Below are 456779 nucleotides of genomic sequence, written 5' to 3'. Positions count from 1 at the left end.
CGGCATTACGATCGCGCAGCTGCTCACGATGACGAGCGGCCTCGACTGGCCGGATTTCGACAAGCCCTATCGGGAGCTGAAGCGCTCGGACGCTCCCGCCGCCTTCGTGCTCGGCCGGCCGCTCGCGCATGAGCCGGGAGCCGTCTTCGCCTACAATACGGGCGGCTCGCAGCTGCTCGCGATCGCGCTGGAGCGGGCGAGCGGCATGAGCGCGGCCAAGTTCGCGAGGAAGCATCTGTTCGGACCGCTCGGCATCGGTCCGGTCCGCTGGAGCCGCCTCGCCGGCGGGCAGGAAGGCGGCGCCGGGCTGTCGATCTCGATGCGGGACCTTGCGAAGCTCGGCAGGCTGTACGTGCAGGGCGGCCGCTGGGAGAGGACGCAGGTCGTGCCGGCGGAATGGGTGGAGGCATCGGCGAAGCCGCGCCACAAAGCCTTGCTTCATTACGAGCCGCAGGTGTACGGCTGCTACGGGTATCACTGGTGGGTGTCGCCGCAGGACAAGCAGCCGGGACCGGATTATTTCTTCGCGTTCGGCTATGGCGGGCAATACCTGTTTGTCGTGCCGCAGCTCGAGGCCGTCGCGGTCGTCCGCAAGAGCCTGGAAGGCCGCAACGAGGCGATCCGCTCGCGCCGTCTGTTCGAGACGCAGCTGCTGCCCGCGCTGCGGCAGGGATAGAGGGCGGCGGAATGGGGAATGGCTAACGGCAAGCCTGTCCGGCAGGGCAGGAAAGACCAAGGGCAGGAGGCTGGAACCCCATGAACCCGAACGAACAGCAGCCGCAAGGCGATACGAGCTTGAGCTTGACGTACGAGCAGTTCCAGGAGCAGCAGCGGCAGCGCCGCGAGCAGGAAATGATCGAGGGCCGGATGGCGCTGCAGCGGGCCGGAGCGGACAGCAGCTCCGAAAAGGTGCGCGGCCTCGTCAATACGATGCAGGAGCTCGTGCAGGAGCTGAGCATGACCGAAAATCAAATCCAGGTGCAGGCGGACGCCCAGCTCCGTCAGCTGCGCAAGCTCAAGGAGCGCGCAAGCTCGATCGAGGCGGAGGTCCGCGCCTCGCTTGGCGGCTCGGCGCCTCACTGACTCGTTTATCCGAAGCCCCGTTGTCTCGAAGCCGCCGTGCCGGCTCCGGACAGCGGGGCTTTTGCATTTCGCAGGGCGGGATGGAGCGGCCGAACGCTTCTGTGCTATGCTGGATGGAACCGAAAGGAGGCCTGGCTTTCATGAATGCCGATTTCTTGCCGGTGCGCGACCTCGAGGGCCATCTGCTCTTGTCCGTCAAAAAGCCGGATTTCGGGCTTACCGTGTCGACCCGCGAGCTTGTCTACCACAAGCCGCATGTCAATTATTATCTCAAGCTGGACGATATGGTCAGCCTCATGCCGTTCGAGCTTCGCCAGACCAAGGAGATGAAAGCGGGACACAGCCGCGGCGGCACCGCCGAATACGCGGTCAGCGGAGCGGGCGCGTCGGCGTACCGCATCCATGTCAGCGCGGCCGTCATGCATAACCGCAGCGGCCGCTTCCAGATGGGAGCGATGCAGTTCATCCTGCCGATACCGCCGCGCATGCTGCAGCTGATCGGCGTCCACAGCGGGATGAGCCGGCTGTAGCGGCGGGATTCCTCCGGACGGTCGCGGTTGGACTTGCCCGCATTCGGGTAAGAGAGACAGACGACAGCAACCCGAAAGCGAGGAGATCCAAATGGAAGCATTGTACACGACGGAAGTACGCGCAAAAGGCGGCCGCGGAGGCAAGGTGAGCTCGACCGACGGCGTGCTGGAGCTGCCGCTCGCGATTCCGAAAGGTCTCGGCGGTCCCGGCGGAGAGGCGACGAATCCGGAGCAGCTGTTCGCCGCCGGTTATGCGGCTTGCTTCGAGGGCGCGCTGCAGCTCGCTGCCCGCCAGGGAGGCATCGACGCCAAGGAAGCGATCGTGACGGCTCAGGTGTCGATCTTCAAGGACGAGCCGAGCTTCAAGCTCGGCGCCAAGCTGCAGATCTACGTGCCGAATGCCGATCCCGCCCGAGTCCGCGAGCTGGCGGAGCAGGCGCATCGGTTCTGCCCTTACTCCAAGGCGACGCGCGGCAACATCGACGTGGAGCTGGAAGTGCTGCAAGCCGCGCCGTCCCTTTGACCCGCAGCCTGCCCATCGAACGGTCAAGAGCCTTCCGCCTTCGGGCGGAGGGTTCTTTTTGGCCTTGTATTGAATAAAAATAAATTAAATAGTATATTCATGCTTATTGAAGCCAAGGCGACCGGGAGGAAAACGAAGTGAGAGCATATTACGAAATCGAGGAAGCGGCGCTGAACAGCTGGCCGGCGCTGCAGACGAGCAGCTGCGGAGGCTGGCTCGTCAAATCGAACCGAGGCTATACGAAGCGTTCGAACTCCGTCCAGCCGCTTGCCCATCTCGCAGGCGGCCAGGAGCTGCTGGACGCGAAGATCCGCCGCTGCGAGGCCATCTACCGGCAGACCGGCCAGCCGGCGATATTCAAGATCACGCCGTTCGCCGAGCCAGCGGAGCTCGACGCGGAGCTGGCGCGGCGCGGCTACCGCATCGCCGATCCGTCGATCGTCATGACGGCGGACATCGGCGAGCTGGAGCCGGAGTCGGCCGGCGCGGACGCGCTCGTCTCCGGCCATCCGACGGCCGCCTGGCTGCGGCTCATGCAGGAGTGGGGAGGCTGCGGGGAGGAGGCGCTGCGGCTGACGGAAATGATGTTCGAGGCGTCGACGCTGCCTTGCCAGTTCGCGCTACTGCATGCCGAGGGACGTCCCGTATCGCTCGGACTGGCCGTCCTCGACGGCCGGCTGCTCGGCTTCTACGACATTATGACGGCGCCGGAGTGCCGGGGCAGAGGCTACGGCCGGAGGCTGCTCCGCCATCTGCTGCATTGGGGCCGGGAGCAAGGCGCCGAGCAGGCGTACCTGCAGGTCGTCAGCGGCAACAAAGCCGCCGAAAGGCTGTACGCCGGACTCGGCTTCCGCGAGGCGTACCCCTATTGGTACCGAGTGCAGCAAGGCGAGCCTGTCAAGTCTTTACTTGGCTGAATCGAGGGTGATATAGTAGTCAGGCTGTCTTTTTCGCGGACAGGACTGAACCGACATCAGAAAGGACTGCTTCCCCTTGAGTACAACCGAAGAAACGAAGCCCGAGCTTATCCCGACGAAGATCTGGAAATGCCGCAACGCCGACTGCAAGGCGTGGGTGCGCGACGAGTTCGCCGCCGAATCCCAGCTCTGCCCGATGTGCAAAGGACCGATGCTGCGCAGCATCCGGCATCTGCCCGCCGTCGTGAACAAGATCAAGCGCCAGCCGAAGCCGAAAAACGAATACGGCCTCTGACCGATCGCGGGTCCCGTCCGGGACTCGCCTAGGCCGCTACCGCCGCTCCGCCGCCGCAGGCCGGAGCGGTTTTTGCTGCTTGCGGCGGCATGCCTTCGGCCTGGCGGTATGCTACAATAGAAGGCAGACCATAATCCGTTTCGACAAGGAGGGCGCTGGAGTGGACACCCGACCGAAGAGCACGCAGGAGCAGGCGCCCGAGCAGGCGCCAGAGCGGCATCCGGAGCATCCGGACCAGCCGGAGCATGGAGCCGGCTGCGGCTGCCCGGACCATCGCAAGAGCCATCATTCCGAAAAGACGAAAACCAGCCTCGTCAGCCGGCTGAACCGCATCGAGGGACAAGTGCGCGGCATCAAGGGCATGATCGAGAAGGATACGTACTGCGACGACGTGCTCAATCAGCTCAGCTCGATCCAATCGGCGCTGAACGGCGTCGGCAAGCTGCTGCTGGAGCATCACATGAAGTCCTGCGTCGCGGAGCGGCTGCAGGAGGGCGACAGCGCGGTCATCGACGAGCTGATGGTGACGATGAACAAGCTGATCCGCTGAACGTCCGGCTGGCTGGAGCGAACTTTTTCCGGCCTTCGCTCGTCTACAGCAGCAGGAAGGCATATCCAATAAAAGGAGCACGGAAATGGAACACAAGTTTGAGCTGGAGGCGGCATGGGCGGGCGGCCGAGACGGGTCGGGCACGATCGCGAGCGGCGCGCTGCAGACGGCGGTCTCCATCCCGGCCGGCATGGACGGGCCCGGCGTCGGCACGAATCCCGACGAGCTGCTGCTCGGCGCGGCGGCGTCCTGCTACGTCATCTCGCTGGCGGCGATGCTCGAGCGGTCCGGCATCGCAGCGGCGCGGCTGTCGCTGCGCTCGACGGCCTTCGTCGATACCGATGACGCCGGCCAGCCGACGTACCGCTCGATCGAGCATCGGCCGCTCATCGAGCTGGAGGCGGGAGCGGACGAGGCGGCGGCGGATCGCGCCCGCCGCATCGCCCTCAAGGCGGAGCTGTCGTGCATGATCACGCGCGCACTCGCCGGCAACGTGCGTGTGGAGGCGCGGCCTGAGGTGCGGCTGCTTGCGGACGGAGGTGGCGGCGCGTGAAAAAGCCGGGCACGCATCCGAAGGGCAACGGCAAGCCGCCGGAAATCATCGGCCGCGACGAGGAGAAGGATTATGTGGTGCGGCGGCAGTTCATGTTCCGCCTCAACCTGTTCTTTTTCGCGGCGTTCGTCATGTTCGGCATCCTCATCGTGCGGCTGGCGGTGCTGCAGTTCATCGACGGGCCGGAGCTGAAGCTGCTGCGCGAGGATCAAGGCACGCGCGACGTCTCGATTCCGCCGTTCCGCGGCAACATCCTCGACTCCGACAAGAAGCCGATCGCCTACTCGACGTCGACGCAGACGCTCACCTACACGCTGCAGGCGGAGAGGAACAAGCAGATCGCGATCGACATGAGCGTCAAGCTGTCCGAGGTGTTCAAGAAGTACAACGACGACCCCGACGCGCAGATGACGCCGGAGGAGATCCAGAAGAACATGGACCTGGACTTCCGTACGAACACGATCTCCGTGCCGCGGCGCATCCGCTCCGACCTGTCCAACCGCGAGATCGCCTACATCACGGAGAACAAGGAGCAGTTCGTCGGCGTCGACATCGTCGAGGAGAGCGTCCGCAACTACAGCGAGGACCGCGTCGCCGCCCAGCTGGTCGGCTACCTCAAGAAATACAAGTCGGCCGGCGACCTGACGAAGTACAAGGAGATCAAGGAGAAGAACGATCCCGCCAACAAGTACCTGCAGGAGGAGACGGTCGGCTTCGACGGCCTCGAGTACATGTACCAGGAGCAGCTGCGCGGCATCAACGGGCTCAAGACGTATCCCGTCGACCGCACGAACAAGGTGACGGGAGCTCCCGTCGTGCAGCCGCCGCAGCGCGGCAACGACCTCGTCCTCAGCATCAACCGCAAGGTGCAGCTGACGGCGCAGCAGGCGATCACCGACCAGCTCGACGTGCTGAAGCATGCGACGAGCAAGCCGCTCAACGCCGGCAACAACGCGCGCATGGGCTTCGCCGTGGCGATGGAGGTCGACACCGGCAAGGTCGTGGCGATGGCGAGCATGCCCGACTACGATACGAACATCTGGAAAGGCGGATCGGCTCCGCCGGACAAGTATGAGCCGATCAAGAACTTCATTACGAACGGCACGATCCGCACCGTTTTCCCGAACTACCAGGATCCCAAGGAGCAGGCGAAACATACGCCGTCGCTCGTGTATCTCGGCTCCACGCAAAAGCCGCTGTCGATCCTGATCGGGCTCAACGAGAAGCTGTTCACGGCACGCGAGAGCTACCATGATGTCGGTCGTTATGTTTTCGGCAGCAAAGGGAATGAAGTGACGATCAACAACGCCAGCAGCAAGCCGAATGGATACATCAACGCTAGTGAAGCCATCGCTAAATCTTCCAACGCCTTCATGTCCGCCATGGTCGGCGAGCGGCTGCTCAACAAGTACGGAGGCCGCAAGGCGGTCGAGGTATGGGACGACTATATGAAGCAGTTCGGTCTCGGCGTGCTGACCGGCAGCGGCCTGCCGTACGAGCAGCCCGGCGTCGAGGACTACTTCCACGAGGCGGAGACGGCGAGCAACCAGTCCGCGCTCGTCCGCGCCTCGTTCGGCCAGATGGGCAAGTACACGACGCTGCAGCTCGCGCAGTACGCCTCGATGCTGGCCAACAAGGGCAAGCGGATGAAGCCGCTGTTCGTCAGCGAAATCCTCGATCCGAAGGGCGAGGTCATCGAGAAGGTGCAGCCGGAGGTGTTGAACAAGGTCAGCTTCCCGGACGCCTACTGGAACACGATCTACTCCGGCATGAGCAAGGTTTCCGTCCAGGGCTTCGAGGGCGTCTCCTACTCGTTCCTGCGGAAGACGGGCACGTCGCAGCAGCAGGTCGCGCGTGGCAAGCAAGTCGAGAACTCCGTGTTCATCGCCTTCGCGCCGGCCGACAAGCCGAAGCTGGCGATCGCCATCGTCATCCCCGAGGGCGGCTACGGCGGCTACGGAGCCGCTCCGGTCGCGCGCAAGATCTTCGACGCGTATGACGAGGCGGTCGGACTGTACGGCACGCCCAAGGGCAGCAAGGACTGATGGAGCAGCGCCGCTCCGAGCTGCGCTGCGAGCTGTGCGGCCGCGTCGTGCCGGCATTGACCGAGCATCATCTGACGCCGCGCGAGCAGGGCGGAGCGCTGCTGGACAAGGCGCGGCTCTGCCCGGCCTGCCATCGCCAGATCCACGCCCTGTATACGAATCGCGACCTCGTGCAGCTCGGCCTCACGAGCGTCGCGGCGCTGCGGGCCGATCCGGCGATCTCCGCTTATGTCCGCTACATCCGCAAGCAGCCGCCCGGCGCGCTGCCGGCGCTGCGCAAGTCCGCGCGGGTCCGGCGCCGCTGAGACGGACGCGCCGGGACCTCCCTGGCGCTCACGGCTCTGCCCGTCCGACGGGCAGAGCCTTTTTTGCTTGCGGCAATTTTTTTCTTTAAAAGTAAACCTTTTTGCTTTAACCTGCGTATATACGTGGTGGCTTGGCTGGAATGCATATGAAATGGAAAAGGTGATGGGAAATTGGAAGGGTCGATGAAGGTCGTGCTGTACCAGAAGCTGCCCGGCGGCAGTCTTCGCAAGATCGACGAGCGCAGCTGGTCGGCCGAAATGCTCGCCGCGCTGCATCATATCAACTATTTGACCGTCGGCGGAGAAGAGTTCGAGACGGTCGAAGGCAGGCTCAACGTCGATGAAGGCGTGATGGAGCTGCTGCTGATCTCGATCCCGAGCGGCTCCCGCTAGAGCCGGAGAAAGGAGACATCCATGAGCGAATCTACAAAACGCAACGACCCCTCGTCCGCGCCGAGGCAGCCGAAGGTGATGGCGACGACGCTCGGCCTCGTCCTGCTCGCCGGAAGCGCGGGCACGGCCGTCTCGGCCGCGGCTCCGACGGCCAGTCCGGCTGCGGGCGGCGGCTCGCCGAAGCTCGTCGAGTGGTCGAGCGACGAAGTGAAGGCCTATTACGATCCCGCGCAGGATTGGAACCTGCCGGAGCTGCAGCCGGAGGAAGAAGACGCTTCGGGCGAGGCAGGCAGCGGCGCAGGCGGCTCGTCCGGCGGCGGAGGCGGCACGACGGTCATCCATACCGGAGGCGGCTTCGGCTGGGACGACATGCTGCTGTACCATCTGATCTTCAACCGCGGAGGCGGCTACTCCTCGAGCGGCTGGGGCGCTTCGCGTCCGGCGTATCATCCTTCGACCGGCCAGCTGTACAAGCGGCCGACGTATGACAGCACGCGATTCCAGAACAAGCCGACGGTCGGCTCGTCCGTCCGCCCGAAGACTTCGTCGGGCAGCGGCACGATTACGCGCCGCTCGACCTCCTCGTCGAAAGGGAGCATCGGCGGCAACTCAAGCGGGTATTCCTCCAGCTCAAGCAAGTCAAGCGGATTTTCCGGATGACGGCGCCTGCGCTGGAAGCGGTCCGCCGCGAGCGGCTCGACCGAGCCGAAGCCACGGCGCGCTTGGCGGAGCTCGGCTTCGGCTGGGCCGATCTCGAAGAGGAGGAATATTGGCTCGATGAAGTCGTCGCCATGGATGCGGACGTCTACGAGCGGCTGGAACGGGCGGCCTCGTCGCTGTGGGCGATTTTCGACCGCACGGTCCGCTATATGCACGGACGCCGCGAGCTGTACGCGCTGACCGGCATTCCGCCGATCCTCTGGAACATGCTGGACGGCCTGGAGCTGCCTCCGCCAGGACAGATCAGCCGGTACGCGCGCTTCGACTTCGCCGTGAGCCTGGACGGCGGCATCAAGCTGCTGGAGCTCAACGCGGATACGCCGACCGGATACGCCGAAGCGGCAGCCGCTACTCCATGGCTCTGCCGGCAGGCCGGCCTGCGCTCGCCCAACGAGGCGATGGCGGAGCGGCTGGCGGCGGCCTGGGGCGCGGAGCGCCCGGACGCCGTCGCCTGCGCCGCCTACGGCTCCCATGCGGAGGATACCGGCACGGTCGATCTGCTCGCCCGGCATAGCGGGCTCGAGCTGCGCAAGCTCGATCTGCTCGACCTGTCGGTCGACGACGGCGTCGTGCTGGACGGGGACGGAGCGCCGATCCGGCGCCTGTTCGCCCTTTACCCGAAGGAGTGGATGGCGCTCGACGACGGAGGAGAAGCGCTCGCTTATGCGATCGAGACCGGCCGGCTGACGCTGTTCAATGCCCCTCATGCGATCCTGCTGCAATCCAAAGGACTGCAGGCGCTCGTCTGGGGACTGTATGAGCTCGGCATGCTGTACACCGATCCGGAACGCGAGGCGATCGAGAGCTATTTGCTGCCGACGTACACGAAGCCGCTGTTCGACGGCAGCTACGTCTCGAAGTCGATGTTCGGCCGCGAGGGCGGCTCGGTCAAGCTGTACGGCGAAGGCGGCGGGCTGGAGCTCGAGGACAAGGACGGCTTCGATACGAGCGTCTTTTTCCCGACTGTGTACCAGCGCCGCGCCGATCTGCCGGAGCTTGAGCTTGGCGGCTCCAGCTACCGCGTGCTGACGGGGCTGTTCATGCTCGGAGGCGAGCCGTGCGGCCTGCTTGGACGCGCCGGCGGCCTGATCACCGGCAATACGAGCCATTTTGTACCGATAGGAGTGAAAGCGAAATGAACGTTCCCCATAACCGGGCGGGAGCCGTCCGGCGCGCGCGCGGCCGCATCGCCGGCGCGCTCGGCGCGGCGCTGCTCGCGCTGGCGCTGGCGGGCTGCTCGACCGGCTCGAGCAGCGTCTTCGACACGAGCGGAGGCAGCTCCTCCGGGGCGTCTGCAGCCGGCCAAAGCGCCGCCGCCGACACATCGGTCGTCCCTTGGGACTACCGGGTGGCGGAAGCCGAGGTCGGCGATCTGATCGGCGGAGACATGACGATCCTGCCGGATAATCAGCTGATGGCCAACGACAGCCAGTACGCGACCGGAGACAAGATCTTCACGCTGCAGTACATGACGGCCAACCTCAAGGAGAACAGCGAAGGCAAGGCGTCCGTCAGCCTGTCGGCATGGACGCCGATCAAGTCCTACCGCGCGAAGGCCGAAGCGGACGCCGATCTGGAGCGGCTCAAGCTGCGGCTCAAGACGAAGGTCGATCTGGTCGGCGTGTACAAGACCGAGCTGGACGGCAAGAGCCGGCAGTTCGCGGTGCTCGAGCTGCCTTCCGGCCAGGTCGTCAAGCAGCCGATCGACGAGGACCGCTACGCGTCGCTGAAGTCCGCCAAGCAGGCGGACGTCATTCTGGAAGAAATCCACGACTTCAGCGAGTATGATCTCGCATACAGCAAATTCAGGGGGTGGGCCGCATCATAGTCGTCAATCTGCTCGTCAGCATCGTCGTCATCATCGTTCTTCAGCTCGTCGGAATGCTCATCTTCAGCTGGATCACGCCCTACAAGGACCTCGAGGAGCTGAAGCGGGGGAACGTCGCCGCCGGACTCGCGATGGGCGGCAAGTTCCTCGGCACGGCGATCCTGCTCGGCGTCGCTTCCTACACGAACCATTCGATCTGGTACTTGATGCTCTGGTTCGCGGTCGGCTACGTCTGCCTCGTGCTCGCCTATCTCGTCTTCGAGCTGGCGACGCCGAGCTTCAAGGTGTCGGAGGAGCTCCAGAAAGGCAACGTGGCGGTCGGCATCCTGCTCGCCGCCGTTTATATCGGAACCGGCTTCGCGGTCAGCAGCCTCATCATCTGACGCGCTCCTTCCGTCAAGGGCCCGGCCCGCATTCCTCGCGAATGCGGGCTTCTTGCGCGTTGTGCTATACTGATTAAGATTTTGCAAAGCCGCTAGAGAAAGAAGGAATTCACGATGAAACGTCCCTTGTCCTTCGGGCAAAGGCAGGAAGGCAGGAGCCTGTTCGGCGGGCTGTACCTGCTGCTGCTGCTGAAGCTGCAATGGATGCGCATGGAGCTGTTCGGCGGCATCGAGCCGCTCGCGCTCGCGGCGGACGCGCTGTCGCTGCTGGCGCTGCTCGGCCTGCTCGAGCTGGCGACGCCGAGAAGGGGCAAAGGTCCGGCCTATTGGGCATTCAATCTGGTCTTCTCCGGGCTGCTGTTCGCGGTGACGCTTTATTTCAAAAACTTCGGCACGGTCGCGACGTACACGGCGCTCGGCAATCTGGGCCAGGTGCTGGGCGTGCGGGAGAGCGTAGAGGGCACGATCCGGCCGCTGGACTATGTCTACTTCGCCGATCTGGCCGTCATCGCGGCCGTATGGGCGCTGCGCCGCAGGAGAGGCAGCGCACCGCGAGGCAGGCGCAGCCTGTTCAAGCCGCTGGCGGCGGCGCTGTGCCTTGCCGGAGCGGCAGGCTCGCTGTGGTTCGTCCGCGAGGCGGAGGCGACCAAGAGCGAGCTGGCCCAGGCGGAGAGCGTCGGGCTGTTCAACTATCAGATCGTGAGCGCGCTCAAGTCCTACGAGGAGGAGAAGGAGATCGCCTCCGGCAACATCGCCGAGACGATCGAAGCGGCCAAGGCGCTGCAGGCCTCCTACCCGTATGGAGGCGCCGGCGGCAACGCCGGGGCAACGCCGCAAGCCTTCGGCGCGATGCGGGACATGAACCTGATCGTCGTCCAGCTGGAGGCGCTGCAGAACTTTCCGATCCGGCTGAAGCTCGGGGAGCAGGAAGTGACGCCGGTGCTGAACCGGCTGGCGGACGAGGGGTGGTACGCTCCGCATTTCTTCCAGCAGATCGGCCAGGGCAATACGTCCGACGCCGAATTCATCGCCAATACGTCGATCTATCCGACCGGCACGATCGCGATGAGCACGGGCTACGGCAACCGGAAGCTGCCGAGCCTGCCGAGGCTGCTGCAGGAGCGGGGCTACCGCGCGTATACGTTCCACATCAACAACGTCGGCTTTTGGGACCGCAATAAGCTGTATCCGGCGCTCGGCTTCGACAAGTATTACGACAAGCCCTATTTCCATAACGATCATTTCAACAGCTTCGGCGCTTCCGACGAGGAGCTGTACCGGACGGCGGTCGACGAGCTGGCGAAGACGGCGGCGCAAGGCGGCAAGTTCTACGCGCATCTGATCACGACGTCCAACCATTCTCCGTTCCGCATTCCGGAGGACAAGCAGACGCTGACGCTGCCGGACGGGCTGCGGGGGACGGTCGTCGGCGACTACCTGCAGTCGGTGCATTATACGGACTGGGCGGTCGGCCGCCTGATCGACGGGCTGAAGGAGAAGGGGCTGTGGGACCGGACGGCGCTCGTGCTGTACGGGGATCATTTCGGCCTGCAGCCGCAGGACGCGGACCCGGAGCTGATTCGCAAGCAGCTTGGCATCGACTACGACAAGCGGGTCAGCCGCCTCAACATTCCGCTCGTCATCCGCTATCCGGGCCAGCAGCCGCGGACGATCGAACGCACCGGCGGCCAGATGGACCTGCTGCCGACGATCGCCAATCTGCTCGGCATCCGTCCGGAGGATGGAGGCGTGCTGCCGTTCGGCCGCGATCTGCTCAATACGGAGCGGAACGTGATCGGCATGAGGTACTATTTGCCGACGGGCTCGTTCCTGAATGACGACATCCTGTTCGTGCCGGGCAAAGGCTTCGAGGACGGAGAAGCGATCCGGCTCGATACGCTGCAGCCGGTGGCGGACTTCTCCGCGTACCGGGACGACTACGAGTACATGCTCAAGCTGATGGCGCTGTCCGACCAATACGTGAAGCTGCTGCCGAAACGATGACCGATAAGGAGAGATGAAGCTCATGAACGAAAAAAAGACGTATCTGTTCGTCGGCTCGTACGCCAAGCCGGAAGGGCCTGGCGTCTATCTGTATCGCTGGAACGAGGAGGAGCTGGCGCTGGAGCCGCCGCTCGCGGAGGCGGACGGCCTCCGCAATCCGACGTTCCTGAACGTCGACCCGGAAGGCGGCAAGCTGTACGCCATATCCGAGGGCGTGAACGAGGCGGGAGGCAAGAGCGGCACCGCCGTCTCCTATCGGTTCGACGCGGGAGAGGGGACGCTTGAGCGCATCGGCGAAGCGCCGACGACCGACGGACCGACCTGCCATATCGAGCGCAGCCCCGACGGCCGGCGGCTGATCGTCGTCAGCTATCACGGCGGCATGGCGGGCCTGATGGAGCTGGAGGAGGACGGAACGATCGGACGCCGCCTCGATCAGCCGCAGCATGAGGGCAGCAGCGTCGACCCGGAGCGCCAGGACCGCCCGCATCCGCACTCGACCCGCTTCAGCCCGGACGGCCGCTGGGCGTTCGTGCAGGATCTCGGCCTTGATCTCATCCGCACGTACCGGCTCGAGGACGATCGGATGGTTCCGGTCCGGGACAACCGGATTCATCCCGGAGCCGGTCCGCGCCATCTGGCCTTCCATCCGGAGGGCCGCTTCGCTTATGTCATCAACGAAGTCGATTCGACCGTCAGCGTGCTCGGCTACGAGCCGGAGACCGGCGAGCTCGCGGAGCTCGGCCATGTGCCGACGCTTCCGGACGGCTGGCAAGGGGACAATACCTGCGCCGAAGTCGCCGTCTCCGCGGACGGGCGGTTCGTCTACGGCTCCAACCGCGGCCATGACAGCCTTGTCGTGTTTGCCGCCCGCAACGGCGGCCGCATGCTGGAGCCGATCCAGCATATTTCCGTCGAGGGCCGGCATCCGCGCCATTTCGCGCTGCTCCCGGGCGGACGGTGGCTGCTGGCGGCCAACAAGGATACGGACGGCATCTCGATCTTCTCCGTCGATGCCGAGAGCGGCAAGCTGGCCTATACCGGCAAGAAGCATGCCGTTTCGCAGCCGGTCTGCATTCAGCCGTTTCAAGCTTGACGCCGCGCGATTAAGTATCCTTTATAAGCATCGGGGCCATGCTGGTTCCGGTGGGGATACTTTTTCGAAAGGGTGATTGCCATGCATGCAGACAAGCTTCTCGAAGGAAAGGTCGCCATCGTCACCGGCGGCGGCTCCGGCATCGGCCGGGCGTCCGCGCTGGATCTGGCGCGCCGCGGCGCGAAGGTCGGCTTCCTCGACCGGACGCCGGAGGAGGCGGAGAAGGTCAAGGCGGAAATCGAGCGCGAGGGCGGGGAAGCCTGGGTCGCGGCGACGGATGTCAGCGACGCCAAGGCGGTCGAGCAGGGCATCAACGAGATCGTCGAGCGCTTCGGCCGGCTCGATATCGTCTTCGCCAATGCCGGCATCAACGGCGTCTGGACGACGCTGGAGGACATGGAGGTCGAGGACTGGGACCAGACGCTCGGCATCAACCTGCGCGGCACCTTTCTCACGCTCAAATATGCCGTTCCGCATCTCAAGAAGCAGGCCGGCGGCAGCATCATCATCACGAGCTCGATCAACGGCAACCGGATCTTCAACAACACGGGCGCGACCGCGTACAGCGCGTCCAAGGCCGGCCAAGTCGCGCTCATGAAGATGGCCGCGCTGGAGCTGGCTCCGCATCGGATCCGCGTCAACGCCGTCTGTCCGGGCGCGATCGAGACGAACATCGACGACAACACGGAACGGACGGAGGAAGCCGAGCAGGCCAAGATTCCGGTCGAATATCCGGAGGGCTCTCATCCGCTGGCGGGCAAGCCCGGCAAGGCGGCCCAAGTCGCCGATCTCGTCACCTACCTAGCCTCCGATCTGGCCTCGCATGTGACGGGCACCGACATCTACATCGACGGAGCGGAATCGCTGCTGTAGCCGCCGCGCGCATCGACAACAAGCCGCCCCGCCATTCCACGGAATGGAGGGGCGGCTTGTTTGGTTAGGCGGTCCTCGCGGGGGGATTCGTCGTCAGCCGCTGCAGCGTTCAGCCGGCGTCCGGCTCGCGGCGGAAACGGGCGATCCAGAGGCCGGGGGCCGGCTCGAAGCGTCCGTCGGGCCGGAAGCCGGAGGACAGATAAAGAGCGACGGCCGGGACGTTGGCTTCGCCCGTCGAGACGTGGATCGTCGCTCCGGCGTGCCGCGCGAGCGCCTCCTGCAGCAGGAAGCGGCCGATGCCGCGCCGGAAAAAGTCCGGATGCACGACGAGGCGCGATATCGTCCGGCTGCCGTCCTGCTCGGCCTCGACGGCGATGGCGCCGGCCAATCGGCCGTCGAGCGCGCAGCCGTAAAATTCGGCCGGACATTCGAGCAGCTCCTCATGGCTCTCGTCGATGCCGGGGATGGCGTCGAAGCCGATCCGTTTGGCTTCCTCGCGGTACGCCTTGGTCTGCAGCTCTCGCAGCTCCTGCGAGGCGGCCGGATCGGTCACGTCGATCACATGCAGGGACAAATTCATGTTTATTCAATCTCCCATATTGTCAATTTTTCGGCTGCTGGCGCGCCCGCTCGCGAAAGCGGCGCACCTTGAGCAGATTGCCGCAGGCTTTGTCGTCGCAGTAGCGCTTCGAGCGGTTTTTCGTCTCGTCGTAATAGATCCACTTGCAGTCCGGATTGTCGCATACGCGCAGCCTCTCCGCTCCGCCGGCCGCGAGCATGTCGGCGTATGCCGCCGCCACGCGGCAGCGGACCGCCTGCCAGTCCGAAGCGAGCGGGCGGCGCTCCAGGCGGAAGCCGACCTCCCCGAGCGGCCGCTCGCTCGCTTCGAGCTCCAGCTCCAAGTGGAAAGGAGCTGCGCGCAGCGCCGCCTGGAGCGGCTCCAGCGCGGACGCTGCCAGCGGCAGCGACTCCCGACGGGCGTCTACGATCGCGAGGGTCAGGCGGCGCAGCTCGTCCCGCAGCCGCCGCAGCTCGGACAGCTCGGCCGGGGAAGGCTCGGGCGCCTGCGCATCGTCCGAACCGTGCTTGGCCCAGAATCGTTTCCTCCAAGCAGCGTGCTCGAGACGGTCCTCGCTCGCTCCGCTGCCTCTCCAGTCATGCCATAGGCTGTTCAAAAAATCTTCCCAGATCATGCGACTTCCTTTCCTGCTGCCAGTAGTAACGATCTAAAATGAAAAAGAAGGTTACAAATAGGTCGATTCCGGGTATAGTAAGAGCAGCAAAAGGTAACGAGTCAACCTCCATTTCATCGTTACCGTCTTCTTCGCCATTATAGCGTCGCCAAGGAAGGGAGACAAGAACCATGAGCTCGAACCGGGAAAAGACGAAGCTGTTGGAAAAAGCCTGGGAGTTTGCTTACAGCAAGGAGGACTGGTCGCCGCCGCTGCAGACGGCGCTCGAAGGCGTGACGGAGGAGCAGGCGGATTGGCGTCCGCAAGGAGCCGCGGCCAACACGATCCGCGAGACGGTCCATCACCTGATTTTCTATAAGGAGGCTTTCCTGCGGGCTTGGCGCGGAGAGAGCGACACGGCCGCGGACGGCGTGACCAACACGGACACGTTCCATGCGGCGGGGATCGGCGCGGAGGAGGCGTCATGGGAGGAAACGCGGCGCAGGCTGGGGCAGGCGCATGCGGCCATCGGGGCGATCGTCCGCGAGTGGGAGGAGGACAGCCTGTACGAGAAGCGGATCGGCAAGGGCTCGGAGGCAGGGACCTGGGTGAACAGCCTGGCGGTCCACGATGCCTACCATGCGGGACAGATCATCCTCGTGCGCAAGCTGCAGGGCTCATGGGCGCCGACGCGTTCGTTCAGTTAGGGAGATACGCAAAAAAGAGCACGAAAAGAGGCGAGGCCGGAGTTTCCGGCTTCGCCTCTTTTGGCATGGAACGAGGAAGCGCGCGACAAGAGGGGGGATCAGCTTAAGCCCGGGCGCGGCGCGGCCGCGAGTTGGCGAGCCGCTCCAGGCGCGGCTCGGCGGAGGCGGCCTGCTCGGAAACGGCGAGCCGATCGCAGCCCAGGTAGGCGCGGAAGTCCGAGAAGGCGAGCGCCAGGCTGCGCTGGCTGTCGCGCGTCGGCCGCCTGCCGGGCTCCGGCCACCAGCCGAGCACAGCCCGTTCGCCGCCCGGCATGCGGCCCGGCTCCATGCGGGCGACGAACGCCTCGCCCTGGAGCACCGGGAGCGTGTAATAGCCGAACTGCCGGATCGCGGCCGGCTTGTACACCTCCCAAATATAGGCGAAGTCGAACAGCTCGCGGATGAGGCGGCGGTCCCAAAGCACGTTGTCCAGAGGCGCGAGGAAGGAGGTGCGCGCCGGCTGCGAGGACCAGCGCTCGGCGGAGCCTGAATCGAGCCAGCGCTCCAGATCGTCCGTCCGCGCATAGTGGGGAGCGCTCAGTCCTTCCGTCTCCACCTCCACGAGCCGCCCTTGCTCCGCCAGCTCGCGGAAGATGCGCGTACGCTCGGCGGCCTTGAGGAAAGAGGTGCCGACCCAGGCGTCCGACATGCGCGGCGAGAGCAGGCCGACGCCTCCGACCCGCCTCAGCACCCGCCAGCGCGCGTAATCCTCGTCGGCGGGATGCGGGTCCGGGGCGTCCAGCAGCTCCTCGGGAAGAAGCTTCTCGGCCAGCTGGTAGACGCGCTGGTTGCGCTGCTTGCGGTCGATGACGAGCTCTCCCCATAAATACATGCTCTCCATCGTCGCCTTGGCCTGGCGGGCCGGAGACCAGGCCCAGTCGAGCTTGACGCCGCTCTCCAGCTCGCGCGAGAGCAGCGGTCCGCGAGCCTCCAGCGCCTCGCGCACGACGGGCACGAAAGCCGCGACCTCGGGAATGGAGCCGTAGCGGCTGCGGGCCCGCTCGCGCGTTCTCCGGAACGCCGGCCAGTCGGCTGTCGGATAGATGCTCATCACCTTGTCCATGCCGTCGACCAGCAGCCGGTCCGCGTACAGCAGCTCGTCGAGCTGCGACGGCTCGAAGCGCTCCAGGCGGGCTTGCAGCACGAGCTCGGCATTGCGGCCGGCCGGATCGAGCGGATCGAACTGGATGCAGCCTGCCTGCCGGATGTAGTCCATGATGCCGGCCTTGCCGGCGTAGCGCCGCTCCGGTCCGAGGCCATGATAATCGAGCAGGAAGCGGCGGGCCTCCGTACGGGACAGCTTGAGCTTGCGATGGGCCATGCGGTCGACTCCTCCTCGAACGAATGTTCTATTCGTCCAGTATAGCGGATCCAGCGGGGCAAGGGAAGGGAGACGGCTCGGCGGCGAGCCGGAACGCGCCGAATCCGGCAAGGCGAGCGAGCGCTCGACACGGAGCCTTCGCACGGCGCTTCCGTCGCGGCCAGGCTGCCGGCCCCGCGGAACGTTTCCTTCCATCCGTTGTCGACCGTTCAGACACTGTGTCAAAAGCGAATCGGCCGTTCTGTCTAATGAAAACCGGACCGCTCCCGCTTACGATGGAACCATTCCGGCGAAAGCTTCACGGAAACGGAAGGGGGATGGGAGCTTTGGCGCAAAATGCTGCCCAGCAAGAAATCGTCGTCGACCGGGTCGGCATGGATTACGGCGGAGGCTCCGAGCCGGCGATCCGCGAGATCAGCCTCGGCATCCGCAAAGGCGAGTTCGTGAGCCTGCTCGGACCGTCCGGCTGCGGCAAGACGACGCTGCTGCGGATGATGGCGGATCTGCTGGAGCCGACGAGCGGCGGCGTCGGCATCGCCGGCGGGACGCCGCGGCAGGCGCGGCTGACCCGCAAGTTCGGCATCGTCTTCCAGACGCCGGCGCTGTATGAGTGGAGGACGGTGAGAGGGAATGTCGAGCTGCCGCTGGAGCTGGCCGGCATGCCGCGGGCGCGCCGCCGCGAGCGTGCCGAGGAGCTGCTGGAGCTGGTCGGGCTGGGAGCGTTCGCGGGCAAGCGTCCGCGCCAGCTGAGCGGCGGCATGCAGCAGCGCGTCTCGATCGCCCGGGCGCTGGCCGCGGATCCGCAAATTCTGCTCATGGACGAACCGTTCTCGGCGCTTGACGAGTTCACGCGCGAGCGGCTCGGCGAGGAGCTGCTCGGCCTGTGGAGCCGCACCGGCTGCACGGTCGTGTTCGTCACGCACAGCATCGCCGAGGCGGCGTTCCTGAGCGACCGGGTGTTCGTGCTGTCGGCGCGGCCGGGCCGCCTGTCCGCCGAGGTGGAGGTCGGCTTGCCGCGCCCGCGCGTCGGCTCGCTGCGCGCCGAGCCGGAGTTCCACCGGCTCACGTCGTCGATCCGTCAGCTGTTCGAGGAGGCGGAGCCGTGAGGGCGGGAGCGGCCGGAGGATGGAAGGACCTCGCGTTATGGGGAGCGGCGGCGCTGCTGCTGTGGGAGCTCGGCTCGTGGCTGCTGCTGGAGCGGCTGCAGGTGCCGCTCGCCCAGTCCAAGCTGCCCTATCCGCATCGGATCGCGGAGGCGCTGGCGAGAGACGGCGGCAAGCTGCTCGCCGAAGCGGCGGCGACGCTGGGCAGCGCCGCGAAAGGCTTTCTGGCGGGGGCGCTGGCCGGAGCGGCGCTCGCCCTGCTCATGGGAGCGTCGCGCACGGCCGAGCGGATCGCCGCTCCTTATGCGGTAGCGTCGCAGATGATCCCGATCCTCGGGCTGGCGCCGATCGTGTACGGCATCTTTCGGGATGAGGGCACGGCCCGGCTGCTGATCGCCGCCTACATCGCCTTTTTCCCGGTCGCGCTGCAAATGCTGCGCGGGCTGAAGTCGATCCGTCCCGAGGACCGCGAGCTGCAGCGCGTGCTGGCGGCCGGGCGCTGGTTCGCCTTTCGGACGCTGCTGCTGCCCGCCTCGCTGCCGGGGCTGTTCACGGGGCTGAAGACGGCGGCGCCGCTCGCCGTGACCGGCGCGATCCTCGTCGAGCTGATGGGCGCGCGGCATGGAATCGGCGTGCTCATGCTGCGGTATCTGTATTACGGTCCGTCGCATGCGTATCTGTTCTGGTGCACGGTGCTGCTCTCGGCCGCGCTCGGCCTGCTCGCCTACGGAGCGGTCGCGCTGCTGGAGCGGCTGCTGCTTCCGTGGCAGCGCAGCGGCCCGGCCGCCGCCGGAAAGGGGGCGGGCGCATGACGCCTGGAGCGGATATCGAGCCGAAGAGCGCGACCCGCAGCGGAGCGAGCGTGTCCGCGGCTGCGGCGGCGCTGGAGGCCGCGATCCCGGAGGCGCCGACGCCGTCCCGCCAGGCCCGGCCGCGAGCGAAAAGGCGGCTCGGCAGCCGGAGCGCCGCTTCCCGCCTGCCGGAGCTGCTGCTGCCGCTGGCGGCCGGGCTGGCCGTCCTCGCGCTGTGGCAGGCCGAGCTGTTCCACGCGCTGCTCGGCCTGCGCACGTACCAGCTGCCGCTGCCGTCGGCGATCGCGGCGGCGGCAGCCGCGAACGCGGAGCTGCTGCTCCGCTCCGCCGGCGTCACGCTGGCGGAAGCCTGGCTCGGGCTCGCCGCAGGCTCGCTGCTCGGCTGGCTGGCCGCAGCGGCGGCCGTCCTGCGGCCCGCGCTCGGCCGCGGCGCGCTGCTGCTCGCCGCCGCGCTCAGCGCGGTGCCGATCGTCGCGCTCGCGCCGCTGTTCAGCCTGTGGCTCGGCGACGGCATCGCCTCGCGGGCCGGCGTCGCCGCGGTCGCGAGCCTGGCGCCGATGGCGCTCGGCAGCTGGCGCGGGCTGACGTCGCCGAGCCCGGCGGAGCTTGACCTGATGCGCTCGCTCGGCGCTTCCAAGGCGGCGGAATTCCGCAAGCTGCGGCTGCCGTCGAGCCTGCCCTACACGCTGACCGCGCTCAAGATCAACGCGGCGGCGAGCTTGATCGCCGCGATCGTGAGCGAGTTCTTTTTCGCCTCACGGGGACTCGGCTACCTGCTGTCCAACTCGGTCAAGATCGCCCGCATGCCGCTCGGCTGGGCGTGCATCGCCGTCGCGGCGGCGGCCGGCATCGCCTCGTACGGGCTGCTGCAGCTGGCGGAGCGGCGGCTGCTGCACGGGCGGCCGGACGGCGCCGATTCCAAGCAAGCGCGCTAGCGACAGAGAGAACGGCCGTCCGCAGCCGGCAGCGGGCGGCACGCGCAGACCAATTCGGGGGGAGCGGATGAAGATGGGCATGACGAGGAGAGGCCGGCGCGGCGCGCTGGCCAAGGCGGGAGCGGCGCTGGCGCTGGCTGCCGCGCTGGCGGCATGCGGCAACGGCCAGGAGACGCCGGCGGCGGGCGGAGCGGCGGACGGGGCGGCGGCCGTGAAGATCGGCCTGCAGCTGAAGTGGGTGCCGCAGGCGCAGTTTGCCGGTTACTACATGGCGCTCGAGAAGGGCTATTACAAGGAGGAAGGGCTGGACGTGGACATCCTGCCGGGCGGGCCGGACATCGTGCCGGAGCAGCAGGTGGCGAGCGGAGCGGCCGACATCGGCGTCGACTGGGTGGCGAGCCTGCTCGCCCATCAGGAGCAGGGACTGCCGCTCGTCGAGATCGCGCAGATCTATCAAAAAAGCGGGCTCGTGCTCGTGTCCAAAAAGAGCGCCGGCATCGCCGCCGCAGCCGACCTGAAGGGCAAGAAGGTCGGCAACTGGATGGGCGGCAACGAGTTCGAGCTGCTGGCGCTGTTCGACAAGCTCGGGCTCGATCCGGCCAAGGACGTGCAGTTCGCCAAGCAGGGCTTCACGATGGACCAGTTCCTCGCCGGCGAGCTCGATGCCGCCTCGGCGATGACGTACAACGAATATCAGGTCGTGCTGGAGCAGGGCATCCCCGAGTCGGAGCTGAACGTCATCGACATGAACGAGGAAGGCGTCGCCATGCTGGAGGACAATCTGTTCGCCAACGCCGATTGGCTGGCGGACAACAAGGAGGCGGCCGCCAAGTTCGTGCGCGCCTCGATCAAGGGCTGGCAGGAGGCGATCGAGCAGCCGGAGGCGGCCGTCGACGCCGTCATGAAGGCGGCCGAGGCGGACAGCACCTCGCGCGATCATCAGCTCAAGATGATGCAGGAGGTCGCCAAGCTGGTCGCTCCGGACGGCTTCGATCCGGCCGGCATCGGCAAGATCGACGAGGCGGCGTTCAAGCAGACGGCGGACATCGCGCTGCAGTTCGGCGTCATTTCCAAAGCGGCCGATCTCGGGGCGGCGTATACGACGGAGATTTACGACATGGCCGTGAAATGACGCCGGAGCGGGCCGGCCGCGAGCGGAGGACAGGCGGTAGATCAGAAAGGGGGAATGTGCAGTGGATACGGTAAGCATCGGACTTATCCAGGCGAGCCATGACCTGGACGGCGGCGAGGAGATCGCGGCGCACAAGCGGCGCGGCCTCGAGAAGCACGAGCGGCTCATCCGCGAGGCGGCATCGCGCGGAGCGAAGGTCATCGGGCTGCAGGAGCTGTTCGCCGGTCCTTATTTCTGCGCGGAGCAGTCGTCCCGGTGGTACGGGTTCGCCGAAGAAGTGCCGGATGGCCCGACCGTCTCGGCGATGCGGGAGCTGGCGCGGGAGCTGGAGGTCGTGCTGATCGTCCCGGTCTACGAGCGCGAAGGCGTCGCCTCGTACTACAACACGGCGGCGGTCATCGACGCGGACGGCGCCTATCTCGGCAAGTACCGCAAGCATCATATTCCGCATGTCGGCGCCGGCGGGGGAGCGCATGGCTTCTGGGAAAAGTTCTACTTTAAGCCGGGCAATCTCGGCTATCCGACATTCGATACCGCCTACGCCAAGGTCGGCGTGTACATCTGCTACGACCGCCACTTCCCGGAAGGGGCGCGCGCGCTCGGACTCGCCGGAGCGGAGATCGTGTTCAATCCGTCGGCGACGGTCGCGGGCACGTCGGAATATTTGTGGAAGCTGGAGCAGCCGGCGCATGCGGTCGCCAACGGCTATTACGTCGCCGCGATCAACCGCGTCGGCGTCGAGTCGCCGTGGCGCATGGGCGAGTTTTACGGCCAGTCCTACCTGGTCGATCCGCGCGGAGCGATCGTCGCCGAGGGCAGCCGCGACCGGGACGAGGCGATCGTCGGCGTGCTCGACCGGCGCGTCATCCGCGAGGCGCGCGAGGCGTGGCAGTTCTACCGCGACCGGAGGCCGGAGACGTACGGCGAGCTGTCGCGGCTCTAGCCCGGCGCCTGGCGGCGGGAGAGCTAGAGCGAGATGGGAGAAGGGAGTAGACGCATGGAGGATACGCTGGAAATGAAAGAAGCGCCCGCGCCGCGCCGGCTGGCGAACTGGATCGGCGGCCGCTGGGAGGAAGCGCCCGAGGGAGCTGCGCTCGCGCCGGTCGCCGATCCGGCGACGGGCGAGGTGCTGGCGCTCGTCCCGCTCGGCGGCGCGGCCGAGGTCGGGCGGGCCGTCGCGGCGGCGCAGGAGGCGTTCCGCGGCTGGAGCCGCACGCCCGTTCCGGCGCGGGCGAGGCTGCTGTTCCGCTATCAGGCGCTGCTGTCGGAGCGGAGGGAGGAGCTGGCGGAGCTGCTGGCCGCCGAAAACGGCAAAAGCCGCGAGGAGGCGCTCGGCGAAGTGCAGCGCGGCATCGAATGCGTCGAGTTCGCGGCCGGAGCGCCGACGCTGCTCATGGGCAGCCAGCTGCCGGACATCGCCTCGGGGCTGGAGTCGGGGATGTACCGCTATCCGCTCGGCGTCGTCTGCGGCATTACGCCGTTCAACTTTCCGATGATGGTGCCGTGCTGGATGTTCCCGCTCGCGGTCGCCTGCGGCAACGCGTTCGTGCTCAAGCCGTCGGAGCGGACGCCGCTGCTCGCCTGCCGGCTCGCCGAGCTGTTCGCGGAGGCGGGCTTCCCGCCCGGCGTGCTCAGCATCGTGCACGGCGCGCGCGAGGCGGTCGACGCGCTGCTGGCGCACCCCGGCATCGCCGCCGTCAGCTTCGTCGGCTCGCAGCCGGCGGCCGCGGCCGTCTATCGGCGCGGCGCGGCGGAGGGCAAGCGGGTGCAGGCGCTGGCCGGCGCCAAAAACTTCAGCCTCGTGCTGGCGGACGCCGATCTGCCCGCTGCCGCCCGCCAGGTCGCCGCGGCCGCGTTCGGCTCCGCCGGCCAGCGCTGCATGGCCTGCGCCGTCGTCTGCGTCGAGCGCGGCGCGGCGCCGGAGTTTCTGCGGCTGCTGCTGGAGCAGGCGGATGCGATGCGTCCCGCAGAGGGAGGCGGCCCGGCCGGCATCGCCACGCCGATGATCCGCTGCGAGAGCCGCGACCGCGCGCTGGCGCTGCTGGAGCAGGCGCTGCGAGGCGGCGCGGAGCTGCTGCGCGACGGCCGGCTCGATCCGGCGCCGCCGGGCAGCGGCTCGTTCCTCGGCCCGACGATCGTCGTCAAGGTGCAGGAGGAGATGGCCGTCTGGCAGGAGGAGCTGTTCGCCCCCGTGCTGTGCGTGGCGGAGATCGGCGGGCTGGAGGAGGGCATCGAGCTCGCCAACCGCTCGCCGTTCGCCAACGGCGCTTGCCTCTATACGGACAGCGCCCGCGCCGTGCGCCGCTTTCGCGAGGAGATCGACGCGGGCATGCTCGGCATCAACATCGGCGTTCCGGCGCCGATGGCGTTTTTCCCGTTCAGCGGCTGGAAAGGCTCGTTCTACGGCGACCTGCATGCGAACGGGCGGGACGGAGTCGAGTTCTACACGCGAAAAAAGATGGTCACCGCCCGCTACTGACGGCGTGTGGCCGACAAGGAGCTGAAACGGCATGGTCCAGCAAGGCATCGGCTCATCGGATGCGGAGGGCGTTCCCGTCTCGGCCGGAACGGCCGGATTGGCAGGGGCGGCAGAAGGGCTGGCAGGAGATGCAGACGGGCTGGCAGGAGATGCAGACGGGCTGGCAGGAGCGGCAGACGGGGCGGCAGGAGCTGCAGACGGGCTGGCAGGAGCGGCAGCTGCTGCGGAGGCATTGGCAGAAACGGCAGAGGCTCCTGCAGAAGCAGCCCCAGCCCAAGCGGGGGCGCCGGCCGTGCAGCGGCGCGGACAGTTGTGGCATGGCATGCGCCCGTACCGGGCGGCCGACCGGCCGCTCGTCATCGTGGAAGGGCAGGGCTCCTGGGTGACCGCCGAGGACGGCCGACGCTACCTCGACGGCATGTCCGGCCTCTGGTGCGTCAACGCCGGTTATGGACGCAAGGAGCTCGCGGACGCGGCGGCGCGGCAGCTGGAGCGGCTTCCCTATTATCCGCTGACCCAGTCCCATCTGCCCGCGATCGAGCTGGCCGAGCAGCTCGGCGAGTGGCTGGAGGGCGATTACGTCGTCTTTTTCTCCAACAGCGGCTCCGAGGCGAACGAGGTCGCGTTCAAGATCGCCCGCCAATACCATCTGCAAAGCGGCAACCCGTTGCGGACGAAATTCGTCGCGCGCTACCGGGGCTATCACGGCAACTCGCTCGGCGCGCTTGCCGCGACCGGCCAGGCGATGCGCAAGCTCGGCTACGAGCCGCTCGCTCCGGGCTTCCTGCATGTGCGGCCGCCGGACAGCTACCGCAGGCCGGAGGGGATGACGGCCGAGGCGTTCCAGCTGCTGTGCGCGCGGGAGATCGAGGAGCGCATCGTCTGGGAAGGCGAGGAGACGGTCGCGGGCGTCATTCTCGAGCCCGTAATTACGGGCGGGGGGGTCATCGTGCCCGACCCGCTTTATATGCAGGAGGTGCGGCGCATCTGCACGGAGCGCGGCGTCCTGCTCATCGTCGACGAGGTGATCTGCGGCTTCGGCCGCTCCGGCCGCAAGTTCGGCCATCACAACTACGGCGTCTCGCCCGACATCGTGACGATGGCCAAAGGACTGACGAGCGGCTACCTGCCGCTCGCCGCGACGGCGGTGAAGCGCGAGCTGCACGAGGCGTTCCGGCGCACCGGCGCGCTGGCGCATCTGCGCCACATCAATACGTTCGGCGGCAATCCCGCCGCGTGCGCGCTGGCGCTCGCCAATCTGAAGCTGCTGGAGCGCGAGCGGCTGCCGCAGCGGGCGGCGGAGCTCGGCGCGAAGCTGCTCGGCGACTTGCGCGCGGAGCTCGCCTCGCATCCGCAGGTCGGCGACATCCGCGGCTTCGGGCTGATGGCCGGCATCGAGCTGGTGGCGGACCGGTCCAGCCGCGAGCCGCTCGGCGCGGCAGTGGTGCAGGCCGTGCTCGACCGCTGCCGGGAAGCGGGGCTCATCATCGGCAAAAACGGCGACACCGTCGCCGGCATGGCCAATGTGCTCACGATTGCGCCGCCGCTGTCGTCCACAGACGAGGACATGGCGTTTCTGCAGACGGCGCTGCTGGAGTCGCTGCTGCCGCTCGCTCGATAGGAGGAGGATTCGAGCCGGTGCGCCGGGTTTCCGCGAACCAAGGAACTCTCGATTCTCTGGTCGAGCTGATGCGCCGGGTTTCCGCGTGCGAAGGAACTCTCGACTCCCTGGTGGAGCCGATGCGCCGGGTTTCCGCGTGCGAAGGAACTCTCGACTCCCTGGTTGAGCTGATGCGCCGGGTTTCCGTGAACCAAGGAACTCTCGACTCCCTGGTGGAGCCGATGCGACGGGTTTCCGTAAACTAGGGAACTTTCGACTCCCTGGTGGGGCCGTCGGGCCGGGTTTCTGCGAACCAAGGAACTCTCGACTCCCTGGTCGAGCCGATGCGACGGGTTTCCGTAAACTAGGGAACTTTCGACTCCCTGGTGGGGCCGTCGGGCCGGGTTTCTGCGAACCAAGGAACTCTCGACTCCCTGGTGAAGCTGATTCGCCGTGTTTCCGCGAACCAAGGAACTCTCGACTCCCTGGTGGAGCCGATGCGCCGGGTTTCCGCGAACCAAGGAACTCTCGACTCCCTGGTAGAGCTGATGCGTCGGGTTTCCGTAAACCAGGGAACTTTCGACTCCCTGGTGGGGCCGTCGGGCCGGGTTTCTGCGAACCAAGGAACTCTCGACTCCCTGGTCGAGCTGATGCGCCGGGTTTCCGTGAACCAAGGAACTCTCGACTCCCTGGTGGAGCCAATGCAGCGTGTTTACGCGTGCGAAGGAACTATTGAATCCCTGGTGGAGCCGATGCGCCGGATTTACGCGGGCGAAGGAACTCTCGACTCCCTGGTGGGGCCGTCGGGCCGGGTTTCTGCGAACCAAGGAACTCTCGACTCCCTGGTGGAGCCGGTACGCCGGGTTTCCGCGAACCAAGGAACTATCGACTCCCTGGTGGAGCCGATGCGCCGGGTTTACGCGGGCGAAGGAACTCTCGACTCCCTGGTGGTGCCAGTCCGGACGAACCGATGACGCATCAAGCCATTTTCGACGGCTGCCCGCATCCGATCTGGCAGCGCCATCATAGCAAATCCGCATCCGCATCCGATGCGGCAGTCGCTCGCGCTAGCGGGCCGCGTCTCCGGCAAGCCCGCCGGGATGCAGCAGCCGGTAGGCGCGCAGGGCAAGCTCGGCGGCGAGCCGGCGCTCGGGATCGAGCCAGACGGGACCGATCAGCTCCTCGATCCGCTCGAGCCGATAGTACAGCGACTGGCGGGCGACATAGAGCCGCCTGGCCGCCTCCTGCTTGGAGCCGTCGGCGTCGAGGAACACCTGGAGCGTTCGCAGCAGCTCGCCACCGCGCAGCCGGTCCGCCTCGAGAAGAGGACCGAGATGCCGGGCGACGTACGCCTGCAGCCGCCTCCCGTCGTCGAGCGCGGGCAGCAGCTGCAGCACGCCGAGCTGCTCGTAGCAGAGCAGCTCTCCTGCGTCTTCGCACGCATACGGGCCAGCAGCTCCGCCCGCCGCTTCGCCCGCCGTCGCCCGACCGCCAGCAGCTCCGCCCGTCGCCGGACCGCCGCCTCCGGCGGAACGCGCCGCGGCTGGCTGCGGCTGCCGGAGCAGGCACAGCCGCAGCGCCTCCTCGGCCTCGCGGCGCGCTTCCTCCGCGCCGACCGCCCCGGCGAAGCGCGAGCTGGCGCCGGCGCAGCCGCCGGGCACGGCCGACAGCGCGGCGCGCAGCGTCCGCTCCAGCCGTTCGCCCGCGGCGGAGCGCGCCGACTGGCCGGCGACGGCGAGCAGCCGCGGGCCGCGCGCTTCCGCGAGGCAAACGAAGCCCGCGGCGCGCAGCCTGCGGCGCAGCTCATCGGCGGCTGCGGCGGCGGCCGGAGCGGAGTCCCATTCGGCCGCCGCCGCCCGCCACACCAGCCCTTCGAGCGGATGGGCGAGTCCGTCCGCGGAGCCGGCTTCCGGGCCGCGCAGGGCGCGTCGCAGCAGCGCCGCCTCGGGGTCGGCGCGGGCGGCGGGAGAGAGGGCCTGCCGGCGCTGGAGGATGAGCGAATGGAGCTCCTGGGTGATGTCGACATACCTTACGGTCCGCGGAAAGACGATGAGAGGCGTCGCCGCCTCCTCGGCGAGCTGCCGCCAGCCGCGCGGAAGCTCGCGCAGGCGGGAGCCGAGCTCGAGGCAGACGCAGCTGACGCCGCGCTCGAGCAGGCGGGTGAGGAACTGCGTCTGCCGCAGCTCGTCGGAGCCGAAGCCGAGACCGGTCGTCAGCACCATCTCGCCTCCATGCAGCAGCTCCGCCGCCTCCGCGGCCTCCAGCACATGCACCCAGCGGATGCGCCGTCCGAGTCCCGCGCGTCCGGCTTCAAGCCGCGCTCCGTCGAACGGCCGCGTCGACAGCGTCTCCCGGACGGTCACGCCCCGCTCGGGCTCGGCGCCGGCTTGCTCCTCGATCGACAGGCGAGTTGCTTCGCCATCCCTCATGGACTTATCCTCCCGTTCTTCGATGCCGGCCGCAGCCGCGATCAGGCGCGGCGATCCGCATCGTTCGTGTCTGTTAAGCTTACATCAAAAGAGCCGTTTCGAAAATAATGATTCAAAAAATTCAGAAAATTAAGTATGATACGTCATGTATCCTAACACGAGACCTCTCGCAAATCCCAGTTCAGTGAGTTCAAAAAAGGAGGAGAGCGATGATACGATCCTGCACGACATCGAACGAACGGGTCATGCGGCGGCTCGGCCAGCTGGCCGAGCTCGGACGCATCAGCGAGACCGGCGTCAGCCGGCTGGCGATGACGCCGCTCGACCGTCAGGCGGCCGACATGGCGAGAGGCTGGATGGAGGAAGCCGGCTTGAGCGTGCGAATGGACGCGGCGGGCAACCTGATCGGCCGGCTGGAGGCCGCGGACGGAGCGGCCGGGCCTGTGCTCATGCTCGGCTCCCATCTCGACACGCAGCCGTATGCGGGGACGTACGACGGCATCGTCGGCGTGCTTGGCGCGATCGAGGCGGCGCATGCGCTCGCCGCCCAAGGCTTCGCTCCCGCGCTCCCGATCGAGGTGGTCGCTTTTTCTGACGAGGAAGGCTGCCGGTTCGACAAAGGCATCTTCGGCTCGCGGGCCATGTCCGGCCGGCTGGAGCCGGGCGAGCTGGAGCGCGCCGACCTGGACGGCGTGACGCGCCGCGAGGCGCTGGCCGCCTTTGGCGGCGATCCGTCCCGGCTCGACGAGGCCCGTTATCCGGACGGCGCGATCGCCGCCTATCTGGAGCTGCATATCGAGCAGGGACCCGTGCTCGAGGCGGCGGGAGCGGCCGTCGGCCTCGTGACCGCGATCAGCGGTCCGCTCTGGCTGACGGTCGAGCTCGAAGGCTTCGCCGGCCATGCCGGCTCGGTGCCGATGGCGATGCGCCGCGACGCGCTCGCCGGCGCCGCGTCGATCATCAGCGGCTTCCAGCGGCTCGTGCGCGCCGAGGCGGGCACGCCCGCGGTCGGCACGGTCGGCACGCTGCAGCTGTTTCCCGCCTCGCGCAACATCATCCCCGAACGCGTCCGCTTCACCGTCGACCTGCGGGACATCGACATGGAGCGGCGCGGCCGGCTGGAGGCGGAGCTGCGCCGGCTGATCGCCGAGACGGCGGCCGACAACGGCCTCGCCTATGCGGTCAAGGTCGATACCGACAGTCCGCCGCGGGCATGCAGCCCCGAGCTGATGGCGGCGGTCCGCGCGGAGGCGTCCGACATGGGGCTGGAGCTGCCCGAGCTGATGAGCGGGCCGTTCCACGACGCGCTGGCGCTGTCCTACGTCTGCCCGTACGCCATGATCTTCGTCCGCTCGCGGGACGGCATCAGCCATAATCCGCGGGAATTCTCCTCCGCCGAGGATATCGGCCTGGGCGTGGAGCTGCTGTACCGTACGCTGAAAAGGCTGGCCTCGCCGAGCGGGTCGGAAAGGAGCGATGGATCATGGTCGATGACATCCGCCTGAGCGCGGCGTTCGGCGATCCGGCCGTGCCGGAGCCGTTCCGCGAGCTGGTGCCGCCGCTGACGCGAGCGGCCGCCGCCGAGGAGTCGAACCGCTGCCTCTACTGTTATGACGCGCCCTGCATCAAGGCCTGCCCGACGTCGATCGACATCCCGTCGTTCATCAAGCGGATCGCCACCGGCAATCCCGAAGGCGCGGCGCATGCGATCATGGACGCGAATCCGGTCGGCGCGAGCTGCGCGCGCGTCTGTCCGACGGAGCTGCTCTGCGAGGGCGCATGCGTGCTGAACGGCTCGTCCGCGCCGATCGCGATCGGCAGGCTGCAGCGCCATGCGACCGACTATGCGGCGAGCGCCGGGCTGCGGCTGTTCGCGCCCGGCGAGCCGGCCGGCGTGAGCGCGGGCGTCATCGGCAGCGGACCGGCCGGCCTTTCGGCGGCGCGGGAGCTGGCCCGCTTCGGCTTCGACGTCGACGTCTACGAGGCCCGCCAGGTGGCGGGCGGACTCGACAGCAGCGGCATCGTCAGCTTCCGCCTGCCGACGCATGTGCCCGACTGGGAGGTGCGGCAGGTCGAGGAGCTCGGCGTCCGCTTCCATACCGGCGTGCGAGTCGGCAGCTCGCTGAGCGTCGAGGAGCTGCGCGGCCGCCATGACGTGCTCGTGCTGGCGGCGGGCATGGGCTACGTGCCGCCGCTCGGGCTCGAGGGCGAGCGGCTGGAGGGCGTCTACGACGCGATCCGGCTCGTCGAGGCGACGAAGGCCGGACGCATGCCGTCCGCGCTCGCCGGCGCGCGGGTCGCGGTCATCGGCGCCGGAAATACGGCGATCGACGCGGCGACCTGCGCCGTGCGGCTCGGCGCGGCGGAGGTGAAGATCGTCTACCGCCGCACGGCGGCGGAAATGACCGCCTACCCGTTCGAATACGAGTTTGCCAAGCAGGAGGGCGTCGGCTTCGTCTGGCTGACCCAGCCGCTGCGCATCGTCGCCGGGCCGGACGGCAAGGCCGCCGGGCTCGAATGCATGCGGCTGCAGCCTGACGGACGCGTCGGGTCCGACGGCCGCCGGCTGACATCGCCCGTGCCGGATTCCGCCTTTTTGCTGGAGGCGGACGCCGTCGTGCTGGCGACGGGGCAGGAGCGCCTCGCGACGCTGGCCGAACAGCTCGGCATCGCGCATCGAGCAGGCGTGCCGGAGGCCGATCCGCGCACCGGCCTGACGTCCGATCCGCGCATTTATGCGGCCGGCGACATCCTGCACGGCACCGGAGCGGGCGAGGCGACGGTCGTCTCGGCGGCGGAGCAGGGCAAGCGGGCCGCCGCCGCGATCGCGGCCGCCTGGCTCGGGCCGGACTTCGCCTCGCGCCGCCGCGCTCCGGCTGTCGCCGTCCCTTCGCGCCATGCCGGGTCCGCCGGCCGAATCTAACCGAAAAGGAGGTCGACTACGATGGCCGATCTGTCCATCTCGCTGGCGGGCATACGCTCGCCCAATCCGTTCTGGCTCGCCTCCGCGCCGCCGACGAACACCGGCTACCAGGTGCAGCGGGCGTTCGAGGCCGGCTGGGGCGGAGCCGTCTGGAAGACGCTCGGCGAGCCGATCATCAATACGTCGTCGCGCTTCGCGGCCGTCCATTTCGGCGGCAAGCGCGTCGCCGGCTTCAACAACATCGAGCTCATCTCCGACCGGCCGCTGGAGGTGAACCTGCGGGAGATCCGCGAGACGAAGCGGCTGTTTCCCGACCGGGCGCTCGTCGCCTCGCTCATGGTCGAGCCGAAGCGGGAGAAGTGGCATGAGATCGTGAAGCGCGTCGAGGACGCCGGCGTCGACGGGCTGGAGCTGAACTTCGGCTGCCCGCACGGCATGGCCGAGCGCGGCATGGGCGCGGCTTCCGGCCAGCAGCCGGATCTCGTCGAGAAGCAGACGATGTGGGCCAAGGAGGCGGCGCGCACGCCGGTCATCGTCAAGCTGACGCCGAACATCACCGACATCACCGTCACCGCCCGCCACGCCGTGCTCGGAGGCGCGGACGCGGTCAGCCTCATCAATACGATCAACAGCCTCGCCGGCGTCGATCTGGAGACGTGGAACACGGTCCCCCATGTCGGCGGCAAAGGCGCGCACGGCGGCTACTGCGGTCCGGCGGTCAAGCCGATCGCCCTCAGCATGGTCGCCGAATGCGCGCGCGATCCGCTCGTAGGCGTGCCGATCTCGGGCATCGGCGGCATCTCGTCGTGGCAGGACGCGGCGGAGTTCCTGCTCATGGGCGCGGCGGGCGTGCAGGTGTGCACGGCGGCGATGCATCACGGCTTCCGCATCGTCGGCGAGATGGTCGACGGGCTGAGCCGCTATCTCGACCGCAAAGGACTGGCCTCCGTCGCCGAGCTGACCGGGCAGAGCGTGGCCCGCTACACGAACTGGGGCGACCTCGACCTGAACTACCGCGTCGTCGCGCGCATCCGCCAGGATACCTGCATCAACTGCAACAAATGCCATATCGCCTGCGAGGACACGTCGCATCAATGCATCGACATGCTGAACGGCGCCGGCGGCAAGCCGTACCTGCAGGTGCGCGAGGACGACTGCGTCGGCTGCAATCTGTGCTCGATCGTCTGCCCGGTGGACGGCGCGATCGAGATGGTCGAGCTGCCGCCGGCAGCGCCGTCATTGACGTGGAACGAGCGTCAGCGGGCGCTGGCGCGGCTGGACCGCGAATCCATACGAGCGGAGGCGGTGGAAGGATGAAAAAAGCACGGATCATACAAGGCGGCACGGTCGTGACGGCCGGCTCCGTCAGCGTCGCGGACATCCGCATCGAGGACGGCGTCATCGCGGCGATCGGCCGCTCGCTCGACGCGACGGGCGCCGAGACGGTCGACGCCGCCGGGCTGTACGTCTTTCCCGGCGGCATCGACCCGCATACGCATCTCGACATGCCGTTCGGCGGCACGGTGACGGCGGATGATTTCGAGAGCGGCACGATCGCCGCGGCGTTCGGCGGCACGACGACGATCCTCGACTTCTGCCTGACCGAGCGCGGACGGCCGCTCGGCGATGCGGTCGCCGCCTGGCATGCCAAGGCCGAGGGCAAGGCGGTCATCGACTACGGCTTCCATCTGATGGTCGCGGATGCCGGCGAGCAGGCTCTGGCAGAGCTGCCGGAGCTGATCGAGCGCGAGGGCATTACGTCGCTCAAGGTGTTCATGGCGTACAAAAACGTGTTCCAGGCGGACGACGGCACGCTGTACCGGACGCTGCAGCTCGCCCGCGAAGAAGGCGCGCTCGTCATGGTGCATGCCGAGAACGGCGACGTCATCGAGCGGCTCGTCAGCGAGGCGCTGGAGCGGGGCGACACCGAGCCGATCTGGCATGCGCTCACGCGTCCGCCGCAGCTCGAGGGCGAGGCGACCGGGCGGGCCGCCGAGCTCGCCGGCCTGGCCGGAGCGCCGCTTTATGTCGTGCATGTCACCTGCGCCGAAGCGGTCGAGCGCATCGCCGCCGCGCGGGCGCGCGGACTGCGCGTCTATGGCGAGACCTGCCCGCAGTACTTGACGCTCGACATCTCCGCGCTCGAGCGTCCGGATTTCGAGGGCGCCAAATACGTCTGGTCGCCGCCGCTGCGCGAGGCCTGGCATCAGACGGCGCTTTGGAACGCGTTGTCGTCCGGCACGCTGCAGGCGCTCGGCTCGGATCAGTGCTCCTTTCATTTCAAGGGGCAAAAGGAGCTCGGCCGCGGCGACTTCTCCAAAATTCCGAACGGCGGCCCGACGATCGAGGACCGCTTCAGCCTGCTGTTCTCCGAAGGCGTGGCCAAAGGCCGGATCGACCTGCAGCGGTTCGTCGAGCTGTCGGCGACGAACGCCGCCAAGCTGTTCGGGCTGTTCCCGCGCAAAGGCACGATCGCGGTCGGCAGCGACGCCGACCTCGTGCTGTTCGACCCGTCGGCGACGCGGACGCTGTCGGCGCGCGACCATCATCTGCGCGTCGACTACAGCGCGTTCGAGGGCATGGAGGTGCAGGGCGAGCCGGTGTCCGTGCTCGTGCGCGGCGAGTTCGTCGTGCGCGACAAGCAGTTCGTCGGGCAGGCGGGCAGCGGCCGTTACTTGAAGAGAAGCCGCTTCGGGCTCGGCGGGAGCCTGGCGCTGCCGGCGGTTCCGATCGGAGGAAGCCCGTCATGAGCGCGTATGAAGCCTATGCGGAGGAGAAGCAGCGGCTTGACGCGCTGGTCGAGGAGGGCCGGCTCATCGAGGAGATCCGGGAGGATCTGGACGGGGCGGTCATCCGCTTTTCGGCTGCGCCGGGAGCGGCGAGGGGGACGGGGGAGGACGCTGCGCTCGGGCTGCGCATCGGCACGGCCGACGCGCGCAAGCATGCGGCCGTGCTGCTGATCCGCCAGCTGGCGGTGGGAGAAGCGGGCGGCGAGGCGGATTGAGGATGGCGGGCGGTCGACCGGGCAACCGGACGGCCGCCCGTTTTTTTACGCAGCGGCAGCAGCGGGTCTGATTTCCCGGCGATTTGGGCAGGGATAGACGGAGAGCCCGTCGTGTCCCGACGGACTGAACATATGATTGAAGCGGCTTGTACATTTGTTCAGACCGATGCTATGATGGAGGCAGTTCAAGAATGGGGTGGATATGGACATGCAACAGGGACAACTCGCTGCAATGATCGACCATACGCTGCTGCGCGCGGATGCGACCGCGCCGGAGATCGGCAAGCTGATCGAGGAAGCTCGCCAATACGGCTTCGCCTCCGTCTGCGTCAATCCGACCTGGGTGCGGACGGCCGCCGAGGCGCTCGCGGGCACCGAAGTGAAGGTATGCACCGTCATCGGCTTCCCGCTCGGCGCGACGACGAGCGCCGTCAAGGCGTTCGAGGCGGCGGACGCGATCGCTTCCGGCGCCGGCGAGATCGATATGGTCATCAACATCGGCGCGCTCAAGGACGGCCGCGATGCCGACGTCGAGGCGGACATCCGCGCCGTCGTGGAGGCGGCCGCGGGCAAGGCGATCGTCAAGGTGATCATCGAGACCTGCCTGCTCAGCGACGAGGAGAAGGTGCGCGCTTGCGAATGCTCCGTGCGGGCGGGAGCCGACTTCGTCAAGACGTCGACCGGCTTCTCGACCGGCGGCGCGACGGCCGAGGACATCGCGCTCATGCGCCGTACGGTCGGCCCCGACATCGGGGTCAAGGCCTCGGGCGGCGTGCGCAGCCTGGAGGACATGGAGCGCATGGTGGCGGCCGGCGCGACGCGGATCGGCGCCAGCTCCGGCGTCAAGATCATGGAAGGCGGCCGTTCGGAAAGCCCCTACTGACCGCTGGCCTTTGCAGCAGCCGGAAAACCTCGGTTTTTCGGCTGTTTGTCTTGGCATGGGCAAGGTTGCCCGCGCGGCGGCGGTTCCGCTATGATAGAGCAGCAGGAAGGACCAGGAAAGGACTTGATGTCATGTTCAAACGCATCCATATCATCGTGATGGATTCCGTCGGCATCGGCGAGGCGCATGATGCGGCCTCGTTCGGCGATGTCGGCGCCGATACGCTCGGCCATATCGCCGAGGCGCAGGGAGGACTGCGGATGCCCGTCATGGGCAGCCTCGGCCTCGCCAATATCCGCCCGTTCGCGGGCATCGAGCCGGCGGACGAGCCGCTCGCCTTTTATGGAAGGATGCAGGAGGCGTCGAGCGGCAAAGATACGATGACGGGCCACTGGGAAATGATGGGCCTGCGCATCGACACGCCGTTCCGCGTCTTCGAGCACGGGTTCCCGCAGGAGCTGATCGACCGCATCGAGGCCCATACGGGGCGCAAGGTGATCGGCAACAAGGCGGCCAGCGGCACCGAGATCATCGACGAGCTCGGCGAGGAGCATATGCGCACCGGAGCGCTGATCGTCTATACCTCCGCCGACTCCGTGCTGCAGATCGCCGCGCATGAGGAGATCGTGCCGCTGCCGGAGCTGTACGCGATCTGCGAGTTCTGCCGCGAGATCACGCTCGACGATCCGTACATGCTCGGACGGATCATCGCCCGCCCGTTCGTCGGCGGGCCGGGCACGTTCAAGCGGACGGCCGGACGCCATGACTACGCGCTCAAGCCGTTCCAGCCGACCGTCATGAACACGCTCCAGGAGGCCGGACGGGAAGTCGTGGCGATCGGCAAGATCTCCGACATTTTCGACGGCGAGGGCGTCACGCGCAGCATCCGCACCGCTTCCAACGACGAAGGCATGGAGCGGCTGACGGAAGTGTGCGCGGAGGATTTCTCCGGCATCAGCTTCCTCAATCTGGTCGACTTCGACGCGCTGTACGGCCATCGCCGCGACCCGGCGGGCTACGCGCAGGCGCTGGAGGCGTTCGACGCCCAGCTGCCGGCGGTGCTGGAGCGGCTGACCGCCGACGATCTGCTCATCGTGACAGCGGACCACGGCAACGATCCGACCTACACCGGCACCGACCATACGCGCGAGTACGTGCCGCTGCTCGTCTATTCGCCTCGCTTCGAGGCCGGACGCGAGCTTCCGCTGCGCCTCACGTTCGCCGATGTCGGCGCGACCGTTGCGGACAATTTCGGCGTCGCCGCGCCCGAGCACGGCACGAGCTTCCTCGGAGAGCTGCGCTGATCTCGATCCGAATCGGACCCGTTCCTATTCACCTACATTCCCTCTACGAACAGGAGATGACTTCATGAGCGTCCATATCGGAGCCAAAGAAGGACAAGTCGCCGAGACGGTGCTGCTGCCGGGCGATCCGCTGCGCGCCAAATATATCGCCGAGACCTACCTCAGCGAGATCGAGCTGTACAATGAAGTGCGGGGCATGCTCGGCTACACGGGAACCTACAAAGGCAAGCGGATTTCCGTGCAGGGCTCGGGCATGGGCTTGCCGTCGATCAGCATCTACGCGAACGAGCTCATCCGCAGCTACGGCGTGCGCAACCTGATCCGCGTCGGCACCTGCGGCGCGATGCAGCGGGACGTGCGGGTGCGCGACGTCATCCTTGCCCAGGCGAGCTGCACCGATTCCAGCATGAACCGCAACCAGTTCCTCGGCTACGACTTCGCGCCGATCGCCAGCTTCGGCCTGCTGAAGTCCGCCTACGAGCATGCGACCGCGGCCGGCATGAACGTGCATGTCGGCAACGTCTACAGCACCGACGTGTTCTACAAGGAAGATACGACGGCCGTGCAGCGGCTCATGGACCACGGCGTGCTCGGCGTGGAGATGGAGACGACGGCGCTGTATACGATCGCGGCCCGCCACGGCGCGCAGGCGCTTACGGTGCTGACGGTGAGCGATCATCTGCTGACCGGCGAGGAGACGACCGCCGAGGAGCGCCAGTCGACGTTCAACGACATGATGGTGGCGGCGCTGGAGACGGCGGCGGGGCTCTAGAGCGCTTCTCGGCCCGGCAGGCGATTCGTTCTTTAATGACATGAATCGACAGCGGGGCTTGGCCGTTTTGTTTTATGGCATTAATGAAGACGGGCCTCCGCTTCAATCGTTGTGCAGACAAGGATTTCTGACTGAATCTCAGCTTATGATACGATATTTTACGGCATGAAATAGACATGAGGTTAAAGAAGGGGGAACGCCCGTGAGAATGGTCGAGCTGATCGAGAAGAAAAGAGACGGCGGGGAGCTGACGACGGAGGAGATCCGCTTCATCGTCGAAGGCTATACGGACGGCCGCATTCCGGACTACCAGGTGAGCGCGTGGGCGATGGCGGTCTTTTTCCGCGACATGACCGACCGCGAGCGGGCCGATCTGACGATGGCGATGGTGGAATCGGGCGAGACGATCGACCTGTCGGACATCGAAGGCGTCAAGGTGGACAAGCATTCGACCGGCGGAGTCGGCGATACGACGACGCTCGTGCTCGCTCCGCTCGTCGCCGCGGCGGGCGTGCCCGTAGCTAAAATGTCCGGACGCGGCCTCGGCCATACCGGCGGCACGATCGACAAGCTGGAGGCCATCCCCGGCTTCCATGTGGAGCTGACGCGCGAGGAGTTCGCCCGCCGCGTCAACGAGTCGTCGATCGCCGTCATCGGCCAGAGCGGCAACCTGACCCCCGCCGACAAAAAGCTGTACGCGCTGCGGGACGTCACCGCCACCATCGAGTCGATCCCGCTCATCGCCAGCTCGATCATGAGCAAGAAGATCGCCGCCGGCGCAGACGCGATCGTGCTGGACGTGAAGACCGGCGCCGGCGCGTTCATGAAGGACGAGCAGGACGCACGCCGCCTGGCCGCGGCGATGGTCGCCATCGGCAACCAGGTCGGCCGCAAGACGATGGCCGTCATCTCGGACATGAGCCAGCCGCTCGGGCTTGCGATCGGCAACGCGCTCGAGGTGAGGGAGGCGATCGACACGCTGCGCGGCGAAGGGCCGGACGACCTGCGGGAGCTCTGCCTCGCGCTCGGCAGCCAGATGGTCTATCTCGGCGGAGCCGCCGGCTCCATCGAGGAGGCGGAGGCGCTGCTCAAGGAGCTGCTCGCGAGCGGCAAGGCGCTGGACAAGTTCAAGGAATTCATCGCCAACCAGGGCGGCGACCCCGCCGTCGTCGACGATCCGGACCTGCTGCCGGCAGCGCCGTACCGGATCGAGCTGCCGGCTCGCGAGAGCGGCTTCGTCTCGGGCATGACGGCGGATGCGATCGGCACGGCGGCGATGATCCTCGGGGCCGGACGGGCGACCAAGGAGTCGGAGATCGACCTGTCGGTCGGCATCGTGCTGCGCAAGAAAATCGGCGACGCCGTGCAGGCCGGCGAGTCGCTTGCGACGATCCATGCGGCGACGGAGCAGGTCGGCGACGTGCTGGAGCGCCTGAACGCGGCGATCGAGATCGCGCCGTCGGCGCAGGCGCCGGAGCTCGTCCGCGGCATCGTGACGGAATGATCGAATCGAGCACAGGGAGGAGCGGGCCGCGATGACAAGAACAATATGGAAGGACCGGCTGGACCGGGACTATATGCTGGGCCAGCTGAGGCTGCTGCTGGAGACGCCGAGCCCGAGCGGGTTCTGCGCCGCCATCATGGACAAGATCGAGGCCGAGGCGGTTCGTCTCGGATTCCCGTTCGAGCGCACGCCCAAGGGCAACGGCCTGATCGACCTCGGCGGCGAGGGCGGCGAGCCGCTGCTGCTGACGGCGCATGTCGACACGCTCGGGGCGATGGTGCGCTCGGTCAAGGGCGACGGCAAGCTGCGCATGACGCCGATCGGCGGCTACGACATGTCGACGGTGGAGGGCGAATACTGCCTCGTCCATACGCGCGACGGGCGCATCTATGAGGGCACCGTGCTGTCGACGATGCCTTCGGTCCACGTCTATCCGGACGCGCGCTCGCAAAAGCGGGACGAGGCGAGCATGGAGGTGCGGCTCGACGCCGACAGCGCGAGCCGCGCCGAGACGCTGGCGCTCGGCATCGCGCCGGGAGATTTCGTCTCCTGGGATCCGCGCGTGCGGATGCTCGACAGCGGCTGGATCAAGTCGCGCCATCTCGACGACAAGGCGAGCGTCGCCGCGCTGCTGGCGCTCATGGAGGCGGTCCGCCGCGGCGGGCTGCAGCTGAAGCGGCCGGTCAAGCTGCTCGTCTCGACCTATGAAGAGGTCGGCCACGGCAGCTCCTGGGTGCCGGCCGACACGGTCGAGATGATCGCGGTCGACATGGGGGCGATGGGCGACGATCTGAGCGCGACCGAGAAGGATGTGTCGATCTGCGCCAAGGACTCGTCCGGCCCGTACGACTACGGGATGACGTCGCGGCTGATCGCCCTCGCCGGCGACCAGTCGATCCCGCATGCCGTCGACATCTATCCGTTCTACGGCTCGGATGCGAGCGCTGCTCTGCGCGGAGGCGCGAACATCCGAGCCGCGCTCATCGGACCGGGCGTGCATGCCTCCCACGGCATGGAGCGCACCCATGCCGAAGCGGTGCTCGGAACGGCTGCGCTGCTGCTGGCATACATCATGGACTAGAGGAAGCGCCGTCCGCGCCGAGCGGACGGCGGCTTTCGAAGCGGGAGCAGGAGGGAGCCGGATTGGCGCAGCTTTATTTCAAGTACGGCACGATGAACAGCGGGAAGTCGTTTGAGATCATCAAGGTCGCCCACAACTACGAGGAGCAGGGCAAGGCGGTGCTCATCTTCTCGCCGGCGATCGACACCCGCAGCGGCAAGGACGAGGTCGGCTCGCGGGTCGGCTTCAAGCGCAAGGCGATTCCGGTCGGCGCGGCTACGGATCTGTACGAGCAGGTCGCGGCGCATCAGCCGCCGGGAGCCGAGAAGCGGATCTACTGCGTGCTCGTGGACGAGGCGCAGTTTTTGAGCCGGACGCATATCGACCAGCTGACGCGCGTCGTCGACGAGCTGAACGTGCCCGTCATGGCGTTCGGCCTCAAAAACGATTTTCGCAACGAGCTGTTCGAGGGCAGCTATTATCTGCTCGCCCAGGCGGACAAGATCGAGGAGATCAAGACGATCTGCTGGTTCTGCGACCGCAAGGCGACGATGGTCATCCGCTATGTGGACGGCCGTCCGGCGAACGAAGGCGCGCAGATCCACATCGGCGGCAACGAGGACTACAAGCCGGTCTGCCGCAAATGCTACAAGGCCGCCTTCGCGCAGGAGGAAAAAGGCGGAGCCTGATCGTCCGCTCCCGCCGTATCGACGGCGACGCCGCTCCGGCCGGGATGCCGGCCGCCGTCGATGCGGCATGTCTTCGATCGGCATGAAAAAGCCTCCGCAAGCTGCCCTTAAGGGCGGTTTGCGGAGGCTTTTTCGCGCGTTCCGGATATCAGCGGCCCCGGTTTTTGCCGCGCTTGGCCTTGCGGCTCAGCCACAGCACCCAGATGCCGACGCCGGCGACGACGGCCGCAGCCAGCACATAGAACAGAATGGCGTACAGCCTGTCCTCGAATGGGGTCATCATCATGTCGCATCGCCTCCGTTCTTCTCTCTCATCTTTACCCGATGCGCGCCGCTTTAAGCCTCCATTCCGATCCGCATGGAGGAACCTTTGGCGGCAAGCCGAATATCAATACGAAGAAGAGGGAAGCAAGCCCATTATCGTCAAGGGAAGGTCAGAGAACATGAGAGTGCATGAATTCACCATCCAGGCCGATTTTGGCCGCGAGGACCTGACGCGCCTGTCGGCGGAGGCGGCGAGGTTCCAGTCCGACATCAAGCTGGAATTCGCGAACGGCGACAACATCAATATCGTCGATGTCAAAAGCCTGCTCGGCATGCTGCTGCTGCCGATCCGCAGCGGGACCGAGGTGCTGCTGCGCGTGCGCGGGAAGGACGAGGAAGAAGCGTTCGCCTTCATGCTGGACGCGCTCGAGAAGGAGTAGCCCGGCGCTGCCCGGGAGCCGTCAGGGCGCGGCCGAAGCGGCCGCCGAAGCAGCCGGAGCGGCTGGGGCCGCCGGAGACGCCGGGGCTGCCGCAGAGTCGTCTGCGTGCGGCTCCGTGCCGGCGGCTTCCTTGGGAGCGGCGGCCGGCAGCGGGCCGGAGCTCTCTCCGCGCAGGTAGATGACGAAGCCGGCCATCATGACGGCGCCTCCGATCAGCTGGCCGGCGGAGAGCGTCTCGCCGAACAGCAGCAGGGCGAGCAGGCTGGCGCCGATCGGCTCGGCGAGCACCGTCATCGAGACGGTCGTCGCCCGCAGATGCTGCAGCAGCCAGTTGAACAGGAGATGGCCGAATACGGTCGGGATGACCGCGAGCAGCAGGAACAGGACCCATTCGCGAGGCGGATAGGCGGTCATCGAGTAGCCCATGGCGCCGTTGTAGCCGGCGAACAGGACAGTCGTCACGCCAAACACGATCAGGCTGTAGACGAACGACGGCATCCGCTCGAGCAGCCGCTTGGCGAGGATCATATTGAAGGCGATCGCGACGGTCGACAGCAGCGACAGCGCGTCGCCGAAAAAGGCTTCGCGCGACAGGCCGAAGTCGCCGGAGCTGACGAGGACGGCGCCGCCGATCGAGACGGCCATGCCGGCGACAGCGAGCTTGCCGAGCCGGTCGCGAAGGAAGAAGAACGCGAGCGCAGCGACAAAAGCGGGCTCCAGCGTCAGCATGATCGTCGAGCTGGCGATCGACGTATAGGACAGGGACGCCATCCAGAGCAGGAAGTGCAGCGCCAGGAAAAAGCCGGCTCCGGCGAGCAGCGCCCAGTCCCGGACCGTCAGCCTGCGGATCGCGGGGAGCTGCTTCCAGGCGAAGGGAAGCATGAGCAGAAACGTAAGCAGCATGCGGTATTGGCCTTGCACGGATACCGGCGCTTCGGAAAAGCGCACGAGAATCGGCGCGAAGGAAATCGCGGCCATGCCGACGAGCAACGGGACGACAAGCGGGATTCGGATTCTAGTTGTAGGTGACATAAGCTTCATTGTACGGCGCGCCCTTTCCATGATCAAGATGCTGGACGCTCGTTTGACAGTGATAATGATTATCAATTAGACTGGAATCGAGCCGGAATTCATGGAATGGGAAAGAAGGAATGCAGATGCTGGTCATCCAACGCAGGATCAAGGTGAAGGAAGGACATGCCGCTCAGGTGGTCGAGCGGTTCAGCAAGCCGGGGCCGGTGCAGGAGTTCGACGGCTTCGTCGACATCCAGATTTTGCAGAAGGTCGTGCGCCGCGGCGAGGAGGAGGTCATCGTCCAGATCCGCTGGGAATCGGAGCAGGCGTGGAAAAACTGGGAGAAGAGCGACGTCCATATCCAGGGCCATCGCAACAGTCGCGGGCAGGAGAAGCCCGACTACGTGCTGGAGACCGAGGTTTCCCGCTACGAGCTCGCAGCGGTCAAGGAGCCGATCCGCAAGGGTACGTGATTTGTCACATTTATAGCCCAAAAGAGCCATCGCCGACCCTCCCCGATCCGTTACACTAGGAGCAGGAAGGAGTGGCTTTGAACGATGCACGCAGAATCCTCGACTCCGGTAGACTGGTTTTATTTGAGCTTATTCGCCGTCCTTATGATCGGCATGCTTGTTTTGTTCTGGTTCGGCTTCAAGAAGCTGGACGATTCCGACGACGAAGAGGAAGATTTCGGCGATGTCCGGCATGCCGCGCCGTCGCCGCCGCCAGGCGAGAGCGGCGCTTCGCTGTTCGATGACAAAGACCGCTCCTAGGAGCGGTCTTTGTCATCGGGGCGGCAACGACTCGTCCGGGGCGGGCCGCCAGGAGGCGAGCCAGCCCTCGAGCTCGCCGATGACGTCGATGACGCCGTCGGGAAGGCTGATCCGGGACGGGCTGTACTGCCGCAGCGCCAGTCCTTGGCGGACCCAGACGGCCCTCATGCCGAGATGCTTGGCCGGCACGATATCGTTGTCGATGCGGTCTCCGACCATGAGCGAGCGCTCGGGCGGACAGCCGGTCGCCTGCAGCGCGTACTCGTAGAGCTTCGGGTCGGGCTTGGCCAGGCCCAGCTCGGCGGAGGCGAACACCTCGTCGATATGCTCCAGCAGGCCGTAGCTGCGCAGCCTGTCCGCCGTGCCGGCGCTCTGGTTGGCGATGATGCCGATCCGATAGTCGCGGCGCAGCCGCTTCAGGATGCCGAGCGCGTCCGGAAACGGTCGGTCGAGCTCCTTGCGGTACTTCATCTCGGACCAGATCGCGCGGCGCAGCTCGCCATCCGGGAGCAGCTCCTGCAGGATGTCGGCCATCGGGAACGGCGAGAAGCGCCGATGCGCTTCCATCCACAGCTCGCGCACCTGCTCGCGCCGGACGGCGATGCCGCGGCGTCCGGCGGCGGCGATGAGCTGGCGGGTGATGTCCTCGATCGGCTCGGATTCGTCGACGAGCGTTTCGCCGACGTCGAAAAAGATCCATTTCAACGGATGGGTAGTGTTGTTCATAATTCGTATCCTATCATGCTCTGCCGATTGCGAACAAGCAGAAGCAAACAGATGACGGAAACATTTCGCGTATGCTATAATACGATTCGTTCCCGAATGATTCGGAACTTATTTTTGTGGTTAATAGGAGAGTCGGGGAAGAAGGATGAGTTCAGTCTTGGAGAACCGCATGGCTATGACTCAGCTTACGAGCCAGATGGGGAAGCTGCTCCGGGACCGCTTCGGCAAAGGGCCGGAGTCGATTTACGTTTCCGCCAACGAGGTATGTGTAAGCATGCATTTCCGCCAGTTCGTCAGCGTCGTGGAGAAAATAATGCTCCAGCAGAACAAGGACGAGGCCGTCAGGGATACGCGGCAGCTGGTGATGGACCTGATCGTGCCGGAGTTCAAGGCTTTGATCCTCCGTACGTTAGGTCTCGAGCTTCAGCACATTTATTACGACTGGAACCTGGACAACCACTCCGGCATCATGATCGGCCTCGTCGACAGCTCGCTGTTCGACCGCTATCAGGAATCGTACCGCGGCAAGGAGTACATCCACCGCCAAGTCGAGCGCATCTCGGCCGAAGCCGAGAAGATGCCCGATGCCATGCATTCGTTCTGGACCAACGCGCGCACGCTCGTCATCGTCCGCTCCGGCATCCTGATCAAGCTTGAGAAGGAGCTGCTGAGAGCCGGCTACGAGCCCGCCCTGAGGGTCGCCAAGCGAGCGCTTGAAAAATCGCTGCTGGTGACCGAGGTCGATATGATCGAGGCGCTCGGACGCACGTCCGACGGGATTTATCTGGATTGGAAGTTCGATCAGGACCAGAGCATCATCGTATTCACCTTTCCGTCCGAAACATCGACTTAATGAACAGATGGCCGTTGCCACGCTGAACATGAGCCGAGGAAACAGCCGTCCACCGTGACGGCTTGCTCCGAGGCTCTATTTGTTTTTTGGGAAAAGGAAAGGAGAGAAAGTAGGAGAGAATGATGGAGAGAAAAGGCCATATCGACGAAGCGAGCCTGCCTCGGGCAGAGGTCCGGCAGGCGCAGGACGAGCTGAATCTCGTGCTGCAGGAGCTGAGCGCAGCCGTGCAGGCGGACGCTTATTACATAGCCGACGAGACGGGAGAGGGCGACTGCGTCGTCGCGCTTCATCATGCCGGAGAGCCGGTGCTGCATCTGGGCATGGTGCTCCCCCTCGCGGAGGCGCCGGAGGAGGAGGATGTCGTGCTCCGCTTCCATCGCATTCAGGTCCGGATCGCCGAGGAGGCGGCAGACGTCAAGAAGCTCGGCATGCTGCGGAAGGAGCGTTCGTTCAGCGGAGAGGAGAAAGACCGCCTGCTCCGCGCCGCCGATTCGCGGGCGGTCCTCGCACCGGCCGCGGGCCGGCCGGTCGAGAGCGGTTCGTCTGGATTGCCGGACGGCGGCGCAGCCGCAGCAGGTCCGGCTTTGATCACGAAGGGGGAGCGGCTGCGCCAGCTCGCCTTTGACATGATGAACGGGCTGACCAACATCGACGGCATGGCGCAGCTGCTGGCGGATACGACGCTCGACCAGAGCCAGCTCGACATGCTCGACGAGCTGCGGATGAACGCGGAGCATCTCGCCTCGCTCGCCCAGACGCTGTTGAAGCATGCCGATCAGGAGGACAGCTGGGTGGGCTTCGACGAGCATCCGTTCTCGATCCTCGATCTATCCAAGGAGCTGACGGACAAGCACGGCGAGTCGGAATCTCCGAGCCGCCTGACCTGCTGGGTGTCGGCGGAGGTGCCCCATCAGGTGCATGGGCGCAAGGAGCAGCTGGCCGAGCTGCTCGATCTGCTGCTGCAGATCGCCCGGGAGGAGCCCGAGGTCGGAAGCACCCGGCTCAACATCCATGTCAACTCGGTCAATTCGCAGGACGGCCAGCTCGATCTGTTGATTCAGCTGCTGCTCGACCGGCAGGGAGGGAGCGGACCGGGCTCCGCCGCCTGGCGGAGCGAGGCGAAGCGGATCGTCGAGCTTAACGGCGGAGAGCTGTGGGAGCAAGAAGGCGACGCGGGCTGGGGCTTGCATATGACCTTCCAGGTGCGGCGCGCCGGCTAGCGCCGCGCCGAGACGAGCTTCGATAGTCAAAACAAGCTCCAGTCGAATTCCTTGGACAGCGTCTCGAGCAGATGCACGCCGGCGATGCTGTTGCCGTGCCGGTTCAGCGAAGGGCCGACGACGCCGATGCCCGCGCGGCCCGGCAGCAGGGCGAGGATGCCGCCGGATACGCCGGATTTGGCCGGCAGGCCGACGTCGATCGCGAACTCGCCCGAGCCGTTGTACATGCCGCAGGTGACCATGAACGTCTTGGCAATCTGCACGAAGCGGCGCGGAATGAGCCGCTCGCCGCTGACCGGATCGAGCCCGTCCAGCGACAGCACGAGCGCCATGCGGGCGAGCTGGCCGCAGTCGACGAGCAGCGAGCAATGCTTGAAGTACACCTCGAGCACATCCTCGACGGCGCTCTCGAGCACGCCGTTGTCCGTCAGGAAATACGCCATCGAGCGGTTGAGATGGCCGGAGCTGGATTCGGAGCGGTACGTCGCCTCGTCCAGCTCGAGCGGCCCGCCGCCGGCGAGCCGGCCGAGGAAAGCGGCGATCCGCTCCGACTTCTCCTCGTTTGACGAGCCGGCTATGAGCGAGCTGATGACGATCGCGCCGGCATTGATGAGCGGATTGAACGGGATGCCCGGCTGCACGAGCTCGAGCTTCAGCATGCTGTTGAAGCTGTCCCCGGTCGGCTCCATGCCGACCTTGCTGAAGACGCGCTCCTCGCCGTTGTCCATCAGCGCGAGCATGAGCGTGAACACCTTGGAGATGCTCTGCATCGTGAACCGCTGGCCGCAGTCACCTGCGGACAGCGACTTGCCGTCCGCGGCCAGGATGTGGAATCCGAGCGCCTCCGGATCGGCTTTGGACAGCTCGGGAATATAGGAGGCGACTTTGCCGAGCGGCGCGATGCCGCGGGCCTCTTCCATCCAGCGGGGAAGTCCGGCGTTGATGGCGTTCCAATTCAGTTCGTTCATGGCGGGCTCAACCTTTCTGTCGCAGCGCTTTGCTTCATTGTACCATGCGTCCCCCCGCAGTTTGAAATCGGCTCGGCGTCTCCTGTATGCTTAGGAAAGGAAAGAACAGGGAATGACGCGGAAACGGGGCGTGGTGGGCTTGAACAATCGTTGGTATGTCGCATCGTTCGCGGCGGCGCTGGCCGTCGCGGCATGCGGTCCGCTCGTCTGGCTGGCCGACCCGGTGCGCGCAGGCGGGCTGTACTGGATCGATCTGCTGGAGGCGCTGGCCCGCGCCTGCGCGCTGATCCCGCTCTGCTGGACGGTCGGAGCTTACCGGGCGTGGAGCCGGACCGGCCGCAGGCGGCTCGGCTGGCTGCGGCTGCCGATCGCGGCCGGCGGGCTGCTCGCCGCGTGCCTGCTGCTGGCGGCGCCGGAGCGGCTCGGCTTTCTCGCCTGGACCTGCGGCTTGACGGCCGCGCTCGTGCTGCTCGATGCGGCGCTCGAGGAGCGGAGCCGGCGCAGCGTTCCGTACGGCACGCTCGGCTTTGCCGCCGCCGTCCTGCTGCTCGGAGCGGCGCTGCTTTATCCGATGCCGTATTCGGCGATTACGCCGGGCTTCACCCTCAGCATGAGCCGTTACGCCCAGGTGGAGGGCGGGCATGCGGCAGGCTCGCTCGAAGGCGTGCTCGTCATCGAGCGGCCCGCGTTTCCGATCGACTGGCTCGCGGCCGCGCTGCTGCCGCAGATGAGGCTGGAGAAGCGCGATACGAGCATCCCGATCTCGGAAATCCAGCGCCAGGTCCATATCCAGCGGGCCGGCGCCAATGAGGTCGGCACCGCCGTCGCGCTCCAGAAGCTGGGCCTCGGCCAAGGCGTCCTGCCGCAGGGCGTGCAGGTGCTCGCCGTGCAGGAGGGCGGTCCGGCGGAGGGCTTGCTGCAGCCAGGAGACCTGCTGCTGTCGGTAGACGGCCGGCAGGCGCGCACGACCGGCGAGCTGGCGGAGCGGATGGCGGACGTCGCGCCGGGCGAGCCGGTCAAGATCGGCTATGAGCGCGGGAGCGCCAAAGCCGTCGCCGTCATCCGCTCCAAGGCGTTGGACGAAGACCCGCAGCGCGCCGTGCTCGGCATTCAGGTGCAGGACCGGACCAAGGCCGATCTGACGCGGCGGATGGATTACCGGAGCTATCTGCTCTATCAGGGCGGTCCATCGCACGGGGCGATGCTCGCGCTGTCCGTCATCGACCAGCTGACGCCGGGAGGCGTCGCCGGAGGCAACCGCGTCGCCGGCACCGGCACGATCGACGCGGCGGGCCGGATCGGCCGCATCGGAGGCATCGAGCAGAAAGCCTATGCGGTGCAGCGCGCCGGCGCGGACGTGTTTTTCGTGCCGGCCGGTCAGGAGGAGGACGCCCGCAAAGGGGCGGATCGCCTCAACATCGTGCCGGTCGCCACGCTCGACGACATGCTGGCTTGGCTGAAGGCGCATCCGAAGCGTTGATTTCATGAGCGTTCAAAACAGAAAAAACGGGAAGAAGCGGAGCGATGATCGCTCCGCTTCTTCCCGTTTTCGATTCGGTTGACGGCGAGGCCGCGCTTTATTTGCCGCCCTTGCGGCTCAGCTCCGCAAGCTGGTCCCACTGCGGCTCGGTGACGGCCAGCAGGCCGTTGAACTGTCCGGCTCCCTGCAGCCACTCGCCGCCGTCGATCGTCACGCACTCGCCGTTCAGATAGCCGGCATAGTCGGAGACGAGATAGGAGGCCAGATCGGCCAGCTCCTCCTTGCTGCCGACGCGCTTCAGCGGGATGCGGTCGAGCATGCCCTGGGCCAGCTCCGGCGTCGGCAGCAACCGCGACCAGGCGCCCTCGGTCGGAAAAGGGCCGGGCGCGATCGCCACATGGCGGATGCCGTAGCGCGCCCACTCGACGGCGAGCGAGCGCGTCATCGCCAGCACGCCGGCCTTGGCGGCGGCAGAGGGCACGACGTAGGCGGAGCCGGTCTCGGCATACGTCGTCACGATGTTCAGCACCGTCCCCGGCCGACCGGCGGCGATCCAGCGCTTGCCGAACTCCAGCGTCGCGTAGAATGTCCCGTGCAGCACGATGTTCAGCACGGCGTCGACGGCGCGATGCGAGAGCCGCTCGGTCGGGCTGATGAAGTTGCCGGCGGCGTTGTTGACGAGGACATCGATGCCGCCGAAGCGGGCGTCCAGCGCGTCCGCGAGCCGGGCGACCGCCTCGGGATCGCGGACGTCGCAGGCGTGGACGAAGACGTCGCAGCCGGCCTGCGCGAGCGCCGCCTCGGCCTCGCGCAGCTTTTCCTCGCGCCGCCCGGCCAGCGCGACGCGCGCGCCGAGCCGGCCGAAGCCTTCGGCCATCGCCCGTCCGAGGCCGGTCGCGCCGCCGGTGACGAGAATCGTCTTGCCCGCCAGCAGGTCGGCCCGGAACGGGCCGGGCGCCGCCGCAGCCGGGCTCGGCCTGGACGGAGCGGCGGCGTCCGCTCCGAGGCGCGGATCCGCCTCCATCAGGCGAGCACCTTGCGGAATTCCTCCGTCAGCAGCGGCACGACGTCGAACAGGTCGCCGACGATGCCGTAATCGGCGACCTTGAAGATCGGCGCCTCGGGGTCCTTGTTGATCGCGATGATGACGCGCGACTGGCTCATGCCGGCCAGATGCTGGATCGCGCCGCTGATGCCGCAGGCGATGTACACCTCGGGCGTGACGACCTTGCCGGTCTGGCCGATCTGCAGCGCGTAGTCGCAGTAGCCGGCGTCGCAGGCGCCGCGGGAGGCGCCGACGGCGGCGCCGAGCACGTCGGCGAGCTCCTCGAGCGGCTTGAAGCCGTCCGCGCTCTTCACGCCGCGTCCGCCGGAGATGACGATCTTCGCTTCGGCGAGATCGACCTTGCCGCCGGCCTTGCGCAAGACGTCGCGGACGATCGAGCGCAGGTCGGCCGGAGGCGCGTAGTCGCGGTCGACGACTTCGCCCGGCGCGGCGGCCGGCTCGGCCGGCGGAATGTTGTTCGGACGCACGGTGACGACGCCCGAGCCGGACAGAAAGCGCTTCTCCTCGAACGCCTTGCCGGCGTAGACGGGACGCTTGTAGAGCTCGCCCTCGCCGATCGAGATGACGTCGGAGATCTGCCCGGCGCCGAGCAGCGCGGCGAGCTGCGGCGCGAGATCGCGGCCTTCGGCGGTATGGCCGAGATAGATTCGCGCCGGCCGCAGCTCCTCGAGCAGCCCCTTGACCGCCTGCACATAGGCCGGAGCGTTGTAGCTGGCCAGCTCGGGATGGTCGACCGCATGCACCTTGCCGCCGACATAGCCGGCCAGCTCGGCGGCGAGCGCGGTGATGCCGCTGCCGACGATGACGGCCTGGACGTCGGCTCCTTCCCCGCGAGCGATGCGCGCGGCTTGAAGCGCTTCCAGCGAGACTTGGCGGAGCTTGCCTCCGCGGACTTCGGCGATGACGAGTACAGGTTGGCTCATCGTAATTCCTCCTCGGGTCAAATGGCTTTCGCTTCGGTGCGGAGCAGCTCGACCAGGCGCGCGGCCTGCTCGGCCGGCGATCCCGGAATCAGCTGGCCGGCGCCGCGCTCCGGCGGCAGGGAAAGGGAGACGCGCTCGGTAAGCGCTTCCGCGGCGCTCAGGCCGAGATCGTCGAGCGACAACGTCTGGAACGGCTTCTTTTTCGCCTTCATGATGTTCGGCAGGGAAGGGTAGCGCGGCTCGTTGAGTCCTTGCTGCGCGGTGAAGAGGGCGGGCAGCGTCACTTCAAGCGTCTCCGTGTCGCCCTCGGCGTCGCGCCTCGCGGTCGCCGTGGAGCCGTCGATCCGGAGCGAGGTGATGGAGGAGACATGGGGCAGGCCGAGCCGGCTCGCCAGCCGCACCGCGACCTGGCCGCCGCCGCTGTCGACCGAGAAGTTGCCGCCGAGCACGAGATCGACGGACTGGCCGGACAGATACTTCTCCAGCGCGGCCGCGGCCGCGCCTTCGTCAGCGCCGATGCGCCCGTCGGTCAGCAGCACGGCTTCGTCGGCGCCCATGGCGAGCGCCTGCCGCAGCGCCTCGGCCGCCCGGTCCGGACCGACGGAGACGACGGTCACCTTGCCGCCGTGCTGGTCGCGCTGCTGCAGCGCTTCCTCGACGGCGTACTCGTCGTACGGATTGATGACGAACTTGACGCCGTCGTCGGACACGCGGCCGTCCTCGATGACGATCTTCTCCTCGGTATCGAACGTTTGCTTCAGCAGGACATAAATATTCATGCGCTCAGCTCCTCCTTGGTAGGTCGCGAATGATTTCAAAGCGGCGGCTATTTGAGGCCGCGCAGGAAAAACTCGACGGTTTTGCCGACCTGGGCGGTCAGCGAGTATTTCATGCCGGAAATGAGCCAGGACGTGACGACCTCGTCCATCGCCCCGAACAGCAGCAGGCGGGTCAGCTTCAGGTCCAGGTCCGGACGGAATTCTCCCTCTCTCACCCCTTTATCCAGAATATGCTCGATCAGCTCGATATACGGCTTGACGGCCAGCCCGATCGCCTTGCGCAGCTCCAGCGAGCTTTGGCGCAGCTCGATCTGCGTGACGTAGGCGAGGTTCACGTTGCTCTCGAGCTCGGTATAGTGGATCTCGCATACGGCGCGCAGCGCCTCCTCGGCCGACGACGTTTCCCGCACGCGGGCGTTGAACCGCTCGACAAGGCTGCCGAGCTTCTCCTGGAACAAAGAAATGAGGATATCCTCTTTCTTTTTGAAATAAAGATAAATCGTACCGTCGGCGACGCCGGCTTCCTTGGCGATCTTCGACACCTGGGAGCCGTGGTAGCCGTTCTCCGCGATCACTTTGAGCGCGGCTTCCAGAATCAATTCATATTTTTCCTGCTTCCTACTTGTCATGGGCTGCACCTCGGTGGTAGTATTTACGTATGGTGAATGAATACTCATTCATTTTCTTCATCTTAGGGGATATGACACGGATTGTCAACGAAACGCTCCGGGTTCCGCTAAGATTTTTTCGTCTCCTATATGTAAGCGCTTCATATGGGGATGCCTGGAAGCCGCCAAGAAGAAAGGATGACCACCATGATCGGAGCATGGATTCAATTCGCGCTGTTCCTCGCCGTCACCGGCTACGGCGTCTACCTGTTCTACCGGGCCGTATACCATCGCTATCTTTATTTGAAGCTCGGACGTCCGGCCAAGCTGCCGGAGCAGGCGCCGGGGAGGATGAAGGAGTTCCTCGCGCAGGTATTCGGCCAGACGAAGCTGCTCAAGGACGTGAAGAGCGGCATCATGCATATCGTCATCTTCTACGGGTTCGTCATCCTGCAGCTCGGAGCGCTGGACCTCATCGTCAAAGGACTGACCGGAGGCGGCCATCTGCCGATCCCCGGCTACGACCTGTTCAGCCTCGTGCAGGAAATCACCGTCGCGCTCATCCTGCTCGCGATGGGCTACGCGGCCTACCGCCGCTACGGGGAGAAGCTGGCCCGCCTGAAGCGGGGGCTCAAGCCGAGCATCGTCGTCTTCTTCATCTTCGGCCTCATGCTGTCGGTCGTGCTCTCGCTTGCCTTCGAGCGGATCTGGCTCGGCATGGAGCCGTCGGGCTACGCCCCGATCTCCTCGCTGCTCGCGACGGCGATGGGAGGACTGTCCGAGACCGCGGCCCACGTCCTGTTCCTCGTCTCCTGGTGGGCGCATCTGGTCATCCTGCTGTCTTTCCTCGTCTATGTGCCGCAGTCGAAGCACTTCCACATCATGACGGCGCCGATCAACATCTACCTGCGCCGCCAGGAGCCGGCGGGGCGGCTCGCCAAGCTCGACCTCGAGGACGAGGAGGCGGAGTCGTTCGGCGTCGGCCGGATCGAGGAGTTCACGCAGAAGCAGATGCTCGACTTCTATGCTTGCGTCGAATGCGGCCGCTGCACGAACGTCTGCCCGGCGGCGAGCACCGGCAAGGCGCTCTCGCCGATGCATCTGATCGTCAAGCTGCGCGACCATCTGATCGACAAAGGCGCGGCCGTCACCGGACGCTCGCCGTGGGTGCCGGCATTCGCCTTCGGCGCGCCGGATCCGGGCAAAGCCCATCTGTTCGAGCCGCGCAGCCTCGACCACGGTCCGTCGCTGCTCGATCTGGCCGGCTCGGGCAAGCAGGAGGTGGCGGCGGCCGCGGAGGCGGCTGCATCCGCAGGCGTGCCATGGGCCGATCCCGGCCGCTCGATCACCGACATCCGCCCGACGCTCGCTTGGCAGAAGGCCGCCTGGACGGTGCAGGAGCGGAAGCCCGAGGAGGTGTCGCTGATCGGCGACGTCATGACCGAGGACGAGATCTGGGCCTGCACGACCTGCCGCAACTGCGAGGACCAGTGCCCGGTCGGCAACGAGCATGTCGACAAGATCATCGACCTGCGCCGCCATCTCGTGCTCATGGAGGGCAGCATGCCGCATGAAGGCCAGCGCGCGATGCAGAACATCGAGCGCCAGGGCAATCCGTGGGGCATCAGCCGCAGCGACCGCGTCAAATGGACCGGCGACGTCGAGGGCGTATCCGTCCCGACGGTCAAGGAGAACCCGGACTTCGAGCTGCTGTTCTTCGTCGGCTCGATGGGCTCGTACGACCTGCGCAGCCGCAAAATCTCGCGCGCCGTCGCAAGGCTGCTCCGCGAGTCGGGCGTCAGCTTCGCCATCCTCGGCAACGAGGAGCGCAATTCCGGCGACACGCCGCGCCGCCTCGGCAACGAGATGCTGTTCCAGCAGCTGTGCCAGGAGAACATCGAGACGTTCCAGCGCTACGGCGTCAAGCGGATCGTCACCGCCTGCCCGCATACGTTCAATACGCTCAAGAACGAATATCCGGACTTCGGCCTTGAAGGCGTCGAGGTGCTGCATCACACGCAGCTGCTCGCCGAGCTGCTGAAGGACGGCCGTCTGAACCCCGTCCACGAGGTGCGGGAGCGCATCACCTACCATGATTCCTGCTATCTCGGCCGCTACAACAACGTGTACGACGAGCCGCGCGAGGTGCTGCGCGCGATTCCCGGCGTCGAGCTCGTCGAGATGGCGCGCAGCCGCGAGAACGGCATGTGCTGCGGCGCGGGCGGCGGCCTGATGTGGATGGAGGAGACGAGCGGCAAGCGCGTCAACCTCGCCCGCACCGAGCAGGCGCTCGAGGTCAATCCGACGCTCATCAGCAGCGCCTGCCCGTACTGCCTGACGATGCTGGAGGACGGCACCAAGCTCAAGGAGGTCGACGAGCAGGTCAAGGCGCGCGACATCGCGGAGATTCTCGAGTTGGCCGTCTTCGGACCGGCCGCCTCCGCCGGCCGCCCGGAAGGAGCGGCCAGCTGACATGAGCGTCCCTTCCCGAGCGGTTCGGATGGCCCGGGCGCCTTAGGGCGCGGCTGCGTCCGCGCCCTGAGCCCCGGTCCGAGGCAGCGGCATTTCCGACCGATCCGCCGAACCGCCGTCACTGATGCAGATCCAACCGTGTCCAACCATGTCCAAGGAGGCAACATTACGATGAGCATAACGATCCGCAAGGCAGCCGTCATCGGCTCCGGCATCATGGGCTCCGGCATCGCCGCCCATCTGGCCAACGTCGGCATCCCGACGCTGCTGCTCGACATCGTGCCGAAGCAGCTGACCGCAGAGGAAGAGAAGAAGGGCTGGACGCTGGACCATCCCGCCGTGCGCAATCGCCTGGCCGCAGGCGCCGTCGCCAAGCTCGCCAAGACGAATCCGGCTCCGCTCTACGACCCCGCATTCGCGGAGCGCATCACGCCCGGCAACCTGGAGGACCATCTGGACGGCCTCGCGGACGTCGACTGGATCATCGAGGTCATCGTTGAGAACCTCGACGCCAAGCGCAGCCTGCTGGAGCGCGTCGAGTCGGTCTGGAAGCCCGGCACGATCGTCAGCTCCAACACGTCGGGCATCTCCATCAACGCGATGGCCGAAGGCCGCAGCGAGGCGTTCCGCCGCAGCTTCATGGGCACGCATTTCTTCAATCCGCCGCGCTACATGAAGCTTCTCGAGATCATCCCGGCGGCCGGCACCGATCCGCAGCTCGTGCAGCAGATGAAGCAGTTCAGCGAGACGGTGCTCGGCAAAGGCGTCGTCATCGCCAAGGATACGCCGAACTTCATCGCAAATAGGATCGGCACGTACGGGCTGCTCGTCACGCTTCAGGAGATGGAGCGGGGCGGCTATACGGTCGAAGAGGTGGACGCCGCGACCGGCCCGGCGCTCGGACGGCCGAAGAGCGCGACGTTCCGCACGCTCGACCTCGTCGGCCTCGACACGTTCCTCCACGTCGCGGACAACGTCCGGCTGAACGTGGACAGCGAGAGCGAGCGCCAGGCGTTCACGCCGCCGGCGTCGCTCACGGGACTCGTCGAGCGCGGCTGGCTCGGCGAGAAGAGCGGCCAAGGCTTCTATAAGAAGGTCAAGGGCGCGGGCGGCAAGAGCGAGATCCTCTCGCTCGACCTAAAGACGATGGAGCATGGCCCGCAGAAAAAACCGGCGTCCGGCTCGCTCGAGGCGGCGAAGCTCGCCAAAGGCGCGCGCGAGAAGACAAAAGCGCTGCTCGGCGCTGGCGACCGCTACTCCGAGCTTGCCTGGAACGTGCTCAAGCAGGTGCTCGTCTATGCCGCCGAAAAGGTCGGCGAGATCGCGGACTCGATCCAGGAGATCGACGAGGCGATGAAATGGGGCTTCAACTGGGAGCTCGGCCCGTTCGAGACGTGGGACGCGATCGGCTTGGCGCGCTCGGTCGAGCGCATGGAGAAGGAAGGCACGGCGGTGCCGGACTGGGTCAAGGAATGGATCGCCGCCGGCAACACGAGCTTTTACCGCAAGCAGGACGGCAAGCGCTTCTATGCGAGCCGCGGCGAGTTCCGCCAAGCGGAGCAGGCTCCGGAGCTCATCGACCTGCGCGCCCTCAAGGAGCAGGGCAAGGTGGTCCAGGGCAACAGCGGCGCCAGCCTGATCGACCTCGGCGACGGCGTCGCCTGCCTTGAGTTCCACTCTCCGAACAATGCGATCGGCGGGGACATCCTGACGATGATCCAGCAGAGCGTGCAGGAGGTGCGGCAGAACTGGACCGGGCTCGTCGTCGCCAACCAGGGCCGCAACTTCTGCGTCGGCGCGAACCTGATGCTGCTGCTGATGGAGGCGCAGGACGAGGAGTGGGATGAGGTCGACGACATCATCCATCTGTTCCAGCAGAGCATGCTGAAGCTCAAGCGTCTCGACAAGCCGGTCGTGGCGGCGCCGCATCGGATGACGCTCGGCGGCGGTGTCGAAGCGTGCATGCCGGCCGACCAGGTCGTCGCGGCGGCGGAGACGTACTACGGCCTCGTGGAGGTCGGCGTCGGCCTCATCCCGGCAGGCGGCGGCTGCAAGGAATTCGCGCTGCGCGTCAGCCAGCAGGCCGGCCATCCGGAGGCGGATCTGCTGCCGCAGCTCGGACGCGTGTTCGAGACGGTCGGGCAGGCCAAGGTGTCGTCGAGCGGCCATGACGCCAAGCGTCTGGGCTACCTGCGCGGCGTCGACCGGATCGTGCCGAACCAGGACCATCTGATCTACGAGGCCAAGCAGGCCGTGCTCCAGCTGGCGGCGGACGGCTACCGGCTGCCGGCCGAGGAGCGGATCCGCATCGCCGGCTCCGAGGGCAAGGCGGCGCTGCAGCTGGCGGCGATCGGCATGCACGAGGGCGGCTACATCAGCGACCACGACCTGCTCATCGCCAAGAAGCTCGCCCATGTGCTGGCGGGCGGCGATCTGCCGGCCGGCACGCTCGTGACCGAGCAGTACATGCTCGACCTGGAGCGCGAGGCGTTCCTGAGCCTGACCGGCGAGCCGAAGACGCAGGCGCGCATGCAGCACATGCTGTCCAAGGGCCGTCCGCTGCGCAATTAGAGCAATCGAGGTTCCAAGCGAAGAGGAGCGTGAGCATTCAATGAGAGAAGCGGTAATCGTATCGATGGCTAGAACGGCGGTCGGCCGGGGCAAGAAGGGCAGCCTGCGGCAGACGCGCGCCGACGACCTCGGACGCATCGTGCTGGACGAGGTCGTCCGCCGCGCGCCGGGCTTGAAGAAGGAGGATGTCGAGGACATCATCATCGGCTGCGCGATGCCGGAGGGCGAGCAGGGGCTGAACTTCGCCCGCATCATGTCGCTGTACGCGGGCTTCCCGGTGACGGTGCCGGCGCTGACGGTCAACCGGTTCTGCTCGTCGGGGCTGCAGTCGATCGCCTTCGCCGCGGAGCGCATCATGACCGGTGGCGCGGATGTGCTCATCGCCGGCGGCGTCGAGAGCATGAGCCATGTGCCGATGACGGGCTTCAAAATCTCGCCGAACCCGCGCATCGTCGACGAGATGCCGGAGGTGTACATCGGCATGGGCCATACGGCCGAGCGCGTCGCCGAGCGGTTCGGCGTCTCCCGCGAGGACCAGGACCGGTTCGCCACCCGCTCGCATGCCAAGGCGGCGGCCGCGATCGCGGCCGGCAAGTTCGACGGCGAGATCGTGCCGGTCGAGGCCGAGCTCAAGGAGCTCGGCGACAACGGCAAGGTGAAGACGGAGCGCTTCACGTTCCGCACTGACGAGGGCGTGCGCGCCGAGACGACGGCCGAGACGCTGGCGAAGCTGCGCCCGGCGTTCAAGCTCGGCGGCTCGGTGACGGCGGGCAACTCGTCGCAGGTGAGCGACGGCGCGGCGGCGGTCGTCATTATGAGCCGCGAGAAGGCCGACGAGCTCGGACTGAAGCCGCTGGCGACGTTCCGCTCGTTCGCCCTGGCGGGCGTCGAGCCGGAGATCATGGGCGTCGGACCGGTCGAGGCGATCCCCAAGGCGCTGCGGCGCGCCGGCATCCGGCAGGAGCAGGTCGAGCTGTACGAGATCAACGAGGCGTTTGCCTCCCAATGCCTGCACATCATCCGCGAGCTCGGCCTCGACGAGGAAAAGGTCAACGTCAACGGCGGCGCGATCGCGCTCGGCCATCCGCTCGGCTGCACCGGCACGAAGCTCAGCGTCTCGCTGATCAGCGAGCTCCAGCGCCGAGGCGGCGGCTACGGCGTCGTCAGCATGTGCATCGGCGGCGGCATGGGAGCCGCCGGCGTGTTCGAGGTCCATCCAGCCTGAGCGCAGGAGGACGTCCGGTCCATTTGAACCTACCATCCAAAGGAGAGACGAACCATGACGACCAAAAGCAAAGTGCTCGGAGGCAGCTTCATCATCGACGATCTCGATTTCAACGCCATTGTCATCCCCGAGGAGCTGACCGAGGAGCAGCGCATGATCGCCGAGACGACCGAGGACTTCGTCGCCGGCGAGATCGAGCCGGTCGACGAGCAGATCGAGAAGCTGAGCTATGAGCTGACGGTCGAGAAGCTGCGCAAGGCCGGCGAGCTCGGCCTGCTCGGCGCCGACGTGCCGGAGGCTTACGGCGGCCTCGGACTCGACAAGGTGAGCAGCACGCTCATCAGCGAGAAGATGACGAAGGCGAGCGCGTTCGCCTTGTCGGCCGGCGCGCATGTCGGCATCGGCACGCTGCCGATCGTCTATTTCGGCAACGAGGCGCAGAAGCAGAAGTACCTGCCGAAGCTGGCGAGCGCCGAGCTGATCGCGGCGTACTGCCTGACCGAGCCGTCCTCCGGCTCCGACGCGCTCGGCGCGAAGGCGACGGCGGTGCTGAGCGAGGACGGCAGCCACTACGTGCTGAACGGCACGAAGCAGTTCATCACGAACGCCGGCTTCGCCGACGTGTTCATCGTCTACGCCAAGGTGAACGGCACCGACTTCAGCACGTTCATCGTCGAGCGTACGATGGAGGGCGTGAGCATCGGGCCGGAGGAGAAAAAGATGGGCATCAAGGGCTCGTCCACCTGCCCGCTTATCCTCGAGGACGTCAAGGTGCCGGTCGAAAACCTGCTGTGGGAAGTCGGCAAAGGCCATCTGATCGCCTTCAACATCCTCAACATCGGCCGCTACAAGCTCGCCGTCGGCTGCGTCGGCTCGGCCAAGGACGCGATCGAGTATTCGGCCAAGTACGCCAACGAGCGCACGCAGTTCGGCCGTCCGATCAGCAGCTTCCCGCTTGTCGGCAAGAAGCTGGCCGAGATGAACATCCGCACCTACGTCATGGAAAGCATGGTGTACCGCACCGCCGGCCTGTTCGACGTCGGCCTCGCTGACGTGGACTACGCGGCGGCGGATGTCGGCTACCAGTCCGCCAAGGCGATCGCCGAGTACCAGCTCGAGTGCTCGATCAACAAGGTGTTCGCCTCCGAGGGGCTCGACTTCGTCGCCGACGAAGGCGTGCAGATCCACGGCGGCTACGGCTTCACGCAGGAGTACCGCATCGAGCGCATCTACCGCGACTCGCGCATCAACCGCATTTTCGAAGGCACGAACGAGATCAACCGCCTGCTCATCCCCGGTACGCTCATCAAGCGCGCGATGAAGGGCGAGCTGCCTCTGCTGCAAAAGGCGATGAAGCTGCAGAACGAGCTGATGGAGCTGCGCGCCTCAAGCCTGCAGTTCGAGCAGCCGCTGGAGCTGGAGGCGCATCTGCTCGCCAGCGCCAAGAAGATCTTCCTCATGGCCGGCGCGTCGGCCGTGCAGAAGTACCAGACGAAGCTCGAGCAGGAGCAGGAGGTGCTGAGCAACCTCGCGGACATCATGATCGGCGTGTTCGCGATGGAAAGCGCGCTGCTGCGGACGCAGAAGCGGATCTCGCTGCAGGGCGGGGCGAAGGCGCAGCTCGGCGTCGACATGACGAGCGTGTTCGTGCAGGAGGAGTTCAGCCGCATCGCCGAGCTGGCCAAGGAGACGCTGGCGGCGATGGAGACGGGCGACATGCTCAAGACGCAGCTGTCCGTGCTGAAGAAGCTGACGAAAAACGGCGCCCTCGATACGGTGAAGCTGAAGCGCCGCATCGCTTCCCGCGTCATCGAGGCCGAACGGTACGTGCCATAAGCACAGATGGGGGTGGACGGCATGGCGAATAGACCCTGGCTCAGTCACTACCCGCATGAAGTCCCGCCGACGTACGATTATCCCGACCAGAACCTGGCCGAGTTCCTCGTGCGCACGGCGGAGAGAAGTCCGAACCAGACGGCGCTCGAATTCATGGGCGCCCGCATGTCCTACGGCACGCTGCTCGACTCGTCTTACCGCTACGCCAACGCCATGATCAGTCTCGGCCTCAGAAAAGGAGACCGGGTCGCGGTCATGCTGCCCAACTGCCCGCAGGCGGTCATCGCCTATTACGGCACGCTGCTGGCCGGCGGCATCGTCGTCATGACGAACCCGCTCTACATGCCGCGCGAGCTGGAGCATCAGCTGCTCGACGCGGGAGCCCGCTTCATCGTCGCGCTCGACCTGCTCGTCGGGCGGGTGCGGCAGGCGACTCGCGAGCAGCCGCTGGAGCGGATCATCGTCGCTTCCGTCGCCGATTACTTGCCCTTTCCGAAAAACCTGCTCTACCCGCTCAAGGCGAAAAAGGACGGCACGCCGCTGCCGAAGCTCGACTACGGCGACCGCCAGCTGCTGAATTTCGTCAAGCTGCTGCGCGAGTCGCTCTCCGATCCATGCCGCGTCCCGGTGGAGTCGCGGCATGATCTGGCGCTCATCCAGTACACCGGCGGCACGACGGGCTTCGCCAAAGGCGTCATGCTGACGCATCGCAACCTGATCGCCAACACGATCCAGAGCGAGCTGTGGAATTATCGCAACGAAGGGAGCAAGGAGCGGTATTTCGCCGCTCTGCCCTTTTTCCACGTCTTCGGCATGACGGTGCTGCTCAACCAGGGCATCCGGCTCGGCGCGACGCTGTATCTGATGCCGCGCTTCGAGATCAATGCCGTGCTCAAGGCGATCCACAAGCACAAGCCGACGGTATTCCCCGGCGCGCCGACGATGTATATCGCGATCATCAACCATCCCGACGTCGCCAAGTACGACCTCAGCTCGATCAACGTCTGCATCAGCGGCGCCGCCGCGCTGCCGCTCGAGGTGCAGGAGCGCTTCGAGCGGCTGACGGGCGGCAAGCTGATCGAGGGCTACGGCCTCACGGAGGCGTCGCCGGTGACGCATGCGAACAACATCTGGGAGCTGCGCAAGAGCGGCTCGATCGGCATCCCGCTCCCCGACACGGAGGCGCGCATCGTGCATCCGGAGACGGGCGAGGACGTGCGGCCGGGCGAGATCGGCGAGCTGATCGTGCGCGGGCCGCAGGTGATGTCCGGCTACTGGAAGCGGCCGGAGGAGACGGCGCAGACGCTCAAGGACGGCTGGCTGTACACCGGCGACCTCGGGCGCATGGACGACGACGGCTTTTTCTACATCCTCGATCGGCGCAAGGACCTCATCATCGCGGGCGGATACAACATCTATCCGCGCGAGGTGGAGGAGGTGCTGTTCGAGCATCCGGACGTCGAGGAGGCGATCGTCGCCGGCGTCAACGATCCGTACCGGGGCGAGACGGTGAAGGCGTTCGTCGTGCTGCGCAGCGGCGCCGAGCCGGATGCGGCGGAGCTCAAGGCTTGGTGCAAGGAGCGGCTCGCCGCCTACAAGGTGCCCAAGGCGTACGAGTTCCGCGACAGCCTGCCCAAGACGCTCGTCGGCAAGGTGCTGCGCCGCAAGCTGCTGGACGAGGAGCTGCAGAAGCAGGAGGAGACGAAATGAACCTGAACTTGGAAGCGGATTCATCCGAAGAAGGCAAAAAGCTGCTGGAGCAGTGGTCCGCCGCCGCCGAACAGTCGTTCTGGGGCTTCCTCGGAGCGGAGATGAAGGTCATCCGCGAAGGCTACGCGGAGGTGTACCTCGACATCAAGCCGCATCATATGAACCTGATCGGCATCCTGCACGGCGGCGTGTACGCGACGCTGATCGACTCCGCGATGGGGCTCGTGGCGATGGCCGCCCATCCGGACCGGGCCGTCGTGACGACGAACCTGAACCTGAACTACGTCTCTCCGATCAAGGAGGGACGGCTCATCGTCAGCGCCGAGATCGTGCATCAGTCGCGCAAGATGGTGAGCACGCAATCCTACGCCCGCACCGAGTCGGGCGAGCTGTGCGCCTTCGGCACGGGCACTTTCCGCGTGCTCGGCTCGTAGGGGAGCAAGGGCGCAGCATCTGCATGCGGACGTCGCGGGTTCCCGCTATGTTCCGGATGCGCAGCTCTTGCGCGCTTCAAGCCGTTTCCCGGCAGGCTTTCGGGCTGCTTGGGAGACGGCTTTATTTTGTCTCCGGAACGATCCGGAAAAGCGAGCTGTGTCCGACAAGGAATTCGCTGCGCGAGCCGAGTCTTTCTCGGCGGTAAGCCGGATAAGCAGGCCATGTGCGACAAGGAACACGCTGCGCGAGCCGATCCTTTCTCGGCAGGAAGCTGGCAAGTCCGATGGGACAAGAAGGCCGCTGCGCAAGCCGAGCCTTTCTCCGATTCCACTGGAAGCCGGATGGCTTGATCCCCTGACCTCCTATTCGGAGGCCATCCGTCTTCCAAGAGGACCGCTGCCGCTTCTCCGAAAGGCATCGGCTCGCTCCGCGAGCAGCTCGGGTAGACAGGAGGCGAAACGGAGGGAGTTGCGCGGAAAAACCGAGTAACTCGGATAGGCAGGAGGCGAAACGGAGGGAGTTACGCGGAAAAACCGAGTAACTCCGGTATGTAGGAGTCGGAACGGAGGGAGTTACGCGGAAAAACCGAGTAACTCGGATAGGCAGGAGTCGGAACGGAGGGAGTTGCGCGGAAAAACCGAGTAACTCCGGTATGTAGGTGGCGGAACGGAGGGAGTTACGCGGAAAAACCGAGCAGCTCGGGTAGACAGGAGTCGGAACGGAGGGAGTTGCGCGTAAAAACCGAGCAGCTCGGATCTAAAAGGAAAGTAGGAGCTTGGTGTGGAGCTGCGTACCGTATGCGGGGCATGAGTAGAGCTTGGGGACCGGAGCGAAGCGGGGCGGGGAACTCGTGGAGAAGCGGCAGCGGTTCCCTTGGAGGCCGGATTCCACCCCTGCTGGGGAATGGGATCAAAGGAATCTGGGCTCCAGGGAGATCGGAACGAGTCCCCGCTCCGCGAAGCGGATACCGGTCACGATGCCCGCTCCGCGAAGCGGATACCGGTCACGATGCCCGCTCCGCGAAGCGGATACCGGTCACATTGCCCGCTCCGCGAAGCGGATACCGGTCACATTGCCCGCTCCGCGAAGCGGATGCCGGTCACGACGCTCGCTCCGCGAAGCGCGTGCCGGTCACGACGCCGGCTCCGCGAAGCGGATACCGGTCACGATGCTCCGCGAAGCGGATGCCGGTCACGACGCTCGCTCCGCGAAGCGATTTCCGGTTTCCGCTCCGCCGTCCGATCGGCCGTTTTGCCATGTTCTCTCCGGCATGGAATAATGAGGACAGATCGAAGAAGGAGGGGGATGCGGATGGCACGAACGGCCGTCATTGCCGGCGCGACCGGACTCGTAGGAGGAGAGCTGCTGCGGCTGCTGCTGGAGAGCGAAGCCTACACCGAAGTGATCGCGGCCGGCCGCCGAAGCACGGGGACAACGCATGCGAAGCTGCAGGGGGTCGTTTGGGAGCAGGATCGGCCGGAGGCGGCGCTGGAGGGCCGCCTGAAGGGAGCGGATCTGTTCATCGCAACCGGCACGACGATCCGCAAGGCCGGCAGCCAGGCGGCATTCCGGGAGGTCGACTACGAGCTGCCGCTGCGGCTCGCCCGCTCGGCTGCCGCCGAAGGCGCCGCCTCGCTCGTCATCGTCTCGTCGATCGGCGCCTCCGCGTCGTCCCGCGCCTTTTACTTGCGGGTCAAAGGCGAGCTCGAGCAGGAGCTCGGCAAGCTCGGCCTGCGCAAGCTCGTGCTGCTGCGGCCGTCCCAAATCTTGGGCGCCCGCGCCGAGAAGCGCACGCTCGAAGCGGCGGCTGGAGCGGTCGGCAAGGCGTTCGGTCCGCTGATGAAAGGGCCGCTCGCCCGCTATCGGCCGGTCGAGGCCCGCGTCATCGCGGCCGCGATGCTGGCCGCCGCCCAGCATGCGCCGGAGGGCAAGACGGTGCTGGAGTCGGAGGCGCTCCCGGCCGAAGCGCGCAAGCTGCAGCAGCGGAGCTAGGTAGCGCACTCGAGAAAATGTGCTGCCGACGGGCAGCGGATCGGCGGCGGGTGGAGGCAAGCCCCTTTACACAGACTACCCGGCGGATTATGATGAAGGTTCGACATGGGCAGCGGAGCGCTGCGAGGCAGGGCAACCGAAACCGCCCGCAGCCGTCCGCTCTCCTGATCTTCAACCTGCAAGGGGAGGCTATGCCCGCTTGACCCAGACCCGCTATCCGTTCGTCTACGATCCTTCGCTGCCGTTCATCGGCCAGGCGAGCGACTGGATCGCCGACGTTTTCTACGACATTCTTCCCGAGGCCGGCTTCGAGGTGCGGGACGAGCAGATCTTCATGGCGTTCCAGCTCGAGCGCGCCTACCAGGAGCGCAAGACGCTGTTCGCGGAGGCCGGCGTCGGCACCGGCAAGACGCTCGTCTACCTGCTGTACGCCGCCGCCTACGCCCGCTATACGCAAAAGCCCGCCGTCATCGCCTGCGCCGACGAGTCGCTGATCGAGCAGCTGACGAAGCCGGAGGGCGACCTGGCCAAGATCGCCCGCCATCTCGGACTTGCCGTCGACGCCCGCGTGGCGAAGTCGCAAGGCCAATACCTGTGCCTGAACAAGCTTGACGCGGCCCGCGGCGGCGAAGGGGGCGAGCGGTTCGACGAGCTCCACCGCTCGCTGCCGGAGTTCGTGCATCGTCCCGCGACGATGCAGGCGTTCCACCCGTACGGCAGCCGCAAGGACTACCCCGAGCTCGACGACGCCGACTGGTCGCGCATCGGCTGGGACGTGTTCCAGGACTGCCTCATCTGCCCGCAGCGCCATCGCTGCGGCATGACGCTCTCGCGCGACCACTACCGCAAGGCGCCGGACGTGCTCATCTGCTCGCATGACTTCTATATGGAGCATGTGTGGACGGCAGAGGCGCGCAAGCGCGAAGGGCAGCTGCCGCTGCTTCCGGAGCATAGCTCGGTCGTCTTCGACGAGGGCCATCTGCTCGAGGCGGCCGCGCAGAACGCGCTCACCTACAAGCTGCAGCATGCGATGTTCGAGTCGATCGTCAGCCGGCTGCTGCAGAACGACATCCGCGAGTCGCTCGCCTACGGCATCGAGGACGCGATCGCGCGCAGCGAGTCGCTGTTCCGCCTGCTGCGGCGCGAGGCCAGGCCGGTGGCCGGCTCGGACCGGCTCGAGTTCCGCTGGACGCCGGAGCTGACGCGCGAGGTCCGCGCCTTCCGCTCGCAGCTGGAGGAGATCGAGGAGCAACTCGTGTTCGAAAGCGGACTGTTCACCCTTGACGCTTATCATCTGACGATCGTCGAGGAGCATCTGGACATGATCGGCACCGCGCTCGCGCTGTTCGACCGTCCGGACGGGCTGATCGCCTGGCTCGCCGACGAGGCGGACGGACTGTCGCTCGTGCTCATGCCGCGGCTCGTCAAGGAGGTGCTGGCGGAGCGCGTGTTCGCGCGTCCGATGCCGATCATCTTCTCGTCGGCGACGCTCTCGGCGGGCGGCTCGTTCCATTATGTGGCCGATTCGCTCGGCATCCGGGACTACCTGCAGTTCAGCACGCCGAGTCCGTATGACTACGCCGAGCAGATGCAGGTGCGGACGGTCCGCACGGACGGACCGGAGGCCAAGCGCGCTGCTGCTCTGAAGGCGCTTCGGCGCAGCGGCGGCCGCGCGCTGCTGCTGTTCCCGGACCGTCGGCAGCTGGCGGAGTTCCGCGACTGGGCGGCGTCGAGCGGGGAGCTGGACGGCTACCGGATGCTGTACGAGGGCGACGCGGAGATCAGCCATCTGATCGGCCGGTTCCAAAACGACGAGGAAAGCGTGCTTGCCGCCGCGACGCTTTGGGAAGGATTGGACATACCGGGTCCTTCGCTGTCGCTCGTCGTCGTCTGGGAGCTGCCGTGGCCGCCCGCCGATCCGGTCTACAACGCCCGGCGGTCGGAAGCGCAGGATGCTTTCGCCGAGGTGGAGAAGCCGTTCATGCAGCTGCGGCTGCGTCAAGGATTCGGGCGGCTCATCCGGACGCGCGAGGATCGCGGCGAGATCGTCGTGCTGTCGGACCGGCTGGACGAGCCGGCGGTGCGGCAGGCGGTGCTGGAGCTCGTGCCGGAGGGCACGCTTCAAGATGAGGAGGGAAGCTGATGGAGCTGGAGCTATTGGAAATTAGCGAATATACGGTCGAGAAGCTGAAGGATCCGTTCGGCATTCTGAGCGGCGACCGCTACGAGTTCACGCTGCTGATCGAGGTCGACGAGGAGGACGAGCTGTACCGCCCGGCGGGCCTGTACGTGCGCGTCGTCTACGCGCTCGCGTCTGGCGGGGAAGGCCGCGTCGTCTCGCATGAGATCCGCGAGCGCGGCACCGACCAGCTGCTGGACTTCGGGCTGGAGGAGGACGAGCTGGCGGAAGCGGCGGCGTTCTGCGCCGCCCATGCGGGCGAAGCCGACAACGTCTGAGCAAAGGGGAGGCGGATGACATGCAGCCATTCACGGCAAGCGTCGTCCAAGTCGTGAAAGCCATTCCCGAAGGACGGCTCATGACGTACGGCGCGGTGGCGGCGGCAGCCGGCCAGCCGCGCGCGGCGCGCCAAGTCGTGCGCGTGCTGCACAGCATGGGCGAGTCCCAAGGCTTGCCTTGGCATCGGGTCATGAACGCGGCGCGGCGCATCAGCCTGCCCGGCGACGGAGGCGAGCTGCAGCTGGCGCTGCTGGCGGCGGAGGGCACGGAGCCCGGACTGGACGGCTGCTTCGACGAAGCGCGGTTCATGCGTGCGGACGAAGCCTGAGCATCGACAGGATAGGACGTAAAAAGGGCGGCAGCCCGGATCCGCCTCAGAGGGGAGGATTCGGGCTGCCGCCCTTTTTGATCTGGCAGCGTTGCCGGGGGCTGAAGGCTGAAGTCAGCCCGCAGGAGCGGCGGGCTGAGCGGAGCGCGAGGCGCTGCGGCTCAGCAGCACGAGCACGGTCCAGATGACCACGAAGCCGGCGACTTGGCCGGCGGTGAGCGCCTGGTCGAAGACGAGCCAGTTGATGAGCACGCCGACGGCAGGGAACGCCAGCTCCGCGAGCGTGGCGAGCGAGGCTTTGGTGCCGGACAGCCCTTTGTAATAGAGCAGCATGCTCAGCAAGCCCGGGATGAACGCCTGGAACAGCAGGTTCACGAGCAGCAGCGCCGCCGCACCCCCTGCGCCGAGCGTCTGCCAGCCGTCGCCGGCGACGAGGACGAGCAGGCCGAGCAGCGGGATGGCGAGCAGGAAGCGCAGCGCCGTCACGAAGTGGAAGCCCATGCCCTTGGTGAGCAGGTACTTGCCCATGACGGTGGATCCGCCCCACAGCGCCGCCGCCCCGATGGAGAGCAGGCAGCCGAGGGTAGCGAGGTCATGCAGGCCGAGCGCCGGGGAGCCGAAGCCGAACGTCAGCAGGTAGGTGCCGGCCAGCGCCAGCAGCAGGAACCAGCCGAAGCGGCGCGGCAGCGCTTCGCGCAGCACGATCCGCGCGAGCAGGATCGCGAACAGCGGCTGCAGCTTCTGCAGCAGCAGGACGGCGTTGAAGTTGCCGTAGCTGAACGCCGCGGTGAACATGACGGTGGCGATCGCCGAGCCTCCCCAGGAGATGAACAGCATCGCGCCGACGATGCCGAGCGTGAGCTTGCCGGCGAGCTGATGACGGTAATGGATCAGGACCGGAACGGAATAGACGGCCAGCAGCAGATGCTCGAGAAAGACGATCTGCGCGGACGTGAAATGCTGGAGCAGCAGGATGCGGAACAGCGGATCGACTCCCCAGAGCGTCGCTCCGAGCGCGACATACCAGATGCCGCGCCCGCAGGAGAGCAGTCCGCCGCGGTCCGCCTGCAGCGGACTCGATGCGGCAGCGGTCGTACCCAATTCAAAAACCCCCATGAAACGGAATTTGAATTGAACCTCGTTAGAAGCAGCATGCCCCCGCCTGAAGGATCAGGACGGGGGCATGAAGAACCCGCCTGCCGCCAAAAATGGCGCCAAGCAGGGTTTCACCTTCTCTCATCCGGACTATACCGTCGGCCTTGGACTCGCACCAAGTCAGTCCCGCCGCCGCATGAAGCGGCAGCGGGAGTCGCGGGCTTCGGCGCCAAGCTGGCGCCGTCACCGCCGGTAGGGAATTTCACCCTGCCCCGAAGGTTCAGATTCAGTTAGACCGAATTGTAGCACAATCCGGCAGCGCTCGACAAGAAAAGTTCATGGTTCGCCGAAGCCAAAGAGCGGACGAGCGGGTATAATGGGAAAGGATAGGGAACATGCCAAGGAGGCTAATGACGTTGAAGAAATTCGGACTGATCCTATTGGCTGCGCTGCTGCTCGTCGCGGCGGGCTGCTCCTCGCGCAGCGGCGGCGTGGATGAATCCGCCGTGGAGACGCATATCGCGAGCGAGCCGGCGGCTGTCGCCGGCTCGCCGCTCCAGCTGACGGCGGAGATCGAGGGCATCGAGTCCCTCCTGCAGGAGGACGATCTCAAGATCGACTTCGACATCCGCGAGGAGACGGAGCAGGAGCTCCCGGTGCTGCTCACCTCGACGAAGAAGTCGGACAAGGAATATGAGGTGGAGCATACGTTTCCGGAGCCGGGCAAGTATGTGATCTACATCCACATCTATGCCGGAGACGACATCCACATCATCAAGCGCAACGAGTTCCAGGTCGGCTGACCGGCCGCTCGGAGCGCCGCCTGCGCGCTGCAGGCATGAAAAGCGATACGGGACGAAGCGGAGCAGTTCTCCGTTCGTCCCGTATTTGCTTTGCAGCGGATGCAGGGATGGATATAATAGGAAACCGAGAGATCAAGCAGGAGCGGACGGGGGATGGACATGAAGGTCGTATGGATCGAGGATGAGCGGGAGCTGCTGGAGGAAGGAGCCCGCTTCCTGCGGCAGGAAGGCTGGGAGGTCGAGGGAGCGGCTTCGGCGGAGGAGGCGGAAGCGCTCATCGAGCGCGGCAGGCCGGACCTGCTGCTCGTCGATTGGATGCTCGAAGGCGGGCGGACGGGACTGGATCTGTGCCGGCTCAACGACCGCAGCTGGCAGCTGCCGCTGCTCATGGTGACGGCCAGAGGCGATGAGTTCGACCGCGTGCTTGCGCTGGAGCTCGGAGCGGACGATTTCATTCAGAAGCCGTTCAGCCTGCGCGAGCTGCATGCTCGCATGAAGGCGGTGCTGAGGCGCGCAGGCCGAACGGCGACGGCGTCCGGCGCGGACGTCCAGGAGCCAGGCGGCGAAGGAGAGGTGCTGGAGCGCGGCGAGCTGACGATTCGGCCGCTGTCGCATGAGGCGGAGCTCGAAGGCCGGGCGCTTGAGCTGACCCGGACCGAGTTCGCGCTGCTGCTGCGGCTCGCCTCGCGGCCGGGCCGGGTATTCACGAGGACGCATCTGCTGGAGGAGGCGCTCGGCGACGCGTTCGCCGGTTATGAGCGCACGATCGACAGCCATATCCGCAACCTGCGGCGCAAGCTCGGCGACGATCCGGCCGATCCGCGCTTCGTGCTGACCGTGTACGGGGTCGGCTACAAGTTCAATCCCGATGCGGGAGCCGGCCGATGATGGACGCGCAGCGGATTCAGCGGATCGCCGCCGCCGCGGCCTTGCCGATCGGCGGCGGGGCGGCCGCCGCGCTGCTCGCGGCGCTGCTGCCGGCCGGTCCCGTGGCGGGAGACTCGTCCTGGGCGGCGCTGGGGCGCTGCCTGCCGCCGGCTGCGCTTACGGCGCTGCTGATCGCCGCAGCCATGCGGCTGGAGCGTCGCCGCTGGCGGCGGCGCCTGGCGGCATGGAGCCGGGTCGCCGAGCGCTTGGCGGATGAGCCGGATCGGGATGGAGGCGACGCGGCGGCAGACAGAGGGCGAGCGCCAGCCGCGCGGACGGATGCTGAGACTGAGGCTGGGCAGGCGGCTGCGGCGCGCCTCCATGTCCCCCGCGAGGGCGCGGCGACCGAGGCTGCGCTGCCATCGGACGAGACAGGCGGGTCCGGCGAGCGGGCGGGGTCCGCGCGCGCGGACGCGGCCGAGGAGCGGCAGCTGGAGCAGGCGCTGGGGCGGGCCGACGCGCTCATCCGGCAGCTGCGCACGACGCGCCGGCTCATGGTCGCGGAGGTCGCGCATGAGCTGCGCACGCCGCTCTCCGTCATCCGCGCCTCGCTCGACAACGCCTTGTACGAGCAGCGCCCGCTGCCGCCCGAGCGGCTGGCTGCTCTGTCGGAGCAAGCCGCCGCGATGAGCCGGCTCGTGCAGGATCTGCAGGATCTGAGCCTGGCCGAGAGCGGCCGCCTGCAGCTGGAGAAGAATTGGTTCGAGCCGGCCGCCGTCGCGGCGGCGGCGATGGAGCTGCTGCAGCCGGATGCCGACGATCGGGGCATCGGGCTCGTCGCCGAGCTGGACGGCAAGCTGCTGCTGTACGGGGACGGGAAGCGGTTCTCGCAGCTGCTGCTCAACCTGCTCGGCAACGCGATCCGCCATGCCCGCAGCCGCGTGACGGTGAGCGCTTCGGCGAGCGGAGCGGAGCTTGTGCTGCGCGTGCGCGACGACGGCTGGGGCTTCGAGCCCGAAGAGGCGGGGCAGCTGTTCCACCGGTATTACCGCAAGCCGACCTATGCGGACGGAAGTCCGGCGCCGCGCGGCATCGGCCTCGGGCTGGCTGTCGTCAAGGGCATCGCCGAGGCGCATGACGGCTCGGTGCAGGTGGAGAGCCGCGTCGGCGGCGGCGCCGAATTCACGGTGCGCTTGCCGCTGTTCCGCGAATGAGCGTCGGATCGTTCGCGCCCGTCGTTCGCGCCCGCATTTCCGCGAATAGGCCGACAGTCCGTCCGCTCTGCACAGGTTCTGCACATCGTTTCGGCGAGGACTGCATCCCGGCCTGGTACGGTAGAGGCATCCCCGAAGCGCGGGGAGGAAAAGGAGATTGCAGCCGATGCTGAGAGCGACAGAACTGAATAAGACGTATGGAACGGGAGTCGAGGCGACAAAAGCGCTCCGCGAGGTCGGCCTGACGCTGGACAAGGGGGAGATGGCGGCGGTGACCGGGCCGTCCGGCTGCGGCAAGTCGACGCTGCTGCATGTGCTTGCCGGCCTGGAGCCGGTCGACGGCGGGGAGATCTGGATCGGAGACGAGGCGGTCCACCGGCGGCGCGAAAGCGAGCTGGCGGCGCTGCGGCTGAAGCGCATGGGCTTCGTGTTCCAAGCGTATCATCTCGTGCCGGTGCTGAGCGCGGAGGAGAACGTGCAGCTGCCGCTGCTCGCCGGCGGCATGTCGCGCCGCGAGGCGGAGCGGCAGGCGCTTGAGGCGCTCGACCTGGTCGGCCTCGCCGCCAAGCGCCGCGCTCGGCCGTCGGCTCTGTCCGGCGGCCAGAGCCAGCGCGTGGCGATCGCCCGCGCCGTCGCCGGGCGGCCGGACATCCTGTTCGCCGACGAGCCGACCGGCGCGCTCGATTCCGATGCCGCCGATCAGGTGATCGGTCTGCTGGAGCTGATGAACCGCCAGTACGGCATGACGCTGCTGCTCGTCACGCATGACGACCGGCTGGCGCAGCGGCTGCCGCGGCAGATCCGCATGTTCAACGGGCGGATCGTCGAGGACCGCGGAGGCTCGTCATGCTGACCCGCGGCATTTCGTGGGCGATGGGCTCGCGCTATTTGCGCCGGCAGGGGCGGCAGACGGCGCTCGCCGTGCTGGCCGGAGCGATCGGCGCGATGCTGCTGGCGATGTCGTTGTTTCATTACGGCTCTGTCCGCGAAAGCGGCGACCGCTGGCTGAGCCGCCACTTCGGGCCGATCGACTGGGAGCTCGTCCCTGCCGGCCAGGAGGCCGGCTTCACGGCGGAGAGGGCTCGGGAGGTCGCGGCGGAGGGCAACGGCGAAGGGCCGTTTCCGTACCGCTATCTTCCCGCCGCGTCGGCGACGGTGATGCTGTACGCTTCGCCGGAGCCCGACGCGGAGGCGGCCATGCTGCAGCAGGCGCTCGCGATCGGCTTCGAGGCGCCGGCGGCCGCTGCGTTCGAGCCGGGCTCGCGGCTGTGGGACGAGCCGCTGCGGCCGGGCGAGGCGCTGCTCGACGCGGATGCGGCGGAGACGCTCGGACTGCAGGCCGGCGACATCGTTTATGCCGGCGCTCCGGACGGCGCCCGCGTCGGCTTCAAGCTGCGCGATGCGCCGCCTCCGTCCGGCTTGTCCGGCTACCGGGGCGACGGGGCGCGGCATAACGCGACGCTCGCGCTCCATCCGGACGACGCGCGGCGGCTGGCCGCGCTGCCGGAGGGCAGCTGGTCGGCGATTCTCGCTTCGCGGATGAATCCGGCCGATTCGGTGCTCGGCATGAGCTTTTCGTCGAAGCAGGAGGGCTGGTACGAGACTCGCTTCGTCAAGCGGAAAGCGGAGGACATGACGCGCAGCAATCTCGTCATCCTGATCGGCGTCATCAGCCTGACGGCGATCTTCTCCAGCGCGTTCCTGCTGCGGCAGATCGTGCTCATGCTCGCCGACTCGCGGGCGGAGCTGTACGGCGTGCTGCGGGCGATCGGCCTCAGCCGCAAGCAGGCGCGCAGCCTGTTCCGGGCGGAGGCGCTGCTGCTCGGGCTGCTGTCCGGCCTGGCCGGCATCGCGGCGGGACTGGCCGGCGGCTGGGGGCTTGTGAAGGCGATCTACGGCTCGGAGCTCGGCCGCTCGGCCGAAGCGTCGGGCATCCCGATCGAGCCGCATCTGCCGCTGCCGGTGCTGCTGGCGGGAGGGGCGGCCGTGCTGCTGTATCAGCTGCTGCTCGTGCTGGCGGCGAGCCGGCTGGCCGGCACGGGCTCGATCGTCGGCGCGATGCGGGGCGAATCAAGGGAGGGCGCGTCTGCGAGCGGCAAGCGTCGCCGCTCCATCCGCTTGGCCGTCGCCGCCGCAGCGGCCTGCGCCGTCGCCGGGCTGCAGGCTTACCACACCTGGGGCTGGTCGCCGCAGGTTGCGGACGGCTCGGTCATGCTGCGGCTGGCGCTCGTCTGGCTCGCCTCCGCCGCCGCGCTGACGCTGCTGCTGCAACTGCTGCTGCAGGCGGCAGGCTCGCGGCTCGGAGCGCGCGCCGGAGCGGACGTGCTGCTCGCTCTGCGCTATGCGGCGCAGCGTCCGGGACGCACGTTCACCGTCATGCTGCTGTTCGCCGTCGCGATGATGACGATCACCTTCACCTCGGGCATATCCAGCCTCATCCTCCCGAACTCGGATCCGGCGCGCGGTCCGCAGGCGCTGCTCGGCTACGGCGGCTTCGTCGCGTACGAGAGCGACAGCGAGAAGCAGGACATGCTGGAGCTGCTGAAGAGCGACGAGACGCTGCGTCAAGCGGTAGAGAGCTACGCGCATGTCCAGCCGACGATGGCTTCCATCTCGCTGTCTGACAGCTCCAGCAGGGGCGGGCAATCGTTCGTGCCGGTCACCCCCGAGCTCGTCCGGGGAGGCGGCTGGAAGCTGCTGGAGCGGTCCTTGGCCTTTGCGACCGATCAGGAAGCCTGGGACAAGGTGATGGCGGACAAGAGGTACATCGTCCTGCCGCGAAGCTACAAGGACTTCGGCGTCGAGCCGTCCGCGACCTTCTGGTCTCCGGAAAAGCTCTACCGCGTCGGCGACACGATCGAGCTCGGCTTTTTCAAGGCAGAAGTCAGGGCCGCCGGACAGCCGCCCGACCTGAAGCAGACGTTCACGATCGCCGGCTTCGCCGAGCCGAATTCCGCTTCCGGCGTCCATACGGAGTACGTCTACGATACGACCTACGTCCATCCCGATGTCTGGAAGCAGCTGCACGAGGGCTACCATCGCCCATGGGACAATCAGAAGTTCAAAGGGCTGATCCTGCTGCAGCTCGACGCGACCGATCTCAAGCAGGACGAGGAGGTCGTCTCCCGGCTCCTGTCCGCTGGCGCCTCGACGGCCGCCATTCCCTATCTGGACACGTGGAAGGAGCATGCTTCCTCGAAGCGGCTCGTGACCGGCTTCCTGGCCTTCACCGCGCTCTCGGCGGCGATCGGGCTGCTCGGCCTGGCCGTCCTGCAGCGGCGCTCGATGCTCGACCGCGAGCGCGAGCTCGCGATGCTCCGCTGCGCCGGCGTGCCGGCGCCGACGCTCCGGCGGGCGTTCATGCTGGAGGGGAGCCTGCTCGGCCTGCTTGGCCTCGCGGCGGGCTGGGCGGCCGGATGGAGCGGCGCGAGCGCGTTCGCCCGCGTCATCCAGACGGATCTGCGCCCGTGGGAGGAGCCGCTGCGGGTCGACTTCGACGGCTGGCTGCTCGGCGGCATCCTGCTGACGCTGTCCGCGCTTGCCGTGCTGCTGCAGGCCGGTTCCGTCCGCACGGCGCTGCGGAGCACGCCGGTCGAATCGCTGCGCAAGGCCGACGCGTAAGCGCGGCCTCGGTTTAAGAAAAACTTCAGAAAATGCTATGTTTTTGTTGCTTTCTGTCAGGTCAAAGCCCGTTATACTTAAAGTCGGACCTATTCCGGATACATTTTGCAGGTATAATCCGTCTTAGATAGAGAACGAGGCAAGGGAGAGAGCGGCATGAGGAAGCGATCCGAGGAGAGAATTCTGAGGCTGCGGCAGTCGGAGCAGGAATGCTATTCCGTCTGCTATTACCTGCTCGGCGACGAGCGGCTCGCCGTGCAGGCGGCCCAGCAGGCGCTGTGCGAGCTGTTCCGCAGCGAGGACGCCGCCTACGGACCGGAGCGGGTGCGCGCCGCCGCGATGCGTCAAGCGGTCAAGCTGGCGGCGCGGCGCTCGCCTGTGCTGCTATAGACAAAGAAGAAGACGAAAAAGAGCGGAACGGCAATCGTTCCGCTCTTTCCTATGCATCCGATGCGCTCGAGCCTTGCGCCTAGGGCAGCATGCCCGGCTCCGGCTGCGCCTGCGGGCGGCTGCGGCGGCGCAGCGCTTGCAGCCAGCGGGCTCCGTACTCCGAGACGAGCACGCCGGTGAGGACGAGCGCCGCGCCTGCATAGCCTTGCGCAGAGAGCATTTCTCCCACGACGAGGAAGCCGAACATCGCCGCGAACACCGGCTCCATCGAGAAGATGAGTCCCGCTCGCGAGGCGGTCGTGAATTTCTGCGCGGCCGGCTGGGCGATGTAGCAGAAGGCGCTGCAGACGACAGCGAGCGCGAGGATCGCTCCCCAGCCTCCGCCGGTCGACGGAAGCGACAGCTGGCCCATGAAGCCGGCGAAGATCAGTCCGAACAGGCCGGCGAAGCCGAGCTGCAGGACGCCGAGATTGATCGTGTCGACTTCTTTAGCCGCTCGGGACGTCAGCAGCACGTACGTCGCGTTGATGAGGGCGGCGAGCATGCAGAGCAGGTCGCCGGGCTGCATCGACAGCGGCATTTTCAGCGTCATCAGGCCGATGCCGGCGATGGCGAAGCCGATGCCCGCCGTCAGCTGCGGCGTCAGCTTCTGGCGCAGGAACGTCGCGGACAGGAGCGGCACGAAGATGACCGTCAGGCTGAGCAGGAAGCTGGCGTTCGCGGTCGACGTCGACTTGAGCGCGAACGTGACCGTCACGGAGATGAGGAACAGCAGCGCGCCTTGCATCGCGGCGAGCGCGACGGTTCGGCGCGTCGCCTTCCTCAGCCGGGGATACAGGATCGCGCCGGCGATCAGGAAGCCGATCATGAAGCGCAGCCCGATCAGCATGAGCGGCTCGACCGCCTCCATCGCCGCCTTCAACAGCAAGTAAGCGGACCCCCAGCATAACGTGACGACAAGCAGCAGCCATTCCGATTTCTTCATCTTCGTTCCATTCTCCATTCTTTCTTGAAGCTTTCATCCGAGGTCAAGTATACTCAGGAAGGAAGCATAAGGGAATTGAATGTTTGTCATGGAGAATATGAGAAAAAGGAATGAATCCGGCGGGAGAGATCGAGCATGAGTTTGTTCAAATACGAGGTGCTGAGCGCGGTCGTCGAGCTCGGCAGCCTGACGCGCGCCGGCGAGACGCTCGGCCTCACGCAGTCGGGCGTCAGCCATGCGATCAGCAGCCTCGAAAAGGAATTCGGATTGGCGCTGCTGACGCGCAGCCGCTCCGGCATCCGGCTGACCGAGAGCGGCGAGCGGCTGCTCCGCCCGATGCGCGAGCTGCTGGCCGCCCAGGAGCAGCTGAAGCAGGAGATTGCCCTGATCAAAGGGCTGCAGGCCGGAACCGTCCGTCTCGGCACGTTCACGAGCGTGTCCGTGCACTGGCTGCCGGCGATGATCAAGGCGTTCGACCGCGACTATCCCGGCATCGAGCTCAAGCTGATCGAGGGCGACTATCGCGACATCGAGGAAGGCATCGCGGGCGGCAACATGGATCTGGGCTTCCTGTCCCTGCCGTCGAGGGAGGGGCTCGACACGCTTCCGCTCAAGAAGGACCGGATGCTCTGCGTGCTTCCGCCCGACCACCCGCTCTGCGGAGAGCGGCGATTGTCCCTCAGCCAGCTGGAGGACGAGGTGTTCATCATTCCGAAGGAAGGCTCGGACTATGATGTCCGGCGCATCCTCGAGGAGTCGATCCGCCGTCCGCGCATCAAATACGAGACGCATGACGACTACGCCATCATCGCGATGGTCGAGCATGGGCTCGGCATCAGCATCTTGCCCGAGCTTGTCCTGCGCGGTCGCGACCACCGGGCGAGCATGGTCGAGCTTGAGGACGGGCGCTACCGCACGCTCGGCATCGCCGCCGCCTCGTTCAAGCTGCTGTCCCCTGCGGCCAAGCGGTTCATGGACTACATCCGCGAGTACGTCGGCAGTCTCGACGAGTAGAATGCGGAGCAACGAAAAAGGCAGCCCGCGAGCCGGCGCGATGGCCGGGAGGGCTGCCTTTTGCGGCTTGGAACGGTTCCTCCTCCGAAAGGAGGGTCATCCTTGAAGCTGCGCGTACATCCGCTGCAGGATGAGCGCTTCCGCCCACAGGGGCAGAGGGGTATCGGGCTGCTGCTTCCATACCGAATCGGTCAAGTATCCTTGCGTGTACAGCCATTCGATCGCCTGGATCTTGTAGTCCGGCGTGCTGGCCGGATAGTTCGGGGTCAATGCCATCGCTTTCGCCACTCCTTCCGCGATTGCCGCCGCCAGATTCTGGCGCACGGCCGAGTCCTTCAGCAAGCCTGCGTCGAGCGCGTTGTCGACGAACAGGTTCTCCAGCAGCACCGCCGGCATCGTCGTCTGCCGCAGCACGGCGAAGTTCGCCTCCTTCTTGCCGCGGTCCGCGACGCCGAGCGGAGCGAGCGCCTTCATGATCGCCGCATGGACCGCATCCTGGCGCACGCCCGACGGGCCGGAGCGCGTGCCGGGGTAGACATACGACTCGAAGCCTTCGCCGCCGGCCGCATTATGATGCAGGGAGACGAAATAATCCGCCTTCCAGCCGTTGGCTATCGTCGCCCGCTCTCCAAGCGGCACGAAAACGTCCGTGCTGCGCGTGAGCCGCACGTCGACGGCATAGCCGGCGCGCAGCAGCGCGGCGACCCGCAGCGTCAGGTCGAGCGCGCTGTCCTTCTCGACGATGCCGAAGCCTTGGGCGCCGGGATCGGTGCCGCCGTGGCCGGCGTCAAGCGCCACAATCGGCAGCGGCGCTTGCGGCGCTGCCGCGGCTGCGGCCGCCGTCATCGTGCCGTACAGCCGCATGATTTTCTGGCCGTACGTGTCGCCGGCCTCGAGCGCGGCCTGCAGCGAGGCGTACTTCGTCCGATTGTAGCCGGGCACGGCCCATTTTCCGGCGAGATCCTCCCAGTTGGGCGCGCTGCCGCGAGCGACGAGCGAGAAGCGCGGATCGACGACCCTCTCGCCGGCAGGCAGCGGCGCGGTCGAGGCGTAGGCGTACAGATGCTGGATCTGCGCCGTCACGCCCTCCGCGATCGTCGCGAAGCTGGCGCCGGCATTGCCGCCGCCGGTCGCGCCGATGCCGGCGAAGTTGTTCTGCTCGGGCCTTACGTCCCCGCCGAAGCGGAACCAGTTCGTCTCGTGGATCGACTGGCAGAGCGCGATGTCGCCGCGGATGCCGAGCCGGCTGCCGACGAGCCGGAACTGGCGGGCGATCTCCGCATTGAACGACGGATTGACCGTCCGCACGTAGGCGGCCATCGCGTCCGCGGATACGGCCGGCTGGCCGAGGATCGGGGTTTTTGCAATCGCCATCTATCTATCACTCCTTTGCGGAACAAGATAGAATAGACTATTCATCCGGTGGACAAGAGGGGTGGGCCGTCGAAGCGGAAGGGCGGATGCGGCGCGGGCGGGCGGAGGCGTTAAAAAACGCCCCTCGGAGCGAGGGGCGCAAGGCGTCGGAGCGGAGCCTATTCAATGCGGTCGTAGAACTTTTTCCATTCCTTGTCGCCGCGATGGACCAGATCGGCTACCGTGCGATCGATGACCGTATGGACGGCATTGCGGAAAAATTCCGTCTCGGCCCGGATCGCCGACTCGACCTCTCCTTTGGACTTCTCGCCGTTCGTACTGCGGGCGCCGATTTCCAGGCGGTGCTTTTCCTCATGCTCATCCAGCAGGTCGAGCAGATGGTCGAAGGCGATCAGGACCGCCTCGCGCCCCTGAAGCTTGCCTTGCTCGCTCAGCTGCTGCTTGAACCGCTCCATCTCCTTGCGCATGGGAGGTCACTCCTCTTTTTGGAAAATGTTCTTGCTGGCCTTATCATCGCATATCCTTCCCGCGGTTCGCAAGGCTGGGCTCCGGCACGGCTGGCCGGAGAACGGAGCGGGCAAGAAGCTATTGAAGCCGTCGGTCCGGAAGGAGCCTTGCATGCCATGACAACCTCTGAAAAATCCGGCTCCGCCGGCGCTCGTCCCGTCATCGCGCTGACCGGCGCGAGCGGATCCATCGGCCGCCATCTGCGGGCACTTGCGCAAAACGGGGAAAAAGAGGCAGAATAAGGATGACAAGCTATGCTGCAAGGAAGGAGAGAGGCTCATGCTCGTGCCGGTGCTGATCATCGCAGCTGCCGCGGCCGTCTGCGCGCTCGTCGTTTGGCTGAACCGCCGCCAAGCCAGCTCGCGCCGCCACTCCAACGTCATCGCGCTGGATGCAGCGCGCAGGCGCAAGAGCAAACCCAATCCCGCCGCCGCCCGCGGCAAGGGACAGCCCTGCTCGCTCTGCCGGCAGCCGTCCGCGCGGCTCGCCTTTTACTCCGATGAGAACGGACAGGTCATCGGCGTCTGCAAAGCCTGCGAGCCGAAGCTGAAGTCTCGCCAGCTCGACCGCCTGTAGCGCCAGCTTCCGCCGGATCCGAGACGCATCCTGCGGATGAAAAGAAAAAGGGCTGTCCCTGCCGGCCGACGAATGTCGGCCGGGGACAGCCCTTTTTCTTGCGATCGGACTCGCTCCGCTATCCGATGTAGGCGATCGCTACGAGCGCCCAGCCGGCGAGAAAGGCCAGGCCGCCGAGCGGCGTGATCGCGCCGAGCTTCTTCACTCCGCTCAGGCTGAGCGCGTACAGGCTGCCGGAAAACAGCACGATGCCGGCGGCGAACAGCCACACCGCGGCATGCACCAGCGACGAGGAGGCCGCCTCAGGCGATGCGCCGACAGCGACGATGCCGACGCCGTGCAGCAGATGGTAGAGCACGCCGGTCTGATAGTTCTTGCCGGCATCGCCGGCCAGGCGGGCCTTCAGCGCATGCGCGCCGAACGCTCCGATCGCGACGCCGAGAAACAAAAATGCCGCTCCGAGCACAAAAGCGGTTGGCATGGGGACACGCTCCTTCCACTTTCGTATGCTAGCGGGCGAAGCCGCTTCCGTCAATCCCTCGGCCGATTTGCAGCGGCAGCCGCGATTCGGTAGGATGGGGAAAACGACAAGCGGAGGGATGGACGATGGCAAGAGCGCTCATCAACATCGACTACACGAACGATTTCATCGCGGAGGACGGAGCTTTGACCTGCGGCGAGCCGGGCCGGGCGATCGAGGACGAGGTCGTGCGGCTGACGCGGGAGTTCGCCGAGGCCGGGGAGTGGGTCGTTTTCGCCGTCGACGTGCATGAACCGGGGGATGCCTGGCATCCGGAAACGAAGCTGTTCCCGCCGCATAATCTGCGGGGGACGAAGGGAAGGGAGCTGTACGGCAAGCTGGGCGAGCTGTACGAGGAGATCCGCGGGCTGCCGAACGTGCTGTACCGGGACAAGACCCGCTACTCGGCGTTCGCCGGCACGGACCTGGACCTGCGACTGCGGGAGAGAGGCGTGCGGGAGCTGCATCTCGTCGGCGACTGCACGGACATCTGCATCCTGCACACGGCCGTCGACGCCTACAATCTCGGCTACCGGCTCGTCATCCACGAGCGGGCGGTCGCCAGCTTCAACGCGGTCGGCCACGAATGGGCGCTTCAGCATTTTCGCGGATGCCTGGGCGCGGACATCCGCTGAGCGGCCGATTCCTCCCGCTGTTCCCGTTGTAGGAAACCGCCTTTTGCGGTACGATGGAGGACATGTCTACCTTCATCCAAGAGTGGCGCGAGCAGCTGGGCGGCTACAGCCGCAACATCCGGCTGTTTTTCGTCTTCAACCTATTGTGGAACATCGGTCTCGGCATGTACAGCCTCATCTACAATCTCTATGTCAAAGCTCTCGGACATGCGCCGACGATGGTGGGAGACATCGTCGGGGCGACGGCTCTGGCCGCCGCGCTCATCCTCATCCCCGCCGGCCTCGCCAACGACCGGTTCGGCGCGAAGCGGATGATCGGCATCGGAGCGGCGGCCGTCATCGCGGTGCTCGCGGCCCGCGCCTTCGCGGCCGGCAGCGGCCAGCTGACCGCGCTTGCCTTCGCGGCCGGCATGGCGCAAGCGATCGTATCGGCCACGATCCTGCCGTTCATGGCCGACAACTCCTCGCCGCGGGAGCGCGTCCACTTGTTCAGCTTCAACATGGCGCTCGTCATGGCGGCGAATGTCGCCGGCAATCTCGGAGGCGGGCTGATCAGCGACGCGCTGCGAGCGATCGGAGGCTGGAGCGAGCTCGCCAGCCTGCGGGCGACGCTGCTGGTCGGCGTCGCGATCGCGGCGGCCGGGCTCGTCCCGATCCTGAAGTTCGGCGCCCCGGCCGGCGCGGCCGGGGCGGCTGCCGCCGCCGCGAGCTCGCCGAAGCCAAGCTTCCGCGAGCGCTTCCGGCTGCATCGCTCGTCGTATGCGGCGATCGCGGCCTTTACGCTGCTCAGCCTGCTGTCCGCGATGGCGGGCGGCATGGTCGTGCCCTATTTGAATGTCTATTTCGAGGATAGGTTCCACGCTTCGCACTCGAGCATCGGCCTCGTCGTGGCGCTCGGCCAGGGAGCGACGGCGATCGCGTTCCTGCTCGGTCCGGCGATCGCCCGGAGGATGGGGGAGGTGAAGGCGGTCGTATGGCTGCAGCTCAGCTCGATTCCGTTCCTCGTGCTGACCGCCTACACGCATCAATTCTGGCTTGCGAGCTTCGGCTATCTGTTCCGGCAGGCGCTCATGAACGCGGCGAATCCGTTCTACAGCACGATCAAGATGAGGTACGTGCATCGGTCGCTGCGAGGATTGGCGGCGAGCTCGGGGGAGGCGATGTTCAATCTCGGCTGGTTCATCGCCGCGCCGATCAGCACCGGCCTCGTCGCGAGATACGGAGCGTACCATGGTTATGCGCGAGCGTTCACGGTGACCGCGATCATCTACACGCTGATCGCGCTGCTGTTCGGCTACTTTTTCGCCAAGCAGCGGTTCAAGCCGGTCGAGGAGGAAGAGCAGGCCCATCGCGGCTAGCAAGTGCCTGGCGCAGCAAGGCTGCGTCGGGTCGTTTTTCGCCCCATTAAATTTGTACGAATAATTATGTAAACCTGATTCGTCGATTATAAACCAAAAACGGCAAAAAAGGGGCCCCTCAGGACCCGTCTTCATCGCCGTCTTGCTTGTCCGAATATACGCTGCCCTTGAACTTGCCGGTCGTCCGGATGTACACGTCCGCCTCGACCGAGGCGAGGGAGTCGCTTTCCAGGAAAAACGGACCTTGACGCATCAGCTGCCGGAATAGCTCCGGATGCTTGCGGTACAGCTCGAGCTGCAGCCGAAAGCAGTCCGTCTTTTCCGCCGTGGCGATCGCGAACGTATTCTGCACTTCCTTGCGGATCGCTAGTGCCGCTTCGTTCTGCAGCTCTTGGATCGTAGCCTTTTGGACCTGCTCCGAAATATAGCCGGTCGTCTTGATCTTGACGTCGTAGCGCGGCTTGCCTTGCTCGACTCGGATCTTGATCGAGAACCGTGGATGGCCGAGCATGAGCACGGCGGATGGCCGGCCATTTTTAAGCAGCTTGAGCGGAGTGAGGTCCAGCTTCTCGTCCCGCCAGCGTATGCCCTTGAGCGGCTCCATCGCCATATGGTTCTTGTACTTGTAGCCTTCGAAGAAAAACGCCCCTTTGATGATGAACATCGGCTTCTTCTTGAAGTCCTCGTGCCAGGTGTGGCGATAGATGCCGATCTCAGGCAGCATGCCGGCGCCGCCGGGCTCGTTCAGATACGCGAACGCTTTGTTCGCGTTCACGGGCAGGATGTACGCCTTCTGCGTATTCATCTGCACGGCGGTGAACATCATCGTATCCAGCGGCGAAAGGTTGAAGATCGACTTCTGCGTCAGAATGTCCTCCATCTTTTCCTTCGTTCCGTAGAACAGCACGGTATATCGGGCTTGCCTGTCCCGCAGCAGCGAGGAGGTGAGCCCGGATAGACCGCGCTTCATGAAATTCTCCGTCACGATGACCGCCTTCACATGGCCCCAGAACAGCCGCGACTGGGAGGTGGCGTTCGTCTCGGCGATCGCTCCCGAGATCGTCTCTCCGTCGCCGCGCCCGATCCAGATCGGAACCTCTTCGCCGAGCGTGACGGCCTCGCTGCGCGCGATGTTGCTGAAGTTCAGCACCTGGACGTACGCGACGTACTTGCCGTTTTTGTAGTCCAGTCCGAGAGCCGACACGTAAGCCAGCGACTGGATGTCCTTCGAGTTGCCGCAGCCCTGCACGGAAAGCAGCAGCGCCGCCAGAATTCCGAGAAGGAGCTTCCTCACGTCATGTCGCCTCCTTGATGGTCATCGTCCTGTCCGGACTTGGCGATGCTGTCCGGCCGCTTGGTGATATAGGCGAACGGGAGCCGCAGGTACGACATCAGCGCATCCTTCGGCAGCAGCGGCGACAGCGGTGCGAGATAGCTCACGCCGAACGACTGCAGCCTCGCCATGTAGGCGACCATGAGCACGATGCCGAGGATGACCCCGTACATGCCGAAAAAGGAAGCAAGGAAAAAGAAGAACATCCGGAAGATGCTCACCACCGTGCTGAGCACCTGGTTGACCAGCGTCACGCCCGCTACGGCGGTAATCGCACCGACGACGACGACCGACGGCGACACGAGGCCGGCCCGGATGGCGGCGTCGCCGATGATGAGCCCGCCGATCGAGGTGAGCGTCTGCCCGATCGCGCTCGGGAGCCGGACGCCCGCTTCCTTGAAGATTTCGAGCAGCAGCAGGAGCAGCAGCATCTCCATCTGCGCGGACAGCGGCAGCCCCAGCCGAGCGACCGAGATCGTGGCCATCAGGCGGAAGGGAATCTGGTCCTGGTGGAACGCCATGAGCGCGATCCATATTCCGGGCAGGAAGATCGAAAGGAACATGCTCAGAATCCGGATGATTCTGGAGAACGATACATACGAGAAGTTGAAGTGCACGTCTTCCGGCGACTTCAGGATGAACGACAGCGTCGCCGGGGCGATCAGCACCATCGGATTGCCGTCGACGATAATCGTGAAGCGCCCGTTGAGCAGGCTCGTGACGACAAAGTCGGGCCGGCCGGTGAAATCGATCAGCGGCAGGATCTTGAACCGATTGTGCAGCAGCAGGTCCTCCAGCTGATTGATCGAGTACAGGCCGTCGATGTCGATTTCCCGGAGGCGCTTGCGCACATCCTCGAGCGGCTTTGGATCCGCGATATCGTGAATGTACAGCAGCGATATCCGCGTGCGGGTCCGTCTGCCGACCGTAAAGCCCTCCACATGCAGGGAGCTGGAGCGGATCCGCTTGCGGATCAGCGCGACGTTCGTGTCCAGATCCTCGATGAAGCAATCGCGCGGACCTTTGATCGAGATCTCGGTGCTGGATTCATCCGGCGTCCTTCTCGGCGCGTTGCACAGATCGACGGACGCCAGCAAGCCTTCCCGGACGAATAGAAGCAGCAGCGCTCCGGAATAGACGGCCTCCTCGAGCTCGGTCCGCATCGGCGTCTTGACGAAGCCTTCGATCGTGAGTGCGTCCGACAGCCGGAGCAGCGGACGGGTCAGCGATTCGTCCCGGTCAAAATGGGCGCTCAGCGATGGCAGGACATGTCGGTTGATCATCATCGTGTCGCAGAGGCCGACCGAAAAGACGAGCACGACTTCCTTGGCGTTGTCCCGTCCAAAAAAAGAGCTCTTGACGATCACGTCAGCCGAATGCTCGAAGACGCGCTTCAGCTCCTCCTTCGTCCAGCCTTTAGCCGGCGCCTCCTGCGCTTCCGCTTCCTGGCGCCGCGCTTGCCCCTGAGACTTGCGGCTGTCCGGACGCTCGTCCGGATTTGGCTGCTTCGTGCCCGGAGGTCCGCTCTTCCGATCCCGCTCCGGCTTCTCCTTCTGCTTGCTCTCGTCCTTGCTCGCTTCCTTCTTCTTCCGGTTGTCCGTCTGATCCGTCTTGCGGTTGTCCTCCATCGGAATCCCTCCTTCTGTCCGGCTTGATGCACAGGGCGACGATGAACCAGACTAGCGATGTCGGCAGCAGCACGAGCGTGACTCCCGGCATGAAATAGGTGTACATGAACAGGTACATATCGTACTCGTCCAATGGAACGAACGTGGCGGCGCCGTAAAATAGAAACACGGCCAGGATGAAGATGCGGCGGGCCTTCTCGTTTCTGCTGGCGAACGTCTCCGCGAGCACGAGCACTGGCAGCACGATACGGATGGACGCGCCGGACAGCCACTGGAAAATCGAAAAGAAGTCCAGATGCTCGATATACTGACCGATTCGCAGCAGCCTCCACTGCTCGTAAGGGGAGGTGAGCTGGTTGGCCGCTTCCTCGGGACCGAATTCGGTGATTGCGCCGATGACCGGACCGACCATGATGAAAACGATGACGCAGGAGTAGATCAGCATATGCCACGCCTTCATTCGTCCGCGGATCCGGTGCTGGAGCATCAGGATGAACATGAGCTCCGAATAAGCGGCGCCGGCGTAGGTCATGCCCCGAAAGACGGGATTCCAGCCATGCTCCAGAATGGGGAGCATCAGCGACATGTCCTTGATCTCGCTGTTGCCGGAGGCGACGAGGAGGCCGAGTCCGACGACAATCGGCAGCAGGATGCCCGAGGCGACGGCTACGACGCGAAAGCCCCACCAGCAGAGCATGACGCAGATGAAAATGAGCAGCATCCCGAGCTGCAGCGGATTGCTGGCGGGCAAATAGTTCGTGATATGCCAGCTGACGGTCTGCATGACGCACTCCATCGCCTGCAGAAACATCACCAGCAGCACCGGAACGACGAGAATCCAGGAGAAGACCGGATGCATATGCTCGCCCAGCCATTCCCGCCAATGCTGCTGTCCGCTTTTTTTCATGATGTAGACGATCATCAGGCTCCAGGGCACGAAGAACACGCCCGCGGCGATCGCGGTAATCCAGGCATCGCGACCGGATGCATCCAGCAGCATCGGATTGATGATGACGTGGCAAGCCAGGCCGTCGGACAGCATGAGGACGAGAAAAACCTGGAAGACATTCATCACTCTACCCTTCACGATCACACCCGCTTTCTTCCTGAATTTCGGGTATAGTATGGACGCCTCCAATTGCAGGCCGATCTCGTCGAGATCGAGAAGAAGTCCCCCGACAGGCAGGTTCCGCCATGCGCGGTCTACGACAGCTGCGGCGGCTGCCAGCTGCAGCATATGACCTATGAAGCGCAGCTGCGGGCCAAGGAGGAGCTCGTGCGGGAGTCGTTCCAGCGTTATGCCGGCATCGACCGCTTGCCGCTCCGTCCGATCCTCGGCATGGACGATCCCTGGGCGTACCGCAACAAGGCGCAGCTGCAGGCCGGACGCGGCGAGAGCGGGCTCGTCGCCGGGCTGTACTCGCTCGGCACGAGGCAGCTCGTCGACATCAGCGGCTGCGCCGTCCACGATCCGCGCCTGAACGAAGCGGTCGAGAAGACGAAGCGGATTCTCGAAGAGCTGGACATCCCCGTTTACGAGGAGAAGAAGCGCCAAGGCATCGTCAAGACGATCGCCGTGCGCGTCAGCCGCCGCACAGGCAAGCTGCAGCTGACGCTCGTCACCGCCGGCGACCGCTTCCCGGACAGCCGACGCTTCGTGCAGGCGGCGAGGCGCGAGCTGCCGCAGGTCGGCTCGATCTCGCACAACATCCACAAAGGCGGCAGTCCGCTCGTATTCGGAGAGAAGACGATCCATCTGTGGGGAGAGGACAAGCTGGAGGAAACGCTTGGCGAGCTGCGGTTCTCGCTTTCTCCGCGCGCATTTTTCCAGCTCAATCCGCAGCAGACGGTCAAGCTGTACGGAGCCGTCCAGGAAGCCGCCGCGCTCAGCGGCAGCGAGCTCGTCGTCGACGCATACTGCGGCACCGGCACGATCGGCCTCTGGCTCGCGGCCGGAGCGAGAGAGGTTCGCGGCATCGAGCTGCTGCCGGAGGCGGTGCTGGACGCGCGCGACAACGCGCGGACGAGCGGCATCGACAACGCCCGCTTTTATGAAGGCCGGGCGGAGGAGCTGCTGCCGGAGTGGGTGCGCCAAGGCGTGCGCCCGGACGTCGTCGTCGTCGATCCTCCGCGCACCGGCTGCGGCCGCGAGCTGCTGGACGCCGTGCTGGCCGCGCGGCCGACGCGGCTCGTCTATGTGAGCTGCAATCCGGCCACGCTCGCCAAGGACGCCAAGGTGCTGCTCGCCGGAGGCTACCGGCTGGAGTGGGCGCAGCCGGTGGACATGTTCCCGCAGACGAGCCATGTGGAATGCCTCATATTGATGGTACGAAATGAGATGTGAAAGTAACCGCTCAGAAGCATGGATCACAATGGGCTGCTGCGATCGCGGCAGCCTCGTTGTGCGCTTGGCGGCGCAACGACTAACGGGTGAAAGTCACGACCATACCGCAGGTGGTGGAAGTGCATAAAGTTTACTAGAGACAATATGAATCAGAAGGATGAATTGTTTTTTTTCTCTATTCAGCCATATTCTATTTACAAACCGACGGTCTGTTTATATAATTCAAACAGGTGTTAGTTTACTGTTCGTGGAGGAATGAACTTGAAAAATGAGGACCGCAGGAAACAAACGACTCAGAAATTACTTCATTCAACGAAAGAATTGTTGCAGGAAAAAAGCTGCCACGCTATCACCATGCAGGATATCATGAAAAGATCGGAATTATCTAAGGGGGCGATCTTCCATTACGTGAAGAGCAAAGACGAAATCTTTGCTTGGGTGCTGCAGGAACGGCTCGAAGAGACCAACAAGCATTTCATGAACGAAGTGGAATTAAGCGGCAAGACTTTCGACAGGCCGATGCAAATCATTTCGAACAGCCTTCTGGCATTCGAAGATAAACATGATGTGACAAACACGGTGTTGATGTATTTGCTCGGCAGGGAAGAAGAGCCTGCTGTCGCGGATGTGCTCCAAAATTTTTATACGCGGGCAGTAGACTTATCCAAACAATGGATTTCGATTGGCCAGCAGCACGGTGTTATTCAAGAATCGGTTGATTCGGATAAAATGGCTGAAATGTTCGTTCTGATCTCGCTCGGCCTGCGTGTCCGTTCCTCATTACCGGCGATTACGGCGTCTTTTACAGCCCAAGATTTATCGGCATTCATGATAAGTAGTTTAAAATATAAGAAGTAAAAGAAGAGTGGATCAAGAAATGATGGCTGGTCTTCCATATCGTCGGCTTCGTGTTTTGCTTGCTATTCTCAAACATGATCATGAAAATTTTTAATTTCAAAGGAGGGATCAAGGTGGCGCCTTTTATTGTACTTATCGCATCTTTTTTATTGTTTCGAGTTGCTGGATTTTTCGGTTGGGCTTATTTTGACGGCTGGCATCCATCACTGCAAGGAGCAGTTGCTGTCATGTTGCTGCTTACCGCTACCGCTCACTGGGGGAAAAGGCGTTCTGATCTGATCCGGATGGTTCCTCCATCATTCCCAAGAAGAGATTTGATCGTGACGGCAACCGGGTGGCTCGAAATCGCAGCAGCGATCGGTATCATGATTCCAGCCACCTCCGAAGCCGCTTCCGTTTGTTTAACGGTTCTGCTGATTGCTATGTTTCCTGCAAATGTGCGTGCTGCACGAGAAAAACTGACGATTGGCGGCAAGCCGGTGCCAGGATTGTTTGTCCGTACTTTGCTACAGCTCATATTTATCACAGCAGTGATATTGGCTTCACCGATTTTTGGGCAGTGAATCCGACTACGGCGCTTGAGAGCATCACTGGCAATAATGAGGTCAGGAATGCGATTTCCCTAGGCTCGCTTCGCTTAACAAAAAAATCGTTTAAATCGGCAATATCGCGCACACAAGCCATGTGGAGGCGGTAGCAGGAATGCAACGAAAATGATACGTAGAAATCCTTTTTCCACCCAGAATAAAAAAACAGTTAAACGGAAGGTTAGATAAATCCATATTCAAAACTCGACGACAGCTGCAGGCTGTCTTTCTTTTTGCTCAAATTCCGAAAATAATGTTGAAAACAGAGAGAGGGGGCCGTTTCATCAAATCATGCCCTCTATTTGTTGGACATTAAGGACAATCAAAACCAAAAAATATTTCAAACCGAGAATAATCAAGATTTGCGCGATCTAAAGCTAATTAATGGGAAATCCATTTCGTTTGATTTGGTGACTTATAATCAAGAAGGTACAGACCATGGTTCAGAAATCAAGACGTTGGATATAACGAATTTCATTTCAAAGAAATAAACCAGGCGTAGGCTGGCACCCGAAGTTGACCGCGCTGAATGGGCTGTACCTGCTGGTACTCCTTTTTCGTCTTATACACGGGAAGGAGTGCCTCTGGATCGCGGCCAGTCTTCCAGGTTCATAAGACGAGATCTAAGATTCAGTCTCTATAGCGATTAGCTATAGCCAGCTATGGTTTATTGGGCTTTCCGATAGCGACAAGCGGCTTGGTATACTGGTTGTACGCATAAGCAGCAGTTGCAGAATGAGGAGGCCATCCCAAATGACAGACAAGTTTCAGATCGTAGGCAGCTTGCTTCGCCCGAAAGAGCTGCTCGGCTACAAGACGCAGATCGAACATCGCGACGACATTCAATATCCTTTTTACGACCATTTCGAAGGGTATGAGCAGTGCGAGGCCGATGCGATCCGGCAAGTGGTGAAAAAAGAGATCGAGCATGGGCTGTCGATCGTGACTGACGGGGAATTTTCCAAATCGATGTGGCATCTGGATTTTGTCTGGGGATTCAGTGGAGTGAAGCGCTACATTGCCGACCACGGCTATTTCTTCCGCGACATAGATGGCACTTCCAAATATGAGACGCGCAAGGACATCGGCCTCCGCATCACCGGCGAGCTGAGCGGGAAAAACCACCCTTTCCTCAAGACGTTCCGGCAGCTGCAGGAAACGGCCGGCGAGCAGCCGACGAAGCTCTGCGTGCCGTCTCCGTCGCATATTTTCGGGGAGCTGTCCTGGTCCGGCAATATCGGAGGCGCGGCCGCCGTCTATCAGACGACCCAGGAGCTCAAAGAAGGCCTGGTGAAGGCCTACAAGGAGTTTGTCGAGGACTTCGCCGCTGTCGGCGGCAAGATCCTGCAGTTCGACGACTGCCTGTGGGAGCTGTTCGCGGATGACAATCCGAACTCGCCGTATACCGGCGAGCAGATCAATCAATCGGAAGTCCAGGCGCTCGCCGCGGAATTCATCGACATCAACAATACGCTGATCGACTACGGCCATAGCCTCGGATTGAGCATGTGGACCCACAACTGCCGCGGCAACTACGATTCCCGCAACATGGGCGGAGGATCGTACGTCAAGATCGCCAACTTGTTCCTGAAGCAGCTGAACTACGATCGGTTCTTCCTGGAATGGGACGACGACCGCGCCGGCTCCCTGGAGGCGCTTGAAGTATTCAAGGACAAGCCGGAGACGGAAATCGTGCTTGGCCTGCTGTCCTCGAAGACGAATACGCTGGACGATGAAGCCCGCGTCGTGCGCCTGCTTGACGAAGCGTCCAAGATCATCGACAAGGATCGCCTGCTGCTGTCCCATCAATGCGGCTTCGCTTCCTGCGATGGCGGCAACGAGCTGAGCGAAGACGAGCAATGGGCCAAGATCGATCAAGGCCAGAAGATCGCGAAGCAATACTGGGGCTAGGGATGAGAGCGAGCGGATTCATAAGCTGATAAAAAAAAGGCTGCGTGAAAGGTCGGTGGTCCAGACCTGTTCATGCGGCCTCTTTATGCTGTTCGACTTCGCGACCGGCGTGACAATCTCATCCCGACTCCGACTTGTCCAGCGCGGCCCGCGGTAAGTATAATAGGGAGAGAGCTCAAGGCGCCCTCCTTCACCGGAAAAGGATGCAAGGCGAGGGTAATTCAAGCGGAAAGTTGGTTCAGCATGGGTCGCAAATGGAACAATATCAAGGAAAAGAAGGCGTCCAAGGACGCCAATACAAGCCGTATCTACGCCAAGTTCGGCCTGGAGATCTACGTCGCCGCCCGCAAGGGCGAGCCGGATCCGGAATCGAACCGAGCTCTGAGGGTCGTGCTCGAGCGCGCCAAGACGTACAACGTGCCGAAGGCGATCATCGACCGCGCGATCGAAAAAGCGAAGGGCAGCTCCGACGAGATCTATGAGGAGCTCCGCTACGAAGGCTTCGGGCCGAACGGCTCGATGGTCATCGTCGACGCCCTGACGAACAACGTCAACCGCACCGCCTCCGCCGTGCGCGCCGCCTTCAGCAAAAACGGCGGCAACATGGGCGTGAACGGCTCGGTCGCCTATATGTTCGACGCCACGGCCGTCATCGGCGTATCCGGCAAGTCGCTGGACGAGATCATGGAGCTGATGCTCGAAGCGGACGTCGACGTGCGCGACATCGTGGAAGAGGACGAGGACGTGCTCGTCTACGCGGAGCCGGATCAGTTCCATGCCGTGCAGGAGGCGCTTCGCGCATCGGGCATCGAGGAGTTCAGCGTCGCCGAGCTGACGATGCTCGCGCAGAACTTCGTCGAGCTGCCGGAAGACGCCCAGAAGCAGTTTGACAAGATCATCGACACGCTGGAGGATCTCGAGGATGTCCAGCAGGTGTATCACAACGTCGACTACGCCGAATGACCGCCTCCGCCGGACTCGCGCTTACGCGCGGGTCTGTTTTTTTATCCCATCCCTGAGCGAGGAGGAAGGCCGATGGACCTGATCTGCCTGCGAAGCTTCCGCGAGGTCGCCGCCTGCGGCAGCATCACGAAGGCCGCCGAACGGCTCGGCTACGCCCAGTCGAGCGTGACGGCGCAGCTGCAGAAGCTGGAGGAGCTGTACGGAACCGAGCTGCTGGAGCGCAGAGGCAGAAGGATGGAGCTGACGGCGGCGGGCGAAAAGCTGCTCGGCTATGCGAAGGAGATGCTGCGCCTGCATGCCGAGTCGCTGGAAGCGGTCGGAGCGGCGGTAGAGGTCAGCCTGACGATCGGCTCAATTGAGACGCTCGCCTCGTATTTCCTGCCGCCGCATCTGCAGGCTTTTCGGCAGAGGCAGCCGAACGTCTCGCTGACGCTGCTGCCCGGCAATGAGCCGGAGCTGATCCGCGGCGTCAAGTCGGGCACGCTCGATGCGGCTCTCATTCTGGATCCGCCGCTGCGGGAGCCGGAGCTGGATGTGCATCTGCTGCGGCCGGAGCCGCTGCTGCTCGTCTGCGCGCCGGGCCATCGGCTGGCCGGGCGTACGGAGGCTGCTGCAGCGGAGCTGGACGGGGAGCCGCTCGTGCTGACCGAGGACGGCTGCACGTACCGGGCGGCGCTGCTGCGGCGGCTCCAGGAGATCGGCGCGGAGGCGCGGATCTCCTGCGAGCTCGGCAGCATCGAGGCGATCAAGCGCTGCGTCGCCCAAGGACTGGGCGTCGCGCTGCTGCCGTCGATCGCCGTGCGGCAGGAGGTCGAGGAGGGCAAGCTCTGCGCCGCCGCGTTCACGGAGCCGCTGGCCGCCGAGTTCCACATCCAGCTCGTCCATTTGCCGAAGCGGCGGTCGTCGCCGGCGTTTGTCCAGTTTCTGGCCAGCGTCGGCGCCGACGTACCGCTCGGACGGACAGAGGGAGCCGAGCCGCCTCGAAGAGCGTGATCCATCGGCGCGGGCGATGGCTGCCATCGAAACCGTTGGATAACGGATGCGGGCCGGCTCGTGGTAGGATCATTTCCAAGGTTGAACAAACCTAAGCCAAGGAGATGATGACCGATGAAAAGCCCGATTTCGCTCGTCCATGAAACGCCTGCCGCATCGCCGGAAGAAGCGCGCCGCCACTTCCTCGGGAAGCTGTCCGTCGAGACGGATCCGTCCGATGTGCGCCACGATCAGCTGACCGGCCTCGACTCGTTCCTGCTGGTCGACGTTCGCGCCGCCTCCGCCTATGCGGAACGCCATGCGGCCGGGGCGGTCAGCCTGCCGTACGGCGATATCAGCCCCGATTCGACGGCCGGCTGGCCCAAGGACCGGCTGCTCGTCCTGTACTGCTGGAGCCCGGCCTGCAACGGCGCGGCCAAAGCAGGCTTGCGTTTCTCCGAGCTCGGCTTCCGGGTCAAGGAGATGCTCGGCGGCATCGAGTACTGGCAGCGGGATGGATTCCCGGTCGAAGGGAGCCGAGCCGGCAGCGCGCCGGTCGTCGGCTGAGGCAAGTTGAGACAGAGGCAAGTTGAGGCTGACTGACGCTTATGCAAGTTGATGCAGGCTGATGCAAGAGCGCCACGGGCATGATGCCCGTGGCGTTTTCAGCATTGACTATTGCTCGTATCCGGGGTGAGCCGGAGCAGCCGGCCTATGGAACACGAATTTCGCAGCGCTTCGCCTTGTCGCATGCCGGGGAGGCAGTAGACAGAATCCCCTCTCCGATGCGTAAGTATCGGAGGAGCTGACGCTCCTGGGTAAGCTCGTTCGAGTAAGGAATAGTAGATGGAGGCTCGAAGTTGAGGCGTTAAGTCGAAATAATCGAGTTACTTAACTGTGCTAATGAGCGGAATGGGGGAGAATTGCGCGGAAAAACCGAGCAGCTCGGGAAGGCAGGAGTCGAAACGGAGGGAGTTGCGCGGAAAAATCGAGTAACTCGGGTAGGCGGACGGCGGAACGGAGGGAGTTACGCGGAAAAACCGAGTAACTCGGGTTGGCTGGTGGCGGAATGGAGGGAGTTGCGCGGAAAAACCGAGTAACTCCGGTAGGCAGGTGGCGAAACGGGGGGGAATTGCGCGGAAAAACCGAGCAGCTCGGATCTAAAAGGAAAGTGGGGGCTTGGTGTTGTGGAGCTGCGCTCCGTATGCGGGACATGAGTAGAGCTTGCGGACCGGAGCGAAGCGTGGCGGGGAACTCGTGGAGAAGCGGCAGCGGTTACCTTGGAGGCCGGATTCCACCCCTGCTGGGGAATGGGATCAAAGGAATCTGGGCTCCAGGGAGATCGGAACGAGTCTCCGCTCCGCGAAGCGGTTGCCGGTCAGGGGTCTGCTCCGCGAAGCGGATGCCGGTTTTCAATGCCCGCAACGGGAAGGAGGCGCCGTTTCGGCTCTGGCAACCATGGCATAGCCACCAAAGCCGAAGCGAGACGCTGCGATGGATCGGACGGGGCAGCATCGCCGTCCGAAACGATGATTCCCATCTCGCCGTGCGCCGGCCATGCGCGGCGTTTTCAGCATTGACGATGAAGACGGTCCGCCTTAAAATGGAACTTAAATCAATACGATATATCGTAAAGTGCAAAACGGAAAGTTGGGATGTCTGATGAACAAAACGACCGGCTCGCCGCCGCAAGCGGCTCGAATTCGGCTGCGCAGCTATATGCGGCCTCATCTCGCGGTCGCCGTCGCGGCTCCGCTGCTCATGCTGCTGGAGGTCGCGATGGACCTGCTGCAGCCGAGGCTGATGGCCCGCATTCTCGACGAGGGCATCATCGGCGGGGACACCTCCTCAATCTGGACGGTCGGCGGGTGGATGCTGCTGGCCGCGCTGGTCGGCCTGGCGGGAGGCATCGGCTGCACGGTCTTTTCCACGCTCGCTTCCCAGCGGTTCGGCGCCGATCTGAGGGAAGGCCTCTACCGGCGGACGATGCGGCTGTCGCCGGAGCTGCTGGGCCGCTTCGGCACCGGCAGCCTCGTCACGCGCCTCACCGGCGACGTCTCGCAGCTCCAGCAGACGACGCTCGTCGCGCTGCGGATGCTGGCTCGCAGTCTGTTCATCGCGCTCGGCAGCCTCGTCATGTGCATCGCGCTCAGCCCGCGGCTGTCGCTCGTGCTCATCGTCACCGTGCCTGCGCTTGCCGTGCTGCTCGTCTGGCTGAAGCGGACGACGGTGCCGCTGTTCGCCTCGGTGCAGCAGGCGCTCGACGAGGTCAATACGCGGCTGCAGGAAAGCCTCGCGAACATGCGCGTCGTCAAGGCGTTCGTGCGCGCGCCGCATGAGGAAGCGCGATTCGGCGCCGCGAACGACGGCTACCGCGCGAGCAGCCTTGCCGCCGCTCGCATCGGCGCGCTCAGCCAGCCGCTGCTGTCGCTGCTGCTCGGCTTCACGACGGCGGCGGCGCTCTGGTACGGCGGAGCGCTGGCCGGCTCCGACTCGATCCAGCCGGGGCAGCTGGCCGCCTACCTCACTTATCTGAGCCAGCTGCTGCTGTCGCTGAACGGCCTCGGCAACCATCTGCTGACGCTGTCCCGGGCGACGGCGTCCGCGACCCGCATCCGCGAGGTGCTGGGGGCGAAGGACGAAGCGGGTTCCGGCAGCCATGCAGATGCGGAGCGAAAGCGCAAAGAAGCGCCAGAAGTCGATCCAAATGCGGCGCGTGACGCAGCGGCAGACGCCGCCCTGCAGCAAGGCGATGCGCCGCTGGACGATCCATCAGGTATGCCGGAGAGCGCTCGAGCCGCTGCGCGGGAAGCGCCGTATCTGGAATGGAGCGCGGTCGCCTACCGCTACCCCGGCTCGGACGAATACGCGCTGCGCGGCTTCAGCCTGAGCATCCGGCGAGGCGAGAGCATCGGCATCGTCGGCATGAACGGATCCGGCAAGTCGACGCTCGCGCTGCTGACGGCCGGCCTGCTCCAGCCGACCGAAGGATCGATCCGCCTTCAAGGCAAGCCGCTCGGCGAATGGGACCCGGAGGAGCTTCGCTCCAAGGTCGGACTCGTGCTTCAGCAGGCGCATCTGTTCAGCGGCTCGATCGCGGACAACATCCGCTACGGCCGCCCGGACGCCCCGGAGTCCGACATGCTCGAAGCGGCCGGCAGCGCCTTTGCGGCCGGCTTCGTCGGCGCGCTGCCGGAGGGCTACGGCACCCGGCTCGGGCAAAAAGGCGTCAACCTGTCCGGCGGCCAGCGGCAGCGGCTGTCGATCGCGCGCACGCTCCTGCTGAAGCCGGAGCTGCTTCTGCTCGACGACAGCACGAGCGCCGTCGACGCCGCCACGGAGACGGCGATCACCGAGTCGATCGAGCGGATGGGCGAGAGCTGCACGCTGCTGCTCGTCTCGCAGAAGCTGGCCTCGCTGCGCCGCTGCGACCGGATCGTCGTGCTGGACGAAGGGCGGCTGGCCGCTGTCGGCACGCAGGAGCAGCTGCTGGCGTCGAGCCCCCTTTACCGAGAGCTGGATGAATCCCAGAAAGGGGCGGAGCCCGCATGAAAACCTCCACGGCGCTGCGCCGCCTCGGCGCCTATCTGCTGCAAAGCCGCCGCCTGCTGCTCGCCATCGGCGTCTCGACGCTAGGCGCTTCGGGCTGCGCGCTTGCAGCTCCGTATTTGACCGGGCAAGCGCTCGACGCGCTGATCGGCGGCAGCGGAGGGTTCGCCGCGATCTGCCTGACGCTGGCCGCCGTCTATCTGCTCGGCAGCCTGGCGGGCTGGCTGCAGGCGCGGCTGCTCGCCGCCGTCACCCAGCGCACGGTCTGGCAGCTGCGCGGCGAGCTGTTCGCCCGCATGCAGCGGCTGCCCGTCGGCTTTTACGAGCAGCGCTCGCACGGCGAGCTGATGAGCCGCACGACCAACGACCTCGACAACGTCTCGAACAGCTTGAACCAGAGCCTCGTGCAGCTCATCTCCAGCGTCATCTCGATCGTCGGCAGCCTGGCGCTCATGCTGTGGCTGCAGCCGCTGCTGACGCTCGTCGCCGTCTCGACGGTGCCGCTGCTATACGGCGTGGCGCGGCTCGTCGCCCGCACGACGCGCAGCCAGTTCAAGCTGCAGCAGGTCGAGCTCGCCGAGGCGAACAGCCGCATCGAGGAGACGGTGACCGGCCGCCACGTCGTCACGCTGTTTCACCAAGAGGAGCGCGCAGCAGCCGAATTCTCCGCTGTCAACAAGCGGCTGCGGGCGGCCGGCACGCGGGCGCAGATCTACTCCGGCCTGATGGGGCCGTCCATGAATCTGCTCGGCCACTTGAACTACCTGCTGATCGCGGCGGCCGGCGGCTGGCTCGCCTCGCGCGAGCTCGCCTCGGTCGGCCTCGTCGTCAGCTTCCTCGGGTATTCCCGCCAGTTCAGCGGACCGGTCAACGAGCTGGCCAACCAGTACAACCTGATCCAAGCCGGCGTCGCCGGCGCCGAGCGCATCTTCGAGACGCTGGACACGGAGCCGGAGCGCTCCGCCGCGGAGCGTTGCGAGCGGCCGCCTGTCCTGCAGGGAGAGGTCGAGTTCCGCGAGGTCGGCTTCGGGTATGGCGCAGGCGCAGCGGTGCTGCGGGATGTCTCCTTCGCCGTCCCGGCCGGCACGATGACCGCGCTCGTCGGCCCGACGGGCGCCGGCAAATCGACGATCGTCTCGCTGCTCGCGCGCTTCCACGATCCGACCTCCGGCACGATCTCCATCGGCGGCGTCGACCTCGCCTCGCTGCATCGCGACGACGTGCGCAGCCGGATCGGCATCGTGCTGCAAGAGACGCAATTGTTCAGCGGCACCGTCCGCGAGAACATCCGGTACGGTCGGCTCGATGCGAGCGACGCGGAGGTGGAGGCGGCGGCGCGCGCGGCGCAGGCGCATCGCTTCATCCAGAAGCTGCCGGACCGCTACGACACCCGCCTTGCTCCGGAGGGCGGCAACCTGAGCCTGGGCCAGCGCCAGCTCATCTCGATCGCGCGCACGCTGCTGGCCGACCCGGATGTGCTGCTGCTCGACGAGGCGACAAGCAGCGTCGACACGCTCGCGGAGCTGGAGATCCAAAAGGCGATGGCCAGCCTCATGAAAGGCCGGACATCGATCGTCGTCGCCCACCGGCTTGGCACGATCCGCCGCGCGGATCAGATTCTCGTGCTGCACGAAGGGCGCATCGAGCAGAGGGGCACCCATGATGAGCTGATGCGCGCCGGCGGACGCTATCGCGAGCTGCACCGCCATCAGTTCGAGGAGCGGCAGGTTTCCCAGCATTGACTTTAACGAGGCGAGGAGAGGATCCGATGAACGACCATCCGATCGAATGTCCATGGTGCGGCCGAACGGTCGTGCTGCAAGGAAGCATCTGTCCCGAGTGCCGGCACGAGGTGCTGCCGGAGCATCTCGATACCGGCCTCGAGCCGAGCGGCGACGAGGCGGATGAAGCCGCCGTCCGGCAGGCCGATGCCAGCGAGGACAGCGGCGATTGGGACCGCGAAGGCGGCGAGTCCCTCGAGGACTTCGTCTGCCGTCGGTTCCGGTGCAGGGACTGCGGAGGCAACGAGGCGGAGGCGACCGAGGTCGCGATGACCGGGACGGGCCTCAGCAAGCTGATCGACCTGCAGCATCATCATTATCTGTTCGTCAGCTGCCAGGGCTGCGGCCTGGTGAAGGTGTACGATCCCGACGTGCTTCGCGGAAAGAAAAGCGGCGAAGGAAGCACGATCGCCGATCTCTTCTTCGGCTGAGGACATATGTCCTTTTCCTTTCCGATCCGAACGGTTAAAGTACGATTCGTAGGGAAAACCATCGGATGAGGAATGGAGTGGGCATCATCATGAAAGGCATCCTCGCCGCGATCGCGGCCGGCGGGTTCATCACGCTGCAGGGCGCCGCCAACAGCGTCATCGGCGAAGCGATCGGCACCTGGCAGGCGGCGGCGCTGACGCAGCTGACCGGCTTCGTCGGGGCGCTCGCGCTCGCGCTGCTGCTGCGCGGCCTGCAGCCGCGGACGCTGCTGGCGGTCAAGCCGGTCTACGCGACCGGAGGCGCGCTCGGCGCGCTCATCATTTTCGGCAATGTGACGGCCATCCATCAGATCGGCATCACGCTGACGACGTCGCTCGTCCTGCTCGGCCAGCTCGCCCTCACGTTCCTGATCGAGTGGAGAGGCTGGCTCGGCTCGAAGCGAATCAGCGTCGGCCCGGCGCAGGCGGCCGGCTTCGCGCTCATGGCCGGCGGCGTGCTGCTGCTGGCGATCGGATGACCGGGCAGCGCCAGAGAGGAGGCATGAGGATGGAAAGCGAAGCGGAGACGATCCGGCGGCATCTGCTTGAGCTGGGCCTCGGCGAGGCGATTCCGCCGGAGCTGGCGCGGCGGGCGTCGCTCGTCACGGCCGAGCCGGGCGAGGCGATCGTCCGCCAGGGCGGACGATCGGACAGCCTGCTGCTGCTCGCCGCGGGCAAGATCAAGGTGTACACGACGACGCCGGACGGCAAGTCGCTCATCCTCTCGTTCCTCGGACCGCCAGAGATGCTCGGCGACATCGAGTACGTGCAGCGCGGGCTGGAGCTGATGAATACGGTCGAGGCGGTCACGCCGGCGACGCTCATCCGCATCCCGTACCGCGAGGCGGACCGGCTGGCCGCCGATCATGCGCCGTTCCTGCGCTTCCTGCTCGGGGTCATCACGCGCAAGTTCCAGATGAAGAACAACTCGCTCAGCTTCAACCTGCTCTATCCGGTCGAGGTGCGGCTCGCCAGCTATCTGCTCAGCGTCTGCGGAGCGGAGGACGGCCGCGAGTCTGCCCGGCTGGAAGCCGGCGCGCTGCGAGACGCGGCGAACCTGATCGGCACGAGCTACCGGCATCTGAACCGGGTGCTGCTGCAGTTCGCGCGCGACGGGCTCATCGAGCGGGCGCGCTCGAGCATCGCGGTCCGCGACCGGGACGCGCTTGCGGCGCTCGCGCAGGAAAACATCTACGAACCGAAATCGGGAGGACGATCGGAATGACGGGCATCATCTGGGCTGTGGCATCGGGACTGCTGCTGAGCCTGCAAAATCTGTTCAACGCGAACGTCGACCGCAAAGCCGGCATGTGGACGACGACGACGCTCGTGCTCGGCATGGGCTTCGCGGCGGCGCTGCTGCTCGGGCTGGCGGCGGAAGGAGCGGCGCTGTTCCAGCTGGCCGGCATGGAGCCGTGGTTCGCCTTCAGCGGCCTGATCGGCATCGGCGTCGTCACCTGCATGGTGCAGGGCGTGAAGCGGCTCGGTCCGACGTTCGCCGTCAGCCTCGCGCTCTGCTCGCAGCTGGCGTTCGCCATGCTGTGGGACTCGATGGGCTGGCTCGGCCTGGAGCGGGTGCCGCTGGAGCCGACGCGGCTCGCCGGCGTGTTGCTGCTGGCTGCGGGCATCGTCGTGTTCAAGCTCGGCGGCCGCGGCCGTAGCAAGGAGCGGGTCCTGCCCGCCGCTGCGGAAGCGGGGCAGGACATCGCGTGAGGGGAGCCTGCGGGCGGAGCCGCCCTTGACTAGGATCTGATCTGCAAAAAAAGCGGGACGAAACCGGCAGCATGCCGGGCTCGTCCCGCTTTTTTGTCCTATGGAATCAAGCGGTCCGCATGACGGCCGAACGTCCGTCCGGCTGCCGTCTGCGCCGTGCGCCTATCCGCTCGTCAGCCCGCGCGCGACGCTCCCGGCAGCCCGCGCTTCTCCAGCAGGCGGATCGCGAGCGCGAATAGCGCGAGCGCCGCGAGCAGCAGCAGGCCGGCGTAGCGGAACACGTCCTGCAGGCTCGACGCCTCGACCGCGTAGCCGCCAGCATAGGTGCCGATGATGCGCGCCGCGCCCGCGTTCAGCAGCGCGTTCAGCGTCTGCCCGCTCGCCCGCAGCTCCGGCGCGACCTCTTTGTTGATGTACACCGACATCGTGACGGCGACGACGATGAACGTCAGCCCGTGCAGCGCCTGCACCGCGAGCGCGCCGTAGATCGAGCCGATCTCCGCGTACAGGAGCCAGCGCAGCGCCGACACGCCGCCTGCCGCCAGCAGGATCGCCGAGACGGAGAACCGTTTCAGGATGAGGGCGCTGAGCAGCAGGAACGGCAGCTCTCCGAGCGCGGAGACGACCATCGACCAGCCGAGCAGGTCTTTGCCGGCTCCGATCTCCGTGAAGTAGAGCGGGAAGAACGCGTAGTAGTAGCCGAGCGTCATATGGATGGCGAAGCAAAGGCCCATATAGAGCATGAGCCGGCGGTTGCGGAGCAGATGCAGGAAATTCAGCTTGCGGCCGCCGAACTGATGGCCCCGCACGCGCGGGTAGAGCAGGAGCAGCAGCAGCGTCGCGCCCATGACGGCCGCGTAGGCCGTGAACATGCCTTCGAGCCGGACCTTTTCCGCATAGATGCCGAAGCCGACGCTCATCGCCGCGAAGCCGAGCGTGCCGCCGATCCGGATGCGGCCGAAGCGGGACGCTTCGCGGCCTAGCGCCTCCAGCGTGATCGCGTCGGTGATCGCGCCGGTGGAGCTTTGGAACAGGGTGAACAGCCCGACTGCGACGATCAGCCACGGCAGCGCGGACGACAGCGGGAACAGCAGCATCGACAGGCCGCTGCCCGCCAGCAGCGCCGCGAGCACGGCGTTTTTGGAGCGGGCCTTGTCCGCGAGCGAGCCCCATGCCGGCTGGGCCAGCACGGCGATGAACGGGCCGATGCTGAGCAGCAGGCCGATGTCGGAGCTGCCGTATCCGAGCTGGCGGAAATAGACCGGCGCAAACGTCCCGTAAATGGCATTGGCCGAATAAAGCACGAAATAGAACCAAAAGTACAGCTTCAGCGAGTTCATCTTGATCTTCCTTTCCAACCCCATCCATCTTACCTCTGACGGGCCGATCCGCCAAGCGAAGCCGAAAAAACAAGCCGCCGACGGTTGACAGGCCGAGGAGCGGACGTTAGAATTTACTAAATTACTGATTTAGTGAATCAGAAAGCGAGGCATCCGATGGACAAGAACCGGCGCAAGGAGCTGCAGGAGCAATACAAGGAAATGAAGACCTATCTCGGCGTCATCCGCCTCACGAACCGGACGAACGGCAAGATCTTTCTCGCCGCCTACCCGAACTTGAAAAACAAGTGGACGACGCTGCAAGCGCAGCTGCGCATGGGCAGGTTCGCCAATCTCGACGTGCAGCGCGACTGGAACGAGCACGGGGAGGAGGCGTTCGAGTACGCGGAGCTGGAGCGCAAGGAATTCGATCCGGTCAAGATGACCGACATCAAGTGGGAGCTCAAGCTGCTGCTGAAGCCTTGGCTGGAGAAGCTGCAGCCGTATGGAGACGCCGGCTACAACCGCCTTTCGCGCGATTAGATTTGCCCCCGGCTCTCCGATCGGGTACGATGGGGAGACGAATGGAGCTGAGACGAACATGAGCAAGTCCAAAGGCGGCGGCACAGGCCGCGGCACGGGCAAAAAGGGCTGGAACCGCTGGCAGGCCGCCGAGCGGCGGGCCAAGAGCAAGCCCAAGCCCTATGTGAGCAAGGGGCTGCAGAAAAAGGCCGAGGAAGCGAAGGCGGCGCGCCAGAGCGAGCCTTCCAGCTGAGCGCTTCCCTGAGCGGAACTCTTCGCTGAAGCCCGTTCAGGCGGGGCGAGCGCGCCTCGCCTGAGCGGGTCCGATATCACCTGAACCTCCGGCAGCTTCAGCCGAAGGGCATAGCGGTTCCCCCGGCAGACGCTGCCGGGTTTTTTTGCCGTGCCCTTCCGATGCGGTCCCGTCTAGCGCTTGCATGGAATCGCACCTGATTGTCGTAGGATCGCCCCTCAGCGCGCGGCCGAGCCTGACTTATAATGGGGGTATCTTTCCGGGGAAAGGAGGCTTCCGCAAGCGAAAGGAAGGTTTGCAAACGCTGTCATTAAAGGGAGGAAGAAAACGTACATGAACTTCAAGTCCATCTCGCTCGCCGGACTGCTGCTGCTCACGACGGTGCTGGCGGCCGTAGGGCCGTCGCGCCCGGCGGAAGCGGCAGGCGGTCCCAATCTCGCGCTCGGCAAGGCGGTCTCCTCGAGCGGCTACACGCAGACGTACGCTCCGGAAAACGTTCGCGACGGCAATGCGGGCACATACTGGGAAAGCACGGACAACGCCTTTCCGCAGTGGGTCCAGGTCGATCTGGGCGCCAGCGTCTCCATCGATCAGGTCGTCATGAAGCTGCCCGCTGCCTGGGAGAAGCGGACCCAGACGCTGACGATCCAGGGCAGCGCGAACGGAAGCAGCTTCTCGACGCTGGCCGCCTCGGCTAGCTATGTGTTCGACCCAGCCGCGGGCGGCAACTCGGCGACGGCGAGCTTCCCGGCCGCCAGCGCTCGCTACGTCCGCCTGAGCTTCTCGGCGAACACCGCATGGCCGGCCGCGCAGCTGTCCGAGCTGGAAATCTACGGCGCCTCGGCTCCGACTCCGACCCCGACCGCGACTCCGACGGCAACGCCGACCCCGACCCCGACCCCGACATCTACGCCGACGGCAACCCCGACTCCGACACCTACGCCTACGGCAACCCCGACGGCGACGCCGACCCCGGCTCCGGGCTCCAATGTCGCCATCGGCAAGCCGATCAGCGCGTCGAGCAGCACGCAGACGTATGTCGCGGCCAACGCCAACGACAATTCGACCTCGACCTACTGGGAGGGCGGCGGCAACCCGAGCAGCCTGACGCTGGATCTCGGGGCGAACCATCAGATCACGTCGATCGTGCTCAAGCTGAATCCGGCGACGGAATGGGCAACGCGCAACCAGACGATCCAGGTGCTCGGCCATGACCAGACGACGACCAGCTTCACGAGCCTGAAGGCCGCGCAGTCCTACACGTTCAATCCGGCGACGGGCAACACCGTGACGATCCCGCTCAGCGCGACCGTCAAGCGGCTGCAGCTGGCCATCTCCGTCAACAGCGGCGCTCCGGCCGGACAGATCGCCGAGTTCCAGGTGTTCGGCACGCCGGCGGCCAATCCGGATCTGACGATCCAGACGATGAGCTGGACGCCGTCCGCTCCGGCCGAGGACAGCGCGATCACGCTGACGGCGACCGTCCGCAACAGCGGCAGCGCAGCCGCCGCGGCATCCTCGGTCGGCTTTTATGTGAACGGCGAGCTGGCCGGAACCGCAGCCGCTCCCGCGCTGGCAGCCGGCGCGTCGGCGAACGTATCGCTGGCGATCGGCGCCAAGGCGGCCGGCTCCTACGCGATCGGCGCCAAGGCCGATGAGGGCAATGCCGTCTTCGAGCAGAACGAGAGCAACAACAGCTATGCGCATCCGTCCAATCTGACCGTCTCGCCGCTGTCCAGCTCCGACCTCGTCGGCACCGTCTCCTGGACGCCGTCCGCTCCGTCGGCCGGCAGCAGCGTGAGCTTCACCGTACAGCTGAAAAACCAGGGCACGATCGCCACCGCAGGCGGCGCGCATCCGGTCAGCGTGACGCTCAAGACGTCCGCGGGCGCGACCGTGCAGACGTTCAGCGGCTCGTACACGGGCAGCCTCGCGCCAGGCGCGACGGCGAACGTCGCGCTCTCCGGCAGCTGGACGGCCGTCAGCGGCTCGTACACGGCCGCGCTCTCCGTGACCGCCGACGGCAACGAGCTGCCCGCCAAGCAAGGCAACAACGCCAGCCAGACGCCGCTTACGGTCTACTCCGCCCGCGGCGCGAGCGTGCCGTACACGCGCTACGACACGGAAGACGCGACGCGCGGCGGCGGAGCGGCGCTCATGACCGCGCCGACGTTCAACCAGGCGCTGACCGCCTCGGAAGCGTCCGGCCAAGCCTACATCTCGCTGCCGTCGAGCGGCTCCTACGCGCAGTGGACCGTCCGTCCGAACGAAGGCGGAGCGGGCGTCACGATGCGCTACACGATGCCCGACTCGGCCGACGGCATGGGTCTGAGCGGCTCGCTCGACCTGTACGTCAACGGGACCAAGGTGAAAAACGTGCCGGTCTCGTCCTACTACAACTGGCAGTACTTCTCCGGCGACATGCCGGCTGACGCTCCGGGCGGCGGCAGGCCGCTGTTCCGCTTCGACGAGGTGCACTGGAAGCTCGACACGCCGCTGCAGCCGGGCGACGTCGTGCGCGTCCAGAAGCCGGCCGGAGACAGCATCGAGTACGGCGTCGACTTCCTCGAGATCGAGAACGTTCCGGCCGCGATCGCGCAGCCGGCGAACTCCGTCTCCGTGACGCAGTACGGCGCCGTCGCGAACGACGGCCAGGACGATCTGGCCGCCTTCAAGGCCGCCGTGACCGCAGCCGTGTCGGGCGGCAAGACGCTGTACATCCCGGCCGGCACGTTCCATCTGAACGGCATGTGGGAGATCGGCTCGGCCAGCAGCATGATCCAGAACCTGACGATCACCGGCGCGGGCATGTGGCATACGAACATCCAGTTCACCAACCCGAACGCGGCATCCGGCGGCATCTCGCTGCGCATCTCGGGCAAGCTGGACTTCAGCAACGTCTATCTGAACTCCAAGCTGCGCTCGCGCTACGGCCAGAACGCCATCTACAAAGGCTTCATGGACAACTTCGGCACGAACTCGTCCATCCGCAACGTCTGGGTCGAGCACTTCGAATGCGGCTTCTGGGTCGGCGACTACGCCCATACGCCGGCGATCACGGCGACCGGCCTCGTCATCGAGAACAGCCGCATCCGCAACAATCTGGCCGACGGAGTCAACTTCGCCCAAGGCACGAGCGGCTCGACCGTCCGCAACAGCAGCGTCCGGGGCAACGGCGACGACGGCCTCGCCGTCTGGACGAGCGACGTGAACGGCGCTCCGGCCGGCGTCAACAACACGTTCTCGTCCAATACGATCGAGAACAACTGGCGCGCGGCGGGCATCGCCTTCTTCGGCGGCAGCGGCCACAAGGCCGAGCGCAACGGGATCGTCGACTGCGTCGGCGGCTCCGGCCTGCGCATGAACACGGTGTTCCCGGGCTACCATTTCGCGAACAATACCGGCATCACGTTCTCCGATACGACGATCCTGCGCTGCGGCACGAGCCAGGATCTGTACAACGGCGAGCGCGGCGCGATCGACCTGGAAGCGTCCAATGACGCGATCCGAAACGTGACGTTCACGAACATCGACATCGTCGACGCCCAACGCGACGGCATCCAGTTCGGCTACGGCGGCGGCTTCTCCAACATCGTGTTCAACTCCGTCACGATCAACGGCACCGGCCGCGACGGCATCACGACCTCGCGCTTCTCCGGACCGCATCTAGGGGCGGCGATCTTCACCTATACCGGCAACGGCGCCGCCACGTTCAACAATCTGCAGACGAGCAACATCGCCTATGCCGGCACGAACTACGTGCAGAGCGGCTTCAATCTGACCTTCAACTAGGCAGGACCTCGGGCGGTCTTTGTCGAACTGTTTCCTGTGGGTGCGAACATGTGACATCGCTCACGCCGGACATGGCCTCATGTCAGGTACGATGAAGCAGGAAGCAGAAGGAGGAAGGCAGATGAGCGAAAGAGCATTCGTCATGATCAAGCCCGACGGGGTACGGAGGGGACTGATCGGAGAGATCGTCTCCCGCTTCGAGAAGAAGGGCCTGTCCGTCGTCAAGGCGGAGCTGATCCAGGTCAGCGAGGCGACCGCCAAGGAGCATTACGGCCATCTGGAAGCAAAGCCGTTCTTCCGCGAGCTGGTCGACTACATCACGTCCGGCCCTTCGTTCGCGATGATCGTGGAAGGCACGGCGGCGGTGAAGAACTCCCGCTATCTGATCGGCGCGACCAACCCGGCGGATGCCGCGCCCGGCACGATCCGCGGCGACTACGGCCTCGACGTGTCGGAAAACGTCATCCACGGCTCCGACTCCATCGACAACGCCCGCATCGAAATCGAGCGCTTCTTCATCCGCTGAGCGGTGTCAGCTCGGCCGAATGAGAGCCGCAACAAGAAAGAAGCCTCGCGCCAAGTGCGCGAGGCTTCTTCATGTCGACGCGAGCACCTGACCTGACCCGGCGCTCCAGCCCGTCCGGCCCGCGCACGCTGCGCTAGAAGGCGGACAGCGGCTGGCCGGCAGCTTCGTCGCGGATGTCGCCGACGATCTCCTCCAGGATGTCCTCCAGCGTCACGAGGCCGGCCGGGGCTCCGGCTTCGGTCATGACGAGCGCCATATGGGCGCGGCTCTGCTGCATCTTGATCATGACGTCGCGGATCGAGGCGCTCTCCTTGAAGCGGGGGAGCGGATGCGTGAGCGTGTCGAGTCCGGCTTTGCGGCCGGCGGCCATGCCCGTCAGCATCTCCTTGGCGTTGATGTAGCCGAGGTAGCCGCCGCCGCTCGGCGCGGCGACCGGATAGCGGGTGTAGCCATGCCGGTCCATCTGCTCGAGCAGCGCCTCCGGAGGCAGGCCGCCGGGCACCGAGACGATCGAAACCTGCGGAATCATGATCTCGCCGACCTTGCGGCCGTCGAAGTCGAACAGATTGTTCAGGTAGACGAGCTCGGTGCGGTTGATCTCGCCGCTCTCGTAGCTCTGGGCGACGATCAGCCGCAGCTCCTCCTCGGAGTGCACCGAATCATGTCCGGCCGGCTTGACGCCGAACAGGCGGAGCAAGGCGCGGGCGGAGTTGTTGAGCGCGACGATGATCGGGTACATGATTTTGCCGAACGTATAGAGAGGTCCGGCGAGCAGCAGCGTCATCTTCTCGGCATACTGGATGGCGAGCGTCTTGGGAGCGAGCTCGCCGATGACGACGTGCAGAAACGTGATGATCGACAGAGCGATCGCATACGACAGCACGGTCGAGACGGCCGCCGGCACGTCGAAGCGCTCGAACAGCGGGTGAAGCATGCGCTCGACCGTCGGCTCGCCGAGCGCGCCGAGCACGAGCGCGGTAATCGTGATGCCGAGCTGGCAGGCGGACAGGTAGTAGTCGAGATCCGCCGCCACCTTGCGCGCTTTGACCGCTTTTTTGCTGCCTTCGGCGACGAGCTGGTCGAGCCGGGACATCCGGACCTTGAGGATCGCGAACTCGGCTCCGACAAAAAAGGCGGTGAGGCCGATGAATACCGCCACCAAAAAGAGATTCAAGCCAATGATTCCATCCAAGCGGATTCCCTCCATGAGGAGGGATTCACCTCCATCTTATCGATTGAAGGGGTACCGCCAACATTTTAACGATAATATACGCTAAGCCTTCGGATGTACCTGGCTTAGCGTTTTTTCTTACTCTAAGCCCAATAGTCCGGGCTACACCGCCCGGACTACCGATCACTCACCTTCCTGTTGTTTCAGCGGTCGTAATGAGTTGAGAGACGTATTCTGCTTGAAGTTGAATTTGTATTCACCTAGAAAATTGATGTGCTCCCATCCAAGGGGGGAAATGTGATTTAGCAGTTCTTCCTGAAGCTTACCTTGCTTTTTGCGGTGTTCAGTTGCCTGCTGGAGATAGACGGTATTCCAAACGCTAATTGCATTGATGATAATGTTCAACGCACTTGCCCGTTGGAGCTGATCTTGTAGCGCACGTTCCCGCAGTTCGCCATGTTTGCCGAAGAAGATCGCTCTGGCCAATGCGTTCATGGCTTCTCCTTTGTTCAACCCCCGATGGATTTTTCTCCGCAGCGCCTCGCTCGAAAGGTAATCCAGAATGAAGATCGTTTTCTCGATACGCCCCATTTCTCTCAGCGCGGTAGCCAAGCTGTTTTGTCTTGCATAGGAACCGATTTTCCCCATAATGAGTGATGCTGAAACGGTTCCTTCCCGGATGGAGTGAGCCAGCCGGAGTACATCGTCGTAGTTCTCTTGAATGATCTTTGTATTAATCTGTCCGCGAAGCAGCTTCTCCAATTTAGGGAAAATGGACGGTTTTCCGATAGCGTAGAGCTTGGAATCAGCCAAGTCGCGTAAGCGCGGCGCAAAGCGAAATCCAAGCAAATGCGTTAAACCAAAGACTTGATCGGTGTAACCGGCTGTATCCGTATAATGCTCCTCAATGGACAAGTCCGTTTCGTGGTGGAGCAAACCGTCGATGACGTGTACGGCATCCCGAGCGTTCGTATTGATGACTTTCGTATAGAACGTGGAAAACTGGTCGCTCACGAAGCGATATATCGTTGCTCCTTTTCCGGTCCCGTAGTGAGGATTCGCATCTGCGTGAAGAGACGATACACCGATCTGGACGCGCATTCCATCAGATGAGGAGGTAGTGCCATTCCCCCAATATGAAGGCAGCGCCAGCTTATGATGAAAATTGACAAGAACAGCTTGCGCTTTATTCATCGCGTCTTCGTACAGCCGCCATTGAGCTGTATTGGCCATTTGCCGATATGAAATGCTCGGCGTGGCTTCAGCCATCTTCGTAAGCCCGATGTTCGTTCCCATTGCCATAAGGGTAGCCATAAGGATTGTTGTTTCTTCCTCGTTCGGAGCGCGGTTACTGGAAGCGTGAATAAACTGCTCATGAAAATTCGTCCAGTTGGCTACTTCCATGAGCAGATCCGTAAGCTTAATTCGTGGTAGCAGCTCATAGAGGGAAAGACTGAAATTTCGGGATTCATCGGGAACATCTTTCTCCAATCGCTCAATGTGCAATTTCCCGTTCTCCAAATTTACTCCGTCCAGCTCATCGATGTGATCCGAAACCCAATTTAATCTTTGAAGAAGTGCTTCAATCCGTTCTTCAAGATATTCCTTTGCGGACAAACTGACGGCAAGCTTTGTAGCGTTAGGATCAATGCCATTCCAATCGGCTTTCGGAACAAGGTATTCCTCGAAATCCTTATGCTGACGGCTTCCGACTATGGACACGTCCCCGGAACGAACGTAATTCCGCAACTCTGTCAGGACAGCCATTTCGTAGTAATGCCGGTTGATCGTTCCGTCATCGTCGTAAACGTGCTTTTGCCAGCGGTTCGAAACGAAGTTCAGCGGCGCGCCTTCCGGAACCTTCCGCTTCCCGGTTTCATTCATATCCCGGATGATATCGACCGCCTTCATTAGCGGCTCTGCGGACTTAGTTGACCGAAATTCCAACGATTTTAGCAGCGTTGGCGTGTATTTTCGGAGCGCATAGAATTTCTTTTCTAACAAGTCCAAGTAGTCGTAATCAACTGGTCGCGCCAGCCGTTTAGCTTCCTCCACGGATGCGACGACCTGATCCCACGGCATGACGGCATCAAGAGCAACAAACGGATCAATGCCTTCGCTTCGGGCCTTAATAAGAGCGGCTCCAAGATCGGCAAAGTGAACAACCTTTTCGTTGATCGATTTACCGTTTTGCTTTTGAAGTTCCTCTTGGGCCTTTCTCCCTTTGGAAAGCAGTATCATAATCTGCCGGTCATGAATCTCGAAAGCCAGGTCTGTCAAATCCTGAATTAGTTCCAATAGGTACGCTACTAAAATCGCGTACTTTTTCGGATCATTAAAACGTCTGAAAGAATGAGGTTCGTAACGCGAACCGATTTTAGAAAGTTGACGTAGACGGTTCGGATGGATGCCTTTCGTATCGACTTGCAGCTGCAAGTCGCGTAAGTATTCGAGTTTTTCAATCACCTTCAAAAAAGAATCCGGAGAGCTAGTACCTGGAATTTCCCTTAACCATGCTAAGTAGGTTTTGCTACTTTCCGGCATGGTGGTTAAGACGCGATCCAGCTTAGCAATTTGTAATTCTGTCAGTGAACTGCTGAGCAGCTTGAATATTTTTTCTTCTGTTCGTTTGCGCGTTTCCCAAACGGCTCTTTCAATTGTAGCCATTGAAGGGAGAATGATTTTACGCTTACGTAAATCTTCGAGTGCGAGTTGAATCAGGTGTAAGGGATTGCCGTTTGCCATTGCATGGCTAAATAGATGCTTGCACAAAGAACGATATTCGCTCAAGGTGAATGTCTGGTAGCCATATTCTTTCCGGATCTCATCCAGATGCTCGTACTTCGTTGCTTCTCGGTCGCCGTAAGATGCAAAAGACTCCACATCGGCATTGATTTGCTTTGCAATATGACGAAGAATTTGAACCGGCACTTCTTTTGTATCAGAAAGTGTCCAGCCGAGATAACGAAGTACGCACAGCTGCACGGCAAAGCCGAGTCGATTATAATCTCTTCGCCGCTGCTGTATGATTTCAAGGTCATGCTGTGTAAATGTGAAATAAGTGCCCAATTCCCATTCGCCAAGATCAGGCGGTATCTGCAAATAATGCAGCCGTTCCTCCGGAGTTAGCAGTTCCCTTACTCTCGCGTACATCGTACTTCATCCCCCTATTGCCAAGCTATTTTTTCGACTTCCGCTTGCAGATCCGCACGGGTTGCCTTGACGTAAATCATCGTTGTGTCCAGACTATCGTGTCCCATAATTTGCGCCAAGCGGTGCAACGGCGTGTTTTCTGCCATCACATAGCCGAACCGGTGCCGTAGATCGTGGGCGCTCAATCCTTCGAGCCGGGCTGCTTTCATATATTTTTGAATTAAATGACGTAAAGCACGTTCGGTTAATCGATCGCCGGTCTTTTCAGATGGAAACAGAAAAGGACTGTGCGGAGGGAGTTCTGCCAGATATTTTTCTAAAGCAACTCTACACGTGGCGTTCAAAGGAACTTCCCTCTGTTTATTTCGTTTTCCGGATCGGACCGTAAGCTGACCACTACGTTTACCGATTTGAATATCTCCGGGAGCCAAGTCACACACTTCCATGCTTCGTAAGCCCGTGTGAAACATCACGATTAGAATCGTCTGATCCCGAAGAGAACCGCCATGCTCGGCCGCAGCAACCAAAGCAGCTTCTTCTTTGTCTGTCATCTGTCTGGGGCTTACCTTTTCTTCCGGAACCAATTTAACCGGCTTCGAAGGGTCGCGGCGAATCCTGGATTCTGACACGGCCCATTCAAAAAAACGTTTCAGGGTAATAAGCCGCCGGTTAATGGTCGCCGGTTTCAATTCCATTATTTTTTGTGCTGCTTCCCTATATCGCGTTAATGTTGGAGTAGCCACATCTTCAATTCGAAATATAATCTCTTCCTCTTGGTGGTAGGCGGTCTCAAACCAGCCGATGAAATGTTTTAGGTCGCTTGCATACTCTTTTAGTGTTTTGGGATTCAAATCTTCGTGGGTGGTGAGAGCGTGAATGAAGTCCTGAATCGTCTGATCGCCCTGTTCCGAAATCCCCGGTGTTTCTCTCATTAGCAAAGCCTCCAAATCTTGTCTTACATTAGCGGACATGATATTCTTATTTTAACCGAAACATTAGCGGACATCAAGTGTATGCTTTGAAAACACCAAATGACCGCTAATCTTAATTAGCGGTCATTTAATATTAGGAGATCATTCCTTCATGATGGTTCGTAGAGACGATTTGCGCAACCGAGGAAACACTCGTGCAGCAAATGAATCGGCAACGAATCGCGCTATAGGAATCGTTTCTGCGCGATACTTCACGAAGCATATTTTTTATTTTAATATCAATTCGATGATGTTGCTTGTTTTGCCACCGGATGACGAACTTTTTTGACGCATTGTCATCCTCCCTGCACCTGCCATTTCCACGAGAATTTGCCCGATGGCGTTTGTGGTATCAATCACCATGTTTTTGATTGCTTTAGGTTCCAGCGTCACCCCGTTGTCGATGGCTGTGCCATCGATCACACTTGGCAATACATTGCCGTTTGCACTGTCTTTGACGACCATGTTAATATTTTTTTCTTCGTCGCTGCCATTGTTGATCGCCACCGAAAGTGTGGTTTCTCCGTTTTTGCGAGACATCGTGAACGTGGTTTTTGAACTGTTTTCAAGCATGGGTAAACGCCTCCTTAAGCGATTGAATTATTTTGGTTTAACATATCAAAAATGCGCTGTTGTTTATTTTTTTCATCATCGAGCAGTTTGGAAATAATCCCTTCCAAATTCGTCGTCCCCGACGTGCCGCAGGTACAGCCGCTTGTTGATCCGCTAGAAGGCTGACAGTTACAGCAGGTACGGCATTTGCAAAACAAAAGCAATAAGGCTAAAAGCACGGAATTGTCGCTAATTTGAATTTGATTGCCAACGGTGAAGTTGTTGCCATTGGAGACGGTGTTTGCCGAGTTGTTTGCCGAGCTCGCTAACCCGTTTGCCGTGCTCACTAAGGCGCTGTTGTAGTCAAAGGTGTTGTTGGATTCACTGGTATTCGTGGATTCGTTGGTGGCGCAGCTGGTGGAGTTTAACGTGCTGTTGGCGGTGCTTGCGTTGTCGTTCGTTGAAGAGTTGTCAGCATTGGAGGTATTGGTGGTAGTATTATCGCCTGTCGACGCTGTTGCTGTAGGCGTAGAGGTGTTATCACCTGTGGTGGCAGTGGCACTGGTTGTGGATGAATTATCGCCAGTGGTTGAGGAACTGTCACCTGCACTCGATGTAGCATCTGTATCCGATGAGTTTGTTGCAGGACCACTTGTTGTGGTTGACGTATTATCACCATTCGTTGATGTGCTATCACCTGAGCTGCTGGTGGCGTCCGTATCCGATGAGTTGGCCGCAGGACCACTACTTGTGGTGGAGGTATTATCTCCATTGGTGGAGGTACTATCACCCGATGACGAAGTGCTGGTGGCGTCTGATGCGTTGTTCGAGCCGCTAGTTGAGGTTAATGTATCGGTCACGGTAGCCGAACTATCATTATCACTGTTGTTGGTTGCACCACTGGTGGAATTAACCGTTTCGTTAATGGTAGAGTCACTATCGGTATTAGAGGTATTGTTCGAGCCGCTTGTGCTTGTTAATGTGTCATTGACAGTAGCCGAACTATCATTATCACTGTTGTTGGTTGCACCACTGGTGGAATTAACCGTTTCGTTAATGGTAGAGTCACTATCGGTATTAGAGGTATTGTTCGAGCCGCTTGTGCTTGTTAATGTGTCATTGACAGTAGCCGAACTATCATTATCACTGGTGTTGGTTGCACCACTGGTGGAATTAACCGTTTCGTTAATGGTAGAGTCACTATCGGTATTAGAGGTATTGTTCGAGCCGCTTGTGCTTGTTAATGTGTCATTGACAGTAGCCGAACTATCGTTATCACTGGTGTTGGTTGCACCACTGGTGGAATTAACCGTTTCGTTAATGGTAGAGTCACTATCGGTATTAGTGGCGTTCGTTGCCGTACTTTGGTTATCGACTTTTTCGAAAATTTTCGAGTCGCTGTCGCTTTCCGAATGATTTTTAGCGCCACTTTCGCTTGTAAGTTGATCGTTAATGGTGGATCCGCTGTCGTTATCATTTGTGCTTGTGGCATTACTAATGGCATGAGCTTGGTTTTTAGCAAGGTTTTTAGCAAGGTTTTTAGCAAGGCTTTTGGCAATCGCCTTGTCGATCGCCTTGGCTAAGGAAATCGTCACTTTGACAGGCGGCTTGCGGTGTTTGTGTTTTTTACGATGACAGCTACACGCTGTTTGCTGGGAAGATTTTTTTTTGCAGGTTGTTTTTCTTTTTCTAAATTCCTTTGTCATTACTTCTATCCTCTCCTTTGATGGGGGTAGTTGACTACCCTTTAGTATATTTGCCTGCTATTAACTCGGAAACGGCGAATCTACCTATAAATTTTTGTCCATCTATCAAATACACAGAAAATGGGCAAAAAAAGACCTTGTCTCGCTCTCGGCAAGACAAGGTAAGGTCCATGACAAAGGAGGTGTAGCTACCCTATGTTTGATATATGCAGGAGGACGGGTTTTCGCTCCCCTTGCCCTGGACAGTCAACCGGGGTATTGCCAACAAAACGCGGAAAGCGTACGCTAAGAAACCTTGAAATTTATTAGCCTCAATCTATCCAAATGATTCCATCCAAAAGAAGCAAACCCTCCCTACTTTGCAAGGGCTAGGGGGATTACCAAGAATATAAAAGAGAAAAGAATCGGAAATAAGATCAACCTCAAATAGTCGGTGATTCCTTAAGTATAAGAAACGTTGGCTTTTTTATATAGAAAAATCCTTAGAGTATATTTTCGTCAAAATGTTGGATGGACCCCTTGAAAGACTTATTCGGCTTCGGTGCGGGCAGGCAGCTGCAGCTTGACGCGCGTGATGCGGAACGGATCGGTCTCGGCGACCGTCCAGACGGCGCCGGCCTTTTCGATCCGGTCGCCGACGGCCGGAGCTTCTCCGGCATGCAGCCGGATCCAGCCGCCGATCGTATCGACGTCTTCCTGCTCCTCGAAACGCAGGCCGAACTCCTGCTCGAGCTCGTCGAGCAGCACGAGTCCGCTCACTTCGTATTCCGCGTCCCCAAGGGAGCGGATGTCGGCGATCTCGTCGGCGTCGAACTCGTCGCGGATCTCGCCGACGAGCTCCTCGAGGATGTCCTCCATCGTCAGGATGCCGGAGGTGCCGCCGTACTCGTCGATGACGACGGCCATATGGATGCGCTCCTGCTGCATTCGTTTCATCGCCTCCTGCAGAGGCGTCACTTCAAGCACGGACGGGACGTCCCGCAGGAAAGCCTGCAGCTCGAGCGGGCGTCCGGCGACGATATGCGGCAGCATGCGCTTCACGTTCACGACGCCGAGGATGCGGTCGCGGTTGCCTCCCTCGACGACGGGATAGCGGGTGTAGTTCGATTCGTCGAGCAGGCGGATGATCGCTTCGGCCTCCATGCCGCTGTCGATCGCGACGATCGACGTGCGGGGCACCATGACGTCCTTGGCGGTGCGCTCGTCGAACGAGAACACATTGTCCAGGTAATCGAGCTGCTCGGCGCGGATCTCGCCGCCTTCCGAGCTTTGGGCGAGGACGAGTCGGAGCTCCTCCTCCGTATAAGCCTGCTCATGTCCCGCGGGCCGGATGCCCACGCTGCGCAGCAGCAGGCGGGAGGTGCCGTTCAAGGCCCAGATGAGCGGGTACATCAGCTTGCCGAACCAATAAAGCGGGCCGGCGAGCAGCAGCGTCATTTTTTCGGAAAATTGGATCGCGAGCGTCTTCGGCGCCATTTCGCCGACGACGACGTGCAGGAACGTCACGAGCATGAACGCGATCGCATACGAAGCGGCGGACGCGGCGGATGCCGACAGGTCCAGCCAGTTGAACACCGGCATAAGCAGACTCTCGACGGCGGGCTTGCCGATCGCGCCGAGTCCGAGCGCGGTGACGGTGATGCCGAGCTGGCAGGCGGACAGATAGTAGTCCAGATCGGCTGCCACTTTTTTGGCGATCGGCGCCTTCGGATGGCCTTCCGCGATCAGCTGGTCGAGGCGGGACATCCGGATTTTGACGACGGCGAATTCCGAGCCGACAAAAAAGGCGGTAGCAACGATCAATAGGGCCAGAATCAATAGGTTGACGGCGGTCACAGCATCCACGTTCTTTCCCTCATGGGCGAGGGATTCACCTCCCATTCAAATGAAAAGCAGCGGCATGCGGCTTGGACAGGCCCGCGCCTGTCGGCTGCAGCCAAGACGTTCTACGAACGAGGGCCGCCTTCTGTTCCCATCTTTTCGAAGCGTTCACATTCTGTTCAAACCTTCGCCGGGATGCGGCTACTATGTCCATGTTCGGGATGGTTTAACCGCTGGTGAAGCCAGGATGTTCCAAACCGGCCGATCCGGGTTAAAATCTTCTGTGACAATTTTATGAACCCGATCGGGCCAAGCCGGCGTATAATCGCTCAGTCTGAAAATTTTGGGAGGTAAAGGAAACGATGAGCAGCTCTGCGGAACAGCCTGGCTTCTGGCAGCTAGTCAAAAAAGGGAATACCTCGTCGGGCACGGCGGCGGTCGGCAATACCGGCCTGGCGATCGTAAAAGGAATCGCGGCCGCGACGACGGGAAGCGGAGCGATGTTCGCCTCGATGATGCACTCGATCGCCGATGCGATCAACCAGGCGTTCGTCTTCGGAGGCAGCGTGCTCGCGGAGAAAAGCCCGACCAAGCGGTTCCCGACCGGCTTCGGACGGGTGATCAATATTTTCTGCATGATCGCCGTGCTCGTCGTGACGATCATGGCGTACGAGACGATCCACGAGGGCTTTCATTTATTGAAGCATCCGTCGGAGTCGAGCGGCTTCTGGCTCAATGTCGGCGTGCTGCTGCTCTCGCTCGCGGTCGATCTGTTCGTGCTGATCAAGGCGATGAAGGAAATTACGCATGAAGCGAGGGTGGAGGCGAAAGGAATGGGCGTCGTGTCCGCGGCGTTCCGCAACGTCGGCCGCGCCGCGCCGCCGACGCGCCTCGTGTTCTACGAGGACCTCGTCGCCACGACGGGCGCCCTGCTCGCGCTCATCGCGGTCGTCGTCACCTCGCTGACGAGCTTCGCCCTGCTCGACGGCATCTCCTCGATCCTGATCGGCTTCCTCATGGTCGGCGTCGCCTTCCGCGTCGGCTACGACAACATGGTCGGCCTGATCGGCGTCGCCGCGCCGAAAGACGTGGAGGAGCGGGTCGCCGCGATCATCGTCGCCGATCCGCAGGTGACGGACATCTTCCAGCTGCGGATCATTCAGGAAGGCCGCTATTATCATGTCGACGGCACGATCGAGCTCGTCTCCGGCCTGTCGCTCGCGGACGCGGACGACATCAAGTACCGGGTGCGCGACAGCTTGCTGGCCGATGCCAACATCGTCGACGTCAATCTCGGCATCGTCGAGGACGACGGCGTGAAGCGCTGGCAGCCGGCGACGGAAAACTGATGCAGTGATGCGGCACGAACCGGCTTCCCCTATCGGGAGGCCGGTTTTTTCGTTCTCGAAAACCGGACTTGATATTTCTAATTGACAATCAACTATTCACAACTATAAGATTTAACTGTCAAATGATAATGGTTATCAATGAAAGAGGGGGACGCAATGGACCGAAGCGATGAAGCAAGCCGTCCGCGTCGCTTCTCCATGCTTCTGGCGCTGACTCTTGTGCTAGGCCTGTGCGCCATCTTGACTGCGGCAAGCGCTGCGGCAAGCGCTGCGGCTGCGGCGACAAGCACGCAAGCAGGAGCCGCGGCCATCGCGGATCGGCTGTACGACAAGCTGCAGCTGCAAGATGAAGCGGGGGCGCAGAGTGCGGCGAAGGAGCTCAAAAAATGGTGGTCCGGCCATAAGGCAGGCGTGAAGTCGGAGTCCCTCGATCTGGCGCTCGAGATCGACCGGCAGATCGCGGCCTTGTCGCTGGCGCTGCTCGGCAACGAAGCGGAGAAGGCGGCCGACGCCGCGTCCTCGCTGCGCTTCTCCCTGCATGCCTACGAAGATGGCGCTTATGCGCAAGGCAGCTCCGGCATGACGCTCTCGCGCTATTCCACGCAGCTGCTGGAGGCGAAGGCGCTGGCGGATCGTCAGCAATGGGCCGAGGCTTCGCGGCTCGTCAAGCGTCTGCAGCAGGAGTGGCTGTCGGTGGAAGGCGATGTCGTCGGCAAGTCCGCAGCCGTCTATCATGACGCCGAGCGGGATCTCGTGCTGGCGGACGCCTATCTGACGAACGAGAAGCAACGACCGCTCGCCTCGGAGGTGCTCGGCCGGATGGCGCAGTCGCTCGCTCCGCTCGCCGATGCCGGCTTCACATGGCTCGACGCGGCGCTCATTCCGTTTCGGGAGGGGATGGAGGCGGTGCTCGTCATCGGAGCGCTCGGCATCGCGGCCGACCGCTCCTCCGCTAGACGCCCCAAGCGATGGATCGCTGCCGGCACTGCGGTTGGACTGCTCGTCAGCATCGGAGCCGCCGCAGCCATCGCCATCTGGCTGACGAGCGCCGTCGCCGGCACGAGCAGCATGCTGCTGAACGGCTGGACCGGCCTGCTGTCAAGCGTCATGCTCCTGTATGTCAGCTACTGGCTCCATCGGCAAGCCGACATCCGGCGGCGCGGCGCGCGGCTGCGGACGCGAGCCGACCGGACAAGCTCGGCGGGCAGCGGGATCGGCTTCGCGGCGCTCGCCTTCCTGGCGGTCGCCAGAGAGGGCGTCGAGACGGCGATCTTCCTCATCGGGCTCGCCGGGAAGCTTTCGCTGCCGATGCTGCTGGCAGGCCTCGCGGCAGGCTTGGCGATGCTCGCGGCGGTCGCCGGAGCGATCAAGCTGGCAGGGACGAGACTGCCGCTGCGGCCTCTGTTTTTGGCCTCGAGCGCGGTCGTGTTCTACCTATGCTTCAAATTCCTCGGCTCCGGCATCCACAGCCTCCAGATGGCAGGCATGTTGCCGCTTGCCTCAGACAGCCGGCTTCCGGAGCTGGCGTCAATCAGCCTGTATCCGTCCTGGACCAGCACCTGGCCGCAGCTTGCGCTTGTCATTGCGGCGCTCGTCGCGCTTGCGCTTCGGCCTCTTCGGCGCGCGCGATCGACGGCCAAGCAGATGTTGTCCTAATCGCAAACGAACAATACGACTCAAAGGAGAATTGCTGCATGTCTACTCATTCCCGTACTTGGGCCGCTCTCTGCTTGGGCGGCCTGCTGCTGATGTCCGCCTGCTCCGGCAATGGGGGCAAGAACGAAGCCGGCGGAGCGGACGAACCGCTCGACTCGATTAAGAGCAGCACCGCCAAGCTGAAGATCGAGACCGGAAAGCTGCAAAAGGCGATCGACGACCGAAATGCGGACGAAACGAAGCGGCTCGGCAAGGAAATCAACGATCAGTGGCTTTCCTACGAAAATGCGGTTCGCCAGACGTTCCCGCTGGAGTACACGGAGGTGGAGAAATATGAAATGCCGGTCTTCTCGGCCTCCGCCTACGACAAGATCGACTTCGGCGAGCTCGGCCAGTCGGCGCGCAGCCTGATGCAGGCGCTGGACCGCCTGGAACGGGCGGAGCCGTCGAAAGCGACCTCCTCGGAGCTGCTCGTTCAGGCGGTTGCCGGCTACGAGACGTTCGTCAAGGAGCAGGCGGATGCTCTAGCCGCAGCGACCGCCATTTTCACGGAGGCAGTCAAGTCCGGCGACATGGAGCGGGCAAAGGCAGAGTACGTCAAGGCACGCGTCTATTTCGAGACGATCGAGCCGGTGGCCGAAAGCTTCGGCGATCTCGATCCGCGCATCGACGCCAGGCTGGCCGATGTCGAGGACGAGAGCGAATGGACCGGCTACCACCGGATCGAGAAAGCGCTCTGGGCCGACGGCTCGCTAGACGGCATGAGCGTCTACGCCGATCAGCTCGTCGCCGATACGAAGGAGCTCGCAGAAAAAGTGAAGGCGATCAAGCTGGACGCCAAGACGATGGTCGCCGGCTCCATCGAGCTGATCAACGAAGCCGCCACCTCGAAAATAACCGGCGAGGAGGAGATCTACTCGAAGACCGATCTCGTCGATCTGGCCGCAAACGTCAACGGATCGAAGACGGTCTATCTGGCGATCATCCCTGCGCTCAACGAGCATGATCCGGAGCTGGCCTCGAGGCTCGACGCTCAGTTCCAGGACATGGAAGCTCTGCTCCTCTCGCATCGGGAAGGCGACGGCTACATCGCCTACGACAAGCTGTCGACCGAGCAGATCCGCGCGATCAGCGACAAGCTGAGCGGCTTGTCCGACTCCATGACGCAGACGGCGGGCCTGCTCGGATGACCGGCGACCGACAGCCGCTGTCGCGCCGCGACTTCCTCAAGCTGTCGGCCGTCGCGGGTGCGGCGCTGGCGATCGGCGGCGGGGGAGCGGGCGCGGTTTTGGGAGCGATCGGCAGGGGCGCGGCTTCCGGCACCGCCGGAGCGGACGAGCCGCTTCCTTTCTATGGCGAGCATCAGTCCGGCATCGTCACGCCCCAGCAAAGCTTTCTCGTGCTGGCTGCGTTTCGCGTCGTCGCCAGCCGAAGGGAGGAGCTGTCGCGGATGCTGCGGGAGTGGACGAAGTTCGCCTCGCAGCGGACGGCAGGACGATGGCGTCAGGACAGCGGCAACGATCAGCTGCCTCCCGTAGATACCGGGGAAGCTTTCGATCTGGATCTGGCCCGGCTGACGCTGACGTTCGGCTTCGGACCGACTTTGTTCCTTCAAGGCGGAAAGGACCGCTTCGGCCTCGACTCCCGCAGGCCCGCCGAGCTAGAACCGATCCCGTCCATGCCCGGCGATCACCTCGATCCGGCATTCGAGGCCGGCGACATTGTCGTCCAGGCTTGCGCCGACGACCCGCAGGTCGCTTTCCATGCTGTACGCAATCTCATCCGCCTCGCTTCCGGCACGGCCACGCTCGTCTGGATCGAGGAGGGCTTCCTGCGCTCTCCGTCCGGAGGCGGCACGCCGCGCAACCTGTTCGGCTTCAAGGACGGCACGGCGAACCGGCTGCATGACAGCGAGGAAGGGCGGCGCCAGGTCGTGTGGGCCGGAGCGGGGGAGCCGGCATGGATGCAGGGAGGGACGTACTTGGCTTACCGCAAAATCCGCATGCTGCTGGAGGTATGGGATCGCAGCTCGCTGCAGGCGCAGCAGGATACGTTCGGCCGCTTCAAGGCGTCCGGCGCCGCCTATGGAAGCACGGACGAATTCGATCCACCGCAGTCCGACCGGCTGCCTCCCGACTCCCATGTCGCGCTTGCGAAGCAGTCCGGGCAGCTCATCCATCGACGCGCATTCTCCTACGCCGGAGCAGTCGATCCTCGAACCGGGCAGCTTGACGCCGGGCTGCTCTTTCTCAGCTACCAGCAAAGCCCGCGCCGGCAGTTCGTGCCGATGCTGCGCCTCATGCAGTCGCGGGACCGCTTGAACGAGTACACGCAGCATACCGCATCGGCGCTGTTCGCAATTCCAGGCGGCATCCGGGAGGGGCGGTATATCGGACAGGCGCTGCTGGAGGGCTGATGTACGCGTCCGGTGCAGCCGTTTCCGCACGAGCGGAAACGGCTTTTTTGCGCGCATCGGCAAAAAACGCTTGATCAAACCGGGCGGGAAGGTCCAAACTGAAAAAAGCTTCACGATCCTATGCCGACAGGAGAACAACGCATCATGGCTACCTTTTTTCTACTCATCATCTATCTCGCGTTCATCAGCCTCGGCCTGCCGGACTCGCTGCTCGGCGCCGCCTGGCCGGCGATGCACGGTCCGCTCGGGGCGCCGCTCGGAGCGGCGGGCCTGCTGTCCATGACGATTACGGTCGGCACGATCCTCTCGAGCCTGGCGACGGGCCGGCTCATCGGCCGCTTCGGCACAGGCGCTGTCACGCTGGTCAGCGTCGCGATGACGGCGCTCGCGCTGCTCGGCTTCGCCTTTTCGCCCGGCTGGGGCTGGCTGGCGCTGTTCGCAATACCGCTCGGACTCGGGGCAGGCGCGGTCGACGCCGGCCTGAACCACTATGTCGCCGCCAACTACGCCGCGCGCCATATGAGCTGGCTGCACAGCTTCTGGGGCGTCGGCGCCACGCTTGGCCCGGTCATCATGGCGCAGGCGATCCAGGGCGGCGATTGGCGCGACGGATACGCCCATGTCGCGTACCTGCAGCTTGGTCTCGTCGCCGTGCTGCTCGCCTCGCTGCCGCTTTGGAAAAAAGTCGCCCGTTCCCGACAGGGGGAAGGCGCCGACGAAGCCAGCGACTTGACCGTATCGTCCGGAGCGGCCGTGAAGCCGATCCGCCTGCCCGGCGTCAAGCTCGCGCTCGGCTCGTTCCTGTTCTACTGCGGGGTGGAGGCGACGCTCGGCCTATGGGGCAGCAGCTATCTCGTCGGCACGAAAGGCTTCGCCTCGGACGAGGCGGCCAAATGGATTTCCTTCTATTATGGGGGCATTACCGTCGGCCGCTTCCTGACCGGCTTCCTGACGGTGCGGATCAGCAACCGCTCGCTCATCCGCGGCGGCCAGGCGCTCGCCCTCGTCGGCACGCTGCTGCTGCTCGCGCCGCTGCCGCCGGTCTTTTCGCTCGCCGGCTTCATCGTCATCGGCCTCGGCCTCGCGCCGATCTTCCCGTGCATGCTGCACGAGACGCCGGCTCGCTTCGGCTCGGGACCGGCGCAGACGATCATCGGCTACCAGATGGCCGTCGCCTACACGGGCAGCACGCTGCTGCCGCCGCTGTTCGGCCTGATCGCCGGCACGTTCGCAGTCAGCCTGCTGCCGGCCTACCTGCTGCTCTCCGCGGCGGCGATGTGGCTCTGCTCGGAGCGGCTGAACGCTCGGCTCGCGATGAAGGCTGCCGGACGGACCTGATTAAAATCAAACTCTACCTTGCCTCATGGAAAAGTTTCAGGCCACAATGGTCATCCCGGATGTATTCGGTCCCAGAGCCGAAGGGAATACGGTATTGAGGAAAATTCTTCATCGGTAAAAGCCCAGGTCACTCAAAAGCAATAGAATCTCATTGGATATGCGAAAAAGCTCGGCCGCCTCGGCAAGGTCATCAAGTTAAGCTTGACTCGATGACCTTGCCGCCCTGGCCGGGCTTTTTCGTATCGGCGGGACAGAAGGCTGACCGCGATCGCTTGACACAATGCGATATATCGTATTAAACTGAGGTTGTTACGATATATCGTATTGGAGGCGATTTGGATGCGACATGAGCATGGCAGGCATGGCTGGCATCGTGGCCGCTTCGGCGGCAAGGATCACGGCGGGCGGGCCTGGCATCACCGCGGCCATCCGTTCCATCCGCATGGAGGCGGCTTCGGCGGCGGACGGGGCGAGGGCAAGCGGCGCTTCTTCGAGCGGGGCGAGTTCAAGTTTGCGTTGCTGGAGCTGCTGAAGACCGGGCCGAAGCACGGCTACCAGCTGATCAAGGAGATGGAGGAGCGCACCGGCGGGCTGTACAGCCCAAGCGCCGGCTCGATCTATCCGAACCTGCAGCTGCTCGAGGACATGCAGCTGGCAGGCTATACCGATGCGGACGGCAAGAAGCTGTACCACATCACGGAGCAGGGCGAGGCCGCGCTTCGCGAGAGAAGCGGCGGCGAGGAATCGCGCGAGGGCGAAGGCTGGAGCTACCGTGGACGCGGCGGCCGGGAATTCGAGCATCGGGAGCGGCATGAACCGAGGCGCGGCAAGCTGGCGCTGAGGGAGCTCATGGGCGAGCATCCGGCGGTCATCCAGAAGCTGGCGGCGTTGAACCAAAGCGCCCGCCTGCAGCCGGAATCGGCCTCGACCGCCGAATTCCGGGCGCTCATGGAGCGGCTCGAGCGGGAGCTGGACGGCTTGCTGGAGCCGGCATCGAAGCCGGCGCCGAAGGCCGGCGACGGCTCGGACGCCGATCCTGCCTGAAGGCCGGCTGCCTGCGGGCCAGCCAAGCTCAAGAAGACCAGATCCGGCGAAGCCCTCGGCTCCGCCGGATTTTTTATGCGGATGCAAGCCGGCGCTTGCGCTCGGTTCGATTCGGACGGCTTCCCTCGATGCCGCTGCGATGGTAGGATAAGGGGTGATGCCTCAGCTACCATTCCCGATTGAAAGGCGGTCATGCATGAACAGTCCGAGCCAGGAGCATATCCTCATCTCAGGCGCGCGCGAAAACAACCTCAAGAACGTCACGCTCAGCATTCCCAAACGAAAGATCACCATTTTCACCGGGGTATCCGGCTCCGGCAAGTCCTCGATCGTTTTCGATACGATCGCCTCCGAGTCCCAGCGCTTGCTGAACGAGAACTTCAGCATGTTCGTGCGCAACTTCCTTCCGAAGTACCCTCAACCCGACGCCGATGATATTCAAAATCTAAGCATGGCGGTCATCGTCGACCAGAAGCGGCTCGGCGGCGGCTCCCACTCCACGCTGGGCACGATCACCGACATCTCGCCGATCGTCCGGCTGCTGTTCTCGCGGATCGGACAGCCTCATGTCGGACCGGTCAACCGGTTCTCGTTCAACGATCCGCAAGGCATGTGTCCCGAATGCAGCGGTCTCGGCCGCAAGCTCGGCGTCGATATGGACAAGGCGGTCGACATGTCGAAATCGCTGAAGGAAGGCGCCATCCAACTGCCCGACTACGCCGTCGACAGCTGGGAGTGGTCGATGCTGCTGCAATACGGCTCGTTCGACCCCGACAAAAAGCTGGACGACTACGAGCCGGAGGAGCTGGACCAGCTGCTGTACGGCAAGGCCAAGAAGGTCGAGGTGCAGTTCGGCGGCAAGACGATGAATTTGACCGTGGAAGGCTTCATCGAGAAATTCACCAACAAGTACATCAAGCGCGACATCAAGACAATGTCCGAGCGCACGCAGCGCGCGGTGACTCCGTATATCGCGGAAGGTCCCTGCTCCGGCTGCCGCGGCGCCAGGCTGAATGCGGCTGCGCTCGCCTGCCGGATCAACGGGCTGAACATCGCCGAGATGTCCGCGATGGAAGCGAGCCGGCTCATCCGCGTCGTGCGGGAGATCGACGACCCTGCCGCCGCGCCCGTCGTGCGAGCGCTGGCGGAGCGCCTGCAGCATCTGACGGACATCGGACTCGGCTACTTGACGCTCGACCGCGAGACGGACACGCTGTCCGGCGGCGAGTCGCAGCGCGTCAAGATGGTGAAGCATCTGAGCGGCAGCCTGGTGGATGTGACGTATATATTCGACGAGCCGAGCGTCGGCCTGCATCCGCGCGACGTGCATCGGCTGAACGAGCTGCTGCGCAAGCTGCGCGACAAAGGCAATACCGTCCTCGTCGTCGAGCATGATCCCGACGTGATCCGGATCGCCGACCATATCGTCGATGTCGGCCCTCACGCGGGCAGCCGAGGCGGCAGCATCGTCTACGAGGGCAGCTATGACGGCCTCCTGGAATCGGGCACGCTCACCGGCCGGTTCATGAAGCGGCCGCTCCGGCTGAAGCAGGACGTCCGCAAGCCGTCGGGCGCGCTGCCTGTGCGCCAGGCGTCGCTTCATAATTTGAAAAACGTGAGCGTCGACATTCCCGCCGGCGTGCTGACGGTCGTCACAGGCGTCGCCGGCTCCGGCAAGAGCACGCTCATCCATGACGTCTTTCTCCGGCAGCATGAGGATGCGATCGTCATCGACCAGTCGGCGGTCGGCGTGTCCACCCGCTCGAATCCGGCGACGTATACGGGCATCATGGACGATGTCCGCAAGGCGTTCGCTTCCGCGAACAAGGTCAGCCCGGGCTTGTTCAGCTTCAACTCCAAAGGCGCCTGCGAGAACTGTCAGGGCCTCGGCGTCGTGTATGCGGATCTCGCCTACCTCGACAGCGTGAAGCTGCCTTGCGAGGCATGCGGCGGCAAGCGGTTCAAGGAAGAAGTGCTCGGCTACAAGCTTGACGGCAAGTCGATCGCCGACGTGCTGGAGATGACCGTGGAGCAGGCGCTGGCGTTTTTCCAGCTGAAGGAGGTCGTGCGGAAGCTGCGGGCCATGAGCGACGTCGGGCTTGGCTACATCACGCTCGGTCAGCCGCTCAGCACGCTCTCCGGCGGCGAATGCCAGCGGATCAAGCTGGCGAGCGAGCTGCATAAGAAAGGCAGCATCTATGTGATGGACGAGCCGACGACGGGACTGCACATGTCCGATATCGGGCATCTGCTGGACATCATGAATCGGCTTGTCGATGCCGGCAATACGGTCATCGTCATCGAGCACAACCTCGACGTGATCAGCCAGGCGGACTGGATCGTCGACATGGGGCCGGACGGAGGCAGCATGGGCGGGGAGGTCGTATTCGAAGGACCGCCTGCCGCGATGGTTCGGGAGGAACGGTCGATCACCGGGAAGTATTTGCAAGGATGAAGGAGCGGAGGGAGGAGAACGGATTGGAAGCATTCGAGGCCTATATCGCGGGGATCGACCGGCCGGACCATCGGGAGCAGATGGAGGAGGCGCTGGCCTGGGTGGCGGCAACGTTCCCGCAGCTGCAGCCGAAGATCGCCTGGAACCAGCCGATGTTCACCGATCATGAGACGTTCATCATCGGGTTCAGCGCATCCAAGCAGCATCTGGCTGTCGCTCCCGAGGAGGCGGCCATGAATCGCTTCCTGGAGGAGATCGTCGAGTCCAAGCATGATCATACGAAGGGCTTGATCCGCTTCAAGTGGGGCCGCCCGGTCGATTATCCGCTGCTGGAACGGATCATCGCCTTCAACATCGAGGACAAGGCCGACTGCACGACGTTCTGGCGCAAATAAAGCGCAGGCGGCCCTTCTGCCGCTCCATGAAAATCCCTTGAAAAAGGGATTTTTTTAATTGACTGGACTCCAAACGGTGCCCCACACTCAAACCGGCACCTAAAGGTGTCTAATTGAGGGGGCGGATTGGGAATGAGCCTGTCGTTATCCATGCATTTCTCCTTTAAGACCACGATGGAAAAGCTGTGGTCCGCTGTCACCGATTCGAGCAAGCTCGCCCGCTGGATTTCGGAAAACGACTTTCATCCAAGCCCTGCGGCAGAGGAAGTCGGCCCATGAGCTATTTCAAGGATTTCCTTTCCGTCTTCCGCAAGAGCGATTCGTCGAACGGATTTTTCTGGAAAAAGACTAAACTTTTTGGGGTAAAAGCTAAACTTAATCGGGTGCCGGGCGAAAGAAGGCTCTGCTAAAATCATTTATGCAACCGCTTACAATAAATCGAACGGAAAGGGCGTGATCGAATTTTCGCTGTGGACGGACAGCGAACCGGACGGAGGCACCCCAATTTCAAAGGAGGAAGATCGAATGAAACGCGGAAAGACCAAGGTATTCCTGACGCTGCTGCTCTCCCTGGCGCTCGCGCTGCCCGCAAGCATCGCCCATGCGGCGACGACCATCACGTCCAACCAGACCGGAACGCAGGACGGCTACGACTACGAGCTGTGGAAGGACTCCGGCACGACGAGCATGACGCTGAACAGCGGCGGCACGTTCAGCGCCCAGTGGAGCGGCATCAACAACGCCTTGTTCCGCAAAGGCAAAAAGTTCGACTCGACCAAGACGCACGGCCAGCTCGGCAACATCTCCATCAACTACAACGCGACGTTCAATCCCGGCGGCAACTCCTATCTGTGCGTCTACGGCTGGACGAAGGATCCGCTCGTCGAGTACTACATTGTCGACAACTGGGGGACTTACCGCCCGACGGGCACGTTCAAGGGAACGATCTCGGTCGACGGCGGGACCTACGACATCTATGAGACGACGCGCGTGAACCAGCCGTCGATCATCGGCACGGCGACGTTCAAGCAGTACTGGAGCGTACGCCAGTCGAAGCGCTCAGGAGGCACGATCTCGGTCAGCGAGCATTTCAAGAAATGGGAAAGCCTCGGCATGACGATGGGCAAGATGTACGAAGTCGCGCTGACCGTCGAAGGCTACCAGAGCAGCGGCAGCGCCAACGTGACAAGCCATACGCTGACGATCGGCGGCAGCGGCGGAGGCGGGGGCGGAGGCACGCCGGGAACCGCCACGAAGGTGGAGGCCGAGGCGATGACCAAGGGCGGCCAGTACGCGTCGAACATCAGCTCGCCGTTCAACGGCGTCGCGCTGTATGCCAACAACGATCTGGTGAAGTATACGCAGAACTTTACGACCGGCACGCACAGCTTCTCGCTGAGAGGCGCTTCGAGCAACTCGACGATGGCGCGGGTCGACCTGAAGATCGGCGGCGTCACGAAGGGCACGTTCTACTTCGGCGACAGCAATCCCGCGGTCTACACGATCTCGAACGTCAGCCACGGCACGGGCAATCAGGAGATCCAGCTCGTGTGCACGTCGGATAACGGAACCTGGGACGTCTACCTCGATTATCTGGAGATCCAGTAGGAAGGGAGCTCGCGACCAGCGACGGTTGAAGCGGAGCTGAATGCACAGCCCGCTGCCGAGCCTGGTCGTCATGCCGAACGGATGCGAAACATAAAGGAGCCCAAGCCGGTTGCGGCTTGGGCTCTTTTATGCGGCGGATGCTTTTTTGAAGAGTCAGCTCGCGCTAGGATTCCAAAGGTGTTCATGATCGTCGACATCGCCGATTAGTGATAACGCAATCCCCCCGTTATTTCATCTAATTTATCCCAGTCGTTTACAAGAAATCCGTTCCGCTTTTTGATCAGGACCCCGGAGTCGGACAGCTTTTGAATGGTACGGTTTAAATGCCGAGTCGTAGTGCCTATAACAGAAGAGATTTCCGCAATATTCTCCGTTTGAATTTCTTTGCCAAATTCGTTTGGATCTCGCGTGGTCAATAGATAAATGGCCAAACGTTCTTCAACGGAAGAGAGCAGGTTTATTCTGGAGGCGGATGTGCAAGTCTGGAGTTTATAAGTCAGGTGCTTCAACAATTCGTTTAAAAATCGATAATCCTGCAACAGCTTATTCTCCACGGTAGCCTTATCAATAAATAGGAAACGAGAGTCCTCTACCGCTAAGACCTGAGACTGGATATCTACTTTTTGGATAAGCTCAATGTCGCCGAAGACGGAAACAGGATGACAAAAGCGAAGCAAGAGCGATTTTCCGTTCTCGACGCTTGTCGTCACCTTAGCCTGACCCTCCAGCAGCAGGTAAAGGCCCTCCAGTTCATCTCCTTCATGCAGGACAACTTCATTTTGCCTATAGGAGCGAAGCTGAAGAGGGATTGAATTCAGTTCTGAAAACATGGTGTCTAACTCGAAGCGAGCGATAAACTCAAGTATTTCGTTAAGCTCATAGGAGACTTTCATTCGTATCCTCCAATTCAGACATCGGTCCTTTTCATTTTAAACCATTTTGTTACGATTAGAAAAACCGAGGGAGGATATTTTAGATGAAATTCGTATTTGACTTGGATGGAACAATTTGCTTTAAAGGAAATCCGTTAAGCGACCCGATCATCAAGGCCTTGGATCGGATAGCGATGGAAGGCCATGAGGTCATTTTTGCTTCCGCCAGACCTATCCGCGATCTGCTGCCTATACTGCCCGTTCACTTGCATCATGCTCCGATGATAGGAGGGAATGGCGGCTTCGTATATAAAGGCGGCAAGCCTGTCTCTTCAATTCAATTAGAGGCGTCCATAGGCAAACGAATCATCGATTTACTTATGGAGTATGAAGCAGCCTATTTAATGGACAGCTTATGGGATTATTCCTATACCGGAGATCCCGAACATCCCATACGCAAAAATTTGGATCCGGAAATTCGTGCAAAAAACGTCCGATTCGATGAATTAAAAGAGATCGTCAAAGTTGTTGTCTTAAGCAGTAAAGATTCAGTCAAACTGATAAATGAACTAGAGAAGCTGCCGATCAGAATGTATACCCACGGAACGGAAGATATCATCGACATAAGTCCTGACGGCATTGACAAGTGGGTTGGACTTCAAGCGCTAGGGCTTAAACCAGGCGAATACATCGCATTTGGGAACGACATCAATGATATTCCCATGTTCCAATACGCTCATCATTCGATTTGTGTAGGAGATCACGCGGCGCTAAGGGAAATGGCAAGCGAGAGCATAAGGGGAGAAGAAACGGCGGTCGTTAGAAAAATAGATGAGATCGCTGTTGATTTACGGAGTGGAAATAATCGTTTCAAGCGTTGAACAGCAAAGAGGCACCTATGGAGTGCCTCTTTGCTTAATGTGATCGGAATTTCAGCTTGCTTGTTCCAGCATTTCTCGATTATGGCTTCACGTCCGCAATAGAGATGGGACTCTTTATGGTGCATTGGATTTTTGCGGTGGTAATGACTCCTTTAGGAGGTATAGCTGCGTCCTAATCCAAGATCTGTAAGCAGTTGTCGGTAGGCAATCGACGTCCGATCGGCGGGGATATGAGCTTCTGCCAATAGATCTAGAGGAAGATCCTCCGGAGTCTGCAGCTCGACCATATCGGCATCCTCTTGGAATACCTGCAAGTTAAACTTGATGGTATCCTCCGCCGGCACGCTCTTATCGAAGTTTCTCGAGATCGGGCTGAAGAGTCTCGTGTATCTTGCCGAGACGGGGGAGGCGCAGTTCAAAATCATCAGCTTGCCGTCGAAGGGGAAGTGAACCGTCAGCGAAGCGGCAAACGGAGCGAACACTCGGAACGCGCGCAGCCACATGAATCCCTCGGGAGCTGGATTCTCTTGACCCTTGCCATAATTGCTGACGGTGCTCCAATAATCCGCAAGGAGAGTATGGCCGTCTCTCGTCACTTTGTATTGCGGCACCTCCGTATTATTTCGATCCCCGAACGTCTCCGTATGAACAAAGGCGAAGTGGGAGACGTCCAGGAAGCCTTCCATTTGACGTCCCGCGGAGCCGGCAATATCGAAGCTAGGAGGCAGTACATTAATGTAGTCAGGATCCTCCCAGCCGGGGAAGTCGGGAATATTCACTTCCGTCCCGGCAATAGACGTCCAGATCAGGCCGTATTTTTCGATGGAAGGATACGTAATAAGCTTGAGCTTGGGCGATATTTTCCCATCGGGATGGGCGGGGACGGAGGTGCACACGCCTTCGCAGTTGTAACGGAAGCCATGGTAAGGGCATACGATCTCCTCATTTTCAACCCATCCTTTGCTAAGCGGGGCACCGCGATGAAAGCACATGTCGCGTGCGACGACCACTTGACCATGGCTGCGATAGCACACCAGTTTGACGTCAAGCAGCTTGACCGCGACGGGCTTATCTTTGATTTCTTCCGCGATCGCGACGGGATACCAATACTTGGCCAGCACCTGCCAATCGGTGGGGGAGAACGTGCAATCGCGAGGAAGTTGGACTTGCGTGTCGTCTACGCCGTTGGAAAGGGTCATTTAGAACACTCCTTACTGGAATTGGAATTAACGCAATAAAGCCCCAAGCTTAAGAGGCGCGAGATAAGGATTCCGTCGCGTCCCGATAATGAACGGAGACAGAATCTATCTGGCGGCCTCTTGTAGCCTGGGGCAATTACGGTTGCCTGGTCGAGACGCTCACTCCGATTAATGAGCTTATACAAGAATTTGTGTGATGTATTATGACATGGTTTATTTGATTCCGATTATAAACCGTCGACTTTAAATCGTCAATGTCATTTATGATAACGTTGGGAGTCATAATTCAACTTACATACATATGTACAAAATACTATACAATTAACGGAGACTGCCGGCGAACGATTGGCAGTTTTTTGTGTTAATGATCAGAATAGCTATACTTAATTTTTCTGCCAAAATTAGGGACTGTATTTGATATAATCATATAGAACAACAAGGAGGTTTTCTAATGGTTGATGTTTTTTCCGTAGCTGACATTATTGTAAAACATATTAAGACCCATTTACCTCAAGATATTGCTATTGTCGGATACTAAGGATCATATTTACAGGGTCGAGCGACTGAACGATCGGATTTGGATTTCTTTTTCATTCCGGCCACGGCCAAAGGAAGAGAAGTGGAGTGTCAGTTTATTATCGACGGTATAAGTTTTGATTTCTGGCCAATCGCATGGGATCGTGCTGAAAGAATGGCAAGATCTGAGGAGTGGAGCACGACGATTATTGCAGACTGTGAGCTGTTATATGTTCGATCAGAAGATGATCTTGCGAGGTTCATGGGGCTCCGTGAGATAATATCCAACATGGGCAGTGAGTCCAAAGCAGCTGACTTAATCAGCAAAGCCGAATCCGTATTAAAGGATTGCCTCATCAACTTGGCTAAAATGCGGCTTACCCAAGCCTCCAAGGACTTGGTCTATTGTCGAACTCAGGCTCAAGAGATCGCGGCAAACATTTTTAAGTCGCTTGGCTTCTTGAACCAAAGTTAGAGAATCACCTCAAAGCAGAAGGTGTATCATTAAACCAGTTTGACTCTGTTGCTGAATTCGAGACTTATTACGAAAGTAAAGTCTAGACAAGAAGTCTTGATGCACAGAGCCTTGAGTCTTCATACTGACATCTGTACAAAATACGAGTTTTGTGAAGATGTATAGAAAGAAAAACGGCTCTCATCGATTGAGCCGCCGTTTTTGAACCGTATCATCCATCCCGTATCAGGACGTCTTTTCATCTAACGTTATGAGCATCGTCACGATTCAACGCTCTCGAGCTTAGAACTTTCGTTTATGATACGGAAGCCCTTCGCCTTCTTCGCAGTACTGCTTGAGGCTGTACAAAAAGATGGCCCAGTTATAGTTGCAGGAGCGATAAAATGCGGTGACTTCCTTCCAGTCCATCTGACGAAGGACAATGGAAGTCCGCCCGTTTTTTTCCGACAGCTCAAAAGATATCGTCGTCCCGATCCATTCTGGATCCGAATCCACGCAATGCCACAAAATCTTCTTATCGGCGACAAGCTCGTCGATCCTCATCTTCGTCAGGCCTTCGCCGCCGAATCGGAACTCATGGATGAGGCCGACCTGATCGTGGACGACGAGTTCATTCGTCCATATTTCGGAAAGTCCTTTTGCAGTCGTCAAAGCTTCATAAACCGTCGATGCTGGAACATTCACCGTCTGCAAGTGCTCGATATTGGCCATAGCGCTCCATCCCCTTCGTAATCAAGATTTCAGGTGCCTACGAATAGTCTACTATGTTGCGGCTGGATGGATTTCTTCTCGATTGCTCTTTTAAGCGACAATCCGATTATAAGCGCGCACCGCAAAGAAATAAGCGACGAGCATGATCCCCAGGCACCATGCCAAAGCGACCCAAATCTCCGTGCCGACCGGCTGATTCGACAGCAGCGATCGGATCGTTTCCACGATCGAGGTCACCGGCTGGTTTTCGGCAAAGACCCGCACGATAAGCGGCATCGAATCCGTCGGCACAAAGGCGGAGCTGATGAACGGGAGGAAAATCAAGGGGTACGAAAACGCGCTTGCTCCTTCCATCGTTTTGCCCGTCAGTCCGGCGATCGCCGCGATCCACGTCAAGGCCAAGGTGAACAAGACGAGGATGCCGGCTACGGCGAGCCAAGACAGGACTCCTGCTGACGAGCGGAAGCCCATCAGAAGCGCGACGAGAATGATGACGACGATCGAGATGACGTTGGAGACGACCGACGTCAGGACATGACCCCATAGGACGGTGGAACGGGCGATCGGCATCGAGTGAAACCGCTCCATGATGCCCCTCTGCTTGTCGATGAACAAGCGGTAAGCGACGTAAGCGACTCCGCTGGCGATGGCCATGAGCAGAATGCCCGGCAGCAGGTAGTTCACATAATTGCCCGTGCCCGTTTCGATCGCGCCGCCGAATACATAGACAAACAACAGCATCATCGCGATCGGCGTAATGCAAACCGTCAACATGGTATCCATGCTGCGGAAAATATGGCGCATGGACCGCCCCAGCATGACGCTCATGTCGCGGAAGAAATACGTTTTGGCCTCTCCCATGTTACACGACCTCCTTCTTGCCGATGATGGCAAGGAATATTTCCTCTAAAGTCGGCTGCTTCTCTACATACTCCACCTTGGCTTGCGGGAAAAGGCTTTTCAGCTCCGCCAGCGTGCCGTTGGCGATGATGCGGCCCTCATGCAAAATGGCGATCCGGTCGGCAAGCTGCTCGGCTTCCTCCAAATACTGCGTCGTCAGGAATACCGTCGCGCCGCTGCCGGCGAGCTCCTTGACGATCTTCCATACCTCGATGCGCGCTTCCGGATCAAGCCCGGTCGTCGGCTCGTCGAGAAAAATGACCTGCGGCTGCCCGACCAGGCTCAAGGCGATGTCGAGCCTGCGGCGCATGCCGCCCGAATACGTCGATGGCTTGCGGTCGGCCGCGTCCGTCAAGCCGAAGCGCTTCAGCAAGCCGTCCGCGACTTGACGCGGTTGATCCAGATGCCGCAGCTTCGCCATCAGGATCAGATTTTCCCGCCCGGTCAAAATCTCATCCACAGCGGCAAACTGGCCGGTCAGGCTGATCGCATGCCGGACCTTCCCGGGCTGCGTCGCGACATCAAATCCGCCGACCTCAGCGGCTCCTCCGTCCGGCTTGAGCAGCGTGGCGAGAATTCGGACAATCGTCGTCTTGCCCGCGCCGTTGGAGCCGAGCAAAGCGAAAATCTCGCCTGGCCGCACTTCGAAATGGACGCCCTTGAGCACTTCCGTGTTCTTGAACGACTTTTGCAGTCCGGTTACCTTTATGGCGTTCTTCATTTCCACCGTCTCCCTTTACTTTTTTTTGCTTTGGCGTACCGATTCCTGAACGAGATCCGCGTAGGTTTTGGAATCGCGGATCAGATCGTCGCAAAAAGCCGCGACGTCGCTGCCTGTCACCTCGAGCACGCCTCTTCCCGATGCCGCGCCTTCTTCAAAAAGATCGACGATTCCCGAGAGCACGCCGTTCCCCTCGGTCAGCTCGACCGGCCCGACCTTGAACAAATACCTCTGCATCTCGTTGTACACGATCTGATAATCCTGCGGAAGCGCTTTGACGCGGGCTACATGCGCGCGCCATTCTTTTTTGCCTTCGATGATGTCGCGGATGTTCATTTATTTCCCCTCCTGCTTCTTCAGTTTTCTGGCGACCGCATCATTCAGCTGCTCGCGCCACTTGTCGCGGAAGGACTTGGCGCCCTCTTCGCCCGCCAGCGCGGAGCAGAAGCCTTTGATGTCATCGCCCAAGACATCCTGGACGCTCTGGCCTTCTGCGGCCGCTTCTTCCAGCAGGCCGACGACGCCGTCCAGGATCGGGATGAGATTGCGGCCGCTGAAGTCGGAATACGGCCAAAGATTCGCCTGGATGGCGGCCCATGCCGCTTGATGATCCGCCGGCAGCTTCTTCACTCTCGATTCAAATGTCCGGATTTCCTTGTTCATGTCGCTGCCCGTGACCTTTTCCCAAAAGTTCATGACATTTCCTCCTTCAGTTCCTGCAGCTTAGATGAGACGAACTGCCATTTTTCCCAGAACCGCCGCAGCTCCGCGCGACCCGCATCGTTGATCGCATAGAATTTCCGCGGCGGTCCAACGTCGGACGGCTTCTTGAACGTTTCCACCAGCTTGTTTTTTTCCAGCCGGATCAGGATCGTGTACACCGTCCCCTCTACGACATCCTTGAAGCCGAGCGCGTTCAGCCGCCGCGTAATTTCATACCCATAGGTTTCTTCGCGGCTGATGATTTCGAGGATGCAGCCCTCCAATACGCCTTTGAGCATTTCCGTCAAGTTTTCCAGCACGACCACTCCTTGCTATTCAGTAAGACAGGTATCCTGTGACACTTACTACCACTACAAAGTAACACGAAGTACCTGGCAAGTCAACCGCATTTGCCTATTTCATCCATCGACTCCGCGTCGCCCGCCGGCATGGAGCTTTCCGGGAAAGCAAAAAAGCCGCGTGGCATGCGGCTTTTTCATCCATTAATGAAGTTAACCCTAAATGGCATTAACGTCGATTCCGATGCCATTCTCTATCGACGGAGGCTAGATGCTCAGTCCGCCATTGACCTCCAGCACGGTGCCGTTCACATAATCGGCGGCATCCGACGCGAGGTACAGATACGCCTGAGCGACATCCTCCGGCTGTCCGAGCCTGCGCAGCGGAACCCGCTCGCTCATCGCGGCGATGGCCTGCTCCGGCATGGACGCGACCATGTCCGTCGCGATGAAGCCGGGAGCGACCGCATTGACGCAGACGCCCTTGTAGCCGAGCTCCTTCGCCCAGGTGCGGGTCATGCCGATGACGCCTGCCTTGGCGGCCGCATAGTTGGTCTGGCCGAGATTGCCCTGCACGCCTACGATCGAGCTGGTGTTGATGATCTTGCCCTTGCCTCTGGCAGCCATATGCGGGGAAACATGCTTCGTGCAGTAGTACACGCCGCTCAGATTCACGTCCAGCACCTGCTTCCACTGCTCGGTCGTCATCCGCGACAGCATCGCGTCCCTCGTGATGCCGGCATTGTTGACGAGGATGTCGATCGCTCCCAGCCAGGCGAGCGCGGCGTGGGCCATCGCCTCCACCTGCTCCTCGCTCGAGACGTCGACGGCGATGAAGCGGGCTTGCCCCTGCAGCTTCGGATCGAGCGACGCGATCCGCTGCATCCCAGCGGCTTCGTTGTAGTCAGCGACGACGACCCGCGCTCCCTGCTCGAGGAAGAGCGTGGCCGCGGCCCAGCCGATGCCGCCCGCTCCGCCGGTGATGATCGCGGTCTTTCCATCCAATCTCATGCTCATGCTCCCTCCTGCAAAAACGATTGTACGACATCCAGCAGCCGCTCGGGATCGTCTATGAGCGGCGAATGGCCGCAGCCCGGCAGCAGCGCTTCGGCCGCTCTGCCTCGGAAATCCTCCATCAGCTCGCGATGCATCGCCTCGCTGATCACCTTGTCCTCCGTCCCACGGACCGCCAGGACCGGAGCCTCGACGAGGTCGACGGCTCCGGTGCCGGCTCCGGCGGGATGATCGAAGCGGCTGATGTTGAACGCATTGAGCGCCTCATAGATGTCCATCAGATTGCGCTGGGTCAGGATATCCTCCAGATAAGCCTCGTACCGCTGCGGCTCCGGCTGCCGGCGCTCGTAGATGACGGCGTCGAACAAGGCTTTCATGAACGGCTTGTCGCGCTCCTCGTTCGCCTGCAGGATCCGCCGGTTGCGGCGGTCCGCTCGGATTCCGTCTGCGCTCGTCAGCCTGCTCGAGAGATCCGGCCTGCCGTCCGGTCCGTCTTCATGCTGCGGGTATCCGCGAGTCGAGACCGAGGCGAGCAGCACCAGCCTGTCGACCCGCTCCGGATGTCGAGCCGCCAGCTCCATCGCGACTCCGCCGCCGGTCGACCAGCCCCAGACGATGGCGCGAGGCAGCCCGATCTTCTCCATGAATGCCGCCACATCGTCCGCATAGTCCGAAAGCCGGACTGCCGGAGCAAGGTAAGTCGACGTGCCGAAGCCCCGCAGGTCGACGGCATAGACGGCATACCGGGCTTCCATCCGCTCCAGGACGACGTCCCAGTGGACCGAGGAGTTCATGTTGCCATGAAGGAGCAGCACGGCCTCCTCGCCGCCGGAGCGCTGCCGATAACCGATCGTCTCTCCGCTGTCGAGGCGGACCGATTTCAGCTCCACGGACATGGCTCATCCCCCCAGCTCAGCGTCGTCGCTCCCCAAGCGTAGCCGATGCCCGCTGCGGCGAGAGTCGCCGCGTCTCCCGGCTTCATGCGGCCATCCCGGGCGATCAGTTCGAGATGAAGGATCGGATCGAACTGTCCCATATGGCCGTAGTCCTCCAGGTAGATCGCCCGCTCTTCCGCAACGCCGAGCGCGCGGAGCACATGATGATGCGCGGAGCGCTTCATATGCAGCAGGCCGAGATAGGCCAGGCCGGCCGGGTCATCGCAGCCGCTGTCCGCGGCCGAGCGGCGGATGACCTCCTCGAACCGCTTCATCGACAGCCGGTCGAGCCGTTCCTTCATCGCCTCGGCATCCTGCACGCGGAAGCGCGGCTCGCCGGCCGCCAGCAGCTCTGGAGTGAGCGGCTGGCGGGTGCCGCCGGCGCCGACGACGACATCCTCGCTGAACGAGCCGTCCGTCAGCAGCGCGGTATCCAGCAGACGGGGGTACTCAGCTCCCGCGTCCCTGCGTAGGATCAGCGCTCCGCCGCCGGCAGACAGGTTCAGCATGAACCGCGTGGCGGGATCGGCCATATCGATCAGGTCGCCGTTGCGGTAGCCGCCTGCGAGCAGCACGGTGCGGAGCGACGGATCGCCGCTCATCATCGTCTTGGCGATCTTGAGCCCGGCGATCGCGGTGCAGCAGCGCAAGGCGATGTCCCAGCCGATCGCCCGCCGCGCGCCGATCTCCTCCTGCAGCTTGAGCGCGGCCGTCCATACCGGGTGCTCCTTATGCTCTTCGCCGATGTAGATGACGGCGTCGATATCCATCGGATCGACGCCGCTGCGCGCCAGCGCCTGCCTGGCGGCGCGGATGCCCATCTCGCAGGTGCCGTCCTCCGGGCCGGGCACCGGCTTGCTGCGCAAGCCGAGCTTGGACTCGACGACGGGCTGCGGCACGCCGGACGCCTCGGCGATCTCGGCGCTGGTCATCCGGGCATCGGGGATGTAGAGGCCGACGGCGATCAGCGAGACGGCTTGTTCGGCATGAGCTTGAAGAGTCATGATGGGAGCTGCCTCCTTTCCAGCCTGCTTTTCATATAGTCGGCGGCTTCGTCCAGGGTGGCCATCGTCAGCTCGACCTGCTCCTGCACATGCGTCACCTTGATCCTCCACCCGCTCGGACTGTCGCAAGGGGTGCAGCGAACGACAAACGAACACAGCGCGGACTCGCTCATGGCCTCTCCTCCTCTGGATCTTCCGGCTGCCGCCTGCGCCGCATGGAGCTCAGCCAGGAGGCGCAGGTGCCGGCGATGCCGGACGGAAATACAAGCACGACGACGATGTAGAGCAGGCCGAAGAAAATGATCCAGCGCTCGAAAATGGGATGCACGCCGGCGAGATCGGTGAGCAGCTGATGCGCCCACTCGATGACCGCGGCGCCGATGACGGCTCCGTACAGCGTGCCGACGCCGCCGATGATCGTCATGAGCAGGGCGTTCAGCGTCATGTCCATCGAGAACACCGTCGTATTGACGAAACGCAGCGTCAGCACGTAGAGCGACCCGCTGATGCTGGCGGCCGCGCCGGCGACGACGGACGCCGCGATCTTGTACGGGACGATCCGGTAGCCGAGCGACTCGGTCCGCTGCTCGTTCTCCCGGATCGCCTGCAGCACCGAGCCGAGCGGAGACCGGGTAAAGCGGCGAAGCGCCACGTACACCGCGGCCAGCGTGCACAGGCAGACCAGATACAGCGTCGCGCGGTCCTTGAGCGGCTCGGGGATGGCGAAGGTGAAGCCGTCGCTTCCTTTGGTGAGCGAGCGCCATTTTTCGGCGGCGACGAGCAGCAGGCCGGCGAAGGCAAGCGTGAGCATCGCGTAGAAATGGCTCTTGAGCCGCAGCGAGAGCACGCCGACGAGGTAGCTCAGCGCGGCGGCCAGCGCCATGCCCGCGATTACGGACAGCAAGAGCATCGGCAGCGTAGCCTCGAACCTGCTCAGAAACAGGCCGGTCGAGTAGGCGCCGAGGCCGAAGAACATCGCGTGGCCGAACGAGACGATGCCGGTGAAGCCGAGCAGCAGGTCGTAGCTCATGGCGAACACGGCGAGAATGAACACCTGCGTCAGCAGGATGAACAGGCTGCGCGAATCGCTGACCGCCGGCAGCGCGGCCAGCAGGACGAACAGCAGCAGGACGACGACGTTATGCGCGCGGCTGGACCTTCCCTGCAGCGCGGACAGCCTGCCCATGACGCTGCGGGCTCTTTTTGGCGGCGCGGCCGACTCGGATCGGGGCTGAAGAGGCGTGCGGCTCATGCTCCGCCTCCCTTCGCTCCGAACAGACCGGACGGGCGGACGAGCAGCACGAGCACCATCAGCAGCATGTTGGCCGCCAGCGACAGATCCGGCACATAGTAGGCCATGAGCGCGCCGGACAGGCCGACCAGCAGCGAGGCGAGCGCCGAGCCCTGGATGCTGCCCATGCCGCCGATGACGACGACGATGAAGGCGAGGATCGCGAACTGCATGCCCATTTCCGAGAAGACGACGCCGGAGTAGGGAGCGAGCAGCGCCCCGCCGAAGGCGGCCAGCCCGGCGCCGAACATGAAGACGAGCGTGAAGACGAGCCGGATGTTGATGCCGAGCGCCTGCACCATGTCGGGATTGGCGACGCCGGCGCGCACGATGAGGCCGATCCGGGTGCGTCGCAGCAGCAGCGTCAGTCCGATATAGACGAGCGCGCCGACCAGAATGATGAACAGCCGGTATTTGATGAGGATGACGCCGCCGGCATCCCAGCTTCCGCTCAGCCATGCAGGCGTCTCCGCCTTGAGCGGATTCGGGGTGAAGACGACCTTGAGCAGCTCGCTCAGCACGAGCATCGCTCCCAGCGTCACGAGGATCTGCTGGACATGGTTGCCGTATACCGGGCGGATGACGACGCGCTCCATCACCCAGCCGAGCAGCATCCCGATGACGACCGCGCCGGCCAGCGCCGCCGCGAACGACCCGGTCAGCCCGTACAGCCAGACGCCTCCATAGGCGCCCCAGGCGAACAGACCGCCGTGAGCGAAGTTAAGCACGCTCATGAGGCCGAAGATCAGCGTCAGGCCCGCCGCCAGCAGAAACACCAGCATGCCGGTCGCTAGGCCGTTGACGATGAGGTTCAATAAGGAATTCACGAATGCCCGCCTCCTCTCCCGTCTTCATGCGATTCCCAGATATTTGCGGCGCAGCTCGTGATCCTCGTTCAAGGCCGCCATCGAGCCGCCGCTGACGATCCGGCCCTCGTCCATCAAATAGAAGGCGTCGCCGATCGCTTGCGCCATCATGAAGTTCTGCTCGACCAGCAGCACCGTCGTGCGCTCGCGCATGAGGCGCAGCGCTTCGACCAGCTTTCGCACCATGATCGGCGCGAGTCCTTTGCTCGGCTCGTCGATCAGCAGCAGCTCGCTGTTGCCGACATAGGCGCGGGCGATGGCGAGCATCTGCTTCTGGCCGCCGCTCAGCAGGCCGCTCTTGCGCTCCCGGAACGCCGCGAGATCGGGGAACAGCTCCAGCATCCACGAAAGCCGCTCCCGGGCGGCGGGATCTCCGCGCTTCATGGCGATGCGCAGCGTCTCGTCGACGGTCAGGTCGGCAAAAATGCCTTGATCCTCCGGCACGTAGCCGATGCCGCGCCGCGCGATCTGATAGGCGGGCAGCTTCTCCACCGGCTCGCCCTTGAACAGGATCTGTCCGCCGCTGGCGGCATTCAGCCCCATGATCGTGCGCAGGGTCGTCGTCTTGCCGGCGCCGTTGCGCCCGAGCAGCACCGTCACCTCCCCCGCCTGGATGTCCATCGTGACGCCCTGGAGAATATGGTATTGGCTGATGTGGGTCTCGACGGATTCAAGCTTCAGCAGCGTCATCGTACCATCCTCCCAAATAAGCGGATTGGACCGTCTCGTTGCCCATGATCGCGGCCGGCGTGCCGTGAGCGAGCAGCTCGCCCTGGTACAGCACGGCGATCTCGTCGGACAGGTCGAGCACCATCTCCATCTTGTGCTCGATCAGCACGATCGTGCGGCTGCCCTGGCGCTTCACGTCGCGGATCACCTCGAGAATCGCCGGCACCTCCTCCAGCGAAATCCCGGCGGTCGGCTCGTCCAGCAGCAGCAGGTCAGAGTCGAGCGCGAGCAGCATCGCGATCTCCAGCTTCCGCTTTTCGCCGTGGGCGAGCTGGATCGCCGGGGAATTCCGCTTGCCGGTGAGCCGCATGAGCTCCAGCAGGCTTTCCGCCTCGGCCTCGAACTTGCGGTGGCGACGCAGGGAGGAGAAGAAGTCGTAGCGCACGCCGGCGCGGGATTGGACCGCGAGGCGGATATTTTCCAGCACGCTCAGCCGCGGAAAGACATGGGTGAGCTGGAAGGAGCGGCCGATGCCCCGTCGAGTCCGTTCATAGGAAGGCAGGCCGGTGATGTCCATGCCTTTGTAGGTAATCCGCCCCGATGTCGGCTTCAGCTGGCCGCTCAGCAGGTTGAACAGCGTCGTCTTGCCGGCTCCGTTCGGCCCGATGATGGACAGGAACGAACGGTCGGTGACGGCGAGGCTGACCTCACGGACGGCCGCATGGCCTCCGAACGCGACCGTCAGCCGGTCGGTTTCCAGGATCGGCGGCGCAGCGGATCTTGCCGCCTTGGCGCTATTCATAGCGATTCAGCTCCTTTCGTCTCTCGCGAAGCTTGCTCTGGATGGAAATCGGCAGGGCACCGGGGCGCCCTGCCGATGGCAGCATTACCGCTGGTTGCGGATCGCCGGCGCCGTCTCGTCCGGAGCCAGCTCGCGCATGAGGACCGGCACGGGATAATCGACGCCGTCCTGCTTCTCCAGCTTGATCGCATAGAGCGTCTGAAGCGCCTGATGGTCTTCCTTGCGGAACGTCATCTTGCCCTTCGGCGTCTCGAAGGACATGCCCTCCATCGCGGCCGACACCTGGTCGCCGTCGCCGACGTCGCCGCCGAGCTTCTTTATCGCCTCGACGATCGAGATGGCCGCCGACATGCCGCCCGGCGTGAACAGATCCGGCACCTCGCCGCCGAACCGCTTCTTATGCTCGTCGACCAGCCACTTGTTGACGTCGTTGTCCGGCAGCGTGTGGTAGTACACCGAGAAGCCTTCCATGCCGATGAGATCGTTCATCGTCTTGAGCGCGGCGATGTCGGGCGCTCCGGTCGAGATCTTGATGCCCTGGTCCTGCACCTTCATGTCCTGCAGCTGCTTCCACGGCGAGTTGGCGCCGGCCCAGACGATGAACAGATAGTCGGGCTTCGCCTGCACGATCTTCTGGATGCTCGCGGTAAAATCGGTCGCCGCGGCATCCGCGTACTGCTCCTCGACGATCTCGGACCCCAGCTTCACGGCCGCTTCCTTGAACGCGGCGATGCCGTCCCTGCCGAATGCGCTGTCCGGAGCGAACGTAGCGATCTTGACGCCCTTGCCCGCGATCGCGGCGGCCCCTGCGATCGCGTCCTGCGAGGAGTTGCGCGCCGTGCGGAACACGTATTTGTTCCACTGATCGCCGGTGATGCTGTCCGCGACGGCCGGTTCCACGACCATCACCTTCTTGGCCTCCTCGACGAGCGGCAGCACGGCGAGCGTGTCGCCGGAGCTCGAGGAGCCGACCAGGAAATCGACCTTGTCGGTTTCCAGCAGCTTGGTCGCCTTCTTTACGGCCACGTCGGGCTTCGTCTCCGTATCCTCGAAAATGAACTCGATCTTGCGGCCGCCCGCTTCCCTCGTACCGTCCGTCGCGTAGTCGATGCCGAGCTCGAAGCCACGGGTCGTCTGCTTGCCGTAGCTTTCCAGCGCGCCGGTCAGCGACGCCAGCACGCCGATCTTGATGACGCCGCCCGAAGCGCCGACGGCACCGTCTTGTCCTTCGGCCTGCGAGCCGCCGTCGGAGCAGGCCGCCGACAGCAGCAGCATCGCCGCCATGACGGCCGCGCCGCTGATTTTGGCCAATCGCGAGCCTTTCTTCTTCCTCATCGTCATCGTGCATTCCCCCTTGAACGGCTTCCTTCCCGTTCAGCATACGGGCGACGGGTTGCAATCCGGTTGCAGCGCTGGAGCCGCTCTCACGCGCTCTCTTCGCTGCAGCGCTCCATCAGCTCGCGCAGGGCGGCCGTAGGCGCGACGCCGAGCTCCTCCTCCAGCGCCTCCTCGGCGCGGCGGTACCATTTGGCCGCCTGCTGGCGGCTGCCGAGCAGCAGATGGCATTCCATCAGCATCCGATAGGCCTCTTCCCAGCAGCGGTCCTTGGCCAGCATCGCCTCCGCCCACCCGATCGCCTTGTCGTAGGCTCCGCGCGCCGCGCAGATTCGGCTGAGCCGCTGAGCGCCGCGCAGGAAGAGCACCTGCAGCCGCTCGCGCTCCTCGATGCACCAGTCGTCATAGCGCCGCTCGGGAAGATAGTCGCCTTGGTACAGCTGAAGCGCCTGCTCCAGCCATCGCTCCGCCTCGTCCCGGCGCTCCGCCTCGAGCCCTTTGCGCACGCCCTCCTCGAATTGAGCCGCGTCGAGCGTCCAGCTCGCTTGGGGATGAAGCCGGTACAGCGGACCTTCGCGAATGACGAAATACGGCTCGCCCCGCAGCCGGCGCTGCGGCTCCAGCGCCGCATGCAAGGCGTTCAGCGCGACCTTGAAGTCGCGGTTGGCCGCTTTTTCGTCCGCATGGGGAAAAAGCTGCAGCAGCAGCTCCTCCTTGCTCGTCGCCGAGCGGCGCTTCGTCACGAGCAGCTGGAACAGCTCCTTGGCCTTGCCGCGCTGCCAGTCCTTGTCCTGCAGGTACGTGCTGCCCAGCCGCAGCCTGAACGTGCCGAGCGTCTCGATATGCAGCGTGTAGCCGGGGTGATAGGTCAGCTTGTCCATGCCGAGCTCCGCCAGCAGCGCCGCCGCATGGGCGCCGCCGATGCCCAGCCGCTCCGCCTCAAGCAGCAGCGGCACGAGCTGCTGCGGATCGGCTGGCCCGAGCAGCGTGCGCGCGGTGAACAGGAAGCTGTAGCCGCCTTGCGCGACGCGGTGCAGGAAGCGCTCCATCGCGGCGGCGAAGCGGCCGTCCTGCTGCTGCCGATAGGCGGCAAAGGCGAGCCACATCTCGCCGAGAGCGAGGCCGAACTCGTCCCCGCAGGCTTCGAAGCGGGCCTTCGCCTCCTCGAACCGCTCCTCCGCTTCCGGCCAGCTGCCGTTTTCATAGAGCACGATCGCCATGCTGAGCCGGATGAGCGAGGCTAGCCAGCCGTCGTCGGCCCGCTCCGTATCCTGCAGCGCGGCTTCTCCGTAGCGCATGGCGGCGCCGACGGCGCGGCCGCGGCCGTGCAGCAGGCATAGGCCCATGTTCGGCTCCGCCGTCCCGCGCGGCATGTCGAGGCGGGTCATGATGTCGAGCGCCGCATGGTAGCACTCCGCCGGCACCTTGGCCTCGTAAGCGCCGGAGAGCTGCGCCGCATGCCCCATGCGGATCCATCCGCATGCCTCGACAAAAGGCGCCTTCAGCCGGATGCCGCGCATCATGCCGGACTCCGCCGCCGACTTGGCCGCCGCCGCTTCGCCGCAGAGGCTGTGGATCAGCGACTGGAGCAGCTCGATCTCCCGATGCGAGCGGGACAGCGTGCGGCCGACCTGCCGCATGCCGCGGTACGGCGCGCCCGTCTGGGATTCTTGGAGCTGCGCGCTTTCCAGCAGCAGCGCCGCCTCCTTGAGCCTGCCCGTGCGCAGCGCCAGCCTCGCCTCCAGCAGCAGGTCGCGCCGCTCGGGATCGAGCTGCAGCGAGCGCGCGGCCCAATCGCGCGCCTCCTTGCCGTGGCCGCGGTTGAGCTTGTTCTCCGCCATGAGCCCGTACAGCCGGGCCAGATGCTTGCGGCCGAAGCCCGGCTCGCGGGCGCCTGCCGGCTCCTCGCCGGCTGAGGCGACCGGCTCCGCGGACGCCGATCCCGCCTCGGCAAGCGCGATCGCCCCCAGCAGCGGCGGCTCGGCGAGTCCCGGCTGGATCGTATCCAGATAGAACATCGCCTGCCCTTCGAGCGCAAGGCTATGGACGAGCGCATCGCCCCGCTCCCGCGCATGCCGCTCCGCCAGGCTGTAGCTGGCCATCGCCTCCTCGTAGGCGCAGCGGTAGCGGAGGACGTCGCCCTGCAGCACATAGAGATGAGGCGTCGAAGCTTTCCATAGCTCCGGCAGCGGCTGCAGGCAGCCCAGCACGGCCTCCAGATGCCCGCCGGCGACGAGCTGCGCTCCGCCTGCTGCGAGCAGCGCGGCCATCGTCTCGGGATCGTCCAGCTCCGACGCATGCTGCAGCGCCAGCTCCATCCGCCCCTTGGCCGCCGTCTCCTGCACGGCCCGTCGCAGCAGCAGCTCCCTGCGTCCGCCCTGGAGCCGCAGCCGCTCCTGCAGGAACTGGCGGAACAGCGCATGATAGCGGAACTGATGCTCGTCGATCGGCGTGAGGAAGCCGCTTTGCGACAACGCCGCGAGCTGCGCGCGCGAGCCCTCGCGTCCGCATACGGCGTCGCACCACTCGCCGGTCAGCTCGTCGAACAGGCTCGTCTCGAGCATGAACGCCTGCATCGCCGGCGGCTGCTTCTCGAACAGCTCCGCCGCCAGGAAGGCGAAAAGCTCCTCCAGCGACTGGCGCGGCTGCAGCAGCAGGCTCTCCATCGACTCGCCGGTAGCGGCGAGCCGCTGCCAGACGAGCTGGATCGCGATGATCCAGCCCTCCGTGAAGGCGAGCAGCCGCTCGGCCTGCTCGCGACCAAGCGGCTGCCGGTAATAATCCGAGAACAGCACCTCGATGTCCTCCGCCGAAAAGGCCAGGTCGTCCCGGGACAGCTCGAGCACTTCGCCGCGCACCCTCATGGACGTGAGCCCTTCCCACTCGGGCTTGACGCGGGAAGAGACGACGAGGCGCAGGCTCGGACAATCGGGCAGGTACGAGACGACATATTGCATCCATGCGTCGATCCACTCGTTTTGCCCGACGGACTGGTAGTCGTCCAGGCAGAGGAGCAGCGGCTCGGACAGCAGCAGGCATTCGTTCAGGAAAAGGTCGGCCAGCAGCTGCACGTCGTCCGGCGAAGCCGGCTGCAGCCGCTCCAGCTCCGCCAGCAGCGATTCGCCGAAGCCGGGCGCGGCCATGCGGATCGAGGCGATGATATGATGCAGAAAAGGAAGAAGGTCATGATCCTGCGCGGAAATGCCGTACCAGGCATGGCGGCAGCCGCATTGCCGGACATAGGCGGCGAGGGCGGTCGTCTTGCCGAAGCCGGGGCCGGAGGCGAGGAGCGTGAGCGGAGTGCGGGGAATGGAGCGGAGCCGCTTCATCAGCTTCGGGCGCTGCAGCCAGTGGCTTTTGGCAGGAGGCGCCATGAGCTTCATTTTCAGGATGCGGAACGTTTTCATGCGCAACCTCTCTTTTCCTTGATTTCCAGTTCATTGTATCATAGCGCCCGACCGCCTGACAGCGTTTACATAAAGCGGCGCCTCCGCCACCCCACGGCAGCTCCGACGTCGCCCCTCGTGAGCCGGTCAGCCCGCCTCAGGCGGCCCGAACAGAGGGACGAGCGTCTTTTTGTCCAGCTTGCCGACCGCCGTCTTCGGCAGCTCCTCCAGCAGCACGATCCGCTTCGGGACCTTGTAGCCGGCGATGGAATCGGCGCAGAACAGCTGCAGGCTCCGCTCGCTCGGGCGGCAGCCCGGCTTCGGCACGACCGCCGCCGCCACGGCCTCGCCCCATTTCGGATGGGGAATGCCGACCACGGCCGCGGAGCCGACCTCGGGATGGCGCTCCAGCAGCTGCTCCACCTCCAGCGGGTAGACGTTCTCGCCGCCGGTGATGATCATGTCCCTTTTGCGTCCGACGATGTAACAATAGCCGTCGCGGTCGGCCCTTGCCAGATCGCCGGTATGGAACCAGCCGTCCTGCAGCGCCTCCGCCGTCGCGCTCTCGTTGCCCCAATAGGAGTGGAAAAGATGCCGGCCCCGCAGCAGCAGCTCTCCGACCTCGCCGGCAGCCGCGTCACGGCCGTCCGCAGCGGCGAGGCGCATGTCGGTGAACAGCATCGGCAGCCCGACCGAGCCCGGCTTGCGCCTCGCTTCGGCTGCCGAGATGAAGAAATTGTTGGGTCCGGACTCCGTCGCGCCGTAGCCCTCCTTGAACGGCAAGCCTCTGGAGGCGAACGCCTCGTAGATGCGGAGCGGGCATGGCGCTCCGCCGGACAGGAAGGCGCTCATGCGGCTGAAGTCCGCCGAAGCGAATCGCGGACACTCGACGAGCAGATGGTACATCGTCGGCACCATGAGCACGATCGTGCAGCCTTCCCGCTCCAGCAGGTCGATCATGCGCTCCGGGTGAAACGCCTCGACGCAGATGACCTTGCCGCCGGCCATCAGCACCGGCAGCGTCAGCGCATTGAGGCCGCCCGTATGGAACATCGGCAGCACCGTCGGCGTAATGTCGCGTTCGGTCAGCTGCCAGCTGGCGACCGTATTGAGCGCGTTCCAGTAAAGGGAGCGGGCGGTGAGCACGACGCCCTTCGGCTGGCCGGTCGTGCCTCCGGTGTAGATGATCAGCCACGGACGGTCGCTGTCGTCCTGGCGCTCTTCCCGGCTCGCGGCGGCGGCCGCCTCTGCGGCATCGTCGCCGCTGCCGGCAGGAGAAGCGGCCGCCGGAGAGGGGGCTGGCGAGCCGAATGATTGCGGCGATATCTCCGCTGCAGCCTCCTCCTCCGCCTCGTCGAGCCTCGACAGCGGCAGCCAGCAAGGACCGGCGCCGTCGCAGCCGTCGGCCCTTGCGGCGCTGCCGATGCGTCCGACGTTTCCAGCGCTGCCGCTCCACGGGCCTCCTCCTCCCTCCTGATGCCAGATCAGCTTTGGCGCGCAGTCCCCGACGATCTGCCTCAGCTCCCGCTCATGCAGCCGCCGATTGAGCGGCACGAGCACCGCTCCCGTCAGCCGGCAAGCGAACAGCAGGATCAGCATCCGGACGTCGTTCGGGCACAGGACGGCGATCCGGTCGCCGCTGGCGATGCCGAGCCGGACGAGCAGCGCGGCCGCAGCCTTCGACCTCGCTTCCAGCTCGCCGTACGTCAGCCGGCAGCCTCCGCTTTCATCCATGACGGCGATCCTTTCCGCCGAGATTCGGCATCTGCGCTCGAACCATCCCTCTGAAATCATCGTTCTCTCCCCCTCAATCTCGATGAACCGCTCCTTTCAGTTAACCTGAGCGAGGTTGCAGAGGGGTTGCAGGCTGCGGGCGGCATGGGAAAAAGCCGGTTCGCTGGAACCGGCTCAGGAGTTTCAAGGCTAGGAGTGTCAGGGCCAGGAGTTTCAAGGCGATAGGGATGGACGGCCCTCCTTCGTCACGGCCTCGGCATTCCCCGTTTCCGCGCGGCAAAAACGACATTGCGGGCCTTGAACTCCGTCGGCCCGTCGTACTTGTCCTCCTCGATCTTGACGTCATGCCCGGAGCGCAGCAGCACGTCCCAGCCCTCGTAGGCTTGCTCCAGCAAGGAGCGGGCACGGTTCTCCGACAGCCTGAGCTCGATCTGCGGCGGCAGCTCCTCTCCCGTCTCCAGCGCCGTCTCGCGCAGATTCGTATTCATCGACAGCCCGTGGATGCCGCCCGGCCGGGTCGCGTCCTGAAGCTTGCGGATGACGCGCAGCAGCGCCTCCTCGGACGATACATGCTCGAGGCAGCCGCAGGCGAGAACATAGTCATACGCCTCTGCCTCGAAGGCCTCCTGCTCGACATCGGCCCGGATCGCCCGCACCTGATCCGCTACGCCGAACTTGGCGGCGTTTTCCTGCAGCTTGTCGACGGCTGCCTCCAGCAGATCGGTGCCGACGATGCGGCCGTCTCCCGCTTCCTGCAGCCTGCGGGCGATCGGGATGGCGTTGCGGCCCGGCCCGCTGCCGAGATCGAGCACGACCGGGCTCGGATTGTCGGCCAGCAGCTCCTCGAGCAGCTCCATCGCAAACGGAAGCGGCTCGGCCATCCAGCTGCCCGGCTTCAAAATGTCCTGCTCTTCATAGAGCTTCGCGTGATAGTCCTTCTCCGCCTCTCTCGCCTGCTCGAATTCCGATGCTCCCATGAACAGCTCCTCCTTCGCGGTCTTGCCGCCTCTCTTCCTCGATCTAACTCTATCTCTTCATACCCGCCTTTGAAGCTCCGCCAATCGACCGATTTCGTCTTCCAGCCGATCTGTCGGATCTAGTCCGAAGGACCTGATTTTCGCCAATCTTCTCTACGAAGCTTCCAATCTGGGGTAAACTGGTTCTATCTGATCGCAATCGCCTGCAAGGAGGTCCCTATGCCATCCGACATGCCTGAAACCGGCTTCCGCTCCCGCTCGGAGCGCAAAAAAAAGAAAAACACGACCGTCATCAACGGCGTGCTGGCGGCCGCCGGGCTAGCCATCGTGCTGACCGCCCTCTTTTTCGTCATGTATCCGTTCGACAAAGACAACAAGGAGCTCGCCTCGGGCGTTCCCTCCGCCTCCCCGTCGCCGTCGCCGGCCAGCTCGGCAGAGCCGGCCTCGCCTTCGCCGGAAGCATCGGCCTCGCCGCTGCCGTCCCCTGCTCCAAGCGAGGAGCCCAGCGCTTCAGCCGGGCCGGCCGAGCCGTCTCCTTCCTCGTCGCCGGATGCGGAGCCGACGGACAAGCCCGAGGCGTCCGCCGCTCCGGCGAAGCCGTCGCCGAAGCCGAAGCCTTCCTCCTCCGGCACCTACACCGTCAAGGAAGGCGATACGCTGACGTCGATCTCGGTCGCGCATTACGGCTCCAAGGACTACGTCTCGCTGATCGCGGAGAAGAACGGCATCGTCTTCGTCAACGACATGAAGCCGGGGGACAAGCTGACGCTGCCTCCGGCGTCGTCCAAGCCTGCTGCCGGCGGCAAGAAAGGCTCCGCGCCGAGCGGAACGAAGGAGATCGACTACTCCAAGGTCAAGCTCCCCGCGACGTACCTCGTCCTTCCCGGCGATACGTTCTACCGCATCTCGGTCCGCTTCTACGGCACCGGCAAGCATGCCGAGCTCATCGCCAAGAAAAACGGCCTGGACGCCGAAGCCGGCCTGAAGGCGGGAGACTCGATCGTCGTCCCGGCCAAGCCTGCCGACTAGGCGCTTGCCGCATCGACACGATAGACAAAAAAAGGAACCCTGCCGCCAGCGGCAGGGTTCCTTTTTGTCGTTCATGTCGACCTAAGCTTGCGCCGGCCTACAATCCCAGCTGATGGCCGCGCTCGAGGCGGCTGATCTGCTGCTCGCCCGTATCGGCCAGCTCGCGGAACTCCTCGATCGTGTCGCGCAGCTTCGGCAGCGCGTCCTGCTTGTAGGCGCTGATGGAGTCGAGCGCCGACAGCACGTCCGCGAACGCCTGCTTAAGCGTCTCCACCGAGACGCTCGATTCCAGCGCCTGCTTGTGGATCTCCGCTCCCTGCGTGTTCAGCAGACGGGACGTGCCGGCGATCAGATTGTTCGTCGTCTGGTTGAGCACCTCAATCTTTTTGAGCACGATCTTCTGATGGTACAGCGCGCCGGCGACCATGACCGCGATCTTCAGCGCGGAGACGGTGACGTTCTGCGCCCGATCGACGCCGCGCATCAGCTCCTTGTTGTTGCGCCGGACGACCTCGATCGCCATGATGCCCTGCTGGTTGACGACGAGCATCTGCTGCAAGTCCATCACCCGCTGCCGCATCGGGAAGAGCACCTCCTCCGAGATGAAGCGGATTTTGTCCGGGTCCTCGTTGCGGGCTTTCGCCGCCTCGATCTGCTTCTCGATCGATTCGTCCATGAGCAGGCCGAGCTGGATCTCCTTCTGCAGCCGCTTCGTCAGGTCGCGCAGCGCCGCCTGCTCGATCTCGAGCGTCGTATTGTCGTTCTTGAGCGTCGTCTTGCCCTTGCTCAGCGACTCCACGATATCGGCGATGACCGCATCGGCTTTCTCGAAGCGGAGGAAGTACGCGCGCAGCGGATTGAACAGCTTGCCGAGCAGGCCGGTCTTGGCGAAGTCGACCGCGCTCGGATCGAGATCCTTGAGCTGCGTGTGCAGCTCCGCCAGCCCTTTCGCCACCGGCCCGCCCTCGTCGCCGGCTTTGGAGAGGCTGCCGACCGTCACCTGCAGCAGCGCGTTTTTGCCCGACGACGTCTTCATCGTCGCCATGCCGAACTGCTCGATCGTCTGCAGGATCTCCTTGCGCTTCTCGAACGAGTCCAGATCCAGCTCCATGATCGCCGAGACGTTCGCCTCGGCCTGCGCCTGCAGCTGCTTCACTTCCTCCGGCACCGGCTTCACTTCCTGCTCGATGGCCGTCTTGATCGCTTCGGGACTCGGGACTTCCAGGGAAAATGCCATTCGTTCATCCTCCTCCAGGGGTATCGGCGCCGCGCGCCGCGATTACATCTGCACGTTGAACAGGTTTCCGATCTTGTACACGACATCGTCGGTATCGGCGTTGATGCTCGCCGCCTCGTTGATGCCGGAAATGCTCTCAAGCGCCTTGATGTTGGCGTTGTAGCCGATCGTATAGATCGGAATCTGGTACGCTTCGATCAGATCGCGGATGTCCTTGAGCGAGCTGCCCTTGTTCGTCTCGCCGTCGCTCAGCACGAAGATGAGCGGCCGCGCGTTCGGATCGGTCTGCTTGTAGTCCTCCAGCAGCTTGATCGCCGCCAGGATGCCGTCAAACGTCGCCGTTCCGCCGCTTGCCTGCAGGCTGTCGACCGCGCCGACGAACATCGACTGCTGGTTCGTATCGTACTTGGCGATCGGCAGCCGGATGCTGACGCGGTCGGAATACGAGACGAGCCCGATGCTGTTGTCCTTGCCGAGATACTTCTGGCCTTTGACCAGCGACTCCTTCAGCCGGTTGAGCGGCTCGCCCGCCATGCTGCCGGAGACGTCGGTGACGAACACGGCCGCGATCGGCTTCGCTTCGTTCTTCTTCTCCTTCCACAGCTTCTGCGCGGAGGCCAGCAGCGCGCCGTCGACGGCGGGCAGCTCCGGCTGGTAGCTGTCCAGACCATTAAAGCCTTTGTCGGACGCCGCCTTCTGCTGCTGGGCGCCGAGGGCGAACTCGGCGAACTTGCGGGCGATCTCCAGCTTCTCCGGGCCGATGTCGCCGAGCGCGTAGAGCGGGCTGTCGTGGCGGACGCCGAACGGCGTGAACACGTAGCCGCTTTTGAAGTCGTCCGCATTGACGAACGTCTGGTACTCCAGCACGAACGCGTCCAGCCGGCCCGACTTGGCCGCCTCCCGCATCTGGATCGTCGTCGAGGCGGTGAACGGCACGTTCGCCTGGAACTTCTGGAACCCTTGGACGGCCGTCTCGCTGAGCAGGTCGGAGCTGTCGAACGTATAGAGCGCGGTCAGCAGGAAGTTCAAGCCCGTCGAGCTGGCGAAAGGATCGGTATAGCCCATCGACAGCTTGTTCTCGGCGATCGCGTCGGTGACGGTCTTGACGTTGACCGCGCCGTAGTCGCCGACGATCTCGTCGTACTTGGCCTTGGCCATGACGATGCCGGGCACGTTGCCCGCCAGCCGCTTGGCGACCAGCTCCGTCTTGACGCCGCTTGCCTTGACCATCTCGCCCCACAGCTCGTTGGACGGCGTGAAGGCGTCCGGCACATGCTTGCCGCTGCGGATATAGTCGGCCGCCGTGCCGGAGGCGATGTTGCGGATCTGCACCGACGCCGGCTTGCCGCCGGCCTGGATGCCGGCCTTGTTGAACGCCTCGCCGACCTCCGTCAGCCAGCCGTCGACGCCGCTGCCCGATTTCTCGGTGGAGGAAAAGATCTCCAGGAACGTATCGGTCGTCGGCTCCACGGCGATCGGGAACTTCGAGATGTCCGGCAGCGAGGCCGCGACATCGACCGGATCGAGGTCGATCTGGCCCTTGACCGGCGCCTCGGTCGTCACGCCGAGCTTGCCGTACAGCTTGGCAAGCTTCGAGGCGGCGTCTTCGGCGCTCACCTGCTGATCGGTCTTGCCGAGATTGGAGGTGAACTGGATGCCATAGTAGACAAGCGCGAAGACGGCGAGGATGAGGACGATGGATACGAATGCAAAACGGCCTTTTCTCATGGCGGACGCCCCCTATGCGTAGTATTTGGTCGAGCGGATCAAGGCGTCCAGCTCCTGCATGCCCGGCAGCTCGTCGATCGTGCCGGGGTGCTGCTGGTCGAGGCGGGTCAGCTCGAGAAGCAGCTGGTTCAGCTTGAGCAGAATTTCTTCGTTGTGGCCAAGCGTCGCTTTCAGAAACTCATGCTGCTCGCGGATCAGCTCGAGCCGGCGCTGCTGCAGGTCGCGGGAGAGCGAGCGGCTGCCGGACTTCAGCTCCGCCTCCGTCTGCTCGTAGAGGGCGAGCCGGTTGAGCACCGCGCGCAGGTTGCGGCGGAACAGCTCCTCCACTTCCAGGATGACGCCGCTGAACTTGCGGTAGCTCAGCTCTTCGGGCTCGAACCGCTGCGCGAGCAGCCGATGAAGCGACTGCTTCCGCTTCTCCATCCGGTCCAGCTGCTCCAGCGCCAGCTCCAGCTCGGCCGCGACCGTGCGGACGCGGCGGAACGCGCCAAGCGCGGCGGCGTAATGCTCGGCCGTCTCGAGCTTGGCGGGAGCGGCAGGCGCAGGCGGACGTTGAAGCAAGGCATAGGCGCCGTATAGAAGCGCGAGTCCGCTGGCGGCGAGAACGGCCGCTCCGAGGGCGGAGGAGAAGGCGGAGCCTCCGAAGCGGACGTTCATCAAGCCGGGAGAAAAGACCGCGACGTTGGCGGCGGCCACGCCGAGGGTGAGGGCGAATGCCCGGGCGAGCTTGGTTGCGGCCAATGGTTCGACCTCCTGCCTGCAAGGAATTAGGATCGTTTACTACTAAGCGATAAGGTTTCTTTTCCTACGGCGCATCCAGCGGAATGGTTGCAAAGGAATCGAATTCCTGTACAAGCTCCGTCTCCCAAAACGGATGCTTGGCGCCAATTCATGAAAATTATACCATAGCTCCGTCTGCCTGGATGCAGAAAAGTCCCGTCCGCATAGGGCGGACGGGACTTGCGGACGAACTCAATCGGCGATCACGATGATCAGGGCGGCCACGCTGGCGACGGCGGTGACGATATAAAGCAAGGAGAGCCGCGCCCAGCGGCCGCCGTGCTTGCGGTCGTAGTCCGGATCGGCCTGCCGGTTCTCGCGGGAGAAGCCGACGGCAAGCGTAGCGCCGATTGCGGTCAGGATGACCAGAGCGACCAGAATGTAAGGCAGCATGGAATTCCCCCTCGTGGAAGCGTTTCTATGCCCTCAGTATAGCAGATCGAGACGCCGGAAAGACCGCCTGGCTGTGAAGGCTTCGCGAACAAAGCCGGCTTGCCGGCAGGCCGGTCCGACCGGCTGCAAAGACCGGCTTCGGTTGGCCGGCTCGACCGGCCGCAAAAGCCGGTTTTCTTCAGGCCGGCGCGGGCGGCCGCCAAGACCGGCTTCGGGTGGACGGCGCGACCGGCCGCAAGCCGAAAAAAAGCCGCCCGTAGGGGCGGCTGCGGCTTCAGCGGCTGTAGTAATACTGCTTGATGTAATAGTGGGAGTCGCTCAGCCCCGTCTGCTTGCGGCAGTCGGGACAGATGAGCTCGCCGCGGGCGGGAGCGTTGCTCTCGCAGGAGAAGCACAGCTCCGGCGCCTCCGCAGAGGAAGCGTCTGGGTCGGCTTGGCGGATCGGGTCGGTTGTCATCGTGGATCGTCTCCTTGGTCAGTCGGATTGGTCCTGCAGATGCGGGTAGGCTCTCGTCGTCAAAAATTCAGGCAGCGTCTGCTCCAGCGTCATCTCGCGGAACAGGTCGGCCGCCAGCCGCAGCGACTCGAGCCGTCGCGGCGGCTCAAGCCCGGCCTCGAGCGGCTCCAGCTCCTCGGCCAGCCACCGCTCCAGCAGCTCCGGGGCGAGCCGCCTGCCGTCCGCCAGCTTCGCCTCCGGCAGATGAAGCCATTGCCACAGCTGAGCGCGGGAAATCTCGGCCGTCGCGGCATCCTCCATCAGGCCGCGGATCGGCACCGCTCCGATCCCGTCCAGCCAGGCGGCGACATACTGGATGCCGACCGACAGGTTGGCGCGCACGCCCTCCTCCGTGATCGCGCCTGCCGGAGCCTGCAGCAGCTCGGCCGCCGTCACGTCGCCGCCACCCGGCATCGCGCCGAGCTGGTTCGGCCCCGGCATAAACGCGTCGAATACGTCCCGCGCCACCGTCACGAGCGCCGGATGCGCCACCCAGGTGCCGTCGTGTCCGAGCCGCGCCTCGCGCTGCTTGTCGCGGCGGACCCGCTCCAGCGCCAGCTCGTTGGCCTTTGCGTCGTGCTTGACGGGGATGAACGCCGACATCCCCCCGATGCAGTGCGCGCCGCGCTTATGGCAGGTGCGGATGGCCAGCCGCGCGTAGGCGTCCATGAACGGCGACTCCATCGTCACCAGGCTGCGGTCCGGCAGGATCGCGTCCGGGTGGCGGCGCAGCTTTTTGATATACGAGAAGATATAGTCCCAGCGGCCGCAGTTGAGGCCGTCGACATGCTCTCTCAGCGCATGCAGGATCTCCTCCATCTCGAACGCCGCCGGCAGCGTCTCGATCAGCACCGTCGCCCGGAAGAAGCCGCGCGGCAGGCCGAGCCGCTCCTCCGCATGGACGAAGGCATGCGCCCAAAGCGCCGCTTCCTCCATGCTCTCCAGCTTGGGCAGGTACAGGTAGGCGCCTTCGCCTCTCTGCCGCAGCGCAGGCGCGTTATGCCAGGCGAACAGGCCGAAGTCGAACAGGCTCGCCGAGATCGGCCGGCCGCCGAGACGCGCATGCTTCTCCTCCATATGCCAGCCGCGCGGCCGCATTTTCAGCACGGCCGGCCGCTCCGCCAGCTCCAGCCGCCTGCCGTCCGGCGTCTCGTGGCACAGCGTGCGCGCCAGCGCGTCCCGGATGTTGCGCTGGCCGCCGACGACGTTGCGCCAGGTCGGGGCGTTCGCGTCCTCCAGGTCGCACATGAACACGCTCGCGCCGGAGTTGAGCGCATAGAGGACCATCTTGCGGTCGCCCGCCGGGCCGGCGATCTCTACGCGCCGGTCCTGCAGCGCCGGAGGCGGCGGAGAGATCCTCCACGAGCCGGAGCGGATCGGCGCCGTATCGGCGCGAAAATCCGGCTTCGCCCCGCGGTCGAACGCCTCCTGCTTGCGCGCCCGCTCCTCGAGCAGCGCGCGGCGCCGGTCTCCGAACCGCTGCTCCAGCTCGCCGACAAAAGCAAGCGCTTCGGCCGTCAGCATCGCCTGCAGCTCCGGCTTCAGCGGCGGGGCGGCCAGCTGCAGCCGGTTGTCGATCTCCCTCATGCTCCCGCCTCCTCGCTGGCTGCCGCCGCGAACTGCGCCGCCTCGGTCGATCCGGCGAGGGCGGCGGTGCTCGCCGTCCCGCCGCTCACGACGCCCATCACCTCGTCGAAATAGCCGGTGCCGACCTCTCGCTGATGGCGCGTCGCCTCGTAGCCCGCCGGCTCGGCGGCGAATTCGGCCTGCTGCAGCTCGGAGTAGGCGGCCATGCCGCGCTCCCGGTAGTCTCTCGCCAGCGTGAACATGCTGTAATTGAGCGCATGGAAGCCCGCGAGCGTGACGAACTGGAACTTGTAGCCGAGCCGTCCGAGCTCCTGCTGGAAGCGCGCGATTTCCTCGTCGCTCAGCTTCTTCTTCCAGTTGAAGGACGGCGAGCAGTTGTAGGCGAGCGGCTTGTCGGGATGCATCTCGTGGATCGCTTCCGCAAAGCGGCGCGCCTCCTCCAGATCCGGCTCCGACGTCTCGCACCAGACGAGGTCGGCATACGGCGCGTAGGCGAGGCCGCGCGCGATCGCCTGCTCGATGCCCGGCCGCACTTCATGGAATCCTTCCGGCGTGCGGACGCCGGTGCGGAACGGATCGTCGGCCGGATCCGCGTCGCTCGTCAAGAGCCGGGCGGCGTGGGCGTCGGTGCGGGCGATCAGCACCGTGTCGACGCCGAGCACGTCGGCCGCCAGCCGGGCGGAGACGAGATGGCGCACCGCCTGCTGCGTCGGCAGCAGCACCTTGCCGCCGAGATGGCCGCATTTCTTTTCCGAGGAGAGCTGATCCTCCAGATGCACGCCCGACGCGCCGGCCTCGATCATCGCCTTCATCAGCTCGAACACGTTCAGCGCGCCGCCGAAGCCGGCCTCGGCGTCGGCGACGATCGGCAGCAGGAAGTCGATGTCGTCGCGGCCTTCGGCATGCTGGATCTGATCCGCTCGCTGCAGCGCCTGATTGATCCGCTTCACGACGCTCGGCACGCTGTTGGACGGGTACAGGCTCTGATCGGGGTACATCTGTCCGGACAGATTGGCGTCGGCGGCGACTTGCCAGCCGCTCAGGTAGATCGCCTTGAGCCCCGCCTTCGCCTGCTGCACCGCCTGGTTGCCGGTCAAGGCGCCGAGCGCCGGCACATACGGCTCGCTCTGCAGCAGCTCCCACAGCCGGGCGGCGCCGCGCGCGGCCAGCGTATGCTCGACGAGCACAGAGCCGCGCAGCCTCAGCACGTCGTCGGGGCCGTACGGCCGCTGCACCCCCCGATAGCGGGGCGAGCTCCAGCGCTCCAGCAGCCGCTCCCTCTCCTGCTCGATCGTTCGGCTCGGTCCGCTCATGTCCACGCGCCTCCTTCCTCCAGCTCCAGCACGCCGGAGCCCTCGCAGCGCGGGCAGCGCTCGTACGCGCCTTCGGCTGCCGCCTCCGGGCGTCGCCACGCAGATCCTCGCGCCTCAGATCCTCGCGCCTCAGGACCTCGCAGCCGAGGACCTCGCGCCCCTGAGGCGTCCCAGCCTCCTTCGAGCAGCTGGAATTCCAGCTCTCCATGACCTTCGCAATGCGGACAATCCATCCGAGCCATCTCCAATCTGTATGAGTTTGTTTCATGTTCTTGTGGCTATTATATAACAGCAATCAAGAAATGTTCAATACTGTTTTAGACTATTTTTATGTTGTTATAGTACAGTTTGGAGAATGCGTCTTCGCGACTGTTCTTGCTGCCCAGACTTAGCCTCTGCGCGGCACGAGAGAGGGTCGCTGCGAAACGCCCCTGCTCGTTGAATAGGGCCGTCTGAGGCTCATGGAAGGGGAGGACGCCAGCTGCCGCAGGGACGTTTAAAAAGAAAAAACGAGACGAAGCCGCTGCATCGCAGCTTCGTCTCGTTCTCTTAATTGGCGATTCAAGTTGGAATCGTACAAGCTATGGTCCGCAGCGGCGCGGCTCTCTGACGGCATGACGGGATGCTGCCATGCCTCTGCCGCGTCAAGCCGCCTCACGGCTCCATCAGCCTCGCCGTCAGCATCGACTGGGCGACCTTGCGCCCGTCGGCATATACCTGGATCTCGATCTTGCAGAACTTGCGGCTCAGCTCGATCAGCTCCGGGTACAGGCGGAGCGTCTGGTCGATCTCCACCGGCGCGAGGTAGTAGACCGACTGGCTGTCGGCGATCAGGTTGCCGCGCCGATGATCGCGCAGCGCCCGCGCCGCGGCATGATGGACGAGCCCGGCGAGCACGCCTTCCGACAAGTGCCCCATCGGGCTGCTGAACAGCGCTTCGGCCGGCCCTTCGTAATAAAGGCGTCCGTCCGCTTCCTGCCCGGAGACGAAGCGGCGGCGGATCTGGTCCTCCAGCGTCTCGCCGTTCTGCGGCTGATGCTGGATCTGCTGCATCGCCTGCAGCACGTCCTTGCGGCTGATGACGCCGCTCAGCCTCCCTTCCGCATCGACGACCGGCAGCAGCTCGATCGACTCTGCGACCATGCGGTGCCCCGCCGTCGCGACCGACGTCTGCGGCGTGCATGTCTTCGGCTGAGGCGTCATCCGCTCGGCGATCGGCTCGGCGGGCGAAGCGCCGATGAGATCCTTCGTCGTCACCATGCCAACCGGGCGCCGCTCGCGGTCGACGACCGGGAAGCGGTTGTGGTTCGTCTGCTCGATGACGGCCATCGCGTCGGCGACGGTCGCTTCTTCCGGCAGCGACGCGACGGGCTCGTCCGCATTCATGATGTCCGCGACGAGCACGATCTGCTTTTTGATCAGCCGGTCGTAGATCGCGCGGTTGATGAGCGCGGCGACCGTGAACGTATCGTACGCGCTGCTCAGGATCGGCAGCTCCAGCCGGTCGGCGAGCGCGACGGCTTCCGGCGTCGCGCCGAAGCCGCCCGTCACGAGCACCCCGGCTCCGAGCGAGAGTGCGCTCAAATGCGCCTTTTCGCGATTGCCGACGATGAGCAGGTTGTCCGGCTCGATATAGCCCATCATCGCCTCGAGCTGCATCGCGCCGATGACGAACTTGCTGAGCGGCTTGCCGAGGCCCGCCTCGCCGCCGAGCACCTGGCCGTCGACGATCGCGACGATCTCTCCGAACGTCAGCCGGTCGATCTTCTCGCGCTTGCTGCTGTCGACGCGCACCGTGCCGGTCCGCAGCTTCGTGCTGACGATGCCGCGCGCCTCGGCGTCCTTGATCGCCCGATAGGCGGTGCCCTCGCTGACGTCCATCGCCTGGGCGATCTTCCGCACCGAGACGCGCGCGCCGACCTCCAGCTTTTCCATATAGGCGATCAGCTGCTCATGCTTGGTGGAAAAATCCGCTTCTGCCATGCCCGCTTCCCTCCGCATCGTTGGTGCTGCTCACGGCTGCCCGCCGCCGGGTCCGAGCTTTTTCGCTTCCGACGGCGTCATGCCGTTGTACCGCTTGAACAGCTTGGTGAAATAGTTCGCGTTGCCGCAGCCGACGCGCTCCGCCGCCTCGGCGACGCTGCAGTCCTCCTGGCGAAGCAGCCGCATCGCCTCCTGCATGCGCACCTGGTTCACATAGTCGATGTACGTGCTGCCCGTCAGCTTCTTGAACACTTTGCAAAAATGGAACGGATCCATCCGCACGCGCGCCGCCGCGTCCTCGATCGTATGCTTGTCCGCGCAGCTCGCCTCCACATGGCGGAGCAGCTGCTTGAAGCGCTCCTGCCGCAGCTGCGCCTCTCGCGGCCTCGCCGGCGCGGGAGCGGGCTGCGCGGCCGCCGCGCGCGCCAGCAGCAGCAGCAGGCCGGTCCGCGCTAGCAGCCGCCCGCCCGCCGTGCCGGCGGCGATGTCGGCGATGACGCGCTCCGCGAGCTCCGTCTCCCCGCTCGCGCCGAGCGGGTGAAGCCGCCCTTGGCCGTCCAGATAAGGCTGGAGCAGCTCCGCATAGCCGGGATCGCCGCTCCAGTCGCGCAGCAGCGCGCCGCTGAACACGACCGATACGTATTCGGCCGCTCCGCCGAAGCGGCTGTAGCCGGCATGCAGGTCGCCCGCCTGCACGAGCAGCACGGTTCCCGGCTCCGCCTCGAACGGCTCGCTGTTCAGATGGAAGACCGCCTTGCCCCGCCGCATGGCGATCAGCTCGAAATGCTCATGCCAATGCAGGAACAAAATATTCTGTCCCGGAGCCGTATCCTCGGCACGGTTGACGTAGACCTTGGCCGGAAACAGCGGATCGAGCGGATTGCGCTCCCGCAGCCGGATTCCATCCTTCATGCGATGCACCGCCAAGATAAGAGTGGTATTCCCCAAGATCGGCTAGAGCCGCGCCGATTGACAGCGCTTATACTAAGCCTGATTGAGTTCATCATAAACCAACATCGGCACGGTCAGCAAGGCAGATCGTTCTCGGTCCGCTGCTGCCCTGGCCGACAACCGGATTCCCTAGAGGAGGCTCTCATCCCCATGAACCGAACCTTATCTTCCCCGCGCCGCCGGATCGTCGTCGCCGGCTGCGGCGGCATGGCCCATACCTGGGTCGAGTATGCTTTGACCCGCGACGACGCCGACATCGTCGGCCTTGTCGACGTCCGCCTCGAGGCGGCAGAGGGCATGCGGGACAAGCACGGCCTGAGCTGCGGCGTCTACACGGACCTGGAGCAGGCGATTGCGGAAAGCGGCGCCGATCTCGTCTTCGACGTGACCATTCCGGCGAGCCATCATGTCATCAGCCAGACGGCGATGCGGCTCGGCTGCGACGTCTTCACCGAAAAGCCGCTGGCCGAAAGCTGGGAAGCCTGCCTCGACGTCGTCCGGACCGCCTCCGAGACGGGCCGCATGCATGCCGTCATGCAGAACCGGCGCTTCGACCCGCGCATCCGCGCCTTCCGCAAGCTGATCGCCGGCGGCGCGATCGGCACGCCGGGCTTCGCCGGAGCGGACTTTTTCATCGGCGCCCACTTCGGCGGCTTCCGCGACCTGATGGACAGCCCGCTCATCCTCGACATGGCGATCCATACGTTCGACCAGGCGCGGCTGCTGCTCGGCGCCGATCCCGTGTCCGTCTACTGCCAGGAGTTCAACCCGCCCGGCTCCTGGTACAAGGGCGCGGCTTCGGCGCTGTGCATCTTCGAGATGTCGGACGGCAGCGTATTCAGCTACCGGGGCTCCTGGTGCTCGGAAGGAGCTCCGACCTCCTGGGAAGCCCAGTGGCGCGTCATCGGCTCGACCGGAACGGCGCTCTGGGACGGCGAAGGCTCGCCTTACGCGGAAGTCGTCGATCCCGCCGGCCAGGAGCAGGCGTTCATCCGCAGCTCGCAGCGCATCGACACGTCTCCTGACGAGGCGGGCGAGCCGTGGCATCACCGCTGCATCGCCGAGATGTTCGACGCGCTGCATGGCGGCCGTCCCTCGGAGACGGACTGCCGCGACAACCTGCTCAGCATGGCGATGGTGTTCGGCGCGATCCGCAGCTCCGCCGAAGGCCGCAAGGTGGCCATCTCCGAGCTGCTGCCGAGCGGATCGCTCGGTTGACAAGCGCTTCAACGACAGACAGGTCCGGCCTCAGCCGAACCTGTCTTTTTAATTCGCCTCATCTACTTTCCCGTTCCTGTCTCTTCGCACTCTTCCTTTGAACACGAAAACGTCCTCCTCGACAGAGCGGAAACCGCTATAACCGAAGTCTCCCCCCGGCACGCCCATTACGCCTTTCCGGTTTTTCGCTGTCATGCCCCGTCCATCCGGCAAGCCTTGGCCCGCTCAGCGAGGACGGCCCTCCCGCAGCTCCGGCAGCTTGGCGGACATGCGCTCCATCGCCGTCTTCATCTGCGCGTTGTCGATATGCGTGTAGATCTGCGTCGTCTCGATGCTCGCATGGCCGAGCAGCTCCTGCAGCGTGCGGATGTCCGTGCCGCTGCGGATCTGCATCGTCGCGAAGCTGTGGCGCAGCTTGTGGCTCGACAGCTTCTTCATCGCCAGCTCCGGCCGCTCGCCCTGCAGCCGCTCCAGCGTGCGGTCCGCGATCGTCTGGATCATGCGGACCGACAGGCGGCGTCCGAGCTGGCTGACGAACATCGGCTGCTCCTTGCCTTGCCGCATCCGGCCGCGGCTGTCGTCCTCCAGGCGCCGCAGCAGCCGGGCGAGACTGTCCGGCAGCGGCAGATAGCGCCATTTCCGTCCTTTGCCGAGCACCGACAGCGTCCCGTCCGGCTTGAGATCGAACGAGTTGAGCCGATGGATCTCCCCGACCCGCAGTCCGGCGTACGCCATGAGCAGCAGGATCGACAGATTCCGTTCCTGGTGCTTGCCTCCGACATGCCCGAACAGCTCCTGCAGCTGCTCCTCGTCCAAATAGACCGGCATGCGGTTTTTCTGCTGGCGCGACTTGGGCGTGAGCGCGGCCGGATTGGCCTGCAGCCGGTCCATCTCGTTGAGCGCCCGATAGAACGCCCGCAGGGAGCTCAGCTTGCGGTTGCGCGCCTCGTCTCCCGCTCCCCGCTCGCGGCTCGCGGACAGATAGCGCATGATGTCCAGCTTGCCGCTGCGCTCGAGCGCTTCGGGATACAAGGACGCGAGATAGAGACGCACGTCGGCGACATACGCCCGTTCCGTCGACAGCGTCATGCCCTGGTTCTTCATCCAGATGCGGAACAGCTCCAGCTCCTCGCCATAGGCCTCTTGCAGCTCATGCACCGTCACGGACAACCTTCCCCACTCCTTCTCGTTCCTGCTAAAAGTCTCTTAAAATCGAAGTTGCGTAAAATATGTATTTCACGCAACTTTTGAGCCGGGAAAAACGGCATTCCTGAGCTCAGGAATGCCGGACATGCTCGAGCGTCTGTCGGAACACTTGTTCGACGTGATCGTCGTCGAGCGAATAGTACACCGTCTTGCCTTCCTTGCGGCGCTTCACGATCCGCATGTTGCGCAAATAGCGCAGCTGATGGGAGACGGCGGATTGGTTCATTCCGAGCAGCACGGTCAGATCATGCACGCACAGCTCGCTGTGCATGAGCGCGTCGACGAGCTTGACCCTTGTCGGATCGCTCAGCGCCTTGAGCCAGTCGGCCAGCTGCAGCGCGGAGCGGTCGTCGAGCATCGCCGCCTTGACCGCGCTTAGATCGCGGGGCTGCTCGGGCGCCGCGTGCTCGCCCTCCAGCTCGGACGGCTCGTCCTCGCGCCAAGCGGCCTCCTCCACCTCGGCCCCTGCCTGGCTTTTCGCATCCGTATTCATCCGCCTCTGCCTCCGATCCGTATCCATTGACCTTCATTATACCAATCGCCGGCATTAAACGGAAGTTTTACGGACATCATTAATTTTTAGGGATAATTGTCCCAATCGGTTGACCATTCCAGCAAACAATCATATCATATGAGCAAGTATTCATGCGTATGGTCAAGGAAGGAAGATGCCCCTTGCTGGAATATCGGGTAAAAGGACTCAGCTGCGGCAACTGCGCCGCCGATCTGGAGCGGCAGATCCGCAAGCTTCCTCATGGCGATACGGCCGCGCTTCATTTTTCATCCGCGCGCCTCGTCATGGATGAACGCGTGCCTATGGACAAGGTGCGCAAAATACTGAAGACCGACGGCGCTTCGATCCTCGCGGAACGATCGGCTTCGGCCGTTCCAGAAGAAGCCCCCGCCTCCTGCTGCGGGGCGGGACACTCTCATGAGCATGGCCACGATGCAGATGCCCACGATGGGGTCCATGATGATGACAGCAATGATGCACATGGCCACGCTCACGGGCACGGTCACGCTGGAGTCCATCATGATGTTGACAGCAGGCACGAACATAGCCACGGCCAAGCGGACCTTCGCAAGCATGTCGCCCAAGCGCAGGAGCAAGACCAGGCAAGCGCTCCTGGACACGCGCACGGTCATGATCATGACCACGATCACGACCATGCCTCCGGTCGCGGCATCTACGCGCAGCTCGGCATCAGCCTCGCGCTGCTGCTGGCCGCCGTCCTGCTCGGCGACCGCGTGCCGTCCGCCGTCTCCATCCCGCTCTATCTCGGCGCGATCGCGCTCAGCGGCTGGCGGACGTTCTGGAAAGGGCTGCGCAATCTGGCGAGCCTCCGCTTCACGATCGACACGCTCATGACCGTCGCGCTCATCGGCGCCGTCGCCATCGAGGAGTGGAAGGAAGCAGCGCTCGTCGCGATCCTGTTCGGCGTCAACGAGCTGCTCGAAGGGCTCGGCATGAACCGCGCCCGCGAGTCGATGGACCGCCTGCTCGAAGCGGCGCCGAAGGAAGCGATGCTGCTGGAGGACGGCGCGACGCGGCGTATTCCCGTGTCCCGCCTGTCCGCCGGCCAGACGGTGCTGGTCGCCGCAGGCTCGCAAATCCCTTCCGACGGCGTCATCGTCACCGGCAGCAGCTCCGTCAACGAAGCCGCCATCACCGGCGAGCCGATCCCGGTCGACAAGAAGCCCGGCGACGCCGTATTCGGCGGCAGCCTCAACCAGGAGGGCAGCCTGACGGTCCGGATCGAAAAATCGTACTCGGAGTCCTCCCTGGCGAAAATTCTCCAGCTCGTCCAGGAGGCGCAGGAGTCCAAGACGCCGACCGAGCTGTTCATCAACCGCTTTTCCCGCTACTATACGCCGGCGATCATGATCATCGCCGTGCTGGTCATGCTCGTCCCGCCGCTGCTGCTCGGCGGCGAGTGGCGCCACTGGCTGTACGAAGGACTCGCCGTGCTCATCGTCGGCTGCCCGTGTGCGCTCATCCTCTCCTCGCCGGTCGCGATCCTCGCCGGCATTACGCGCCTCGCGCGGGAAGGCATCCTGGTCAAAGGCGGCGCCCATCTCGAGCAGCTCGGCCGCATCCGCATCATCGCCTTTGACAAGACCGGCACGCTGACGAAGGGGCATCCGCATGTGGCCGAGGCGGCGAGCTGGGACGACCGCTTCCTCCCGGTCGCGGCCGCGATGGAAAGCGGCTCCGCCCATCCGCTCGCCAAGGCGGTGCTCGCCTACATCGAGGAGCGCGGCATCGCCTACGAGACGGCGGAAACGACGGCCGTACCCGGCAAAGGGCTCGCTGCCGCGTTCGGCGGCACGAAGTACTCGCTCGGCAGCCCCGCTGCGCTGGAGGAGCTCGGCATCCTCCCGCATGCGGAGGCGGCCGAGGCGCTCCGAGCGTATCGCGAGCAGGGCTTGACGCTCGTCGCGCTGGCGGACGAGAGCCGGATGCTCGGCCTGTTCGGCATCTCCGACGAGCTGCGGCCGGAGACGCCCGGCGTCGTCCGCGAGCTGCGCCGCGCCGGCATCGCCCGCACCGTCATGCTGACCGGCGACCATGAAGCCGCCGCCCGCCGCATGGCCGCGGCAGCCGGCGTCGACGAGACGGCAGCCGGACTGCTGCCCGCGGACAAGGTCGAGCGCGTCAACCGGCTCAAAGCCGCAGGCAAGGTCGCGATGATCGGCGACGGCATCAACGATGCGCCGGCGCTCGCGGCCTCCGATCTCGGCATCGCCATGGGCAAAGGCACGGACAGCGCGATCGAGACGGCCGATCTCGTGCTCATGCAGGATCATCTCGGCAAGCTGCCCGAGGCGATCCGCACCGCCAAGCGCACGAACCGGATCATCCGCTTCAATCTTGCGGTCGCGCTCGGCCTCAAGCTCGTCGCCCTGCTGCTGACGATCCCGGGCTGGCTCACGCTCTGGATCGCCATCCTGTCGGATATGGGCGCGACGATCTTCGTCTCGCTCGTCAGCCTGCTGCTGCTCGTCCCTTCCCGCCGCTCGGCGGAAGAGCCGGCGTCTGCACCAGCCGTCGCGGAATGAGGATGGAATGAGCGCAGAAAATAAAAATCCTTCGGCCGCTTGAGGGCCGAAGGATTTTTTGATTTAACTGGTCGAGCGATGCATCAACCGATGCTCCATGGGGTGCATCAAGGAATGAACTGCTGCACGATCTTCGTCACGACGCCGTCCTTGACCGTCAGATGATACGGGAAGTCGGCGAGGTCGAGCACGTCGTTTTTGGCATACAGCTTGGCGAACTCGTCGAGGGCGATCGGCTCGTTCCACTGCGTCTCCAGCTCGGCCGGGTCTCCCGTGCGGTCGTACAGCTGCATGAGCACGGCCGCATCCGGCGAGATCTCGTACGTAGTCGCCGTCGTATCGTCGTTGACGATATAATAGCCGTCCGGCGCGCCGTCCAGGCCGCTGTCCGGCTCATGCTTCAGGAACTGCTCGTCGGCTTCCTTGCCTTCGTACCATTCGATCGGATCGACCGTTATGTACCATTTGCCTTCTTTATGGGTGATGGATTCGATATAGTCGGTTTGGGTGTCGGCCGTCTTCTGCACCGGCTGATAGTCTCCGCCTACGGCATTGGCCGTGGAGATGAAATAGAACAGGATCGAGGCGGTGGCGAGAATGCTGATGAGACTTTTTTTCATGTGGCTCGTCTCCCTTTCGCAAAGCTAGGACTTGTGACAAGAGCTTGACGTTCATTACCCTTGCTCGCAAGGGGTGAATCAGCTGTTGGTACCATTATAAACGGGCCGGCTGCGAGATAAGTTGCAACAAAGTTACAAAACCAGTTACGCTAGTCTACGAAGCCCGATTGACAGCCAAAAAGGAGAATGCCCGCATGAGCCGCAGATGGCTTGCCCTCGTATCCGTCATCGTGATCTACGCCGCCCTGATCTATTATATCGGGTGGAATCTCTCGCTATTCCTCGCCAGCCAAGGCTTGTCGCCGGGAATCGGCATGTGGACGGCCGTCGTGCTCGCGTCCGTCTCGTACTTCCTCGCGATGGCGCTCGTCCGCTTCTGGGGAGCGCTGCCGGCGCGCTTGTTCAAAGCCGCCGCCTCCTACTCCATCGCCGCGCTGGAATACCTCATCCTGCTGCTGCCGCTCGCCGATCTCGGCTGGCTCGCCGCCCGCGCTGCAGGCGTCTCGTTCGACGCTTATGCCGGCGCCGCCGGCTGGACCGTGCTGCTGCTCCTGCTCGTCCTGCTCGCCTGGGGCACGCGCAACGCGTTCAGCCCGATCGTGCGGCGCCACAGCGTGCAGGTGGACAAGCCGATGGCGGATCGGGACAGCGTGACGCTGCTCGTCGCGTCCGACATCCATCTCGGCGACATCGTCGGCAAGCGCCATCTGAGGAAGCTTGTCCGCATCAGCCAGGAGCTGCGGCCGGACTTGATCCTGCTGCCGGGCGACGTGCTCGACGACAGCGTCAAGCCTTTCCTCCATCTGCGCATGGCGGAGGTCATCTCGCAGCTGAAGGCGCCGCTCGGCACGTACGCGGTGCTCGGCAACCACGAATATTATGGCGGAGACATCCCCGCCTACGTCGGGGCGATGAAGCAGGCGGGCATTCCGGTGCTGCAGGACGAATGGATCGATGCGGGAGGCATCGTCATCGCCGGCCGCAAGGACCGCACCGCCGAGTCGCTCCCCGGCGCAGGCCGGCTGCCGACAGCCGAGCTGCTGCGCGATATCGACTCCTCGGCGCCGATCGTGCTGCTGGACCATCAGCCGTACGGCTTCGCCGAAGCGGCCGCGGCCGGCGCGGACGTCCTGCTGTGCGGCCATACGCATCGCGGCCAGTTCGCCCCCAACCATCTCGTCACGCGCCGCCTGTTCGAGCTCGATTGGGGCTACATGCGCAAGTCGCTCACGCATGTGTTCGTCTCCTCCGGCTTCGGCAGCTGGGGACCGCCGGTCCGGCTGTTCAGCCGCAGCGAGGCGCTGCTCATTACGTTGACGTTCCGTTCATCCTGATCGATCATCTTGGTTTGGTCTGACCGCCCGGTTTTACCGAGCGGTTTTTTAAATGCCGTTAAAGGTTTACATAACTATCCTTAGAAAGTAAGCATGCCGCACGGAAGCTTGTCGGGGGAAACGGCAGTTGCTACAATACGGAGGAAAAGATTGGAGGAGCCGCTCATGAACATCTTGAAGGTGAAGGACCGCATGGAGCTGGATCGGCGCGTTCCCTCCATGCCGTGGTATATCGAGAAATTCATCAACTACAAGCTGCCCGACCTCTCCCCCTCCTCGCTGCTCGAATACGTGCGGGACTATGAGGCCTTCCTCGGCTGGCTGATCGCCGAAGGCTTGGCGGAAGGCCCCGCCCTGTCCGATGTAAAGCTCGAGGAGCTCGAGAAGCTGCGCATGGACAGCATCGACGGCTACCGCATGTTCCTGGCGTCCAAGCCGCTGCACGCCAACAGCCGCACGACCGTCTCGCGCAAGCTCAGCTCCCTCCGCTCGCTCTTTCATTATTTGAGCCAGATCGCCGAGGACGAGGACTTCTATCCGCTGCTCAAGCGCAACGTGATGGCCAAGGTCGCGATCAAGCGCACGCATAAGCCCAAGGATACGGCCGCCAAGCTCGAGGGCAAGCTGCTGCAGGAGGAGGAGCTCGACGAATTCCTCCGCTTCGTCAAGTCCGAGTACGGCCAGGATCCCGCGCTCAGCAAGCAGGCGCTGCACGCCTTCGAGAAAAATTCGACGCGCGACTGCTGCATCGTCAGCCTCATCCTCCACTCCGGCCTGCGCGTCTCCGAGGTCGTCAACCTGAACGTCGACGATCTTGATCTCAAAAAAAAGCTCGTCTATGCGTACCGCAAGGGCAGCAACGACGATACGTTCAAGACGCCGGTCTATTTCCGCCAGCAGGCGGTGGAGGACCTGCAGGCCTACCTGCAGCTGCGGGACAGCCGCTACGCCGCTCCCCGCAAGGAGAAGGCGCTGTTCCTCGCCGTCGCCAACGGCAAGACGGAAGGCTCGCGCATGACAAAAAGGGCCATCCAGGAGATGGTCCTCAAGTACGCCAAGCGGTTCGGCAAGCCGTATCTGTCCGTGCACAAGCTGCGGCATTCGTTCGCGACGGATTATTATTTGCGCAACGACCTGTACAAGACGCAGGAGCAGCTCGGTCACGCTTCGCCGGACACGACCCAGATCTATGCCCATCTGACGGACAAGACGATGCAGGAAGCGATCGACCGCGAACGGAACCGGGAAGGCTAGCCTCCCGGTCCCGCCGGATTCGCGGCGAAGCCGCAGCCTGGCGGTCGAACAGCTGCGCCAAAGCCGCAGTTCCTAGCGGTCTAGCAGCTGCGCTGAAGCCGCAGTTCCTAGTGGTCGAACAGCTGAGGCTGCGCGCCTTCTTCGACCGCGTAGTCGAAGTCCTCGATGTCGAATACCTGCACCGGCACCTCCGCCTCGATCAGCCGATCCTGGAACTCGTATTGATCCGACAGGATCGGAATATCGAACTTGGAGGCCGTCAGCAGCAGCTCTGTCTCCACCGGATCGAAATATTCTCCATAATGCGCATTGTCCACCGCGTTCACGACCGTAAACTGGATGCGGTCGTTCAGGATGAGCGGAGAGCTCTCCCTCCACGGCACCGTCAAAGCGCGCTCGATCTTCTTGCGGTTGAGCGAATCCTCGAAAAATAGGATCAGCTCGCCGATCTTGCCCCGCACGAAAGCGTCCTCGGTCGGATCGTCCATGACGGGCTCCGGGCTGTCCTTCATCTCGTATAGCTCCAGAACCGTGGAGTAAGGCAGCACGAAGTCAACCGGCAGGCTCGGAACGAGCAGCTGTCCATAAGTCGCCACCATGACCGCTTCAATCACAAATCTCCGCTGCATTCCAGATCCCCCTCTATAAGCCACATAACCGTGTTAGTGAATCCATTATACATGAAATCCCCTCTGCGCCATAGAGAAAGCCTGCGGTTGCCTCCAAAATCAGGCGAAGGTACAATAGCTAGTACAGCAGGCGCCGGCAAGGCGTCCGAACGGAGGTTGAAGGTACGTTGCAGCAGGAACAAGTCATCATCATCGGCGCCGGACCATGCGGCCTGGCCGCGGCTCTCGAGCTGCGAGCCCGCGGCATCGACGCGCTCATCATCGAAAAAGAGAATCTCGTCCACTCCATTTCCCAGTACCCGACCTACCTGAGCTTCTTCAGCTCCCCGGAGCTGCTGGAGATCGGCGGCGTGCCGTTCACGACCGCGCAGGAGAAGCCGACGCGGCTGGAGGCGCTCAACTACTACCGCACCGTCGCGCTGCGCGGCGGCGTCCGCGTCCACGCCTACGAGAAGGTCGAGTCCGTCGTGCCGCAGCCGGACGGCTTCGCGCTGAGCACGCGGACGAGGCATGGCGAGGAGCGGGCCTACCGCTGCGCGGCGGTCGTCGTCGCCACCGGCTACTTCGATCATCCGAACCGGATCGGCATTCCCGGCGAGGACTTGCCCAAGGTCAGCCACTTTTTCCGCGAAGCCCATCCGTATACCGGCATGGACGTCGCGATCATCGGCGGCAGCAACTCGGCCATCGACGCCGCGCTGGAGCTTGAGCGGGCCGGGGCCAAGGTGACGGTCGTCTACCGCAAGCCGGCTTATTCCCCATCGATCAAGCCGTGGGTGCTGCCCGTGTTCGAGAGCCTCGTCCGCAAAGAGCGAATCCGCATGCTGTTCCACTCCCGCGTCGTCGAGATCGCGCCCGCGAGCATCGTCGTGCAGAGCGAGGACGGCGAGCAGGCCAAGCTGCCGAACGATTTCGTGCTCGCGCTGACCGGCTTCCATCCGGATCGCGACTTCCTCCGCTCCATCGGCGTGGCAATCGAGCCGGAGGGCTATCCATACTTCGACTCCGACACGATGCAGACGAACGTGCCGGGCGTCTACCTCGCCGGCGTCGTCGCCTCTCGGCATGAAGCGAACGAGATCTTCATCGAGACGGGACGCTTCCACGGCGTCAAGATCGCCGATCATCTGCTCGCAAGAGCATGATCGAAGCCAATTCTGGACCGGTCCGCGCTCGCGGCCGGTCTTTTTCGGTTTCGGCCGTCTTTTAGTTAAGAGGATTAATGGTTTACATAATTCGACTTACAAAGGTAACGCCTCCGTAAAATGGCCCTTATCCAAAAGGGCCCTCTGAACCCGGCTTCGTCAAAGCGATTCGAGCCGGGAGGACAAGACCGTCCGCCAGCTGTCGGCCAGCTCCGGCACGACCAGCAGCTCGCGGATCGCCTGCGCGTCCTTCTTGGCCGTGTAGTAGATGCGGTTCGCCTCGGCGACGGTCATGCCGTGCGCGGGGCGATGCTCCAGCGACAGCTCCATGCCGGCTGCGGCCTCTCCTTCTTCGACGACGCGGAAATAATAGCCGGTCCGCCCGCTCTGCTGGACCCATAGCGTCAGCTGCGGCTCCTCATGCCTCAGCCCGAGCTTGAAGCAAGGCTGACGAGGCTGGCTGACCTCCAGCAGCGCCTGTCCGCAGCGATAGCGGTCGCCGATGACGACCGCTTCCTCATCCATCCCGCTCAGCGTCAGGTTCTCGCCGAAAGCTCCCCAGCCGAGCTGCCGCTCCAGCCGCTGCTCCCACTCCGGGTAATGATGTCCGGAATAGGCGCAGACTGCCTTGTCCGGCCCGCCGTGATGCTTGAGGTCGGCTTGTCCGTCCCCATCCGGCCCGGTCCTTCCGAGCCGCACCGCGCCTTCGCTCGGATATTTGAAGATGCCGGTCATGACCGTCTGGCTGCCGTGGCGGACAGCCGCCGGCAAGCCGACATTGACCGAAACGATCTTGCGCTCCTTATGCTCCACCTGCTTCCGCCTCCCTTTCCGGCCCATTATAAAAGAAGCGGGCGCCCTCCGGCAACCCGCCCCCTCTTCTCGACACCGAAAGCCGTCTTTGCGACAGGGCGTGTCGAAACTTTTTTAATCGTGTTGCATTCTGCGCTTCCCCGGGAAATAGTCAGGCCCAACATTTCCCGAGCCTATTGGGGATGGGAGCGCTCCAGCTGCAGCAGCTCCTGGCGGCTCGGCAGGCTGCGGCTGTCCGCCGCTCCTGCGGCGGCAAGCGGCCGTGAAGCGAGCAGCGCCGCCGCGAGCCAGACCAGCGCCGCGGCCAGGGCGGCCGGGCTGATGGCGGCCGCGGCCGCCGCGACAACGGCCAGGACGGCGGCCGCTGTCCAGCGCAGCAGCCCGCGCGCGGGCCCGGGCGACCAGAGCGGAGCCAGCGCCGGATGCTCCTGCCCCCGACGCAGCCGCAGCAGGCCGGAGAGCGGAAGCAGCAGCGCTCCATGATGCAGCATGACGCCGAGCGCGAGCAGGAAGGCCGTCTGCGCGCCGCCGGAAGCCGGCAGCAGCGCCGAGCCTGCGGCAAGCGCCGCTGCCGCCAGGACGGCCAGCATGGCGGCTCCGTCGTAGGTGCGCCGCTTGACGGCAACCCGCGCGAGCCGGGCCAGGGCGGGATGGCTGCTGTCGCGGGCGAGCGCGCCGGCAAGCCTCGTCGAGGCGAACAGCAGCGAGAGCGAGCCGCCCAGCAGGCTGACCGCGACCAGCGCGTCAAGCGCCAGCACCGCGCCCGGCGAGCTCGCAATGGCCGAGCTGACGGGGTGGAGCCACGCGCCGGCTGCGCCGCCGAGCGGCCGGGACGCGGCGTACATGGCGGCCAGCGCCAGCAGCACGTAGCCGCCCGTGTATAGATAAGCCGCCGACTGGAACTGTCCCCAGGGCAGGCGCATCCGCGGCTCCACCGTCTCCTCGGCCGCGGCTTCCGCCGCTCCGCCGGACAGGAACAGCCTCCACAGCAGCAGCGCGCCGAGCGCCCAGTCGGCGTTCAGCGGAACGGCGCCCGTCCCCGCGCCTTGACCGAGCGGCGGCAAGATCGACGGCAGCGAGTAGTTCGGCCACAGCGCCCCGGCGAGCAGCGCCAGCAGCAGCAGGCAGCAGCCGATCTGGACGGCGGCGACCGCCCGCTGCACGAAGCCGAAGCAGCCGTTGCCGGCCAGGCAAACGAGTCCTTGCAGCGCCAGCGCGAACGCCAGCGCGACTGCCGCGACCGCGGCGGCTGATCCGCCGAGCCAGCCCTGCCAGGACTGGCCGAGCCAGCGGGCCGCCTCCAGGCTCATCCAGGCCGCGAGCGCCCACTGGCCGCCGAGCCGCAGCAAGCCGCTCGCTCTGCCGGCCGCCTTCCCGGCCAGCCATTCGGCCGCGTGGGACGTTCCTTTGGCCGTCGGCACGGCGGACATCAGCTCCGCCGACACCGCATGCACGGCCAGCGCACCCAGGCCGAGCAGCGGCCAGGCCCACAGGATAAGCCCGCCGGCCGCCCCCGGTCCGGCGACATGCAGGAACAGCGCTCCGCCGCCGAGCAGCGCCATCGCGTTGAACGGCAGCGCGAACGCGGCGAACGGCCCGAACGCCCTTTTCAGCCGCTGCGCATATCCGTATCGGTTCAGCTCGCTCTTGTCCTGCATGAACTGGATGTAGGCCGCGTACTTCGTCAGCGACTGGTATCCGCCGAGCTGGCGCCGCCGCTCCGCCGCCGCGAACACGGCAAGCCATGCCAGCGCCGCCGCTCCGTACATGCCGAATCCGATCCAGATCCACATGCCCTCGTCCCCCTTCGCTCCCTTAATCGTTGACGTCCATGACGCCGAGCGGACCGTCCTCGCGGATCAGGTCGGTCAGGTCGTAGACGGAAATCGGAAAATAAGGAAAACCGAACACGTAAGGGGTGATCTCGTACACGCTGAACCAGATGACGAGCGCGCGGTCGGCGATGTAGTAATCCTGGTCGGGCCGGATGCCCTCGAACGGCTGCAGCGTCTGGATGTCCCGCTGCTTGATCTGGCGCGCCACCAGCTCCGACAGCCGCTTGCGGTAGTCGGAGCCCGGCTTGAACAGCCCGGACAGCGGAATCGGCTTGCCTTCGTCGTTCAGGAAGGTGAGCGAGCGCTGCAGCGTCAGGCCGTGCGCTCCGCCGGTATAGGCGTAGTTGAAGAGCGAGAGGCTGAGCACGCCCTTCTGGTTGTTCTTGAGCTCGTAAAAGCCGAGCATCTCGGAGCGGGGATCGTCCAGCGAGCCCTGCTCCTCCATCAGCATCCGCGCCGCCGAGCGGATCGAGCCGTTGATCGCGGCTGTCGCCTCCTCCTCGCCTGCGATCGAGACGACCGGCAGCAGCAGCTCGGTCTTGGGCCTGACGACGCGGCTCGTGTGTACGGAAGCCGGTTGCACGAACGGCATGATTCTCCACCTGCCATATCCATAGAATCGATCATTCCGATTGTATGAAGGGAGGGCGGAAAATCATGCCGCTTGGTCAAAGCAAGTTCTTTTCGCGCTCGGTCAGCCTGCGGCCGTTCACCTGCAGCGCGACTTTGCCGCTGTTCAGCCCGATGATGCGGTCGGCGTAGCGCTCGGCCCAGTCGCCCTGATGGAGCACGGCGATCACGATCAGCCCCTGCTCCTTGCACAGCCGCTTGAGATCGCCGAGCACCTTCTCCGCCGCGTGAGGGTCGAGTCCGGACACCGGCTCGTCCGCGAGCAGCACCTTGGCGCCGTGGACGAGCGCTCGGGCGATGGCGACGCGCTGCCGCTCGCCGCCGCTCAGCTTGTCCGCCTTGCTGTGGGCTTTGTCGAGCAGGCCGAGCTTCTCGATCGTGTCCATCGCGCCCATGTAGTCGTCGCTGCGGACCATGCCGGTCAGCCGCCGGAAGACGGATGCCTGCGCCGCCGAGCCGACGAGCACGTTCTTGAGCGCGGTGCGGCCGGGATGAAGCGACGGCTTCTCCTCGATCAGCGCGACCTGGCGGCGGATCCGATAGCGGCCCGACCAGGTCGTCGGCACTTCCTTGCCGTCCAGCTTGTACGTTCCGGAGGTCCAGCTTTCGTGAAGCGCGAGGCATTTGAGCAGCATCGACTTCCCGCTGCCGCTCGCTCCCTTGATGGCGATGAATTCCCCGTCGTCCGCCCGGAAGCTGATGTCGTCGAGCACGGTCGGGCCGGCGGGCAACTGTTTCTTGAGATGGGCGATATGGATCATGGCGCTGCTGCACTCCTTCTGGCGGTCCGGCATGAATTCGCTGCCGGCCTGCAATCGTTGTCATCCTTATTCCACCAGTGTACGGGATTGAAAAAACACTTTCCACGCGAACAAATGTTTGCTATAATCAAAACAGGAACAAACGTTCCTCCATTCCTTGATCTGGAGCGTGATCGAGATGAATTGCAACCACCTTCGATTTGTCGAACGCCACCGCCCCTTCCGCGATCTGACCTTCAAATTCTACGATGACGGCCGGCTGACGATTATCGACAACGGCTCCCGTTCCTCCGTGACTCCTTCGGAGCTCAAGGGCGAGAGCCGCGATTTCTATGTCCGGCAGCGCATCGCCTTCATCAAGAAGAATCTCGCCGCCAAGACGCAGCGATACGCATAGATCGGCTGCGGCGCCGACGCGACCGTTTGACGGATGTTCCCCGGTGCAGTAGATTGGAGTCAAAAGCTTGACTGCTCCAGTCAGACCAGAAGGGACAACGACCGCTTATGGCCAAGCCTACGCCGCAGACCATCCTGTTCGATCTGGATGACACGCTCATCCACTGCAACAAATATTTCAATCTGGTCATCGACCAGTTCGTCGACGCCATGCTGACCTGGTTTCACGCCTATCCCGAGCTGACGGAGGCTGTCATCCGCCGCAAGCAGCAGGAGATCGACATCGCCGGCGTCCATGCGATCGGCTTCAAGAGCGACCATTTCCCGCAATCCTTCCTGGACACCTACATCGACTTGTCCCGACTTACCGGACGCGAGGAAGGCTCCGATGAGATCGACCTGCTGTGGAGCATGGGACAGAGCGTCTACGAGCAAGAGGCGGAGCCCTACCCCGATATGGAGAGCACGCTCGAGGAGCTGGCCGAGGCCGGCCATCGGCTGCATCTGTATACGGGCGGCGAGCCGCTGATCCAGCAGCGCAAGGTCGATCGGCTCGGCCTGCAGCGGTATTTCGGAGATCGGATCTATATCCGCCAGCACAAAAATACCGCCGCGCTGGAGGACATCCTCCGCTCGGGCGGATTCGACCGCTCCCAGACGTGGATGGTCGGCAATTCCATCCGCACCGACGTCGTGCCGGCGCTTTCGACCGGCATCCATGCGATCCACGTGGAGCCGTTCACCGAGTGGGAGTACAATATCGTGACGATCGATGTCGAGCCCCAAGGGGCGTTCCTGCAGCTGAAGCATCTGCGGGATGTTCCGCAGGGCATCGCCTCGTACCGCGGCCGAATTTCCTAACGGCCTGAACCAAAAAGCGAAGGGCATGAGAGGTTCCGGATTTCCGGTCCTTCTCATGCCCTTCGCTTTTGTCCTTTTTTGACTGCGGCGCCGCGGCTCATTTGCGCAAGCCCGTGAAGACGATCATCGCGTGCAGCGGCTTCCAGATCTGACGGCTCATACGGCCTCTATAATCGGAATTGTTCGCTTTCGGCGTCAGCTCGTTCACGGCGTTAAACAGCCTTCTGTGGGTGGCGGAGCTTCGATGATGGCGCTGGATCTCCATCTCATGTCGGTAAATCGTTTCGTACATCGGTTCATTTCTCCTCGCGGGCTGGATTGGATTCGTTCTTTGTTCTTCTTTTTGCCCTGAACCAAGTATCTCATGACATAACAGGAACAAAAAGTGTACAATTAAATCCGAATGCTTCCTCTTTTTCAGGAAAGAAAACGCTGCCCTTGGCCCGCATCGCTTGTCCCGGATGCGATGAGCCAAAAAAAGGAGAAAGGAACTGTCATGCTTAGCGCCGAGAGGTATTTGCTGCTGCTCGACCATTACCGCGTCATGGACCCCGATACGATCGTCGAGGTGTCGCTCGAGGAGCTGGCCGAGCTGTTCCACTGCACCGAGCGCAACGTCAAGCTGATCATCCGCAAGCTGGAGGAGGAGAACTGGCTGCGCTGGCATGCCGGCCGCGGCCGCGGCGTCCGCTCGCGCATCGAGTTCCTCATGAGCCGCGAGCAGTTCCTGCTCGATACGGCCAAGCAGATGGCCGGCAACGGCGATTATCAGAAGGCGTTCAGACTGATGAAGCATCATGGCGACCGGACCGCGGCCCGAGACCGCTTCGTCGACTTCCTGAACGGCCACTTCGGCTCCGACCGGATCGCCGAGGGCCTCTTGGACCAGCGGGACATCTTCCGGCTGCCGGTCTATCGGCCCCCCGTGTCGCTCGATCCCGCCCGGATGTTCTTTTCGTTCGACTCCCATCTGATCCATCAGATTTTCGACCGCCTGCTCAACTTCGACGCGCGCGAGGGCAAGCTGCTCCCCTCCCTCGCCCATCACTGGGAATGCAGCGACGATGCGCGCGTCTGGGTGTTCCATCTGCGCAAAGGGATCCGTTTCCACCACGGCACGGAGATGACCTCCGAGGATGTATGCTTCACGCTCAACCGGCTGGCGGACGGCCAGCCGAACCGGTTCCTGCTGGAGACGATGATCGCCGCCGTGCCGCTCGACAACCGGACGGTTCGGCTGTCGCTGCGCCAGCCGAACCGGCTGCTGCCGCGGCTGCTCTGCTCCGCGGTCGCCTCCATTCTGCCGGCCGATCTCGTGCGGGAGGATCCGGAGCGCTTCTGGCAGCTGCCTTCCGGCACCGGGCCGTTCCGGCTTGCCCGCTGGACGCCGGAGCGGATCGACCTGTCGGTGCATGAGCATTATTTCCAAGGACGCGCTTATCTCGACGAAGTGCAGATCGCCGTCATGCCGGAGGACATCCCGACCGAGACGCGGCAAAAATGGGGCCAGATCATGGCGAGCGACAGCCGCCTGACCGTCCGGCCCGAGCAGAAATGGGGCCAGATCCGCACGCTCAACAAAGGGTGCAGCCTGATCTCGTGGAACCGGAGGAAGTCCGGTCCGCAGCGCTCCGTCGTCTTCCGGCAGGCGGTCGAGCTGGCCGTCGACCGCTGGGGACTCAGCCGCGCGGTCGGGGACGCCTGCCGGCCAGCCCACAGCTACATGCCGGCGATGCCCGATTTTCCGATCCTGGAACGGTACGAGCCGGAGACGGCGAGACGCCTCCTGGAGGAGCATGGCTACGACGGGAGCCCGATCGTCCTGCTCACCAGCCCCGCCTACCGGAGCGAAGCGTACTGGCTGCAGGAGCGCCTGGCCGAAATCGGCATTCCGCTTGAGCTGCGCTTCGAGTCCCATTCGTCGATCTACCCTCCCGAGCTCGTCATGGAGGCCGATTGCATCCTGCAAAATCTCGTCATCGCCGAGGACGAGGTGTGCGAGCTGGAAAACTACCTGCAGGACTCCAGCTACATGCGCCAGCATATGGATGAATCGCTGCTGCACTGGGTCAGGCGCAACCTCGATCATCTGTTCTCCGCCGAGCTGCCGGAACAGCGAAAAGCGCTGCTTCGGCAAATCGAGCAGCGCTTGCTGAACGAGCATCAGATCCTGCCCCTCATCCACCGGGCGATGAACACGTACGTGCATCCTTCCGTCCGCGGCATCGACATCAACAAGCTTGGATGGATGGATTTCAAGGATGTGTGGCTCGTGTCGGAAGCTCAGGAGCGCTCCAGGGAAAGCCTCGTCTCTCCGGTGTAGGGAGGCGCCAGCTCGAGACGGCCCTTGCGGCTTTGTCCGTCCTCGCCCTTGAACGCCAGCACGCCCGTTTTGCCTTTGGCGAGCAGCGCGCCTAGCATCGTCACGCTCAGCTTCTTGCCGTGCTGCTCCTTCCAGACGACGAAGCGGCAGCCTTCGCGGAAGCGCGAGCAGCCGTAGCCGCGGCTGCCTTCGATGACGGCTCCGCCGCAAAGAGGGCAGGCGCCAAACGCCTGTCGCTCCCGCACGCCCGACAAGACATCGGAGGCGGAAGGCTGTCCGGCGCTCGCCGGCGAGGCGCGCAGGGCGCTCGTCCCCGGCCGCTGCTGCCCGCCCGGCCGCTGCTTGCCCGCCGCTGCGGCAGCGGGACCGGCGCCGGCGCTCGCCCCCGATCGCTTGGCCGGAGCGGCGCCGGCTCTCGTCCCCTCCCGCTTGGCTGGGGCGGCCGGCGAGCTTGAGCCGGCTCCGGACCTGCGGCCGGACGGACCTGCCGCCGCCGAAGCCGGCTGCGAGCGGCCGCCGGCCGCTCGGGCAGCGCCTTTGCGTCCGCCTTTGCGCTCGGGCTCTTGGAAGGTGCCCGCCGGGGCGGGCGGCTGCTGCCGCACCTTGTCGACGATGGAGCGGGCGAACAGCTTGACTTTGTCCATGAACGCCTCGTCCGAGGCTTCTCCGCGCGCGATCTGCACGAGCCTCCGCTCCCACTGTCCGGTCATGACCGGCGAGGCGAGCAGCTCGACTCCCGCTCCGCGGATGAGCTCGATCGCGGAGGCGCCCTTCGGCTCGATCTCCAGCTTCTTGCCTGCCGTCCGGATGTAGCCGACTTGCTTGAGCCGCTCGATCGTAGCGGCGCGCGTCGCCGGCGTGCCGAGGCCGCTGTCCTTCATCGTCTCCCGCAGCTCCTCGTCCTCCATCGCCTTGCCGGCGCTCTCCATCGCCTTGAGCAGCGTGCCTTCCGTGTAGGGCTTGGGCGGCTGCGTCGCCTTCTCCTCTGCCTTGGCGGACTTGCAGCGCGATGGCGCCTCGGGATCGACGGCGAACTCGCCGTCCGTGAGCGTCTCCTCGTCCGCTTCGTCCTCGGCCGCTCCTTTGGAGCGGCTTTTTTTCTTGTCGCCCGGCTCCGCCTCGGCTTGGGTCACCTTCCAGCCCGGGTCGAGCAGCTGCTTGACCCGCGTCCGGAACGTCTCCTCCTCCACGACGGTCATGACCGTATGGTTGCGGTAGACGGCAGGTCCGTAATAATGGGACAAGAACCGGCGCACGATAAGATCGTAAATCTTCTTCTCGTCCGCGCTCAGCGAGCCGGGACGCTTGGGCGTCGGCAGGATGGCATGATGATCCTCGACCTTGGCCGGGTTGCAGACGGCCTTGTTCCCTTTATGTACCTTCCCGCGGTCCGCTCCGGCGGCAAGCTCGCCGTATTCGGTTCCTCGCAGCATGTCGAGCGCCTTGGCCATGACGGGGATCGTCTCTTCCGTCACATAGTTGGAGCTCGTCCGCGGATAGGTGATGACTTTATGCTTCTCGTACAGCGCCTGCGCCACGTCGAGCGTCTTTTTGGCGGGGAAGCCGTAGCGGCCGTTCGCCTCCCGCTGCAGCAGCGTCAGGTCATGCAGGCGGAACGGATACTCCTTGGACTCCGCCTTCTCGTAGCTGGCGATCGTTCCGGTCTTGCCCTTGACCTTGTCCGCGATCGCGGCGGCCTTGGCTCCGTCCGTCAGGCGATCCCCCTGCCAGATTCCTTTGTACTTGGCCCCCGGCTGCTCGAACGACGCCTCGATCCGGTAGTACGTCTCCGGACGGAACGCCTCGATCTCCCGGTGGCGGTCATACAGCAGCGCGAGCACGGGCGTCTGCACCCGGCCTACGGTCAGCAGCGCGCGATGGCGGATCGTGAACGCGCGCGAGGCGTTCATCCCGATCAGCCAGTCCGCCTCGCTGCGCGCCTGGGCGGCCCGCGTCAGCGGCGCATATTTGTCGTCGCTCGCGAGCTGCTCGAAGCCGCGGCGGATCGTCTCCGGCGTCAGATCGGAGATCCAGAGCCGGTCGACCGGCTGCGTCAGCTTGAGATGGCGGCGGATGAAATGGAAGATCAGCTGGCCTTCCCGCCCGGCATCGCAAGCATTGACGATCCGGCCGCATTTGCGCGCGAGCTCGCCGATCACCTTGAGCTGGTCCTTCGTCCGCGGGTTCGGGGACAGCTTGAACACGTCCGGAATGATCGGCAGGTCGCTATCCTTCCATTTTTTGTAGCGCGGGTCGTAGTCGTCGGGCTCGGCGAGACCGACGAGATGACCGATAGCCCAAGTGACGACGAACCGCTCGCCCTCGAGATGAGTGCGGCGGTTCTGCGCCTTGGGCTCCATGACGGCCGCGATGTTGCGGCCCATATCGGGTTTTTCGGCGATGATCAGCGTCTTCAGCTGCACCGGCTCCTCTCCGTCGGCGAAAGAGGCTCCATGCGCCAGCCCGGCCGCGGGCTATCCGTCAGGCCGCGATCTCCTCCAGCATGTCCAGGATGCTCTGGACGCCCTTGGACCAGTTTTTGTCCTCCGCATACTTGCGGTTGATCCAGACGATCGCGTCGCGGTCCTCGGGACGGTTTTTGCTGAGGTTGACGACCGTTTTGGCTGCGATCATGGACGATTCCTCGATCGTCGTATTGAAGTTCTGCCAGCTGTAATGCACATTGAACGGATTGTTGGCCATCTGCTTGGCCCGCTTATGGTCGTCGGGCACGAAGCTCTGTTCCTGTCCCGTTATGGCGAACAGCAGCAAGGGATGAATATTGTAATGGCGCGCCGCGTCGAGAATCGCGTCCATGTAGCGCGATCCGGCCAGCATCGAGGAGCGGCTCTCCAAAAAGCGCTGCAGCGCGGCCTCGTCGATATCGGCATATTGCAGCGATTGCGGAAGATCGTTGTCCATCCTCGGGCTCGGCTCGGCTGCCGGCGCCGCGGCGGGCTCGGCCGCCGCATGCTTCGGCTGCGCCGCCTGGGAAGCCGCCTCCGGCTGCTCCAGTGCAGCCGCCGAAACGACCGCCATGCCCGCCGTTTCGGAACGGTCATGGAGCAGCGACACGACGTACACGAGCATGCCTCCCATGATCATGACGCATCCAATGGCAGCCGTCAAGATGCGCATGCTCGGCATTCCGGCGAGCCAGGACGACCCGGCCCGCTGCTCCTCCATCGGTTCGGACGCACCCGGCGAGGAGGCGTCCAGCTCCTTGGCGATGCGGCCCAGCAGCGCCTCGCTTTCGCGCTCCGAGCGCACAGGCTTGACCAGACGCAGCACGCGCTGCAGCTCCCGGTCCTCGACCGTGACGTCCAGCTTGCGCTCGATCCATTCGCGCAGCGGCCGGACGATCCGCTGGTCGCGGATGTCGAGCTCCAGACAGGCTTCGACGACATCGTCGCGGCGGACGAAGCCTTTCTGGACGAGCTTGCGGCGCACGAGCCGAGAAGCCAGCTCTTTTTTGATGCCCTCTGCGAAGTCGGGCAGCTGATGGAAGATGACGCGGCGGATCGCTTCCGCGACCAGCTCGCTTTTTTCGTTCTGGGGCTTCCCCGGATATTTATCGTCGATAAAGGTTCTGATATGGCGGATATCCGAAGGAGTAACAATCGCGGCGCCTTCTGGCATGTTCACGTGACATCTCTCCTTAATATGAATGAGGTTCAAAAGACAATAGGCCGATTGTACCATAATTCATAGAAAGAGAGCCGAAAAAGGTTTTGGACATATCGCCGCTTCTCTCCTGCATGCCCAGCATTCTCCACCGACCGTTCGGATATGCCGCGACACCGGATCGCCGCTGCGTACGCGAGCGGACGGCAAAAAAAGCAGCGTCGCTCTCCGTAGAAAGCGACGCTGCTCGGAAGCTTCAAGCTCCGGTCGAGCCGGATGTTCCAAAAGCGGCGAGCAGAAACCGGTACGCCGCGTACGTCCAAACGCCGAAGTCATGCTTGCCGCCCGGCACGATCTCGCGCAGCAGCGAGCCTAGCCGCTCGCCCGCCGCTTCCTCCAGCCCGTCGAGCGCCTCCTCGAAGCTCGACTGGACGAGCAGGTCCTCGTCGCCGCATACGAGCATAAGCTGGCGGACCGCGAACCCTGCGGCGCGGATGCTCGCCCCGAGCCTCTGCCCGCCGCTTGACGTAGGCGCATTGGAAAAAGCGCCGACAGCCGAGAACAGGTCGGTCATGCCCGGAGCCGGCACGGTCGGCACGAGTCCGTTGCCGTAGCGGCTCGCGCCGCCTGCGAATACGGCCGAATCGTGGCGGAAGCCGCCGAGCCCGAGATTGAGCGCCTGCATCCCGCCCATGGACAGGCCGGCCAGCGCGCGATGGCTCCGTCCGCCCTGCCCGTCACCGCCCGGCACGCCGCTTGCCGCCGCGGCTTTGGTCCGGTAGCGGGCGTCGATGAAGGGGATCAGGTCATGCCGAAGCTCATAGTCGAAATAATAAAAGCCGAGCATGTTGGTCCCCTCCGTGTTGAAGGAGCGGTCTGTCCAATCGACCGCGCTGCGTCCGTTGGGAAAGACGACGATCGTCGGCGGGATATCTCCTGCCGCGATCAGACGGTCGAGAATCGCGGCGAGCAGCGGACGCCCGCCTGTTTGGCCGCTGCCGTCCAGCCACTCGCGATGGTCGCCGCCTACGCCATGCAGCAAATAGAGGACGTCGCAGCGGGCGTCCGCAGGCGCTGCTTCATAACCCGCGGGCAAATAGAGGCTGCAGCGCTTGCGGATCGGCTTTCCGCGCACGACCTCCCTGCCGGCTTCCGCCGGATCGACGAGGCTGGAGGAGACGAGCTGGCGGTCCGCATTAATGTAATGGTGCGCATCATAATCGATCTCCTGGATCGAGCCCTGCCGATCCGCCGGCAGCGGCTGCGTCAGCCCGTCCGGCACACCCGGCCGCTGCCCGTCCGGCCGCTCCCGGCCGCTCGCTTCCATCCGCCTACGACCAGTCGATTCCATGGGCCTCCAGCTCCTTTTTGAGCGCGCGGCTGGCGATGACGAACCGCTCCGCTCCGCTCTTTCCTTCCCACTCTCCACGGGCCGGCAGATGAGGCTCGAGCGACAGGAAGCCGGCATAGCCTTGCCCGCACAGCCGGGCGAGCAGCTCGCTCCACTGGCCGTCGCCTTCGCCGACAGGCGTCACCTGCCCGCTGCCCATCACGGCGTCTTTGACATGCACATAAGCGATATAGCCGCTCAGCAGCGGGTAGGCGTCGTCCATCGGCCTGACGCCGCATTGCACGAAGTTCGCCGGATCGAACGCGGCCCGCAGGCGGTCCGAAGCGGCGCTCTCCAGCAGCTCGAGGCAGCGCTCCGCGGTGTCGCCGTAAATATGGCTTTCATTTTCATGCACCATCACGACGCCGGCCGACTCGGCCAGCTCGGCCAGCCGCTTCATCCGGCGCAGCGCCTCCTCGCGATGCTGCTCATGCTCTCCCTTCGGAATATAGAAGGAAAAGATGCGGACAAACGGAGCCTCGAAAAACCGCGCCAGCTCGACCGCGCGCCGAGCCCGCTGAACATGCGGCTCGAACGCCTCCCCGATGCCGATCTTGCCGAGCGGGGAGCCGATCGAGGACACGCCGAACCGTCGCTGCTGCAGCCGCTTCTTCACTCGCTCCGCTTCCTCGTCCGTCAGATCCAGCACGTTTTTGCCCAGAACCCCGCGCAGCTCGAGATAGCGGATCGATTCCGACTCCAGCACGTCCAGCTGCTCCTCCAAATCCGATGAGATCTCATCGGCGAATCCGGTCAACGTCATCCTTGCGATGTTCATCGCCCCCAGTCTACTTTTTCCAAACCTCGTTGATGGCGGCCTGGAACGGCTCCTTGTACTTCTCGATCGCCGTCGATACGGATACGCCCTGCATCAGCTCGTCGACGAACTCATAGTACGGCATGCTCGGATAACCGTCCTTGCCGTCGACGACATTGATGCTTTCGCCGGCGATCTTCGCGTTGTTGATGTCGTCCTCGCTGCTGAACCAGGTTTCGAGCGAGGATTGCTTCGGATAGTCGTAGACGGAGTCGATGTCGTTCATCTTTTCATAGAGGTAGACCAGCTGCTCGGGATGCTCGACTCCGCTCGGGATCGTCAAGTAGTTCGGAATCGTCAGATGCGAATGGTACGCGGTCGCGCTCGGCCCTTTCGGGAACGGCAGGAAGCCGATGTCGTCCGTCATGTCCTTCTTGAAGCCGTCCATCTCATAGTCGGCGCCGGCGACCATCAGCGTATTGCCCTGGCGGAAAAACTGACCCGGCTCGGTCCAGTCCCCGCCCTCGGTCGGACGCGGGACCTTCTCCGTCACAAGCTTCGAGATGAAGTCGAAGGTTTCCTTCGATTTCGGATCCTCGAGGTTCTGCTTGTCGTCGATGACCAGGTTCGCCTCGTTCGCCGCCAGCGCCTGAATGACCATCGAGGCGCTGGCCAGCCCCCATGTATCCAGCTTTCCGTCATTGTTCGTGTCCTTGTTGCCTTGCTTGGCGACGTCGATGAACGTGTCCCAGTTCCAGTTGTCCTCGTCAACGTATTCTTGCAGCGGCTTGAGGCCGAGCTTGTTCATGAGCGTGCGGTTGTAGAAAATGCCTCCGGCGGCGCCCGCGCCTCCCGCCCGGAAGCCGTAGCCTCTGCCCTCGAAGCTCGAATACACATTCGTGTATTGCGGGAGGAACACGCTTTCATTTTTCGTGTACTCGTCGACCGGCGTGAACAGCTCCTGCTGCACCAGCGTCGGAATCATCCATGGCCTGGCCACGCGGACGATGTCGCCGATCGGCTCGCCGGCGAGCAGCGACGCCGTCACTTTATTCGAATATTCGCCGTAATCGACCGTCACATATTCGATCTTGAAATTGTGCTTGGCCATCAGCTCGTCGAGCTTCTTCTTGCGCTCGATATTGTCCGGATTGTCTTCCTTGATCGACTCGTCGTACCACGACGCCCACTTGATCGTGCGGCCGCCCATGTCGAAGTCCATCTCGGCCGTGCCGGACGGCTCCTCGGCCGCGGCATTTTCCGCCGGCCCGCTTGGCGCCGGACTCGCAGCCGGCGCATTCGTGGCTCCGCCTGCCTGGCCGCCGTTTCCATTGCCCGAGCCGCTGCTGCAGGCGGACATGAGCGCGAGCAGCAGGCAGCTCGCAGACAGCATCATCTTGCGATTGTAATTGTTGACCATGAACAATCCCCCTTTTGAATCGGCTGCATCTCCGATGCAGCGCTTTCAATACCCCTTGCGAAGACAGCTTTTCTTCATTTTTCGGGTCAGATTTCATTCTTTTAGGTTGGCTTCCAGCCTATTCAAGCCTTGGGGCGCCGTCTATGTTCCGGAAGGCAGCGTCCGGGAAGCCTGCACGTTCAAGGTAACGCCGATGCATGCCTATCCGTTACACTTTTTTGGGCCGCGCCGCATCATGCCATTCACCTCCCCTTCAAGCCGGTGACCCGCAATGCCGTCACGCCGGAAATTCTCGGCTACGTCCGCGACTTCAACCAGGAACGGCCTGGCGCCGGCATCAGCCATCAGCCGCCGTCCGCCCGCTGACCTTGCGATAGCGGAAATAATCCAGGTCGGCGAAGCCTCCCGCATGCTCGGTCGCATAGCAGAACAGCCCGAAGCGGTAGCCCATGAAATGATGGAGCGTATACGCCATCTCCAGCGGCGGGCCAAGCCGCTCCCATGCCGCTCCATCCTCCGAATAGAAAAATTCCGCGATATCCTCTCCCTCCTCGAAGCGGCAGTCAAGCCGCAGGAAGATGCAGTCCTTGGCGTAAGGACGGCTCTCCCGCACAAGCTCCCCTCCGTCCTCGCCCTTCACTGCCATGACGACGCTTCGTTTCCCGTCCGCCTCCGCCCGCAGGCCGATCAGGCCGAACTGCGACGACAGTGCGGCCAGTCCCGCCCGATCGCCGGGCAGCAGGCCGGCGGCGTCGAGCAGCACGCTCGCGCTGCAGGCCGGTCCTTCGGTCCGCTGCGTCAGCGTATTGCGGGCGTATTCGACGCTGCTGGCGAGCATGCCGGTCCGCAGCCGCAAATAGCCCGGCCGCTCGGTCACCGACCAGAGCCGCGGATCGGGATTATGGTTCCATTGCCAGAAAAGTCCGAGCCGGTCCGAGCCGTAGTCGAACTCGTCGCTTGCGGCAAGCGGCTGCGGCGCCGATGCGGGCAGCCCCGTCGCATAGGACAGCGGCGCCTTGGCATCGACGCCGAAGACCGGCCAGTCGTCCTCCCAGGTCACCGGCACGACGCACGGAACGCGGCCGACCGCGCCATGATCCTGGAACAGCACGGCATGCCAGCCGCCAAGGCCGTCGTCCACGATGCCGCCTTGGGCGACGCCGTTGTTGCGATAGCCGAGATCGTCGTCCAGCAGCTCGCGCCGCTCGTACGGTCCGAGCAGCCGCTGCGAGCGGTAGACGAGCTGGCGGCGCCGGCGATTTCCCGTGCGCGGCCATTCGATGAAGAACAGGTAATAGAAGCCGTTCCTCTGGAAAGCATGGCAGCCCTCGCAGCACAGCCCGATGCCCTCGGTCTCCGTCGCGAGCAGCAGCCGGTCGACGCCTCCCGGCAGCCGCGCCGTCGCATCGGCCGTCAGCTCCGTGATGCGGATGTCGCCGTTGCCGTGGATGACATAGACGCGCCCGTCGTCGAACAGCAGGCTCGGATCATGCAGCAGGCCGGGCATGACATGGCGCTCCCACGGACCGCGCTCGATGTCGCGCGTCCGGTACATGTAGAAGCGGTCCATGTCGTTGCTGGAAAAGCAGACATGGAACCAGCCGCCATGCTGCCTGAGGCAAGCCGCCCAGGAGCCTTTTCCGTAGATGCCCCGGCCGTCCTGCAGGCGATGGGCCTCGTTGTCCTCAAGCGTATCGTAGACGTAGCCGATCAGCTCCCAGTCCCGCAGGTTGACGGACTTCAGGATCGGACAGCCGGGCATCGAGTGCATGCTCGTGCTGACCATGTAAAAGGCGGAGCCGACGCGGATGACGCACGGATCCGGCACATCGGCCCACACAATCGGATTCGAGATGACTGCGCTCATAAGGATGCCTCCACGAAAATCGAATTCAACAAGCCGTCGATGCGCCGCGCTAGCCGACGATGCCGGTCCGCTCGATGCTCTCGACGAAGTAGCGCTGCACGAACAGATAAAGGACGATGAGCGGCAGGATCGCCAGCAGGATGCCCGTATCCTGGACCATGCTCAGATAGAACGGATCCGCCTGCGAAGCATCCCCGTCCTGCAGGAAGATGGCCAGGTTGTAGGGCAGCGACGAGAGCTGCGTCGACATGACCTTGCTCGAGGTCAGGTAGGTCGTCGTGAAGAAGCTGTCGTTCCACTGCCAGACGAACGAGAACAGCGTGACGGTGACGATGGACGGGACGGCGTTCGGCAGCATGATGCGCAGGAACGTCTGCACGACGCCCGCGCCGTCGATGTAGGCCGCTTCCTCGACCTCCTTGGGCACGCCTCGGAAAAATTGCCGGAAAATGAAGATGTACAGGCCGGCCTTCAACGAATTCGCCGTGATGCTCGTCAGGATGAACGGCCAATACGTGTTGAGCAGATTGACCGACTTCCCGGTCAGCAGCGGGATGATGCCCATCAGCGTGAAGTCCTTCAGATTGAGGTAGATCGGAATCAGGATCGTCGTTGGCGGCACCATGATCGTCAGGATGACGCCGGCGAACAGCAGGCCGCTGCCCTTGAACTTGAGCCGGGCGAAGCCGTAGCCGGCCAGCGCGCACGAGGCTGCGGTCAGCACCGTCGTCAGCAGCGACAGCGAGAAGGTGTTGAGCAGCGTATGCCAGTAATCCATGATCGAGATGGCCTGCTTGAAGTTGTTCCAGGAATAGGTTTCGGGTATCCACACGACGATCGGCGAATACAAGTCTTTTTTGTCCTTGATCGCGGTCGAGATCTTTTGAAGGATCGGATACAGGATGACGAACGACAGGCCGACGATGAGCGTCAGCCGGACGATGGACCATGACCAGCGCTTCCAGCTTTCCAGCGAAAACAAGCGGGCGGTTGTCACTTGGCTCTCACTCCCCTACTCTTGATAGAAGACCCGCTTGGAGACGATGTAGACGCTGAGCAGCAGAATGAGCAGGATCGAGGCGAAGTAGATCCATGCCATCGCCGAGCTCAGGCCGAAGTTGAAGGTCGTGAAGCCGGTCTCGCGGATCAGGTCGGTCATATTGTTCCTGGCGAAGGAGTCGATGATCGTATAGACCAGGTTCACCAGGATGAGCGGGCTGACCATCGGAAACGTAATCTTCCAGAACGCTTCGTAGCCCGTCGCGCCCTCCATCTTGGACGCCTCGTACAGCTGCGGCGAGATCGACTGGATGCCGGCGAGAAAGATCAGGATCTGCACGCCCGACTGGCTGACGATCTCATAGATGCGCCCGACCGCTTCCGTCAAATAAAGGACGATCGTCTCGTTGACGCCCGAGCGCATCATCAGCCGCGCGAGCTCGTAGGCTCCGAACGAGTTCATCAGTCCTCCGGACCCGGCCGCCTGATCGTTGACCGCCTGCACGAGGCTGCTCGACTCCAGCGTCATGATGACGCCGGACGACAGGATGACCGGCAGGAAGAAGATCGAGCGCGCGATCGACCGGCCGAGGAACTTCTGGTTCAGCAGGACGGCCAGGAACAGGCTGAAGATGATGATGAGCGGCACGTTGACGACCATGTTCACGATCGACTCCGTCAGGATGCGGTTGAAGCTCGTATGGACGGTAAGCGCGTTGACATAGTTGGCGAAGCCGGCATAGGTGACGATGATGCCCTTGGAGTTGGCCTCGATCGTGCTGAGGCTGTAGCGGAACGACGTCAGGAACGGCAGCAGGAAGAAAAAGATGAATCCGAGCAGCCAGGGCAGCACGAACAGAAACCCCCACATCGCCTTTTGCTGCGCATAGGAACGCGTCCTCCATCCGATCCTCATGCCTGTCCGCCCCCTGTCGCATAGCTTCGTGCCTCGATCGTCCTGCCTTCGGCCTGCACCGGATGCGCGTTGTAGTTCACGATGACGGCCAGGCCGCTGCCGTACTCCGTCCGATATACGCCTTCCGCCAGCTTTTCATGGCCGACGATCGGGCTTTGGCCGGCCGGCCCGAGCGCCTCGTTCACTTCCTTGTACATCGCGGCGGCCTTGTCGAGCCACATGCCGTAGTTGACCGCGTACAGCCGGTGATAGTCGCTGTCCTTGACGCTGCTGTTCGGCGCATAGATCCACTCGAACGAGACGCTCGCGCCGTACTCGATGCAGCGCAGCACATACAGGCGGTCATCCGTGTACGAGGACAGGTTGAACGGCCGGCCGGCGTAGCGGACCGAGCCGCGCACGACCATCTGGTAGAACGGAATCTCCTCGTCCTCCAGCTTGAAGCTGCTGTTGCCCATCGGCGCATGCGTCACGTCGGTCAAATACGGCAGCGCGTAAACGTTGCCTCCCTCGCCCATCATGCTCAGTCCGCGCTCCCGGAATTGCTGCAGCGCATCCAGCGAATAGCGCTCCGACTCGGTGCGGTCGATCTGATCCCGCTTGCGGTAATCGCTGTTCAGCTGGCTGGCCAGATCGGTCAGCGCGACGCCTCCGGCTCCGCTGTCCTTCAGGCTGTCGGCAAGCGTGCCCGCATAGCCCGGCGCGAACCGAGGCGAGACGACGTAGGACGGCTCCTGAGCGCGGTCGCGCCGATTCAGCGCGAGGTCGAGCGGATAGACGCGGGCCGGCACCGCGCGCAGCGTCCGGGCGGCGTCATCCGACTCGTCGAAGCCTTTGGCCGTGCGGGCGACAAGCAGCGCGGCGGCCGGATACAGCTCGATCCCCTTGGCCTTGGCGAAGGCCGCGAAGCTCTCCAGTCCCTTGGCTCCGCCGACGGCCCGGTCGACCGAAACGCTCGACGGCACCTCATGGTCGAGCCCGCCGTTGAACCAGCCGTCGTACTTCAGCCTGATCGAGCTGATGCGGCGCTCCTGCAGCCGCTCCACGATGTCCTCCGCCTGCTTGAACGTCGTCAGCGGCACCTGCGCCTCATAAGGAATGCCGAGGAGATGCTTCTTCTTGGAGATGCTGCCGACCAGCTGCAGGTAGAACGGCATGTCCTCGGCCTTCGCTTCGGCCGGCTTCGCCAGCGCGCCGCCGTCCAGCAGATAGTTGCGGTAATACCGCGCCATGCCTTCATAGGAGGCGTCCTCGCCGCTCAAAAACGCGTACCGCACCTTGAAGTCGCTTTTCATCGGCGCTTCCTGGAATTTCGGCAGCGAGCGCTGCTGTCCGTTGGCGTCGAGCGTCACTTCTCCCTTGTTGATCACGTAAAAGCTCGGATAGACGTTGTTGTAGCTGTTCAGCCGTCCGCTTACGTCCGCCTTGACGGCCGCGGCCGCAGCGCCTTCCTCGATGATGCCGAGAAACGCCCCCTTCTCCTTGATCAGGCCGAATACCGGCAGGCGGACCGGCTGCTCGCGGGCGTCGTCCTCGATCCGGTCCATCGTCTGGTCCGAGCCGTACACCATCTGCTGGTATGCCGGGTATTTGGCCTTTCCGTTGTTGAAATGGATCAGCGAGCCGGAGCCGTCCGGCACGAAGATCGAGCCCTGCTCCCGGGCGCTCCCCGCTCCGAAAAAGCTCAGCACGGAAATCGTATTCACCGGATAGGCCGCCGGAAACCGGATCTCGCCGACCGGCACATGCACGAGCAGCGAGCCCTCCTCCAGCGTGTAGTTCACCGTCGCCTGGAAGACGCGCGGCGCGGCCTTCTCCTGCGTGAAGCCCAGCTCGGCCATGTCCTGCTCGAGCAGCTCCGGCGTATAGCCGGCCGTCTCCAGCGCCTGCAGCGCGCGCGTGAGCTGCAGGCCGTTCAAGGCGTCGTCGTTGCGCTCGAACACTGCCGTCTCCTTGTTTTCCGTATAGGCGATCTTCAGGGCGCGCTTGCCGGTATTGTCCAGCTTGGCGCTCAGCTCCTCCATCCGCTTGGCGCTCAGCCGCAGCGGCACGTCCTCCGCTGTTTTCTGAGCGGTGCCGAACTGGTAGGTGACGCTGACGCCGCCGTCGATCTTCTCCATCCGGAGCTGCTTGTGCTTGACGCTGTCCGTGAACGAGTTGATCGAGCTGATCTGGCCGAAGCTGTTGTAGAAATCAAGCTGCAGCTGCGACGACAGCAGCTCCTTGTTGATGCCGGAGGCGAGCGGATCGGCGTCCGCCTCGGCCGGATTGCTGCGCCAGATTTCTCCCGACGCCTGATCGAGGACGGCGATCTCGCCCGTCTCGTCGTTCGCCAGCAGGCGCAGCCTGCCGTTCTCGGCGACGCCCTTCATCCCGCTCAGCCGGCTGTCGGCGAAGGACGCCTGCAGCGGCCTGCCCTTCGCGAACGCCTCCACAGCCGGCGCTTCCTGCCCCGCTCCGGCATCCGCGCCTTCGCCGGAGCAGCCTGCCGCCAGCAGGGCGGCCGCGATCGCGCCGGCAAGCAGCGCTTTTTGGATCTTGCTCATGTCCACCCCTCCCCTCTCTCAGCCGCGAAGCGCGATCTCTTGGTAGATGATGCTGACGAACGACACGATCTGCTGGATCAGGCTGAAGAACAGCAGGCAGAGGAACGCCATGAAGCCCATCGCGACGAGCGTCAGGATGATCATGCCGATCGTTTTCATCGGCGAATATTGATGCACGGTCATATTTCCGACGAACAGCAGGAACGCCGACCAGAGCAGCGCCACGCTCGTGGAGAACCGATAGAACGGGACCTCCTGCAAGGAGATGACGTTGCTCAGCCAGATCCACGGGAAATGAATGACGACGAGCGGAACCAGCGCGAAGCAGGTCGAGGCGAAGATGTCGCGGAATTTCCCTTCGCCGTCCATGAGAGTCGTCAGCGACCAGTTGGCGACGCACCAGAACAGCACGGGGACGAAGACGTAGACGATCTCCATCAGGCTGTTGATGCTGTCCGGATAGACGAGGTTCACGACAAAGCCGCTGTACTGCGTCTGCAGGATGTTCGTGAGCGCCAGCAGGCACAGGATGGCGAGCGACAGGATCAGGTTCAGCCTCCGGCTTCGCTCGTACTTGAGATCCCAATAGCCGTTGAACGGATGCAGGATGACATAAAACGGATAGCGCAGCGCTTCACGATTCCATTGCCGCAACCTTTCCCCCTCCTTTCGCCTTGCGATATTTGCGGAATATGGCATACCCGGCCGCCAGCGCGAGCACGACGCTCATGATCGTCGCGAAGTGGCTGCGCAGCACCTGCTTGCGGTACAGCAGGAAGCTTTTGGAGTAGCCCTCCTGGTCCTTGCTCTGCTTGAAGTAGGCCATCGACTCCCGATAGTTCCCTTGCCGCAGCAGCGCCTTGCCGATGCCGGAGTAGGCGAACTCGAGATTGGCGTTCATCTGGATCGTCTGGCGGTACTTCTCGTACGCCTGCTCCTCGTCGCCGCGATAATAGCTGCGCACCGCTTCGTTCAGCGTGCGCCCGTATTCCGTCGTGCGGAATACGGTCAGCTCGCCGAGCGCTTTGTCGAGCACGAGAAAGTCCTCGCCGAGCCGATCGACGGCGGTCGGGTTTTTGAACTCCCCGAGCTGGTTGCCGATCCCGCCGAACACGTACATGAAATGGCCGTCGCCGTTGTAGGTGAAGATCCGTCCGCGGCTCGCATCGAGGATGGAGTACATCTCGCTGTCGCCGACGTCGATGTCGACGAGACGGGTCGGCCCGTCCTCGATCGTGAAGTAGATGTCGCCCTCCGGGGCGAAGTAGCCTTCCCGGCGCAGGATGTCCGTCCCTTGCGCGTTCAGCTTGCGCACGCTGTCGGTCGCCTGGCCGTTCGTCGCGTACAGGAAGCCCTCCTCGTCAATGTCGAGGTTCGTATATTCGGTCGGCGTGAACATGACCATCTGGCTGCGCTGCGCCTTGGTGGACAGCATTTTCCAGAGATGGTCCATCGGGTTGAAATAGACGCGGTTGGCGCCAATGAACGACGTGAAGTCTCCGCTCGAGCTGAACTCCATGAAGCCGTCGAACACGCCGGCCGCCATCACGTACATCCGCTGCGCCTTGTCGACGACGACCCGCACCGGGGAGAAGGAGAACCCTTCGGCGAGGAACTCGGAGGTCGGATTTTCGACGACCTGCCGTAGCCCGCCCTCGCGGTCGAGCCGCACGACCCGCTTGTGGCCCGTATCGGCGACGACAAGCTCCTTGTCGTCCGTGACGAACAGCCCCTGCGGATTCGAGAACGTCTCGCGCTTGCCGTCCCGCTCGAACGAGTCGATCACCCGATCGAGCTTGAAGCCGGGACCGAGCACGAGCACCCGGTTGTTGCCGGAGTCCAGCAGGTAGATCTCTCCGTCATCGGTCACATGCAGATCGCTCGGCTCCTTCAGAGGACCGGCGCCGAGATCGTCTCCGCCGAGCAGCTCCGTCGCCTGATAGGCGGCCGGCGCCGACACCGTGTCTCCCCAGAAGGAATAATTGTAGGAGCCCGCCGTATCTTCCGCTCCTGCGATCCCGCCGCCGAGACTGGTCCCCAGCAGGCAGGCCGCGGCGATCAGAAGATGGCTCTTGGTCCTTCGTAGCAATGCCAGCATCGCGCAACGGCTCCTTTCTAGTCTTTCATCCCGGAGGTCGCCATCGTCTGGATGACGCTGCTCTGGGAGAGGATGAACAGCGTGATCGGCACGATCATGAGGATCAAGGCGACCGCCGCTCCGACGCCCGCCCGCGCGATTCCGCCCTGCGTGATCTGGCCGAGCGCGTAGTGAAGCGTCTTCAGGTTCTCGCTGTAGATGAAGCTGCCGCCGTCGGTACCCCACAGCATCGGGAACTGCAGAATCATGAGCGTCAGCCAGGCCGGCTTGACGTTCGGCATGACGATCGTCCAGTAGATCCGGTACTCGTTCGCTCCGTCGATCTTGGCCGCCTCGATGAGCGCGTCGGGAATCTGCTCCATGAACTGCTTCATCAGGAACAGTCCGAGCGGAAAGGCGAGCGCCGGCACGATGATCGACGCATGCGTGTTGATCCAGCCGAGCCACGACATGACCATGTAGTTCGGAATCGCCGTGACGTGGCCCGAGAACATCAGCGACAGGACGACGATGGAGAACAGCGTCTTGCCGCCGGGCATCTTGTACTTGGCGAGCGGATAGGCGGCGGCGGACGCGAGCAGGATATGTCCGGCCGTGCCGACAAGCGTGATGAGCAGCGTATTGCCGATATAGCGGGACAACGGCACCCACGAGCTGCCCATCAGGGCGACCAGGTCGTAGAAATTGTCGAAGGTCGGATTGCTGACGAGGACGCGCGGCGGGAAGATGAACAGCTCGTCGAGCGGTTTGAAGGCGTTGTTGATCGCGTAGACGAGCGGCAGCGCCATGAAGGCGCCGAACACGGCCAGCAGCGCGAACAGGAGGAAGCTGACCGTCAAGGAGCGGTTCAGCCTTTTCGGCGCCCGCAGCGCCGGGATCATTTTCATGCTCATCTCACTCCCCTACCTTGCGCAGCAGTTTTTGCGTCAGCATGTTCGTGCCGATCATGATCCCGAACAGCACGGTCGCGATCGCGGAAGCGTAGCCCATCTCGAAGCGGATCGTGCCGTAGTCCATCAGATGCGTCACGACGGTATGCGCCGCGTAGTTGACGCTCGGGAAGCCGGCCAGCGCGATCGAGATGTCGGCAACCGCGAACGAGGACGTGATCTGCAGCACCGCCCCGAACAGCAGCTGCGGCCGCATCGACGGCAGCGTGATGAACCACAGCTCCTGCCAGCGGTTGCGGATGCCGTCCACCGCCCCCGCCTCGATCAGCGACTTGTCGATCGTCTGCAGGCCGGCGATGAAGGCGAGGAAGCTCGTGCCGAGGCTCAGCCACAGCTGCACGAGGATGACGATCGGCAGGATGTAGTTCTCGTTGGTCAGCCACTGGATCGGCTCCAGGATGAAGCCGTATTTGATGAGGAAGCCGTTCAGATAGCCGTAGCTGTCGCCCGAGAACACGATCAGCCAGATGAAGAACACGTTGCCCGAGATCGAAGGCGCGTAGAAGATGAGCGTCATGACCGCCCGCACCTTCGGCGACAGCTCGTTGATGATCCAGGCGAACAGGAAGCAGGCGACATAGCTGACCGGCCCGGTGATGACGGCGAACAGGAAGGTGTTCTTGAGCGCGATCATGAAGACGTCGTCGTTCAGCAGCAGGCGCGAGTAGTTCTGCCAGCCGACGAACCGCGGAAACTCCAGCATGTTGAAGTAGAAGAAGCTGAGGAGCAGCGAGAAGACGACGGGAATGACGGTGAAGAGGAAAAAGAGGATCATGTACGGACCCATGAGGATATAGGCATGCTTGTGCTTGCCTATTTCCTTGAGCGCGGGGCCGAGCCTGGACTTCTTCTCCGCCTTCCGGGCCAGGCCAGGCACGGCCCCGCTCGGTGTAGTCTCGGCTTGCATCGGACGTCGCCTCCTGACTAATACGGAAGGTTGAATTCCTTCCGCTTGATCTCGATTTCATCGTTGATGTAAAGCAGGTAGTCCGACAGCGCCTCGCGCGGGTTCTCCGCCTGGTTCACGACTTTGCGGAAGGCGTTGTCCAGATGGCGGCCCGTGAAGTAGCCGCCGGGCACCTGCGGGATGCCGCGCACCCACTCCCACTGGCTTTCCAGGTTGCGGTAGTCCTTGACCGGCCACGGAAGCTCCTCGAGCGCAGCGATGTTCGCGGTCGGATAACGGGCGGCCTCGCCCATCAGCCCTTCCATCTCGCGGCCGTAGGCGACCTGCGTCTCCTTGCCGGTCCACCATTTCATGAACGACCAGGAGGCGTCCTTGTCCTTGGCGTTCTGCAGCATCATGACGCCGGTCGTATGGCTCGCGACCTCATGGCTGACGCTGCCGTCCTCTTGCACCGAGCCCGGCACCATCGTGAAGTCCCACAGCCCCTTGATCTCCGGCGCCATGACCGTCAGCGAGTTGTAGGTCGTGTAGTCGGCGATGCCGATCGGCATCTCGCCCGTGCGGAACCGGTTCGGGAAGTCCGCGAGCAGCGGGAACTTGTAGTTCGTATAAAACTTCGTCCACGTCTTGAACGCGTCCATCGAGATGTCGGAGTCGAGGCCGCTCCGCTTGTCGTCGTCGCGGTAAAACTCGCCGCCATGCTGGAACAGCATCATCGAAAACGTCGCGTTCGGGACGAGCGTCGAGTTGTTGTTCACCGAGTCGATCGGCAGCCAGAACTCCATGTTGCTCTTCTGCAGCACCGAGATCAGGTTGTACACGTCCTGCCAGGTTTTGGGCGGCTCCAGCCCGAGGCTGCCGAGGATGTCCTTGCGGTAGAACAGCATCGGGAACGTCTGCTGCTCCGGCAGCGCGTAGAAGCCGTTCTGGAACGCATATGGGGTCAGAGCGCTGTCCCGAAAGCGGGAGGCGACCTGCTCGAAGTCGGCGAACTGCGTCAGATCGGCCGCTGCCGCGCGCATCGCATAGTTGACCGGCAGGTCCTCTCCGATCTGCATCGCGACATCCGGCCCTTCATCGGCCAGCGTGGCCGGCAGCAGGATGTTCGGCGGCACGAGCCGCAGCTTCACCGAGATGCCCGTGTCGGGCGTGAAGCTGTCGTCGATCAGGCTTTTCAGCACTTGCGCCTGGTCGCGTCCGGTCGTGATCCATACCGTGATCGACCGGCCGGAGTCGCCGGTATTGCCGATGCTGTCGTAATCCTCGGTGTACGAGGCGACGAATCCGCCCAGCTCATGCCTCGCCTTGTCCAGCAAGGTCGCCGCCGCATCCGGCAGCTTGCGGTCTGGCGAGCTGACGACGAGATAGTCGAGCGACAGCGGCTGCTCGCGCACGGTGAGGATCCAGGTGCCGAGGCCGCCGACATTGATCTTGTAGGAGCTCAGCCTGCGCGCGACCGTCTCCGGCTCGCTCTCCATCTCGCGAAGCTGGCGCACCATCGTATGGAGCACCGCGACCTTGTCGCTGACCTCGCCGGTCATCTCCTCGAGGTAGTCGGCGACGCTCTCGATCGTGTCCGCCTGCTTGCGGAACACCTCCGTCATTTCCGGAATGCGCTTCTCGAGCTGATAGTCCCGGTACGGATCGGGCGTATTGGAGGTGATGACGAGAATTTTGCGGTAGATCTCGTTCAGCTGCAGCACGCTCGACTCGATCGTCTCGAGCAGCGGCGCCATCTGTCCGAGCGATACGGTCAGGCGGATGCGGTGCTTGCCTGCCGTCAGATGGAACAGGTACGGCTCCTCGGCGCCAAGCACCTGCATGCGCCAGTCCATGTCGAAGGGAAAGGCGATCTCCTTCATTTCCTTGAACGGAACCTCGCCGTCGATCGTCAGGCTGCGCGTGCTGTAGACGCCGCGCAGCTGGTCCTGCTTGCGCTTGAGGGCGATCTGGTACAACCCGTCCGCCGGCACGTCGACCTCCCACTCGATCCATTGTCCCGGCAGCTTCCAGTTCAGGCCGCCGATCGCATTGACGCGGATCTTGGACACATCGTACGGCTCGACCGAAGGGCTCGAGCGGTCGGACAGCGGATACAGCGTCGGCGACGACTTGAGCACGGCATGCTCGGCCTGGATCTTCAGCTGCCGATCCTTCGCTTCGGCCAGCCCTTTCTCGGCGTAGTCCTGCTTGAGCTCCGCATAGGTTTTGAGCGGCTGCTCCTGATAGAGCTCGATATAGTCGATGGCCATCGGCTCGCGCGCGGCGGTCAGCGTGAGCGTCTGCTCTCCCTGCTTGAAATAGAACCGGTACGGCTCATCCTCATAGCCCTCGCCGTCCTGGAGCGGCTCGAGCTGCCAGGCGGCCTTCTCGACCTGGCGCGGCCTCAGGTCGTTGCCCCGGTCGTCCCGGCGGACCGCTTCCTCGCGATTGCCCCAGATCCGGTACAGCGACAGCTTCTCCGCGCCGCGGAACGGCAGCTCGCCGCCCAGCGTCAGCTGCCGCTCGATCGCCGAGCTTTTGCCCTCGACCGGGAAATAATGGATCCGAATCTGGTAAAGGCCCGCTTTGTTCACGTTCACATTCCAGCTGATCGAACCCGTCTCGGGCGTGACGACCGCCGTCCCGTCCAAGCCTTCATATCCTTGCTCGACCGTAAACCTGCCGCCCGCGGCATGCGAGAAGCTCTCGCCTTCGATCCGGATCGTCGCGTCCGGCCTCTCGTCCGAGGCGTGGCGCTCCAGATAGCGGCCGTAGCTCGCCTCATCCTGCTTGCCGACGATCGCCTCGAAGTCGCTCATCGCCTTCACGCTCGCCAGGCCGCTGCGGTCCGACGGGGCGAGCAGCCCGATCGAGACGGCCGCGACGATCAGCGCCAGCACGGCGATTCCGTATCTCTTTCGTTTCCGGGACATGATCTCTCCTCCTGTTGCGGCATCAGCCGAAGCGCGGACCGTCCCCTCCGCTTGGAAAGGAGACGGCCCGCGATCGGGCGGCTCGATCAGTTTTGGTACACTTCGTCGATCGCGGCCTGGAAAGCCGCCTTGTACTTCTCGACGACGGTCGAGACCGACGTGCCGGCGTTCAGCTCGCCGACAAAATCGTAATACTTGAGGTTCGGGAACGTGTTGTGATCGAGCACGATCATGTTCGGGGCGACCATCTTGGCGTTTTCGATGTCTTCCTCGGTCGTGAAGTTCGTCTCATACGAGCCCTGGTCGGGATAGTCGTAGACGGACTCGATGTCGTGGATCTTTTCCCAGATGTACAGCAGCTGCTCCGGATGCTCGACCGCCTTCGGAATCGTCAGCGACTGGAACAGCGCCTCGGCCGAGTGGTAGCTCGTCGCGCTCGGGCCTTTCGGGAACGGCACGAAGCCCAGCTCGTAATCGGCCATGTCGGTCTTGAAGCCGCCGATTTCCCACAGCGCGCCAGCGTACATCAGCGTGTTGCCCTGGCGGAAAAACTGCCCCGGCTCCGTCCAGTCGCCGCCTTCCGTCGGGCGGGCCAGCTTTTCGGTGGCGAGCCGGGAGATGAAGTTCAGCGACTCCAGCGTCTTCGGATCGTCGAGGTTCTGCTTCTCGCCCAGCGTGAGCGCCGCTTCGTTCGAATACAGCGCGTGGTCCATCAGGTTCGAGTTGGCGAGCCCCCATGTATCGAGCTTGCCGTCGTTGTTCGTATCCTTGTTGGAGTCCTTGATCACCTGGATGAACGCATCCCAGTTCCACGCGTCCTCGTTCACATAGTCTTGGAGAGGCTTCAGGCCGAGCTGGTTCATCAACGTCTTGTTGTAGAAGACTCCCTGCACGAGATTCGCCTGGTTGTCCGTGAAGCCGTACCCTCTGCCCTCGTACTGCATGTACTCGTCCGTCACCTTTTGATTGAACGCCCGGGAGTTTTTCGTGTACTCGTCGACCGGCCAGAGCAGATCCTGCTTGACCAGCGTCGGGATCGTATACGTCTTGCCGAGCCGGACGATATCGCCGATCGGTTCGCCGGCCAGCAGCGAGGCGACGACCTTTTGCTGGTACTCTCCGTAGTCGATCGCGACGTATTCGACCTTGAAGTTATGCTTCTTCATCAGCTCGTCGAGATTTTTCTTTTTCTGGATGTTGTCCGGATTGTCTTCCGGAATCGTCATGTCCCACCAGGAGACAATCTTGATCGTGCGGCCGCCCATGTCGAAGTCCATCTCCGGCGTCGCAAGCTCCTCCGCCTCGGCTGCGCCTTCGTTTGCCGCCGGCGAGTTGGCGCCGGCCTCGTTGACGCCTGCATTCGCGCTTTCGGAGGCCGAATTCGCCGCGCCTCCGTTCGAGCTCGAGCTGCAGGCGGCCATGGATCCTGCGATGATGAGGCTGAGAAGCAGCGGCGTCCACTTGCTTGCTTTCATGTCCATCCCCCTCGGATTTAGGATTACACAGCAAAGTGTAGCGCTTACATTTGGAGCCATCAACCTGCCTCCCTGCAGGCCCGTCACCTGCCGAACTATAGGTTTCCCGTCCCCGCGCGGCCGCTCGGAATCCGCCTCGGGAAAAAAGTAAAGGATTGGTGAGCGTCCAAAGAAATGCACGTTGTCTGCGTTCGCGGATCGCGGCCATAATAGAACCATCCTTCATGGACGCTTGAAGAATATCGCCAGAAAGCGAGGTTCTTATCGTGGTTCAGGTACTGCTTTTGGATTCCAATGCCCGCTCGAGCCAGGCCTGCAGCAGCCTGCTGGACTGGAGTCAGTACGGCCTTGAATTGAAAGCGCTTCAGCTGCCGACGGTCGAAGCGATGATGGACGCCGTCGATCCGCTGTCCTGCTCGCTGATCCTGATCGGCATGGGCAACCCCGATTTCGGGATGGAACTGTGCGAGCGGATCCGCCGCATCAGCCGCGTCCCGATCATCCTGCTCGGCGGAAGAGGAGATTTTCCGCTCATGCGCCGCGCGCTGGCGCTGCAGGTGAGCGACTGCATCCTGCATCCCGTGCAGGCCCGCGACCTGCACGACAGTTTGAAAGCGCTGACAAATCGGCTCGGCCTCACGGCCGGCCCAGCCGCCGATGACGGCGCGAGCGGCGAGCATGGCGTGCCGGCCGCAGAGCCGATCATCGAGACGGTGAAGCAGTATGTGGAGCAGGAGCTGCATCACAACATCACCCTCAAGAAAATCTCCGCCCTGCTGCATTTCAACTGCGCCTATCTCGGCCAGAAGTTCAAATGCCATGTCCATATGTCCTTCAACGAATATCTGTTGCAGCAGCGGATGGAAAAGGCCAAGGCGCTGCTGGAGAACACCGACATGCGCATCTATGAAATCGCCAGGCGGGTCGGCTACACCGAAATCGACTGGTTCTACAAGAATTTCAAGGCGTATACCGGCGCGAGCGCCAACGAATACCGCAAGCAGCTGATCGATTCGGCCTGACGGCGCTGCGGAATTGCCCGGAGCAGGCCGCAGCGCGCAGCGCCGGAACGCGGAAGAAGCTGCGGACGTCCGTCGCGTCTATCGCGAGCAGCGCCGGAATGCGGAAGAACGAGCAAGGGGCAGCGCGGCCAGGTCCGATCGACCTGGCCGCGCTGCCCCCTTCTCCTCCTGAACCCTCAAGTCCGATCCGTGCCGAGCACGGCGCGCAGCGCCGCCTTCGGCCGCTGCCGCTCGTCGAACAGCAGCGGCCAGTTTTTGCGCCCCCGCACCGGAAAATCGTCCAGCCACGTATAGTCGTCGGCCGCCCCCCAGAACGTGACGCCGGTGATCGTGCCGCTGTACTCGCGGAACAGGTCGAAAAACTGGCGGTACCGCTGCTCCTGCAGCCGCAGCATCTCCGCGGTCGGCTCCGCGAGATCCGCGCGCCGGTCCTGGAACGTAAATACCGATACGTCCATCTCCGTAATCTGCAGCTGCAGGCCGAGCGCGGCATAGGCCTCGATCGCGGCGCGAATGTCGCCGAGCGGCGGATCCTGCACATTCCAGTGCGCCTGCAGGCCGATGCCGTGGATCGGCGCCCCCTCGTCCAGCAGGCTGCGCACGAGCCGGCAGATCTTGTCGCGCTTGCCCGGATTGCATTCGTTGTAGTCGTTGTAAAACAGCAGCGCGTTCGGGTCCGCCGCATGCGCGAAGCGGAACGCCTGCGCGATGTAGTCCTCTCCGATGCCCTTCAGCCAGCGCGACGGGCGCAGCAGCGCCTCGCCTTCGTCCGTCACCGCTTCATTGACGACATCCCAGCCATAGACCGTTTCCGAATAGCGGCCCACGACCTTCTCGATATGGGCCTGTATGCGCTCCAGCAGCAGCTCCCGTCCGGCCTCGCCGCCCTGCCCGTCCTCGAACACCCAGTCCGGCGTCTGGTTGTGCCAGACGAGCGTATGTCCGCGCAGCTTCATTCCATGCTCGCGGGCGAAGTCCGCGATCCGGTCGGCCTCCTCGAACGTGTACGTCCGCTCCTGCGGGTGCACGCTTGCGAACTTCATTTCATTTTCAGCCGTCAAGCTGTTGTACTGCCCGATCAGCAGCTCCTTCTGGCTGACGATCGTGCGCGAGCTGACGGCCGCGCCGATATAAAAGTCCTTTTCGAACGCGCGGGCGAGCGAGCCCTCCGCGATGTTCCTCTCCGTGCCGGCCATGGCTGGATTCCACCTTTCTTCGATTGGGCGCGCCGGTTTCAGGCGCCATCCGTCATCCCGCCTCATCCGGCGGGTAAAGCACGATCCGTCCCTCTTCCAGCTCGACGCGCACCTTGCCGCAGTCCTTGAAGCCGTCCGCCTCCAGCAAGCCTGTCGGTATCTGCAGGCGGCCGGCCTTGTCGAGCACGGCATACTCCGTATGGCTGTCCTCCTCCGCCTCGTCCGCGCTCGGCAGCGCCGGCTCCTCGGCATAGGATGCCTTCCGGATCATCTCCGCCGACGTCTTGCCGTCCCGGATCTGCACAACCCGGTCTACCTTGCGGGCAAGCGCCGGGTCATGGGTGACGATGACGATCGTGATGCCGAGCGAGCGGTTGAGCGAGCGGAACAAGTCGAGCACCTGCTCGGACGTCCTGCTGTCGAGCGAGCCCGTCGGCTCGTCAGCGAGCAGCAGCTTCGGCTCGTTGGCCAGCGCGATCGCGATCGCGACGCGCTGCTGCTCTCCTCCGGACAGCTCGCTGAGCCTGTTTTTCACCCGATGGCCGAGGCCGACCGCCTCCAGCAGCCCGAGCGCGCGCTCGCGCCGCCGCTTGCCGCGAAGCAGGATCGGTAGCTCGACATTTTCCAGCGTCGTCAAATAAGGAATGAGATTGCGGGCATTGTTCTGCCAGACGAATCCGACCGTCTCCCGCTTGTACTTCACCAGCTCCTTCTCGCCGCAGGACAGCAGCGGCCGTCCGGCGACGAGCAGCTTGCCGGCGGACGGCTTGTCGAGCCCTCCCAGCATGTTGAGCAGCGTCGATTTGCCGCTTCCGGAGTTGCCGATGATCGCCATCAGCTCCCCTTGCTCGACGATCAGGTCGAGGCCTTGCAGCGCCACGACCTCGAGGTCGGCGGTCTTGAAGATCTTGACCAGTCCTTCGCAATGGATCATCGCTTACTCCTCTCCCAGCTTGAGCGCCTGCGCGATCCGGATCCGCGACAGCCGCCAGCCCAGCACGAGCAGGCCGACGGCCAGCGTGATGCCGACGAGGCTGTAGAGCTGCAAGTAATCGGCGAGCCGGTAGACGACCGTGAACGGAGGCACCTGCGCCGTCGTCGCGAACGACATCTCGAACATCGGGACGAACAGCTCGCTGGACCAGCCTCCGATGAGCACTCCGATCACCGCCGCCGCCCCCGAGGTGAGCAGCTGCTCGCTGACGAGCATGAGGATGATCTGCCGGAACGGGATGCCCATCGCTCCGAGCACGCCGTACTGGAGCGTGCGGCCCGAAAGCGTGAGCAGCCAGAACAGGAGGAAGCCGAAGAAGCAGATCAGCATCGAGATGACGAAGCCGAGCGTCATGACGCCGTTGATCGCGAGCCGGAACGGATCGTTGTTCGAGACGGCTAGCTGCCGGTTCGCGTCGGTCAGTCCGGAGATGCTCAGCTTCTGCGCGGCAAGCTCGTCGTAGATGTCCTGGCTGGCCGCTCCGTCGGCCAGCTTGAGCCACACCTCGTACGGCTCGACGGCCAGCCGGTTCTGGATCGCGCTCAGATGGCCCACGACCAGATAGGGAAGCTCCTCCTTGCCGGGCTCTCCGCTTTGAAGCGGACTCCAGCTCGGCCAGTAGTCGACGATGCCGTACACCGTGAACGCCGCCTGGTCGAGCCCGTCCCAGGAGAGGCGGATCGCATCGCCCGGCTTCGCCTTCGCCTTGTCGGCGAGCGAGCGGGAAATGAGCACCGCCTTCGGATTCGGCGCGATCAGGTTCAGGTAGCTGTTGATCGGATGCTCCAGCAATCCGTCTTTCATCCACGCCGTCTCGCCGAACGACTTCGTCTCGATGCCCATCAGCGTCGTTTTCCCGCTCGTCTTTCCGGCGGCGAAGCGCGCCTTGTCGCTCCGGAACACCTTGGCGGCCGATGCGGCTCCCTCCAGATCGGCGAACGGCTCGAACGGCGGCTCCGTATACTGGACTCTGCGGTCCGTCCCGGAGCTGGCCGCCGCTTCCGGTCCCGGCTCCGCTCCGGCCATCGCCGGCGGCGGGGCATCGTTTGCCCAGCGGGTCGTCAGCGCGATATCGGCGCCTGCCGCATAGCGGATCTTGCTTTCCATATTGTCGTTGATCGTACGGGCCGCATTGGCGCTGAACAGTCCGGTCGACACCGTCATGATGAGGAACACCTGGATCGTCAAGTATTGGCCGGAGGAGCGGCTGATCTGCACGAGCGTATGGTACAGCGACGGCGGCCACCAGCGGCGGCCGGCCCGATAGAGCAGATGGAGGAGCCAAGGATAGACGCGCAGCAGCAGCAGCCCCCCGCCAAGCGCGAACATCGCCGGCATCAGGAACAGCAGCGGATCGATCTGGAGCGCGTCCTGGTCAAGCGCGAGCCGCTTCAGATCCTCCTGACGCTTGCCGAAGTTGTAGAGCAGGTACCCCGCCAGAGCGATCAGCACGAGATCGATGCCGGTCTTGTGCCAGAACGACATCCGCGGTTGGCGGGCGCTGCGCTGCTTGTGCGCCACGATATCGACGCGGGTCGCCAGAAAGGCGGGAAAAAGCACGAGCAGGATCGCCCCGCCGACGGCAAGCGCCGCGATCCGGTAGCTGCCGCTCGTCAGGCTGACCTCCAGCGCCGAGCGCTGCACGAACTCGAGGAATCCGCCCGACGCCCCGAGCAGCTTGGTGAATCCGACGCCGACGAACGGTCCGACCGCCAGCGCGGCCGCGCCGAGCAGCATGTTCTCCGCCGCATAGGCGGCCATGATCTGCGCGCGGCTGGCGCCGCGGCTGCGCAGGACGGCGATCTCGGTCTTCTGCCGGCCGATGACGAGGTTCGCCGCCATGTAGAGGTAAAAGGCGAGCATGAGCATGACCGGCGAATAAAGCGACAGCATCGTCACGTCCAGCCGGGCCTGCTTGCCGGCATACGAAGCGACGGTCGCGGTCGCCGGCACGTTCACCTCCTCGGCGCCGAGACGACCGCGGAAGTAGCGCTTGATGTCGGTCGCCGCTTCGAGGAAGCGGTCGATCCCGCCGATCGACAGCTGCGCATAGTCGAGGGCGTAGCGCCACTCCAGCTCCGCGACCCGCACCTTGCCGCCTGCGGTGAACTCGCGCTCGAACGTCTCGAACGGAAGGAGCAGGCTGTTCTCGGCCTGTTCCGTCAAGTAGGGAAGATAGGGATCCGCGTCGGCCGACGTCGCCACGAGCCCGACCGGCACGACCCGCAGCGGCGTCTTGTCCGGCGCCTCCGCGATCAGCTCCTCCCCCAGGCTCCGCTTGACCGAGTTCAGGAACCTCTCCGTCACCAGCGCCTCGAACGCGCCATCCTGCCGGTCCGCCGGAAGGCGTCCTTCGACGATCCGCACCCGCTGCTCCAGGCCGGACAGCGAGGCGAACGCCCCCGCCGTCTTTTGCGTCTTTTTCTCCTGCTCGGACGCATCCGCGCCGTATACCTTCAGCTTGGGCGTGAACCGCTGCTCGTAAAACGCCTGCGCGGGCAGCCCCGTCCGCTCCGGGATCGTCCGCACGAAGCGGTCGGCGCGGCCGATCGCCTGGATCGTCTTGTCGTCCATCTTCGTGGACGAGACGGTAGTCCGGATGCGGACATAGCCCGGATACGCCGAGCTCTCGCCCTGCACGAGCTGCAGCTCCCGCTGCAGCGTCCGCTGCAGAATCGCGTCCGAGTACAGCGGCATGGAGCTGAACAGCGCGACGCACAGCGTCAGCCCGAACCACAGGTTCAGCTGCAGCCATTTGTTGCTTGCCATCTTGCGAAGGATCATCGTCCCTAGTGCCATCCGCGCCACCTCGTCTTCGAAGCCCTCCGCCGAGCCGCAGCCAGCCGCGCAGGAGCCATCAATTGTTCAGGATGACCTGCTGGCCATCCTGCAGCCCTTTGACGATCTCGACTTCCGTCGGCGTCATGAGGCCCACCTCGACGTCCACTTCCTTGCGGCGCTCCCCTTCCGCGACCTGCACGTAGAAGCGGTTCATATAGGTGCGGAGCGCCGCGCGCGGCAGCACGATCGCGTTGTCGCGCTTCTGCAGCTGGATCTCGAGCTGCGCGCTGTGCCCGACCTGAATGCCCGCCGGCGGATCGTCGATGCCGATGTAGAGCGTGACGGCGTTTTTCTCCGCCTTGGCCGGATCGGTTCCGGCCGGCACGTTGCCCGGCGCCTGCAGCACCTTGCCGGTGTAGCTCTTGCCCTTGTAGGTCAGCGAGACCGGCATGCCGGTCTCGACGGCCGCGACATCCTTGCTGCTGGACGCGGAGTACGTCAGCTGCATGTCGGCCTGGTCCGCGACGGTCAGGATCGGCTGATAGCCGTTCACCCGGTCGCCGGTCTGGAGCGTCTCCGCGAAAATGATCGTGCCGGCGATCGGCGCGAGCAGCTTCGACTTGCCGAGCCTTTCTTCCATCGCCTCCAGCGACAGCCGCTCGCGCTCCAGATCGATCTCGCGCAGGCGCAGGTCGGTCGAGCTGGCCTGCGAGGCGCGAGCCTGGCTGTAGAGCAGCTCGGCCCGCTCGACGTTCAGGCGCTGCAGCCGCGTCTGCAGCTCCAGGTCGCCGGTCTCGAGCTCGGCGAGCAGCTCGCCGGCCTTCACCTGCTGGCCGAGCTTGACCGCGATCGACCTCAGCGTGCCGGCGTCCTTGAACGACAGCGCTTTCGTGTCCGCGGACACGAACGTCGCGTTGCCCTTGAGCGAGGTCTGGATGCTGCCGCGGGCCGCTTCGACGAGATCGAGCGCTTCCTCGGCCGGCTGCACGAGCGGCGGCTGAAGCGTCGTCTCCTCGACCGGAAGCAGCGAGCAGCCGGACAGGGCGAGCGCCGACAGCAGCCCGAGCGCGGCAATCCGCTGCCGCGGCGAGCGCTCAGGCTTGGCGGGCTTGACGGGCCGTTTTCGAATCAATTCGACCATCCTCCAATGCAATGACATCATCGACGAGCTCCATCATGCCGGGATCATGCGTCGTCATGAGGATCGTCATCCCGGAGCGGCGGACGAGATCCCGGAAAACCTGCATCACCTGCAGGCCCATCACGCTGTCAAGCTCCGCCGTCGGCTCGTCGGCGATCAGCAGGCTCGGCTTGTGGGCGATCGCCCTGGCGATCGCGACACGCTGCTGCTCTCCGCCGGACAGCTCGGTCGGGCGATGCTTCATCCGCTCCTTCAATCCGACCCGCTCCAGCGCCTGCTCCGCCGCCTCTTTGTTCCCGGCCTTGGGCGCGCCGGCGATGCGGAGTCCGAACTCGACGTTCTCATACGCGGACATGAGCGGGATCAGGCCGAACGACTGGAAGACGAGCCCGATCTCCTTGCGGCGGACCGCGCTTCGCTCGGCTCCCGAGAGCCCGGTCAGCTCCCGATCCCGCAGGAATACCTTGCCCTCGGTCGGCTCGTCGAGCGAGCCTAAAATATTGAGCAGCGTCGTCTTGCCGGAGCCCGAGCGCCCCCGCAGCGCCACCATCGAACCTTCCGGCAGCTCCAGATCGATGTCCGCCAGCGCCGTGAACGCCTGAGCCCCTTTGCCGAACACCCGCTTGATGCCCTCCGCGCGCAGGATCGGCGCTCCTGCTGCCGGCAGCGATTCGTTCTGCATCGGCATACCCCCTCAAGTTGGATTCAACCGAATCGGCTGGGATGTTCCTCTTCGAGTGTAGACCGGCTCCTCCAGCCCGACAATCGGTCAATGGACAGCGAAAGACCTTACGGATTATAGAAGTTGGGCCGCGTCACGCCGCAAAAAAACCAAGGAAGCGCTGCGCGCGTCCTTGGTCCAGGTCGAATCATTCGCTGAATTGCCAATCCAGCAGCCGCAGCAGCGGCGCATCCGGCTCGCCGCGGAATACGAGATACAAGTCATGCACGCCGTCCGCTCCCGCAACGGCCGTCGACCGCACGCGCCACTCTCCCTCTCCCTCTTCCTCTGCCGGCACTTCCAGCCGGCCGATCAGCGCGCCGTCCGGCTGGTCCAGCCGCAGCTCGATCGTCCCGGCCGCGCCATCGCTGCGTACGGTCGCGGCGAAGGCGGACGCTCCGGCGCCGAAGTCGGCTCCGGCAAGCCCGATCCAGCCGCCGTCCTCGCTGGCGGCGGCCGCTCGTGCTCCGGCCAGGCGAGGAGCGGGGCCGATCGAGACGCCTGCCGTCCAGGCCGACGTGCTTCCGCTCGTGCGGACATACGGATTCAGCGCCTTGACTGCCGGCACGCCGGCAAGATCGGCCTGAATCTCGCGGATGGCTCCATTCTCGTCGAACTCCACCCGATTCAGATGCGTCGAGCGATAGCCCAGCGGCACGCCCATCGCCTTGGACAGCGTCTGCGCATGGTATGCCATATACCAGCTGCCTGCGAACTCGAACATCGCGTGATGGTTGTTGCCGCCGACGCCGAAAAACGCCGACGGGTTTCGGAGGATCGAGCGCTCGTACGTCCAAGGCCCGGTCGGGCTGCCGCTCGTCATGTAGGCGATCTCTCCGGCAGGAGGGCTGCCCTCCTCGCGCTCTCCCGGATGGAAGTTCGAGCAGTAGGAGAAATAATAGACGCCGCCGCGCTTGTTGATGCCCGCATCCTCGAACAGATACGGCGCCCGGATCGGCTGCGCCGTGCCGACGACGCTCGTCATGTCGTCGCCGAGCTTCATGACCCGCGCCGTATCGGGCCACTGTGCCCGCCCTTCGGGGATGCCTCCGCCAAAATAGATATAGGCGCTTCCGTCCTCCTCCACCAGCACGGCCGGATCGAACAGCCAGGTCACGTCCTCCACGCCCGGCGTCGAACGGGCGATCAGCGCCTCGCCGAGCGGATCGGTCCACGGACCGGTCGGCGAATCGCCCTCCAGCACGCCGATGCCGCTCGCATTGTTCGCAAAATAAAGGAAGAAGCGTTCCTTGCCGCCGATCATCTTGCACGCTGCGGCCGGCGCCCACGACTGGGTGGCCCAGACGGCGGCTCCGTCCTTGCCGGCGACATGGACCTCTCCATGATCGGTCCAGTTGACCAGATCGTCGGAAGAAAGGATGCCGATCCGGTCGATCCGTCCATACGTATTGTCCTTCGCGTTTCCCTGCTCGTCGCGTTCCAGAATATCGTTGGTCATGTACAAATAGACCCGTCCGCCATGGACAAGCGCATACGGATCCGCTCCGAAGCGATGGGCGACGAGCGGATTGCCGTTCGGCGGCGTCTTGCCGACCGCCTGCGCAAGCGGCCTCCGAGCGGAAGGCTCCGCTCGTTTCGTTTCCGGTTGACTCATGCTGGACCTCCTTTGAATGTGGACCTGCTGCTGCTGCTCCTGCTCCTGCTTGAAAAATTGCGCCTCGCCTGCAAGCGGCTCCGCTCAGCGGGCCTGCAGGCTGTCGCGGTATTCCTGCGGCGTCAGTCCGGTCGATTTTTTGAAGAAGCGCGTGAACGAGTGAGCGGCTTCATAGCCGACCGAGCCGGCGACCTCGCGGATTTTGAGCTCTCCGTTCCGCAGCAGCTCCTTCGCTTTTTTCAGCCGGCAGCCATCGATGTACTCGGACAGGTTCATCCCGCTCTCCTGCTTGAAGAAGCGGGACAGATACGATGGGTTGAAATAGTTGATCTCGGCCAGCCGGACGAGCGACAGATCCTCCTCCAGATGCGTCTCGATGTAGCGGCAGATGCGGTCGATGACGCTGGAGGCGCGGGCGATCTCGCTGCGATGCTTCAGCTCGAACAGGCGGCCGGCCAGCTCGCGCAAGTACGCGGCCGCCTCCTTCATCGACGCATGCTCATCGAGCCGCAGCAGCTTGCGGCAGTCGCCGATGTCGCGCCCGAGTCCCCAGCGCTGGATTGCCGCATGCAGCAGGAGGGCGACCGAATAGTAGCCCTCGACGGCGCGCTCGACCTGGATCTGCGCATCCAGCAGGCCGTCCGCAAGCTCGTGAAACGCTTCAAAAAAGAGCTCCCTGCGGCCGGCTTCCAAATGGGCCGCGAGCAGCTCCGTTCGCTGCGGCAGCTTGAGGTCGTCCTTGCCGCCGTCGGCTTCATCCGGCTCGAAGCGGTCGATCAGCACGGCCGCCATGCGTCCGGACAGCTTGACCTGGAGCAGCTGGCGCAGCCGGGCCGCCTGCGGCGTGACCGACCGCCACTCCGATGGACTGCCGCCCAGCGCAAAAGCGGCCGTCAAGCCGAGCTGCTTCTGGCAGGCTTCCTGGATCAGCTCCAGCATCCCTTCCAGATAACGCGCGAAGTAGCCGTCGAACTGGCGCTCGAGCGGAACGGCTGGCTGCAGCAGCCAGACCAGCTCGCCCTGCTTCTCGACGATGCCCGCGCGGCGGCTCTGCTCCGCCAGGAACGAGTCCCAGATCCGCTCCGCCGTGCGCAGCAGGCCGCTGCGGACGCTGTATCCGCTATCGTCCGGATACGCCAGCTGCCCGGCCACCACATAGACCTGCTGCTGCGGATCGAGCTTGAGCCCCGCCTTGCGGAGCTCCGCGGCGAACGCCTCGCGGTCGCTCGCATGCGTGCCGCTGTCTTGGAGCAGATGGCGGATGAACTCGGCCTGCTCCATCACCTCGAGCGCATAGAGCTGCTCGCGCGACAGCTCGACGAGCGAGCCGATCTGGCTGCTCTCGTCGACTTCGGCGACCACCTCCTCGATGACCTCGATCACCTTGCCGAATCCCTCGGTCTTGAGCAAGTAGCGGGCGCGCGGCATCTGGATCGCCTTGTAGGCGTAGTCGAATTCGCTGTAGCCGGTCAGAAAGACGATCCGGCAGCGCGGCCAGTACAGCTGGATCTCCTCCGACAGCTCCAGGCCGCTCATGCCGGGCATGCTGATGTCCGTCATCACGATGTCGAAACGCGTCCTTTTCAGCCACTCCAGCGCCTCCTTGCCGGAATAAGCCTTGCATACGTCCAGGCGGTCCGGCATCCGCATGCGGAACACCTCGTACAAGCCGTCAGTGATGATCTCTTCGTCGTCTACGATCAGCAGCCTAAGCATTTCATACCGTCTCCTTCAGCCTGATGCGGATCGCAACCTTCAGTCCGCCCAGCTCGCTTCGCGACAGGCTGAGGCCGCTGCCTTCCCCGTAGGTGAGCAGGATCCGCCGGTGGATGTTGATCATTCCGGTCATTTCATACGAGTCCGAAGAGCTGTCGAGCCGCCGGCGCAGCTCCTCGAGCAGGCTCTCCCCGATCGGCTCGCCGTTGTTCTCGACGACGATGCGCGCCTCGTCCTCTTCCCGCTCGAACGATACGCGCAGCAGCCCCTCCTCGGTCACCTTCTCCAGGCTGTGCTCGTACGCATTTTCAATGATCGGCTGGATGATCAGCCGCGGCACGCTGATCGTCCGCATCGTCTCCGGCAGCTCGCCGAACTCGACCGCGATCCGCCTGGAGAAGCGCAGCTCCTGGATCTCGGTATACATGCGGGAATGCCGCGTCTCCTCGGCCAGCGGCACAAGATCCGCTCCGCTGCGCGTGATGAAGCGGAAGTATTCGCCCAGCATGTTCGTGAACTGCTCGATCCGGTCCGTATCTCCCGTGCGCGCGAGCGAGTTGAGGATGAAAAAGCTGTTGTAGAGGAAATGCGGATTGATCTGCGACTGCAGCTGCTTGAGCTCCGCCTTCTGCATCATCAGCTTCTGCTTGAAATCCTGATCGATCAGCATCTGCAGCTTTTTCAGCATGTGGTTGAACCGATGGTACAGATAGCCGAACTCATCTTTCTGCTCATGCTCGATCGGACTGTCCAAGGCACCGCCCTCCATCCTTCTGAAGCTCTGTACGAGAAGCAGCAACGGCTTGTGCACGAATCGATAGGTGGAATAGGCGTAAATGAGGATCGTCATCAGCGTTGCCGCCGCGAACAGCCAGGCCCAGACCTCGAATTTGCTCAGCGGCTTGGCGACCGTCTCGGCGGGCATATAGATGAAGCCCGTCAGCCCCAGCTTGGCGGAGCTGACTTTGTTGAACTGGTACTCCTTCCCGTCCAGCTCGAGCCGGAACGCGCTTGCGGACGAGCTTCGGGCGAGCGCGGCGGATTGCCTCATCATCTCGCTCGAGCCGGGATCGCTCGCGATCGCGAACGAAGATCTGTCGTCCATGACGAACGAGCCGCTCTCTTCGTAGGAATTGAGCTGTTTCATCGACTCCTTCAGACGCTCGGCATCAAGCACGATCTGGACGATGAACAGCGGCTTGCCCCCCGCTTCTCCGCTGGCCTTCGACGCCCGCAGATGGAAGGTCTGCTGCCAGGTGATGAGCCTCGTCTTCTCCTTGCCGAGCGAGGCTAGCAGATCGTCGAAGCTGCCCTGCTGGAACTCGTACACATCATGCGCTGCGGACACCGTCTTGCGGATCGAATGCAGATGGACGTACACGTCCTTGATGTACGGACTGCTGTTCTTGATCGAGGTCAGGCGCTGGATCAAATAGTTCATGCCCGCCGTCCGCTCCACGCCGTTCATCTTTTCCCAGGCGACGGCCAGCTGGTTCAGCTCGTTGTCCTGGACGAGATCGTACTGCTGGATTTCAAGCCACTCGATCTCGCGGTTCAAGTCTTCCATATAATAGGACAGCTGCGTCGTTGTCGCCCGCGAGATTTCCTCGCGGGCATTTTTCGCGCTCCAGTGGTACAGGTAGACGCCGAGCGCCAGAATGGGCAGGATGACGGACAGATAAGTCAGGACGAGCCGGATGAAGATGGAGTTGCGGATGGAGTTGACCGGGAATCGAAACAAGCTGAACCCTCCGTTGCGGCCGCTCCGCCAGCAGGGCGGCCAGTCTGATTGACGGCGACATGTCCTTGGGCGGCCGGTTCAAGGCGCGTTCGATTGCCGGAGCCACTCGTTTACTTCCCTCGTCATCCTCTCTCCCCCCAGGCTGTTCCAATCCTGGACGAACCGATCGAACTCCTCGATCGGGCGGCCCAGGATGATGTTCGCATACGTCTCGATCTGCAAGTTGTACAGCACGGACTGCTTTTCGATCATCGTCGATGTCTGCGGTCGAGAAAACGCTCGTACAGCAGCTGGTCGTTCCGGATATACTGCTCCAGGATCGAAAAGGCGCCGTCCGGCCCGTACGTCTTTTTCCAACCCCAGCCCGCATCGCGGTTTTCCTTGCCCGCTTCGTAGATCTCGATATACTTCTGGATCGCTTTCGCTTCCGCCTTTAGGACGGAGCGGTCTCCCGTGCTGCGGAACTGCTCCAGCTGCCGGAAAGCCTCGAGATTTTTGAGCGCCGGGTACGGCGTGACGGGCGACAGCTTCCATACCGGCTGCGGCGTGCTGTAATACTTCTCATATTCGGCCGTCTCGCCCCAGTTTTTCTCCAGATGAAGGTTGAGCAGCTTGATCAGCGCTTCCGGATGGGGGTAGTCCTTGCGTACGGCCAAGTATTGATAGGTGCCTAGCGGAAGCGGCACCCGGACCGGCTCGCTCGTCGCCGATACGATCGGGTAGGCTTGCCAGTCCGAGTCCCGCTCCTTGGAGCGGCTCGCCTGCGCGAGGAACGAGCCCCACTGCTCGCCATAAAACAGGCCGATCTTGCCGTCTGCGATCAGCTTCTCTTCCTGCACGCTGTTTTTGAAGCCGAACTCCGGATCGATCTGCCCGTCCTTGTACAGCCGCTGCAGCACCAGGAGCGCTTCCCGCATTTGCGGCTGGATGCCGCCGTAGACGAGCTGGCCGTCCTTGTCCTCGAGCCACATCGTCGGATAGGCCTCATAGCCGGCCAGCAGTCCGCTGATTCCCATCAGAGGCGCCAGCAGGCTGCGGGTCAGGGCGATGCCGTACGTATCGTCGCGGCCGTTTCCGTCCGGATCTCTTTCTGTAAACGCTTTCGATATTTCCAGCAGATCGTTCATCGTTCGCGGCGGATCCAGCTCCAGCCGATCCAGCCAGTCCTTGCGGATCCAGATGTATTTCGCGCCCTCGATCGACGAGCCCGTAGCCGGGATCGCCATCAGCTTGCCGTCGATCGTCGCCCGTTGGAACGGGGCGCTGCCTTCCTGGTTCAGAATCGTTTTGGTGAATGGCGAGGCATATTGGTCATAGACCTCCGTCAGCTCCTGGATCAAGCCTTCGTTGTGGAGCGTCCGCAGCTGCTCCGCATTGACCTTGACGACATCCGGAATCGCTCCGGAAGCGAGCGCACCTCCCAGCTTCTGGTCATAGAGATCTCCTTTGGATACCCATTCGTAGCGGATGCGTATGCCTAGCTCGTCTTCATACAAACGGGTCCAGCGGTTGTCCTCGAGCGTTTCTCCCGGCAGCTTCAGGATCAGGTCGTCCTCGGTCATGCGGACGAAGCTCAGCTCGATCGGAAGCGGCTCGCTCCCTTCCGTCGGCTCTTCCGAAGCGACAGGCTTTACGGTTCCATTCGAATTGGCGTCGCATGACAGCAACACCTGAAGCAGCGCAAGCGCAGCCAGTCCCAGCTTTCCTTTGCTCCGACTCGCGACCTTCACCTGCTGCAGCCCCTTTCAAGGAAGAATGGACAGAGATCTGCCTTTATTATCCGAGCCCTTTCGGCCCGCAACAACATCCATCTCTTGTTTTCGTTACCCGTTCTTTACCTGAAAGCGATTCCTCGCCGGAACGGGAAAAAGCGCCCGATCGCTCAGGCGCTTGCAGAATAGGCTCCGAATCAAGGAAGCATGCTGCTTCCCATCAAATACTTGTCGACCTCGCGAGCCGCCTCGCGCCCCTCGTTGATCGCCCAGACGACAAGGCTCTGGCCGCGGCGCATATCCCCGGCGGCGAACACCTTGTCGACGCTCGTCCGGTATTCACCGTAGCGGGCTTTGACGTTCGTGCGGCGGTCCTGCTCGACCTCGAACGCCTGCACAAGCGTGTTCTCCGGCCCTTCGAAGCCGACCGCGATGAACACGAGATCCGCCGGCCAGACCTTTTCCGTGCCGGGAATCTCTTTGTAGATCTTGCGGCCGGTCTCGTCGACGATCCGTTCGATCTGGACGGTGTGGAGCTCCTTGAGCTGGCCGTTCTCGTCGCCGACGAACTTCTTGGTCAGGACGGAGAACGCGCGCGGGTCTTCGCCGTACAGCGCCTTCGCTTCTTCGTGGGCATAGTCCAGCGTGTACACGTTCGGGAACTGCGGCCACGGATTCGTGATCGAATCGCGCTGCAGCGGGGCCTTGGCATGCGTGCCGAACTGCGTGACCGACTTGCAGCCGTGGCGCAGAGCCGTCGCGACGCAGTCCGTGCCGGTATCGCCGCCGCCGATGACGATGACGTCCTTGTCCTTGGCGGAGATGTAGTTGCCGTCCTCCAGGCCGGAGTCGAGGTAGCTCTTGATCGTGCCGTTCAGGTAGTCCATCGCCATATGCACGCCGTTCAGATCGGAGCCTTCGATGTCGACGCCGCGGGCTTTCGTCGCGCCGCCGCACAGGACGATCGCGTCGAAGCCTGCCAGCAGCTCCTCGGCCGCGATATCCTTGCCGATCTCCGTATTCGTCACGAAGTCGACGCCCTCGGCTTCGAGCAGGTCGACTCGCCGCTGCACGATCCCCTTGTCGAGCTTCATCGTCGGGATGCCGTACGTCAGCAAGCCGCCGATGCGGTCCGCGCGCTCGTACACCGTCACCGTGTGGCCGGCCTTGTTGAGCTGCGCGGCGCAAGCCATGCCGGCAGGTCCGGAGCCGACGACGGCGACCTTTTTGCCCGTGCGGAGCTGAGGCGGCTGCGGTACGACCCAGCCCTCGTCGAAGCCGCGGTCGATGATTGCCTGCTCGATCGTCTTGATCGTGACGGCATCGCCGATGAGGCCGACCGTGCACGAGCCCTCGCATGGCGCCGGACAGACGCGTCCGGTGAATTCCGGGAAATTGTTCGTCTTGTGCAGGCGCTCCAGCGCCTCGCGCCACAAGCCGCGATAGATGAGGTTGTTCCACTCGGGAATCAGGTTGTTGACCGGGCAGCCCGACGCCCCTCCGGCCAGCTCCATGCCCGTATGGCAATACGGGGTGCCGCAGTCCATGCAGCGGGAGCCTTGCGTCCGAAGCTGATCGTCCGGCAAATGCTTGTGGAACTCGTCCCAATCCTTGATTCTTTCCAGCGGACTGCGGTCTGCCGGCAGCTCGCGTTTATATTCCATGAACCCAGTTGGTGTCGACATCTTTCCCCATTCCTCCATCCTTTAGGTCCCGCTCCGTCTCTCTGTCACCGTTCTTCGGATGCAAGACCCGATGCGTCGCTACATAATATTGCATTCCAGCGCATACTTTGTACAACATCGTAGCATTGTTTCACAACTTAGCATAATGGAGTATGCGTACAATCATTTGCACTTTGTCGCATAACAGCGGCATAGAGATTACGAATTGCGCGCAGGCGCTGTTCGAATATACGTTTGGAAGGCGTAGGTCTCGCCTGCCGGTCCTTTTTCGAGACCGGCCGCGGAATCCGCGAGCTCCCACTCGCCGTCCGGCAGCTCAGGGAAGTAAGCGTCGCCGCCTCCGTAGGAGCGGTCGATCTCCGTCAGCAGCAGACGGTCCGCGCGGCCGAGCAGCAGACGGTAGATCTGCTCGCCGCCGATGACCATCAGCTCCTGCTCGCCGGCGACGGCTTGCAGCGCCTCCTCCGGCGTCCGGAACAGCTCCACGCCATCCGGTGCCTCGCCGCCGCCGCGGGTCAGCAGCAGATTGCGCCTGCCCTTCAGCGGACGGCTGCCGAACGACTCGAACGTCTTGCGTCCCATCAGCACCGGCTTGCCCATCGTCTGCTCCTTGAAAAAGCGCATGTCCTCCGGCAGCTTCCACGGCAGGTCGTTGCCGCGCCCGATCAGCCGATCGCGGTCCATGCACGCGATCATCGTGATCCTCATACCGACACCTCGGCCTTGATCGTCGGATGATGCTCGTAGCCGACGATCTCGAAGTCCTCGTAGCGGTAGTCGAAGATGCTCGCCGGCTTGCGCTTCAGCACGAGCTGCGGCAGCGGATGCGGCTCGCGCGTCAGCTGCAGCTTGACCTGCTCGAGATGATTCGCATAAATATGCACGTCGCCTCCGGAATAAATGAGCTCTCCGGGCTCCAGATCGCATTGCTGCGCGATCATATGCGTCAGCATCGCATACTGGGCGATGTTGAACGGCAAGCCGAGGAACGTGTCCGAGGAGCGCATCGTGAACATGCAGTTCAGCTTGCCTCCGCTGACCTGGAACTGGAACACGAAATGGCAAGGCGGCAGCTTCATGCCGTCGACTTCGCCGACGTTCCAGGCGCTCACCATATGGCGGCGCGAGTCCGGATTCGTGCGAATCGACTCGACGACCGCAGCGATCTGGTCATGGACGCGGCCGTCCTTGCCTTCCCATGCGCGCCACTGCGAGCCGTATACCGGACCGAGGTCACCGTTCTCGTCCGCCCACTCGTTCCAGATGCGGACGCCGTTTTCCTGCAGGTACTTCACGTTCGTCTCGCCGCTCAGAAACCAGAGCAGCTCGTGGATGATCGATTTGACATGCACCCGCTTCGTGGTGACGAGCGGAAAGCCCTTGGACAAGTCGAACCGCAGCTGCCGACCGAATACGGCGATCGTGCCGGTTCCCGTTCGATCGGAACGCTCCGTCCCGTTGTCCAGGATATCCTGCAGCAGCTCCAAATAATTTTTCATCGGTTACCCCCTAGCTCAGGACCGGCCGAACGGCCTGATGCCCCTCTATCTCGCGAACCTTTCTGTTAGTTTACCATCTTAAAGGCTCGTTTGTCTCTTATTTGTCTCTTCGTGCGGAACAAAATCAGCGATCCTCGGGATGACGGAACCGGAATCCGAATCCGCTTCGCGTAGCGCAGAACGGAAACTGCTATCGCTTTGCCGAATGGAAACTGAAACCGGCATCCGCTTCGCGGAGCGGGGGCTCGCTCCGATCTCCCTGAAGCCCAGATTCCTCTGAACGTATTCTTCCGAAGCGGTAGGAATCCGGCCTTCAAGGGAACCGCTGACGCTTCTCCACGAGCCCCCGTCCGTCTTCGCTCTTTGGTTTCACTTCGCCTACGGCTCGCTTGAATGATTTACGCAAGCAAATCCGTTGCTCGCACATTGAGGACCGAAAGCTGCATCCGCTTCGCGTAGCGCAGAACGGAAACTGCAATCGCTTTGCCGAATGGAAACTGAAACCGGCATCCGCTTCGCGGAGCGGGGGCTCGTTCCGATCTCCCTGAAGCCCAGATTCCTTTGAATGTACTCTTCCGAAGCGGAAGGAATCCGACCTTCAAGGGAACCGCTGACGCTTCTCCACGAGCCCCCGTCCGTCTTCGCTCTTTGGTTTCGCTCTTTAAGTTCGCTCGGTGCCTTCGCTCATCACCACTAGGCCCGTCACCAATAAAATCAGTTAGATGCTAATGCCGAACCTACCCTCGCTCCGCTTCGTAGTGACTCGTTCCGATCTCGATGCCCCCAGGATTTCTTTTATCGCATTTTCCAGAACCTTCGAAAGCTTCAATAACGAGCTGGAAAAACTGCAACCCGAATAAATCGGGTTAGAGTTTCTCGCAAGCCCGTATTTCAGACTCTAACCCGATTAAATCGGGTTACAACTGCTCGAACACCCGTCTTTCAAGCTCCAACCCGAATAAATCGGCTTACAGTTACTCACATGCCCGTCTTTTAGGCTGTAACCCGAACAAATCGGGTTACAGCCGCTTGCAAGCCCGTCTTTTAGACTCTAACCGATACGCCTGCCTGCCGGAGTTACTTGAATTGACCTCACAGCTCCGACCGCTTCGGCCTACGCTTGACCGAGTTACTCGGTTTTTCCGTGCAACTCCTTCTGGTTCCGCCCCTGCTTGCTCCAGTTACACGGTTTTTCCGCGCAACTCCGCCGGTTCGGCTCCCGCTTGGGTCAAGTCCATAATTGTGTGTAAAAACACTTCTCGGTAGAAAATGGAATCGGGTTTAAAGGCTGTCCGTCGCTTCCGTCATGGTGGTGCTGGTTTCCTGCTCCTCCGAGCCGGCGCCCTGAGTGGCTTTCTGCTTCTTCCACGCCTTGAAGTCCGTCATGTCCATGTACGGCTTCTTCGTCATCCAGTACTCGTTCTCTTCCATGAGCATGGCTCCGATGAGGCGAAGGACGGAAGCGCGATTGGGAAAGATGCGGATGACCGTCTCGCGCCTGCGGATCTCCCCGTTCAGGCGCTCCATGCCGTTGGAGGTGCGCAGCCGCACGCGGTAGGCCTCCGGGAAGGCCAGCACCGCGACGGCGTCCTCGAACCCGTCCTCCAGTATTTTCATCGCTTTGGGTGCTGTCTCGGCATACGCCTCAAGCGTCTGTTCGAGATAGGAACGAGCCGTCTTCATGTCGGGCGCATCGAAGATCGATCGGACGCGACTCTTGATTTCGCTTTGGAGCGCTTTGGGCGCTGCGTTCAGCACGTTCTTGATGAAGTGCGTCTGGCACCGCTGCCACGAGACCCCTTGAAACTCCTTCTCGATGGCCTTGACCAGCCCGCCATGGTAGTCGCTCGTGACGAGCTCTACGCCGTGCAGGCCGCGCTCTTTCAGCCAGCGGAAGTAGGCGCCCCAGCTCTCCTCCGACTCGGTGTCGTCGACGCGCAGGCCCAGAATCTCACGCCGGCCTTGCTCGTTCACGCCGTAGCCCACCAGAACGCCTCGAGAACAGATGCGGCCTTCTTCACGGACCTTCACGTAGATCGCATCGATGGTGATGAAGGGGAAGGCGTGGTCGGCCAGAGAGCGGTTGTTCCAGTCGTGGACAGCCGGGTCCAGCTGCTTGCACAGGTGGCTGACTGTTGACTTGGAGAACTGGGTTCCGCACAGCTCCTCGGTGATTTTGGTCACCTTGCGCGTCGACACGCCGTTGATGACCATTTCCATGAGCGAGAGCACCAGCGCTTGCTCGCTGCGCTGATACCGGGCGAAAAGCTCGGTGGAAAAGGAGCCGTCCCGAAACCGGGGGACGCGCAAGGTGACGCTGCCCGCGCGGGTAATGACGTCGCGCTCGTAGCTGCCGTTGCGATAGCCCTTGCGCTCGCTGGTGCGCTCGTATGTCTGCGCCGCCAGCTGATCCGTCGCCTGGGCTGTCAGCACCTGATTCAGCACCGTCTCCAGCAAGCGGGCCACTCCCGCGTCCCGATCGGTTCCGATAAACAGCTGGTGCAAAATGTCCTGATCTACGGTAATCTGGTATGGAGTCATGTGTAGGCACTCTCCTTGGAATGTTGGTCTCGACAACTTCCATTCTAACCGAGAGTCCTACCATGGCTTTCCTTTTTATGGTCAGGAGCATTTTACACAATTATATGGACTTAACTTCCCGCTTGCCCGAGTTACTCGGTTTTTCCGCGCAACTCCGACCGCTTCGGCCCCTGCTTGACCGAGTTACTCGGTTTTTCCGCGCAACTCCGGCCGGTTCGGCACCTGCTTGCTCGAGTTACTCGGTTTTTCCGTGCAACTCCTTCTGGTTCCGCCCCTGCTTGCTCGAGTTACTCGGTTTTTCCGCGCAACTCCGACCGGTTGATCCTCCATTCGTCGAGACGAGGGAGTCAAACGTTCTTTGGAACGAGCGAACGATTTCGATATGCGCCTAAGTCGTTTCAGCCTGGGTCTTTTCCAGCAAGTTGAGAGCTGCTTTCTGACTCTTTCCGCAGCGCCCGTTCATGCTGCCGAGTGCCGAGCGAGCTGCCGTCTCCCGAGTATGCGGGAGAGGCGAAGCTGATGGACAAGGCGAAGCGGAGCGAGACGATGCCTTTCGAAGAAGCGGCAGCGGTCCTCTTGGAAGACGGATGGCCTCCGAATAGGAGGTCGGGCAATCCGGGCATCCGGCTTCCAGTGGAATCGGAGAAAGGCTCGGCTCGCGCAGCGGTTCGCCTGTCCCTGGCCCGCTTTCCAGCTCCCGGTTGAGAAAGGCTCGGCTCGCGCAGCGGTTCGCCTGTCCCTAGCCCGCTTTCCGGCTCCCGGTTGAGAAAGGCTCGGCTCGCACAGCGATGCGCCTGTCCCTAGCCCGCTTTCCGGCTCCCGGTCGAGAAAGGCTCGGCTCGCGCAGCGGTTCGCCTGTCCCTAGCCCGCTTTCCGGCTCCCGGTTGAAAAAGGCTCGGCTCGCGCAGCGGTTCGCCTGTCCACAAGCCCCCTTCTCCGGACGGAGAACGAATGGCACGGCTCGCTGAGCCGCTAGACGGCCCATAAAAAAAGCCGGCCCCAGAAAGGGCCGGCCTGAAAAGCGCGATCTTACTTGACAAACGTATGGATCGGATGGCCGAGCGCGACTTCCGCCGCGTCCAGCGTGATCTCGCCAAGCGTCGGATGCGCGTGGATTGTCAGCGCGATGTCCTCGAGCGTAGCGCCCATCTCGATCGCGAGGCCGAGCTCGGAAATCATGTTGGACGCTTCGATGCCCGCGATGTGGGCGCCGAGCACGAGGCCGCTGTCTTTGTCGGCGACGAGCTTCACGAAGCCTTCCGTCGCGTTGAGGGACAGGGCGCGGCCGTTGGCGACAAACGGGAACTTGCCGACCTTGACGTTGTAGCCTTTGTCCTTCGCTTCCTTCTCCGTCAGACCGACGCTGGCGCACTCCGGATCGGAGAAGCAGACGGCCGGCATGCACTTGTAGTCGACTTTGCTCGGCTGTCCGCCGATGACTTCAGCCGCGACACGGCCTTCGTACATCGCCTTGTGCGCGAGCGCAGGGCCGGCAACGATGTCGCCGATCGCGAAGATATGCGGGATGCTCGTGCGTCCTTCGTCGTTGACTTCGACGAGGCCGCGGTCCGTCATCTTGATGTTGATCAGGTCGAGGCCGAGCTCTCCGTCCGTATTCGGACGGCGTCCGACCGTGACGAGCAGGTAATCAGCCGTCACCGTCTGTTCCTTGCCGTCGACCGTGTACGTCACGGTGACGTCCTTGTCGGTCTGCTCGGCGCTCTTCGCTTGCGCGTTCGTGATGATTTCCGCGCCTTTGGCTTTGAGCTTCTTGGCCACGAGCTGGGACATGTCCTTGTCGAAGCCGGCCAGGATCGAGTCGAGGCCTTCGATGATCGTCACCTTCGTGCCGAACTTGCTGTACATCTGGCTCAGCTCGACGCCGATGTAGCCGCCGCCGATGACGGCCAGGCTCTTCGGAATCTCAGGCAGCGACAGCGCGCCCGTGGAGGAGACGATGCGTCCGCCGAACGGGAATGCCTTCAGCTCGATCGGGCGGGAGCCCGTCGCGATGATGCAGTTCTTGAAGCGGTAGCGCGGAGCTTCCTGATCGTTGAAGACACGCGCTTCGTTTTCGTTGATGAACATCACTTCGCCGGCGAAGTATTGCACCTTGTTGGCTTTGAGCAGGCTGGCTACGCCGCCTGTCAGCTTTTTCACGACTCCGCCCTTGAAGTCCTGGATCTTGCTCCAGTCGACCTTGACGTCGCCTGCCGTGATGCCGATCGCTTCGGCATGGCTGACGGTGTCATATTGATGGGAAGCGGAGATGAGGGCTTTGGAAGGAATGCAGCCGACGTTCAGGCACACGCCGCCGACATGCTCCTTCTCCACGCAAAGCACGCTTTGGCCAAGCTGGGCTGCGCGAATCGCAGCCACATATCCGCCGGGACCGGCGCCGATGACCAGTGTATCGATATCGAGAGATGCGTCTCCTACTACCATGAGCTTATACCTCCATGATTAGCAGCTGCGGGTCGGCCAGAAGCTGCTTGATGTAGTTCAGGAAATTCTGAGCCGTCGCACCGTCGATGAGACGGTGGTCGAAGCTGAGGGACAGGGCCATGACGGAAGCGGCGACGATCTCGCCGTTCTTGACGACCGGCTTGTCGGCGATGCGGCCGACGCCGAGGATGGCCACTTCAGGGAAGTTGATGATCGGCGTGAAGAACATGCCGCCGGCGGAGCCGATGTTCGTGATGGAAATCGTGCTGCCTTTGAGCTCGGCGCCGGACAGCTTGCCGTCGCGGCCGCGAGCGGCGAGGTCGCTGATGGAGCTGGCGATCGTCCAGACGTTCTTGCGGTCCGCATGCTCGATGACCGGCACGATCAGGCCGTTGTCGGTATCGGTCGCGATGCCGATGTTGTAGTACTTGCGCAGAACGATCTCCTGCGCTTCCTCGTCGAGCATCGAGTTCATGATCGGGAACTCGCGCACGGCGGCGACGAGCGCCTTGACGATGAACGGCAGGTAGGTCAGCTTGACGCCTTTCTTCTCGGCGACCGGCTTCGCTTTTTTGCGCAGCTCGACGAGCGCGGTCACGTCCACTTCGTCCATCAGCGTCACGTGAGGAGCGGTGTACGCCGACTTCGTCATCGCGTTGGAAATGATCTTGCGGATGCCCTTGAACGGCAGGCGCTCTTCCGGACGGTCTCCGCCTTGGCTGGCGACCGGAGCGGACTTGGCTTCGCCGGCGCCTTTTGCCGCGACAGCGGCATTGTCGGAAGCGGCTGCCGCCGGAGCGGATGCGCCGCCTGCGGCTGCCTTCTCGATGTCCTCGCGAGTGATGCGGCCGTTTTTGCCAGTGCCTTGCACGGACGCAATGTCCACGCCTTTTTCGCGGGAGAACTTGCGCACGCTAGGCGTAGCGAGCACTTGGCCTTTGGCGGCCGGAGCCGCTGCAGGAGCGGATGCCGGAGCCGCGTCCTTCGCCGTCACTTCGGCGTCGGCCTTGACTGCGCCCGGAGCGACGTTCTGCGCTTCGTCCTTGGCGACTTCCTTCGCGCTGTCCTCGCTCGGAGCGGCGCCTTCCGGCAGATCGCCCTCGGCGTCGATGACGGCTACGACGTCGCCGACATGGCATACCTGGCCGTCCTTGGCAAGAACCTCGAGCACCGTGCCGTTGACCGGGCAAGGAACCTCTACGACGGCCTTGTCGTTCTGCACTTCCATAATGATGTCGTCGTCGGTGACCTTGTCTCCGACCTTGATGTGGATCTTGATGATTTCGCCTTCATGAAGGCCTTCGCCCAGCTCTGGGAACCGGTATTCAAACTTGGCCACGAGGTGAACCTCCTTTTGCATCTGGAGCTGAACCGACCGGGAGCGGACAAGCTGCGGTCCAAGAGGACGCGCAGCCCGCCGCGGCGGCTGCAGGGGTGAAAAGCGTGCAAGCAAATTCCGTTCGGAACGGAATTAGAATTCGAGGACTTTCTTGACGTTCGCGACGACGCGCGCCGGGGACGGGAGCCATTGGTCTTCGATCTGGGCGAACGGATACACCGTGTCCGGACCTGCGACGCGAAGCACCGGCGCCTCCAGGTGAAGGATCGCCTTTTCGTTGATCTGGGCGATGATCTCGGCCGCCGCGCCGGAAGTCTTCTGAGCTTCCTGCACGACGATCGCGCGGTTCGTCTTTTTGATCGACTCGACGATCGTGTCGATGTCGAGCGGCATGAGCGTGCGGATGTCGATCACTTCGACGCTTACGCCTTCCTTTTCCAGCTCTTCAGCAGCCTTGACGGACGTATGGACCATCATGCCGTACGTCACGATCGTGACGTCGGAGCCTTCGCGGACGACGTTCGCCTTGCCGAGCTCGACGGTGTACTCTTCCTCCGGCACTTCGGCGCGGAAGGCGCGGTACAGGTTGAGATGCTCCATGAAGAACACGGGATCGTTGTCGCGGATCGCCGCGATCATGAGGCCTTTGGCGTCATAAGGATTGGAAGGAATGACGACCTTGATGCCCGGCGTCTGCAGCGCCAGACCTTCGAGCGAGTCGGTGTGCAGCTCGGCCGCCTTGACGCCGCCGCCGAAAGGCGTGCGGAATACGATCGGCGAGTTGTAGCGTCCGCCGGAGCGGTAGCGCATGCGGGCTGCCTGGATGAACATCTGGTCCATCGCCTCGTAGATGAAGCCGACGAACTGGATCTCGGCGACCGGACGGAAGCCTTGCACGCCGAGGCCGACCGCCATGCCGGCGATCGCGGATTCCGCCAGCGGCGTATCGAAGACGCGCTCCTCGCCGAATTCCTTCTGAAGACCTTCGGTGACGCGGAATACGCCGCCGGTGTGGCCGACGTCCTCTCCGAAGAGCATTACGTTCTCATCCCGCTTCAGCTCGGTGCGAAGAGCGTCGCGGATTGCTTCCAACATGTTCATTTGAGCCATGATTAACAGGTTCCTCCTTAGGGGGAGCGGCGCGCGCCGCCCCGGACTCATCGATCGCTTGGGTTCGGATCAGAAATCGGCTTTTTGCTCTTCCAGGTGGGCGGGCGTATGCTCGAACATCGTGTCGATCAAGCCGGCGACCGTCATCTTCTCGGTCGCTTCCGCCTTCTTGATGGCTTCGTTGACGGCGGCTTTCGCCTCGTCCTTCACGCGAGCCGTATCCTCTTCCGTCCAAAGGCCCTTCTTCTCCAGGAACTTGCCGAAGCGGATGATCGGATCCTTGAGCGACCATTCGCCCTCTTCGTCCTTCGTGCGGTACTTGGTCGTGTCGTCCGCCATGGAGTGGGGACGGAACCGGTACGTGAGCAGCTCGAGCAGCGTCGCGCCTTCGCCGCTGCGGCCGCGCTCAGCGGCTTCGGAGACGGCTTTGTAGACCGCGAGGACGTCCATGCCGTCGACCTGCACGCCTTTGATGCCGGCGGCGAGCGCCTTGTGGGCGATCGACTGGGCGGCCGTCTGCTTCTCGTACGGCGTCGTGATCGCGTAGCGGTTGTTCTGGACCGTGTAGATCACCGGCAGCTTGTAGGCGCCGGCGAAGTTCAGCCCTTCGTAGAAATCGCCCTCGGAGGAGCCGCCGTCGCCCGTATACGTGATGGCGACGCGCTTCTCGCCGCGCTTCTTGAACGCCATCGCGACGCCGGTCGCATGCAGGATCTGCGCGCCGATGATGATCTGCGGCATCAGCACATGCACGTCCTCCGGAATCTGGCCGCCGTGCTGGTGGCCGCGGGAGTACAGGAACGCCTGGTACATCGGCAGTCCGTGCCAGACGAGCTGCGGCATGTCGCGGTAGCCCGGGCAGATGAAGTCGTCCTTGTTCAGCGCGAACTCGCTGCCGATCATCGACGCTTCCTGGCCGGATACCGGCGCGTAGAAGCCGAGGCGGCCCTGGCGGCCGAGGTTGACGGCGCGCTCGTCCCAGGTGCGGGTGAACACCATGCGGTACATCAGTTCCTTCAGCTGGTCGTCGCTGAGGTCAGGCATGAGGTCGGGATTGACGACTTCGCCTTCGGGGGAAAGAATCGTAAGCGGCGTTACGTCCTCGCTATGCACTTCGTAAGAATGCTTGTTCAGCAGCTTGCTCATCAGAGAGGTTCACCTCGATTTGTTATTTGAAACTTGCCTGCTTCTGTTATAGAATTATTATAAACCTGTTGCGCTGAAACGGTCAAAGCAAAAAAGGAAAAAACGTTGTTTTTTCATTACTTTCACGGGTTTTTAACGTTTTGTGTATGTGTAACAGCTAACCGTGACATATATAACAGGATAGTACAAGAGCGGTTACATTCAACGGAGTCTCCGCCGCTCCGCCCGGCTCGGAGCGGACATCTCCTTATTGTTTACCCCGACCTACGCCGTCCCATGCAGCCAAGGAGGAAGAGAACGATGCCAGACGACATTTATTTGAAAAGAACGATCCTCAAGGAGACGGTGCCGAGCCGCCATCTCGAGGAGGGCTCGCGCGAGCTGCGCGTCTACCTGCCGCCCGGCTACAACGAAGTGCTCAGCTATCCGGTCGTCTACGGCCAGGACGGCGAGGACCTGTTCAACTTCGGCCGCGCGGCGACGCTGGCCAACCGCCTCATCATCGACGGCGAGCTCGAGCCGTTCATCCTCGTCGGCGTCGACGTCGACAAGAAGAAGCGGACGAGCGAATACTCCCCGGACGGCGCCCGCCATGAGGCGTACACGCGTTTTTTCGCCGAGGAGATGCTGCCGTTCATCGAGGAGAAGTATCCCGTCCGGCGGGAGCGCCGCGAGCGGCTGCTGATCGGGGATTCGCTCGGCGGCACCGTATCGCTCCATCTCGCGCTCCGCTATCCGGAGCTGTGGAACCGCGTCTTCTCGCTGTCGGGCGCCTTTTACGGCGCCTCCCAGGCGATCGCGGCCAAGCAGGGCGACCTGTCCTGGCTGCAGCTTTATCTGTATGTCGGCCTCCAGGAGACCGACTTCGAGACGGATACGGGCGTCTACGACTTCGTCAAGCTGAACCGCGAGATGGACGCCCTGCTCGCCGACCGCGGCGCCGACATCCATTATGTCGAGAAGGACGGCAAGCATCAATGGGGATCGTGGCAGCGCGAGATCCCGGACGGCCTGAAGCATTTCCTGGACTAAAGCGCCAGCCTCGGAGCTGAAACGAAAAGCGGGACGAAAGCCGAATGGTTCGGCTATCGTCCCGCTTTTTTTGCCGCAGCTTGATCTAGGCGGAAAGCTCGCGCTCGATCCGGTCGAGCAGCGCCTCGCAGCCCGCGGCGACGAGCCTCCGGGTCTGCTCGAAGTCTCCCGTATAATACGGATCGGGCACGCCGTCGAGCTCCTCGTCCGGCAGCAGCTCCATGAAGCGGAGCAGCCTGCCCTGCGGCACGATGCCCCCGGCTCGGATCAGCTCCCGCACGTCGCGCTCGTTGGCGCGGTCCATGACGACGATATAGTCGGCCCGCTCGAGATCGTCGCGGTCGACGAGCCGCGCCCGCATCCCTTCATAAGAGATGCCCGCGCGGTCGAGCTCGCGGCGCGTCCCTTCATGCGGAACGGCTCCGAGATGCCAGTCGCCCGTTCCGGCGCTGTCCACCACGACCGCCTGCTTCAGTCCGCGCCGCGCGGCCAGATGGCGCAGCACCGCCTCCGCCATCGGCGAGCGGCAGATGTTGCCCAGGCAGACGAACACGACGTTCACCTTGCGCGCCATCAGAACATTCCTCCTTCCCTGCGGTCGGCCGACGCCGTCCGCAGCGACCGGCGGGGCAGCCGCCATTTGAAGATGACGGACAGCATCCGCATGACGATGATGAGCCCGAACAGCACGAGCAGCATCGCCGTCCCTTTGAACCATCCCAGCCCGATCGCCGCCCCGCCGAGAATCGCCCAGACGGCATAGATCTCGTCCCGCAGCACGAGCGGCTTGCGCCCGGCCAGCAGGTCGCGGATGATGCCGCCGCCGATGCCGGTCAGCGTCGCGGCCACTAGCACGGCGCTGAGCGGATGCTTCATCTCCGTGGCGTAGAGCGCCCCCTGGATGGCGAAGGCCGACAGCCCGATCGCGTCGAACAGCGCCTCCGCCTTGCGCCAGTGCTGGATCCAGCTGACCGGCAGCAGGAAGATGATCGTCATCGAGGCGAGCGCGATCTTGATGAGCAGCCCCTGCGTCCAGAGCGTCGTCACCGGGATGCCGATGAGCAGATTGCGGATGACGCCGCCTCCGAACGCCGTGACCAGCCCCAGCACGAACACGCCGAGGATGTCGTACTCCTCCTCCATGGCGACGATCGCGCCGCTGACCGCGAAGGCGATCGTGCCGATGATGCTGAATACCGCGAAAATCTCTGTGTACAAGTCGATTACGCCCCCGTATCTATGATGCCGCAACTATCCTACCTATAATAGCCGGGGGAGGGCTATCCCGCAACCGGATTGCGGCTGCACGTTCCCCGCGCTATAATGGGCCGCAGTACATACAGGAAGGAATGAGCCCTATGCCGCAGCAGCTGCAGCGGGTCGCCATCGTAACGGGCGGCAGCCTCGGACCGTGGACGGCCGGCCTGCTTCGACCCGGCGACTATATCATCGGCGCCGACGCGGGAGCGCTGTTCCTCATCCGCTCGGGCATCCGGCCGGATTTGTCGCTCGGGGATTTCGACTCCGTGCAGGAGGACGAGCTGGCCGAAATCGAGGCGGGAAGCGCCGAGCTGGCCTCGTTCGATCCGATCGACAAAAACTATACCGACACCGAGCTCGCCCTGAGGCGCGCGCTCGACCTCGATCCGGCGTCCATCCTGATCGTCGGCGCGCTCGGCAGCCGCTTCGACCATTCGCTCGCCAACGTGCATCTGCTTCGGCTCGCGGCGGAGCGCGGCGTCGAGACGACGATCGAGGACGAGACAAACCGCATCCGCCTGATGCGCGGAGGACAGTCGCTGCATCTGCAACGCAGCCGCTTCCCCCATGTCTCGCTGCTGCCGCTCGGCGAGACGGCCTCCGGCATCACTTTGGAAGGATTCCGCTATCCGCTGCGCGAAGCCGAGCTGCGAATCGGGCAGTCGCTCGGCATCAGCAACGCGCTGGACGGTCAGACGGGCAGCGTGTCGCTGCGCCAAGGCTGGCTGCTCGTCATGGAGACATCCGGCTGAACCGATCGCCAGCGCATCCGATCACTCGTCGCCGCCCGGCGTCTCGATCTGCAGCCCGGGCACATGCTTGCGCGACATCCGATGCCTCGCCTTGCGGTTCTCCTTGCTGTCGAACACGATGTCCATATCGTAATCCTCGCCCGGATAGAGGCTGTCCCTGCCAATATAGAGGGACAGCCTTTTGCGGTTGAACGTCCTTTTTTCCTGCTTCACCTGCACGACCACCTCCCCTCTCGCATCCGCTTCCCGGTACACGATCCCCGTCCGCTTGAGCGGATGGATCCACACGCAATCCCCGACCGTGAATTCCTTGGGCTTCGGAGCAGGCTTGGAGCCGCGCAGCGGCTCCGGCTCGCGCGCATTGCCGCCCGCCTTCGGCGCATGGAGGTCCGATCCGGCAGCAGGCGTCCCCTGCACGGCGTCCGGCTGCCCGCCTCGCTCTGGCCGGCGCTCCTCGCGAGACGCCGCTGGCTTGCGGCCGTTGTCCGCCTGGGATTGTGGACGCTCCCCTCCGGACGCCGCCGCATCCGGCCGAGCTCCGCCGCGCTTCAGCTCCTCCGCCCTCGCGAGCAGGCTTTCCGGCAAGCCGTACCGCCTCGCAATCGACAGCGCATAGCTGTCTCCCGCCTCGCCCGGCTCGAGCCGGTACAGCGGCCGCAGCGTCTCGGCGTCGAACGCCATCCGCGCGTTCATGCAGCGCGGCGTCCGCGAAGCGTAGGCCTTGATTTCGTTGAAATGAGTCGTTACGGCGACCTTCGTCCCTCTCGCTCCCAGCTCCTCAAGCACCGCGACCGACAGCGCGATGCCTTCCTCCGGATCGGTGCCGGCGGCGAGCTCGTCGAGCAGGACGAGCGTGGAGCTTCCTGCCGCCGCGAGGATCTCGGCCAGGATGGCCAGATGCGACGAGAACGTGCTGAGCGACTGCTCGATGCTTTGCCCGTCTCCGACGTCGGCGAGAATGTCGTCGAACCGCCCGAACTCGCTGCCTTCCTCCGCCGGCAGGAGCAGCCCCGCCTGCGCCATGAGCGCGAACAGGCCGATCGTCTTCAGCGCGAGCGTCTTGCCGCCGGTATTCGGTCCGGTGATGCAAAGCTGGTCCCAGCCGCCGCCGAGCTCCGCGTCGATCGGCACCGCTTGCGCTCCGAGCTTCGGATGGCGTCCGCCGCGCAGCCGGACGATCGGCTCGGACCGCAGCCGCGGCCGAGTGCCGTCATAGGAGCGGGACAGCTTGCCGCGCGCAAGAATGAAGTCGAACAGCGCCATCGCCTCCAGATTGACCGTCAGCGGCTCGGCATGGCTTTCGGCCATCGACGACAGCACGGAGAGGATGCGCGTGCGCTCCCGCTCCTCCTCCTGCTTCCACATCGCCAGCTCCGCCTGCAGGTCGGCGACGTCTGACGGCTCGATGAACAGCGTCTGTCCGCTCGCCGATTCGTCCCACACCGTTCCCGGCACGAGCCGGCGCTGATCCCTGCGGACCGAAAGCACGAAACGGTCGCCCCTGCGGCTGACGATCGCGTCCTGCAGGCTGCTCTTGTACTTGACGAGAGCCGCGTCGAGCTTGCGGCGGATGCGGTCCTCGGCTACTTGGGAGCTGCGGCGGATCCGCGACAGCTCGGGCGAAGCATGGTCGAGCAGCCAGCCGCCGCGGATGCAGCGGTCGATCTCCTCCTTGAGGACAGGACAGTCGCGCATTGAGTCGGCATAACCCGACAGCCGCGGAGCGAGCTCGCGCTTGGCGGCCATGTACCGCTTCATCTGCGCGATGGAGCCGAGCCAGGACGACAGGCCGGACAGCTCCTTTTCGTCATAGATCCGTCCCTTGCCGAGCAGCGCCAGGAACGAGCCGATGCCCTCCATCGCAGACAGCGGCACGCTGGAGCCGGCGCGCAGCAGCGCGTCGGCCTCCGCCGTCTCCTCCTGCCACGCTTCCGCCTGACGGAGCGAAGCCGTCGGGACATGCCGCTCCGCCAACCGGCGGCCAGGCTCGGATACGGCGAGGTCAAGCAATTGTTGCTGAATGAAGCTATAGTCAAGGCGCATCATCGATGCGTGGTTCATAGGAATTGGCCTCCTCGAAGCAAAAATAGGGACATTCGATGGGTAAAACGGACTTCCGAAGGTTGGACAAGCCGATTCCGTCCGCCTCATCCTCTCGCCGGAACGCAAAAAAGACAGGAACGGAACGCAGAAGCGCTCCATTCCTGTCTCGCAGCGGATGGCCGTCCGCGCGCCGCCCGCTGAAAGAAGCAGGCGGCGGAATCGGACGGAATATCCGTCTATGGTCAGGGAGGATCCTTCGGTTCAGAGCTCGATCATGGACCGCTTCGAAAAAGCCTGCGGAAAGACGGCGCTTGCGCCGGCAGGCAAATCGAAGGCAGTCCTATGAAATTACGAGATCTGAACACCCTGGGTCATCAATAGCTCCCCTTTTCGGAAAAGTGGATAAAAGGCGAACGGAATCGGCCTTCCCTTATCCTACCTAGGTTCTCGGGCAAAAGTCAACCTTTGCTTCCCAGGCACTATTTTGGTACTAAAATGTTCTGCGCGGCTCGGTTGGAGGTATAATGAAGGCGAGGAAACCTTATCCCGAGGAGGAATGCCTAGGATGAAGGAACGCCTGCTGCGCCCGTATCTGGCCGCCAAGGCGCCGCTGTACGGCGCGGCGCTGCTGGCCATCGCGCTCGGCAACATCGTCCAGTCGCTGTACCCTCGCGTGCTCGGCGAATTCACCGACCGGCTGCAGCAGGAGGCGCTGACGCCGGTGCTGATCAGCCGCTCCGCGCTGATGCTCGCCGGCATCGCCCTGCTCTACAGCTCGCTCGCCGGCTCCGGCCAATACCTCATCATGAGGCTTGGACGAAACTTCGAGCGGCTGACGCGCAAGAGGCTGTTCAAGCAGTTCACGCGCCTCAGCGAGGCGTATTATGCCAAGCACGGCGTCGGCAGCATGCTCAGCTACGTGCTGAACGACGTCAAGTCGGTGCGGGAGGCGATCTCCGCCGGCTTCAACCAGACGGCCAACGCCGTCATCCTGCTCGGCAGCGCCGTCGTCATGATGGCGCTGTCGGGCTTGCCGCTCGGGCTCGTCGCGGTCTGCGTCTCTCCGCTGCTGCTCATCCCCCCGATCGTCGTCTACTTCGGCCCGCGCATCCGCGAGCGCTCGCGGCACGCCCAAGAGGAGCTCGCCGCCATGACCGAATCCGCGGAGGAGCAGATCGGCGGCATGCGCGTCACGCAAAAGTTCGCCGTGGAGCCGATGATGGAAGCCCGCTTCGGCGCCCGCGTCGACGGCGTCTACGGCAGCCAGCTGAAGCTCGTGCGGCTGAGCTCGCTGTTCCAGGCGCTGCTGCCGTTTCTCGGCTCCGCGTCGCTCGTCGTGACGCTAGCCGCCGGCGGCTACCATGCGCTCTCCGGCGGCATCACCGTCGGCATGTACGTCTCGCTGACGCTGTACGTGCGGCTCATGATCAATCCGCTCCAGCAGATCGGCAACGTCATCAACACGATGCAGCGCTCGCGCGCCAGCCTCGAGCGCATCCAGGAGCTGCTCGCGAGCCGGCCGGACATCGAGGATTCGCCGCAGGCCGTCGAGCTGCCGCAGCGGGCGGACATCGCCGTCCGCGGCCTGACGTACCGCTATCCCGGCTCCTCGCGGCCGGCGCTCGACCGCGTCGACCTCGACATCCGGCACGGCCGCACGACGGCTCTCATCGGGCGCACCGGCAGCGGCAAGACGACGCTCGCCAAGCTGCTGCTGCGCATGATGGAGCCTCCCGCAGGCGCGATCCGGATCGGCGAGGCCGACATCCGGGACGTGACGCTGCGCTCGCTGCGCGGCTCGATCGCCTACGTGCCGCAGGACGGGTTCCTGTTCAGCACGACGCTCGGGGACAATATCGCCTTTTCCAAGCGGGACGCCACCGAGTCCGAAATCGAGAGCGCTTCCCGCCAGGCGATGATCTACGAGCAGGCGCGGCAGTTCAAGGAAGGCTTCGGCACGCGGCTCGGCGAGCGCGGCGTGACGCTGTCGGGCGGGCAGCGCCAGCGCGCCAGCCTGGCGAGAGGACTCGTCAAGGAAGCGCCGCTGCTCATCCTCGACGACAGCGTGAGCGCCGTCGACGCGGAGACGGAATCGGCCATCGTGTCGAGCATCCGCCGCGTGCGCGCAGGCCGGACGACGCTCGTCATCGCCCATCGCATCAGCGCGATCCAGCATGCCGACGAGATCGTCGTGCTGGACGAAGGTCGCGTCGTCCAGCGCGGCACGCATGAGCAGCTGCTGCGCGAAGACGGCTGGTATGCCGAGCTGGCGTCGCTGCAGAAAGGAGGAATGGACCATGGCGGACAAGGCGCCTGAGCCGGACGCGGAGGAGCGCAGGCAGGAGCGCAGGCAGGACCGGCAGGATTCCCCGCCTGCCTCCGGCTCCGCGCCGGATGGAGCCGAGCGGACCGCCTGGCGCGGCCTGCTCTCCTATGCGAAGCCGTACCGCAAGACGTTCGCCGGCGTCGTCGCCTGCACCGTCATCGCGATCTCCGCGGATCTGCTGCAGCCGTTCCTCGTGAAAATCGCGATCGACGACCATCTGATGGGCGGCAGCGGCGAGCTCGGCCCCGTCCTGCTGCTGGCCGGGCTGTACCTGGCGCTGTCGCTGCTCGCCCTCGCCTTCAGCTACTGGCAGAGCCTGCTCGTCCAGCGGGCCGGGCAAGGCATCGTCTCCAAGCTGCGCAAGGATCTGTTCCGCCATCTGTCGCGCCTTTCGCCGTCCTTTTACGACCGCATGTCCAGCGGCAGCCTCGTCACGCATATGTCGGGCGATACGGAGACGGTAAGCCAGTTTTTCACGCAGGTATGCCTCAGCCTGTTCCGCGACGGGCTGACGCTCGTCTTCATCCTGTTCCTCATGTTCCAGCTCGATCCAGTGCTGGCCGGCTACAGCCTGCTGCTGCTGCCGCTGATCGCGCTGATCGCGGCCGGATTCCGCGGCTACATGCGCCGGACGTACCAGCAGTCGCGCACCCGGCTGTCGCGGCTCATCGCCTTCACGGCGGAGAATCTGAGCGGCATGAACCTCGTGCAGGCGTTCCGCCAGGAGCGCGAGCAGCAGCGGCAGTTCGAGGAGCGCAACGGCTCGTATTACGAGGCCAACCTGCGGGAGATCCGCACGAACGTGCTGTTCAACCGCTCGTTCGACCTGCTCGGCAACCTGTCGGTCGCTTTCGTCACCTGGCTCGGCGGTCGGGCCGTCTACGGGGAAGGGCTTGAGTTCGGCGTCCTGTACGCGTTCATCACGTACATCCGCCAGTTTTTCCAGCCGATCAACTCGATCACCCAGCAGTGGAACACGCTGCAGGCCGCCTCCGTCTCGATGGACCGCATCTGGAAGCTGTTCCAGACCCGCTCGGCGCTGCCGGAAGACGCATCCGCGGACGCCGCCGAGCTCGAGCGGATCGGTCCCGGAGCGGTGCGCTTCCAGGACGTCGAGTTCGGCTACGATCCGCAGCAGCCCGTGCTGCGGGGCGTCAGCCTCGACGTCGCCCCCGGCGAGACGATCGGCATCGTCGGCACGACCGGAGCCGGCAAGAGCTCGCTCATCAGCCTGCTCTGCCGCTTCTATGACGTGCAGCGAGGCTCCGTTTCGATCGACGGCGTCGACGTGCGCCATATCCCGCTCGCGCGCCTGCAGCGCATCGTCGGGCTCGTGCAGCAGGAGCCGTATCTGTTCTCCGGATCGATTCTCGACAACGTGCGCTTGTTCGATCCGTCGATTTCCGAGGAGGAGGCGCGCGAGGCATGCCGCTTCGTCGGCGCCGACCGCCTCATCCGACGGCTGCCGGACGGCTACGGGACGATGCTGAGCGAAAAAGGCAGCGGCCTGTCGGCCGGAGAGCGCCAGCTGATCAGCTTCGCCCGCATCGTCGTCTTCCGCCCGTCGATCCTCATTCTCGACGAAGCGACGGCGAACCTCGACTCCAGCACCGAGCAGATGGTGCAGCGGGCGCTCGCCGCCGTCTCCGCAGGACGGACGACGCTCGTCATCGCGCATCGGCTGTCGACGATCATGAACGCCGACCGCATCCTCGTCATGCGCAGCGGCAGCATCGTCGAGTCCGGCTCGCATGGCGAGCTGCTCGGCAAAGGCGGCTACTACGCGCGCCTGTACCGCCATTCGCAAGGCCAGCCGGACTCCGGCCGGCAGCCGGCCGGCTGATTCTCCTCGGGACCGCCGCGCCTACAGGCGGCAAGCGAGGGTCCGAACCGGCTGCCGGGCCTAAGCCCGCCCTATCGGCGGAAGGCCGCATTATCCGGACCGGCCGCCTGCAAGCTGCGTCCATGCAAAGAGCCCATCCGCCGGCTGCGGATGGGCTCTTTGCCTATTCAACTCCAGCGCGGAACGGCCGCGGGCGCATGGGGCGCCGCCTACTCCGGCTTCGCCGATCCTCCGAGCCGTCTCGTCAAGCCGGTCTCGGCGAACGCCATTCCTGCCGGCAAGCCGTAGTCGCGCATCAGGTCGATGTCATGCGAGAGATGGGTCAGCAGCAGCTCGCCGGGACGCAGCTCCCGCTGCAGCTCGATCGCCTCCTTCACGTCGTAGACGGAGCGCGTCTCGTACGGATGAGGCTCCTCGTAGAAATTCGTGCCGAGGATGACGAGCCGGCAGCCGCGAAGCGGAGCCTTCATGCCGTCGTCGAGGCCGATCGCATCGGAGCAGTACGCCCAGCTTGTTGCCGTCTCCTCCTGGTCGAAGCGGTAGGCGTAGGAATAGCCGTTGTAGCCGTGATGGACGCGCCAGCAGCGGATCGTCCAGCTGCCGAGGCGCAGCGGCTCGTCGCAAGGCATGAAGTCGATCCAGCGCTCCAGCCACGGAAAGCGGTCGAGGATCGTCAGGATGACCTCTGCCGGTGCGTAGGCCGTGCCTTTTCGGCCCTCGTAGCGGCAGGCGTCCGCCCACTCGACGAGCCCGCCGATGTGATCGAAATGCGCGTGCGTGATCAGAATGCGGCGCACCGAGCGAAGTCCGGCGGCCTCCATCTGCCGTCCCCAATCGGGACCGCAGTCGATCAGCGTCGCTCCTCCGTCCGCATCGAGTCCGTCCAGCAGCAGCGACGAGCGCAGCCGGCGGTTGAAGCCCGTCTCGCGGGCCTCCTTGCAGACCGTGCAGCTGCAATAAACGCGCGGCACGCCCATCGAGTCGCTCGTGCCGAGAAAACGGAGCTCGAGCGGGCCCGGAGCCCCGGCTTCGGTCGCGCCCATCGCTACAGCGGGAGCAGGGCGACGCGCTCTTGCCGCTTCAGCCCCGCCACCATGTCGTACCACTCCGCCGGCTTGGCCTCGATCGCCGAATAGTAGGTCTCGAGGAACTGCGCCGCCAGCGCGCCGGAGATGCCGTCCAGCTCCTCGTCCTTCGGAAGGAAGCCGAGGTCGAGGCCGCTCACCGCCCCGCCCTGCAGATCCCAGGAAGGATGCACGTAGTCGAGCTCCAGCCGCTTGTAGCCGATATGGGACAGCACCTCGCGGCGCACGATCGGATTCATCGGATCGGCTCCGCCAAAGCCATGCTCCGTGCGGTACGGATCGTAGATCTCCGCGAACATGCCGATCGGCTCCGTGCCGGATTCGGCCGCCAGGCGGGCGAGCTCCTTTTCCCGGCTGCGCAGCAGGAACCGTCCGACGCCGAGGCCGGGACGGCCGATGATCGTGAAATCGGTCATCGCGACGCGCAGCTGAGGATAATAGCGGTATTCGGTCGCGCCTACGGCCTCCCCGTCATGCAGGGCGACGCAGACGTGGATGCCCGGATCCTGAAGCGGCTCCGCCCACAGCTCGTAGGCGAGCACCTCCTCCGGCGGGAACACGTCCTGCAGCAGGCGGTGCAGCTTGGGGAAGTTCTCGTCCTCGATCGACGTGATGCGGTAGTAGTCCATGTCATCGCTCTCCTTGTTCGTCAAGTTCGTCTTCATCTGCGGGAATAGAACGGATTGCGCCATTCCATCATCGCGGCATAGCCGCATGATTCCTCGTCGTCCAAATAATTCGCGGCGACGCCGGCCGGCGTCCGCCCGCAGCGCAGCAGGAAGCTCATCACCGGATCCTGCAGCTCTCCGCGCAGGACGGCGTCGACATAGGCTTCGGCGCTCATCTCCGCCGCATGGCGGTGATAGCCCGGCAGGCGGCCGCCGCCGAGCAGCCGCTCCAGGCCGAGATGGACGACCGTCTCGCACATCGTCTGCATGAGCCATCGGCCGATGCCGCTCTTGCGGTACTCCGGCACGACGCAGATGTCGACGACATACAGCGTCTCGCCATCCGGCTCATGGGTCGAGAGGCTGCCGTCCCCGGTCGCCTCCGCCCAGCTGCGATGCTCGCCGCTCGCGGCATGAAGCCTCATCCCGGTCATCGAGCCGACGATGACGCCGCCGACCTCGGCGCACAGCGCCCCTTCCGGGAAACGGCGGACATGCTCGGCGAGCTGCGGGCGCGTCCAGAGCAGCTCCTGCGGATAAGGCGGCGGAAAGCTCAGCCGCTGCGCCTCGATCAGCCCTTCGGCATCCTCGAGCCGATAGCGGCGGATGGCCGTCTCGACCGGCTTGCCCTCGTGAAGGACGTAAAGCGTCTTGTTCATGTCGCGTCAGCCGCTCCTTTCAGGTCAGAACCAGTCCGGATAAAGATCGGTGCGACGGTCGCGCCACGTCGTCACCGAGCCGGCCCGGCGCACGTCCTCCAGCAGCTGCAGGTCGAGATCGGCGACGATCAGCATGTCCTGATTGTCGTCGCCCTCGCACAGGATGCCCCGCGGCGGGAACGGAATGTCGTTGGGCGTAAGGACGGCGGCCTGTCCGTAGTTGGCGCGCATGAAGTCGACGCGGCGCAGCGAGCCGGTCGTGCCGGTCGTGACGATGTACACCTGGTTCTCCACCGCCCGCGCATGCGCGCAGTAGCGGACGCGGTAGAAGCCGTGGCGGTCGTCGGTGCAGGACGGGCAGTAGATGACGTCGGCGCCCTTGGCCCGCGCCATGCGCACGATTTCCGGAAACTCGATGTCGTAGCAGGTCAGCATCGCGATCGTGCCGAAAGGCGTCTCGAACACCTCCAGCCCGTCGCCCGGAGCCATGTTCCATTCCTCGACCTCGGTCGGCGTCAGATGGAGCTTGGCCTGCGTGCGGATGCCGCCGTCCGGGTAGAACAGATAAGCGGTGTTGCGCAGCTTGCCGTCGTCCGAGCGGACGACATGCGTGCCGCCGACGATGTGCATGCCGTACTCGGCCGCCAGTCCCTGGAACAGCTGCTCGTAGCGCTCGGTGAACTCCGGCAGGCGGCCGATGCCGAGCGGCCTTCCCTGCTCGTCTCCGATCGACAGCAGCTGGGTCGTCAGAAACTCCGGAAACAGCAGCATCTGCACGCCATATTCCGAAGCATTGCGCACGTAATGCGTCGCCTGGGCGGCGAATTCCTCGAAGCTGCCGATATCCTCCAAGCGGTATTGAACCGCCGAAACTCTCACTTTCACCGCAAATCGCCTCCTTGAAACGCCTTCATGAGAAGATTCTCACGAAGTTCTCATATTGACGGGGGAATCGCGCCAGAACAGGAATCCTGCTCTTACTGGCAGAAATTAGGCTGCTCCCCGTATGGTATAGTAGCCTCAGTCGAAAAACACCCTAGTACACCGTACACCATGATGGAGGGACACCACAAGATATGCGCAAGAGCAACTGGAAAAAAACGATCGCCCGCCTCAGCCTCTGTGCTGCTATCGGCGTGGCTGGCATCCATATCGGATCGCTTCAAACGGCTTCGGCCGCTACGCCTGAGTCGGAGAAGCTTCTCGATTACGGCAAGCAGTACCTTGGCGTTCCTTACCGGCTCGGAGCCCCGAGCGGCGTCACCTACGCGTTCGACTGCTCCTCGTTCACTCAATACGTCTTCGAGAAAAACGGGATCACGCTCCCCCGCACGTCGTCGCAGCAAGCACAAAAGGGCGATAAGGTCGCCCGCGGCTACCTGAGCAAAGGCGATCTCGTATTCTTCACGAACAGCAACGGCAAAGGCATCGGCCATGTGGCCATCTACGCCGGCTCGAACAAGATCCTGCATACATACGGCAAGACGGGCGTCACCGTCTCCAGTCTCGGCACCTCGTACTGGAACAAGCATTATGTGACCGCCAAACGCGTGCTGTAATTCGCATCGAAGACTTCGCATCGAAGCCTCCGGGCGCCCAGCTTTTGCAAGCTGGCGCCCGGAGGCTTTTTGCGTGCGCCGAGACGTCTTGGACATCAGGCGCTCAGGCGCCAGGCGTTTGGGCGTTTTGGGCATCAGGCGTTTCTGGGCACCAGGCGTTCAGGCGCCGGCGCAAAAAAACACGTCTGGCCGCTCAGCGGCCGGACGTGTTTTTGAGCGTCTGCGGAAATTGCAGCGTAATCGTCGTGCCCTTGCCGGGCTTGCTGAACACGTCGATCTGGCCTTCATGCAGGTCGACGATGCGCTTGGCGATCGACAGGCCGAGTCCGACGCCGCCGGTCGTGCGGCGGCGCGCGCCGTCGACGCGGTAGAAGCGCTCGAACAGATGCGGAATCTCGTTCTCCTCGATGCCGATGCCCTTGTCGGTCACATGAATGCGCACCGACTGCTTGACCGAGCTGACCGTGACGTCGATCGGCTCCTTGCTGTACTTGATCGCGTTGTCGAGCAGGATGACGAGCAGCTGGCGGATCTTGTCCTTGTCCCCGGACATCCGCAGCCCTCCGGCGGACGTATGGACGCGGATCTGGCGCTGGAACGTCAGCTGCAGCATCGAAGCCAGCTCGTCCACCATCTGCACGACGTCGAACGTCTGCAGGCTGAGCCAGTCCTCCTGCTCCGCCTCGGCGAGCATGAGCATCGACTTCGTCAGGTTCTGCAGCCGCTCCGACTCCTTGGCGATCGCCTCGATCGCCTCGTCGCGGATCTTCACGTCGTCGCGGCCCCAGCGCTTGAGCATGCCGGCGTAGCTGCTGATGACGGTCAGCGGCGTCTTGAGCTCATGCGAGGCGTCGGCGACGAATTGCTTTTGACGGGCGAACGTGCGGTCGAGCCGCTCGATCATCTGGTTGAAGGCGCGGATGAGCTGCAGCAGTTCCGCCGACTCCTCCTTGTCGCCGATCTCGATCTTGCGCAGCTTGCCGCTGCGGTCGATCTCGCGCATCGTCTGCACCATGTGCTGGATCGGCGCCGTCAGGCGCGAGGTGAACCAGAATGTGCCGAAGATCGCGAACAGGATCGCCCCGATGCTCGTCACCGACAGCGCGGCGACGAGCACCTTCATGTAGCTGTCCTGCAGGTTCAGCTTGCGCTCGATCTCGAGCATGCCGATGATCTCCGAATCCTCGTACAGCGGCACCTTCATGTACAGGACGCGCGTGCTGCCGACGAACATCTCCCCCTGCACATGGTACGGCTCGAACTTGACCGGCAGCGCGAGCAGGTCGGTGTCGGAGCCCTGCAGGTTGACCGTCTTGCCGTCGGGCGTGATGATGCGGATCAGCTCGTTGACGTTGTAGAATTCCCGCAGCAGGCCTTCGTCGGACAGATGGTCCTTGTCCATGATCTTGTTGTTCTCGAGGATCAGGTTGACCTTGTTCGTCATGACCTGCTGCTCGCTGCGGGTCGTGATCTTGGTCATGAACAGATAGACGAAGATGTTGAACAGGATCAGGATGAAGATGAGCCAAAAGATGGTGAAAAGCGTGAATCGCTTGCGGAGGGTCATGCCTCCGGCTCCTTCATCATATAGCCGACGCCGCGCACCGTATGGATCAGCTTGTGGCGGAAGCCCTTGTCGAGCTTCTGGCGCAAGTAGCGGATGTAGACGTCGACGAGATTCGTCTCGCCCATGAAGTCGTAGCCCCACACCTCGGAGAGGATCTCCTCGCGGGATTTCTCCTCGTTTTTATGCTGGGCGAGATAGACGAGCAGCTCGAACTCCCGCGGCGTCAGGTCGATCGCGAGCTCCTTGCGGAACACCTTGCGGGTGCGGAGCTCGACCGTCAGATCGCCGATCTTGAGCAGGTCGGAGCCTTCGGATTCCTTGGGATTCTGCTGGAAAATGCGGAGCAGGTTGCGCACGCGCGCGAGCAGCTCCTCCATGGCGAAGGGCTTGGTCACGTAGTCGTTCGCTCCGTGCTCAAAGCCGCTTACCTTGTCGGGAACCGTATCGCGGGCCGTGATGAGAATGACGGGAATGGGATTGCCGGCCTGCCGCAGCCTGCGCAGCACCTCGATGCCGTTGAGCTCTGGCAGCATGACGTCGAGCAGGACGAGGTCCCACTCGCCGGAGGTCGCCTGCATGAAGCCGCTGCGGCCGTCCGCGGCATGTCCGACCTCATAGCCTTCATGCTCCAGCTCGAGCTGGAGGATGCGGGCGATGCTCTCTTCGTCTTCGATTACCAGGACGCGTTCATTCATTCTTGGATGTCACCTGCTTTCCGGTTGGATAGCTAGCTTTGAGCCTGCTTGAGCGACCACGATTCGACGTCCCACGTCTTGGTCACCCAGCTCTCGTAGAAATCCGGTTCATGCGAGACGAGCACGACCGTGCCGCGATACCCTTCGAGGGCGCGCTTCAGCTCGGCCTTGGCGACGACGTCAAGATGGTTCGTCGGCTCGTCGAACAGAATCCAGTTGCTCTCGCGCAGCATCAGCTTGCACAGCCGGACCTTGGCCTGCTCGCCGCCGCTCAGCTGGTTGAGGGCGCGGGTAATATGCTCGTTCTTGAGGCCGCAGCGGGCGAGCGCCGCGCGCACCTCATGCTGGTTCATGCCCGAGAACTCGTTCCAGACGTCGTCGAGCGGCGTCATCGTCGGAGCTTTGGCCTCCTGCTCGAAGTAGGCCGGCAGCAGGTAGTCGCCCCGATACACCTCGCCGCCGAGCGGCTCGATGCGGCCGAGAATCGTCTTGAGCAGCGTCGACTTGCCGACGCCGTTGCAGCCGACGATAGCGATCTTGTCGCCGCGCTCGATCAGCATGTCCATCTCCGGCAGCAGCTGCTTCGTGTAGCCGATGCGCAGCCCCTTGGCCTCGAAGATCGTCTTGCCGCTCGTGCGCCCTTCGTTGAACTTGAACGTCGGCTTGGCGGCCTCCTCCGGCTTGTCGATGCGCTCGATCCGGTCGAGCTGCTTCTCCCGGCTCTTGGCCCGGCCCGAGGTGGACGCGCGGGCTTTGTTGCGCTGGATGAAGTCCTCCTGCTTCTTGATGAAGTCCTGCTGCTTTTCGTATGCGCCCAGATGCTGGGCTTTATTCAGCTCGGCCATCTCGAGGAACTTCTCGTAGTTGCCCGTATAGCGGGTCAGCCGCGCGAACTCCAGATGATAGATGACGCTGACGACCGAGTTCATGAAGCCCGTATCGTGAGAAATCAGGAGGAAGGCGTTGGGATAGTTGCGCAGATAGCCCGCCAGCCAGGTGATATGCTCCTCGTCCAAATAGTTCGTCGGCTCGTCGAGCAGTAGGACCGTCGGCTTCTCGAGCAGCAGCTTGGCGAGCAGCACCTTGGTGCGCTGGCCGCCGCTCAGCGCCGTGACGTCGCGGTCGAGGCCGATCGCGTTCAGTCCGAGGCCGTTGGCCATTTCCTCGACCTTGACGTCGAGCATGTAGTAGTCGCCGATCTCCAGCTCCTCCTGGATCTCGCCCATGCGCTCCAGCAGCGCGTCCAGGTCGGCGTCCGGCTCGCCCATGGCGGCCGTCACCTCGGACAGCTCCTGCTCCAGCACGAGCAGCGGCGCGAAGGCGTCGCGCAGCACGTCGCGGATCGTCTTGCCGGCTTCGAGCTTCGTATGCTGATCGAGGTAGCCGTAGCGGATTTTCGGCGTCCACTCCACGCGGCCCTCGTCTTTGAGCTGCTTGCCGGTCAGGATGTTCATCAGCGTCGACTTGCCCGCGCCGTTGGCGCCGACCAGGCCGACCCGCTCGCCTGCGAGCAGGCGGAAGGAGACCTCCTTGAACAGGATGCGGTCTCCGAATGTATGCGATAAATTTTCTACGGTGAGTAAGCTCATGAGTGGTTGATTTCTCCATTCCTTTGAAATGCGAAGGAAACCGGATCAGCGGCCCCTAATAGGTGATTGTACCATAAACCGCCCCTTCTTGGCTCCCCCTCCCGAGCTAAAAGTGCAGCTTCGCGGCGAGACGCTCCAGAAGCGGCGACAAAGCTCCGCGCACCGCCGCTGCCGCCGCTCCGCGCCGCGGCAGCGGGAAGCCCTGCCAGAGCAGCTCGTACCACGATTCCGGCTCCAGGAACGGCAGCTGGGCGTCCGGCCGAGCCGGCAGCAGGTCGAGCCACTCGCGCCTTCCCGCGAAGCGGACGTCCTTGTTGGCGACCCAGCGCATGCGGTCCGGTCCGAGCCGGGCGGCCAGCTCCTCCAGCCGCTGCAGGCGCTCGCGGCTCCAGCGGGACGGATCGGGATCGGCGACGACGATGACGGCCGCCGAGGCGGCGACGGTTCGCAGCGCTTCGTCCCCGGTCCACCCGGAAGACCAGTCGAGCAGCTGCAGCGCCCCGGCGCGGCTTCTCAGCATGAGGTCGAGCCTCGCCGCCGCCTCGTCCCGCTCCAGCCCTGGTGCGGCAGCCAGCCGCGGCAGCCATTCGACGCCGTCCTGCAGCCAGCGGCCGAAACGCGGATCGAGCGCGGCGGGCAGCGGCTCCGGCGCTCCGAGCAGCGTCCGCCAATGAGGACGGACGCCGTCGAGCTCGGCCGCCTGCACCGGCCAGCCGCGCTCGGCGGCGAGCCGCGCCAGCATGAGGCAGACGAACGTCGCTCCGCTGCCCGGAGACAGCGACAGCACGGAGAGCCTGCCCGGCGCCGCGACGCGCGGCAGCCCCGCCGGGAAGGCGGCTGTCGGCGCGGCGAACGACGGCAGGCCGCCGGCCGCCGGCGCCTCTCCCTCCGCCTCCAGCCAGCTGCGGATCGCCGCCTCCGCCTCGCGCATGCTGGCGTAGCGGCGGCCGCGCTCCTCCTCCAGCAGCCGCGTCAGCCAGTACGGCAGCTCCCTCGCCCGCCCCTCGTGTCCGCGCCGTCCAGGGAGCGCACCGCGCATGAGGCGCACGAGCAGGCAGCCGAGCCCGTACATGTCGGTGCGGGCATCGCTCTGCTCGCCGGCGAGCTGCTCCGGCGCCGCATAGCCGGGCGTGCCGAGCTGCGTCGTGTCGGACGCCGCTTCGGGCGAGAAGCGGCGGGAGATGCCGAAGTCGATTAGCATGAGCTTCCCGGAGCGCGCGGCCATCACGTTGGCCGGCTTGAGGTCGCGATGGATGATCGGCGGACGCTGCTCGTGCAGGTAGGCGAGCGCGGAGCACAGCTGCAGCGCCGCGGCGGCCGCCTCTAGCGCCGTATAGCCGTCCGGCCTGGCCCGCGCCTCCTCCTCCAGCGTGCAGCCTTCGATATAATCCATGACGAGCATTTCCGGCTGTCCTCCCTCCGCAGGGAAATAATCGTACAGCCGCGGCAGATGCGGATGCTCCAGCTTCATCTGCAGCCTCGCCTCGTCGGCGCTCGGACGCTCGCTCCAGCTTCCGGCCGGCTTCAGCTTGAGCGCCCGCAGCGCGCCCCCGAGGCGCAGATCCTCGGCCGCATACACTTCCCCCATGCCTCCTTTGCCGAGCAGGCTGAGGATGCGGTAGCGGCCTCCCTGCACGTCGCCGGGCTGCAGCCAGCCGTCTTCCTCCCGCTGGCCGAGCGCCTCCGTCTCCGCCGCCAGCCCCGTCCGTCTTCCGTCTTTCTTCCGCAGCATGCCGTTTCCCCTTTCCCGAATGAAAAAAAGCATCCCGCCGCAGGCAGACTTCTCCCCATAGAGAGTCTGCCGGCATGCGGGATGCTTTCCCGTTTGAATGATGCCGTTCTTATTATTTATCGTTTCGTCATGCAGAGGGTCATTTCCTCCCGGTTGTGGAAAAGCTGGCGCGCGCCGACGATCTCGAACGCCTCGCCGAAGCGCTGCATCACCTCGCGGATCGTCTGCAGCGGCTTGCGGTGCATAAGCTTGATCGTGACGATCGCCGTGCCTCCGCTTTGCAGCGCCGGCGCGAGATCGAGCACGAGTCGGCACATCTGCATCGGGCTCCAGCTCATGTCGCAGACGAGCAGATCGAAGCTGCCCGGGGCGAACTTGACCTCGGAGGCGTTTTTGCGCAGCACGGTCAGCGTCCGGTACGCCTGCAGCGAGGGATGGAGCTCGGCGGGGTCGACCGCCGTCACCTTGAGCCCGCGCTCGAGCAGCAGCGACGTCCAGCCGCCCGGCGCCGCGCCGATGTCGAGCGCCCGCGAGTATCGCGAGTAGTCGAGCCCGAATTCGCGCTCGGCCTCGAGCAGCTTGAACTTGGCCCGCGAAATCTGGCCGTCCTCGCGCTGGAAGCGGACGGCTCCGCCCGGCCAGTCGCTCAGCATCTCCTGCGGCGTGCCGATGCCCGCATACAGCGTATCGCGCGCCGCGTAGACGGCGACGAGCGCATCCGGCTGCTTGTGCGCCGGCTCCGCTCCCGCTTCGGCCAGCACGGCGTCGAGCACGGCTCGCGCGTCGGCGGCGGAATAAGGGAACGGGCTGCCCTCCGCCTTGCGGATATGGACGCCGACCCGCTGGCCGGCGAGCTGGCCGCGCGCGAGCCGCAGCCAGTCGCTCAGCCAGTCGAGGTCGTCGGCGTCGAGCGACATCGCGCGCGACGCGTCGACCGGCTGCAGATGGCGCAGGAAGATCGGCTTGCGGGCCTGGATCGACTCCAGCACCTCATCGCGCCCTTGCGGCAGCTGCATCAGAAACGTCTCGCCCGGCGACAGCTGCGAGAGCGACATGCCCTCGAACTGCCGGCGGAGCTCCTCCATCGCATAGGAGGCGTATTGCTTGTTGGCGGTACCTATCCAAACGGTCAATTCTCTACACCATCCGCTCTTACTTTTATCCATGGCCTGCCGTAATCCCAATCCACCTCGATCGGCGCCTCGTACGCCTGCGAGAGCACGTCGCTCCGCAGCACCTGCTCCTTGGGGCCTGCATGAAGCAGGCTGCCCTCGTGCAGCAGCGCCACATGGGTAAACAGCGGCAGGATCTCTTCCATATGGTGAGTCACATACAGCACGGTCATCCGCTCGTCCGTCAGCCGGGCGATCGACGCCAGCAGCTTCTCCCGCTCATGCAGATCGAGACCGGAGCACGGCTCGTCGAGAATGAGCAGCTCCGGCGAGCTCATGAGGGCGCGGGCGAGCAGCACCTTCTTGCGCTCGCCCTGGGACAGCGTGCCGAGCGGCTGCTCGGCGGCATGGGCGAGCCCCGCCCGCTCGAGCTGGGCGAGCGCCTTGCTTTTGACAGCGGGGTCGATCTCCTGATAAAAGCGCAGGAAAGCGTATTCGCCCGTCGCCACGACTTCCCAGACGGGATCGGCGAGCGCCAGCTTCTCGAGCAGCGACTGGCTGATATAACCAATCCGCTTGCGGACCTCGCGCACGTCGCATTCCCCATAGCGGAAGCCGAGCACGTCGAGCGTGCCGCTCGTCGGGAACAGATAGCCGGTCATCATCTCGAGCAGCGTCGTCTTGCCCGAGCCGTTGCGGCCGAGCAGCACCCACTGCTCGCCGCGGCCGATCCGCAGGCTGACCTCGTTCAAAATCGTCCGCTGGTCCCGCTGCAGATGCAGCCGGTCCAGCTCTATGACAGCCGTCATGGGCATCCCTCCTCACGGTCGATCGTCTTGCCGCAGCGGTTCATCGCCGGCCCTCCGCTTCCGCGCCGAGCAGCCTCTCCAGCTGGCCCTCGTAGCCGCCGCCGTCGTCCTGGCTCGTCTCCAGCACGGCAGGCACGCCGGGAAAATGGCGCAGCAGCCAGCCGAGCCCGGCCAGTCCGAGCTCGCCCTCGCCGATCCGGGCGTGCCGGTCCTTGCGCGAGCCGGACGGGTAAACCGAGCCGTTGAGATGAAGCGCCCGCACCTGCCCCCGCGCCGCGGCTCCGGCCGCGGAGACCGACCATGTCGGCTGCTCGCCGCCGTCCCAGACGCCGCTCGCGAACAGATGGCAGCTGTCGATGCAGATGCCGAGCTTGTCCGGCTCGCGGCATAGCGCCAGCACCTGCGCCAGCTCCTCCATCGTCATGCCCATGAAGCCGTGGTTGCCCGCCTGGTTCTCGATCAGCAGCCGGCAGCGGCCGTCCCAGCGCTCGGTGATGAAGTCGAGCGTGCGGATCATCAGCTTGTACCCTTCCAGCGGGTCGCCGTCCTTGTAGACGCCGAAATGCACGACGACGCCCGAGGATCCGCAGCTTTCGGCGATGTCGAGATCGTTCAGCAGCGAGAGCGCCGTCCGCTCGCGGGTGCTGGCATCCGCCGAAGCCAAATTGCACGGATACGGCGAATGGGCGATCGAATCGATGCCCCGCTCGACGCAAAACTCGCGGCAGCGGCCCGCATCGCCGCGGTCGAACGCCTTGGCGCCGAGCGAGCGCGGATTTTTGGGGAAATACTGGAACGAGCCGCAGCCGATCGCCGCGGCCCGCTCCGCCGCCGCACGGTAGCCGCCGCGCGTGCTCACATGGCAGCCGAGCCTGCCGAAGCGGCTCATCGTCAATGCTCCTTTTGGCAGCTCGGACAGAAGAACACCTTGCGCGACGACTGCTCCTCCTGCACGATCTTGGTGCCGCAGCGCAGGCAAGGCTCGCCCGGCCGGTCGTACACCTTGCACTGGCTGTTGTAGCCGCCCGTCGTCTCGTCGCCGGCGCGGAACGGATGCTCCATGTAGCCGCCGAGCGTCTTGGCCTCGGTCAGCACGGCCTGCGTCGACGCGTAGAGCCTCGACAGCGTCGCCGGCTCCAGCGAGCCGATGCGCGCGCCCGGCCGCACTTCCGCCTGCCAGGCGATCTCGTCGGCGTAGCAGTTGCCGATGCCGGCCAGCACGCTCTGGTCGACGAGCGCCGACTTGAGCGCGCTTCGCTTTTTGGCGAGCAGCCGCTGCGCGAACCGCTCCTCCGTCAGCTTCGGATCGAGCGGCTCCGGACCGAGCTCGGCGAGCCTCGCCTCCGCCTCGCGCGCGCTCAGCAGATGCAGATAGCCGAGCCGCAGCCCGATGAAGTACAGATTGCCGCGCTCGAAGCCGAGCCGCACCTGCACCGTCCGGTCCGGCTTTTCCTCCTCCGAGCCGTAGAACATCCAGCCGCCCAGCATCAGATGCGCGAGCAGGCGCTCGCCGCTGTCCAGATGCAGCAGCAGATGCTTGCCCCGGCGCTCGACGAACCAGACCGCGCGTCCTTGCACGCGGCGGATGAACTCATCGGCGGGAACATTCAGCGATTTTTCGCGGCCGACCTCGGCGGAGACGATCTTCTGCCCCGCCAAGGCGTCCGACAGCAGCACGCGGTATCGATCCATCTCGGGATATTCCGGCATGGTTGGCTTCGCATCCTTCCTCATGGTGTAGGGACTTCGCGTCCCGTTCTTATGTCCCGTTCCCGCACGTTATATACGCGGACAGCTCGGCGAGCCCCTCGCAGGAGGCGAACGGCTGGACGCCCGCCGCCTCGGCGTAGCGCGCATAGCTCTCGGCATCCGTAAGCCCCGTCAGGACGAGGATCGTCCGGCAGCCCGAGCTTTCGCCCGAAGCGATGTCGGTCGCAACATTGTCGCCGACGACCCACACTTCGTCCGCGGGCCGTCCGAGCCGCTCCAGCGCGTAGTCCATCAGCACCGGAGACGGCTTGCCGATCAGCACCGGCTCCACGCCGGACGCGGCGCGCAGCATCGCGCCGATCGAGCCCGCCCCGGGAAACAGGCCGCCCTTGGAGGGCAGCAGCAGGTCGGGATTGGTCATGATATAGCCTGCCCCGCCGAGCAGCTCGCGCACGGCGGCAGCCGCCTTGCCGTATGTAAAGTCGCGGTCGATGCCCTGCACGACCACGTCCGCGCCCTCGTCCGCGAGCGTCAGTCCGGCCGCCAGCAGCGCCTCGGACAAGCCGCTCTCGCCGATTAGGAACACGCGGCCGCCCGGATACAGCTCCGCCGCATGCGCGGCCGCCGCCTGGGCGGAGGTGCACACCTCGTCCGCCTCGGCGGGAATGCCCATCCGGCGCAGCCGCTCGGCTACGTCCTCGGGGCTGGCCGAGGAATTGTTCGTCACGTACAAATAAGGAATGCTCGCGGCGCGGAGCGATCCGATCAGCTCCGGCGCCCCTTCGATCGCCTCGTCTCCGCGGTAGATCGTGCCGTCCAGATCCAGCAACAAGCCGGATATCGGCCGGTCCGGCCGGCGCAGTCCGGGAAGCTCCAGCTTCGCCGTCTCGTTCGTCATGCTTCCGCCCCCCTGTCTGATGCCGCCCCCGCCTTGCGGAGCAGGCGGTCCCGGCGCTTGCGCAGCTCCTCGAGCTCCGCTCGGCGCCGGGAATCGCGCCTCTGGAGCGGATGCGCGGAGGCGAGGCCGAGCGCCTCCTCCGCCAGCAGCAGCGCAGCCAGGCTGTCCTTGGCCTTGTGCTCGTAGTACATGGCCAGCTCGACATGCGGGCGCCAGTCGGGGACGGCTCTCGCCGCGCCCCCGGCCGCGGCTCGTTGCCACAATACCACAGCGCGTTCCCAATTGCCAGCCTTCTTGTCCCTCATCGCGAGCCCGTGCAGGACGTCCGGGGAGGCGCCGAGGCGGGCGAGCCGCCCGTACAGCCGCTCCGCCTCCTCGGCCTCGCCCATCCGCTCCAGCCAAAGGCCGGTCCGCAGCAGCTCCTCGCCGGCGTCCGGCATCGGAAAAGCCGCTCCGGCCTCGCCGGCGAGCAGCCGGCCGAAGCGGATGCCGAGGCAGGCCAGCGTCACCATGTCCTGCTCGTTGTGGCGGAACACGCCTTCGAGCACGGAGGGGTCTTCTTCCGCCAAATAGCGGAAGTACAGCGTCGGAGCCATCGAGCCCGGCACGTCGTCCTCGCGGAAGATGCCGAGCCGCTCCTCCTCCACATGGCTCAGCCGGCAGGAGGCGAGGGTGTTTTTCCAGATGCTGCGCGACGGATGGAGGAAGTCGAGATGCAGCAGCTCCGGCAGCGAGCGGCCGAGGCCGTTCAAAATGAGGCGCGTCTGCACGAGCGGCCAGTCGAACGAGCGGCCGTTGTACGTGGCGAGCCAGCGGAAGCGCGGCAGCAGCGCCTCCAGCTCGGCGAGCATCGCCCGCTCCTCCGCCGGATGGCGGATCAGGAATTGCCGCACGACATAACGGTCCGCCTCGAAGTAGCCGAGCCCCGTCATGAACGGCACGTTGCCGGTCCCGCCGCCGAGCCCGGTCGTCTCGAGGTCGAGGAACAGCACGTCGCCCGGCAGCGGCGCCGCCCCCGCCTCCGGATGAAAAGCGGCCAGCCGGGCGCAGGCATCGGTCCACTCCTGCAGCCGGTGATGGCCGCTGCGATGCGTCAGCGGCAGCCGCAGCCGGCGCTCGAGGCATTCGCCGAATTCATTGACATGCAGCCGCACGCCGAGCTCCGCCCAGCCCGGGCCCGCATCGCCTTCTTCGCAGCGGTGGGCAGCGGCCAGGCACTCCGCCGCCGCTTCCTGCTCCGACCGGTCGGGCGATGCTTCCTGCTCCTCCGCCGGCTTGACGCCGCGCAGCCGGTTCATCCGATCCCGCAGCGAGCTCATGGGCGCACCGCCTGTCCGATGAGCTGCAGCGCCTGCCGCTTGCCAAGCAGCCCGACCTCCTCGATCGGCCCGACGCAGGCCGGACAGCCGCTCAGGCAGCCGCATGAGGCGATCAATCCGCTGGCGCGGGCCAGCAGCTCGTCATGCACCGCGTACAGCCGCTCCGCGAGGCCGATGCCGCCCGGATAGCGGTCGTAGAAATAAATCGTCGGCAGCTGCGTATGCACCGCCTTGACCTGCGGCACGACGCGGATGTCGAGCGGATCGCACATCAGATAGAGCGGGGCGATATGCACGAGCACGTTCGCCAGGCCGAGCAGCGCGAACTGCATGTCGTTCGCGTTCATCCCTTCGGCCGCCTCCGGGCTGAAGCTGAACCAGTAGGCGCTCGTGTGCAGCTCCTCCTCGGGCAGATGGATCGGACCGGAGCCGATGTTCTCGTGCGTCCGCAGCCGGATCTTCTTGAAGATCGTCGGCTTGGCGTTGACCGTCACCTCTCCGTACTGCAGCCGCAGCCGGCCGCTCGTCCGCTCCTTGTCCGCATGGAGCACCTTGAGCTCCACCGCGAGGCTCGCATCCGTATAGTAGTCGACGTCGACGCGGCGCACATAGGCTTTCTTTTCCGGAAAGTCGAGCTTCTCCACCTGGTACTGCACGCCCTCGTGGATGTAGATCGCCTCCTCGTGCACGAGCGTCGGCGCGCTGAAGCGGTCGACCTCGCCGAGCACGCGGCTGCCCTCGCTGAGGTCGATGATGACGACGTTCTCCTGCGCGGCGGAGCGCAGCGAGATGCCGTGCGCGGGAAAGCTCTGCTCCATCCAATACCAGCGGTCCTTGACGTGATGCAGCACCTTTTCCTCCGTGAGGAACTCGAGCATGTCCTCGAGCCGCTCGCCGCCGAACGTGTCGCCCGCGCGGAACGGGAGCTCGTAGGCGGCGCATTTGACATGGTCGATGAGGATGAGCAGGTTGTCGGGATGGATGAGCGCGCGCTCCGGCGGAGCGCTGAAGAAGAAGTCCGGATGCTGGACCATGTACTGGTCGAGCGGATTGCTGCTGGCGACGAGGAACGTCACCGAGCTCGTCTGCCTGCGCCCGGCGCGCCCCGACTGCTGCCAGGTGCTCGCCACCGTGCCGGGATAGCCGTTCATGACGCAAGCCTGCAGCTGGCCGATGTCGATGCCGAGCTCCAGCGCGTTCGTGCTGACGACGCCGCGGATCTCACCCGTGCGCAGCCCCTTTTCGATCTCGCGCCGCAGCTTGGGCAGATAGCCGCCGCGGTAGCCGCGGATCGTCCGGTCGTCCAGCTTGCCGCGCACCGCGTCCTGCAAATACGTCAGCAGCAGCTCGACCCGCACGCGGCTGCGCGCGAACACGATCGTCTGCACGCCCTGCTGGAGCAGGCGCGCCGCCAGCTTGCGCGTCTCGAGCACGCTGCTGCGACGGATGCCGAGCTGCTGGTTGACGACCGGCGGGTTGTAGAAGATGAAATGCTTCTCTCCCATCGGCGCGCCGTTGTCGTCGACGAGCGCGACCGGACAGCCGAGCAGCCGCTCGGCATGCTCCTGCGGATTGTCGATCGTCGCCGAGGCGCAGATGAACTGCGGCTCCGAGCCGTAGAAGCGGCAGATGCGGAGCAGCCGGCGGATGACGTTGGCGACATGGCTGCCGAACACGCCGCGGTAGGCGTGCAGCTCGTCGATGACGATGTAGCGGATGTTCTCGAACAGCTTGACCCACTTCGTATGATGCGGCAGGATCGCCGAATGCAGCATGTCGGGATTCGTCACGACGATATGGCCGGCATTGCGGATCGCCTGGCGCACCTGCGGCGGCGTGTCCCCGTCATACGTATGCGTCTTGAGCTCGACCTCCATCCGGTCGGCGAGCTGCTGCAGCTCCGCCACCTGATCCTGCGCCAGCGCTTTTGTCGGGAACAAGTAGAGCGCCCGTCCCGCATCGTCCTCGAGCAGCGACTGCAGCACCGGCAGGTTGTAGCACATCGTCTTGCCGGAGGCCGTCGGCGTCACGGCGACGACATGCCTGCCCGCGCGCACATGCCGGTAAGCGTCATGCTGATGGGTGAACAGCGCTTCGATGCCCTTGCACCGCAGCGCCTCGGCGAGCTTCGGATGCAGCTCGTCCGGGAACGGACGCGTCCGCGCCTCGCGCGCCGGAATCGTCTGCCAATGGGTCACATGCTCCATGATTTCGGGGTCATCCCGAAGCTCCAGCAGCCAGTCGTCCAGGCTGTCCGCTCTTCCCGTCCATCGGTTCATGGTCTTCCCTCCGCTCTTTGCTTCAAGTCTTTCTATTGTACAGAATGCATGTTCGGCCCGCAATCCTTTCCTCGGCATCGAATTAATCCCATCCAATTTTAACGAGGTTAATGATTAACGGGGTTCGAACGGAGGAAAGGCAAAAAAATCGGCTCCCCGAAGGAAGCCGACATCAATCGCTTCAAGCTGCGCCGCAAGGCCGGAAGGCTCGCTCAGCAGGTCCCGTCCGTCTCCGGCTCCCCGGGCCTCGGCACTTCGATCGCAAGCAGATCCGCTCCCGCATAGCTTTCCGGGAACAGCGTCCGCGCCTCGGCGACGAGGCCGTCCATGTCCTCGTCGCGGTAGCGGCTGCTGAAATGCGTCATGTACAGCCGCTTCGCCCCGGCCTGCCGCGCCGCCTCCGCCGCCTGCAGCGTCGTCGAATGCCCGTAGGCGGCGGCTTTCTCGGCCATGTCGCCCTGGAACGTCGCCTCGTGCACGAGCAGGTCGGCGTTCGCCGCGAGCCGCGCGATGTTATCGCAGGGCACCGTGTCGCCGAGGATCGTGATGACCCGGCCTTTGCGGTCGGGAGCCGTGACGTCCGAGCTGCGCACGGTCCGCCCGTCCGGCAGGCGGACGTCGCGGCCGTTTTTGAGCTGGCCGAGCAGCGGGCCGAACGGGACGCCGAGCGCGCGCGCCTTCTCGGCGTCCAGCGCTCCCGGGCGGTCTTTTTCCGTAAGGCGGTAGCCCCAGCAAGGAACCCGATGCTGCAGCGGATACGCCTCTACCGTGTAATCGTCCTCTTCATAAACGACGCCTTCGACCAGCTCGGTTACGATCAGCTCGTACTCCAGATGCGAGTAGGTCGCGCTGAAGACGGCCTCGAGATAGGCCTTGAGCCCCGTCGGCCCGAACAGGCGCAGCGGGCCGGCCCCGGGATGGTAGGAGCGGCTGCTCAGCAGGCCGGGCAAGCCGTTTACATGATCGCCGTGCAGATGCGTGATGAACACGGCTTCGATCCGGCTGATCTTGATCGGCGTGTTCATGAGCTGATGCTGTGTCGCCTCCCCGCAATCGAACAGCCATGCCGAGCAGCGAGGCGGAGGCAGCGTCAGCGCCATGGCGGTGACGTTGCGCTGCCGCGACGGCCTTCCCGCCCCCGTGCCTAGAAACGTCAGCTCCATCGCTCCCTCCTCCTTTCCTTCCCTCCGGATGCGTCCGCAAGCGGCTCGCCTTGGTTTCGGCTCAAGCTTTGTCTACGTTGAAGTACTGCGCTTCCGGATGCGCGAACACCATGGCGGAAACCGAAGCCTCCGGCTCCATCATGAAGCCTTCGGTCAGCTCGACGCCGATATCCTCCGGATGCATCAGCTCGAACAGCGGCCCTTGATCCTCGAGATTCGGACAAGCCGGATAGCCGAACGACACGCGGATGCCCTGGTAGCGCGCTCCATGCCGCTGCTTCATCGTCATCTCCGGCGAATCGGGGTAGCCCCAGACGTCGCGCATCATGTGATGGACGCGTTCGGCGAGTCCCTCGGCCACCTCGAGCGCCACCGCCTGCAGCGCATGGGAGCGCAGGTAGTCGCCCTTGTCCTTCCACTCGCCCGCCAAATCCCGCACGCCCGCTCCCGCCGTCACGACGAGGAAGCCGACGTAGTCCATCTCGCCGCTCTCGACGCTGCGCAAATAGTCGGCGAGGCAAAGATGAGGCTCCACCTGCTGGCGCGGGAAGCTGAAGCGCTTCAGCACCTTCGCTTGGTCCTGAGGATCGTAGACGACGATATCGTTTCCGTCCGATTGCGCCGGGAAGAACCGGTACATGCCATGCGCCTGGATGATGCCGTCCCGCGCCGCTTCGGCGAGAATGCCGTCGACGGTCTCCTTGAGCGCGACGACCTTTTCGTCCCGCTGCGCGAGCAGCTCCTCGACCTTGCCGCGCACGCCGAGATGGTGGCCGAGCAGCATCTGCATGTTCACATACGGCACGATCTGCGGAATCGGCACGCTGCGGAGGATATGGCGCTCCAGATCCGGCGGCACGAATACCGGCGCGTCCTGCGAAATCTTGCTGCGGACCGCGCGCGTCAGCTGCGGCAGCTGCGGCTTTTCCTCGACGGCGACCGCTCCGGACGCCTTCTGCTCCGCATGCTCGGCTTCGAGCGCCGCGCGGTGATCCTTGTTCATCAGCTTGTTGGCGATGTCGAGGCCGTCCATCGCATCCTTGGCATACAGGACGAGGCCGTCGTACTCCGGTCCGATCCGGGTTTTCGTGAACTTGCGGGTCAGCGCCGCGCCGCCGACAAGGATCGGCACGTCGATCTCCGCATTCCGGAGATCCTGCGCGGTGACGACCATCTGCTGAGCCGACTTGACGAGCAGGCCGGAGAGGCCGATCGCATCGGCCTTTTCCCGGCGCTGCGCTTCGATCAGCTGCTCCGGCGGCACCTTGATGCCCAGGTTTACGATATGATACCCGTTATTGGCAAGAATAATCTCGACGAGGTTCTTGCCGATGTCGTGCACGTCGCCCTTGACGGTCGCCAGGATGATCTTGCCCTTGACCGACGACTCGTTCTTCTCCATGAACGGCTCCAGATGGGCGACCGACGCCTTCATCACCTCCGCGCTCTGCAGCACCTCGGCTACGATCAGCTCGTTGTTGTTGAACAGCCGGCCGACCTCGTCCATGCCCTTCATGAGCGGACCGTTGATGATCTCGAGCGGAGCCTGCGCGAGCAGCGCTTCGTCGAGGTCGGCGAACAGCCCTTCCTTCGTCCCCTCCACCACATAGGACGCGAGGCGCTCGTCGAGCGGCAGGCTCGATTTCTTCTCCTTCCGCTCGACCTTCTTCTCGCGGAAGGCGGCGACGAAGGCGGCGAGCGTCTCGTCGTTCGTCCGGTAGATGAGATCCTCCGCCAGCTTGCGCTCATGCTCGGGGATCGAAGCGTAGCGCTCGAGCTTCTCCGTGTTGACGATCGCGTAGTCGAGGCCCGCCTTGGTGCATTCGTACAGGTAGACGGAGTTCAGCACCTCGCGGCCGGCCTCCGGCAAGCCGAAGCTGATGTTGCTGATGCCGAGGATCGTATGGCAGCGCGGCATCGCCTGCTTGATGAGCCGGATGCCCTCGACCGTCTCCTCGGCGGAGCCGATGTACTGCTCGTCGCCGGTGCCGACCGGGAACATGAGCGGATCGAAAATGATGTCCTCCGGCTGCAGCCCGTACTTGCCGACGAGCAGGTCGTAGGAGCGCTGCGCGACCGCCAGCTTGTCCTCCCGCTTGATCGCCTGGCCGCGCTCGTCGATCGTGCCGACGACGACGGCGCCGCCGTACTTGTGCAGGATCGGCACGACCGCCTCGAACTTCTCTTCCCCGTCCTCCAGGTTGATCGAGTTGATGATCGCCTTGCCCTGCGAGTACTTGAGCGACAGCTCGATGACGGCAGGATCGGTCGTGTCGATGACGAGCGGCGCCTTGACGAGCTTGACGACGATTTCCAGGAAGCGCCGCATGTCCTCGCTTTCGTCGCGATCCGGGTCCTGCAGGCAGACGTCGATGACATGCGCGCCTTTCTTGACCTGGGCGCGGGCGATTTCCGCCGCCTCCTCGTACTTGCCCTCGACGATCAGCCGCTTGAACTTGCGGGAGCCGAGCACGTTCGTGCGTTCGCCGACCATGTAGGGCCGGTTGTCCGGCTCGATGTAGACCGTCTCGATGCCGGACACGGCCGGGGCGTGCGAGCCTTTCCGCTGCCGGGGGGCGTAGCCGGCCATCGTCTCCGCCAGCGCGCGGATATGGGCCGGCGTCGTGCCGCAGCAGCCGCCGGCGATGTTGAGCCAGCCGCGCTCGGCGAAGGCGCCCATCTTGAGCGCGAGCGACTGCGGCGATTCATGGTACTGGCCGTTCTCGTCCGGCAGGCCGGCGTTCGGATAGCAGCTGATCGCCGCATGGGCGATGTCGCTCAGCGTACGGATATGGTCGCGCATGAACTCCGGTCCGGTCGCGCAGTTGAGGCCGATCGAGATCGGCTCCAGATGCTCCAGCGAGATGTAGAACGACTCGATGTTCTGACCGGCCAGCGTCGTGCCCATCGGCTCGATCGTGCCCGAGATCATGAGCGGCAGCTTCACGCCCGCCAGCTCGTACGCTTCGCGGATGGCGATGCTGCCGGCCTTGACGTTGAGCGTATCCTGGCTCGTCTCCAGCAGCATCGCGTCGACGCCGCCTTCGATCAGCGCGAGCGCCTGCTCGCGGTAGCTCTCGACGAGGCCGTCGAAGGTGACGCCGCCGGTCACCGACAGCGTTTTCGTCGTCGGCCCGATCGCGCCGACGACGAAGCGAGGATGCTCCGGCGTGCTGAAGCGATCCGCCGCCTGGCGGGCGATCCGGGCGGCGGCCAGATTGATCTCGCGCGCCTTTTCGGGAATGTCGTACTCGGCCAGCACGATGCTGGCTCCGCCGAACGTGTTCGTCTCGATCAGATCCGCGCCCGCCTCGAGGTACTGCTCATGGATGGATCGGATGACGTCCGGACGCGTCAGCACGAGCATCTCGTTGCAGCCGTCGAGCTCCTCGCCGCCAAAATCCTCGGGACGGAGATCCGCCTGCTGGATCATCGTGCCCATCGCTCCGTCCATGATCAGGATGCGCTTTTCCAGCATTTCATGCAAAGTCGGCTTCGACAATTCTCTACACCCTTCCCCCCAAAAATCATTACCGTTTAGTGTAGCAGAAGAAGAGCCGAGTGAAAAGAACTCTCATCGACAAGCTGTGCAAGTTGATTTATAATAGAGGGTATAAGCTTATCCAATACATGCCCATAGGAAAAGAGGGAATTAGCCATGGCTGAAATTCGCATCCGCAATACGGACGAGCGCATCTCCGGCGAGGAGCAGGTCAAAGCATTTTTGGATTCGCAGGAAGTGCTGTACGAGCATTGGAATCCGGACAAGCTGGACGAATCGCTGCGCGAGAAGTTCGTCCTGACCGATGAGGAGAAAGCCCGCATCCTCGAGACGTACGATGCCGAGATCCGCGATCTGGCAAGCCGCCGCGGCTATCAGATCTGGGACATCATCACGCTGTCCGAGGCGACGCCGAACATCGAGGAGCTGCTCGCCAAGTTCGAGAACGTCCATACGCATACCGAGGACGAGATCCGCGCCATTACAGCCGGACGCGGCATCTTCATCATCAAGGGCACGGACGATGTCGGCTACTTCGACGTCGAGCTCGAGGCGGGCGATGTCATCTCCGTACCGGAGAACAAGCCCCATTTCTTCACGCTGATGGACAACCGCAAGATCGTCGCCGTGCGCCTGTTCATCGAGAAGGACGGCTGGATCGCGCATGACTACTCCGATCCGGAGTTTCAAAAGGCCTGATTCCATTCCTGCGGCACAACGATGAAAAAGCGCCTGCTCCCTTGCGGAGCAGGCGCTTTTGCTGTGCGATGGAATCGGCCGGCGCGGAGGGCACACCGCCGCGGCCGCATGAGTCCCGCCGACCGCCGCGGCCGCATGAGTCCCGCCGGCCCATGCGGCCCATTGGACTCATGCGGTCGAACGGCATTGCGGACCCGCGGGTCCGCATGGCACTTCCCTCAGCCGAGCAGCTGAAGCAGCTGGTCGAGCCGCGAGATCTCATGCTGCGGCACGATTTCGTCCGAGCGCGTCTTGCCGTCGCGATTGACCCAGATGCTCGTCATGCCGATCGTATTGGCGCCGAGGATATCCGTCGTCAGCTTGTCGCCGACCATGACCGCATCCTCGGGCTGCACGCCGATGAGCTCCAGCGCATGGCGGAACAGGCTGGCGTCCGGCTTGCCGATGCCATAGTTGCCGCTGATGACGATCTCGTCGAAATAAGGAGTCAGCTCCGGCACGCCGAGCAGCTTCTCCTCCTGCAGATCCGGCGTGCCGTTCGTCAGCAGCAGCAGCTTGTACTTGCCTTTGAGCGCGTCCAGCACCTCGAACGTCTCCTCATACACGATCGGGCGCTTGCGCCGCTCCTCGGGGAACTTCTCCGCCAGCTCGGCTCCGAGCTCCGGATCGTCCACGCCGAGCGCGGCCAGACCGCGCGTCCACGATTCCCGACGGTAGCCCGGCGCGAGCTGCTCCAGCTTGCGGAACGACTCATGCTCGCCGCCGCTGAAGCGCGCCCAGAGCCCCTCGAACGGGTTGATGCCGATGCTTTTGGTAAACTCAAACGTCTCAAAGGAGCTGTACAGCTCCCGCGCCGCCTCGCGAACCGCCCGCTCCAGGCTGGCGGGATCGACTCCCCGCTTCGCCTCGGCGAGCTCGCATGTGGCGCGGAAGGCCTCCTCCACGCTGCGCTCGTCCCAGAGCAGCGTATCGTCCAAATCGAATAGAACCGCTTGTTTCGCCATGTTCCCGTCTCCCCCCGGCACTCGTCCGAATTGTCTAGGCTAGCTTTTTTGGAAAGGAATGCCGTGCGCCGCAGCCAGCTTCTCCAGCCGTTCGCCCATCTGCTCGACCGGATAGCGGTTCATCAAGCGCGAGAACACCCAGTTGCCGCCTTTTGCCGGCTGGATGACGACATATCCCTTTTGCACCATGATGCTTTTGATCTCATCCTTGCCAAGACGTTTGTCCCCCATCATGCGGCGAGTCTGCACATGATCCGCTCCGACCTGCAGGTACGGGCGCCGCACGAAGAACATCAGCGCGAGGAACGCGTATGCGGCGACGACGAACCAACTCAACGTCTGGCTCGTGCCGTCTTCCTGAACCTGCATCGGCATCAGCAGCGTATAGGCGCCGACGAACAGCAGCAGCAGGATCGGCGAGATGAAGTTGCGGCCCTTGAAGCGCGTCGTCGCGCTCGAGCTGGCGGCAGAGCTTTTCGCCGCGATCGGATCGATGCCTCTTTTTTTCAAATTCTTGTTGAGCTGCGCCGAATTCCGGCGCACCTTGCGTTCCCAGGAGCGTGACAAATCGGATGACCTCCATCTAGAATTCTTTTCTACTCGTTGAAGCGGGCCGCGCGCGGCCCGCACGTCATTCGGCCGGGATCAGGCCGCGGTCGAACTTGCGGATGAAGCGCGTCGGATAATCGTCCGGCAGGCGGCTCGCCTCGTCCAGCTCCGCCCAGGCGTCCTGCTGCAGCGTCCAGCCCGCGGCGCCCATGTTGTCGCGGAACTGCTCCAGCGTGCTGGCGCCGAAGATCGGCGAGACGACGCCGGGCGCCTGGATAAGCCAGCGCAGCGCCGTCTGGGCCGGGGTCCGCCCCGCCGCCTCGGCGATCTCCTGAAGCTTGTCCAGGATGGCGAAGTTGCGGTCGGTCGCCCGCAGCTCCCATGCGCTCTCTCCCGACGGACGGGACAGCCGGCCTTCCGTCGGCTTGTCCTTGCCGTAGCGGCCGGTCAGGAAGCCCCCTGCAAGCGGCGCCCACGGAATGATGCCGACATTCTCCTCCAGGCTGAGCGACACCAGCTCGCGCTCGATGTCCCGGCAGGCGAGGCTGTATTGAGGCTGCACGCTTACGAAGCGCGACCAGCCCCTCGCATCGCTGATGGAGAGCGCCTTCATCATCTGCCAGGCGAGATAGTTGGAGCAGCCGATGTAGCGCACCTTGCCGGCGGCCACGAGATCGTCGAGCGCGCGCAGCGTCTCGTCGAGCGGAGTGAGGCGGTCCCACACATGCACCTGATAAAGATCGATATAGTCCGTGCCGAGCCGCTTCAAGCTTGCCTCTACGTTCTGCACGATATGCTTGCGGGACAAGCCGACGCCGTTGACATGGGGCTCGGTGCGCATCCGCACCTTCGTCGCGAGCACGATCTCGTCCCGATACGGCTTGATCGCGCGTCCGACGATCTCCTCCGAGCGGCCCTGCACATATACGTTCGCGGTATCGAGGAAGTTCCCGCCCTGCTCGCGGAATTCCTCGATCATGCGCGCGCTGTCGGATTCCGACGCGGTATGGCCGAACGTCATCGTCCCGAGGCACAGCTCCGAGACGACGAGGCCGCTGCGGCCAAGAAGACGGTATTCCATGCTATTCCTCCTTCTCCTTCTCCGGTCCGTCCGTCCATTCGATGCTGTCCAGCTGCTGCCTGAAATTGCGCTTGAAATTGTCCAGGTATTCCTTGCGCAGGCGGGTGCGCTCTATGACTTCATCGGGCGTGAGTCCGATCGTCTTATCCTTGCGGGACAGCTCGTTGATCCGGTTGATCAGCGCATTGATATCCACTTCCGATTCCTCCCCCCTCGACCGAAAAATGCTTTTCCTTCTCACTTTGAACGATGAGGGAAGACATGTCAAGAAAGCAGCCCGGCCCTCAGGCGGAGGCCGGAGGGCTGAATGGGGAGTCTCTCATTATGGGGGGAGGCCGCAGCATAGGCCGAAGGTCAGCGGGTGGCCGGAATGATGAGCGTGTCGCCTGGCTCGATCGACGGGGAAGCGAGGCCGTTGCGCTTCTGAAGGCGATAGACGCCCTCCCGGGTATCGGCGGCGATGGCGTGAGCGGAGGCGATCGACCAGAGCGTATCGCCGGCGGTCACGACTACGGTTCCTTCGTCCGGTCCAGCCGGAGCGATCTCGGCTCCCTCGGCTCCGCCGACGCCCCAGAGGCTGACGAGAAGCAGGACAAGCAGCAGCGCCGAGACCGTCCACGGCAGCAGGCGGCGGACCGTCCATGAGGAAGCCGGCCGGAACGAAGCCCGCTCGCGGCTCGCGGCGGCACGCCGCGGCCCGGCGCCGGCACGGGCAGAGGATGCGCGGCGGAGCTGGCTCGCGGCGCGGTCCATATCGGAGGTCATGGGCGAGAGCCCGCCGTCGTACGGCGAAGATGCGGCTTGTCTTGGACTGCTGTATCCCGATAATGTCAACATGAAATCCACTCCCCAAACATTTGTTCTGGCTTCAGATTAGCACGAACGCTTGTTTCCGTCAACGGCATTTTGGAACATTTGTTCCCTTCCCTGCGATCGATCGGGCGAACAGCTGTTTCTCGAACTTATGTTTGTACGAACTCGGGTTCTGTGGTATACTTTTGAAAACGCGTATGGTCTACTATACCTATTCTTGGAGTGAGTGCGATGTCTAAAGTGTCCAACCGCCAGCAGGCGATTCTCGACTTCATCAAAAACGAAGTCCGCGACAAGGGATACCCGCCTTCGGTCCGCGAGATCGGCGAAGCGGTAGGGCTGGCATCCAGCTCGACCGTCCACGGCCATCTCGACCGCCTGGAGAAGAAAGGCCTGATCCGCCGCGACCCGACCAAGCCGCGCGCGATCGAGATCCTTGACGGCGATTCCCCGACGGAGCTGCCCTTCCCGACCGCGGTCAGCAAGATTCCGGTCGTCGGCAAGGTCACGGCCGGCATGCCGATCACCGCTACGGAGAACATCGAGGAGTACTTCCCCCTCCCGGCCCATTTCGTCGGCGACCATGACGTGTTCATGCTCAGCGTCATCGGCGACAGCATGATCGAGGCCGGCATACATAGCGGCGATTACGTCATCGTCCGCCAGCAGTCCTCCGCGACCAACGGCGACATCGTCGTCGCGATGACGGAGGATGACGAGGCCACCGTCAAGACCTTCTACAAAGAGAAGGACCACATCCGCCTGCAGCCCGAAAATGCCTCGATGGAGCCGATCCGGCTCAAAAATGTCAGCATCCTCGGCAAGGTGATCGGATTGTTCCGCGACATCCACTGAGCTTGTCCGCCCTTTTCCGGCCGCTCGTCCCGAGAGGCCTGACGGCGCCGAGTTTCCTTCATTACCCAGCCGCTTCCGCCCTTATTCAACGAAGCGCGCACTCCGACAGAGTGCGCGCTTTTTTGTCAAAGGTTCTCGTTTTTCGCGATGCCGAGGCGGCGTTCAACGAAGCTTCTCCTGGAAAAATTCATTCACATAGACGAGGCGGCTTCCCGGCAGCTTGAAGCTCATATAAAAGCCCGCGCTCTCGATATGGATGCCGGCAAGATAGCGGCTTCGGGCATAAGGCAGCACGAGGCGCTTCAGCCTCCCCTCGTCGCTGCGGCTGACCGCCAGCGCGACCAGCCGCGCATAGGCCGGATTCGACGACAGCCTCCGATAAAGCGGCAGGATCGCACGGCTGATGAGCCGCAGCGCTTCCGGCTGAAAGGTGAACTGCGCCATGCCGGGCACGATCGTCGTCGCGTTGGTATAATGCCCGAACGGCTCCGCGACCCGCACATCCGCGAAAAAGCCGATGCCGTTCGTGCTGAACGATTGGATGTCCCGGCGCGGCACGAACCGGCCGAGCAGCTTCAGCAGCGTGTCGAGATCCGCCTCGCGCACCGCTTCGCACCAGCGTTCGGCGAACTTCCTGCTGCGCAGGAACTCCCGGTACAGCGGCAGCATGACGCCGGCCGTTCGGGATAGCGCCGATGGCGGCAGCGGTCCGGGCGGGACCCGCCTGCGGGACGAGCTCATGCATGTCACTCCCTTCCGTTGCCGATTCTCTCGGACTCAGCATATGCGGACGTCGAGAGCGATAGACCGGAAGGACGGCAGCAAAAAAAACGGCTCCGCAGCCGAACCGGCGATCCTGCCCGATCGCCCGGTCCAAGCTGCCGGAGCCGTTCCTCCCGTCTAACTGCCCGTCGCCGCTATGGCTCGCTCGCCCAGCGCCGCTGCCCCGGCAAAGGACATTCGCGCGCTCGCAGCCAGGCGACAACGGGCATGATGCAGCCGCAGGCCCGGCAAGTGACTCCATCCTCCAGCTTCGCGCACGATCGGCAGGCCTCGAGGCGGCGCTCATAGGTCGCCGCCTCGACCCGCTTGTCCGGGGCGAATGCCGACGTCGCAAGCAGCCTCTGCATCTGCGCCTCGGTCACCCGGTAGCCTTCCCGGCAGCCCTTGCAGTCGGTATCGGCCATGCTGCGTCAGGCTTGGGCCGGCGCGCTCAGCTTCAGCGTCACGACCGACATCGGCGGCAGCGTCACGACCAGCTCCTCGCCCTGCCGCTTGAAGCCGTCGAACGCCTCCGGACGCAAGCGCTCCGGATGCTCGAACGTGTTGTGCGCGTCGATGCTGTCTCCGGCGAGCACGAGGCCCGACCAGCTGCCGCCATCCTGCAGGCCGCGCAGAGACAGCGTCGTCTCTGCCGAAGCATGAGGATCGAGATGGCAGAGGCTGATGTGGACGTTCCCTTCCTGGTCGCGGGTCGCCGTTCCGCTGACCGCCGGAATCTCTTCCTCGCCGAAGCGATAGCTGCCGCTCGTCAGCTGCAGATCCAGCCGCTCGGCATCCTGATGAACCTTGTACATGTCGAACACATGATAAGTCGGCGTCAGCAGCGCCTTGTCTCCCTCCGTCAGTACGACCGCCTGCAGCACGTTGACCGTCTGCGCGATGTTCGCCATCCGCACGCGGCGATTATGCTCGTGGAAAATATGGAACGTCAGCGATGCGACCAGCGCGTCGCGGATCGTGTTCTGCTGATACAGGAAGCCCGGGTTCGTGCCCGGCTCGACGTTGTACCAGGTTCCCCATTCGTCGACGATGAGCGCCACTCGGGCATCCGGATCATATTGATCCATGATCGCGCTGTGGCGCGTGATCAGCTCGTCCATGCGGAGCGACTTCCGGAGCGTGGAGAACCACTCCGCCTCGTCGAAGCCGGTCGCGTCGCCCTTGTCCTGCCAGCTGTCGCGCGGCAGCGTGTAGTAATGAAGCGTCAGCGCGTCCATGAATCGTCCCGCCTCGCGCATGAGCACCTCGGTCCAGCGATAGTCGTCGGAATTCGCGCCGCAAGCGATGCGCTCGATCCGGTTGCCGCCGTAGTTGCGGACATAGGTCTGGTAGCGGCGGTACAGATCGGCATAATACTCCGGCCGCATGTTGCCTCCGCAGCCCCAGTTCTCGTTGCCGACGCCGAAGTACGCCACCTTCCACGGCTCCTCGCGGCCGTTTTCCGCGCGCAGCTCCGCCATCGGGGAGACGCCCTCGAAGGTCAGGTACTCCACCCATTCGGCCATCTCCTGCACCGTGCCGCTGCCGACGTTGCCGTTGATGTAAGGCTCGCAGCCGATCTGCCGGCACAGCTCCATGAATTCATGCGTCCCGAAATGGTTGTTCTCGACAACGCCGCCCCAATGCGTGTTGATCATGCGCTTGCGCTTCTCGCGCGAGCCGATGCCGTCCTTCCAATGGTACTCGTCCGCGAAGCAGCCTCCCGGCCAGCGCAGCACCGGAACCCGGATCTGTTTAAGCGCTTCCACGACATCGTTGCGGATGCCGTTCGTATTCGGAATGGGCGAGTCCTCGCCGACCCAGAGGCCCTCGTAGATGCAGCGGCCCAGATGCTCCGAAAAATGCCCGTATACATTTCGGTCGATCTTGCCTTTTTGGATGTCCAGATTCAAAATGCCTTTTGCGGTCATGGTTGACGCTCCTTTAATTAATGTTATTATTAATCTAGTAATAGCTACGCGAATAGTATACGGAACGTCTTTCCATCCGTCAACGTGTTTTGCACAGCGGCAAGGCCTTGCTTGTATTTCATCCGCCGCTTCCTTACGATGAAGACAAAATGACTTGAAAAGGATTCGATTCCATGGAACAAGATCTCTCGCTTGACCTGACCGAGGCTTCCTTGCCTGTCTACGAGGCGCTGGCCAGTCCGGTCCGGCTGCGCATCCTGCGGCTGCTTCAGGACAAGCCGATGAACGTCAAGGAGCTGGCGGCCGCCTGCAGCCTGTCCAGCGCCATCATGACGATGCATGTGCGCAAGCTTGCCGAAGCGGGACTGCTCCGTTACGAGCTCGTTCCAGGCAAAAGCGGCGTGCAGAAAATATGCCAGCCTGCCGCCCGCTCCTTGCAGGTCCGGTTTGCCGACGACCTGCCTCCCGTCCGCCGCAAGAGCCACCGGATCGAGCTGCCGGTCGGACATTACTCGGACTTCCGCATCGAGCCGACATGCGGCCTCGCCACGACGGAAAGCGTCATCGGCAGCTTCGACGATCCGCGCTACTTCTGGGAGCCGGGCCGCATCTCCGCCGCGATCCTCTGGTTCGGCGGCAAGGGCTTTGTCGAATACAAAGCGCCGAACTATCTGCTGTCCAGCCAAAGGCCGCTTGAGCTCACGCTGACGCTCGAGGTCGCTTCGGAGGCGCCCTCGACGAACAACCACTTCCCTTCGGACATCACCTTCACGCTGAACGGCGTCAAGCTGTGCACCTGGACAAGCCCCGGCGATTACGGCGATCGGCCCGGCAAGTTCACGCCCGAATGGTGGTCGCCGTTCACGAATCAATACGGCTTGCTCAAGCAGCTGCGCGTCACCGGCGACGGGACGTTCATGGACGGACTCAAGCTGTCCGAGGTGCGGCTGCAGGATATCGAGCTGCGCCGCCGCGAATGGACGCTGCGTCTGTCCGTCGAAGAGGATGCCGTCCATCGCGGAGGCATGACGCTGTTCGGCAAAGGCTTCGGCAATTATGACGAAAACATGGCGCTGGAGGTCGTCTATGAGGACGGCGAGCCTTCCGCTCCTTGAGCAAAGCCAAAAAAGAGCGTTGTCCGCAAAAGGGACAACGCTCTTTTTTATCATGCTGAACCGCTTGCTTCAAGCATCGCGGCTGGCTGACGCAAGCGCGCAGCCGAGTCCGCCTACGCCAGCTCCTTGGTCATGAACAGGCTGTTCGGGTCCAGTACATAGCTCGCGAACGGACCGCATTCGACGAATCCGAACGAAGCATAAAGCCTCTGGGCCGGGAAGAAAGACTCCATCGAGCCGGTCTCCAGGCTGAGCCGCTCGTAGCCGCGGCGGCGCGCTTCGCCGATGATATGCTCCACGAGCGCCCGCGCCACGCCCTTGCGCAGATGACGGGATGCCGTCCGCATCGACTTCAGCTCTCCGTGACGGGCATCGAGCTGCTTGAGCGCTCCGCAGCCGAGCAGCTCGCCGTCCTCCCACACGCTCCAAAAGGTGACCTCCGGCTTTTTCAAGCCGCTCAGATCGAGCGCATGGACGCTCTCCGGCGGAGAGCTGTCCGCCATGTCGCGCAGATGCTCGGCGATCAGCGCCTGGATCTCGGGGCCGTTCAAATCGTCGATGATGATCTTCATCTTGCTAAGCCCTCATCAATACAGCGTCAGGTACTGATCGCGCTCCCACTCATGCACTTGCGTCTTGTACATGTCCCATTCGATCTCTTTGAGCTCGTAGAAGTGGGCCAGCGCATGGTCGCCGAGCGCCTCGGTGACGATCTCGCTGCGGAGCAGCTCCGTGAGCGCCTCGCGCAGGTCTTCCGGCAGGCTCGGGATGCCTTCATCCAGGCGCTCCTCGTCGGTCATGACGTAGATGTTGCGATCGGTCGGAGCCGGCAGCGGATACTTGTTCTTGATGCCGTCCAGGCCGGCCTTCAGCATGACCGCCAGCGCCAGGTACGGGTTGGCCGCCGGATCCGGATTGCGCACCTCGACGCGCGTGCTGAGGCCGCGGGACGCCGGGATGCGGATCATCGGGCTGCGGTTGCTCGCCGACCAAGCGACGTAGCACGGAGCTTCGTAGCCCGGCACGAGCCGCTTGTAGCTGTTGACCGTCGGGTTGGTGATGGCGGCCATCGCGCGCGCATGGCGCAGCACTCCGGCCATGTACTGGCGCGCCGTCGCGCTCAGGCCGAGCGCGTCGCTCTCGTCATAAAACGCGTTCTCGCTGCCGCGGAACAGCGACTGGTGGCAGTGCATGCCGGAGCCGTTCACGCCGAACAGCGGCTTGGGCATGAACGTCGCATGCAGGCCGTGCTGGCGGGCGACCGTCTTGACGACAAGCTTGAACGTCTGGATCTGGTCCGCCGCCTTGATCGCGTCGGCGTACTTGAAGTCGATCTCATGCTGTCCCGGAGCCACCTCGTGGTGGGAAGCCTCGATCTCGAAGCCCATCTCCTCGAGCGTCAGCACGATCTCGCGGCGGCAGTTCTCGCCGAGATCCATCGGCGCCAGGTCGAAGTAGCCGCCCTGGTCGTTGAGCTCGGTTGTCGGCTCGCCTTTTTCGTTCGTCTTGAACAGGAAGAATTCCGGCTCCGGACCGACGTTCATCGCCGTGAAGCCCATCTCCTCGGCTTCCTTGAGCGCGCGCTTGAGGATGCCGCGCGGGTCGCCCGCGAACGGCGTGCCGTCCGGCATGTAGATGTCGCAGATGAGGCGCGCGACGCGATCCTGCGTCACCCAGGGGAAAACGACCCAGGTGCTCAGATCCGGATACAGGTACATGTCGGATTCCTCGATGCGGACATAACCTTCGATGGAAGATCCGTCAAACATCATTTTGTTGTCGAGCGCTTTTTCAAGCTGGCTGACCGGAATCTCCACGTTTTTGATCGTGCCGAGCAGATCGGTGAATTGCAGGCGGATGAAGCGGACGTTCTGCTCCTGGGCGATGCGGGTGATGTCATCTTTCGTATAGCTCACGAATATCGGCTCCTCGCAGTAGAGTAGGTGGTCGGGAATAGGACTCGGTTATCGTTTGTTGTTGAAAAAGCGGCTGAGCTGGCCCTGGATGAGGGAAGCCTTGCCGGGGCGCTTCTCCTGCAGCTGCTGCTTGAGCAGCAGGCGGAGCTGCGAGTCGCTGAGCTCGCGGCGGCGAACCTCGGAAATTTCGGTCATGACGGTCGCTTCCTCGGATTCCTTGGATACCGGATTCATGACCTGCTTGATGCCGGCGATATTCACGCCCTTCTCGATCAGCGACTTGATCTCGAGCAGGCGCTCGACGTCGTTGAAGGAGAACAGACGCTGGTTGCCGGAAGTCCGCGCCGGCACGATCAGCTCATGCTGCTCGTAGTAGCGGATCTGACGCGCGGTCAAGTCGGTCAGCTTCATTACGATCCCGATCGGGAACAGCGCCATATTGCGGCGTATATCGTCAGCCATGTTCACATCAACCTTCCAGTTTCGATAAGGGATGAGCTTATTGTACCTGCAGGACATGAAGGTGTCAACCGATGTGAGGTTCTTGTGTGAGTTTACATTACAATTATATCCTGCTTGGCCAGACGCTCCAGCGATTGCAGCAGGCCAAGCTTGACATGGGCATAGGTCAGGCCGCCCTGCATGTAGGCGATGTAAGGCTCGCGGATCGGCGCGTCGGCCGACAGCTCGAGGCTGCCGCCCTGGATGAACGAGCCCGCCGCCATGATGACGGGATGCTCGTAGCCCGGCATGTCCCATGCCTCGGGCACGACATGCGAGTCGACGGCCGCAGCCGCCTGGATGCCCTGCACGAACGCCGTCAGCGCTTCCGGACGGCCGAAGCGGATCGCCTGGATGAGGTCGGTGCGGGGCTCGTCCCAGCGCGGCGACGTCTCGAAGCCGAGCCGCTCGAACAGGCCGGCCGCCAGCACGCTCCCTCGGAGCGCCTGGCCGACCAGATGCGGCGCGAGGAACAGCCCTTGGTACATGGCGCGCAGCGTGCCGAGCATCGCGCCGACCTCCCCGCCGATGCCCGGCGCGGTGAGGCGGTATGACGCCGCCTGCACGGCCGCGGCCGTGCCCGCGACGTAGCCGCCGGTCGCCGCGAGTCCGCCGCCCGGGTTTTTGATGAGCGAGCCGGCGATCAGGTCGGCTCCGACCTGCGTCGGCTCCAGCCGCTCGGTGAACTCGCCGTAGCAGTTGTCGACGAAGACGAGCACATCCGGCTTGATCGCCTTTACCCGCCGGATCATCTCGCCGATCCGCTCGACGGTGAACGACGCCCGCCAGTCGTAGCCGCGCGAGCGCTGGATGCCGACCACCTTCGTGCTCGGTCCGATCAGGCGCTCCGCCAGCTCCCAGTCGACGTCGCCCTCCGGCGTCAGCGCCGCTTCCCGATAGCCGATGCCGAAGTCCTGCAGCGATCCGGTGCCGTCGCCCGGCTTGCCGATCACTTTATGCAGCGTGTCGTACGGCCGTCCGGTCAGGTACAGCAGCTCGTCGCCGGGCCGCAGCAGGCCGAACAGCGCGCAGCTGATCGTATGGGTGCCCGAGGCGAAATGCGGCCGCACGAGCGCCGCCTCCGCGCCGAACACCTCCGCATAGACGAGATCGAGCACCTCGCGTCCGCGGTCGTTGTAGCCGTAGCCTGTCGAGCCGTTGAAGTGGAAGTCGCTCACGCGGAATTTTTGAAAGGCCCGGATCACCTTCCACTGGTTCTCCTCCGCCATGCGGTCCAGCTCCTTGAACCGCGCCTCCATCCTATCCTCGGCCTCGCGGGCGAGCTTCATCAGGTTGTCCATCATCGTTGTAAGTTCCGCTCCTTCATTTCGGTTGTACTCCGCAGGAAAAGAGCCCCGCCGGCCGCAGCCGGCGAAGCCCGATTCCTCCTTGCGGCCGGCCCCTCCGGGCGCGCCTCTCGCGCCGCCCGGCTCAGCCGTCCGGCTTTCCTTTGCCGTCCCATCGCATATCCTCCGGACGGAGGCTCATCAGCTCCTGCCTGCCCGGACTCGAGGAGGCGTATTGGTTCAGCAGCCTCACCGCCTGATGGCGGATCGCCTTCTCGATGAGATTGCGCACGTAGCGCGCATTGCTGAACGAATACAGCGTCGCCGTCTTTTCCTGCATCAGATGCGTCCTGAGCTTGAACACCGTCTGCGGCATGAGGGCGTAATCGCGGTCCTTGGCCATCAGCTCGGCGATCTGGATGAGCTGGTCGACGGTATAGTCCGGGAAGTCGATCTGGATCGGGAAGCGCGAGGGCAGCCCCGGGTTCGTCATCAGGAAATGCTCGATCTCCAGCGGATAGCCGGCAAGGATGAGCACGAACTGGCTGCGATGGTCCTCCATCGCCTTGACGAGCGTATCGATCGCTTCCTTGCCGAAGTCCTTTTCTCCGCCTCTCGCCAGGCTGTACGCCTCGTCGACGAACAGCACGCCGCCGAGCGCCTTTTTGACGAGATCTCGCGTCTTTTGCGCCGTATGGCCGATATACTCGCCCACGAGATCGGCTCGCTCCACCTCGATCAGATGTCCCTTGGACAGCAGCCCCATCTTCTGAAACAGCTTCGCCACGATGCGGGCGATCGTCGTCTTGCCGGTGCCGGGGTTGCCCTTGAAGATCATATGGTACACCTGAGCGCCTCCGGAGAGGCCGGCTTCGGTCCGCATCTGACTGATCAGCAGCAGAGCATAGATCTCGTAGATGAGGGACTTCACGCCCTCCATGCCGACCATAGGCTCCAATTCCTTCTGGATCTCGAGATAAGGGTCCGCCGAGGGCGGCACCGCGGCCGGACGCGGCAGAGCCGCAGCCGGTTCGTGAGGCGCATCGACGCCGGCCAGCGCCGGAGCCGATGCCCCGAGACCGTACGTCTCATGATGGCGCAGCACGACATTGATCTGGCGGGAGGGCCGGGAGCCCTTGGCTCCCGAAGCGGCGTGTCCGTTCATCTGCGGCATCACTGTCCCTTCTGGTACGTTTCGCTCTCCTAAGCGTATTCGGGACAAAGAAGCGGTATGAACGGATTTAAGGCGCTTTGAGGCCGATCAGCAGCAGCAGCTTGTCCAGCTTCCACTTGCCGTACGCCAGCACCTCCCGCGTCTGGTTGCGCGAGGCGCTGAGCACCTTGGACTTGACCGAGCTGACGACGGGATCGTCGAAGCCGAGGAAGCGGGCCATGTCCAGCGCCCGCGGCGCGTGGTACTCATGCGTGACGATCAGGTAGGAGGAAAGGCCGTTCTTCTCCCCTGCCTCGCGGCTGAACACGAGATTCTCGTACGTGCTCGTCGCGCGGTTCTCCAGGAGGATATCCTCCTTCGGCACGCCTTTGTCGACGAGATAGAGCCGCATCCCCTGCGCCTCCGTCAGCTTCGAGCCGTTGCGGTCGAGGCCGCCCGAGACGATCAGCTTGTCCACCCGCCCCGCCTCGTACAGCCGGAGCGCCTGATCCAGCCTCTCCTGCAGGCCGGGGCTGGGGCGGTCGTTCCAGAGCGCCGCGCCGAGCACGATCGCGGCCTGCCGCTGCGGCACGGGATTCGGAGGATCGTAATGGGTGATCTGCCAGAGCAGCCAGCCGCTTGCCAGGACGCCGACAGACAGCGCGATCAGCATAACGCGCAAAAGACGGCCTGCGAGGCCGCCTCCTCTTGCTTTGCGGGTCGGCCGCCGCTTCGCGCGGACCGCCGCCTTTTGCTTGCTTCCGGCCTTCGGCTTGCCGGCGGCCGCGCCCTTTCGCGCCGGTCCGCTAGAGCTGTCCTTGAGCCCGCTTCCCTTGCGGGGAGCGGGCGGACCCGGGGGACGGCTCATGATTCGCTGACCTCTCCGAGCCGCTCCGCGAGCGTCTTGCGGTGGCGGAGGCTGAGCGTGAAGTAGCGGAAGCGGCCGTTCTTGATCGAGGCGAGCAGGCGTCCGGCCGTCTTGCGGGCCATCGCCGCCTCCTTGCGCGTGATGTCCCCGCCGAGAACCGCGTCCTCCAGCTCATCCTCGTCCATCAGGTACACTTCGCCCGACGGCAGCACGACGATGTCCAGGTACAGGTCGTCGAACCACGGAACCTGCTGGTCGGTCAAGCCTTGCGTTTTGCAGATGTCAATGTACCATTGCACGACCTTGCCCTTGTCGTCGAACATCGTCGTGACGACGAAATGCTCGCCCCGCGGGAAATGCTGCATCCAGAGATAGCCCCGGTCGGCCAGGCAGAGCCGGCGCCCGTTGTATTCCTTCCACAGCGGCTCCCGCAGCTCGTGGATCCGGTAGAACGTGACGAGACCTCGGAAGTCGTCGCCGTCAAGCGTCAGGCAAGTGTAGCTTCTGCGCAGGATACGCCGCCAGTTGGCCCGATCGGAAAATTTTCGTTTCATATGGAACGTACCCTTTCCCCTAAGATGCGGTGCGGCTGCCTTCTCCTGTCTGGAGGGTGGCTGGTGGATCCTTCCGCCCCATCCTTCCTTTAGTTGACAGCTTACCACATCTTCCCGCGCTTCTCCACCCATGCTCCAAATAAGACCGGGCTCCGCCCGTCCCTGCCGCGCCGCCGCGAGGACGTCCTCTATGGAAAAAGCCCGTCTCCGGCTGGCGGAGACGGGCGGCTCGCACGCGCGCTTGCTACTGCACGACCGAGTTGAAGGACATGATCCAAACGGAGCCGGCGACGATCGTAATGACGATGATCCCGCCGAGCACGAGCGCCATGAGGTTGTACCTCGGCTTATCCGCTTCGCGAATGTGCATGAAGAAGATCAGCTGCACGAGCAGCTGCGCGACCGCGGTAATGAGGATCACGAGCAGCGTGGCGGTGCGCTCCAGCAGCCCGTTGAACACGACGACCATCGGAATGATCGTCAGCACGATCGACAGGAGAAAGCCGATCGAGTACGACTTCATCGAGCCGTGGCTGTGCTCCTCGTGGTGGCCGTGGCCATGGTTGGACGAATGCTGGCTCATCTTACATCACCCCCATCAGATAGACGACCGAGAGGAGGAAGATCCAGATGACGTCGAGGAAGTGCCAGTACAGGCTGAAGTTCGTGATCTTGCGCTTCGTGACGGTCGTGATGCCGCGCTTGCGCAGCTGCAGGATCAGGCCGATGCACCAGAAGATGCCCATCGTCACGTGGATGCCGTGCGTGCCGACCAGCGTGAAGAACGCCGACAGGAACGCGCTCGTGCCGATGTTCGCGCCTTCGTGGACCATCGTCATGAACTCCTCGATCTCGAGGAAGAGGAACGCCCCGCCGAGCAGCAGCGTCATGACGAGCCAGAAGATCGTGCCTTTGAGCTTGTTCGCCTGCATCTGCAGCACCGCGATCCCGCTCGTGAAGCTGGAGGTGAGCAGGATGAACGTCGAGGCGACGAAGATCGGAATCTCGAAAAGCTCCTTGCCGGTCGGACCGCCGTTCGTGTGGCCTACGAGGACGACGTAGACCGCGAACAGCGTTCCGAACAGCAGGACGTCGGAGACGAGGAACAGCCAGAATCCGGCTGTCTTGAGCGACTCCTGTTCTTGCGTATGGTGCTCGTGCACTTCAGGCGATACGATGTGCTGCGCCATTATCTCGTCGCCCCCCTTAGCTTCTGTTCCGTTCTCTTGACTTCGTCCACCGGGATGTAATAGTCCACGTCATAGGTGAACGAGCGGGCATACAGGCTGCCGAACACGCCCAGGAAGCCGATGATGACCATCCAGATCCAGTCGAACGTGAAGCCGAATCCGACGAGGAACCAGAAGCCGGACATGATGAACGGGATGCCCGAGTTTTTCGGCATGTGGATCGGCTCGAGTTCCTGCTTCGGCCGCTCGATGCCTTTAGCCCGGTCTTCCTTCTCATGCCACCAGTCGTCGACCTTGCGCACCTGCGGCACGACCGCGAAGTTGTAGGCCGGAGGCGGCGAAGGAATCGACCACTCCAGCGTGCGGCCGTTCCAGATGTCGCCGGTCTTGTCGCGCTGGCCGTTGCGCACGCTCCAGGCGATCTGCCACACCTGGAAGATGAAGCCGAGGCCCATCAGGAACGCGCCGATCGTGCTCGTGAAGTTGAGCGCAGCCCAGCCGCGGTCCCACTCGTACGTGTAGACGCGGCGCGTCATGCCGTCGAGGCCGAGGAAGTACTGCGGGAAGAAGCACAGGTAGAAACCGATGTTCCACGTCCAGAAGCCCCACCGTCCGCGCTTCTCGTCGAGCTTGAAGCCGAACAGCTTCGGCCACCAGTAGTAGATGCCGGCGAGATAGCCGAACACGACGCCGCCGATGAGCACCTGGTGGAAGTGGGCGATCAGGAAGTAGCTGTTGTGGTACTGGAAGTCGGCCGGAGCGACGGCCAGCATGACGCCGGTCGCGCCGCCGACGAGGAAGCAGGGAATGAAGCCCATCGTCCACAGCATCGGCAGCTCGAAGCTGATCCGCCCTCGATACATCGTGAAAAGCCAGTTGAACACCTTGACCCCGGTCGGAATCGCGATCGCCATCGTCGAGATGGCGAAGAAGGAGTTGACGTCCGCGCTCGAGCCCATCGTGTAGAAGTGATGGACCCAGGTGAAGAAGCTGAGCACGCTGATGACCATCATCGCGAACACCATCGACTTGTAGCCGAAGATCGTCTTGCGCGAGAACGTCGCGACGATCTCGGAGAAGATGCCGAACGCCGGCAGGACGACGATGTACACCTCGGGATGTCCCCACATCCAGATGAGGTTGACGTACATCATGGACATGCCGCCGCCGTCCAGCGTGAAGAAGTGCGCCCCGAAGTAGCGGTCGAGGAACAGCAGCGCCAGCGTCACCGTCAGGATCGGGAAGGCGAACAGGATCGTGATGCAGGAAGACAGCACGGACCAGGAGAAGAGCGGCATCTTCATGAGCTTCATGCCCGGCGCGCGCATCTTCAGGATCGTGACGATGAAGTTGATGCCGGTCATCAAGGAGCCGATGCCGGAGATCTGGATGCCCCAGATGTAGAAGTCCTGGCCTCTGCCCGGACTGCCTGAGAGCTCGGAGAGCGGCGGATAGCTGAGCCAGCCGGCGTCCGGCGAGCCCCCGATGACGAAGCTGATGTTGAACAGCATCGCGCCGAACAGGAACAGCCAGAAGCTGAGCGCGTTCAGGAACGGGAACGCGACGTCGCGCGCGCCGAGCTGCAGCGGCACGACCATGTTGAACAGCGCGAACATCATCGGCATCGCCATGAACAGGATCATGATCGTGCCGTGCGTCGTGAAGATCGCGTTGTAGTGGTCCGCCTGGAGGAACTCGACCTCCGGCAAAGCCAGCTGCGTGCGCATGAGCAGGGCGTCCACCCCGCCGCGGAACAGCATGAGCAGCGACGCGATCAGATACATGATGCCGATCTTCTTATGGTCGACCGTCGTCAGCCATTCCGTCCAGAGCCACTTCCATTTCTTGAAGTAGGTCAGGACAAAGACGATCGCGACGCTGACGAGCGCGATCGATACGTCCGCGCCGTAAATGAGCGGATCGCCCGTGACGAAGAAATCGCCGGCGAACTCTTTGATGGAATCCCACATATGGATCTATTTCCTCCCCTTGCCGCCTATTGGCTCGAGTCCGGCTGATCGCCGGACGCCGCGGAATCAGCCGCCTGGCTGCCGCCGGCGGAGCTGTCCTGCTTGTCTTTCTTCACCGGGAACGCGCCCCGGATGTCGAGGCCGTTCGCCGGATGGTGATGGCCGCCGTTCTGGATGACGATCGAGTTGAACAGCGTCGGCTCGAGGTCCCCGAACGTCTGGATCGGCGCGGTGCCCTTCACGGCCAGCTGCTGATAAGCCTTATGGTCCAGCTTCGCCGGCTCCTGCTTGGACTTCTCGATCCAGGCGTCGAAATCGTCCTGCGTCATCGACGTGACCTTGAAGTTCATCTTGGCGAACTCGCTGCCGGAGAAGTTGGCGCCGGAACCGTAATACTCGCCCGTGCCGTCGGACTGCAGCCACATCCGCATCGCCATTCCCGGCATCGTATACATCATGCCGCCCAGCTGCGGAACCCAGAACGAGTTCATCGCTGAGTTGGAGGTGAGGACGAACTGGATCGGCGTCTTTTCCGGGATGTTCAGGTAGTTGACCGTCGCGATCCCCTGGTCGGGATACTGGAACAGCCATTTCCAGTCCATCGACGTGACCTGGATCGTGACCGGCTCGACATGCGCCGTCTCGGCCGGCGGCTTGATCAGCTTGTACGTGTCGCGCACCGTGAAGTAGCCGAGCAGCGCGACGATGATGATCGGAATCGTCCACCAGATCGCCTCGAGCTTCGTGCTGTGCGACCAGTTCGGCTCGTAAGGCGCCTTGTTGTCCGGCTTGTCCCGGTACCTCCAGACGATATAGGCGAAAATCGCCAGCACCGGCACGACGACGACGGCGCACAGAAGGACGGAGATCCAGATGAGGTCCTTCTGGATTTCCGCGACCGGTCCTTTCGGATCGAGGACGATCGCATTTTCGCACCCGGCCAGGAATACGGCCATTCCGGCTCCGGCCAGGACCGTCCCCAGCCTGCGGAGCCGCTTGCGTGCAGCTTTCATTGTTTCATCTCCTTTAGGCCATCTCCAAGCATATTACCCACAATTCGGGAATGTCCCCTGCCGTCCGCAAAGATACGGTTCCCTCTCTCGCAACCAGCATATCAAAAAGGACGCGTATCCGCGTCCCCGTTAACGAATCCGTCTTATTTTTGTGCGAATTCCGTAATACGTTGTTCAACGAATTGTCTTATCTTGCCCATCCTCCGCGATTTCTTCCGAGAGTGGAAACATGCTTGCCGCGATCATGACGACGGGCGAGGCGACCAGGCAGCCCATCCCGAGCATGAGCGGCAGGTTGCGGTCGTTGAACGGAGTGAGGAAAAAGAGGCAAAGCACGGCTCCTGTCGCGGCCAGCGCCCACGCATAGCCTTGAAGCATGGCCGCCATCGTCATTCGCTTGTCCATGAGGAACTCCCCCTTCTGCTATGGTTCAGCATATGAGGAAATTCACAAAAGGTTCACCCGTTCGGGGGAGATTCGTCACAGACGCGAGGAACGGATCAGCTTTCCTGGATGTCGATGGACTCCATTTTGACGACCGTCGTCGGCTTGCTGGTCTCGCCGCTGTTCGGGTCGACCTCGACCGGCGTCGCCGCGATCTTGTCCACGACGTCCTGGCCGCTCTCGACCTCGCCGAAAATCGCGTAGTTCGGCTGGGCGTCGAGGCCGCGCACGCTGTCGCCGGTGCCGATGAAGAACTGGCTGCCGCCCGTGTTCGGACCGGCGTTGGCCATGGCGACGACGTACTTGTCGTACGAGTGGCCGTTGTTCAGCTCATCGGGAATCGCGTAGCCGGGACCGCCGGCGCCTGTGCCTGTCGGATCTCCGGTCTGGACCATGAATTCCTGGATGATGCGGTGGAACACGACGCCCTCGTAGAAGCCCTCTTTGGCGAGGAAGACGAAGTTGTTGACGGTCTGCGGAGCGTCCTTGGCGAACAAGCGGATCGTGAACTCGCCCTCCGTCGTCTTGACGACGGCTTTGTACGTCTTGTCCGGATCGATGGCCATGGCGGGAGCCTTGTCCCATTGCTTGGCCGGCTCGGCCGACGGCTCCGGCGAGCTGGCCGGGCTGGCGGTGGCTGGCGGCTCCGTGTTCGAGGAGCCTCCGGCTCCTCCGGTCGCGTTGCCGTCGGACTTGGCGCCGCAGCCGCCCAGCACGAGGGCGGCGGCGAGCAGAAGAGCGGATGTGGAAGCGAGCATGCGGTTCATGGATTGGATCATCCTTTGCTGGTGGGATGGGCTGCTGGCTGGCGAATCAAGGCGAGACGAAGCCGGCGCCTTGGGCGGCCTCGTCTCCGCTGGCAGGACCTTCGGTCGGCGGCGTTCCGCCGTCCGTGGCTGCCTGCTCGGTCGGAGTCGGCATTGGGGTCGGCGTCGAGCCCGGTGTCGGCGTCGGAGTCGGAACGGCCGGCTCGCTCGGCTCCGTGCCCGGTTCTTCGCTCGGGGAGGGCTCGGCAATCGGCGGCTCGCTCGGCGTCGGGCTCGGAGACAGCTCGACGCCCGGGATCTCGACGAAGATTTTGGCCGACGGCACGCCTTCTTGTCCGCTGGCATCGTCGTACGCGGTCACGTAATATTCATAGCTCATGCCAGGCGCGACGGACAAGTCCGCCACTCCAGGCGAGGCCGCGTCGAGGATGCGGGCATAGTCGGCTTCGCCTTCTGCCTTGCGGTAGATGCGGTAGCTGATCGACTCGCCCTCGACCGGCGACCAGCGCAGCGCGACGAGCATGGCGTTCTCGTCGTAGCTGCCTTGCAGGTCGAGCACCTGATCGGGCTGCTCGCCCGGAGGCGGCGTCTGCGGCGTTGGCGCAGGAGCCTTGTCGAAGGAGCCGCGCGGAACGTCCTTCATCGCCTTCCGCATCACTTTGGAGAACAGCGCCGCAGCCGCGGAGCTGCTTTTCTTGAGCAGATGGTCCTTGTCGGTCTTGTCGTAGCCCATCCATACCGCGGCCGTCCATTCCGGCGTATAGCCGACGAACCAGGCGTCGCGGTTGTAGCTGGACTTCAGTCCCGGGATGCCGTGCTGGGTCGTGCCCGTCTTGCCGGCGAGCGGGCGGTCGATCGCCGCTCCGGCGCCCGTGCCTCCAGACTGGACGACTCCCTGCATGATCTGCGTCATGTAGGCGGCCGTCTGTTCCTTCATGAGCTGCTTCGGCTTCGGACCGGCATACTCATAGACCGTCGCTCCGTCCGAGCTCTCGATACGTACGATCGTATGCGCGTCGACCGAGCGCCCGTCGTTGGCAAAGGCGCTGTAGGCGGTCGCCATCTGCAGCGGCGAGACGCCCGTCGTCAGGCCGCCGAGCGCGATGCTGAGGTTGCGGTCCTTGGACTTGTCGAGCGGCATGCCGAGCTTCTCGGAGAACGCGACGCCCTTGCTGACGCCGATCTCGTTGAGCAGCCAGACGGCCGAGGCGTTGCGCGACTCCTTGAGCGACTGCGCCATCGTGATCGGACCGATGTACTTGACGCGGTTGGAATCGGTCGGACAGTAGTCGCCGTAGCATTTCTTGTCGTCGCGCAGGATCGAGTCCGGCGTGTAGTCGCCCGTGTCGAGGGCGGGTCCGTACACGGTGATCGGCTTGAACGCGGAGCCCGGCTGGCGCGGCACGGTGACGCGGTTCCAGCCTTTGCGGACGTAGTCGCGGCCGCCAATCATCGCCTTGATCGAGCCGTCGCTATGGTCCATGATGACCATCGCGGCCTGCTGCTTCTGGTCGTCGGGCGACTTTTCGAAGTTGCTGTCGTCGTCGAACGCGTCCTCCACCGTCTGCTGCGCCGTGGCATTGAGCGCCGTGTAGATCTTGAAGCCGCCGAGGCGGATCTCGTCCTCGGTGCGGCCCGTCACCTGTACCGCTTCCTTGACGGCGTAGTCGACGTAGGTCATGAATTTGTTGCGCGAGCTGCCGGTGCTGTAATTGTCCAGCGGCTTGTAGACGACAGCCTTGGCCTGCTCCATCTCGGCCTCAGTGATGTAGCCTTGATTGTTCATGAGCGTCAGCACGACCGCGCGGCGGCCGGCGGAGCGCTCGGCGTCGTCCTTCGGATTATAATAGCTCGGCGCCTTGGGGATCGCGGCAAGCGTAGCCATCTGCCACAGCTTGAGGTCCTCGAGGCTGCTGTTGAAGTAATACTTGGCGGCGAGCTTGACTCCGTACACCCCGTTGCCGAAGTAGATCCGGTTGAGGTACATCGTCAAAATCTCGTCCTTGCTCAGCTGGTTCTCCAGCGCGACGGCGATCGAAGCCTCGGTCGCCTTGCGGAAAAACGTCTTGTCCTGGTTGAGGAACAGGTTGCGCGCCAGCTGCTGCGTGATCGTGCTGGCGCCTTCGACCGCGCTGCGCGCGATGATGTCCTTGACGATGGCGCGGCCGATGCCGATGACGTCGATGCCGGAATGCTCCTCGAACCGCTTGTCCTCGGTGGCGATGAACGCGTTCCGCAGCAGCTCCGGCAGCTCGCTGAACTGCGCGTCCTGCGAGTTGACGGAGGCGAGGCTCGCGATTTTGCCGTTGCTTGAATCATAGATTGCCGACGCGTCTCCGCGCAGCAGCACGTCGCGGTTGGCCGCGAGGATGCGCTCGCCGTTCAGGATGACGAGCAGATAGCCGACGATGGCGCAGACGACGCCGAGCGCGCCGGCGAAAAACAATCCGTAAAACCATTTGCGCTTGCGGCTGGCGCGCGAGCGCCCCCGTCCCTTCGCCGATTTGGCCCCGGACGGGCGGCCTTCCCCTTTTTTTCTCTGTTCTGGCATATGGCTCATGACTCCTTCCGGTCGGTCCTAGCTTCTCCCGTTATAGGTATACCCCGCAAACAGAAGAACAACCCTGCCGGAAGAGCGGGTTGTTCTTCGGACCGATATTCAACTAACGAGGAAAAGACGGGAAAGGTTTCATCGGGGGTGCTCAGGCTCCTGCGCCCGGCGTCTCCTGCTGCATCAGCGATACGTTGCGCTGCGGCGTGAACGTCGAGATGGCATGCTTGTACACCATCTGCTGGCGTCCGTCCGAGTCGATGACGATCGTGAAGTTGTCGAAGGCGCGGATGACGCCCCGGATCTGGAAGCCGTTCGTCAAGTAAACCGTCACCGGAATGCTGTCCTTGCGCAGCTGGTTCAGGAACGTATCTTGAATATTGATGGATTTGTTCATTGAGAGTTACCCCCGTCACAAGAAGATTGGTTAGTGGTATATTCAAGACCGCAGCCTAGCTTTCCTGCTAGTATAGCATGGATGCGCTCCAAATTGTTGTGAAAATTTTCCCCCGCGTCGATCCATTCGATGTCCTTCATATGGCGGAACCAGCTCAGCTGCCGCTTGGCGAAGCGCCTCGTATCGCGCTTCAGCAGCTCCGCCGCCTCCTCCCTCGAGCGCTCTCCGCGCAGCCACGGGACGAGCTCCTTGTAGCCGAGCCCCTGCATCGCCACCGCATCGTCCGGCACGCCGGAGGCGAGCAGCCGGGCGACCTCCTCCGCGAGCCCCTCCTCCATCATCAGATCGATCCGCCGCTCGATGCGGCGGTACAGCTCGGCCCGATCCATCGTCAGTCCCAGCAGACATAGTTCGTAAGGCGATTCCTTTTTCTGTCCGGCGAGCTGGCCGCTCATCGTCTCGCCCGTCAGATGCAGAATTTCCAGCGCGCGGATGACGCGGCGCGTATCGTTCGGATGCAGCCGGGCCGCGCTCTCGGGATCGGCGGCCGCGAGCCGCGCATGCAGCGCCTCCGCGCCCTGCGCCTCCCCGAATGCCTGCAGCTCGGCGCGATAGCTCTCGTCGGACGCCGCCTGCGAGAACCGGTAGCCGTAGCAGACCGACTCGATGTACAGACCGGTGCCGCCGACGATGAACGGCAGCCGGCCGCGCCCGGCGATCTCGGGAATGAGCCGCGAGCAGGCTTCCTGAAAGTCCGCGGCCGAATACGACTCGCGCGGATCGCGGATGTCGATCAGATGATGCGGGACGCCTTCCATCTCCTCCGGCCTGATCTTCGCGGTGCCGATGTCCATGCCCCGGTACACCTGCATGGAATCGCCGGAGATGATTTCCGCTCCGTACGCCTTGGCGAGCTCGAGGCTCAGCTTCGTCTTGCCGACCGCCGTCGGTCCGAGCAGGACGAGCAGCGGCGGCTTATGCGGGGTCATGCTTGCCAATCGTTATCACTCCATATCCGACAGCCGACGTCTTATTGCCCGGACAGCGGACGAAGCCGAGCCGGCCGAATTCGGGACTGTGGTTCGTTTCCTTGAGCACGACGGCGCGCCTCGCCACCCGCATCGCCTCGCGGACGGCGTCGGGATGAAGCGGCTCCGGGTTGGCGAGGCCGCGCAGCGGGCCGATCGAGCTCGACTCATGCACCGGATCGCGGAACATCGGGTCGAAATAGACGATGTCGAAGCTGTCGTCCGGGAGCGAGCGGAGATGCTCCGCATAATCGGCGCGGACCGCGCGGATGCGGCGCAGCGCGGCCGTCACGTCGGGCAGCTCCGTCTCGTACGTCCGCAGTCCGTCGCGGACGACCGCATGCAGCACGGGCTCGCTCTCGAGCGCCGTCACCTCGCCCTCCGGACCGGCCGCGTAGGCGAACACGATCGCATCGCCGGCCAGACCGGCCGTGCAATCGAGCACGCGGTCGCCCGGGCGGACGCCTGCCAGCTCGACGAGCGGATCCGGCTCGCCCTTGCGCAGCCTTTTGACCCGCACATAGGCCATGCTCGGATGAAAATAGAAGGGCGGCTCCTCGGGGCCGCCGTAATAGCGCAGCTGCGTGCTCGTCACGACGAGCAGCTCGCGGTCGCCCGCCTGGGCGGCAAGCTGGCCGAGCGTGCGGCGGCGGCGCGGCTCCAGCCGCGCGCCCAGCTCCTCCGCCAGTCGCGCCGCCGTCGCCAGCATGTCCGCCGACGGCTGATCCGTCGTCGTTACGATCATGACATCACCCGCTTGAACATTTTTTCCAGCTGATAGACCGAGATATGGACGAGGATCGGCCGGCCGTGCGGGCACGTATACGGCTGCGCGCATGCCGCGAGCCTCGCCAGCAGCGTCTCGCCTTCCTCGCGGCTGAGCCGGTCGTTCGCTTTAATGGAAGCTTTGCACGAGCACAGGATCGCCGCTTCCTCGCGCAGCTTGGCGATGTCGACGGCGCGCTTCTCGCGCAGCGCCCAATCGGCCATCTCCTCGACCAGCTCCTGCTCCCGTCCCTTCGGGAACCAGTGGGGATGAGAGCGGACGAGGAAGCTTTGCGGCCCGAACGGCTCGAGCTCGACGCCCGCCTCCGCCAGCAGCGGCAGCCGCTCGACCAGCTGCAGCGCGTCCGCGCTCGTATATTCCAGCGTGAACGGCAGCAGCAGCGGCTGGCTTTCGCCGCTCACCTCGCCGAACTTGCGGTAGTAATATTCGTAGTTGATGCGCTCATGGGCGGCATGCTGGTCGATCAGATACATGCCTTCCTCGTTTTGCGCGATCAGGTACGTGCCGTGCAGCTGGCCGACCCAGCTCAGCTCCGGGAATCCGGCAGCGTCGGCCGCTGGAGCGCCGCCGGCCGCAGGAACGGCCGGATCGGGCGCGAGCTCCGGCGGCGGACTCGCGCTCGCGCCAGCGGCGGCGGCGACGGGGAGCGACGGAGCGCTGTCCGCTGCGGCGGCCGCGGAATTGGACGCGGCCGCATCCGGCGGCGAAGGCGTACCGGCCGGATCGGCCGGCGAAGCCGCGTAGCCGGCGGCGGCGGACTCGCGCCAGCCGGCCGCGCCGAAGGCGCCGGCAGCGGGCGCGTACAGCCGCTGCGCCGCATCCGGCGGCACGGCCGGCGGCTGCGCGGCGGGCGCCCGCCACGGTCCGGCGGCGACGCTGCCCGGCGGCGGGCCTTTGCGCGCCGAAGCGGACGCGGAGCCGAGCGCGCCGTCCGTGCGCGGCGGGGCGCTGCCCGCGGCAGGCGCGCTCGCGGCCGCCGTCTCGGCGCCGGCGCCGGCGGCCGGATCGGCCGCCGGCATCCCGGCGAAGCCGGGCTCCGGCTGGTGGAAGCGCAGCTGCTCCTGCCGGTACACCGGACCGGAGCGCTCGCCCCGGCCGGACTCGGGACCTGGAATATGGCGCCTTCCGCCGAGCGCGGCGCGCGCCGTTTCCTCCACGAACGCCTTGAGCTCGGCTTCCTTGCTGAACCGCACCTCCATCTTGGACGGATGCACGTTGACGTCGACGAGCCCCGGATGCATGCCGATCTCCAGCACCGCGACCGGGAAGCGGTTGATCGGCAGCAGCGTGTGGTAGGCGGCGAGCAGCGACGACTGCACGGCGAAGCTGCGGATGTACCGGCCGTTGACGACGGTCGTCAGCGCGCTGCGGCTCGCCCGGGTCAGCTCCGGCTTGGAGATGTACCCGTTCAGCTCGTAGTCGGCATGCTCGCCGCGCAGCGGCAGCATCGCCTTGGCCGTGCCGGTGCCGTAGACGGCGGCGATCACCTGCAGCCGGTCGCCCGTGCCGGACGTGCGGAGCAGGCTGCCGCCGTTATGCGTCAGCGAGAAGGCGATGCCCGGATGGGCGAGCGCGATGCGGTAAATATAGTCCGAGATATGGCCGAGCTCGGTCTGGATGCTTTTCATATATTTGAGGCGGGCGGGCGTGTTGAAGAAAAGGTCGCGGACGGTCATGTCCGTCCCCTGCGAGCAGCCGGCATGCTCGTCGGCGGTCAGCTGGCCGCCTTCCATGCGGATGCGGCGGCCGAGTCCGCTGTCGCCGCTCGCGGAGACGCATTCGACGCGCGCGACGGCGGCGATGCTCGGCAGCGCCTCGCCACGGAAGCCGAGGCTCGCGATCCGGAACAGGTCGCGGTCGCTCAGCAGCTTGCTCGTCGCATGCCGCTGGAACGCCGTCTCCATGTCCTCCGGCTCGATGCCGCCGCCGTTGTCCTGCACGCGGATGAGGCTCAGCCCGCCCTCCTCGATCGTGATGTCGATCGAGGTCGCGCCGGCGTCGACCGCGTTCTCCACCAGCTCCTTGACGACGGAGGCCGGCCGTTCGACGACCTCGCCCGCGGCGATCTGGTTCGCCAGATGCTCGTCCAGCACATGGATCTTGCCCATCGTTCCCCACCTCCCTGGGTTGAAAAATCAGCTGCCGACCGAGTCGGTCCGGCTCAGCCGAGCCGGCCCTTCTCCTCGTTCAGCCACTGCATCGCCTGCATCGGCGTCAGGTTGAACAGATCGAGCTTGCGCAGCCGCTCCGCCAGCTCGTCCGCCGCGTCGGCGCCGCGGCCTGCGCGGCGCTTGCCTCCGCCGGCAGCCGGCGTCTCCGGCTCGCCGAAGATCGACAGCTGGACCGCCGTCTGCGGCGCGGCCGGCCGGCCCGATGCGATCGGCTCTGCCGCGGCCGTCGGCCGCTCGTCCGGGCGCGCCTGCGTCTCGATCGCCTCCTCGTATGCGGCGGCGGCTTCGCGAGCGGCCAGCCCCTCGCCGCGGCCATGCTCGCCGGCGCGTGCGGACGCCGCGGCAGGCGCTTCGTGTCCGGCGAGCAGCTCGTAGGCGCGGCCGATGATGCTCTCCGGCAGGCCGGCAAGCCGCGCGCAGTAGATGCCGTAGCTCGTGCTGGCCGCGCCGGGCACGAGCCTGCGCAGGAACGTCACGTCGCCGCCGCTTTCCTTGACCGCCATGCTGGCGTTGCGCAGGCAGCGGAGCGACTGCTCCAGATGCGACAGCTCGTGGAAATGCGTCGAGACGAGCGCCTTGCAGCCGGTCCGGTCATGCAGGAACTCGATGACCGCCTGCGCGATGCTCATCCCCTCCGCCGTCGACGTGCCGCGGCCGAGCTCGTCGATGATGACGAGGCTGCGGCGGGTCGCCTTGTCGGTCATCTGCTGGATGTCGCGCATCTCGACCATGAACGTGCTCTGTCCGCCGGCCAGATCGTCCGCCGCCCCGATGCGGGTGAAGATGCGGTCGACCAGCGGCAGCCGCGCCGAGCGCGCCGGCACGAAGCAGCCGATCTGCGCCATGATGCAGATGAGCGCCGTCTGGCGCATGTAGGTGCTCTTGCCGGCCATGTTCGGGCCGGTGATGAGCAGCACGCGCGCGCCGTCCTCGCTCAGCTCGGCGCCGTTGGCCATGAACGGCGCGCCGTCCAGCACCGCCTCGACGACGGGATGGCGGCCGCCTTCGATCGACAGGTCGTACTCCTCTCCCATCTGCGGCCGCACGTAGCGGCGCTCGGCGCTGACCGCGGCGAGCGACTGCAGCACGTCGGCGCGGGCGATGACGTCCGCCAGCCGCTGCAGCCGGTGCAGCTGGTCGGCAATATGGTCGCGCAGCTGCAGGAACAGGCTGTATTCGAGGTCGGTCATCTTCTCCTCGGCCTCGAGGATGAGCCGCTCCTTCTCCTTCAGCTCCGGCGTGACGAAGCGCTCGGCGTTGGCGAGCGTCTGCTTGCGCTCGTAGCGGCCTTCGGGCAAAGAGCCGAGATTGGCCTTGGACACCTCGAGGTAGTAGCCGAACACCTTGTTGTAGCCGATCTTGAGCGAGCGGATGCCCGTCGCCTCGCGCTCGCGCCGCTCCAGGTCGGCGAGCCAGCGCTTGCCTCCGCTGCTCGCCTCGCGCAGCTGGTCGAGGTAGTCGTCGTAGCCGGCGCGGATGAGCCCGCCCTCGCGCGTCGACACCGGCGGCTCGTCCACGAGCACCGTGTCGATCATCTCGCGCAGGTCGCCGCAGTCGTCGACGCCGTCCGCGAGCCGGCGCAGCGTCTCCGAGCCGGAGCCGGCCAGCAGCGCCAGCAGGCTGGGCACGCGCTCCAGCGACGCCTTCAGCGCGGCCAGATCGCGTCCGCCCGCCGTGCCGTAGGCGACGCGGCCGACGAGGCGCTCCAGATCATAGATGCCGTCCAGCTCGGCGCGGATGTCCTCGCGCTGGATGAGGTCGGCATGCAGCGCCGCGACCGCGTCCAGCCGCTCCTCGACCGCCGCGGCGGACAGCAGCGGCTTGTCGATCCAGCGGCGCAGCAGGCGTCCGCCCATCGACGTCTTGGTGCGGTCGAGCAGCCAGAGCAGCGAGCCCTTGCGGCTGCGGCCCTGCACCGTCTCGGTCAGCTCAAGGTTGCGCCGGGTGAACGGATCGAGGATGAGATACTGGCTCGGCTCGTAGCCCTGCACCCGGCGCAGATGCCCGAGCGAGCGCTTCTGCGTCTCGGCCAGATAGCCGGCGAGCAGCGAGACGGCCCGCAGCCGCGCCGGCGGCAGGCCGTCCAGCGCGCCGTCCGGCAGCAGCTGCCGCAGCTTGTCCTCGTCCATCGGCAGCCGCTCGGTGTAGAGCGCCGGCCGTCCGGCCGCGGGCGGCTGCGCCCGCAGCCGCTCCAGCACGGAGGCGTCGCCGACGATCTCCGCCGGTCCGTAGACGTTGATTTCGTCCTGCAGCAGCTCGGACGCCTCGTCGAACGACGTCGCGTACAGCTCGCCGGTCGACAGGTCGCAGGCCGCAAGCGCGAGCTGCCCCGCCTCCGCCGCGACGGAGACGATGTAGTTGTTGGCCTTGTCGGAGAGCGACTTGCTCTCCATCACCGTGCCGGGAGTGACGACCCGCACGATCTCGCGCCGGACGACGCCCTTGGCGACGGACGGGTCCTCGACCTGCTCGCAGATCGCCACCTTGTAGCCTTTCTCGATCAGCCTCGCTATGTATCCTTCCGCCGAGTGGTACGGCACGCCGCACATCGGGATGCGGTCCTCGCCGCCTCCCGCGCGGCCGGTGAGCGTAATTTCCAGCTCCTTGGCGGCCAGTACGGCGTCGTCGAAGAACAGTTCGTAGAAGTCGCCGAGGCGGAAAAACAGAAACGCATCCTTGGCTTCTTCCTTTATGGATAAATATTGCTGCATCATCGGGGTCAAAGCGGCCACGTGCGTACCTCCTGGGCAGGCTTCGACGCGTCTCGCCTGCATTCTATGAAAACCGACCTTCATTATACCAGCAGAACGGAATCCTTACAAAAGAAGAAACACGCCAGAGCCGGACCGCATCGAGGCTCGGCCGTGCTTCTGCAGCCGGCGGCGCAAGCATCGCGGGCTCTTGCGACGGACGGAGGATTTACCCGGTTTATGTTTAACCTGACGATCCATTCACCTCGTTAACTAATCGAAAGAACGGATCAGCCCCGCCAGCTCGCGGATGCCTTCGCGCAGGAGGGCCGGCGGCGCATAGGCGAACGAAAGGCGCAGATGCTGGCGGTCGCCGCGGGCGTAGATCTCGCCGGGATGGACCAGCAGGCCGGCGCGCAGCGCCGCATCGAACAGCTTCGGCATCGGAAGCGGGCGGCGCAGCGCCAGCCAGATGTAGAAGCCTCCCTGAGGCACGCTCCAGTCCGCCAGATCGGCTGCATGCTCGCGGAGCGCCGCCAGCGCCAGATCGCGCCGCGCCTTGAGCTCGGCTCTCAGGAACGCCAGATGCCGCTCCTGCTCCCCGCTGAGCAGCCACTCGGCCACAGCATGCTGCGAGAGCGAGCTCGAGCCGTAGTCGGACTGCATCTTGACGTCGGCCAGCCGTTCGATGACCGGCTCCGGTCCGGCGATCCAGCCGATGCGCAGGCCCGGACCGAGCGACTTCGAGACGCTGTCCAGATAGAGGACGAGTCCTTGCCGATCCCTCGCCTTGAGCGCGGCCGGCGGAGGCTCGTCAAGCCACAGGTCGCCGTACACATCGTCCTCGATGATCGGCAGGCCGGCCCTGACGCATGCCTGCAGCAGCCCCTCCCTGCGCCGCTCCGGCATGACGATGCCGGTCGGATTGTGAAAGGAGGGCTGGACGTACAGCATCGACGCCCGATGGCGGGCGGCCAGGCGGCGCGCCTCGTCGTCCCGCATGCCCTGTCCGTCCATCGGCACTCCGACCAGCCGGACGCCGGACGTGCGGAACACTTGGACCGAGCCGAGATAGCTCGTCTGCTCCGCCAGCAGCGTCGCGCCCTGGCGCAGCAGCCCGAGCGCGATCAGCTGCAGCCCCTGCAGCGCGCCGGAGACGATCAGCACCGACGACGGCGAGGCACGGATGCCTCTTGCCTCGAGCCTAGCGCTGACCGCCTCGCGCAGGCGCAGGCTGCCGCGCGGCTCCGGATAGGCGAGCGGCAGCCCCTCCGGCCGCTCGGCCAGCAGCCGCTGCATGGCGGCCGAGGGCAGCAGCTCGGGCGCGAGCTCGCCCGTGCCGAGCCGCAGCAGCGCAGGATCCGGCTCCGCGTCGTTGATCTGCCGGATCAGCTCCAGATTGGGCGCATGCAGGCCGTCCCGCACGTAGCGCCCCCAGTCGGGCGGCGGCGAATCGGCGGCTGCCTTCCAGACATCCGCGGCTACCGTCGTGCCGCGTCCGACCTCCGCCCGCAGCCAGCCGTCCGCGGCCAGCTCGCCGAGCGCGTAGACGATCGTGCTGCGGTTGACGCCGTAAAGCTCCGCCAGCTGCCGCTGAGGCGGCACTCGCGTGCCGGGCGGCCATTCGCCCGTCACGATCTTCGTCCGCAGCTCCTCCTGGATCTGCCGGTAAAGCGGCTCTGCCTCCTTGCGATTCCTTTCTCCGCGCTTCGGCACCGCTGCCACCCCCATCGCTTGATAGCCCTCAGTATAGCAGATTGGTCGGGTTCAATAGCAACCAATTGGTTGGAGACGCCGCCGCGCCGCGCGTCTACACTTGAACGAGACCGATCTTATCGCACACGAGGAGGCTTGTCCGAATGTCGAATGCCGCTTGGCATGCGTTCATCCTTGCTTTTGGGCTCATCCTTCCGCTCGGGCCGCAGAACCTGTTCCTGTTCAGTCAAGGCGCGGCCCAGCCGCGGCTGCTGCGGGCTTGGCCGGCCGTCGCGACGGCCGCCGCCTGCGACACGCTGCTGATCGCCGCGGCCGTTTTCGGCGTCTCCCTCGCGGCGCTGAGCCATCCGCTGCTCGCGGCCGCGCTCTATGCGGCGGGAGTCGTCTTTCTGATCGTCATGGGCTTCTCCATCTGGAACAGCCGTCCGGCTCCCGCCGAGCCGCAAGCAGGCGTCGCGGCGCTTCCGGCGCGCAGGCAGGCCGCTTATGCCGCTTCGGTGTCGCTGCTCAATCCGCATGCGCTGCTGGACACGGCCGGCGTCATCGGGACCGGCTCGCTCGCCTACGAAGGCGCCGACAAGACGATCTTCGCCGTCGTCTGCATCGCCGTCTCCTGGTTCTGGTTCGCCGCGCTGGCCGCAGCCGGACGGTGGGTCGGACGAAGAAAAGGAAGCGTTCGGATCATGGCGGCTCTCGCACGCCTGTCCGCGCTGACGCTATGGGCGATGGCCGCCGTCATGGCCGCCGGACTGCTGGGCCAGCTGAGCCGCCTCGGCTGGTGACGGCAATCGCGCAGAAAGCGATAAAAAATAGGTATAGGCGAACGTTCCTTTGAGTTCTCGCCCAGGAGCGGGTACGTTTGAGGCAGTCATGAACGATCTGCATCCGCAGACGCAAAGGAGATGAGGAATGGACCGCGAAGAAAAAAGAGGAATGGAGCCCGAGCGGCTCGCGCAGGTGTTGAGCCGGATGCTGGGCAAGGAGGTCATCCGCGCCGATTGCCGGCTCGAAAAGCTGCATGGCGGGACTTTAGGCGATGTTCAGCTTGCCGCAGGCATCGCGGAAACAGCCGATGGGAACAAGGAGCCGTATCGGCTCGTTTGGAAGACGCAGAAGAGGTTCGAGCGTCACGGCGATCCGCTTTCATGGCGTAGGGAATATGATCTCTACGCGGCGCCCGATCTAGACAAGCTCTTGCCGAAATCGTTCCGTCGCCCGGCATGTTATCGCGCCGAGCTGAACGACGAGGAGATCCAGCTGTGGCTGGAATATATCGATGGCCGCTCCGGCATGGAGCTGACCACGGACATGCAGGAGCAGATCGCCCGGGAATGGGGGCGGATCCAGGGCAGGCTATACGCGGAGCAGCCTGCGGCATTGCGGAATCTGCCCCATTTGAGCCAGGTCGAATACACGAAAAACGGCTATTTGCGCTATCGGTCCTGGCAGGAGCTGCATGCTCGCATCCGCTCGGATGGATGCGGGCTTCCGAAGCATCTGCGCCAGATGCTGATCGATTTCGACGAGCAGGCGGACGCCGTTTTCAGCCGCATCGAGCAGCTGCCGGTCGTGCTCTGCCATCGGGATTTTTGGGTGGCGAACCTATTCCATACGGATGACGGCATCGTCCTGATCGACTGGGATACCGCCGGATGGGGGTACATGGGCGAGGATATCGCCAGCCTGATCGCGGATGAAGCGGATGTGCCCCGCATGATCGAGATCTACCGGACCTGCGTTCCGGCCTATCTCAGCGGATTCAACGAATGCTCTGGGGCAGCTCCTATTGCCGATCCTTTCATCTACGAAAGAATGCTCATGATGTACGGATACAGGCTTGCCGAATGGCATGAATTCGCCGGGTCGCCGGAGGAAAAGCGGCTGCAGCTGGATACGCTGCAACAAATCTATGACATGAAGCCAGCCTAGTACCCGATTTATTTCGCGGGCAAGGCGTTGGAAAAGATGCTCCTGAGCGAGCTTGCACGCACGCCCTATATCGCCGAAGAGGCCGTCTCCGCCCCAGCGGAGACGGCCTCTTACGCCATTCCTGACGAAGCCTGCGGCCGGATCAGCCGCGTTCGAACAGGTTCGTCTGCGCGCCGGCAGCGCCGCTGGCCGCCTCCGCGCGGGCGGAGGCTCCGCTGGCCGGATGCCGTCCGTCCGCTCGCGCTTGGTCAACCTGCCGTCCGCCCGCCCGCTCCTCGCTTCCCTTCGACGGACGGACGGCAGGCCCATCCTCCGCTCTCGGAATGCCCCAGCGCAGCCGGAGGTCCGCCTTCTCGTCCCAGCTTTTGCCGGCCTCGACCGCCTCGAGAAAAGGCTCCAGCAGCGAGGCGTGCTTTTCATAGGAAGGCGCCGTCCGCAGGCTCGCCCGCAATCGCGGCAAGCAGTCCGCCATCCGCTCCCGATCCCCCGCATAATACGCCTGCGCGTACTCCGGCTCCGCCGCCGGCAGCTCTGCCAGCCAAGCCGCATCCTCTGCCGCCAGCAGGCAGACGGCGAGCGCATAACGCGCCGCGGCCGGCGAGACGAGCCAGCTCGGCAGCGTGCGGTACTCAAAGCCGCCATGCGGCTGCCGCCGGCTGTCGCCGAGCGTGCCGTAACGCGGCCGCCGCCCTCTGCCGGCGGGATCCTCCGCCAGCGCGAGCGGCAGCGCCGCATAGCTGTCGAGCGCGCGCAGCAGCCTCGTCGTCAGCTCGAGGCCGCTGAGATGCACATGCCCGCCGAGCGCGATGCCCGGCACCGGCATGCCGCCCGCCGCGAGCCGCATGCCCGGCTCGGCCGCGCCGCGGCGGGAAGCCAGCGCCAGCAGGCGCCGAATCCGCCGGAGCAGCTCCTCCGGGTCCTCGGCCGGCTCCGGCCGCAGCTCGCCGACCGGCTGGCGCAGGCTTTGCCCGGCGACAAGCACGTCGCTGCCGACCGGACTGTGCAGCCCGCCGAGCCGGGATGCGGAGACGACCCGTCCGTCGGCGCGCAGCAGCAGGAACTCCGGATCCGCGCCGCGGCGCCGCGGCCGGTCCGCTTGCCCGCCGGCCCGCTGCGCCTCGGCCCGGACGACGGCTGCGAGCCGCGCCGCCGCATCCGCCCAGCGCTCCGCCGCCGGCGGCGGCAGCCGCTCCGCCTCGGGCGGCAGCCCGCCCGGGCCGACGGCCCGAAAGATGCGGCTGCCCGCGAGGCGCAGCCCTTCGAGCCGCATACGTCCGTCGTCGGCGACGCGCACGAGCAGCTCGGCGGCATCCAGGCCGAGCTCGTAGGCCGCGCGCCAAACCAGCCTGCCCGCGCGGCGCAGCTCCGGATCCTGCGCGCCGGTCGCCGCGACGCCAGATGCCGCGTCGTCCGGCGCCAGCGCGGCCGGCAGGCTCGCCCGTCCGATGCCCGGACGGACGCGAGCCGTCCACAGCGTCTCCAGATGGAAGACGCCGATCCAATACAGCCGGCCCGAGCTGCCGAACGCTTCGTCGGCGCGCCCGCTCGTCCCGTCCTGCCGCTGCTCGGCGTCCTCGCGCCCGGCGCGGATGCCGGCATGGCCAAGCCTCCGGGCCATCCGCTCCGGACCCATCGCCGCCGCATCGGCGGCTCCGGCGTTCAGCACCACGGGCTCCCGCCATCCGGCGCCGTCCATCCGCCCCAGCGCGCGCCTCCCCAGAGCAGCACCGCGTCGTAGCGGGACAGCTCCGTCCCCGGCCGCCAGCGCTCCGCAGGCGGCAGCGGCGATGCTTCCTTGCTCGTACCGCCTTCCGCTGTACCGCCCGTGCCGCCATACGCTGCCCTGCTCGTACCGCCTTCCGCCGCCCTCCCCATATCGCCATACGCTTCCCTGCCGGTACCTCCATACGCTCCCATGCCCGTGCCGCCGACCGCTCCTCCGTCCGCTCCGTCCTCCCCCTCGTCTCCGCAGCATAGCCACAGCCTGCCCGCCATGCCGCATCCCTCCCGTCGTCCCGCCGGCGGACGGGAGGCTCGCGTCTCGCCTCATGCGGCGATCCAAGCCCCGCCGATCCGGGCGGCCGCAGATGAAAAAAAGAGGGCTTTCGCCCTCGAATCGTTCCGACTGCCTGCATACCCTGCAGTAAGCCCTGCAGCAAGCCCTTCGTTTACAGCTCGTCGTCGAGCAGATCGGGGTCCAGATCCTCGAAGCTGCCGTCACCGTCGTCGTAGCCGTATTTGTCCTTGCCGTCGAAGTCGTCGCAGCCGCCCGGGACGACGGCTACGCACACCTTCGTCTCGGCGATCATCTCGACGCTGAACTCGCGCTCCACGCGCACGACGACCGAAGAGCCGCTCGAGGAGATGTTCGCCTCGATGCAGTTCGGCTCCTGCGTCGACTCCGCCGATACTTCCTCCGTCGAAGCCCGGTGCTTCGGGTCGACATAGGACAGCGGAATGTTCTCGACGTAGGAGACCGTCTCCTTCGCGACATCCGTCTGCGAGTTTTTGTTGTACGAATACCAGATGTTGATGTCGTACGATCCGACCACCTCGATGCCGTCTCCCGACCGAACCGCCTCGTATTGGTGGTTGATTACCCAAGCGCCCAGGATGCTGGTGGGGCGGTGAGGGGGAGTGACGGTATGGGACACCGTCGAGAACTTGCGACCTTTCCCGCAGACAGCTTTCGTGATGATCTCTAGTCTGAAGCTGTTTATCTGCAATCGTCATTTCGTTTAACCTCCTCCATGCCATCATTCCTTACAAGTGTATGCAGGTCATTCGTCTAGGGTGACTGCTTTCTTCATTCGGACGCCGCAACGAATTATACCTGTTCCATTGTATGGGGCAGGCCGGAGGAACATGACACAGGGGCGGCCGTCGGCCGAAAAAAGTCTGTCCCGAGCCGCGGACGCGGTCAGCGGCCTGAAGCGGCGGCCTCGTCGCCGCCTTCCTCGCGCCGCTTCTTCAGGCGGCTCGCCGTGTCGAGGAAGCGGTCCAGCTCCACCGTGAACTGGAGCAGCGCCGAGCGGATCTCGAACTCCTCGCGCGTGCGCGGCAGCTCCATCGAGCGGAAGCTCTGGCGCAGGGCGGCCAGCGCCTCGCGCGGCCCGCTTTCATAATAGTCGGAGCGGATCGCCGCCTCCATCGTCTCCAGCAGCTCGGCGATGCGCTCGGCCTGCGGCACCGCTTCCCGGTCGTACGCATGAGCGAGCAGCTCCATCATCGAGCCGATGCTCTCGAGCTGCCGGCGTCTCATGCCGAAATAATCGTTCCAATAAAACCGCGGCGCCCACGGCCGGTTGTGCTGCTCGCGCAGCGCCCGCTCGAGCCCTTCCCGCACAAGCCCGTCCGCCTGCAGCAGCTCCGCTCCGTCCCATAGCGTGTCGGGCTTGCGCATGACCGCCGCCATGCCGGCGAACAGGCCGGCAAAGCGGTCCTCGACGAGCGTCCGCAGCTCCGCCAGCCGGCTGCGTTCGCCCGGCATGTAGGCGTTGTTGATCAAGGAGGCGCAGCCGAGCCCGACGAGCAGCAGCAGCACCTCATTGACGAGCAGCTCCAACGTCACCTCGCCGGCCGCATACACATGGAACACGAGCACGCTCCCCGGCACGATGCCGCTCTGCAGCTTCAGCCGCGACAGCACCGGGAAGACGAGCAGCACATAGATCGCCGCCGTCCAGATCGCATATCCGATCGCCTCGAACAGCACGGAGGAAGCCGCGAGCGCGAGCAGCGAGGCGCTGACCCGCTCGAACAGGCTGCGCAATCCGCTGCGCCTCGTCACCTCGACGCCGAGTATCGCCAGCACGCCGGCGAACAGCGGCTGCTCCAGGTCCAGCAGCTGCGCCGTCGCGATCGCCGCCGCCACCGCCGCCGCCGTTTTCGCCACTCTCCAGCCGATCCACTTCATGCCGCCACCATCCCGCTTTCCCGCCGATCTAGCCAAAAAGCTCCGCCGGCAGCCGGCGGGCGGCTGCGGCGGAGCCGCATGGCTCGCCTTTGTTCCATCGTAGATCGTCGCCTGCCGAACGTCAACCGGGTCGAGGCGGTCCGCCCGCCCCGCGCCGCAGCATTCCGGTCAGCCGCTAGTCGCGTCCGCCGGAGACGATCCGCTTTTCCAGCAGCGCCACGGCCTGGTACATGAGCGTCGCGGCGACAGCGATGACGACGAGCGTGGAGAGGACAAGCGTGAAGTTGAACACCTGGAAGCCGTAGATGATCAGATAGCCGAGTCCTTCCTTGGCCACCAGGAACTCGCCGACGATGACGCCGACCCAGGCGAGCCCGACGTTCACCTTGAGCGTCGAGATGATGACCGGGAACGAGCCCGGCAGGATGACGAGGCGGAACAGCTGCCAGCGGGAGCCGCCGAGCAGCCGCACGACCTTCACGAGTCCCGGCTCCATGTCGCGGAACCGGTTGCAGATGCCGATCGTCGTCACGATGACCGTCATCGTCAGCGTTACCGCCAGGATCGAGACGAAGCCCTGTCCGAGCGCCACGATGAAGATCGGCCCCAGCGCCACCTTCGGCAGGCTGTTGAACACGACCAGATACGGATCGCATACCCGCGCCAGAAAAGGAAACCACCAAAGCAGCGCCGCGAGCGCCGTGCCGAGCAGCGTCCCGAGCAGGAAGCCCGAGGCGGTCTCCGCCACCGTCACGCCGACATGCGGCCACAAGGTGCCGTCCGCCGACGAGCTGGCGAGCAGCCCGGCGATTTTGGACGGGTAGCTGAACAGCAGCGGATCGATCCAGCGCAGCCGGCCGGCCGCCTCCCAGAGCCCGAGCAGCGCGGCCAGCACGAACAGCTGCACGCCGAGCACGGCGGCGCCGATTCTGCGGCTGCGCTTCATATAAAGGCGATGCAGCTCCGCCAGCCGGCTCTCCGGCACCGACGACAGCGACAGCCGCTTGCGGCCGCCCCTTCCGCCCTTACGGCCGGAGCCGGGGGAGCCTCCGCTGCCGCTCCATACTTCGAGCTCGTTCATCCCGCCTCTCCCCCTTCCGCTTCTCCGGCGCTCATCTCCAGCCACAGCTCGTCGAACACGGCCTGGAACGCCGGATGCTTGCGCGCCTCCGTCGGCGCCAGCCTCCGCAGCTCCGGCGGCACGGCGATCTCGGCCCGGATGCGGCCGGGATGCGGCGCGAGCACGATGACGCGGTCGCTCATCGCCGCCGCCTCGGCCAGATCATGGGTGACGAGCACGGCCGTCTTGCCGAGCCGCCGCAGCGTCGCCTGCACGAGGTCCTCCAGCTGCATCTTGATCTGCATGTCGAGCGCCGAGAACGGCTCGTCGAGCAGCAGCACCTCCGGATCCGGCGCGAGCGTGCGCGCCAGCGCGACGCGCTGGCGCATGCCGCCCGACAGCTCGCCGGGGTAGCGGCCGCCCGTTCCATCCAGGCCGACCTCCGCCAGCAGCCGACCGGCCGCCTCGATCCGCGCCGCGGCAGGCGCCCCTCCGATCTCGAGGCCGAGCGCGGCATTGTCGAGAATCGTGCGCCACGGCAGCAGGCAGTCCTGCTGCAGCATGTAGCCGACCTTGGCGGAAGGCTTCTCGACCTCCCGGCCGCCTACCCGCACCTCTCCGGACGCCGGCCGCAGCAGCCCTGCGAGCAGGCTGAGCACGGTCGTCTTGCCGCAGCCGCTCGGCCCGACGAGGCTGACGAACTCGCCGCGCCCGACGGCCAGGCTGAGCTCCTCCACGCCAGCGACGCGCCTTGCCGGCCGACATACACATGCGACACCGAGCGCAGCTCCAGCATAACGCTTCTCTCCGCCATCCGCTTCCTCCTCTCCCGCCGCCCTCTCGGCGCTCTACTTGCCGGCCTTCTCCGCGAAGGAGTTGTCGACCAGCTTGCCATGCTCCGCGCGCTCCTTGAGCTCGCCTGCCGACGTCATGACGTCGAGCAGATTGTTCCATTCCTGCTCGTCGATGATCGGGTTCTCGGCATAGGAGCCTTGCTGCTTGTAGCGGTCGATCGAGGAGACGAGGATCGCTTTGTCGGTATTCGGGAAATACGTGCCGACAGCGTCCGCGATGTCCTCGGCGCTATGCTCCTTCACCCAGGTCTGCGCCTTCTGCAGCGCGTCCGTGAACTTCTGCACCGTATCGGCGTTCTTCTCGATATAGCTCTGCTTGCTCATGAATGCCGTATATGGCAGCTTGCCGCTCTCCACCCCGAACGAGGCGACGACCTTGCCCTTGCCTTCCTGCTCGATCATCGACGCCTGCGGCTCGAACAGCTGCACGTAGTCGCCGGTGCCGGAGGCGTAGGCGGCCGTGATGTTGGCGAAGTCGATGTTCTGGATCAGATCGAGATCCGCGTGCGGATCGATCCCATGCTTCTTGAGCGCGAACTCGCCGGCCATTTGCGGCATGCCGCCTTTGCGCTGACCGAGGAATTTCGCTCCCTTGAGGTCGTTCCAGTCAAGCGGCTTGCCCGAGCGGGACACGAGGAAGGTGCCGTCCGTCTGCGTCACTTGGGCGAAGCTCAGGACCGGATCGTCCGCGCCTTGCTGGTAGACGTAGATCGACGTCTCCGGACCGACCAGCGCCACGTCGACGCCGCCGGACAGCAGCGCCGTCATCGTCTTGTCGCCGCCGGCCGTCGTCTGCAGCTCGACGTCCAGCCCCTCTTCCTTGAAAAAGCCTTCGGCCAGCGCCACGTACTGCGGAGCGTAGAAGACCGAGCGGGTCACCTCGCCGATGCGCACCTTGACCGCCTCTCCTTCCCGGCGCCGCATCCGGGCAGCGCCGCCATCGCCAGCGCAGCCGCCAGCATCAGCCCCGCGATCGCCTTTCGATTCATGTCAGATAGCCTCCCTTGGGTTCGAACGTTCTGTGCTGTAGCCTATGCGCGGCTGGCGGGAGGGGTGCATAGGCCGCACGCCGCATGAGGACGGCTTGAAAAGCAAACAGCCGGGGGCAGATTTGCCCCGGCATGGACCGGCTCGCGCGTCGTGGAGCGGGCATCGTCACCGGCAGCGCTTGCCTGGCGGAGCTGGCACTGTAACCGGAGGCGCTTGTACGGCGGAGCCGGCTCCGAAACCGAGGCGCTTGTACGGCGGAGCCGGCTCCGAAACCGGAGGCGCTTGTACGGCGGAGCTGGCTCCGAAACCGGAGGCGCTTGTACGGCAGAGCTGGCTCCGAAACCGGCACCCGCTTCGCGGAGCGGGAACTCGTTCCGGCCTCCAAGGGAACCGCTGCCGCTTCTCCACGAGCCCCCGTCCGCTTCGCTCTCCGGTTCCCCATCGGCTGCCGCTTCGCTTGCCAGCCGCAATCCGATTGCACGCCGTTTGGCTCTCCTCACCCCCGAGCCCTTCGTTATCGGGCCTCCGGCCAGCCCGCAACTCGATTTTTTCGACTTGCTCGCGCCGAGTTGCTCGGTTTTTCCGCGCAACTCCGCCCGTTTCCCTTGCTGCACACCCGAGTTGCTCGGTTTTTCCGCGCAACTCCGCCGTTTCTCCCGCTGCACGTCCGAGTTACTCGGTTTTTCCGCGCAACTCCGCCCGTTTCCGGTCAAGTCCATAATTGTGTGTAAAAACACTTCTCGGTAGAAAATGGAATCGGGTTTAAAGGCTGTCCGTCGCTTCCGTCATGGTGGTGCTGGTTTCCTGCTCCTCCGAGCCGGCGCCCTGAGTGGCTTTCTGCTTCTTCCACGCCTTGAAGTCCGTCATGTCCATGTACGGCTTCTTCGTCATCCAGTACTCGTTCTCTTCCATGAGCATGGCTCCGATGAGGCGAAGGACGGAAGCGCGATTGGGAAAGATGCGGATGACCGTCTCGCGCCTGCGGATCTCCCCGTTCAGGCGCTCCATGCCGTTGGAGGTGCGCAGCCGCACGCGGTAGGCCTCCGGGAAGGCCAGCACCGCGACGGCGTCCTCGAACCCGTCCTCCAGTATTTTCATCGCTTTGGGTGCTGTCTCGGCATACGCCTCAAGCGTCTGTTCGAGATAGGAACGAGCCGTCTTCATGTCGGGCGCATCGAAGATCGATCGGACGCGACTCTTGATTTCGCTTTGGAGCGCTTTGGGCGCTGCGTTCAGCACGTTCTTGATGAAGTGCGTCTGGCACCGCTGCCACGAGACCCCTTGAAACTCCTTCTCGATGGCCTTGACCAGCCCGCCATGGTAGTCGCTCGTGACGAGCTCTACGCCGTGCAGGCCGCGCTCTTTCAGCCAGCGGAAGTAGGCGCCCCAGCTCTCCTCCGACTCGGTGTCGTCGACGCGCAGGCCCAGAATCTCACGCCGGCCTTGCTCGTTCACGCCGTAGCCCACCAGAACGCCTCGAGAACAGATACGGCCTTCTTCACGCACCTTCACGTAGATCGCATCGATGGTGATGAAGGGGAAGGCGTGGTCGGCCAGAGAGCGGTTGTTCCAGTCGTGGACAGCCGGGTCCAGCTGCTTGCACAGGTGGCTGACCGTTGACTTGGAGAACTCGGTTCCGCAAAGCTCCTCGGTGATTTTGGTCACCTTGCGCGTCGACACGCCGTTGATGACCATTTCCATGAGCGAGAGCACCAGCGCTTGCTCGCTGCGCTGATACCGGGCGAAAAGCTCGGTAGAAAAGGAGCCGTCCCGAAACCGGGGGACGCGCAAGGTGACGCTGCCAGCGCGGGTAATGACGTCGCGCTCGTAGCTGCCGTTGCGGTAGCCCTTGCGCTCGCTGGTGCGCTCGTACGTCTGCGCCGCCAGCTGATCCGTCGCCTGGGCTGTCAGCACCTGATTCAGCACCGTCTCCAACAAGCGGGCCACTCCCGCGTCCCGATCGGTTCCGATAAACAGCTGGTGCAAAATGTCTTGATCTACGGTAATCTGGTATGGAGTCATGTGTAGGCACTCTCCTTGGAATGTTGGTCTCGACAACTTCCATTCTAACCGAGAGTCCTACCATGGCTTTCCTTTTTATGGTCAGGAGCATTTTACACAATTATATGGACTTAACTCCCGTTTCCCCTGCTGCACACCCGAGTTACTCGGTTTTTCCGCGCAATTCCCCCGTTCAGCCGCCGATCGCGCCGAGTTGCTCGGTTTTTCCGGGCCGTCGCCGGGACAGCCACGCCGCAACGTCAAAAAAGCCGTCAAGCCTCCCGTCCGGATCGGTCGGGAGGCTTGACGGCTGCGGCGCTTCGGCGCCTACAGCTTATAGATATCGGTGTACTTCGTCCGCAGGTACTGGACCAGATGGGACGAGTCAAGCGGCTTGCCCGTCGCGCCGAGGATGATCTCCTTGGGCGTGCGCAAGCGGCCGTGGCGGTGCACATGCTCGGTCAGCCAGCCGCGGATCGGCGCCAGCTCGCCCTTGGCGACCAGCTCCTCCATGTTCGGCAGGGCGGTCTTCATCGCATCCGCCAGCTGCGCCGAGTAGATGTTGCCGAGCGAGTAGGACGGGAAGTAGCCGAACAGGCCGGCGCTCCAATGCACGTCCTGCATGACGCCGTCGGCGTCGCTCGGCGGCGTGATGCCGAGGTACTCGCGGTACTTGTCGTTCCAGATCGCCGGCAGATCGGCTGCCTTGGCGCCTTCGTTGAAGATCAGCTTCTCGATCTCGTAGCGGATGATGATGTGCAGGTTGTACGTCAGCTCGTCGGCCTCGATGCGGATGAGCGACGGCTGCACCGCGTTCTGCGAGCGGTAGAACGCCTCGGCGTCGACGCCGGCGAGCTGCTCGGGGAACCGGCTCTGCAGATCGGGGAAGTACCGCTGCCAGAACGGGCGGCTGCGGCCGACGATGTTTTCCCAGAAGCGCGACTGCGACTCATGGATGCCCATCGACGTGCCGTGGCACAGCGACGTGCCTGCGAGCTCCGGCGATATGTTCTGCTCGTAAAGGGCATGTCCCGCCTCGTGGATCGTGCCGAACAGCGCGCTCGTCACGTCCTCCGGCAAATAGCGCGTCGTGACGCGCACGTCGCCGAGATTGAACGTCGTCTGGAACGGATGGGCGCTCTCGTCGATGCGGCCGCCTTCGAAATCGTAGCCGAGCTGCCCGAGCATGTAGCGGCTGAACTCCTTTTGCCGCTCCTTGTCGAACAGGCCCTCGAGGAAGGCGCGGTCCGGACGGTTCGGCGAGGCGGCGATCGCGGCCGCGAGCGGCACGAGCTGGCCGCGCAGCGAGGTGAAGATCTCGTCGAGCTCCTGGACGGTCATGTCCGGCTCGTAATCGTCCAGCAGCGTGTCGTAGCGGGTCGCCTTCGGCCCCCACAGGTCGATGAACTGGTTCGTGTAGCCGATGACCCGCTCCAGGTAGCCCTGGAACGCCGGGAAATCGTTGTCCTTGCGCGCCTGCTCCCAGGCGGATTCCGACTGCGACGCCAGCACGACATACTCCTCGTACAGCTTGGGCGGAATCTTCACGCTGCGATCGTACGAGCGGCGCGTCTCGGAGACGAGCTTGCGGTCGATCTCGCCGAGCGCCGCCTGCGCTTCCTTCTCCTCCAGCTGCTCGAGCAGCTCGCCCATGCGCGGCGAGGTGGCCAGCTGGAACGCTTCCGCGCCGAGCATGCCGAGCACCTCGGCGCGGCCGGCATGGCCCTTGCGCGGAGCGCCTGTCCGGAGATCCCAGCCGATGACGGCCGCAGCCTCCTGATAGCGGACGATCTTGCGGTCCAGCTCGCGGAATTCGGTCAATGCCTTTTCATAAGCGGTCGCGGCTTCTGCCATGTGCTTCATCTTCCTTTCCTCTTCGAAGGTCGTCGGTCTACTTGAATCATAACGGGCACAGCCCGTATAATCAACGGTAACCGCGCGGGAGCCCGGTCCGGCAGGACTCCCCGCAAAAGGAGGAGATTCGGATGCGCATCACATTCCGTCCGGAAGCGGCGGACAAGCTGCAGCCGTATGTCGGCGACGGGCAGGCCATGCTCAAGCTGGTGTACGATACGGAAGGCTGCGGCTGCGTCGTAAACGGCGTGTCCGCCCTGTATGTCGTGCAGGAGCCGCTATCCGGAGACGTCCAGGGCGAGGGAGATCCTTATCCGTTCCTGTACGAGGAGCGCTACGAGGTGTTTTTCGAACCGGAGCTGAAGCTCGGCTACAGCCGGGAGCGCGACGCGTTCATCCTCTCCAGCGACAGCCAGATCTACAACTACGACTTGCGCTTCTTCCCCCGCGCGCCGCAGTTCCAACCCTCGGAGAAAGGTCGGTAACGTCCATGAACAACATCGAGCAGATCCTGTCCTTCAACAAGCAGTTCGTCGAAGAGAAAAAGTATGAGGAGTACCTCACCGACCGCTTCCCCGACAAGAAGATGGTCATCCTCACCTGCATGGATACGCGGCTGACGGAGCTGCTGCCGCGGGCGATGAACCTGCGCAACGGCGACGCCAAGGTGCTCAAGAACGCCGGCGCGATCGTCACGCAGCCGTTCGGCAACATCATGCGCAGCATCCTGGTGGCGATCTACGAGCTGCAGGCCGAGGAAGTCGTCATCATCGGACACTACAATTGCGGCATGACCGGCATCGATCCCGAGGCGATCATCGGCAAGATGGTCAGCCGCGGCGTCTCCCAGACGACGATCCGCACGCTCAAGCATTCCGGCGTCGACTTCCACCGCTGGCTGACCGGCTTCGACAACGTGCGCTCGAGCGTCGAGAAGAGCGTCGGCATCGTGCGCAACCACCCGCTGCTCCCGTCCGGCATCCCCGTCAGCGGCCTCATCATCGACCCGCAGACCGGCAAGCTCGACCTCGTCACGGACGGCCATGAGTTTCTGAAGCAGCCGCCCGCATCCGAGAACTGATACTGATTCCTCCCAAGACAACGAAAGCGGAAGCGGGACGAAAGCCGAGCTGGCTCGGCGATCGTTCCGCTTCCGCTTTTTTGTTCTCCATGGCCCCCCGGGTCCGCGCTACTCCGGCGATACGCCGGGCCGCCTGCGCTCGATCGACTCGCGCCGCGCCAAAATCACTTCGCTGCGGTCGCGCAGGCGATGCCGGTGGACGATCGCCGCCGCCGGCTCGCCGCCGGCGCACCAGTCCGCCTCGAGCCGAGCGCACTCCTCCCGCGCCGCCTCGAGCAAGGAGTCGTCCGCGATCGGAAGCGTCCAGCTGAGATAGGGCAGCGGCTCCCCCGCTTCCAGACGTCCGGCCGCGTCGTCCAGCCGCGCGAGCAAGGCCGGACCGTCCAGTCCCGCCTGTCCCAGATCCTCGCGCCGCAGCCGCTCCCAGGCGGAGCGCAGCATTTTGCGTGCGCCCTCCCGGTTGCCGCGGCGCAGATGGTACTGGCCGACCGCGATCTGGATCAGTCCGTGCCACAGCCCGGAGTCGCTCCCGGGATGCTCCTTCCAATAATCCTCCAGCAGCTCATGGCATTCAAAGTAGTCCCGCGTGCCGTGAAATTCCGCCAAAAACCGGATGTAGGCATCCGGATAGAACGACATCGTCCGCATCACTCGTCCAGCCCTTTCCTATCCTTAAAAACCGCGTTTGCGGGCAAGCTATAAATTAAATGAAACCTGCTTCCCATGATAGACGTATAGGCACCCGAACGCAATGTTCGCCACATATTCCACATGGAGGGGACAAATCACCAGATGAAAAAAGGATTTATTTTGATGATCGCCTTCACGGTCATGCTCGCCTTCACCGGCATCGTCTCCAGCACGGCAGACGCGAAGCGCGGCGGCATCAAATCCCCGCGCCAGGGCTACACCCAAGCGCCGAAAAAATCGACCGACAACGTCCAGCGCAGCGATGCGAACAAAAATACCGGAGCCGCCGCCGGGACCGGCGCCGCAGCGAAGCCGGGCTTCTTCTCCGGCGGCGGGCTGATGAAGGGCCTCATGATCGGCGGCCTCGCCGGCATGCTGTTCGGCGGCATGTTCGGCGGCATGGGCTTCATGGGCGAGATCCTCGGCCTGATGGTCAATTTGCTTGCGCTCTTCGCCCTCGTCATGGTCGTCGTCGCGCTCTTCACCTACGTCCGCAGGAAGCGCAAGCCGGAGCCGGACACGCGGAGACCGTACTGATCCGATGCGGCTTTCGATGGATGAGATCATCAATGCCGTCTGCCTGAGCGAGTCGGCCCGCCGCGGCATCCAGCCCGGCGCGATCGAGGTCCAGCTCAGCTGGGAAGAAGAATACGGCTTCACGGCGGAGGTATGGATCGCCGACCGCTCCCATTACCTCGTCGAGGCCAACCTCAAGGAAGCGATCGAGCAATACGTATTCAAGGAATACGGCCGCAGGATCTACCGCTCCCAGATTACGCTGGACGCGGACGAAGAGTTCTGGGCGGACATCGCCGAATAAGCAGCAAAGACGCAAAGGGACGAAGCTGAGCAGCGCTCAGCCTCGTCCCTTTTTCGTTGTCCGGCGCTCGGGAAGAGGCCGGGCTGCGCCGCAGGCTCATCGTGTGCGGAAAGCAAGCGTCGCGTTGATGCCGCCGAAGCCGTACGAATTGGACAGCGCCGCTCCGAGCCGCGCCTCGCGTCCAGCGCCGGTCACGAGATCGAAGTCCGCCGCCTCGTCGTCCGGCTCCTCGAGATTGGCGGTCGGCGGCAGCCAGCCGCGCGACAGCGCCAGCGTCGTGATCGCCGCCTCGATCGCGCCGGACGCGCCGAGCGGATGGCCGTACAGCCCTTTCGTCCCGCTCACGGCGACAGGGCGGCTGCCGAACACGCTGCGGATGACCCGCGACTCCGTGCCGTCGTTGAGCGGCGTCGAGGAGCCGTGCGCATTGATGTAGCCGACCTCTTCCTGCAGCATGTCCGCATCCGCCAGCGCGAGCCGCATCGCCCGCTGCGCCTGCGTGCCGCAAGGCAGCGGCGCGCTCATATGATGCGCGTCGTTGCTGACGCCGAAGCCGCTCAGCTCGGCGAGCACCCGCGCGCCGCGCGCCCTGGCGTGGCCCTCCTCCTCGATGACGAGCACCGCCGCGCCTTCGCCCATGACGAAGCCGTCGCGCCGGCGGTCGAACGGCCGGCTCGCCGCGGCCGGCTCCTCGTTGCGCGTCGACATCGCCCGCAGCAGGTCGAATGCGCCGAACGACAGCGGCGAGAGCGGCGCTTCCGAGCCGCCGGCCAGCATCGTGTCGGCCTCGCCGCGGCGGATCGCCTGCAGCGCCCGCCCGATGGCGACCGCGCCGGAGGCGCAGCTCATCGCATTCGTCTCGTTCGGCCCCGTGAAGCCGAATTCCATCGCCATATTGCAGGAGGCCGCTCCGCCGAATACCGAGAAGCCGAGCGTCGGCGAGACGCTGCGATAGCCGCCGTTCATGAACTGCCCGCATTGCTCCTCCGCGTAGGCGATGCCGCCGAGCGCGCTGCCCATGAAGACGCCGGCGCGATCGGAATCGACCGCAGCCGGATCGAGTCCGGCATGCTGGAGCGCCATCCGTCCCGATGCGATCGCCAGCTGCGAGTAGCGGTCGGTGCGATGCGCCCGTTTCCGATCCATGTAGTCGCCCGCGTCGAAGCCGCGGATCTGCGCGGCGATCCGGCTGCGCAGCCCTTCCGGCGCGAACCGGTCGATCGCTCCAATCGCGCTTTCTCCTTTTCGCAGCCCTTCCCAAAGTCCTTCCGCGCCGATGCCGATCGGCGTCACGCAGCCGATGCCGGTAATGACCGCCCTCCGCTCGCCCATTCTAGTCGCCTCCCTTTCCCTTTTCGGCCGCCGCCTTCAGCCCGAGCAGCGTGCGCTCCGCGATCGCATGCACGAAGCCCGGACCGATGATGCCGCTCGCCGCCAGCCGGCCGACCGGCGGCCGCTTCCATTCATGCACGATGACCGCCCGGCTGCCGCCTGCATGCGGCTCGACGATCCATTCCACGTCCATGCCGGACGTGACGCCTTCGATATGGCGGTAGACGATCCGGCCCCGCTCCGGCTCCAGCCGCATCTCGCTCACCCACCAGACCGGCCAGCGCAGCGCGCCGAACGGACGGTACGCCTTCATCTCCACGATCCCGTCCCCGGCCTCGCCGGAGCGGAACGTCACCGAACGATAATGCTTCAGATGCCCCGGCCACCGCTCCACATCGCTGGCGAGGCGGAACACCCGCTCCGGCGACGCCTGCATCGCCGTTTCATTGTAGGTACGCATCGCATGCCGCCTTCTTTCTATAAAATATCTGTCAAATCTCCATCCGCTGCTTCAGCGTAAACGCGGCAAGCCGGGTCCGGCGCCTCTCGGGCAATCCCCGATGCGCGCAGCGAGAAGCGAAGCCGATCCGCTCCAGCGGATGCCGGCCAGCGCCGCGCGGAACAGCCTCGGCCGGGAAGCGCCGTATTCGACCAGCCGCTGCAGCGCCGCTCCCGGCCCGAATTCTCGCTGCAGCCGCCTCTCGTACGCCTGCAGCGCCTGCGCTCCGTCGGATCGCCGGGCAGCCGCGAGCGCCGCGGCGGCAAGCTCCGCTCCGCGCAGCGCGCGGAACAGGCCCTGGCCGGTGAGCGGGTCGTAATAGCCCGCCGCGTCGCCGACGAGCAGCACTCGCCCGGAGCGGACCGCCCGCACCGGCGCGTCGAACGGGCCGCAAGCGAGCGTCTCTCCGCTCGCCTGCGCCGAGGCCGTCCTGGCGGCCAGCGACGGCGATGCGCGCAGGGCGCTCAGCAGCGCCTCCTGCCCGTTCCTCAGCGCGGCGGCGGAGGCGGCCGCCGTCCTCGCAGGCAGCACGAGCGTGGCGTTGGCTTCTCCGCCGGACAGCGGCGCGATGCCGATCAGGACGCCCGGCTGCGCATGCAGCTCGACGAGCGGCCGCAGCTCCGCCAAGCCGCCGATGCGCCCGGTCAAGGCGACCTTGCGCAGCGGTCCGGGCGGCGCCGACAAGCCCGCCGAGCGCGCGACGGCGGAGCGGATGCCGTCCGCGCCGACGACGTAGCGGGCGGCAAGCGTGACGGGCCGGCCCTCGCGGATCGCCGCCGCCCGGCAGCCGCTTCCGTCCTGGCGCACCTCCTTTACCCGGCACTCCGGCAGCAGGCTCGCTCCGGCCCGCATCGCCTGCTCCAGCAGCCAGCCGTCCAGCCGCTCCCGGCGGCAGCTCCAGCCTCCCGCGCCGTCCGGATAACGAGCCTCCAGCCGCGCCGTCCCGCTATGAATCGTCCATCCGTCCAGCGGATGAAGCTCGTCCAGCAGCTCGCTCCATGCCGGAGCGCCCGCCGCGCCTCCGTCCCGCGCGAGCCGCTGCAGCGCTGCCGCCGCTCCGGGATTGAGCGACTCGCCGCATGGCTTGCGCCGCGGATGCCGCCCGGCGTCGGCGATCGCCACGCTCAGGCCGAGGCGCGCGAGCCGCCACGCGAGCGCGCTGCCGGCCGGCCCTCCGCCGCAGACGAGCACGTCAAGCATCGCTCAGCAGCGCGAGCCGCCATGGAAAATGGCGGCGCACGGCGGCGCCGTTCAGCCCGGCGCGCCCGAGCAGCTCGAGCGCTTCGTCCGCCGTGTACGAGCGCCGCACCGACAGCGGGCCGTCATGGCGCGTCACCGGGCTGCGCCAGACGGCCAGCGCCAGCAGACGCGCCGCGCCGTACGCGAGCGGATGGCGCTCCAGGTCGGTGACGACCCAGCCGTGGCGCGCCACCCGCTGCAGCTCGCTCAGCATCGCGACCGCATCGGCATCGCTCAGATGATGCAGCGCCAAATTGCTGAAGGCGACGTCGAAGCTGCCGTCGGCATACGGCAGCCGCCGTCCGTCCGCGACGTCGATCGTGATGTCGGCGTTAGCGGCGGTGCGCCGCCGGGCGAGCTCCGCGATCGCGGGGCTGATCTCGACCCCGGTCACGCGGAGCCGCCAGCCTCGAGCCGCCGCCCAGCGGTGCACGGCGAGCGGCTGGTCGGCGAGTCCGGTCGCCACGTCGAGCACGCGCAGCGGCCGCGCCGCCGGGCCGGCCTTGCCCGCCCTGTCCAGCAGCCGCTCCAAATGTCGCAGCAGCGGCGGATTCCCGCCGAGATAGCGGTTCACCGCCCATACTTCCCGCAGGCTGCGCTCCAGCTCCTGCGGCTCCACCGCGCCTTCCTCGTCCAGCCATTCCTTGGCGTCATGCCGCTTCATCGGTCCATCCTCCTCCTTCCGCGCGAGACGGGCTTAGTCTGCTCCGCCCGTGCCAAATTCATCCATCGGCGGCTTGGATTCATCGGCGGCCGGAGCGGGTAATTTTCCGAAGCGCATTCCCACTCATTCCCACACAACTCGACCGCCGCCGCCGCGTCCAATGAAGGGCAGGCGACAATCGCGCCGGGAGCTTTAGCGACGCTCCCCTACATAACGCCATCATCCTATTCGAACGGGAGGAATCCACCCGATGAAATTCGCTCCGCTCGCCGCCGCGGCCGCCTTTGCGATCGGCTTGCAGGCTTTGGCGGCGCCGTCCGCCGGCGCCGCCAAATCGCTGTCCGCCATCACCCAATACCGAGTCTACCAGAACGACCGGCCCTTGCAGGAGTTCGCCAAGCAGGCGGACGCCGAAGCCTACGCAGCCCGCTATGCATACAGCCGCGTGGAGCGCATCGCGGACCGCGCGTGGCTGTGGGACAACCTGCCCCGCTACAAGGTTTATCTGAACGGCCTAAGCCGTCCCGAATGGGAGTATGCCGGCTACGCCGCCGCGCGGGCCAAGGCGGACTCGCTGCCGTCAGCCCAGATCCGCGACCTGCAGCAGCCCGGCTGGGTGTACAGCAAGTCGCCGCGCTACCGGGTCTATCAGGGCGGCAGCACGAAGCCTGAATGGGCTTTCTCCACGCTGAAGGCAGCCAAGGCGGAGGCCGCCCGCTGGGCGAAGTCCCATATCGTCGACATCGAGGCGGCGGCGTGGATCTGGGACAGCTATACCGCCGAGCAGGCCAAGCAGGCTCGCGCCGCCAAGCCCGTCTACGCGGTCGAAACCAGCGCAGGCGTTCGGCAAAGCGCCTACTCGTTCCTCAAGGACGCCGCGCTCGCCGCCGCCGAGCTGCCCGGCAGCCGGGTCGTCCACGCGGCGACCGGAGCCGTGCTGTTTTCGCGGGAAGCCTCCTACGAGGTGCGGCAGGGCGGCAAGCCGGTCGCCCGCTACTTCGCGCTGCAAAGCGCACTGGCCAAAGCCAAGACGCTCGCCGGCTCGCAGATCATGCAGGGCGGGCTCATCTGGTGGACGAACGAGCCCTATCTGACGGTGATGCAGGGAGACAAGCCGCTGCGCAGCTTCCATACGCGCCAAAGCGCCCTCTCCTACGCGCTCGGCTACGCCCGCAGCCGCATCGTCACCGCCGACAGCCGCGTGCTCTGGAGCCAGCCGCAGTCGCTGCAGGTGCTCGGCTGGAGCGGCACCTCCGACGAAGCCAGCATCGTCGCGCAGCTCGCCGGCACGCAAGGCGTCGACATCTCGTCGCCGTCGTGGTACGAGCTTGCGGACGCCTCCGGCACGCTCAAGGACGACTCGCTGCCCGAGCTCGCCGCGGCGCTCAAGCAGCGCGGGCTCAGCGTGCAGCCGCTCGTCCACAACGGCTTCGATCCGAAGCGGACGAGCGCATTCCTGGCCGACGGGAAAGCCCGCGCCGCGTTCGTCTCGAAGCTGACCGCCAGCCTGAAGAAGCTCGGCGCAGACGGCCTCAACCTCGACTTCGAGAGCGTCGCGGGCAAGGACCGCGCGCTCTACAGCCTGTTCGTCGGCGAGCTCGGAGCCGCCCTGCGCAAGGCCGGCATGACGCTCACGGTCGATCTGCCGCGCGGCGACACCGCCTGGGACCATCTGACCGCATACGACCATCAAGCCATCGCGGAGGCGGCCGACCGGATCGTCATCATGGCGTACGACGAGCATTGGCAGGGCAACGACGAGGCCGGACCGGTGAGCAGCCTCGGCTGGGCCGAAGGCGGCATCCAGCAGTTCCTCTCCTATGGCGTGCCGCGCTCCAAGCTGCTGCTCGGCGTTCCGTTCTACGTCCGGCTCTGGGAGCTGGACAGCTCAGGCGAGCCGCTCGGCAGCCGCGCCGTCGCGATGAAGGACGTGCCGCAGCTGATCAGCTCCAAGCCCGTCTACGCCTCGCTGGACGAAGCGGCCGGCCTCACGAAATACACCTACGCCGAGAACGGCAGCACCTATGTGTTCTGGGCCGAGACGGAGCAAAGCGTATCGAAGCGCATCGCGCTCGCGAGGAAGTACGATCTCGCGGGCATCGCCGCCTGGCGGCTCGGCTACGAGCCGGCGTCGCTCTGGACGGCCGTATTGAAGCAGAAGCAATCCTAACTTATTTTTTTCGGAGCGAGCAGCGCTGAACGCCGAAAAAAAAGCTTGCCGATTCGCCTGAGGGGCGAACGGCAAGCTTTTTTGGATTTCCTTGGATGGAGGCTGCGTATGCCGGCGGTCAGAACGCGACGCCGATGCCTCCGCGGCCCGCGTACGTGCCCATGACCGGTCCCATGCAGGACAGATGGACCGCCCGGAACGGATGCTTCGCCAGGATGCGCTCCTTGACGTCGAGCGCCAGCTGCTCGCTGCCGCTATGGACGATGGCGATCTCCGAGTTCTCGTAGTCATGCTCCTTCTCGTCGAGCTTGGCGAGCAGGCTGCCGACGGCCTTGCGGAAGCCGCGCGTCTTCTCGACGACTTCCACCTTGCCCTCGCCGCTGATGCGCAGCAGCAGCTTGATGTTCAGCACGGAGGCGACGCCCCCGGACAGCCGGCTTAGCCGTCCGCCCTTGATGACGTTTTCAAGCGACTCCAGCGTAAAGTAGGCGCTCGTCTGCTCAATGATCCGCTCCGTCCGCTCCTTGAGCTCGGGCAGTCCGCAGCCGCCCTCGGCATAAGCGGCCGCCATCGCCACGATGCGGGACAGCCCGCCGGAGAAGCTGCGCGTATCGATCACCTCGATGCCGCGTTCGAAGCCTTCATCGAGCAGCATGTCCTTCGCGATGAGCGCGGACTGATAGGTGCTGCTTATATTGGACGACATGCAGAGGACGAGCAGGTCGCTGGCCGGATCGGCGTTGCGGAACGCTTCCAGAAAGACGGCCGGGCTCGGGCTGGCCGTCGTCGGCAGCTCGCTGAACGACTCCATCTTGTCGTAAAACGCTTCGGCGCTTGTCCCTTCCGCCATCGGACCGTCCGGAAACGTCACGGTCAGCGGAACGATTTCGATGCCATAGCGGGCTTGCAGGGGAACGGGCAAATCAGAACCGCTGTCTGTTATGATCTTGATCGGCATAGGTGGGCTCCTTTCGTTCAGGAGACATTATACCGGATCGGCTCCCTTCCCAGTAGTCACAAATATAACTTGTCAAACCCGCTTCTTTATGCTATGAGAAGCGATTCAGCCGTCCAGCTCCGCGCCTCTCACCTTGGCGAACACCATCGTATCGCGCCGGCTGCCGTCAGGCGACAGGTCGTTTCCGCGCAGCACGCCCTCGAGCGTGAAGCCGCAGCGGCGGGCGACCGCGGCGCTGCGCTCGTTGCGGGCGTCGCACCGGATCTCGATCCGATGCGCGCCGAGCCGGCCGGCGGCGAAGGCGGTGATCGCATGGACGGCCTCCGTCACATACCCTTTGCCTTCCTCGCCCGTGCGCACCCAATAGCCGAGCTCGAAGCATCTCGCCTTCCAGTCGATCCGGTGCAGGCCGCTGCAGCCGATCAGCCGCCCGCTCGCGCGGTCCAGCAGCAGCAGCCGCATGTCCTCGCGCTGCCGATAGGCGATGTCCGCCCGCCGCGCGTCCAGCTCCGACTCCTCGGATGTCGGGGCCTGCTGCGCCCACGGCATCCAGACCTTGAGCCGCTCCAGGCTTTCCTTCACCGCTTCGTTGATGGCCGCCCCGTCGCCGCTGCGCGGCGCGCGGATGAGCAGCCGGCCGCTTTCGAACGGCTCGTCGATGTCGAGCAGCATCGGCTCCATCGTACCGCCTCCTCTTTCCAAGTGGGAATATGCTCCATCTTACTTGAAGGGCGGCTTCCTGGCTAGAGGCGGCCAGACGCGAAAAAACCGCCGCCCCGCTCACCAGGAGCGGATGACGGCGGCGCTTTCTTCCGAAGGGTAGTAGCGCTTGTCCGGACTGGCCTCGCCGATGGCGAACACCGAGTAGCCGAGAAACGACTCGCGCCCGCGGAACGCGTCCCGGTACGCCTCGAACAGCCGGGCCTGCAGCTTGGCGTCCGGCGCATCGGACGGCGCGGAATTCCACGGCTCGCTCGCCGCGCCCTCCCGTGCGGGAAAGCCGAGCTCGCCGAAGAAGTACGGCTTGCCCCATCGCTGCGCCAGCTCCTCCAGCTCGGCGGGCACGTCCTGGCCGCGCCCGTGGCGCTCCGCATGCCTCAAAGCCGCCTTGAGCTCGGCCGTCGATGGCGACAGCTTGTCGGTCAGCTCGAAGTATGCCGCCACCGAGATGAAGTCGACCTCCGCCCACAGCGGGTTGTCCCGCTTGGCGCGGAATGCCGCGAGGCTGGCCTCGTCCCAATCCGCCGTGTACCACCAGTTCGTCTTGTAGGTGACGAGCCCGCCGTACTGCGCCTTCAGCTCCTTCAGCAGCCGGATCCAGTCGCCGCTGCGGCTTTCCAGATGGACGAGATTGGACGCCGCCACGACCGCCTCGACCTGCAACGGAGCGGCCAGCTCGCGCACGAGCGGCTGCAGCACGTCCTCCTGCCAGTGGCGGAAAAAGGCTTCGGGCTCCGACGGATTCCATGCCGTCTCGGCGACGCTGCCGTCCGCGATCCACGGATACGGCTCCAGCAGCACGCGGATGCCTCGCGCATGCAGCATCGGGATGATCCGGCGCGCCTTGTCCAGGCTTGCCTCGTCCAGCTCGAAGCGGCTCGCCCGCGAATCGGCGACGTTCACCGCGACCGGCACGTTGACGGCGTTCAGCTCGAGCCGCCTCGCATCGTCCAGCGCCGTCTCGATGACGTAGTCCGTCGACAGGTTGCCGGAGCGGATGCCGCCCTCGAGCAGCGGCCTCATACCGTCATCGTTGCCGGCGGCAAGCCACCAGGCCGCCGCGCCGATGAGCAGCGTCCCCGCCGCGCCGAGCGCGAGGACGCCGCGGCTGAAGCTCCTGCGCGCCATCCTCATCCCTCCTCGATCAGCTTCGGTTTTTGCGGTATTTGCGCCAGATCAGGATGATGCCGAGCAGCAGCAGCAGCAGGATCGTGCCGAACAGGATCGCGAACAGCCTCGCTTCTCCCGAGCTCAGGCTGACCCGCTCCGCTACGCCCGGACTGCCTTCATCGGCGAAATAATGGTTCAGCGCCTTCTCCCAGCGGTCGACCAGCGTCGCGTTGCCGACGAGTTCGCTGCCGTAGGAACGCATCGACAAATAGTTCTCCGCCTGCTGCAGGCTCTCCTCCTCGGGCGCCGTCACGGCGAGCAGCGAGCCGCCGCCCTCCGCGGCGGGGAGCAGCTGGATCGAGGCGAGCCGCGCCGCGAAGTCTGGCAGCAGCCGGCGCTTCTCGTTGCCGACGAAGCGGGCGAGGCCGCTGTCGTACGGGAACCATATCCGCTGGGCCGCCGAGCGGATGAGCTCGCTTTGCTGCGGCGTGCCGACGGCAATCAGCTGCAGCCCCTTGAGGCTGTCCGACTGCCACGGAGCATCGGCACGCGCCTGCAGCGAGCCGCTGTTGTCGGTCAGGTAGGATCCGAGCCGGGCGGCGATGCGGGCCTCGCGGCTCAGGTCGGTCCAGCCGCCGCCCGGGAGGACAAAGGCGGCGGCATTCCAGCGGCCGTTCTTGATGAACGGCCACGGATAATGCTCCAGCAGCAGCGCGCGCTCGTCCTCGGCCGGCAGGCTGACCGTCGACTCCGGCGCGATGTACGCCCACGGCGTCTGCTCGCCGGGACGGATGCAGTCGTAGCCGGTCATCTGCAGGTCGAACGCCACGCTCATCGCCAGATAGCCCGACTGGGCCGCGCCGCTCGGAATCGGCACCTCCCAGACGTCGCCGTCGGCCGACTCGGCGTCCAGCTTCTTGCTGCCGGCCGGGATGCCGTTGACGTAAAGCGTTGCGAGCGACTGGTCGAAATTCAGGTTTTTCGCGTATTTGAGCTCGAAGCGGGCTTTCGCTCCCGGCAGCACGAGCTTGTTGGACGGCAGCTTCACGTCGAAGTCGGCCTGCTGGCGGAACGGTCCTTGCGCCTGAAGCCCTTGCGGATAGCCGAGCTCCTCGAACGTCCAGCGATCGCGGGAGGCATCGGCGGCCGGCCGGTTCACATTCGTTCCGCGCGGCAGCAGCACGGCGCTGCCGTCCAGCTGGGCGACGAGATCGGGATTTTGCAGCAGCCGGGCGGCCGTGTCGAGACCGCTCTCGTCCGCCCCGGATACGATGCCCATGAGCAGCCGTCCCGGCTGCAGCGGCGATTCCGCGCGGAACAGCAGCGTGCCCTCGGCCAGCCGGCCGAGCGCGTCGGCCGGAGCCGCCGCCTTGAGCGCCTCCGGCATCGAGGAGGCAGGGCCGACATAGAGCAGATGGTCGCTCCGATGCTTGCCGGCGGCAACCTCGGCATAGACGCCCATATGCAGTCCCGGCAGCCCTTCCTCGACGGTCAGGCCGAGCGCGGCCGCCGTCTGCAGGCCGGCGGCGACGGCGGCGGGCGACGCTCCGTCCGGCAGCACGATCGACGTGCCTTCGCCGCGGCGCTCGCCCGCGTCCGGCACGAACGGATACGGGAACTGGCGCAGCTCGCCCGTCGCCGCCTGCTCCTCGTAGTCCGCCTGCAGGTAAGAGCCTTCGCCGACAAGCAGCCAATTCTCGTCGGAGCGGTCGTCGGCGCAGATCTCGAACCGGTCGTCCGCATGGCCAAGCGACAGCCGGATCTCGTTGACGCCCGCGGCCAGATCGGCTCCGGAGATGGCAAGATCGAGGCTGCGGCCGCCCTCGCCGATCTCGGCCAGGCGCAACGATCGCGACGGCTTGCCGTTCACCTCGACCGTCAGCGCGGAATCCGCGGCCAGACGGCTCGAGCGCAGCTCGAGATGGAGCATGCCCGAGCGCAGCTCCCAATGCTTGCCGAGGGTGAAATACGTCGATTGAGCGGAGTAATAGCCTTGGAGCTTTACATCCTTGCCGTATGGAAGACGGATCCGGCTCGAGCCGTCCGGCGCCTGCATGACGGCCGGCGACAGGCTCCTCCCGGGCGCCGGAGAGCTCTCCGGCGCCGCCGATGCGGCTGGCGCGACCGATACGGACGGGTCCGCCGGCTGCGCCGACGCGGACGGCGCGGGAGACGGCGCTGCCGCGTCTACGGCGGCCGCGAGCGGCGAGGTCAGGATCGAAAGCAGGACAGCTGCGGCCACGATCGTTTTTTTCATGGACATTCTCCTTAGAACCGTTCCGTCTTGTACCATCGGGCTTCCCGCCGCAGGATGGCATCGCGGATGAATTGGTAGACTCCCTGCAGGGCGACGACGAGCCACAGCTGGCAATACGTGAAGTACATGATCGCGACGAGCGCGATGTTGCGCGGGCGGCTCTGCCCCTTTTCCATGCTGAGGGCAAGCGCCATCTCCAGCACGAACACGAGGAACGCCATCAGCCAGAGCAGCAGCGTGTTGCCGACGATGTTGTACTCGATCAGGCCGAGGATGCCGAGCACGAAGATCGCGTCGGACAGCAGCGCCGAGCTGAGGAACAGGAAATAGACCGAGCAGAAATAGATCAGGTCGAAGCGGATCCGCTTCGACTCCGGAGAGAACAGCAGCGGAATGTTCTTGAGCAGGACGTAGATGTTGCCCTTCACCCAGCGGCTGCGCTGCTTCATCCAGACCGGCACCGTCTCCGGCTCCTGCTCCCAGGTGACGGAGAGCGGCATGTACTGGATCCGGTAGCCGAGGCGGTAGATGCGGAAGCTGATTTCCGTATCCTCGGCGATCGCCTTCGTATCCCAGCCGCCCATCTGCTCGATGATGCTGCGGCGGACGACGAAGTTGGTGCCGGGTATCGTGCACAGGCCGAACAGCTCCCAGCGTCCCGCCTGCACCATCCACTGGAAGCCGAGCGTCTCGATGTTGATGAAGCGGGTCAGCCAGTTTTTGCTGCCGTTGCGCGTGCGGAACTTGCCGATGACCGCTCCGAGCCGGTCGTTCCGCCAAAGCGTGTGGATGAGGATGCGAAGCGCCGAGCGCTCCGGCGTATTGTCGGCGTCGTAGACGGCCAGCACCTCGCCGGTGCTGACGGCGTAGCCGTTGTTGAGCGCGCCGGACTTTCCTTTGCCGCCCGTCTCCGGACCGGTCGTCAGGATGCGCAGATTCACGTCGGGACGGCTGCGCTGCAGCTCCGCGAGGATCGCTCCTGTGCCGTCGCTGGAATTGTCGTTGATGACGATGATCTCCAGCTTGTCCTTCGGGTAGTCGAGCTCCATGAGCGCGCCGACCGACTGGCCGATCACCTTTTCCTCGTTATGGGCCGGGATGAGCACCGAAACGGTCGGATAGTCGTCCAGCGGCTCGTCCACGCGCATCTGCAGCGTTTTCAGGTAGTAGCGGTATCCGCCTGCCGTGAGCACGATATTGATGAGAAGCATGATCCAGATGCAGACCATGCAATACAGAAAGAGGTAATCGATCCAGCCCAGCTGCTCCATGGCTCACCTCAGATGCTTTCTGCGATTGATCTGGCGGCCGACGACAAACGCCGCCGTAAACGCCCCCACGACGAGGACCGAGACGACGAACAGCACGGACAGGACGTTCTGGACGCCGCGGTTCACCGTCGTCAGCCCCCCATCCGCCGGCGGCGCGGCTGTCGGCTCGGGGACTTCGGGAGCGGTCCAGGACGCGGGACTGCCGTTCAGCAGCGTCTGCCCGTCCCGGCGGACGAGCGACTGCTCCTCCCAGACGATCCGGCTGTCCACGGAGGCGGGATCGGCGAATGCGGTCCCCCGCCCCAGCTCCGCCTCCACGGCGGCCTGGAACGCGGCCAGCGGCAGTCCGGCCTCGAACGCGAAGACGCGGGCGGAGCTCTCCGGAAGCGGCGCTTCGCCCTCGGCGCCGGCCGCCGGCGCCAGAGCCGCGTAGCGGCCCATCCACGCCTGCGCGGCGTCGAGATCGCGCGAGAAGCCTTGCCAGCCGGCTCCCTCGACGAACAGGTCGGCGGAAGCGGCGAGCCCGCTCCATTCCGGATCGAACAGCAGATCCGGCGGACCGGCGAGTCCGGCCGGATAGACGCCGCGGCTCACATAGGCGTACATCGAGCGCGCGCTGAGCACCGCGGCATCGTCGGTATCGGTCGCGCCGGTCACTTCGTGGCCCGACAAATACGAGTCCCACTCGTCCGGCGGCGTCCAGCCGGCGAGCGGACCGAGCAGCGCGACGCCGCCGAGCTCCTGCATCCGGCGCAGCGTCTCGTAATAGCCGTCCAAGGAAGGCGAATCGCCGCCCGTGAACAGCGGACGCAGCTCCATCCAGTACGGAATGCCGCGCTCGTGCAGCCAGGCGGCCTTGCGCTCCAGCTCCTCGCGATCGAGAAACGGGCTGATGCCGCTCAGAAGCGCGTACGTCGGCGCCGACACGCCGGAGGCGTCGAGCCAGCCGGCGAGCTGACGCGCCGCCGCGGCCAAGCCGTCCGTCGTATCCAGCAGCACCGTATCGCCTCCGGCGGCGCCGGACGGCAGCGGCAGCCCGCTTCGGAACGGCTCCTCCGCGCCCCCGGCAACAACGACCAGATCCGCCTCCTGCAGCTGCTCCGGCCGCGCGTCTCCGCCGCGGACGAAGCCTACGGCGGCATAGGGCCCGCGCAGCATCCGGTACAGCTCGATCAGCCGCTCGCGCCCGTCCCGGCTGTTCCACTCGCGCCCGTAGACGACGAGCGCCTTGCCGCCCTCCGGCTGCGCCGCCTGGCGCAGCGCCGGAGAAGAATCCGCGCGGAAAGCCGGCGTAGCGGCGGATGCGGGAGACGGCGCGGCGGCCGGCAGCAGCAGGAGAACGAACAGGAAGCAGCAGACGAGCCTCCGGCCGGCCGCATGCCTCGCCGCGCCGCCGGCATGCCGCGCGCTACACATCGTACTCCATGTCCTTTTCGGCCGCGCGGCGCAGGGAAAGCGGATCCGAAGGCTCGGAAGGATCGTAGGCGGCGAGGCCGACGCGAAGCTCGAGCCGCACCGTGACCGCCTTGGCCGCTTTTTGCAGATCGTACGAATAGATGCTTTCCTTGATGCGCGATTTGACGACCTGCGCCCCTTCCCGGTCGCCGAGCAGCAGCAGCGCGAACGTGCGCCCGTCCTCGAGGATGTAGCTGGAGTCCTCGGTGCGCGTGCTCTCGCCGAGCCGCTTGCCGATCCAGGCGACGACGTCCTTCATCGCCTCGCCCCCGACGATGCCGCGGATGTCGTCATAGTAGTCGAGCCGCACGAGCATGACGCTGAGCGGAAGCTCGTAGCGGCGGGAGAGGCTCATGAACTGGCCGAGCACGGCGTAGAAGACGCGCGCGTTCTCGAGCCCGGTGATCTCGTCGATCGTGACGAAGTCCGAGTAGCGCTCCCGCATGCGCAGGTTTTCCTGCTGGATGGAGCGGATCAGGCCGCCGATGACCGCCGTGAGGACGGCGACGAGCGGCAGCAGCACGAGCCAGTAATACACCTGCGACTCGATGCCCTTGCCTTGCATGACGCTGCCGTACATCACATAGCTGCCGTAAAAGAAAATGCAGACGGCCGAGGCGGTGAGCGCGATCATGAGGCCGCTCAGGTAGGACAGCACCGCGACGGCGAACAGCGCGCTCAGCAGCAGCGTGTTTTGCAGGTAGCTGTCCTTTGGAAGCAGGACGAACCAGTTGACGATCCCGTAGCTCAGGACGGCAAGGACGATGACCCAGATATCGAGCTTTTTGACTTCCATTTCGTTTTCCCAGCCTTCCCGCGCAGGCGCAGCCTTTGCATGATCTTGTGCGCGACCCAGCCGGCCATCAGGCCGAACATGAGGTCGAAGCAGACGTTGTAGAGGAACAGATGCTTGGCCAGGTCGGCATCGCCCGCGCCGAGGAACGACACCCCGAGCTGCGACAGGCCGATCAGGCCCGGCAGCGCGAGCGCCTCGAGACGGAACTGGTCCGCTCTGCGGCGGCCCCTCCAGGCCGCGACGTAGAGATAGGCAAGCCCGCCGTAGAAGACGGCGTAGAACAGGACGATGAAGCGGAACGTGCCCGGGAACAGCTGCTGCTTGAGGCTGCTCCACCCGGAGAAGAACGACGACTTCGCTCCCGGCTCCCGGCCGGCGCTTTTTTCGTAGTTGCCCATCGCCGTCGGGCGGATCTGGTAAGCGTGGCTCGCGGCCTCGTTCAGCTTGTCGATCGCCCGGTCCGCATGCAGCGCATAATAGCGAAGCAGCGCCAAGTAGCCGAACTTGGAGTAGAACTCCTCCTGCATGAGCTCGGATTCCACCGGCTCCAGCTGGTACTTGTCGTAATACGTCGTGCCCGCCAGCACCGCGAACTTCGGATCGAGCCCGATCTCCTGCAGATCGCGCTCCGGATGCTCCGTGTTCTGGAGGATGCCGCGCGTCACGGCGTGGTACTGGTTGATATGCTTGATGTCGTCGGACATCAGGCCGTAGGTGAGGACGCTGACCGCCGCGACCGCCGCCGCGCCGCCGATCGCCAGCCGCCGCAGCCGCCTGCTTTGGTACAGAAACGCCGCGCGCAGCCCGAGCAGCGCCAGCAGGATGCCGGCCGGAGCGTTCTGCTGCTTGGCGGCGGCGAACAGCCCGGCGGCGGCGACCCAGGCGGCGAGCCAGCCCGCCGAGCGGCGGTCGAGCTCGGGCAGCCGCATGAGCAGCGCCATCGTCAGCAGCAGCAGCACGTAGGAAGCCGGCTCCCCGTAAAAGGAGCTGAAATAGGCCGTATAGCCCGTGTCGGCGAGAACGAACACGGCGATCAGCGCCGCCGCGGCTGCCCCCGCCGCGGTCAAGCGCTCGGCCGCCTGCCTCACGATCAAGTAGATCGCCGCCAGGAACAGCGCCGCATACAGCGCGGCGATCGCCCGCATATCGAAGCGGTTGTCGCCGGTCAGCAGCAGGTCCGCTCCGATCGCCCCGCGGATGAACAGCGACAGCGAGGAGATGAAGGCGGTGTTGGAGTCGTACGGATATTCGCGGACGCCGTAGATGCGGTTGTAATAGTCGAAATGCCGGTCCTCGTACGTCTCGTTCAGATCGTACAGGCCCGGGTTGTGGATCTCCCGAAAGAAGTCGCCATTGTCCGCCATGCCGAGATACGGCTTGACGAACAGCGCCGTCAGGATGACGATGGCGGCCGCAAGCGCGGCGGCGGCGGCGATTCGAGCCGGATGCTTGGTGCGCCGTGCCTCGTCGAGCATGTCCGGCTTCCCTCCTCTTCTCGAAACCGACGGCGGATTGCGTCGATTCGTCACATCATCTATACCCAATATTTAACGATAACTCCCAAGCGTAATAAAGATATTTTTCGCAAGCTCCTCTAATCTTACGCAAAATAGCCTTTGGCACAAGGCCAAAGGCGGTTCTTCCAGCAGATTCCTGACTCGCGCGGACCGCTCGGCGATGCGGCTTGCGGTACTACTTGGAAGCGGCTGTCCATATCCTTCTTTAGGAAGGAAAGGAGAGTGCCGACGATGAGCGTTCCCGTATATTTGCTGTCCGGATTTCTCGGAAGCGGCAAGACGACGCTGCTGCTGAGGCTGCTGGAGGAATGCGCGCGCCGGGAGCTGAACGCCGCCCTGCTCATGAACGAGCTGGGCCAGATCGACGTCGACGGCAGCCTCGTCTCCGAAAAGCTGCGCCTGCCCGTGCGCAAGCTGCTGGACGGCTGCCTGTGCTGCACGAAGCGCAGCGAGCTGGAGTCGAGCCTCGTCTCGCTTGCCCGTACGGTGCCGGATGTCCTGTTCGTCGAGCTGACCGGGGTAGCCGATCCGGCGGAGCTGCGGGAGCTGCTGCAGGACGGCGGGACGGCGCATGCGGCCGGTCTGGAGCTGGCTGCGGTCGTCACGGTCGTCGACGCCGGCACGTTCGCCGAGTACAACAGCCGCTTCAGCGCCGATCGCGAGCTCGTGCGCACGCTGCGCAGCCAGGTGGCAAGCGCGGATCTCGTGCTGCTCAACAAAGCCGATACGGCGCCGGAGGCACAGCGTCTCAAGGCACGGCGGGCCGTCAAAAAGCAAAATGCGGCAGCCGCCGTCCTGGAGACGGAGCGCTGCCGCATCGATGCCGCTTCCTTGCTGCATGGGATTCACCCGCGCCGAAGCGCTGCCGGAGCGGCGGCGTCACGGGGAGATGCCGCCCCGGCCGGAGCCGTCCCCGGCGCTTCGGCCGGGACGGGCCCTTCCATGGCCGGAACGGCGGCGGCCGCATCCCGCACGCTGAAGACGCTGCCGACGGCGCAGCCGCTCGCGGACCGCTACAGCGGCGGCTCCCTGCGCTCGCTGACGCTGCCCGCTCCGGCCGGCACCCAGCCGGAGCGGGCCGAGGTCGAGCGGTTCCTGCGCGAGCTCGGCGACGGCCTCGTGCGGGCCAAAGGCTATCTGCGCCTCGGCGGCGAGACGCTGCTGCTCCAGCATGCCGGAGGGCGCGCGGAGTGGGAGCCTGCCTCTTATCCCGGCCAGCCGTACCTCGTGCTCATCGGCTCGGCCCTTGACGAGGGACCGCTTCGCGAGCGCTGGGCGTCCCTGTACGGCAGCCGGCCATGAGCCGAAGCCGTCGTTCCCGGCTGCAGCGCCGTCCGCTTCCCGGCTGCGCTTGCCTAGCGGCAGCGGCAGCCCGAATCGTCAGCGCGTCTCGCGGTGAAGCGTCACCCGTTTCAGCCGCGGGCTGTATTTTTTCAGCTCCAGCCGTTCGGGATTCGTCCGCTTGTTCTTGGTCGTCGTATAGTTGCGGTCTCCCGTCTCCGTGCACGCCAGCGTGATCGTCACTCTCATCCATCGTCACCTCCTTGGTCGAATATCCGGGGCCGCTCAGGCCGGAATGCTCCCTCCGGGAAGCAGATCCGCGAACAGCGACCAGTCGGACGCGAGCTCCGCCTCCGTCAGCAGGCAGCGGTCGAGCGAAGCGGTGACCGTCTCCGGGTCCAGGCCGATGCCGATGAAGACGATCCGGTTCACCCGATCGCCGTAGACGGGATGCCAGCCCGCCGCGAGCTCGGCGTCTTCCCGCTTCAGCTGCTCCTGCTCCTCTCGAGGCAGCGCCGCCGCCCAATATCCCGCCGGTCCGAAGCTGATCGACGGCCCGGCCTGGCTCAAGCTTTGAGCCGTCTGCATCCGCGAAGCCAGCCAGACGTAGCCTTTGGCGCGGACGACCTGCTCCGGCCAGTCCCCCAGCCAGCGCCGCAGCCGCTCCGGATGGAATGGGATACGGCGGTCGTAGACGAAGCTCGAGATGCCGTATTCGTCCGTCTCCGGCGTATGCGCCGGCTTCGCCAGCTCCTTCATCCAGCCGGCAGAAGCCGCTGCCTCGCCATAATCGAACAAGCCCGTATTCAGGATGGCGGAAGGCTCTACCCGGCCATGCTCGGCGCGGATGAAGCGGGCGCGCGGCTGCAGCCGGCGCAGCACGCCCTCGAGGCGTTGCAGCTCCTCCTCCGGCACGAGATCGCATTTGTTCAGCACGAGCACGTCGCAGAACTCCACTTGATCGAGCAGCAGGTCGGAGACGTCGCGGGTGTCGTCCTCGCCGACCGCCTGGCTGCGCTCGAGCAGCGACTCGCCGGAGCTGTAGTCGATCCAGAACCGGTTGGCATCGACGACCGTCACCATCGTATCGAGCCGGCAGTAGCGGGTCAGGTCGATGCCGAGCTCCTCGTCCACATAGGAGAACGTCTGCGCGACGGGCACCGGCTCGCCGACGCCGGTCGATTCGATCAGGATGTAGTCGAAGCGGCCTTCCTTGGCCAGCCGCTCCACCTCGACGAGCAGGTCCTCGCGGAGCGTGCAGCAGATACAGCCGTTCGACATCTCGACGAGCTTCTCGTCGAGGCGCGACAGGCCGCCGCCTTCCTTGACGAGCCCGGCGTCGATGTTCACCTCGCTCAGATCGTTGACGATGACGGCGACCTTGAGGCCATCACGGTTGTGGAGCACATGGTTGAGCAGCGTCGTCTTGCCGGAGCCGAGATAACCGCTCAGGACGGTGACGGGAAGCAGGGATTGAGTCATGGGAATCCTCCTATAATGTAATTTTTACGATCTTTGGGCAAGGAACAAGCCGGCCTCAGCCAGCTCGGTTCATGGATCAATCCGCCTATCCTATCGTTATATTTACGATTTGATGACGGGAAAACAGCTCGATCCGGCGCTGCGGGGCATGCTGCCCCGGATCAGCCGTTCAGAGCGCCGACCAGCGCCTTCAGGTTGCTCTTCATGATGCTGATGTAGTCCTCGCCTGCGTCCGCCTGCTCCTTGGTCAGTCCTTCGAGCGGGTTGAGCACGTCGGTACCGGCTTTTGTCTCGGCTGCGATCGTATCGGCCAGCTTGGAGTCGACAAGCGTCTCGAAGAAGATCGTCTTCACCTGATGCTCGCGCACGAATTCGATGACCTGGGCCATCTGCTCCGGCGACGGCTCCTGCTCCGGCGACAAGCCGCTGATCGGCACCTGCTTCAGCCCGTAGCGCTCCGCCAAGTAAGCGAAAGCGGCATGCGAGGTGACGAAGTCCTTGCGCTTCGAGCCTTTCAGCTCGGAAACGAATTGCTGGTTCAGCTCCTCCAGCTTCGCGATGTACGCATCGGCGTTTTTCGCATAGTCCTCTTTATGCTCCGGATCGGCCTGCTCCAGTCCTTTTTGGATGGCGCGCACTTCCTGCTGGGCCAGCACCGGATCGAGCCAGACATGGGGATCCTTGGCATGCTCGTCCGCATGCTCGTCGGCGTGCTCATCCGCGTGCTCGTCGGCATGTTCCTCCTCGCCGTGATGATGGCCGTCGTCGATTCCTTCCAGCTCGGCCAGGCCGTGGCTCGCCTCGACGACGACGCGGTTCGGATTGGCCGCGCTGCCGATCGCCTGCTCGGCCCAGCTTTCGACGATGCCGTTGTAGACAAAGACGTCGGCGTCGCTGATCGCGGCCATGTCCTTGGCGCTCGGCTCCCAGTCATGCGGCTCCACGCCGGTCGGCACGAGCGGCACGACGTCGACATGAGCGCCGCCGACCTGGCGGGCGAACTCCGCCATCGGGTAGATCGTGGCGGCCACCTTCAGCTTGGCGCCAGCTTCCGGCGCGGCTCCGCCGTTTCCGGCCGCCTCGTTCGCCGCTCCGCCCGAGCCGCTGCTGCCGCAGCCGCTCAGCGCCAGCGCCAGTCCGCCGGACAGCAGCAGGCCGGAGATCCATTTCCTTTGACTTGCCATGTTGACCTTCACTCCTTCTCTCTAAGCCTCAAGATGTATGGGAATCCTCGCCCAGCCTCGGAATCGGACCGTAGGAGTGCATCTCCGTGTCCGTGGCGGCAGCATGCTTGGACTTCGCCCGGACGAGCCGGACGACCTTCTGCGATGCGACGCCGATAGCCAGGAAGGCGAGGAGCACCAGCGCGATCGTGCCGCCGGGCGGCGTGCTCAGCTCGTACGAAGCGGTCAGCCCGCTCATGACGCCGGCCAGGCCGATCGCCACGGCGAGCAGCAGCGCGGCGCTGAAGCGCGACGTCAGCCGGATCGCCAGCGCCGCCGGCAGGATGATGAGCGACGAGACGAGCAGCACGCCGACAATCGGCATCGCGGCCGCGACGATCATGCCGGTGATGACGCTGAACAGCATCGAGATCAGCCCCGTCGGCAAGCCGCTTACTTTGGCCGTCTCCTCGTCGAACGTCATCTGATACAGCGGACGGCGCAGGAAAAAGAAGAACAGCGCCGCGGCCGCGGTGACGATCAGCATGAGCAGCAGCTGGGAGCGGTCGACGGCGACGACCGACCCGAACAGGTACGAGGTGAAGCTTTTGCTCATCGTCTTGTTCAAACTCATGAGCACGACTGCCGTCGAGAGGCCGCCGACCATGATGATCGCGATCGACATCTCGCTGTACGTCTTGTAGAAGCGGCGCACGTACTCCACCGCTACCGCTCCGATCGTCGCGGTCAGGAACCCGGAAAGCGTCGGGCTGAGGCCGAGGAAAGCGCCCGCCGCGACGCCTGCCAGCGAGACGTGGGAGAGCATGTCGGCCATGAGCGCCTGACGGCGCAGCATCAGATACACGCCGAGCACGGAGGCGACGACGGCGATCAGCGCGCCGGCGAAAAATGCCCGCTGCATAAAGTCGTAGTGCAGCATTTCCATCCTCCCTCCCCCTTTCGCTCGAGCTCGATGATCCGATCCAGGTAGGGGCGGCATTCCTCCAGGCCGTGGGTGACCATGACGATCGACATGCCGTGCGCGTCGACCATATGGCGCATCAGCTCGTAAAAGCCTTTGCGGCTCGCCTCGTCCATGCCCGTCGTCGGCTCGTCCATGACGAGCAGATCCGGCCGCTGGGCGAGCGCGCGCGCGATGCAGATGCGCTGCTTCTGACCGCCGGAGAGCTCGCCGATGCGCCGCTCCCGCAGCTGCCACATGCCGACCTGGCGCAGCGACTTCTCGGCCAGCTCGCGGTCTTCCTTGGTCACCCGCCTCAGCCAGGAGCCGCTGCTTAGGCAGCCGGACAGGACGAACTCCTGCACGTTGCTCGGAAAGCCGCCATTGAACGCGGCGATCTGCTGCGGCACGTAGCTGACCTTGAGCGGCCGGCCGTCCTCGCGCTTGCCGGCGAGGAACGTCTTGCCCTTCCACGGCTTGAGCAGCCCGAGCATCAGCTTCAGCAGCGTCGTCTTCGAGGCTCCGTTCGGCCCCGTGACGGCCGCGAACTCCCGGCTCCTCACCTCGATCGTCGCATTATGGAGGCTGGGCGCATCGTTGTAGCCGAACTCCACTTCTTTCAACGAAGCTAAGATCATCGCTTTCGTCTTCCTTTCTATCTTTCGGGCGTCTCCGTCTATCATCGTAATATTTACATCTCGAGACAAAAGAAATCGCTGCCTGTCCGCACGAACGAGGTCAGCGAAGAAAGTTGTAATGATTACACTTTAAGTATAGTACCAGCCGCGAAGCGGGCTGTCAACGCCTAGCGGCCTACTTCGCTCTGGCAGCCCTCGCAAAGGCCGTATACCTCGAAGCGATGGTTCATGATCTTGAAGTTGCCCGGCAGCCTCATCTCCTGCTCCATCGGGCAGTAGTCGAACGTGAGCGTCTTCTCGCAATTCGTGCAGATCAGATGATGGTGGTGATGATGATTGCAGGCCGCCTTGAACTTGAGCCCCGCGTCCATCGAGTAGAACTGCTCCAGCACGCCCATCTCGCTCATGAGGCGCAGATTGCGATATACGGTATCGAAGCTGACGCCCGGATAGTGGACCGTCATCGCCTCGTAGACGTCCTTCGGGGACAGATAGCCTTCGCAGCCGGCGAAAATTTCCGCCAGACGCCGCCGCTGCTCGGTGATGCGCCAGCCTCCGCGGGCCATCGCGTCGACGATCTCCTTGGCCGTGCCGCCGGCATGGGTATGCGCCATGATCCCGTCTCCCTCCCTTTACATTCCAGTCGATGGTCCTATTGTACCATAACCGGACGTGGACAAGGTAGCTCCGCCCGACCGCGCATGCCGACGACCGGCAGGCGGAATCCGCCTGCCGGTGTCCGGGACCTCAGCCGCTACGACTTGCCGCCGCGCCCCGCCAGATGGATCATGGAAACGACGAGGGCGAGCAATGCGATCAGCGTATCCGTACTCATGAAAACCGCCTCCTGAAGCGTAGGCTTCTGTCGGCCGGCTTCCTCTCCCATGAGCGGTGCGGAATCGGTTTCCCCGTACTAGGACTATGCGGGCGCGGCGCCGAGTATTCTCCTTTTCCTGCCAAAAAAGCTCTCCCACATCCCCAGCCGCGCACGTATAATAAGAACTACGCTCTCGCGAGCCGAGCGCGGCCTATCCGAACCTTCAAGGGGAGACCATCATGAACCTCTACTTGATCGTGCTGTCCTTGTTCATGTATCTCATCGCCTTTTTCACCGGCGTCAAGCGCACGCCATGGCTGCTGGCCGCCTTCGCGCCCGGCAGGATCCGCAACCGCGACAAGCTGTTCCGAACCGTCTCCCTCTATAATTTGATCGCTTGCGTCATCGTGTTTTTCGTCGGCGTCATCAACCTGCCGGAGCTGTCGTATCTGCTCGTGCTCATCGGCTGCGGCTACGTCGCGCTGCTGCTGTACTGCAACCGCAGCATGTAGGGTCCCGTCCTCCACCGCGCAAAAAAACAAGCCCTGGATGAAGCCATCCAGGGCTTGTCTTGCGTGAAGCGATGCGGCGGCCATGCGTCCGCCGCGCGTTGAATGCTCTTGCGCGGATCAGCCTTCGAGCAGAAGGGATTCCGGATCCTCCAGCAGCTCTTTGACCGTGACGAGGAAGCGGACCGCTTCGGCTCCGTCGACGATGCGGTGGTCGTAGGAGAGCGCGATGTACATCATCGGGCGGTTCTCCATCTCCGTGTCGCTGGTCGCGACCGGACGGATCTGGATCTTATGCATGCCGAGGATGCCGACTTGCGGTGCGTTGAGGATCGGCGTCGAGAGCAGCGAGCCGAAGACGCCGCCGTTCGTGATCGTGAACGTGCCGCCTTGCAGGTCCGACAGCGCCAGCGAGTTTTTGCGGGCTTTGCCGGCCAGCTCGGAGATCGACTTCTCGATGCCGGCGAAGCCGAGGCGGTCGGCGTCGCGCACGACCGGCACGACGAGGCCGTCCGGAGCGGCGACGGCGATGCCGATGTCATAGTATTTCTTGACGATCAGATCGTCGCCGTCGATTTCCGCGTTGAGGAGCGGGAATTTCTTGAGCGCGCCGACGACGGCCTTGGTGAAGAAGCTCATGAAGCCGAGGCCGATGTCGTTCTTCTCCTTGAACGCATCCTTGCGGCGCTTGCGCACGTCGAGGATCGCCGTCATGTCGACCTCGTTGAACGTCGTCAGCATCGCGGCCGTCTGCTGGGCTTCGACGAGGCGCTTGGCGATCGTCTGGCGGCGGCGCGACATTTTGGTGCGCTCGACCGGCTTGCCCGGCTGCTCCGTGAACGCCGGCTTCGCGGCCGGAGCCGGAGCGGCGGCCGGAGCCTTGGCCGCAGGAGCCGGAGCGGAGCCGTGGCTCGCCACGTCCTGGCTGTAGATGCGGCCGTTCGGGTCGGTTCCCTTCACCTGGTTGAGATCGATGCCGCGCTCGCGGGCCAGCTTGCGAGCCGACGGGGAAGCGATCGGCTCTCCCTCGGAGGATGCGCTCGCAGGAGCGGGAGCTGCCGCCGGCGCAGCGGCCGGAGCCGCTGGAGCCGCCGCCGGAGCGACCGGAGCTGCCGTCTGGACCGGCTGCGCCGGAGCGGCGGCTGCGCCGCCCTCTCCGATGACGCCGATCGACTCGCCGACGAGCACGGTATCGCCCTCGCCCTTCAGGATGCTCGAGAGCACGCCTGCGGATTCCGCGCTGATCTCCAGGTTGACTTTATCGGTTTCAAGCTCCAGCAGCAGGTCGCCTTGGCTTACGGCTTCCCCTTCCTTCTTGAGCCATTTGGTGATTGTCGCTTCCGAGATGGATTCGCCCAGATCGGGAACTTTGATGTCAGCCACTTGCTTCTACCTCCCAAGTAAAATCGTGTTCAGAGCTTTTTGCTGCAGCGAGAGCGAAAGGATGGACTGCTGCTCGGCGGCGTGCACTTCCTGATGGCCGCTAGCCGGGCTCGAGCGGTCCGGACGGCCGATGTAATGGACGGCCTTGCCTCCGGCCAACTCGCGGATGCGAGGCTCCATGAACGTCCAAGCGCCCATGTTCTTCGGCTCTTCCTGAACCCAGACGATCTCCTCCAGCTTGCTGTAGCGGGAGATGATTTCGGCGATCTCCTTGGCCGGGAACGGATACAGCTGCTCGACGCGCACGATGTGCAGCCAGCTCATGTCCTGGTCCTTGGCGGAATCCAGCGCTTCCTCGAGGTCGACGGCGACCTTGCCGGTGCAAAGGATCAGGCGGCGCACGGCGGACGCCTTCTTGCCGAGGCCTTGCTGCTCCAGCACGAGCTTGAACGAGCCGCTCGCCAGCTCCGAGCCCGGCGACAGGACGCGCGGGTTGCGGATGAGGCTTTTCGGCGACATGAGCACGAGCGGACGCGCGCCCTCATGCTCCGTCCAGGCAGCCTGGCGGCGCAGCAGGTGGAAGTATTGGGCGGCCGTGCTCAGGTTGGCGACGGTCCAGTTGTTCTCGGCGGACAGCTGCAGGAACCGCTCCAGACGGGCGCTGGAGTGCTCCGGTCCTTGGCCTTCGTAGCCGTGCGGCAGCAGCATCGCGAGGCTGGAGCGCTGCTTCCACTTCGTCCGTCCCGCGGAGATGAACTGGTCGAAGATGACCTGCGCCGCATTGGCGAAGTCGCCGTACTGCGCTTCCCAGATCGTGAACGTCTCCGGCGAGAAGACGTTGTAGCCGTACTCGAAGCCGAGCACCGCGCCTTCGGTCAGCGGGCTGTTGTACACCGCGAAGCTCGCCTTGGCTTGCGGGAAATGATGCATCGGCGAAAATTTCTCGCCGGTCTTGTGGTCGTTCAGCACGATATGGCGATGCGAGAACGTCGCGCGCTCGGCGTCCTGGCCGCTCATGCGGATCGGCTTGCCGTCGGCGAGGATCGTCGCCAGGGCGAGCGTCTCGGCGAGCGCCCAGTCGACCTTCTCGCCCTCGTCGAGCATCGAGCCGCGGCGCTGCAGGATGCGCTGCAGCTTCGGATAGACGGTGAAGCCATCCGGAACCTGCAGCAGCGCGGCGTTGATTTCCTTGAGGCGCTCGAGCGGCACCGCCGTCTCGGTCGTCTCCGGGGCGTCCGGAATCGAGCCTTCGTTCCGGCGCTTGCCGCTGGCCGCCTGCTCCTTCATGACGTCGTAAGCCTTTTGCAGCTCGGCTTGCGTGTCCTGGATCATCCGGTCGATGTCGGCGGCGCTCAAGGCGCCCTCGGCCTTCAGGCGCTCGGCATACAGCGTCGCGACCGTCTTGTGGGCGCGGACCTTTTCGTAGACGAGCGGCTGCGTGCCCTCCGGATCGTCCATCTCGTTATGGCCGTAGCGGCGGTAGCCGACGAGGTCGATCAGGAAATCCTTCTTGAACTTGTCGCGGTACTCGCAGGCGAGGCGGACGGCGGCGATGCAAGCCTCCGGATCGTCGGCGTTGACATGCACGATCGGAATCTCGTAGCCCTTGGCGAGGTCGCTCGCATAATGCGTCGAGCGGGAATCCTTGCTGTCGGTCGTGAAGCCGATGCGGTTGTTGGCGATGATATGGATCGAGCCGCCGTTCGTGAAGCCGTCGAGGCCGGTGAAGTTGAGCGTCTCGGCGACGATGCCCTCGCCCGGGAACGCCGCGTCGCCGTGCACCTGGATAGCGAGCGACTTGCTCGGATCGCGGCGCGGGAAGCCCGGCTGCGTGCGGTCCTCCTGCGCGGCGCGCGAGAAGCCCTCGACGACGGAGTTGACGTACTCCAGGTGACTCGGGTTGTTGGCGAGCAGGATGCGCGCTCCGGCGACGGAGCGGTCCGCGCCGAGGTGGTACTTCACGTCGCCCGCCCAGCCGGAGTTGATGCCGACGGAGCCTTCCGACGGCACGAGCTCCTTGTTCGGCGCATGATGGAACTCGGAGAAGATCTTCTCGTACGGCTTGCCCAAGACATGCGCAAGCACATTCAACCGGCCGCGATGCGCCATGCCCATCAGGATATGACTCGCCCCGTCCTGAACCGCTTGGCGGACGATCTCGTCGATAACCGGAATAAGCATGTCGACACCTTCTACGGAGAACCGTTTCTGGCCGACGAACGTGCGGTGAAGGTAAGACTCGAATTGTTCGACATGAAGCAGCAGATTGAGCAGGGACTTGCGTTCTTCAACGTTCAGGGAGGCGTTGGCAATGCCCGATTCAGCCTTCGCGCTGAGCCAGTCCCGTTCGGTTTCGTCGTGGACGTGGCTGAACTCGAAGCCGATGGATTGGGTATACGAATTGCGCAGCTTCTGGATCGCTTCCCAGCCGTTGGAGACGCCGGCCGGCGCATGATCCCAGAGGAGGGAGGCCGGGAATCGGCTCAGATCCGATTCGTTCAGCTCAAAAGTGGATGGCTCGAGCAAGCGTGTATCCGAGGATGCGCGCAAGCCGAGAGGATCGGTATTGGCGGCCAGATGGCCGTAGGTGCGGATGTTGCCCACCAGCTTTTCGGCGGCGACGAGCTTCTTGAGCAGCGTCGCGTCGACGGCGACCTGTCCGCCCGCGGCCGGGGCCGTGCGGGAAGGCTGGGCGCCGAGTTCGGCAGGAGGCGCTCCCAGTTCGGCGAAAAGCTCGCGGAAGGAAGCGTCGACCGATTCCGGGTCGCTGCTGAACTGTTCGTACTGTTCCTGGATGTAGCCCAGGTTAGGTCCGAAAAAGTCTTTCCATTGCCTTTTCGTGTTTGATTCGTCGGTCATTTGCCAACTACCTCCGTTAAGTGAAAAAGGTTGGTACGGATGATAACCAAGCGCTGCCGAACCTCCGTCATGCCCGTGAAAAAGCCGCCGGCAGAGTACCGGCGGCCTGACAACAACGAATCATTGAACAGGTTCGGCTTCGATTGTGCCTCTATTATAAAGAAAATAAAGCGCTTATTCAACGTTTCGCGACAACCTTTCCGAAATTGTGACGATTTCGTTCACAACCTTGAGCGAAGCCGGCCTCTTTGCGGCCGAACATCGCGGGCAAAAGTCCGTCCTCCAGCCGAACCAGGCGCCGAGCGCCCAGCCGGATGCCGGATCAGGAGCGGTACAAGCCGCTGCGGAAGCTGACGAGCTTGGCCTCGGTCATCTCCTCGGCGGCGTAGCGGACGCCTTCCCGGCCGCTGCCGCTGTCCTTGCGGCCTCCATACGGCATATGGTCGAGCCGGAACGTCGGCACGTCGTTGATCATCACGCCGCCGGCCTGCAGCTCGGCTGCCGCATGGAGCGCATGCTCCACGTCCTTGGTGAACACGCCGGCCTGCAGCCCGTAGCGGGATCGGTTGGCCGCGGCGACCGCCTCCTCCCATCGGCGGAACGGCGCGATCGCGGCGACCGGGCCGAACGCCTCCTCGCAGCTGAGCTCGGCGTCCTCCGGCACTCCGCGCAGCACCGCCGGCCGCATCAGGCTCCCCTCGAAGCTGCCGCCGCACAGCAGCTCCGCTCCGCGCGCCAGCGCCGCGTCCAGCCAGCCCTTCAGCCGCTCCGCCGCCTTGGCGCTGATGAGCGGCGTGATGTCGGTCTCCTCGGCCAGCGGATCGCCGGCGACCAGCGCCTTCGCGCGCTCGGCGAGCATGGCGGCGAACCGATCCGCCAGCTCCTCATGCACGAAGACGCGCTGCACCGAGATGCAGACTTGTCCATTATAGGCAAACGCTCCGGCCGCCGTCTCGTCGGCGATCCGGCCTAGCTCCTCCTCCGTGAAGCCGCGATCGATCAGCAGCGGCGAGTTGCTGCCCAGCTCCAGCGTCGTGCGGCGCAGCCCGGCCAGCTGGCGGATTTGGCGGCCGACCTCAGGGCTGCCCGTAAAGGAGACGAACGAGACGAGCGGATGCGAGGCGAGCGTCGGCCCGAGCTCGCGCCCGTCTCCGGGCACGATGTTCAGCAGCCCGGACGGAAGGCCGGCTTCCTCGAACAGCTCGGCCAGGAACAGCGCGGAGATCGGCGTCTGCTCCGCCGGCTTGAGCACGACCGCGTTGCCGGCGGCCAGCGCCGGCCCGACCTTATGGGCGACGAGGTTGAACGGGAAGTTGAACGGCGTGATCGCGCTGACGACGCCTACCGGCTCCCGCCGCACAGAGGCGGTCCGGCCTTCGCCGCGCGGAGCGGCGTCCATCGGCACGGTCTCGCCGGTCAGGCTGCGGGCCGCCTCCGCGGCAAACAGATACGTCTGCACCGTGCGCGCGATTTCGGCGCGGGCCGCTCGGATCGGCTTGGCCGCCTCGAGCGCGACGATCCGCGCCGCCTCCTCCGCCCGCCGCTCGAGCAGATCGGCCGCTTGATACAGAATGGAGCTGCGTCGATGCGCCGGCATGCCGCAATGCTCGCGGAACGCCCGATCCGCCGCTTCGACCGCGCGCGCGGCCTGCTCCGGCGACGCATAGCCGACGAGGGCCAGCTCCTCTCCCCCGTATGGCGCGAGCAGCGGCGCCTGCTTATGCCCGTCTTCCCACGTCCCGTCGATCCATAACCGCATCAGTTGCGACATTTCGTATCCCTCCATCTTCATATTGTGATAGAAGCCAAACAAAGTCTAATGAATTCGTGCTTTCATGCGCCAATTTTCAAAGCGCTTTGCTTGACATGATACAATTTGTATCATAAAGTTTGATTATAAGGCCTGCTCGTCAAGCCTTTCTTTGAACCGCCAAGGTTCAGTCTGATGTAAGGAGCCACCGACATGACCATGACCATGGGCGACCGTCTGCGCGAGCTGCGACTCAGCAAGAACCTGTCCCAGGAGGAGGTGTCCCGCCATATCGGCATCACCCGATCCGCGTACAGCCATTATGAGATCAACAACCGCCAGCCTGTCTACGAGACGTTGATGAAGCTGGCCGCCTTCTTTGAGGTCTCCCTGGATTATATGATCGGCGGCGACCAAAATCAAAGCGAGTCCCAGCAGTTGAACAAGGATACGCTGGATCTGATCCAGACGCTGAACCGGATGGAGCCCGACAAGCGGAAGCTCTATATCGATCAGATGCTGAAGCTGCTTCGCAAGGCCGAATCCGCCGGCTAGCGGCCTGCTCCGCCTGCCGGCGGCAGGCGCGGCCGGCCGCGCCTTTCCCCGTTTTTCCCCTCGTCCCGATCCGGCCCTCCTCCTGCCTCTTGCCGGGCGCCTCCCCGTCTGCGCGAATCGGCGGCTTTCCTTCACCCCGCCTTGCCCTCCGGCTCTCTCCTTCATTGCTTCGATCCATCGCTCCCGATATAATGAATGGACGATCGCATGACAGAAGGGACCGAGAATTCATCGATGTATACTGCTGACCAATGGAAAGATTACGAACTGATCGACACCGGCGACGGAGACAAGCTCGAGCGCTGGGGCGACGTGACGCTGCGCCGTCCCGACCCGCAGATCATCTGGCCGTTCCGCGGAGACCGCAAAGCCTGGACGTCCGCCGACGGCCATTACCATCGCAGCAGCGCCGGCGGCGGCAGCTGGGATTACCGCAAGGCGCTTCCCGAGCGCTGGACGATCCGCTACGGCGAGCTGAGCTTCCATATCAAGCCGACGAGCTTCAAGCATACCGGACTGTTCCCGGAGCAGGCCGTCAACTGGAGCTGGATGATGGACAAGATCCGCTCCGCAGGCAGGCCGATCCGCGTCCTCAACCTGTTCGCCTATACGGGCGGAGCGACCGTCGCCTGCGCCGCCGCCGGTGCGGAGGTGTGCCATGTGGACGCCGCCAAGGGCATGGTGCAGTGGGCCAAGGAGAACGCCGCGCTGTCCGGGCTGGCCGAGCGCCCCATCCGCTACATCACCGACGACGTGTTCAAATTCGTGCAGCGCGAGCAGCGCCGCGGCAGCAAGTACGACGCGATCATCATGGATCCGCCGTCCTACGGACGCGGCCCCGGCGGCGAGATGTGGAAGCTCGAATCGAGCCTTTTCCCGTTCCTCGAGTCGTGCATGGACATCCTGAGCGAGAAGCCGCTTTTCCTGCTCCTCAACTCCTATACGACGGGACTGTCGCCGCAGGTGCTGCACAACCTGCTGGAGATGACCGCCCGCAAGCGCTTCGGCGGCTCCATCCACTGCGGCGAGATCGGCCTGCCGATCACCGCCTCCGGCCTGACGCTGCCATGCGGCATCCTCGGCCGCTGGGAGGCGTGATCCGGTGAGCGCCAGCCCCGGCAGCGCGTCCGACATCCCGATCCTCTACGAGGACAACCATCTGCTCGTCGTCGTCAAGCCGCCCGGCGTGCCCTCGCAGGAGGACGAGAGCGGCGATCCGGACATGCTGACGCTGCTCAAGGCCGATCTCAAGCGCCGCTACGACAAGCCGGGCAACGTGTTTCTCGGCCTCGTGCATCGGCTCGACCGACCCGTCGGCGGCGTCATGCTGTTCGCCAAGACGTCCAAGGCGGCGAGCCGGCTGTCCGACGCCGTCCGCACGCGCGCGTTCCGCAAGACGTACCTCGCCGTCCTCACGGCCAAGCCGCAGACGGACTCGGGCAGCCTTCGCCACTACCTGCAAAAGGACGCCGCCCGCAACGTCGTGACGGCTTACGCCAAGCCGACCGGCGACGCCAAGGAAGCTCGCCTCGACTACCGGACCTGGCCCGGAGCGGACGGCGCGCCGCTGGCGGCGGTGCGACTCCACACCGGACGTCCCCATCAGATCCGCGCGCAGTTCGCCGCGATCGGCTGCCCGCTGGCCGGCGACCGCAAGTACGGCCCATCCGGCCGCGGCGCTCCAGCACGCGGCGGACACGGCGACATCGCGCTCTGGTCGGCGGCCGCCGGCATCGCCCATCCGGTGACCAAGGAGTGGATGGAGTTCCGCTCGCTTCCGCCGCGCGCCTTCCCTTGGACGGCTTGGACGGAGCAGCAGCTGGAGCAGGCGGCCTCCGCCGTCCAGCACGCTTCCGACTGAAGGCGGGCCGAGACGGATCGTCTGGCAGGAAAAGCAGGCGGCTTTGCCGCAAGAGAGCCGAGGGCCGAACAGCCGGAATCAGCAAACAAGGGCCGAGCCGGCTTCCCTGCGAGGGGAAGCCGGCTCGGCCCTTTGTGCGGCGCGGCTGAAAGGAAATGCGGCGCGGACGGCCTTGGCGGTCCGCCCTTGACCTGCCGCCGGGACACGCCCGGCATGGAAGCGGCTAGCCCGCGTTGGCGACCTTGCCGAGCAGGTAGACGAGCAGCTGCTGGTTATGGGACGAGATGCGGTCGAGCGCCCCCTTGAGGAACTCCTCGCGAATCTCCACTCCCCGCTTCACCTCGTGCTCGCCGTGGCTCGTCATCTGCACCCAGACGATGCGCCGGTCGGAGGAGTCGCGGCTGCGCTCGATCAAGCCGCCCTTCTCCATCCGGTCAAGCAGCGTCGTGATCGCCGCCGGCGTCGTCTGCAGATGCTGAAGCAGCTCCGACGGCTTCATCGGCTGATGCTTCTGCAGCAGCTCCAGCACGTTCAGCTGTCCTTCGGTCAGCTGAGGAAGCAGCTGCTCCTCCAAATGGTTCTTCCATTCCTTCGAGATCTTGATCCACAGCCTGGCGAAATCCTCGGTTATCAACGCGAACACCTGCTTTCTGAATGGATAGGTCCGACGAGGACAAGTCTGTCCTCTGCTAATTCCTGATTATACCATCTGACTTTGTCGAAAGAAAGGTTAATCGGATTAATAATTCTAGACCTTAATCGATCTCTTTCCGAACCTTTAGACATAGGTTGACATAGGATGCAAGACATGAAGGCGACAGAAGGCGAAAGGGTGATCATCATGGAAGGGCATAAGGAAGCGGTCATCCGCAAAATCCGTGCCTACGGCATCATCAAGGACCCCGAGCTGCTGGAGCGGCCCGACGAGCCGGTTCCGCTCTGGGTGCTGCTGGAAGCGCTCTTGCACGTGATCGACCGACTAGAGCCTTCCGACGACCGGCCGTACGACTGACAGGCTCTGCGAGGGGCCTCTTTTTTTCGTTAAAGCATTGAACCTTTACGGGCATGCTTGGTATAATCATTACATTTATTCCGTTAGATAGAGAGGGTTGAATTTCGATGACACAAAAGCTCAGAACCGGCATCGTAGGCGGAACCGGCATGGTCGGACAGCGCTTCGTCGCCTTGCTGGACCATCACCCTTGGTTCGAAGTGACGGCGATCGCGGCCAGCGCGAGCTCCGCCGGCAAATCGTATGAAGAAGCGGTGCGCGGCCGCTGGAAGCTGGACACGCCGATGCCCGAAGCCGTCAAGGCGATCCAGGTGCAGGACGCGTCCAAGGTCGAGGAGGTCGCAGCCGAGCTCGACGTGATCTTCTGCGCGGTCGACATGAAAAAGCAGGAGATCCAAGCGCTCGAAGAGGCTTACGCCAAAGCCGGCGTCGCCGTCATCTCCAACAACTCCGCCCATCGCTGGACCGCCGACGTCCCGATGGTCATTCCCGAAATCAACCCGGAGCATCTGGAGGTCATCGCCTCCCAGCGCGAGCGCCTCGGCACCGAGACCGGCTTCATCGCCGTCAAGCCGAACTGCTCCATCCAGAGCTACGTTCCGATGCTGACCGCGCTCAAGGAGTTCGGACCGAAGCAAGTCGTCGCGAGCACCTATCAGGCGATCTCCGGCGCGGGCAAAACGTTCGCCGACTGGCCGGAGATGATCGACAACGTCATCCCGTATATCGGCGGAGAGGAAGAGAAGAGCGAGCAGGAGCCGCTGCGCATCTGGGGCAAGGTCGAGGACGGCGCGATCGTCAAGGCTTCCGAGCCGGCGATCACGACCCAGTGCATCCGCGTCCCGGTCGCGGACGGCCATCTGGCGACGGTGTTCGTGAACTTCGAGACCAAGCCGAGCAAGCAGGACATCCTCGACCGCTGGGCCGCCTTCGCGGGCCGTCCGCAGGAGCTGGAGCTGCCTAGCGCGCCGAAGCAGTTCATCACCTACTTCGAGGAAGACAACCGCCCGCAGACGGGCTTGGACCGGGGCATCGAGAACGGCATGGGCATCAGCGCCGGACGGCTGCGCGAGGACTCGCTGTACGACTTCAAATTCGTCGGCCTCTCGCACAACACGCTCCGCGGCGCCGCGGGCGGCGCCGTGCTGATCGCCGAGCTGCTCAAGGCCGAGGGCTATATCGTCGCCCGCTGAGCACAGCGGACCGATCGAGAGCCGGCAGCAAGCAAAAGGGACGAAGCGGAGAAAATCTCCGCTTCGTCCCTTTTTTCGATGAATGGCCGTTCGGCAGCCGAACGTGAACCGGTCATCTGTCCATCTCTGCCCGGCTGCCGCCGCCGGATCAGCCTTCCTGGCTGATTTCCGGCCGCTGGAACAGCTGCATGACAGCGTCGTTCTTCTCGACCTGGACCATCGCCCGGCCGACCGACTTGCGGTCGTCGAGCGGCGTCTTCTCGCTCTGGAAGCGCTGCTCGCCGCCTCCGGCGAGCAGCGCGCTCAGCTCGCGCGGCTCCTTGCAGTACGAGGCGCCGACGAGCGCCGCGCCGTTCGGCTTGACCCGCTTGCCTTCCTTGAACTCGAACGTGATGACGCCCTTGCCGCCGCGGCCCTGGACCGGGTAGTCGGCGAGCAGGCTGCGCTTGGCGTAGCCGAGGTCGCTGATGACGAGCACTTCGCCCTCGTCGTCCGGACCGGCCTCCAGCGCGGCGGCAAGCTCGTCGCCTTCCTTGAGCTGGATGCCGCGCACGCCGCCGGCGACGCGTCCCATCAAGCTCACCTCGGCAGCCGGGAAGCGGATCGCCGCTCCCGCCCGCGAGACGAGCACGAGATGGCGGTCGCCTGCCGACTGCAGCACCTGGACGACCTCGTCTCCGTCCGCCAGCTTGACGGCCGCGATGGCGGTCGAGCGGTTCGTCGCATAGTCCTTGAGCTCGGTCCGCTTGACCTGCCCGCGCTTCGTGAAGAAGAACAGCGATTGGCCCGGCTGCTGGATGTCCTTGACCGGCAGCACCGCGACGATGCCGTCATCTTTTGGAATCGGGATGACGTTGACGATCGCCGTGCCGGCGTCCTTCCACTTGAAGTCCGGAATCTGATACACCGGCAGCAGGTAGTAGCTGCCCTTGCGCGTGAAGACGAGCAGGCTGTCGATCGTATTGCACTCCAGCACATGGCGGAGCGCGTCGCCTTCCTTGAGGCCGGACGCGTCCAGCTCTCCCCCGCTGCGGGCGAAGCTGAGACGGCTCGTCCGCTTGACGTAGCCGTCGCGGCTGATCGTCACGAGCACGTCCTCGGCGCTCACCATCACCTCGAGGCCGACCTTCAGCTCCTCGACCTGGCCGCGGATTTCCGAGCGGCGGTCGATGCCGTACTTCTCGCGGATCTCCAGCAGCTCCTCCTGAATGACCTTGAGCAGCTTCTTTTCGCTGTCGAGGATCGAGCGCAAATAGTGGACGCGCTTGGCGATCTCGCGCAGCTCCTTTTCCAGCGAGGTGATCTCGAGGTTGGTCAGGCGGTACAGCTGGAGCGTCAGGATCGCATCGGCCTGCCGCTCGCTGAAGCCGAACTTGGCGACGAGGTTGTCCTGCGCGTCGGCGCGGTTTTTCGACGCCTTGATCGCCGCGATGACGTCGTCGAGGATGTTCAGCGCCTTGACGAGTCCTTCGAGCACATGCGCGCGGTCCTCGGCCTTCTCCAGCTCATAGCGCGTGCGGAACGTGACGACTTCCTTCTGATGGTCGATGTACGCCGCCAGCATCTCCTTGACGCCGAGCTGGCGGGGAGCCTTGTTGACGATCGCGACCATGTTGAAGTTGTACGTCACCTGCAGGTCGGTCTTTTTGAGCAGATAGGCCAGGATGCCGTCGGCATCCGCGTCCTTCTTGAGCTCGACGACGATGCGCAGGCCGTCGCGCCCGCTCTCGTCGCGCACCTCGGCGATGCCGTCGACCTTCTTCTCGAGACGGATGTTCTCCATCGCCGTGACGAGGCGCGACTTGACGACCTGGTACGGAATTTCCGTCACGACGATCATCTTCTTGCCGCCGCGCAGCTCCTCTACGGCCGTTTTCGACCGCAGGTGGATGCGTCCCTTGCCGGTCGAGTAGGCGTCGCGGATGCCCTCCTCGCCCATGATGATGCCTCCGGTCGGGAAGTCCGGACCTTTGAGGATGCCCATCAGCGCCTCGAGCGGCATGCTGCCGTCGTTCATGAGCGCGATGCAGGCGTCGATCACCTCGCGCAGGTTATGCGGCGGGATCTCGGTGGCGAAGCCCGACGAGATCCCGCTGACGCCGTTGACGAGCAGGTTCGGGTAGCGGGCCGGCAGCACGACCGGCTCCTTGGTGCTGTTGTCGAAATTGTCCTTGAACAGCACGGTGCGCTTCTCGATGTCGCGCAGCAGCTCCATCGCGATCGGCGACAGCCTCGCCTCCGTATAGCGCATCGCCGCCGCCGGATCGTCGTCGAGCGAGCCCCAGTTGCCGTGGCCGTCGATGAGCGTATGGCCCATCTTCCATGGCTGCGCCATCCGCACCATGCCCTCGTAGATCGAGGAGTCGCCATGCGGATGGTAGTTGCCCATCACGTCGCCGACCGTCTTGGCCGACTTGCGGTACGGCTTGTCCGGCGTATTGCCGGCGTCGTACATCGCGTACAGGATCCGCCGCTGCACCGGCTTCAGGCCGTCGCGCACATCGGGGATGGCGCGGTCCTGGATGATATATTTGGAGTAGCGTCCAAATCGGTCGCCGACGACCTCCTCGAGGAATGCCGGCAGAAATTGCTCGCTTGCGCTCATGAGCCCGTCCCCCTATTCCTCGTATTCGGTGAAGTCGACATTGTCGATGATCCAGCGCTTGCGCGGATCGACCTTGTCGCCCATGAGCGTCGATACCCGCCGCTCCGCCTTGGCCGCATCGTCGATCTGCACCCGCAGGAGCGTTCGGGACTCGGGATTCATCGTCGTTTCCCAGAGCTGGTCCGGGTTCATCTCGCCGAGGCCCTTGTAGCGCTGCAGCTCGAAGCCCTTGCCCATCTCCTTGCCGTAGTTCTGCAGCTGCTCATCGGTCCAGGCGTAGCGCACCGTCTGCAGCTTGCCCGTCTTGCGGGACATCTTGTAGAGCGGCGGCTGCGCGATGTAGATCCTTCCCGAGTCGATGAGCGGCTTCATGTACCGGTAGAAGAACGTCAGCAGCAGCACCTGGATGTGCGCGCCGTCCGTATCCGCGTCGGTCATGATGATGATCTTGCTGTAGTTGCACTCGTCCGCCTCGAACTCCGGCCCGACGCCCGCGCCGATCGCGGCGATGATCGCCTTGTACTCGTCGTTCTTGAGGATGTCGCCCAGCCGCGCCTTCTCCGGATTCATCGGCTTTCCCTTCAGCGGCAGGATCGCCTGATACTTGGAGTCGCGGCCTTGCTTGGCGGAGCCGCCGGCAGAGTCGCCCTCGACGATGAACAGCTCGTTGCGCGAGGCGTCCTTGGACTGCGCCGGCGTCAGCTTGCCGCCGAGGTTGGACGACTCGCTGCGCTTCTTTCCGCTGCGGATCTCCTCGCGCGCCTTGCGCGCGGCCTCGCGCGCCCGGGACGCCTGGATCGCCTTTTTGAGCAGCATCTGGCCGACCTGCGGATTCTCCTCCAGGAACACGGCCATCTTGTCCGCGACGACGGCGTCGACGGCGCTGCGGGCGGAGCTGCTGCCGAGCTGGTCCTTCGTCTGCCCGACGAACTCGACCTCCGCCATCTTGATGTTGATGACGCACATCATGCCTTCGCGCAGGTCTCCGCCTTCAAGGTTCTTTTCCTTTTCCTTGAGCAGGCCGGCGCGCCGGGCATAATCGTTGAGCACCCGCGTGTAGGCTGTCTTGAAGCCGGTCTCATGCGTGCCGCCGCCCCGCGTCGGGATCGAGTTGACGAAGCTCACGATCGTCTCCGTATAGCCGTCGTTGTACTGCAGGGCGACCTCGACCTCGATGTCGTCCTTGTCCGCCGCGAAGCGGACCGCCTCATGCAGCACCGACTTCTCCTCGTTGAGGAACTCGACGAACTGCTTCGCTCCGCCCTCGTAGTGGAAGACGTTCTCATGCCCGCTGCGGTCGTCGCGGATCGTCACCTTGAGCCCGGAGTTCAGGAAGGCGATCTCCTGCAGCCGGTCGCTCAGCGTATCGAAGCTCAGCGAGGTGTTGCCGTGAAAGACGCGCGCATCCGGCTTGAACGTCACCTTGGTGCCGGTCTGGCGCGTATTGCCGACGATCTCGAGGCCGGTCGTCGGCTCGCCGACATGCTCCTTGCCCTGGCTGTCGACCCAGTATTCGAACCTCTGCTTATGTATCTTGCCCTCGCGGAAAATCTCCACCTCGAGCCATTCCGACAGCGCGTTCGTCACCGAAGCGCCGACGCCGTGCAGCCCGCCTGACTTCTTGTAGCCTCCGCCGCCGAACTTGCCCCCCGCGTGCAGGATCGTGAATACGACCTGCGGCGTCGGGATGCCGCTTTTGTGCATGCCGGTCGGGATGCCCCGCCCGTTGTCGTGTACGGTCACCGATCCGTTTTTGTGCAGCGTGACGGCGATCTCCGTGCAGAACTTGGCCAGATGCTCGTCCACGGCGTTGTCGACGATTTCCCACACGAGATGGTGCAGGCCCGAGCTCGTCGTGCTGCCGATGTACATGCCGGGGCGCTTGCGCACCGCGGTCAGGCCCTCGAGAATCTGGATATCGTCCGCCTCGTAGGAAGGGCCCTTCGCCGTATTTGCCGATTCGGTTGCGTAAAGGTCCAGTTGTTCGGCCATACGCGTCCCCCTTTTCTGTTCCTTGCTGTCCGTGCGAATAACTCACGCTATTTTAATTCAAGATGTCCTGTTTCGTAAAGACGCCATACGAGACGACGAGCGCCGCAGCGGCCCAGATGCCAAGCACGGCCAGGGAAAATCCGATGTCCATGCCCGCGATCGGCGGCGGCGTGCCTTCGAGATAGTCGGTCAGGTCGATGTTCACGGAGAAGATGTATTTGGCGGCCTCCCAGGAGGAAGCCATGCCGGCCAGGATGCTGCCGGAGATGACCGCCGCCATCATCGTGACGATGCTCGCCGCCGTGCTGCGCACGAGCACCGACACCATCGTCGACAGGATGGCGATCGTCATGCAGCTGATCCAGATGAGGCCGCTCTGCATGAGCATGTACGCCCATTGCGGCACGGCATGCACGCCGGTCGCGTCGATCGCGGAGCCGTCGATGACAAAGCCGGTGAACACCGGCATCGTCCATCCCCCGTAGCCGAAGAGGAGGCCGGATATGAGATAGCATACCGCGCCGGTCGCGAGGATAGCCAGCGAAACGTAGAGCGTCAAGGCGATCAGCTTGCTCGTCAGGATTTTCCAGCGCCGCACCGGACGGGTCAGCAGCATCTTGATCGTGCCCCCGGTGCGCTCTCCCGATACGAGATCGGACGAAAGCGCGAGGATGAGCAGCGGGAAAAACATCGAGACGGAGCTCGCCATGAACTGACGGGTGAACGTAGCCGCGTCCGGGCTGTTCGGATTGATGTCATGATCCAGGTAATATTGCAGCTGCTGCACTTTGATGCGGTCGTACTTTTTCCACTCCTCCGGCATGCGGTCGCTCGCCAGCGTGTTCTGCAGGTCGGTGATCTGCTGCTGGATCTGGTTGCGCCAGTCCTTGAAGTTGGCGGCGTTCGTCTGGGACACCCGGAGCTGGGCGTAGGTGAACAGCGGCACGAGCACCAGCAGGATTAGAAGGATAACATAGAACCGCTTCTTTTTCCAAATTTTCAGCGTCTCGTTCTGAACGAGCGGAAGCATCCCCTTCACTCGGCCTCCACCTCCGTCAGCCTCAGGAAAAGCTCCTCGAGCGTCGGCGCGACGCGCTGCACCGCTTCGATGCCGATGCCCCGCCGCACGAGCAGCTCCACGACATCCGGCAGCGCTTCTTCATCCACGCTCGTCACGATCGCTCCGGGCAGATGAGCGAGCGCGCCCTCGTCCAGCCGATGCTCGCCGTCGCCGAACAGCTGGACGGACGGCTGGTCCGCGAGCAGCGCCCGCGCCTCCTCCTGGCGGTCGGTCTGCCACAGCACGAAGCTGGACGCCTGGCCGACAAGCTCGTCCACCCGGCCGACCGCCAGCACCCGGCCTTCGTTGATGATCGCGACGCGGTCGCACATGAGCTGGATTTCGCTCAGCAGGTGGCTGGAGATGAACAGGCTCAGCCCGGTTGCCGACAGCATGCGGATGAATTCGCGCAGCTCCTTGATGCCCTTCGGATCGAGCCCGTTCGTCGGCTCGTCGAGGATGAGCAGCTTCGGCCGTCCGAGCAGCGCCTGCGCGATGCCGAGCCGCTGCCTCATGCCGAGCGAGTAGTCGCGGACCTTGTCATGGATGCGCTCGTCCAGGCGCACGATCGAGACGACCTCGCGGATGCGGTCCTCCCCGATGCCCGGCTGCATGCGCGCGAACTGCTCGAGGTTTTCCCAGCCGGTAAGGTAAGGGTACATTTCCGGATTCTCGACGATGCAGCCGACCTCGGCCAGCGCCTTCTCCGGATCGCGGGCGAGATGATGTCCGCCGATGAGGATCTCGCCCTCGGTCGGCTTGATCAGATCGACCAGCATCCGGATCGTCGTCGTCTTGCCCGAGCCGTTCGGCCCGAGGAAGCCGAAGATCTCGCCGGGATGCACTTGGAACCCGACCTCGTGGATGATCCATTTCCGGCGGATTCTTTTTTTCAGGCCGCGCACGTCCAGCACGGGCTCGCCGGCGGCGACGCCCGCCTTCGAAGCGGCATCCTGCGCAGCCGCGGACGGCCTGGACTTTGGCCGTCGGCGAACGGGGTAATCAATCGTCATGCAGGTCCTCTCCTTTTGTCTCTAGCTCGTCTGCCAAGACAGCGGCGACGCGTCCGTCAGGTCAGCGCCTGCACGATGCGCTGCGCGATGCGGACGTAGCCGTCCTGATTCGGGTGGAAATGATCGGACGCCATGTAGGCGGCCGAGCGCTGCTCGAACAGATCCATGACGGGAACGAGCACCGCATGCTCGTCCTTGGCCAGGATGCGGTACGCCTCGTCGTTCCAGCGCTGGACGGCCGCGCTGCCGTCGCGCAGCTCCGCGATGTCGTAGAACGGATTGTACAGCCCGGCGTAGACGAGCGTCGCCTCCGGGTTGATCGCGCGGATCCGCTCGACGATGCTTTTGAGCGACGCGGCCGCGGCCGGAATCTGCGCCTCGATCTCGTCGAGCGGAATGTCGCTCGAGCTCCCGTTCTCTCTCGCTTCGAGGACAGGACGGAACAAGTCGTTGCCGCCGATCGTCAGCAGGATCAGGTTCGCCTGGCGAATCGGGTTGTCGAGGCCCCGGTCCTCGGCGAGCATCTTGTCGAGCTCCGCCGCCGTCAAGCCGCTGATCGCCAGATTGTTGATCTGCTGCACCGGCTTGCCGGTCGCAGCCTTCAGCTGCTCCAGCACCGGCTTCACATAGCCGCGGCCGCTGTTGTCCCCGACTCCTTTGGTCAAGGAATCGCCGAGCGCCGTCACGAGGATCTCGTCCGCCTGCTGGTATTGTCCGCCGGCCTGAGCCTCCTCCGGAGCCTGGCGCGCCGCCTGCTGCACGGAAGGCGTGACGATCAGCATGTCGCGCATGGCGAAGGCGAATCCTCCTGCGAGGAGCAGCGTCGAGGCGAGGGACGCCGTGCCTACGACCCGCCATAATGTGCCGGATGACTTCATCTTATTTCGGCTCCCCTTGCTCGGAATTTGAATTGTGAACATTTGGTATAGCATCATCTACTAAAAATAAGGCTTGCGACAAGTTTTTGCAAATCATGCGGGACGAAAGGACTAGGGCGCGCTCGTCCCCCGCACCGCAAAGCTGCCCGCCGGCGTTCGCGCCCGCTTCTGCCGCCCGATTTTTTTGGACTGCAGCGTCCCGAGCGGACGGCAGCGTCAGACGGAAAGGAGGCGAAAGCGCATAGGTCCATGAAAAAAGCAGGCCTCGTCGGCCTGCTCTTCCTATCCGTCATATCTGATCGTCAAGCACTCCGCTGCCTGGCGAGCCGCGTCGCGCGCGCTCTCGGCATCCGTCCCCGACGCAAGGGCGACGGCCATGCGGCGTCCCTTGCGCGTCTCCGGCTTGCCGAATACGCGCACCTGCGCGCTCGGCACCGCGAGCGCCTGCTCCAGCCCTTCGACCGCGAACGAGCGGCTGTCGCGCGTCGCCTTGAGCGTGCGGCTCGCGCCCGGCGACAGCAGCCGCACGCCAGGGATCGGCAGGCCGAGGATCGCGCGCACGTGGAGCGCGAACTCCGACAGATCCTGCGTCGCCATCGTCACCATCCCCGTATCATGCGGCCGCGGCGACACCTCGCTGAACAGGACGCCGTCCTCGGTCAGGAACAGCTCGACACCGTACAAGCCCCAGCCGCCAAGCGCTTCGGTAATCGCCAGCGCGATCCGTTCGGCCTCGCGCAGCTGCGCCTCGCTCATCGCATGCGGCTGCCACGACTCGATATAGTCGCCGTCCTGCTGCACATGTCCGATCGGCGCGCAGAACGCCGTGCCCGAGACGGAGCGGACCGTCAGCAGCGTGATCTCGGATTCGAAGCGGACGAAGCCTTCGACGATGACGCGCTTCTTTTTGGCGCGGCCGCCCTCCATCGCATAGTTCCAGCAGCTCTCGATCTCCGCCTCGGAGCGGCAGACGCTCTGGCCCTTGCCCGAGGAGCTCATGATCGGCTTGATGACGCACGGCAGTCCGAGCTCCAGCACGGCCGCCCTCATCTCCTCGAGCGAGTCCGCGAAGCGGTAGGAGGCGGTCGGCAGGCGCAGCGTCTCCGCCGCCAGGCGCCGGATGCCTTCGCGGTCCATCGTCAGCCGCGCGGCTCGCGCCGTCGGCACGACCTTGTAGCCCTCCTGCTCCAGCTCGACGAGCGTGCCGGTGGCGATCGCCTCGATCTCCGGCACGATCAGATCCGGCTTCTCCCGCAGGATCAGCTCCCGCAGCCGCTCCGGGTCGAGCATGTCGACCACATGCGAGCGATGCGCCACCTGCATCGCGGGCGCGTCCGCATAGCGGTCGACGGCGACCGTCTCCACGCCGAGCCGCTGCGCCTCGATGACCACTTCCTTGCCCAGCTCTCCAGAGCCCAGCAGCAGCATCTTGCGCGCCCCTTGGGTCAGCGGCGGTCCATACGACATTTCAGTTCCCCCTGTTCCAATTTCCGGTACATGATCCCTATCATTTTGGACGCTCTCTATCGAAAAATCAAGCGAACAGAGTCGTTTTCCTTGACAGCTATATTCCACTGAACGTATATTTTAGGCATGAAATCGATCCTTCACGCGCTGGCCGAGCCGAATCGGCTGCGGATCGTCGAGCTGCTCCGCTCCGGTCCGCTCACAGTCGGAGAAATCGCCGAACGGCTGTCCTTCAACCAGCCGCAGACGTCCAAGCATCTCAAGGTGCTGAGCGAGGCCGGCGTGCTGCTTGTCGAAGCCTCGGCCAACCGCCGCATCTACCGGCTCTCGCCAAAACCGTTCCAGGAGCTGGAGGCATGGGCTTCCTCCTTCCGCCGCGACTGGGAGGAGCGCATGGACCGCCTGGACGGGTACCTGCAGCGGCTGCAGCAGGACGGCACGGAGCGCTGACGGCGCAAGGCTCGGCCTTGCGGCCCGAGCCTCGCTTGCGCGGCCGCTGCAGACAGACTTTCAGGCCGCCCGCAGAAGGCCCCTTCCGCAAAAAAAAGCTGACCCGCATGTCCGGACTTGGACAGGCGGAGTCAGCTTTTTTGGAGCCGGCCTTGGCTTGCCGGCAAGCGTCAGGCGCTGAGGAAGCGGTACTGCGCCTCGATGAGGCCGTAGTACGTGCCGCCATGCCGCATGAGCTCGTCATGGCTGCCCTGCTCGACGATGCGGCCGTGGTCGAGCACGACGATGTTGTCGCAGTGGCGGATCGTCGACAGGCGATGCGCGATGATGAACGACGTGCGTCCGGCCAGCAGCGTCTTGAGCGCCTCCTGGATCTTGAGCTCCGTCTCGGTGTCGATGCTCGCCGTCGCCTCGTCGAGGATGAGGATCGCCGGATCCGCGAGCAGCGCGCGGGCGAAGCTCAGCAGCTGCCGCTGTCCCATCGACAGGACGTTGCCGCGCTCCTGCACCTCGGTGTCGTAGCCGTCGGGCAGCGTGACGATGAACTCATGCGCGTTGACCGCGCGGGCGGCCATCTCGACCTCCTCGTCCGTCGCGTTCAGACGCCCGAAGCGGATGTTGTCGCGGATCGTGCCGGAGAAGATGAACGTATCCTGCAGCACGATGCCGACCTGCGAGCGCAGGCTGTCGATCGTCACGTCGCGGATGTCCTGGCCGTCGATGCGGACCGCTCCCTCTACGGGATCGTAGAACCGGCAGAGCAGGTTGATGATCGTGCTCTTGCCGGAGCCGGTATGGCCGACGAGCGCCACCGACTGGCCGGCCTTCACCTCGAGCGAGATGCCCTTGAGGGCGGGACGGTTCTTCTCGTACTCGAAGACGATGCTGTCGAACGACACGTCGCCCTTGATGCCGGTCAGCATGCGCGCGCGGCCGCTTTCCTTAACGGTCGGCTCCTCGTCGATGAACTCGAAGATCCGCTCCGAGCTGGCCATCGCGACGAGCAGCTGGTTGTACATCTGGCCGAGCCGGTTGATCGGATCCCAGAAGTTGCCGATGTAGTTGGCGAAGCCGACGAGCAGGCCGACGGTGATGACGTTCGTCTGGAGCAGATGCGAGCCGTACCAGAACAGGATGAGCGTGCCGATCGCCGCCGTCACCTCGATGATCGGGCCGAACGTCTGGTTGAGCACCGAGGCGCGGTCCCAGCTTTTTTTGTTGATCGTGTTCATATGGTCGAAGAACTTGTAGTTCTCCTTCTCCTGCACGTACGCCTGCGTCACCTTCATCCCCTGGATCGCCTCGTTGAGATGGGAGTTGATGCGCGACTGCTTGATGCGCACGTCCTGCCAGGCGAAGCGGATGCGCTTGCGGAGAGCGCCGGAGACGATGAACATGAGCGGCACCGTCACCATGACGGCGATCCCGAGCTGGAAGTTCCAGATGAGCAGGATCGCGGCGATGCCGACGAGCTGGATGCAGTCCATGAGCAGGTTGACGACGCCGTTCGTGAACAGGTCCTGCAGCGAGTTGACGTCATTGGTGACGCGCACGAGCACGGAGCCCGCCGGCCGCTTGTCGAAGAAGCGGAAGCTGAGCTTCTGGATATGCTCGAACAGCTGCTGCCGCAGGTCGTAGATGACCTTTTGGCCGATGATGTTCGTGTACTTGATGCGGATCGTGTTGGCGGCCCACTGGATGACGTACAGGCCGAGCATGATGCCGCCGTAGGCGAGCAGCAGGCTCTTGTCGCCGCCGTCCTTGTCGATCGCCTCGTCGATCGCGAGGATGATGACGGCCGGCGCGGCGAGCCGCGTCAGCGTGCCGAGCAGCATCATGAGCACCATCGGCACGAGCTGCTTGCGGTAAGGCTTCATATAGGAAAGCAGGCGCAGGACCTGCTTCCAGTTGAACGGCTTCTCGATGACCTCGTCATCGGTATACTTGAAGCGCTGGCGCTGAGCCTGCGCCGCCTCCTGCATGGAGGCGTCCAGGCCGGATGCGGGCGCGGCCGGCCCTTTTGCGCTGCTAGCCATCAGGCGGTCCCTCCTTTGCCCAGCGCGGGCTCGTCGTCCTGCTGCGGACGGTCGGCGTACTGGATGTTGTAGACTTCGCGGTACGGTCCGCTCTGGCGGACGAGCGCCGCATGCTTGCCGCGCTGCACGATGCGGCCCTTGTCGAGCACGAGAATCTCGTCGGCGTCCTTGAGCGAGCTGATCCGGTGGGCGATGATGAACGTCGTCCGTCCCTTCATCAGCTCCTTGAAGCCGGCCTGGATCTCATGCTCCGTCTCCATGTCGACCGCGCTCGTCGCGTCGTCGAGCACGAGGATATGCGGATTGCGGATCAAGGCGCGGGCGATCGCGATGCGCTGCTTCTGGCCGCCGGAGAGGCCCATGCCGCGCTCGCCGACGAGCGTGTCGTAGCCGAGCGGCAGCTCCATGATGAAGTCATGCGCCTTGGCCAGCTTGGCCGCGCGCTCGATCTGCTCCATCGTCGCGTCCTTGTCGGCGTAGGCGATGTTGTCGCGGATCGAGGCGGAGAACAGGAACGTCTCCTGGAACACGGTCGCGATCTGGCTGCGCAGGCTCTGGACGTCGAGCTGGCGGATGTCGAGGCCGTCGATGGTGATTTTGCCCTGCTTGACGTTGTAGGCGTGCATGAGCAGCTGGATGATCGTGCTCTTGCCGGAGCCGGTGCCGCCGAGCAGGCCGATGACGGTGCCCGGAGGGGCGTCGAAGCTGATGTCCGTCACCGCCGGCTCCTTGTCCGCGTAATTGAACGTGACGTTCTCGAAGCGGACATGACCCTTGACATGCTGCTTGTCGAGCACGACCGCGTCGGGCACGCTCTTCACATGCACGTACTGGTTCAGCAGCTCCAGCACCCGCTCGCCGGACGCCTTGGACTGCGTGTAGTTGTTGATATGGAAGCCGATGCCCCACATCGGTCCGATGATGTACCAGATGAGGCTGAAAAACGCGACCAGCTCGCCGAGCGTCAGATGCTGGTCGATGACGCGCAAGCCGCCGCAGATGAGCAGGATGACGACGCTTACGTTGGCCAGCAGCTCCATGAGCGGGAAGTACCGGGCCCAGATCGTCGCCGCGCCGACCTGGTTCGTCTGGTATTCCGCGCTGCGCGCCGAGAATTTCTCGACCTCGTGGGACTCGCGCGCGAACGACTTGACCGTGCGCACGCCGGTGATGTTCTCCTGGACGGCCGTCGTCATGTGGCTGAGCGCCTGGCGCATCTCGCGGAACGCCGGATGGATGTTCTTCTCGAAGCGCACGGCGGTGAAGGCGAGCAGCGGAATCGCCACCAGCGTGACGAGCGTCAGCTGCCAGTCCATGGTCAGCATCATGACGCCGCCGAACAGGATCATGAGGAACACGTTGAGCACCTGCGCGAAGCCGAAGCCGATGAACTGGCGGATCGCCTCCAGGTCCGCGGTCAGGCGGCTCATCAGATCGCCCGTCTTGGCGGTGTCGTAGTACGGATAGCTCAGCTCCTGCAGCTTGGCGTAGCTGGCGTTCCGCAGCCGGTAGGCGACGCGGTTGCCGAGCCGTCCGCCGAAATATCCGCTCAGGAAGTTCATGAAGCCCTTCAGCGAAACGACGCAGACGACGGCCAGCGACAGCAACGGCACCGGCTCCCAGTTCTGCGGCTTGACGACGTCATCGATCAGGTACCGCAGCAGGTTCGGATAGACCAGTCCGAGCGCGGTTGCAGCGGCCAGGCAGAGGATGGATGCGAAGATGAACTTGCGCTCCACCCAGTAGTAAGGCTTGAGTTGCCTGAAAACCTCCAAGTGTGCTCTCTCCCCCGTTAGTTAGGTTTAACTGCGATTTCAGTGCTGACATGGACGTATGTTATCAGCATCCCGCAGGAGCGGCAAACGCCTTTTGCGGCCATATTCAGCACTCTGCTCCGCTAAAAGGGAAGATAAGGCACGTAAGGGGGATCATTCTCTTTTTCCTCAACGAATCGTCACGTTTACGACACATTTGCGCGTTTTTATCCGTTTCGGCTGGAAATGCGAAAAAAACTTTTAACGCTCGCCGATTTCCGCTACCGCCGGCACGCTCCGCAAGCAGCAAAAAAGGATGCCCCTCGGCCGCTATCAGCGGCGCGGAGGGACATCCTTTTTGTCGCGCGGAATCGCGCCTGCGGGCAGCGCCGCTCGGGTAGGCAGGGGGATCAGCCCGCCTCGCCGAGCAGCTCCTGAAGCTGCCGCTCCAGCGCGCGCAGCGAGTCGAGGCTGCCGCCGTCCCGCATCGAGCCGATGCGGCCGTCCAGCTCCCGCTGGAACGAGAGGCCCAGCGCGTCGGCCGCCGCGGCGAGCCCGGCTTCGAGGGCGGTCCGGTAATGGGCGAGCCAGTCCGCCGCCGCATGATCCATCCACGCCCGGATTTCCGGAGCGATTGTCTCCTCCAGCTCCTCCCGCAGCGCTTTTTTGCCCTCTCCCTCGAAGAAGGAGCGCGGGCTGCGGAACAGGCTGTACAGCCGCTTCGCCTGCACGCCGGCGGACTGCCATGGCGCCGGCTCCGGCGGAGCGGCGAACGCAGCCGCTTCCCAAGGCGCCGGCTGGAAGCCCGGCAGCAGCTCGGCCAGCCTCGCGGCCGCCGCTTCGGCGCGGACGCGGATAAGCGCGCCGGAGGCCGTTTCGAGCCGCAGCGTCGTCGCCAGCAGCTCCTGGCTCAGCTCCAGCTGAAGCAGCCGCTGCAGCTCGAGCCATGACGTCCAGACGGCCCGCCGCAGGTCGCGTCCGTCGTCCTGCAGGCTCGACGGGTTGAAGGCATAGTTGAAGAAGTCGCCGAAGCCGTAGCGGATCCGCTGCTGGATGTAGTGGAACAGCTCCTGCAGCTCCTTCTCCAGCTCGGCGGCAGGCGGCGCCTCGGCGATGACGGCAGCGGCGTCCGCCCCGGCGGCGCGCAGCCCCTCGAGACGGGCGCGCTCATGCCGCCGCGTATCAGCGTCGCCTTCGGCCGCTTCGATCCAGCCGCGGATCGTATGCGCGGCACGCTCGAGCTCGCCGTCCGCCGCCTGCACGGCCAGCCGGCCGAGCTCGCCGCGCGTGAAGTCGAGGAAGCTTTGCTCGAACGCCGGGATGCCCGACGCCGCGAGCGCCGCCTCGTCGCCGTGCTTCCCTTTCAGCCCGAGCAGGCTCGATACCGGGAACAGCCGCGGGAAGCGGATGCCGTGCTGCAGCAGATTCGATTCGACATGCTTCAGCACGTCTCCCAGCTCCTCCGGCGAGGCCGCCAGGTCGGCGGCATTGACGAGGAAGAACATCTTGTCGAGCTCGAACTGGTCCTTCACCCGCCCCAGCTGCATGAGGAATTGCCGGTCCGCCTGCGAGAACGCATGGTTGTAATAGGTGACGAACAGAATCGCGTCGGCGTTCTTGATGTAGTTGAAGGCGACTCCGGTATGGCGGGCGTTCACCGAATCCGCGCCAGGCGTATCGACGAGCACGATGCCCTGGTCGGTCAGCGGCGAGCTGTAGAACAGCTCGATCTCGCGCACGAAGCAGGAGCGGCTTTCCTCCGCGACGTAGCGGCGGTAGTCCTCCTCGCCGACGCGCAGCACCTCGCCGAGCTGCGGCGACAGCTCGCTCCAGCCGGCCGCCGCCGCCTTGAGGAAGCTGTAATGCGGCCGCCCGGCGGCATGGATGCCGTCCGGACGCAGCGCGGCGATCCGCTTCAGCAGCTCCGCCTCGGCGGCGCCGGAGGCGTCCTCGCCGAGCAGCGACAGCGAAAAGCGCAGATCGTCCAGCATCGCCTCGCGGGCTTTCATGCTGACGCGGGCCGTGCCGTGAGGCTGCTCCTCCGTCGGCGCAAGGATGCGGTTGATCGCCGCCGTTGTCGGATTCGGCGACACGGGCAGCGCCCGCTCGCCGATGAGCGCGTTGGCGAGCGACGACTTGCCCGCGCTGAACGCGCCGAACAGCGCGATCGTGAAGCGGCTCGCGCCGAGGCGCTCGGCGCGGGCGCGCATCGCCGCGGCCGCAGCGGCCAGCGCCGGCTCCGGCGCGAGCAGCTCCGCCGCGGCGCGCAGGCGCGCGGCGGCCGCGCGCTGCGGCGCGAGCGCGCCTGCGGCGGCTTCGCCTGCGGCAGCGCCAGCGCGGCGAGCGCCTGCGGCAGCCGGCGCAGGCGCGGCTTCGCCGGCGAGCGCCGGCTCCGGCGCTGCCGGAGCGCTGCCGGCCGCGCCTGCGGCTGCGGCGGCGCGCGCTTGCGGCGCCGGCAGCGCCGGGCGCGCCGGCTCCGCCGGCAGCAGCGCCAGCGCGCGCGCCTCGCGCTGCGCGGCCGCCTCGCCGAGCGCGGCGAGGCCCGCGAGCGCCGCGGCTTGGCCGCCGAGCGCGGCCAGCTCGGCGCGCGCCGCTGCGGCGGCAGCGGCATAGCGCGGCCGCGCGGCCGTCGCGAGCGCCGCCGCCGCCTCAAAGGCGCCGCGCTTCAGCTGCGCCTTGATCTGCGCGGCGGCGTCGCGGCAGTACACGATCGTGTACTCGCCGCCGAACACCGCGCCGCTGCTGACGCGCTCCGCCAGCCAGGCGGCGTCCGGCCGCCAGGCGAGCGCCGCCTCGAGTCCGCTTTCCCACGACTGCCGCTCCGGCCCCTGCAGCCCCTCGCGGTCCGCCGCCTTGCGCAGCAGGTCGGCCAGATGCCAGGCGGCCTCCGCCTGCACCTGCCGGCCGAGCTCCTCCTCGAACGCCGCCGCGCGCCGCTCCTGCTCGGCCGCCGTCTTGGAGGCGGCGAACAGCAGGCCCGTCTTGAAGCCCGGCTTGCGGCTCTCCAAAAACGACGCGGCGATGTCCCGGGTCGCGGCCGGCATCAGGTTGGCGTTGTCGAGAATTTTGCCGATCTCCGCCTGCAGCGACGCTTCCAGCGCCTGCGGTCCGGACTCGGCGCCGCCTGCGGCCTGCTCCAGCTCCCGCATCGCCGCCTGCAGTCCGGCCCGTTCCTCCTCCGGCCCGGCCTCGAGCTCCAGCCGCTCCCGCTGGGGCTCCTCCGCTTCGAGCCGATGCTTCAGCCAGCTGCGGGCGAGATGGCGGAGCGAGGCGTGCACGCTCCCGACGGCCAGCTCCGAGCGCAGCCCCTCCAGCTCGCCAAGCAGCTTCTTGAGCTCCTCGAACTGGCTCTGCGGATGCTCCGGCTCGCGCAAGGACAGGTAGAGCGTGCCGGCCGGCTCCAGATGCCAGCTGCGGAACGCCTCCTCCACGCTGCGCTTGTACTCCGCGAACGGCAGCTCCTCCTCGCGATGCTTGTCGATCTGGTTGACGATCAGATAAAGCGGCTTGCCCCAGTCCTTGAGCCCTTTGGCGAACTCGAAGTTGATCTCCGACTGGACATGATTGTAGTCCATCACGTAAAAGACGACATCCGCCAGATGCAGCGCCGACTCCGTCGCCATCCGGTGGGCGTCGTCCGTCGAGTCGATGCCCGGCGTGTCGAGCAGCGTCGTCTGCCGGCCGAAGCCGCTCGCCGGATAGGTCAGGTCGACGCTGCGGAAAACCTCTCCGTTTTTGCAATAGTCCTCCAGCCGCAGCGGATCGGCCTCGATCGTCCGCTCTTCCCCGTCCACGACCGCGTGGATGACCGCCCTCGCCGGTTCCCCCGACGCGATCGTCACGACGTTGGCGCTGGTCGGAATCGGACTCGACGGCAGCAGCCGCACGCCGCACAGCGCATTGACGAGCGTCGACTTGCCAGCCGAGAAATGGCCGCAAAACGCTACCGACAGCCGGCCGGCCTCCAGCTTCTCCTCCAGCTGGCGGGCTCTTCCCGCCAGCTCCTTCTCGCCTTGCTCGGCAAGCAGGACGGCCAGCCGCTCCGCCGAATAGCCGAGCCGCTCCGCCTCCTCCTGTCCGCTGGACATCGTTGCTGTTTCCCCTTGAGCCATGTCGCCATTCTCCTCTCCGCTTCGCCCGCCGGATCTCTCTGATCAAAAAGGTCAAAAAAGCGCAAAACAGCCGTCCCCGGGCGGCAGGGACGGCTGATGCTGCAATCGAATCGCCTTGCTCTGCGGCAGGCGCCGGCGCCGGTTTAAACGGCCGGCGCCTCCTCATCCTCATCCGTCGGGATGCAGATCTCGAACACATTGCCGTGCTGCAGGATCGTGATGCCGCGCTGCTTCTCGCGCATGACGACGACCTCCGGCTTCTGGCGCATGCGCTCCAGGTATTGGGCCGGCAGATCGCCGGAGCCGCTTACCGTAACGCCTTCGACGACGAGATCCTCGTTTTCTCCCGGAGGAGCTTCCATCACCTGCTCGTAAATATCGGAGAACAGACCGAAGTCATTCGTGAATACGCTGATGCATTTCATTGTTCATCATCCTTCGCTTAAAGGTTGGAAGCCTCGCGCCTGGCGGCGGCTCCCTTCTTGGATCTAGGTTTGGCGGCGGGGACCGCCTTCATGCGCCGCTGGCCTTCCTTGCACAGCCCGATGAGCGGACAGACGTCGCATTTGGGCTGCTGGGCCTTGCAGTGGTAGCGCCCGAAAAAGATGAAGCGATGATGGGTCAGCGTCCATTCATCCCGGGGAACGCGGCGCATCAGCTTCTTTTCGACCTCGAGCACGGAATCGTCCGGCTTCGCCAGCCCGAGCCGCTTGGACACCCGCTCCACATGCGTATCCACCGCGATCGCCGGGACGCCGAACGCGTTGCTGACGACGACGTTGGCCGTCTTGCGCCCGACGCCGGGCAGCTCCGTCAGCTCCTCATGCGTGCGCGGGACGTCGCCGTCATGCCGATCCAGCAGGATCCGGCACAGCTTCTGGATGTTCGCGGCCTTCGTGCGGAACAGGCCGATGCGGCGGATGTCCTGCTCGAGCTCGGCCAGCTCGACCTGCAGGTAATCCTCCGGCGAACGGTACTTCCGGAACAGATCCGCCGTCACGCGGTTCACCGTCTCGTCCGTGCACTGCGCGGACAGCAGCACCGCGATCGTCAGCTCGAACGCGTTTCCGTGGTTCAGCTCGCAATGCGCGTCCGGAAACAGCTCGGCCATCGTGTCGAGAATGAACCGGATTTTATCGGAAGCTTTCATTGGAACGCTCTCTCCCTAGTTGCACTATCGTTCAAAGTGTACCGAATCTGCCCGTCCGGCGCAACCGAAAAAGGCTGTCCGCGCAAAAAAAGAAGCGCCTCGCGGCGCTTTGTTGCGAAAATCTTCGTTTTTCAGCCTTTGACGACCTCCAGCAGCTTGCCTCCAAACACGTACAGCGTGACGGCATCGCCATCGGTCAGCGAAGCGATCGCGATCGCTTGCCCGTTCCAGCTGGCCGCCGCGCCCTCGGCGAGCGTGAAGCGATAGCTGTTGTCGGTAAGCGAGCTGCGCTTCACGAGCAGCTGGCCGTTCTCCATTTTCCAGAACGTCTTCTTGACGCCGGCGTTCGCTTCGATGACGACGGCTCCATCGGCGTTTTTGCGCGTCTCCACGCGGTCGCCGACAGCCAGCGTCGACACGCTGCCGCTCGCCGCTCCGTTCTTGACGATGCTGTAGCCGCTGCCGAGCTCGATCGTGCGCGCCGAGCCGCCGTACTCCTGCACGGTGACAGAGCTGGCACCGATCTGCGTGACGACGCCGTAGCGGACCGTCACGAGCGTCAGCGACGATGGCGTCTGACCCGCATAAGTGACGTTCACCGTAGCTCCCGCCGCAAGCGAGGCGAACGGAACGGTCGCGCCGTCGTCGCCGCGCAGCGGCAGGCTGCCCGCGCTGAGGGCGATGCCGCTGCCGGAAGCCGGCTGCAGGCCGAGGATCTTGTTGGCCGCATCGACCGACGAGATTTTGTACTGCACGCCCTGATGGACGCGCAGGCTCGTCGCCTTGGCCTGATTCGTATCGAGGCCGGCCGTCACGCGCATTCCGACCTTGACGTCGGCAATCGTCGCGCCGCTCTTGCCGTACCAATCGACGGAGAGCGCGTCGAACGGCAGCGTCGCCGACGTGCCGTCGTCAAGCGACAGCGCCAGCGTCTTGGTCGCCGTATTGAGCAAGCCGATCGTGCCCGTGTATTGATACACGAAGCGGATCAGCACGGCGTCGCTGCCGGAATAGCCGACCGTCACGCGCTGGCCCTGGCGCAGCATGCCCGCCGCCGTCGACAGCGGCACGTTCGTGCCGTTCAGCTCGACCCGCGTCTTGTCGGTCACCTGGAGCGCCGCGAGCTTGCCGTTCGTGCCCTTGACGGTGAGAGCCTTCTGCTCGGCGCTGTAGCTGAGCACCTCGGCTCCGGTCAGCGTCGTCAGCGAGCGGTTCTTGACCGTGATCGAGGTGATCTTGCCGGCGGCGTCGAGCGCGAGCTCCAGCTGGTCGTCCTTGTACAGGTCGCCGAGCACCGGCTGCTCGATGCCGGGTATCGTCAACGTCACGTTGTCCGCAAGCTTGCTCGTCTGGGCTTTTCCGGCAACCTCGTAAATCAGGTACTCTCCCGTATAGGCGCTGAACGTGCCGCTCGCGCTCCGCACCGTCGTATCCGTCACCTTCACCGACACGACCTGGCTGTCCTTGACGGAATAGCTGACCGTATCGCCCGCCTTCAGTCCGGCAAGGCCGCCCTCCAGCGCGCGGCCGTCCCAGCCGAGCACGACGAGTCCCGCCGCTGCCGGCCACGTCTCGTCGGCGCCGGACGCCGTCTTGACCGTCAACATGCCGTTCGCCGAGGCGGCGACGGTGCCGGCGCCTTCCTTGGTCACCGGAGCCGACTTGACGACGATCTCGAGCGCGCCCGGCTTGTCGCGGAACGTATCCGTCTTGACGATGACCTGGCTGTCCGTCTTGAGATCGGCGAGCTCCAGCTTCGCGCCCTCCTGCGACTTGATCGCAAGCGACGAGTCGTAGGAAACGCCGATCATGTTCTGTCCATCCCAGAGCCATACCGTATTCTGGCCGGGAGCGATCTGCTTGATCGTGCCCTCGGTCGACTTCACCTGCTGCTCCGTGTCGGTCTGCTCCACATAAAGCGCGTCCGTGCCTCCGCCGAGCACCTGCACATGCGTGTACAGCTGCAGCTCGGAGCCGGACTTCAGCGCCGTCTCGCTGTCGAAGCGGTAGAAGCGGACATCCGCGGCGAGGTTGAACGTGCGGAAGCCTTCATCGGTATAGACGGTAGCCGTCGTGCCGCTGAGCGCCGTGAGCACGCCCTCCGTCTCGCCCGGGTAAGAGACCGGCGCGAGCGTCTGCGCGCGGCTGAACAGCGTCGCCGCCGAAGCCCGGTTGACGGCGGAGACCGGATCGAACTTCTCCGCCGTCACGCCTTTGACGAGTCCGAGCGAGACGCCTGCATTGACATACCCGGCATAACCCGCGCCGATGGAGGCGGCGTCCTGGAAGCCGGAGCTTTTGGAGGCCAGCTCCTGAGCGAGCTGCTGCTTGCCTGCGGCGCGCACGATCAGCTTCGTGATCCATTCGCGCGATGCGGCGGAAGCGCCCCATTCCTGCTTCGGCTGCGATTCGGCCAGCTTGAACTCCTCTTCCTGGCTGAGCAGGCCCAGCTTCATTGCCAGCACGACGTACGGCTTGTAGTAGTTGTTCACTTGGAACGTATCGGGGAAGACGACGGCCTGCGAGGCGTCGATCTCCTTTTCCTTGCCCATGAAGCGGAGCGCCATGACGACGGCTTCCTGGCGGCTCACCGACGCCGAAGGGCGGAATTGCCCTTGGTTGCCGACGATGATGCCCTGCAGGGCCAGCTTCATGATGCTGCGCTCCGCCCAATGTCCGGCTTTGACGTCGGCGAAGAAGGATCCGGCCGCTGCGGCCGCTGTCGTCCCCCCGGACACGGAAGAAGCCGCTGCATGAGCAGCGGCAGGTCCTCCAGCCAGGAGGGAGAGGGCGATCATGCCCGTGGCGAAACGATAGGCTTTTGTACTTAATGGCATCTGTTCCGGCTCTCCCCTATGAATGGAATGAAATAGATCTGGTTATCGGCGGCCTTCGTACGAAGCGCGCTTGATCGGATGCTCCAGCTCGACGTGGCCCATCAGGCTCTCGACCGCCTCGCCGTCCACCGTCACGTCGAGCGACTCGATTTCGGGAAACTGGAACGCCGTGCGCGCCAGCGAGTCGATGGCAAGCTGCTCGCCCGACCCGCCCAAGCGCGCATCGTCCGGCAAGGTCAAGTCGACCTGCGCCGCCCCGTCCTTGAGCTGCACGGAACGGAACTCCACGCCTTGCCATAAGGACAGATAGCCGTCGCGGTCCGCTCCGGCCAGCGCCTCGAGCGCGGCAGCGAGCTTGTCGGCATCGCTCTTGTAAGAAATTTCAGCATCGAATGCCTTGAGCTCCAGCAGCTCCGAATCGGTTTGATAAATCTGGATCGTCGCCTTTTGCAGCTGCGCCTCCGCTCCGCTCCCGGCGGAAGCTCCGTCGCCGGAGCCTTCGGCCGTCTGCGGCGACGGCGACAAGGAAGGAGCCGCCGTCGCGGCAGGAGACGGAGACGGCGATGGGCTGGACGCTCCCGCCCCGCCCTCCGGCGCTTTGGCGCCGCAGCCTGCAAGCGCGGCCGTAACGGCGGCGGCGGCCAGCAGCGCCGCCAGCTTGAATCTAGGCTGCTTCATGGCTCTGTCGCCTCCTTACAGCTTTAAATATTCCTTGATTCCTGCCACGAGCGCTTGCGCGATCTCGTTCTGCTTCTTCTCGTCGAACAGGATCGCTTCGTCCTTGGCGTTCGTGAGGAAGCCGGATTCCGTCAGCACCGCCGGCATCGTCGTTTGCTTGATGACGACAAAGCCCGCCGTCTGCACCTTGCGGTCCGGAAGTCCGGTCGCGCCGAGCAGATGCTTCTGGATGATGTCAGCGAGCGTCTTGCTGTCCGCCCGATTATAGAAGGTTTCGGTCCCCGAAGCCGAGGAGCCTTTGAGCGCGTTCGCGTGAATCGAGATGAACACGTCCGCTTTGAGCCTGTTGGCGATTGCCGCCCGCTCTTCCAGAGCGATGAAGGTATCGTCCGAGCGCGTCAGGATCGGCTCGATGCGAGCCTCCTTCTTGAGCAGCTCGTTCACCTTGAGGGCGATGGCCAGGTTGTACGCCTTCTCCGTCTTGCCGCTGATGCCGATCGCGCCCGGATCGTGGGCGCCGTGTCCGGCGTCGATGACGACCTTGAAGATCTTGTCGCCCGACGGCGTCGTCGGAATTGGAGGCACCGGCTCGGTCGAGCCGAGGACGCTCAGCTGCACGAGGCCCTCGGACTTGGTGAGCGTATACTGCGCCGCCGCCGTCAGATCCCATACGATCCGGACCGTCGAAGGCTTGTCCGAATAATGGGAGAAGCGAATCTTGCTCACCAGAGGGTTGTCCGTGACGATCTCGCCCATCTTGGCCGTCGTCGCCGTGAAGCCCGGGGCGAAGGCGTCCGCGAACGCCGATGCCGGAATGTCCAGCACGAGCCGGTCCGGTCCGGTCAGCACCTGCGGCTCGCCTACCGTCGCGATGCCTTGGTAGGCGATGCTCGTCGTGCCGATGCCGTCGTACTGGATGGAGGTGACGAGCGCCTGCGCGTCGGACGGCACCGTGCCGCCGCCATTGCCGCCGCCCGGCTCCGTGCCGCCCTGGCCGGGATCCGGCTGGCTGCCGGTTCCGCCTGTTCCGGGCTGGCTTCCGCCGCCGTCCGTGCCCGGGTTTTCGGGCTCCTGCACGGCCGGCTGGAACAGATACACCGACTTGGCAGGCGCGTCGTAGTACACCTCCAAGCCCATGTTCTCGCTCACGAAGCGCAGCGGCACCATCGTCGTGCTGGCCGCTCCGCTGCCGACAATTTTCGCCGGCGTCGGCAGAGCGACCTTCGAGCCGTTGACGACGGCGGACTTGCTGCCGACGACGAGCTCGATGAGGCTGTCTCCGTTATGTATGACTGCCTTTTTTGCCGCCTTGTCCCACGTCACGTCAAAGCCCATCCCCTCGGCTACCGTGCGGATCGGAATGAACGTCGTGCTCTGGTCGATCCGGGGCGCCGATGCCGACTGAAGCTCCAGGCCGTTCAGGAACAGCTTGGGAGCCTTGCTCGCCGCGGAAGTGGCCGAAGCGAACATGGTTAACGCTGCTACGAGAAACACCAGCATCAGAACTGCTTTTTTCATCATTCACCTCGAAAAACGGATTCACCCGCCTTGCCTGTCCGGCGGCAGTGGACGTTGGCAAAGTCAGGCAAAAGGTTAGACGCGAAGCGTCCCGAAAAGTTGCGAAAAAAAGGGAACCGTGGCAACTTTTTTGCGTATAGGCGAGGTTGCCGCTTCGCAGGCCGCGCCGCTCCGGCAAATGACCGCTCGACGAATGCTGACGCCGCGACAGATCGTCTTTGCTTCGCTGGCTGCAGATCGAGTTGCTCGGTTTTTCCGCACAACTCTAACAGTTCGCTCCTCTTCTGACCCAGTTACTCGGTTTTTCCGCGCAACTCCGACCGCTCGCTCCTCTTCTGACCCCAGTTACTCGGTTTTTCCGCACAACTCTGACCGTTCGCTCCTCTTCTGACCCAGTTACTCGGTTTTTCCGCGCAACTCCGACCGCTCGCTCCTCTTCGGACCCCAGTTACTCGGTTTTTCCGCGTAACTCCGACCGTCCGTTCCTCTTCGAACCCCAGTTACTCGGTTTTTCCGCGCAACTCCGACCGCTCGCTCCTCTTCTGACCCCAGTTACTCGGTTTTTCCGCTCAGTTCTCTCTGATCCGCCTCCCGCGCATACGAATAACTCGATTTTCTCGACTTAATGCCTCGGCTTCGTGCCTCCAACCACCCGCTAACTCGATTTTTTCGACTTAACGCCCCGGCTTCGTGCCTCCAACCACCCGCTAACTCGATTTTTTCGACTTAATGTCCCGGCTTCGTGCCTCCAACCACCCGCTAACTCGATTTTTTCGACTTAATGTCCCGGCTTCGTGCGAGCGGTGCGGACCTGTCCAAACCCGGTGAGACCGGCGTGGCGCGCATGGTAATCGTCTCCCAGGGATACGGGAGCGCATAAGGCCCCTGTCTTCGGTTTTACGGAGCGTGCAGGTCAATCAGCTCCCGGTGCGTAAGATTGTCGTTCCCGGTGACACGGGAGCGCTCAACCCTGCCGTCTCCCGAGAATGCGGGAGACGCGCCCCTCCCCCAAAAAAAGGGGGAGAGGCGAAGCTGATGGACAAGGCAGAGCGAAGCGAGACGATGCCTTTCGGAGAAGCGGCAGCGGTCCTCTTGGAAGACGGATGGCCTCCGCCTAGGAGGTCAAAAAATCAGGGCATCCGGCTTCCAGTGGAATCGGAGAAAGGCTCGGCTCGCGCAGCGGTTCGCCTGTCCATGGCCCGCTTTCCGGCTCACAGCCGAGAAAGGCTCGGCCCACGCAGCGGGCTTCTTGTCCATTAATCTGTCGGCTCACGGCCGCCCTCTCCCCCACGCCGAAAAATAAAAACCCGCCTGCGGACTCCGCAGACGGGCAAGCAAACTTTTTACGCGAAAGCGCCCTGACGACGCTCCTCATACGCGGAAATCTCATCCGCATGCTTCAGCGTCAGGCCGATGTCGTCCAGCCCTTGAAGCAGGAACTGGCGGCGATGCTCGTCGAGCTCGAACTCGATGCGCAGGCCGTGCGCGTCGGTCAGCAGCTTGTTTTCCAGATCGACGCTCAGCTCGTAGCCCTCATGCGCGGCGGTGCGCTGGAACAGGTCCTCGACCTGCTCCTCGCTCAGCTTGATCGGCAGGATGCCGTTCTTGAAGCAGTTGTTGTAGAAGATATCCGCATACGAAGGCGCGATGACGACCTTGTAGCCGTAGTCGAGAATCGCCCACGGCGCGTGCTCGCGGGAGGAGCCGCAGCCGAAGTTGGCGCGCGAGATCAGCACGGATGCGCCTTGATAGCGCGGCTTGTTGGGCTCGAAGTTCGGGTTGACGTTGCCCTCTTCGTCGAAGCGCCACTCGAAGAACAGGAATTGGCCGAAGCCGCTGCGCTCGATGCGCTTGAGGAACTGCTTGGGAATGATGGCGTCCGTATCGACGTTGACCCGGTCGACGGGGGCGACGATGCCCGTATGCTTCACGAATGGTTCCATGATCGGTGAAACTCCCCTCTGTATGAAACGGCCTGAGCCGCTGGTATTTATTAGTTCGCTACCGCTTGCTTGATCTTCCAGTCGCGCACGTCCGTGAAGCGGCCCTCGATCGCAGCCGCCGCGGCCATCGCCGGGGAGACGAGATGCGTGCGGCCGCCGCGGCCCTGACGTCCCTCGAAGTTGCGGTTGGACGTAGAGGCGCAGCGCTGGCCCGGCTGCAGCACGTCGGGGTTCATCGCGAGGCACATCGAGCAGCCCGCCTCGCGCCATTCGAAGCCAGCCTCGACGAACACCTTGTCGAGCCCTTCCTTCTCGGCCTGCATCTTGACGCGTCCGGAGCCCGGCACGACGATCGCGGTGACGCGGTCGCTCACCTTATAGCCGCGGGCGATCTCGGCGGCGGCGCGCAGGTCCTCGATGCGGCCGTTCGTGCAGGAGCCGATGAACACGTAGTCGATCGGAATCTCGGCCATCGGCGTGCCCGGCTTCAGATCCATGTATTCCAGCGCCTTCTCGGCCGCCTTGCGCTCGTTCTCCGTCGGCAGGTCGGACGGGTTCGGCACGGCAGCCGTAATGTCGGTGCCCATGCCGGGGCTCGTGCCCCAGGTCACTTGCGGAATCAGGCTGTCGACGTCGAACTCCAGCACGGTGTCGTACTCGGCACCCTCATCGGTCGTCAGCTGGCGCCATGCCTCGATCGCGGCGTCGAAGTCGGCTCCCTGCGGCGCGTACTCGCGGCCGCGCAGGTACTCGAACGTCGTCTCGTCCGGAGCGATCAGGCCGGCGCGCGCGCCGCCCTCGATGCTCATGTTGCAGACGGTCATGCGCTCCTCCATCGTGAGCGACGCGATCGACTCACCCGTGTACTCCAGCACGTAGCCGGTGGCGAAGTCGGTGCCGTACTTGGCGATCAGGCCGAGGATCATGTCCTTGGCGGTGACGCCGGGCTTGCGGCTGCCCTTGAAGCGGATCGCCATCGTCCGCGGCTTGGACTGCTGCAGGCACTGGGTGGCGAGCACATGCTCCACCTCGCTCGTGCCGATGCCGAACGCCAGCGCGCCGAACGCGCCGTGCGTGCTCGTGTGGCTGTCGCCGCAGACGATCGTCTTGCCCGGCCAGGTGAGGCCGATCTCAGGCCCCATGACGTGCACGACGCCCTGGTCGATGTTGTTGAGGTCGAACAGCTTGACGCCGAAGTCGGCGCAGTTCTGCGTGAGCGTGTCGACCTGCTGCTTGGAGATCGGGTCCTTGATGTTGAAGCGGTCCTTGGTCGGAACGTTGTGGTCCATCGTCGCGAACGTGCGGTCCGGGCGGCGGACCTGGCGGCCGGAGAGGCGCAGTCCCTCGAACGCCTGCGGCGACGTGACCTCGTGGACGAGATGCAGGTCGATGTAGAGGATGCTCGGCTTGCCCTCTTCCGCGTGGATGACGTGATTGTCCCAGATTTTTTCGAACATCGTGCGCTTTTTCATAAGTTATCACCCCGTATGAGTATCGGTGCCGTTTGTTGATCTGCCTCCAGCATACACGCCGGCAGTTGATTGTTCCAAGATATAATATCTATAATCATTATAGGAGTCTGTTATAAATCGCCCGGCCGCGCCGGGGCGCCGAAGGAGTCGAACGATGGAACTACGCCAGCTGCATTACGTCATCCAGATCGCCAAGGAGCTGAACTTCTCGCGCGCCGCCGAGAAGCTCCATATCGCCCAGCCGTCGCTCAGCCAGCAGCTGTCCAAGCTGGAGAAGGAGATCGGCGTGCTGCTCGTCCGCCGCACGACCAACTCCGTCGAGCTCACCCATGCGGGGGAGGTGTTCGTGGACAAGGCCCAGGACATCCTCGACCGCATCGAGCAGCTCAAGACCGAGATGGAGGACATGGCCCAGATGAAAAGAGGCCGCCTCGTCATCGGCAGCCTGCCGATCACCGGCTCCCACATCCTGCCGATCGTGCTGCCGGAATTCGGCCAGCGCTTCCCCGACATCGAGCTCGTGCTCGTCGAGGATACGACGGCCAAGCTCGAGCAGCTCGCCGCCAGCGGGCAGACCGACATCAGCCTGCTGACGCTGCCGCTCATCGACTCGACGCTCGTCTACGAGCCGCTCATCCGCGAGGAGATCACGCTCGCCGTGCCGCCGAGCCATCCGCTCGCCGGCCGGACCGAGCCGATCGAGCTGGAGACGCTGCGCGAGGAGCCGTTCATCGTGCTCAAGAAAGGCCAGGGCTTCCGCCAGATCGCCCTCGACCTGTGCGCGGGCGCCGGCTTCCAGCCGCGCATCGTGTTCGAGAGCAGCAACATCGAGACGGTGCAGTCGCTCGTCGCCGCCGGCATGGGCGTCGCCTTCATCCCGCAGATGATCGCGCAGGGACGCCATACGGAGTTCACGCCGTCGTTCATTCCGCTCGCCGGCAAGCCGTCGCGCACGCTCGTCATCGCCAGCCGCAAGGGCCGCTACCTGTCCAAAGCGGCGGAAGCCTTCATCGAGACGATGAAGGCTTCCGTAAGCCGCCACTACGGCGGGCAGGACTAGAGCCCGGCCGCTGCGGCCGCGCCCTACAGCCGGTACAGCTGCGGCCTGCGGTCCTCGAAGACGGGAATGCGCGAGCGCACCTCGTCGACCAGCGACAGATCGATGTCGGCGCTGAGGATCGTCTCCTCCTCGCCCGCCTCGGCGATCACTTCGCCCCACGGGTCGATGATCATCGAGTGGCCGAAAAATTCCGTCGATCCGCTCATGCCCGTGCGGTTGCAGGCGATGACGTACATCTGGTTCTCGATCGCGCGCGCGATCAGCAGCGAGCGCCAGTGATGCAGGCGCGGCTTCGGCCATTCCGCCGGCACGAACAGAGCCTTGGCCCCGGCCAGCGCGAGCGAGCGGGCGAGCTCCGGAAAGCGGATGTCGTAGCAGATCATCATCGCCGCGTCCGCTCCTTCGAGCGGGAACAGGCCGAGGCACGAGCCGGCCGCCAGATGCTTCTCCTCGTCCATCAGCCGGAACAGATGGATCTTCTCGTACTGTCCGGCCAGCTCTCCCTCCCGATTATAGGCGTAGGCGGCGTTGTACACCTCCTGCGCCCTCTTTTCCGCGATCGAGCCGCCTACGACATGCACGCCCGCCCCCCGGCTGAACGCCGAGAGCATGCCGCGCGTCCGCGCCCCTTCCTCGTCGGCCAGCTCGCCGATGCGGTCGAGCGCGTAGCCGGTATTCCACATCTCCGGCAGCACGATCACGTCGGGCTTGTCCGCCGCCGCGGCCGCCTCCTGCAGCCTGGCCTGCACCCGGCCGAAGTTCAGCTCCGGCTCTCCTGCGTCTATATGAAGCTGCAGCGCCGACACGCGCAGCTTGCCTCTGGTTCCGCTCATGCCTCCAACCCCTTTCCGCGCATCCGCCTTGGAATGCTTGTCTAGATGCTACTATTCTTGCCGCCTCATAGGGCGCTGTCAAGATGGACAGCTTAATAGCGAAGTTCCGGCTGCCCGAGGCAGCACGAAAGGAGATGTTTTGCCCATGCGATTCCTTCCCTCTCGATCGCGCGCCGCGCGCATGCGGCTGGCCGCCGCTGCGCTTGTCCTCCTGCTGCTCGCGAGCCTGCTGCCGCAGGCTGCCGCGGCTGCGGCTCCGGCGCCGAGCAAGCCCGACCGTCCCGTCCAGGTGTTCGACGTCCGCGCCGGCAAGGTCGTGCAGTCGTTTCCGAATGAGGACGCGTACCAGCAGATCGCCCGCGCCTGGCTGGACGCGGCCGAAGGGCTGTCGCCCAATCTGTCCCCGGACGATGACTGCGGCTATGTGTTCCGCATCCCGCTGCGGAAGCCCGCCTCGGTGAAGGTCGGCAGCCTGCGCCTGACCGCCGAGGACGTGTTCCTGTTCTATTGCCCCGAGCGCGAGCCGGAGCTGCTCGTGTTCGACGAGCGCAAGAAGCCGTACCTGCTGACCGCCCGCCCCGATCTGCGGCCGTTCTTCGAGCGGATCGGCTTCGAGCCCTGACCGCTCCGCTCGACAGTCCGTCCCTCCTCTGCTACCATGGGTGCAGCAAGCCGGAAGCGAGCGCGCGAGCCGCAGCGGTCCGGCCAAGGATGATGATGGAGTGATGACAAGATGAGCAAAAGCCGCTTCGGCGCGGCGGCGCCCGGCATCGTGCCCGCCCGCCGCTTGCAAGGGCTGCCCGAGCAGTTTTTCGCCAAGCTGGTCGGCAAGGCGAACGCCCGCGCCGCGCTCGGCCGGGATGTAATCAATCTCGGCCAGGGCAACCCGGATACGCCGACGCCCGCCCATATCGTGGAGAAGATGCAGCAGGCGTCCGCCGATCCGCGCTACCACCGCTACCCGCCGTTCCGCGGCTTTCCGTTCCTGAAGGAAGCGGTCGCGCTGCGGTACAAGGAGGATTACGGCGTCGAGCTCGATCCCGAGACCGAGGTCGCGATCCTGTTCGGCGGCAAGACGGGCCTGATCGAGATCAGCCAGTGCCTGCTCGATCCCGGCGACCTGTGCCTCGTGCCCGATCCGGGCTACCCGGACTACTGGTCCGGCGTCGCGCTGTCGGGCGCGCGCATGTCGTTCATGCCGCTGCGCGAGGAGAACGGCTTCCTGCCGGACTACAGCCGCATCGGCGCGGACGACCGCCGGGACGCCAAGCTGATGTTCTTCAACTATCCGAACAACCCGACCGGAGCGGTCGCGACGCCGGAGTTCTACCGCGAGACGGTCGAGTTCGCCGCGGCGAACGGCATCGTCGCCGCCAGCGACTTTGCCTACGGCGCGCTCGGCTTCGACGGCCGGCGGCCGATCAGCTTCCTCGAGACGCCCGGCGCCAAGGAGGTCGGCGTCGAGTTCTACACGCTGTCCAAGACGTACAACATGGCCGGCTGGCGCGTCGGCTTCGCGCTCGGCAACGCGCGCATCGTCGAGCTCATCAACCTGATCCAGGACCACTATTACTGCAGCCTGTTCGGCGGCATCCAGGAAGCGGCGGCGGCGGCGCTGACCGGCTCCCAGCAGTCGGTGCGCGAGCTCGGCGCCAAGTACGAGTCGCGGCGCGAGGCGCTGTTCGGCGAGCTGGAGCGCATCGGCTGGCAGGCGGAGCGGCCCGGCGGCTCGTTCTTCTGCTGGCTGCCGGTGCCGAAGGGCATGACGTCGGAGCAGTTCGCCGACATCGCGCTCGAGCAGGCCGACGTCGTCGTCGCGCCCGGCGTCGGCTTCGGCCGGCACGGCGAAGGCTACGTGCGGCTCGGCCTGCTGACGGACGAGGATCGGCTGCGCGAGGCGGCCGCCCGCATCGGCAGGCTCGGCCTGTTCGGCTAAGGCCGCTTCCGGCCCGCCCACCTGTCTCGCCGGCACGGCTGCGGGCGGCCGAGTGCCGGGCAGGTTGGCGCCGCGCGCCGCCTCCCCGCTCGCGGTCCTTTACGGCTTTACAGTGCCCGGGCGTCATGGTATGCTGGGTTCAATTCAACACGTTAGACGCTGTGAAGGGAAACGACAGAATCCCGCTGCGCCTCAGAGAGCGGTCTCCATCGGCTGGGAGAGACTGCGGCGCCAGCCTTCTGCACCCGTCCCGGAGCGCCCGGCGAGGAGCCGGACAGCGCCCTCTGTTACAAGGGCACCGAGCGGGACGGCTTTGCCGTCCAAGTTTAAGGTGGTACCGCGGAAGCAGCAGCTTTCGTCCTTTAGAGGACGAAAGTTTTTTTTGTTTCCGCCGCGTCCACGCCATTTTTGCCGAGCAAGAGAGGAGCAGCACGATGAGCGCTGACAGACGCGTCGTCAAGATCGGGAGCAGCTCGCTGACGAGTCCCGAAGGCGGATTGAACAAAGAGAAGCTGGCCTTTTACGCCGGAGAGCTGGCCGCCCTCCACCGGCAGGGCCGCGAGGTGCTGCTCGTCACCTCCGGCGCCGTCGCCGCAGGATTCCGGGCGATCGGCTACGCCGCGCGGCCGAAGCTGCTGCATGAAAAGCAGGCCGCGGCCGCCGTCGGCCAGGCGCTGCTCATGCAGGCCTACCAGGAGGCGCTCGCGGCCGAGGGCGTCCGCTGCGCGCAGCTGCTGCTGACGCGGCCGGACTTCACGGCCCGCGGCCGCGGGCGCAACGCGATGATGACGATCGACGAGCTGCTGCGGCAGGGCGTCGTTCCGATCATCAACGAGAACGACACGGTGTCCACCGACGAGCTGAAGTTCGGCGACAACGACATGCTGTCCGCGCTCGTCGCCAATCTGGTCGGCGCGCGGCAGCTGATCATCGTCACCGACACGGACGGCCTCTATACGGCCGATCCCCGGCACGATCCGTCGGCGCGCAAGATCGAGCGCGTCGAGACGATCACCGGCGAGCTGATGGGACTTGCCGGCGGAGCCGGCTCAAGCGTCGGCACCGGCGGCATGCGCTCCAAGATCGAGGCCGCGCGCATCGCGATGCGCGGCGGCGTGCCGGCGTTCATCGGCCGCGTGCTGGAGCCGGGCGAGCTGCTGCTCGCCGCATCCGGCAGCGGCAAAGGCACCTATTTCGAATCGCGGGAGCATCATCTGCCGGTCAAGAAGCAGTGGCTCGGCTTCCACTCGATGCCGAGCGGCCGCATCGCCGTCGATGCCGGCGCGGAGCGCGCCCTCGTCAGCGGCGGCAAGAGCCTGCTGCCCGCAGGCGTCACCGCCATGAGCGGCGACTTCCATCCCGGCGACGTCGTCGAGGTGACGGATGCGGATGGCCGCCTGATCGGCCGCGGCATCGTCAACTACGACTGCTGGCAGCTGCGGGCGGCGGCCGGTCTCGGCTCGGACGAGGTGCGCCGGCGCATCGACATCGCCCGCATCGAGGTCATCCACCGCGACGAATGGATCACGCTCGCCTGACGGCAGCGTCCACATTCGAAAAACATTCAAAACGGGCTCCGGCCCGACAAGGAGGAAACGACATGAGCATGCAAGCCAGCTTGTCCGCCGCTCAGGAGGAAGCCCGCCGCAAGGCGGCCGCCGCGCGCAAGGCCGCATCGCGGCTCGCCGTGCTGACGACGGCGCAGAAGGACGAGGCGCTCGCGCGCATGGCGGACGCGCTGCTGGAGCGCTCCGCCGAGCTGATCGCCGCCAATGCGATCGATCTGAAAACAGGCGAGGAGAACGGCACCGCCCCCTCCCTGCTTGACCGGCTGAAGCTGACGCCGGAGCGGATCGAGGCGATCGCCGAGGGCGTGCGCCAGGTGATCGGCCTGCCCGACCCGGTCGGACGGACCGTGCAGGCGATCGAGCGGCCGAACGGCCTTTCGATCGAGCAGGTGACGGTGCCGCTCGGCGTCATCGGCATGATCTACGAGGCGCGCCCGAACGTGACCGTCGACGCGGCGGCGCTCTCGCTCAAGACCGGCAACGCCGTCGTCCTGCGCGGCGGCAGCGCCGCGCTGCAGACGAACCTCAAGACGGCGGAGATTCTGCGCTCCGCGCTCGCCGGCTCGGCCATCCCGCCCGAAGCGCTGCAGCTGATCGAGGATCCGAGCCGCGCCTCCGCCGACGCGATGCTCAAGCTGAGCGGGCTGCTCGACGTCATCATCCCGCGCGGCGGAGCGGCGCTCATCCGCAATGTCGTCGAAAACGCGACCGTGCCCGTCATTGAGACCGGCGCCGGAATCTGCCATACTTATGTGCATGAGGATGCGAACGCGGACATGGCGGTGTCCATCGCGGTCAACGCCAAAGCCCAGCGGCCGTCGGTATGCAATTCGATGGAGACGCTGCTGCTGCATCGCCGCTTCGCCGAGCGCGGGCTCGCCCGCATCGCCGAGGCGATGAAGGAAGCCGGCGTCGAGCTGAAGGGCTCGCCGGACGCGCTTGCCCTGCTCGGCAGCGGCGCGGCGCGTCCGGCAACGGACGCGGACTACGCCACGGAGTACAACGACTACGTGCTCAACATCCGGATCGTCGACAGCCTCGAGGAGGCGCTGGAGCATATCGAGCGCTTCGGCACGCGCCACTCGGAGTGCATCGTAACCGAGAGCGCCGCGGCCGCGGGCGAGTTCCTCGACCGCGTCGATGCGGCGGCCGTCTACCACAACGCCTCGACCCGCTTCACGGACGGGTTCGAATTCGGCTATGGCGCAGAAATCGGCATCAGCACGCAAAAGCTCCATGTGCGCGGTCCGATGGGGCTGCCGGCGCTGACATCCACCAAGTACCGCATCCGCGGAACCGGCCAGGTACGAGGCTGATTCCCCCATTCAAGGAGGCAACTGAACCGATATGACGACGCAATCCGCGGCCGGCGCTTCGCCGGCCGCTCCCGATACGCAGCTGCAGCAGCTGCGCTTCTGCTTCTACGGCGCCGGCTCGATGGCCGAAGCCGTCGCCCGCGGCATGACCGGCCGCAAGCTGTGCCCGCCCGAGCAGATCGGCATGTTCAACCGCAGCGGCGGCCAGCGGCTCGCCGACCTGCGCGCCCTGTACGGCGTGACGACCGCCGAGACGCCGGAGGACAAGGACCGCCTGCTGGCCGAGGCCGATGTCGTGATTTTGAGCATGAAGCCGAAGGACGCCGAGGAGGCGCTCCGCTCCGTCGCCGCCACGCTGCGGCCGGGGCAGCTGATCGTCTCGATGATCGCCGGGCTGTCGATCCGCACGATCCAGGCTCTGCTCGGCCAGCCGCTCGCGGTCGTGCGCACGATGCCCAATACGTCCAGCTCGATCGGCCTCGGCGCGACCGGCCTCAGCTTCTCCGGCGAGGTCAGCGACGAGCAGCGCCGCATCGGCGAGCAGCTGTTCCGCTCCGTCGGCATGACGGTCACGGTCGAGGAGCCGCTGCTCGAAGCGGTGACCGGCGTATCCGGCAGCGGCCCGGCGTATCTGTACTACATCATGGAGTCGATGATCCAGGCCGGCGTCGAGCTGGGGCTGGACAGCGGCCTCGCGCGCGAGCTGACCGTGCAGACGATGCTCGGCGCCGCCGAGATGATGCGGATCACCGGCGAGCAGCCGGCCGAGCTGCGCCGCCAGGTGACGAGCCCGGGCGGCACGACCCAGGCAGCGATCGCGCTCATGGAGGAGCACGGAGTCGGCCTGCATTTCCGCCAAGGGATGAAAAAATCGTCGCAGCGCGCCTCCGAAATCGGACGCGATCTGGAAAGGAGCGTACTCGGTGACTGAATCGACGAACCGAGCCGGCATGTGCGTCGCGACGTACCGCGTCCATGACGACAAGGCCGACTTCGCCAAGAAAGCCCAGTCCATCGCCGTCGGCCTGACGGTCGGCAGCTGGACCGATCTGCCGGAGCTGCGCAAGGCCGAGATGGAAAAGCATCTCGGCCGCGTCGTCTCCGTCGAGGAGCATGCGGGAGACGGCACGCCGGGCAGCCGGCATGCCGACATCCGCATCGCCTATCCCGACCTCAACTTCAGCCGCGACATCCCTGCCCTGCTCGTCACCGTCTTCGGCAAGCTGTCGATGGACGGACGGGTCAAGCTGCTCGATCTCGACGTGTCCGACGGCTTCCAGAGCGCGTTCGCCGGTCCTAAATTCGGCATCGCCGGCGTGCGCGAGCAGCTCGGCGTCCACGGCCGCCCGCTTCTGATGAGCATCTTCAAGTCCGTCATCGGCCACGATCTGCGCGGGCTCAAGGAGCAGTTCTACCAGCAGGCTCTCGGCGGCGTCGATCTGATCAAGGACGACGAGATTCTGTTCGAGAACGACGAGATCGGCATCGACCGCCGCGTCGCCGTCTGCATGGAGGCTGCCCGGCGGGCGTCGCAGCAGACCGGCCAGAAGCTGCTCTACGCCGTCAACCTGACCGGCCCGACGTCGCGGCTGCATGACCAGGCCCGCCGCGCGATCGCCGAGGGAGCCAACGCGCTGCTGTTCAACGCGCTCGCCTACGGCTACGACGCGCTGCATGAGCTCGCGGCCGATCCGTCGGTGAACGTGCCGATCGCCGCCCATCCGGCGATGGCCGGCGCGTTTTATCCGTCGCCGCATTACGGCATCGCCGCCCCGCTGCTGCTCGGCAAGCTGATGCGGCTCGCCGGCGCCGATCTCGTGCTCTTCCCTTCTCCGTATGGCTCGGTCGTCATGCCGAAGGAAGAGAATCTCGCGATCACCGCGGCGCTGCTCGACCCGTCCCGTCCGATGCGGACGAGCTTCCCCGTGCCGTCCGCCGGCATCCACCCCGGCCTCGTGCCGCTGCTGCTGCGCGACTTCGGCATCGAGTCGGTCGTCAATGCCGGCGGCGGCGTGCACGGCCATCCGGGCGGCGCCGCCGCCGGCGGACAAGCGTTCCGCCAGGCGATCGACGCCGCGATGGCGGGCATTCCGCTGCAGCAGGCGGCGCAGGAGCCGGGACGCGAGGCGCTGCGCGCCGCCGTCGACGCCTGGGGAGTGCGCGAGGCCTGAGGCTTCGCGGCATCCGCCCCGCGAATTTCGCAACCGCAACCGAGAAAGAAGGCTTAGAGCGATGAGCATGGAATCGAAAAAACAAGTGCTGTTCTGCGACTTCGACGGCACGATCACCGAGAACGACAATATCGTCGCGATCATCAAGCAGTTCGATCCGGACGGCTGGCAGCAGCTCGTGCAGGACACGGTCGACCAGCGCATCTCCGTCCAGGAGGGCGTCGGCTCGCTGTTCCGCCTCCTGCCGGCCTCGCTGAAGGACGAGGTCGTCCGCTATTCGATCGCCAATGCCGTCATCCGAGACGGCTTCCGCGAGCTGCTCGCCTATTGCCGGGAGCAGGACATCGACTTCTACGTCACGAGCGGCGGCATCGATTTCTTCGTCTACCCGCTGCTGGAGCCGTTCGGCATCCCGCATGACCATATCTATTGCAACGGGGCCGACTTCTCGGGCGAGCGCATCGAGATCGTCTGGCCGCATCCATGCGACGACGGCTGTCCGAACGGCAGCTGCGGCATGTGCAAGACGGCGGTCATGCGCCGGTTCCCGGCGGAGCGCTACGAGCGCATCCTGATCGGCGACAGCGTCACCGACTTCGAGGGCGCGAAGCTCGCCGATCTCGTCTTCTCGCGCGCCCAGCTGACGGCCAAGTGCCGCGAGCTCGGCCTGCCGCATCTGGAATTCGCGACGTTCCATGACGTCGTGCGCGGCCTGCAGGAGCGCCGGCCAGCCCATCAAGAAAGGACGCGTCAATCATGAGCGATTTTCAAGAGCATCTCGCGAAGCTGGAGGACAAGCAGCGCGCCTACGCCGAGCTGGCCGAGGTCAAGGAGCTGTTCGCCTCGCGCGGCTGGTTCGCCGGCACGAGCGGCAACCTGTCGGTGCGCGTCGGAGACTTCAACCCGGGGAGCTTCCAGTTCGCCGTCACGGCGAGCGGCAAGGACAAGTCGAAGCGCACCGCGGAGGACTTCCTGCTCGTCGACCAGAACGGCAAGCCGAGCGAGCCGACGGCGCTGAAGCCGTCCGCCGAGACGCTGATCCACTGCGAGATCTACCGTCTGACCGGAGCCGGCGCCATCTTCCATATCCATTCCGTCTTCAGCAACGTCGTCTCCGAGTGGTTCTGGGAGCGGCGCTCGGTTCCGGTCGCCGGCGTCGAGCTCATCAAGGGGCTCGGCATTTGGGAGGAAGAAGCGCAGATCGAGATTCCGATCGTACCGAACTACGCCGACATCCCGCGCATCGTGCCGGAAATTACCGACGCGCTCCAGCCTCGCCTGCCGGGCGTGCTGCTGCGCAAGCACGGCATCTACGCCTGGGGCAAGGACGCCTTCGAGGCGAAGCGCCATCTCGAGTCGTTCGAATTCCTGTTCGAATACGTCTATCGCTGGGAGCTGCTGCAGGGCAGCCGTCGATAAGCGGCCCTATTCCCTCTCGAACGAAAAACAACCAGGCACGGCTGCCGGAGCAGCCGTGCTTGGTTGTTTTTGTCGGGCCTCGACAAGTCGGCTGAAGCATGCCACGCTCAGCCTGGCCACTCGCCGCCCGGATAAAGCGTCGAGCGGTACAGGCGCTTGGGCTGGGGCAGCGCATGCCCCGGGCGCCTGGCCGTCAGATCGATCGCGGCGCTGCCGAAGATCGCCGCTCTCTCATCGTTGTAAACGATGACCTGCTCCGTACCTGTGCCGGCGAGATCGCCATGCACGGCATACCCTTCCGCCGGAAATTCCGCCACTACGTTCATATGGCCGTCGTAGAGGGACGGCCATACGCCTCCACCGCGCCGATAGGCGAGGATGTAGTCCTGCCGCGAATCCGGCTCCCAACGCTGCAGCGTTTCCGCGATCGTCAGCCAGCCGTCGGTCCGACGGTCCTCCTTCCACAGCTGAGCGCCGCTCGAATCGAGCAGGAACAGCGCATCCCTTCCTTTCAGCCCCTTGCCGTCGTCTTCCCGGACGAGCCGGTCCAGTCCCGCGATCTGCAGCCCGGGAAGCTCCGGGCGGAACTTTCCGAGCGCGATATGCTGGGACTCGATCGAGTCCGCATGCCGCCATAGCTCCTGTCCGTCGCGGCTGTACATGACCGTCACGCTGCCTCCGACGACAACCTCCGGAATTCCGTCTCCGTCGACATCGCCGAACCAGATGCAGTCGGCATGATCCTCGAGGCCGCTGCAGCTCCATCTCCTCCGGCCTGTATGATCGAGCAGATCGTACCCCGCCATGATCTCGTCGAAGCCGTCTCCATCCAGATCGCCAGCCCATGGAAAATGGCCCGGATTGCCCTCGTACGTCCAAAGCAGGTTGAATCGGTTGTCCATCGCCCACAGCTTATGGTAGCGGTCTTTCAGGATGAGGTCCGAAGCGCGCGGGCCTCCGCTCAGATTGGCGATGATCAGGCAGTCATGCGCATTGGGAGACGGCAGCTCATGAGACGCTTTCTGCGCTCCCGTCGCGCCGTCCAGCACGACAAAGCGATCGTTCATGACGCAGAGCACCTCCAGCCGCCCGTCGCCGTCCCAATCATACACCTGGGCCGGATAGTCGGAGCCCTGGCTTCCCGCCCGAGGATCCGGTTTGCCGGCTTGCCAAAGCCGGTTCCCGTCGAGGTCGAAGGCCGTCACGCATTGCACTTGATGCGGAATATGACGGACATCCTGCCGGTTGTCGGGCTGCACGAGCACGAGCTCCATCCGGCCGTCGGCGTTCAGGTCCCCGAGCAGCATCTTGCATCTCGGGCCTGCCGGGCTGATGTCTAGCTCGGCCAAGCGCGCCGCGCCTTCCTGTCTGCTGCGTTTCATCGGCCACTCTCCTTTAACATAATCGCGCCGCTGCCCGGAATCGCCGGCCGCTCGGGCAGCGCATCGCCGAGCAGCTCCAGGCAAATGATCGCATTGAGCGACCACTGCGAAGCCTCGTTCGTATTCATCCAGTCGATCTCTCGCAGCTCGCGGACATAAGAGACAGTCTGCGCGTCGTTGACCAGATCGACGGTCGCAAACGGATGCTCCATGAGGAACGACCAGGCCAGCCGGGCCGTCCGCTCCTCTTGCCTGTACGAAGCTCCGTAAGCGACGAGGGCAAGCGTCAGAACGGGATGCCCGAAGCTGCTCGCGCTGATCTTCCCGCCGGTGATGTCATCCTTCTCCTCCTGCGGCAGATGATAGAACAAGCCGAAGTCGGCCATCATCTCGTTCCACTGCGGGTCCTTCAGCATGCCGGCCAGCTCCATCCACACTTGCGGTCCGCCCATGCACACCGCCAGATGGCGCCCCCAATTGTCGTCCCCCATCGGCGTCAGCCGGCCCGTCTGCGGGTCGTAGCCGTACGTCGGGCCGGAGATGAGGCCGAAGCTCGCCTGCTTGATGCATGCGATGCCCGTCAGCAGCTTGTCTCGATAAGCCGCGTCCTCGAAGCGCTCCCAGCGGGTCATCCAGTTCGAGCTGAACGCCGCCCAGTCCGGCCCGACGCGGGCATGCGTCGGATGCTCGTCTTTCGGAAAATACGCTCTCATCGGGTCGAGCGAGACGGTGGTGTAATCGGCATCCTTCACTTCCTCCATCATGTCGCCGATCCGCTCGTCGGCGGTCAGATAGTAATAATAGCGATGCAGGCCGGCCATGCTGATGCGAGCCTCCTTGCAGCCGCAGCCCCAATGGACGACATTATGGCGCGATCCGAGTCCGGCGTATTCGCCAAAGTGATAGACGTCCACCTCGCTCGTATGGCGCGTCATCGCCTCCGCCAGGCGGAAGATGTCCTCCCGGCCCGAACGCAGGAACATGAGCCATAGCCACATGTTCGGCACGAGCTCCGTATTCTGCCAGGCGCAGCCGCCGAGGTCGTAGTTCCATACATGGCGGGCGGGATCGTAGCTGTGCATGAAGTCGCCGTAGTCCCAGAAGCCGTACCAGCGCCGCTGCTCGATTTCCCGCTGATAAAACGCGATGATGCCGTCCAGCTGCCGCTCCAGATGCGCTTTGGCCTCCGTGCCGCGGTCGGGCAGGCTCCAGATGCCGAAGGCGCCTTGACGGTGGAAATGCTCCGGCTCGCATGCCAGCTGCGGCGGCGACTCGTTGTGTTCCGCCAGCCGCTCGAGCCGCTCGGGCGTCGGCGTGGACGCGCAGCCCCACAGCGTCAGCTCGTTCGTATTGGCGACGCCGTAGGGCGTCGCCCGCATTTCCTCGGCGCCTTCGTAGGAAGACTCGACATGCGTCTCGGTGTCGTAATGGCGCATGTCCATGGCAGGGGCGTCCGGTGACCAGAACCAGGCGGTCAGCGCCGCCTCCGCGCCGAGCATCCCCTCGACTTCGAGGGCGGAAGGATGCTTGCGCCAGAAGTCGCGCATCGTTGCCGCCAGGCCGCCGCCTCGGCTGCCTGCGTAGACGACGCCGCGAGCGCGGCGTCCTTCCGCCGCCTTGACCCAGCTGCAGCCCGACTTGGTGCGCTTGAGCATCCGATAGCTGTCGGCCGAGTGCTGCGTCAGCTTGAAGCTGTCCCAGGAGGCGGATTCCTCGAGCAGCCCGAGAAAATAACCGTCGTTCACTTGCTCCTCGAGCAGCCATTCCCCTCTCAGCTGCCGCTCGAACAGCTCCAAATAAGGGCCTTTCGTACGGCGCGTATGCAGCGTCTTGGCGGCTTCGCTCCAGAATCCGCTGTCTCCGGCGAAGCGGACATGGCGGTTGTAGTGAGGTCCACGCATCGGCACGGAGAAGCGAATTCCGAGCCCTTTGACGAAGTCCTGGCTCGGATTGCCGTCGTAAAAGAACGTGTGCACGATCCGGATCGTCTCGAGCCCCGCGTAGGCGTACAGCCGCAGCGAGAACGGCAGCCACTCGCCCGTGCTGGCCGGCCCGGCCGGCCCGTCGTCGGCCCGATGCCGACCGGACAGCTTCAGGACGGCCCGCGCCGGCCCTTGCTGCTCCAGCTCCACCCTGGCGATCCGCGACCGAAAGCGTTCTTGCCGATACGTCCTGCTTCCGGACAGCTCGCTCCTCGTTTCCCGCATGGCGATCAGCTCAGCCCTCCCGCCGATCGGCACGCCATTCCGGAAGATGCCGTCGATGATTGCGCTTCCTGTCTTCGGAACCCGGAACGAAATGACGCCCGTATCGACATCGACATGCTCCTCCGTCTCCGTCACGCTCAGCGCCGGAGCAGCGGCCATCGTTCGCGCCGATCCGCGCCGAACGGAATATTCGGCCGCCGCATCGGCGGGAAAGGCCGCCGCATGCGCCGTCCATTTGACGCTGCCGTCCGGCCAGTAGGCGGCCGGCCAGCTTTGCAGCGCTGGCGGAGCGCTGCCGTCCCCCGACTCCAGCGCCAGCTCCTCGCCGCGCCTCAGCTCCCCTTCCTTCCACGGCATTCCCCATGCGACTCCTGCGGGCAAAACAGGCGCTTCCTTCAGCCAGCGTAAACATGCCTTCGTCGTACCGCTCATAGCCTCATCTCCTGCCGAGATAGTTTGCAGACGGTTTCATTATATCGGCGCCTGTTTTCCCGGCAATCGGACAATCTTGCAGGAGGCGCGCAGGCTCCTTGCACCGTCCAGCCCGGGCTAGCACTTTTTTGCCGGCCGGCCTCGCCGATCGGCTTCGCCTTGCCTGCCAGGTGACGCGTCACTCCGGCCGGCTCAACATGCGGTAGCGCGTTGGCGTCATGCCCTCCAGCTTTTTGAAGATGCGGTTGAAATAGCTGTGCTGATAGCCGACCTGCTCGGCGATGTCCTGGATTTTCAGCTCGGACTCGCGCAGCAGCTCCTTCGCCTTGTCGACCCGCAGCCCGGTCAAGTAATCGATGAAATTCACGCCGGTCACCTGCTTGAACGATTTGCTGAGGAAAAATGGATTGGTGCCGATATGGTCGGCGCAATGATCGAGCGAAATGTCGCGCATGTAATTCCGCTGCAGGAAAAGCACCGCTTGCTCGATCAGGCGTCTCGTCTGGCCATTCGATCGGGTTTCCATCTCTCGGAGGTACGGCTCGAACACTTTGGCCGAAAACCATTCGCAGGCATGCTCGGGCTCCTTGATCTGCGACAGCTGCTCGTACAGATTGGCTCCCTTGTACAACCGACTCGGCTGGATGCCGGAAGCGAGAATCGCGTGCTGGACCGAGCCGAGCAGCTGCAGCATGCCTTGGTGGACGTCGATCGCCTTCGCTCCCGCCACCGAAAGCGATTGCTGGAACTCGCCCAGCAGCGTCTTGGCGTCCGCCGCCTGCCCGGCGCGCAGCGCCTGCAGCAGCTCGCGCTCCAGCGCGAACGGATAGGTCGGCGCCGGCGAGCCCTCCCAGTCCGACTGCTCCATGTCGATGACCTGGTTCGCATCGTCGAAGTTGCGGAAGCTGGCCGCTTGCTTCACCGCTTCGAAGGCGCGCGGAACGTCGCTCGCCCGCATCATGGAGCGGCTGATCGCGACCGTCACGTTCAGATGGAGCAGGCGGTTGACGGACTGCATCAATTCTTCGCAGAACGATCGGATCTTCGCTGCGAACGATCCCCCCTCGGGCAGGATCAGCAGCAGCCCCGAGCCGAGATCATGGAAGTTGATCGCGTTGTACTGCTCGAAGTACCGCGCGGCCGTCTCGTCGATGATGTTGACCGAGGCGAATGTCACCAGCCCTTCGTCCCCTTGCTTGAACTTGCCCTCCAAGCTGGCGATGCCGCTCAGCTGCACGTACAGCACGATGAACTGCCTGTTGCGGACGTCCCATTTGTACCGTTCCAGGCGCGAGAGCAGATCCTCTTCCGAGTAGGCGTAAAGATAGCCTTGCAGCAGCTGATGCAGGAAGCTCTCCTTGACGTAGGGCAATTGCTCGGTCAGCCTGGCGTTCAGCTCGCGGCTTTCGCGGCTCAGGTCGCGCCAATGCCTTTCGATCAGCGTGAACTCGTCCTCCCTCGCCTCTCCTTGTCCGCCATGCGGAATGAGGCTGCCCATCAGCCGCTTGATCGGCGAATAGATCCGGCCGGAAGCGAGCCAGGCGAGCAGCAGTCCGAGCAGCAGCGCGCTGACGCTGACGCCGAGGATGATTCTGGAGACGAATACGACCGGAGCGGTGATCGTCGTGATCGGCGAGGCGGATACATACATCCACGGGTCCATGATGCGTCCAAACTGTCCGGATGTAACCGCGTACGTCCTGCCGTCCCAATCCAAAAGAAAAGAGCCTGTCCCTCCGTCATCCGTCGAGATCCGAGCCCTCAGCGCCGCAATGAACGGCGAGTCCGCGGCATGGCCGTGAGCGGAGACGAACAGGCCGCCGTCCGCGCCGACCAGGAAGTTGTCGCCGTCATCATAGGGAGCGAGCGCCAGCAGCGCTTCCGCCACCTGCTCGCGGTCCAGCCGGGCGACGAGCGCGCCGAACGGCTTCAGGCTGCTTCCGGGAATTGGATGGACGAAGGCCAGCTCCCGCTGCTGAGGCTTGGCCGGATCAAAGGCGAGCTGCGTCCAGTACGTCGTCTTGTTCCCGTTTGCCAGCAAGCTGTCGTAAAGGCCGATCACACGTTCATCCTGCAGCGAGGAATACTCCGGATCGAACAAGATCGGCTGCTCGCCCTGCAAGTAGAGGCTGACGCTGCCGATCATGGCGTTCGAGCCTTGCATGACGAGCAGCGTGCTCGTCAAGTCGCGGGTCCGGATGAAGTCGCGGACGAAGTCATGATCCTGCAGCGAATAGTCGAATCGGGTGTCGAATGCCCAGTGCGACAGCATCATTTCCAGATTCGCAAGCTGCGCGTCCATCGTGCGCGCCCGCTGCTCGATCTGGCCGACATGCTGCTGGAGCAGCTCCTTCTCGAGATTCCCTCCCGCCATCGCATACACCAATACGCTCGTGATGATGCCGGGTATGCTTGCGACGACGAGAAGCAGAATCAGGCTTTTCCGATAATAGCTGCCTGCGCCTCGCGTTAGACGAGCGGCAATCGTTCTCCCCTGCACTCTTTCGCCCCCTACTTTTTTGTAAGCGGATTCAAAAACGCCCGGCCAGAAGATGCATCCAGCATAACCGGAACGGCCTGGATGAACCAGTTTGAAAACCGACTTTTTCCGTTAAAAAGCCGTCTACATCGTGTTCTCGATGCAGACGGCCCGGTGTCGCTTTCGCTTTAATTTGCAGCAGCGTAGAGATCGTTGATCTCTTTTACATAGTCGTCGCCGCCGGATTTTTTCCACAGCTCGATGGCCTCTTTCCAGCCCTTCTCGTCGATCTGGCCGACGATGAACTTGATGCGCGCGTCATTGATGATGTTGCCGAGCTGCTGGCCCTTCTGGGAGTATACGGCGGAGATGAACGGAGCGGACGGGTCGGCTACGATCGTCTCCCGATTTTTCGCCATCACCTCGGCCTGTTTCTTGCGCAGCGGCGTCTGCTTTACGTCCAGTCCGAGGTTGGTCGCAGGCGTGAACGGCGCCATCTGGTTGAGTCCCTCGACCTCGGACTCCAGCAGCGCGCTGTCGTCGGACGGCTGGATCGTATTGTCCTCCAATTTTGTATAATGCACGCCTTCGAGACCGGATCCGACGAGCGTCAGGTTTTCCGGCTCGTTCAGCGCATCCAGGAAGGCCAGCACCTTGTCGACCTGCTCCTCCGTTTTTACGCTCGACTTCGGTATCGCCAGCAAGCCTGAGAACCCGGCCGTCGGCAGCGTGCGGATCGAGCCGTCGGGGCTTTTGACCGCGCCGAACACATCCATGTAATGCTCTCGTTTGTCCTCCTTGCCAGCTGCGGCGAGCGCGTCATGAATCCGCAGGTCGGCGCGGGCAGCCCCGTCCACGACGTCGATGATCACGCCAGCCTGGCCATTGACGATCGGATCGGTCCACTTCGCGGAATCCATGACGGCGAAGTCCTGGTTGACGAGCTTCTCGTCGTACAGCTTTTTCATGAATTTGAGCGCTTCGAAGTATTCGTCGTACATGAAGTCCGGCGTCAGCTGGCCGTCCTTAGTCCCCCAGTTGTTCGGCGCGCCGAACCAGAGCTTGATCTGATCGAAGCCCGCCCCCCACGCCGGCGCCCATTTCACCATGACGAGGCCGTACGTATCGTGCTTGCCGTTGCCGTCCGGATCTTTTTCAGTAAACGCTTTCAGCATTTCGTAGAACTCATCGATCGTCGTCGGCTGCTGCAGCCCGACGCTTTCCAGCCAGTCCTGGCGGTAGTAGACGCCGTTGCGGCCGATCTCGCGGCCTCGGTACACGCCGTAATTGCGGCCGTCGATCGAGGCGTTTTTGAGGATGACCGGATCGGATTGGCTCAGATTCGGATACTTTTTCAGCTTGTCGGTCACGTCCCAGAACGCGCCCGCTTTGACGGCGTTGACGAAGCTCGGGCCTTTCACATCGGGCACGTAGAGGATGCTCGGCAAGTTGCCCGAGGCGAGCGTAATGTTGAACTTGTCGCCGTACGAGGCGTTCGGCACCCATTGGAAGTGGATGTCGGTGTTCGTCCGCTTCTCCAGCTCGGCCGCGACCGGACTATCGTCCTTCGGAAAATTCGTCTTGAAAATCGGCAGCATGATGCTCAGCGCCAGCGGCTTGTCCGCGGTCGGCGATGCGTTCGGAGAGCCGCTGGCGGCAGGCGGAGCGGAAGCGGCAGGCTCGTTGCCGCTGCTGTCGGACGCGCAGCCTGCCATAGCGGCGGCGAAGACGGAACTGAGCAGCACAAGCCGGGAAGCGGAACCGGCGAGCGTCGATTTTTTCATTGTGATCTCCTCCTGGAACGGGAATGGCTCAGCCTTTGACGGAACCGAGCAGGACGCCTTTGGCGAAGTGCTTTTGCAGGAACGGGTAGACGCATAGGATCGGAATCGTACCGACGACGATGACGGCCATCTTGATCGACTGGTCCGGCGGAGCGACGAAGCTCGGATCCATCGAGTTCATGTCTCCGGCAGCAGCCTGAGATAAGAGGACGATCTGGCGCAGCATGACCTGCAGCGGCCATTTTTGCGGATCGTTGATGTAGAGCAGCGCCCCGAAAAAGTCGTTCCAATGGCCGACGGCATAAAACAGCGTGAAGGTGGCGAGCACCGGCATCGACAAGGGCAAGACGATGCGGCCGAGCAGGCCGAGCTCCGTGCAGCCGTCGATGCGGCCTGCATCCTCGATCTCTTTCGGGATTTCCTGGAAGAAATTTTTGACGATGATCAGGTTGAACGCGCTGATCGCGCCAGGCAGCATGAGCGACCAGAGGGAATCAAGCAGATGCAGCCCCCGAACGACGAGGTAAGTCGGAATCATGCCGCCGCCGAACAGCATCGAAAAGATGACGAGGTTCAGCACGAAATTCCTCCCCCACAACCCTCTGCGGGCGAGGGCGTAGGCCATCGTCACGGTGAAGAACAGATTGACTGCCGTGCCGATGACGGTGACGTAGACCGATACGCCGATGCTCTGCATGATCGTGTCCGTCGAGAAGATGAACTTGTAGGCATCGAGCGTGAGCGATTCCGGAATGAAGAAGACCGCTCGGCTCGTCAGCTCCGCGTCCGAGGCAAACGAGCCGGCGACGACATACACGAAGGGCAGCACGGCCGCCAAGGCGCATGCGGTCAGGAAGATGATGTTTGCCGCGTCGAAGATCGTCCCGGCGATGCTGCGGTTGCGTTTGGACATGGCTTCCGATCTCCTTTCGAATCAATAAAGGCCGGACTCGCCGAATTTTTTGGCCAGCCAGTTCGTCCCCAGCACGAGGATGATGCCGACGACGGACTTGAACAGGCCGACCGCCGTGCTGTAGCTGAACGCGCCTTGCGTGATGCCCATCGCATAGACGTAGGTGTCGAACACTTCCGCGGCCGAGCGGTTGAGCGGATTCAGCATCAGATAGATCTGCTCGAAGCCGTTGTCGAGCACGCTGCCCATTCGCAGGATGAGCAGGATGACGATCGTGCTGCGGATCGCAGGCAGCGTGATGTGCCAGATCTGCTTCCAGCGGTTCGCTCCGTCGATCGTCGCCGCCTCGTACTGCTCGACATCGACAGCAGAAAGCGCTGCCAGAAAGATGATCGTTCCCCAGCCGCATTCCTTCCATATCGTCTGCAGCAGGATGATCGGCCGGAACCAGTCCGGATCGGACAAAAAGGCGATCTTCTCGCCCGTATGCTGGAGCAGCAGCTCATTGACCGGCCCTCCTTCCGTCGTCAGGAAGACGTAGGTCAGGCTCGCGACGATGACCATGGAGATGAAATGCGGGATGTAGATCATCGTCTGGACGACTCTTTTGAACAGAGCCCGCCGGACTTCGTTCAGCAGCAGCGCCAGCACGATCGGAGCGGGGAAAAAGAAGACCAGATTCAGAAAGGACAGGATGAGCGTGTTCTGCAACAGCAGGAAAAACTCCGGATTGGCGAAGAACAGGCGGAAATGCTCCAGTCCGACCCACTCGCTTTTCCAAAAGCCGGTGAACGGCTGGTAGTTCTTGAAAGCAAGCAGGATGCCCCACATCGGCACATATTTGAAGAGGGCAAAATACAGCAAGCCTGGAAGCAGCAACAAGTAAAGCCACTTGTCCCGCCGCAGCCGGATGGCAAGGGACGGCCGATAGGCCGCCTCTCCAGCCGCTTGAGGCGGCTTCCCTCTTTCTATGGCCTGCTTCATCGTTTCTCCCACCTCCTTCTTCGCTATGATCGCATGCTCGCCTCGAGAGCGCTGGCCCTATTATGCAGAGGTCCTCGATTTTCCGGCAATGAGACATTTTTGAAGAAGGATGAAGCGCGGAGCTCGCGACGCCGGCCCAGCTTTCCCAAAAAGTGCAAGTCCGGCAAAAGAGTGGCATCCGCTCCGGCGCAGTTGCAAAAAAATCGCATCGCCAGCCGCAGCGGGCGGCGCAGACGATGGACGAATGAAAGACAAAAAACCCGCCGGTCTGCATGCAGCTCGGCGGGCTTTGCCTTTTCTTTTGCTTATCCGATCTTGACGCGGATGACGTTCCAGGACGCCTTCGGCAGCGTCGCTTCGATTTTGCCTGCGTCCGTCTGGGCGGCATTGCCGCCGACATGCGGCTTGACGCGGTTCGGCTCCTTCGCCGTATTCACCGCTTTCAAATCGTCGCTTTCCAGCACGATATGCTCGATGACCCGGCTCTGCTCGAAGCTGCGCAGGTCGATCTCGAACGGCAGCTCCTCGTCCAGATGGCGGTTGACGGCAAACACCGTCACCTCGCCGAGCTGCTCGTTGTAGACGGCGACCGATTCGAGGTAAGGGACGTCCGTGAAGTCCTTCGAGTCGTACTTCGGCGACTTCACCAGCGGCACGAGCACGGTGCCGCGTCCGAACACGCTCGCATGCATGTACGGATAATAGATCGTCTGCTTCCACGCCGCGCCGCCATTCTCCGTCATGATCGGCGCGATGACGTTGACGAGCTGCGCCATGCAGGCCATCTTCACCCGGTCCGCGCGCTTCAGCAGGCTGATCAGCATGCAGCCGACGAGCAGGGCGTCTTCATGGTTGTAGATGTCCTCCAGCTGCGGAGGCGCGATCGTCCATGGCTCCAGCTTGCTGTCCTGCTCGTTGGAGTGGAACCAGACGTTCCATTCGTCGAACGACAGGTGGATCTTCTTCTTGCCGCGCTTTTTGGCCTGGATGTAGTCGCATACCGAGATGACCGTATGGATGAAGCTGTCCATGCCGACCGACTGGGCGAGGAAGTTGGCGGTGTCGCCGTCCCGGTTGCCGTAGTATTGGTGAAGCGAGAGATAGTCGACGTTCTCGTAGGCCTGCTCCAGCACGGTCGCTTCCCATTCCGGATAGGTCGCCATCTGGATGCTCGAGCTGCCGCAGGCGACGAGCTCGATCGTCGGGTCCGTCCAGCGCATCACCTTCGCCGCTTCATTGGCGATGCGGCCGTATTCGTAGGCCGTCTTGCTGCCCATCTGCCACGGGCCGTCCATCTCGTTGCCGAGGCACCAGGTCTTGATCGCATGCGGCTTAGCATAGCCGTGGCTCGCGCGCAGGTCGCTCCAATAGGAGCCGGCCGGATGGTTGGCGTACTCGAGCAGGTTCCGCGCCTCATCGGGACCGCGAGTGCCGAGGTTCACCGCCATCATTGCCTCGGTGTTGGCTTTTTTGCACCAGTCCATGAATTCGTTCAAGCCGACCCAGTTCGGCTCGACCGTGCGCCAGGCGAGATCCAGCTTGCGCGGACGCAGCTCCTTCGGCCCGACTCCGTCCTCCCAGTTGTAGCCGGAGACGAAGTTGCCGCCCGGATAACGGACGATCGGCACGTCCAGCCCTTTGACCAGCTCCAGCACGTCGCTGCGGAAGCCCTGCTCATCCGCCCCCGGATGATCCGGCTCATAGATGCCGCCGTATACGGCCCGTCCCAGATGCTCGATAAAGGAGCCGTAAATGCGCTTGTCCACCTCGCCGACTCGAAAATCCTTGTCCACGATCATCGAAGCTTTGTTTTTTGTCGTCATAACCGCTTCACCTCGTCTTCATATAAATACCGTTATTAATTAGTTAACAACTTCATGAATGAGTCACCCTTTCATTTAACCCTATTCTTTAAAAATGTTCAATATCTCGAATACAATTTATATTTTTATTAACGTTATGGAGGAGAGGGAATGCCAAAAAACCGCTGCGATCGGCCAAGGCCGAAACCAGCGGTTTCGCTCGAGGGCATGGCGGCGGCGAGACCGGCTAGCCCAGCTTTCCGTGCCGCATGACGCCGAACATGCCGGTCATCCCCTCGTGGCGGGCGAAGCCGTACGAGGTATAGAACGGCTGGATCTCGCCGCATCGGGAGAGAGGCCATCTGCCTATCCCATCCCCTCCGCCGCCTCGAGGACTCGGGCGAGTCCTTCGGCCAGCCGGCGCTCGTCGAGCAGCGAGTAGCTGAGCCGGATCCGGTCCTGCATCGCGTCCAGCGGATCGCAGATCGGTCCCGGGACGAAGGCGGCGGACAGCTCCAGGCTGCGCTCCAGCAGCCGCGAGGCCTGCATGCCCTCCGGCAGCCGCACCCACAGATTGAGTCCGCCGGCGGGACTTTCCCAGCTCCAGCCGGATGCGGACAGCGCCTGCTCCATCGCTTCCTTGCGCATCGAGACGGCGACGCGCAGCTTGGCCAGATGCTCCTGCATCCGGTGCGAAAAGAAGAACGACTGGAACAGCTTCTGCCCGAGCAGCGGCGTGCCGCCGTCCGCCAGCGCCTTGAGCGGACGGATCGCCGCCAGGAGCGGCGGCCTCGCCGCGAGAAAGGCGATCCGCAGCCCGGGCGCGATGTATTTGCTGTAGGAGCGCAAATAGACGACCCAGCCTTCGGTATCGTAAGCGAACAACGGCGCAGGCGGCGGCTCGTGGAAATAAAGGTCCGAGTAGGCCTCGTCCTCGATGAGGATGCAGCGGTAGCGCTCGGCCAGCTCGAGCAGCGCCTTGCGCTGCCGGACCGGCACGGTGTAGCCCGTCGGATTGTGGTACGTCGGGTTGAGGTAGAACAGCTTGGGCCGCTCCGCGGCCATCAGCTTCTCGACCCTATCCAGGTCATAGCCGTCCGGCCGGATCTCGACCGGCAGCATGCGGACGCCGAGCTGGCGCAGCATGTCGATGGCCGGACTGTAGGTCGGCCGCTCGATCAAGGCTTTGTCGCCCGGCTGCAAAAGCGCCCGGAACGCCAGATCCATCCCTTGCTGGGCGCCGGTCGTCACCATCAGCTCCTCGGCCGACAGCTCCAGCCGCCGGTCCTGCATATAGCCCGCCATCGCCTCCCTCAGCTCCCCGTCTCCCATGACCGTGGAGTACGTGCTGAGCAGCAGCGGCTGGCTCGCGATGACCTCCTGAGCGTGCCGGGCGAGGAAACGGTTCGGCAGCAGCGTCGGATCGAGCAGCGCCTCGGACATCCGGTAGCGGACCGCCCGCCGATGGATGTCCGACAGCCGGCTCTCGGCTCCGCAGGCCGTTCCCGCGCCATAGCTCCAGCGGACGCCGCTGCCCGCCGCCTCGCCGGCAGGCACTTCCGCGCGGACGTAATAGCCGCTCCGATAGCTCGCTTCGAGCAGCCCCTCCTCCTCCAGCAGCCGATAGCCTTTGAGCACGGTCAAGCGATGCACGCCGAGCTCCTCCGCCATCGTCCTCACCGACGGAATCTTTTCTCCCGCCGCCCAGCGGCCATGACGGAGCCCGCTGCGCAGCGCCTCCTCCACTCTCTTTCCTTTGGAGCCGATTCCATCGGCCGTCCACGCAGGACGCATCCGCCATCCCTCCCGATCACCGCCTTCATCTGTTCTACTATTGCTCCATCTGGTCGGTTTGTCAATCGTATGATGGTGGCCAAAAGGAGGCTTTTCCTCATGGTCGTTCTGCTCTACTCTCTCATGTGCGCCATCTTCGGCACGACCTTTCTCGTCATCAAGCTCGGCGTGGATGCCGGACTGCCGCCGCTTTTGTCGGCCAGCCTCCGGTTTTTCGCCGCCGGCGCGCTGCTGCTGCTCGGACTGCGCCTGCGCGGCAAGCCTTCCTTCGGCCTGCTCGCGCGCAAGGAAACCTGGCTCATCGGCTGCGGCAGCACGTTCGTCACGTTCGCGACGCTCTACTGGGCGGAGCAGCATCTCGACTCCGGCACGGCCGCCGTCCTGTCGGCCACCGCGCCGATCGCGGTCCTCCTGCTGCAGTCCGTCTTCTGGAAAAAGCGCTCGACGAAGCTGGAGCGGCGCGGCGCGCTCGTCAGCTTCGCCGGCGTCGTCGTCCTGCTGCTGCCGAGCTTGGCGGCGGTCCATCCGGACCGGCTCTGGCTGCTCTCGGCTGCGCTCGTGCTGCTCGGACAGATCGGGTATGCCTCCGGCAGCCTGCTGCAGCGCCGGCTGCTGACGAAGGAGCCGGCGCTGTCTCCGATCGCGCTCAATGGAGGCCAGATGCTGGCCGGCGGCGCCGGCATGGCGCTGCTGTCCCTGCTCACGGAGCGGATCGATCCGTCCGCCGTCGAGCCGCTGCCGGCGCTTGCCTCGCTGCTTTATCTGATCGTCATCGGCTCGATGCTCGGCCACAGCCTGTTCGCTTGGCTGATCCGCGCGACGAACGCCTTTTTCCCGTCCACCTGGCTCTACGTCTCGCCGGCGCTGGCGCTCGGGCTCGGAGCCGCGCTGTACGGCGAGCGGCTGAGCGGCTTCACCGCCGCAGGCTCGCTGATCGTCCTGGCCGGCATCGTGCTGCTGCGGCTCCCGGAGCTGAAGTCCCAGCTGCTCGCGGCCAAGAAGAGAAGCCGGGAAGCGGCATGAGTCCGACCGCCAAAGCGAAAAGCCCTCCTCGGGATCATCCGGGGGGCTTTGCGGCGGCAGCGAGCCGCGATATTCCGAAGCCTTCAATGATTTTCCGCTCCAGCTGTGCATCCAAGCTACATCTAGATCCGGATCCCGACCTTCCCGTCCTCGACGACGACGGGGTACGACCTCACCGGACGCGCTCGCTGAACAGCGAGCGGCCGGACTTGATGTCGAACTCCCAGCCATGCCAAGGACAGCGGACGATCTCGCCGTCGCGGTCATAGCGGTAGCAGTACACGTCCGACGGAGCGTTCGTGCCGCCCACGCGGCCGGCAAGCATCGGCGCGCCTTGATGCGGGCAGTAGTTGTTCAGCGCATAAAAGCCGTCCTGCAGCCGGTAGACGACGAGCTCCCGCTCGCCGACCGCGACGAGCCGGGCTTCGCCGACGGCCAGCTCCTCCTCGCGGAGGACGACATGCACGGTCATTGGCTTCCCTCCTCCCTCGCCGGTCATCCAAGCCGGTACAGCTGGCGCGCGTTGTCGTAGAACACCTTGCGCCTCGCCTCGGGCTTCAGCTTGCGCAGGATCTTGTCCGGCGCGTCGAAGTCCCAATGCGGATAGTCGCTGGAGTAGAGCAGCATGTTCTCGGCATCCATCATGTTGAACAGATCGGCCAGATGCTGCGGGTTGTCCGGCTCCTCGATCGGCTGCGTCGTCAGATAGCAGTGGTCGCGGACGTACTCGCTCGGCAGGCGCGTCAGCCAAGGCACCGTCGAGCGGAGCGCCTTGTAGTTCTTGTCGAGCCGCCACAGCAGCGGAGCGAGCCAGGCGACGCCGCCTTCGACGAGCACGAGCTTCAGGCCCGGGAACTTGACGAAGACGCCCTCGCAGACGAAGCTGACGAGATGGGCCATGAACATCTGCGACAGGTTCGTATGCCACTCGAGATAGCGGCTCGGATAGCCGGCCGCCGTCGGAGCCGTCGACAGTCCGCCGCCCTCCGCGCCCGGGTGGACGGCCAGCGGCAGTCCCGCCCGCTCGCAGGCCGCGTAGATCGGGTGGTAATAGCGCTGGCCGAGCGGAAATCTCGCGGCGCTGGAGATGATGACCTCGACGAAGCCGGGATGGCCGGCGAGACGGTCGATCTCGCGCGCGGCCAGCTCCGGATCGAGCGTCGAGACGGCGATCGCCGCCTTGAAGCTCGGATGCTTGCCGAGCCACTCGTGCGCGACATAATCGTTGTACGCGCTGCAAATGGCGGCGGCATAGTCGGGATCATGGGTCGTCGAGATGTTGTAGACGACGCCGGTGAGGACGGCCGCCTCGACCTGAAAAGGCTCGATCAGCTGCTCGACGATCAGCTCAGGCACGGAGCCGGCGCGCGCGCCGTTCGGCGGCAGCGCGTCCTTGCGCATGACGCCGACCGGCGACCAGTAGCCCGACATCGCGTAGCCGATGCCGGAGCCCGCCACGCGCGAGCGCCACGGCTCGGGCAGATAGGGCAGCAGCGCCCGGTCCTCCTGCTCGTTGTGGATGTCGGCGTCGATGATCGGATAGGCTGCGTTCGCGGCCATCGCTCAGCCTCCTCCGTAGGTGCGGTCGTAGGCGGTCTGGTACATGGCGAGCAGCTCGTCGGCGCCGAGCTTCTTGAGCTGGTCCGTGAACTGGGCGAACGCCTCGTCGGTCATCGGCGTCTTGCCGGTGATGAACTCAGTCAGCTTCTGATCGATATGCTTGGTCAGGTTCGTCAGCTTGGACTTCTCGAGCTCCAGCTCCTCCTGCGTCTTGACGATCTGCTTGGGCGCCGGCACGATGAACGAGGCATACGACTCGTTGATCGCCTTGGCCTGGTCGCTCAAGCCTGCCTCCCACGCGGCGCGGGACTTGGCGTTGTTGAGCGTGATCATGTCGTACCAGACGCCCCAGTCCTTGCGCAGCGTCGTGAACGGCGACGGGCCGAAGTCCTTATTGTACACCGGCGCTCCGTCCGCCAGCTCATACGTCTTGCCCTCGATGCCGAGCGACAGGTAGTCGCTCCCCTCTTCTCCGGCGAGATAGTCGAGGAACTTGACCGCCCGCTCCTTGTCCTTGACCTTGGCGGAGATCGCCCGGCCGACCGCGCCGACGACCGGACGCGAGAACTGGTACGGCTTGACGCCGTCCGCGGCGAACATCGGCATCGCCCCGAGCTCGAACGAGGCCGTGCCGGCCTGCTTGCCTTTGTCGATCAGCGTCTCGCGGTCCGCTTTCCAGAAGTACGTGACGCTGGATTGACCCCGCAGCAGCCGCTCCTCCCACTGCGCCGGCGTCAGGATCGCATACTCGGGATCGAGCAGCTTCTCGGCGTACAGCTTGTTCAGGAACCGGATCATCTCCTTGTAGCCGTCGCGATACGGAGCGAACGCGTAGTCGCCCGATTCGGGGTCGAGGTTGAAATAGCCCTCGATGCCGGTGAACATGCGTCCGAACACCGTATACAGGCCGGTGTCGCCCGTGATCGCGCTCGTGATGAGCGGATAGCTGTTCGGCTCCTTTTCCTTGAGCGACTTCAGCAGCGCATAGAACTCGTCCAGCGTGCCCGGCGCCTGAAGGCCGTGCTTGTCCATGAGGTCCTTGCGCGTGTACCAGATGAAGTTGAAGCCCTTGCCCTCCGCGTCGCCCTCCAGCACCGGCACCGTGTAGATGCCGCCGTCCGCTCCGGTCGCCACCGCCTTCGCCTCGGGGTACTTCTCGTAGAACGCCTTCAGGTTCGGCGCCTCGTCGAGATAGTCGGCGAGGTTGAGGAACACCTTTTCCGGGCCGTTCTCGCGGCCCTCCTGGTTGGTCACCTGAATGAAGTCGGTCACCGTATTGGTGGCGATCATGATCTGCTTCTTCTCGGCGAGCCCTTCCTGGCTGACGATCTGGAACTCGGGCTTCACGCCCGTCTTCGCCTCGATCTCCTTGAAAATCTCCCAGTCGGACCGCACCTTGCCCTCCGGCCGGTCGTAGACGAGCCAGCTGTAGGAGATCGGTCCGTCCGTCTTCTCCTCGCCCTCTCCGCTGCAGCCGCTCAAGGCGCTTGCGGCAAGCGCCGCGGCAAGCAGCAGCGCCATGCGTGTCGAACTCGACTTCATGAATGGTTGCCCCCTTCTTGAAATAGGCTCAGCCTTTGATGCCGCCGATCATGGCGCCCTGCACGAAATACTTCTGCGTGAACGGATAGACGCACAGGATCGGCACGGTCGCCAGCATGATCATGGCGTACTTGGTCGTCTCCAGATGGGACAGGTCGCCCTCGCCCTGCACCGTCTCGCCGGCGATGAGGATGTTGCGCAGCATGAGCTGCAGCGGATAGCGTCCGCGGTCGTTCAGATAGATGAGCGCGTCGAAGAACGAATTCCACTGGTTGACGGCGCTGAAGAGGCCGATCGTCACCATGACCGGCATCGAGAGCGGCATGACGATCCGCAGCAGCACCTGCAGCGGACCGCAGCCGTCGATGCGCGCGGCGTCCTCCAGCTCCTCCGGCATCGCTTCGAAAAACGTCCGCATGATGAACAGATACCAGGTGCTGATGAGCGGCGGCAGCACGATCGCCCAGATCGAGTCGAGCAGGCCGAGCTTCTGGACGACGAGGAAGGTCGGGATGATACCGCCGCTGAACAGCAGCGTGAAGGCGGCCAGCAGCAGGATCGTCCTGCGGCCCGGCAGCCAGCGCTTGGACAGCGGGTACGCCATCGCGGCGGTCGCCAGCAGCGTGAGCACGACGAAGACCGCCGTGTAGCGGATCGTATTCCAATAGCTCGTCCACAGCTCCGAACGGGCGACGAGCTGCTCGTAGGCGATCCAGGTGATGCGCCTCGGCCAGAGCAGCACCTGGCCGCTGGCGACGAGCGCGTTGTCCGAGATCGAGGCGGAGAAGACGTAGAGCATCGGATAGAGCATGACGGCGGCCAGCAGCAGCATGACGACGACGTTGAAGGCGTCGAACAGCCGCGAGGCGAGGCTTTGCTTGATTTTCACGGCAGCTTGCTCCTCCTTACCACAGACTCGTGTCCGAATGCTTCCGCACGAAGCGGTTGGCCGCGACGACGAGCACGAAGCCGATCGCCGACTGGAACAGCCCGACGGCGGTCGCGAAGCTGAAGTCGGCATCGAGGATGCCGCGGCGGTAGACGAATGTGTTGATGACATCGGAAGTCTCGTAGTTCATCGAATTGTACAGCAGCAGGATCTTCTGGAAGCTCGCATCCATGAAGTTGCCGAGCGTAAGCACGAACAGCACGATCATGATCGGCACCATCCCGCGCAGCGTGATGTGGCGGATCTGCTGGAAGCGGCTCGCGCCGTCGATGCGGGCCGCTTCGTAGAGCGCAGGATCGATGCCGGCGATCGCCGCCATGTAGAGGATCGTGCCCCAGCCGAGCTTCTGCCAGATCTCCGAGCCGACGTAGACGGTCCGGAACCACTCCGGCATGCCGAGGAAGGCGATCGGCTCCAGGCCGAGCAGCTGCACGAGCAGCGCGTTCACGATGCCGGTCGTCGGCGACAGGAAGGTGACGAGGATGCCGGCGATGACGACGGTGGACAGGAAATGCGGCATGTAGCTGATGCTCTGGATGAAGCGCCGGAAGCGGGCGCTGCGCAGCTCGTGGAACAGCACCGCGAGCAGGATCGGCAGCGGGAAATGGAAGATCAGATCATAGACGTTGAGCAGGATCGTGTTGCGGATCAGCTTCCAGGCGTCCGGCGTGTAATAGAAGAAGTCGACGAAATGCTTGAAGCCGACCCACTTGCTGCCGAGAATGCCTCGGCCGATGGAGAAGTCCTGAAACGCGATGATGATGCCGTACATGGGAACGTACTTGAAGATGATGTAATAAAGCACTCCCGGCAGCATGAGCAGGTACAGCGCCCGATGCTTGCTCAGGGCGGCCAGCAGCCGGCTGCCTCGCGCCAAGCCGAACTCCCCCTTTCCGGTTGTCCTTCCGCGGCGGACTGCCGCAGCAAGAAGCTTGCCCTCAGCTTAGCGGCCGTTCGGACCGGGCGTAAAGGGACGCTTTTTTCGCTCGACGCCAGAGAGGGCGAAACCCGCGAAGCCGCATGGCAGGCCGCTTTCCGCGAAAAAAAAGCGACGCCGAAAAAATGGCGACGCGGGTTTTGACGGTCAGGAGCCGGCCGAGGAGCGGGCGGCATCGCGGTATTGGCTCGGCGTGATGCCTTCATGCTTGCGGAACACCCGGTGGAACGAGTTGCGCCCCCAGTAGCCGACCTTCTCGGCGATGTCGTCGATGCGCAGGTCGGTTCCGAGCAGCAGCTCCTTGGCCTTCTCAAGACGATATTTGGCGATGTAGTCGACGTACTTCTCCCCGATCTCATCCTTGAAGACGCGGCTGAAATAACCGGGCGACATGTCCAGCCGGGCGGCGAACTCGTCGATCGACAGCTCCTTGTCGTAATGGGCGTGGATATAAGTCATGATCTCGCCGAGCCGGGTCGGACGGGAAACGGGGTCCGGCGCGTCCTGCCCGACGAGCTGCCGATGCGCCTGGCGCAGCCACTGCCGGAACTCCGCCTCGCTCCAGCAGCGCTCCAGCCCGGCGAGCAGCCGCTCGGCCGCGGCGGGATCGCCGGTCTCGGCGGAGGGCAGCAGCCGCTGCCAGGCGCGCAGCGTGTCGCCGCACCACTCCCGGAGCCGCGCGCAGGAGGCGCCTGCAGCGGCCAGCTTGGCGGCGCCGTCCAGCGAGCTCTCCAGCATCGCCCGGCGGTCGCCCGTCCGCCTGCGGTTGAAGACGACCGCCAGCTCCTGCGCGCTCAGCAGAGCGGGCGGCTCGGCCGCGGCCTGGCTGCGCGCGGGCGCCGCGCAGACGGCGATCGGCTCGCTGCCGACGAGCCGCTCTTCGACGGCCGCCTCGGCGGCGCGCCAGCAGGCGGCGATGCCGTCCGGCGCGTCAAAGCGGCCGCCGATGCCGATCGTCGCGCGGCCGGACGGCAGCTCCCGGCGCAGCGCGAGCCGGATCATCTCGGCCAGCTCTCCGCCGGTGACGAGCAGCAGCGGGTCATCGCCGGCGACGACCGCGATCGTATCCGCCGCCGGCCGCCCTGACAGCACTTGCGTCGGCAGCAGCGCCGCGATGCGCTCCGACAAGCTCGCCGGATCCGGCCGCGGCTCTGTGCGGGACGGGCTGTCCGGCTCATCGTGGAGGCGGATGCAGAACGCGTATCCGCATGCCGGCAGCTCCAGGCGAATGCCGAGCGCTTCGGCCTCGCCGCGCAGCTGCGCGGCATCCCGCCATTTTCCCGACAGCAGCCCTTCGAACAGCGACTGCCGCAAGGCGGGATAGCCGTCGAGCGGCGGCGGCGGATCAGACGGATGGCGCTCCGGGGCTTCGGCGAGCGGCCGGTAGATGCGCCGGCTCAGCCAGTAGGAGACGACGCTGCCGACGAGCAGGAACAGCGCCGCGAACAGCAGGATGCCGAGCCGCAGCTGGCGCGCGGGCTTCATGAGCTGGGGCAGGTCGACGAGGCTGACGATCCGGTAGCCCTCGTGGAAGCGCATCGCGGCCGCCTGCAGCACGTAATCGCCGGCCAGCTCCGTCGCGAAGCCGCCGCGGACGTCCCCGCTCGCAGAAGCCGCCAGCCCGCGCAGCTGCTCCGGCCCGACTCCGTCCGTCCGATACGAGCCGGCGATCCGCTCGCCCTCCCGATCGACGAGCGCGGTGCCGGCCGACCAGCGCTCCGGGATGTCGAGCAGGCGGAGCAGCTCCGGCTGCCGGAGGCGGACGACCAGGTACAGATCCGGCGCGGCGCTGTTGAACGGATAGCTGGCCGCCGCGGCCAGCTGGCCGGTGCCCGGCAGGATGAGGTCCATCATCATTCTTCCGCGCAGCGAGGTCAGCAGCCCGTAGCGGAGGCTGTCGTCCATCGGGTCCACGAAGCGGAAATAGTAGGACCGGTCGGTGTACAGGTCGGAATCGACGATCAGCTCGCTGCGGGCCGAGACGACAAACGCCTTTTCCGCGAGCGGATGGCCCTCCAGCCGCTGGAGCTGCTCGCGCAAGGCGAGGAGAGCTTCCGCGCGCTGCTGTTTTTTGGCGTCGGAGACGCTTGCGCCGGCGGAGGCGCCGGCGGGGCCGGAGGCTGGCGCGGCGCCCGAACTGCCGGAGGCGGTCATGCTGCCTGACGGATCGAGGAGGTCCGTCGAGAGGGAGGAGAGCGTGGCGATCATCGCCGTCTGCAGCGTCTCGAAGGACGCCTCGGTCTTTTCCGAGGCGCGGGCGAGCAGCAGCTCGTTCCGCTTCTCGGCGTCGTCCGTTATGAGCTGGAGCACGAGCATCTGCACGAGCGCGGCGGCGGCAAGCACGGGCACGAGGATGAGCAGCAGATAGACGGCGAAATGCCGGCGGAACAAAGAGGCTTTGAAAGAGGGCATGCGGGTCGACAGGTCCATCGTTCTCACCACCTGGGAAAGGGTCGGCAAGCAGGCATGCGGGATTGAGGCGCGACATGACGCGGCCGCGGCCGCCTCTGTCCTTCGCGGGGAATCTAGGTAAAGTATAGACAAGCCGTAATTTAATATCAACAATATGTTAAGTTTATGAAAATAAAAATCAAAGACTCTTCCGGCTCCGCTTCCCGCCTGTCGTCGGATGCTTCGTGCGTCTCGTAAAGCTATGGAACGCAAAGACGGCCATTCTCTGAGAAATGGCCGTCTTTGCTGCCGCGCGCTTCAGTCGCGGAACTTCTTCAGAAACTGCACGGCAGCGGCGATGTCCTGCTCCGGCTGGTCGCCGACCTCGCGCTCGATCGTCAAGTAGCCGCTGTAGCCGATGTCCTGCAGCGCCTGCAGGTAGCCCGGCCAGTCGACGCCGCCCTCGCCGAGCGGCACCTCGCGGAAGTCCTCGCCCTGCTCGGCCGCCTCGGCGATCTTCTCATGGCTCATCGCTTCGAAATCGAAGCCGAGCATGCCGTACACCTTGCGCGGATCGACCTCGTCCTTCAGCTTGATGCCGTCCTTGGCATGCGTATGCACGATGTAGCGGCCGAGCGTGCGCACGCCCTGCACCGGATCGTCTCCCGTCACCATGACCATGTTCGCCGGATCGAAGTTGACGGACAGGCCATCCGTGCTGAGCTTGTCGAGGAAAGCCTTCAGATGCGCCGCGCGCTCCGGCCCCGTCTCGATGGCGAAGTAGGCGCCTCGGCTCGTCGCGTACGAGCTGATCTCCTCGCAGGCTTCCTGCATCGCCGCGTAGATGTCGCTCTGCTCGTCATCGGGCACGATGCCGATATGCGTCGTGACGATATGGCAGCCGAGATCGAGCGCCAGGTCGAGGATGCGCTTCGACTTCTCGATTTTCCAGCCGTTCTCCTGCCGATCCTGAAAGCCGTGTCCGCCCAGATCGCCGACGAGCGCGGAAATTTCCAGGCCGAGCGAGCCGATATAGTCGCGCAGCTCGCGGCGCGCGGCCGCGTCGAGCCCGTCCGGATCCATTTCGCCGGATACGGCATAGATCTGCACGCCGTCCGCGCCGACCTCCTTCGCCTTGCGCAGCCCCTCGCGCACGCCGACCTGGAAGCTGTCGACGATGACGCCGATCGGATTGTTGATGCCCATGACGATCCCGCTCCTTTGCCCTTTTGTTCAGGCCCCCGCGAAGGCAGGCCGCTTGCTCCTCATTGTAAAGGCTGTCCGGCAAGCGGAGCTAGAACAGCGATGCGGCCGAGTTGGACATTTGTGCGGCGGGCTTCCTCAGCCGACCGGCACCCATTCTCCGCGGCGGTCGGCCGAGGCGATCTCGGCGGCGACGATGCGGATCGTCGCCTTAGTGCTCTCGGGATCCGCTTCCTCGATCGGGGCGCCTGCCAGCAGCCGCTCGACGAAATAACGGAGCTCGTAGTAGTATCCCTCTCCGGGAGCCAGCGCCGCCTCGTAGCCTGGCGCGCCGTCCGGATTGACCCGCAGCCTGCCGCCGGCGAGCTGGACGTTTCCGCGCTCGAACGTCACGCGGAAGCCCATTTCGAAGCCGTAATCGCCGTTGAGCGTCCAGTCGACCTGGGCATGCACGATGCGCGGATCGGCATACCGGTAATGCGTCGAGACGATGTCGTAGCCGCTGCCGGGAATGACGTTCAGGCCGACGGCCGACACCGCCTCCGGCTTGCCGAACAGCCAGTTGACGACGTCCGCGTCATGGACGTGCATGTCGAGGATCGCGCCTCCGCCCTTGTCCTTGTCGAGCACCCACGGTCCCCAGCTCGGCGTGCCGCCGCCCCGGTAAAAGGAAGCGTACGTCACCTCGCCGAGAACGCGGGCGTCGATCAGCCGCTTCAGCTCGACATAGGCCGGCCAGAAGCGCAGGCATTGCCCGATCATGAGCGACCGGTCCGCAGCGGCTGCCGCCCCGATCATCGCCTCGCATTCCGCCTCGTCCATCGCCATCGGCTTCTCGCACAGCACATGCAGGCCCGCCTGCAGGCACTGGATCGTCACGTCCTTATGCAGGTAGGTCGGCAGCGTGATGTCCACCGCATCCAGCTGTTCGCGGGCCAGCATGTCGGCGACCGACTCGTAGGCGGCATACGCGCTCAGATCGGTGACGCTGCCGCCCGCGGCCAGATTGCCGCCGCTCCCCTCGCCGCGCAGCTTGGCCGGATCCGCGTCGCAGATCGCGGCGATCTGCACGGCGACTCCTTCTCGCTCCAGCTGCCGGTAGTTTTCCAAATGCGCCTTGCCCATGAAGCCCATGCCGATGAGGCCGATCCGGATCATGACCGCACGCTCCTTCCGAGGATGGCGTCCATCGCCGCCGACGTATTGAAGACGATCTGCTCGCCATGATGCGCATAGGACGGGATCATCTCCGCCGTCACGTAGCTGTCGTACCCGATCGCTTCCAGCTCGCGCACGACCGCCGGGTAGTCGACGTCCCCGGCCAGCAGGTCCACGAAGCCGTGCAGGCCGCCGGCGGCGCGCCGGTAGTCCTTGAAGTGGACCTTCTTGATGCGCTTGCCGAGGATCGGGATCCAGTGCTCCGGATAGCCCCCGTGCAGGGCGTTGCCGACGTCGAAATAGCTGCCGACCGCCGGCGAGCCGACGGCGTCGATGAAGTCTCTCATTTCCAGCGGCGACAGCAGGAACTTGTTCCACACGTTCTCGATGCCGATGCTCACGCCCAGCCTCTCGGCATCGCCGGCCACCTCCCGCAGCGCCTCCAGCGCGCGCTCGTAGGCGACGTCGTAGCGGACGGCCGGAGCGTCCGGCAGAAAGTCGACGCCGACCGCCCCCGGCACGATCAGAATCGTATCGACCTCCAGCAAGGCGGCGAACTCCAGCTGCCGGCGGACGATCGCCTTCGCCTTGGCGCGCGTCTCGCCGTCGCCGCTCGTAAACGGATACGACCAATACAAGCCGCTGGCCAGGCTGGCGATCTCGATGCCGATGTCCCGCGCCAGCTTCGCATAGGCCTCGATCTGCTGCGGCGTGCTTTCCAGGCTGAGCTCTCCCGTCTCCTCCAGCGCCAGCTCGATGCCGTCGAAGCCGGCCTCCTTGGCGAGCCTCAGGCTCCGTTCCACCGTCGTTCCCGCGGGAAACGACCAGGCGTTGATTCCTTTTTTCATCGTCTCGCTCCTCCTTCAGGCATGATGGCCATCCGCCATCGCCATCCGCCATCAGTATAGCTCTCCCGGAGTCCGTCCGCTTTGCCATCAGCGCCGCCGGATTTGCATTTTTGTGGTAAGATGGGAGCACAACCTGCGCCATGGAAAGGAGCGGTCGAGCTGGAGTTCCATCCGCTGACGCTGAGGCAGGAGCTGGCCGTCGAGCAGCTCATTTCCTTCCACTATTTCGAATATCCGAAGGGCTATCTGTTCGAGGGAGAGTCGCATGACTTCTGGGAGCTGCTCTATGTGGACAAAGGCGAGGTCGAGGTCCGCGCCGACGACCGCCTGCTCCGCTTGAGCCAAGGCAGCATCGTCTTCCACAAGCCCGGCGAGTTCCATACCGTCCGGGTCGGCGAGGAGCATCGGCCGCCGAACCTGATCGTCGTCGCCTTCGTCTGCCGCAGCCCGCTCATGGACCGCCTGCGGGACTGGACCGCCGCGCTGGAGGACGGAGAACGGGCGTGGCTGTCGATGCTGCTGCGCGAAGGCTTCGCGAGCTTTCAGCCTCCCTACCACAACCCGCTCGTGCATGAGCTGCGCCGCGCGCCGGACGCGCCTCCGGGGTCGGAGCAGCTGCTGCGCCTGTCGCTGGAGCTGCTGCTGCTCAGCCAGATCCGCAAGAGCGGCGATCCGTTGCGCCAGGGGGGCGCGCCCGCGATCCAGCCGCTGCCGGCGGAAGGCGCGGACGCGATGGAGCGGCTGGAGGCGTTCGTCGCCGAGCGCATCGGGCTCGGCGAGACTCCGACGCTCGACGACCTGTGCCGCGCCGCCCATCTCGGCCGCAGCCGGCTGCGCGAGCTGACGCAGCAGCATGTCGGGACCGGGCCGATGGAGCTCGTGCGCCGGCTGCGGCTCGACGCAGCCAAGTCGATGATCCGCGAGCGGCGCTACAGCCTCACCGAGATCGCCGACCGCCTCGGCTACTCGAGCCTCCACTACTTCTCGCGCGACTTCAAGCGCCTGACCGGCATGGCGCCGTCCGAGTACGGACGCACCGCCCTGGCCGCCGCAGGCCTGCTCGCGCAGCCGGGACCGGCGAAGCTCTGACCTTGGAAAGGAGCAATCGGAATGGGACCTCATTTGGGGAGAGCCTACGGCATCTGGATTTTTCCCGCCTTCGTGCTGATCGTGCTCGCCGCCGGCTGGCTGAACGGAGATAGGGCATCGACAAAAGAAACGTTCGAATGGCTGACCGACTACGCGGCGCCATGGATCATCATCATGCTGCTGCTCGTGCTCATCCGCCGTCTGCCTCGACGCTGAGCCATGCTGAAAAACGAAGCCCGCCTCCAGCTGGAGACGGGCTTCGTTTTTCGGTTGCGAATGGAACCGGCTCTATTCCGCCGGAGGCGTGAACGAGCGGTTCGCGAACTCGGCGTCCAGCATGTAGAAGGCGTTGCTGTCGGACTCGATCCGCTTGAGCTTTTGGATGATGCCGTCGAAGAGGGCTTCCTCCTCCACCTGCTCGTCGATGAACCACTTCAGGAAGTAGATCGTCGCGTGCTCGCGCTCGTCGAGCGCCAGGTCGGCCAGATGGTAGAAGTTTTTCGTATTCTGCTGCTCGTGCCGGTAGCCGTGCTCGAACACGTCCAGCATCGAATCGTACTCGTTCTTCGGCTCGCGCAAAGCCTGCAGCGTGGCGCGGCGGCCGCGGTCGTTGAGGAACTTGTAGATCTTCATCGCATGGAAGCGCTCCTCCTCGGCCTGGACGAGGAAGAAGTTGGAGAAGCCCTCCAGGCTCTGCCCGGAACAATGCGCCGCCATGGCGAGATACACATGGGCGGAGTAGAACTCGAAGTTCATCTGGTCGTTGAGCGAAGCGGCTAGCTGGTCATTCATCGGAATTCCTCCTTGGATGCGGATAGGGCTAGTTTCGGCGCTCCTTCTCGACCCGCTCCAGCACGCGCCGGGCCAGCTTCTTGGGCTGGCCGGCCTGCACGACGCGGCCCTTGACGACGGCGAAGCAGCGCTCGCGGCACAGCCGGCAGCTGCCGAGGCAGGGCGACTTGCGCAGCTCGATGCCGGGCTCGTCCTTGAGCCTGCGGTAGGCGGGCTTGGACAGGAGCTTCAGGTTGCGCCGGCAAAACCGGATCTTCACTTGGCTCCGCCGCGGAACTTGCGGCTGTGGACGCGCGCTTCCTCCGGCGTGGTGACCCGGTTGCGGCTCCACTCCAGCAGGATGCGGTCGATATAGGTGAAATGCAGCTTGCCCGCGAACACGGCCTCGCGCAGCGCGAAGCGGATCAGCTCGTCGCTGTAGCGGTCCTGGTCCAGCCACATGCTGATGCGCTCGCACTCCATCGGGGAGAGCGGACGGCCGAATTCCTGCTCGAACACCGAGAACAGGTCCGTCGCGGCGGCAGCGGCAGCCGGACGCGGACTCGGCGCCGCCGGCGCGGAGGCGGAACGGTCCGCCTCCGCCGTCCACTCGGCCGCGCGCTCCAGCCAGCCCTGCCAGTTGTAGCGCTCGTAGCGGATGCCGCTGACGCTGTCGAGCGTCTCGTCGATGCGCAGGAAGCCTTCCTTCATGAGGCGGCCGAGCTGCTGCTGCACCGAGCGCGGCGAGATGCCGAGGCGCGTGGCAAGCTCCTCCGGCGTCGGAAAGTCATTGCGCTCCGTATCGCGGAACGCCATCAGCTGCAGCAGCAGCATGAAGTCCGCGTCTCCGAGCCCCAGCTCGCGATAGGAGCGGAGCAGCAGCGCCGGCAGGAAGACGCCTCCCTCGCCCATGACGCGGGCGAGCGCCTCGGCATGGGCGCCGCTGCCGCTGCCGCTGACGCTGCTGCCCCGGTCGCCAGGCCGCATCAAGGATACAGCCGGTAGAGCGTGCGCGGGAACGCGATCGTCTCGCGCACATGCTCCAGCCCGCAGATCCAGGCGACCGTCCGCTCCAGGCCGAGGCCGAAGCCGGAGTGCGGCACCGTTCCGTACGTACGCAGGTCCATGTACCATTGGTACGCCTCGAGCGGCAGGTTATGCTCCTCGAAGCGCTGCGCCATCAGCTCCGGATCGTCGATCCGCTGCGAGCCGCCGATGATCTCGCCATAGCCTTCCGGCGCGATCATGTCGGCGCACAGCACGACCTCCGGACGGTTCGGGTCCGGCTTCATGTAGAACGACTTGATCGAGGCCGGATAGTGCGTGATGAACACCGGACGGTCATGCGCCTGGGCGATCGCCGTCTCGTGCGGAGCGCCGAAGTCCTCTCCCCACGGCACTTCGAAGCCGTTGTTGTTGAGGAAGTCGATCGCCTCGTCGTACGTGATGCGAGGGAACGGCGCCTGGATCGCCTCCAGCTTGGAGATGTCGCGCTCCAGCGTCGTCAGCTCCGGACGGCAGTTGTTCACGACGCTCTGGACGACATGGGCGACGAACTGCTCCTGGATGCGCAGCGACTGCTCGAGGTCGACGAACGCCATTTCCGGCTCGATCATCCAGAACTCGATCAGATGGCGGCGCGTCTTGGACTTCTCGGCGCGGAACGTCGGGCCGAAGCTGTACACCTTGCCGAGCGCCATCGCCGCCGCTTCCATGTACAGCTGTCCGCTTTGCGTCAGGTAGGCGTCCTCGTCAAAATATTTCGTATGGAACAGGTTCGTCGTGCCTTCCGCCGACGTCGGCGTGAGGATCGGCGGATCGACCTGCGTGAAGCCGTTCGTATCGAAGTATTCATTGACCGCGCGCTTGATCTCGGCGCGGATCGTCAGCACGGCGCGCTGCTTGGGCGAGCGCAGCCACAGATGGCGGTGGTCCATCAGGAAGTCGACGCCATGCTCCTTGGGCGTGATCGGGTATTCCTGGGTCACCTGGATGATCTCGATGCCTTCGACGACGAGCTCGTAGCCGGACGGGCTGCGCGGCTCCTCCTTGACGAGGCCGGTCACGTACAGGGAGCTTTCCTGCGTCAGCTTGCCCGCCTGCTCCCAGGTGTCCTCGCTCACCTCGGTCTTGGCGACGACGCCCTGGATGAAGCCGGTGCCGTCCCGCAGCTGCAGGAAGGCGATCTTGCCGCTGGAGCGCTTGCGCTGCAGCCATGCGCCGATGCGCACGCTTTGGCCGACATGGCCGGATACTTCTCGGATGGTGACGAGGGAATCATTCATGATGGCGGTTGGCCCCTTTCGTGTGGATGGATCTGGAATGGATCAGGCCTGCTCCGCTCCGCGCTGACGGGCCAGCTTGAACGTGTCGCGGGCGATGAGCAGCTCCTCGTTGGTCGGCACGACCATGACGGCCACGGACGAGTCCGGCGTCGAGATGACCCGCGCCTCCTTGCTGCGCTGGGCGTTGAGCTCCTTGTCCAGCTTGATGCCGAGGAACGTCAGGCCGTCGCACACATGCTCGCGCAGGACGACGGAGTTCTCGCCGACGCCGGCCGTGAACAGCAGCACGTCGATGCCGTTCATCGCCGCCGCATAGGCGCCGATGTACTTTTTGACCCGGTAGGCGTACATCTCGAAGGCGAGCTTCGCGTTTTTGTCGCCGTCGAACATCGCCTCGGTAATCTCGCGCATGTCGCTGCTGAGCCCGGAGATGGCGAGCAGGCCGCTATGCTTGTTGAGCATCGAGTTGACCTCGGAGAGGGTCAGGTCTTCCTTGTTCATCGTGTACGGCACGATCGCCGGATCGAGATCGCCGCTGCGCGTGCCCATCATGAGGCCCTCGAGCGGCGTCATGCCCATGCTCGTGTCGAACGACTTGCCGTGCAGGATCGCCGTCGCGCTCGCGCCGTTGCCGATATGGCAGCTGACGAGCTTGAGCTCCTCCAGCGGACGGCCGAGCACCTCGGCGGCGCGCTCGCTGACATAGGCGTGGCTCGTCCCGTGGAAGCCGTAGCGGCGGATCGCATGGCGCTTGTACAGCACCATCGGCACCGGATACAGATACGACTGCTGCGGCATCGTCTGATGGAACGCCGTGTCGAACACGACGGCCTGCGTGACGCCCGGCAGCACCGCCTCGACGGCCGTGATGCCCATCATATGGGCCGGGTTGTGCAGCGGCGCCAGGTCGAACAGCTTGCGGATCTCCAGCTTCGTCTCCGGCGTGACGACGGCCGATTCCTTGAACGCCTCGCCGCCGTGCACGACGCGGTGGCCGACGGCGTCGATCTCCTGCACCGAGCGCAGCACGCCGTGCTCGGGATGGGTGAGCATGTCCAGCACGCGCTTGATCGCGCTCGTATGCTCCAGGATCTCGTCGACGATCCGCACCTCGGGACGGCCCTCCGGCTCATGGGTGACGATCGAGGAGTCCATGCCGATCCGCTCGACGCGCCCGCTCGCGAGCACGGACTCGTCCTTCATGTCGTACAGCTGGTACTTCAGCGAGCTGCTGCCCGCATTGATGACGAGAATGTTCATACGCGGTCACCGTCCTCATCGTAAGTGAAGAAGCCCGCGCCGCTCTTGACGCCGAGCTGTCCGCCCCGCACCATCTTCTTGAGAATGAACGACGGGCGGTATTTCAGCTCGCCGTACTCGCGGAACATCGACTCCAGCGCGGCATGCACGGAGTCGAGGCCGAAGCGGTCGGCCATCTCGAACGGCCCGTGCTGGAACGAGTAGCCGATCCGCATCGCGCTGTCGATGTCGTCGACCGACGCGACGCCCTCCTCGAGGATGTGCAGCGCCTCGTTGATGAACAGGCAGATGAGCCGCGTCGTGATGAAGCCCGGCGACTCGAACACCATGACGCCCTTCTTGTCGATCACCTGCTCGACGAAGCCCTTGGTCGACTTGAACGTCGCGTCCGACGTGCGCAGGCCGCGCACGATCTCGACGAGATCGACCTTGAACACCGGATAGACGAAGTGCATGCCGATGACGCGCTCCGGATGCGCCGCCGCGCTCGCCAGCTCCGTCAGCGACAGCGTCGACGTATTGCTCGCGAGGATGACGTCCGGCGGGCAGGCGCGGTCCGCCGCGGCGATGATCGCCTTCTTGCGCTCCAGGTCCTCGGTGATCGTCTCTATGATGAGCTCGCATTGGGAGAAGTCGCTCATGTCCGACACTCCGTGGATGCGGTTCAGGATCAGCTTCTTCTCCGCCTGCGTCAGCGCCCATTTCTCGATCTGCTTGTCCAGGCTGATCTCGATGCTGCGAAGTCCCTGCTCCAGCTTGGCCGGCGTAAGCTCCATGAGGAATACGTCCATGCCTTTGTACGCAAGCATTTCGGCGATGCTCTGGCCCATCGTGCCGGCACCGATGACACCGATCTTTCTAAAATTCACAGTAGGTCCGCTCCAATCTGAAAAGCCTCTATTCTCTCTAAAGCCGCCCCTTATTATACCTTTCCAAGGGGCTGCTGCACAATGTTCCCGGATCTGTATTTTGCACAATCCGGTGACCGAAAATCCGCGCCGCTGCTGGATTTTTATGCGTCAGCGCGGCGATGGGAAGTCACAGATCCGCCCTAATCGGACCCGGTCTGGCGCATTCCTGGCCGCATCGCTCGGCCGCTGCCCGAGCGCCTCCCCAGACAGCATAAAAGACGGGCCGGCGGCCCGTCTGTGATGGATGTATCCATAGGTCAAGCGACGTTGCCGACGGCTCAGGCGCCGACGAGCTGCTCCTCGCGCAGCAGCTCGCGGAACTGCTCGCCGCCAAGCGTCTCTTTTTCGATCAGGATGGCGAGGCTGTGCTCGAACAGAGGGCGGCGCGAGCCGAGCAGCTCCTTGGTGCGCGCCATCAGCCCCTCCAGCACCCCGCCGGTAATCTGCGCCCAGCGGTCCGGCGTCAGCATCCGGTCCTCGACGATGCCGGCCTCGGTGAGCCCGCACTCGACCATCGTGCGCACGATGCTCAGCGCCTGGTCGAAGTCGCCCTTGGAGCCCGTGCTGCGCCCGCCGTAGAACATCTCCTCGGCGGCGGCGCCGGCAAGCGCGATCATGATCTGCGACTCCAGGTAGTCCTTCGTGTAGAGGTAATGGTCCTGCGCGGGATTGTGGCGCACGTAGCCGAGCGCCCCTCCGCGCGGCGAGAGCGCGACCTGCGACACGCTGCCCGGACGCACCAGCTCGGCGGCGATGGCATGTCCGAGCTCGTGGATCGCGACCCGCTCCCGCTCCTCCTTGGTGGACTCGCGGTCCGTCTTCTCGCCCATCATCACCTTGTCGATCGCCATCGACAGATGCTCCTGGCGCACGGACTCGCTGCTCTCGCGCATCGCATAGATCGCCGCCTCGTTCAGCACGCTCTCCAGCTGCGCGCCGGAGAAGCCGAACGACTCCTCGGCGATCTTGTCGAGGCTGACCGCCTCGTCGAGCGGTTTGTTCTTGGCATGGATGGTTAAGATATGAAGACGGCCTTTTTTGTCCGGCAGCTCGACGCCGATATGGCGGTCGAAGCGGCCCGGACGCAGCAAGGCGGAGTCGAGCATCTCCTTGCGGTTCGTCGCCGCCATGATGAGGATGCGCGGGGCGTCGTTCGTATGGATGCCGTCCATCTCGGTCAGCAGCTGGTTGAGCGTCTGGTCGTACTCGCGGTGCTGGCCGCCGTCGCGCTTGCCGCCGATGACGTCGATCTCGTCGATGAAGATGACGGCGTTTTTCTTGCCGGCCTTCTGCGCTTTTTTGCGCGCGTCCTTGAACAGGTCGCGGATGCGGCCCGCGCCGACGCCGACGTACATCTCGACGAACTCGCTGCCCGAGGCGGCGAGATAGACCGAATCCGTATACTGCGCCGCCGCCTTGGCCATCAGCGTCTTGCCGGTGCCCGGAGGGCCGGTCAGCAGGATGCCCTTGAGCGGACGGATGCCGAGCTTGCTGATCTCCTCATGCTTGACCAGAAAGTCGAGCGCCTCGATCAGCTCGACCTTGGCGCGGTCCTGGCCGCCGATATCGTCGAAGGAAAAAGGCTTGGACGTCTTGACCGTCGCGTCCCGCCTGCCGCCTGCCGCCGCGAGCTGCCCCTTGGAGCGCAGCGCGAAGAACAGCACGCCGACGAGCGACAGGGCAAGCAGCAGCGGCACGACATTGACGCCGCGGAACAGCAGAAAGGCCAGCAGAGCGGTCAAAAAGCCGGCGCCGATCTCGGCGCTGTACTTAGGCATTGGGCCATACCCCCATCGTCTCGCCCGCGCGGGGCAGAATGACATACTTCGTATCCGTGCCGTACTCCAGCGTCACATAAACGTTCGCCTGATCCATGGAAGACTTCGCCCGAAGTCCTTCATGGCTTTTTTGCATGGCCGCCAGCGCGTCGGGGATGCGGGAGTACTCCCGGTTCTCCATCGCTTCGGCGATCGTGAACAGCTGGCTCGACCAGATCTCCTCCAGCTTCGGGCTCGTCGGCCCGTCGACCTGCAGCACCAGCTTGCGGGAGCCGATGACCGAGGCGCCTTGACGCAAGATCTGCTCATATATGGTTCGAAGGTCGGCTCCGCCGTTCAGCGTGAGCTTGACCGTGACGACATCCTGGCTAAGGGAGGGTTGGGCGGATGACACGCCCGGCAGCGCTTGTACGGCTTTGCTGAGCGGACGTTCGACAGCGGTCTGCTGATAGGCGTACCAGCCTCCGAACAGCAGCGCGGCCGACACGGCGACAGTGGCGAGAAAAGGCAGCAGCCTCCATTTGATCAAAGCAAAAAGCCCCCTTTAGGATCGAAGCGGCCAGCGGACTGGCCGTCCTCATGCGTATTCGCGCCTTGTGATGGCTTCTAGTATATCACAATTGCTATACGATGAGTATATCACTTCGACTTTGATAGAGGGCAGGCAAATGTGAACAAATCAGGAAGAACGTTTGGCGGTCAAGGAATATGTGGCTCGCTCGGCGCCGGTCTTGAAGTCGTAGAACTCGTAAAAGTAGCGCAGCTGGTCCGTTGTCCGGGAGTAGTACGCTTCCCATGCCGGCGAGCCCTGATGCCAGGCCGGACGGACATGGAGCAGCTTGGCGTCCGGCTTCGCCGCGAGCAGCTTGGCGCGGATGTCCGCCTCCGTCGCGCTCTCCGCCGCATTCTCGGCATAAGGAGCCCGCTCCGGCAGCAGCCAGACGACGAGCTGGCGGCCTTCGGCGGTGCTGCCGCGCACGATCCAAAGCGGCTCGTCCCACACATACTTCTCGGCGGAGGCGACCTCCGTCAGCCCCGCCTGCTCTTTGGCCAAGCTCGCCGCCTGCGCCTCGCCTTGCCAGACCGGCTGCTGGATGCTCCGCAGCTCGGCATGGATTAGCGCCAGCAGCAGGATCAGCGCCAGCACGGCGACGACCGTCCAGCCCCGGCGGGTAAAGTACCAGCGAGGGCTGCGGCTGCGGGCCATCAGGCCCCGGCGAGCCTGCGGTAGCAGGCTTCGGCTTCAGCCAGGATCTTCTCCTCGTCGAGCAGCAGGCAGACGCCGCCCTGCACGACCTGGCGTCCGTCGACCCACACGTCGCGCACGTCGCGTCCCGAAGCGGAATAGACGAGATGGGAGACGATGTCCGTGCGCGGGTAGAAATGCGGCTGGTCGGCGTCCAGCGAGATGAAGTCGGCCTTGAGTCCCGCCTTCAGCGCGCCGAGCTCCGGCTGCCGGATCGTCGCCGCGCCGCCGAGCGTCGCGAGCTGAAGCGCCTGCATCGCCGGCACGACGGTCGGGTCGCCGCTGACGCCCTTGTGGACGAGCGCGGCGAGCCGAATCTCGTCGAACAGGTCGAGATTGTTGTTGCTCGCCGCGCTGTCCGTGCCGAGCGAGACGGCGACGCCGGCCTTCAGCAGCTCCGGCACGCGGGCCACGCCGCTCGCGAGCTTCAGGTTGCTGGCCGGATTATGCGAGACGGCGACGCCGCGCTCGGCGAGCAGCGCGATCTCCTCGTCCGTCAGATGCACCGCATGGGCGACGAAGCTCGGACGGGAGAACAGGCCGAGACGGTCGAGATGCGCCACCGGGCGCAGGCCGTACTCGCGCATGTTCTGCTCGACCTCGGCGCGCGTCTCCGACATATGCGTATGCATCGGCAGGTCGAGATCATGCGCCGCCTGCACGAACGCTTCGATGAACGCCGGCGGGCATGTATACGGCGCGTGCGGGCTCATCATCGTCGCGATGCGGCCGTCCGCCGCGCCGTTCCAGTCCTTGGCGAACTGGACCGCCTCCGCCAGCTTCTCGCGCTGCACCTCTTCCGGGCAAAGGCCGATCGCGCCGCGCATCAGCACGCCGCGCATGCCGGAGCGCTCCACGACCTGGGCGACCTGATCCATCCGGTCGTACATGTCGACGAATGTCGTCGTGCCGCTTTTGAGCATCTCCAGCACGGCCAGCGAGGTGCCCCACTTGACGTCGGCGTCCGTGAATTTCGCTTCCATCGGCCACATGTAGTCCTGCAGCCACGTCTGCAGCGCCTCGTCATCCGAGAAGCCGCGCAGCAGCGACATCGCCGCGTGGCCATGCGTGTTGATCAGTCCCGGCATGTAGACGCGCCGGCTGCCGTCGATCCGCACGGAGATCTCGTCGGCCTCCTGCGGACGCTCTTCTCCGATATAGACGATGCGGTCGCCGTCGACGACCATATGGCCGCGCACGACCGGCTGGGCTTCGTCCATCGTCACGAACGTCCCGTTTTCAATCCACCATTTGCTCATGTTCATCCGTCCCGTCTTTATCCATATAGTAGGCCAAGCTCAGCAGCTGCGTCGTGAAGTCGGCGTAGTGGATCCGCACCTTGTCCGGAGCCTTGAGCACGACCGGCGCGAAGTTGAGGATGCCCGTCACGCCCGCCTCGATGAAGCGGTCGGCGACGTTTTGCGCCTCCGCGGCCGGCACCGTGATGATGCCGATCTGGATGCCGTCCTCCCGCACCTTGTCCTTAAGCTGCTCGATCGGCAGCACCTCGAGCCGGTTGATCCGCTTGCCGATCTTCGCGGGGCTCGCGTCGAACACGGCCGTGATCTTCATGTTGTCCTTGACGTAGCTGCTGTAGTTGCACAGCGCGTGGCCCAGGTTGCCTGCGCCTGCGAGCGCGACCTTCATCGGCTGGTCGAGCTTCAGGATGCCGCGGATCTTCTCGATCAGATAGTTGACGTCGTAGCCGACGCCCTTGCGTCCGAACTCGCCGAAATAAGCCAGATCCTTGCGGATCTGGGCGGGGTTGAGATCGAGCTTGCGCCCGAGCTCCTGGCTGCTGACGGTCTGCACGTCGCGCACGTGCAGGTCGTTCAGCACCTGCAGATAGACCGGCAGCCGCCGCACGACCGCCTCGGATATCGGTTTGCCCTGCTTGCTCATGGCTGCTCGGCCTCCTTCGGTTCGCCCTGCAGCCACTCCCTCATGCGGGAGGTGAACTGCTCGGCATGCATCGTTTCAATTTTAGGGCCGGGCAGCGAATAGAGGAAGTGCTTCCCGTAAAACGTGTCGATGACGCGCGTATCGTACAGCAGCACGATGCCTTTGTCGCGGGACGTGCGGATGAGCCGGCCGAAGCCCTGCTTGAAGCGGATGACCGCCTGCGGCACCGACAGCTTCATGAACGGATTCTGCCCCGCCTCCTGCAGCAGCTCCGCCTTGGCCTCCTGCAGCGGATGGTTCGGCGGCTGGAACGGCAGCCTCACGATCGCGAGGCAGACGAGCGCGTCGCCGGGAATGTCCACGCCTTCCCAGAAGCTGCTCGTGCCGAGCAGCACCGAGGCAGGCTGCTGGCGGAACAGCCGCGTCAGCTTGCTGCGGTTGCTGCTGTCGACTCCCTGACCGAGCACCTGGATGCCCGCTCCGGCGAGCGCTTCCTTGAGCGGCTCGTACACTTCCTTGAGCATCCGGTAGCTCGTGAACAGGACGAGCATCCGCCCGCCCGTCTCGATGGCCGACGCCGACAGCGAGCCGACCAGCTTGGCCATATAGGCCGGATCGGCCGCGGCTCCCTTCACCTTGGGGAAGTCCCGCGGAATCATGACGAGCGCCTGCGAGCGGTACTGGAACGGCGAAGGCAGCTGCACCGTGCGCGCCCGGCGCTCGTCGCCGATGCCCAGCCCGAGCTGCTCGGCGGCGTACTGGAACGTCTTGCCTACGGTGAGCGTCGCCGACGTGATGACGACGCTTTTCTTGCTGTCGAAGAAATGCTCCTTGATCTGCGCGCTCACGTCGGCAGGCACCGTATGGAGCTGCACGCTCTTGGTCCTCGCGCTCTGATAGGATTCGATCCAGTACACCATCTCCGGCTTGTCCGCCCGCACGAACACCTTGAGCTCGTCGCGGATCCGCCCGGCGTCCTTGACCGCTCCGGCGAGGTCGGTGATCATGCCCTGCAGCGACAGGTCGTCGAGCTTGTCCTTCATGTCCGAGCTCATCTTGTCCAGCACCTTGACGACCTGGTTCATCTCCTTGAAAAACAGCGACTCCTCGAACTCGATCGCTTCCCATGCTTTCGGGAGCGCTCCCGGCTTGAGCCGCAGGATCGTCTGTCCCGCCTCGGCCGCGCCGGCTCCGGCGCTCGGAGAAGCGAGCGCCTGCAGCAGCTCGAACAGCTTCTCCCACGTATCCTTGAGCGAGCCGAAGCGCGGGATGACCTCGTCGAGCTGCTCCGTCCATTTGGCCGTCTCGTCGGCATCCTCGCCCTGGATCTGCATGCGCAGCTGCGGCAGCAGGCCGTTCCTCGAATCCTTGGCCAGCCGGTTCGCCAGGTTGAGGAAGCCGTAAAAGCCGAGCTGCTGCCCCAGATGCTTGCCGGCCACCTCCTCGAGCTGATGGCCCTCGTCGATGACGAGGTATTCGTAGGAAGGCAGCAGCCGGTGGTCGGCGCGGATGTCGGTGAACAGCAGCGAGTGGTTCGTGATGACGATGTCGGCGAGGTTCGACTCCTGCTTGGCCCGGTGGTAGAAGCAGCGCTTGAACCACGGACAGGCGCGGTTCAGGCAGGAATCCGCATCGCTTGAGACCGTGTTCCAGAACTCCGCGCCGCGGTTGCCGAAGTTCAGCTCCTCCTGGTCGCCCGTCTCCGTCTCGCCGAGCCAGACGAGCATCTGCGAGGCGGTCTGCCGCTCCTCGCTGCCCGCCGCCAGCTCCAGCGTTTGCAGCCGCGTCTCGAACTTGCGCAGGCACATGTAGTTGCCCCGGCCCTTGAAGACGCTTGCGCGGAACTTGAACGGCAGCACATCGCGCAGCAGCGGCAGGTCGCGTTGGCGCAGCTGCTCCTGCAGATTGATCGTGTGCGTGCTTATGACGATCTTGCGCTCGTTTTTGATTCCGAAATAGAGCGAAGGAATGAGATAGCCGAGCGATTTGCCCGTGCCGGTGCCGGCTTCGATCAGCAGATGCCGGCTGTTCTCGAAGGCGTCGTTCACTTCGCGGAACATCGTCGTCTGCGCCTCGCGCTCCTCGTAGTCGGGAAACAGCGTCTCGAAGCCGGTCTTGACCATCTCCAGGTAGTCCTCGAAGCTGGCGTCCGCAAGCGGATTGGCCTGCTCCTCCTCGCGGGCAGGCTCCTCCTCGGTCCAGTCCCCGGCCGACATCGCCACGCCGCGATAGTACTTGTGGGAGTCCGTATCGAGCGCGGAGCGGAGCTGCTTGGCTTCAAGCTCGAGCGCCAGCAGCCAGCCGAGATCGCTGTCCCGGATGAAGGAGGCCAGATGCTCGACGGTCAGCAGCGGCAGCGATCGGAGCTTTTTCAAGCACTCCGAGAACAGGATCGCCGTCGCCATCGCATCGCTGTCCGCCCGGTGATGCTGGTCGTGGCGGATGCCGAACTGCTCCGATACGGCTCCGAGCTGATACGACGGCAGCGAAGGGAACAGCATCCGCAGCAGCTCGACCGTATCAAGCCTGCGGCCGGCGAACGGCGAATAGCCGGCGCGGTCGAGCGCCATATTAAGGAAGCCGGCGTCGAAGCCGACATTATGTCCGACCAGCACGGCATCGTCCAGCAGCGGGATCAGCTCGAGCAGCAGCTCGTCCGGCTCCGGAGCGTCCCGCACCATCTCGTCGTCGATGCCCGTCAGCTGGGTGATGAAGGCAGGGATCCCCCTGCTCGGACGCACGAAAGAGCTCAGTGTCTGTACGACATTGAACTCTTCGTCCATCAGCACGAGGCCGATTTGTATGAGATCATCTTCCGAGGCGTTCGTCCCGGTCGTTTCCACGTCGAGTACCGCATAATTCATTGACAGCCGATCTTCCTCTCCGATCAAGTCAGCTCCGCGCTTCCGAAATAAAGGGATAAGGGCCCATGCGCCTGATGGCATGACTTGAGGTTGATAGCCGGATCCTCGAAGCTCGGATCCATCTTGAGCGCTTGACGGAACAGCCGTTCCGCAAGCTCCATGTTGAGCCGCACCGCCTGGATGCAGCCTAGCGCGTTGAAGCTGATCGCCTGCCAGCGCGGATGCTCCGTCAGCGTGGCGAGCAGCTTAAAGTGCAGCTCCGCGTCGTTCCACTGCTTCGTGTGCATGAGCGACATCGCCAAGTACAGGCGAGCCAGATTGCATTCCGGGGCGAGCCGCACCGCATCCGCGAAATGGCGGATCGCCTGGGGGAACATGAACAGGTTGAAATAGCCTTGACCCTTGGCGACGCATGCCGCGAGCTCCTCGTCCGACACCGGCTCCGACATGCCGGCCGCCGGGGGCAGCAGTCTCGTGTCGGCCTGCGGCTGCTGCCCCGGGGCTGCGGGCTGCTTTGAGCCGCCAGAGCCCGGAGGCTCCTGCATGAGCGGCAGCTGAGCCTTGGCGAAGCGCGAAGCGGCGGCTTCGCCCCCACGGCTGCGGCCGGACTGCGGCTCGCTCGCGCGAGACAGGCCGGACAGGCCGCCGCCGAGGCCTGCGGCTGCGGCCTCTTGCGGATAGGCGTCCTGGAAGTCCGCCAGTTTTTCCTCGAAGGCCAGCCATTCCTCGATGAATTGATCGCTTGCCGCGCGAAGGTGGATCAGCTGCTTCAGCAGCTGCTCGCGCTCGTTCGGACTGCAGCCGGGACAGCGAAGCATGATGTCGTCCAGCATCTCGTTCATGACGGCAAACATCGGCTCAAACATCCGTTCACACCGCCTTCGGCTATGGAATGAGGGGAAAGGATTCGTCATAAATGCGCGGCTGCGAAGCCGTACCCTCATTCTGCTTCCGAAGCGCCCCCCCTATACCCGGCGGCGGCAGTTCCCTGAGGCGGACGCATCAGGAAGCTCGCTTACCGAATAACGGCGTGCACCTCGTGATCCATCACCTCGGCCGGCCGGTTGTCCTCGTTCAAAATGACGACGCGCGGCCGATAGGTCCGGGCTTCCGCTTCTTCCATCGAAGCGTAGGAGATGATGATGATCTTGTCGCCGGGCTGCACGAGCCGGGCGGCGGCGCCGTTCAGGCAGATGACCCCGCTGGCTCGCGGTCCCGGAATGACGTACGTCTCCAGACGGGCGCCGTTGTTGTTGTTGACGATCTGGACCTTTTCGTTGGCCCACAGATCGGCCGCTTCCATCAGGTCCTCGTCGATCGTGATGCTGCCCACATAGTTCAGGTTCGCTTCCGTCACGGTCGCGCGGTGCAGCTTGGATTTCATCATGGTGCGTTGCATCGGGTTCAGGCTCCCTTCTTGGGAAATATCGCGTTGTCGATGAGCCGGGTGCCGCCGAATTTGACCGCGAGCGCCAGCAGCGCTTCCGACTGCCCGAGCGCGGCGCTCAGCGGCTGCTCCGGAGGGATCGCGGCGAGCGACGGGTACAGCCGCAGCTCGGCGTAGTCGATGTCGGCGAGCGGCGAGCGCAAGATCGCTTCGCGCGCGCGCCGCTGCAGCTCGCCGGCCGTCATGCCCGGCTCCGACGCCCACTGCTTCGCCTTGTCCAGCGTGCGCGACAGCACGAGCGCCTCGGCGCGCTGCTCCGGCGACAGGTAGACGTTGCGCGAGCTGAGCGCCAGTCCGTCCGGCTCGCGCAGCGTCGGGCAAGGCACGATCTCGACGTCGAAGTTCAAGTCGTCGGCCATCTGACGCACGACGGCGACCTGCTGCGCGTCCTTGAGGCCGAAATAGGCCTTCGTCGGAGCGACGAGGTGGAACAGCTTGGCGACGACCGTGCCGACGCCGTCGAAGTGGCCCGGCCGGGAAGCGCCGCATAGCGCCTCGGTCACGTCGCTGACGAGCACTCGCGTCAGCGGACGTCGAGGATACATCTCCTCGACGCTCGGCATGAATACGATGTCCGCCCCTTCGCGGCGCGCGACCTCGAGATCGCGGGCCTCGTCGCGCGGATAGCGGTCCAGATCCTCCGTCGGCCCGAACTGCAGCGGGTTGACGAAGATCGACAGCACCGTCAGCCCGTTTTCCGCAGCGCTGCGGCGGATGAGGCTGCCGTGGCCGTCATGCAGATAGCCCATCGTCGGCACGAGGCCCGTCTGCAGGCCGGGCGCGCGCTCGCGGCGCTCGCGCAGCAGCCCTTTCAGCTCGGCTACCGTGCGCGCGACGATCGGCGCCTTCGGCTTCGCTTCCGTCAGCACGCTCATTTGGAGCCTCCTCCATAAACGGCAGCCGGCTGCGCGGCGGACACGCCGAACGTATGCTCCTCCGTCGGGAAGCGGCGAGCCTTCACGTCCTCGACAAAGCCGCCGAGCGCCTCGCGGATCTGCGTGCCGACATCGGCATACGTCTTGACGAACTTCTTGGGCGTATAGGGCGAGGCATATTGAATGACGTCGTGGTAGACGAGCACCTGGCCGTCGCAGCCGGCGCCGGCGCCGATGCCGATCGTCGGGATGTCGAGCCGGCGCGAGATGTCCTCGGCCAGCGGCCCGAGCACGAGCTCCAGCACGACCGCATAGGCGCCGGCCTGCTGCAGCGCGAGCGCGTCGTCCAGCAGCCGGGCCGCTTCAGCCTCGAGCTTGCCTTGAATTTTGTAGCCGCCCATCTGGTGGACCGACTGCGGCGTCAGGCCGATATGGCCGATGACGGGGATGCCGGCATCGACGCAAGCCTTCACATGCTCGGCCACCTCGGCGCCTCCCTCGATCTTGACCGAGTGGGCATGCCCTTCCTGCATGAGCCGCGCCGCTCCCTGCAGCGTATGCTCGCGGCTGATCCGCGCCGTCATGAACGGCATGTCGACGATGCGGAACGTATTCGCCGCCCCGCGGGCGACGGATCGCGCATGATAAATCATATCTTCCAGCGTGACCGGCACGGTCGTGTCGTAGCCGAGCACGACATTGCCCAGCGAGTCGCCGACCAGCAATGTGTCGACTCCCGCTTCCTCGGCCAGCTTGGCGGAAGGATAATCGTACGCCGTCAGCATCGTGATCGGCACGCCCTCTCTTTTCATCCGCTGCAGCTTGGTTGTCGTCAACGCTTGTTTCATGTTCGTTTTCCCCTTTCGGAACCTCTTGGCTTAGTGTGAACACAAAAAAACCTTTTAGCCTCTGCTAAAAAGTCCAGCCCGAAAAAGGATGTCCTGCCGGCAGCGCTCCTCTCGCCGTCACGGTCCGTCATGCGGCTCCGCGCGCCGAGCTCTCGCTCCCGCGTTCATGCCTTCTTATGAAGCAGCAGACTTATGGAGCCGTCTGCCCGGCTGCGCCAGTGCGGTTCCGGCCTATCGGCCCTTGATACCGCCTGGTCACACCCAGTATAGCAGATCGAGCCGCATGCGTAAACGAAGGCCGAAGGCGCTTGCACGCCGATCACGCCCGGATCGGCTCGCCCATCTGGGCCGAGAACAGCGTCCGCTCCGAACCGTCCGCCATCCGGACGATCAGCGCGCCGGACTCATGCAGGCCGAGCGGAGTCGCGACGATGTCGCCCTGCGGCGTGCGGAGCTCCGTCTCGCGATGCAGCGAGACCGACAGCGCCTCCCAGAGCGTCCGCACCAAGCCGAAGCCTTCGGCCAAATAGAGCCGGTACAGCCGCTCCCACTCGAGCAGGAACGCCGCCGCCAGGGCGCCGCGCGAAAAGCTGCGGCCGGCGGCCATGCGCAGCGAGACGGCCTTGTCCAGCAGCTCCGGCGGATAGTCGGCCTCGCTCAGGTTGACGCTGATGCCGATGCCGGCCACGACATGCCGGAGCCGCTCGTCCTCGGCGGCCGACTCCAGCAGGATGCCGCTCAGCTTGCGGCCGTCGACGAGCAGGTCGTTCGGCCACTTGATGCCGATATCGAGCCCGGTCTCCGCGCGCAGCGTCCGGCAGAGCGCGACCGCGGCCAGCAGCGTCAGCTGCGGCGCGCTGCCGACCGGCAGCTGCGGCCGCAGGATCAGGCTCATCCAGAGCCCTTTGCCGTACGGCGACACCCAGCCCCGGCCCATGCGCCCGCGGCCGCTCAGCTGCTGCTCGGCGATGACGAGCGTGCCTTCCTCGGCGCCTTGCTGCGCGAGCTGCTGGGCGACGTTCTGCGTCGAGTCGATCTTGTCCAGCACGACAAGCCTGCGGCCGAAGCTCTCCGTCCGCAGCTGCGCGCCGATCGACTCCGCATCCAGCGGCTCGGGACGGCCGACGAGCCGGTAGCCGAGCTTGCGCGAGGCTTCGAACTCCACGCCCTGGTCCTGCAGCCGGCGGATGCCTTTCCATACCGCGGTCCGGCTGACGCCGAGCTCGCGGCTCACCTCCTCGCCGGAGCGAAAGCGCTCGCCCGATTCCTCGAACAGCTCCAGCAGCCTTTCCAGATCCATGTCCCTACTCTCCTTCCATCCAGGAAACAGCCAGCTTCGCCAGCGCTTCCGTCTCGTTCGGCGCCTCGCCGAGCATGACCGCCTCCAGCAGCCGCTTCAGCAGCGGCCCCAGCCAAGGCCCGGGCCGGCGGCCGAGCTGCCGCTGCAGCAGCCGGCCGTCGATCGCCAGCTCCTTGAGCGTGCGGGCGGGCAGCTGCTCCAGCCAGCCGCTCAGGAGGGCGGCTGGCGGCGCCGCGCCGGCGGGAAACAGCTGCGGCGCCAGGCCGGCCCGCTCCGCCGCGGCAAGAAACGCCAGCCCCTCGCGGACCGGCTCCTCGCCAAGCTCCAGCACGAGCCGCGCCAAGCCGTCCCGCTGCGGATCGCGGCCGAGCCGCTGCACGCCCGCATGGAACGCCAGCACGGCGGCAAGCCGCTCCTGGCGGGCCAAGCTGAACCGCAGCGTCGCAAAGCTCATCTTCGCTTCGTCCGCGAAGCCTTGCATCGCCTGATCTGCCGTCAGTCCCAGCAGCAGATGCAGCGCCGCCCAGCCGTCGTCCGGCCGCTGCAGCCGGCTCGCCGCCTGCAGCGGCGCGGCCAGTCCGCGTCCATGCGCAGAGCAGGCGCCAGCCGCCCGCGCCAGCGCCGGAATCGGTTCCTTGAATCGATCCGCCAGCCCCGACGCGGCCAGCAGCGCCGCCCCGCGGGCAAGCCCGCCGCCGGCCAGCAGCTTGTCCAGCTCGGCGCCGACCCGCTCCATCGCGATCAGCCGCATTCCTTCGCGCCCGGCCTTCAGCCCGCGCCAGGCGGACGGAGCGAAGCTCAGCCCGTAGACGGCGGCGAAGCGGATGCCGCGCAGCAGCCGCAAGGCATCCTCGGCGAAGCGTTCCTCAGCCGCGCCGACCGCTCTCAGCGTCCGGTTCCGCAAATCCGCTTGGCCTCCGAACGGATCGGTCAGCCTTCCGCTCCGATCCATCGCCATCGCGTTGATAGTGAAGTCCCGCCGCCGCAGATCCTCCTCCAGGCTGCGAACGAACCGGACCTCGTCCGGCCGCCTCGCATCGCCGTACTCGCCGTCCGTCCGGAAGGTCGTCAGCTCGTAAAGCCGTCCGCCGTGCCGGACGGTCACCGTCCCGTGCCGCAGTCCCGTCGGAATCGCATCGGGAAACAGCTCCATCGCCTCCTCCGGCGTCGCCGAGGAGGCGATGTCCACGTCATGCAAAGGCAGGCCGAGCAGCAGGTCGCGCACGCACCCGCCGACGAAGACCGCTTGGAAGCCGGCCTCCTCGAGCCGAAGCAGCACCGGCAGCGCCGCTTGCATCTGCGGATCGAGCGGGATGGCTCCGCCTTTCATCCGCGGCAAGCCTGCATCGGGAGCTCCGCCTCGAGTCCGAGCACCCGGTAATAGATCTTTTCGTATTCGAGCGTGATCCGGTCGTTGCAAAATTCCTCGCAGGAGCGCTTGATGCACGCCTCGCGGAACTGCTCATACATCGCCTCGTTCGTCAGCAGGCGGACGGCGTTGCGGGCCATGTCCGCCGTATCTCCGACCGGCGACAGGAATCCGGTCCGCTCATGCGCCACAAGCTCGGGGATGCCGCCTGCGGTCGAGCCGATCGTCGGGACGCCGCATCCCATCGCCTCGAGGGCGACGAGCCCGAAGCTTTCCTTTTCGGACGGCAGCAGCAGCAGGTCGGCGAGCGAGATGATCTGCGCCACATCCTCCTGCTTGCCGAGGAAATGGACGCGGTCCTCCAGCCCCATCTCCTGAATCTGAAACTGGATTCGCGACAGTTCAGGCCCTTCTCCGACCAAAAGCAGCTTCGAGGGGACATGCTCATTGACGCGGCGGAAAATATCAATGACGTCTCCGACGCGCTTGACCGGACGGAAATTGGAAATATGCATGAGGATCTTTTCATGCGGCAAGGCGTAGTCATCCCGCATCGAGCCCGTGTCTCGCGGGTAGTAGACGCGCTTGTCGACGAAGTTGTACGTCAGGTCGATATCACGCGTAATGTCCATCAGCTCGCGCGTCTCGCGGATGAGATCCTTGGATACGGCGGTGACGGCGTCGCTTTCGTTGATCGCGAGGCGGATCAGGCTTTTCAGCGACTCGTCTTGGGCCAGCACCGTAATGTCGGTCCCGTGCAGCGTCGTCACCGTCTTCAGGCCGGAGCCGTTCATCATCTGCTTGGCGAGGAAGGCGCATACGGCATGCGGCACCGCATAATGCACATGCAGCAGATCCAGGTTCTGCATCGCGGCGACCTGGGCCATCTTGCTGGCGAGGCTCAGATCGTACGGCGGATAGCGGAAAACGTAATACTGGTTGACCTCGACCTCGTGATAGAAGATGTTCTTGTGGAACTGGCCGAGGCGGAACGGAATGCTGTGCGTGATGAAATGGATTTCATGCCCTTTTTCCGCGAGCAGCTTGCCGAGCTCGGTCGCCACGACCCCGGATCCGCCGAGGGTCGGATAGCACGTGATGCCGATCTTCAGTTTTCTGGACATGATCGTTCCTCCTGGGTGAAGCCGGAACCGGGTCCGGCTTCGGCGTGGATGCCTGATGCTATCATTGTATTCGCGGCTCGGAGCCATTAATCATCAAGCTTCGAGAAAGCTCGACACCGGATGCGGGCGCTTCAGCGCGAAGCCTTCCGCATAGCGGCAGCCGGCGGCTTGTCCCGTCAAATAATCGCGGTACTCGACCCGTTGCACGTATCCCTGCGTCAGCGGCGTCTCGACGCGGTCGCCGCCGGCAGCCTCGAACTGCGAGCGATAGGCGGCCAGAGCGTCGAGCTTGGTCCCGATCTCCGCCGTGACGTCGACCGTCAGGGCGATATCGCGCTGGTCGTTGATGTAGTAATAGACGAGCCGCTCCACCTGGACCGGAGGCAGCTCCGGCATGCAGCGGCGCAGCTTGGCGTTGAATACGGCTTCCTCGACGATCGCGCTGCATGCGTTGTGGTCGGGGTGGCGGTCCTGCCAGTACGGCGCGAAGACGACGCGCGGCCGGCGGAGCCGAATCTCGCGGACGACGGCGGCGATCTGCTCCGAGTCCCCCGTCAAGCCGCGGTCCGGCAAGCCGAGGCAGCCCCGATAGGCCAAGCCCAGGATGCGGGAAGCCTCCGCCGCCTCCTCGGCGCGCAGCACCGGATCTCCGTTCGAGCTCATCTCGCTGCGCGTCAGGTCGCAGACGCCGACGCGCCACCCTTGCCGGGCATGGAGGGCGATCGTGCCGCCCATGCCGATCTCGGCATCGTCCGCATGGGCGCCGAAAACGAGCAGATCGACTTGACTTTGTTGAGCGTCCATCCGCTTACTCCGGCTTGTACTTGTGCACGAGCTCGCGCCAGGCGAAGTCTCCGCGCATCATCGACTTGACGAGCAGCTCGGCGGTCGCGATGTTCGTCGCCACCGGGATGCCTTGCACGTCGCACAGGCGAAGCAAGGCGGTAATGTCCGGCTCATGCGGCTGAGCCATGAGCGGATCGCGCAGGAAGATGATGAGATCAAGCTCATCCTCCGCGACAAGCGCTCCGATCTGCTGGTCCCCGCCGAGCGGGCCGCTCATGAAGCGCTTGATTTGCAGGCTCGTCTTTTCCATGATGCGGGAGCCCGTCGTCCCGGTGGAATACAGCTTGGCGTTTTTGAACGCCTCCTCGTAGGCGGTGACGAAGTTGACCATTTCGTCCTTTTTGCGGTCATGCGCGATGAATGCGATTTGCAGCATCTATTCCAGCTCCTTTACGGCCTGACAGGCTGAAGTTTTCCAGGAATCGTTCCTTAGTCGTCCATGATATGCTCGAAGCCGTACACCATGCCCTCGTAGGTCATTACTTTGCGGACGGCATGCGCGACGCCCGGCATGTAGCCGGCGCGGTCATAGGAGTCGTGGCGGATTTTGAGCGACTGTCCGAACGCTCCGAAGACGACCTCCTGCTGGGCGAACACGCCCGGAAGACGCACGCTGTGGATGCGGAACCCGTCGTAATAGCCGCCGCGCGAGCCCTCGATCGTCTCCTCCTCGCTCGGATTGCCCTGCCGCAGCTCCTTGCGGGCGGCTGAGATGAGCTCGGCCGTCTTGATCGACGTTCCGGACGGAGCGTCAAGCTTCTGGTCGCCATGATATTCAATGATTTCGAGATGCGGGAAGTATTTGGCCGCCTCGGCGGCGAATTTCATCATCAGGATGGCTCCGATCGAAAAGTTCGGCGCGATCAGCCCGCCGATCTTCTGCTGCTTGCACAGCTCGTCCAGCTCTTCGATCTGGGCTGGCGTGAAGCCGGTGGCGCCGACGACCGGCCGGACGCCGCGCGTGATCGCTTCCAGCGTGTTGGCGTATACGGCCTGCGGCACGGTGAAGTCGACGAGCACGTCGATGTCGGCGGAGGACAGCATCGCCTCGAGCGTAGGCACGACCTTGACGCCGGCCTCGTCCAGGCCGACCAGGCGTCCCGCGTCGACGGCGCCTGCGGATGGAGACATCGCGCCGGCCAGCTGAAGCCCTTCCTCCTGCAGCACCAGCTTGACGGCTTCGCGGCCCATGCGGCCGGATGCGCCGGCCACCGCGACTTTGATTGGGGTTGACATTGATGATCACCTCGGTTCAGAAATAAAAGGCGGCAGGGACGGTCAATCCCTCCCTCGCCGCCTCAGCATCCGCTTGAGCTGACGATTCAGCTGCCTCGCTTCCTCCATCGCCGGCTCCAGGCGGCAAGCCTCTGCCGCGAGCAGCCGCGCTTCCTGCAGCCGGCCGAGCTGCATGCAGCAGACCGCGGCGAGATAGCAGGCCTCGGCCTGAAGCGGGTCGAGGATGCGGGCCTCCTGCAGGAACTCCATCGCTTCCGACGCGGAGCCCGACTCGGAAGCCAGCAGCAGCTTGGCGTCGGAGACGAGACGCCTCGCCTCGACGATGTCCAGGTGATAGCGGTACTCCTCGTGGCCCGGCTTCAGCTCGCATGCCTGGACCGCATGGTGGAGGGCAAGCTCCCACCGTCCGCTCCGAGCGCAGGAGACCGAGCACTTATAATGAAAGGAAGCGTTGCGAGGCTCCAGCTGGATGGCCTGCAGGAACCACTCGATCGCTCCATCGAAATCGCCGTTCAAGATGCATTCATACGCTTTTTTGATGCAGCCTTCCCCGTCCATCCGCCCACCTTCCTTGCGCTAGGGTGATGGTAACAGCATATGCCCGGGGCGTTATTGCGGTTCGCCGTTTTTGCGCGTCCAGCGGTCGGCGTCGCGCGTATTGAACTTGTGCATGACGGCGTCATGCGCCTTCGTCAGGTCGATGTCCAGCGAGTTGGCGAAGCAGTTCAGGATGAACAGGATGTCGCCCAGCTCCATTTCGATGGAGTTGTCCGCCTCGTCCGGCTTCTTCGGCTTCTCGCCGTACGTATGGTTCACTTCGCGCGCCAGCTCGCCGACTTCCTCCGCCAGCCTGGCCACGAGCGACAGCGGGCTGAAGTAGCCTTCCTTGAACTGGCCTATGTAACGGTCTACCTCGCGCTGGATTTCGGCGAGTGATTTTTCTTCCATGCGACAGTCCCCTTTTGCAACGTATCTTTACCTATGTTATCCTAAAGCAGTTTTGAACACAATATAGGGAAGCCGCTGCCAGGCTGCCCGCTCAGACTGTGAAGCCAAGGAGAAAACCGTCATGACCCATCTTGCTTACCGCTATCTGTACAAGTCCATCCTCCCCGTCCTGCTCGGAACGGCCATCTACGCCTTCGGCCTGCAGTATTTCCTGCTGCCCAACCAGCTCATGGAAGGCGGCGTGACCGGCATCGCCGTCCTGCTCAACTATGCGTTCGGCTGGAAGCTGTCCATCACGACGCTGCTGCTCAACATCCCGCTCTTCTTCATCGGGCTGCGCATCCTCGGCCGGCTGCCGATGATCATGACGATCGTCGGCACGCTCAGCCTGTCCCTCTTCCTGTTCATTTTTGAAAGGGGAATCGAAGCGGGCTGGATCGAGCCGTTCAACGCCGAGCATGACCTCATCCTCGCCGCGCTGTACGCGGGCGTGACGCTCGGAGGCGGCCTCGGCATCGTGTTCCGCTTCGGCGGCACGACCGGCGGCGTCGACATCGCCGCCCGCATCATCAACCGCGCCAAGGGCTGGAGCATGGGCCAGATCATCCTGTCGTTCGACGCGATCATCATCGGCATCTCGCTCATGTACATTCCGAAGCAGAACGTGCTCTATACGCTTGTCGCCGTCTTCATCGCCTCCAAGCTCATCGACTTCATCCAGGAAGGCGCCTACGCCGCCAAGGCGTTCTCGATCATCAGCGAAAAGGGCGAGGAGATCGCCGAGCGCATCACCGTCGAGCTCGAGCGCGGAGTGACGCTCATTCCCGCTGTCGGCGCCTACTCCAAGGTGCAGCGCAACATGATCTACTGCGTCGTATCCCGCAGCGAGATCCGCTCGCTGCGCTTGATCGTGAAGACGATCGATCCGCGCGCGTTCATCGTCATCAGCGACGTGCATGACGTTCTGGGCGAGGGCTTCAAGGAGGAGGCCTAAGCCTAAGCCGCCTCTTCCCTTCCCCTAGTTGCTCGAGCACACGAAAAGCCCTTCCGTCTTTTTCTGACGAAAGGGCTTTTCGATGTTGGGCCTTCTACTTTCGGACGACTCCGTTGCGGCTCGGGCGCTCCGGACGCGCCGGGAGCACGATGACGCCATGTTGGCCTTGACGGTAGTTCGACCAGCCGACGTAGGTCAGCAAGGCGCAAATGAGCGGCACGATCGTATAGATCAGCCAGCCTCCGCCCGAGCGCGGAGCCAGCGGAAGCGGGAGCGCGTCGGCCGGCAGGTCGCCGCCCCCGGCGAGGAACAGCCGATCCGCCGTGCCCGACAGCGACTCGAACGACTGCACGGCCAAGCCGGTCCGGGTCCCGTCCCGCGACGTCAGCAGCCGGGAGCTGTAGGCGATGCTGTCCCGCATCGCTTCGGCCATCTCCTTGTCCCGCATGAGCAGCGCGGAAGGCTCGATCAGCTCCCAATGCTGCCGCAGCGTCCGCATCCGCGCCTCTGCCGTGCCGGTCTCGGACGCGCCCGACGTCGTCCAGGCGATGACGAGCTGCCGGGCGTCCTCCTTGAGGATCGGACGGTACTGCAGCCAAAGGGCGTCGTCGCCTCCGGCCAGGCTGTCCGCAGCCAGGCGGAGCTTGGAGGCCGCCGCCAGCAGCCCGTCCGCATCCGACTGCCGGCTCGCCGCGACCTCCGCCTCGCGGAAAGCTTCATCGACCGCGATCCATCCGAGCTCGCCGCCGCTCCGACGCAGCACGCTGTCGCCGGCTGTCGCCGCCGCATCCCGCAGGGTATAAAAAATGCCGTTGCGGTCCGCAGCCATGACCGATTCATAGAATCGGTCGGCTGCCGCCTGGAACCTCTCCTGCTTGGCGCGAAGGCGCAGGTCGTCCTCGCTTGCGGTTGAAGCACGGCTCGCCGCGGCCGCCAGCGCGGCGCCGTGCAGCAGAAGGGCAGCCGCCAAGCCCGCTGCTATGGCTGCCCACCATCGTCTTGACATGCTTATCCCTCCCTGTCTGTCCTACTTTATGCAGGGACAGGCAGGTTTATGATGGCGGATCCACGCACCTCGAATCGGATCAGCGGCCGCGCCGGCAAGCCCTAGCCCCGGTCAGCGGCCGCGCCCGTCACGCCCCCTCCGCAGCAGCGCCAGTCCGAGCATCGTGACGAGGAAGCTGAACACGGTCAGCCCGACCGTAAAGGTCCGCACCTCGGGCACATAGTCGTACAGCGGCCCCGGCAAATAAGGGAAGATGCCGAAGGTGTAGTCATTGTAGTCATTCAGCAGCAGCCAGCCGAGCGCGAACGCCGCGGCAGCTCTGCGGAACCGGAAGAACGGCAGATAAAGCAGCGCTTCCACCGCCATCCCGAGATGCGAAGCCATCAGCATGTAATGCTGCGGCTCCAGCGGCTCCCCTTGGGAGGCGCCGGCCACGATCATCGAGACCGCCCAGATGCCGTACTTGATCGAGGTGACGACGCCAAGCGCCTCGATCGCCGAGCGCAGCAGCCGCGCTCCCCGTCCAGGCGATGCGGGCGGAAACAGCAGGTAGAGCAGCGCCAGCGTAAAGAAGAGGCTGGCGGTAGGACTGTCGGGCACGAAGACGATTTGCCACCAGGGGTGTCCGTTGCGGACGGTCTGCTCGAGCTGATGAGCATACCAATAGTAGCCGTAGACAGTCCCAAGCGCGTTGACGATGAACAGCGTCCACAGGAACGGCCGATACAGCAGCAGGCTGCGATCCAGCTTGATTCCCATCGTTGGTTCCTCCTTTGATGCCGGAATCGGTACAGAAAAGACCTGACTGCCGAAGGACAGTCAGGTCTCTCGCTCTGCCGAGACTTACTCGCCGGCAGCCTTTTGCTTCGCCAGCCAGTCGGCCAGCGTGTTGATTTCTTCGGAGGAGAGCTGTTCGCCGAACGCCGGCATCGCGCCTTTGCCGTTCGTGACGATGTCAGCCAGCTCTTCCTTCGTCAGCAGGTCGCCGACGCCATGCAGCGATGGAATCTTCGCTCCGGCTTGGCCTTTGAGGTCCGTGCCGTGGCATTGGAGGCAGCCGGCCTTTTCCATGATCGCCTTGACGTCCGCGTTGTCCGCGTCGACCAGAGCGACCTCCTCGACCGGCTTCGTCGCCGAAGGCGGCTCCTTGCCGGACATGGCCGCTTCGCGCGCCTCTTCCTCGCGGGTGATATGCTCCGGCACCGTGCCGGTGACTTCAAGCTCATGCTGGTAGAAGTCCCAGCTCACCTTGGTGAGATAGAAGCAGGCGACGAGCGAGAGCAGCATGAGCGCGCTCGCGATCGGACGGCGGTAGAAGCGGCGCTCCTTGCCGGTGTCCAGGAACGGAGCCAGCATCAGCGAGCCGAACGCGACGCCGGGAATGCCGACAACGCCCCAAGCGACATAATCGCCGGACACCCAAGGATACTTGAGCAGCTGGTACAGGAACAGGAAGTACCAGTCCGGAATCGGAATGAACGCCGAGTTGGTCGGGTCCGCCGGATAGCCGAGCGGAGCCGGGTGGGCGATCGTCAGGACGAGGAATCCGACCAGGACGACGCAGCCGACCATCCATTCCTTGAGCAGGAAGTTCGGGATGAATGCTTCCGAACGGCCGGGGAAGGAAGTATAGTCCGGCGGCACCGCCACTACTCCGGAAGGCTTGCGCACCCGGGAGTCGCCGACATAAACGACCTTTTCGTCTTTGTTGCCGTGAGCCATTTAGGTCCCTCCTCTCGGTTATAGAGGACCCGCGATGCCTTGCTTGCGGATCATCAGGAAGTGCGCGGCCAGCAGAGCCAGCAGGGCGCCGGGCAGGAAGAACACGTGGATCGCGAAGAAGCGGGTCAGCGTCGTCGCGCCTACGATCTCGCCGCCTTGCAGGAAGATCTTGATATACTCCCCGATGTAAGGCACGGAGTCCGCGATCTGGATGCCGACCTTGGTGGCGAAGTATGCCTTGTTGTCCCACGGCAGCAGGTAGCCCGTGAAGCCGAGGCCGAGCATGATGAAGAAGATCAGCACGCCTACGACCCAGTTCATCTCGCGAGGCGCCTTGTAGGAGCCCGTGAAGAAGACGCGCAGCGTATGTAGGAACATCATGACGATGACGAGGCTCGCGCCCCAGTGGTGCATGCCGCGTACGATGGAGCCGAACGGCACCTTGTGCTGCAGGTAGTCGACGCTGGCATAGGCATTGATGATGTCCGGCACATAATACATCGTCAAGAACATGCCGGAAAGGATCTGGATGACCGTGATGAAGAACGTCAGTCCTCCGAAGCAGTAGACGAAAGCGGAGAAGTGATGCGCCGGGTTGACATGCTCCGGTACTTCATGGTCCGCTACATCCCGCCACAGCGGCGTTACGTCAAGACGCTCGTCGATCCAGTTGTATACGCTTTTAAACATCGGAACTAACGCCTCCCATTAAACCCGCGTGTTGGGGATGATGTCGCCCAAGTAGACGAAACCGTTCTCGATCTTGACCTGGTACTCGTCAAGCGGAGCCGGCGCCACGCTCAGGTTTTTGCCATCTACCGTGTAATGCGCGCCGTGGCAAGGACACACATATTGATTAGCAGTCGTCGTGTTCCAGCCGATCGTGCAGCCGAGATGCTTGCACACCGGCGAAAGGGCGAAAATCTTGCCGTTGTCGTCCTTCATGATCCAGGCCGCCTGCTCGGGATCGCTTACATACCAAGCATCCACCTGATGGATCTTGAACTTGAATTCGGTCGGCTCGCCGACCTTCACCTTGCTCTCTTCCACGACCTTCACGAAACTGCCGCCCGCGCGCTTCTCCAAGAGGGGATCAACGGCGAACCGGATCATCGGCAGCACGGCGCCGCCTGCCATGAAAGCAGTTGCTCCTCCGAGGGTGTACGCGAGAAACTGCCTGCGGGACATTTCCTTGCGTTTTACGGGAGTATGCGCGGTCTCCTGATACTCGTGATTACTCATCTGTTCAACCCCCTTTGCAACCATTTCGGATGCCTTGTCCGCCAGACATTCCGTGTCGAACCAAGCAATTCCTATCATACGTCAGTCGTATAGGAGCGTCAAGAATTTGGAAGTTCAATGTTCAAAAATCGCTCCCATGTTTGTTGCTAATTTGTCACAATTGCCCCTGCTTTCGACACGCGCAGTTAACAATCATTCCCTGAGACATGGTTTCCCCCAAACGCGCCGTCTCTATACGCGCTCGAAGCCCTTCCTTTGCTCTTTGATCAGGCGTTCCAGAGCCGGCGGATCTCGCTGCGGATGCGCTCCGCGTCCGGCAGGCTGCCGTCCTCGCCCGGCCCGATCGTCAGATCGGCTTCAGCCAGCCCGTCCAGCCGCAGCGCCGCCGAAGCCGCCACCACATAGCGGAAGCCCGCCTTCTTCAGGTTCGCGACGAGCGGGCCGAGCGCCGCCGCGCTCTCCTCGCTGCCGTATTGAACGGCCGGATAAGCGATGATCCGTCCTCGGAACGGGACCTCGATCGCATCCATCACGTCGCGCAGCTTTTCGAGCTCGGCCGCGGCCTGCCACGGATTCTCGACTCCGCTCAGCCCCGTCACCGGCAGCAGGCAGGTATCGACAAACGGCTGCAGCTCGGGCCACCGCGAAGGCTCGATTTCGCTGAATTTCATCTTGCACCTCCTTTAGCGCCATAACCTTTACTATGGTACCTTCTAAAGGCGCGTTTGCCAAGCGCACGAACCCCCCGCCGGTCCGGCGTACCGGATCGGCGGGGGGCATGGGCGCGCCGACGTCGTCAGCGCTGCAGCGTATTCCATTGGGCAGCCAGCTTCTCAAATCCTTCCTTGTCGCCGGATTCCAAAGCATTGTCGATCGCCGCGTAGATCTTTTCCTTTCGAAACCGGATCATCGCCTCGTCCAGCAGCATCTCCGCGGCCAGCCCGAGCATGACCTCGTAATTCGCCTTCATTTTGTCCATCGGATGCACCTCCGCAAATTTGTGCACCTATACCTTCCTCGCTGCAGTTCGTGCCGGTAGTGCCGCCAGGTATAGAATCGACGCCAACCTATCGCCGCGATCTCCATCTATCGTATTCTTCCTAGCGGCGGCCGGGAGAGGCTGATGACCCGCCAGCTAGAATAATATGCTCTTGCCTGCCCGTGCTAGAGAGGCGGAACGGCGCCGGCTTCGATCCGCAGCACGTCTCCGTGCTCCACGCTCACCCCGGCGACGATCGCCCGGCCGAGCCGAGTCATGCGCAGCACCGTCCCCCGCTGCTCCTCCTCGCCGATCCGCAGCAAGCCGAGATGAAGCATCATCATGAGGATGCGGGAATCCATGACCGCCTCTGCCGTATCGTAGTAGTAAGGCTTCACATACGGAATCAGCACCTCCCGCAAGGAATCCGCCGTCACCCAGCGGTCAGCCAGCTCGTCGACCCAATGGACCATCGGCGCCAGATTGGGAACCGGGCCTTTGTACAGCCGCAGCCAGAACCGATAGAGCTGCTCCGTGCCGAAAGGCTGTGCTCCGAGCAGCGCCGCCTCGCCGAGCGGCGTGAGCAGAAGCTCGCTTTCGGTCTCCTCGAGCCACTTATTATAGAAGCAAAAATCGTAGACGAGCGAGAAGCGCTCCGGATATTCGCGGAAACGGCGGCCGTAGCCGAACCTCCACGCCGCTTTGGCCGGCGGCTCCTCCCGCACGCCGAAGCTCTCCATCGCCTGCAGCATGCTGCGGCGGTGCATGTAGCCCTCCCGCGTCAGCGGCACCTCATGGTGACGCACGTACGAAAGCAGCGCTTTGACGTCGCCCGCGAGCAGCTCCTGCTCGTCCCGGTATACCGGCGGCTCGTCCGTAAACACGAGCCGTTCGGCGAACTTCCGCTTGAGCGTCTGGCGGAAGCGATCCTTGAGATCTTTCGGCACGCGGAACAAATACCGGTCGGGTCCCGATATGCCGTTGAACAGCCATCCGTAATGCTTGAAGCGGACGATCATGTCCCGGGGCCCTTCCGGCTCCGCCGGCGGCTTGCCTTTTTTGGCGCGTCCCTTGGCCCGGCCTTGGGCCGGCTCGCTGGCCGGCTCCAGCCCGTCGCGGCTCGACTGCACTCTGGCGATCAGCTCCTCGAGGCTGAACTGCTCCCGGCTGTCGAAAATCAAGGAGTTGATGAATCTCAGCTCCTCCAGCTTCATGCTGCCGATCTGGGCGTCGAAGCCTTCGCGCGAGCCGGCTTTTGAGAGAATCGCTTGAATCAGCTCATGCTTGGAGTTGCCGTTGCAGCGGCAGTCGTACACTTGCGCGATCCGGCTCAGCTGGGCGATGTCCGCATAGCCCAGCATATCGGAGAAATTCATCTCTCGTCCCTCCTTCTATCGGCCCTGTTCCCTTCTAGCTGCTTTTTGTACTACCATTATGGGACGATTCGGAAGGTTTAAGACGTGCCGGACAACAAAAAAACCCGCCGGTTCGGCGGGTTCTTCGGGTCAAGCCTTTTCTTGCAGATGAAGCGTGCAGTTATGCAGCAGCGACTTCCACCCTGCTTCTCCGTGCTCGAGGACGGAGAAGCACATATTGTTCAGGTAAGGCTGATCGAGCCCTTCGACCATCACTCCGAGCATCTGAGCGAGGAAGCTTCCATGCGTGACGGCGAGCAGTCGGCCCTCGGGCATCCGCGCCGTATAGGCTTGCAGAAATGCCGCCGCCCGCAGGCGGACGCTCTCGTCGCTCTCCACTCCGGCTTCCGGATGCGTCCGCCACTCCGGCCCCCACGCCGCCAAGCGCTCTTCCTCCAGCGTGCCCTCGATCTGGCCGAAGCTGCGCTCGATGAGCAAGGGCTCCGGCTCCAGCAGCGGAATCCCGAGCTTGTCCGCGATGATTCGTCCCGTTTCGGCTGCGCGCGAGAGGCCGCTCGTGACGACGGCGTCCCAGCTCTGCTCCTCGCCTGCCAGCCGGTTCGCGAGCAGCAGCGCCTGGCGCTTGCCTTCGTCGTTCAGCGGAATATCGGTGATGCCTTGAATGCGGCCTAACGCGTTCCAATCGGTACGGCCGTGACGGATCAGACCCAGTTTCATCGTCTTGCCTTCCTTCCTGCTGCAATATCGTCCGGACTGAGTATAACAAAAGTATAACAAAAAAACCGGCCGCGAAGCAGCCGGAGTGCGTCATTTTCGATTGCGGGACAGCCACCCCATCATGAGCATCGTCATGACGAGCCCCAGCATGGATAAGATAATCCAGTATTGGGGCGTGCGGGGAACGAGGCTCAGCAGCAGCGGATCGCTGACCGTGGCGACGGGAATGTCGCCCGAGATCGACGCTTTGAAGACGGGAGAGGAAGAAGCGTTCGCCGTATCCATGATGCCCTTGGTCTCGTCGGACTGTCCTCGGCCGAGAAGCACGTACAGCAGGCTCGTGCAGAACATCGCCAGGCACGCCGCCACGGCGGCGGACAGCCTGGGTCCGAAGGAGCGGCTCAACGAAAACCGTCTTTTCAGCGTCCAATCCATATGGTCCTCGGCGTAGATCCGGTCCATGACCGTCCGATTGACTTCCTCGGCCCTTTCGGACATTTCATGCTCTTCCATATCGGACAGTTCCTGGATGAGCCGCTCGCTCTCCGCCCAAAGCTCGTATTCCTGCCTGCAGGCTATGCAATGCTTCAAATGCAGGTCGACAGACTGCTTCAATGGCTCGCCATCCGGCAAATCCCAATAAAGCGCCAGCGCATCCTGCACTTCTTCGCATTTCATCGCAGCTTCATCCCTTCGAACGCTTCGCTCTCCGTTTCTTCGAAGTAGGGTTCCAGCTGGACCTTGACGCTGCCCCGGGCGCGGAACAACAACGATTTGACCGAACTGACGGTCCCGCCCAGAACATCGGCAATCTCCTGATAGTCCAATCCTTCATATTCGCGCAGGATGAGCGCAGAGCGCTGCTTTTCCGGAAGAGCGTTGATCGCTTCCCGGACAAGCGCCATCCGCTCGCCCTGGAGCAGCCTCTGCTCCGGAGCGGCGTCCAAAGGAGCGGTCGGCATGATGCCGCTCTCCTCCAAAGGAATATGTACGCTGCGCTGCTTGCGAAGCTCGCTCAGCACCGTATTGCGCGCAATCGTGTACAGCCAGGTGGAGAACTGCGCGTCCACCTCGCGGAACGAATGCAGGCTGCGGTAAGCTTTGTAGAAGGTCTCGGAGCAGAGGTCCTCCGCGACGAGCTCCATCTTGGTGCTTCTGAGCATGTGAAGGATAAAGGCCATGATCTTGCGCTGGTAACGCCTCATAAGTTCGGAATAGAGCTCTACATTTCCATGTTTGATTTGCCGGATCAGATCGGAATCATCCATGACAGGCGGCTTTACCTCCTCACCTGCAGCGATTTCCGTCCGGCATTTAATTGTACCGGAACGGATGCAGAAAGTTGCGCTGCCGCGCCAAAAAAGAAAGAAGAATGAACATACGACGTTAATGTGTATTTCGGCATCCCGCAAAGCATTCTGAAGACTACTATTTCGCCAGCCGACGCCAAATTCCTGCCGGCTTCGACATCATGGGTGATTACCCAAAACTTGGATGCCCGCAAACTCTTCGTATTGTATCATGGGGGGCGCGAAAGGAATCGAATATGAGGAACTTCTAAGAAAAGGCAAGCTCAAAACAAAAAGCCGCCCGAGAGGGCGGCCCGCACAAGACGTGCGATGGAGTTGGATAGGAGTGGAGAGAAACCATACTGTACTTTTATTATATGTATCCGTTTTCAATCTGTCAATAAGCGTTTTCATTTTGTTCGAAAAAAGTTTGAAGCGGTTTCATGAAGGCAGCTCGCCTAAAACGAAGCGCCCTCTGCCGGGCGGCAGAAGGCGCTTTCGTCTGGAAGAGGCAAAGCCGAAAGGCGGCGATGCTCTGGCGTCGCCGCCCGCCCCGGCACGGGCCCACTTGGACCGGCGATGCCGCTTGGACCGGAGGCCGCCGCTTGGACCAGTGACGCCGCTTGGACTGGACGCCGCCGACGGATCAGCTCTTGACCGTATACCCCAGCTGCTCAAGCGCATCGAGCGCCTGGTCGAGATCCCCTTGGGTGCGGAAGCTGAGGCGCAGCACGCCAGGAACATCCATCCGGCTCTCGATGATCTGCAGATTGCTCAGGTTGATCCGGCGGTTGCCGAGCTCCGTCGCGATCTTGCCGATGATGCCGGGATGATCGGGCACGTCCATGTAGCATTCGTAAATGGACTGGAGCACGCCCTTGCGGCGCTCCGGCAGGCTGCTGCGGAATGCTCCCGCGGCGCGGAACGCATCGCTGATCGCCTCGCCGTCCTGCTTGCGCAGGATGTCCGCGAGCCGTTCCAGCTCTTCTCCCCACTCCTGCAGCAGCCGCAGCACGACGCTGCGGTTCGCCAGCAGAATATCCCGCCAGACGACCGGATCGCTCGAGGCGATGCGCGTGATGTCGCGGAAGCCTCCGGCCGCCAGCATCGCGTAAGCCTCGTTGGACTCGTTGTAGCGGCGCACCTGGTTGACGAGGCCGGCCGCGATCAGATGCGGCAGATGGCTGATCGCTCCGACGATCTCGTCATGCTCCGAAGGATTCATATGGACGATTTTGGCACGGGTGTGGCCGAGCAGCTCCGTCAGCCGCTCGACCGCATCGGCCGGCGTGCCGGCCTCCGGGGTGAGCACGTAATAGGCGTTCTCGAACAGGATCGGGCTGGCCGCCTCCACCCCGGCGCGCTCGGACCCGGCCATCGGGTGGCCGCCGATGAACACGGCGCCATGCCAGTCGATGGCGGAGACGGCTTCGGCGACGCCGGACTTCGTGCTGCCGACGTCCGTGACGACGCAGCCCGGCTGCAGCGGCATGAGGCTGATGCGGCGAGCGTAATCGGCGAGCATGCCGACCGGCACGCACAGGAAGATGAAGTGCGCCCCCCGCACCGCATCCTCGAGCGAGGTCGTAGCCTCGTCTACGACGCCCAGCTTGACATACTTGTCGGCCGACTCTTGACGATAGGAATAACCCGTTACGTGCAGGCCGGGCTGTCCTTTGAAGCACAAGGCGAGCGAGCCTCCGATGAGGCCCGCTCCGATAATGGCGATTTTGGTCATCGATTTACTGTTGCACCGTCGCTTCCTTCAGCACTTCCTCCAAGGCGGCGACAAACTTGACGTTGTCGTCCGCCGTGCCGATCGATACGCGCAAGCGGTTCGGATACTTGGACCATCCGGCGCGCGTAATGAAGCCGCGGCGCAGCAGCCGGTCGAACGCCTCGCGGGACGGCATGCCGACGTCGACGAGGACGAAGTTGGCCTGCGTCGGGAAGTAGGCCAGCCCGAGCCGGTCGAACTCGCTCTGAAGGTAGTCGCGCTGGCGGAGATTGTTCTCGCGGCAGCTGTCGACGAACGCCTGGTCGGACAGGGCGGCCTTGGCCGCGGCCTGCGACACGCGCGCCGTATTGAACGGCTCGCGCACGAGGTTGATCGCATGGATGACGTCCGGATGGGCGATGCCGTAGCCGATCCGCAGCGCGGCGAGTCCGTAGATCTTGGAGAACGTGCGCAGCGAGACGAGGTTCGGATAGCGCTCCAGCAGCCGGATGCTGTCCGGATAGTCCGGATCGTCGACGAAGTGGCAGTACGCCTCGTCAAGCACGCAGAGCACGGACGCCGGCAGCGCGTCGAGGAAGGAGACGAGCTCCCGCTCGCTCACGATCGTGCCGGTCGGATTGTTCGGCGAGCAGATCCAGACGATCTTGGTGCGGTCGGTGACCGCGGCCAGCATCGCCGGCAGATCCTGCTTGCCGTCCACGAGCGGCACCTCGACGATGACGGCGTTCTCGACGACCGCGTTGTGCCGGTACTGCGAGAACGTCAGATCGGCCATGACCGTCTCGTCTCCCGGCTCGAGGAACGAACGAGCGAGCATGAGGATGATCTCGTCGGCGCCGTTGCCCCAGATCAGCTGCTCCGGCTGAACGCCGAGATGGGCGGCGGTCGCCGCCGTCAGCTCGACGCTTGCCCCGTCCGGGTAGATGTTGCTGTTTTCGATCTCGGTCAGGATCGCCTGCTTGGCCAGCGGCGAGCTGCCGTAAGGGTTCTCGTTGGAGGCCAGCTTGATGACCTCGCTGAGGCCGAGCTCTCTCTTGACGTCGTCCACCGGCTTGCCCGGCTGGTAGACGGGCAGATCCACGATATGGCGTTTCGTATTCATGGTTCACCTCATAAAAAAGTAAAGTCCGCTTCCCGCGTCATGCCCTCTATTGTCTCACAGTTTCCGGGAAGTTGGAAGCACTTTAAAGCGGTGCACCAAGTCAGCCGCGCAGGGAGGCGACGAAGCGGCCGATCTGCGCGATTCCGTCGCGGTACGTCGACGGCTCGGCAAGCAGCGGCAGCGCCTCTTCGACCTGCCGCACGATCGCGCTCCCGACGATGACGCCGTCGGCATGGCGGCTCATCCGCTCGACCTGGTCGCGGCTGCTGATGCCGAAGCCGACCGCGATCGGCACCGGCGCCGCCTCGCGCACCGACTGCAAAAATTCCTCGATGCCGCTGTGGAATTCGCTGCGCATGCCCGTCACGCCGAGCGAGCTGACGCAGTAGACGAACCCTTGCGCGCTTGCGGCGATCCGCTGCACGCGCGCCTTGGACGTCGGCGCGACAAGCGGAATGAGGTGGATGCCGGCCTCGGCGGCCATTTCCCGCACCTCTCCGTCCTCCTCGATCGGCAGGTCCGGGATGATGAGGCCGCTGATGCCCTTGTCATGGAGGAGCGTGAAGAACCGCTCCAGCCCGTACTGCAGGATCGGGTTGAAATAGCTGAACAGGATGAACGGCATGCGGCAGCCGGCTTCCCGGGCGCGCTCAGCCACCAGGACGCAGCCCTCGAGCGTCACCGGTCCGCGCAGCGCTCGCTCCGATGCCTGCTGAATGACCGGTCCGTCGGCCAGCGGGTCGGAATAGGGAACGCCCAGCTCGACCATGTCGGCGCCGCTGCGCTCCAGCTCGAGCACGATGTCGACCGTCGCGTCCAGGCTCGGATCGCCCGTCGTGACGAACGGAATGAGCGCCGCGCGGCCCTCGGCCTTCAGCGCCGCGAACACTTCGTCAATGCGATTCATTCGGCTTCCCCCCCAGATATCCCATGATGGCTTCTACGTCCTTGTCGCCGCGGCCCGACAGCGAGACGACGATCGTCTTGTCCTTGGGCAGCGTCGGGGCGAGCTTCATGACCTGCGCGATCGCGTGGGCCGACTCCAGCGCCGGGATGATGCCTTCCGTGCGGCTCAGCAGCTGCAGCGCTTCGAGCGCTTCCGCGTCCGTGACCGGAACGTACTCCGCCCGTCCGGAATCCTTGAGGTAGGAGTGCTCCGGTCCGATGCCCGGATAGTCGAGTCCGGCGGAAATCGAGTGGGCCGGCAGCACCTGGCCGCTGTCGTCCTGCAGCACGTAGCTGAGCGAGCCTTGGAACACGCCATGCCGTCCGAGCGTCATCGTCGCCGCATGCTCGTCGGTGTCGACGCCGCGTCCCGCCGCCTCGACGCCGATCAGCTGGACCGATTCGTCGCCGACGAACGGATAGAAGATACCCATCGCGTTGCTGCCCCCTCCGACAGCGGCGACGACGTAATCCGGCAGCCGCCCTTCGTCCCGCAGGACCTGCTCGCGCGCCTCGTCGCCGATGATGCGCTGGAAGTCGCGCACCATCATCGGATATGGATGCGGACCGGTGACGGAGCCGAGGATGTAGTAGGTGTCGTCGACATGGCTCACCCAGTAGCGGAGCGTCTCGTTGCAGGCGTCCTTGAGCGTGCGCGTGCCCGACAGCACCGGCACGACCTCGGCGCCGAGCAGCTGCATGCGGAATACGTTGAGCTGCTGGCGCTTCGTATCCTCCTCGCCCATGAACACCTTGCACTCGAGCCCGAGCAGCGCGGCGATCGTCGCCGATGCGACGCCATGCTGTCCGGCCCCCGTCTCGGCGATGATCTTCTTTTTGCCCATGCGCTTCGCCAGCACGCCTTGGCCGATCGTATTGTTGATCTTATGGGCGCCGGTATGGTTGAGGTCCTCTCGCTTGAGCAGGATCTTCGCGCCTCCGAGATGGCTCGTCAGCCGCTCGGCGTAGTAGAGCGAGGTCGGCCTTCCCGAATATTTATGGAGCAGATAGCGGACCTCTTCCTGGAAGCCGGGGTCCTTGGAGTAGTGCTTGTAGGCTTCCTCCAGCTCGAAGAGCGCGTTCATCAGCGTCTCGGGCACGTACCTCCCCCCGAACTTGCCGAAGCGTCCATTCTCATCAGGTACCTGATTCATCGCTGCTTCACCCTTTCCGTAAATGACCGGATCCGTTCCGGCGACTTCTGTCCATCCTGCTCCACTCCGCTCGAGACGTCAATTCCGTCCGGCGAGTAGCCGTCGATCAGCTCGCGCACATTGTCCGGATGCAGCCCGCCTGCCGCCAGCAGCGGCAAGCCGGCGGCGGCGGCGGCCTCCGCATAGCCGGGGATCATTTCCCAGTCGAACGTGCGGCCGGTGCCGCCCCCTGCCGTATCGAGCAGCAGGCCGCGGACGCCCGCGTCCGCATAACGCGCGACTTCCGCGGCGGCCGCCTCCGGGCCGGCGGCCAGCCGTCCCGCGTGCAGCGCCTTCCAGACGGGAAGCCCGGCGGCCTCCGCGGCGGCGAGGCATGCCTCCGGGCTCTCCGAGCCGTGCAGCTGCACGAGGTCGAGTCCCGCCTCCTTCGCCGCCTCGGCCAGCTCCGACGCCGGCGCGTTCACGAACACGCCGACAGCCAGCGGAGCGGGGCGTCCCGCTTCCTTCGCCGCGGCCTTCATCGCGGCGATGAGCCGCGCCGCCTCCGCCGCAGCGACCTGGCGCCGGCTCGGCGCGAACACGAAGCCGGCGTAATCGACCGGGAGCTGCCCGAGCAGCCTGGCGGTCGCCTCGTCCCGGATGCCGCAAATCTTGAGCAGCGGAGCGGATGAGCCCTGGCCCGGAGCGGCGCCGCAATCGCGCCCTGCAGGAGCGCTCATCGGACGCGCACCGGTCCGAGCAGCCGCTCGACCGCCTCGGCCGGATCCGGCTGGCGCATGAAGTGCTCGCCGACGAGCACGCCGGCCGCGCCGGCCGAGCGTACGTAGGCGACGTCCTCGGGAGCGGAGATCGAGCTCTCGCTGATGACCGGAAGCCCGGCCGGCACCATCCGCATCAGCCGCTCCGTCGTCTCCAGGCTCGTCTCGAACGTATGCAGGTTGCGGTTGTTGATGCCGACCAGCTTCGCGATGCCCGCGTCCAGCACGCCGTCCAGCTCGCGCTCGTCATGCACCTCGACGAGCACGTCCATGCCGAGCGACTCGGCGATCTCATGCAGCTCCTTGAGCCGCGGGCGGTCCAGGATGGCCGCGATGAGCAGCACGGCGTCCGCGCCGATGACGCGGGCCTCGTACACCTGGCGGTAGTCGATGAGGAAGTCCTTGCGCAGCAGCGGCAACGAGACGGCCGCGCGGATCGAGGCGAGGTATTCCGGCGCGCCCTGGAAGTAGTCGCGGTCGGTCAGCACGGAGATGCAGTCCGCTCCGGCCTGCTCGTACGTTTTGGCGAGCTCGACCGGATTGAAGTCGGCGCGGATCAGCCCTTTGGAAGGCGAGGCCTTCTTCACCTCCGCGATCAGGCCGACGTCGCGCCGGCGGCGCGCGGTGACGGCTCCGATGAAGCCGCGGCACGGCTCCATTCCGGAAATTTCTTTCTCATAGGCGGTAAGGCTGAAGCGGCTCGCCAGCGCTTCGACCTCGCTTTTTTTCGTATGGACGATGCGATCAAGAAACATGGGCCAGCTCTCCTGTCTTTTGGATCAATTGCTCCAGCTTGGCGCCGGCGGCGCCGCTGTCGATGGCATGGCGGGCGGCTTCCACGCCGCCGAGCAGCGTCACGGCCGCGCCGGCCGCATAGATGCAGGCTCCGGCGTTGAGCAGCACGATGTCGCGGTAGGCGCCGCGCTCGGAGCCGTCGAAGATGCGGCGGATGATGGCGGCGTTGTCTTCCGCAGATCCGCCCTGGATCGCCGACAGCGGCTGCCGGGCGATGCCCAGCTCCTCCGGCGTCAGGTCGTACGTGCGCACCTGGCCGTCCTCCCCGAGCTCCGATACGGTCGTAGCGGCGCTGATGCTGATCTCGTCGAGGCCGTCATGGCTGGATACGACGAGCGCCCGCTTCAGGCCGAGCGTGCCGAGCACGCTCGCGACCGTCTCGGTGCGGGAGCGGTCGTACAGTCCGAGCAGCTGCCGGTCGGCGCCGGCCGGGTTGGCGAGCGGACCGAGCATGTTGAAGATCGTGCGCACGCCGAGCTCCCGGCGCGGAGCCGCCGCATGGCGGAGGGACGGATGGTAGAGCTGCGCGAACAGGAAGCAGATGCCGATCTCCTGCAGGCACGCCGCCGCTTGACGCTCATCGAGCGAGATCGCCACGCCGAGCGCCTCGAGCACGTCCGCGCTGCCGGCCTTGCCGCTCATCGCGCGGTTGCCGTGCTTGGCGACCCGCACGCCGGACGCGGCTGCGATGATGGACGACGCCGTCGAAATGTTGAACTTGTGGATGCCGGAGCCTCCGGTGCCGCAAGTGTCGAGCAGCCCTTCCTGCGCCGTCTCCACGCGTCGCGAGAAGCCGCGCATCGTCTCGGCGAAGCCGGTGATCTCGTCGATCGTCTCGCCTTTCATCCGCAGCGCCGTCGCGACGCCGGCGATCTGCGCGGGCGTCGCCGCTCCGTCCATGATCAGGCGCATCACGTCTCCCGCTTCCGCTCGGGTCAGATGTCCCCCTCCGATCAGCTTGTCGAGCGCCGTCTTCATCGTCGTCGTACGAACCGCCTCCATCATGCCCGCTCCTCCTTTCCTGCCGGTACGAAATAATCGCTGTTGATCGCCGCAGCTCTGGCCGGCTCGCCGCCGCGCCGCGGGAATGCGGCCTCGGCCGTGCGGATCGCCTTGAGCATGCCCTTGGCCTTGTTGACCGTCTCCTCGTATTCCTTTTCCGGAACGGAGTCCCACACGACGCCTGCGCCGGCCTGCACGTACGCCTTGCCGTTCTTGAAGATGATCGTGCGGATCGTGATGCAGGTATCCATGCTCCGTCCGCTGAAGCCGAAGTAGCCGATCGCTCCCGCGTAAGCCCCCCGCGCCTCCGTCTCGAGCTCGGCGATGATCTCCATCGCCCGCAGCTTCGGCGCGCCCGATACGGTTCCGGCCGGCAGGCAGCTGATGAAGGCGTCGAAGAAATCCTTGTCCTCGCGCATCGTGCCCGTCACGTTGGAGACGATGTGCATGACATGGGAATAGCGCTCGATCTCCATGAACGAATCGCAGCGCACGCTTCCGAATTCGGCCACCCGGCCGATGTCGTTGCGTCCGAGATCGACGAGCATCAGATGCTCGGCGCGCTCCTTTTCGTCCGCGAGCAGGTCGGCCTCGAGCTCGCGGTCCTCCTCCTCGGTGCGGCCGCGCGGCCTCGTGCCGGCGATCGGCCTCGTCTCGACCTTGCCGTCGGACACTTTGACGAGAGCCTCGGGCGACGTGCCGACGATGACCTCGTCGTCCATTTTCAAATAATACATGTACGGCGAAGGGTTGAGCGTCCTCAGGATCCGGTACACATGGAGCGGATCGACGTCGGTCTCGATATGGAACCGCTGGGACAGCACGACCTGGAAGATGTCGCCCGCGCGGATATAGTCCTTGGCTGCGTCGACGTTGGCGATGAACTGCTCCTTGGACAGGTTGGAGCGGATGTCCCCGAGATCCGGATCGTCGGGCAGCGGGCCCGCCGTCGCCAGCGGCGGCACCGGCTGGCGCAGCTTCTCGAGCGTGCGCTCGATCCGCTCGACCGTCGCCTCGTACGCCTGCTCGATCTCCCGGTCGGTCGCGGCGTCCGGCACATGCACGTTGCCGATGACGCCGATCTGCTGCTTGAAGTGGTCGAATACGATCATCGAGTCGCAGAACATGAACTGCAGGTCGTTCATCTGCAGGTCGTCATGGCGATGCTTCGGCAGGTTCTCGTAGTAGTGCAGCAGATCGTAGCCGAAAAAGCCGACGGCGCCGCCGCTGAAGGACGGGATGCCGGGAAGCTCCGGGCTGCGGTACGCCCGCAGATGGGCTTTCAGCAGCTCCAGCGGACGGCCCTCGTCCAGCTCGATCCGCTCCCCGCGCTTCTCCAGCACCATCCGGCCGTTCTTGCCGTAGAGCATCATGAACGGGTCCATGCCGATGAAGGAGTGGCGGGCCCATTTCGCTCCGCCCTCGACGCTCTCCAGCAGGAAAGCTCTTTTCTCGCGGGCGAAATGCTGGAACAGCCGGATCGGCGTCTCGGTGTCCGCCAGCAGGTAGCGCGCGATCGGGATCAGATTGTACCGTCCCGCGAGGCGGAGCACGGACTGCAGCTCTCGATTCATCTTCATCGTCTCCTTGGCATCAGATGGAAAAGGACTTCATGCAAAAAGCTCCCGCCATAGGCGGGAGCTGGATAAGAGCGATGAAAAGAATAGGCTCGAAGAGCAGCCGCTGCATGCCATGCAAGCAATCCCTCCGTCAACGCCGCAAAGGCGATGCGAAGCAGGATCGTCTGCGCGACGCAGGCTCCTCCATCTCAGCTAAGCTCATCTCGACTCGTCTCTCTCAGGCTCCCCGCCACTCCAAGCCCTCTAACCGCCGGACATGATCGGGGACTGCCTGCTCCGCCCTCTACAGGCGATCGCGAAAATCATTATCCCAACTATACAGGGGACCTACCGAGCCGTCAACCCTTGGCACCGCTCAGATCCGGACGGAGCACGCCGGCGCCGCGCAGGTAGACATGCTTGATCTCTTTTTGCGTCAGCTCCGTGTTGACGGTGACCATCAGCCGGATGCAGCGCTCCAGGCTGCCCTTGACCGGCACCTCGACGGCGCACATGAGCGGCACGAGGTCCCAGCCCTCGAGGCCGCGGATCGCCCGAGCCGGAAACGCCGCGTCCAGATCCGTCGTCACCGTGATGAGCACGCTGCAGATTTCTTCCGGGTCGACCCGGTTCTCCGCGACGATCGCCTGCAGCATCTCCGATGTCGCCTCCAGGATGTCCTGCTCCTCGTTGCGGTCTACCGTGATGGCGCCGCGAATTCCCCTCACGCTCATGGCCAGCTTGCCTCCCGTTTCAGCCGCTCGACGATGTCCCGGACCCACTGCTCGCGGATGTCGCTGCGAATCTCGACTTCTCCGATCGCGGTCGGCACGACGAACACCATTTTGCCTTCGCCGAATTTCTTGTCATGCATCATCGCTTCCATGATCCGGTCCGTATCGAAATGCTCCGGCAGCGAGACGGGCAGACCGGCCTTGCCGAGCGCCTCGCGGGTACGGAGATACACTTCTTGCGGCGCTCCGAGCTGCACGCCGAGCAGCGCCGAGCCGATCATGCCGATCGATATCGCTTCTCCGTGAAGAAGCTCGCCGTAGCCGGCCACCGCCTCGAGCGCATGGCCGATCGTATGGCCGAGATTGAGGATCGCGCGCAGGTCCTGCTCCGTCTCGTCCGCCGACACGACGGCCGCCTTGACCTCGCATCCTTTGAACAGCGCGTAGCCGAGCGTTTCCGGATCGAGCGCGAGCAGCCGATCGGCGTGCCGGACGCACCAGTCGACAAAAGCGGCGTCGCGAATGAGGCCGTGCTTGACGACCTCCGCCAGCCCCGCGCTCACCTCGCGCCGCGGCAGCGTCTTCAGCGTGTCGAGATCGTACAGCACGAGCGCCGGCTGGTGAAATGCGCCGATGATGTTTTTGGCCATCGGATGGTTCACCGCCACCTTGCCGCCGACGCTGCTGTCATGGGCAAGGATCGTCGTCGGCATCTGCACGAACCGGATGCCGCGCATGTAGGATGCGGCCGCATAACCGGCCAGGTCGCCGACGACGCCGCCGCCTAGCGCGACGATCGCGGACTTGCGGTCAAGCCCTTCCTCGAGCGCCCTCGTCATGATCTCCTCGAAGCGGGTGAGCGACTTGGACGACTCGCCGGCCGGCACGACGCAGGAAGCGGCGCGGAAGCCGGCCGACCGCAGCTGCTCCAGCAGCGGCTCCAAATACAGGGGAGCGACCGAATCGTCGCTGACGACAAGCAGCGGAGACTTGACGCTCAGGCCGGCTTCAAGCAGCTCCTGCCCCGCCTGGCCGAGCAGGCCCTCCCCGATCCGGATCGGATAGGACCGCTCGCCGAGATCCACTCTGAGCTCGCGCATGTCAGTAGCCTCTGACTTGCTCGAGGTAGCCGTCGTAGTTGCGGCGGATCTCCTCCATCGAGTCCCCGCCGAACTTCTCCAGGAACGCCTTCGCCACTTCCCAGGCGACGACATGCTCCATTACGACGCTGGCCGCCGGAACGGCGCAGCTGTCGGAGCGCTCGACCTGCGCCGTGAACGGCTCGCGCGTGTCGATGTCGACGCTCGCAAGCGGCTTGTACAGCGTCGGAATCGGCTTCATGACGCCGCGCACGACGATCGGCTCGCCGGTCGTCATCCCGCCTTCGAAGCCGCCGGCGTTGTTGGAGGCGCGGTGGTAGCCCCGCTCCTCGCTGTACAGGATCGGATCATGCACCTGGGAGCCGCGCAGGATGCCCGCCTCGAAGCCGATGCCGATCTCGCAGCCTTTGAAGGCGTTGATGCTGACGACGGCTCCGGCGATGCGGGAATCGAGCTTGCGGTCCCACTGCACATGGGAGCCGAGGCCGACCGGAACGCCTTCGACGACGCATTCGACGATGCCGCCGATGGAGTCTCCGTCCGCCTTGATCTGGTCGATGTAGGCTTCCATCCTGGCTTCGGTCTCTTTATCCACGACGCGGACCGAGGACTCCTCGGTCAGACGCGCGAGCTCGTCGGCCGGCAGCTGGTTGGGCGGAGCCTCGATGTCTCCGATGCGGATGACCTGGCCGGCGACCTTGATGCCGAAGGCGGCCAGCAGCTGCCGGGCCATCGCGCCTACGGCGACGCGCGCCGCCGTCTCGCGGGCGCTGGAGCGCTCCAGCACGTTGCGCAGATCCTTGAGGTCGTACTTGAGCCCGCCGTTGAGGTCGGCGTGGCCGGGCCGAGGACGATGCACGCGCCGCTTGGCCTCGTCTCCGCCCTCGATCGGCTCGATGTTCATGACCGAGGTCCAATGCTTCCAGTCGTTGTTGGCGACCACGATCGCGACCGGAGCCCCGGTCGTCCGCCCGTGGCGCACGCCGCCGACGATCTGCGCCGTATCCTTCTCGATCTGCATGCGGCGTCCGCGGCCATAGCCCTTCTGGCGGCGAAGCAGCTGGAAGTTCAGCTCCTCGAAGTCAAGCTGCAGGTTGCTCGGAAGCCCCTCGATAAGGGCCGTCAGCTGGGGGCCGTGCGTCTCTCCCGCTGTCAAATAACGTAAACTCATGCCAGATCTTCCCCCCTCGTATTCAGGCCCGGTTTATCCGATCGCTTTACCACAGCGACGCTTTTAAGAACTCAAGCGCCATGCTGCGGAAAGGAGGACCGGCACCGCTCCGGCGGGGGATGCATCCCTCGCCGGTCGGCGCCCGGCCCTGCTCGGCTCAAGGCCGTCCGTCCCGGTTTCTTTGCCCATTATAGTATATGGCGCGTCCGTTTGACAAGAAAGCAAGCCCGGCCGCTGGACGGGCCGGGCTTGCGGACGATCAGGCTTTGCGCCGGTAGAAGAACGTTTCCGCCGACTCCAGCCCGTATTCGCCCGGAGAGAAGATCTGCTCCGTGCTGCCGACGAACAGGATGCCGCCCGGACGAAGCGCTTCGGCGAACTTGCGGTAGAGGAGCGTCTTGGCCTCCTCGGTGAAATAAATCATGACGTTGCGGCAGATGATGAGATCATAAGGCCCGTCGAAGCGGTCGTCCAGCAGGTTGTGCTGGCGGAAGCGGATGATGCGGCGCAGCTCCGGGCGCACCGCGAAGCCGCCGGGAATCGCCTTGAAATGCTTGTCCAGCAGCGGCTTCGGCACGTCCTTGACGGAACGGGAGTGGTACTCGCCCGCCTCCGCCTTGGCGAGCACGCCCCGATCGAGATCGGTCGCCGTGATCTCGGAGCGGGCGGAGGCGCCGAGCTCCTCCAGCAGAATCGAGAGCGTATAGGGCTCCTCCCCGGTCGAGCAGGCGGCGCTCCAGCAGCGCAGGCGCGGGTTGTCCCGCAGCAGCTCCGGCAGGAAGCGGCTGCCCAGCACTTCCCAGCGGCCCGGGTTGCGCCAGAATTCGGAGACGTTGATCGTCATCCGGTCGAGGAATTCGTCCATCAGCTCGGGCGAGCGGCTGAGCGCCTGCCAGTAGGCGTCGAAGGTGGAGAAGCCGTGGCGGAGGCGCAGCGTCGTCAGCCTGCGCTTCATCTGGTTCTCCTTGTATTGCGACAGGTCGATGCGGGTATGGGCGCGGATCTGCTCGACGAAGCGGAGGAAGTCCGGATCCGCCCCCGCCGCAGCGGGATCAGATCCAGCGGGCGATAGTCCGGTCATAGCTTACGATCTCCTCCGGTGCGAACCAAAGTGCGATCTCCCTCTCGGCATTTTCGGCGGAATCGGAACCGTGCACGAGGTTGAGGTTCGTATGTATGGCAAAGTCCGAGCGGATCGTGCCGGGCGCCGCCTCGACGGCGTCGGTCTTGCCGATCATCGCGCGCGTCAGGGCGATCGCGTTGTCCGCTTCCCACACCATCGCGAATACGGGACCCGCGGTAATGAACACGATCAGCTTGTCGTAAAACGGCTTGCCCTTATGCTCGCCGTAGTGGGTTTCCGCGAGCTCCTGGCTCACCATCATGAATTTCGCGGCCGCGAGCTGCAGCCCTTTTTTTTCGAAGCGGGACATGATCTCGCCGATCAGCCCTCTCTGCACGCCATCCGGCTTGACCATGATCAGCGTTCTTTCCATGCGCTTCCCTCCTGGATCGATGCGGCTGCCGACCTTCCTTGCCGCGGGCGGCGAGGCGTCAATAGCTGCGTTTGTTGATAAAATGGGCGATGTCGATCAAATTCTTCTTCGCCGGAAGATCCGGAAGTCCTGCCAGCGCGGACAAAGCTTTTGCCGTAAATGTCTCCGCCATCCGCTCCGCCGTCGCGACGCCGCGGCTGCCGCGGATGAGCTGGATCGCCGCATGCGTGTCGGCGCGCCCGTCGCTTTCCCGGATCGACCGGATCTCCTGCAGCAGCGGCGTCCTGCGCTCCTCCTCCTGGAGGGCCAGCAGCACCGGCAGCGTGATGTTCCCTTGGCGGATGTCCGAGCCCGGCGGCTTGCCGATCTGCTTCTCGGTGCCGAGCAGGTCGAGCAGGTCGTCGCGGATCTGGAACGCCATGCCGGTATTGTAGCCGAACCGGTAGAGCAGGCTGCTCGTCCTGCGGTCCGCTCCCGCCGCGACCGCGCCCATCTCGCAGCTGATGGCGATGAGCAGGGCGGTCTTGCGGCGGATCCGCCTCAGATAGTTGCGCACCGACTGCTCCGTATGGAAGAAGTCGCGCACCTGCTCCATCTCGCCGATGCACATCTGCACCATCGCCCGCGCCAGGATGCGATGCAGCTCCGGCTCGCGCGCCTGCGTCATCAACCCGAGAGCCTTGGCGTAGATGAAGTCTCCGGTGTACATGGCGATGCGGTTGTCCCACTTCGCGCCGACCGTCGGCTGGCCTCTCCGGGTGCGGGCGTTGTCGATGACGTCGTCATGGACGAGGCTCGCGCTGTGGATCAGCTCCAGCGAGACGGCCACGCGCTGCAGCTCCTCCAGCCGGTATTCGCCGAAGCGTCCGGCGAGCAGGACGAACACCGGGCGGATGCGCTTGCCGCCCGCCTGCAGCAGATGCAGGGACGACTCGCCGAGCAGGCTGTCGTCGTCGGCCACGGCCGCTTCGAGCTGGCGCTCGATGCCGCTCAGCTCGCCTTTCATTTTGGCATACAGGTCTAGCAGTTTCATTCGTTCACCTGCCTGTCGATAATTGCGGATCGATGAATGCGAGCGACGCCGGCTCGCCGATAAGTCCGAGCTGATGCGCGTAGCGGTAATACAGCTCCAGGCCCTCGCGCAGCTCCGGACCGAAGTCGTAGCGGATCGCGCTGAAGTATTCCCGCCAATAGGCGGGGGAGCCGCCGATCAGCGCGGCCGCCCGCTGGACGAGCGGCTCGGGATCGGCGACGCTCCGGCGACGGCTGTCGAGCAGGTCGCGATGCAGATGGAGCACTTCGTCCGGACGGGAGGCGAGAGCGTCCCGCCGGGCGGCTACGACGGCATAGGTCATGCCGAGGCCCGTCCACTCATGCCACTCCTGGCCGAGGTCCATGACCTCCAGCCCATGATCGGTCCAGCTGGCGCGGATGGCGCTGTCTCCGATGAGCAGCGCCGCGTCGTTTTCCTCGAGCATCGCTTCGAGATCCGGCTGCATGACCGTGTACTGAGGATTGCCGTCGTACCGGAGCGCGAGGATGATCTTGAGCAGGTTGATCGTCGTCGCCGACGTGTCAGTCAGCGCGATCCTCCCTCTCAGCGCTTCGCGCAGCGGTTTTTTGAGGAACAGCAGGAGCGAGCGCACGCGCCCTACCGTCCCGACGGACAGCCCCGGCAGCAGCGCGTAGCTTTGCGGATCCATGCCGTAAATAAACGAGGAAACGGCCGATACGGCGAGCTTCCCCTCCTGCAGCATGCGGTTCAGTCCCGACGGAACGCGGCGCACGATGCGGTAGTCCTCGGTCTCGTCGGGCACGTAATGGAACAGCGGCCAAGTATTCGTGTAGTCGATTCTGCCGACATCGATCGGTCTGCTGTCAGGCACGCCCATCATCTCCCCAGCGGCGAAACAAGTCATGCTCGAACCCCATCAGATCCAGCAGCTTGCCTACCAGAAAATCGATCAGATCCTCCATCGAGCGAGGCCCGTAGTAAAAAGCCGGCATCGCCGGCACGATCGAGACGCCGAGGCGCGACAGCTTGAGCATGTTCTCCAGATGGATCGCATGCAGCGGCGTCTCGCGGGGAACGAGCAGCAGCCGTCTCCCCTCCTTGAGCATCACGTCCGCCGCGCGGGTCATCAGATTGTCCGACGAGCCGTGAGCGACGGCCGACAGCGTTCCCATCGAGCACGGCACGATGACCATGCCCTGCATGCGGTACGAGCCGCTGGCGATGTTCGCGCCGATGTCGCCGCTCGGATACAGCCGCAGCCGGCCGTCGTCGGCCGCCTCGCCGAACGCGCGGCGGATCGAGTCCTGCCGCCGCGCGGCGTCCCAGCCGAGCTCCTCCTTGAGCACCCGCCAGCCGGCGTCGCTGATGACGAGGCCGACCTCGCAGCCGGCCTTCAGCAGCTCCTCGATCAGGCGGACGCCGTAGATCGCTCCGCTCGCTCCGGTGATGCCGACCGCCCAGCGCGCAGGGCGGGCCCCCGCCACGGCGCTCATGCCCAAGCCCTCAGCACGATCAGGTCAAGCAGCGTGAAGGCGAGCATCGTGATGCTGAGCCAGCCGTTCATCGTGAAGAAGGCGGTCTGCAGCCGGCTCATGTCGCTTGGCCCGAGGATGAGATGCTCGTAGAACAGGATGCCGATCGACAGGGCGACGCCGGCCAGATAGATCCAGCTCAGGTCCGTCATGAAGAACAGCGCGACGAAGCAGGCGGCCGTGACGAGATGGAACGCCTTGGCAAGTTGCAGCGAGCGGACGACGCCGAAGCGCGCCGGGATGGAATAGACCTTTTCCTTGCGGTCGAAGTCGATGTCCTGCAGCGCGTAGATCGTATCGAAGCCGGCGAGCCAAAAGACGATGCCGATGTAGAATACCCATGCCGCCGGCTCGAACGAGCCGGTGACGGCGACCCAGCCGCCGAGCGGCGCGAGGCCGATCGTCAGGCCGAGGATGATGTGGCACAGCCAGGTGAAGCGCTTGGCGTACGAATAGATGACGAGGAAGAACACGGCGATCGGCATCAGCTTCACGCAGATCGGATCGAGCCGGGACGCCGCCCAGAAAAACAGGACGAACGAAAGCACGACGAAAAGCACAACCTCGCCGGTCTTCAGCAGCCCGGCTGGCAGTGCCCTTTTTTCGGTCCGCGGATTTTTGAGGTCGATCGCCTTGTCGATCAGGCGGTTGAGTCCCATGGCCGCGCTGCGCGCTCCGAACATCGCCAGCGTGATCCAGCCCGCCTCGGCCCAGCCCGGCAGGCGTCCTTCCATCGTGACGGAGCCGAGCAGCATGCCGATATAGGCGAAAGGCAAGGCGAAGATCGTATGCTCGAACTTGATCATTTCCAAAAAAATGCGTACTTTGCGAATCATCTTCCGTCCGTCCCCTTCGTCCCGATATGAAGCGCCGCGATGCCGCCCGTAAGCGGATCGGCGCTGACCGATTCCAAGCCGGTCCGGCGGAAGATGTCCGCCAGCTCCCGGCGGCCCGGGAACGACTGAAGCGATTCCGGCAGCCATTTGTACTGCTCGTACGACTTGGCCACCAGCTTGCCGACACGGGGCAAAAGATGCTCGAAGTAGAAATAGTAGAGGCCTTTGAACGGCTGCCAGGTCGGCTTGGACAGCTCGAGGCAGACGACCTTGCCGCCCGGCTTGACGACGCGCTTCATCTCCCGCAGCACCTGCTCCAGATCCGGCACGTTGCGCAGGCCGAAGCCGATCGTGGCGAAGTCGAAGCTGTCGTCCGGGTATGGGAGCTGCATCGCGTTGCCCTGCACGAGCGTGATCTGGCCGCCGAGGCGCTCCTGGTCGACCTTGCGCTGGCCGACCTCGAGCATCGCCGGGCTGAAGTCCAGCCCGACGACCCGGCCGGTGCCGCTCGCCTTGGCGATGGACAGCGTCCAGTCGCAGGTGCCGCAGCACAGGTCGATCGCCGTATCGCCGGGTCGGACCGCCATCTTGCGCATCGTGAATTTCCGCCAAGCCTTATGCTGGCGGAAGCTGAGCAGATCGTTCATCATGTCGTACTTCGGCGCGATCTTCTGGAACACCGAATGGACATGGGATTCCTTGGAGCTTGAGTTCATCTGCGTTGTCACCTCGACTCGCCTGCCGTTCCGGCCGCGGCTGCGGCAGCCGGAGCGAGCAGCACATGGACGATGGCTGCCGCCTCCTCGGCTAGCGCCGCCGGAACGATGTCGGACGCGAGCCGCCCGAACCGGGCCGCGCTCTCGCCGAGCTTGTCCGCCAATAAGGCGGTCAGGCCGTATTTTTCAATCCATATGCCCGGGTCGCCCTCGCCCGCCTGCTCCAGCAGCCGGCGGTCGCGCTGCTCGCCGTGCTCCAGCACATGCCACCAGCCCCAGCTGCACGCGAACTCGGCAGCGCCTGCGAGCGCCCGCTTCTCCTCCAGGAGCGTCTCCAGCTGCGCGAGCGCATCCACGAGCCTCGCCCATGCCGGGCGAAGCCGCTCGTCCAGCAAGGACGAATAGCTGTGGAGCAGCACGCCGCGGATGCGGGATTGGCGCTCCACGTATTCCTCCGCCCCGATCCGTCCCCGCTTCATGAGCAGGTAAAGCTCGGTCTTGAGGCGGTTGGACTCGCAGATCGCCTCGCTCAGCCTGCGGATCGTCTCGATCCGCCCGGCGCCGGCAAGCAGCTGGTAGAACCGGCTGCTGAAATAATCTCCGGCAAGGACGCGCAGCTGCCGCTGGCGCATCTGGCGCATGCCGCGGTCGCCGGATTCCGTGTCGACCCGGTCATGGGTGTCGAGACCGAGCTGCACGAGCGAGGATGCGAGCGCATGCAGCTCCTGCGGCTCTCCGTCCGCTCCATGCTTCAGGAAGCAGCTGAGCAGCCGGGCCCGCGCATCGGGAAACGGAGGCAGATCGGCGAAGCGCTCGATCATGTCATGCTTCGTGTACTTGCCGGCTAAATCGGGTATTCGGTAATCTGTCATGAGGGAAGCCTCCGAACCTGACGGCGAATCTTGGGCCGTTCCATAATCTAAATTAGTATACCACAAATGACAGGGAGCCGTACAAACGGCCGCCTCCGCTCAGCGAGCGGGGCGGTCGGCGTCGAAATAGACGAGCCGGAGGCGCGATTGCCACAAACGGTCGCCGCGCAGCGAGATTCCGCTCCAGTCGGCCAGCTCCCGCTCGCCGATCCAGGCGTCCGTGCGGCGCAGGTCGGCCGCCGCGGAAAGGCCGCCGCGCTCCGACTGCAGCCGCGCCAGCAGCCTCGTCACATTGGAGCTGCGGACGAAGCAGAGCTCGGCAAGCCCGCGCAGATCGTCCCGCCAGCGGATGTCGCCGAGCTCCCCCTGCTCCGCCCGCAGGTCGACGCGAAGCACGCTGCCGCTCCATTCGACTCGCTCGAGCCGGCTTCCGAGCCCCAGCGACTGCAGGCTGTCGACCAGATTGGACTGGCCGAGCGCCGCCGGCAGCTCCGTCCGGAACGCCGGCCGGTCGGGCTCCCCCGATCGCCCGGGGCCGATCGGCAGCAGCGCGAGCAGCAGCATCGCTCCTCCCGCCGCGGCCGCGGCCGCGGCCATCCGCATCCATCCTCCCGCTCTCATCGTCCGCGCCTCCCTCCCGGCGGCCTGCCGGACGGCAGGCTGTCCGCCTCTCTTCTAGCCAGTATACGGGAGGGACAGCCGTTTCATGATCGATCCGCGGGGCGGACAAAAGAAAAAGCAGGCTCGCGCCTGCAGCTTGCTGCCGAACTTACGCCTGCAGCCTGATGCCAGGCTAACCTGCAGCCTGATGCCAGGCTTACGCCTGCAGCTAATCCCCCGAGTCCACCGTGCCGTAGCGGGTCATGATCGTCGCCCGTCCCCGGATCTTGATGGCGGAGGTGTGGTCGGTGAACTGCGCCAGCAGCACCTCGCCCTTGTCGAGCTTCTCCGTATGATGAAAGCGCGTATCCGTGCCGCGCGTAAGTCCGATGACCTGCACGCCTTGATCCTTCGCTTTGATGACGATGTATTCTCCATGCAGCTGATCCATCATGCATGCTCCTTTCCGCAGGGGGATGCCCTCTAGAAAAAACTGCTCTCCCGATCGGCGTCAGGAAAGCAGCTGCTCGTTATGTATGGTCGGAGTAACAGGATTTGAACCTGCGACCTCACCCACCCCAAGGGTGCGCGCTACCGGGCTGCGCCATACCCCGATGTCACAAGCCGTGACAAGGAAGAGTCTACCTGAAGGGCGGAGAGGTTGTCAATAACAAAAAACGTCCGAATGCGGTCATTCGGACGGCGGAGCGGTTCAGTTGGAAACCAGATCCTTGAGCGATTTGCCAGGCTTGAACGCCGGCGTCTTGCTGGCGGGAATGTCGATCTCCTCGCCCGTTTGCGGATTCCGTCCCTTGCGGGCTTGGCGTTCGCGCACCTCGAAGTTGCCGAAGCCGACGAGCTGCACCTTGTCGCCCGATTGAAGGGCATCGGAGATGGCTTCGAACACGGCGTCGACCGCTTTCGTCGCATCCTTCTTGGAAAGCTCCGCGACCTCGGATACTTTGTTGATCAGATCGGTCTTGTTCAATGATCTCACCTCCTGTAGTTTCTCACCTTATCACATGGTTTTGCCTTTTCCTGCAAAAATATACCTGCTCAGGCGGAACAAACTTATACTAATACAGCCGCAAGCGGAATACAAGGGTATTTTTGGGCGGTACGAAAGCCCTCTCCGCCCTGCTGCGGCGCGGCATTCACGCCTTGCGGCGGTTCAGGTGGATGAACGTGATGGCAAGCGCGAGCACGAGCACTCCGCCTTTGATGAAGTCGTTGGAATAGTAAGGCACGTTCATCATCGTCAGCCCGTTGAGCAGCACGCCGATGAGCACCGCGCCGAAAAAGGTGCCGATGATGTTGGGCCGTCCCGCGCCGAGCACCGAGTAGCCGACGAACACGGCCGCGACCGCTTCCATCAGGATCGGAGCGCCGGCGCCGGACTGGCCGCTGCCCGTGCGCGCGGCGAACAGCAAGCCGCCGACGGCCGCGAACAGGCCGGACAGAACGTACGCCGTCGTGCGGATGCGGCGGACGCGCACGCCCGAGAGGCGAGCCGCCTCCTCGTTGCCTCCGGTCATCTCCATCTGGCGTCCCATGCGCGTATAGGTGAAGAACACGAACACCAGCACGAACGCGACGATCATGAGCGCGACCGGCACCGGCACGCCGAGCAGCTCGCCCTGTCCGAGCCAGAGGAAGGCCGGGGAGATCGTGCCCGGAGCGGAGGAGCCGTCCGGCATGATCATGTTGCTGTAGATCGAGTTGCCTTTGGTGAAGATCTGCTGCAGGCCCGATACGACATACATGATCGCGAGCGTCGCCAGCAGATCGGGGATGCGGATGCGCACGATCAGCAGCGAGTTGACGAGACCGACGGCCGCGCCGATCGCCAGCGAGCCGATGATGACGACCGCGAGCGGCATTTCGTACCAGACCATGAGCGCGGTCGAGAACGCGATGACCATCGAGACGGTCGAGCCGACCGACAGGTCGAAGCCGTCGACCGACAGCGAGAAGGTGACGCCGATGGCGACGAACGCCGTGATCGAGATGGACCTCAGGATCGAGGCCAGATTGTCGTAGGTGAAGAAATGCTCGTCCCAGAGCGAGAAGAACAGGATGACCAGCCCGATGACGATCAACGAGCCGTATTTGAAGATGAAATCGGTCAGCTTGGCATTGGCTCTCATGAGGTCCCTCCCCTTCCTCCGCTGGCGTGGATGAGAAGCTCCTCCTGCGAGGCTTCTCCGCGCCCGAATTCGCGCACGATGGCGCCGTCGTACATGACCAGGATGCGGTCGGCGATGCCGATCGCCTCCTGGAATTCGCAGGTCAGGTACAGCACCGCCTTGCCTTGCTGGGCGAGCGTCCCGATGACCTGGAAAATATCCCGTTTGGCGCCGATATCGACGCCTTTGGTCGGCTCGTCGAACAGATAGACCGAGGCGTCGGTCGGAATCCATTTGCCGATGCTGACCTTCTGCTGGTTGCCTCCGCTGAGCGTGGAGACGGACTGGCCGTAGCCGGACGTCTTGATGCCGAGCCGGGCGATCAGGCTGTCCGCGCTTCGCTGCTCCCGCCGGCGCGACAGCAATCCGCCGCGCAGCAGCTTGCCGAGCGTCGGCAGCGTCAGGTTGCGCAGCACGGTGTCGCTGGCTATGATGCCCTGGCGCCGGCGCTCCTCCGGCACGAGCGCGATGCCGCCGCGCACCGCATCGGCCGGCTGCGCCGTCCGCACCGGCTTGCCCGCGACGCGCACCTCGCCGCCGCTGGAGGCGTCCGCTCCGAAAATCGCGCGCGACAGCTCCGTCTTGCCGGCGCCGACAAGGCCGACGACGGCCGTAATCTCGCCGCTGCGCACGTTCAGGTCGACGCCTTTGACGCGGCTGCCGCTGCGCAGTCCGCTCACCTCCAGCAGCATCTCCCCGATGTCGGCATCCAGCTTCGGATATTCGTCCTCGAAGCGGCGGCCGAGCATGGCGAGCGCGACATCGTCCGCGTTCGTCTCCGCTGCCGGCTTGGTCCAGATGCGGCGCCCGTCGCGCATGACCGTCACGCGGCTGCACAAGCGGAACACCTCCGGCAGCCGATGCGTGATGAAGACGATGCCGATGCCTTCCGCCCGCAGCGCCTCCATGACGCGGAACAGCCGCTCGGCCTCCTCCAGGCTGAGCGGCGCCGTCGGCTCGTCGAGCA

The 456779-nt window shown here is 64.3% G+C and carries 410 protein-coding genes, 1 tRNA gene, 2 pseudogenes and 2 riboswitches (2 of these 415 cut by a window edge); of the genes and pseudogenes, 139 read left to right on the top strand and 274 right to left on the bottom strand.

Annotation, left to right across the window (positions count from 1 at the left end; genetic code table 11):
* The 18 genes from NYE40_RS12865 to NYE40_RS12780 all read left to right on the top strand — a co-directional run.
* On the top strand, nt 1-676 hold the 3' portion of the coding sequence (locus tag NYE40_RS12865) for a serine hydrolase (RefSeq protein WP_052332910.1). The gene continues 305 nt to the left of window position 1, outside the view; the window shows 676 of its 981 coding nt (coding positions 306-981); the start codon falls outside the window, past its left edge; the stop codon is at nt 674-676.
* An 80-nt stretch (nt 677-756) separates the two neighbouring features.
* Nucleotides 757-1083 carry a hypothetical protein gene (locus NYE40_RS12860; RefSeq protein WP_028597315.1) on the top strand — a complete coding sequence of 109 codons (327 nt, stop codon included), beginning with the start codon at nt 757-759 and terminating at the stop codon, nt 1081-1083.
* Nucleotides 1084-1223: 140 nt separating this feature from the next.
* Nucleotides 1224-1613 (top strand): hypothetical protein, encoded by a 390-nt coding sequence (locus NYE40_RS12855; protein ID WP_028597314.1) that lies wholly within the window; start codon nt 1224-1226, stop codon nt 1611-1613.
* Between the two features lie 91 nt (nt 1614-1704).
* Nucleotides 1705-2136: an organic hydroperoxide resistance protein gene (locus NYE40_RS12850; RefSeq protein WP_028597313.1), complete on the top strand. Its 432-nt coding sequence runs from the start codon at nt 1705-1707 to the stop codon at nt 2134-2136.
* Nucleotides 2137-2273: 137 nt separating this feature from the next.
* The gene (locus NYE40_RS12845; RefSeq protein WP_101809178.1) at nt 2274-3053 is read left to right on the top strand and encodes a GNAT family N-acetyltransferase; all 780 of its coding nucleotides are present in this window, start codon (nt 2274-2276) and stop codon (nt 3051-3053) included.
* A 76-nt stretch (nt 3054-3129) separates the two neighbouring features.
* Nucleotides 3130-3348, top strand: coding sequence for a cold-inducible protein YdjO-related protein (locus NYE40_RS12840; RefSeq protein WP_028597311.1), 219 nt, complete (start codon nt 3130-3132; stop codon nt 3346-3348).
* Nucleotides 3349-3508: 160 nt separating this feature from the next.
* Nucleotides 3509-3898, top strand: a complete 390-nt coding sequence (locus NYE40_RS12835; protein WP_101809176.1) for a metal-sensitive transcriptional regulator — start codon at nt 3509-3511, stop codon at nt 3896-3898.
* 85 nt (nt 3899-3983) lie between these two features.
* The gene (locus NYE40_RS12830; RefSeq protein ID WP_153783697.1) at nt 3984-4451 is read left to right on the top strand and encodes an SACOL1771 family peroxiredoxin; all 468 of its coding nucleotides are present in this window, start codon (nt 3984-3986) and stop codon (nt 4449-4451) included.
* The gene (locus tag NYE40_RS12825; protein ID WP_228551519.1) at nt 4448-6496 is read left to right on the top strand and encodes a penicillin-binding transpeptidase domain-containing protein; all 2049 of its coding nucleotides are present in this window, start codon (nt 4448-4450) and stop codon (nt 6494-6496) included. The genes NYE40_RS12830 and NYE40_RS12825 overlap by 4 nt, the downstream gene beginning before the upstream one ends.
* On the top strand, nt 6496-6801 hold the full coding sequence (locus tag NYE40_RS12820; RefSeq protein ID WP_101809175.1) for an HNH endonuclease: 306 nt from the start codon (nt 6496-6498) through the stop codon (nt 6799-6801). The genes NYE40_RS12825 and NYE40_RS12820 overlap by 1 nt, the downstream gene beginning before the upstream one ends.
* Before the next feature lie 171 nt (nt 6802-6972).
* Nucleotides 6973-7194 carry a hypothetical protein gene (locus NYE40_RS12815; RefSeq protein WP_028597308.1) on the top strand — a complete coding sequence of 74 codons (222 nt, stop codon included), beginning with the start codon at nt 6973-6975 and terminating at the stop codon, nt 7192-7194.
* 21 nt (nt 7195-7215) lie between these two features.
* A complete protein-coding gene (locus NYE40_RS12810) occupies nt 7216-7854 on the top strand; it encodes a hypothetical protein (RefSeq protein ID WP_101809174.1) in 639 nt (212 codons plus the stop codon).
* Nucleotides 7851-9053 carry a glutathionylspermidine synthase family protein gene (locus tag NYE40_RS12805; protein ID WP_101809173.1) on the top strand — a complete coding sequence of 401 codons (1203 nt, stop codon included), beginning with the start codon at nt 7851-7853 and terminating at the stop codon, nt 9051-9053. Before NYE40_RS12810 ends, NYE40_RS12805 begins: the two co-directional genes overlap by 4 nt.
* A complete protein-coding gene (locus tag NYE40_RS12800; protein WP_028597305.1) occupies nt 9050-9742 on the top strand; it encodes a hypothetical protein in 693 nt (230 codons plus the stop codon). Before NYE40_RS12805 ends, NYE40_RS12800 begins: the two co-directional genes overlap by 4 nt.
* A complete protein-coding gene (locus NYE40_RS12795; RefSeq protein WP_153784738.1) occupies nt 9736-10125 on the top strand; it encodes a DUF350 domain-containing protein in 390 nt (129 codons plus the stop codon). Before NYE40_RS12800 ends, NYE40_RS12795 begins: the two co-directional genes overlap by 7 nt.
* 114 nt (nt 10126-10239) lie before the next feature.
* Nucleotides 10240-12129 carry an LTA synthase family protein gene (locus NYE40_RS12790; RefSeq protein WP_153783696.1) on the top strand — a complete coding sequence of 630 codons (1890 nt, stop codon included), beginning with the start codon at nt 10240-10242 and terminating at the stop codon, nt 12127-12129.
* 13 nt (nt 12130-12142) lie between these two features.
* The gene (locus tag NYE40_RS12785) at nt 12143-13225 is read left to right on the top strand and encodes a lactonase family protein (protein ID WP_339278532.1); all 1083 of its coding nucleotides are present in this window, start codon (nt 12143-12145) and stop codon (nt 13223-13225) included.
* An 81-nt stretch (nt 13226-13306) separates the two neighbouring features.
* Nucleotides 13307-14098 (top strand): SDR family NAD(P)-dependent oxidoreductase, encoded by a 792-nt coding sequence (locus tag NYE40_RS12780; protein WP_339278531.1) that lies wholly within the window; start codon nt 13307-13309, stop codon nt 14096-14098.
* 109 nt (nt 14099-14207) lie between these two features.
* Here the strand turns inward: NYE40_RS12780 and NYE40_RS12775 are convergent, their stop codons facing one another.
* Nucleotides 14208-14678: a GNAT family N-acetyltransferase gene (locus tag NYE40_RS12775; protein ID WP_339278530.1), complete on the bottom strand. Its 471-nt coding sequence runs from the start codon at nt 14676-14678 to the stop codon at nt 14208-14210.
* 22 nt (nt 14679-14700) lie between these two features.
* A complete protein-coding gene (locus NYE40_RS12770; protein ID WP_339278529.1) occupies nt 14701-15291 on the bottom strand; it encodes a CGNR zinc finger domain-containing protein in 591 nt (196 codons plus the stop codon).
* Between the two features lie 170 nt (nt 15292-15461).
* Here NYE40_RS12770 and NYE40_RS12765 point away from each other — a divergent pair, with 170 nt between their 5' ends.
* Nucleotides 15462-15977 (top strand): DinB family protein, encoded by a 516-nt coding sequence (locus NYE40_RS12765; RefSeq protein ID WP_339278528.1) that lies wholly within the window; start codon nt 15462-15464, stop codon nt 15975-15977.
* Nucleotides 15978-16080: 103 nt separating this feature from the next.
* On the opposite strand, the gene NYE40_RS12760 is transcribed toward NYE40_RS12765, so the two are convergent.
* Complete coding sequence (locus NYE40_RS12760) at nt 16081-17337, bottom strand: crosslink repair DNA glycosylase YcaQ family protein (RefSeq protein WP_339278527.1); 1257 nt, start codon at nt 17335-17337, stop codon at nt 16081-16083.
* Between the two features lie 326 nt (nt 17338-17663).
* Here NYE40_RS12760 and NYE40_RS12755 point away from each other — a divergent pair, with 326 nt between their 5' ends.
* The 8 genes from NYE40_RS12755 to NYE40_RS12720 all read left to right on the top strand — a co-directional run bounded on the left by NYE40_RS12755 (nt 17664) and on the right by NYE40_RS12720 (nt 26372).
* Complete coding sequence (locus tag NYE40_RS12755; RefSeq protein ID WP_228551516.1) at nt 17664-18443, top strand: ABC transporter ATP-binding protein; 780 nt, start codon at nt 17664-17666, stop codon at nt 18441-18443.
* Nucleotides 18440-19252, top strand: a complete 813-nt coding sequence (locus NYE40_RS12750; RefSeq protein ID WP_101809164.1) for an ABC transporter permease subunit — start codon at nt 18440-18442, stop codon at nt 19250-19252. Before NYE40_RS12755 ends, NYE40_RS12750 begins: the two co-directional genes overlap by 4 nt.
* The gene (locus NYE40_RS12745) at nt 19249-20187 is read left to right on the top strand and encodes an ABC transporter permease subunit (protein WP_101809163.1); all 939 of its coding nucleotides are present in this window, start codon (nt 19249-19251) and stop codon (nt 20185-20187) included. The genes NYE40_RS12750 and NYE40_RS12745 overlap by 4 nt, the downstream gene beginning before the upstream one ends.
* Before the next feature lie 73 nt (nt 20188-20260).
* On the top strand, nt 20261-21319 hold the full coding sequence (locus NYE40_RS12740) for an ABC transporter substrate-binding protein (RefSeq protein ID WP_339278526.1): 1059 nt from the start codon (nt 20261-20263) through the stop codon (nt 21317-21319).
* Nucleotides 21320-21380: 61 nt separating this feature from the next.
* Nucleotides 21381-22262 (top strand): nitrilase-related carbon-nitrogen hydrolase, encoded by an 882-nt coding sequence (locus tag NYE40_RS12735; protein ID WP_339278525.1) that lies wholly within the window; start codon nt 21381-21383, stop codon nt 22260-22262.
* A gap of 54 nt (nt 22263-22316) precedes the next feature.
* On the top strand, nt 22317-23798 hold the full coding sequence (gene mmsA, locus NYE40_RS12730) for a CoA-acylating methylmalonate-semialdehyde dehydrogenase (RefSeq protein WP_244912799.1): 1482 nt from the start codon (nt 22317-22319) through the stop codon (nt 23796-23798).
* A gap of 31 nt (nt 23799-23829) precedes the next feature.
* On the top strand, nt 23830-25419 hold the full coding sequence (locus tag NYE40_RS12725) for an aminotransferase (RefSeq protein ID WP_255309700.1): 1590 nt from the start codon (nt 23830-23832) through the stop codon (nt 25417-25419).
* Nucleotides 25420-25835: 416 nt separating this feature from the next.
* Nucleotides 25836-26372 carry a hypothetical protein gene (locus NYE40_RS12720; RefSeq protein WP_101809160.1) on the top strand — a complete coding sequence of 179 codons (537 nt, stop codon included), beginning with the start codon at nt 25836-25838 and terminating at the stop codon, nt 26370-26372.
* A 93-nt stretch (nt 26373-26465) separates the two neighbouring features.
* Here the strand turns inward: NYE40_RS12720 and NYE40_RS12715 are convergent, their stop codons facing one another.
* Nucleotides 26466-27827, bottom strand: coding sequence for a PucR family transcriptional regulator (locus tag NYE40_RS12715; protein WP_028597289.1), 1362 nt, complete (start codon nt 27825-27827; stop codon nt 26466-26468).
* 209 nt (nt 27828-28036) lie between these two features.
* Here NYE40_RS12715 and NYE40_RS12710 point away from each other — a divergent pair, with 209 nt between their 5' ends.
* From NYE40_RS12710 to NYE40_RS12660, 11 genes are all read left to right on the top strand, one after another.
* Nucleotides 28037-29332, top strand: coding sequence for a M20 family metallo-hydrolase (locus tag NYE40_RS12710; RefSeq protein WP_028597288.1), 1296 nt, complete (start codon nt 28037-28039; stop codon nt 29330-29332).
* Nucleotides 29311-30750: an NAD(P)-dependent oxidoreductase gene (locus tag NYE40_RS12705; RefSeq protein WP_052332909.1), complete on the top strand. Its 1440-nt coding sequence runs from the start codon at nt 29311-29313 to the stop codon at nt 30748-30750. Before NYE40_RS12710 ends, NYE40_RS12705 begins: the two co-directional genes overlap by 22 nt.
* Nucleotides 30751-30771: 21 nt before the next feature.
* The gene (gene preA, locus NYE40_RS12700; RefSeq protein WP_028597287.1) at nt 30772-32067 is read left to right on the top strand and encodes an NAD-dependent dihydropyrimidine dehydrogenase subunit PreA; all 1296 of its coding nucleotides are present in this window, start codon (nt 30772-30774) and stop codon (nt 32065-32067) included.
* Nucleotides 32064-33500: a dihydropyrimidinase gene (hydA, locus tag NYE40_RS12695; protein WP_052332908.1), complete on the top strand. Its 1437-nt coding sequence runs from the start codon at nt 32064-32066 to the stop codon at nt 33498-33500. The genes preA and hydA overlap by 4 nt, the downstream gene beginning before the upstream one ends.
* Nucleotides 33497-33754 (top strand): hypothetical protein, encoded by a 258-nt coding sequence (locus NYE40_RS12690; RefSeq protein WP_028597286.1) that lies wholly within the window; start codon nt 33497-33499, stop codon nt 33752-33754. Before hydA ends, NYE40_RS12690 begins: the two co-directional genes overlap by 4 nt.
* A gap of 208 nt (nt 33755-33962) precedes the next feature.
* Entirely contained in the window at nt 33963-34637 is a 675-nt protein-coding gene (gene deoC / locus NYE40_RS12685) for a deoxyribose-phosphate aldolase (protein WP_028597285.1), read from the top strand.
* Between the two features lie 131 nt (nt 34638-34768).
* Nucleotides 34769-35941 (top strand): phosphopentomutase, encoded by a 1173-nt coding sequence (deoB, locus tag NYE40_RS12680; protein ID WP_028597284.1) that lies wholly within the window; start codon nt 34769-34771, stop codon nt 35939-35941.
* 64 nt (nt 35942-36005) lie between these two features.
* Nucleotides 36006-36713 carry a purine-nucleoside phosphorylase gene (gene deoD / locus NYE40_RS12675; RefSeq protein WP_028597283.1) on the top strand — a complete coding sequence of 236 codons (708 nt, stop codon included), beginning with the start codon at nt 36006-36008 and terminating at the stop codon, nt 36711-36713.
* Nucleotides 36714-36915: 202 nt separating this feature from the next.
* The gene (locus NYE40_RS12670; RefSeq protein WP_028597282.1) at nt 36916-38217 is read left to right on the top strand and encodes a pyrimidine-nucleoside phosphorylase; all 1302 of its coding nucleotides are present in this window, start codon (nt 36916-36918) and stop codon (nt 38215-38217) included.
* Nucleotides 38218-38248: 31 nt separating this feature from the next.
* Nucleotides 38249-39298, top strand: coding sequence for a M42 family metallopeptidase (locus NYE40_RS12665; RefSeq protein ID WP_028597281.1), 1050 nt, complete (start codon nt 38249-38251; stop codon nt 39296-39298).
* A gap of 62 nt (nt 39299-39360) precedes the next feature.
* A complete protein-coding gene (locus tag NYE40_RS12660; protein ID WP_028597280.1) occupies nt 39361-39966 on the top strand; it encodes a thymidine kinase in 606 nt (201 codons plus the stop codon).
* Nucleotides 39967-40114: 148 nt separating this feature from the next.
* Here the strand turns inward: NYE40_RS12660 and NYE40_RS12655 are convergent, their stop codons facing one another.
* Nucleotides 40115-40252, bottom strand: coding sequence for a hypothetical protein (locus NYE40_RS12655; protein ID WP_153783691.1), 138 nt, complete (start codon nt 40250-40252; stop codon nt 40115-40117).
* 157 nt (nt 40253-40409) lie between these two features.
* On the opposite strand from NYE40_RS12655, the gene NYE40_RS12650 reads away from it, so the two are divergent.
* Nucleotides 40410-40670, top strand: coding sequence for an HPr family phosphocarrier protein (locus tag NYE40_RS12650; protein ID WP_028597279.1), 261 nt, complete (start codon nt 40410-40412; stop codon nt 40668-40670).
* Between the two features lie 21 nt (nt 40671-40691).
* Here NYE40_RS12650 and NYE40_RS12645 read toward each other — a convergent pair whose 3' ends face one another.
* The gene (locus tag NYE40_RS12645) at nt 40692-41711 is read right to left on the bottom strand and encodes a DMT family transporter (RefSeq protein WP_228551509.1); all 1020 of its coding nucleotides are present in this window, start codon (nt 41709-41711) and stop codon (nt 40692-40694) included.
* A 116-nt stretch (nt 41712-41827) separates the two neighbouring features.
* Between NYE40_RS12645 and NYE40_RS12640 the strand changes: the two genes are divergently transcribed.
* Both NYE40_RS12640 and NYE40_RS12635 read left to right on the top strand, forming a co-directional pair.
* Nucleotides 41828-42157 (top strand): antibiotic biosynthesis monooxygenase, encoded by a 330-nt coding sequence (locus NYE40_RS12640; RefSeq protein WP_028597278.1) that lies wholly within the window; start codon nt 41828-41830, stop codon nt 42155-42157.
* 84 nt (nt 42158-42241) lie between these two features.
* Nucleotides 42242-42457: a hypothetical protein gene (locus tag NYE40_RS12635; protein ID WP_101809158.1), complete on the top strand. Its 216-nt coding sequence runs from the start codon at nt 42242-42244 to the stop codon at nt 42455-42457.
* 12 nt (nt 42458-42469) lie between these two features.
* Here the strand turns inward: NYE40_RS12635 and NYE40_RS12630 are convergent, their stop codons facing one another.
* The gene (locus NYE40_RS12630; protein WP_101809157.1) at nt 42470-43183 is read right to left on the bottom strand and encodes an HAD family hydrolase; all 714 of its coding nucleotides are present in this window, start codon (nt 43181-43183) and stop codon (nt 42470-42472) included.
* A gap of 175 nt (nt 43184-43358) precedes the next feature.
* Here NYE40_RS12630 and NYE40_RS12625 point away from each other — a divergent pair, with 175 nt between their 5' ends.
* Nucleotides 43359-44036 carry a Na-translocating system protein MpsC family protein gene (locus NYE40_RS12625; protein ID WP_228551508.1) on the top strand — a complete coding sequence of 226 codons (678 nt, stop codon included), beginning with the start codon at nt 43359-43361 and terminating at the stop codon, nt 44034-44036.
* Nucleotides 44037-44155: 119 nt separating this feature from the next.
* Complete coding sequence (locus NYE40_RS12620; RefSeq protein ID WP_101809156.1) at nt 44156-45256, top strand: hypothetical protein; 1101 nt, start codon at nt 44156-44158, stop codon at nt 45254-45256.
* A 26-nt stretch (nt 45257-45282) separates the two neighbouring features.
* On the opposite strand, the gene glsA is transcribed toward NYE40_RS12620, so the two are convergent.
* A complete protein-coding gene (glsA, locus tag NYE40_RS12615; protein ID WP_028597274.1) occupies nt 45283-46224 on the bottom strand; it encodes a glutaminase A in 942 nt (313 codons plus the stop codon).
* A 139-nt stretch (nt 46225-46363) separates the two neighbouring features.
* On the opposite strand from glsA, the gene NYE40_RS12610 reads away from it, so the two are divergent.
* The gene (locus tag NYE40_RS12610; RefSeq protein ID WP_164820165.1) at nt 46364-47704 is read left to right on the top strand and encodes a PDZ domain-containing protein; all 1341 of its coding nucleotides are present in this window, start codon (nt 46364-46366) and stop codon (nt 47702-47704) included.
* Nucleotides 47705-47801: 97 nt separating this feature from the next.
* Here the strand turns inward: NYE40_RS12610 and NYE40_RS12605 are convergent, their stop codons facing one another.
* The 4 genes from NYE40_RS12605 to NYE40_RS12590 form a co-directional block, all read right to left on the bottom strand.
* Entirely contained in the window at nt 47802-48581 is a 780-nt protein-coding gene (locus NYE40_RS12605; protein ID WP_240478925.1) for an SDR family oxidoreductase, read from the bottom strand.
* A 146-nt stretch (nt 48582-48727) separates the two neighbouring features.
* The gene (locus tag NYE40_RS12600) at nt 48728-49693 is read right to left on the bottom strand and encodes an electron transfer flavoprotein subunit alpha/FixB family protein (RefSeq protein ID WP_028597272.1); all 966 of its coding nucleotides are present in this window, start codon (nt 49691-49693) and stop codon (nt 48728-48730) included.
* A gap of 17 nt (nt 49694-49710) precedes the next feature.
* Nucleotides 49711-50472, bottom strand: coding sequence for an electron transfer flavoprotein subunit beta/FixA family protein (locus tag NYE40_RS12595; protein ID WP_028597271.1), 762 nt, complete (start codon nt 50470-50472; stop codon nt 49711-49713).
* A 47-nt stretch (nt 50473-50519) separates the two neighbouring features.
* Complete coding sequence (locus NYE40_RS12590) at nt 50520-51101, bottom strand: TetR/AcrR family transcriptional regulator (RefSeq protein ID WP_028597270.1); 582 nt, start codon at nt 51099-51101, stop codon at nt 50520-50522.
* 186 nt (nt 51102-51287) lie between these two features.
* Between NYE40_RS12590 and NYE40_RS12585 the strand changes: the two genes are divergently transcribed.
* The 6 genes from NYE40_RS12585 to NYE40_RS12560 all read left to right on the top strand — a co-directional run bounded on the left by NYE40_RS12585 (nt 51288) and on the right by NYE40_RS12560 (nt 61328).
* A complete protein-coding gene (locus NYE40_RS12585) occupies nt 51288-53552 on the top strand; it encodes a heterodisulfide reductase-related iron-sulfur binding cluster (RefSeq protein WP_339278524.1) in 2265 nt (754 codons plus the stop codon).
* A 171-nt stretch (nt 53553-53723) separates the two neighbouring features.
* Nucleotides 53724-56123, top strand: coding sequence for a 3-hydroxyacyl-CoA dehydrogenase NAD-binding domain-containing protein (locus tag NYE40_RS12580; RefSeq protein WP_339278523.1), 2400 nt, complete (start codon nt 53724-53726; stop codon nt 56121-56123).
* 40 nt (nt 56124-56163) lie between these two features.
* Nucleotides 56164-57348, top strand: a complete 1185-nt coding sequence (locus NYE40_RS12575; RefSeq protein WP_101809154.1) for an acetyl-CoA C-acyltransferase — start codon at nt 56164-56166, stop codon at nt 57346-57348.
* A 54-nt stretch (nt 57349-57402) separates the two neighbouring features.
* Complete coding sequence (locus NYE40_RS12570; protein WP_028597266.1) at nt 57403-59184, top strand: acyl-CoA dehydrogenase family protein; 1782 nt, start codon at nt 57403-57405, stop codon at nt 59182-59184.
* A 21-nt stretch (nt 59185-59205) separates the two neighbouring features.
* Nucleotides 59206-60894 carry a long-chain fatty acid--CoA ligase gene (locus NYE40_RS12565; RefSeq protein ID WP_028597265.1) on the top strand — a complete coding sequence of 563 codons (1689 nt, stop codon included), beginning with the start codon at nt 59206-59208 and terminating at the stop codon, nt 60892-60894.
* Nucleotides 60891-61328, top strand: coding sequence for a PaaI family thioesterase (locus NYE40_RS12560; RefSeq protein ID WP_043110835.1), 438 nt, complete (start codon nt 60891-60893; stop codon nt 61326-61328). The genes NYE40_RS12565 and NYE40_RS12560 overlap by 4 nt, the downstream gene beginning before the upstream one ends.
* Before the next feature lie 1100 nt (nt 61329-62428).
* On the opposite strand, the gene NYE40_RS12555 is transcribed toward NYE40_RS12560, so the two are convergent.
* Entirely contained in the window at nt 62429-62587 is a 159-nt protein-coding gene (locus NYE40_RS12555) for a hypothetical protein (RefSeq protein ID WP_164820151.1), read from the bottom strand.
* 53 nt (nt 62588-62640) lie between these two features.
* Here NYE40_RS12555 and NYE40_RS12550 point away from each other — a divergent pair, with 53 nt between their 5' ends.
* The 4 genes from NYE40_RS12550 (at nt 62641) to NYE40_RS12535 (ending at nt 66107) form a co-directional block, all read left to right on the top strand.
* The gene (locus tag NYE40_RS12550) at nt 62641-63321 is read left to right on the top strand and encodes an NAD(P)H-binding protein (protein WP_028597263.1); all 681 of its coding nucleotides are present in this window, start codon (nt 62641-62643) and stop codon (nt 63319-63321) included.
* A gap of 199 nt (nt 63322-63520) precedes the next feature.
* Nucleotides 63521-65464, top strand: a complete 1944-nt coding sequence (locus NYE40_RS12545) for an ATP-dependent DNA helicase (protein ID WP_228551506.1) — start codon at nt 63521-63523, stop codon at nt 65462-65464.
* Nucleotides 65464-65778: a DUF6509 family protein gene (locus NYE40_RS12540; RefSeq protein WP_043110834.1), complete on the top strand. Its 315-nt coding sequence runs from the start codon at nt 65464-65466 to the stop codon at nt 65776-65778. The genes NYE40_RS12545 and NYE40_RS12540 overlap by 1 nt, the downstream gene beginning before the upstream one ends.
* A gap of 20 nt (nt 65779-65798) precedes the next feature.
* The gene (locus NYE40_RS12535; protein ID WP_028597260.1) at nt 65799-66107 is read left to right on the top strand and encodes an MGMT family protein; all 309 of its coding nucleotides are present in this window, start codon (nt 65799-65801) and stop codon (nt 66105-66107) included.
* Nucleotides 66108-66221: 114 nt separating this feature from the next.
* Here NYE40_RS12535 and NYE40_RS12530 read toward each other — a convergent pair whose 3' ends face one another.
* A complete protein-coding gene (locus NYE40_RS12530) occupies nt 66222-67178 on the bottom strand; it encodes a DMT family transporter (protein WP_052332932.1) in 957 nt (318 codons plus the stop codon).
* A gap of 153 nt (nt 67179-67331) precedes the next feature.
* Nucleotides 67332-67486: riboswitch (FMN riboswitch) on the bottom strand.
* A gap of 132 nt (nt 67487-67618) precedes the next feature.
* Between NYE40_RS12530 and NYE40_RS12525 the strand changes: the two genes are divergently transcribed.
* The 6 genes from NYE40_RS12525 (at nt 67619) to NYE40_RS12500 (ending at nt 74097) form a co-directional block, all read left to right on the top strand.
* The gene (locus NYE40_RS12525) at nt 67619-68005 is read left to right on the top strand and encodes a hypothetical protein (protein WP_028597258.1); all 387 of its coding nucleotides are present in this window, start codon (nt 67619-67621) and stop codon (nt 68003-68005) included.
* Between the two features lie 153 nt (nt 68006-68158).
* The gene (locus NYE40_RS12520; RefSeq protein WP_028597257.1) at nt 68159-68893 is read left to right on the top strand and encodes a response regulator transcription factor; all 735 of its coding nucleotides are present in this window, start codon (nt 68159-68161) and stop codon (nt 68891-68893) included.
* Nucleotides 68890-70086 carry a HAMP domain-containing sensor histidine kinase gene (locus NYE40_RS12515; protein ID WP_084136507.1) on the top strand — a complete coding sequence of 399 codons (1197 nt, stop codon included), beginning with the start codon at nt 68890-68892 and terminating at the stop codon, nt 70084-70086. Before NYE40_RS12520 ends, NYE40_RS12515 begins: the two co-directional genes overlap by 4 nt.
* A 166-nt stretch (nt 70087-70252) precedes the next feature.
* Complete coding sequence (locus NYE40_RS12510; RefSeq protein WP_043110833.1) at nt 70253-70939, top strand: ABC transporter ATP-binding protein; 687 nt, start codon at nt 70253-70255, stop codon at nt 70937-70939.
* Nucleotides 70933-73707, top strand: a complete 2775-nt coding sequence (locus NYE40_RS12505; protein WP_028597254.1) for an FtsX-like permease family protein — start codon at nt 70933-70935, stop codon at nt 73705-73707. The genes NYE40_RS12510 and NYE40_RS12505 overlap by 7 nt, the downstream gene beginning before the upstream one ends.
* A gap of 156 nt (nt 73708-73863) precedes the next feature.
* Nucleotides 73864-74097 carry a hypothetical protein gene (locus tag NYE40_RS12500; RefSeq protein WP_028597253.1) on the top strand — a complete coding sequence of 78 codons (234 nt, stop codon included), beginning with the start codon at nt 73864-73866 and terminating at the stop codon, nt 74095-74097.
* Between the two features lie 79 nt (nt 74098-74176).
* On the opposite strand, the gene NYE40_RS12495 is transcribed toward NYE40_RS12500, so the two are convergent.
* Complete coding sequence (locus tag NYE40_RS12495; RefSeq protein WP_052332905.1) at nt 74177-75082, bottom strand: DMT family transporter; 906 nt, start codon at nt 75080-75082, stop codon at nt 74177-74179.
* Nucleotides 75083-75217: 135 nt separating this feature from the next.
* On the opposite strand from NYE40_RS12495, the gene NYE40_RS12490 reads away from it, so the two are divergent.
* Nucleotides 75218-76096: a LysR family transcriptional regulator gene (locus NYE40_RS12490; protein ID WP_028597252.1), complete on the top strand. Its 879-nt coding sequence runs from the start codon at nt 75218-75220 to the stop codon at nt 76094-76096.
* 96 nt (nt 76097-76192) lie between these two features.
* On the opposite strand, the gene NYE40_RS12485 is transcribed toward NYE40_RS12490, so the two are convergent.
* Complete coding sequence (locus tag NYE40_RS12485; protein WP_028597251.1) at nt 76193-77470, bottom strand: N-acetylmuramoyl-L-alanine amidase; 1278 nt, start codon at nt 77468-77470, stop codon at nt 76193-76195.
* 158 nt (nt 77471-77628) lie between these two features.
* Complete coding sequence (locus NYE40_RS12480) at nt 77629-77937, bottom strand: hypothetical protein (RefSeq protein WP_028597250.1); 309 nt, start codon at nt 77935-77937, stop codon at nt 77629-77631.
* 18 nt (nt 77938-77955) lie between these two features.
* On the opposite strand from NYE40_RS12480, the gene NYE40_RS12475 reads away from it, so the two are divergent.
* Both NYE40_RS12475 and NYE40_RS12470 read left to right on the top strand, forming a co-directional pair.
* Nucleotides 77956-78219 (top strand): hypothetical protein, encoded by a 264-nt coding sequence (locus NYE40_RS12475; RefSeq protein WP_127464492.1) that lies wholly within the window; start codon nt 77956-77958, stop codon nt 78217-78219.
* Nucleotides 78220-78256: 37 nt separating this feature from the next.
* Complete coding sequence (locus tag NYE40_RS12470) at nt 78257-78553, top strand: hypothetical protein (protein ID WP_043110832.1); 297 nt, start codon at nt 78257-78259, stop codon at nt 78551-78553.
* A 118-nt stretch (nt 78554-78671) separates the two neighbouring features.
* On the opposite strand, the gene NYE40_RS12465 is transcribed toward NYE40_RS12470, so the two are convergent.
* Nucleotides 78672-79034, bottom strand: coding sequence for a DUF423 domain-containing protein (locus tag NYE40_RS12465; protein ID WP_028597249.1), 363 nt, complete (start codon nt 79032-79034; stop codon nt 78672-78674).
* Nucleotides 79035-79159: 125 nt separating this feature from the next.
* Between NYE40_RS12465 and NYE40_RS12460 the strand changes: the two genes are divergently transcribed.
* Nucleotides 79160-79708: an isochorismatase family cysteine hydrolase gene (locus NYE40_RS12460; RefSeq protein ID WP_028597248.1), complete on the top strand. Its 549-nt coding sequence runs from the start codon at nt 79160-79162 to the stop codon at nt 79706-79708.
* A gap of 62 nt (nt 79709-79770) precedes the next feature.
* Nucleotides 79771-81066, top strand: coding sequence for an MFS transporter (locus NYE40_RS12455; protein WP_028597247.1), 1296 nt, complete (start codon nt 79771-79773; stop codon nt 81064-81066).
* A gap of 118 nt (nt 81067-81184) precedes the next feature.
* Here the strand turns inward: NYE40_RS12455 and NYE40_RS12450 are convergent, their stop codons facing one another.
* From NYE40_RS12450 to NYE40_RS12440, 3 genes are read right to left on the bottom strand one after another with little or no spacing between them, the layout of a single operon-like run.
* Nucleotides 81185-82360 (bottom strand): Ger(x)C family spore germination protein, encoded by a 1176-nt coding sequence (locus NYE40_RS12450; RefSeq protein WP_339278521.1) that lies wholly within the window; start codon nt 82358-82360, stop codon nt 81185-81187.
* A complete protein-coding gene (locus NYE40_RS12445; RefSeq protein WP_339280051.1) occupies nt 82357-83796 on the bottom strand; it encodes a spore germination protein in 1440 nt (479 codons plus the stop codon). The genes NYE40_RS12450 and NYE40_RS12445 overlap by 4 nt, the downstream gene beginning before the upstream one ends.
* A 19-nt stretch (nt 83797-83815) precedes the next feature.
* Nucleotides 83816-85114: an endospore germination permease gene (locus tag NYE40_RS12440; RefSeq protein WP_339278520.1), complete on the bottom strand. Its 1299-nt coding sequence runs from the start codon at nt 85112-85114 to the stop codon at nt 83816-83818.
* Nucleotides 85115-85165: 51 nt separating this feature from the next.
* Between NYE40_RS12440 and rlmD the strand changes: the two genes are divergently transcribed.
* From rlmD to NYE40_RS12375, 13 genes are all read left to right on the top strand, one after another.
* Nucleotides 85166-86371 carry a 23S rRNA (uracil(1939)-C(5))-methyltransferase RlmD gene (gene rlmD / locus NYE40_RS12435; RefSeq protein WP_052332902.1) on the top strand — a complete coding sequence of 402 codons (1206 nt, stop codon included), beginning with the start codon at nt 85166-85168 and terminating at the stop codon, nt 86369-86371.
* A 255-nt stretch (nt 86372-86626) separates the two neighbouring features.
* Nucleotides 86627-87229, top strand: a complete 603-nt coding sequence (locus tag NYE40_RS12430) for a TetR/AcrR family transcriptional regulator (protein ID WP_240478911.1) — start codon at nt 86627-86629, stop codon at nt 87227-87229.
* A 113-nt stretch (nt 87230-87342) separates the two neighbouring features.
* Entirely contained in the window at nt 87343-87792 is a 450-nt protein-coding gene (locus NYE40_RS12425) for a DoxX family protein (protein ID WP_028597245.1), read from the top strand.
* Between the two features lie 777 nt (nt 87793-88569).
* Nucleotides 88570-89727 (top strand): cobalamin-independent methionine synthase II family protein, encoded by a 1158-nt coding sequence (locus tag NYE40_RS12420; protein ID WP_028597244.1) that lies wholly within the window; start codon nt 88570-88572, stop codon nt 89725-89727.
* A gap of 243 nt (nt 89728-89970) precedes the next feature.
* Nucleotides 89971-90690 carry a YebC/PmpR family DNA-binding transcriptional regulator gene (locus NYE40_RS12415; protein ID WP_028597243.1) on the top strand — a complete coding sequence of 240 codons (720 nt, stop codon included), beginning with the start codon at nt 89971-89973 and terminating at the stop codon, nt 90688-90690.
* Between the two features lie 72 nt (nt 90691-90762).
* Complete coding sequence (locus NYE40_RS12410; protein WP_052332901.1) at nt 90763-91683, top strand: LysR family transcriptional regulator; 921 nt, start codon at nt 90763-90765, stop codon at nt 91681-91683.
* Nucleotides 91684-91797: 114 nt separating this feature from the next.
* Complete coding sequence (locus NYE40_RS12405; RefSeq protein ID WP_028597242.1) at nt 91798-92229, top strand: rhodanese-like domain-containing protein; 432 nt, start codon at nt 91798-91800, stop codon at nt 92227-92229.
* Nucleotides 92230-93324: 1095 nt separating this feature from the next.
* Nucleotides 93325-95214 carry an ABC transporter ATP-binding protein gene (locus NYE40_RS12400; RefSeq protein WP_052332900.1) on the top strand — a complete coding sequence of 630 codons (1890 nt, stop codon included), beginning with the start codon at nt 93325-93327 and terminating at the stop codon, nt 95212-95214.
* A complete protein-coding gene (locus NYE40_RS12395; protein ID WP_101809149.1) occupies nt 95211-96953 on the top strand; it encodes an ABC transporter ATP-binding protein in 1743 nt (580 codons plus the stop codon). The genes NYE40_RS12400 and NYE40_RS12395 overlap by 4 nt, the downstream gene beginning before the upstream one ends.
* A gap of 26 nt (nt 96954-96979) precedes the next feature.
* Nucleotides 96980-97423 carry a zinc ribbon domain-containing protein gene (locus tag NYE40_RS12390; RefSeq protein WP_101809148.1) on the top strand — a complete coding sequence of 148 codons (444 nt, stop codon included), beginning with the start codon at nt 96980-96982 and terminating at the stop codon, nt 97421-97423.
* 65 nt (nt 97424-97488) lie between these two features.
* Nucleotides 97489-97941, top strand: a complete 453-nt coding sequence (locus tag NYE40_RS12385) for a DMT family transporter (protein WP_228551470.1) — start codon at nt 97489-97491, stop codon at nt 97939-97941.
* Nucleotides 97942-97970: 29 nt separating this feature from the next.
* Entirely contained in the window at nt 97971-98687 is a 717-nt protein-coding gene (locus NYE40_RS12380) for a Crp/Fnr family transcriptional regulator (protein WP_164820153.1), read from the top strand.
* Nucleotides 98684-99175: a DMT family transporter gene (locus tag NYE40_RS12375; protein WP_043110829.1), complete on the top strand. Its 492-nt coding sequence runs from the start codon at nt 98684-98686 to the stop codon at nt 99173-99175. The genes NYE40_RS12380 and NYE40_RS12375 overlap by 4 nt, the downstream gene beginning before the upstream one ends.
* 173 nt (nt 99176-99348) lie before the next feature.
* Here the strand turns inward: NYE40_RS12375 and NYE40_RS12370 are convergent, their stop codons facing one another.
* Complete coding sequence (locus tag NYE40_RS12370; protein WP_028597236.1) at nt 99349-100515, bottom strand: MFS transporter; 1167 nt, start codon at nt 100513-100515, stop codon at nt 99349-99351.
* 156 nt (nt 100516-100671) lie between these two features.
* Here NYE40_RS12370 and NYE40_RS12365 point away from each other — a divergent pair, with 156 nt between their 5' ends.
* The 4 genes from NYE40_RS12365 to ndk (NYE40_RS12350) all read left to right on the top strand — a co-directional run bounded on the left by NYE40_RS12365 (nt 100672) and on the right by ndk (NYE40_RS12350) (nt 105587).
* The gene (locus tag NYE40_RS12365; RefSeq protein ID WP_028597235.1) at nt 100672-101037 is read left to right on the top strand and encodes a GIY-YIG nuclease family protein; all 366 of its coding nucleotides are present in this window, start codon (nt 100672-100674) and stop codon (nt 101035-101037) included.
* Between the two features lie 58 nt (nt 101038-101095).
* The gene (locus NYE40_RS12360) at nt 101096-101269 is read left to right on the top strand and encodes a DUF3934 family protein (RefSeq protein WP_084136501.1); all 174 of its coding nucleotides are present in this window, start codon (nt 101096-101098) and stop codon (nt 101267-101269) included.
* Nucleotides 101270-101602: 333 nt separating this feature from the next.
* Nucleotides 101603-105061, top strand: a complete 3459-nt coding sequence (locus NYE40_RS12355) for a CARDB domain-containing protein (RefSeq protein ID WP_339278519.1) — start codon at nt 101603-101605, stop codon at nt 105059-105061.
* A 121-nt stretch (nt 105062-105182) separates the two neighbouring features.
* The gene (ndk, locus tag NYE40_RS12350; protein ID WP_028597233.1) at nt 105183-105587 is read left to right on the top strand and encodes a nucleoside-diphosphate kinase; all 405 of its coding nucleotides are present in this window, start codon (nt 105183-105185) and stop codon (nt 105585-105587) included.
* Nucleotides 105588-105720: 133 nt separating this feature from the next.
* On the opposite strand, the gene NYE40_RS12345 is transcribed toward ndk (NYE40_RS12350), so the two are convergent.
* The 6 genes from NYE40_RS12345 to NYE40_RS12320 all read right to left on the bottom strand — a co-directional run bounded on the left by NYE40_RS12345 (nt 105721) and on the right by NYE40_RS12320 (nt 114985).
* Nucleotides 105721-106779, bottom strand: coding sequence for a hemolysin family protein (locus NYE40_RS12345; protein WP_339278518.1), 1059 nt, complete (start codon nt 106777-106779; stop codon nt 105721-105723).
* Nucleotides 106780-106941: 162 nt separating this feature from the next.
* Entirely contained in the window at nt 106942-109911 is a 2970-nt protein-coding gene (locus NYE40_RS12340; RefSeq protein ID WP_028598545.1) for a Tn3 family transposase, read from the bottom strand.
* 14 nt (nt 109912-109925) lie between these two features.
* Nucleotides 109926-110843: a tyrosine-type recombinase/integrase gene (locus tag NYE40_RS12335; protein ID WP_006211804.1), complete on the bottom strand. Its 918-nt coding sequence runs from the start codon at nt 110841-110843 to the stop codon at nt 109926-109928.
* 267 nt (nt 110844-111110) lie between these two features.
* Complete coding sequence (locus NYE40_RS12330; RefSeq protein WP_006211803.1) at nt 111111-111455, bottom strand: hypothetical protein; 345 nt, start codon at nt 111453-111455, stop codon at nt 111111-111113.
* Nucleotides 111456-111469: 14 nt separating this feature from the next.
* Nucleotides 111470-113140 (bottom strand): hypothetical protein, encoded by a 1671-nt coding sequence (locus tag NYE40_RS12325; RefSeq protein WP_139787294.1) that lies wholly within the window; start codon nt 113138-113140, stop codon nt 111470-111472.
* Nucleotides 113141-113668: 528 nt separating this feature from the next.
* The gene (locus NYE40_RS12320) at nt 113669-114985 is read right to left on the bottom strand and encodes a hemolysin family protein (RefSeq protein WP_339278517.1); all 1317 of its coding nucleotides are present in this window, start codon (nt 114983-114985) and stop codon (nt 113669-113671) included.
* Between the two features lie 338 nt (nt 114986-115323).
* Between NYE40_RS12320 and NYE40_RS12315 the strand changes: the two genes are divergently transcribed.
* The 11 genes and pseudogenes from NYE40_RS12315 to NYE40_RS12265 all read left to right on the top strand — a co-directional run bounded on the left by NYE40_RS12315 (nt 115324) and on the right by NYE40_RS12265 (nt 127222).
* The gene (locus NYE40_RS12315; RefSeq protein WP_339278516.1) at nt 115324-116310 is read left to right on the top strand and encodes a cation diffusion facilitator family transporter; all 987 of its coding nucleotides are present in this window, start codon (nt 115324-115326) and stop codon (nt 116308-116310) included.
* A 156-nt stretch (nt 116311-116466) separates the two neighbouring features.
* Nucleotides 116467-117966: an FTR1 family protein gene (locus NYE40_RS12310; protein WP_339278515.1), complete on the top strand. Its 1500-nt coding sequence runs from the start codon at nt 116467-116469 to the stop codon at nt 117964-117966.
* 38 nt (nt 117967-118004) lie between these two features.
* Nucleotides 118005-119156 (top strand): iron uptake system protein EfeO, encoded by a 1152-nt coding sequence (gene efeO, locus NYE40_RS12305; RefSeq protein ID WP_339278513.1) that lies wholly within the window; start codon nt 118005-118007, stop codon nt 119154-119156.
* Nucleotides 119153-120382: an iron uptake transporter deferrochelatase/peroxidase subunit gene (gene efeB / locus NYE40_RS12300; protein WP_028597748.1), complete on the top strand. Its 1230-nt coding sequence runs from the start codon at nt 119153-119155 to the stop codon at nt 120380-120382. The genes efeO and efeB overlap by 4 nt, the downstream gene beginning before the upstream one ends.
* 144 nt (nt 120383-120526) lie before the next feature.
* Nucleotides 120527-121720, top strand: coding sequence for an MFS transporter (locus NYE40_RS12295; protein ID WP_028597747.1), 1194 nt, complete (start codon nt 120527-120529; stop codon nt 121718-121720).
* 339 nt (nt 121721-122059) lie between these two features.
* Nucleotides 122060-122764, top strand: coding sequence for a PadR family transcriptional regulator (locus NYE40_RS12290; RefSeq protein ID WP_052332993.1), 705 nt, complete (start codon nt 122060-122062; stop codon nt 122762-122764).
* Nucleotides 122765-122960: 196 nt separating this feature from the next.
* Entirely contained in the window at nt 122961-125219 is a 2259-nt protein-coding gene (locus NYE40_RS12285; protein ID WP_153783582.1) for an excinuclease ABC subunit UvrA, read from the top strand.
* Between the two features lie 23 nt (nt 125220-125242).
* On the top strand, nt 125243-125614 hold the full coding sequence (locus NYE40_RS12280; protein WP_028597745.1) for an iron chaperone: 372 nt from the start codon (nt 125243-125245) through the stop codon (nt 125612-125614).
* Between the two features lie 132 nt (nt 125615-125746).
* Nucleotides 125747-125863: pseudogene (locus NYE40_RS12275) on the top strand (SRPBCC domain-containing protein); the annotation flags it as partial.
* 26 nt (nt 125864-125889) lie between these two features.
* On the top strand, nt 125890-126024 hold the full coding sequence (locus tag NYE40_RS12270) for a hypothetical protein (RefSeq protein WP_255309706.1): 135 nt from the start codon (nt 125890-125892) through the stop codon (nt 126022-126024).
* Nucleotides 126025-126139: 115 nt separating this feature from the next.
* Complete coding sequence (locus NYE40_RS12265; protein ID WP_028597744.1) at nt 126140-127222, top strand: glycoside hydrolase family 11 protein; 1083 nt, start codon at nt 126140-126142, stop codon at nt 127220-127222.
* 203 nt (nt 127223-127425) lie between these two features.
* Here the strand turns inward: NYE40_RS12265 and NYE40_RS12260 are convergent, their stop codons facing one another.
* Nucleotides 127426-128115 (bottom strand): Crp/Fnr family transcriptional regulator, encoded by a 690-nt coding sequence (locus NYE40_RS12260; RefSeq protein WP_028597743.1) that lies wholly within the window; start codon nt 128113-128115, stop codon nt 127426-127428.
* An 83-nt stretch (nt 128116-128198) separates the two neighbouring features.
* Between NYE40_RS12260 and NYE40_RS12255 the strand changes: the two genes are divergently transcribed.
* Nucleotides 128199-128975 (top strand): HAD family hydrolase, encoded by a 777-nt coding sequence (locus tag NYE40_RS12255; RefSeq protein WP_028597742.1) that lies wholly within the window; start codon nt 128199-128201, stop codon nt 128973-128975.
* A 152-nt stretch (nt 128976-129127) separates the two neighbouring features.
* Here the strand turns inward: NYE40_RS12255 and NYE40_RS12250 are convergent, their stop codons facing one another.
* The 19 genes from NYE40_RS12250 to NYE40_RS12160 all read right to left on the bottom strand — a co-directional run bounded on the left by NYE40_RS12250 (nt 129128) and on the right by NYE40_RS12160 (nt 148511).
* Nucleotides 129128-130174, bottom strand: a complete 1047-nt coding sequence (locus NYE40_RS12250) for an aromatic ring-hydroxylating dioxygenase subunit alpha (RefSeq protein WP_028597741.1) — start codon at nt 130172-130174, stop codon at nt 129128-129130.
* A 103-nt stretch (nt 130175-130277) separates the two neighbouring features.
* Nucleotides 130278-130379: riboswitch (purine riboswitch) on the bottom strand.
* A 1068-nt stretch (nt 130380-131447) separates the two neighbouring features.
* Complete coding sequence (locus tag NYE40_RS12245; protein ID WP_028597739.1) at nt 131448-131876, bottom strand: SRPBCC domain-containing protein; 429 nt, start codon at nt 131874-131876, stop codon at nt 131448-131450.
* A gap of 90 nt (nt 131877-131966) precedes the next feature.
* On the bottom strand, nt 131967-132737 hold the full coding sequence (locus NYE40_RS12240; RefSeq protein ID WP_028597738.1) for an ABC transporter permease: 771 nt from the start codon (nt 132735-132737) through the stop codon (nt 131967-131969).
* 1 nt (nt 132738) lies between these two features.
* The gene (locus NYE40_RS12235) at nt 132739-133497 is read right to left on the bottom strand and encodes an ATP-binding cassette domain-containing protein (RefSeq protein ID WP_028597737.1); all 759 of its coding nucleotides are present in this window, start codon (nt 133495-133497) and stop codon (nt 132739-132741) included.
* 15 nt (nt 133498-133512) lie between these two features.
* The gene (locus NYE40_RS12230) at nt 133513-133833 is read right to left on the bottom strand and encodes a DUF1048 domain-containing protein (protein WP_028597736.1); all 321 of its coding nucleotides are present in this window, start codon (nt 133831-133833) and stop codon (nt 133513-133515) included.
* Nucleotides 133834-134193 (bottom strand): DUF1048 domain-containing protein, encoded by a 360-nt coding sequence (locus NYE40_RS12225; protein WP_028597735.1) that lies wholly within the window; start codon nt 134191-134193, stop codon nt 133834-133836.
* On the bottom strand, nt 134190-134498 hold the full coding sequence (locus NYE40_RS12220; RefSeq protein WP_276203375.1) for a PadR family transcriptional regulator: 309 nt from the start codon (nt 134496-134498) through the stop codon (nt 134190-134192). The genes NYE40_RS12225 and NYE40_RS12220 overlap by 4 nt, the downstream gene beginning before the upstream one ends.
* Nucleotides 134499-134765: 267 nt before the next feature.
* Nucleotides 134766-135509, bottom strand: a complete 744-nt coding sequence (gene fabG / locus NYE40_RS12215; protein ID WP_028597733.1) for a 3-oxoacyl-ACP reductase FabG — start codon at nt 135507-135509, stop codon at nt 134766-134768.
* A 2-nt stretch (nt 135510-135511) separates the two neighbouring features.
* Nucleotides 135512-136408 carry an alpha/beta hydrolase gene (locus NYE40_RS12210; protein ID WP_028597732.1) on the bottom strand — a complete coding sequence of 299 codons (897 nt, stop codon included), beginning with the start codon at nt 136406-136408 and terminating at the stop codon, nt 135512-135514.
* Nucleotides 136393-137451 (bottom strand): 3-oxoacyl-ACP synthase, encoded by a 1059-nt coding sequence (locus NYE40_RS12205; protein ID WP_101809143.1) that lies wholly within the window; start codon nt 137449-137451, stop codon nt 136393-136395. The genes NYE40_RS12210 and NYE40_RS12205 overlap by 16 nt, the downstream gene beginning before the upstream one ends.
* Nucleotides 137448-137624: a hypothetical protein gene (locus tag NYE40_RS12200; protein WP_153783573.1), complete on the bottom strand. Its 177-nt coding sequence runs from the start codon at nt 137622-137624 to the stop codon at nt 137448-137450. Before NYE40_RS12200 ends, NYE40_RS12205 begins: the two co-directional genes overlap by 4 nt.
* Nucleotides 137621-138703 (bottom strand): branched-chain amino acid ABC transporter permease, encoded by a 1083-nt coding sequence (locus NYE40_RS12195; protein ID WP_244912797.1) that lies wholly within the window; start codon nt 138701-138703, stop codon nt 137621-137623. Before NYE40_RS12195 ends, NYE40_RS12200 begins: the two co-directional genes overlap by 4 nt.
* The gene (locus NYE40_RS12190) at nt 138700-139569 is read right to left on the bottom strand and encodes a branched-chain amino acid ABC transporter permease (protein ID WP_028597729.1); all 870 of its coding nucleotides are present in this window, start codon (nt 139567-139569) and stop codon (nt 138700-138702) included. Before NYE40_RS12190 ends, NYE40_RS12195 begins: the two co-directional genes overlap by 4 nt.
* 24 nt (nt 139570-139593) lie before the next feature.
* Complete coding sequence (locus tag NYE40_RS12185; protein WP_101809141.1) at nt 139594-140298, bottom strand: ABC transporter ATP-binding protein; 705 nt, start codon at nt 140296-140298, stop codon at nt 139594-139596.
* The gene (locus NYE40_RS12180) at nt 140279-141079 is read right to left on the bottom strand and encodes an ABC transporter ATP-binding protein (protein WP_052332992.1); all 801 of its coding nucleotides are present in this window, start codon (nt 141077-141079) and stop codon (nt 140279-140281) included. The genes NYE40_RS12185 and NYE40_RS12180 overlap by 20 nt, the downstream gene beginning before the upstream one ends.
* An 84-nt stretch (nt 141080-141163) precedes the next feature.
* Nucleotides 141164-142414, bottom strand: coding sequence for a substrate-binding domain-containing protein (locus NYE40_RS12175; RefSeq protein ID WP_339280050.1), 1251 nt, complete (start codon nt 142412-142414; stop codon nt 141164-141166).
* Nucleotides 142415-142503: 89 nt separating this feature from the next.
* The gene (locus NYE40_RS12170; protein WP_339279999.1) at nt 142504-145821 is read right to left on the bottom strand and encodes a BTAD domain-containing putative transcriptional regulator; all 3318 of its coding nucleotides are present in this window, start codon (nt 145819-145821) and stop codon (nt 142504-142506) included.
* A 126-nt stretch (nt 145822-145947) separates the two neighbouring features.
* Nucleotides 145948-147594, bottom strand: coding sequence for an AMP-binding protein (locus NYE40_RS12165; RefSeq protein WP_339279998.1), 1647 nt, complete (start codon nt 147592-147594; stop codon nt 145948-145950).
* Nucleotides 147595-147779: 185 nt separating this feature from the next.
* Nucleotides 147780-148511 (bottom strand): class I SAM-dependent methyltransferase, encoded by a 732-nt coding sequence (locus NYE40_RS12160; RefSeq protein ID WP_101809140.1) that lies wholly within the window; start codon nt 148509-148511, stop codon nt 147780-147782.
* 219 nt (nt 148512-148730) lie between these two features.
* Here NYE40_RS12160 and NYE40_RS12155 point away from each other — a divergent pair, with 219 nt between their 5' ends.
* Nucleotides 148731-149540 (top strand): LysM peptidoglycan-binding domain-containing protein, encoded by an 810-nt coding sequence (locus NYE40_RS12155; protein WP_339279997.1) that lies wholly within the window; start codon nt 148731-148733, stop codon nt 149538-149540.
* A gap of 97 nt (nt 149541-149637) precedes the next feature.
* Here NYE40_RS12155 and NYE40_RS12150 read toward each other — a convergent pair whose 3' ends face one another.
* The 9 genes from NYE40_RS12150 to NYE40_RS12110 all read right to left on the bottom strand — a co-directional run bounded on the left by NYE40_RS12150 (nt 149638) and on the right by NYE40_RS12110 (nt 159969).
* A complete protein-coding gene (locus NYE40_RS12150) occupies nt 149638-150777 on the bottom strand; it encodes a toxic anion resistance protein (RefSeq protein WP_339279995.1) in 1140 nt (379 codons plus the stop codon).
* Between the two features lie 42 nt (nt 150778-150819).
* On the bottom strand, nt 150820-152505 hold the full coding sequence (locus tag NYE40_RS12145; protein ID WP_339279994.1) for a VWA domain-containing protein: 1686 nt from the start codon (nt 152503-152505) through the stop codon (nt 150820-150822).
* Between the two features lie 12 nt (nt 152506-152517).
* Nucleotides 152518-153246 carry a hypothetical protein gene (locus tag NYE40_RS12140; protein ID WP_339279993.1) on the bottom strand — a complete coding sequence of 243 codons (729 nt, stop codon included), beginning with the start codon at nt 153244-153246 and terminating at the stop codon, nt 152518-152520.
* 231 nt (nt 153247-153477) lie between these two features.
* On the bottom strand, nt 153478-153678 hold the full coding sequence (locus NYE40_RS12135; RefSeq protein ID WP_043110956.1) for a hypothetical protein: 201 nt from the start codon (nt 153676-153678) through the stop codon (nt 153478-153480).
* 274 nt (nt 153679-153952) lie between these two features.
* Nucleotides 153953-154135 carry a hypothetical protein gene (locus tag NYE40_RS12130; protein WP_339279991.1) on the bottom strand — a complete coding sequence of 61 codons (183 nt, stop codon included), beginning with the start codon at nt 154133-154135 and terminating at the stop codon, nt 153953-153955.
* A gap of 18 nt (nt 154136-154153) precedes the next feature.
* On the bottom strand, nt 154154-155761 hold the full coding sequence (aceB, locus tag NYE40_RS12125; protein WP_339279989.1) for a malate synthase A: 1608 nt from the start codon (nt 155759-155761) through the stop codon (nt 154154-154156).
* Nucleotides 155758-157074, bottom strand: coding sequence for an isocitrate lyase (gene aceA, locus NYE40_RS12120; RefSeq protein ID WP_339279987.1), 1317 nt, complete (start codon nt 157072-157074; stop codon nt 155758-155760). The genes aceB and aceA overlap by 4 nt, the downstream gene beginning before the upstream one ends.
* Nucleotides 157075-157728: 654 nt before the next feature.
* Complete coding sequence (locus NYE40_RS12115; RefSeq protein ID WP_028597715.1) at nt 157729-159057, bottom strand: DRTGG domain-containing protein; 1329 nt, start codon at nt 159055-159057, stop codon at nt 157729-157731.
* Between the two features lie 30 nt (nt 159058-159087).
* Nucleotides 159088-159969, bottom strand: coding sequence for an AraC family transcriptional regulator (locus tag NYE40_RS12110; RefSeq protein ID WP_028597714.1), 882 nt, complete (start codon nt 159967-159969; stop codon nt 159088-159090).
* Nucleotides 159970-160158: 189 nt separating this feature from the next.
* Here NYE40_RS12110 and NYE40_RS12105 point away from each other — a divergent pair, with 189 nt between their 5' ends.
* Nucleotides 160159-161226, top strand: a complete 1068-nt coding sequence (locus tag NYE40_RS12105) for a Gfo/Idh/MocA family oxidoreductase (RefSeq protein ID WP_028597713.1) — start codon at nt 160159-160161, stop codon at nt 161224-161226.
* A 225-nt stretch (nt 161227-161451) separates the two neighbouring features.
* Here the strand turns inward: NYE40_RS12105 and NYE40_RS12100 are convergent, their stop codons facing one another.
* Together NYE40_RS12100 and NYE40_RS12095 are read right to left on the bottom strand one after the other, a co-directional pair.
* Nucleotides 161452-162390: a tyrosine-type recombinase/integrase gene (locus NYE40_RS12100; RefSeq protein WP_228551860.1), complete on the bottom strand. Its 939-nt coding sequence runs from the start codon at nt 162388-162390 to the stop codon at nt 161452-161454.
* A gap of 112 nt (nt 162391-162502) precedes the next feature.
* Nucleotides 162503-162925, bottom strand: coding sequence for a metalloregulator ArsR/SmtB family transcription factor (locus tag NYE40_RS12095; RefSeq protein ID WP_084136675.1), 423 nt, complete (start codon nt 162923-162925; stop codon nt 162503-162505).
* A 182-nt stretch (nt 162926-163107) separates the two neighbouring features.
* On the opposite strand from NYE40_RS12095, the gene NYE40_RS12090 reads away from it, so the two are divergent.
* Complete coding sequence (locus tag NYE40_RS12090; protein WP_339279983.1) at nt 163108-165492, top strand: heavy metal translocating P-type ATPase; 2385 nt, start codon at nt 163108-163110, stop codon at nt 165490-165492.
* 107 nt (nt 165493-165599) lie between these two features.
* On the opposite strand, the gene NYE40_RS12085 is transcribed toward NYE40_RS12090, so the two are convergent.
* Nucleotides 165600-166112, bottom strand: coding sequence for a hypothetical protein (locus NYE40_RS12085; protein WP_339279982.1), 513 nt, complete (start codon nt 166110-166112; stop codon nt 165600-165602).
* A gap of 194 nt (nt 166113-166306) precedes the next feature.
* Here NYE40_RS12085 and NYE40_RS12080 point away from each other — a divergent pair, with 194 nt between their 5' ends.
* Both NYE40_RS12080 and xerS read left to right on the top strand, forming a co-directional pair.
* Nucleotides 166307-167446, top strand: a complete 1140-nt coding sequence (locus NYE40_RS12080) for a metallophosphoesterase (protein WP_028597709.1) — start codon at nt 166307-166309, stop codon at nt 167444-167446.
* Between the two features lie 165 nt (nt 167447-167611).
* Nucleotides 167612-168700 carry a tyrosine recombinase XerS gene (xerS, locus tag NYE40_RS12075; RefSeq protein ID WP_028597708.1) on the top strand — a complete coding sequence of 363 codons (1089 nt, stop codon included), beginning with the start codon at nt 167612-167614 and terminating at the stop codon, nt 168698-168700.
* 107 nt (nt 168701-168807) lie between these two features.
* Here xerS and NYE40_RS12070 read toward each other — a convergent pair whose 3' ends face one another.
* Entirely contained in the window at nt 168808-169329 is a 522-nt protein-coding gene (locus tag NYE40_RS12070) for a hypothetical protein (RefSeq protein WP_028597707.1), read from the bottom strand.
* Nucleotides 169330-169496: 167 nt separating this feature from the next.
* On the opposite strand from NYE40_RS12070, the gene NYE40_RS12065 reads away from it, so the two are divergent.
* Nucleotides 169497-170474, top strand: coding sequence for a YpdA family putative bacillithiol disulfide reductase (locus tag NYE40_RS12065; protein ID WP_028597706.1), 978 nt, complete (start codon nt 169497-169499; stop codon nt 170472-170474).
* 159 nt (nt 170475-170633) lie between these two features.
* Here the strand turns inward: NYE40_RS12065 and NYE40_RS12060 are convergent, their stop codons facing one another.
* The 5 genes from NYE40_RS12060 to NYE40_RS12040 all read right to left on the bottom strand — a co-directional run bounded on the left by NYE40_RS12060 (nt 170634) and on the right by NYE40_RS12040 (nt 174973).
* Entirely contained in the window at nt 170634-171287 is a 654-nt protein-coding gene (locus NYE40_RS12060) for an MOSC domain-containing protein (RefSeq protein ID WP_028597705.1), read from the bottom strand.
* Between the two features lie 173 nt (nt 171288-171460).
* Entirely contained in the window at nt 171461-173080 is a 1620-nt protein-coding gene (locus NYE40_RS12055; RefSeq protein ID WP_043110952.1) for an amino acid permease, read from the bottom strand.
* Between the two features lie 22 nt (nt 173081-173102).
* The gene (locus tag NYE40_RS12050; protein ID WP_028597703.1) at nt 173103-173714 is read right to left on the bottom strand and encodes a DUF3298 and DUF4163 domain-containing protein; all 612 of its coding nucleotides are present in this window, start codon (nt 173712-173714) and stop codon (nt 173103-173105) included.
* Between the two features lie 76 nt (nt 173715-173790).
* Nucleotides 173791-174513 carry an ATP-binding cassette domain-containing protein gene (locus NYE40_RS12045; protein WP_028597702.1) on the bottom strand — a complete coding sequence of 241 codons (723 nt, stop codon included), beginning with the start codon at nt 174511-174513 and terminating at the stop codon, nt 173791-173793.
* Between the two features lie 127 nt (nt 174514-174640).
* Nucleotides 174641-174973 carry a hypothetical protein gene (locus NYE40_RS12040; RefSeq protein WP_153783556.1) on the bottom strand — a complete coding sequence of 111 codons (333 nt, stop codon included), beginning with the start codon at nt 174971-174973 and terminating at the stop codon, nt 174641-174643.
* Between the two features lie 44 nt (nt 174974-175017).
* Here NYE40_RS12040 and NYE40_RS12035 point away from each other — a divergent pair, with 44 nt between their 5' ends.
* Complete coding sequence (locus tag NYE40_RS12035) at nt 175018-175770, top strand: HAD family hydrolase (protein ID WP_028597700.1); 753 nt, start codon at nt 175018-175020, stop codon at nt 175768-175770.
* A 97-nt stretch (nt 175771-175867) separates the two neighbouring features.
* Here the strand turns inward: NYE40_RS12035 and NYE40_RS12030 are convergent, their stop codons facing one another.
* Entirely contained in the window at nt 175868-176062 is a 195-nt protein-coding gene (locus NYE40_RS12030; RefSeq protein ID WP_028597699.1) for a hypothetical protein, read from the bottom strand.
* Nucleotides 176063-176266: 204 nt separating this feature from the next.
* On the opposite strand from NYE40_RS12030, the gene NYE40_RS12025 reads away from it, so the two are divergent.
* Complete coding sequence (locus NYE40_RS12025; protein ID WP_052332988.1) at nt 176267-178093, top strand: ABC transporter substrate-binding protein; 1827 nt, start codon at nt 176267-176269, stop codon at nt 178091-178093.
* On the opposite strand, the gene NYE40_RS12020 is transcribed toward NYE40_RS12025, so the two are convergent.
* The 15 genes from NYE40_RS12020 to NYE40_RS11950 all read right to left on the bottom strand — a co-directional run bounded on the left by NYE40_RS12020 (nt 178054) and on the right by NYE40_RS11950 (nt 199957).
* A complete protein-coding gene (locus NYE40_RS12020; protein ID WP_101809473.1) occupies nt 178054-180510 on the bottom strand; it encodes a type IA DNA topoisomerase in 2457 nt (818 codons plus the stop codon). The genes NYE40_RS12025 and NYE40_RS12020 overlap by 40 nt on opposite strands.
* A gap of 64 nt (nt 180511-180574) precedes the next feature.
* Nucleotides 180575-181738 (bottom strand): glucosaminidase domain-containing protein, encoded by a 1164-nt coding sequence (locus tag NYE40_RS12015; protein WP_052332987.1) that lies wholly within the window; start codon nt 181736-181738, stop codon nt 180575-180577.
* A gap of 235 nt (nt 181739-181973) precedes the next feature.
* Entirely contained in the window at nt 181974-183068 is a 1095-nt protein-coding gene (locus tag NYE40_RS12010; RefSeq protein ID WP_240478943.1) for an alpha/beta hydrolase-fold protein, read from the bottom strand.
* A complete protein-coding gene (locus tag NYE40_RS12005) occupies nt 183049-183885 on the bottom strand; it encodes a sugar phosphate isomerase/epimerase family protein (protein WP_240478942.1) in 837 nt (278 codons plus the stop codon). Before NYE40_RS12005 ends, NYE40_RS12010 begins: the two co-directional genes overlap by 20 nt.
* 10 nt (nt 183886-183895) lie before the next feature.
* Nucleotides 183896-185284 carry an extracellular solute-binding protein gene (locus tag NYE40_RS12000; RefSeq protein ID WP_028597695.1) on the bottom strand — a complete coding sequence of 463 codons (1389 nt, stop codon included), beginning with the start codon at nt 185282-185284 and terminating at the stop codon, nt 183896-183898.
* A gap of 337 nt (nt 185285-185621) precedes the next feature.
* Complete coding sequence (locus NYE40_RS11995) at nt 185622-187151, bottom strand: glycoside hydrolase 43 family protein (protein WP_028597694.1); 1530 nt, start codon at nt 187149-187151, stop codon at nt 185622-185624.
* 49 nt (nt 187152-187200) lie between these two features.
* Nucleotides 187201-188148: a carbohydrate ABC transporter permease gene (locus NYE40_RS11990; protein ID WP_101809137.1), complete on the bottom strand. Its 948-nt coding sequence runs from the start codon at nt 188146-188148 to the stop codon at nt 187201-187203.
* A 15-nt stretch (nt 188149-188163) separates the two neighbouring features.
* Nucleotides 188164-189066, bottom strand: coding sequence for a sugar ABC transporter permease (locus tag NYE40_RS11985; protein WP_028597692.1), 903 nt, complete (start codon nt 189064-189066; stop codon nt 188164-188166).
* Nucleotides 189063-191612, bottom strand: a complete 2550-nt coding sequence (locus NYE40_RS11980) for a DUF5696 domain-containing protein (RefSeq protein ID WP_339279978.1) — start codon at nt 191610-191612, stop codon at nt 189063-189065. Before NYE40_RS11980 ends, NYE40_RS11985 begins: the two co-directional genes overlap by 4 nt.
* A gap of 18 nt (nt 191613-191630) precedes the next feature.
* Nucleotides 191631-192266: a Yip1 family protein gene (locus tag NYE40_RS11975; RefSeq protein ID WP_339279977.1), complete on the bottom strand. Its 636-nt coding sequence runs from the start codon at nt 192264-192266 to the stop codon at nt 191631-191633.
* Nucleotides 192247-193710 (bottom strand): hypothetical protein, encoded by a 1464-nt coding sequence (locus NYE40_RS11970; protein WP_339279976.1) that lies wholly within the window; start codon nt 193708-193710, stop codon nt 192247-192249. Before NYE40_RS11970 ends, NYE40_RS11975 begins: the two co-directional genes overlap by 20 nt.
* Nucleotides 193711-193727: 17 nt before the next feature.
* Nucleotides 193728-194603, bottom strand: coding sequence for a carbohydrate ABC transporter permease (locus tag NYE40_RS11965; protein ID WP_339279975.1), 876 nt, complete (start codon nt 194601-194603; stop codon nt 193728-193730).
* A gap of 1 nt (nt 194604) precedes the next feature.
* Nucleotides 194605-195567 (bottom strand): sugar ABC transporter permease, encoded by a 963-nt coding sequence (locus NYE40_RS11960; RefSeq protein WP_101809135.1) that lies wholly within the window; start codon nt 195565-195567, stop codon nt 194605-194607.
* Between the two features lie 17 nt (nt 195568-195584).
* Nucleotides 195585-198482: an extracellular solute-binding protein gene (locus tag NYE40_RS11955; RefSeq protein ID WP_339279973.1), complete on the bottom strand. Its 2898-nt coding sequence runs from the start codon at nt 198480-198482 to the stop codon at nt 195585-195587.
* A gap of 86 nt (nt 198483-198568) precedes the next feature.
* A complete protein-coding gene (locus tag NYE40_RS11950) occupies nt 198569-199957 on the bottom strand; it encodes an extracellular solute-binding protein (RefSeq protein WP_101809133.1) in 1389 nt (462 codons plus the stop codon).
* Between the two features lie 266 nt (nt 199958-200223).
* Between NYE40_RS11950 and NYE40_RS11945 the strand changes: the two genes are divergently transcribed.
* On the top strand, nt 200224-200979 hold the full coding sequence (locus tag NYE40_RS11945; protein ID WP_101809132.1) for a helix-turn-helix domain-containing protein: 756 nt from the start codon (nt 200224-200226) through the stop codon (nt 200977-200979).
* A 176-nt stretch (nt 200980-201155) separates the two neighbouring features.
* Here NYE40_RS11945 and NYE40_RS11940 read toward each other — a convergent pair whose 3' ends face one another.
* From NYE40_RS11940 to pdhA, 18 genes are all read right to left on the bottom strand, one after another.
* Complete coding sequence (locus NYE40_RS11940) at nt 201156-202175, bottom strand: endo-1,4-beta-xylanase (RefSeq protein ID WP_101809131.1); 1020 nt, start codon at nt 202173-202175, stop codon at nt 201156-201158.
* Nucleotides 202176-202227: 52 nt separating this feature from the next.
* Nucleotides 202228-203109 (bottom strand): ABC transporter ATP-binding protein, encoded by an 882-nt coding sequence (locus tag NYE40_RS11935; protein WP_101809130.1) that lies wholly within the window; start codon nt 203107-203109, stop codon nt 202228-202230.
* A 3-nt stretch (nt 203110-203112) separates the two neighbouring features.
* Nucleotides 203113-205968: an ABC transporter permease gene (locus tag NYE40_RS11930; RefSeq protein ID WP_101809129.1), complete on the bottom strand. Its 2856-nt coding sequence runs from the start codon at nt 205966-205968 to the stop codon at nt 203113-203115.
* A gap of 58 nt (nt 205969-206026) precedes the next feature.
* On the bottom strand, nt 206027-207082 hold the full coding sequence (locus NYE40_RS11925) for an efflux RND transporter periplasmic adaptor subunit (RefSeq protein WP_240478941.1): 1056 nt from the start codon (nt 207080-207082) through the stop codon (nt 206027-206029).
* On the bottom strand, nt 207045-207779 hold the full coding sequence (locus NYE40_RS11920; protein ID WP_101809128.1) for an ABC transporter ATP-binding protein: 735 nt from the start codon (nt 207777-207779) through the stop codon (nt 207045-207047). The genes NYE40_RS11925 and NYE40_RS11920 overlap by 38 nt, the downstream gene beginning before the upstream one ends.
* A 181-nt stretch (nt 207780-207960) precedes the next feature.
* Nucleotides 207961-209427 carry a glycoside hydrolase family 43 protein gene (locus NYE40_RS11915; RefSeq protein ID WP_101809127.1) on the bottom strand — a complete coding sequence of 489 codons (1467 nt, stop codon included), beginning with the start codon at nt 209425-209427 and terminating at the stop codon, nt 207961-207963.
* Between the two features lie 84 nt (nt 209428-209511).
* A complete protein-coding gene (locus NYE40_RS11910) occupies nt 209512-211143 on the bottom strand; it encodes a helix-turn-helix domain-containing protein (RefSeq protein ID WP_101809126.1) in 1632 nt (543 codons plus the stop codon).
* A gap of 1 nt (nt 211144) precedes the next feature.
* A complete protein-coding gene (locus tag NYE40_RS11905; RefSeq protein WP_101809125.1) occupies nt 211145-212884 on the bottom strand; it encodes a histidine kinase in 1740 nt (579 codons plus the stop codon).
* Between the two features lie 78 nt (nt 212885-212962).
* A complete protein-coding gene (locus NYE40_RS11900) occupies nt 212963-213136 on the bottom strand; it encodes a hypothetical protein (RefSeq protein ID WP_240478940.1) in 174 nt (57 codons plus the stop codon).
* Nucleotides 213133-214614 carry an extracellular solute-binding protein gene (locus tag NYE40_RS11895; RefSeq protein ID WP_240478939.1) on the bottom strand — a complete coding sequence of 494 codons (1482 nt, stop codon included), beginning with the start codon at nt 214612-214614 and terminating at the stop codon, nt 213133-213135. Before NYE40_RS11895 ends, NYE40_RS11900 begins: the two co-directional genes overlap by 4 nt.
* Nucleotides 214615-214793: 179 nt before the next feature.
* Nucleotides 214794-216281, bottom strand: coding sequence for a glutamate synthase subunit beta (locus tag NYE40_RS11890; RefSeq protein WP_028597676.1), 1488 nt, complete (start codon nt 216279-216281; stop codon nt 214794-214796).
* Nucleotides 216282-216479: 198 nt separating this feature from the next.
* Nucleotides 216480-216977, bottom strand: a complete 498-nt coding sequence (locus NYE40_RS11885) for a dihydrofolate reductase (protein WP_240478938.1) — start codon at nt 216975-216977, stop codon at nt 216480-216482.
* Nucleotides 216978-216985: 8 nt separating this feature from the next.
* Nucleotides 216986-217780: a thymidylate synthase gene (thyA, locus tag NYE40_RS11880; protein ID WP_028597674.1), complete on the bottom strand. Its 795-nt coding sequence runs from the start codon at nt 217778-217780 to the stop codon at nt 216986-216988.
* A gap of 1281 nt (nt 217781-219061) precedes the next feature.
* The gene (locus tag NYE40_RS11875; RefSeq protein WP_101809124.1) at nt 219062-220321 is read right to left on the bottom strand and encodes an IS256 family transposase; all 1260 of its coding nucleotides are present in this window, start codon (nt 220319-220321) and stop codon (nt 219062-219064) included.
* A 1029-nt stretch (nt 220322-221350) separates the two neighbouring features.
* Nucleotides 221351-222766, bottom strand: coding sequence for a dihydrolipoyl dehydrogenase (gene lpdA / locus NYE40_RS11870; protein ID WP_028597673.1), 1416 nt, complete (start codon nt 222764-222766; stop codon nt 221351-221353).
* 4 nt (nt 222767-222770) lie between these two features.
* Nucleotides 222771-224105, bottom strand: coding sequence for a dihydrolipoamide acetyltransferase family protein (locus NYE40_RS11865; RefSeq protein WP_028597672.1), 1335 nt, complete (start codon nt 224103-224105; stop codon nt 222771-222773).
* Nucleotides 224106-224237: 132 nt separating this feature from the next.
* Nucleotides 224238-225215, bottom strand: a complete 978-nt coding sequence (locus NYE40_RS11860) for an alpha-ketoacid dehydrogenase subunit beta (protein WP_028597671.1) — start codon at nt 225213-225215, stop codon at nt 224238-224240.
* A 69-nt stretch (nt 225216-225284) separates the two neighbouring features.
* The gene (pdhA, locus tag NYE40_RS11855) at nt 225285-226361 is read right to left on the bottom strand and encodes a pyruvate dehydrogenase (acetyl-transferring) E1 component subunit alpha (RefSeq protein WP_174817673.1); all 1077 of its coding nucleotides are present in this window, start codon (nt 226359-226361) and stop codon (nt 225285-225287) included.
* A 300-nt stretch (nt 226362-226661) separates the two neighbouring features.
* On the opposite strand from pdhA, the gene NYE40_RS11850 reads away from it, so the two are divergent.
* Nucleotides 226662-227393 (top strand): alpha/beta hydrolase-fold protein, encoded by a 732-nt coding sequence (locus NYE40_RS11850; protein ID WP_028597669.1) that lies wholly within the window; start codon nt 226662-226664, stop codon nt 227391-227393.
* 85 nt (nt 227394-227478) lie between these two features.
* Here NYE40_RS11850 and NYE40_RS11845 read toward each other — a convergent pair whose 3' ends face one another.
* Both NYE40_RS11845 and NYE40_RS11840 read right to left on the bottom strand, forming a co-directional pair.
* Complete coding sequence (locus NYE40_RS11845; protein WP_028597668.1) at nt 227479-227967, bottom strand: low molecular weight protein-tyrosine-phosphatase; 489 nt, start codon at nt 227965-227967, stop codon at nt 227479-227481.
* The gene (locus NYE40_RS11840) at nt 227967-228617 is read right to left on the bottom strand and encodes a trimeric intracellular cation channel family protein (protein ID WP_028597667.1); all 651 of its coding nucleotides are present in this window, start codon (nt 228615-228617) and stop codon (nt 227967-227969) included. Before NYE40_RS11840 ends, NYE40_RS11845 begins: the two co-directional genes overlap by 1 nt.
* 134 nt (nt 228618-228751) lie before the next feature.
* Here NYE40_RS11840 and NYE40_RS11835 point away from each other — a divergent pair, with 134 nt between their 5' ends.
* Nucleotides 228752-229405, top strand: coding sequence for a thiamine diphosphokinase (locus NYE40_RS11835; protein WP_028597666.1), 654 nt, complete (start codon nt 228752-228754; stop codon nt 229403-229405).
* A gap of 21 nt (nt 229406-229426) precedes the next feature.
* Here the strand turns inward: NYE40_RS11835 and NYE40_RS11830 are convergent, their stop codons facing one another.
* Entirely contained in the window at nt 229427-231466 is a 2040-nt protein-coding gene (locus NYE40_RS11830; RefSeq protein ID WP_339279966.1) for a DNA mismatch repair protein MutS, read from the bottom strand.
* Between the two features lie 547 nt (nt 231467-232013).
* On the opposite strand from NYE40_RS11830, the gene NYE40_RS11825 reads away from it, so the two are divergent.
* Both NYE40_RS11825 and NYE40_RS11820 read left to right on the top strand, forming a co-directional pair.
* The gene (locus NYE40_RS11825; RefSeq protein ID WP_028597665.1) at nt 232014-233765 is read left to right on the top strand and encodes an ABC transporter ATP-binding protein; all 1752 of its coding nucleotides are present in this window, start codon (nt 232014-232016) and stop codon (nt 233763-233765) included.
* Nucleotides 233746-235617, top strand: coding sequence for an ABC transporter ATP-binding protein (locus NYE40_RS11820; RefSeq protein WP_084136663.1), 1872 nt, complete (start codon nt 233746-233748; stop codon nt 235615-235617). Before NYE40_RS11825 ends, NYE40_RS11820 begins: the two co-directional genes overlap by 20 nt.
* 209 nt (nt 235618-235826) lie before the next feature.
* On the opposite strand, the gene NYE40_RS11815 is transcribed toward NYE40_RS11820, so the two are convergent.
* The 4 genes from NYE40_RS11815 to NYE40_RS11800 are packed head-to-tail and all read right to left on the bottom strand — an operon-like array spanning nt 235827 to nt 238914.
* Nucleotides 235827-236660 (bottom strand): MBL fold metallo-hydrolase, encoded by an 834-nt coding sequence (locus tag NYE40_RS11815; protein ID WP_028597664.1) that lies wholly within the window; start codon nt 236658-236660, stop codon nt 235827-235829.
* Nucleotides 236661-236662: 2 nt separating this feature from the next.
* The gene (locus NYE40_RS11810) at nt 236663-237331 is read right to left on the bottom strand and encodes a GNAT family acetyltransferase (protein WP_028597663.1); all 669 of its coding nucleotides are present in this window, start codon (nt 237329-237331) and stop codon (nt 236663-236665) included.
* A gap of 32 nt (nt 237332-237363) precedes the next feature.
* A complete protein-coding gene (locus NYE40_RS11805; protein ID WP_028597662.1) occupies nt 237364-238029 on the bottom strand; it encodes a GNAT family N-acetyltransferase in 666 nt (221 codons plus the stop codon).
* 24 nt (nt 238030-238053) lie between these two features.
* Complete coding sequence (locus NYE40_RS11800) at nt 238054-238914, bottom strand: carbon-nitrogen hydrolase family protein (protein WP_028597661.1); 861 nt, start codon at nt 238912-238914, stop codon at nt 238054-238056.
* 191 nt (nt 238915-239105) lie between these two features.
* Here NYE40_RS11800 and NYE40_RS11795 point away from each other — a divergent pair, with 191 nt between their 5' ends.
* Nucleotides 239106-239588 (top strand): C40 family peptidase, encoded by a 483-nt coding sequence (locus NYE40_RS11795; RefSeq protein ID WP_028597660.1) that lies wholly within the window; start codon nt 239106-239108, stop codon nt 239586-239588.
* Nucleotides 239589-239781: 193 nt separating this feature from the next.
* Here NYE40_RS11795 and NYE40_RS11790 read toward each other — a convergent pair whose 3' ends face one another.
* The 13 genes from NYE40_RS11790 to metH form a co-directional block, all read right to left on the bottom strand.
* Entirely contained in the window at nt 239782-241155 is a 1374-nt protein-coding gene (locus tag NYE40_RS11790) for a HAMP domain-containing histidine kinase (protein WP_028597659.1), read from the bottom strand.
* Nucleotides 241152-241850 carry a response regulator transcription factor gene (locus NYE40_RS11785; RefSeq protein WP_028597658.1) on the bottom strand — a complete coding sequence of 233 codons (699 nt, stop codon included), beginning with the start codon at nt 241848-241850 and terminating at the stop codon, nt 241152-241154. Before NYE40_RS11785 ends, NYE40_RS11790 begins: the two co-directional genes overlap by 4 nt.
* A gap of 32 nt (nt 241851-241882) precedes the next feature.
* Nucleotides 241883-243439, bottom strand: a complete 1557-nt coding sequence (locus tag NYE40_RS11780) for an ABC-F family ATP-binding cassette domain-containing protein (RefSeq protein ID WP_028597657.1) — start codon at nt 243437-243439, stop codon at nt 241883-241885.
* A gap of 106 nt (nt 243440-243545) precedes the next feature.
* Nucleotides 243546-245171, bottom strand: coding sequence for a serine/threonine-protein kinase (locus NYE40_RS11775; RefSeq protein WP_052332984.1), 1626 nt, complete (start codon nt 245169-245171; stop codon nt 243546-243548).
* Nucleotides 245172-245287: 116 nt separating this feature from the next.
* Complete coding sequence (locus NYE40_RS11770) at nt 245288-246304, bottom strand: SAM-dependent methyltransferase (protein ID WP_028597656.1); 1017 nt, start codon at nt 246302-246304, stop codon at nt 245288-245290.
* The gene (locus NYE40_RS11765) at nt 246301-247092 is read right to left on the bottom strand and encodes an ATP-binding cassette domain-containing protein (protein WP_101809470.1); all 792 of its coding nucleotides are present in this window, start codon (nt 247090-247092) and stop codon (nt 246301-246303) included. Before NYE40_RS11765 ends, NYE40_RS11770 begins: the two co-directional genes overlap by 4 nt.
* Before the next feature lie 40 nt (nt 247093-247132).
* The gene (locus NYE40_RS11760) at nt 247133-247981 is read right to left on the bottom strand and encodes a deoxyribonuclease IV (protein ID WP_339279962.1); all 849 of its coding nucleotides are present in this window, start codon (nt 247979-247981) and stop codon (nt 247133-247135) included.
* Nucleotides 247982-247983: 2 nt separating this feature from the next.
* Nucleotides 247984-248802, bottom strand: a complete 819-nt coding sequence (locus NYE40_RS11755) for a DNA-formamidopyrimidine glycosylase family protein (protein WP_101809114.1) — start codon at nt 248800-248802, stop codon at nt 247984-247986.
* A 49-nt stretch (nt 248803-248851) separates the two neighbouring features.
* On the bottom strand, nt 248852-249700 hold the full coding sequence (locus tag NYE40_RS11750) for an HAD-IIA family hydrolase (RefSeq protein WP_339279961.1): 849 nt from the start codon (nt 249698-249700) through the stop codon (nt 248852-248854).
* Nucleotides 249697-251019 (bottom strand): ribonuclease H-like domain-containing protein, encoded by a 1323-nt coding sequence (locus tag NYE40_RS11745; RefSeq protein ID WP_101809112.1) that lies wholly within the window; start codon nt 251017-251019, stop codon nt 249697-249699. The genes NYE40_RS11750 and NYE40_RS11745 overlap by 4 nt, the downstream gene beginning before the upstream one ends.
* On the bottom strand, nt 251016-253298 hold the full coding sequence (locus tag NYE40_RS11740; RefSeq protein WP_028597650.1) for a DEAD/DEAH box helicase: 2283 nt from the start codon (nt 253296-253298) through the stop codon (nt 251016-251018). Before NYE40_RS11740 ends, NYE40_RS11745 begins: the two co-directional genes overlap by 4 nt.
* A gap of 212 nt (nt 253299-253510) precedes the next feature.
* On the bottom strand, nt 253511-254461 hold the full coding sequence (gene rnz, locus NYE40_RS11735; protein WP_028597649.1) for a ribonuclease Z: 951 nt from the start codon (nt 254459-254461) through the stop codon (nt 253511-253513).
* 61 nt (nt 254462-254522) lie between these two features.
* Nucleotides 254523-257963, bottom strand: coding sequence for a methionine synthase (metH, locus tag NYE40_RS11730; protein ID WP_028597648.1), 3441 nt, complete (start codon nt 257961-257963; stop codon nt 254523-254525).
* Nucleotides 257964-258119: 156 nt separating this feature from the next.
* On the opposite strand from metH, the gene NYE40_RS11725 reads away from it, so the two are divergent.
* A complete protein-coding gene (locus tag NYE40_RS11725) occupies nt 258120-258662 on the top strand; it encodes a cupin domain-containing protein (RefSeq protein WP_028597647.1) in 543 nt (180 codons plus the stop codon).
* 218 nt (nt 258663-258880) lie between these two features.
* On the opposite strand, the gene NYE40_RS11720 is transcribed toward NYE40_RS11725, so the two are convergent.
* From NYE40_RS11720 to NYE40_RS11700, 5 genes are all read right to left on the bottom strand, one after another.
* Entirely contained in the window at nt 258881-259666 is a 786-nt protein-coding gene (locus tag NYE40_RS11720; RefSeq protein ID WP_028597646.1) for an HAD family hydrolase, read from the bottom strand.
* A 39-nt stretch (nt 259667-259705) separates the two neighbouring features.
* Nucleotides 259706-260233 (bottom strand): hypothetical protein, encoded by a 528-nt coding sequence (locus NYE40_RS11715; RefSeq protein WP_028597645.1) that lies wholly within the window; start codon nt 260231-260233, stop codon nt 259706-259708.
* Nucleotides 260234-260297: 64 nt separating this feature from the next.
* Entirely contained in the window at nt 260298-261296 is a 999-nt protein-coding gene (locus tag NYE40_RS11710; RefSeq protein WP_028597644.1) for an aldo/keto reductase, read from the bottom strand.
* Nucleotide 261297: 1 nt separating this feature from the next.
* Complete coding sequence (locus NYE40_RS11705) at nt 261298-261492, bottom strand: DUF896 domain-containing protein (protein ID WP_028597643.1); 195 nt, start codon at nt 261490-261492, stop codon at nt 261298-261300.
* Nucleotides 261493-261650: 158 nt separating this feature from the next.
* Entirely contained in the window at nt 261651-262133 is a 483-nt protein-coding gene (locus NYE40_RS11700; RefSeq protein WP_084136657.1) for a LysM peptidoglycan-binding domain-containing protein, read from the bottom strand.
* 207 nt (nt 262134-262340) lie between these two features.
* Between NYE40_RS11700 and lexA the strand changes: the two genes are divergently transcribed.
* Nucleotides 262341-262964: a transcriptional repressor LexA gene (lexA, locus tag NYE40_RS11695; RefSeq protein ID WP_028597642.1), complete on the top strand. Its 624-nt coding sequence runs from the start codon at nt 262341-262343 to the stop codon at nt 262962-262964.
* 162 nt (nt 262965-263126) lie between these two features.
* On the opposite strand, the gene NYE40_RS11690 is transcribed toward lexA, so the two are convergent.
* From NYE40_RS11690 to NYE40_RS11680, 3 genes are all read right to left on the bottom strand, one after another.
* Nucleotides 263127-263705 (bottom strand): hypothetical protein, encoded by a 579-nt coding sequence (locus NYE40_RS11690; RefSeq protein WP_052332980.1) that lies wholly within the window; start codon nt 263703-263705, stop codon nt 263127-263129.
* 176 nt (nt 263706-263881) lie between these two features.
* A complete protein-coding gene (locus tag NYE40_RS11685) occupies nt 263882-264094 on the bottom strand; it encodes a DUF6171 family protein (RefSeq protein WP_240478946.1) in 213 nt (70 codons plus the stop codon).
* A 63-nt stretch (nt 264095-264157) separates the two neighbouring features.
* Nucleotides 264158-265657, bottom strand: a complete 1500-nt coding sequence (locus tag NYE40_RS11680; protein ID WP_028597640.1) for an alpha-N-arabinofuranosidase — start codon at nt 265655-265657, stop codon at nt 264158-264160.
* A 173-nt stretch (nt 265658-265830) separates the two neighbouring features.
* Here NYE40_RS11680 and NYE40_RS11675 point away from each other — a divergent pair, with 173 nt between their 5' ends.
* The gene (locus NYE40_RS11675; RefSeq protein ID WP_028597639.1) at nt 265831-266772 is read left to right on the top strand and encodes a helix-turn-helix domain-containing protein; all 942 of its coding nucleotides are present in this window, start codon (nt 265831-265833) and stop codon (nt 266770-266772) included.
* 113 nt (nt 266773-266885) lie between these two features.
* Here NYE40_RS11675 and NYE40_RS11670 read toward each other — a convergent pair whose 3' ends face one another.
* From NYE40_RS11670 to NYE40_RS11575, 20 genes are all read right to left on the bottom strand, one after another.
* Entirely contained in the window at nt 266886-267344 is a 459-nt protein-coding gene (locus NYE40_RS11670) for a GNAT family N-acetyltransferase (protein WP_028597638.1), read from the bottom strand.
* Between the two features lie 15 nt (nt 267345-267359).
* The gene (gene glnA, locus NYE40_RS11665; RefSeq protein WP_028598351.1) at nt 267360-268688 is read right to left on the bottom strand and encodes a type I glutamate--ammonia ligase; all 1329 of its coding nucleotides are present in this window, start codon (nt 268686-268688) and stop codon (nt 267360-267362) included.
* A gap of 48 nt (nt 268689-268736) precedes the next feature.
* Complete coding sequence (locus NYE40_RS11660) at nt 268737-269150, bottom strand: MerR family transcriptional regulator (RefSeq protein WP_028598352.1); 414 nt, start codon at nt 269148-269150, stop codon at nt 268737-268739.
* 92 nt (nt 269151-269242) lie between these two features.
* Complete coding sequence (locus NYE40_RS11655; RefSeq protein ID WP_028598353.1) at nt 269243-270493, bottom strand: methionine gamma-lyase family protein; 1251 nt, start codon at nt 270491-270493, stop codon at nt 269243-269245.
* Between the two features lie 127 nt (nt 270494-270620).
* Complete coding sequence (locus NYE40_RS11650; protein ID WP_028598354.1) at nt 270621-271640, bottom strand: AAA family ATPase; 1020 nt, start codon at nt 271638-271640, stop codon at nt 270621-270623.
* Nucleotides 271641-271716: 76 nt separating this feature from the next.
* A complete protein-coding gene (locus NYE40_RS11645; RefSeq protein WP_228551448.1) occupies nt 271717-272496 on the bottom strand; it encodes a YdcF family protein in 780 nt (259 codons plus the stop codon).
* Entirely contained in the window at nt 272493-273050 is a 558-nt protein-coding gene (locus tag NYE40_RS11640; RefSeq protein WP_028598355.1) for a DUF402 domain-containing protein, read from the bottom strand. The genes NYE40_RS11645 and NYE40_RS11640 overlap by 4 nt, the downstream gene beginning before the upstream one ends.
* A gap of 244 nt (nt 273051-273294) precedes the next feature.
* A complete protein-coding gene (gene cyoD, locus NYE40_RS11635) occupies nt 273295-273633 on the bottom strand; it encodes a cytochrome o ubiquinol oxidase subunit IV (protein WP_028598356.1) in 339 nt (112 codons plus the stop codon).
* A gap of 1 nt (nt 273634) precedes the next feature.
* Nucleotides 273635-274240, bottom strand: coding sequence for a cytochrome c oxidase subunit 3 (locus NYE40_RS11630; RefSeq protein WP_028598357.1), 606 nt, complete (start codon nt 274238-274240; stop codon nt 273635-273637).
* Nucleotides 274240-276210, bottom strand: coding sequence for a cbb3-type cytochrome c oxidase subunit I (locus NYE40_RS11625; RefSeq protein WP_028598358.1), 1971 nt, complete (start codon nt 276208-276210; stop codon nt 274240-274242). The genes NYE40_RS11630 and NYE40_RS11625 overlap by 1 nt, the downstream gene beginning before the upstream one ends.
* A gap of 26 nt (nt 276211-276236) precedes the next feature.
* Nucleotides 276237-277223 carry a cytochrome aa3 quinol oxidase subunit II gene (gene qoxA, locus NYE40_RS11620; protein ID WP_043111151.1) on the bottom strand — a complete coding sequence of 329 codons (987 nt, stop codon included), beginning with the start codon at nt 277221-277223 and terminating at the stop codon, nt 276237-276239.
* Nucleotides 277224-277397: 174 nt separating this feature from the next.
* Complete coding sequence (locus NYE40_RS11615; RefSeq protein ID WP_043111152.1) at nt 277398-277628, bottom strand: hypothetical protein; 231 nt, start codon at nt 277626-277628, stop codon at nt 277398-277400.
* A 95-nt stretch (nt 277629-277723) separates the two neighbouring features.
* Complete coding sequence (locus NYE40_RS11610; protein ID WP_028598360.1) at nt 277724-278434, bottom strand: peptidylprolyl isomerase; 711 nt, start codon at nt 278432-278434, stop codon at nt 277724-277726.
* Nucleotides 278435-278480: 46 nt separating this feature from the next.
* On the bottom strand, nt 278481-280985 hold the full coding sequence (locus tag NYE40_RS11605; protein ID WP_180968499.1) for a PBP1A family penicillin-binding protein: 2505 nt from the start codon (nt 280983-280985) through the stop codon (nt 278481-278483).
* Between the two features lie 151 nt (nt 280986-281136).
* Complete coding sequence (gene hfq / locus NYE40_RS11600; protein WP_028598361.1) at nt 281137-281382, bottom strand: RNA chaperone Hfq; 246 nt, start codon at nt 281380-281382, stop codon at nt 281137-281139.
* Nucleotides 281379-282371 carry a tRNA (adenosine(37)-N6)-dimethylallyltransferase MiaA gene (miaA, locus tag NYE40_RS11595; protein WP_028598362.1) on the bottom strand — a complete coding sequence of 331 codons (993 nt, stop codon included), beginning with the start codon at nt 282369-282371 and terminating at the stop codon, nt 281379-281381. The genes hfq and miaA overlap by 4 nt, the downstream gene beginning before the upstream one ends.
* Nucleotides 282358-283155, bottom strand: coding sequence for a class I SAM-dependent methyltransferase (locus tag NYE40_RS11590; RefSeq protein WP_339279957.1), 798 nt, complete (start codon nt 283153-283155; stop codon nt 282358-282360). Before NYE40_RS11590 ends, miaA begins: the two co-directional genes overlap by 14 nt.
* Nucleotides 283152-285305, bottom strand: a complete 2154-nt coding sequence (gene mutL, locus NYE40_RS11585; protein WP_339279956.1) for a DNA mismatch repair endonuclease MutL — start codon at nt 285303-285305, stop codon at nt 283152-283154. Before mutL ends, NYE40_RS11590 begins: the two co-directional genes overlap by 4 nt.
* A gap of 53 nt (nt 285306-285358) precedes the next feature.
* Nucleotides 285359-288100, bottom strand: a complete 2742-nt coding sequence (gene mutS, locus NYE40_RS11580) for a DNA mismatch repair protein MutS (protein WP_028598365.1) — start codon at nt 288098-288100, stop codon at nt 285359-285361.
* Between the two features lie 231 nt (nt 288101-288331).
* The gene (locus NYE40_RS11575) at nt 288332-289789 is read right to left on the bottom strand and encodes a PLP-dependent aminotransferase family protein (protein WP_052333108.1); all 1458 of its coding nucleotides are present in this window, start codon (nt 289787-289789) and stop codon (nt 288332-288334) included.
* A gap of 128 nt (nt 289790-289917) precedes the next feature.
* Here NYE40_RS11575 and NYE40_RS11570 point away from each other — a divergent pair, with 128 nt between their 5' ends.
* On the top strand, nt 289918-290556 hold the full coding sequence (locus tag NYE40_RS11570; RefSeq protein ID WP_028598367.1) for a LysE family transporter: 639 nt from the start codon (nt 289918-289920) through the stop codon (nt 290554-290556).
* 127 nt (nt 290557-290683) lie between these two features.
* The gene (locus NYE40_RS11565) at nt 290684-291703 is read left to right on the top strand and encodes an aminoglycoside phosphotransferase family protein (RefSeq protein WP_101809102.1); all 1020 of its coding nucleotides are present in this window, start codon (nt 290684-290686) and stop codon (nt 291701-291703) included.
* A gap of 142 nt (nt 291704-291845) precedes the next feature.
* On the opposite strand, the gene NYE40_RS11560 is transcribed toward NYE40_RS11565, so the two are convergent.
* The 9 genes and pseudogenes from NYE40_RS11560 to NYE40_RS11520 form a co-directional block, all read right to left on the bottom strand.
* A complete protein-coding gene (locus NYE40_RS11560; RefSeq protein WP_339279951.1) occupies nt 291846-293399 on the bottom strand; it encodes a hypothetical protein in 1554 nt (517 codons plus the stop codon).
* Entirely contained in the window at nt 293363-293698 is a 336-nt protein-coding gene (locus NYE40_RS11555) for a hypothetical protein (RefSeq protein WP_339279950.1), read from the bottom strand. The genes NYE40_RS11560 and NYE40_RS11555 overlap by 37 nt, the downstream gene beginning before the upstream one ends.
* 173 nt (nt 293699-293871) lie before the next feature.
* Nucleotides 293872-294429 carry an outer spore coat protein CotE gene (locus tag NYE40_RS11550; RefSeq protein WP_339279948.1) on the bottom strand — a complete coding sequence of 186 codons (558 nt, stop codon included), beginning with the start codon at nt 294427-294429 and terminating at the stop codon, nt 293872-293874.
* Between the two features lie 194 nt (nt 294430-294623).
* The gene (locus tag NYE40_RS11545; RefSeq protein WP_052333110.1) at nt 294624-295619 is read right to left on the bottom strand and encodes an aromatic acid exporter family protein; all 996 of its coding nucleotides are present in this window, start codon (nt 295617-295619) and stop codon (nt 294624-294626) included.
* Between the two features lie 175 nt (nt 295620-295794).
* Nucleotides 295795-296565: an ABC transporter permease gene (locus NYE40_RS11540; protein WP_052333111.1), complete on the bottom strand. Its 771-nt coding sequence runs from the start codon at nt 296563-296565 to the stop codon at nt 295795-295797.
* 131 nt (nt 296566-296696) lie between these two features.
* Nucleotides 296697-297416, bottom strand: coding sequence for an ABC transporter ATP-binding protein (locus NYE40_RS11535; RefSeq protein WP_339279947.1), 720 nt, complete (start codon nt 297414-297416; stop codon nt 296697-296699).
* 111 nt (nt 297417-297527) lie between these two features.
* Nucleotides 297528-298522, bottom strand: a pseudogene (locus NYE40_RS11530) (ABC transporter substrate-binding protein).
* A gap of 763 nt (nt 298523-299285) precedes the next feature.
* Nucleotides 299286-300545, bottom strand: a complete 1260-nt coding sequence (locus NYE40_RS11525) for an IS256 family transposase (protein ID WP_153782554.1) — start codon at nt 300543-300545, stop codon at nt 299286-299288.
* Nucleotides 300546-300851: 306 nt separating this feature from the next.
* Nucleotides 300852-302387 carry a carboxypeptidase M32 gene (locus tag NYE40_RS11520; protein ID WP_228551444.1) on the bottom strand — a complete coding sequence of 512 codons (1536 nt, stop codon included), beginning with the start codon at nt 302385-302387 and terminating at the stop codon, nt 300852-300854.
* 122 nt (nt 302388-302509) lie between these two features.
* Here NYE40_RS11520 and NYE40_RS11515 point away from each other — a divergent pair, with 122 nt between their 5' ends.
* Both NYE40_RS11515 and NYE40_RS11510 read left to right on the top strand, forming a co-directional pair.
* Nucleotides 302510-302863 carry an iron-sulfur cluster biosynthesis family protein gene (locus NYE40_RS11515; RefSeq protein WP_101809098.1) on the top strand — a complete coding sequence of 118 codons (354 nt, stop codon included), beginning with the start codon at nt 302510-302512 and terminating at the stop codon, nt 302861-302863.
* A gap of 5 nt (nt 302864-302868) precedes the next feature.
* On the top strand, nt 302869-303459 hold the full coding sequence (locus NYE40_RS11510) for a carbonic anhydrase (protein WP_028599646.1): 591 nt from the start codon (nt 302869-302871) through the stop codon (nt 303457-303459).
* A gap of 108 nt (nt 303460-303567) precedes the next feature.
* On the opposite strand, the gene NYE40_RS11505 is transcribed toward NYE40_RS11510, so the two are convergent.
* Entirely contained in the window at nt 303568-304107 is a 540-nt protein-coding gene (locus tag NYE40_RS11505) for a DUF309 domain-containing protein (protein ID WP_101809097.1), read from the bottom strand.
* A gap of 144 nt (nt 304108-304251) precedes the next feature.
* Between NYE40_RS11505 and NYE40_RS11500 the strand changes: the two genes are divergently transcribed.
* Nucleotides 304252-304686 (top strand): hypothetical protein, encoded by a 435-nt coding sequence (locus tag NYE40_RS11500; RefSeq protein ID WP_028599648.1) that lies wholly within the window; start codon nt 304252-304254, stop codon nt 304684-304686.
* Between the two features lie 4 nt (nt 304687-304690).
* Nucleotides 304691-304969: a DUF2653 family protein gene (locus NYE40_RS11495; protein WP_028599649.1), complete on the top strand. Its 279-nt coding sequence runs from the start codon at nt 304691-304693 to the stop codon at nt 304967-304969.
* A 96-nt stretch (nt 304970-305065) separates the two neighbouring features.
* On the opposite strand, the gene NYE40_RS11490 is transcribed toward NYE40_RS11495, so the two are convergent.
* From NYE40_RS11490 to NYE40_RS11475, 4 genes are read right to left on the bottom strand one after another with little or no spacing between them, the layout of a single operon-like run.
* On the bottom strand, nt 305066-306301 hold the full coding sequence (locus tag NYE40_RS11490; RefSeq protein WP_028599650.1) for a beta-ketoacyl-ACP synthase II: 1236 nt from the start codon (nt 306299-306301) through the stop codon (nt 305066-305068).
* Between the two features lies 1 nt (nt 306302).
* The gene (locus NYE40_RS11485; RefSeq protein ID WP_101809096.1) at nt 306303-306761 is read right to left on the bottom strand and encodes an SRPBCC family protein; all 459 of its coding nucleotides are present in this window, start codon (nt 306759-306761) and stop codon (nt 306303-306305) included.
* A 51-nt stretch (nt 306762-306812) separates the two neighbouring features.
* A complete protein-coding gene (locus NYE40_RS11480) occupies nt 306813-308000 on the bottom strand; it encodes an NAD(P)/FAD-dependent oxidoreductase (RefSeq protein ID WP_028599652.1) in 1188 nt (395 codons plus the stop codon).
* Complete coding sequence (locus NYE40_RS11475; protein WP_028599653.1) at nt 307993-308703, bottom strand: methyltransferase domain-containing protein; 711 nt, start codon at nt 308701-308703, stop codon at nt 307993-307995. Before NYE40_RS11475 ends, NYE40_RS11480 begins: the two co-directional genes overlap by 8 nt.
* Before the next feature lie 250 nt (nt 308704-308953).
* Between NYE40_RS11475 and NYE40_RS11470 the strand changes: the two genes are divergently transcribed.
* Entirely contained in the window at nt 308954-310873 is a 1920-nt protein-coding gene (locus NYE40_RS11470; protein WP_339279945.1) for a glycosyl hydrolase family 18 protein, read from the top strand.
* 118 nt (nt 310874-310991) lie between these two features.
* Here the strand turns inward: NYE40_RS11470 and NYE40_RS11465 are convergent, their stop codons facing one another.
* From NYE40_RS11465 to NYE40_RS11430, 8 genes are all read right to left on the bottom strand, one after another.
* Nucleotides 310992-311831, bottom strand: coding sequence for a DegV family protein (locus tag NYE40_RS11465; protein ID WP_028599655.1), 840 nt, complete (start codon nt 311829-311831; stop codon nt 310992-310994).
* A gap of 105 nt (nt 311832-311936) precedes the next feature.
* On the bottom strand, nt 311937-312512 hold the full coding sequence (locus tag NYE40_RS11460) for a GNAT family N-acetyltransferase (protein WP_101809093.1): 576 nt from the start codon (nt 312510-312512) through the stop codon (nt 311937-311939).
* A gap of 99 nt (nt 312513-312611) precedes the next feature.
* The gene (locus tag NYE40_RS11455; RefSeq protein WP_101809092.1) at nt 312612-313679 is read right to left on the bottom strand and encodes a hydrolase; all 1068 of its coding nucleotides are present in this window, start codon (nt 313677-313679) and stop codon (nt 312612-312614) included.
* 16 nt (nt 313680-313695) lie between these two features.
* A complete protein-coding gene (locus NYE40_RS11450) occupies nt 313696-315918 on the bottom strand; it encodes a cellulose biosynthesis cyclic di-GMP-binding regulatory protein BcsB (protein ID WP_028599658.1) in 2223 nt (740 codons plus the stop codon).
* 11 nt (nt 315919-315929) lie between these two features.
* Nucleotides 315930-317180 carry a glycosyltransferase gene (locus NYE40_RS11445; RefSeq protein ID WP_339280049.1) on the bottom strand — a complete coding sequence of 417 codons (1251 nt, stop codon included), beginning with the start codon at nt 317178-317180 and terminating at the stop codon, nt 315930-315932.
* A 12-nt stretch (nt 317181-317192) separates the two neighbouring features.
* Nucleotides 317193-318605, bottom strand: coding sequence for a hypothetical protein (locus NYE40_RS11440; protein WP_028599660.1), 1413 nt, complete (start codon nt 318603-318605; stop codon nt 317193-317195).
* Nucleotides 318598-319440 carry a diguanylate cyclase gene (locus tag NYE40_RS11435; RefSeq protein WP_028599661.1) on the bottom strand — a complete coding sequence of 281 codons (843 nt, stop codon included), beginning with the start codon at nt 319438-319440 and terminating at the stop codon, nt 318598-318600. Before NYE40_RS11435 ends, NYE40_RS11440 begins: the two co-directional genes overlap by 8 nt.
* Nucleotides 319392-320915 (bottom strand): hypothetical protein, encoded by a 1524-nt coding sequence (locus NYE40_RS11430; RefSeq protein ID WP_028599662.1) that lies wholly within the window; start codon nt 320913-320915, stop codon nt 319392-319394. Before NYE40_RS11430 ends, NYE40_RS11435 begins: the two co-directional genes overlap by 49 nt.
* 273 nt (nt 320916-321188) lie before the next feature.
* On the opposite strand from NYE40_RS11430, the gene NYE40_RS11425 reads away from it, so the two are divergent.
* Nucleotides 321189-322259 carry a CobW family GTP-binding protein gene (locus NYE40_RS11425; protein ID WP_028599663.1) on the top strand — a complete coding sequence of 357 codons (1071 nt, stop codon included), beginning with the start codon at nt 321189-321191 and terminating at the stop codon, nt 322257-322259.
* Nucleotides 322260-322337: 78 nt separating this feature from the next.
* Here the strand turns inward: NYE40_RS11425 and rpmG are convergent, their stop codons facing one another.
* The 6 genes from rpmG to NYE40_RS11395 all read right to left on the bottom strand — a co-directional run bounded on the left by rpmG (nt 322338) and on the right by NYE40_RS11395 (nt 327096).
* On the bottom strand, nt 322338-322487 hold the full coding sequence (gene rpmG, locus NYE40_RS11420) for a 50S ribosomal protein L33 (protein ID WP_028599664.1): 150 nt from the start codon (nt 322485-322487) through the stop codon (nt 322338-322340).
* 36 nt (nt 322488-322523) lie between these two features.
* Entirely contained in the window at nt 322524-323720 is a 1197-nt protein-coding gene (locus tag NYE40_RS11415) for a GTP-binding protein (RefSeq protein WP_028599665.1), read from the bottom strand.
* A gap of 161 nt (nt 323721-323881) precedes the next feature.
* On the bottom strand, nt 323882-324904 hold the full coding sequence (locus tag NYE40_RS11410) for a metal ABC transporter substrate-binding protein (RefSeq protein ID WP_028599666.1): 1023 nt from the start codon (nt 324902-324904) through the stop codon (nt 323882-323884).
* A gap of 28 nt (nt 324905-324932) precedes the next feature.
* Entirely contained in the window at nt 324933-325829 is an 897-nt protein-coding gene (locus NYE40_RS11405; protein ID WP_028599667.1) for a metal ABC transporter permease, read from the bottom strand.
* Entirely contained in the window at nt 325775-326482 is a 708-nt protein-coding gene (locus NYE40_RS11400) for a metal ABC transporter ATP-binding protein (protein ID WP_028599668.1), read from the bottom strand. Before NYE40_RS11400 ends, NYE40_RS11405 begins: the two co-directional genes overlap by 55 nt.
* A 167-nt stretch (nt 326483-326649) precedes the next feature.
* Complete coding sequence (locus NYE40_RS11395) at nt 326650-327096, bottom strand: Fur family transcriptional regulator (protein WP_028599669.1); 447 nt, start codon at nt 327094-327096, stop codon at nt 326650-326652.
* A gap of 442 nt (nt 327097-327538) precedes the next feature.
* Between NYE40_RS11395 and NYE40_RS11390 the strand changes: the two genes are divergently transcribed.
* Nucleotides 327539-327811 carry a hypothetical protein gene (locus NYE40_RS11390; RefSeq protein WP_028599670.1) on the top strand — a complete coding sequence of 91 codons (273 nt, stop codon included), beginning with the start codon at nt 327539-327541 and terminating at the stop codon, nt 327809-327811.
* Between the two features lie 117 nt (nt 327812-327928).
* On the opposite strand, the gene odhB is transcribed toward NYE40_RS11390, so the two are convergent.
* From odhB to NYE40_RS11375, 3 genes are all read right to left on the bottom strand, one after another.
* Entirely contained in the window at nt 327929-329191 is a 1263-nt protein-coding gene (gene odhB / locus NYE40_RS11385) for a 2-oxoglutarate dehydrogenase complex dihydrolipoyllysine-residue succinyltransferase (RefSeq protein ID WP_028599671.1), read from the bottom strand.
* 6 nt (nt 329192-329197) lie between these two features.
* Nucleotides 329198-332050: a 2-oxoglutarate dehydrogenase E1 component gene (locus tag NYE40_RS11380; protein ID WP_028599672.1), complete on the bottom strand. Its 2853-nt coding sequence runs from the start codon at nt 332048-332050 to the stop codon at nt 329198-329200.
* Nucleotides 332051-332372: 322 nt separating this feature from the next.
* Nucleotides 332373-333809, bottom strand: coding sequence for an aldehyde dehydrogenase family protein (locus NYE40_RS11375; protein ID WP_101809467.1), 1437 nt, complete (start codon nt 333807-333809; stop codon nt 332373-332375).
* Between the two features lie 204 nt (nt 333810-334013).
* Here NYE40_RS11375 and NYE40_RS11370 point away from each other — a divergent pair, with 204 nt between their 5' ends.
* From NYE40_RS11370 to NYE40_RS11360, 3 genes are all read left to right on the top strand, one after another.
* Nucleotides 334014-334355 (top strand): helix-turn-helix transcriptional regulator, encoded by a 342-nt coding sequence (locus NYE40_RS11370; RefSeq protein WP_028599675.1) that lies wholly within the window; start codon nt 334014-334016, stop codon nt 334353-334355.
* 234 nt (nt 334356-334589) lie between these two features.
* Nucleotides 334590-335453, top strand: a complete 864-nt coding sequence (locus tag NYE40_RS11365) for a class I SAM-dependent methyltransferase (protein WP_028599676.1) — start codon at nt 334590-334592, stop codon at nt 335451-335453.
* Between the two features lie 4 nt (nt 335454-335457).
* Entirely contained in the window at nt 335458-336216 is a 759-nt protein-coding gene (locus tag NYE40_RS11360; protein ID WP_028599677.1) for an RluA family pseudouridine synthase, read from the top strand.
* A gap of 223 nt (nt 336217-336439) precedes the next feature.
* Here NYE40_RS11360 and NYE40_RS11355 read toward each other — a convergent pair whose 3' ends face one another.
* On the bottom strand, nt 336440-336850 hold the full coding sequence (locus NYE40_RS11355) for a MarR family transcriptional regulator (RefSeq protein WP_028599678.1): 411 nt from the start codon (nt 336848-336850) through the stop codon (nt 336440-336442).
* Nucleotides 336851-337024: 174 nt separating this feature from the next.
* Here NYE40_RS11355 and NYE40_RS11350 point away from each other — a divergent pair, with 174 nt between their 5' ends.
* Both NYE40_RS11350 and asd read left to right on the top strand, forming a co-directional pair.
* A complete protein-coding gene (locus NYE40_RS11350) occupies nt 337025-337228 on the top strand; it encodes a hypothetical protein (protein WP_043111584.1) in 204 nt (67 codons plus the stop codon).
* 107 nt (nt 337229-337335) lie between these two features.
* Nucleotides 337336-338421: an aspartate-semialdehyde dehydrogenase gene (gene asd / locus NYE40_RS11345; protein WP_028599679.1), complete on the top strand. Its 1086-nt coding sequence runs from the start codon at nt 337336-337338 to the stop codon at nt 338419-338421.
* 148 nt (nt 338422-338569) lie between these two features.
* Here asd and gyrA read toward each other — a convergent pair whose 3' ends face one another.
* From gyrA to purT, 6 genes are all read right to left on the bottom strand, one after another.
* Nucleotides 338570-341026 (bottom strand): DNA gyrase subunit A, encoded by a 2457-nt coding sequence (gene gyrA / locus NYE40_RS11340; protein ID WP_101809091.1) that lies wholly within the window; start codon nt 341024-341026, stop codon nt 338570-338572.
* Nucleotides 341027-341038: 12 nt separating this feature from the next.
* The gene (gene parE / locus NYE40_RS11335) at nt 341039-343018 is read right to left on the bottom strand and encodes a DNA topoisomerase IV subunit B (protein WP_028599681.1); all 1980 of its coding nucleotides are present in this window, start codon (nt 343016-343018) and stop codon (nt 341039-341041) included.
* Nucleotides 343019-343070: 52 nt separating this feature from the next.
* Nucleotides 343071-344057 (bottom strand): ABC transporter permease, encoded by a 987-nt coding sequence (locus tag NYE40_RS11330; RefSeq protein ID WP_101809090.1) that lies wholly within the window; start codon nt 344055-344057, stop codon nt 343071-343073.
* On the bottom strand, nt 344054-345091 hold the full coding sequence (locus NYE40_RS11325) for an ABC transporter ATP-binding protein (protein ID WP_028599683.1): 1038 nt from the start codon (nt 345089-345091) through the stop codon (nt 344054-344056). The genes NYE40_RS11330 and NYE40_RS11325 overlap by 4 nt, the downstream gene beginning before the upstream one ends.
* A gap of 56 nt (nt 345092-345147) precedes the next feature.
* Complete coding sequence (locus tag NYE40_RS11320) at nt 345148-345969, bottom strand: GDSL-type esterase/lipase family protein (RefSeq protein WP_180968498.1); 822 nt, start codon at nt 345967-345969, stop codon at nt 345148-345150.
* Between the two features lie 282 nt (nt 345970-346251).
* Nucleotides 346252-347436, bottom strand: coding sequence for a formate-dependent phosphoribosylglycinamide formyltransferase (gene purT, locus NYE40_RS11315; protein WP_028599685.1), 1185 nt, complete (start codon nt 347434-347436; stop codon nt 346252-346254).
* Between the two features lie 126 nt (nt 347437-347562).
* Here purT and NYE40_RS11310 point away from each other — a divergent pair, with 126 nt between their 5' ends.
* The gene (locus tag NYE40_RS11310) at nt 347563-347886 is read left to right on the top strand and encodes a metalloregulator ArsR/SmtB family transcription factor (RefSeq protein WP_028599686.1); all 324 of its coding nucleotides are present in this window, start codon (nt 347563-347565) and stop codon (nt 347884-347886) included.
* 170 nt (nt 347887-348056) lie between these two features.
* On the opposite strand, the gene NYE40_RS11305 is transcribed toward NYE40_RS11310, so the two are convergent.
* The 10 genes from NYE40_RS11305 to leuC all read right to left on the bottom strand — a co-directional run bounded on the left by NYE40_RS11305 (nt 348057) and on the right by leuC (nt 365386).
* Entirely contained in the window at nt 348057-349868 is a 1812-nt protein-coding gene (locus NYE40_RS11305; RefSeq protein WP_028599687.1) for an ABC transporter ATP-binding protein, read from the bottom strand.
* A 53-nt stretch (nt 349869-349921) separates the two neighbouring features.
* Nucleotides 349922-351697, bottom strand: a complete 1776-nt coding sequence (locus NYE40_RS11300; RefSeq protein ID WP_339279932.1) for an ABC transporter ATP-binding protein — start codon at nt 351695-351697, stop codon at nt 349922-349924.
* 389 nt (nt 351698-352086) lie between these two features.
* Nucleotides 352087-355788, bottom strand: coding sequence for a dynamin family protein (locus NYE40_RS11295; RefSeq protein ID WP_339279930.1), 3702 nt, complete (start codon nt 355786-355788; stop codon nt 352087-352089).
* A gap of 143 nt (nt 355789-355931) precedes the next feature.
* Nucleotides 355932-356213, bottom strand: coding sequence for a hypothetical protein (locus tag NYE40_RS11290; RefSeq protein WP_028599689.1), 282 nt, complete (start codon nt 356211-356213; stop codon nt 355932-355934).
* A gap of 17 nt (nt 356214-356230) precedes the next feature.
* Nucleotides 356231-356938 carry an endonuclease III gene (gene nth, locus NYE40_RS11285; protein ID WP_153783501.1) on the bottom strand — a complete coding sequence of 236 codons (708 nt, stop codon included), beginning with the start codon at nt 356936-356938 and terminating at the stop codon, nt 356231-356233.
* A 131-nt stretch (nt 356939-357069) separates the two neighbouring features.
* A complete protein-coding gene (locus NYE40_RS11280) occupies nt 357070-359775 on the bottom strand; it encodes an S-layer homology domain-containing protein (protein WP_084137422.1) in 2706 nt (901 codons plus the stop codon).
* Between the two features lie 42 nt (nt 359776-359817).
* Entirely contained in the window at nt 359818-360453 is a 636-nt protein-coding gene (locus NYE40_RS11275; protein WP_043111586.1) for a GerMN domain-containing protein, read from the bottom strand.
* Between the two features lie 15 nt (nt 360454-360468).
* Nucleotides 360469-361923, bottom strand: a complete 1455-nt coding sequence (locus NYE40_RS11270) for an N-acetylmuramoyl-L-alanine amidase (RefSeq protein ID WP_052333416.1) — start codon at nt 361921-361923, stop codon at nt 360469-360471.
* Nucleotides 361924-363314: 1391 nt separating this feature from the next.
* Entirely contained in the window at nt 363315-363914 is a 600-nt protein-coding gene (leuD, locus tag NYE40_RS11265) for a 3-isopropylmalate dehydratase small subunit (protein ID WP_028599694.1), read from the bottom strand.
* Nucleotides 363915-363964: 50 nt separating this feature from the next.
* Entirely contained in the window at nt 363965-365386 is a 1422-nt protein-coding gene (gene leuC, locus NYE40_RS11260; protein ID WP_101809085.1) for a 3-isopropylmalate dehydratase large subunit, read from the bottom strand.
* Between the two features lie 154 nt (nt 365387-365540).
* Between leuC and NYE40_RS11255 the strand changes: the two genes are divergently transcribed.
* Nucleotides 365541-366446: a LysR family transcriptional regulator gene (locus tag NYE40_RS11255; protein ID WP_028599696.1), complete on the top strand. Its 906-nt coding sequence runs from the start codon at nt 365541-365543 to the stop codon at nt 366444-366446.
* Nucleotides 366447-366469: 23 nt separating this feature from the next.
* On the opposite strand, the gene NYE40_RS11250 is transcribed toward NYE40_RS11255, so the two are convergent.
* On the bottom strand, nt 366470-367279 hold the full coding sequence (locus NYE40_RS11250) for a carbon-nitrogen family hydrolase (protein WP_339279926.1): 810 nt from the start codon (nt 367277-367279) through the stop codon (nt 366470-366472).
* 145 nt (nt 367280-367424) lie between these two features.
* Here NYE40_RS11250 and NYE40_RS11245 point away from each other — a divergent pair, with 145 nt between their 5' ends.
* The 8 genes from NYE40_RS11245 (at nt 367425) to mtnB (ending at nt 375689) form a co-directional block, all read left to right on the top strand.
* Nucleotides 367425-367901, top strand: a complete 477-nt coding sequence (locus tag NYE40_RS11245; RefSeq protein ID WP_028599698.1) for a hypothetical protein — start codon at nt 367425-367427, stop codon at nt 367899-367901.
* 111 nt (nt 367902-368012) lie between these two features.
* Nucleotides 368013-369215: a pyridoxal phosphate-dependent aminotransferase gene (locus tag NYE40_RS11240; RefSeq protein ID WP_043111587.1), complete on the top strand. Its 1203-nt coding sequence runs from the start codon at nt 368013-368015 to the stop codon at nt 369213-369215.
* 434 nt (nt 369216-369649) lie between these two features.
* Nucleotides 369650-370753, top strand: a complete 1104-nt coding sequence (gene proB, locus NYE40_RS11235; RefSeq protein WP_028599700.1) for a glutamate 5-kinase — start codon at nt 369650-369652, stop codon at nt 370751-370753.
* 62 nt (nt 370754-370815) lie between these two features.
* The gene (locus NYE40_RS11230; RefSeq protein WP_101809080.1) at nt 370816-372099 is read left to right on the top strand and encodes a glutamate-5-semialdehyde dehydrogenase; all 1284 of its coding nucleotides are present in this window, start codon (nt 370816-370818) and stop codon (nt 372097-372099) included.
* Nucleotides 372100-372130: 31 nt separating this feature from the next.
* A complete protein-coding gene (gene proC / locus NYE40_RS11225; protein WP_028599702.1) occupies nt 372131-373030 on the top strand; it encodes a pyrroline-5-carboxylate reductase in 900 nt (299 codons plus the stop codon).
* A gap of 19 nt (nt 373031-373049) precedes the next feature.
* Nucleotides 373050-374270, top strand: coding sequence for a 2,3-diketo-5-methylthiopentyl-1-phosphate enolase (locus tag NYE40_RS11220; protein WP_339280047.1), 1221 nt, complete (start codon nt 373050-373052; stop codon nt 374268-374270).
* Between the two features lie 61 nt (nt 374271-374331).
* Nucleotides 374332-375030 (top strand): 2-hydroxy-3-keto-5-methylthiopentenyl-1-phosphate phosphatase, encoded by a 699-nt coding sequence (locus NYE40_RS11215; RefSeq protein ID WP_339279922.1) that lies wholly within the window; start codon nt 374332-374334, stop codon nt 375028-375030.
* Complete coding sequence (mtnB, locus tag NYE40_RS11210; RefSeq protein WP_028599705.1) at nt 375027-375689, top strand: methylthioribulose 1-phosphate dehydratase; 663 nt, start codon at nt 375027-375029, stop codon at nt 375687-375689. Before NYE40_RS11215 ends, mtnB begins: the two co-directional genes overlap by 4 nt.
* Before the next feature lie 107 nt (nt 375690-375796).
* On the opposite strand, the gene NYE40_RS11205 is transcribed toward mtnB, so the two are convergent.
* From NYE40_RS11205 to NYE40_RS11170, 8 genes are all read right to left on the bottom strand, one after another.
* The gene (locus NYE40_RS11205) at nt 375797-377071 is read right to left on the bottom strand and encodes an FG-GAP-like repeat-containing protein (protein WP_339279921.1); all 1275 of its coding nucleotides are present in this window, start codon (nt 377069-377071) and stop codon (nt 375797-375799) included.
* Nucleotides 377068-379710 carry a hypothetical protein gene (locus NYE40_RS11200; protein WP_339279918.1) on the bottom strand — a complete coding sequence of 881 codons (2643 nt, stop codon included), beginning with the start codon at nt 379708-379710 and terminating at the stop codon, nt 377068-377070. The genes NYE40_RS11205 and NYE40_RS11200 overlap by 4 nt, the downstream gene beginning before the upstream one ends.
* A gap of 178 nt (nt 379711-379888) precedes the next feature.
* Nucleotides 379889-382210 carry an AraC family transcriptional regulator gene (locus NYE40_RS11195; protein WP_101809077.1) on the bottom strand — a complete coding sequence of 774 codons (2322 nt, stop codon included), beginning with the start codon at nt 382208-382210 and terminating at the stop codon, nt 379889-379891.
* Between the two features lie 167 nt (nt 382211-382377).
* Nucleotides 382378-383973: an extracellular solute-binding protein gene (locus NYE40_RS11190; protein WP_101809076.1), complete on the bottom strand. Its 1596-nt coding sequence runs from the start codon at nt 383971-383973 to the stop codon at nt 382378-382380.
* Nucleotides 383974-384001: 28 nt separating this feature from the next.
* Nucleotides 384002-384886 carry a carbohydrate ABC transporter permease gene (locus tag NYE40_RS11185; RefSeq protein WP_028599710.1) on the bottom strand — a complete coding sequence of 295 codons (885 nt, stop codon included), beginning with the start codon at nt 384884-384886 and terminating at the stop codon, nt 384002-384004.
* 21 nt (nt 384887-384907) lie between these two features.
* The gene (locus NYE40_RS11180; protein WP_028599711.1) at nt 384908-385870 is read right to left on the bottom strand and encodes a sugar ABC transporter permease; all 963 of its coding nucleotides are present in this window, start codon (nt 385868-385870) and stop codon (nt 384908-384910) included.
* A gap of 305 nt (nt 385871-386175) precedes the next feature.
* On the bottom strand, nt 386176-387693 hold the full coding sequence (locus NYE40_RS11175; RefSeq protein ID WP_028599712.1) for an alpha-N-arabinofuranosidase: 1518 nt from the start codon (nt 387691-387693) through the stop codon (nt 386176-386178).
* 345 nt (nt 387694-388038) lie between these two features.
* Complete coding sequence (locus tag NYE40_RS11170; protein WP_028599713.1) at nt 388039-389466, bottom strand: PLP-dependent aminotransferase family protein; 1428 nt, start codon at nt 389464-389466, stop codon at nt 388039-388041.
* A gap of 99 nt (nt 389467-389565) precedes the next feature.
* On the opposite strand from NYE40_RS11170, the gene NYE40_RS11165 reads away from it, so the two are divergent.
* Complete coding sequence (locus NYE40_RS11165; RefSeq protein ID WP_028599714.1) at nt 389566-390489, top strand: EamA family transporter; 924 nt, start codon at nt 389566-389568, stop codon at nt 390487-390489.
* A gap of 172 nt (nt 390490-390661) precedes the next feature.
* Here NYE40_RS11165 and NYE40_RS11160 read toward each other — a convergent pair whose 3' ends face one another.
* The 9 genes from NYE40_RS11160 to NYE40_RS11120 form a co-directional block, all read right to left on the bottom strand.
* The gene (locus tag NYE40_RS11160; RefSeq protein ID WP_339279916.1) at nt 390662-390961 is read right to left on the bottom strand and encodes a Rieske (2Fe-2S) protein; all 300 of its coding nucleotides are present in this window, start codon (nt 390959-390961) and stop codon (nt 390662-390664) included.
* A 23-nt stretch (nt 390962-390984) separates the two neighbouring features.
* Nucleotides 390985-392049 (bottom strand): amidohydrolase family protein, encoded by a 1065-nt coding sequence (locus tag NYE40_RS11155; RefSeq protein WP_028599716.1) that lies wholly within the window; start codon nt 392047-392049, stop codon nt 390985-390987.
* Between the two features lie 3 nt (nt 392050-392052).
* Nucleotides 392053-393591 carry an extracellular solute-binding protein gene (locus NYE40_RS11150; RefSeq protein ID WP_028599717.1) on the bottom strand — a complete coding sequence of 513 codons (1539 nt, stop codon included), beginning with the start codon at nt 393589-393591 and terminating at the stop codon, nt 392053-392055.
* 28 nt (nt 393592-393619) lie between these two features.
* A complete protein-coding gene (locus NYE40_RS11145) occupies nt 393620-394480 on the bottom strand; it encodes a carbohydrate ABC transporter permease (protein WP_028599718.1) in 861 nt (286 codons plus the stop codon).
* A 16-nt stretch (nt 394481-394496) separates the two neighbouring features.
* The gene (locus NYE40_RS11140; protein ID WP_180968497.1) at nt 394497-395417 is read right to left on the bottom strand and encodes an ABC transporter permease subunit; all 921 of its coding nucleotides are present in this window, start codon (nt 395415-395417) and stop codon (nt 394497-394499) included.
* Between the two features lie 207 nt (nt 395418-395624).
* Entirely contained in the window at nt 395625-397907 is a 2283-nt protein-coding gene (locus NYE40_RS11135; protein ID WP_101809075.1) for an AraC family transcriptional regulator, read from the bottom strand.
* 279 nt (nt 397908-398186) lie between these two features.
* Entirely contained in the window at nt 398187-399074 is an 888-nt protein-coding gene (locus NYE40_RS11130) for a sugar phosphate isomerase/epimerase family protein (RefSeq protein WP_028599721.1), read from the bottom strand.
* Nucleotides 399075-399209: 135 nt separating this feature from the next.
* Nucleotides 399210-400229, bottom strand: a complete 1020-nt coding sequence (locus NYE40_RS11125) for a Gfo/Idh/MocA family oxidoreductase (protein ID WP_028599722.1) — start codon at nt 400227-400229, stop codon at nt 399210-399212.
* Nucleotides 400226-401077, bottom strand: coding sequence for a sugar phosphate isomerase/epimerase family protein (locus NYE40_RS11120; RefSeq protein WP_028599723.1), 852 nt, complete (start codon nt 401075-401077; stop codon nt 400226-400228). Before NYE40_RS11120 ends, NYE40_RS11125 begins: the two co-directional genes overlap by 4 nt.
* Nucleotides 401078-401197: 120 nt before the next feature.
* On the opposite strand from NYE40_RS11120, the gene NYE40_RS11115 reads away from it, so the two are divergent.
* Together NYE40_RS11115 and NYE40_RS11110 are read left to right on the top strand one after the other, a co-directional pair.
* On the top strand, nt 401198-402166 hold the full coding sequence (locus NYE40_RS11115; RefSeq protein WP_052333420.1) for an AraC family transcriptional regulator: 969 nt from the start codon (nt 401198-401200) through the stop codon (nt 402164-402166).
* A gap of 21 nt (nt 402167-402187) precedes the next feature.
* Nucleotides 402188-402382, top strand: a complete 195-nt coding sequence (locus tag NYE40_RS11110; protein WP_028599725.1) for a hypothetical protein — start codon at nt 402188-402190, stop codon at nt 402380-402382.
* 72 nt (nt 402383-402454) lie between these two features.
* Here NYE40_RS11110 and NYE40_RS11105 read toward each other — a convergent pair whose 3' ends face one another.
* The 24 genes from NYE40_RS11105 to NYE40_RS10990 all read right to left on the bottom strand — a co-directional run bounded on the left by NYE40_RS11105 (nt 402455) and on the right by NYE40_RS10990 (nt 425176).
* On the bottom strand, nt 402455-402958 hold the full coding sequence (locus NYE40_RS11105) for a ferritin (protein ID WP_028599726.1): 504 nt from the start codon (nt 402956-402958) through the stop codon (nt 402455-402457).
* A gap of 28 nt (nt 402959-402986) precedes the next feature.
* The gene (locus tag NYE40_RS11100) at nt 402987-403217 is read right to left on the bottom strand and encodes a DUF1450 domain-containing protein (protein WP_028599727.1); all 231 of its coding nucleotides are present in this window, start codon (nt 403215-403217) and stop codon (nt 402987-402989) included.
* Nucleotides 403214-403924, bottom strand: coding sequence for a DnaD domain-containing protein (locus NYE40_RS11095; RefSeq protein ID WP_043111606.1), 711 nt, complete (start codon nt 403922-403924; stop codon nt 403214-403216). Before NYE40_RS11095 ends, NYE40_RS11100 begins: the two co-directional genes overlap by 4 nt.
* Nucleotides 403924-405222 carry an asparagine--tRNA ligase gene (gene asnS / locus NYE40_RS11090; RefSeq protein ID WP_028599728.1) on the bottom strand — a complete coding sequence of 433 codons (1299 nt, stop codon included), beginning with the start codon at nt 405220-405222 and terminating at the stop codon, nt 403924-403926. The genes NYE40_RS11095 and asnS overlap by 1 nt, the downstream gene beginning before the upstream one ends.
* 42 nt (nt 405223-405264) lie before the next feature.
* Nucleotides 405265-406482: an acetate kinase gene (locus NYE40_RS11085; RefSeq protein WP_028599729.1), complete on the bottom strand. Its 1218-nt coding sequence runs from the start codon at nt 406480-406482 to the stop codon at nt 405265-405267.
* Complete coding sequence (locus tag NYE40_RS11080) at nt 406479-407351, bottom strand: 3-hydroxyacyl-CoA dehydrogenase NAD-binding domain-containing protein (RefSeq protein WP_028599730.1); 873 nt, start codon at nt 407349-407351, stop codon at nt 406479-406481. Before NYE40_RS11080 ends, NYE40_RS11085 begins: the two co-directional genes overlap by 4 nt.
* A gap of 320 nt (nt 407352-407671) precedes the next feature.
* Complete coding sequence (locus tag NYE40_RS11075) at nt 407672-409171, bottom strand: AAA family ATPase (protein ID WP_028599731.1); 1500 nt, start codon at nt 409169-409171, stop codon at nt 407672-407674.
* Entirely contained in the window at nt 409164-409700 is a 537-nt protein-coding gene (locus NYE40_RS11070) for a hypothetical protein (RefSeq protein WP_052333421.1), read from the bottom strand. The genes NYE40_RS11075 and NYE40_RS11070 overlap by 8 nt, the downstream gene beginning before the upstream one ends.
* A 150-nt stretch (nt 409701-409850) precedes the next feature.
* Nucleotides 409851-410378, bottom strand: a complete 528-nt coding sequence (locus NYE40_RS11065) for a DUF5590 domain-containing protein (RefSeq protein ID WP_339279907.1) — start codon at nt 410376-410378, stop codon at nt 409851-409853.
* The gene (locus NYE40_RS11060) at nt 410378-411682 is read right to left on the bottom strand and encodes an amidohydrolase (protein ID WP_028599734.1); all 1305 of its coding nucleotides are present in this window, start codon (nt 411680-411682) and stop codon (nt 410378-410380) included. Before NYE40_RS11060 ends, NYE40_RS11065 begins: the two co-directional genes overlap by 1 nt.
* Complete coding sequence (locus tag NYE40_RS11055; RefSeq protein WP_028599735.1) at nt 411657-412319, bottom strand: redox-sensing transcriptional repressor Rex; 663 nt, start codon at nt 412317-412319, stop codon at nt 411657-411659. Before NYE40_RS11055 ends, NYE40_RS11060 begins: the two co-directional genes overlap by 26 nt.
* Nucleotides 412316-415183, bottom strand: coding sequence for an ATP-dependent DNA helicase DinG (gene dinG, locus NYE40_RS11050; protein ID WP_339279905.1), 2868 nt, complete (start codon nt 415181-415183; stop codon nt 412316-412318). The genes NYE40_RS11055 and dinG overlap by 4 nt, the downstream gene beginning before the upstream one ends.
* Before the next feature lie 23 nt (nt 415184-415206).
* A complete protein-coding gene (locus tag NYE40_RS11045; RefSeq protein WP_339279903.1) occupies nt 415207-416049 on the bottom strand; it encodes a hypothetical protein in 843 nt (280 codons plus the stop codon).
* A 149-nt stretch (nt 416050-416198) separates the two neighbouring features.
* Entirely contained in the window at nt 416199-416582 is a 384-nt protein-coding gene (gene panD / locus NYE40_RS11040) for an aspartate 1-decarboxylase (protein WP_028599737.1), read from the bottom strand.
* 5 nt (nt 416583-416587) lie between these two features.
* The gene (panC, locus tag NYE40_RS11035) at nt 416588-417505 is read right to left on the bottom strand and encodes a pantoate--beta-alanine ligase (protein ID WP_052333423.1); all 918 of its coding nucleotides are present in this window, start codon (nt 417503-417505) and stop codon (nt 416588-416590) included.
* Nucleotides 417502-418353: a 3-methyl-2-oxobutanoate hydroxymethyltransferase gene (panB, locus tag NYE40_RS11030; RefSeq protein ID WP_028599739.1), complete on the bottom strand. Its 852-nt coding sequence runs from the start codon at nt 418351-418353 to the stop codon at nt 417502-417504. Before panB ends, panC begins: the two co-directional genes overlap by 4 nt.
* Before the next feature lie 319 nt (nt 418354-418672).
* Nucleotides 418673-419653, bottom strand: a complete 981-nt coding sequence (locus tag NYE40_RS11025) for a biotin--[acetyl-CoA-carboxylase] ligase (RefSeq protein ID WP_028599740.1) — start codon at nt 419651-419653, stop codon at nt 418673-418675.
* 4 nt (nt 419654-419657) lie between these two features.
* Nucleotides 419658-420983: a CCA tRNA nucleotidyltransferase gene (locus NYE40_RS11020; RefSeq protein ID WP_043111588.1), complete on the bottom strand. Its 1326-nt coding sequence runs from the start codon at nt 420981-420983 to the stop codon at nt 419658-419660.
* Nucleotides 420980-422146, bottom strand: coding sequence for an N-acetyl-alpha-D-glucosaminyl L-malate synthase BshA (gene bshA / locus NYE40_RS11015; RefSeq protein ID WP_028599742.1), 1167 nt, complete (start codon nt 422144-422146; stop codon nt 420980-420982). Before bshA ends, NYE40_RS11020 begins: the two co-directional genes overlap by 4 nt.
* Nucleotides 422147-422239: 93 nt before the next feature.
* Nucleotides 422240-422950, bottom strand: a complete 711-nt coding sequence (bshB1, locus tag NYE40_RS11010) for a bacillithiol biosynthesis deacetylase BshB1 (RefSeq protein ID WP_028599743.1) — start codon at nt 422948-422950, stop codon at nt 422240-422242.
* 4 nt (nt 422951-422954) lie between these two features.
* Entirely contained in the window at nt 422955-423368 is a 414-nt protein-coding gene (gene mgsA / locus NYE40_RS11005) for a methylglyoxal synthase (RefSeq protein WP_028599744.1), read from the bottom strand.
* A 53-nt stretch (nt 423369-423421) separates the two neighbouring features.
* On the bottom strand, nt 423422-424228 hold the full coding sequence (gene dapB / locus NYE40_RS11000) for a 4-hydroxy-tetrahydrodipicolinate reductase (protein WP_028599745.1): 807 nt from the start codon (nt 424226-424228) through the stop codon (nt 423422-423424).
* 42 nt (nt 424229-424270) lie between these two features.
* Nucleotides 424271-424786: a tetratricopeptide repeat protein gene (locus tag NYE40_RS10995; RefSeq protein WP_028599746.1), complete on the bottom strand. Its 516-nt coding sequence runs from the start codon at nt 424784-424786 to the stop codon at nt 424271-424273.
* A 51-nt stretch (nt 424787-424837) separates the two neighbouring features.
* Nucleotides 424838-425176 carry a nucleotide pyrophosphohydrolase gene (locus NYE40_RS10990; protein ID WP_028599747.1) on the bottom strand — a complete coding sequence of 113 codons (339 nt, stop codon included), beginning with the start codon at nt 425174-425176 and terminating at the stop codon, nt 424838-424840.
* A gap of 121 nt (nt 425177-425297) precedes the next feature.
* Between NYE40_RS10990 and NYE40_RS10985 the strand changes: the two genes are divergently transcribed.
* Nucleotides 425298-426170 carry a YitT family protein gene (locus NYE40_RS10985; RefSeq protein ID WP_028599748.1) on the top strand — a complete coding sequence of 291 codons (873 nt, stop codon included), beginning with the start codon at nt 425298-425300 and terminating at the stop codon, nt 426168-426170.
* A gap of 94 nt (nt 426171-426264) precedes the next feature.
* Here NYE40_RS10985 and NYE40_RS10980 read toward each other — a convergent pair whose 3' ends face one another.
* The 36 genes from NYE40_RS10980 to NYE40_RS10805 all read right to left on the bottom strand — a co-directional run.
* Complete coding sequence (locus NYE40_RS10980; protein ID WP_084137425.1) at nt 426265-427176, bottom strand: sporulation protein YpjB; 912 nt, start codon at nt 427174-427176, stop codon at nt 426265-426267.
* A gap of 111 nt (nt 427177-427287) precedes the next feature.
* The gene (locus tag NYE40_RS10975) at nt 427288-427935 is read right to left on the bottom strand and encodes a DUF1405 domain-containing protein (RefSeq protein ID WP_043111589.1); all 648 of its coding nucleotides are present in this window, start codon (nt 427933-427935) and stop codon (nt 427288-427290) included.
* An 84-nt stretch (nt 427936-428019) separates the two neighbouring features.
* Nucleotides 428020-428898, bottom strand: coding sequence for a menaquinol-cytochrome c reductase cytochrome b/c subunit (locus NYE40_RS10970; RefSeq protein ID WP_028599751.1), 879 nt, complete (start codon nt 428896-428898; stop codon nt 428020-428022).
* An 18-nt stretch (nt 428899-428916) separates the two neighbouring features.
* Nucleotides 428917-429588, bottom strand: a complete 672-nt coding sequence (locus tag NYE40_RS10965) for a cytochrome b6 (protein WP_028599752.1) — start codon at nt 429586-429588, stop codon at nt 428917-428919.
* Nucleotides 429589-429606: 18 nt separating this feature from the next.
* Complete coding sequence (locus NYE40_RS10960; protein ID WP_153783473.1) at nt 429607-430140, bottom strand: ubiquinol-cytochrome c reductase iron-sulfur subunit; 534 nt, start codon at nt 430138-430140, stop codon at nt 429607-429609.
* Nucleotides 430141-430406: 266 nt separating this feature from the next.
* Nucleotides 430407-430811, bottom strand: a complete 405-nt coding sequence (locus NYE40_RS10955) for a DUF2487 family protein (protein ID WP_101809052.1) — start codon at nt 430809-430811, stop codon at nt 430407-430409.
* 125 nt (nt 430812-430936) lie between these two features.
* Nucleotides 430937-431119: an IDEAL domain-containing protein gene (locus NYE40_RS10950; RefSeq protein WP_101809463.1), complete on the bottom strand. Its 183-nt coding sequence runs from the start codon at nt 431117-431119 to the stop codon at nt 430937-430939.
* Between the two features lie 185 nt (nt 431120-431304).
* The gene (locus NYE40_RS10945) at nt 431305-432495 is read right to left on the bottom strand and encodes a hypothetical protein (RefSeq protein ID WP_101809051.1); all 1191 of its coding nucleotides are present in this window, start codon (nt 432493-432495) and stop codon (nt 431305-431307) included.
* A gap of 129 nt (nt 432496-432624) precedes the next feature.
* Nucleotides 432625-433212: a histidine phosphatase family protein gene (locus NYE40_RS10940; RefSeq protein ID WP_101809050.1), complete on the bottom strand. Its 588-nt coding sequence runs from the start codon at nt 433210-433212 to the stop codon at nt 432625-432627.
* Between the two features lie 90 nt (nt 433213-433302).
* Entirely contained in the window at nt 433303-433890 is a 588-nt protein-coding gene (locus NYE40_RS10935) for a hypothetical protein (RefSeq protein ID WP_101809049.1), read from the bottom strand.
* Nucleotides 433887-434480, bottom strand: a complete 594-nt coding sequence (locus tag NYE40_RS10930) for a sigma-70 family RNA polymerase sigma factor (protein WP_101809048.1) — start codon at nt 434478-434480, stop codon at nt 433887-433889. The genes NYE40_RS10935 and NYE40_RS10930 overlap by 4 nt, the downstream gene beginning before the upstream one ends.
* Nucleotides 434481-435147: 667 nt before the next feature.
* The gene (locus NYE40_RS10925) at nt 435148-436239 is read right to left on the bottom strand and encodes a prephenate dehydrogenase (protein ID WP_028599760.1); all 1092 of its coding nucleotides are present in this window, start codon (nt 436237-436239) and stop codon (nt 435148-435150) included.
* 4 nt (nt 436240-436243) lie between these two features.
* On the bottom strand, nt 436244-437341 hold the full coding sequence (hisC, locus tag NYE40_RS10920) for a histidinol-phosphate transaminase (RefSeq protein WP_028599761.1): 1098 nt from the start codon (nt 437339-437341) through the stop codon (nt 436244-436246).
* A 100-nt stretch (nt 437342-437441) separates the two neighbouring features.
* Entirely contained in the window at nt 437442-438248 is an 807-nt protein-coding gene (gene trpA / locus NYE40_RS10915) for a tryptophan synthase subunit alpha (protein WP_028599762.1), read from the bottom strand.
* The gene (gene trpB / locus NYE40_RS10910; protein ID WP_028599763.1) at nt 438235-439440 is read right to left on the bottom strand and encodes a tryptophan synthase subunit beta; all 1206 of its coding nucleotides are present in this window, start codon (nt 439438-439440) and stop codon (nt 438235-438237) included. Before trpB ends, trpA begins: the two co-directional genes overlap by 14 nt.
* On the bottom strand, nt 439437-440159 hold the full coding sequence (locus NYE40_RS10905; RefSeq protein ID WP_052333424.1) for a phosphoribosylanthranilate isomerase: 723 nt from the start codon (nt 440157-440159) through the stop codon (nt 439437-439439). Before NYE40_RS10905 ends, trpB begins: the two co-directional genes overlap by 4 nt.
* A complete protein-coding gene (gene trpC / locus NYE40_RS10900) occupies nt 440156-440953 on the bottom strand; it encodes an indole-3-glycerol phosphate synthase TrpC (RefSeq protein ID WP_101809046.1) in 798 nt (265 codons plus the stop codon). Before trpC ends, NYE40_RS10905 begins: the two co-directional genes overlap by 4 nt.
* Nucleotides 440943-441995, bottom strand: a complete 1053-nt coding sequence (trpD, locus tag NYE40_RS10895; RefSeq protein WP_339280045.1) for an anthranilate phosphoribosyltransferase — start codon at nt 441993-441995, stop codon at nt 440943-440945. Before trpD ends, trpC begins: the two co-directional genes overlap by 11 nt.
* The gene (gene trpE, locus NYE40_RS10890; RefSeq protein WP_101809045.1) at nt 441995-443569 is read right to left on the bottom strand and encodes an anthranilate synthase component I; all 1575 of its coding nucleotides are present in this window, start codon (nt 443567-443569) and stop codon (nt 441995-441997) included. The genes trpD and trpE overlap by 1 nt, the downstream gene beginning before the upstream one ends.
* Before the next feature lie 344 nt (nt 443570-443913).
* Nucleotides 443914-444288 (bottom strand): chorismate mutase, encoded by a 375-nt coding sequence (gene aroH / locus NYE40_RS10885; protein ID WP_028599768.1) that lies wholly within the window; start codon nt 444286-444288, stop codon nt 443914-443916.
* Nucleotides 444285-445388, bottom strand: a complete 1104-nt coding sequence (aroB, locus tag NYE40_RS10880) for a 3-dehydroquinate synthase (protein ID WP_339279898.1) — start codon at nt 445386-445388, stop codon at nt 444285-444287. The genes aroH and aroB overlap by 4 nt, the downstream gene beginning before the upstream one ends.
* 1 nt (nt 445389) lies before the next feature.
* The gene (gene aroC / locus NYE40_RS10875; protein ID WP_339279896.1) at nt 445390-446559 is read right to left on the bottom strand and encodes a chorismate synthase; all 1170 of its coding nucleotides are present in this window, start codon (nt 446557-446559) and stop codon (nt 445390-445392) included.
* 259 nt (nt 446560-446818) lie between these two features.
* Nucleotides 446819-447640, bottom strand: coding sequence for a protein-glutamate O-methyltransferase CheR (locus NYE40_RS10870; RefSeq protein ID WP_339279894.1), 822 nt, complete (start codon nt 447638-447640; stop codon nt 446819-446821).
* Nucleotides 447612-448055: a nucleoside-diphosphate kinase gene (ndk, locus tag NYE40_RS10865; RefSeq protein ID WP_028599771.1), complete on the bottom strand. Its 444-nt coding sequence runs from the start codon at nt 448053-448055 to the stop codon at nt 447612-447614. The genes NYE40_RS10870 and ndk (NYE40_RS10865) overlap by 29 nt, the downstream gene beginning before the upstream one ends.
* A gap of 58 nt (nt 448056-448113) precedes the next feature.
* On the bottom strand, nt 448114-449088 hold the full coding sequence (locus NYE40_RS10860; protein WP_028599772.1) for a polyprenyl synthetase family protein: 975 nt from the start codon (nt 449086-449088) through the stop codon (nt 448114-448116).
* Nucleotides 449089-449092: 4 nt separating this feature from the next.
* A complete protein-coding gene (locus tag NYE40_RS10855) occupies nt 449093-449941 on the bottom strand; it encodes a menaquinone biosynthesis protein (protein ID WP_339279891.1) in 849 nt (282 codons plus the stop codon).
* Nucleotides 449934-450563 (bottom strand): flavin prenyltransferase UbiX, encoded by a 630-nt coding sequence (locus tag NYE40_RS10850; RefSeq protein WP_339279889.1) that lies wholly within the window; start codon nt 450561-450563, stop codon nt 449934-449936. The genes NYE40_RS10855 and NYE40_RS10850 overlap by 8 nt, the downstream gene beginning before the upstream one ends.
* Nucleotides 450560-451438: a UbiA-like polyprenyltransferase gene (locus tag NYE40_RS10845; RefSeq protein WP_101809040.1), complete on the bottom strand. Its 879-nt coding sequence runs from the start codon at nt 451436-451438 to the stop codon at nt 450560-450562. The genes NYE40_RS10850 and NYE40_RS10845 overlap by 4 nt, the downstream gene beginning before the upstream one ends.
* The gene (locus tag NYE40_RS10840) at nt 451435-452154 is read right to left on the bottom strand and encodes a demethylmenaquinone methyltransferase (protein WP_043111591.1); all 720 of its coding nucleotides are present in this window, start codon (nt 452152-452154) and stop codon (nt 451435-451437) included. The genes NYE40_RS10845 and NYE40_RS10840 overlap by 4 nt, the downstream gene beginning before the upstream one ends.
* Before the next feature lie 8 nt (nt 452155-452162).
* The gene (locus NYE40_RS10835; protein ID WP_084137426.1) at nt 452163-453026 is read right to left on the bottom strand and encodes a heptaprenyl diphosphate synthase component 1; all 864 of its coding nucleotides are present in this window, start codon (nt 453024-453026) and stop codon (nt 452163-452165) included.
* A gap of 99 nt (nt 453027-453125) precedes the next feature.
* Nucleotides 453126-453647 carry a hypothetical protein gene (locus NYE40_RS10830; RefSeq protein ID WP_028599777.1) on the bottom strand — a complete coding sequence of 174 codons (522 nt, stop codon included), beginning with the start codon at nt 453645-453647 and terminating at the stop codon, nt 453126-453128.
* Nucleotides 453648-453855: 208 nt separating this feature from the next.
* Entirely contained in the window at nt 453856-454077 is a 222-nt protein-coding gene (gene mtrB / locus NYE40_RS10825) for a trp RNA-binding attenuation protein MtrB (RefSeq protein WP_028599778.1), read from the bottom strand.
* Nucleotides 454078-454163: 86 nt separating this feature from the next.
* A tRNA-Pro gene (locus tag NYE40_RS10820) sits at nt 454164-454240 on the bottom strand.
* Between the two features lie 98 nt (nt 454241-454338).
* Nucleotides 454339-454614: an HU family DNA-binding protein gene (locus tag NYE40_RS10815; protein ID WP_028599779.1), complete on the bottom strand. Its 276-nt coding sequence runs from the start codon at nt 454612-454614 to the stop codon at nt 454339-454341.
* 166 nt (nt 454615-454780) lie between these two features.
* Complete coding sequence (locus tag NYE40_RS10810) at nt 454781-455773, bottom strand: ABC transporter permease (protein ID WP_028599780.1); 993 nt, start codon at nt 455771-455773, stop codon at nt 454781-454783.
* A protein-coding gene (locus tag NYE40_RS10805; RefSeq protein WP_028599781.1) for a sugar ABC transporter ATP-binding protein crosses the window boundary here: on the bottom strand, nt 455770-456779 show its 3' portion. It continues 508 nt past the right edge of the window; the window shows 1010 of its 1518 coding nt (coding positions 509-1518); the start codon falls outside the window, past its right edge; its stop codon occupies nt 455770-455772. Before NYE40_RS10805 ends, NYE40_RS10810 begins: the two co-directional genes overlap by 4 nt.

This window comes from Paenibacillus sp. FSL W8-1187, assembly GCF_037965485.1.
In the GTDB taxonomy this organism is placed as follows: domain Bacteria; phylum Bacillota; class Bacilli; order Paenibacillales; family Paenibacillaceae; genus Paenibacillus_O; species Paenibacillus_O pasadenensis.
Note: the sequence above shows the minus strand (reverse complement) of the source record. Positions and strands in the feature narration are given on the sequence as shown.

Excerpts from the sequence above, each read along its gene's own strand:
- NYE40_RS12860 (WP_028597315.1), top strand. The coding sequence starts at position 757 with ATGAACCCGAACGAACAGCAGCCGCAAGGCGATACGAGCTTGAGCTTG.
- NYE40_RS12855 (WP_028597314.1), top strand. The coding sequence starts at position 1,224 with ATGAATGCCGATTTCTTGCCGGTGCGCGACCTCGAGGGCCATCTGCTC.
- NYE40_RS12850 (WP_028597313.1), top strand. The coding sequence starts at position 1,705 with ATGGAAGCATTGTACACGACGGAAGTACGCGCAAAAGGCGGCCGCGGA.
- NYE40_RS12830 (WP_153783697.1), top strand. The coding sequence starts at position 3,984 with ATGGAACACAAGTTTGAGCTGGAGGCGGCATGGGCGGGCGGCCGAGAC.
- NYE40_RS12820 (WP_101809175.1), top strand. The coding sequence starts at position 6,496 with ATGGAGCAGCGCCGCTCCGAGCTGCGCTGCGAGCTGTGCGGCCGCGTC.
- NYE40_RS12810 (WP_101809174.1), top strand. The coding sequence starts at position 7,216 with ATGAGCGAATCTACAAAACGCAACGACCCCTCGTCCGCGCCGAGGCAG.
- NYE40_RS12805 (WP_101809173.1), top strand. The coding sequence starts at position 7,851 with ATGACGGCGCCTGCGCTGGAAGCGGTCCGCCGCGAGCGGCTCGACCGA.
- NYE40_RS12800 (WP_028597305.1), top strand. The coding sequence starts at position 9,050 with ATGAACGTTCCCCATAACCGGGCGGGAGCCGTCCGGCGCGCGCGCGGC.
- NYE40_RS12790 (WP_153783696.1), top strand. The coding sequence starts at position 10,240 with ATGAAACGTCCCTTGTCCTTCGGGCAAAGGCAGGAAGGCAGGAGCCTG.
- NYE40_RS12785 (WP_339278532.1), top strand. The coding sequence starts at position 12,143 with ATGAAGCTCATGAACGAAAAAAAGACGTATCTGTTCGTCGGCTCGTAC.
- NYE40_RS12780 (WP_339278531.1), top strand. The coding sequence starts at position 13,307 with ATGCATGCAGACAAGCTTCTCGAAGGAAAGGTCGCCATCGTCACCGGC.
- NYE40_RS12775 (WP_339278530.1), bottom strand. The coding sequence starts at position 14,678 with ATGAATTTGTCCCTGCATGTGATCGACGTGACCGATCCGGCCGCCTCG.
- NYE40_RS12770 (WP_339278529.1), bottom strand. The coding sequence starts at position 15,291 with ATGATCTGGGAAGATTTTTTGAACAGCCTATGGCATGACTGGAGAGGC.
- NYE40_RS12765 (WP_339278528.1), top strand. The coding sequence starts at position 15,462 with ATGAGCTCGAACCGGGAAAAGACGAAGCTGTTGGAAAAAGCCTGGGAG.
- NYE40_RS12760 (WP_339278527.1), bottom strand. The coding sequence starts at position 17,337 with ATGGCCCATCGCAAGCTCAAGCTGTCCCGTACGGAGGCCCGCCGCTTC.
- NYE40_RS12745 (WP_101809163.1), top strand. The coding sequence starts at position 19,249 with ATGACGCCTGGAGCGGATATCGAGCCGAAGAGCGCGACCCGCAGCGGA.
- NYE40_RS12740 (WP_339278526.1), top strand. The coding sequence starts at position 20,261 with ATGGGCATGACGAGGAGAGGCCGGCGCGGCGCGCTGGCCAAGGCGGGA.
- mmsA (WP_244912799.1), top strand. The coding sequence starts at position 22,317 with ATGGAGGATACGCTGGAAATGAAAGAAGCGCCCGCGCCGCGCCGGCTG.
- NYE40_RS12725 (WP_255309700.1), top strand. The coding sequence starts at position 23,830 with ATGGTCCAGCAAGGCATCGGCTCATCGGATGCGGAGGGCGTTCCCGTC.
- NYE40_RS12715 (WP_028597289.1), bottom strand. The coding sequence starts at position 27,827 with ATGAGGGATGGCGAAGCAACTCGCCTGTCGATCGAGGAGCAAGCCGGC.
- NYE40_RS12710 (WP_028597288.1), top strand. The coding sequence starts at position 28,037 with ATGATACGATCCTGCACGACATCGAACGAACGGGTCATGCGGCGGCTC.
- NYE40_RS12705 (WP_052332909.1), top strand. The coding sequence starts at position 29,311 with ATGGTCGATGACATCCGCCTGAGCGCGGCGTTCGGCGATCCGGCCGTG.
- preA (WP_028597287.1), top strand. The coding sequence starts at position 30,772 with ATGGCCGATCTGTCCATCTCGCTGGCGGGCATACGCTCGCCCAATCCG.
- hydA (WP_052332908.1), top strand. The coding sequence starts at position 32,064 with ATGAAAAAAGCACGGATCATACAAGGCGGCACGGTCGTGACGGCCGGC.
- NYE40_RS12690 (WP_028597286.1), top strand. The coding sequence starts at position 33,497 with ATGAGCGCGTATGAAGCCTATGCGGAGGAGAAGCAGCGGCTTGACGCG.
- deoC (WP_028597285.1), top strand. The coding sequence starts at position 33,963 with ATGCAACAGGGACAACTCGCTGCAATGATCGACCATACGCTGCTGCGC.
- deoB (WP_028597284.1), top strand. The coding sequence starts at position 34,769 with ATGTTCAAACGCATCCATATCATCGTGATGGATTCCGTCGGCATCGGC.
- deoD (WP_028597283.1), top strand. The coding sequence starts at position 36,006 with ATGAGCGTCCATATCGGAGCCAAAGAAGGACAAGTCGCCGAGACGGTG.
- NYE40_RS12665 (WP_028597281.1), top strand. The coding sequence starts at position 38,249 with ATGACAAGAACAATATGGAAGGACCGGCTGGACCGGGACTATATGCTG.
- NYE40_RS12655 (WP_153783691.1), bottom strand. The coding sequence starts at position 40,252 with ATGATGATGACCCCATTCGAGGACAGGCTGTACGCCATTCTGTTCTAT.
- NYE40_RS12650 (WP_028597279.1), top strand. The coding sequence starts at position 40,410 with ATGAGAGTGCATGAATTCACCATCCAGGCCGATTTTGGCCGCGAGGAC.
- NYE40_RS12645 (WP_228551509.1), bottom strand. The coding sequence starts at position 41,711 with ATGAAGCTTATGTCACCTACAACTAGAATCCGAATCCCGCTTGTCGTC.
- NYE40_RS12640 (WP_028597278.1), top strand. The coding sequence starts at position 41,828 with ATGCTGGTCATCCAACGCAGGATCAAGGTGAAGGAAGGACATGCCGCT.
- NYE40_RS12635 (WP_101809158.1), top strand. The coding sequence starts at position 42,242 with ATGCACGCAGAATCCTCGACTCCGGTAGACTGGTTTTATTTGAGCTTA.
- NYE40_RS12630 (WP_101809157.1), bottom strand. The coding sequence starts at position 43,183 with ATGAACAACACTACCCATCCGTTGAAATGGATCTTTTTCGACGTCGGC.
- NYE40_RS12625 (WP_228551508.1), top strand. The coding sequence starts at position 43,359 with ATGACTCAGCTTACGAGCCAGATGGGGAAGCTGCTCCGGGACCGCTTC.
- NYE40_RS12620 (WP_101809156.1), top strand. The coding sequence starts at position 44,156 with ATGATGGAGAGAAAAGGCCATATCGACGAAGCGAGCCTGCCTCGGGCA.
- glsA (WP_028597274.1), bottom strand. The coding sequence starts at position 46,224 with ATGAACGAACTGAATTGGAACGCCATCAACGCCGGACTTCCCCGCTGG.
- NYE40_RS12605 (WP_240478925.1), bottom strand. The coding sequence starts at position 48,581 with ATGGCCGAAGGCTTCGGCCGGCTCGGCGCGCGCGTCGCGCTGGCCGGG.
- NYE40_RS12600 (WP_028597272.1), bottom strand. The coding sequence starts at position 49,693 with ATGAGCCAACCTGTACTCGTCATCGCCGAAGTCCGCGGAGGCAAGCTC.
- NYE40_RS12595 (WP_028597271.1), bottom strand. The coding sequence starts at position 50,472 with ATGAATATTTATGTCCTGCTGAAGCAAACGTTCGATACCGAGGAGAAG.
- NYE40_RS12590 (WP_028597270.1), bottom strand. The coding sequence starts at position 51,101 with ATGACAAGTAGGAAGCAGGAAAAATATGAATTGATTCTGGAAGCCGCG.
- NYE40_RS12585 (WP_339278524.1), top strand. The coding sequence starts at position 51,288 with ATGATCGGAGCATGGATTCAATTCGCGCTGTTCCTCGCCGTCACCGGC.
- NYE40_RS12580 (WP_339278523.1), top strand. The coding sequence starts at position 53,724 with ATGAGCATAACGATCCGCAAGGCAGCCGTCATCGGCTCCGGCATCATG.
- NYE40_RS12575 (WP_101809154.1), top strand. The coding sequence starts at position 56,164 with ATGAGAGAAGCGGTAATCGTATCGATGGCTAGAACGGCGGTCGGCCGG.
- NYE40_RS12570 (WP_028597266.1), top strand. The coding sequence starts at position 57,403 with ATGACGACCAAAAGCAAAGTGCTCGGAGGCAGCTTCATCATCGACGAT.
- NYE40_RS12565 (WP_028597265.1), top strand. The coding sequence starts at position 59,206 with ATGGCGAATAGACCCTGGCTCAGTCACTACCCGCATGAAGTCCCGCCG.
- NYE40_RS12560 (WP_043110835.1), top strand. The coding sequence starts at position 60,891 with ATGAACCTGAACTTGGAAGCGGATTCATCCGAAGAAGGCAAAAAGCTG.
- NYE40_RS12555 (WP_164820151.1), bottom strand. The coding sequence starts at position 62,587 with ATGGCAAAACGGCCGATCGGACGGCGGAGCGGAAACCGGAAATCGCTT.
- NYE40_RS12550 (WP_028597263.1), top strand. The coding sequence starts at position 62,641 with ATGGCACGAACGGCCGTCATTGCCGGCGCGACCGGACTCGTAGGAGGA.
- NYE40_RS12540 (WP_043110834.1), top strand. The coding sequence starts at position 65,464 with ATGGAGCTGGAGCTATTGGAAATTAGCGAATATACGGTCGAGAAGCTG.
- NYE40_RS12535 (WP_028597260.1), top strand. The coding sequence starts at position 65,799 with ATGCAGCCATTCACGGCAAGCGTCGTCCAAGTCGTGAAAGCCATTCCC.
- NYE40_RS12520 (WP_028597257.1), top strand. The coding sequence starts at position 68,159 with ATGGACATGAAGGTCGTATGGATCGAGGATGAGCGGGAGCTGCTGGAG.
- NYE40_RS12515 (WP_084136507.1), top strand. The coding sequence starts at position 68,890 with ATGATGGACGCGCAGCGGATTCAGCGGATCGCCGCCGCCGCGGCCTTG.
- NYE40_RS12510 (WP_043110833.1), top strand. The coding sequence starts at position 70,253 with ATGCTGAGAGCGACAGAACTGAATAAGACGTATGGAACGGGAGTCGAG.
- NYE40_RS12505 (WP_028597254.1), top strand. The coding sequence starts at position 70,933 with ATGCTGACCCGCGGCATTTCGTGGGCGATGGGCTCGCGCTATTTGCGC.
- NYE40_RS12500 (WP_028597253.1), top strand. The coding sequence starts at position 73,864 with ATGAGGAAGCGATCCGAGGAGAGAATTCTGAGGCTGCGGCAGTCGGAG.
- NYE40_RS12495 (WP_052332905.1), bottom strand. The coding sequence starts at position 75,082 with ATGAAGAAATCGGAATGGCTGCTGCTTGTCGTCACGTTATGCTGGGGG.
- NYE40_RS12490 (WP_028597252.1), top strand. The coding sequence starts at position 75,218 with ATGAGTTTGTTCAAATACGAGGTGCTGAGCGCGGTCGTCGAGCTCGGC.
- NYE40_RS12485 (WP_028597251.1), bottom strand. The coding sequence starts at position 77,470 with ATGGCGATTGCAAAAACCCCGATCCTCGGCCAGCCGGCCGTATCCGCG.
- NYE40_RS12480 (WP_028597250.1), bottom strand. The coding sequence starts at position 77,937 with ATGCGCAAGGAGATGGAGCGGTTCAAGCAGCAGCTGAGCGAGCAAGGC.
- NYE40_RS12470 (WP_043110832.1), top strand. The coding sequence starts at position 78,257 with ATGCTCGTGCCGGTGCTGATCATCGCAGCTGCCGCGGCCGTCTGCGCG.
- NYE40_RS12465 (WP_028597249.1), bottom strand. The coding sequence starts at position 79,034 with ATGCCAACCGCTTTTGTGCTCGGAGCGGCATTTTTGTTTCTCGGCGTC.
- NYE40_RS12460 (WP_028597248.1), top strand. The coding sequence starts at position 79,160 with ATGGCAAGAGCGCTCATCAACATCGACTACACGAACGATTTCATCGCG.
- NYE40_RS12455 (WP_028597247.1), top strand. The coding sequence starts at position 79,771 with ATGTCTACCTTCATCCAAGAGTGGCGCGAGCAGCTGGGCGGCTACAGC.
- NYE40_RS12430 (WP_240478911.1), top strand. The coding sequence starts at position 86,627 with ATGAACTTGAAAAATGAGGACCGCAGGAAACAAACGACTCAGAAATTA.
- NYE40_RS12420 (WP_028597244.1), top strand. The coding sequence starts at position 88,570 with ATGACAGACAAGTTTCAGATCGTAGGCAGCTTGCTTCGCCCGAAAGAG.
- NYE40_RS12415 (WP_028597243.1), top strand. The coding sequence starts at position 89,971 with ATGGGTCGCAAATGGAACAATATCAAGGAAAAGAAGGCGTCCAAGGAC.
- NYE40_RS12410 (WP_052332901.1), top strand. The coding sequence starts at position 90,763 with ATGGACCTGATCTGCCTGCGAAGCTTCCGCGAGGTCGCCGCCTGCGGC.
- NYE40_RS12405 (WP_028597242.1), top strand. The coding sequence starts at position 91,798 with ATGAAAAGCCCGATTTCGCTCGTCCATGAAACGCCTGCCGCATCGCCG.
- NYE40_RS12400 (WP_052332900.1), top strand. The coding sequence starts at position 93,325 with ATGAACAAAACGACCGGCTCGCCGCCGCAAGCGGCTCGAATTCGGCTG.
- NYE40_RS12395 (WP_101809149.1), top strand. The coding sequence starts at position 95,211 with ATGAAAACCTCCACGGCGCTGCGCCGCCTCGGCGCCTATCTGCTGCAA.
- NYE40_RS12390 (WP_101809148.1), top strand. The coding sequence starts at position 96,980 with ATGAACGACCATCCGATCGAATGTCCATGGTGCGGCCGAACGGTCGTG.
- NYE40_RS12385 (WP_228551470.1), top strand. The coding sequence starts at position 97,489 with ATGAGGAATGGAGTGGGCATCATCATGAAAGGCATCCTCGCCGCGATC.
- NYE40_RS12380 (WP_164820153.1), top strand. The coding sequence starts at position 97,971 with ATGGAAAGCGAAGCGGAGACGATCCGGCGGCATCTGCTTGAGCTGGGC.
- NYE40_RS12375 (WP_043110829.1), top strand. The coding sequence starts at position 98,684 with ATGACGGGCATCATCTGGGCTGTGGCATCGGGACTGCTGCTGAGCCTG.
- NYE40_RS12370 (WP_028597236.1), bottom strand. The coding sequence starts at position 100,515 with ATGAACTCGCTGAAGCTGTACTTTTGGTTCTATTTCGTGCTTTATTCG.
- NYE40_RS12365 (WP_028597235.1), top strand. The coding sequence starts at position 100,672 with ATGGACAAGAACCGGCGCAAGGAGCTGCAGGAGCAATACAAGGAAATG.
- NYE40_RS12360 (WP_084136501.1), top strand. The coding sequence starts at position 101,096 with ATGAGCAAGTCCAAAGGCGGCGGCACAGGCCGCGGCACGGGCAAAAAG.
- NYE40_RS12355 (WP_339278519.1), top strand. The coding sequence starts at position 101,603 with ATGAACTTCAAGTCCATCTCGCTCGCCGGACTGCTGCTGCTCACGACG.
- ndk (WP_028597233.1), top strand. The coding sequence starts at position 105,183 with ATGAGCGAAAGAGCATTCGTCATGATCAAGCCCGACGGGGTACGGAGG.
- NYE40_RS12340 (WP_028598545.1), bottom strand. The coding sequence starts at position 109,911 with ATGTACGCGAGAGTAAGGGAACTGCTAACTCCGGAGGAACGGCTGCAT.
- NYE40_RS12335 (WP_006211804.1), bottom strand. The coding sequence starts at position 110,843 with ATGAGAGAAACACCGGGGATTTCGGAACAGGGCGATCAGACGATTCAG.
- NYE40_RS12330 (WP_006211803.1), bottom strand. The coding sequence starts at position 111,455 with ATGCTTGAAAACAGTTCAAAAACCACGTTCACGATGTCTCGCAAAAAC.
- NYE40_RS12325 (WP_139787294.1), bottom strand. The coding sequence starts at position 113,140 with ATGACAAAGGAATTTAGAAAAAGAAAAACAACCTGCAAAAAAAAATCT.
- NYE40_RS12315 (WP_339278516.1), top strand. The coding sequence starts at position 115,324 with ATGAGCAGCTCTGCGGAACAGCCTGGCTTCTGGCAGCTAGTCAAAAAA.
- NYE40_RS12310 (WP_339278515.1), top strand. The coding sequence starts at position 116,467 with ATGGACCGAAGCGATGAAGCAAGCCGTCCGCGTCGCTTCTCCATGCTT.
- efeO (WP_339278513.1), top strand. The coding sequence starts at position 118,005 with ATGTCTACTCATTCCCGTACTTGGGCCGCTCTCTGCTTGGGCGGCCTG.
- efeB (WP_028597748.1), top strand. The coding sequence starts at position 119,153 with ATGACCGGCGACCGACAGCCGCTGTCGCGCCGCGACTTCCTCAAGCTG.
- NYE40_RS12295 (WP_028597747.1), top strand. The coding sequence starts at position 120,527 with ATGGCTACCTTTTTTCTACTCATCATCTATCTCGCGTTCATCAGCCTC.
- NYE40_RS12290 (WP_052332993.1), top strand. The coding sequence starts at position 122,060 with ATGCGACATGAGCATGGCAGGCATGGCTGGCATCGTGGCCGCTTCGGC.
- NYE40_RS12285 (WP_153783582.1), top strand. The coding sequence starts at position 122,961 with ATGAACAGTCCGAGCCAGGAGCATATCCTCATCTCAGGCGCGCGCGAA.
- NYE40_RS12270 (WP_255309706.1), top strand. The coding sequence starts at position 125,890 with ATGAGCTATTTCAAGGATTTCCTTTCCGTCTTCCGCAAGAGCGATTCG.
- NYE40_RS12265 (WP_028597744.1), top strand. The coding sequence starts at position 126,140 with ATGAAACGCGGAAAGACCAAGGTATTCCTGACGCTGCTGCTCTCCCTG.
- NYE40_RS12260 (WP_028597743.1), bottom strand. The coding sequence starts at position 128,115 with ATGAAAGTCTCCTATGAGCTTAACGAAATACTTGAGTTTATCGCTCGC.
- NYE40_RS12255 (WP_028597742.1), top strand. The coding sequence starts at position 128,199 with ATGAAATTCGTATTTGACTTGGATGGAACAATTTGCTTTAAAGGAAAT.
- NYE40_RS12250 (WP_028597741.1), bottom strand. The coding sequence starts at position 130,174 with ATGACCCTTTCCAACGGCGTAGACGACACGCAAGTCCAACTTCCTCGC.
- NYE40_RS12245 (WP_028597739.1), bottom strand. The coding sequence starts at position 131,876 with ATGGCCAATATCGAGCACTTGCAGACGGTGAATGTTCCAGCATCGACG.
- NYE40_RS12240 (WP_028597738.1), bottom strand. The coding sequence starts at position 132,737 with ATGGGAGAGGCCAAAACGTATTTCTTCCGCGACATGAGCGTCATGCTG.
- NYE40_RS12235 (WP_028597737.1), bottom strand. The coding sequence starts at position 133,497 with ATGAAGAACGCCATAAAGGTAACCGGACTGCAAAAGTCGTTCAAGAAC.
- NYE40_RS12230 (WP_028597736.1), bottom strand. The coding sequence starts at position 133,833 with ATGAACATCCGCGACATCATCGAAGGCAAAAAAGAATGGCGCGCGCAT.
- NYE40_RS12225 (WP_028597735.1), bottom strand. The coding sequence starts at position 134,193 with ATGAACTTTTGGGAAAAGGTCACGGGCAGCGACATGAACAAGGAAATC.
- NYE40_RS12220 (WP_276203375.1), bottom strand. The coding sequence starts at position 134,498 with ATGCTCAAAGGCGTATTGGAGGGCTGCATCCTCGAAATCATCAGCCGC.
- fabG (WP_028597733.1), bottom strand. The coding sequence starts at position 135,509 with ATGAGATTGGATGGAAAGACCGCGATCATCACCGGCGGAGCGGGCGGC.
- NYE40_RS12210 (WP_028597732.1), bottom strand. The coding sequence starts at position 136,408 with ATGTCCGTGGAGCTGAAATCGGTCCGCCTCGACAGCGGAGAGACGATC.
- NYE40_RS12205 (WP_101809143.1), bottom strand. The coding sequence starts at position 137,451 with ATGACTCTTCAAGCTCATGCCGAACAAGCCGTCTCGCTGATCGCCGTC.
- NYE40_RS12200 (WP_153783573.1), bottom strand. The coding sequence starts at position 137,624 with ATGAGCGAGTCCGCGCTGTGTTCGTTTGTCGTTCGCTGCACCCCTTGC.
- NYE40_RS12195 (WP_244912797.1), bottom strand. The coding sequence starts at position 138,703 with ATGAGCCGCACGCCTCTTCAGCCCCGATCCGAGTCGGCCGCGCCGCCA.
- NYE40_RS12185 (WP_101809141.1), bottom strand. The coding sequence starts at position 140,298 with ATGACGCTGCTGAAGCTTGAATCCGTCGAGACCCACATCAGCCAATAC.
- NYE40_RS12180 (WP_052332992.1), bottom strand. The coding sequence starts at position 141,079 with ATGAATAGCGCCAAGGCGGCAAGATCCGCTGCGCCGCCGATCCTGGAA.
- NYE40_RS12175 (WP_339280050.1), bottom strand. The coding sequence starts at position 142,414 with ATGAGGAAGAAGAAAGGCTCGCGATTGGCCAAAATCAGCGGCGCGGCC.
- NYE40_RS12170 (WP_339279999.1), bottom strand. The coding sequence starts at position 145,821 with ATGAAAACGTTCCGCATCCTGAAAATGAAGCTCATGGCGCCTCCTGCC.
- NYE40_RS12165 (WP_339279998.1), bottom strand. The coding sequence starts at position 147,594 with ATGATTTCAGAGGGATGGTTCGAGCGCAGATGCCGAATCTCGGCGGAA.
- NYE40_RS12160 (WP_101809140.1), bottom strand. The coding sequence starts at position 148,511 with ATGGGAGCATCGGAATTCGAGCAGGCGAGAGAGGCGGAGAAGGACTAT.
- NYE40_RS12155 (WP_339279997.1), top strand. The coding sequence starts at position 148,731 with ATGCCATCCGACATGCCTGAAACCGGCTTCCGCTCCCGCTCGGAGCGC.
- NYE40_RS12150 (WP_339279995.1), bottom strand. The coding sequence starts at position 150,777 with ATGGCATTTTCCCTGGAAGTCCCGAGTCCCGAAGCGATCAAGACGGCC.
- NYE40_RS12145 (WP_339279994.1), bottom strand. The coding sequence starts at position 152,505 with ATGAGAAAAGGCCGTTTTGCATTCGTATCCATCGTCCTCATCCTCGCC.
- NYE40_RS12135 (WP_043110956.1), bottom strand. The coding sequence starts at position 153,678 with ATGCTGCCTTACATTCTGGTCGCTCTGGTCATCCTGACCGCAATCGGC.
- NYE40_RS12130 (WP_339279991.1), bottom strand. The coding sequence starts at position 154,135 with ATGACAACCGACCCGATCCGCCAAGCCGACCCAGACGCTTCCTCTGCG.
- aceB (WP_339279989.1), bottom strand. The coding sequence starts at position 155,761 with ATGAGGGAGATCGACAACCGGCTGCAGCTGGCCGCCCCGCCGCTGAAG.
- aceA (WP_339279987.1), bottom strand. The coding sequence starts at position 157,074 with ATGAGCGGACCGAGCCGAACGATCGAGCAGGAGAGGGAGCGGCTGCTG.
- NYE40_RS12115 (WP_028597715.1), bottom strand. The coding sequence starts at position 159,057 with ATGGCAGAAGCGGATTTTTCCACCAAGCATGAGCAGCTGATCGCCTAT.
- NYE40_RS12110 (WP_028597714.1), bottom strand. The coding sequence starts at position 159,969 with ATGAAGGATGGAATCCGGCTGCGGGAGCGCAATCCGCTCGATCCGCTG.
- NYE40_RS12105 (WP_028597713.1), top strand. The coding sequence starts at position 160,159 with ATGAACCGAACCTTATCTTCCCCGCGCCGCCGGATCGTCGTCGCCGGC.
- NYE40_RS12095 (WP_084136675.1), bottom strand. The coding sequence starts at position 162,925 with ATGAATACGGATGCGAAAAGCCAGGCAGGGGCCGAGGTGGAGGAGGCC.
- NYE40_RS12085 (WP_339279982.1), bottom strand. The coding sequence starts at position 166,112 with ATGAAAAAAAGTCTCATCAGCATTCTCGCCACCGCCTCGATCCTGTTC.
- NYE40_RS12080 (WP_028597709.1), top strand. The coding sequence starts at position 166,307 with ATGAGCCGCAGATGGCTTGCCCTCGTATCCGTCATCGTGATCTACGCC.
- xerS (WP_028597708.1), top strand. The coding sequence starts at position 167,612 with ATGAACATCTTGAAGGTGAAGGACCGCATGGAGCTGGATCGGCGCGTT.
- NYE40_RS12070 (WP_028597707.1), bottom strand. The coding sequence starts at position 169,329 with ATGCAGCGGAGATTTGTGATTGAAGCGGTCATGGTGGCGACTTATGGA.
- NYE40_RS12055 (WP_043110952.1), bottom strand. The coding sequence starts at position 173,080 with ATGTGGATCTGGATCGGATTCGGCATGTACGGAGCGGCGGCGCTGGCA.
- NYE40_RS12050 (WP_028597703.1), bottom strand. The coding sequence starts at position 173,714 with ATGCCGTTCGTGCAACCGGCTTCCGTACACACGAGCCGCGTCGTCAGG.
- NYE40_RS12045 (WP_028597702.1), bottom strand. The coding sequence starts at position 174,513 with ATGATCCATATCGCCCATCTCAAGAAACAGTTGCCCGCCGGCCCGACC.
- NYE40_RS12035 (WP_028597700.1), top strand. The coding sequence starts at position 175,018 with ATGGCCAAGCCTACGCCGCAGACCATCCTGTTCGATCTGGATGACACG.
- NYE40_RS12030 (WP_028597699.1), bottom strand. The coding sequence starts at position 176,062 with ATGTACGAAACGATTTACCGACATGAGATGGAGATCCAGCGCCATCAT.
- NYE40_RS12025 (WP_052332988.1), top strand. The coding sequence starts at position 176,267 with ATGCTTAGCGCCGAGAGGTATTTGCTGCTGCTCGACCATTACCGCGTC.
- NYE40_RS12010 (WP_240478943.1), bottom strand. The coding sequence starts at position 183,068 with ATGGAATCGACTGGTCGTAGGCGGATGGAAGCGAGCGGCCGGGAGCGG.
- NYE40_RS12005 (WP_240478942.1), bottom strand. The coding sequence starts at position 183,885 with ATGAACATCGCAAGGATGACGTTGACCGGATTCGCCGATGAGATCTCA.
- NYE40_RS12000 (WP_028597695.1), bottom strand. The coding sequence starts at position 185,284 with ATGGTCAACAATTACAATCGCAAGATGATGCTGTCTGCGAGCTGCCTG.
- NYE40_RS11995 (WP_028597694.1), bottom strand. The coding sequence starts at position 187,151 with ATGAGCGCAGTCATCTCGAATCCGATTGTGTGGGCCGATGTGCCGGAT.
- NYE40_RS11985 (WP_028597692.1), bottom strand. The coding sequence starts at position 189,066 with ATGAGGATCGGATGGAGGACGCGTTCCTATGCGCAGCAAAAGGCGATG.
- NYE40_RS11980 (WP_339279978.1), bottom strand. The coding sequence starts at position 191,612 with ATGAGCAAGATCCAAAAAGCGCTGCTTGCCGGCGCGATCGCGGCCGCC.
- NYE40_RS11970 (WP_339279976.1), bottom strand. The coding sequence starts at position 193,710 with ATGCTGGCATTGCTACGAAGGACCAAGAGCCATCTTCTGATCGCCGCG.
- NYE40_RS11965 (WP_339279975.1), bottom strand. The coding sequence starts at position 194,603 with ATGAGCATGAAAATGATCCCGGCGCTGCGGGCGCCGAAAAGGCTGAAC.
- NYE40_RS11960 (WP_101809135.1), bottom strand. The coding sequence starts at position 195,567 with ATGCAAGCCGAGACTACACCGAGCGGGGCCGTGCCTGGCCTGGCCCGG.
- NYE40_RS11955 (WP_339279973.1), bottom strand. The coding sequence starts at position 198,482 with ATGTCCCGGAAACGAAAGAGATACGGAATCGCCGTGCTGGCGCTGATC.
- NYE40_RS11950 (WP_101809133.1), bottom strand. The coding sequence starts at position 199,957 with ATGAAAGCAAGCAAGTGGACGCCGCTGCTTCTCAGCCTCATCATCGCA.
- NYE40_RS11940 (WP_101809131.1), bottom strand. The coding sequence starts at position 202,175 with ATGGCCGGCACGGAGAGGAACATCGCGGAGGGCTCGCTCGCCCGCGCG.
- NYE40_RS11935 (WP_101809130.1), bottom strand. The coding sequence starts at position 203,109 with ATGATCCATTGCGAAGGACTGGTCAAGATCTTCAAGACCGCCGACCTC.
- NYE40_RS11930 (WP_101809129.1), bottom strand. The coding sequence starts at position 205,968 with ATGGCACTAGGGACGATGATCCTTCGCAAGATGGCAAGCAACAAATGG.
- NYE40_RS11920 (WP_101809128.1), bottom strand. The coding sequence starts at position 207,779 with ATGCCGATGCAGAACGAATCGCTGCCGGCAGCAGGAGCGCCGATCCTG.
- NYE40_RS11915 (WP_101809127.1), bottom strand. The coding sequence starts at position 209,427 with ATGAGTCAACCGGAAACGAAACGAGCGGAGCCTTCCGCTCGGAGGCCG.
- NYE40_RS11910 (WP_101809126.1), bottom strand. The coding sequence starts at position 211,143 with ATGCTTAGGCTGCTGATCGTAGACGACGAAGAGATCATCACTGACGGC.
- NYE40_RS11900 (WP_240478940.1), bottom strand. The coding sequence starts at position 213,136 with ATGATCGAAAAGCAGTCCGTGCTGTACAACTTGCAGATCGAGACGTAT.
- NYE40_RS11890 (WP_028597676.1), bottom strand. The coding sequence starts at position 216,281 with ATGTCGACACCAACTGGGTTCATGGAATATAAACGCGAGCTGCCGGCA.
- NYE40_RS11885 (WP_240478938.1), bottom strand. The coding sequence starts at position 216,977 with ATGATCGCGTGCATGGACCGCGATCGGCTGATCGGGCGCGGCAACGAC.
- thyA (WP_028597674.1), bottom strand. The coding sequence starts at position 217,780 with ATGAAAAATTATTTGGAGCTGCTGCAGGATATCCTGGACAACGGGACG.
- NYE40_RS11875 (WP_101809124.1), bottom strand. The coding sequence starts at position 220,321 with ATGACTCCATACCAGATTACCGTAGATCAGGACATTTTGCACCAGCTG.
- lpdA (WP_028597673.1), bottom strand. The coding sequence starts at position 222,766 with ATGGTAGTAGGAGACGCATCTCTCGATATCGATACACTGGTCATCGGC.
- NYE40_RS11860 (WP_028597671.1), bottom strand. The coding sequence starts at position 225,215 with ATGGCTCAAATGAACATGTTGGAAGCAATCCGCGACGCTCTTCGCACC.
- pdhA (WP_174817673.1), bottom strand. The coding sequence starts at position 226,361 with ATGAGCAAGCTGCTGAACAAGCATTCTTACGAAGTGCATAGCGAGGAC.
- NYE40_RS11850 (WP_028597669.1), top strand. The coding sequence starts at position 226,662 with ATGCCAGACGACATTTATTTGAAAAGAACGATCCTCAAGGAGACGGTG.
- NYE40_RS11845 (WP_028597668.1), bottom strand. The coding sequence starts at position 227,967 with ATGGCGCGCAAGGTGAACGTCGTGTTCGTCTGCCTGGGCAACATCTGC.
- NYE40_RS11835 (WP_028597666.1), top strand. The coding sequence starts at position 228,752 with ATGCCGCAGCAGCTGCAGCGGGTCGCCATCGTAACGGGCGGCAGCCTC.
- NYE40_RS11830 (WP_339279966.1), bottom strand. The coding sequence starts at position 231,466 with ATGAACCACGCATCGATGATGCGCCTTGACTATAGCTTCATTCAGCAA.
- NYE40_RS11825 (WP_028597665.1), top strand. The coding sequence starts at position 232,014 with ATGAAGGAACGCCTGCTGCGCCCGTATCTGGCCGCCAAGGCGCCGCTG.
- NYE40_RS11820 (WP_084136663.1), top strand. The coding sequence starts at position 233,746 with ATGGCGGACAAGGCGCCTGAGCCGGACGCGGAGGAGCGCAGGCAGGAG.
- NYE40_RS11815 (WP_028597664.1), bottom strand. The coding sequence starts at position 236,660 with ATGGGCGCGACCGAAGCCGGGGCTCCGGGCCCGCTCGAGCTCCGTTTT.
- NYE40_RS11810 (WP_028597663.1), bottom strand. The coding sequence starts at position 237,331 with ATGGACTACTACCGCATCACGTCGATCGAGGACGAGAACTTCCCCAAG.
- NYE40_RS11805 (WP_028597662.1), bottom strand. The coding sequence starts at position 238,029 with ATGAACAAGACGCTTTACGTCCTTCACGAGGGCAAGCCGGTCGAGACG.
- NYE40_RS11795 (WP_028597660.1), top strand. The coding sequence starts at position 239,106 with ATGCGCAAGAGCAACTGGAAAAAAACGATCGCCCGCCTCAGCCTCTGT.
- NYE40_RS11790 (WP_028597659.1), bottom strand. The coding sequence starts at position 241,155 with ATGACCCTCCGCAAGCGATTCACGCTTTTCACCATCTTTTGGCTCATC.
- NYE40_RS11785 (WP_028597658.1), bottom strand. The coding sequence starts at position 241,850 with ATGAATGAACGCGTCCTGGTAATCGAAGACGAAGAGAGCATCGCCCGC.
- NYE40_RS11780 (WP_028597657.1), bottom strand. The coding sequence starts at position 243,439 with ATGAGCTTACTCACCGTAGAAAATTTATCGCATACATTCGGAGACCGC.
- NYE40_RS11775 (WP_052332984.1), bottom strand. The coding sequence starts at position 245,171 with ATGCTGCGGAAGAAAGACGGAAGACGGACGGGGCTGGCGGCGGAGACG.
- NYE40_RS11765 (WP_101809470.1), bottom strand. The coding sequence starts at position 247,092 with ATGACGGCTGTCATAGAGCTGGACCGGCTGCATCTGCAGCGGGACCAG.
- NYE40_RS11760 (WP_339279962.1), bottom strand. The coding sequence starts at position 247,981 with ATGAGCCGCTTCGGCAGGCTCGGCTGCCATGTGAGCACGCGCGGCGGC.
- NYE40_RS11755 (WP_101809114.1), bottom strand. The coding sequence starts at position 248,802 with ATGCCGGAATATCCCGAGATGGATCGATACCGCGTGCTGCTGTCGGAC.
- NYE40_RS11750 (WP_339279961.1), bottom strand. The coding sequence starts at position 249,700 with ATGACGAACGAGACGGCGAAGCTGGAGCTTCCCGGACTGCGCCGGCCG.
- NYE40_RS11745 (WP_101809112.1), bottom strand. The coding sequence starts at position 251,019 with ATGAGCTCGCTGCGGGATCGGATGAACCGGCTGCGCGGCGTCAAGCCG.
- NYE40_RS11740 (WP_028597650.1), bottom strand. The coding sequence starts at position 253,298 with ATGAACCGATGGACGGGAAGAGCGGACAGCCTGGACGACTGGCTGCTG.
- rnz (WP_028597649.1), bottom strand. The coding sequence starts at position 254,461 with ATGGAGCTGACGTTTCTAGGCACGGGGGCGGGAAGGCCGTCGCGGCAG.
- NYE40_RS11725 (WP_028597647.1), top strand. The coding sequence starts at position 258,120 with ATGGCTGAAATTCGCATCCGCAATACGGACGAGCGCATCTCCGGCGAG.
- NYE40_RS11720 (WP_028597646.1), bottom strand. The coding sequence starts at position 259,666 with ATGGCGAAACAAGCGGTTCTATTCGATTTGGACGATACGCTGCTCTGG.
- NYE40_RS11710 (WP_028597644.1), bottom strand. The coding sequence starts at position 261,296 with ATGGAATACCGTCTTCTTGGCCGCAGCGGCCTCGTCGTCTCGGAGCTG.
- NYE40_RS11700 (WP_084136657.1), bottom strand. The coding sequence starts at position 262,133 with ATGTTGACATTATCGGGATACAGCAGTCCAAGACAAGCCGCATCTTCG.
- lexA (WP_028597642.1), top strand. The coding sequence starts at position 262,341 with ATGTCTAAAGTGTCCAACCGCCAGCAGGCGATTCTCGACTTCATCAAA.
- NYE40_RS11690 (WP_052332980.1), bottom strand. The coding sequence starts at position 263,705 with ATGAGCTCGTCCCGCAGGCGGGTCCCGCCCGGACCGCTGCCGCCATCG.
- NYE40_RS11685 (WP_240478946.1), bottom strand. The coding sequence starts at position 264,094 with ATGCAGAGGCTGCTTGCGACGTCGGCATTCGCCCCGGACAAGCGGGTC.
- NYE40_RS11680 (WP_028597640.1), bottom strand. The coding sequence starts at position 265,657 with ATGACCGCAAAAGGCATTTTGAATCTGGACATCCAAAAAGGCAAGATC.
- NYE40_RS11675 (WP_028597639.1), top strand. The coding sequence starts at position 265,831 with ATGGAACAAGATCTCTCGCTTGACCTGACCGAGGCTTCCTTGCCTGTC.
- NYE40_RS11670 (WP_028597638.1), bottom strand. The coding sequence starts at position 267,344 with ATGAAGATCATCATCGACGATTTGAACGGCCCCGAGATCCAGGCGCTG.
- NYE40_RS11660 (WP_028598352.1), bottom strand. The coding sequence starts at position 269,150 with ATGGCTGACGATATACGCCGCAATATGGCGCTGTTCCCGATCGGGATC.
- NYE40_RS11655 (WP_028598353.1), bottom strand. The coding sequence starts at position 270,493 with ATGATGGACAACCTGATGAAGCTCGCCCGCGAGGCCGAGGATAGGATG.
- NYE40_RS11650 (WP_028598354.1), bottom strand. The coding sequence starts at position 271,640 with ATGAACGGACACGCCGCTTCGGGAGCCAAGGGCTCCCGGCCCTCCCGC.
- NYE40_RS11645 (WP_228551448.1), bottom strand. The coding sequence starts at position 272,496 with ATGAGCCGTCCCCCGGGTCCGCCCGCTCCCCGCAAGGGAAGCGGGCTC.
- NYE40_RS11640 (WP_028598355.1), bottom strand. The coding sequence starts at position 273,050 with ATGAAACGAAAATTTTCCGATCGGGCCAACTGGCGGCGTATCCTGCGC.
- cyoD (WP_028598356.1), bottom strand. The coding sequence starts at position 273,633 with ATGAGCCAGCATTCGTCCAACCATGGCCACGGCCACCACGAGGAGCAC.
- NYE40_RS11630 (WP_028598357.1), bottom strand. The coding sequence starts at position 274,240 with ATGGCGCAGCACATCGTATCGCCTGAAGTGCACGAGCACCATACGCAA.
- NYE40_RS11625 (WP_028598358.1), bottom strand. The coding sequence starts at position 276,210 with ATGTGGGATTCCATCAAAGAGTTCGCCGGCGATTTCTTCGTCACGGGC.
- qoxA (WP_043111151.1), bottom strand. The coding sequence starts at position 277,223 with ATGAAAGCTGCACGCAAGCGGCTCCGCAGGCTGGGGACGGTCCTGGCC.
- NYE40_RS11615 (WP_043111152.1), bottom strand. The coding sequence starts at position 277,628 with ATGGACAAGCGAATGACGATGGCGGCCATGCTTCAAGGCTATGCGTGG.
- NYE40_RS11610 (WP_028598360.1), bottom strand. The coding sequence starts at position 278,434 with ATGAACCGCATGCTCGCTTCCACATCCGCTCTTCTGCTCGCCGCCGCC.
- NYE40_RS11605 (WP_180968499.1), bottom strand. The coding sequence starts at position 280,985 with ATGCCAGAACAGAGAAAAAAAGGGGAAGGCCGCCCGTCCGGGGCCAAA.
- hfq (WP_028598361.1), bottom strand. The coding sequence starts at position 281,382 with ATGAACAAATCCATCAATATTCAAGATACGTTCCTGAACCAGCTGCGC.
- miaA (WP_028598362.1), bottom strand. The coding sequence starts at position 282,371 with ATGACCCCGCATAAGCCGCCGCTGCTCGTCCTGCTCGGACCGACGGCG.
- NYE40_RS11590 (WP_339279957.1), bottom strand. The coding sequence starts at position 283,155 with ATGATCGTAACGACGACGGATCAGCCGTCGGCGGACATGCTGGCGACG.
- mutL (WP_339279956.1), bottom strand. The coding sequence starts at position 285,305 with ATGGGCAAGATCCATGTGCTGGACGAGCATCTGGCGAACCAGATCGCC.
- NYE40_RS11575 (WP_052333108.1), bottom strand. The coding sequence starts at position 289,789 with ATGGGGGTGGCAGCGGTGCCGAAGCGCGGAGAAAGGAATCGCAAGGAG.
- NYE40_RS11570 (WP_028598367.1), top strand. The coding sequence starts at position 289,918 with ATGTCGAATGCCGCTTGGCATGCGTTCATCCTTGCTTTTGGGCTCATC.
- NYE40_RS11565 (WP_101809102.1), top strand. The coding sequence starts at position 290,684 with ATGGACCGCGAAGAAAAAAGAGGAATGGAGCCCGAGCGGCTCGCGCAG.
- NYE40_RS11560 (WP_339279951.1), bottom strand. The coding sequence starts at position 293,399 with ATGGACGGCGCCGGATGGCGGGAGCCCGTGGTGCTGAACGCCGGAGCC.
- NYE40_RS11555 (WP_339279950.1), bottom strand. The coding sequence starts at position 293,698 with ATGGCGGGCAGGCTGTGGCTATGCTGCGGAGACGAGGGGGAGGACGGA.
- NYE40_RS11545 (WP_052333110.1), bottom strand. The coding sequence starts at position 295,619 with ATGAAGTGGATCGGCTGGAGAGTGGCGAAAACGGCGGCGGCGGTGGCG.
- NYE40_RS11540 (WP_052333111.1), bottom strand. The coding sequence starts at position 296,565 with ATGAAGCGCAGCCGCAGAATCGGCGCCGCCGTGCTCGGCGTGCAGCTG.
- NYE40_RS11525 (WP_153782554.1), bottom strand. The coding sequence starts at position 300,545 with ATGACTCCATACCAGATTACCGTAGATCAAGACATTTTGCACCAGCTG.
- NYE40_RS11520 (WP_228551444.1), bottom strand. The coding sequence starts at position 302,387 with ATGAAGCACATGGCAGAAGCCGCGACCGCTTATGAAAAGGCATTGACC.
- NYE40_RS11515 (WP_101809098.1), top strand. The coding sequence starts at position 302,510 with ATGCGCATCACATTCCGTCCGGAAGCGGCGGACAAGCTGCAGCCGTAT.
- NYE40_RS11510 (WP_028599646.1), top strand. The coding sequence starts at position 302,869 with ATGAACAACATCGAGCAGATCCTGTCCTTCAACAAGCAGTTCGTCGAA.
- NYE40_RS11505 (WP_101809097.1), bottom strand. The coding sequence starts at position 304,107 with ATGCGGACGATGTCGTTCTATCCGGATGCCTACATCCGGTTTTTGGCG.
- NYE40_RS11500 (WP_028599648.1), top strand. The coding sequence starts at position 304,252 with ATGAAAAAAGGATTTATTTTGATGATCGCCTTCACGGTCATGCTCGCC.
- NYE40_RS11495 (WP_028599649.1), top strand. The coding sequence starts at position 304,691 with ATGCGGCTTTCGATGGATGAGATCATCAATGCCGTCTGCCTGAGCGAG.
- NYE40_RS11490 (WP_028599650.1), bottom strand. The coding sequence starts at position 306,301 with ATGGGCGAGCGGAGGGCGGTCATTACCGGCATCGGCTGCGTGACGCCG.
- NYE40_RS11485 (WP_101809096.1), bottom strand. The coding sequence starts at position 306,761 with ATGCGTACCTACAATGAAACGGCGATGCAGGCGTCGCCGGAGCGGGTG.
- NYE40_RS11480 (WP_028599652.1), bottom strand. The coding sequence starts at position 308,000 with ATGCTTGACGTGCTCGTCTGCGGCGGAGGGCCGGCCGGCAGCGCGCTC.
- NYE40_RS11475 (WP_028599653.1), bottom strand. The coding sequence starts at position 308,703 with ATGAAGCGGCATGACGCCAAGGAATGGCTGGACGAGGAAGGCGCGGTG.
- NYE40_RS11470 (WP_339279945.1), top strand. The coding sequence starts at position 308,954 with ATGAAATTCGCTCCGCTCGCCGCCGCGGCCGCCTTTGCGATCGGCTTG.
- NYE40_RS11465 (WP_028599655.1), bottom strand. The coding sequence starts at position 311,831 with ATGCCGATCAAGATCATAACAGACAGCGGTTCTGATTTGCCCGTTCCC.
- NYE40_RS11460 (WP_101809093.1), bottom strand. The coding sequence starts at position 312,512 with ATGGAGCCGATGCTGCTCGACATCGACGAGCCGTTCGAAAGCGGCCGG.
- NYE40_RS11455 (WP_101809092.1), bottom strand. The coding sequence starts at position 313,679 with ATGGCGCGCAGGAGCTTCAGCCGCGGCGTCCTCGCGCTCGGCGCGGCG.
- NYE40_RS11450 (WP_028599658.1), bottom strand. The coding sequence starts at position 315,918 with ATGAAAAAAACGATCGTGGCCGCAGCTGTCCTGCTTTCGATCCTGACC.
- NYE40_RS11440 (WP_028599660.1), bottom strand. The coding sequence starts at position 318,605 with ATGTGTAGCGCGCGGCATGCCGGCGGCGCGGCGAGGCATGCGGCCGGC.
- NYE40_RS11435 (WP_028599661.1), bottom strand. The coding sequence starts at position 319,440 with ATGGAAGTCAAAAAGCTCGATATCTGGGTCATCGTCCTTGCCGTCCTG.
- NYE40_RS11430 (WP_028599662.1), bottom strand. The coding sequence starts at position 320,915 with ATGCTCGACGAGGCACGGCGCACCAAGCATCCGGCTCGAATCGCCGCC.
- NYE40_RS11425 (WP_028599663.1), top strand. The coding sequence starts at position 321,189 with ATGAGCGTTCCCGTATATTTGCTGTCCGGATTTCTCGGAAGCGGCAAG.
- rpmG (WP_028599664.1), bottom strand. The coding sequence starts at position 322,487 with ATGAGAGTGACGATCACGCTGGCGTGCACGGAGACGGGAGACCGCAAC.
- NYE40_RS11415 (WP_028599665.1), bottom strand. The coding sequence starts at position 323,720 with ATGACTCAATCCCTGCTTCCCGTCACCGTCCTGAGCGGTTATCTCGGC.
- NYE40_RS11410 (WP_028599666.1), bottom strand. The coding sequence starts at position 324,904 with ATGGCAAGTCAAAGGAAATGGATCTCCGGCCTGCTGCTGTCCGGCGGA.
- NYE40_RS11405 (WP_028599667.1), bottom strand. The coding sequence starts at position 325,829 with ATGGAAATGCTGCACTACGACTTTATGCAGCGGGCATTTTTCGCCGGC.
- NYE40_RS11400 (WP_028599668.1), bottom strand. The coding sequence starts at position 326,482 with ATGATCTTAGCTTCGTTGAAAGAAGTGGAGTTCGGCTACAACGATGCG.
- NYE40_RS11395 (WP_028599669.1), bottom strand. The coding sequence starts at position 327,096 with ATGGCGCATACCCATGCCGGCGGCACGGCCAAGGAGATCGTCGACGCG.
- NYE40_RS11390 (WP_028599670.1), top strand. The coding sequence starts at position 327,539 with ATGAACCTCTACTTGATCGTGCTGTCCTTGTTCATGTATCTCATCGCC.
- NYE40_RS11380 (WP_028599672.1), bottom strand. The coding sequence starts at position 332,050 with ATGACCGACGAATCAAACACGAAAAGGCAATGGAAAGACTTTTTCGGA.
- NYE40_RS11375 (WP_101809467.1), bottom strand. The coding sequence starts at position 333,809 with ATGCGGTTATGGATCGACGGGACGTGGGAAGACGGGCATAAGCAGGCG.
- NYE40_RS11370 (WP_028599675.1), top strand. The coding sequence starts at position 334,014 with ATGACCATGACCATGGGCGACCGTCTGCGCGAGCTGCGACTCAGCAAG.
- NYE40_RS11365 (WP_028599676.1), top strand. The coding sequence starts at position 334,590 with ATGTATACTGCTGACCAATGGAAAGATTACGAACTGATCGACACCGGC.
- NYE40_RS11350 (WP_043111584.1), top strand. The coding sequence starts at position 337,025 with ATGAAGGCGACAGAAGGCGAAAGGGTGATCATCATGGAAGGGCATAAG.
- asd (WP_028599679.1), top strand. The coding sequence starts at position 337,336 with ATGACACAAAAGCTCAGAACCGGCATCGTAGGCGGAACCGGCATGGTC.
- gyrA (WP_101809091.1), bottom strand. The coding sequence starts at position 341,026 with ATGAGCGCAAGCGAGCAATTTCTGCCGGCATTCCTCGAGGAGGTCGTC.
- parE (WP_028599681.1), bottom strand. The coding sequence starts at position 343,018 with ATGGCCGAACAACTGGACCTTTACGCAACCGAATCGGCAAATACGGCG.
- NYE40_RS11325 (WP_028599683.1), bottom strand. The coding sequence starts at position 345,091 with ATGACGATTGATTACCCCGTTCGCCGACGGCCAAAGTCCAGGCCGTCC.
- NYE40_RS11320 (WP_180968498.1), bottom strand. The coding sequence starts at position 345,969 with ATGAAGTCATCCGGCACATTATGGCGGGTCGTAGGCACGGCGTCCCTC.
- purT (WP_028599685.1), bottom strand. The coding sequence starts at position 347,436 with ATGTCGTATGGACCGCCGCTGACCCAAGGGGCGCGCAAGATGCTGCTG.
- NYE40_RS11310 (WP_028599686.1), top strand. The coding sequence starts at position 347,563 with ATGAAATCGATCCTTCACGCGCTGGCCGAGCCGAATCGGCTGCGGATC.
- NYE40_RS11305 (WP_028599687.1), bottom strand. The coding sequence starts at position 349,868 with ATGCAGGAGGCGGCGCAGGCTCAGCGCCAGCGCTTCAAGTATACCGAT.
- NYE40_RS11295 (WP_339279930.1), bottom strand. The coding sequence starts at position 355,788 with ATGGCTCAAGGGGAAACAGCAACGATGTCCAGCGGACAGGAGGAGGCG.
- NYE40_RS11290 (WP_028599689.1), bottom strand. The coding sequence starts at position 356,213 with ATGAAATGCATCAGCGTATTCACGAATGACTTCGGTCTGTTCTCCGAT.
- nth (WP_153783501.1), bottom strand. The coding sequence starts at position 356,938 with ATGAAAGCTTCCGATAAAATCCGGTTCATTCTCGACACGATGGCCGAG.
- NYE40_RS11280 (WP_084137422.1), bottom strand. The coding sequence starts at position 359,775 with ATGCCATTAAGTACAAAAGCCTATCGTTTCGCCACGGGCATGATCGCC.
- NYE40_RS11275 (WP_043111586.1), bottom strand. The coding sequence starts at position 360,453 with ATGAAGCAGCCTAGATTCAAGCTGGCGGCGCTGCTGGCCGCCGCCGCC.
- NYE40_RS11270 (WP_052333416.1), bottom strand. The coding sequence starts at position 361,923 with ATGTTCGCTTCGGCCACTTCCGCGGCGAGCAAGGCTCCCAAGCTGTTC.
- leuD (WP_028599694.1), bottom strand. The coding sequence starts at position 363,914 with ATGGAACCATTCGTGAAGCATACGGGCATCGTCGCCCCCGTCGACCGG.
- leuC (WP_101809085.1), bottom strand. The coding sequence starts at position 365,386 with ATGAAAAAGCGCACGATGTTCGAAAAAATCTGGGACAATCACGTCATC.
- NYE40_RS11255 (WP_028599696.1), top strand. The coding sequence starts at position 365,541 with ATGGAACTACGCCAGCTGCATTACGTCATCCAGATCGCCAAGGAGCTG.
- NYE40_RS11250 (WP_339279926.1), bottom strand. The coding sequence starts at position 367,279 with ATGAGCGGAACCAGAGGCAAGCTGCGCGTGTCGGCGCTGCAGCTTCAT.
- NYE40_RS11245 (WP_028599698.1), top strand. The coding sequence starts at position 367,425 with ATGCGATTCCTTCCCTCTCGATCGCGCGCCGCGCGCATGCGGCTGGCC.
- NYE40_RS11240 (WP_043111587.1), top strand. The coding sequence starts at position 368,013 with ATGAGCAAAAGCCGCTTCGGCGCGGCGGCGCCCGGCATCGTGCCCGCC.
- proB (WP_028599700.1), top strand. The coding sequence starts at position 369,650 with ATGAGCGCTGACAGACGCGTCGTCAAGATCGGGAGCAGCTCGCTGACG.
- NYE40_RS11230 (WP_101809080.1), top strand. The coding sequence starts at position 370,816 with ATGAGCATGCAAGCCAGCTTGTCCGCCGCTCAGGAGGAAGCCCGCCGC.
- proC (WP_028599702.1), top strand. The coding sequence starts at position 372,131 with ATGACGACGCAATCCGCGGCCGGCGCTTCGCCGGCCGCTCCCGATACG.
- NYE40_RS11220 (WP_339280047.1), top strand. The coding sequence starts at position 373,050 with ATGTGCGTCGCGACGTACCGCGTCCATGACGACAAGGCCGACTTCGCC.
- NYE40_RS11215 (WP_339279922.1), top strand. The coding sequence starts at position 374,332 with ATGAGCATGGAATCGAAAAAACAAGTGCTGTTCTGCGACTTCGACGGC.
- mtnB (WP_028599705.1), top strand. The coding sequence starts at position 375,027 with ATGAGCGATTTTCAAGAGCATCTCGCGAAGCTGGAGGACAAGCAGCGC.
- NYE40_RS11205 (WP_339279921.1), bottom strand. The coding sequence starts at position 377,071 with ATGAAACGCAGCAGACAGGAAGGCGCGGCGCGCTTGGCCGAGCTAGAC.
- NYE40_RS11200 (WP_339279918.1), bottom strand. The coding sequence starts at position 379,710 with ATGAGCGGTACGACGAAGGCATGTTTACGCTGGCTGAAGGAAGCGCCT.
- NYE40_RS11190 (WP_101809076.1), bottom strand. The coding sequence starts at position 383,973 with ATGAAAAAATCGACGCTCGCCGGTTCCGCTTCCCGGCTTGTGCTGCTC.
- NYE40_RS11185 (WP_028599710.1), bottom strand. The coding sequence starts at position 384,886 with ATGTCCAAACGCAACCGCAGCATCGCCGGGACGATCTTCGACGCGGCA.
- NYE40_RS11180 (WP_028599711.1), bottom strand. The coding sequence starts at position 385,870 with ATGAAGCAGGCCATAGAAAGAGGGAAGCCGCCTCAAGCGGCTGGAGAG.
- NYE40_RS11175 (WP_028599712.1), bottom strand. The coding sequence starts at position 387,693 with ATGACGACAAAAAACAAAGCTTCGATGATCGTGGACAAGGATTTTCGA.
- NYE40_RS11170 (WP_028599713.1), bottom strand. The coding sequence starts at position 389,466 with ATGCGTCCTGCGTGGACGGCCGATGGAATCGGCTCCAAAGGAAAGAGA.
- NYE40_RS11165 (WP_028599714.1), top strand. The coding sequence starts at position 389,566 with ATGGTCGTTCTGCTCTACTCTCTCATGTGCGCCATCTTCGGCACGACC.
- NYE40_RS11160 (WP_339279916.1), bottom strand. The coding sequence starts at position 390,961 with ATGACCGTGCATGTCGTCCTCCGCGAGGAGGAGCTGGCCGTCGGCGAA.
- NYE40_RS11155 (WP_028599716.1), bottom strand. The coding sequence starts at position 392,049 with ATGGCCGCGAACGCAGCCTATCCGATCATCGACGCCGACATCCACAAC.
- NYE40_RS11150 (WP_028599717.1), bottom strand. The coding sequence starts at position 393,591 with ATGAAGTCGAGTTCGACACGCATGGCGCTGCTGCTTGCCGCGGCGCTT.
- NYE40_RS11135 (WP_101809075.1), bottom strand. The coding sequence starts at position 397,907 with ATGGACCTGTCGACCCGCATGCCCTCTTTCAAAGCCTCTTTGTTCCGC.
- NYE40_RS11130 (WP_028599721.1), bottom strand. The coding sequence starts at position 399,074 with ATGGGCATCAACAATCCGATCGGCGTCATCGTCGACAGCTTCCAGGTC.
- NYE40_RS11125 (WP_028599722.1), bottom strand. The coding sequence starts at position 400,229 with ATGATCCGGATCGGCCTCATCGGCATGGGCTTCATGGGCAAGGCGCAT.
- NYE40_RS11120 (WP_028599723.1), bottom strand. The coding sequence starts at position 401,077 with ATGAAAAAAGGAATCAACGCCTGGTCGTTTCCCGCGGGAACGACGGTG.
- NYE40_RS11115 (WP_052333420.1), top strand. The coding sequence starts at position 401,198 with ATGGGAGCACAACCTGCGCCATGGAAAGGAGCGGTCGAGCTGGAGTTC.
- NYE40_RS11110 (WP_028599725.1), top strand. The coding sequence starts at position 402,188 with ATGGGACCTCATTTGGGGAGAGCCTACGGCATCTGGATTTTTCCCGCC.
- NYE40_RS11105 (WP_028599726.1), bottom strand. The coding sequence starts at position 402,958 with ATGAATGACCAGCTAGCCGCTTCGCTCAACGACCAGATGAACTTCGAG.
- NYE40_RS11095 (WP_043111606.1), bottom strand. The coding sequence starts at position 403,924 with ATGCGGCCTGGCGACCGGGGCAGCAGCGTCAGCGGCAGCGGCAGCGGC.
- asnS (WP_028599728.1), bottom strand. The coding sequence starts at position 405,222 with ATGAATGATTCCCTCGTCACCATCCGAGAAGTATCCGGCCATGTCGGC.
- NYE40_RS11085 (WP_028599729.1), bottom strand. The coding sequence starts at position 406,482 with ATGAACATTCTCGTCATCAATGCGGGCAGCAGCTCGCTGAAGTACCAG.
- NYE40_RS11075 (WP_028599731.1), bottom strand. The coding sequence starts at position 409,171 with ATGCCTAAGTACAGCGCCGAGATCGGCGCCGGCTTTTTGACCGCTCTG.
- NYE40_RS11065 (WP_339279907.1), bottom strand. The coding sequence starts at position 410,378 with ATGGCCCGCAGCCGCAGCCCTCGCTGGTACTTTACCCGCCGGGGCTGG.
- NYE40_RS11060 (WP_028599734.1), bottom strand. The coding sequence starts at position 411,682 with ATGAACATGAGCAAATGGTGGATTGAAAACGGGACGTTCGTGACGATG.
- NYE40_RS11055 (WP_028599735.1), bottom strand. The coding sequence starts at position 412,319 with ATGAGCAAGCAGGGCAAACCGATATCCGAGGCGGTCGTGCGGCGGCTG.
- dinG (WP_339279905.1), bottom strand. The coding sequence starts at position 415,183 with ATGAATTATGCGGTACTCGACGTGGAAACGACCGGGACGAACGCCTCG.
- NYE40_RS11045 (WP_339279903.1), bottom strand. The coding sequence starts at position 416,049 with ATGTTTGAGCCGATGTTTGCCGTCATGAACGAGATGCTGGACGACATC.
- panD (WP_028599737.1), bottom strand. The coding sequence starts at position 416,582 with ATGCAACGCACCATGATGAAATCCAAGCTGCACCGCGCGACCGTGACG.
- panC (WP_052333423.1), bottom strand. The coding sequence starts at position 417,505 with ATGAGCGTGCTGACGGAAGCGAAGCCGAAGGCGCCGATCGTCGCGCGC.
- panB (WP_028599739.1), bottom strand. The coding sequence starts at position 418,353 with ATGAAACAAGCGTTGACGACAACCAAGCTGCAGCGGATGAAAAGAGAG.
- NYE40_RS11025 (WP_028599740.1), bottom strand. The coding sequence starts at position 419,653 with ATGGATCTGGAAAGGCTGCTGGAGCTGTTCGAGGAATCGGGCGAGCGC.
- NYE40_RS11020 (WP_043111588.1), bottom strand. The coding sequence starts at position 420,983 with ATGAAAGGCGGAGCCATCCCGCTCGATCCGCAGATGCAAGCGGCGCTG.
- bshA (WP_028599742.1), bottom strand. The coding sequence starts at position 422,146 with ATGTCCAGAAAACTGAAGATCGGCATCACGTGCTATCCGACCCTCGGC.
- bshB1 (WP_028599743.1), bottom strand. The coding sequence starts at position 422,950 with ATGGACGCTCAACAAAGTCAAGTCGATCTGCTCGTTTTCGGCGCCCAT.
- mgsA (WP_028599744.1), bottom strand. The coding sequence starts at position 423,368 with ATGCTGCAAATCGCATTCATCGCGCATGACCGCAAAAAGGACGAAATG.
- dapB (WP_028599745.1), bottom strand. The coding sequence starts at position 424,228 with ATGTCAACCCCAATCAAAGTCGCGGTGGCCGGCGCATCCGGCCGCATG.
- NYE40_RS10995 (WP_028599746.1), bottom strand. The coding sequence starts at position 424,786 with ATGGACGGGGAAGGCTGCATCAAAAAAGCGTATGAATGCATCTTGAAC.
- NYE40_RS10990 (WP_028599747.1), bottom strand. The coding sequence starts at position 425,176 with ATGGAAGAAAAATCACTCGCCGAAATCCAGCGCGAGGTAGACCGTTAC.
- NYE40_RS10985 (WP_028599748.1), top strand. The coding sequence starts at position 425,298 with ATGACCCATCTTGCTTACCGCTATCTGTACAAGTCCATCCTCCCCGTC.
- NYE40_RS10980 (WP_084137425.1), bottom strand. The coding sequence starts at position 427,176 with ATGTCAAGACGATGGTGGGCAGCCATAGCAGCGGGCTTGGCGGCTGCC.
- NYE40_RS10975 (WP_043111589.1), bottom strand. The coding sequence starts at position 427,935 with ATGGGAATCAAGCTGGATCGCAGCCTGCTGCTGTATCGGCCGTTCCTG.
- NYE40_RS10970 (WP_028599751.1), bottom strand. The coding sequence starts at position 428,898 with ATGGCTCACGGCAACAAAGACGAAAAGGTCGTTTATGTCGGCGACTCC.
- NYE40_RS10965 (WP_028599752.1), bottom strand. The coding sequence starts at position 429,588 with ATGTTTAAAAGCGTATACAACTGGATCGACGAGCGTCTTGACGTAACG.
- NYE40_RS10960 (WP_153783473.1), bottom strand. The coding sequence starts at position 430,140 with ATGAGTAATCACGAGTATCAGGAGACCGCGCATACTCCCGTAAAACGC.
- NYE40_RS10955 (WP_101809052.1), bottom strand. The coding sequence starts at position 430,811 with ATGAAATTCAGCGAAATCGAGCCTTCGCGGTGGCCCGAGCTGCAGCCG.
- NYE40_RS10950 (WP_101809463.1), bottom strand. The coding sequence starts at position 431,119 with ATGGACAAAATGAAGGCGAATTACGAGGTCATGCTCGGGCTGGCCGCG.
- NYE40_RS10945 (WP_101809051.1), bottom strand. The coding sequence starts at position 432,495 with ATGAATTTCTCCGATATGCTGGGCTATGCGGACATCGCCCAGCTGAGC.
- NYE40_RS10940 (WP_101809050.1), bottom strand. The coding sequence starts at position 433,212 with ATGAAACTGGGTCTGATCCGTCACGGCCGTACCGATTGGAACGCGTTA.
- NYE40_RS10935 (WP_101809049.1), bottom strand. The coding sequence starts at position 433,890 with ATGAAATGCGAAGAAGTGCAGGATGCGCTGGCGCTTTATTGGGATTTG.
- NYE40_RS10930 (WP_101809048.1), bottom strand. The coding sequence starts at position 434,480 with ATGGATGATTCCGATCTGATCCGGCAAATCAAACATGGAAATGTAGAG.
- NYE40_RS10925 (WP_028599760.1), bottom strand. The coding sequence starts at position 436,239 with ATGACCAAAATCGCCATTATCGGAGCGGGCCTCATCGGAGGCTCGCTC.
- hisC (WP_028599761.1), bottom strand. The coding sequence starts at position 437,341 with ATGAATACGAAACGCCATATCGTGGATCTGCCCGTCTACCAGCCGGGC.
- trpA (WP_028599762.1), bottom strand. The coding sequence starts at position 438,248 with ATGAATCGCATTGACGAAGTGTTCGCGGCGCTGAAGGCCGAGGGCCGC.
- trpB (WP_028599763.1), bottom strand. The coding sequence starts at position 439,440 with ATGAATCAGGTACCTGATGAGAATGGACGCTTCGGCAAGTTCGGGGGG.
- NYE40_RS10905 (WP_052333424.1), bottom strand. The coding sequence starts at position 440,159 with ATGAGCGCTCCTGCAGGGCGCGATTGCGGCGCCGCTCCGGGCCAGGGC.
- trpC (WP_101809046.1), bottom strand. The coding sequence starts at position 440,953 with ATGTTTCTTGATCGCATCGTCCATACGAAAAAAAGCGAGGTCGAAGCG.
- trpD (WP_339280045.1), bottom strand. The coding sequence starts at position 441,995 with ATGGAGGCGGTTCGTACGACGACGATGAAGACGGCGCTCGACAAGCTG.
- trpE (WP_101809045.1), bottom strand. The coding sequence starts at position 443,569 with ATGAATCGAGAGCTGCAGTCCGTGCTCCGCCTCGCGGGACGGTACAAT.
- aroH (WP_028599768.1), bottom strand. The coding sequence starts at position 444,288 with ATGAGCGTGAGGGGAATTCGCGGCGCCATCACGGTAGACCGCAACGAG.
- aroB (WP_339279898.1), bottom strand. The coding sequence starts at position 445,388 with ATGCGCGAGCTCAGAGTGGATCTCGGCGAGCGGTCCTATCCGATCCGG.
- aroC (WP_339279896.1), bottom strand. The coding sequence starts at position 446,559 with ATGAGTTTACGTTATTTGACAGCGGGAGAGACGCACGGCCCCCAGCTG.
- NYE40_RS10870 (WP_339279894.1), bottom strand. The coding sequence starts at position 447,640 with ATGACCGGACTATCGCCCGCTGGATCTGATCCCGCTGCGGCGGGGGCG.
- ndk (WP_028599771.1), bottom strand. The coding sequence starts at position 448,055 with ATGGAAAGAACGCTGATCATGGTCAAGCCGGATGGCGTGCAGAGAGGG.
- NYE40_RS10860 (WP_028599772.1), bottom strand. The coding sequence starts at position 449,088 with ATGAAACTGCTAGACCTGTATGCCAAAATGAAAGGCGAGCTGAGCGGC.
- NYE40_RS10850 (WP_339279889.1), bottom strand. The coding sequence starts at position 450,563 with ATGAGCGCCGTGGCGGGGGCCCGCCCTGCGCGCTGGGCGGTCGGCATC.
- NYE40_RS10845 (WP_101809040.1), bottom strand. The coding sequence starts at position 451,438 with ATGATTCGCAAAGTACGCATTTTTTTGGAAATGATCAAGTTCGAGCAT.
- NYE40_RS10840 (WP_043111591.1), bottom strand. The coding sequence starts at position 452,154 with ATGAACTCAAGCTCCAAGGAATCCCATGTCCATTCGGTGTTCCAGAAG.
- NYE40_RS10835 (WP_084137426.1), bottom strand. The coding sequence starts at position 453,026 with ATGACAGATTACCGAATACCCGATTTAGCCGGCAAGTACACGAAGCAT.
- NYE40_RS10830 (WP_028599777.1), bottom strand. The coding sequence starts at position 453,647 with ATGAGAGCGGGAGGATGGATGCGGATGGCCGCGGCCGCGGCCGCGGCG.
- mtrB (WP_028599778.1), bottom strand. The coding sequence starts at position 454,077 with ATGGATCAGCTGCATGGAGAATACATCGTCATCAAAGCGAAGGATCAA.
- NYE40_RS10810 (WP_028599780.1), bottom strand. The coding sequence starts at position 455,773 with ATGAGAGCCAATGCCAAGCTGACCGATTTCATCTTCAAATACGGCTCG.